The sequence below is a fragment of the Microbacterium sp. nov. GSS16 genome, from assembly GCF_028198145.1.
Taxonomy (GTDB): Bacteria; Actinomycetota; Actinomycetes; order Actinomycetales; family Microbacteriaceae; genus Microbacterium.
Genome location: NZ_CP116338.1, coordinates 114,242 through 575,614, shown reverse-complemented (window position 1 = coordinate 575,614; position 461,373 = coordinate 114,242). Strand labels below are relative to the sequence as shown.

Here is a 461,373-nt window from a genome sequence, read left to right as displayed (position 1 = left end):
CGGCGTGATCCACGGCGGCGACGCGCGAAGGCTCACGCCACCAGCCGAGCACCGGCGTGACCAGAAAGCCACTCACCGCGAGCTGGATCTCGGGCAGTGCCGCGAGCACCTCGACGCCCTGGGGGTCGAGCCCGGTCTCCTCTTGGGCCTCGCGCAGCGCCGTGGCGACGGGATCGGCATCCTGCTCTTCGTAACCGCCGCCGGGGAACGACACCTGGCCCGGGTGCGACGACAGCGTCGCCGCCCGGCGCTGCAGCAGCACGTCGAGGTCGCCCGACACTGTCTCGTCGTCGGCGCGGGCGGGGATGCTGTCGAGCCGGCCGAACAGGATCAGCACGGATGCGGGCCATGCATCGTCGACCGACATCGGGAAGCGGGGTGTCCACTCGTCGGCGCGGGCGGCTGCGGCGAGCAGCTCGGCGCGTGCGCCGCGCATGTCGTCAGCAGAACCAGTCATCGATCTCGAGCCTATGCCCGCCGCAGGGCGCGATCACTGAGCGCGGCTTAGCCTTGTGACATGCCCGCACGCAGGATCGACACCGCAGCCGGACGCGACGCCCTCTCCGCCGTCTCCGCCGGAGGCGCTGCCCGGACGGTCACGGCGACGGCCGTGCGCTACCTGCTGCAGCTGCTCGATGAGAAGGCGCCGGGCAACAGCGTCGAGGTGCGCGTGCCGCCGTTCGGCGCGGTGCAGGTCGTGCAGGGGCCGCGGCACACCCGCGGCACCCCGCCGAACGTCGTCGAGATGGATGCCTCGACGTGGATCGCGCTGGCCACCGGCGCCGAGCAGTGGACGGATGCCGTGGCCGCGGGCCGCGTGACGGCATCCGGAACGCGAGCGGATCTCTCCGACCTGCTGCCGCTGCGCCCCTGAACCGAGCCGGATGCGGGCCCGTCCACAGCATGCGCGTGGGAGAATAGGGGCATGTCCGCAACAGCCAGGCACTCGACCGTCGAAGCGACGATCCGCCCCGTCCCCCGCTACGGCGTTTTCATGGTGACGGGTGCCGTTCTGGGGATCATCGTCGCGGGCATCCTGACGCTGCTCGGGTCGTATGAGCCGTCCGACGTGCTGGGCGTGGTCTACCCGCCCGGGCAGGTGTTCGGGTTCGCGCTGCTGTGGACCGTGCCGATCGGCGTCGCGCTCGGCGGCATCATCGCGGTCGGTCTTGACCGCGCCGCACGCAAGCACGCCCGTGTCGTCACGGTCGAGCACGAGCGAGTCGTCGAGGACGACGATCGGGCCTAGGCGAGTTCGGCGATCACCGGTCGCATCGCCGCATCGAACGCCACGATGTCGCGACGCAGCCCGTCGGTGACGGCGACCGTCAACGCGCCGATCCACCAGATGCCGCGCTGCGTGAACGGCAGCACCTGCACGTTCAACTCGAACGAGTGCGCTCGGCGGCCGATCTCGCGCTCGAACTCGGCGATCGCGCTGGCGTAGGCGCGGTAGGAGCCGCCGGACGAGCTCACCGACTCGACATATCGGTTGTGCGCACGCTGCGCGTAGTGCAGCACGGTCTGCGCGTGGGGCACGATCGCCGCACGCAGGTCCTCCGCGCCGGTGGTGGGCAGGGCGATGAGCGTGTCGAAGCCCTCGACCAGATCGAGCGGCACCTCCGATCGGTGCGCGCGCGGCTCGACGGTCATGTCCCAGTACTCGCGCCACTGCTTCTCGAGTGCGTCGTCGACCTCGGTCGCGTCGGGACGGCGCACCTCGAGTCCGCGCAGTGCCGGCAGATCCTCGGGGGCGCGGATGCCGAGCAGCTGACGCAGCGCGAGCGCGACCAGCACCGAGGTGCCGGCGTCTTCGCGGATCAGCCACTGCGGCTTGTCGACCATGGCCCCATCGTAGGGTCCTTCATGATCTTGCGCGCGGGCCTTGCGGCCCGCCACGCTGCTGCCCTCACGAGCCGCACGCCGGACGCGGGATACGGCTGGTCGGATGCGCGTCAGCGGCGGCGCGAGAGGATGCGGCGTCGCAGGCGCTCGCGGCTGCGAGAGGGCGGACGGGTGGCATCCACCAGCGCCTGTCTGGCCGCCGCGAGGCTCGGGTAGCTGCCGATGCGGCGGCTGTGCCGATCGTGCACCACGTGGGCGGCGTCGTCGACGGTCACGAAGCCGGCGAACTCGCCGCGGCTCGTGGCGACATAGACGTCGTGGTCGGCCTGACTCCAGGCGAGCTCGGCGGGTGCAGTCGTGTTCTGTGCGGGGGTGGGCGTGTTGTGGTCGGGAGTGGGCGCGCCGGAGCGCGCGGAAGTGTCGGTACTGCTCATGATCTCTGGTCTGTCTGCGGGCGACATGCTGCCGCCTGTGGGTGGCTCGGGGCGCCAGGATCCGCATCGGTGCGGATCGGCCACTCATGCCCGGCCTTGATGTGTGCGCTGCGCCGGTGAGATACGGCGGAACTTCGCGCAACCATTCATGCTAGCAGATCGGCTGACCGGGCGTCTCGATCGCCCTGTCACGAGGGGGCGGGCGTCGCCGCGGGCCGGTACGCTGTAAAGGTGGCAGACTCCCCCACCAATCCCTATGCTCAGGCCGGTGTCGACACCGCCGCCGGTGATCTCGCCGTCGAACTCATGAAGGCCTCCGTGCGCGCGACGCACGGGCCCGAGGTGCTCGGGGGTGTAGGCGGCTTCGCCGGCATGTTCGACGCCAGCGCGCTGCTCGGCTACCGGCGCCCGCTGCTGGCCAGCAGCACCGACGGCGTGGGCACGAAGGTCGCCATCGCGCAGGCCATCGACAAGCACGACACGATCGGGCAGGACCTGGTCGGCATGGTCGTCGACGACATCGTCGTGGTCGGCGCCAAGCCGCTGTTCATGACCGACTACATCGCGTGCGGCAAGGTCGTTCCCGAGCGCATCGCCGATATCGTGCGCGGCATCGCCGAGGCGTGCTCGGTCACCGGAACCGCGCTCGTCGGCGGCGAGACCGCCGAGCATCCGGGTCTGCTCGGACCGCGCGACTACGACGTCGCGGGTGCGGCGACCGGAGTGGTCGAGGCGGATGCCCTGCTCGGCGCGCACCTCGTGCAGGACGGCGATGCGGTGATCGCACTCGGATCGAGCGGCCTGCACTCGAACGGCTATTCGCTCGTGCGGCACATCGTCGCAAACGCGGGCATCGGCTACGGCGACAACGCCGCCGACCTCGGGGGCACCTGGGGCGAGGCGCTGCTCGAGCCGACGCGCCTGTACACGACGCCGCTGCTGAAGCTGATCGAGACGCTGCCGGGGGCGGTGCACTCGCTGAGCCATGTGACCGGCGGCGGAATCGCCGCGAACCTCGCCCGCGTTCTGCCGCAGGGCAGCTGGGCCGAGGTCGACCGATCGACCTGGACGCCCAGCCCGGTGTTCCAGGTGCTGGCCGACATCGCCGGCACCCCGATCGTCGACACCGAGGGCACCTGGAACCTCGGCATCGGCTTCCTCGCTGTCGTCGCAGCGGAGCAGAAGGATGCCGCGATCGCCGCCATCGGCTCGCAGGGCATCGCCGCCTGGCAGGTCGCGACCGTGCACACCGGTGCACGCCCCGAGGGGCATTTCGAAGAAGGCGCCAAGGGCGTCGACGGCGGAGCGGTGCGCCTGGTGGGCGCATACGCGGATGGAGCGAAGTAACACCCATGTGCGGCATCGTCGGAATGGTCGGCAACGGACCGGTCAACCAGGACATCTACGACGCGCTGCTGCTGCTGCAGCACCGCGGGCAGGATGCCACGGGTATCGCCACCGCGGAGCCGAACGGCGTCATGCACATGGCGAAGGCCGAGGGCATGGTGCGCGAGGCGTTCCGCACCCGAGACATGCGCTCGCTGCTGGGCAGCATCGGCCTCGGCCACGTGCGCTACGCGACCAAGGGGACGGCCTCCAGCGAAGAGGAGATGCAGCCCTTCTACGTGAACGCGCCGTACGGCATCGTGCTCATCCACAACGGCAACCTGACCAATACGCGTGAGCTGACCGCCGACATGGCCGAGCGCTATCGCCGGCACCTGAACTCGTCGAGCGACACCGAGCTGCTGCTGAACGTGCTCGCGGGCGAGCTCCAGACCACCACCTCGACGGTCGATCTGGACGCCGATCGCATCTTCGACGCAGTCGAGCGCACCCATGCGCGCATCGAGGGCGCGTACGCGGTGATCGCGATCATCGCCGGGTACGGTCTTCTCGCGTTCCGTGACCCGTTCGGCATCCGTCCGCTCATCCTCGGCCGCCGCGCGGCGACATCCGCCGACGGTCACGACGAGTGGGTCGTCACCAGCGAGTCGCTCGTGCTCGAGAACGCCGACTACGACATCGTGCGCGAGGTCGCACCGGGCGAAGCGGTCTTCATCTCCAACGACGGCGAGCTGTTCACGCGCCAGTGCGCCGAGAAGGCCCAGCTCGTGCCGTGCGCGTTCGAGTACGTCTATCTCGCCCGCCCCGACTCCGTGATGAACGGCGTGTCGGTGTACGAGTCCCGTCTGCGCATGGGCGACAGGCTCGCCGACACGATCGCCGAGCACGTGCCGCTCGATGAGATCGACGTGGTCATGCCGATCCCCGACTCTTCGCGCCCGTCGGCGATGGAGGTGGCCCGCAAACTCGGTAAGGAGTACCGCGAGGGCTTCTACAAGAACCGGTACGTCGGACGCACGTTCATCATGCCCGGGCAGGCGGTGCGCAAGAAGAGCGTGCGCCAGAAGCTCAACGCCATGTCTGCGGAGTTCCGCGGCAAGAACGTGCTGCTCATCGACGACTCGATCGTGCGCGGCACCACCAGCAAGCAGATCATCCAGATGGCTCGGGATGCCGGTGCGAAGTCGGTCATCTTCGCATCCGCCGCGCCCCCGGTGCGGCACCCTCACGTGTACGGCATCAACATGCCGTCGCGTCACGAGCTCGTCGCGCACGGGCGCACGATCCCCGAGATCGCGGAAGAGCTCGGCTGCGATCGCATCGTCTATCAGAAGGTCGACGACCTCAAGGCCGCGATCATCGAGGGTTCCGACCTGACCGACCTCGACATGAGCTGCTTCGACGGACGATACGTCACCGGCACGGTCACGCCCGAGTACCTGGCCTGGGTCGAGCAGTCGCAGACCTCGTGACGGCGGCGCAGGCGCTCTGGCGCGGCCGGGTGCTCGCGCTTCTCGGCATCCTGCTCTGCGCCTTCTCGCTGCGTTCGGCCGTCGCCTCGCTCTCACCCGTCGTCGACCTGATCGGCGAGGACTTCGCGGTCTCATCGGCGGTTCTCGGCGTGATCGGCACGCTGCCGCCGGCGTGCTTCGCGGTCTTCGGCATCCTCACGCCGGTGCTCGAGCATCGGCTCGGCATCGAGCGGCTGACGGTCATCGCCCTGACCGCCATCACGGCGGGACTCGTCGGGCGCAGCCTCGCGGCCGATTCGATCGGCCTGCTGGTCGGCACTGCGGTGGTCTTCGCGGGGGTCGGCATGGCGAACATCCTGCTGCCGCCCCTGGTGAAGAAGTACTTCCCCGACCGCATCGGCGTGATGATGACCGTCTACACCGCGACCATGGCGTTCTCGACCTTCGTCCCCCCGCTGGTGGCCGTGCCGCTGGCGGATGCCGCGGGCTGGCGTTTCTCGATGGCGGTCTGGGCGGCATTCGCCTTCGCCGGGCTCATTCCGTGGAGCGTGATGGTGCTGCGCCCCGCCACCCCGACCGTCGCGGACCGTCCCGCACCCGGGCATACGGTCGCTGCGGAGAGGGCGGAATCCGACGATTCCCAGGCCGTCTTCGCCGCCACCGGCCCGATCGCCACCGCTCCGACGAACCTCCGTCTGTTCGCGCGCCTCGCGCGCATCCCGCTGGTGTGGGCGCTGGCGCTGACGTTCGCGACGTCGTCGACGATGGCGTACGTCTCGTTCGCCTGGCTGCCGTCGATCCTCATCGACACCGCCGGGGTGGATGCCGCGACCGCCGGCTTCCTGCTGTCGCTGTGGGCGTTCATCGGCCTGCCCGCATCCCTGATCGCCCCGGTGCTCGTGGTCCGATTCCAGGCGACACGTCTTCTGTTCGTCGTCGGCTCGCTGACGGCTCTGACCGGTCTCGTCGGCCTGATGCTCGCGCCCCTGCCCGAGCTCCTGTGGCTCTGGATGACCCTGTTCGGCATGGTGGGGCTGCTCTTCCCCCTCGCGCTGGTGCTGATCAGCATCCGCTCGCGCACCCCCGAGAGCGCTGTGCTGCTGTCGAGTTTCGTGCAGAGCTCCGGCTACGTTCTGGCAGCGATCTTCCCGCTGCTCGTCGGCATCCTGCACGACGCGACGGGAGGCTGGACGGTGCCGCTCATCGCGGTCGTGTCGGTGCTGGTGATCACCTTCCCGGCGGGTCTCGTCGCCGGCCGCCGGGTCACCGTCGAAGACGAGTGGGAGCGCCGGCACGGGCGCTGGTGAGCGGGCTCAGGGGCTGGTGCGCGGGCACGCAAACGCCCCCCGAGCACGACGAAACCCTGGTCGACGCGGCGTCTGCCGGTCGCCAGGGTTCGCCCTTCGGCAAGCTCAGGGACCCAGATGAGCAGCCCCGATGGAGCGGTCAGGCTCGCTCGAGCTCGTCTTCGTCTTCGTCCGCGTACATGTCGGCCCACTTGTCGACGTACTGGTCGTCTGACGTCGGGTGCCCGAGCTCACTCTCCAGCGCAGAGAAGTTCACGTCGGGACTGTACGACTTGAGTTCGCGGGCGATCTTGGTGTGCTTCGCCTTCTGACGGCCACGGCCCATGCGCGAGACCCCCTTTTACGAGTTCAGCAGCGGGCTCGTGACGGGCCCGATGATATTCACGGCACCGGCGTGAAGCCGGTAAGAGTAGCATTCAGGATAGCACGCACGCCAGAGCATCCGGCCGTCCTGCGGCCGCCCCGCGGAAGGATCGAAATGACGGACTCCACGCCCCGAGCAGCTGAGGAAGCGGCACAGAACGCGGCCCTGCAGAAAGCGGTGATCGTCGGCATTCAGCCCGGCCAGCCACCGCATGTCCTCGACGAGGCCCTGCGCTACGCGCGGCTGCTCAGCGCGCCGCTCGTCGTCGTGCACGTCGATGTGACCCGCTTCGTCACCTACGAGGATCCCGACGGCTACGTGCACTCGGCGCCGATCGACCTCAACCTCGACGCGGGCGCCGCCGAGTTCGAGGACGTGCAGCGGGCAGCCGAGGAGGCGCTCGCCGACGCCGACGTGCCCTGGACGGCCCGCCAGCTGGTCGGCGACCCGGCTCTGGCGATCAAGCAGCTGGCCGAGAAGCTCGATGCGCAGCTGATCGTGGTCGGCACGCGCAAACGCGGACTCGGCGAGTCGATCCGCGAGTTCTTCACCGGCTCGGTCGCTGCCCGCCTCGCACACCGGCAGCACCGCTCGGTGCTCGTCGTCCCGCAGGGCGAGACGGTTCCCGACGACCAGAAGGACATCTGGACGGAGTGAGCCCGGGCTGGTGCTGGCATCCGCTCCGAAGACGAGCGCTCGCGCGCACTGACGCGACGATGCCCCCTCCGCCAGAGGCGGGAGGGGGCATCGATCGTCGGGCTACTTCTCGGTCGGCAGTGCGCTCAGCGCGCGGGTCACCGCACGAGCCGCTTCGTCCATCGCGTGCTCGAGCTCGGTGACGACGGATGCCGGAAGCGATCCTCCGCGAGCGACATGCGTGCGCAGGTCGGTGCGCAGCTGGGCACGGAACGCGTTGATCGAGGCATCCGCCCGCTGCAGATGCTCACGACTGGTGGCCCGCTCGTCGCTCATCCCATCGAATCGCGGACGCGACTTCGCCACACGCTTCTCGTCGTGCGCCGCGGTGGCGAGGTCGGCGCGAAGGCTGCGCATCGCATCCTGCACGCTCTGGCGCACCTCGTTCGCGATGAGCCGCACCGAATCGGCGAGACCCTGCTCGATGCCGGCGAGGTCGCCCTCCCGAGCGGTGAGCTCTGCGCGGCCGGCGTCGGTGATGGCGTAGATCGTGGTGCGCCCGTCGGCGGTCTTGGTGACCAGGCCCTCCTCCTCGAGCTTCGCCAGCCGCGGATAGATCGTTCCGGCGCTCGGAGTGTACGTGCCGCCGGTGCGGTCGGTGAGCGCCTGGATGATGCCGTAGCCGTGCTGCGGTGCCTCGGCGAGCAGCGACAGCAGGTACAGGCGCAGATCACCGTGCGAGAAGACCGCCGCGCTCATGATTCCCACTCCGCGTCATCCGCGACCGACACCTGCGGGCGGCGCAGCACCGTGACCCCGCCGGAGACGGAGTTCGCGCGCACGTCGACGAAGCTGCCGGCGAGCTCGCCCGCCTGGCCGGTGTAGCTGCTGGGCCCGCCGCTCGAGCGTTCGACGCCGTCGACCGTGATGCGCCCGGTCATGCTGCGCAGCACGTAGTTCGCGGGCAGCGTCTCATCGAGCCGCACCGTCGTGCCGCCCGAGACGGTGTTGAGGTTGATGGTGTTCATGTCGCCGACGGCGTCGACCAGGATCGAACCGGACACGGTGTCTACGGTCGCCTTGCGCAGGCTGCCGGTCACCGCGACGTCGCCGGAGACGCTGTTGGCGTTGATGGATCCGGTCAGCCCTCGCACCTGCACGTCGCCCGACACGGAGTTGGCGGTGAGGTCGCCGGTGATGCCGTCGGCGATCAGGTCGCCGGAGACGGTGTTGAGCTTGGCATCGTTGCGGATGCCCGAGACGAGCGCACCTGCACTGACGACCCCGAGCGTGAGTGCGATGGCGCGCGGGACGGCGATGCTGACCTCGGCCTTCGGCCCGCCGGCTCCGAAGTTGCGGAACACGTCGAGGAAGTTGTCCCAGCCGATCTGGGGGTGGTCGATCTCGACCTGGGTGCCGTCGGATTCGACGCGCAGATCCTTCACGGTGACGCCGCTCACCTCGATGCGGATGCCCGGTTCATCGTGCGCGATCACATCGACCTGACCGCCGACGAGCCCGACTTTGAGGCGGGACGCGGAGACGATGTCGATGACGCGTTCTTCGCCGGGGGCGATGAGCCACTTCTCGGTCATGTCAGTTCTCCTTGGTGAACGGATATCGAGATATATCGCGTTGGAGCGAGAGTAACACGATATATCTCGATCGCTGCCTGGAAATGTGCTGAATTCGGATTGACCTTGACGCGACGTCAACTTCTACCGTGAAGTCATCGACAGAGAGGAGCGCCATGGACTGGTCGATCCAGGAGATCGCCCGCCTGGCCGGCACGACGAGCCGCGCCCTGCGCCACTACGACGACATCGGCCTGCTGCCGCCGTCCCGCATCGCCCGCAACGGATACCGCCACTACGACCAGGCGGCCCTCGTGCGCCTGCAGCGCATCCTGCTGCTGCGCGAGCTCGGGCTCGGACTGCCGCAGATCGCCGAGGTGCTCGGCTCGTCGGCAGGATCGGGGGCCGACGCGAGAGCGGCGGAGGCATCCGCGCTCGAGACGCACCTCGCCTGGCTGCGGCAGGAGCAGCAGCGCATGCAGCGGCAGATCGCGTCTGTCGAGAACACCATCCACGCATTGAGAGAAGGACAGCAGATCATGGCGAAGAACATGTTGGACGGGTTCGACCACACCCAGTACAAGGAAGAGGTCGAGCAGCGATGGGGAGAGAAGGCATACGCCGACGGCGACAGGTGGTGGCGCGGCATGAGCTCCGGCGAGCGCAGCGCCTGGCAGCAGCGCGCCGCCGAGCTCGGCGCCGACTGGGTCGCCGCCGCGGAGAGCGGGATCGATCCGGGGTCGGACGAGGCGCAGCAGATCGCGCGCCGTCACGTCGAGTGGCTCAGGGGCATCCCCGGCACGCCGGCATCCGCCCCTGGCGGAGATGCACGGGGCTACGTGATCGGACTCGGCGAGATGTACGTCGCCGACCCGCGCTTCGGAGCGAACTACGCCACGAGCGCAGGCGGCACCACGGGCGCGGAGTTCGTGCGCGACGCGCTGCGCGTCTACGCCGAGGCGAACCTGTAGCCCTCCCGGAACGCAGGAGTTCACGCGAAACGCGGGAGCGGATGCCGCAGGGCATCCTGCGTTCCGTGTGAACCCCTGTATTCCGCGCGGACGGTGGGGACGAGATCGCCGAACGCCGAGGGTAGTCTGGCAAGCACGATGAGCATCACGCGCCGCACTCTGCTCGTCGGCGCCGGGGCGGGCGCCGTCGGGCTGCTGCTCGCCGCCTGCACGCCCGAGCCGCAGCCTGCGCCGACGCGCACGAAGACGCCCGTGCCGCGGCCGACCGCACCCGAGGCGGTGCCGGCGCCGGCCGGCTGGCTGCGAAGCGCCTGGGCCAGCGACCCGTACTCGTTCGGATCGACCAGCTACCTGCCCGCCGGTGCGGATCCCACTGAGCGCGAGCGCCTCGCCGAGTCCGTGCTCGACCGGGTGTTCTTCGCCGGTGAGGCCACCGACACCACGCGCCCCGGCACCGTCGTCGGAGCCGTCGACGATGCCCGCCGTGCCTCCCTCGAGATCGTCAGCGTCGCCGAAGACACCGAGCGCCTCGCCGTCGTCGGCGCGGGTGCGGCCGGAGTGATCGCCGCCCGGATGCTCGCGGACGCCGGCCACGAGGTCACCCTGTTCGAAGCGCGCGAGCGCATCGGGGGTCGCATCCGCAGCGTCGCCGACGACGAGCAGTGGCCGATCCCGCCGCAGCTCGGCGCCTGGCTGCTGAGCGAAGACGATCTCGCGTCGCTGGATGATCGCCTGGTCGACATGGGTGACCACACGGTCACCCTCGACGTCCCGACGGCATGGAACGCTGATGGTGAGGCGCCGGGCCTCGACCGTGCACCGATCGCGCAGGCCGTCGAGAAGGCCCAGGCGCAGGCATCCGACGCACCGATAGCCGAGGCGCTCAGCGCGAACGGCGCAGACCTCGATGATCCCGCGCTCGCAGCCTCGCTCGCCTGGATGGCCGCGATCACCGGCGCCGACCCCTCTCGGGCCTCGAGCTGGTACCCGCCCCGGTTTCCAGAAGGGGCGGTGCACGGTGTCATCGGCGACCTCGACGGGTTCCTCGAGAAGCAGCTCGAGGATGTCAGGGTGGCGACGGCGTCGCCCGTCTCCCGCATCGCGTACGACGAACGCGGCGTGAGCCTGCGACTCGGCACGGGCGAAGCCCTCTCGTTCGATCGCGTCATCGTCACCGCGCCGGTCGGTGTGCTGCAGAAGCAGGGCATCGAGTTCGCGCCCGCCCTGCCCTTCTCCCACCGCGGTGCGATCGCAGCCCTGACATCCGGCTTCATCGAGACGGTCTGGATGCGCTTCGACAAGGCGTTCTGGGCGACCGAGGCGACCATCTGGCATGTCGTCGGCGGCGACGCGATGATCCGCACCTGGCTGAACCTTCAGCCGTTCACCGGTGAGCCGGTGCTCGTCGGCCTCGTCGGCGCAGCGGACGCCCAGCAGTTCGCGGAGCTCAGCGAGCGCGACGCGGCGCTCGCCGCTCGCGCCTCACTCGCGTTCTTCGCAGAGCCGGAAGCGGACGAGGGCTGATCTCGCCCCACGGCGGCACCGTCGGGCGCACCCTGCTCAGCAGCACGAGCGCGACCGCGACGGCGGCGAAGATCGCCAGCGCGAGCGCGCAGCTGAGCGCCATCTCGGTGAGGCCCGACACCTGCCGCAGGTCGAGGAAGTAGTACGGGTACCAGCCGATCGCGCTGCCGCGCCAGATCGTGAAGACGCCCCACAGCACCGGATACAGCAGCACGAAGGGCACCACGCGCCACGACGCGGCACGACGGCCGGGGCCGAACACCCAGGCGACGACCGACCACGCCGGCAGCACGAAGTGCAACACGACATCCGACCAGGGCACCGTGATCGGGATGCCGTGCTCGCCGGCCTGCCACACGATGAGAGCGAACGCGAGACCGGCTGTGATCGTCCAGCTGAGCACGAGAGCGCGAGCGGTGGTCAGCCACGCCGGATCCTCCGCGCGCCGCAGGGCGATCACCCCGGCGACGACCGCCAGAACGGCGAACGCCGTGTTCGACTGGATCGTCAGGTAAGCGAAGAAGTTCGACCCGGCCAGGGTCTGAGAACCCATGCCCCACAGCATCCGATGCACGAGCGCCGCGATGCACACGGCGGCGGTCGCCAGACGCGACCAGCCGAAGATCCTTCGCGTGAGCACTCGAGCGTCGTCCTCCCGGCGGTCCGGCGGCATCGGGAGCGGAGCCGCACCGCCGCCTCGAGTCTATGCAACTCCGGGCCGACCACCGCTGCGAGAGCGCGCCGCTAGAGTGGCGCAGTGACCACCCCGACCCCCGTGCGCACCGTGACCCGGCGGGCAGCGCTCGCCGCGGCGGGCGGCGCGGTCGGCACCGCGGCACGGCTCGGGATCAGCATGCTGATCCTCGACGCCCCGGGCGCTGTACTGGCGGCGAATCTCGTCGGGGCGCTGATGCTCGGCGTCCTCACCGCCCGCATCCCCGCATCGGACGCGCGCGTGTTCCTCGGCACCGGGATGCTCGGCGGCTTCACCACGTACAGCGCGTTCGCGCTCGACAGCGTCGAGCTGTGGGCGACCTCATCCGCGCTCGCCGGGGGATACATCGCCGCGAGCATCGTGGGCGGCCTGCTCGCCGCGTTGCTCGGGCTGCGGATCGGCGGGGCGTTCGGCCGTCGGAGCGCGTCGTGAGTCCGCTCGTGTTCGCGCTCGCCGCCGCCTGCGGCGGGCTGGGCGCGGCCGTGCGGTATCTGATCGACATCGGCATCGCCCACGTGACCCGCTCGCGCTTCCCGTGGGGTGTGCTGGTGATCAACATCACGGGCTCGCTGCTGCTGGGACTGGTGGTCGGGATGCTTCCGGGCGCCGCGTTCGTGATCGGCGCGGGCTTCCTCGGCGGGTACACCACCTTCAGCACGGCGATGATCGACGCGATCTCGCTGTGGCGCGCCGGGGAGCGGCTCGCGGCCGTCGTCGACGTCATCGGCATGCTCGTGCTCTCGCTCGCGGCGGCGCTCTTCGGACTCGGCGCGGGGAGTGCGCTGGCCTGAGGCTGCCAGTCGAGCCACAGGTTGCCGCGCGCATAATGTACAGACGTACATCTGCGATGCCCGGGAGGGGTCATGAGCGAGCCGTCACGACGACGCCGTGACCCTGAGGCGCGCCGGATCGCGATCCTCGACGCCACCGCCGAGCTGATCCTCGAGATCGGGGTGAGCGCGGTGACGCACCGTCTCATCGCCGCCCGCGCGGGCGTGCCGCTCGGCGCCACCACACAGTACTTCACGACGCTCGACGAGCTGCGCTCGCAGGCGCTGCACCATCTGGTCACCGAGGTCGACGCTCGCGTCGACGGCATCCGCTCGACGCTCGCGTCGACGGCATCCGCTCGGCGCTCGAGCAGCGCGGCGCGACGCCGCGGGTGCTCGCAGAGCTCATCGTGCAGGGACTCGCCGACGCGCGCGCACTCGAAGCCGATCGAGCCGTCGTCACCGCCGCCGTCGACGACCCTCAGCTGCGCGCCATCGCGCGGCGCTGGTCGGAGCGGATGACTGCCTTCCTCGTTCCCGCGTACGGTGACGAGCGGGCGACCGCGGCGGCCGTCTTCATCGACGGCGTGCTCTGGCACGCCCGCATCCACGACGAGACGCTGAACGCCTCCCTGATCGAGAAGGCCCTCGCGGGCATCCTCGGCACCGACCCCACGACCACGAGCGACTGAAAGAGCACCGCGTGTCGAACCTCGCCATCCTCAGCCTGCGCAACCGAGCGCTCATCGCGCTGATCACCATCGTGTCCGCCGTCTTCGGCGGACTGGCGCTCACCAATCTGAAGCAGGAGCTCATCCCCTCGCTCGAGCTGCCCGCGCTGGTGGTCATGAGCACCTACCCCGGCGCGTCGCCCGAGGTCGTCGAGAACGACGTCTCCACGCCCGTCGAGAACGCCATCCAGGGCGTGCCGGGCCTGGAGTCGAGCAGCGCCACGAGCACGACCAACGCCTCGATCGTCCAGGCGATGTTCGCGTACGGCACGAACCTCGCGACCGCCGAGCAGAAGATGCAGCAGGCGATCAACCGCATCTCGCAGCAGCTGCCCGACGATGTGAGCCCGCAGGTGCTCAGCGTGTCGATCGACGACTTCCCCGTCATCCAGATCGCGGTCACCGGGTTCGACGACTCCGAGACCGCGCAGCAGGATCTCGAGAGCACCGTCATCCCCGACCTCGAAGACGTCGACGGCGTCAACGCCGCCGAGATCGTCGGCGGCGTCGGCCAGCGCGTCACGATCACCCCGGATCGGGCGAAGCTGTTCGCCGCGGGCCAGACGACCCAGTCGATCAGTCAGGCGCTCGAGCAGAACGGAGTGCTGCTGCCCGGCGGCGACATCACCGAGGGCGACGAGACGCTCACGGTGCAGTCGGGTGCGAAGCTCACGTCGGCCGCGGATGTCGCGGCGCTGCCGCTGAGCGGCACGGAGCTCACGATCGGCGAGGTCGCCGAGGTCGCGCAGGTCTCCGACCCGGTCACGTCGATCTCGCGCGTAGACGGTGAGGACGCGCTCTCGATCGCCGTCACCAAGCTGCCCGCCGCGAACACCGTGGAGGTCTCGCAGGGCGTGCTGGCGGCGCTCGACGAGCTCGGCGACACGTTCCCGGATGCCGAGTTCACCGTGATCTTCGACCAGGCGCCCTACATCCAGCAGTCGATCGAGACACTCGCCACCGAGGGGCTTCTGGGCCTCGCCTTCGCCGTGATCGTGATCCTCGTCTTCCTGCTGTCGATCCGCTCGACGCTGGTGACCGCGATCTCGATCCCCACCAGCGTGCTGATCACCTTCATCGGGCTGCAGGCGTTCGGCTACTCGCTCAACGTGCTCACCCTCGGAGCGCTGACCATCGCGATCGGCCGCGTCGTCGACGACTCGATCGTGGTGATCGAGAACATCAAGCGCCACTACGTCGAGGGCGCCGACAAGGGCGCCGCGATCCGTCTCGCCGTGCGCGAGGTGGCATCCGCCATCACCGCCTCGACGATCACCACCGTCGCGGTGTTCCTGCCGATCGTGTTCGTCGGCGACATGGTCGGCGAGCTGTTCCGCCCCTTCGCGATGACCGTGACGATCGCGATGGTCGCCTCGCTGCTCGTCGCGCTGACGATCGTGCCTGTTCTGGCGTACTGGTTCCTGCGTCCGGGCAAGCCGCTCGTCGGTGCGGACGGCTCGCGGATCGATCCGGAGCATCCGGATGCCCCGCCCACGCCGCTGCAGCGGATGTACCGGCCGATCCTCGGCTGGACGCTGAAGCACTCCGTCGTCACCGTCGTGCTCGCCGTGCTCGTGCTCGCGGGCACGCTCGCCGCGGCGCCGCTGATGAAGATCAACTTCCTCAGCGACTCCGGCCAGAACACCATGACCGTCACGCAGGACATCGGCCAGACCGCGAGCCTCGAGGCGAAGTCCGAGGCGGCGAAGAAGGTCGAGCAGGCGCTGGACGGCATCGACGGGATCACGCACGTGCAGGCGTCGATCGGATCGAGCGGCTCGCCCCTGCGCGACGCGTTCTCGGGCGGGGCGGGCATCACGTACTCGATCCAGACGAGCGACGACGCCGACCAGGAGCAGCTGCGGGCCGAGGTGCAGAAGAAGGTCGACGACCTCGACGGCGCCGGTGAGATCACCGTCGCGGCGACCGGCGGCGGGTTCGGCTCGAGCGACATCGAGGTCACCGTGACGGCGCCGAACGCCGACGACCTGCAGACCGGCACCGACGCGCTCATGAAGGAGCTCGACGGACGAGACGGCATCGGGCAGGTGACGAACAACCTGTCGGCCTCGCTGCCGTACATCGCCGTGATCGTCGATCGTAAGGCGGCCGCCGCGCGCGGCCTCTCGGAGGTCGCGGTCGGCTCGATCGTGTCGGGCACGATGCGTCCGCAGCAGATCGGCTCGGTCGAGGTCGACGACAGTGCGCTCACGGTGTACCTCGTCGACCCCGAGCCGCCGACGTCCGTCGACGCGCTGAAGCAGCTCTCGATCCCCACCGCGACGGGACCGGTGCCGCTCGAGCAGCTCGCCACCGTCGAGCAGCGCGAGGGCCCCACCTCGATCTCCACCGAGCAGGGACGCCGCACCGCCACGATCACCGTGCCGCCGGCATCCGACGACCTCGCCGTCGCCACTGCATCGGTGACCGCGGCACTCGACGCGGTCGACCTGCCCGACGGCGCCCGCGCCGAGGTCGGCGGCGTCGCCGAGCAGCAGGCCGAGTCGTTCTCGCAGCTCGGGCTCGCGATGCTCGCGGCGATCCTCATCGTGTACGTCGTGATGGTGGCGACGTTCAAGTCGCTGCGACAGCCGCTGCTGCTGCTCGTGTCGGTGCCGTTCGCGGCGACCGGGGCGATCCTGCTGCAGATCGTCACGGGCGTTCCGCTCGGCGTCGCGTCGCTGATCGGCGTGCTGATGCTGATCGGAATCGTGGTGACGAACGCGATCGTGCTCGTCGACCTCGTCAACCAGTACCGGGCGAAGGGGCTCACGACACCCGAGGCGGTGATGGCGGGAGGCGAGAAGCGTCTGCGACCGATCCTCATGACGGCCCTCGCGACGATCTTCGCGCTCACCCCGATGGCGCTGGGCATCACCGGGCACGGCGGGTTCATCTCGCAGCCGCTCGCGATCGTGGTGATCGGCGGTCTCGTGTCGTCGACCGTGCTCACGCTCATCGTGCTGCCGACGCTCTACAACCTCGTGGAGGGGGCCAAGGAGCGCCGGCACGCGAAGCGGGCGGCGCGACGCGACGGCGACGATCCGGGATTCGGCCCGGGCAGCGACGACCCGCGAGGACCGGTGCCGGGAGACAGCGGCGCGGCGGCGGGTCCGGCGCCCGCGGCTGCCGCGACGTCGTCGGCCGATCCGGCGATCGCGGCGCCTGCCGGCGCTCCGGCAACGGCAACGGCGACGGAGGCACGATCCGAGCATCCGGCCGCTCCCGCCACCGTCATGGTGCCCGACGAGAACCGGCCATCCGACTCGATGATGGCCGCGGCAGCTGCTGCGTCCGCGGCGGCGGCTGCAGCCTCTGCCGCTGCGGCCGCGGCATCCGTCTTCGCCACGTCGGTCGCGGCGGAGCATCACCCGACCCGTCGCGAGCTGCGCTCACGCGGCCTGCCGCCCGCGAACGACGTCTGAGCCGCCTCCGACGTCTCGCGAAACGCAGGACCTCACACGAAACGCAGGGCGATCCGTCCGATCGGCTCCTGCGTTTCGTGTGAAGTCCGGATATTCAGGCGAAGCGGATGCCCCACTGCAGCGTCCACGACTCGCCTTCCGCGAGCCGGCGCAGCCCGCGACCCGAGTTGAAGGCGTCGGCGGGGGCCGTCATCGGCTCGATCGCCACGGCGAGCGGCTGTCCGGGATACTTGTCGGTCGTGAAGGCCTGAACATAGTCGAAGCCGGCACCCTGCTGCAGGGTCACAGTGCGGCCATCCGGTGCGGTGAGCGTGGTGCGCACCAACCCGTCGGCATCTCGGTGCAGGTTCGCGTACCCGGTGTCGAGCTGCACCTCTCCGAGTCGGCGACCGTAGCGAAGGTCGGTTGCCGACGAGACCGGGCTCTCGCCGACGGGCAGCATCCGGTCGTCGGTCTCGAAGTACGTCTCCGCCGGCAGTGCCAACACCAGATCGCGGGCGTCGACGCCGTCGATGGCGAAGAACGGGTGCGTGCCGAGCGCGACCGGTGCGGGGTCGGGTGAATGGTTGGTGAGGGTGTGCGTGACGTCGATCCCGGCATCCGTCAGCGCGTACGTCACCGACGTCGCGACGAGGTACGGGTACCCGGTCTGCGGCACGACCTTCGCGACGAGCGTGACCGACTCGTCAGTGTGATCGGCGATCTCGTACGCGGTGTAGCGCAGCAGTCCGTGGCTCGCGTTGCGGAACTTCGGCTCGCTGACCGCGAGGGTGCGCTCGGTGTCGCCGTCCTGCCACACGCCGTCGCGGATGCGGTTCGGCCAGGGGGCCAGCACGACCCCGGAGCACGACGGTGTCGGCTGGTCGGCCGGGTAGGGCGGCACGATCTCGACGCCGCCCACCGTCAGGTGACGAAGGGAGGCGCCGACCTGGGCGATCTGCGCCGTCACCTCTCCGCGTCGCAGGTGGATCTGGATGCCGGTGGGGGACCCGATCACATCGTCAAGAAGCATGAGGTCATCGTACGGCGGGCAGTCTCTCAGCAAACCCCGGTATCGTGGATGCAGTCGGCTTCGAGCACCCGCGTCACGCGGTTCTTCCGAGCACCACTCATGCTCATTGTGAGCTCAGGGGCCGATGGTTCATAACCATCACATGAATGGCCCCGGCCGACGAATGCCCGGGTATGTCCCACGCGCGCTGATCTCTGTGCCCGCGGAGCGGACGCTGTTCTCGTGTCAGAGACAGTCAGGAAACACCATGCCCAAGAATGGCAAGCCCAAGGGCGGACGCCCGTCGCGCAACTTCGAGCCGCGGTACGCGAAGAGCGGCCCGTCGTTCCACGAGCGCCACTCCGGCGGACGCCCGTCGCGAGACGGCGACCGTCGGACGGATGGCGCGGAGCGCCGCTCGTTCTCGTCAGACGCCCGTGGCGACCGCCGCCCCGGCAGCGTCAGCCCGAAGCACCGGGGCTATCGCCCCGCCGACGCCGAGGGATCGGCGCCGAAGGGACGCTGGTCGGACACGCAGCGCGCCGGTCGGGACGAGGCCCGCTCGATCCGCAACCGCGCCGAGTCGGGACGCCGCGAGGCGCCGCATCACCGGGGCGACCGCGACGACCGCCAGGGTGGTCGCGGCTTCGACCGCAACGAACGGTTCGGCCGGGATGCCCGCCCCGCCCGCGATGACCGTGGCGGTTACGAGCGGCGCGACCGCTTCGACCGCGATGCGCGCCCGTCGCGCGACGACCGGTACGGCAGGGATGCCCGCCCCGCCCGCGATGACCGCGGCGGTCACGCCCGTTTCGACCGCGACGACCGCAACGATCGCGGCGGTTTCGACCGTCGTGGCGGGTTCGAGCGTGACGCGCGTCCGGCGCGTGACGACCGCGGCGGATACGGTCGGAACGATCGCTTCGACCGCGACGCCCGGCCTGGCCGCTTCGACCGCGACGCGCGTCCGGCGCGTGACGACCGCGGCGGATACGGACGCGCCGACCGCGATGCCCGTCCCGCGCGCGATGACCGTCGTGGTGGTTTCGAGCGCAGCGAGCGCCCTCGTTTCGACCGCGATGCGCGCCCCGAGCGCGGCGGCCGTTTCGACCGTGAAGCTCGTCCGACACGCACCGATCGCTTCGACCGTGACGCGCGCCCGGCTCGTGACGACCGCCGTGGTGGTTCCGACCGCACCGAGCGCCCCCGTTTCGACCGTGACGCCCGTCCGGCGCGGCAGAACCGGGACGACCGCCCGAACCGCAGCGACTGGAACGCTACGTCTACAGCCAAGGCGCACGAGGAGCAGATCGACGTCGTGCACGAGCGGCTCGAGGCCGAGGCCGTGCAGGCCACCGAGGTCGCAGATGTGACCTTCGGCGACCTCGGCATCGGCTCGAACATCGTCGAGATCCTGAAGAACATGGGTGCTGCAACGCCCTTCCCGATCCAGGCCGCGACGATCCCCAGCATCCTGCAGGGTCGCGACGTGCTCGGCCGGGGCCGCACCGGTTCGGGCAAGACGATCGCGTTCGGCGCGCCGCTCGTCGAGAGCATCCTGCTGTCGCAGAAGGGCAAGCGCCGTGAGTTCGGCCGCAAGCCGCGCGCGATCATCCTCGCGCCGACGCGCGAGCTGGCGCTGCAGATCGACCGCACCGTGCAGCCGATCGCCCGAAGCGTGGGCCTGTTCACCACGCAGATCTACGGCGGTGTGCCGCAGGCGCGCCAGGTGGGTGCGCTGAACAAGGGTGTCGACATCATCATCGGCACGCCCGGGCGCATCGAAGACCTCATCGAGCAGCGCAAGCTCGACCTCTCCGAGGTGCGCATCGCCGTGCTCGACGAGGCCGACCACATGGCCGAGCTCGGTTTCGCCGAGCCGGTGCAGCGCATCCTGCGCAAGACCGGCACGGCGCTCGACGACGGAGCCACGAGCCAGAAGCTGCTGTTCTCGGCCACGCTCGACCGCGAGGTCGCCGCGATCGTCGACGAGTTCCTCGTCGATCCGGCCGTGTACGAGGTCGCCGGAGAAGACCAGGACTCGAGCACGATCGACCACCGCGTGCTCGTCATCGAGCACCGCGACAAGGCCGACGTGCTCACCTCGCTCGTCGACCGCGACGGGCAGACCCTGGTCTTCGCCCGCACCCGCGCGTACGCCGAGATGCTCGCCGAGCAGTTCGAAGATGCCGGCATCGCCGCTGTCTCGCTGCACGGCGACCTCAACCAGGCCAAGCGCACGCGCAACCTGCAGAAGCTGACGGCGGGCAAGGTGCAGGTGCTCGTCGCCACGGATGTCGCCGCTCGCGGCATCCACGTCGACGACATCGATCTGGTCGTGCAGGCCGACGCTCCCGACGAGTACAAGACGTACCTGCACCGCGCCGGGCGCACTGGTCGCGCCGGTCGCTCGGGTCGCGTGGTCACGCTGATCACCCGCCAGCGCCGCCGCCGCATGGAGGATCTGCTGGGGCGCGCCGAGATCGACGCGCCGTTCGAGCAGGCAGCCCCCGGCGACGACCTGATCGAGGAGATCTCCGGCCGCATGCCCAGCGAGGCCGAGCTCACCGCCTGAGCCGGTTCACAACTCAGGAGAGACCGTCGGGATCCGCGCCCTCAGGGTCGGATCCCGGCGGTCTCTGCGTATTCGTCCTGAGTGGTGAACGCCACATAGTGTGGACCCGTGGGTTGGAACGAGTGGGCGACAGCCGGGGGCACGGTATGGTTCAGCATCGCTCTGGTGATCAGTGCGCTCGCCGGCATGCAGGGGCGCACGAAGCTCGGGTGGTTCGTGCTCGGGATGATCTTCGGCCCTCTTGCGCTGCTCTTGCTGGTGTTCCTCATTCAGCCGCCGGCTGCGCGTGAGGAGCTGCCCGCCGGCAGCGCCGTACGAGCTCAGAAGAGCATGTCGGACTGAGTCGTCGTGCGGACGGATGCCGGCGCGGGACGCTGCCGCATCCGCCGGCCGCGCATGCTGTCGTTCTCCTCTTCGGAGCGAGCGTCGAGCCCGTGCACTCGCATGAGCGGGCGGATGCGCTTCGCCAGCCACTGACGGTACGCCTTCGGCGCTTCGACCGAGACGCCGGGGTAGAGCCCGCGGTACGACGACAGCAGCTCCGGATGCTCGCGCTCGAGCCACTGGAAGAACCACGGCTTTACCCCGGGGCGCAGGTGCAGCGCGCCGTACACGACATGGTCGGCGCCGGACTGTTTGATGCGCCGCAGCGCCCCGTCGATCGCCGCTAGCGAATCGGTGAGGTGCGGCAGCACCGGCATGAGGAAGACGCCGACGCGGAAACCGGCGTCGCTCAGCGCGCGCACCGTGTCGAGGCGCGCGTGCGTGGTGGGGGTGCCGGGTTCGATCGCGTGCTGCAGGTCGTCGTCGTACATCGCGATCGACATCTGGATGTCGATCGGCACCCGCTTCGCCGCCTCGACGAGCAGGGGGATGTCGCGGCGGATCAGCGTGCCCTTGGTGAGGATCGACATCGGCGTGCCCGAGTCGGCAAGAGCCTGCACGATCCCGGGCATGAGCTTGTACCGGCCCTCGGCGCGCTGGTACGGGTCGGTGTTCGTGCCGAGCGCGACGGTCTCGTGCTTCCACGATCCGCGGCGCAGCTCGCGCTGCAGCACTTCGACGACGTTCGTCTTGACGACGATCTGCGAATCGAAGTCGGCGCCTCCGTCGAGGTCGAGGTACTCGTGCGTCCCCCGAGCGAAGCAGTTGTGACTGATCACTCCATTGGCGATGAAGTCGCCCGTACCCGTCGTGATATCGACGAGGTCACGGAGGCCGGGGAGCGGATCGATGCTCACGATTCGAAGGTCGGAGCGGGTCTTCACCGCGACGCCGTCGATGGCCATCTTCCGAGTGATGGCAGGCTGCGTAAGCGCAAAGAATCGCATGCGAGCAGGCAATCCACCCGTGACGCGCACGGCTCGGACGCCGTTGGATCGAAGTGGCTCGAGAACGTGCGGAACACCGAGGGCGTCCATCGCCGCTGTGGTGGTCTCAAGCAGGAGCGGATCCGTGTTGCTTATCCGCAGCACGCCACGCGAACAGCCTCCCTCGGCGTCGAATATCCCCGCCAAGAACCCCTGCTGCCACTCGAGGGTGGGTGTCTGGGGGATGGCGATCAGATCGTTCTCAATCCGCTCTACGCCGGCCTTCGCAGCGGTGTGAATAGCTGCCATCGCTGCGCGAGTCTCGCTGGCCGGAGCAAACGCTCGCGTGTTTGTCGGCACTCCTGCCCACGCGAGGTATTCCCGGCTCCGATCCAGGGCTTCTGCATCCTTCAGCGCCAGCCGAAAACGATGGATGCTGCGCACTCGGTCCGCGGACGGATAGAGCCCATTGAAGATCATGCCATCGCCACGGATCATGCCGGCGAGGTAGCCGTGGCGGTAGTCGGAACCATCTATGTCGACCACGGAGCGGGGGTGCCCGATTCCAAAACCCATCAACCTGTTGTTGACGGTCAGATGGGGGCGTTGCCCTGCGTGCGCGTCTGCCACATGCTTCCAGCCCCTGTCGGTGAGGAATCGGTGGTCCCCACTCGCGATCAGTTCCGTTCCGTGGGCAAGCACGACGCGGTACGCGGGCTTCTGTGTGGACCACTTCGCTTCGATCCGCGTCTTCACATAGCGGCGGTACCTGCCTCGACGCTCGGTGCCCATGATCTCGTCACCAACAGCCAGCTCGATGAGCGGGCGTTGCCGGCCATCGGCGCACAACACAAGTGTGCTGGGGTCCAGGCAATAGACACATGCATGGCTGCATCCGCGGTACGGGTTTACGGTCCAGGCGAACGGCATGCGAGACGCGCCCGGCACCGCGTTGAGGGCGGACCTGGCAAGCACCTCGTGAAAGGTCATCCCAGCGAACTCAGGGGTGGTCACCGAACGGACTATTCCCGCGCGGCTCTCCATGCCCGGGAGCGCGTCGGCGTCGACATCCGCGACCGCCTGCCCCTGCCATCTCATTCATTCATTCGAACAAAAAGACGCATCGGTGTCAAGCCTTCATCGCATCTCTGTTCGATGCACGCTGTCCCTTCAGGTGGGGGACAATGGATCGGTGAACGCCGCGCAGTCCCGACATGTCGCGCGTGAACCGCTCGCCGTGAGGGTCGCACTGCCGCTCGGTGTGCTGTTCACGGCGATGGCCTCGCTGGCGACCCTGTGCGGCGTGATCGCCGAGAGCCCTGCGACGCGCGTCGAACTGCCCGCGCCGGCGGCGGCGATGTCGATCCCCGCCGTCGAGGTCGATGCCCGGCTCGCGGCGAATCCCTGTGCCGACGACGCCGTCCGCGCAGCGCTCGACGCGGGTGATGACGCGGCCGCCATCGCCGCGTTCGGCGGGGGCGTCGCATTCCGCGAGGCGATCGTGAAGGGCAACGCGCCGTGCATCTCGCTCTCCGATCCGAACCGGTCGTGGGTGGTCGTCAACAAGCAGCGCCCCCTCGAACCGGTGAGCTTCGCCCCGGCATCCCTCGCCGACATCGGGCTCAGCGCCACCACCCGCTCGAACGAGCTGCGGCCCGAGCCGAAGGACGCGCTCGAGGCGATGGCTGCGGAGGCGAGCGACGCCGGCGCAGGCACGCTCGGGATCAACAACGGCTATCGCTCGTTCGGGCTGCAGGAGGCCACGTACGGCGGCCACGTGCGAGACCGGGGTCAGAGTGGGGCGGATGCCGTGTCGGCCCGCCCGGGCTTCAGCGAGCACCAGAGCGGACTCGCCTTCGACCTCGTCGCCTGCGACCCGCGCTGCGGCACCATCGAGGCTTTCGGGGCGACGACGCAGGGGCGATGGGTGGCGGAGAACGGCTGGCGCCACGGTTTCATCGTGCGCTATGAACCCGGGCAGACCGGCACGACCGGGTACGCGCCCGAACCGTGGCACATCCGCTACATCGGGCCCGAGCTCGCCCGGGCCTACCACGACGGCGGATTCCACACCCTCGAGGAGTTCTTCGGACTGCCTCCGGCGCCCGATTACAGCCACTGAGACGCTGATCCGCGTCTTCCCACAAACGCGGAACGCAGTGTCATCGTGTGTGAGACTTGTTCCCACAAGCGACTGTCCGGCGACGTCATTGCGACCTAGACTCGCCGTGCGAGGACGCACACGATTTCGAGGAGGACGCCATGGAGCGCGACATCTACGAAGAGGACCACGAGGCCTTCCGCGACCTGGTCAAGGATTTCGTCAAGCGGCACGTCACGAACGAGTCGATCGAGCGGTGGGATGCCGCGGGCGAGGTCGACCGTGAGACTATGCGCGCGGCCGGTGAGGCCGGCATCATCGGACTCTCGGTGCCGGAGGAGTTCGGCGGCGCCGGCATGCTGCAGGACTACCGCTTCCGCGCCATAGTGAACGAAGAGGTCATCGGCGCCGGCGCCGGCTCGCTGGCGGGCGCCCTCGGCATCCAGGACGACCTCGCCGTGCCGTACCTCGTGCACATGGGCACGCAGGAGCAGAAGGAGAAGTGGCTGCCGCGCATGGCCACCGGCGAGATCCTCGGCGCGCTCGCCATGACCGATCCGGGCGCGGGCAGCGACCTGCGCGGCATCAAGACGAACGCGAAGAAGGTCGACGGCGGGTACATCCTCAACGGCGCCAAGACGTTCATCTCGTCGGGCACCACCGCCGACATCGTGGTCACCTTCGTCAAGACCGGCGAGGGCAACCGGCCCGACGCGTTCAGCCTGCTGATCGTCGAGAAGGGCATGGAGGGCTTCGACCAGGGCAAGAAGCTCAGCAAGATGGGCTTCCACGGCTGGGACACCGCCGAGCTCAGCTTCACCGACGTCTTCGTGCCCGACGAGAACCTCATCAGCGGCAAGGAGGGGCAGGGCTTCATCCAGCTGATGATGAACCTGCCGCTCGAGCGTCTCTCGATCGCCGTGTCTGCCGCCGCGGTCATCCAGGCCGCCGTGAAGTGGACCGTCGACTACACGAAGAGCCGCGACGCGTTCGGCGAGCGGGTCATCGACTTCCAGAACACCCGCTTCCGCATCGCCGACATGGCGACCACCGCCGACGCGGTCTGGGCCTACGTCGACCGCGGTCTCAAGGCCTACGCGGCCTCGCAGCTCACCGCCGAAGAGGCCGCGCAGCTGAAGTTCTGGGTCACCGAGCGCGAGTGGGAGGTGCTCGACACGGGAGTGCAGCTGCACGGCGGCTACGGCTACATCATGGAGTACCCGATCGCCCGGGCCTTCACCGACGCCCGCGTGCACCGCATCTACGGCGGCACCAACGAGATCATGCGCGAGATCGTCGGCCGTCAGATCGCCGGCAAGCGCTGAGCGCGGACTGAGCGCGCCGACGCCGCGGCTCAGAGATGGAAAGTGCGGGTTCCCGTCGTCGGGAACCCGCACTTTCCATCTCTGAGCGGGGTTGTCTGAGCGGGGAGGCCCTCGGCGGTCAGGTCGGCTGCCAGGGGAAGGTCAGGGCGAACACGACGGCGGATGCCAGCAGCACCGCCACCATGAACACCGTGTCGCGGGTGCGCCACGGCACGACGTGCCGTTCGGTGCGGGTCGCATAAGCGCCGAAGGCGCGGGCATCCATCGACAGCGCCACCCGCTCGGCATGACGGATCCCCGACGCCAGCAGCGGCACGATGTACCCCCACCCTCGCGCGATGCGCGCCACGGGGCCGCGACCGCCGCCCTGACCGCGCACGCGATGCGCGGCGCGGATGATCGACAGCTCGTACGCGAATCGCGGCACGAACCGGTAGGCGGCGAGGGCGGTGTAGCCGATCCGATACGGCACCCGCAGCTGCTGCACGCTCGCCCGCACGAGGTCGGGCCCGCGAGTGGTGAGCCCGCCGATGAGGGCGAGGGTGAGGATTCCCGCCAGGCGCAGCGCGGTGGCCAGGCCGCTGAGCAGAGCGCCCGCGTGCAGCGTCCAGTCGCCGATCCGCATGACGGCGCCGGTGCCGGCGACCTGCTCCGCGTCGACCCACACGCCGAAGCCGACGCTCAGCACGGCGATGGCGAGCGGCACGCCGAGCAGCAGCACCGCGGCGGTGCGCCGCGTGAGGCGTGCGCCGGTGAGGATCACCGCGTACGCGGCAGCGAGCAGGATCGCCGGGGTGAGCAGGTCGCGGGTGAACGCCAGCAGCGCCATCGCGGGGATGACGGCGCCGAACTTGGCGAGCGGGTTGATGCCGTGCAGCCAGAACCGCGCAGGGGCGGGAGCGTCGGCGTAGGGGTCGATCGGTGTGGGCTCGGTCACCGGGGCCGCCGGGCCGACTGCGGGGCCGGATGCCAGGGCATCCGGTTCCGTCTGCGCGAGCAGTTCTGCCGCCGGGCCCACGGCGATCACCTCGCCGTCTCCGATCAGCACGGCGTCGGTCGCGTATTCGGCGATCAGCCGTCGATCGTGCGAGACGATGACGACGGTCGTGCCCGACCGCTGCAGCTCCTGCAGCAGGCCGAGCAGCTCGGCCGCGCGCGCGCGGTCCTGCCCGAAGGTCGGCTCGTCGAGCGCGATCACCGACGGACGGGCGATCAGGGCGGTGCCGACCGACAGCCGCCGCTTCTCGCCGCCGGAGAGCAGGAACGGATGCATGTGGGCCTTGGCCGTGAGGCCGAAGCGGGCCAGCATATCGTCGACGCGCTCGTCGATCTCTGCGGCGCCGATCCGCTGCAGCCGCAGACCGTGCGCCAGCTCGTCGCGCACGGTCGCCGCGATGAACTGGTGCTCGGGGTTCTGGAAGACGAAGCCGACGTGCGCGGCCAGCGCGCGGGGGGAGGCGCGACCGGCATCGAGGCCGTCGACGATCACCGTGCCGTGCGTCGGCGGCACCACGCCGCCGAGTGTCTGCAGCAGCGTCGTCTTGCCTGCGCCGTTGGCTCCCATGATCACGGTGAACGAGCCGCGCGCGATGTCGAGGTGCGGCACGTCGAGCAGGCGTGCGCCGCGCTTGTCGACGACGAGGCCGCGGGCGGTGATCGCCGGGTCGGAGATCGCCGGGTAGGGGGCGGCGTCGGTGTCGAGCGGCGAGAGGATCATCTGACGTGCACGGCCCTCAGCGCCGGTGCCGGGCATCCGGTCGACGGTGGCGGGTAGCCGGTCGCCGGAAGCGAGCACGCCCAGCTCGCGCAGAGCATGGGCGTGCTGCCGCAGCGTCTGTCTCGCGGGGCCGTCGAGCTGCACCCGTCCGTCGTGGTCCAGCACGATCACGCGGGTCGCGAGGTCGACGGCCGCATCGACGTCGTGCTCGACGAGCACGATCGCGCGCTCCTCGGCATCCTGAATCAGCTCGCCCAGGGCGGAGTAGACGTCGTGCACACCCTGCGGGTCGAGGTTGGCGGTCGGCTCGTCGAGCACGATGACGCGCGAACGCAGGGCCAGGGCGCACGCGATCGCGAGGCGCTGGCGGCCCCCGCCGGAGAGCAGGTCGGGGTTCCAGCGGCGACGCCCCCAGAGTCCCATGCGACGCAGCGCCTGCTCGGCGCGCGCGAGTACCTCCGATGGCGGCATCCGCAGGTTCTCGAGCGCGAACGCGACCTCGTCGAGCACCGTTCCGGTCACCAGCTGCGAGTCCGGGTCCTGGAAGACCATCGAGACCTCGGTGCTCAGCTGCGCCACGGCCGTGGTGCGGGTGTCGAGACCCGAGACCTGCACGGATCCGGTCATGGCCGCGTTCTCGACCGACTGCGGGATCAGGCCGTTCAGCGTGAGGGTGAGAGTCGACTTCCCCGATCCGCTCGGGCCGAGCAGCAGCACCACCTCGCCCGGATGCACGTCGAACGAGACGTCCCGCAGCGCGGGGTGCGCGGCGCCCTCGTGCGTGACGCTCAGGTCGCGCACGCGGAGCAGGGGCGCGGAAGGGCGCACGGTCGGGTCCTCTGTAAGCGGGCGGTTCACCCTAATTTAGCCCGACCCGACCGTCATGGCGCGGTGCGCGGCGTCGTTCAGCGCGGGGCGATGCCGGCTCGGCGCAGCGCATTGCCGATGGCGATGCCGATCGCCGTCCACACCACCGGTCCGAGCACCGAGACGATCAGATAGCTCAGCTGCACCCACGGTGCGAACTGCGCGAGATCGACGATGAATCCGACTACGATCGCCACCAGCACGCCGATGATCGCCGCCGACACGAAGAAGCGCCAGCGACCCCAGGCGCGGTAGCGGGTGAGGGCGGCCACGCCCTCCTGGATCGCGCCGAAGAGCAGCGCCGTGCCGATGTAGCGCATCGCCCACATCGGGGTGAAGGCGCTCGAGATGAGTGCCGCGATCACGTGCGTGATCAGCGCGACCATGGGCTTGCGCAGCACCTCCTGCGCGATGATGCCCGGCAGCACATGCACACCGAGCACGAGTCCGTACACGTAGGGCGCGAGAGCGATGACGCCGAGGGTGACGAGTCCGGCCACACCACCGAGGATGCCCGTGGCCACGCCGATCGCAGCGCAGACGAGGAGAGTGCGCGTGCTCAGCGCCGGTCGGAATGCCACCCTCCCAGGCTATCGGGCGCCGCCCACGGCGGCCGGGCTACGGGCCGGACAAACAGGCGGGCTCCAAGGTCGACGTGCGGGGCCGGGTCTGGGCTCGACATGCAGCACGGCACTGGGGTCGACATGCAGCCCGGCATCCTGCTCGTGGCCGGTCCGTGGCGCAATCCGGCACCCGGCCCGTGGCCCGGCCTGGTACCCGGCCCGTGGCCCGGTCCGGCACCCGGCCCGTGGCCCGGTCCGGCACCCGGCCCGTGGCGCGGTGCAGCGCCCCGCCCGTGCTCGGGCGCAGTCCGCCTCGTGCCGGACGGTACAGTCCGGGGGCCGACACGCCAGATGTCGGACGTTTCCCGCCAAAACGTCCGACATCTGGCGTGTCGGCCCCCGAAGCGTAACGGCCAGAGGTCCACGCCCAGGGGCAGGCCCACCCCATGCCCCGTGCATGCCCGGAGGCACAGGCCCGGCGGTCCAGGCCGCAGGTGCAGGCCCGGGGGTCCAGGCCGCAGGTGCAGCCGTAACTCCCGGGGCGGGCGGCTGTGGACAGCCGGCGACGATGTCGGCACCGGTGGTTACGCTGGAGGGATGCGTCCACCGAACCGGGTTCCCGAGCCTGTCGAGGGGCCGTACGAGGACGTGCCGTACCCCGACGATCCCTACGACGGCCTCCCGCCCGAAGACCTCGACTGGGTGCCGCCGGAAGACGGCTGGGAGCCGCCGCTCGACTGGGGCTCCGGGCCGATGACGCCGGCTGCGACGGTCGGCCGCGCCCAGGCATCCGGCATCACGCCGTCGAGGTTCCCGACGCCGATCGAGGCGCTGCGCGCGGTCTTCGGGTACGACGCATTCCGCGGCGATCAGGCGGCGATCGTCGAACACGTCATCGGCGGGGGAGACGCCGTCGTGCTCATGCCCACCGGCGGCGGCAAGTCGATCACCTATCAGGTGCCCGCACTCGTGCGCGAGGGTACTGGACTCGTGATCAGCCCGCTCATCGCCCTCATGCACGATCAGGTCGACGCGCTGCGCGCCAATGGTGTGCGTGCCGCCTATCTGAATTCGACGCAGGCGCCCGATGAGCGTCGCGAGGTCGAGCGCGCGTATGTCGCCGGCGAGCTCGATCTGATCTACGTCGCCCCTGAACGGCTGTCGTCGCCGCAGACCACGCAGCTGCTGCAGCGCGGCACGCTCAGCGTGATCGCCATCGACGAGGCGCACTGCGTGTCGCAGTGGGGTCACGACTTCCGACCCGACTACCTCGCCCTCGGCGACCTCGCCGAGCGGTTCCCGGGAGTGCCGCGCATGGCGCTCACCGCAACGGCGACGCGCGCAACGCACCAGGAGCTCACCGAGCGCCTGGGCCTGGGACGCGCCGAGCACTTCGTGGCGAGCTTCGACCGCCCGAACATCCAGTACCGCATCGTGCCCAAGGTCGAGGTGCGCCGGCAGCTCGTCGAGTTCATCAGGTCTCAGCCCGAGGGAGCCGCAGGAATCGTCTACGCCCTCAGTCGCAAGTCGGTCGAGCAGACCGCCGAGCATCTGGCAGCCAAGGGCTTCGAGGCGCTGCCGTATCACGCCGGCCTTCCCGCCGAGGTGCGTGCGGCGAACCAGGCCCGCTTCCTGCGCGAGGACGGCGTGGTGATGGTCGCGACGATCGCCTTCGGCATGGGTATCGACAAGCCCGACGTGCGCTTCGTCGCGCACATCGACCTGCCGAAGTCGGTCGAGGGCTACTACCAGGAGACCGGTCGTGCCGGACGTGACGGCGAGCCGTCGGTCGCCTGGATGGCGTACGGACTGGGAGACGTCGTGCAGCAGCGCCGGCTGATCGACCAGAGCCCCGGCGATCGCACGTTCAAGATGCGGATGGGGCAGCACCTCGACGCGATGCTCGCTCTGTGCGAGACCGTCGCCTGCCGGAGGCAGAACCTGCTGCGCTACTTCGGGCAGGACAGCGCCGCGTGCGGCAACTGCGACACCTGCCTCGATCAGCCCGACACCTTCGACGGGCTGATCCCCGCCCAGAAGCTGCTCTCGACGATCGTGCGCCTGAAGCGCGAGCGCAACCAGGCATTCGGTGCCGGGCACCTGATCGACATCCTGCGGGGAGCCTCGAACGAGCGCATCCGCAAGATGCGCCACGAGCAGATCGCCACGTACGGCATCGGTGCAGACCTGTCCGACCAGGATTGGCGCAGCGTTGTGCGGCAGCTGCTGGCGAGGGGCATCCTCGTCGCGCAGGGCGAGTACGGCACGCTCGCGCCGGGAGAGGCGGCGGCCGGGGTGCTGCGCGGCGAGACGGCCGTGCCGCTGCGCAGAGACATCATGGGGCGCGAGGGTGGTTCGTCGCGAGCGCGCAAGGCGCCGGCATCCGCCGCCCTGGATGCCGGAGACCTCGGCCTCTTCGAGGCGCTGCGCGCATGGCGCGCCGCCACCGCTCGCGAGCAGGGCGTGCCGGCGTACATCGTGTTCGGCGACGCGACGCTGCGCGCACTCGCCGAGCATCGCCCGACGACGGTGGCTGGCCTGGGTGGCATCAGCGGCATCGGCGAGAAGAAGCGGGATGCCTACGGCTCCGCCGTGCTCGAGGTGATCGCGGCGCACTGACGTTGACGCCCCCGCGCTCCGGCGCCCCGCCCCCTGGCGCTGTCGGCGCTCCGCTCGTTCGCGCTGCCGGCGCTCCGGCGCTCCGCCCCTTGGCGCTGCTGGCGCTCCGGCGCCACCGGCGTTCCGGCGCGCCGCGCTGCCCGACGCAGAAAGTAGGACCTCTCGCGAATGCAATTCGCGGGGTCCTGCATCCACCCGGAAGGCAACGCGCCATCCCGCTACGACCCCGCGCCGCACTCGCCGCCGCCTGGGCGGGCATCGACCCGCCGCCGCCACCTTCTCGACCCGCTGTCGCGTGATGTGACCCGCATCGCGGACGGTGCTCCTCAACCTGCGCGACTTGTCGGAGCGCGCGGCCGCGCAAGCGGAAGTCGACCCACCCCGCAGAATCAGTTCCGATCCCTCGCAGTGTGAGACCGCGCGCTCAGCCGGCGTACTCCTCCGCGTGCACCTGCACCGTCGTCGCGCCCTGCAGCAGCTTCGACACCGGGCAGCGCGCATGCGCGCTGGCCAGCAGATCGGCCGTCTCCTCCAGGGTCAGCCCCTCCGCAGACAGGTACGTGTCGACGTGGAACTCGTACCCCGGACCCTCGGAGGCATCGTGCAGCTCGACCTCGATGCGCACCGCCGTGCGACGCTCGCGCTTCACCAGCGCCTGAGCCGTCGCGTTCAGGCACGTCGACCACGCCAGCGCCAGAAGCTGCTCGGGGTTCGAGGCATCCGGGTCGCGATTCTGACTCAGGGGTGAGGCCACCGACACCTCCATGCCATCCGTCACGCGAGCCGTGCCCGTGCCGCCGTCGCCGTTGATCGCTTCCGTCCGGTACCTGAGGGTCATACCGCAACTATAATTTGGATCACGTACAGAAAAGGCCGCTCGGCCGCTTGCCGCGGCAAGGCTCACCCACACCACACGAAAGACACGATGGCCACCGACCTGCCTGCGATCGTGGAGTTCCGCCGCGTGACCAAACGGTTCCGCCCCGGCGCCGACGAGCGTCCGGCGCTCGACGACGTGACCCTCAGCATCCGCCGCGGTGAGATCTTCGGCATCATCGGCGAGAGCGGGGCCGGCAAGTCGACCCTGCTCGAGCTGATCAACGGCCTCACGCGTCCGACCGAGGGTGACGTGCTCGTCGGCGGAGACCGCGTCGCCGAACTCGACCCCGCCGCCCTGCGCGCTCTGCGACGCGACATCGGCGTGGTCTTCCAGGGCGTCCACCTGCTCAGCAACAGCACGGTGCGCGACAACGTGCGGCTTCCGCTCCGTCTCCCGGGCCGCGGCGCGAAGCGCCTGTCGGCGGCTCGACAGCGGGCCGCTGTCGACGAGATCCTCTCTTTCGTCGGCCTTTCGCACCGCGACGAACACTTCCCCGCCCAGCTCTCCGGTGGCGAGCGGCAGCGAGTCGGCCTCGCCCGGGCCCTGGTCTCCAGGCCGCCACTGCTGCTCTGCGACGAGCCCACCTCATCCCTCGACGCGTCGACCACCGCCGACGTGCTGCGCGTGCTCGCCGACGCCCGCGACGAGCTCGGCACCACCGTCATCGTCATCACCCACGACCTCGACGTGGTGAAGGCGATCTGCGACCGCGCCGCGCTGCTCGAGAAGGGGCGCCTGCGCGAGGTCTTCGAGATCGCCGCCGCTGGTCCCCGCTCGCTGCCGAGCTACTACGAGCAGGTCAAGCGGGAGCTGACGGCATGACCTGGCTGATCGACCTGCTCTCCGAATACGGCGCCGACCTCGCCGAGTCGATGGCCGAGACCGGGTACATGATGCTCGTCTCGCTGCTCGCCGCCGTGCTGATCGGCCTGCCGCTCGGCACCGTCGTGTACCTGACCGAGCGCGGCGGCATCGCCGAGCACCGTGCCGTCAACACCATCTCGAACCTGTACATCAACATCGTCCGCTCGTTCCCCTTCCTGCTGCTCGTCGTCTTCCTCATCCCGTTCACGCGCGCGGTCATCGGCACGAGCTTCGGCACCCAGGCTGCGACCCTGCCGCTCTGCTTCGTCGCCGTGGCGATCTACGCCCGCCTCACCGAGCAGATCCTGCGCGAGATCCCCGCCGGCATCTCGAAGGTCGCCGTCGCGTCGGGCGCGACGGTGCCGCAGGCGGTGTTCCGGATGCTGCTGCCCGAGGCCCGCTCGGGCCTCGTCTACGCCCTGACCTCGGCCGCGATCAGCCTGCTCTCGTACTCGACCGTGCTCGGCGTGGTGGGCGGCGGCGGCATCGGCGACTTCGCGATGCGCTACGGCTACCAGGTCTACAACGACAACCTCATGTACCTCACGATCGTCATCATCATCGTCTGCGTGCTCGCCATTCAGGCCGTCGGGCACCGCACCTCGGTGCGCCTCGACCACCGCTGACCCCTCGCACCCGGAAGCCTCACCGCACCCGGAAACCCCATCGAAACGGAAGACACCCATGAAGAAGTCACGCCTCGCCCTCGCCGCAGCCGGTCTCGGCCTCGCGCTTGCCGTCACCGCCTGCGCGCCCGCAGAGCAAGAGAAGCCGGATGCCGGTGCCGGCGAGCCCACCGTGCTGAAGGTGGCCGCTGTGCAGGCGCCCATGACCGACGTCGTGAAGGCCGCCGGCGAGGCGATCGGCGACGGCTATGAGGTGCAGCTCGTCGAGGTCGCCGACTACATCACGGCCAACACCATCCTCGACAGCGGCGACGTGTACGCGAACTTCTCGCAGCACGTCCCCTACATGGAGACGTTCAACGAGGGCAACGACGCAGAGCTCGTCGGCGTGCAGCCGGTGTACAACTTCGTCATCGCGTTCTACTCCAAGACGCTCGACGACATCGCCGACCTCCCCGACGGCGGCAAGGTCGCCATTCCCGATGACCCGTCCAACACCGGGCGCGCGCTCAAGCTGCTCGCCGCGAACGACGTCATCACGCTCGACCCCGAGGTCGACCCGTACGAGGCCACCGTGAAGGACATCGTCGAGAACCCGAAGAACCTCGAGTTCGTGCAGGTGCCCATCTCGTCGCTGAACGCCGCGTACGAAGAGGCCGACCTCGTCTTCCAGTGGCCGTCGCACATCAAGGCTCTCGGCCTCACGCCCGACGAAGACGGCTTGATCACCGAGCTCGACGACCGGTTCGCACTGAACCTCGTCGTGCAGAAGAACGACGTGGACTCTGAGGCGACCAAGGCCCTCGCGAAGGCGTTCACGAGCGACGAGGTGCGCGAGGTCATCGAGGGCAACGGCACCATCAAGACCGCCTGGTGACCTGGCGCGACGGTCGCTGACTGTCGCGAGGTGACAACGGGAGGCGCGGCCGACGCCGGATGCTCTTGTGCATTGGGCACAGTCGGCTTCGCCTCCCGTTGTCGGACTCCTACGGTTGAGGGATACCTGCTCCTTTCTGAGAGGAACCGCCATGGTCGACGCCGCCATCCGTCCCACCACCGCTGCCGCCACATCCTCCGCGGCGCAGCGCACCCACTCGATCGATGTCGAACGAGTGAACGAGCTTCTCCTCGGCACCTGGGCCGACACCCGTCGCGAGGCCCGCGAGATGATCAAGGACCCGGCCTTCTGGCGCGACGACAGCCTCGCGAAAGACGAGCACCGCGAGCGCGTGCTCTCGCAGCTGCACCTGCTCGTCGAGAACCGTGCCGTGCACCGCGCCTTCCCGAAGCGCTTCGGCGGCGAGGAGAACAACGGCGCCAACATCGCCGGATTCGAAGAGCTCGTCGCGGCCGATCCGAGCCTGCAGATCAAGTCGGGTGTGCAGTGGGGCCTGTTCGGATCGGCCATCCTGCAGCTGGGCACCGAGCAGCACCACGAGAAGTGGCTGCCCGGCGTGATGGACCTGTCGATCCCCGGCGCTTTCGCGATGACCGAGATCGGCCACGGGTCCGACGTCGCCGCCGTCGGCACCACCGCGACGTACGACCCCGAGACCGAGGAGTTCGTGATCAACACGCCGTTCCGCGCGGCGACGAAGGAGTACCTCGGCAACGCCGCCCTGCACGGCATCGCTGCGACGGTGTTCGCGCAGCTGATCACCAACGGCGTCAACCACGGCGTGCACTGCTTCTACGTCCCACTCCGCGGCGAAGACGGCAACGACCTGCCCGGCATCGGCCGCGAGGACGACGGACTCAAGGGCGGGCTGAACGGCATCGACAACGGCCGCCTCAGCTTCGACCACGTGCGCATCCCGCGCACCAACCTGCTCAACCGCTACGGTGACGTCGCCGCCGACGGCACCTACTCGAGCGAGATCGAGAGCCCCGGCCGCCGCTTCTTCACCATGCTCGGCACCCTCGTGCAGGGCCGCGTCTCGCTCGACGGCGCGGCATCGTGGGCATCCGCCCTCGGCCTGCACATCGCGATCACCTACGCCACGCAGCGCCGCCAGTTCGACGGTGCGAACGGCGAGGAGACCGTGCTGCTCGACTACGGCAAGCACCAGCGCCGGCTGCTGCCGCGCCTCGCGTCGACGTACGCGCACATCTTCGCGCACGACGAGTTCCTGCAGAAGTTCGACGGCGTCTTCTCGGGCCGCACCGACACCCCCGAAGACCGCGAAGACCTCGAGACCCTGGCCGCCGCACTCAAGCCGCTGTCGACCTGGCACGCGCTCGACACCCTGCAGGAGGCACGCGAGGCCTGTGGCGGCGCCGGCTTCATGTTCGAGAATCGTCTTGTCGGCCTGCGCGCCGACCTCGACATCTACGTCACTTTCGAGGGCGACAACAACATCCTGCTGCAGCTGGTCGGCAAGCGCCTGCTGCAGGACTTCGCCCGCCAGTTCAAGGGTGCGGATGCCAGGACGCTCGCGAAGTACGCCGTCGGGCAGACGGCCGGCAAGGTGTTCCACGGCGCCGGTCTCCGCGCCCTCGGCCAGTCCGTCGCCGACCTCGGCCAGGTCGCCCGCTCGGTCGAGCTCGGCCTGCGTGAAGAGCAGCAGCACGAGCTGCTCACCGAGCGCGTGCAGCAGATGGTCGCCGACATCGCCGGCCGCCTCCGCGCCGCGGGCAAGGACAAGGTACTCGGCGAGAAGCTGTTCAACGAGAACCAGGCCGAGCTGATCGAAGCGGCCCGCGCGCACGGCGAACTGCTGCAGTGGGAGGCCTTCACCGACGCCATCCGAAAGATCGACGACGCCGACACGCGGCAGGTGCTCACCTGGCTGCGCGACCTGTTCGGACTGTCCCTGATCGAGAAGCACCTGGCCTGGCACCTGATCAACGGGCGCCTGTCGATGCAGCGCGCCGGCGCCGTCTCGAGCTACATCGACCGCCTCTGCGCGCGGCTTCGTCCGCACGCGCTCGAGCTGGTGCAGGCCTTCGGCTACGAGCCCGAGCACGTGCGCGCGCCCATCGCGAGCGGCGTCGAGCAGCAGCGTCAGGACGAGGCGCGCGCGTATTACGCGGCTCTCGAGGCATCCGGCGAGGCGCCGGTGTCGGAGAAGGCCCTCAAGCAGAAGAAGCGCTGACTTCGGCGCCCCTTCTGCTGTCGAGGCCCCCGCGCAGTCGCACGACTGCGTGGGGGCTTCGGTGCTGTGCGGGGTGCCGGTGCTGGGCGTCCGACCCCGCCGGTAACGTGGCGGCATGGCATCCCTCCTCACTGCGTCCGACGGACGCGCCCGCTGCGCCTGGGTGGGCGACGACGCCGAGTACCGGCGCTATCACGACGAGGAGTGGGGTCGCCCGCTGCACGGCGATCGGGCGCTGTTCGAGAAGATGGCGCTCGAGGGGTTCCAGGCCGGGCTCAGCTGGATCACCATCCTGCGAAAGCGCCCGCGCTTCCGCGAGGTGTTCGCCGGCTTCGACCCCGCTGCGGTCGCCGCGTTCGGCGCCGACGACGTCGAACGGCTGATGACGGATGCCGGGATCATCCGCAACCGGGCGAAGATCGACGCCACCATCTCGAACGCCGCGCTGGTGCGCGACATGGCAGACGGTGAACTGGATGCGCTGATGTGGTCGTTCGCGCCGCAGGCATCCCGCCCCCGCCCTCGCGAGTTCGCAGACGTGCCCGCGGTCACGGCCGAATCGATGGCGCTCAGCAAGGCGCTGCGCGCCCGGGGCTTCCGCTTCGTCGGGCCGACGACCATGTACGCGCTGATGCAGTCATCCGGCATGGTCGACGACCACGTCGAAGGATGCTGGCGAGCGGCGTGACCGGGCTGGGCTCAGAACCCGTGCCCGCTGAGCGCGGAGCCAGTGCCAGTCCCAGTGCGGGTGCGCGTGCGGGTGCCCGGTGCCGGTGTGGGGGCCAGTGCCGTCGACGGGGCATGGCCGCGCCCGAGCCAGCCGATATACTCCTGACAAGGGGGAGCATCCCGCGCGCGCAGACGACGCGACCCGAGTGATCAGTCGCCCCGGGACATCGTGAGGAGGACTCGTGGCGAAGCGCATCACGTCGCCGCCTCCCACGCTGGCCGGCTACAGCTACGTGCGGCCGCTCGGCTCGGGCGGGTTCGCCGACGTCTTCCTGTACGAGCAGGACATGCCTCGCCGCGTCGCCGCGGTGAAGGTGCTGCTCGCCGACGCGGTGAACCCCGAGGTGCTCCGCGCGTTCAACGCCGAAGCCGACATCTCGGCGCGGCTCAGCGCGCATCCCTCGATCGTCACGATCTATCAGGCATCGATCTCGGCCGACGGTCGCCCGTACTTCGCGATGGAGTACTGCCCCGACACGATGAGCGCCCGCTATCGGAAGGGGCCGCTGCCCCTCGCCGAGGTGCTCGACACGGGGGTGCGCATCGCCGGCGCGCTCGAGACCGTGCACCGCGCGGGACTGCTGCACCGCGACATCAAGCCGTCGAACGTGCTGATCAACTCGCTCGGCTCCCCCGTGCTCGCCGACTTCGGCATCGCCGCCGCTGTGGTGGATGCCGGTGAGAGCGACGTCTTCGCGATGTCGGTGCCGTGGAGCTCACCCGAGGTGCTGCAGGAGCGGGTGACCGGGTCGGTGCCCAGCGAGGTGTGGAGCCTTGCGGCGACTCTGTACACCCTGCTCGCCGGACGCAGCCCGTTCGAACTGCCCGACCGGGAGTCCAACGCCCGCGATCAGCTGCGACAGCGCATCATCCGTGCGCGCTACACGCCGATCCCGGTCGCAGGCATGCCCCCGATCATCGATCAGCTGCTCGCGACGGCCATGCATCGTGACCCGGCGCAGCGGTTCGGGTCGATGTCAGCCTTCGCCGATCGTCTGCGCTGGGCGCAGTACGAGCTCGGCATCGCACCGACCGCGTTCGAAGCGGCATCCGCCGAGTGGGCGGCGGCCGCTCCGGTCAGCTTCGCGGATGCCGGTCATCGCGGCCCCGTGATCACCACCGTCGCCCCCGATTCCCGTCGTGCCGCTCGCGCTGAGAAGCAGCGTGCGAGCCTGCGCGAGCGAGACGATCTCCCGTCCGGCCCGCGAGCGCGCTCGCCATGGGTGGCCGGTGTCATCGGAGCGCTCGTCGGGGCGGCGGCGATCGCGGCGGTGGGGGTCGTCATGCTCACCCTGACCGGGATCCTCTGATGGCGCGGGGGCAGGCGCAGCCGACCGCGCCCGCACGCTCTCGTGGGCGCCTGATCGCGGGCATCGCCGGCGCCGTCTCCGTGCTCGTCGTCATCGTGCTCGCCGTCACCGCGCAGGGATACCAGGCGCAGGAAGTCCCCCGGCTCGAGTCGTCGGTGTGGGTGCTGCGCGAGGCAGGGCAGTACGCCCGGGTCAACACCGAGCTCGCCGAGATCGACACGGTCCGCTCGGCGGAATCCCCCGAGGCGGTGTGGCAGAGCGGGCAGTCGGCGGTGCTGTTCAGCCAGGGCAGCAGGCAGCGGTGGGACATCGACCCTGCGAGCCCCGGCGATCTGCTCTCGGATGCCGGAGAGGACGGCGCTCCGTCGGCATCCGTCCCCACCCCGACCGGCACTCGACAGATCGTCTCTGCCGGATCCTTCGTCGCCTACCGCGCCGACACCGGCCAGGTGTCGGTGTCGTCACTCGACCGCGGAGCGGCCACGGCCCTCGTCGACCCGTTCGCCGAGGTCGAGGTGGAGGACGGGGAGGAGCGTCCGACCTACGTCGCTGACGCGATCGGCCTGTCACCTCGCGGCCTGCTTGCGATGTACTCGGCCGATGAGCGCGCCGTGCGCCTCTTCGACATCGACCGGCACCGCTTCATCGGCGATGCGTCCGCGCTCACGCGGGCGCCGGAGGGCGACGCCGACCTGGCTCTCACCGTCGTCGGCGAGCGCTGGGCGCTGCTGCAGCCCGGCGAGAGCCGCCTGTGGATCGCCGGCCGCGGCGACCCCGTCGAACTCGACATCGCCGACGACGCGGTGATGCAGGGCGGTGCCGCGCGCGGCGACGACGTGCTGATCGCCGACTCGATGGGGCTCGTGTCGGTCGCCTTGCGCGACGGCGACGTCGATCGCCTCGCTCAGGCGGAGGGCGTGCCCGCCCCTCCCGTCGTGGTCGGCTCGGCGCGACACGCGGCATGGGTCGGCGCGGAGTCGGGAACGCTGTGGTCCGACGGTGACGTCACCGCGCTGACCGTGCCGGACGGGGTTCTGGAGTCCGCCGACATCCAGCCTGTATTCCGGGCGAACGGCGACCGCGCGGTGCTCACCGAGGTCGCCACCGGGCTCATCTGGACGGCCCCGGACGGTCGACCTGTGCCGCTCGAACAGTGGGATGTCGACGACGAGACGCAGGAGCAGGAAGGGCGCGTCGTCGTCGAAGACGTCACCGAGCAGCTGCCCCCGGTGGCCGTGGACGACGCGTTCGGGGTGCGGCCGGGGGAGCAGGTCGTGCTCCCCGTCCTGCTGAACGATCACGACCCGAACCGCAAGGACGTGCTGACGATCGACGCGTCGTCCGTCGAGGGCGGGCTGGCCGACCCGGCCTTCGGCGAGCTGTCGCTGGTGGGCGACGGACAGTCGCTGGTGGTCGACGTGCGGGCGACGTCCGGACAGACGACCTTCAGCTATGCGGTGACCGACGGGGCGGCCGTGTCGCAGCCCGCCACCGTCACGCTCACTGTGGCAGCAGACGATGCGAACACGGCGCCGGTCTGGTGCGGCGTCGACGCCTGCCGGCAGGAGTGGCCGTCGCCCGAGCTGCTGCCCGGCGGCAGCACCATCGTGCCGGTGCTGTCGGGATGGGTCGATCCCGAGGGCGACCCCTTCGTTCTGAGCGACGCGTTCGAGGTCGATCCGGCCGCGCCCGTCATGGTCGTGCCCACAGCCGACGGGCGTGTGGCGATCCGCCACACCGACCCGAACGCGACGGATGCCGTGATCGCCGTGACCGTCGTCGTCGCCGATGCCCGCGGCGCCGCAGCCGACAAGACGCTCGAGGTGCGGGTGAGCGGCAGCCCTGCCATGCGGGCGATGCCGGTGGCGATCACCGCGCGCATCGGCGAGCCGCAGACCGTGCGCATCGGCGATCATGTCACCGGAGGATCCGGCTCGTACCGGCTCGTCGACGCCGTGCAGACCGCCGCAACCGCCGAGGGCATGACGGTGGTGCCGAACACGGCATCCGGCGAGGTCGAGGTGATCGTTCCGGAAGCCGGTCAGTACGTCGTCACCTACACCGCGCAGGACACGACGACCCAGGCCGAGCAGTCGGCGGTGATCCGGATCACCGCCGTCGACGGATCCGCCTCGCTGACGATGGCACCGCTCACCGTCTTCGTCCGTGAGGGTGAGGACACGACCGTCGACGTGCTGGGCGCCGTGCAGAACACGAGCGGGCGCGTGCTGATCCTCGCGGAAGCGGTCAGCTCGACCCCGCAGCTCACGGCGAACGTGGTCGGCAACGAGCGTCTCCGCGTCAGCGGCACGACCGCCGACGGTGAACCCGGCGTCATCGGAAAGGCCACGGTGACGGTGGCCGACGGATCGGGCGCGGCCGTCGAGGGAGCGGTCACGGTGTTCCTCGCTCCGCCGTCGACCGTCACCCGGCCGATCGCGTTCCCCGATGCGGTCACCGTGCGCGCCGGCGCCCTGACCCGTATCGACGTCACCGCGAACGACGTCGCGCCACGCGGCGAACCGCTGCTCGTGCGCCCCGACGTCAGCGGATCCGGTCAGGAGGGCGAGCTCGTCTTCGCCGACGGCGGCGCGCTGCGCTACCTCGCACCCGCCACACCGGGGACGTACCGGCTGACCTACGCGGTCTCGCTCGAACGCAGCCCCGACCTCTTCGACAGCGGCGCGGTGATGGTGACCGTCGTCCCCTCCGGCACCAACCGTGCACCGAATCCGCCGGCACTCACCGGACGCGTGCTCAGCGGACAGACCGTCTCACTCACCGTGCCGACGAACGGCGTCGATCCCGACGGCGACCGGGTCATCCTCGCGGCGGTGGAGCAGCCGGAGCGCGGTCGCGGGACGGCCACGATCTCGGCGGCGGGTGACGCGATCGTCTATCGGGCTCCTGCCGGCGGAGTCGAGGGCGGCCAGGTGACGTTCCGGTACTCGGTCCGCGACTCCCAGGGCGACGAGGGCTCGGGGCGGATCCGGATCGGCGTCCTCGACGCGCGGGTGACGGATGCCGCGCCGGTCGCCTACAGCGACTATGTCCGCGTCGAGGCCGACTCGGCGACGCCGGTGGTGATCCATCCGGCGGCGAACGACTCCGATCCCGCGCAGGGAGAGCTCGAGATCGTCGATCTCGTGCCCAACGCCCCCTCCGTGGCCGGCAACCCGCTGTACGCGCGACTCGACGCGCTCATCGATCGTGACACGTCGCTCGGCGACGGCCGGATCGTGCTGCGTGCGGGCGAGGTGGCGGGCACGAATTCGTACTTCTACACGGTGCGCTCGACCCGCACGGGCAGCACCGCGCAGGGACTCATCGTCGTGTCGGTCACCGACGGCGCCGTCGTCGACCAGCCGATCGTCTCCGACACGGTGCTCACCGCGCGCGACAGAGCGGAGCTCGCGTCGGGCGGAATCGACGTGCTCCGTGACCGTGTGCAGTGGGCGTCGGGAGAGGTGCGGTCGCTGAAGCTGAGCCTGTGGGGCGACGCCGACGGCTTCACCGTGAAGGGCAGTCGCATCGTCGGGACGGCGCCGGAGCGCGGCGCGCTCGTGCCGTTCCAGGTCTCCGGCACATCCCCCGCCGGTCGCGACGTCGCCGGATACGGATTTCTGCACATCCCCGCCTTCGACGACATGCGCGTGCAGCTGAAGCAGGGCATAGCACCCGTGATGGTCGACGAGGACGCGTCGAAGACCTTCGATGTGCGCGAGATGCTCGATCTGCCGGCATCCGACGAGGTCAGGATCGACGACGGACCGTTCCTCGCCCAGCGCAGGGCGGCCACCTGCACCGCCGGCTCGGGCACCTCAGCGACCTACACGGCCGGTCGCGAGGCCCCCTGGGCGGACACCTGCCTTGTGGCGGTGCGTCTCGACGGGCAGCGCACCTGGTCGTACGTCGACGTGCCGGTGGGCATCCGCCCGTCGGCACCGCAGCTGGTGCTGTCGTCGATCTCGCACACGGTCGCGCCCGGCGCCACGACCGACATCGACCTGTACGCCGGGATGGCCTCGTGGGAGGGCGGGCGCGAGGGCGATCGCTCATCGCTGGAGTACCGGATCGCCTACTCGGGGTCATCGTTCATCGTCAGCCAGAAGGGGGCCGTGCTGAGTGTCGAGGCGCGAGCGGACGCCCGCTCCGGCTCCGTCGAGCCGGTGACAGTGACCGTCGCCTCGGACGGCGAGCCGACGGCAGTGCTGCGCCTCGTCGTCGGGGCAGCACCCCCCGACGCCCCGCGCGGGGCGACCATCACCCGTCAGTGCGTGGTGACCAGCGGCGGATGCTCGATCGACGTCGTCGACGTGGCCGGCGAGTACGACCCGTTCGCAGGCAAGCCCGGCGCAGGGCTGAAGCTGGTCTCGCTGAGCGCGGGCGCCCGCTGCGACATCGCCGCGCTCTCGGCGGCAGGCGACCGCGCTGTCGCCGTCAGCTGGCCCGCCGGCGGGCAGGCGCCCGGCGGTCAGTGCACGGTGCCGTTCACGGTCGCGGATGCTCAGGGTCGCACCGGCGGCGGCACGCTCACACTCGACCTGCAGGGCTACCCCCAGGCACCGGCGAGCCTCACGACCATCGGGTTCGGTCGGTCGAGCGTCGAGCTGGAAGTCGCGCTCGGCGAAGCCGCGCGCGCGCATCCCGCTCTGACCGGGGTGACGATCCTTCGCGACGGCGCGCCGGCCGGCGCCGCCTGCCGCGCGGCGGGCAGTGCGTTCCGATGCACGGTGAACGGCCTGGTGAACGGGGTGCCGCACTCCTTCACCGCAGCGGCCGTCAACGCCGTCGGCACATCCGCCGTCACCTCGGCGCACACCAGCTGGGCGTACGAGGCGCCCGAGATCTCGAACGCCACCGCGACCCCCGTGTACCGGCACGGCGGCAATGACCGCGGCAGAGGGATCGTCTCCCTGGCCATCACCGCCGCGAACGACGCCAGGGCTTTCCGCGTCGCAGAGACCGGTGACGTGATCGCGCGCACCGGAGCCACGACCACTGCGGAGCTGAAGCTGGCGCCAGGAGCGCAGACCATCACGCTCGTGCCGGTCAGCCAGTTCCAGCCGCCCACCGGCGGTGGCAACGAAGGGGCCTCGTACCCGGTGTCGGTGACCGTGGCCGGCGCGCCGTACTTCGACCCCGCCCAGACCCAGGCGACCGCCGTGTCGAACACCGCGGTGAACGTGTCGGGCATCTCGCCGCAGGCCAACGGCAGCACCGAGCCGCTCGAGGTCACGTACCTGGCGTGGCGATCGGGCCGGGCGACCTGCAGCGCCGACGACTCCGGCGACCTGACGGTCTTCGGGGCCGAGGTCGCGTCGCCCTCCCCGTCGCTGCAGGGGCTCGAGGCATACCAGGCCTACAACGTGAAGGCCTGCGTGTCGAACGGGTACGGCGTCGCCGAGTCGAGCACCGCGCGGGTGTTCACCTTCACCTTCGTCGACGGCCCCGGCGGCGACACCACCTACCGGATCAGCGAGCAGCCCACCCGTCAGGGCGACCGTTACACCTACCCGCTCGCCTCGGCGCCCTCGATCGACGTCGAGCCCGGCTTCGTGGCGCAGTACCAGATGTACGGATCGTGGCGCGGCGACTTCACGCTCAGCGCCGCCGCCTCCCCGGGCCAGGTTCGCGCGCGCGCATGCCACGCGACCGAGACCGACCGGTGCTCGAACACCGTGAACATCACCGCCACGACCGCGCCGACCATCGTCGAGGTCGACTTCGCGCCGTGCCTGTCGCCCACCGACCCGTCCGAGGCCGTGAGTGTCTCTGCTGCCGCGCGGGGCTCGTACCGTGTCACGGCGGCCGAGGCGGCCGACGCACCGGGCTCGTTCGACGTGACCCTCTCGTGGAACGGCGCCTACGCGACGCTGTCGCCGATCACCCGGAGGATGCCCGGATGCCCGTGACCTTCGGCGGCGCACCCGCCGCCAGCCCACTCCGAGAGGATGCTGCATGACCATCGCCCCCGAACAGGCCTCCTGGTTCTCCGAGACGTTCTCGCTCCTCTCCGAGAACGTCGAGCAGGCGATCCTCGGCAAGCGGCACGTGATCGAGCTCGTCCTCGCGACGGCGGTGACCGGCGGCCACGTGCTGCTCGAGGACTTCCCCGGCACGGGGAAGACGGCACTCGCGCGATCGATCGCGCAGACGGTCACCGGCACGAGCGCCCGGATCCAGTTCACGCCCGACCTGCTGCCGGGCGATGTGACCGGCATCACGGTGTACGACCAGAAGGAGGGCGAGTTCGAGTTCCACGCCGGGCCGGTGTTCGCCAACATCGTGCTCGCCGACGAGATCAACCGCGCGAGCCCGAAGACGCAGTCCGCGCTGCTCGAGGTGATGGAGGAGGGAACGGTCACGGTCGACGGTGTCAGCCGCGCCGTCGGCTCGCCGTTCCTCGTGCTCGCGACGCAGAACCCGATCGAGCAGGGCGGCACGTACCGTTTGCCTGAGGCGCAGCTCGACCGCTTCATGATCAAGACATCGATCGGGTACCCGGACGACGCGGCCACGATGCGGATCCTGCAGGCGGCACCCGAGCCGCAGAAGAAGCTCGCCCCGCTCGTCGGCACCGACACCCTGCTGACCATGGGTGAGATCGCCAGGAGCGTCTACGTCAACCCGCTGATCTCGGACTACATCATGCGCATCGTCGACGCGACCCGACGGGCATCCGAGGTGCGTCTCGGCGTCAGCGTGCGCGGCGCGCTCGCCCTCTCCCGGCTCGTGATGACCTGGGCGGCGAAGAACGGGCGCACCTTCGTCACCCCCGACGACGTGCGGGAGCTCGCCGTCGTCGCGCTCGCCCACCGCCTCGTGCTCGAACCCGAAGCGGAGTTCGACGGGGTCACGGCGATCGCGGTCATCGGGCAGATCCTGCTCGACGTCGACCCGCCGAGCGAGAACGGAACTGCGTGAGCTTCAGCACCGAATCGCGGATCACGAGGGCGGCGGCTCGCACGAGCACGTCCACTCGCACCTCCACGGTCACGCGGTACGCCACCACGACGCAGCGCGGCACCGTCCGAGGTGCGGTGTCCGGCGCGCGCCGCGCGCTGCGGGCCCTCGGCCGCGCGGGGCGTCTGGCGGGCGCATGGGCGCAGGAGACGGTCACGGCGGCCGGCGCGCTCGTCGTCGCCGCAGTCGTGCTCGGGGCAGTCGCGGGCCTCGCGGTCGGCTGGGTGGAGGCGTGGGCGGTCGCCGCCATCGCCCTCACTCTGCTCGTGCTGTGCGTGCCGTTCGTGCTCGGCGCGCACGACTACCGCATCGGGCTCGTGCTCGACCGGGATCGCGTGGTGGCCGGATCCGAGATCGCAGCGACCCTCGATGTGCAGAACCACGGCTCGCGCCTGTCGTTGCCCGGCGTCGTCGACGTGCCGGTCGGCGACGGGCTGATCGAGGCGCACGTGCCGCTGCTGCGGCCCGGCGCACAGCACGGCGAGGAGCTGACGATCGCCGCGCACCATCGCGGGGTGATCGACGTCGGTCCGATGACCATCACCCGCGGAGACCCGATCGGGCTGCTGCGCCGGGAGCTCAGCTGGCCGGAGGTGCAGCGCATTCACGTGCATCCGGTCACCGTCGCCATCCCGAGCACCGCCGCGGGTCTCATCCGCGATCTCGAGGGCACTCCCAGCAGCACCCTCACCGATGCGGATCTGTCGTTCCACGCCGTGCGCGAGTACGTGGTCGGCGATTCGCAGCGCCACGTGCACTGGAAGTCGACCGCGAAGACCGGTCGGCTCATGGTGCGCCAGTACGAGGAGTCGCGCCACGCGCGCATCGCCGTTCTGCTCGATCTCGCTGCCGACTCGTACGACGGCGACGACGAGTTCGAGAACACGGTCAGCGCGGCGGCGTCGCTCGCCCTGCAGGGCGTCTTCGAGGGCCGTGACGTGCTGTTCGCCGTCAGCGGGGTCATCTCAGATCACGGCGCGACGACGACCCAGTCGATCAGGACCCTCTCGACGCTCACGCCGCGGACGCTGCTCGACGGCACCTCGACGCTCGATCTCGCTGACGACGTGATGCGCCTCGAGGCCGTCGCCGCCCTGACCGCGCAGGCCTACCCCGACCTCTCGATCGCCTTCCTGCTCACCGGATCGCAGGTGCCCACCGGCCGGCTCCGGCACGCCGCCGTGCGGCTGCCCGCCGCAGCCTCGGCCGTCGCGGTGCGCAGCGAACTCGGCGCGGAGCCGACGCTGCGCAATGCCCGCGAGCTCTCCGTGCTGACCCTCGGCGCGCTGGGCGACCTGCCGAGGATGCTGGCCAGGGGAGCGCTGCGATGAGCGGGAAGGATGCCGCCGCACGAGCTCATCGCCGCCCGCTGCGTTCACGGGCCCTGACGCTGTGGAGTCTCGGCTATCTGCTCATCGGCGTGGCTCTGACGGCCGCGGCCGCGTGGCCGGTGTACGAGACTCCGCGGGCGATCATCGTAGCCGCGGTGGGCGGGCTCACCGGCATCGCGCTGGGAGCGCTCGTGCGTGCGCGTCGCCTGGGTGCGGTGCTCGGCACCGTGGCGGCGTTCGCCGCGTACCTCGTGCTCGCCGTGCCCCTCGCGGTGCCGTCCGGCCTGGCCTCCGCCTCGGCGTTCACCGCGGCGCTGCGCGACGCGGTGCTGGGCGTCGTCGTCGGCTGGAAGCAGATCCTCACGCTCGCCCCACCGCTCGGCGAGTACCAGGCCGTGCTCGTTCCCCTGTTGATCGTCAGTCTGTTCGGCGCATTCCTCGCCACTCTCTTCGCGCTGCACCCCGGGCGCGGCGCTGCAGCCGCGGTCGTCGTGGTCGCGGCGATGTGCGTCTTCGGCGTCGCCTTCGGCCTCTCGGCACCGAGCCGCACCCTGACCCTGGGCCCCGTGTCGATCGCGGCACCCCGTGAGCTGGCCATCGGGGTGGCGCTCTTCATGGCATCCCTCGCCTGGCTGATCGGACGAACCAGGCTGCAGCGGGCGGCCGCTCTGCGCGCGGTGGCCGCTCACGGCATCGCCCGTCGCGGCACTCCGGTCTGGGCCGCCGTGCGCCGTCGTCTGCTCGCCGGCTCTCTCGTGGTCGCCGCGCTCGTCGCCGGCGCACTCGTGGCACCTGCGGCGGCGGGCTGGTCGGACCGCTCGGTGCTGCGCGATGCGGTGGAGCCGATGGTCGTGGTGCGTGAGCAGCCGAGTCCGCTCGCGTCGTACCGGTCGTGGTTCGCGCAGGATCGTCTCGACGAGACCGTGCTGAGCATCGACGGCGACACGGGCGCGATCGACCGCATCCGGCTGGTCACGCTCGACCGGTACGACGGTCAGGACTTCCACGTCTCGCCCGACACCCGCTTCAGCCGCCTGCCGCGCACGAGCGCGGCGGGGTCGGAACGCGCCGAGCTGGAGATCACGATCGGCGACGGCTATCGCGGCATCTGGATGCCGGTGCCCGGCGCCCTCGTCGCCGCGCCGCAGTTCGCGGGGGAGCGAGCCGACGCGCTGGCCGACGGATTCCACGTCGACGACGCAGGAGACACGGCGATCACGATCGCGGAGGCGCCCGGCGGCGGCAGGGGCCTGGTGGCCGGTGATCGCTATGCGGTGGTCGCTGCGCCCTCCGCGGATGGCCGGGACGACCTCTCGGCGACAGAGGGCGGGCAGTCGCTGCTGGATGCCGAGGCACACCCCGAGCTCGTCGACTGGGCGCAGCTGCAAGGGCAGTCACGCACCGGAGCGGGATATCTCCAGCTGGTCGACCGGCTGCGCTCGAGAGGCTACCTGAGCCACGCGCTGCTCGACGACGCGGCCGCGTCCGGATGGATCTCGGCGCTGGAGTCGGAGGGGTACTCCTTCGCCGCGAGCTACGCGGGGCACTCCTCGGCTCGAGTCGAGGAGGTGTTCGCCTCACTGCGCCGGCAGGAGGTGAAGGTCGGATCCGATGCGCCCCCCGAGATGCTCGTCTCGGCGGTCGGCGACGACGAGCAGTTCGCTGCGGCGGCGGCTCTGCTGGCCAGGTACTGGGGCTTCGAATCACGGGTCGTCATCGGCGCGCGCCTCGCCGCCGCGGAGGATGTTCCCGGCGTCGCCGCGTGCACCGACGTCTGCACCGGCGGAAGCATGAGCGCCTGGGTCGAGGTGCGCGCTCCTGACGCCGAGTGGGTCGCCGTCGACGTGACGCCGCAGTTCGCTATGCTGCCCAGCACGATCACCGAGGGCGAGCAGCTTCCCGAGCATCCGACGATCCCCGAGCAGCCGCGCAGCGAGGCGCTCGATCCGCCCCAGGCGCAGAACGACTCGCAGGCCGACGCTGCACCGCTCGATGAGAGCGAGCAGCCCCTGCTCGCGGAGTTCCTGCCCGTGATCCGCACGGTCGCGATCAGCCTGCTCGTCGCGCTGCTGCTGATCCTGCCCCTGCTGACGCTGCTCATCGCCAAGATGCTCCGTCGGCGTCGCCGCGCGTCCGGCGACGCCGAACTCCGTCTCGTCGGCGCCTGGGAGGAACTGGTCGACCTCTACCTCGACCACGGTGTGACGATGCCCGGCGACGGCACGCGCGTTCAGCGGGCCGAGGCGGCGACCCGTCTGGCGGCCGGACAGCTGGCCCGACTCGTCGACACGGCAGTCTTCTCCCCGCAACCCCCGGCCGATGCCGATGCCGCGGTGGCGTGGGAGATCGTCGATCGCGAGCGGTCGGAGCTCGACCGCGGCAGCCGACGGTGGCGACGGCTGCGCAGCCGGCTGCGGATGCGATCGTTCCTCGAACGGATCCGCTCGCCTCGAAAGCCTGCGCTTTCCGCGCGCAAGCCGGTGCTCGATACGCTCACAGTGGCCGGCGCGCGCCGGCAGGAGGAGGACGCATGAATGCGCTCGCAGATCCGCGCCCGTTCGAGACGGCGGCCGGGGGCGGGATGCCGTCGGCGATGCTCGTCGCGATAGCGGCGTATCTCATCGTGGGTCTGGGCTTGTACATCTGGTACGCCATCGCCCTGTCGAAGCTGTTCACGCGCCTGGGCGAGGAGGGCTGGAAGGGCTGGATTCCCGTCCTCAACGAGGCGACGATCCTCACCCTCGGCGGCATGCCCGCATGGAACGCCGTCCTGCTGTTCATCCCCGTCGTGCAGCTGTACGGACTGTACGTGAAGATCGTCGCGGTGCACCGCATCGATCAGCGGTTCAACCGGGGAGCCGGCATGACCGTGCTGGCCGTGCTGCTCCCGCCCGTCTGGGCGACGGTGCTGGTCGTCGGACCGCCGCCCTACCCCGAGGGCGATCGGCTCGCGGGCATCCGCCCCGGACCGCTTCGCAAGCCTGCGGACGCTCCGGCGACCGACGCACATGGCTACCTGGCCCCGCCGATCCTGCCCCCCGGATCGGTCGCGCCGTCGGCACCGACGTCAGCGGCGGGCAGCGGCACGGCGACTCGCACCGCCGATGCGCACCCGGCGTCGGTCGTGCCGCCGCTGGCTCCCCCGCTCGAGACCGCGGCTCCGGCCGCTCCGGCGCATGCTCCGCAGCGCGGCGACTCGGCACCGTTGATCGAGGCGGTTCCATGGACGTCGGGGCAGGCGACGGCGTCCGCGCCGCCCCCGCCCCCTCCGGCGCCCGCTCCGCCTGCCGCGCCTGCTCCTGCGGATGCGCCGCAGACTCGCGCATCGGCGCGTCTCCTGCATCAGCCTCCCGTGCCATCCACTCAACCGGAAGTGACCCCCGAGGCTCCGCCGGCTGCCGCCCCGGCGACTCCGCCGGCCGCCGCGCCGGCGATTCCGCCGATCGTCCCGCCGGCTGCCGCCCCGGCGATTCCGCCGATCGTCCCGCCGGCTGCCGCCCCGGCGACTCCGCCGGCGAGTTCACCGGCCGCTCCGCCGGCCGCGCCGCTCACGCGTCCCGCCCCCGCGACTCCGGCCGATCCGGCGACGGATCACTCGCCCTCCTCCGACTTCGCGACGGCCGACACGGTGGACGCGCCGCCGGCGGCGCTGCGCGCCAGCGGTGCCGGCTCGCCGTTCGCACCGCCCTCGGACGCTCCGGCGGCTCCCCCCGTGACCCGAGCCGACCTGGTCGCGCAGGTCCGTCCGGTGCCGTCGCTGAACACGCCCGCGTCGACCGTCCCGTCCGGAGCGGTCGCGGGCCCCGCCACCGGCACCCAGGACGAAGACGAGGAATTCGACGCGACAGTGGTCGTATCCCGCCGACGCGGGGCGCGACGCGTTCTCGTGCTCGACGACGGACGCCGCTTCGCGCTCTCGGCGACGAGCATCGTCATCGGCCGCAACCCCGAGGGACAGCCGGGCGAGCAGCGCCTGCCCATCCCCGATCGCACGCGCACGCTGTCGAAGACCCACGCCCGGCTCGTCGTCCAGGGCGACGAGTGGCGTCTCACCGATCTGCGTTCGACGAACGGCGTCGTCGTCGTGGCGGACGACGGCGCCGAGACCCTGCTCGATCCGGGCGAGAGCGTGATCGGTGCCGGACGCTTCATTCTCGGCGAGGTCGGGATGCACGTGGCCGTGGAGTCCGGTTCGTGACGACAGACGTCGTGCTCAACGTCGCGGCTCTCACCGACGTCGGCCTGAGACGCGAGATCAACGAAGACGCGATGCTGGCGCAGTCACCGGTGTTCCTCGTGGCCGACGGTATGGGAGGGCACGACGCCGGAGACAAGGCGAGCGCCGCCGTGGTCGAGGCGTTCGCGCCACTGGCGGGACACCCCGTCTCTATGGAGGAGATCGGCGCCGCGCTGGCGCGCGCGAATGAGAGGGTGTCGGCGATCTCGGCGCAGCACGCCCGCGGCGCGGGGAGTACGGTCGCGGCCGTCGCGCTGGTGGAGCACGAGAGCGCCCCGCACTGGCTGGTCTTCAACGTCGGCGACTCGCGCGTGTACCGGCATCGCGGCTCGAGCCTCGAGCAGCTGACCGTCGACCATTCGCTCGGACAGGAGCTGGTGGATGCCGGCGAGCTGCGCCCCGAGAATCTGGCCGACTTCTCGCAGCGCAACGTGATCACCCGAGCGGTGGGCGCCGCGGACAGCATCGCGGACAGCTGGCTTGTGCCGGTCGTCGACGGCGAGCGCCTCCTGATCTGCTCGGACGGGCTCAGTGGAGAGATCAGCGACGAGAGCATCCGTGCCACGCTGACCATGTGCGGTCGGCCGGAGACGGCGACCGAGGCCCTCGTGCGCCGTGCCAAAGAGGCGGGCGGGCGCGACAACATCTCGGTGATCGTGATCGACGTGGTCGCCGGTGGAGCGATGCGGGCTTCGGACGACGCGACCGACAATCGCATGCCCTCGGAGTCGCGAACCGACTCCATGCTCGAGAGCACCACGGTGCCTGTGCGCAGGCGAGGCTGACATGGGCGGACACCGACCCGACTCCGAGGCGGGGGAGCCGACGCGACGCTCGCGTCGCCGACGCGACGTCGGCTCCGACGCCTCCGACGCCTCCGACGCCTCCGACGGATCGGTCGGATCGGTCCGGCACTCCGACGCTGACGAACTCGATGAGCGCACGGTCGTGATCGACCGCGGGGGTGCGGATGAGCGCACGGTCGTGATCGATCGCAGCGGTGCCGACGCGTCGACTGCCGACGCGTCGATCGCCGACACGATCGTCGTCCGATCCCGGGAAGCCGCCGCCGACGCCGAGTCGTCGATCGCCGACACCGTCGTCGCGCCGCCCCGGCGAAGCGGGTCCGAGCCGACACCCGCGATCTACAAGCCGCGTCCGGCGCCGATCGTGCCGTCGCGACCTCCGACGGTCACCGCCGGCGCAGCCCCGACCCGCGACACTGCGGTCGTCAAGACCTCGATCGTGCGCAGAGACAGGCGAGCGGGCGTCGTCGTCGTCGCCTCCGTCGCGGTCGCCTGCCTGATCTCGGTCGTGGGCCTCGTGACTCTGGGCGTCGCACTGCTGGGCTGACGCCGAGACGCCCCGATGGGTAACTCTCCCCATCGGGAGCGGAACACGCCCGAGTTAGGATGAACCGGTATGCCCGCCACGCGGTGACGCGGAGCGGACCAGCTGTGATTCCGGGGGAAATGCATGAGGGCACTGTCGTGGGTGCGGTCTCGACCGAAGACCGCAGCATCGATCGCCGGTGTGGCGATCGGTGCGGTGGCACTGACGACCATGGCGGTGGCGTATGACGGCCTGCCCACGACGAAGGTCGACCTCAACGATGCCGGCGTCTGGCTGACGAAGTCGTCGAGCTTCCTCGTGGGGCATTTCAACCACGAGTCCACCGTGCTCGACGGCGGCATGCGCGCGGCAAGCGAGGACTACGACATCCTGCAGGACGGCGCCACCGTGCTGGTCGACGACAGCGGAGCGGGCACCCTCACGGCGGTCGATCCGGCGCGGATGGCATTGACCGACAGCGCGTCGGTGCCCGGGAGCGCCAAGGTGGCGCTCGGAGCGAAGACGGTGGCGATCCTCGACCAGAAGTCGGGAGATCTGTGGGTGACCGCGGCGAAGGCGCTGGCGGGCTTCGACATCAAGGCGTCCGATCCGACCGCCGAGCTCGGCAAGGGCGCCGACGTGACGGTCGGTCGCGACGGCACGGTGTTCGCCCTCTCGGGTGAGCGCGGCGAGATCGTCGAGGTCCCGGTCGACCCGGACGGGCTTCCCCAGGAGCCGAAGTCCGAATCGGTCGGCGAGATCGACATCAGCGAGACGCCGAGCATCACCGCTGTCGGCTCGACGCCTGTCGTGCTCGACGCCGCGGCGGGTGTCCTGACGACACCGGGCGGATTCCGCACCGAGATCGATCAGGCCGCTGACGCCGTGCTGCAGCGGGCGTCGGAGCAGTCCGACGCGGTCGCTCTCGCCACGCCCACCGCGCTCGTGCGCGTGCCGCTCGACGGCGGCGAACCGGTCCAGACCCAGGCCGACGGCACGGGCAACCCCGCCGTCCCCGTGCAGCTGCGCGGCTGCACCTACGGCGCATGGGCCGTCTCGGCGACCTTCATCCGGGACTGCTCCGGCGACTCCCTCGACGTGAAGGAGACCATTCCGGGTGCAGAGGATGCCGCGTCGCTCACCTTCCGCGTGAACCGCGACGTGATCGTGCTCAACGACATCGTCGGCGGCGCCGCGTGGCTGGCGAACAAGAGCCTGCAGCGCGTCGACGACTGGAGCGTGCTGGTTCCGCCGGAGGGCGACAGCGAAGACGACGAGAACACCACCCAGGAGACGGTCGAGACCTCTCTGCCCGACCGCAAGGAGGAGAACACCCCTCCGACGGCTGAGGACGACCCCGATCTCGGCGTGCGTCCCGGCGGCACGACTCTGCTGCCCGTGCTCGACAACGACAACGACCCCGACGGCGACGTGCTCGTCGCATCGCTGGTGGGCAAGCAGCCGTCGGTGGGCGAGGTGCGTCCGATCCTCAACGGAGCGGCCCTGCAGATCTCCGTCCCCGAGGATGCGACGGGATCGGCGTCGTTCGAGTACCAGATCGACGATGGTCGCGGCGGCAAGGACACCGCGATCGTCACGCTCTCCGTGCACGACGAGAAGACCAACGGCGCGCCTCAGCCGAAGCGGGCCAGCAAGCTCGCCGTCGAAGCCGGCGGCACCGTCTCGTACAACGTGCTGCCCGACTGGAGCGATCCCGACGGCGACGACCTCTACCTGAGCGGCGTCGTCGCGGCCGAGGGCGACGAGGTCGAGTTCACCACCGACGGCAAGATCACCTACCGCGCCGTGGCCAGCCTGCAGGGGCGCAAGGAGATCACCGTTCTGGTGTCGGATGCCATGGGCAAGGGCACCGAGGGCAAGATCCTGCTCGACGTCAAGCCCGAGGGCTCGACGAACCCGGTCACCAACGCCGATCACGTGGTCACCCGCGTGGGCGAGTCGGTGACCGTGTCGCCCCTGGCGAACGACACGAGCGCGGGCCGGGAGCAGCTGCGTCTGGCCCGCGTCGAAGACACCCCGGGGGCCGAGATCGATCGCGACTACGCCAACCGCAAGTTCTCGTTCAAGGCGCAGGCCGCCGGCACCTATTACGTGCAGTATCTGGCGACGGCGGGCCCGAAGCCGGCGAAGGGGATCGTGCGCGTCGACGTGCTCGACAAGCAGCAGAGCGAGCTGCCGCCCGTGGCGGTGCGCGACGTCGCCATGCTGCCCAGCGGCAGCGAGGCGCTGGTCGGCGTGCTGGGCAACGACAGCGATCCGGCCGGCGGCGTGCTGGTCGTGCAGTCCGTCACCGTCCCGCCCAGCAGCGGCCTCAACGTCTCCGTCCTGAACCACGAGACCTTGCGCATCAGTGATCAGGGCGGGCTCGAAGAGCCGGTGCGCATCACCTACCGGATCTCGAACGGCACCGCCTCGGCGGAGGCCGATGTGGTCGTCATCCCGATTCCCGCGCCGACCAAGCTGCTCGCCCCGGTCGCCAAAGACGACGAGGCCGTGGTGCGTGCCGGCGACGTCGTGACGATCCCCGTTCTCGACAACGACGTGCATCCGAGCGGCGACAAGCTGCACGTCGCTCCCGACCTGGTCGAGCCGCTGATCGACCCGGAAGACGGTGAGGCCTTCGTCTCGCAGGATGCTGTGCGCTTCCGCGCGAGCGAGAAGCCGGGCACCGTGTACCTCACCTACGAGGCCGTGGACTCCCGGGGCCAGAAGGCCGGAGCGCACATCGCCGTGCAGGTGCTGCCGGTCGACGAGGACGGCACCAACGCCGCGCCGCGGCCGCGCGATCTGACGGCCCGCACCCTCGCCGGCTCGAAGATCAACATCCCCGTGCCGCTCGACGGTCTCGACACCGACGGCGACTCGGTCGAGCTGATCGGCGTCGACAGCGCGCCCGCCAAGGGTCGCATCGTCGAGCAGGGCGCGAACTATCTGACCTATGAGGCGTACGACGACGCCAAGGGCGTCGACACCCTCAGCTACCGGGTGCGCGATCGCCTCGGGGCGGAGGGACGTGCGACCATCCGCGTGGGCATCGCACCGCCCGAGGCGACGAACCAGGCGCCGTACGCGGTGAACGACTCGGTCGTGGTGCGACCCGGTCGTTCGGTCGCCGTGCCCGTGCTCGCGAACGACTCCGACCCCGAGGGCGATCAGATCGGTCTGGTCAAGTCGGGTTTGACGCTGCCGCCTGACGTCGAGGGGATGTCGGCCAAGATCTCGGGCGACAGGGTCATCATCTCGGTGCCGGACAGGGCTCTGGAGACGTCGCTGCAGTACACGATCAGCGACGCGAAGGGTGCGCGGGCGACCGCTGCGATCTTCGTGAAGGTCGACGAGGACGTCCCGCTGATGAACCCGATCGCACGCGACGACCGCGTGCAGGTCGAGGACGTCGAGGAGGACCTCACGGTCGACCTCGACATCCTCCGCAACGACGAGGACCCGGACGGCACGATCGAGGGCGTCGACGTGACGCTCGAGGACGGCGCGCGGATGCTCGGCGACGGCAAGGTCCGGGTGACCGTGGGGGAGCAGCGGCAGCTGATCCGCTACGTGATCACCGACCAGGACGAGCTCAGCGCGTCGGCATTCATCTTCGTTCCCGCGCTGAGCGAGCTGCGCCCGCGGCTGAAGTCGACGAAGCCGCTCGAGGTGAAGAGCGGCGAGACGAAGGAGATCCCGCTCGACAAGTACGTCGTCGTCGCGGGCGGTGGCGATGTGCGTCTGACGGAGGCATCGAAGGTGAGCGCCTCGTTCACGAACGGCGACTCTCTCATCAAGGACACCACGACCCTGGTGTACACATCGAAGGACCGCTTCTTCGGTGAGGACGCGCTGACGTTCGAGGTGACCGACGGAGAGGGGCCGGACGATCCGAACGGGCGCAAGTCGACCCTGACCATCCCCATCACCGTGCTGCCGCCCGACAATCAGCCGCCGACCATGAACAGCGCCGAGATGCAGATCGCGCCTGGCGAGGAGGCGACGGCGCTCGACCTGGCCGGCCTGGCGACCGATCCTGATCCGAAGGATGCGGGCAAGCTGCGCTTCTCGGTGACGTCGAAGCCGGGCAAGGGAATCGATGCGCGCATCGACGGCACCACGCTGTACGCAGAGACCGGCTCCGACACGCCCAAGGGCACGACGGCCACGATCGGCATCAGCGTGACCGACGGCACCACCGAGCCGGTGCAGGGCACCGTGCAGGTGGCCGTGACCGCGTCAACGCGCTCGCTCGCCGTGGCGAGCCCCGACTCGGTCGACGAGGCCGACCAGGGCGAGACGATCACCGTTCCTGCGCTGGCCAATGACATCAACCCGTTCCAGGCTGAGGGCAAGGCGCTGAAGATCCTCTCGGCGACCGTCGAGAGCGGCGAGGGCCAGGCCAAGGTCGCCGGGGAGGGGGTCGAGGTCACGTCGAGCAAGTCGTTCGTCGGCGTGATGGTGGTGCGCTACCGCGTGCAGGACGCCACGAAAGACCCCGACCGCGAGGTCGACGGCCGCATCACGGTGACCGTGCAGGGCATTCCGGATGCCCCGGGTCGGCCCACTGTGACGACCGTGGAAGACCGCACGGTGGTGCTCAACTGGTCGGCGCCGTCGAACAACGGCGCCGAGATCAGCGGCTACACCGTGAAGTCGGTCTCGGGCAATCCGTACACGAAGACCTGCACGTCGACGACGTGCACCCTCGACGGACTCACCAACAACGTCGAGTACACCTTCGCGGTGACGGCGACGAACCGCGTCGGTGACGGACCGGCATCGCCGGCATCCGAAGTCGCCCGACCTGACACCCGACCCGACACTCCGCTGCCGCCGAAGCTGAAGTTCGGCGACCGGGCGCTCGACGTGACCTGGACGACCCCGACGTCGAGCGGCTCGCCGGTGGAGTCGTACACGCTCGAGATCTCGCCCACTCCGCCGTCGGGGATGGGGCAGAAGACCGGCGTGACCGGCAACTCGCTGCGCTGGGAGGGGCTCGAGAACGGCACGAGCTACAGCGTGCGCATCCAGGCGCACAACCGTGCTCCGGACCCCTCGGGGTGGAGCATCTACTCGGCAGCCGAGATCCCCGCCGGCCCGCCGGCCGCCGTCGCGGCGCCCAGGGTCAGCAGCGCTCCCTCGGTCGGCAGCGAGGCGCAGATGACAGTCAGCTGGGATCAGCCCGACACGAACGGCGCGCCCATCGAGCAGTACGAGCTCGTGACGTATCGCGGCGGCGCCGAGGTGTCTCGCACGTCGACCGGCACGGCGACCTCGCAGACGGTGCGGGTGCCCACGAGCACCGCCGACTACACCTACGCCGTGCGCGCGAAGAACAAGGCCCCGCAGTGGGGTCAGCTGGGGCCGCGCTCGGCTCCCCAGCGCGCGTTCGGCCAGCCTGGCGCACCCTCGAGCGTCACGGCGACCCCCAAGGATCGTGCGATCGCCGTCAGCTTCACGATGACGGACGCCGCCCGCAACGGCGCCTCCCCCGGCGAGATGCGCTACCAGTACCAGCTGAACTCGCAGGCGTGGCAGGCGTGGGACGGGAGCTCCAACATCCCGGCGAGCAACGGCACACCCTACACGGTGCGCGTGCGCGCGTACTCCGTGGTCGGCGGGCAGCAGTCCAACACCGGCCCGTCGACCGCGTCGAACTCCGTGACCCCGTTCGGTGCGCCGTTCGCGCCGACCGGGAACGCAACCCCGTCGGGCGACAGGTCGGTCCAGGTCACCTGGAATGCCAAGGGGTCGTACAACGGCCGTCCCATCACCACGTACATCAGCGTGGACGGCGGCGGCTGGGAGAAGGTCGGCGAGAGCGGCAGCAGGATCGTCGGCGACACGTACAGCACGAAGCACACCATCAGAGTGCGCGCGACCGCCTCGGAGGGCGGCTCCGCGGAGTCCGGCACCTACGGCGCGACCTCGGGCCCGAAGCCGGACACCACGCCGAAGGCGTGGCTCTCGGCCGGTTCCGTCGTGCCGGGATGCAGCGCCGTCGGCGGTGGGTCGTGCCACTACTACAAGGTGACGACCAACCAGTACTTCAAGGCCGGCAGCTACAACATCGAGTGCCGGGTGGGCGGCAAGATGCTCGGCAACAACGCCGGATTCCCCCTCGACATCCCTTCTGGCGGCAGCAAGCAGCTGCAGTGCTACTCGGGATACTCGAACGACAAGCAGCTCGTGATCAAGGGCGGCGACCCGGGTAACGCCTACGGCACGTTCTACTGACCGGCGACGACCTCGCCCGGCCAGACCTCGACACGACGCACGAACAGAAGGACATTCACGCAATGAGCATGACCCCCGAACAGGCCGCCTGGTTCCACGGCACCTTCCACCGCCTCGTCGAGAACGTCGACAAGGCTCTGCAGGGCAAGAGCGAGGTCGTCAGCCTCGTCGTCGCAGCCATGCTCGCCGAGGGGCACGTGCTGCTCGAAGACGCGCCCGGCACGGGCAAGACCAGCCTCGCCAAGGCACTCGCCGCCACCGTGCAGGGCACCAGCTCGCGCATCCAGTTCACCCCCGACCTGCTGCCGTCTGACGTCACCGGTGTGACGATCTACGATCAGCGCGAGCACCGCTTCGAGTTCCACAAGGGGCCGATCTTCGCGTCGATCGTGCTCGCCGACGAGATCAACCGAGCATCCCCCAAGACCCAGTCGGCGCTGCTCGAGGTCATGGAGGAGTCGCGGGTCACCGTCGACGGGGTGACCCACGAGGCCGGGCGCCCGTTCCTCGTCATCGCCACCCAGAACCCCGTCGAGCAGGCCGGGACGTACAAGCTCCCCGAGGCGCAGCTCGACCGGTTCCTGATTAAGACGTCGATCGGGTACCCCGACCTCGATGTCGCCGAGCGGATCCTCGCCGGCGCGTCGCAGCGCAACCCCTCGGCCGGACTGGCGGCGGTGATCACGACCAGCGCGGTCGCCGACATGGCCGACCTCGGCGCCAGCGTGCACGTCGAGCCGGCGGTGCTGCGGTACACGGCCGAGCTCGCCGAGGCGACACGCGCCGATTCCGCCATCCGTCTGGGCGTGTCCGTGCGTGGTGCGATCGCGATGATCCGCATCGCGAAGGTGTGGGCCGCCGCTCACGGCAGGCACTACGTCCTTCCCGACGACATCAAGGCGCTCGCCCGCCCCGTCTGGCAGCACCGTCTGCTGCTCGACGCCGAGGCGGAGTTCGCCGGCACGACGGCCGACAGCGTCATCGGTCGCGTTCTCGAGAACGTCGCAGCTCCCCAGGCCCGCGCCGCGGTCTGATGGCGCAGGCGACGGTGGCGGAGGCAGGGGCCTCCGCAGGGCAGCAGGCGGGCTGGCGCGACGTCGTCGCCGTGCTCGGCGGACGCGCGCTGCGGCGCCTCCAGTCGGCCGCACGAGTCGTGCGTCCTCTCGGATGGATGCTGGTGGCGCTGACCGTGCTGTTCTGGATCGTCGGCGCGGTGCAGGGATGGCGTGAGCTGGTCGTCGCCGCGTGGGTGCTGGCGTTCGTGCTGGTCATCTGCGCGCTCTTCCTCATCGGCCGCACGCAGTACGACGTGTCGCTCGATCTGGCGCGCACCCGGGTCGTCGTGGGTGAACGCGCGATCGGGGCGCTCAAGCTCGAGAACCGCGGCACCAGGGCAATCCTCCCGTCGCGGGTCGTGCTGCCCGTCGGCGCCGGCCGCGGCGAGTTCTCGATCCAGCGCCTGGCCGCCGGGCAGAGCGCGGAGGAGCTGTTCGCCATCCCCACCCAGCGCCGCGGCGTGGTCGAGGTGGGCCCGGTGAGCGTCGTGCGCGGCGACCCCCTCGGCGTCTTCGAGCGCGCCCACCGTCGCGACGATCCCGTCGATCTGTTCGTGCATCCCCGCACGGTGCTGTTCGGCGGTCAGTCGCTCGGCTTCCTGCGCGATCTCGAGGGGCTGCCCGCCGCCGATCTCTCGCGCGACGACGTCTCGTTCCACGCCCTGCTCGAGTACCAGCCGGGTGACGACCTGCGTCACGTCCACTGGCGCTCCACGGCGCGCACCGGCACCATGATGGTGCGCCAGTTCGAGGAGACGCGTCGGTCGCATTTCGTGATCGGGCTCTCGCGCTCGCGCGGCGACTACCGCGACGAGGAGGAGTTCGAGCTGGGCGTCTCGATCGCCGGCTCCATCGGCCTGCGCGCGCTGCAGGACTCGCAGCGCGTGGACGTGCGCGTGCAGGGCCGGGAGCTGGCATCCGGAACCGGCAAGCAGCTGCTCGACTCGCTGTCGACCGTCGAGCAGTCCAAAGCGCGCGAGGGCGGCATCGCCGAGCTCGCGGGCGTGGTGTCGGCTGCGATGCCGCTCGCCAGCGTGGTCGTGCTGGTGTGCGGCGCCACCGTCGACGTCGAGGACCTGCGTCGCGCCTGCGCCCGGCTCCCGTTCGGGGCACGCGCGCTCGCCGTCGTCGCGCGCTCGGGCCTTGACACCCCCGAGCTGCGCCGCATCGGCGAAGCGGATGTCGTGACCGTCGGCGCCCTCGACCAGCTCCCCGTCGCTCTGCAGAGGGTTCTCGCATGACCGCTCCGATCACCGCCTCCTCCCGGCTGCGCCGCGGCTGGATCCTCGATCTGGCCGCCGTCGGGCTGCTTCTGCTCGCCGCGCTCGCCGGCTTCTGGACGACGTTCGCCGGCCCCGGCTTCGTGCCGGCCGCCGTCGGCGGGGTCGCCCTGGGACTCGCCGTCGCAGGCGTCTGCGCGTGGCGCGGCTGGGGCATCCTCATCATCACCGCTGCGACGGTCGCGGTGTACTTCCTCTTCGGCGGCGCCCTCGCGCTGCCGCACACGACGCTGCTCGGCGTCATCCCCACCGTCGACACCCTGGCGGGCCTGGCGACGGGCGTGGTCACGTCGTGGAAGCAGCTGCTGACCACGGTCGCCCCGGTCTCGCCCGCCGACGGTCACCTGCTCGTGCCCTTCCTGATCGGCCTGGTGGCGAGCGTGCTCGCGGCGTCGCTCGCGCTGCGTCTGCGTCACCTGGCGTGGTCGCTGCTGCCCATCGTCGGCGCGCTGTTCCTGGTGATCGCGCTCGGCGTGCCCACCGCCGCCTTCCCGCTCGTGCAGGGCATCGTGATCGCCGGTGCGGCCGCGGGCTGGCTGTCGCTGCGCTCGTGGTGGGCACCGCAGTCGTCGGCGGTGAACGTCAGCGAAGCCGATCCCGCCAGGGCGAGGTACATGCGCACCCGCCGACTCGTGGGCGCTCTGGCGGTCGTCGCCGTGGCGGCCGGCGCCGGCGCCGGAGTGAACGCGGTGACGGCGGATGCCGGCCCCCGCCACGTCTTCCGCGACGCCATCATCCCGCCGTTCAACATCCGCGACTACGCGAGCCCGATGCAGAGCTTCCGCAAGACGGTGCGCGACCAGAAGACCAAGACGCTGTTCACAGTGACCGGATTGCCCGAAGACGGCCGGGTGCGCCTGGCGGCGATGGACGGCTGGGACGGCGTGGTCTACAACGTCACCGACGGCGGGCCGGGTTCGTCCAGCGCGTTCCTGCCCCTGCGCAGCGACATGGCCACCGGAGTCGACGGGGTCCCCGCACAGCTTCACTTCGAGATCGCCGACTACTCGGGGGTGTGGCTGCCGGGCACCACGGTCGTCGACGACGTCGAGTTCGAGGGAGCGCGGGCCGACGAGCTGCGCCGCAGCGCCTACAGCAACCCGGCGACCGACACGACCGTCGTCACCGCGAAGCTCAAGAAGGGCGACGCGTACACGGTCGACGCCGTCATCGCGCCGAAGGCCGGCGACGAGCAGCTCAAAGACGCGAAGTTCGCCAGCATCAAGCAGAAGGTGTCGTCGTACTCGCCGGAGGACCTCTCGGCGAAGGCGGCCGACATCGTGACCGACGCCGAGACTCCCATCGAGCAGGCCAGGGCGCTCGAGACGTACTTCGCCGAAGGCGGGTTCTTCAGCCACGGGCTCGAGGGAGAGGTGCTCTCGCGGGCGGGGCACACCGCCGAGCGGATCAGCACGCTTCTCGGTGGCGACCAGATGATCGGCGACGACGAGCAGTACGCCGTCGCGATGGCTCTGGCCGCGCAGGAGGTCGGCATTCCCGTGCGGGTCGTCATGGGCTACTACCCGGATGCCGATCGCAAGAAGGAGCCGGTGTTCGCCGCCACCGGCGACGACGTGCACGCCTGGGTCGAGATCGCCTTCGAGGGATTCGGCTGGATCCCGTTTGACCCAACCCCACCCGAGGACAAGGTCCCTCAGGATCAGAACACGAAGCCGCGCGTCGACCCCAAGCCGCAGGTGCTGCAGCCGCCGCCTCCGCCCCAGGAGCCGGTCGATCTGCCGCCGACGGTGCCCGATGACCGCAAGCCCGAGGACGACAGCCTCAACGTCCTCGGCATCATCGGCATCATCCTCGCGATCGCGGGAGTCTCGCTCGGCGTGCTTCTGCTGCTCGCGTCGCCGTTCATCGTGATCGGAGCATGGAAGGCCGCCAGGCGCCGAGCGCGTCGCAACGCCGAGCGCCACTCCGATCGGATCAGCGGCGGGTGGGATGAGCTGACCGACCGCGCGATCGATCACGGCGCTCGCATCCCCCCTGGCGGCACCCGGGTCGAAGAGGCCGGTGTCGTGGCATCCGCCCTCACGCTCCCGGCGGCCACCGCGCTGGCGGAGCGGGCGGACGGCCAGGTCTTCGGACCCGGCGAGCCGACCACCGAGGAGGTCGAGGCCTTCTGGCGCGAGGTCGACGAGGCCGTGATCGGGATGCGCGGTGCAACAACGTTCTGGGGCCGGGTCAAAGCCAGACTCAGCGTGCGCTCGCTGACCGGGAACGGCCGGATGAGCGAACGCCTCCAAGAGCTGAGGGACGCGGCCGCCGCGCGCGTGCGCCGTGAACCTGGCAACATCGACAGGAACAGCCCGACGTCCGAGAGCGAGACCCCATGACGACGATTCCCCTCGGCGACGTCGCGCCGATCTCGCGACGGGTGATCGCCTACATCATCGATGCGCTGATCGCCGCCGTGCTGCCGATGCTCGCCCTGGTCGTCACCGTGACCATGACGGTCGGCGCGCTGCAGAACCCCGAGTCGGCCGCCGGCGCGATGATCTCCGTGGCGGTCGCCTCGGGTGTGTTCGGGCTTCTGATGCTCGCGTGGTTCGTCATCTATACGCTCATGCAGACCGGACGCGGGTCGATCGGCATGCGTGCGCAGCGCATCAGGCTGGTCGGCGCTGCCGACCTCGCTCCGATCTCCTTCTGGCGGGCCCTGCTACGCAACATCGTCTTCGCCGTGACCGGCGCGTTCGTCGTGGGAATGTTCTCCCCGCTGTTCGACGGCTCCGGCCGCTACCAGGGCTGGCATGACAAAGTCGGCGGCGCGGTGCTGATGGATGCCGCAGCCGTGCCCGCACGGGATGCCGCAGCGCCCGTGGTGCCGACGACCACCGCCGTCGCCGCGCCGCCCGCCCCGCCGGCGACCGCTGGACGACTCGGTTCCGCGACGCCTCCTGCCGCGCCTGCGCCGTACGCGTCAGCGCAGCCGGATGCCGTCGGCGAGACGGTCGTCGCGCCCCGGCCCGCCCCGGCCGGACCGGGGTCGGGCTCGGGTGCCGCAGCGCCCGACCAGACCGTCTCGGCTCCGCGTGCCGGGCGCGAAGCGGCCGGAGACCCCCTGATCTCGTTCGTCCCCGGTGTCACGCAGCCCGGCCGGCCCGCGGCTCCGCCGGCTGCGGCTGCTCCGGCTGCTCCTGCTGCTCCTGCTCCGCCGGCTCCCGCTGCCCGGGCTGCTACTCCGGCTGCCCCCGCTGTTCCGGCTGCTGCGCCGGCCGGCCCCGCTGTTCCGGCTGCTGCGCCGGCCGGCCCCGCTGCTCCCGCCGATCCCGCCGCCGTCGCACCGGCCCCCGCTCCCGACGAACCTGCGCCACTCGCACCGTCGGCTGTCGTCGCGCCCACCACGATGCCCGCCGACGACGACCTCGAGTCGACGCGGATCAGCATCCCCGGCCACCGCCTCGTGTTCACGTGGGACGACGGACAACGCGTGACTGTGTCTGGTCGCACGGTGTTCGGGCGCAACCCCGAGCAGGAGCCCGGTGCTGTGGTGATCTCCGTGCGCGATGAGACCCTGTCGCTGTCGAAGACGCACTTCGAGGCGGCATCAGAGCCGTCGGGTGGCTGGATCATGGACCGGCAGTCGACCAACGGCACCGTGGTCGTGCGCGATGGCGTGCGCATCGCGTGCCCGCCAGGGCAGCGCGTGCCGCTGCGATTGGGAGACGCTGTCGAGATCGGCGACCGCATCCTCACGATCGGCGGCTTCGCATGACCGCGCCCGTGCTCGTCAACTCCGGCGCGGCGACGCACACCGGCCGGCGTCGCGTGCTCAACGAGGACGCGCAACTGGCATCCGCACCCGTCTTCATCGTCGCCGACGGAATGGGCGGTCACGAGGCGGGGGAGCGTGCGAGCGCGGCCGTCGTCGACGAGTTCGCGACCCTCGTCGGCCGGGAGGCTCTGAGCCTCGACGATGTCCGTCAGACCCTGGCCAGGGCGCGCGAGGTGGTCGAGCATCTCGCGACATCCGGCGACTCGCGTGCCGGCACCACGCTCAGCGGTGTCGTCATCTCCTCGGTGGACGGGCTCGGGTACTGGCTCGCCGTCAACATCGGCGACTCGCGCACATACCGCTTCGCCGACGGCGAGATGGAGCGCATCACCGTCGACCACTCGGTCATCCAGGAGCTGCTCGACTCGGGCGAGTTGAGCCCGCAAGACGCACCGAACGACGCCAGGCGCAACATCATCACCCGGGCGATCGGGGCCGGCAGCACCGGCGACGCCGACTTCTGGCTGTTCCCCGCCGAGCGCGGCGATCGGATGCTCGTCTGCTCGGACGGCCTGACATCCGAGATCGGCGAAGCGCGCATCCGGGAGGTGCTGCAGAGCGAGCCCGATCCGCAGCGTGCAGCCGCGCAGCTCACCGCCGAGGCGGTGCAGGCGGGCGGTCGCGACAACGTCACCGTCGTGGTCGTCGACGCCGTCTCGGTCGCCTCCCGACCCGGGACGATCGTGCTCTCGGACGTCGACGACGACACCCGGCCGCGGGAATCAGGGAATGGAGGGGCTCGATGAACCAGTTCGCGTACCGACCCGGCAGCTGGCAGGTGGTCGCCGAAGAGCACGGGATGATCGCCGTTCCGGGCGACACTCCGACGGAGCGACTCGCAGCCCTCACCGAGATGATGCGCTCGGGTGCTCCGCAGCTCACCGAGGTCATCGATGTGCTCGGTGGGGGGACGATGGCGACGCTCGGCTCGTTCGCCGTCGCGCTGCTGGGTGAGGACTCCGCCCGTCTCGCCGTGCGCGGCGACATTCGCGTCACCGTGACCGGGGTGGACGGCGATGAGGTCGTGTCGGGCGCTGAGATCAGCACCTGGACCGAGCGCTACTTCACTCACCCGCGCTCCTTCACCGTGTCTCTGGAGGAGGCGCACTCGGACACGTCGCTGGTCGTGCGGTCGGGTACGGTGCTGGCGTCGTCGGTCGCGTTCCCCCACGGCGACCAGCCCGCCGCATCCGCCACCGCGGCGCCGGGAGTGGCCGAACCGGTCGAGGCAGGAGCGGGTGACGTCGCACCCCCGGAGGACGCGGCGCCCGCAGAGAAGACGGATCAGCAGCCGGCGGATGCCGGTAACGCGGCGTTCCCCGCCCAGGCCGGCGTGCTCGCGACGGCGGCTCAGGCCGAAGGAACGCCGGTCGACGAAGTGCCGGCCGACGAAGTGCCGGCCGACGAAGTACCGGCCGCTGAAGCGCCGGCCGCTGAAGCGCCGGCCGCCACCGAGTCTGCGGACGAAGCGCCGGCCGCCACCGAGTCTGCGGACGAAGCGCCGGCCGCCACCGAGTCTGCGGACGAGGCGCCGGCTGATGCCCCGGGTGCCGAACAGGGCGACGCGGCAGAGGAGGCGAGCGGCAGCGGCGCGGAGCACCCCGAGCTCGTGCAGACCGAGGCGATGCCCGTGACAACCGCATCCGATCCCTCCGGCGTCGACGCCGGCTTCCCGACCCTGATCCCGACGGAGTACACCTTCGCGCCCGCCCCGCCGTCGATCGCGGAGGACGACGTGCTCGACGCCACCGTCCATTCCGCGCCCCGGGGGCCCGCAGCCCCGCCCGCTGAGCTCGCGGGCGACCACGACGGCTCGACGATCTCGCTCGCCGAGCTGCGGCGCATGCGCGAAGCGGCAGGCGACGCGCCTCAGCAGACGACGGGAACCTCGGGGCCCGACACCCCGACCGAGGTGCTGCCGGCCGTCGGAGCACCCGCTGCCGGCCACGGCTCCGCGCGCCTGTCGAGCGGCCAGGTCGTCACGCTCGACCGCACCGTGATCATCGGTCGCCGTCCGCGCGCCACGCGTGCGAGCGGCGACAGCCTGCCGCACCTCGTCGCCGTCGAGAGCCCCCAGCAGGACATCTCGCGCAGTCATCTCGAGATCCGTCCCGAGGGCGACTCGGTGGTGGTCATCGACCTGCACACCACGAACGGCTCGACCCTGATGCGCCCCGGCGCCGACCCCGTGCGGCTGCACCCCGGCGAGCACACGCTCGTGCTCAGCGGCGACGTCGTCGATCTCGGCGACGGGGTCACCGTCTCATTCGAGGGACTCACATGAATCGCACGCCGTCGCCTCCGCCGCAGCTGCCCGGCTTCACGTATCTGCAGCCGCTGGGAGCGGGCGGGTTCGCCGACGTCTTCCTGTACGAGCAGGAGATGCCCCGCCGAAAGGTCGCGGTCAAGGTGCTTCTCGCCGACCGCATCACCACGGGAGCCGCGCAGGAGTTCACCGACGAGGCCAACGTGATGGCCATGCTGTCGACCCACCCCGCGATCGTCACCATCTACCAGGCAGGGGTGGCCGGTGACGGCCGGCCGTACCTCGTGATGGAGTACTGTCCTCGACCGAACCTGCAGGCCCGGGCGCGACGCGAACCGTTCTCGGTCGCCGAAGCGCTGCGTGTCGGCATCCAGGTGGCCGGAGCCGTCGAGACCGCGCATCGCGCAGGAGTGCTGCACCGCGACATCAAGCCGGCGAACATCCTCGTCACCGAGTACAACCGGCCCGCGCTCACCGACTTCGGAATCGCATCGACCACCGGTGCCGTCACCGAGGCCGCGGGCATGTCGATCCCGTGGTCGCCGCCGGAGTCTTTCGCCGAGCCGCCGCGCAGCGGGCCTCGCACCGACGTGTACGCCCTCGGCGCCACGGTGTACACGCTGCTCGCCGGTCGTTCGCCGTTCGAACGCCCCGCCGAGCGCAACACGAGCGCCGATCTCATTGAGCGCATCGAGCGCATGGCCCTGCCCGTGCTGGCGCGCGCCGACTCCCCGGCCAGTCTCCAGGCGACGCTCGAGCGATCGATGGCGAAGAACCCCGACGACCGCTACCCGAGCGCGGTGGCTTTCGCGCGGGCTCTGCAGAAGGTGCAGATCGAGCTCGCGCACTCCGTCACCCCGATCGACATCGTCGACGAGCATCCGTCCTCCGACGAGCTGCGCGACGACGACGACGGACTCACCCGCGTGCGGGAGGTGCAGTCCATCAGTCCAGACACACCCGCGGCGACCCGGCCGTCGGCGGCGACCGAGCCCCGTCTCGCCGGGGGCGGGATGCTCGGGGTGCCGCGATTCGAAGCCCCAGCGCCGCAGGCCGCCGAAGAGCACACCGTGCGGCGTGGTGCCGCGCCCGAGGCCCCGGCTGACGACGACGATCGCACTCTGCTGCGCCCTCCGACGATCCTCACTCCCAGCGCGCCGAGCGCACCCGGAGCGCCCGGCACGTCTTCGCCGGCGCCGCCCGAGCACACCACCCCTGCGCTCGCGGACGAGACCCCCTCGTCGAACCGGCGCGGGGTGGGGCCGTGGCTGTGGGCGGCCGCAGCCGCGGTGGTCATCGTGGTCGGCGGAGGAATCTGGCTGGGCGGCAGTCTCAGCACGGCTCGGCCGACGGCCGCGCCGGTCGATGACGAGCCGGCGCCGCAGGACGTCATCTCGGGCATCGTCCCTCCCGTCGACGACCTGACCGGCACGCGCAGTGGCGACACGGTGACCTTCACATGGAGCAACCCCAGCCCCGAAGAGGGTGATTCGTACATCTGGGCCGAGGTGACGCTCGACGGCACGATGCAGGCGCAGACCACCGAGAAGACGACCGTGACCCTCGAGGGGTCGCATCCCGGCCGCACGTGCATCGAGGTCAGCCTGGTGCGTGCAGATCGCCGCTCCGCGCAGGAAGTGAGGGAGTGCGTCGAATGACCACCGTGACCGTGGAGTTCGCAGGAGAGTATTTCCCCGTCGACACGTCGACGTCGTTCACCGTCGGCAGGGAGGGGGATCTCGAACTCGACGACAACCTCTTCCTGCACCGTCACTTCCTCGAGATCGCACATGACGACGGTCTGTGGTGGCTCACGAACATCGGCAGCCGCCTCTCGGCCACCGTGACCGATTCGGCCGGCGGCGTGCAGGCGTGGCTTGCCCCCGGCGCACGGCTGCCTCTGGTGTTCGAGCGGACGACGATCGTCTTCACCGCGGGACCGACCACCTACGAGATGACCGTGCACTCCGACGAGCCGGCGTTCCGCGCCATCCGCCGCGAGACCGAGGGCGACGGCGCGTCGACCATCGGCGCCGTTCCGCTGACCGAGAGTCAGAAGCTGCTCATCCTCGCACTGGCCGAGCCGCAGCTGCGTCGCGACGGAACGGGGATGAGCGAGATCCCCAGCTCGGCGAAGGCGGCCGAGCGCCTGGGCTGGACGGTGACGCGCTTCAACCGCAAGCTCGACAACGTGTGCGACAAGCTCGACCGGATCGGCGTGCCCGGCATGCGCGGCGGGCAGCGCAGCTTCGCCACCAACCGGCGCGCCCGCCTCGTGGAGCACGCGGTGGCCTCACGGCTGGTGACGCGAGACGACCTCGCCATGCTGGACGCGCCCCAGAGCGAACCCGAAGGAGAGCTGGATTGATCTGGGAGATCGACGACGGCGAGAAGCAGATCGAAGGGCTCGACGCCTCCGGGCATCCCGACCCCGCGTACGCCGCCTCGCTCGGCCTGCTGCCCGCGCCTTTCGGGCGCCGGACGCTTGCCACCCTGATCGAGCTGCTCATCCTCGTGCTGTTCGCCCTGCCGGCGCTGCTGGTGGCGACGCCCGCACTCGGCGAGATCGTCGCCGGCGACGCTGATGCGGCGACCATGCTGGCCGACGGGGCACTGGTCTGGCCGATCGTCGCACTCGCGATCGGCAACGTGCTCGCCACCGTGTTCATCGTCGTGCAGCTCGTGCTGCTCGGTCGCAAGGGTGTGACCACGGGCAAGGCCATCTTCGGTCTGCGGACGGTCAACGTGCGCACCCTCGAGCGCCCCGGCTTCTGGCGCGGAGCGGTCGTGCGCTACCTCGTGCTGTCACTGACCTTCCTGCTGCCGCTGCTCGGCCCGCTTCTGGTGATCGCGCTCTCGCCGTTCTTCGACTCCGAACGCCGCGGCCGCAGCTGGGTCGACCAGGCCGGTGCGACGTGGATGGTCGACGTGCGCCGCGGACTCAACCCGTACGACGTGAAGCGCATGCGCATCGCCCGCAAGTCGGTGCGGATCACCGAGCACGCGCGCGGCCCCGCGCTTCCCTCCCTGGCCACGCCTGTCGAGCGCGACGCCCCCGCCGAGTACACGCCGTCGGGGCGGCTGTCGGGTGGGGTGATCGGCGCGCACCGCAGGACGTCGGCGCCCCAGCCCGCGGCCGGTGCGTCGCCGGCCGCGCCCGCCGTCCCGGCCACGCCATCGCGTGAGACGCCGTTCGCTCCCGTCGTCGCGCCTGGCGCGATGGTGGATGCTGTGCCGCCCCCTCTCGTGGCCGGTCAGCTGCTCGATTCCTTCGCCCCGAGAGGCGCATCCCCCGCGACGCCGGGCGCGGCCCGCTCCGCGGAACCGGCGCCGAGCCCCGCCGCGCCCGCATCCCCCGCGCCCGTCGCATCCTCCGCGCCCGCCGCGCCCGCTGCGCCGACCGCGTCCGCGCCGGCTGCACCTGCACCGGCTGCACCTGCACCGGCTGCGTCGGCACCCGCAGCGGCGCCTGCTCAACCCGCGGCGCCTGAGCCCGCCGCGTCCGCAGCCGCGACCCCGGCGGTGCGCGCGGTGCTGCGACTCGACGACGGCAGCCGGGTCGAGGTGCGCGGCGCCACACTCATCGGCCGGGCGCCGGCGCCGGTCGCCGGTGAGGGCGCCGTGCAGCTCGTCGCCGTGGCCGACGACACCCGATCCGTCTCGAAGACCCACCTGGCGATCCTCCCGGCACGCCGAGGGGTGCTCGTCATCGATCGCGGATCCACGAACGGCAGTGCCATCGCCCGCGACGGCTCCGAACTGCCCTTGACACCCGGCGACCCGGCACCCGTGCAGGTCGGCGACGTGGTGCGCTTCGGCGACCGCACGCTGACCGTCGAGCGGGTGTGACAGTCGACAATCAGGAGAACCGATGAGAATCAAGCTGACGCTGCGGCGCCCGGGTGCCCCCCTGACCGACATCGTGGTCATGGCGGACTCCACGGCGACGGTCGCCGATGTGGCTGGGCAGATCGCCGGCACCGACCCGCTGCGCTCCGTGGCGGCATCCGGCGGCGACGTGCTGAGCCTCTCCGTCGCCCCGCCGACCAGCGATGAGCTCGTCACGCTCAACCCCGACCTGCTGATCGGCGACGCGCCGGTCGGCTCGGGGTTCCTCGCCGAGGTCGTGAACCTCGGCCCCAACCGCGCCGCCACGACCATGCTGTCGAGCCGCGCGGCTGCCCTGCTGACCGTCGTCTCGGGGCCGGCCGCCGGGCAGGAGTTCCCTCTGCCGGTGGGGCACTTCTTCATCGGCCGCGACACCGCGAACGACGTGGTGCTCTCCGACCCGCTGGTCTCGAAGCGGCATGCGCGCATCGAGGTGGCAGCCACGTTCGTCGAGATCGTCGACCTGAACTCCGCGAACGGCATCCTCGTCGACGGCGGTCTCGTGCAGCGACTGCGCGTCATCCCCGGTCAGAAGTTCACGCTCGGCGACTGCGAGCTGGTCGTGCACCTGGTCAGCGACTACGACGGCTCGGCTGCCGCCGATCCCGTGCTCGAGCGCGGCGGGGCGCTGCTGTTCAACCGCAGCCCGCGCGTCGAGGAGCGCTACACCGGTGCCGACCTCGACGAGCCGCGCTATCCGAAGGATCAGGTGCAGCGGCTCTTCCCCTGGCCGATGCTGATCGCGCCGATTCTGCTCGGCGCGGCGATGTTCTTCATCTTCGACAACCCGCGTTCGCTGCTGATCATGGTCATGTCGCCGATGATGATGTTCGGCAACTTCATCTCGCAGAAGACCAACCTCGGTCAGCGCCTGCGCAAAGAGGTGGAGTCGTTCGAAGAGCAGTTCGAGCGCCTCGAAGAGAAGCTCTACCACGCCCAGCCGCGCGAACGCGAGGTGCGTCAGGCGGAGGTGCCGGCCGTGGCGATCGTCTTCGACGAGTCGATGCGCCTGGGGCCCATGCTGTGGACCCGGCGACCCGAGCACTGGAACTTCCTCGCCGTCCGCCTTGGCACCTGCGAAGACGAATCGCGCACCAAGGTCAAACGCGCGGAGGTGCCCGAGGCGCTGGTCGAGTACGTCGAGCGCGTCGACCGGCTCGAAGACCGGTACCGGATGATCAGCGACGTGCCGATCCTCGAGTCGCTGCAGAGCGTCGGCTCGATCGGTGTGGCAGGTCCCACCTCGTCGGCGAGCGACGCCCTGCGCGGTCTCGCCGTGCAGCTGTTCGGCATGCACTCGCCCAACGAGCTCGTCACGGTGGCGATCACCGAGCCGGGCTGGGCGAACGAGCTGGACTGGCTGAAGTGGCTGCCGCACACCTCCAGTGAGCGCAACCCGTTCAAGGACGTGCCGCTGGCCGACTCGGCGTCGACGGGCGCCGCGCTGCTGAACGGGCTGGAAGAGCTCGTCATGCGACGGGCGAAGGCGGCATCCGCTCCTCGCCCTCCCTACGGCGACGACTGGGATCCGACCCTGTTCGGCACGGACGTGAAGAGAGCAGCCGAAGAGGCGAGCTTCCCCGGTCAGACCGCGGTGCTCGTCATCATCACCGACGACGCGCCCGTCGACCGGGCCCGGCTCACCCAGATCCTCGAAGGGGGCGCCGACGTCGGTGTCTACGGGCTCTTCGTCGCACCGGTGGTCGAAGCGCTGCCGGCTGCGTGCCGCAGCTTCGTCGACGTCACCGGCGGACTCGAGAACGCGCGCGTCGGCACCGTCCGCAACGGCGTCTCGTACACCGGCGTGCAGGTCGAGGGCGTCTCGCACGCGTACATGACCATGTTCGCGAAGCGCCTCGCGCCTGTCGTCGACTCGAGCACGGTCGTCGAGGATTCCTCCGACATCCCGAACTCGGTGATGTTCCTCTCCCTGGTCGGCGGCGAGGTGGCATCCGACCCGACCGCGGTCATCGACCGCTGGCGGCAGAACAACACGATCATCGACCGCTCGGGCGCCCCGCAGTCGCGGCTGAAGAAGGCGGGCAACCTTCGCGCGATCATCGGCCAGGCGCAGACGGATGCCATGACGCTCGACCTGCGCACGCAGGGCCCGCACGCCCTCGTCGGCGGCACCACGGGCGCGGGGAAGAGCGAGTTCCTGCAGGCGTGGGTGCTCGGCATGGCCGCCGCGCACAGCCCCGATCGCGTCACCTTCCTGTTCGTGGACTACAAGGGCGGTTCGGCGTTCGCCGACTGCGTCGACCTGCCGCACACGGTCGGCCTGGTCACCGACCTCAGCCCGCACCTCGTGCGGCGGGCGCTCACCAGCCTGCGCGCCGAGCTGCACCACCGCGAGCACCTCTTCAACCGCAAGAAGGCGAAGGACCTGCTCGAGCTCGAGAAGCGCCGCGACCCCGACACCCCGCCCGCACTCGTGCTCGTGATCGACGAGTTCGCTGCGCTCGCCGGAGAGGTGCCCGAGTTCGTGGACGGCGTGGTCGACATCGCCCAGCGCGGGCGCTCGCTCGGCATCCACCTGATCATGGCCACCCAGCGGCCCGCCGGCGTCATCAAAGACAACCTGCGCGCCAACACGAACCTGCGCGTCGCGCTGCGCATGGCTGACGAGTCCGACTCCAAGGACGTCGTCGACGACCCGATCGCGGCATCCTTCCCGCCGTCGATCCCCGGTCGCGGCATCGCCAAGACCGGGCCGGGGCGTCTCGTGCCCTTCCAGTCGGCGTACGCTGGCGGCTGGACGACCGATGAGGTGCAGGTCGCCGAGGTGAAGGTCGCCGAGCTGCGCTTCGGATCGACCCAGCTCTGGGAGGCCGAGCAGGCCCCCGAGTCCGACTCCCACGACGAGGACCTCGGACCCACCGATCAGAAGCGCATCGTCGCGACCCTGGTGAAGGCGTCCGCGCAGGCGGGCATCCCGGCGCCGCGCCGACCCTGGCTCGACGACCTCGAGCAGGCCGTCGACCTGCGCGACCTGCCGCTGCGCGGCGACGGCGAGATCCTGCTCGGCAAGATGGACGTGCCCGCGCGCCAGCTGCAGGAGCCGACCTACTTCGTGCCCGATAAGGACGGCTCGCTGCTGGTCTACGGTACGAGCGGCTCGGGCAAGTCGACCGTGCTGCGCACTCTGGCCATCGCCGCCGGGCACGATCCGAAGAGCAGCGTCGAGGTGTACGGCCTCGACTTCGGCTCGGGGTCGTTGCGCAGCCTCGAGGTGCTGCCGCATGTCGGGTCGATCATCGCGGGCGATGATGCCGAGCGCGTGCAGCGCATCCTGCGCTCGCTGGCGCGGGTGCTCGATGACCGGGGCAAGCGCTTCAGCGCCGCGAACGCGGCGAGCCTCACCGAGTACCGGGAGATCACCGGACGCGACGAGTCGCGCATCCTCTTCCTCATCGACGGGTTCCCGCAGTTCCGCTCGGAGTGGGAGTCGACGACCGCGCGGATGCCGTTCTACCAGACGTTCATGCGGATCCTCGGCGAGGGTCGCCCGCTGGGCGTGCATGTGGTCGCAACCGCCGACCGGTCAGGATCGGTCCCGACGGCAGTGAGCGCGAACGTGTCGCGACGCGTGGTGCTTCGTCTTGCCGACGAGTCGGCGTATGCGATGCTCAACGCGCCGAAGGACGTGCTCGACGAGCGCTCCGCTCCGGGACGCGCCATCGTGGACGGGCTGGAGACGCAGATCGCGACACTGGGCGGAACCCCCAACGTCGCCGAGCAGACCAAGCTGCTCGAGAAGCTGGCGGCGGACCTGCGCGCGGCGGGGGCTCGCGAGGTCGCCGAGATCGGCGCCCTGCCGACCCGGCTGTCGGTTCGCGACCTCCCCGAGCGCGTGGGCGAGTTCCCCGTGCTCGGCGTCGCCGAGGATACCCTGTCGGCGCGCGATTTCGACCCGGTCGGCACCTTCGTGGTGGCGGGGCCGCCGCTGGCGGGGAAGACGAACGCGCTCAAGGCGATGGTCACCTCGATGCGGCGTTTCGACCCGGCCGTGAAGCTGTTCCACTTCGGAGGACGCCGCTCGCAGCTCAAGGAGTACGCCGACTGGACGCGCAGCGCCGTGACACCCGACGATGCCAAGGAGCTCGCCAAGGAGATCACCGAGCTGGTCGCCGATGACACCCTTCCCGTGCGCGTGATGATCGTCGTGGAGGACGTGCCGCAGTTCGCCGACAGCCCCGCCGAGCGCGAGATGAAGGCGCTGTTCCAGGCCATCAACCGCAGCGATCACTTCCTCGTCGGCGATGCCGACGTGACGCAGGTCACCAGCGGCTTCGGGTTCATCGGCGACTTCAAGGCGGGCCGCAAGGGCATCATCCTCAAGCCCGACTCGTTCGACGGCGACGCCGTGTTCAAGGTGCCCTTCCCCAAGGTCAAGCGCACCGACTTCTCCGAGGGCCGAGGCATCTTCGTGCAGGCGGGGCGCCAGGTGACGGTGCAGCTGCCACTGGTCGAAGGGGAGGTGCTGGGGTGAGAGAAGCCGAACTTCGGCGTGCGGCGGGTCGGTCTTGCACGTGCGGATATTTGGAGAGCGGCATCGCGCCTGCGAGCCTCTGCTTCGACTGCGGCGAGCTTTTCCCTGGCCGACTGGCTCACAGAAGAGAAGTCGTTGCTGGCACGCGCTGAGGTGCCGCGACCGGCTGCATGCTCGACCCCGGCGGACGGATCATCCGCTGGCACGAGCGGAGGCCCGGCCTCGACGACGAGACGCACCGCGCGCAGAGCATCTACGTCACACCCGTGCCTGGAACGAACCGACGACGCGCGCTCATGCTCACGGGCAGCACCGTCATCGGCGCGGACTCTCCCGACGACGACGAGTACGCCGTGGCCGTGCGGATGATCTTCGACGCGATGGCTTCCACCGTCACCTGGATCATCGATGATGCGGAGGCCCAGTCATGAAGCCGGTCGTGCGTCTGCAGGGGGAGGACACGGACGTCAGAGAGATCGGGCAGGCAGCGGTCAACGCCATGGAGGTGCGTCCGCAGGCGGCGTCCGCGCTGTTCGCGAGGCTGTGGTCGATCCATCAGCGCCGCAGATCCGCCGTCTCGGCGATGAGCGCTCAGCAGCCGGCATCCGCAACTCCCCCGGTGCTGCGGGAAACCGGATCCGCGCTCCGGGCTGTCTGGGGAACGCTGCTCGGAATCGGCCTGACCGCCGCGCTCGTCTCGGCGGTCATGTTCGGGCCGTCAGACCGGAAGAACGCCTTCCTGAACCCCGAGCTGGGCGGAACGGTGGCGCTGGCCGCCGGAGCGATCGCCGTTCCCGCCCTGATGATCGTGCTGCTCCTGCGGGTGCCCGATCATCAGAGCGCACGTGTCGGAGAAACCCTGTCTGTGCTGGTCGGGCTCGTCTGCGTCGGCATGCTGGTGTTCCGCCTCGCGGCGGGATCGGCCGATGAGCGCGGATTCTCGTCTGAGGCGATCGCGTGGTGGGTGCCGATGACCGCCGTCATCGAGCTGCTGATCATCGGGCTCGCCGTGCGCAGCGACGGCGTGCGCCGCGGCCCCGCCGATCCGGCAGACCGTGCGGCGAAGCGCTCGGGTGCAGACGATCGGCATCAGATGCGCCGCGACGCGGAATGGGCATCGTCCGTGAAGTCGGAACCCGCCGTGGCGACCGCGTGGACCGCGGGGCTGGACGACCTCCGAGAGCGAGTCGATCCGGACGCCCTCGCTCAGGCGCGCGCCATGACGCCTGCCGCGTGGCTCGCATGGATGAGCTACGACGGCGAGATCGACATCTCGGGCGTCGTGCCCCGCCGCTGATCCCCCGCCCCCTTCTCTGTCGAAACCTGCACCTGTTGCCGGTTTCGGCGTCCGGGCGGGGATGGGGAGTTGTCCCCATCGACGGGCGTTTGTGGGGGCTTGTAGGTTTGTGGTGTCGGGCCGGGGTGGTCCGGTTCGATCGATTTAGCGGAGGTGTGGACGATGGCCGATTTCGGTGCGTCTTATGCGGAGATGGAGCAGGTGGCGTCGTCGCTGTCGCAGGCTCGTGATGACATTCAGGGTCAGCTGGACACTCTGAAGGGGCAGGTGGACACGCTGCTGGGTGAGGACTTCAAGACGCAGCACGCGTCGGGCAAGTTCGGTGAGGGCTACGGTGAGCTGACCACGGGTCTGAAGACCGCGGTGGACGGCATCAACGACATGTCCGAGTCGCTGCTGGGCATGATGCGCGCGATCCAGGACCTCGACCAGCAGCTCGCCGGCGGCTGAACCCGCACGAACCACGCGGAGGGGCCGGGCGACGTCCGGTCCCTCGTTCGAATGACACGGAGGGACTGCAGAAGTGGTCGACATCATGCTGGACCTGGAGAGGCTCCGGAAGACCAAGAGTGGTTTGAAGGAGTCCGTCGACGCGTTCGAGGCCGCAGCCGCCACCAACGACCAGCTCGAACAGGCCATCGGCAAGCCCGACGGCCGCTCCGAGCTGAGAAGCCGCGTCTCGGATTTCGAGTCCGACTGGAAGTCGAACCGCGGCAAGCTGCAGAAGAACCTCGATGAGATCCTCAAGCAGCTCACCGGCATCATCGACGGCTGGGACGAATGGGATACGAACACCGCTGCTGACTTGGAGACGCCGACAAGCACGACCGGGGTCTCTGTCGGAAAGGCGACGGCGCAATGAGGTCACCTTTCACTTCGAATGAGCTGCGTCCGCTGGAGGGCGAACCCGGCACGATCTGGGCCGACGGTCAGGCATTCGTCGAGCTCGCCACCACGATGGACGAGACCGCGGAGATGCTCGTCGAGGTGGGTGATTCCAGCATCCACAAGAGCAAGGGCACCGACAAGCTCGCGGAAATGGCCAAGGACTCCTCCGCAGACCTCTCCGACGCCGCTGTCCGCTACGAAGGAACCGGAAAGGCGCTGCGCACCTACGCCGACGCCCTGAGGAAGGCCCAGAACTGGCTCTCGCTGCACCAGGATGAGGTCGAGAGGGCCGAGAACGAATATCAGACCGCTCTGGAGGCCAAGGAATCTGCTGACCGCCAGCTGGCGTCGGTGGAGCACCAGTGGCCCTGGGAGGACGAGCCGAGCCAGGAGGACAAGGATGCGGCTTCCGGCGCCGCGTCGTCCGCGCAGACCTCGCTGAACAGCGCCGAAAACGAGCGGAACAGTCAGTGGCGCAGCTTCGACCACGTGTTCGAGGAGTGGTCGGACGCCTACGACGACGCCGTCGCGGGCGTGCAGAAGGCGATGGATGCCGCCGACAACGGCGACGGATTCTGGGGCGTCGTCGACGACCTGCTCACGGTCATCTCCGTGGTTCTCGTCGTGCTCACCGTCGTGGCACTGATCATCGGCGCGCCGTTCACCGGTCTGCTGGCGGCGGTGGTCCTCGGGCTCACGCTTCTCAGCCTCGGGCTCACCGCCCTCAAGTGGGCCGACGGCCGTGCCACCCTCGGCGATGTGGGGCTCGCGGCTCTCGGGCTGCTGCCGTTCGGCATCGGCAGAGCGCTCTCGAAGGGCGTTCCCGCGCTGAGCGCAGTCGTCAAAGGCGGGCGGGGCGTAGTGACCTCGGTGATCCGCTCGGGACTGCCGCGTGTTCGACTGCTGCATCCGTCGACCTGGGGAACACCGTTCCAGTGGCTCGCCGCGCCCATCCGCTCGATGAGCGGACTGCCCAAGCCGGGCATGTTCGTCAACCCGCTGCGCACCATCGCCAACGGCGGCCCCGAAGTCCAGCAGATCCAGCGGTTCCTGACGACCATGAAGGGCTCGGGGTGGGGCTCCAATCCTGCCGTGCAGCAGTTCGTGACGCAGACCGCCACTCAGCTGCCGGGAAAGTTCACTCAGTTCCTCAACGCGGTGTCCTGGACCGGGGCTGCCGGATTGACCGGATACGGCGCTGCCACGGCACCGTGGTGAGAGGCCGTAGGTTAGGGGATATGTCTTCAGCCCGCGCCCGTCTGCAGAAGAGAATCACTACGCTCTACCTGCTGCTGAGGATGCTGCAGGCCGCTGTGCTCATCGTGTATCTGCTCGGCTCCCTTCTGCTCGCCGGGGGTCAGGTCAGTGTTCACGGTTCGCCCATCTGGGACGCCGCCGTGGACTTCCCGCTGTTCTCCCTTCCGGGGTGGCTGATGCTGACGCTCTCGGTCATCGGCGTCCTGCTCGCGGTGGTCGTCCTCATGCTGTCGCGTGTGGACGACGCCGGTCGCGTCGTCGGCGCCTTCTCGGCGACCGCCGCGGCCACCATCGCCTCGTTCTTCTTCGCGTGGGCGCTGCCCGAGGGGTCGGGAGCGGACCTTTCGCTGCGGTGGGCAGCGGCGTTCACCGACGCTGCGGTTCTGCTCGCCCTGCTCGTCACAGCCGGCACCCTCGCCCTGATGTCGGATCGCCGACGTGCACGGCAGGGTCTGCCGCTGTGGTCGGGGATGGACGACGAAGCATGACCGACGAGCAGCCCGGGGGGTTCAGCATCCTCTTCCCGCCGGGCTGGACCCGGTACTTCGTCGATGACGAAGGTCGCAAGGCGCTCACATCGCGCCTGTCCGCACAGATCCGCGCCCTCGGACGACCAGACCTCGACGTCGAGGCGCGGATGCTCATCAACCAGCAGTGGAAGCAGCTGCAGGGCCGCCGGGTCGGAGCCATCTACCTTCCCGACACGACTCACGACGATTCCGCCCCGCTGCCGATGTCGTTCGCGCTGATCCAGCATGTGGCGCAGGCGGGAAGCGATTTCGAGTCGTCGTTCCGCGGGATGGCCCACGGCCGCGTCGAGGCCTTCGACACGGTCATCGGGCGAATCCTGCGCGCAGACAGCGAGCGGCGCGGCAAGGAGGAGCTCGCCGAGGTCATCGGGCGCCAGATCGACTACGGCATCCCGCTGCCCGGGCAGGGCGAGGGGCGCGGGATGATCATCTCGGTCTCGATCACCACGCTCGACGAGACCGATCCCGCTCTCGTCGCGGGTCTGGCGGAACTCAGCGACACGATCGTGGAGACGTTCCGATGGCGGCAGTGAGCGGCTTCAGAGTGCAGCCGGACCAGGAAGCCTGGCTGACTCTGCCGGTGGCCTTCCCCTTCAACGATCTCGCTGACGATCTGGCCTGGGCAGCCGAGGTCGCGCAGGACCGGGCCGCCGAGGGCGCGCCCGCCGCAGTGCGCACCGCCATCGCCGAGAGCGCGCTCGCCCTGGTGCGCGCGGACCCCCCGCTTCCGGGCGTGCAGGAGCGGTTCTGGTGGATGCCGTCGATCGGGCGTACCGCCGTGGTCGCGCACCTGACTGCCGTCGAGCTCGACGACTCCCTCAGTGCAGAGCCGCTCGAATCCTTCGCGCAGCTGGGGGTGGGTGGGTTGGTGCAGGGGATCGCGCCGATCGCGGGCTCCCCGTTCGAGGAGGCGCTCGACTGCGTGCTCATCCTCCCCCTGGGGGAGGAGAGCATCGCGCTGCGACGGCAGATCGGACGGCGGGCCGGGACGCTCGTGCTCATGGACGTGTTCGTCGAGGACGGCGTTGCGCTGTACCAGGCGGAGCAGGATATCTCCGCGCTCTTCGCCTCTGTTCAGCTGCGTTGAGACGGCAGCTCGACGGGCGGTGCGGTGATGGGGAGTTGTCCCCATCGACTGCGGCTTGTGGGGGCTTGTAGTTTGGTGGTGTCGGGCCGGGGTGGTCCGGTTCGATCGATTTAGCGGAGGTGTGGACGATGGCCGATTTCGGTGCGTCTTATGCGGAGATGGAGCAGGTGGCGTCGTCGCTGTCGCAGGCTCGTGATGACATTCAGGGTCAGCTGGACACCCTGAAGGGGCAGGTGGACACGCTGCTGGGTGAGGACTTCAAGACGCAGCACGCGTCGGGCAAGTTCGGTGAGGGCTACGGTGAGCTGACCACGGGTCTGAAGACCGCGGTGGACGGCATCAATGACATGTCGGAGTCACTGCTGGGCATGATGCGCGCGATCCAGGACCTGGATCAGCAGCTCGCCGGCGGCTGAGTTCTGCTTTCCGGGGAGGGGTCGACGGTTCGCCGTCGGCCCCTCCTTCGGGTCTGCGGCCCCTACTCTGTGTGCATGGGACACGCCGACACGTGGGTCGGTAGCCTGACCGCATCATGACGCTCACTCATGCGGATGCACGATCCTGGGCACGCGCGCGCTCGGCCGCCGAGGAGCCGAGGCTCGGGATGCTCGAGGCGGTGGCCTTCCCGGAGCATCCCGACCTCGCGGCGACGTTCGGCAGCGACGGCGCGGCGGTCGCCGAGATCCTCACCCGGCGCAGGTCGAGCCCAGCACGGCAGGGCTCCACCGCGGTGCTGGCGGTGCTGGCGATCCTCGGCGTGAGCGCTCCGGTGGAGCAGGCGCTTACAGCACCGTTGGGCACCCTGTTCACGCTCGACCCGATCCGGAGAGCACGCCGTGACCGACGCCCCTCAGGGCTCCGCGATGCGTGTGGGCCTGCGCGAGCTGCTCGAGCGGTGAACCCGACCTGCCGGAGTGGGGAGTAATGCCCATCGACTGCCGGATGCTCGCTCCAGTAGCGTCGAGGCGCGAAGTGAGGACCGATGCCGGAGGGGGCGAGATGTCTGAAGACGACCTGCGGACGGCGCTGGCCGGACTGCGCGTGCGCATTCCGCGAACAGCGCAGGATGCCGTTGCTCTGCGCGCCGAGGTGCGCGCGGCCGATGCCGCACTCGGGCGTCACCTGCGTGCCGCGGCGGCGCAAAGCCAGGCCGGCCGGGACGAGCGCCGGGGCGGTGACGCGCGATGACCGACGTCAGGATGGACCTCGCGCGGCTGGAATCGACCGCGCACACGGCGAAGACGCTTGCGACCACGTTCGACGAGGCCGAGCGCTTCGCCGGTGACATCGGCGGCCTCACCGGTCACGGCGGCCTCGCCAGCACCATCGACGACTTCGGAGGCAAGTGGGACATCGCCCGTGAGGATCTGCGCGACAACCTGCGCTCGCAGGCCGAGTTCATGCAGGCCATCGTCGACACCTTCCGGGATCTCGACGCGAAGATGGCTCAGGAAGGGGAGGGGTAGGTCATGAGTGTTCTTCCCGGGCATCCGGCCGAGCTCACCTCACGCGCGGCCGACCTCGTCTCCTCCGCCGAGGTGATCCTCGACGTCATCCAGGAGCTGCGCGGCATCGTCGCGGACGATGAAGGGGAGGCCGTTCGCGCTCTGCACGAGCAGAACGAGGAGATCTCGTCGCAGCTCGAGCGGATCCATCCGCGGTACAAGGGCACGGCAGACGCCATCACCGAATACGCCGTCGCACTCACCGCCGCGCACGACGATGCAGAGCGAGCCCAGAACGACCTCGACGATGCCCTGCTCGCTCAGGGACGCGCCGACCGCGCGCTGGCGGATCTCTCCGACCAGGTGAGCGCGGCCGATGACCCCGCGCCGTCCCTCACCGACCGGGTGCCGGGCGCGCAGCGCGCGGCCGACGACGCAGCCGCCGCGGTCGGCGCGGCGCGGGCTCGGATCGACGCCGCCCGCGAGGCGATGAACGAGGCCGCGGAGAGAGCGATCAGTCGGATCGATGCGGCGATCGCCGCCACGAACGAGGGATTCTGGGACGGCGTCGGCGACTTCTTCTCCGACATCGGCGACTTCCTCGCCGGGATCGGGGAGTGGATCGGCGACTTCCTGCAGGACGTCGTCGACCTGCTCAAGAGCATCGCCGACACGGTCGTCGCCATCCTCGGCGCGCTCGTCGTGCTGCTGCTCGTCGTGGCCATCGGAGCGCTGTTCGGCACCATCGGTCTCATCATCGGCGCCGTCATCGCCGGCGTGCTCGCAGCCTTCCTGATCTGGAGCGTCCTGTCGGATGTGGTCAAGGGCACGCCGGACGTGAGCCGCACCGACCCGTACCGGCATGCGAAGAAGAAGGTGATCCCTGATCACCCGACCCTCGCGAACGTCCTCGACGGAACCGGCGAGGTCGACCGGCTGGGCGGCGAGACCGATTCGGTGATCAAGATCACGAAGGTTCTCGGTCCCGACGGCTGGTACTACACGGTGACACTGCCCAGCACGCAGGAGTGGCTCTCACGATTCGGCGACCAGGGCGCGGTGAACGATCTCGACAGCAACCTGGCGCTGATGCTCACCCCGGCGCTGCAGACCCAGTACGAGCGGGCCGTGCTCGAGGCGATGGACCAGGCCGGAGTCGGTCCGGATGACCCTGTCATGCTCGTCGGGTTCAGCCAGGGCGGAATCATGGCCGGTCATCTGGCGGCGTACAACTCGGACTACAACTGGCGGGCCGTCGTGGCATCCGGCGCACCGATCGACCACATGCCCATACCGAGCGACATCGACGTCGTCTCCGTCCAGCACAACGGCGACCCCGTGCCGCGCCTGGATGCCATCGCCGGAGACTTCGACAGCGTCGAGCACGGGTCGAACTGGACGTCGATCCGTGTGGACCCACCCGTGCCCAACCCGGTTCTCGGAGTCGACACCGAAGCACACAGCGCGGCGAAGTACTCCGCCACCTACCAGCAGCATCTCGCGCAGGTTCAGGCGGATCATCCCGGCCTCGGAGACTTCTTCAACCAGGATGGCTACACAGACATCTCCTACTACCACTGGAGTGAATGATGCGTTCGAGCGTTGGCGCACGACGCCTGCTGGCGGTCGTGCTGGCAGGTGCGGTGCTCGGCGGTGGGATGACCGGGTGCAGAGCAGAGCTTCCGGGAACAGGACAGACAGAGGAGGCGACCGTGAATTACGGTGACGTGGCGGATGCGCTGACCTCGGCGGTGCCGAGAATCACCGAGGTCGATTCCCTCGAGCGGTCCCGCGACGGGTTCGGGTACCGGCTCAGCGTGGGATTGGTGACCGATTCCGTGCAGCCCTTCTCGAGCGACGAGCTGGACAGGGTGATCGAGACCATCTGGCAGACGCTCCCGTGGGAGCCGGCGACGATCGAACTCGTCGCCGGTGCTCCGACGGCGGAGGACGAGGAACCCGTCGATCTGCGAGCCGCCGCCGCGGGCCTCGAACCGCTCACCGTCACCGACGCCGGACAAGGCGGAGTGAGCCTCACCGACATGCGCGCTCGCTACGGGGAGTGGACGGAACCGGAGTGAGCGTGCCGGAACTGCGATTCCGGCTGCCAGGGCGGTGGTACTCGGTCGATCTGTCGAGCGCTGCGGCAGCCACGGCATCCATCCGCCGCATAGCGAAGGAGTCCGTCGGCCCGGCCGACGACCGCGCGCCCGAGCGGGCGCGGGTGCGACAGCAGCTGCAGGATGCCGTGGCCGCGGGCTCCCGTGGTGACATCCGGGCGATCATGTTCTCGACCGAGATCGCGCTCGGTGCGCCGCTGCCGGTCACACTGCTCGTCTTCGAGCCCACCGACCTGCGGATGAGCCCGGCGATCGGCACCGCACCGGAAGCCGTTCTCGCGGTCATGGCCGAGGGCCTGAAAGAGCTCGATCCCGCGGCGCACGCGTCGATGGCCGAGGTGCGCGGTCCCGGTGTTCCGGCACTGCGCACGCACCGCACCGAGTCCGTCGCCGACGGCAGCGAGGCCGACGGCACGCTCCGACTGATCGCGGACTACTGGATCCCCGTTCCCGGGACGAAGCAGATGCTGCTCGCGCGTTTCTCGACCCCGCTCGGCGAGCTGGAGAACATGATGTGCGCCCTGTTCGACGAGTTCGTGGCGGCCGCGTGCTTCGCGAGCGAGCGTGCGCCGTCGCTGCGCGAGCAGCTGCTGGCCGCGAAGGGCTGACAGCGACCCGTTCAGTGGGGCGCGTCGGCCAGGTGCCGGGCGTGATGCCCGAGCACCTTGACCATGATCCCGCGCCGACGCAGCTCGGAGATCGTGCGCGACTCTTCGTCGCGATCGCGGCCCAGCGCGTGCACGTTCGCGACCACGAGCACGTCCCCCGGTCGCAGCGTGTCGATCAGGCGTGCCAGGCGGTCGCCCCAGGTCTCCAGGATCTCGGGAGCGGGGTGGCGGAACCCCTCGATCGGCACACCGAAGCGCGTGAGGTCGTCGCGCTGCTGGGTCACCGACGGCATGCCGTCGCGCGCGACGACGAGCCCGACCAGACGCGTCCCCTCCGGCCGCGCCGACCACCAGCCGTGATCGTCGTTCGCCAGGCACTTCGGGCAGTTCGCGGCCGCATGCGGCAGATGCAGCGGACTGGTCAGCGCAATCTCGGCCTCGCCGCCGTTCGGGTTCATCGCATCGGTCATCGCCGCACCTCCGGCATCCATTCTGCCCGAGCACCGCGTCTGGGGCCGCCTGACTCCGGGGTGCGGAGCCGGCGCTCAGATCAGCCCGAGCGAACGCACCGTCTCGCGCTCGTCGACCAGCTCGGCCACCGAGGCGTCGATGCGTGCCCGAGCCCAGGCATCCAGCTCGAGCCCTTCGACGATGCGCCACTCGCCGGCGATCGACTGCACCGGGAACGACGAGACCAGCCCCTCCGGCACGCCGTACTCGCCGTGCGAGACGACGCCGGCACTGGTCCACTCCTCGGTGCCGTGCACCCAGTCGCGCACGTGATCGATCGTCGCGCTCGCCGCGGACGCCACCGACGACGAACCGCGCACCTCGATGATCTCTGCGCCGCGCTTGGCCACCCGGGGGATGAAGGTCTGCTCCTGCCAGGCGCGCACATCACCCACCGCGGCGGTCAGGCGCTCGGCGACCGGCTCGCCGTCGATCGTCGCGTGCGAGATGTCGGGGAACTGCGTGGCCGAGTGGTTGCCCCAGATCGGCACCCGGCGCACGCGGGCGACGGGAGCGTCGAGCGTCTGCGCGAGCTGCGCCCGGGCGCGGTTCTCATCGAGCCGGGTGAGGGCGGTGAACCGCTCGGCGGGAACGCCGTCGGCCGACGAGGCCGCGATCAGCGCGTTCGTGTTGGCGGGGTTGCCGACGACCGTGACGCGGATGTCGGATGCCGCGGCCGCGGCGATCGCGCGCCCCTGCGGGCCGAAGATGCCGCCGTTCGCAGCGAGCAGGTCGCCGCGCTCCATGCCGGGCCCGCGCGGACGGGCGCCGACGAGAAGCGCGAGGTTCGCCCCGTCGAATGCGATCTCGGCGTCATCGGTGACCTCGACGTCGTCGAGCAGCCCGAACGCGCCGTCCTGCAGCTCGAGCGCCGCCCCCTCGGCGGCACGCAGCCCCTGCGGGATCTCGAGCAGACGCAGCCTGACGTGCTCGTCCGGCCCGAGCATGTCTCCCGCCGCGATGCGGAACAGCAGCGCGTAGCCGATCTGTCCGCCGGCACCTGTGATCGTGATCGTCGTCGCCATGCCCTGAGCTTATGCCCCGCCTCCAGGCCGGATGAGGGGTGCGCGCCGATTCGTCAAGCCCTCGTCGTCGGATCCCGCGGAGCGCTACCTTTTCAGCATGACTTTCAATCCGGATGCCGACATCTCGGGCAACACCACGCGCCGCCGCGGGCGGGGCGCCGCGATCGCTGGTGGTGGCGTGGGCGTGCTCGGCCTGGTCGCGCTGGTCGTCGCCATGCTCGGCGGTCCCGATCTCACCGGGCTGGTCGGCGGAGCGCCCGGTGGCGGGAACGAGCCCGCCTCCAGCGGCGAGGCGCTCTCAGAGTGCGACACCGGTCAGGACGCGAACACCAGCGACGACTGCCGCATGGCAGGTGCCCAGGTGCTGCTCGACGACTACTGGACGCAGAAATTCGACGGCTACCAGGCGCCAACGATGACCGTGGTCGACGGTGCGACCTCCACCCAGTGCGGCACGGCCTCGAACGCCGTCGGACCGTTCTACTGCCCGCCCGAGCAGGGCGTCTACATCGACCCGACGTTCTTCCAGCTGATGCGGGATCAGTTCGGCGCCTCTGCCGGTGAGCTCGCCCAGCTGTACATCGTGGGTCACGAATGGGGTCACCACATCCAGAACATCACCGGCACGATGGACAAGTACCCGAACAACGGCACCGGCCCCGACAGCAACGGCGTGCGCACCGAGCTGCAGGCCGACTGCTACGCCGGCGCCTGGCTCGGAGACGTGACGAAGCTGAAGGACGACAACGGCGTCACCTACCTGAAGAAGCCGACCGAGGCGCAGATCACGGATGCCCTGAACGCGGCGTTCACCGTCGGCGACGACCACATCCAAGAGCAGCAGGCCGGCCGGGTCAACCCGGAGAGCTTCACCCACGGCACCAGCGAGCAGCGCCAGGCCTGGTTCGCGAACGGCTACAAGAACGGCCTCGGCGTCTGCGACACCTTCGCCGTCCCCGGCGACCAGCTCTGACCGCCGCAGCACCCCTGCCTATCGCCGAGACCCCCACCTATCGCCGAGACCCCCACCTATCGCCGAGACCCCCAGCTGCGCGCGTCTGCAGATGGGGGTCTCGGCGGCAACTGGGGGTGTCGGGGAACGAGGGGAGGCCGCGTCAGGCGCGCAGCGCCAGGAGCAGGGTGCGGATGAGCCCAGGGATGCCGCCGTGCGCGCGGAACCGGGTGAGCCCTTCGCTCACCGCGGAGCCGGTGCGGGAGGAGACGAACCACGGCGGCTTCGGCAGGATCGTCAGACGGCCCCCGCCGTTCAGCAGGGGCAGCGACCGGGGGAAGGGGCGGAACGGCCCGCGCACCACCGAGCGCTCCACGCCGTCGAGCAGCAGGGCGTTGTGCACCACGCCGATGCCGCTGCCGACGTCGTCGAGGGTGCTGCCCGGGAACGCGCCCCAGGTCAGCGTCGGGGTGATGAAGCCGAAGGCCGTCCACGAGTTGATCGCGATCGATCCATAGCGCAGCTCGGTGATCGCACGCTCGAATCCGTTGCCGAGGGACTTCTCGGTGGCCGGATCGATGATGAGGTTGGCGCCCAGAGTGCCCTGCAGCTCTTCGTTCGCGTGCGCGATCGCGGCATCGAGGAACTGCTGACCGGCGCCTGGCAGCTCCACGACGCCGAGCACCGGGGCGAAGTACTCGGTGGACTGCAGTGCCGCAGCATCCTGGCCATCGTCGATCTCGACCAGCAGGCGGTCGGCCAGCACCAGGGCATCCGGATAGTCCTCCGCGGCCTGCCGCATGCGCGACGCCGAGCCGGGATACCAGATCGGCCGCTCGGGGGCGGCCGCATACGCGCGCCGCAGCGCGGCGCGGAACTGCTCGGCCTGCGCCCACTCCGACGAGATGATCACGACCTGCCCGGCGATGCAGTTGTGACCGCAGTTCTGCAGGCGCATGGTGACGACGTGCTCGGCCTGGAAGGCGATGTCGGCGGCGCTCCACTCGCCGGGCACGATGATTATCGGCGAGACTCCGCCGAGCTCAGCAGTGATCGGCTTCTTCAGCAGCGGACGGTTCTCGCGCCGACGTCGTGCGGTCGCCTCCCGCTGGGCTGCTGAGCCCGTCGAAGGGCCCCACACGATGGCGTCGAAGGTCGCCGCCGAGCCGGTGATGTGCACGTGCATCAGGTCACGATGAGCCGTGAGGTACGCGCCGACGGCAGGGCCGCCGCGCACGATCCGCAGGAAGCCGGGGGCGATCAGCGGCGCCAGCGCGCGCTCGTACACGGGCACGAGGGCGTCTTGGGTGGGGTTCACCTTGAGCAGCACCACGCGGTTGTGCGCGAGAAGCTCGTACAGCACGTCGAGGACGGGGATCGAGGTGACGTTGCCCGCGCCCAGCACCAGGCCGACGCCGCCGGGCGCATTCGACGAGCGCTGCGCCAGCCCTGCGCTCGCCCGGGCCGTGTGGGGGGTGATGCCTGGCCGCAGCCACACCTCACCGCTGAAGCCGGAGAGCAGGAGCCGGTCGAGTCCCGTCAGCGGGAACGCGCTCACCCTCGTGCGGCCGCCGGGCGCGCGGCCGACAGCCACCCCGTCGAGCGGCGAGCGCCCGTGGTCCAGTTTCGCAAGCGTGTCGATGTAGGCGTCGAGAGCGCCGAGCACCGAGTACGGCCCGCTCAGCCACTCCTCGCCGCGCAGCGGATGCCTGCGCTCGAGGCCCTTGGAGTCGGCGGCGGTGTTCGCCCACTCGTCCGCTGCGGCGGCGACGCTCGTGCGCAGCGCGCGCAGCAGGGTCGCGCGCTGGCCCACGGTGAGATGCGCCCACGTGCGCGACCCCTGCTGCAGAGCGTCGACGTCGGCATCCAGCGCGCTGCGCTGCGCCTCGTCCAGCTCGCCGTCGAGAGCCGTCTCCTGAGTCATCGTCGTCTCCTGGGGCGGTGGGGAAAGCGGAATGGCGTCAGATCAGCGAGAGCTCGCGCAGCTTCGCCTCGACGTCGGCGTTGCTCGGCTCGACGTGGTGGCTTGCGTCGGGGTAGACGACGACGGGAATGTTCATGCGGCCCGAGATCTCCTTGGCGACGTCCGCTGCCGCGGGATCCGCGACGAGGTCGACGTAGGTGTACTCGACGCCCAGCTGGTCGAGCTGCCTCTTGGTGCGGACGCAGTCTCGGCACCAATCGGCGCCGAACATGGTGATCGTGTCGAATGCGGGAGTGCTCATGCTCCCAGCCTACGGGGACGCACCCGAGCGGGCGCCGTGTGCGCCTCACCGGGAGCGAGCCGTGAAACGATGGATGCTGCATCGCTGCGGCACCCCGCCGACGCACTTCAGAGGACACCGTGGAGGAGAACCCGTGAGCGCCCCCTCCCTTCCTCCCGTGACCGTCATCGTGCCCACGTTCAACGAGCGCGACAACGTCGCCGAACTCGTCGCCCGCGTCTCCGCCGCGCTCGCCGGGATCGCCGCCGAGATCCTGTTCATCGACGACAGCTCCGATGGCACGATCGACGAGATCGCCCGCGTCGGGGCATCCGCCGCCCTCGCCGTGCGCGGCATCCACCGCGACCGCAACACCGGCGGGCTCGGCGGCGCCGTCGCGCTGGGGCTGGCCGAGGCCGCGCACGACGTGTGCGTCGTCATGGACGGTGATCTGCAGCACCCGCCCGAACTGCTGGGGGCCATGCTCACGCGCTACGCCGAGGGCGGCGTAGACGTCGTCGCGGCCTCCCGCTACATCGGCGGGGGTGATTCCGCAGGCCTCGGCACCGCCGTGCGCTACGCGGTGTCGAAGGCGGCGACCGCCGTCACGAAGGCGATGTTCCTGCGGCGGCTCTGGCACAGCACCGATCCGATGACCGGATTCTTCCTCATCGACCGCTCGCACATCGACCTCGACGAGCTGCGACCGCAGGGCTTCAAGATCCTGCTCGAGATCCTCGTGCGCGGCGGCGAGCGGCGCGAGCTGCGCATCGCCGAGGTGCCGCTGGAGTTCGGCGCACGCCGGCACGGCGACTCGAAGGCGAGCCTGCGACAGGGCGCGACCTTCCTCGCGCACCTCGCTCGCCTGCGGTTCGGCAAGATGGGGCGCTTCGCCGTGATCGGCGGCCTCGGGGCACTTGTGAACATCGGCATCATGTGGGCCCTCACCCACCTGGGCGTCGACTACGTGCTCGCCGCGATCGTCGGAGCGGCGGTCACCATCATCGGCAACTTCGTGCTGCAGGAGCTGTTCGTGTTCCGCGACGAGCGAGAGGATGCCCGAAAGCTGTGGGTGCGTTTCGCCGCGTCGGTGTCGTTCAACGCCGTCGAGGCGGCCCTGCGCATCCCGGTCATGGCGCTGATGGTCGAGACCTGGCACATCTCCAGCGTGATCGCCACGGCGATATCCCTGGTGGTCGCCTTCTTCGCGCGGTTCCTGTTCCACGCCCTGGTCGTCTACGCGCCGCGGCGGCGGGCGGATGCCACCGACGAGCCGGCGGCAGACACCGCGACGCTGCGGGTCATGCGTGCCATCGACGCCGAGGCGATGCGACCGGGAGAGCTCTGAGGATCAGGCGTTCTCGGCGGTCGCCGCGTCGTCGGCGGGCGCGGCATCCTGCTGCTCTTCGTGACCGATGCTGCGGGCCTCGAGGTACGAGCACAGCTCCGCCGCGACCGCGAGCTCGCTGGCGAGCGCATGCAGCTGATGGCTGGTGAGGACGGTGTCCTCACTGCTCGGCTCGAGGGTGACGTTCCACCGAGCCTCGCCCATGTGGATCGGCTGCATGAAGATGCTGACCGCCGAGTGCTTCACCGGCACGATCACCAGTCCCGTGTCGGAGCCGTCGGAGCCGTCCTGGATGATCACCCGGATGAGATCACCCGCCTCGCGCTCGGAGCGGAACTCCGCGAGCCACGTCTCCAACGTCTCCTTGCTTCGAAAACTCACAGATGTCCTCCGTCACTGCTTCGTGCGGTCGGCTCGACCGCCTGGGTCCCCTTGCCCTCTTCTATCATTGCTCATGCGGGCTGTGCAGGCGCTCGCTGAAGGAGTGAGCGTGACGGATACACAGACGGACGGCTACTGGTACGAAGAGCGTAGCGAGCGAGATCGCGCCCGAGAAGTGCTCGAGGCTCTCCGCACGTACCGCGCGGCCGAGCGGGCCATGCGGCGCCGGACCCGCGATGAGATGTCGATGGGTGAGAACGAGCTGCTGGCGTTGCGCTACCTGTTCCGCCAGCCGGGTCACGCCGCTGCGCCGGCGGCCCTCGTCGCGTACCTCGGCATCTCGCCGGCGGCGACGTCGGTGCTGATCGACCGCCTGGAGCGCTCCGGGCACGTCCAGCGCGACCTCGACGCCTCCGGGCATCCGACCGCCGTCCGCGCCACCGAGCATGCCGACGTGGAGGTACGGCACACTCTGAGCCGCATGCACGAGCTGATGTACTCCGTGGCCTCGGGGATGGATGCCCAGGCGCAGGCGAACGTCGCGGACTTCCTCCGCGCGATGGCCGACGCGGTCGACGGCCTCGAGCCCTCGGACGCGGCCGACCAGCAGCAGAGCTGAGCCCGATCCCGAATCGCGTCGGTGTTGTCAACCCCATTCTTCGGGGGGCTCCCGCTTGGGATTCTGGGCATCAGGCAGGCCGGATGGCCCGCCCTATCGAAGGGAGCAAGAGATGACCATCGGCACCGGAGTCGTTCTGTTCGTCATCGGAGCGATCCTCGCTTTCGCACTCAACATCGACGTCGGCTGGGCCGACCTCACGATGATCGGCTACATCCTGATGGGTGCAGGCGTCGTCGCGTTCATCGTCGGTCTGCTGCTCATGGCGCGCCGTCGTCGCACCGACGTGGTCACCCGCACCGAGGCCGCTCCCGGCGCGTACGAGACGCGTCGCTCCACGCGCGCGGCGGGAGACGAAGAGGTCTTCTGACCGGAGGAACGTTCGCGCCCGGGTCCCGAGTGAGGCCCGGGCGCGAACTCTGTCTGCGGGCGGCCGGCCGGGGCGCGGACCGCGCGGTCAGGGGACGATGACGAGCTTGCCGCGGGTGTGGCCGCTCTGGCTGGCCGCGAACGCGTCGGCCACTCCGTCGAGCGGGAACGTCTCGGCGATCTCCACTCTCAAGAGCCCCTCGTCTGCGAGAGCCCCGAGACGAGTGGTCTGCGTGCCGTCGGGGCGCACCCAGATGTACCTGCCGCCGTGCTGGATGACCGAGGGATCAGCCGTCGAGACGTGCACACCGTCATCGCTGAGCACGTCGAGGGTCACCTCGAGCTGGCCGCCGACGAAGTCCGCGACCGCATCGACGAGCCCGCCGCTGAGCTCGCGCACGCGCCCGGCCAGTCCCTCGCCGTAGCTGGTCGGCTCGCCTCCCAGCGATCGAATGTAGTCGTGATTGCGCTCGGACCCCGTCGCGATGACCTTCGCGCCGCGGGCCGCGGCGATCTGCACCGCGAAGCCGCCCACACCGCCCGCGGCCCCGTGGATCAGCACGGTGCGGCCGGCCAGATCGCCGAGCGCGTCGATCGACCGCAGCGCTGTGCCGCCGGCCAGAGGCAGAGCGCCGGCCTCCTCCCAGGAGAGGGATGCCGGCTTGCGAGCCACCGCGGAGATCGGAACGGCGACCCGCTTGGCGAACGTGCCGGCGCTCACCGTGTCCTTTCGGGCGTAGGCCATGACCTCGTCGCCGACTGCGAACTCCGGCGTGTCCAGGCCGACCGCCACGACGACGCCGGCGACGTCCCATCCCGGGATCACCGGGAACTGCGTGGGCATGAGAGCGTCGAGCCCGCCCGTCATGACCTTCCAGTCGACGGGGTTCACGCCCGCGGCGCGCACCTCGACCAGCACCGACGCCGGCGGGAGTTTCGGCTCCGGCACCTCTCGCACCTCGAGGGCATCGAGGTCCTGGGAATACCGGTCGTACACGACAGCGCGCATGGTGCCTCCTCGGAGCGGGTGCGAATAGCATCCACTCTTCCACGTGCCGCGGCGCCCGGGGTCGGATCCGGCTCACCCGGCCTGCACATCTTCTCTCGGCGCTTACAGTCCCTGCCCGGCGTCCCACAGTCGTTCGGTGCGGCCGGCGAGCAGGGCATCGAGCGAGATCGCCTGGGCATCGGTGAGCGAGGCGACGTAGTCGATGATGCCGCGACCCCGGCCCAGCGTCTCGACATCGGCGTGGTCGGCAGGGTCACCCAGGCGACGGTGGTCGTCGGTGGCGAGGTCGACGAGGTCGATCAGGCGGCGCGGCGCACGGCGCGCATCGCGCGGATCATCGAGCCAGGCGGTGAATCCGTCGACCAGACGCTCGAGCACGCTCGCCTGCCCACGCTGGTAGACGGCGAGATCGGGCCGCTCGAGGATGAACCGCTCGTGCAGGAACTTGAGCACGGCGACCTCGTGCCACGCCTGCCGGTTGAGGCTGACGTGCCCGGAGCGGATGTCGGGATCCCGATGCACCTCGATCGAGGACTGCAGCCGGCCGATCCACGCGGTGGTGAACCGGGCGAGTGCGCGCTCGCTGGCGAGGGACCCGTCGAAGGGCTCGGCGACCAGGCCGTCGATCACCTCGGACGACACCTTCGCGACGGCTTCGCTGAACGCGTCGGGGTCGGCGATCCAGCTGTCTTTCGACTGCATCCGACGCCACAGCAGCTCCAGCGAATGACCCGGCGTGCGAGTGTCGGCGGCGAGCGTGGCGTGATCGGCGGCACGCAGCTGCGCGAGGTCTCGGCGCCATGAGCGGAACTCGGCCGACAGGGTCGCCGGGTTCAGCAGCCCGGCGCGGTAGAAGTCGTCGAGGTCGTGCAGCGAGTAAGCGATGTCGTCGGAGATGTCCATGATCGAGCACTCGACGGTCTGCTGGCCCGCGGCGATGGAGGGGTACGCGGAGAGCGCCTGACGGGCATCCGGTTCGTCGATCGCGTAGAAGCTGAACTTGCTGCCGCCGCCGCGTCGTGCGCCGCCCGCGCTGCGGCGCCACGGGTACTTCAGCACCGCCGCGCGCACGGCCGCGGTGAGGTTCAGCCCGACGCCGGGGCGGTCGTGCTCGTCGAGGCGGGTGAGGATGCGGTACGTCTGCGCGTTCCCCTCGAATCCCTCGGCCAGCCCGAACCGGGTTCGGGCGAGGCGGTCGAGCGTCTGCTCACCGAGGTGGCCGAAGGGCGGATGCCCGAGATCGTGCGCCGCGGCGGCCGCCTGGACGACGACCGGGTGCGCCCCTCCGAGCTCGGTGACGATGCGGTTCGCCTCGTCTGTGCGGGTGGAGAGGTGGGTCGCGATCGCCCGCGCGACGGCTGCGACCTTGATCGAGTGCGTGAGCCTGTTGTGCACCGCGAGGCCGGCGCCGGCCTGCGAAATGACCTGCGTCACCGCCGACAGACGCGAGTAGTACGGCGAGAAGCGGATGCGCTCGACGTCGACCCGGAACTGCGGATGCCCTTCCGCCCGCTGGAATTCGTCGAGCGTCTCGGGCAGTCGTCGCGTCTGGCGGGGATCATCCGGCTGCTGAGGCATGACTGTCAGTGTGCCATGGGCGATCGCCCGCTCCGGCTCACAGACGCGCGGCGATGCGGTGCAGCGCCTCGTGCGGCACGAGTCCCGCGGTCACCGTAGCGATCTGCAGCAGCGACATGCCCATCGCCTCCTCGGGCAGCGGCCCGTCGACGATGGAGCCGAGCTCGTCGCGCAGCACGCTGCGGGCGTGCTCGTCGGCGAGCAGCTCGCGCACCGAGCGCATCGCCACCGCCGAGTCGCCGAGCGCCGACAGATCGGCACCGCCGGCCGTTCGGGCCGCACGGTCGGCGTGTACGCCGGGTGAGACCGGGGTCAGTCCAGCCGCGCGGAGATTTCGTCGATCATCTGCGTGACCCGGTGGCGGGCCTCGAGCAGCCGACGGACGTCGGTCTCGAGGCTCGCCAGCCGTGCTCGCGCCGCGTCGTGCCTGCCGGCGATCTGTAGGTTCGCGCGGATGCTCATCGCCGCCCCCGACAGCCCGGCGCTCAGCGCTTCCATCGCGACGGCGAGATCGACCGCGATGTGCGGATTGCCGGCTTCGGCGAGCACCTGCGCATCGGAGGTGAGCAGGATGCCGATCGCGCCGAGCCGCGCCACTGATTCGGCTGCGTTGACGGCGGCCGCGCTGACCTGCTCATCGCGCCGCGGGTCGTCGGATGGCAGCGCCAGTGCGGCGCCGAACCGCACCGACAGCACGCCGTCCGCCTCGACGGCCTGCAGCACGTCCGCGCGGTTGCGCTCGAGTCGCGCCGCGCAGGCCGATGCGGCGGCGCTGTCGGGCGTGTACGCCGCGACCATGCCCATCAGGGCGGCGGCGACGCCGAGCAGCACGCCCGTCGCCGCCCCGCCGCCAGGGGAGCCGCCCGGCTGACTGAGGGCGTCGAGCCAGGCATCCATCGGACGGGATGTCGGAACGTGTGCGGAATCGGGATCGGCCATGCGCGCCAGGGTATCGGGCAGTTCGAGCGTCGATCTCGATGCGCGAGAGGAATATCCGCCCGCGTGACGGGTTGTGTCCGATATGACGACTCTCGGAATCATCGGTGCAGGACACATCGGCAGCCAGATCGCTCGGGCTGCCATCGGTGCAGGCTACGACGTCGTGATCGCGAACTCGCGCGGGCCGGAGACCCTCGCTGATCTCGTCGCCGAGCTCGGCGACCGCGCTCGCGCAGCGACCGCCGAGGAGGCCGGTGCAGCCGGCGACGTCGTGGTCGTGACCGTGCCGCTGCATGCGCTGCAGCAGATCCCCGTCGAGCCGCTCGCCGGGAAGATCGTGCTCGACACCAACAACTACTACTTCGAACGAGACGGCCACATCGACGCCCTCGACAGGGGACTGACCACGACCTCCGAGATGCTGCAGGAGCACCTGCCGACGTCTCGCGTCGCCAAGGCGTTCAACCACATCCAGGCCGAGCAGATCACCGCGGGCGGCATGCCCGCCGGCACCCCGAATCGTCGAGCGCTGGCGACGGCGAGTGACCATGCGGATGCCGCGGAGTTCGTCACCCACCTGTACGACCAGCTGGGATTCGACACGGTCAACATCGGCCCGCTGAGCGAGTCGTGGCGCGTCGAGCGAGACCGCCCGGCATACGTCGTGCGGCAGAACGCCGAGGAGCTGACTCAGAACCTGGCGATCGCCAATCGGCTGCCCCGATGACCGCGAAGACGATCGTGCTGACAGGCGCCAGCGATGGCATCGGGGCGGCAGCGTCACGCAAGCTGGTCGCCGACGGGCATATGGTCGTCCTCGTCGGCCGCTCGCCGCAGAAGACCGCAGCGCTTGCGGGGGAGCTCGGCGCGGAGCACTTCTCCGCAGACTTCGCGGATCTGTCTCAGGTGCGTGCATTGGCGGAGGAACTGAAGCGAGCCCACCCGCGCATCGACGTCCTCGTCAACAACGCCGGTGGCATCTTCGGCGACAGGACCAGAACCGTCGACGGCTTCGAGAAGACGCTGCAGGTGAACCATCTCGCGCCGTTCCTGCTCACCAATCTCCTTCTCGACACCCTGATCGCGAGCAGCGCGTCGGTCGTCAATACGTCCAGCGCGGCCGCGCGCCTGTTCGGATCCATCGACATCGACGACCTGAACAACGAGCGGGGCTACTCGCCGAACAAGGCGTACGGCGACGCGAAGCTCAGCAACATCCTCTTCACCAAGGAGCTTCAGCGTCGTTTCGGCCGACGCGGGCTGTCGGCTGTCGCCTTCCACCCCGGCGTCGTGCGCACGAGCTTCGCCTCGGACACCACCAGCGTCATGCGGTTCCTGTATCAGACGCCTCTGGCGCGCCTGCTAGGTCTTCTCAGCCCGGAACAGGGCGCCCGACCGCTGGTATGGCTGGCAGGAGGTGAGCCGGGCACGGACTGGATGCCGGGGGAGTACTACGAGAAGCAGAAGGTCGCGGCGACCAGCCCGCAGGCACTCGACGAGCAGCTCGCCGCCGAACTGTGGCGTCGCAGCGCGGAGTACGTCGGATTGCCGGACGACGGGGCGTGACGCTGAGCCGCATCGCCGAGAAGATGGGGCTCAGCAAGGCCACCGACGCCGGCACGACCTCGCAGAGGCTCGACCGAGAGCGCGGCATCATCGATCGCGGACGCCTGTACTCATTCCGCCACCGCGCGCTGGAGGCCTTCTTGACCACCAGCTGGCCGGAGGTCTGAGCGTGTCAGCGGCGGTTCGGCGCGGAGAGGCAGACGTGCCCGCAGGGTCTCGTGGCCGGCACAAAAAGAACCCCCGCAAGTAGAAGCCTTGCGAGGGTTCGGCAGCGGTGTAATCTCCGCTACGTGGCTCCGACCGGCATCGATCCGGTGACCTTTCGATTTTCAGTCGAACGCTCTACCAACTGAGCTACAGAGCCGTGCGGCACATCATGATCTGCCGCACCCTAGACGAAGAGCCTCCTCGAAAGAAGGCTCAACGCTCGGAGCGACCCTGACGGGACTTGAACCCGCGACCTCCGCCGTGACAGGGCGGCACGCTAACCAACTGCGCTACAGGGCCATAACTTTTCAATTGTATCGGAAGAGTGACCCCAACGGGATTCGAACCCGTGCTACCGCCGTGAAAGGGCGGCGTCCTAGGCCGCTAAACGATGGGGCCGAAGAGATTCCCTGGGGTTTCCCTTGCCGACGCTCAAGCATAAGGGCTGGCGGCGGCAAAAACGAAATCGAGGGCGAGTCGGCTTACATCCCGGGCGTTTCGGGAGGACGATGGGATGACGAGAAGTACACCTCGCGTCTCCCCGCACGCCCGCGGAGAGGCCGGCCTCTGGTGTGACTGTGACGAATGTTGTTACTGTTGCAGCTGTGAATCCGGCGAAAGGAGCCGAGTGAACGAGGACATTACTGCGGATGCCCGATCCGCAGGGGCCGACTGCGGCTGCGCCCCGACGGCCGCGGAACGCGAGGCCCTCTGGTCGCGCTCGAAGCTCACCCGCCGTGGTGCGCTCACCGCCGGAGCCCTGAGTGTCATCGCTCTCTCGGCCTTCGGTGTGTCGGCTGCCACGCAGACGGCCCAGGCCGCCGGCTACCCGAGCTGGGACGACGTGCAGCGCGCCAAGGCGAACGAGGCGGCGAAGGCGTCGGAGATCACGCGCATCGAGGCGCTGATCAAGCAGCTCACCGATGAGGCCGCAGCGGCCGAGGCCGCCGCCCGCAAGGCCGGCGAGGAGTTCTACGCCGCGCAGCAGGCCTACTTCGACCAGGCCGCCAAGGCCGACGACCTGCAGGCGCAGGCCGACGAGCAGGCGAAGATCGCCGCCGACAGTGCCCGCAAGGCCGGCCAGGTCGCCAATCAGCTCTATCGCAGTGGCGGCGATGAGGCGGCGCTCGAGCTCTTCCTCTCCGAGTCCTCAAACGGCGCCGACGACCTTCTCGCTCGCCTCGGCAGCATGGACAAGCTCGTCGAGTACAACCGCACGGTCGCCGACCGTGCGGCATCCGCTCGCGACACCGCGCAGTCGCTCAGCAATCAGGCGTCCACCGCCCGCGACGAGCGCGACCGGCTGCAGAAGATCGCCGAAGAGAAGATGCAGGCCGCGCAGCGCGCCGCCGACGCGGCTCAGGCTGCGCTCGAGGAGCGCCAGGCCAACCTCGTGACGCTGCAGGCGCAGCTCGCCGCTCTCAAGGACAACACCACCGCGACGGTCGCCGGCTACCAGGAGGGCGAGCGCATCCGGAAGGAAGAGGAGGCGCGTCGCCGCGCCGAGGAGGCCGAGCGTGCGCGTCGGGCCGCGGAGGAAGCCGCCAAGAACAACCAGAGCGGCGGCGGTGGAAGCGGTGGCGGCGGTGGTGGCGGTGGCGGCGGCGGCGGCGGCGGGTCCGGATCCGGTGCATGGCGACGTCCGCACGGCGGGTACATCTCGTCCCACTTCGGCCCGCGCCCGCCGGTGTGCACCGGCGGCGTCTGCCGCTCGACCAACCACGGCGGCACCGATTTCGCTAACGGATGCGGCGCGCCGATCTACGCGGCGTCGTCAGGGCGGGTGGATGCCGCGTTCTACAACGGTGGCTTCGGCAACTGGGTGCGCATCCAGCACGGCAACGGCATCTCGACCAGCTACGCCCACATGTCGGGCTACGCCGTCTCGCACGGCCAGCAGGTCAGCGCCGGGCAGGTCGTCGGATATGCCGGCAACACCGGCGCCTCCCAGGGGTGCCACCTGCACTTCGAGGTGTACATCAACGGCGGCCGAACCAACCCCTACAACTTCCTGGCGGCCCGCGGCGCGATCTGAGCCGCAGCGCAGCTGAGAACGACAGAACCCCCGGCCGCGCGGCCGGGGGTTCTCGCTTCGACAGGCTCACCGACCCATGGGAAGGTCACCGACCCATGGGAAGGTCACCGATCCGGGTGAGGGTCAGTGACCGTGGTGAGGGTCAGTGACCGTCGTTCGCGAAGCGCTCGATGGCCTCGTCGAGGATGCGCTGCGCCTCCGCGGCGTCGCCCCACGCGTCGACCTTGACCCACTTGTTGGGCTCGAGGTCCTTGTAGTGCTCGAAGAAGTGCGCGATCTCCTTTTTCGTGTACTCGGGCAGGTCGTCGATGTCCTGAACGTGCGCCCAGCGCGGGTCCTTCGACAGCACGGCCACGAGCTTGTCGTCGCCGCCCGCCTCGTCGCTCATCTTCAGCACGGCGACGGGGCGCACGTTCACGACGACGCCGGGGAAGATCGCGTGGTCGAGCAGCACCAGCACGTCGAGCGGGTCGCCGTCCTCGCCGAGCGTGTTGTCGAAGTAGCCGTAGTCGGCCGGATAGCCGAACGTGGTGTACAGGACGCGGTCGAGGTGGACACGACCGGTCTCGTGGTCGACCTCGTACTTCACGCGGCTGCCGCGCGGGATCTCGATGACGGCGTCGTGTGCGCCCATGTTCTGTTCTCCTTGGAATGACGGTCGGATGCCGGGCACCAGCCTACTGGGCGACGTTCCGGGGAGAGCTGACGGCTACCGTGGAGTCGTGCCCTCGCTCGATCCCGCCATCGCCGAAGTCCGACGCGCCGTGCGCGCCGCCCTCGGAGCGCTGCCCGACGGTGCCACGGTCATCGTCGCCCTCTCCGGCGGTGCGGATTCGCTTGCGCTGACCGCCGCCACCGTCTTCGAGGCGCGCGCCCGTCACATCACCGTGCTGAGCCTGACCGTCGACCACCAGTTGCAGGAGGGATCGGATATGGCTGCCGCATCCGCAGCCGTCGCCGCCGAGAGCATCGGCGTGCACGATGCGCTGCAGACGAAGGTCTCGGTCATCAGCGGCGGCGCGGGCATCGAGGCCGCCGCGCGTGAAGCCCGCTATGCGGCGATCGGCAGCATCGCCCGCGCGGAGGGCGCCGCCGCCGTGCTGCTCGGCCACACCCTCGACGACCAGGCCGAGACCGTGCTGCTCGGCCTCGCACGCGGCTCGGGGGCGGCGAGCCTGCAGGGCATGGCGCCGGTGCGCACGAGCGACGACGGGATGCTGTGGATGCGCCCGCTGCTCGGCGTGCGCCGCGAGATCACGCGCCGGGCGTGCACGGCATCCGGGATCGAGGTCTGGGACGACCCGCACAATCTCGACAGCCGCTACGCCCGCGTCCGCACCCGCCAGCGCGTGCTGCCGGTGCTGGAGGCCGAGCTCGGCCCCGGCATCGCCGAGGCGCTCGCGCGTACGGCCGAGCAGCTGCGCGAGGATGCCGAGGCGTTCGAGGAGATGATCCACGAGACCATCGAAGACATCGTCGAGCACGCCGAGGCGGGCATCGCCGTGAGCGTCGCGGCGCTTGCCGCGAATCCCGCGGCGCTGCGCAACCGAATCATCCGCCTCGTCGTCGACAGCGAGTTCGGCGTCAGCCTGACCCGCACGCAGACGCTCGAGGTGGCGCGTCTGGTCACCGACTGGTCGGGTCAGGGGCCGATCGATCTGCCCGCGTGCACCGCGCGACGGGCAGGCGGGCAGATCGTCTTCAGCGCGCGGTAGCCGCTACTTCCGGCCGCCGAGCAGTCCGCCGAGGATGTCGCCCAGGCCACCGAGCCCGCCGCCGGATGATCCGCCGCTCGCGCCACCCGAGCTGCGGCCACCGCCGAGCAGACCGCCGAGGATGTCGCCCAGGCCACCCCCGCCCGAGCCACCCTTGGTCTTGTTAGCGATGATGCCCATGATGATCGGCGCGAGGATCGGCAGCAGCTTGCCGAAGTCGATGCCGCCCGCCGTCTTCTCGCTCTTGTTGAGCTTCTCGGCGACCTCGCCCTTGCGTTCGCCGAAGACGTGCTTCACGATCTTCTCGCCGTCGGCCTGATCGACGTCGTCGACCGTGGACGCGCCGGAGAACCCGCCGTGCCGATTAAGCGCCTTCTCGATCGCAGCCGAGCCCTCTCCGCTCTCGGCGTTCTTCGCCAGACCGCCGAGCAGAGTCGCGCCGCCCTCCTTCACCGCCTGCCTCGCGACCTCGGGGCTGACGCCGAAGCGCTTCGCGATGTCATCCACCGGCACCTGGTTGAGAATCTCGTCGACGTTCATGTCTTCCCTCCCTGCAGGACGGATGCCCCGCTTCACCGCTCACAGTAGTGGGGACGCATAAGCGGATCGACCTAAGATCGATCCATGCGCGCTGCCGACATCCAGGACGACCTCAGCCAGATCCTCGTCACCGAGGAGGAGATCCTCGCGAAGCTCGATGAGCTCGCAGCCCGGGTCGCCGAGGATTACGCGGGCAAGGACCTCATCCTCGTCGGCGTGCTCAAGGGCGCCGTGATGGTGATGGCCGACTTCTCGCGCGCGCTGCCGATGGACGCCCCGATGGACTGGATGGCGGTGTCGAGCTACGGCGCGAGCACGAAGTCGAGCGGCGTGGTGCAGATTCGCAAGGACCTCGACACCGACCTGCACGGCAAGCACGTGCTCATCGTCGAGGACATCATCGACTCGGGCCTGACGCTCAGCTGGCTGCTCGAGAACTTCGAGTCGCGGGGTGCGGAGTCGATCGAGGTGCTCGCTCTGCTGCGCAAGCCCGAGGCGGCGAAGGTGCAGATCGACTGCCGCTACGTCGGGTTCGACATCCCGAACGAGTTCGTCGTCGGCTACGGGCTGGACTACGCCGAGAGCTACCGCAACCTGCGCGACGTCGCCGTGCTGGCGCCGCACGTGTACAGCTGATCCTGCGGGTGGGCTGGCCGTTCGACAGGCTCAGGGCCCCAGAGGCTCGGGGTGGGTACGCCCGTGGTGAACGTTCAGCGGACCCCTGAGCGCCGAGCGGTACGCTGAACGCATCATGGACGTCAAGAAGGTCTCCCGCAATCCGCTGATCTATGTCGCGTTGATCGGCGCGCTGCTCTTCGCCGGTTTCCTGCTGATCTCGAACCTCGCGGCCCCCACGCAGGTGACCGTGCAGCAGGGGCTCCAGCTGCTCAAGGGCGACACGGTGACGAAGGTGGTCAACACCGACGGCGACCAGCGGGTCGACCTGACGCTCTCGAAGGAGTTCGAGGGCGCCAAGAACGTGCAGTTTTACTACGTCGAGGCGCGCGCCGATCAGGTCGTCGAGGCCATCGACGCCGCTGAGATCAAGGCTAAGGACGTCACCGACGTCGTGCCCCGTGCGACCTGGTTCGACGGTTTCATCTCCCTCCTGCTGCCGCTCGTGCTGCTGGGGCTGCTGTTCTGGTGGCTGCTCTCGTCGATGCAGGGCGGCGGCAGCAAGGTCATGCAGTTCGGCAAGTCCAAGGCCAAGCTCGTCAACAAGGAGACCCCGACCGTCACCTTCGCCGACGTCGCCGGAGCGGAGGAGGCCATCGAGGAGCTGCACGAGATCAAGGAGTTCCTGCAGGATCCGGCCAAGTTCCAGGCCATCGGCGCGCGCATCCCGAAGGGCGTGCTGCTGTACGGCCCTCCCGGAACCGGCAAGACGCTGCTCGCTCGCGCCGTGGCGGGCGAGGCCGGCGCGCCGTTCTACTCGATCTCCGGTTCGGACTTCGTCGAGATGTTCGTCGGCGTCGGCGCATCCCGCGTGCGCGATCTGTTCACCCAGGCCAAGGAGAACGCTCCGGCCATCATCTTCATCGACGAGATCGACGCCGTCGGCCGTCACCGCGGTGCCGGCATGGGCGGCGGCAACGACGAGCGCGAGCAGACCCTGAACCAGATGCTCGTCGAGATGGACGGCTTCGACCCGAACGCGAACGTCATCGTCATCGCGGCGACGAACCGCCCCGACATCCTCGACCCCGCGCTGCTGCGCCCCGGCCGCTTCGACCGGCAGATCGGCGTCGACGCGCCTGACATGAAGGGCCGCCAGCAGATCCTCGAGGTGCACTCCAAGGGCAAGCCCCTCGCGCAGTCGGTCGACCTCGAGGTCGTCGCGCGCAAGACCCCTGGCTTCACGGGTGCCGACCTCGCCAACGTCCTCAACGAGGCTGCTCTGCTGACCGCGCGCTCGAACGCGCAGCTGATCGACAACCGCGCGCTCGATGAGGCCATCGACCGCGTCATCGCCGGCCCGCAGCGCCGCACCCGTGTCATGAAGGACAAGGAGAAGCTGATCACCGCCTATCACGAGGGCGGGCACGCCCTCGCCGCGGCGGCGATGAACTACACCGACCCCGTCACGAAGATCACGATCCTGCCGCGCGGCAAGGCGCTCGGATACACGATGGTCATGCCGCTCGACGACAAGTACTCCGTCACCCGCAATGAGCTGCAGGATCAGCTGACCTACGCCATGGGCGGTCGCGTCGCCGAAGAGCTGGTCTTCCACGACCCCACCACCGGCGCCTCGAACGACATCGAGAAGGCCACCAGCATCGCGCGCAAGATGGTCATCGAGTACGGCATGACCACGCAGCTCGGCCCGGTCAAGCTCGGCTCCGAAGGCGGCGAGCCGTTCGCCGGTCGCGACATGGGGCGCGGACGCGAGTACTCCGAGACGATCGCCGAGCGCGTCGACGCCGAGGTGCGCGCGCTGATCGAGCAGGCCCACAACGAGGCCTACAAGGTGATCAGCGAGAACCGCGACATCCTCGACCGTCTCGCCCTGGCGCTGCTCGAGGAGGAGACCCTCGACCACAACCAGATCGCCGAGATCTTCACCGAGGTGCGAAAGCTCCCCGAGCGCCCGCAGTGGCTCTCGAGCGAGGAGCGCCCGGTGTCGACGCTGCCTCCCATCGCGGTGCCCCGTCGCGTGGAGGAGGGCGTCGCCGCGCAGACTGCGCAGCAGACCGGCCAGGCACGCCCGTCGACCTCACCCGCGACCGGTGGGCAGGCCCGACCGGCGACGGCGTGACGTGAGCGTCGACAGGGCGCGCGTCGAGCGGCTGACCCGCGAACTGCTCGACGCGATCGGGGAGGACCCGGATCGGCCAGGGCTCACGCACACGCCGAGTCGCATGGCAGAGCTGTACGCCGAGTTCTTCGCCGGTGTCGGAGAGGATCCGGCGTCGCACCTCGCACGCACCATCAGCGTCGCGCGCGGGCCGGCGCCGGACACCCTGCCCTCCGGGGCGGTGCTGCTGCGCGACATCCGCTTCCGCTCGGTGTGCGAGCACCACCTGCTGCCCTTCGCCGGCGTCGCGCACATCGCGTACCTGCCGGGCGAGCAGGTGGTGGGCCTGGGCGCACTGGTGAAGGTCGTCGAGACACTCGCCACCCGCCCGCAGGTGCAGGAGCGGCTCGGCGAGCAGGTGGCGGATGCCATCGCCGAGAACCTCGACACCCGTGGCGTGCTCGTGGTGCTCGACGCCTCGCACGGCTGCGTCACCATGCGCGGCGGCCGGCAGCCGATCGCCACCACCGTGACCATCGCCGCCCGCGGCGCCTACACCGATCCTGCTGCCCGCGCCGAGCTGATCGCCCTGATCGGCGGCCCTTCGGCAGGCTCAGTGGCCCAGGGCGTGGGGGAGCAGTTCTCATGACGGGCATCTGGGGCATCCTGAACATCACTCCCGATTCGTTCAGCGACGGCGGCAGCTACGTCGAGCTCGACATCGCCGTCGCCCGCGCGCGCACGATGCGCGCCCAGGGGGCGAGCATCGTCGACGTCGGCGGCGAGTCCACCCGGCCGGGCGCCGAGCGCATCAGCAGCGCCGAGGAGCAGCGCCGAGTGCTTCCGGTGATCGAGGCGCTCGCCGCCGAGGGCATCCCGACGTCGATCGACACCCTCAACGCCGACACCGCGGCGGCCGCCGTTCGCGCGGGAGCGCGCATCGTGAACGACGTGTCTGGCGGACTCGCGGATGACCGGATGCTCGCGACGGTCGCCGAACTCGATGCCGACATCGCCATCGGCCACTGGCGCGGACCGTCGAGCGACATGTACGCCCGAGCGCAGTACGTGCGGATCGCCCGGGAGGTGGCGTCCGAGCTGCGCGAGCGCGTCACCGCCGCCGCGGTGGCCGGCATCGCACCGTCGCGCGTCATCCTCGACCCGGGCATCGGCTTCGCGAAGTCGGGGCCGCAGAACTGGGAGGTGCTGCGCGGGCTCGACGAGATCGTCGCGTTGGGGCATCGCGTCCTCGTCGGCACGTCGCGCAAGCGCTTCCTCGCCGAGACGCTCGAGGGAGATCCCGACCGGTCGCGTCGCGATCTCGCCACGGCCGTGACGAGCGCGCTCGCCGCCCGAGCGGGCGCGTGGGCGGTGCGGGTGCACGACGTGGCCGCCACCCGCGATGCCCTTGCCGTCGCGAGCGCATGGGATGGTGTCTGACATGAGCGCAGTCGACGAGATCACCCTCACCGGGCTGACGGTTTTCGGGTACCACGGCATCTTCGACTTCGAGCGTCGTCAGGGCCAGGAGTTCACGATCGACCTGACGCTGCAGCTGTCGCTCGCGGCGGCCGCCCGGTCGGATGACGTCACCGACACCGTGCACTACGGCGAACTGGCCGACACGGTCGCCGCGATCGTCGCCGGCGAGCCGGTGAATCTCATCGAGACCCTGGCGGAGCGGATCGCGGATGCCGCTCTCGACGACGTGCGCGTGCAGAACGTGACGGTCACCGTGCACAAGCCGCACGCGCCGATCGAGCAGACCTTCGCCGACGTCTCGGTCACCGTCCGGCGGGGGAGGCAGTGATGGACCGTCGCCTCACCCACCTGCCGGATCTGCCCGACCCGCGGCCCGGCCGCGAGCCTCAAGTGGCCGTGATCGCACTCGGATCGAACGAGGGTGACCGCGGCGAGATGCTGCGCGCCGCGGCCGAGCGGCTGCGCCGCCTACCCCTGGTCGACGATCTCGTGATGTCCGAGCCCATCGAGACGGTGGCGCTGAAGCCCGACGGCCCGGACCCCGACGCGCCGCCCTACCTCAACGCGGTCGCGCTGATGACGACCCGCCTCGCACCGCAGGTTCTGCTGGGCATGCTGCACGCGGTTGAGGAGGAGCAGGGCCGGGTGCGTGTGGAGCGCTGGGGCGACCGCACGCTCGACCTCGACCTCATCGCCTACGGCGACGTGGCAAGCGACGCGCCGCACCTGCAGGTGCCGCACCCCCGTGCGGCCGAGCGACTCTTCGTGCTCGAGCCCTGGCTCAGCATCGACCCCGACGCGGTGCTCCCCGGAGCGGGCCGCGTCGACGAGCTGGTGCGCCGACTGCGCGACGCGGGCGAGCGATGAGACGCACCTCCCCAGCAGTGCTGTTCGTGCTCGCGCTGCTCGCGACAGGCGCGGGCTTCGCCTTCGATCACCTGCTGACCGTCACCGGACGGGCGACGTTCACGCCGTCCGGCCTCCTGCCCGTGCTGCTCGTGCTCATCGCCGTGGCCGTGCTGCTGCTGGCCCTGCCGGTGCGGCGCAGCACGCGCGGCGGGCGGCGGATTGACCCGTTCCGTGCGCTGCGCGCCGCCACGCTCGCGCGCGCATCCAGCCTGCTCGGCGCGATCATGGCGGGTTTCGGCGCGGGTCTGCTGCTCTTCCTCTCCACCCGGCCGGTGCCTGCGCCGGTAGGGTCGGTGGTGGCGATGATCGCCCTCGTCATCTGCGCAGCGCTGCTGGTCGGGGTGGCTCTCATCGCGGAACAGTTCTGCACACTGCCGAAGGATCCTGATGAGCGACAGCCAGACGAACCCGCCTCGTGAACCGAGCCTGATACCCGCTGCTCCGGCCGCGGCCGATGTGCTCGATGAGGGGACGTACACGGGCATCCGCATCCCGCGCGGCACGGGCGCCCTCGCTCTCGACGGGCAGTGGCACCAGATCTCGCCGCGCTACGTGACGTCGCAGTTCGTGCAGAACGCGATCATCATCGTGCTCGTCGCGATCGCCGCAGCCGTCGCCGCCATCGTGCTCGAGATGACCTGGGTCTGGATCCCCGCCGGCGCTCTCATCGCCATCGACGTGATCACGCTGGCCATCCTGCCCCGCCAGGCCAGGGCGCTGGGATACATGCTGCGCGCCGACGACATCGTCTTCCGTCGCGGCATCCTGTGGCAGCGGATGGTGGCGGTGCCGTATGGGCGCATGCAGCTCGTCGACATCACCCAGGGTCCGCTCGACCGCGTCTTCGGGCTCTCCCAGCTGAAGATGGTGACGGCCGCCGCCGCCACCGGCGTGCAGATCCCCGGGCTCACGCAGGCCGCCGCCGAGGCGCTGCGCGACACTCTCATCGAGGTGGCCGAGACCCGACGGACCGGTCTGTGAGCACCCCCGAGCACTCCACCCCGGCCCCCGCCACTCTGCCGCAGGGCGGCTCATCGTCGCTGGCCGACGGCGAGTGGCACCGGATGCACCCGCTCACCCCTCTGTTCAAGGGGGGCTTCGCGCTGATCGTCGTCGCGGGCATCATCATCACCAACATGCGCGACAAGCTGATCGACTGGGTCGTGCGGCTCTTCGCTCCCGACTCGCGCTTCCGCACCAGCGGGGGTGACCCCGTCGACTGGGTGCTCGAGAACAACCTGGTGCTGCTGGCACTGCTCGCCGTGCTCGGGCTGGTGGTGCTGCTCATCGCCGTCTTCTGGTTCCTCTGGCGCTTCCAGCAGTTCCGCATCACGGGCGAGCACGTCGAGATGCGCAAAGGGCTGCTGTTCCGGTCGCACCGGCGCGCCCCGCTCGACCGTGTGCAGGGCGTCAACCTCACCCGTCCGTTCCCCGCGCGACTGATCGGGCTGGCGAAGCTCGAGGTCGTCGGCGCGGGCAACGACGCCAACGTGCCGCTCGAGTACCTGTCGACCGGGATCGCCGAGGCCGTGCGCGCCGACATCCTGCGGCTGGCGGCCGGTGCCCGCAGCGCGCGCCTGCAGGCATCGGGAGCGACGCCGGCCCCCACCGCTCGCGAAGCGCTGATCGGGTCGATGAACGCGGGAGTCTCGGGACTGATCGAGGGCGTCGACCTCGCCGACGTCGCACCCGAGAGCGTCGTGAAGATCCCCGCGGGGCGGCTGATCGGATCGCAGCTCGTCTCGGCGGTGCTGTGGGTGCTCTTCTTCGGCGCCATCTACGTCGTCTCGATCATCGCGATGTACCTGGGCATGACGGCCGACGGCGAGAATCCCGCCGACATCGCGCTCGCGATCGTCGCGCTCAGCCTCGGCATGGGCATCCCGCTGATCATCGCCGTGGTCGGCATCACCTGGGCCCAGATCTCGAAATCCCTGCGCTACTCGATCGCGTCGACGCCCGACGGCGTGCGCATCACCTTCGGTCTGCTGACGACCATCACCGAGACCCTGCCGCCCGGACGGATCTTCGCCGTCGAGGTGTCGCAGTCGCTGCTGTGGCGACCGTTCGGCTGGTGGACGGTGAAGATCAACCGCATGACCGGCAAGAGCGCCGCGCAGCAGACCTCGGGAAACACGCAGCAGTTCAACACCGTGCTGCCCGTGGGGCGCCGGGCCGACGTGGAGCGGGTGCTCGCTCTGGTGCTGCCCGGCATCACTCCCGCCGAGATCGGCGCCATGTGGGAGAACGGCGTTGTCGGCCCCGCCGCAGACGACCCGTACCGGACGATACCGGCGCGGGCAGCCTGGCGCCGACCTCTGTCGTGGAAGCGGCACGGCTATCGCCTCACCGAGCACGCGGTGCTGGTGCGCCGCGGCTTCCTCTGGCGGCGCCTCGCTGTGTTCCCCCTCGCCCGGCTGCAGAGCGTGTCGATCTCGCAGGGCCCGATCGACCGGCTGCAGCGGGTCTCGCACGGGCAGATCCACTCGGTCGCGGGTCCGGTCACCGGCACCATGTCCGGCCTCGAACGCGATGACGCGATCGCGCTGCTCGACGGCGTCAGCAGGGCGGCCGCACTCGCCGCTTCGAGCGACCGCACTCACCGCTGGGCCGAGCACGCGTCGGACCCCGTGCAACCCGACACGGTGCACCCCGACCCCGTGCGCTCCGACACCGTGCACCCAGACCCCGTGCGTTCCGACCCCGTGCATCCGCCCCGATGGACGCAGCGATGACGCGTGAGGGACGCCTCGGGATCGGCATCATCGGCGCGGGCCGGGTCGGGCCGATCGTCGGCGCCGCGCTGGCCGGCGCAGGGCACGCGATCACCGGCATCACCTCGGGCTCCGACGACGACCGCGCAGCCGCCGTCCTGCCGGGCGTTCCCGTGCTGGACGCGCAGGAGGTGACCCGGCGCAGCGAGCTCGTCATCGTCGCCGTGCCGCACGACGAGCTGCCGCGGCTCATCAGCGGCCTGGCAGAGCTCGGCGCCTGGCAGATGGGCCAGCTCGTGCTGCACACCGACCCCGCCTACGGCATCGAGGTGCTGCGCCCGGCGGCCGAGCGGGGGGCGATACCGCTCGCCGTGCATCCGGCCATCTCCTTCACCGGAACCACCATCGACCTGCGCCAGCTGCAGGCGGCGTTCGCTGCGGTCACCGCGCCGGCGGCCGTGCTGCCGATCGCACAGGCGCTCGCGGTCGAGATGGGCTGCGAACCGGTCGTCATCGCCGAGCAGGATCGCCCGGCGTACGCCGAGGCGATCGCCACCGCATCCGAGTTCTCCCGCTCGATCGTGCAGCAGGCCACCGGCCTGCTGCGAGGCGTCGGAATCGATAATCCCGGCGGCTACCTCTCCGCCCTGGTCGGGTCGACCGTCGAGCAGGCGCTGCGCGCCGCATCCGACCCGCTCACCCCGCCCGCCGAGCAGTGACCCGCGGGGCGGAGCACGTCAGCGTCCGCCCGAGAACCCGCCGCCTCCGCCACCACCCGAGAACCCGCCGCCGGTCGACCCGCCAGACGAGCTCGAGGCCGGTGTGTACGTTGCGGCGGTGTTCATAGAGGTCGAGTAGCTCGAAAGGCGCGAGGCGAGGGAGACTCCGACGTATGTGCTGACCCAGTCGGGACCGCGGCCGGTGTCGGCGTACGAGGTCTCGAGAACCTTCGACCAGCTGCCCTCCTGCCGGAACAGCATCGCGTAGGGCAGCAGCTTCTCGTACAGGTGCACCACATCGATGGAGCCGTCGGCACGACGCTCGGCGCCCTCGACAGACTGCAGCATGCGCAGTCGATCGGCCTCGGCCACCCGGATGAACTCTCGCACGCCGAGCAGATACTCGGCCCGCTCGGCGCCCTGCGGGGTGAGCACGGTGTGCCTGCTGAAGGCCACGATCGCCGTGACGCCGACGCCGACGGCGGTGAGAACGAAGGCGATGATCGACAGCGGCAGCAGGTCGCGGTCTTTCGTGGCCGTCCAGATCAGCAGAGCGAGGGTGGCCGCCAGCATTCCGAGCGACACCCAGCCGAGCGTCATCGCCGCGCGGCTGCGCTCGGATGTGGTCCAGCCGCGGCTCTTCGCCTCGTCGGCGCCCCTCTTGACGAGCTTCTGCATGCGCTTGGCGAACTTCGTGCTCGTGCGCGGGATGCGGCGCACCGCAGCGCCTGCGGGGAACAAGGCGTCCAGCATCGCCGCATCGAGCGGGTGCCCGGATCGCGTTCTGTCGAGCAGGCGCATGACCGGCCGCGCGTCGCCATCATCCTCCAGGCGCAGCGCACCCTGCACGGCCAGGTGCACCATCTGCGCGGGAGCGGGGTTCGGCGCATTCTCGATGAGCGCAGCGGCGATGAGAGGAGGCAGATCCGCAGGCACATCGAACTGCGCGACGACGATGCCGGTCGCGGTGCGGCGTCGACGACGCATGCCCGCGACCGCGATCCACGCGCCCGCGGCGGTGGCGAGCGTCACCCCGCCGGCGACGACCGGCGCGAAGTCGGCCACCGGATCGGGCTCGCGGGCCGCCGGCTGGGTGACCGTGCCGCCGGCGAACCCGATGGCCACCGTGACGCCTTCGCCGGCCTCGCGCCCGCCGGAGGCGACCTGGAACGTCGAGCCGTCGTCCGACTTCTCGATGTCGCAGGGGCGACGCTCGCCCTGGTGACCTGCGTAACAGGCGGTGTCGCCGGTGGCCGCGGCCGCGAGCTCGGGGGCGAAGCGGATCCGGGCGTCGAAGCGCCCGATGGCCTGCGTGCTGTTCAGTGGCAGCAGGTTCCAGTAGAACTCGTCGTTGCCCGACTCGGTGCTGTGCATCATGAAGTCGCGCATGGTCGACCTGATCACGTAGGTGGTCGAACCGTGCACGTAGTCGTCGGTGCCGGTGAGCACGAGCACCATGTCGTCCTCCGTCTCGACCTCGAAGGGCACATCACGGCCCTCGGCATCCGTCACCGAGATGATGTCGATGTCGAGCCCCGCACCCAGATACCGCTGCGGGTAGCCGCGGATGATGCCCTTGTTCTGATCGTGCTGCGGGAATTCGGCGACCAGCGTCTCGGTTACCTCAGCGATCGCTCTGCCGTCGGCGTCGAGTGAGACGTCGTACTCGGCCGACCAGGACGAATACGAGAAGTCGTCCACATCGGCGGCGGCCGGGGTGACAGGCAGCAGCGCGGCGAGCAGTCCGATCGCGAGCGCGAGCGCGACGAGCGCGCTCCGGGCGTCGAGCGGGGCGGGGGTTCGCTGAGCACGCATGCCCAGAGGCTATCCGGTCGCCGGCGACGGCTCGGGGTCGAGGGGCGCGCGCCGGTAGACTCGAGGGGACTTTCCCAAGGAGCCCCACCCATGACTGACGCGTCCGCGCCGACCACCGCATCCGCCGAGCTCGAAGACGATGTCTTCGAGCAGAAGGCGGTTCGCCTCGCGAAGCGCGAGCGGCTGATCGAGAAGCGGATGGATGCCGGCGGCGGTGCGTTCCCCGTGTCGGTGCCCGTCACTCACACCATCCCGTCGCTGCGCGCCGAATACGGCGAGCTCGAACCCGACACGGCGACGGGAGTCACCGCCGGCGTCGCCGGACGCGTCGTGTTCAGCCGCAACACCGGAAAGCTCTGCTTCGCGACGCTGCAGGCCGGTGACGGCTCGCGCATCCAGGCCATGGTCTCGCTGGCGAACGTCGGCGAGGAGTCGCTGGCCGACTGGAAGGCGCTCGTCGACCTCGGCGATCACGTCTTCGTGCGCGGCGAGGTCATCTCCAGCCGCCGCGGAGAGCTGTCGATCATGGCGGATGCCTGGCAGATCGCGTCGAAGGCGATCCTGCCGCTGCCGAACGCGTACTCCGAACTCAGCGAGGAGGGCCGCGTGCGCAGCCGCTTCCTCGACCTCATCGTGCGCGACCAGGCCCGCATGACCGTGCGCGCCCGCGCTGCCGTGAACGCCAGCCTGCGCGCGACGTTCACCTCGCACGAGTTCCTCGAGGTCGAGACGCCCATGCTGCAGGTGCAGCACGGCGGCGCCTCGGCGCGCCCGTTCATCACCCACTCGAACGCGTTCGACACCGAGCTGTACCTGCGCATCGCCCCCGAGCTGTACCTGAAGCGCGCGGTCGTCGGCGGCATCGAGCGGGTCTACGAGATCAACCGCAACTTCCGCAACGAGGGCGCCGATTCGACGCACAGCCCCGAGTTCGCGATGCTCGAGGCGTACCAGGCGTACAGCGACTACAACGGCATCGCCGACCTGACCCAGGAGCTCATCCAGAACGCGGCGGTCGCCGTCGCCGGCTCCACCACCGTCACCTGGGCCGACGGCACAGAGTACGACCTCGGCGGCGAATGGGACCGCATCTCGATGTACGGCTCGCTGTCGGCGGCCGTCGGCCGCGAGTTCACCCCGCAGGACGACGTGGCAGATCTCATCGCCTTCGCCGAGGCGAACGGCGTCGACATCCCGCCGCACCCCACCCACGGCAAGCTGATCGAAGAGCTCTGGGAGCATTTCGTGAAGGTCGATCTCGTGCGCCCGACCTTCGTGATGGACTTCCCCGTCGACACTTCGCCCCTCGTGCGCGAGCACCGCTCGATCGCCGGCGTGGTCGAGAAGTGGGACCTGTACGTGCGCGGCTTCGAGCTCGCCACGGGATACTCCGAGCTGGTCGACCCTGTCATCCAGCGCGAGCGCTTCGTCGAGCAGGCCAAGCTCGCCGCGGGCGGCGATGACGAGGCCATGCGCGTGGACGAGGAGTTCCTGCGTGCGCTCGAGCACGGCATGCCGCCGTCGGGAGGCATGGGCATGGGCATCGACCGTCTGCTGATGGCCATCACCGGCCTCGGCATCCGCGAGACCATCCTGTTCCCGCTCGTGAAGTGACCCGGGCATGACCCCGAACGTCGTCGACCTGCTGATCGCCGTACTGCTGATCGCGTCGGTCGCGACCGGCCTCGGGGCGGGCCTGTTCGCCGTGCTCGGCTCGGTGTGCGGCCTGGTGCTCGGCGCACTCGCCGCGCCGTGGGTGCTGCCGCTCGTGGCGCGTGCGGTGCCCGAAAGCGGGCCGAAGGGGCTGCTGCTCGTGCTCGCCGCGGTCGTGCTGCTCGCCGTCGGCGCGAGCATCGGCGGGGCGATCGGTCGAGTCGTGCGCCGCGGCGCCGATCGGCTGCGCCTGCGGCTGGTGGAGCGGATGCTGGGTGGGCTCGCCGCGCTGGTCGCGGGCGCCCTGGCGATCACCATGGTCGGCTCGGCGATAGCCGCCGCGGGTGTTCCCGTGCTCTCGGCCACCGTCGCGTCGTCGAGCGTGCTGCGCACCGTCGAGCGGTACATCCCGCCACCCCTGGCTGAGGCCGCAGCGCGCCTGAACGCCTTCGCGTTCGGCGAGACGGTGCTCCCCACCCTCGAAGGGCTGCTGCAGCCGGGCCAGCTGGAGGCGGCCCCCGAGGCGACGCCGATCGAGCTCGCCACGCCCGAGCTCGAGCGGGCGGCAGCGTCGGTCGTCAAGGTCTCCGGCGCGGCGGACGGGTGCGGGGTCATCTCGACCGGGACCGGGTTCGTGATCGCCGAGGACCGCATCATGACGAACGCACACGTGCTGGCCGGCGTGTCCGCCCCGATCGTCGAGGTGCCCGGCGAGCCGGCGCGCGACGCCACGGTGGTGTACTTCGACCCGATCGACGACATCGCCGTGATCGCCGCCGACGTGCAGGCCGCCCCGCTCGGCCTGGCCGACGCGCTCGCGCCCGGCGAGAGCGGCGCGGTCATGGGATACCCGTTCGGCGGGCCGTTCCGGGTGACGGCCGCCGGGGTGGTCTCGTCGTCGAGCGCCCCCGTGCGCGACATCTACGGCGACAGCGCGGCTCCGCGCGGTGTCTACGCACTGCGGGCGCAGGTCGAACCAGGGAACTCCGGCGGCCCGCTGCTCACCGCCAGCGGGCAGGTGGCCGGGATGGTGTTCGCGAAGGACGCCACCACGCCGAACGTCGGGTACGCCATGACGAATGACGAGCTGCTCCCCGTCATCGCGCAGCTCGGCGCTGCCGGCGCCCCCGTGCCCGTGGGGGCCTGCATCCGCTGACCCGCCGGCGGTCACGGCCGCCGCAGCGCCCACTCCGGCAGCATCGCCGCCGCGAGGATGCTGGAGATGAGCGAGGCCATGCTGTGGCCGGGCTCGAGACGCAGCGCCTCGTCGACGTACGCTCCCGCGTGAGATGAGCGACCCATCGCCCATGCCAGCCATGCAGCGGCGGTGAGCGCCCCGACCTTCGCGTGGCGCGGTGCGCGGGCGGCGGCCGCGCGCACCACCTGCAGCGCACAGCCGAGCCTGTCGAGATCTGGGCGGGGGCCGCGGCCCATGAACACCTCGCCGATGGCATCCGGCACCGAGGTGCGATCACTCGAGAAGGCGAGCTGCGCATCGAACGCGCGGTACCCGAAGTCGAGATCGGTTGCCCACTGCACGAGGATCGCATCACGCAGCGGCGGGCGGCTCAGACACCACAGCAGGGCGGCGCAGGCGAACGGGTCGTCATCGAGCGGCGAGTCGAGCAGATGCTCGATGAAATGGGGCAGATCGTCGAGCATCACCTCGGCGGCCATGATCGCGATGGGGTTCTCGGAGCGGGCTCCTGTGCCGTGCATGCTGTGCTCGATCGCGTCACCGAGGTCGCGCAGCGCACGGCCGACGATCTCGCGCTCGGCGAGATCGCTGCGCGGCAGCTGGGCGCCCGCCAGCTGATCTCCGCTGACGTCGCCGATGCCCGGCACGGCAGGAGCCGCGGGGATGTCGCCGAGCGGATGCACGAGGGGGACGTCGTCGAGGTAGTCGCCCCAGCCGTCAGGCGTGACGCACAGCGCCTCGACCACTCTCAGCCCGGCGTGGCTGCACACGTCCACGATCGCCTCGGCGAGCGAGAGATGAGGAAGCAGCACGCCGTCGGGCACCTGCGCCGCCTGGTGGTCGGTGTAGGCGACGACGGCGACCGCGTCGGTGTCAGGCACCTGCAGCAGCGCGCGCAGCGCGACGTCGGCGAACTCGTCGGGATCGACGTCGGCCGCCGGCAGATCGATGCGCATCGCGCCCTGCGTGCGGGTGCCGTGGAACGGCAGCAGGACGATGCTCTGCCGCGGTGTGAAGCCGGCGAGTGCCGGCACGAGGCCGAGGAATTCGGCGGGGTCTGTGGCGTGGATGATCGTGGTCATGAAGGGGAGTGTGCGGGACGCCGCCGACCGCGCGAGCGGCGTCCGGCGCGCTCTCCACGGCGACGGTGCACGGAAGTCCGCAGATCCCGTGCTGTGCAGGATCAGTGCTCGCACCTGCCGCCTCGACGGCTGCCTCACAGATGCGCGCGGTACCATGGATGGGTGGAGAGCTTCTGGGTTGCTGCGGCGTGGTCACTTCTGCCGACCATCGCGGTGAGCGTGGTCTTCGTGATCGTGCTGCGCGGCATCCTCCGCTTCGATCGCACCGAGCGCAAGGTGCACGCGCAGATCGAGGCCGAAGAGCGCGCTGCTCGCGGCCTGCCGCCGCGCGTCTGACGCACCGGATACGCTGAGCCGAGACCATCGGCAGGGGAGGCTCTGTGCTCGACGTGAACACCTGGCCCTGGTGGGCGGTGCTCGGCTATGTCGTCATCGACCTCAGCGTGCGTGTCTTCGCGATCATCGTCGTCCCCCGCAATCGCCGCCCCACCGCGGCGATGGCGTGGCTGCTGGCGATCTTCTTCATCCCCGTGCTCGGCATCCTCCTCTTCCTCCTGATCGGGAACCCGAGACTGCCCCGTCTGCGCCGACGCAAGCAGGAGCGGATCAACCACTACATCGCCGAGACCGCCAGCAACCTCCGGCTCGGCTCGCTGCGCCCAGACCCTCCGGAGTGGTTCCCGCCGCTGGTCACGATGAGCCAGGCGATGGGGGCACTGCCGCTGTCGGGCGACAACGGCGCGCACCTCATCAGCGACTACCAGGCCTCGCTCGATGCCATGGCCGAGGCCATCCGAGGTGCGCAGGACTACGTCCACGTGGAGTTCTACATCCTTCAGGCCGACTCCTCGACCGACAACTTCTTCCGGGCGATGGAAGAGACGGCGGCCCGCGGGATCCCGGTGCGGGTGCTGCTGGACTACTGGGCCAACCGCTGGAAGCCGAAATACCGCGAGACCGTGCGGCGTCTGGAGAGGATGGGCGCCGACTGGCATCTCATGCTGCCTGTGCAGCCCCTGCGCGGACGCATCCAGCGACCCGACCTGCGCAACCACCGCAAGCTGCTCGTGATCGACGGCACGGTCGGCTTCCTGGGGTCGCAGAACATCACCGACTCCTCGTACAACCTGCCCAAGAACATCCGCCTGGGGCTGCACTGGGTCGACCTCATGGTGCGCGTCGACGGGCCGGTCGTCGCCAGCCTCAACGCCGTGTTCCTCAGCGACTACTACGCCGAGACCGACAGCGTGCCGGAGGGCATCGACATCACCCGCATCGAGACCGGGCACGGCGATCTGGACTGTCAGATCGTGCCGTCCGGCCCTGGATTCGAGGTCGAGAACAACCTCCGCCTGTTCCTCGGGCTGCTCTACGCCGCCCGGGAGCGGATCATGATCGTCAGCCCGTACTTCGTTCCCGATGAGGCACTGCTCGCGGCGGTCACCTCGGCCGTCGATCGCGGAGTGCAGGTCGAGCTGTTCGTCTCCGAGCAGGGCGACCAGGCGATGGTCTACCACGCGCAGCGCAGCTACTACGAGGCGCTGCTGCGCGCCGGCATCCGGATCTGGATGTACCCGAAGCCGTACATCCTGCACACCAAGAGCCTCACCATCGACGATCAGGTCGCCGTGATCGGCTCGAGCAACATGGACATGCGCTCGTTCGGTCTGAACATGGAGGTCTCGATGCTCGTGCGCGGTGAGGAGTTCGTCGACGAGATGCGGGTGGTCGAAGACGACTATCGCTCGCTCAGCCGCGAGCTGACACTGGAAGAGTGGATGCAGCAGCCGCTGCGCTCGACCGTGCTCGACAACCTCGCACGGCTCACCTCCGCGCTGCAGTGAGCCCCAGGGCACGCCCGCTTTGGGACGATCGTCGCGGGCGTGACACCATCAAGGCATGAGACCCCTCCGCGCATCCTCCGCCGTCGCGGCGCTCGCCGCCGTCGCCCTGCTCGCGGCGGCGTGCGCCGGCACCCCCGGTTCGGACGTGCCGACGAGCTCCCGCACGCCGAACGAGGTCTCGACCCCGCCGATCGCCGACGGAGTGAGCGAGGTCGAGGTGGCGTGGCTCGACGGGGGTCGCGCCATCGCCGTGCTGACCTGGGGATCGTCGTCCTGCGCCCCGACGCTGGGCGACGTCGCGAAGATCGACCAGGGCATCCGCGTGACCCTCGCCGCGAGCGGCGAAAAGGCGTGCACCGACGACCTGGCCCCGCGAGCGCTGACGGTGCCGGTTCCCGAGGGTGTGGATGTCACCGCAGACGTCGAGGTCGAGATCGTGCACGGACGGCGCACTGACACGGCCGGCCTCGGGGCGCTCGCCGCGGCGCCGCAGGGGCAGACCGACTATCAGCCGTCGGCGAGCTGGTTCGATGACGACGGCATCGTGCTGCTGACCTGGGGGTCGGGCTCGTGCCCGCCGATCGTGGACGATGTTCAGGCGACGGATGCCGGCGCGACCGTCACGTTCCAGGACATCGATCGCCCCTGCACGATGGACATGGCTCCGCGCCTGACGCCCCTCGCGGTTCCCGAAGGCCGCGCCGACGGACCCTTCGAGCTGACTCTGGTCGGCGGCGGTCTCGACGGCAAGGTCACCGTGGAAGGCTGACGGCCCGGGCTCAGAACCCGGAGGTGTCGTGGCCCTCGGGCAGCACGATCGTCAGACCGCCGCGCTGCACCCGGCACACCATCCGCACGGCGACGCCGAGCTCGTCGCCGTCGAGCTCGATCGAGGTCGGACCGATCATGGCCGCATCGGCCTCGGCGCCGCGCAGGTACCGGATCGATGCGTCTCTGCCGCGCCGTTCGAGCACGCGTCGCCCGGCGCGGGTGCGCCTGAGCACCGAGTTGTCCCACCACACCTTGCGCCAGATGCCCAGCCAACCCAGCGGTCCCGCGGCCTGGATGAGGGCGATGTCCATCGCGCCGTCGTCGAGTGAGGCATCCGGAAGCAGCGCGATACCCGCAGGTAGAGCACCGCAGTTGGCGAACAGCATGCTGTGCACCTTGGTCGAGTGCAGTCGGCCGTCGTCGACCTGATAGACGACGCGGAACGGCTTCGCGCCAGGGAGAGAGCGGGCGGCGCCGTCGAGATAGGCGACCCAGCCCACCGAGCGCTTGAGGTCGGGGCGCGTGTTGGCGATCATGTCGGCGTCGAGGCCCATGCCGGCGAGCACGACGAAGCCGTGCTCGCTGATCGTGCCGTCGGGCCGGTTCAGGCGTGCCCATCCCATGTCGACCGGGTAGGTGAAGCCCGTGAAGACGGCCTGCATCACCTTCTCGACGTCGAGCAGCGGCAGGCCCAGGTTGCGGGCGAAGAGGTTGCCCGTGCCGCCGGGAAGGACGGCGAACGGGATGCCCGTTCCCGCCATGCTCTCGGCCACCGCACGGATCGTGCCGTCGCCTCCCGCAGCGAGGACGGCGGCGGCACCCTCATCGATTGCGGCGCGCGTGATCCCCTGGCCGGGATCTTCGATGCTCGTCTCGTAGAAGCGCGGGGGAGCCCACCCGTGCGCCCGGGAGAGCGAGAGCAGACCGGAGCGCAGCCGCTCGGCGTCGACCTTCACCGGGTTGAGGATGAGAGCCGCGTGCGCGCGCTCGCTCCTCGATTCCGACATGCCGCCACTCTACGACCTGCGTGCAGGTGGGTGATCGCCGCCCGAGCGCGCCCGGGGCCGTCGATAGACTTGCCCCATGATCGATCTCGCCCTCCTCCGCGACGAGCCCGAGCTCGTCCGACGCTCACAGATCGCGCGCGGCAACGCGCCCGAAACCGTCGATGCGGCGATCGAGGCGGATCGATCGCGTCGTGACGCGCTGAGCGCCTTCGAGTCGCTGCGCGCCGAGCAGAACGCCTTCGGCAAGACGGTCGCGAAGGCGCCGAAGGACGAGAAGGCGGCACTGGTCGCGCAGGTCAGAGAGCTGGCCGATCGCGTCAAGGCCGCGCAGCAGGCCGCGAACGAGGCGGCGGATGCTGCGGCGTCAGCCCTAGAGCGCATCGAGAACGTCATCATCGACGGAGTCCCCGCCGGAGGCGAGGAGGACTTCGTCGAGCTGCGCCGCGTGGGCGATGTACCCACCTACGACTTCGAGCCGCGCGACCACCTCGAGCTCGGCGAGATGCTCGGCGCCATCGATATGGAGCGCGGCGTCAAGGTCTCGGGCTCGCGCTTCTACTTCCTGAAGGGCATCGGTGCGCGACTCGAGATCGCCCTGATGAACCTCGCGCTGGACAAGGCGCTCGCGAACGGCTTCACGCCGATGATCGTGCCGACGCTCGTGCGCCCCGAGATCATGCAGGGCACCGGATTCCTCGGCGAGCACGCCGACGAGGTCTACCACCTCGACAAGGAGGACCTCTTCCTCGTCGGCACCAGCGAGGTGCCCCTCGCCGGCTACCACAAAGACGAGATCCTCGACCTCGCCCAGGGCCCGCACCGGTACGCCGGCTGGTCGACGTGCTACCGCAGCGAGGCCGGCTCATACGGCAAGGACACCCGCGGCATCATCCGGGTGCACCAGTTCAACAAGCTCGAGATGTTCGTCTACACGACTCCCGAAGACGCCGAGGCCGAGCACGAACGCCTCGTCGCGCTGCAGGAGGAGATGCTCACCGCTCTCGGCCTCGCCTACCGGGTGATCGACGTGGCCGCAGGCGACCTCGGGTCGAGCGCGGCCCGCAAGTTCGACATCGAGGCGTGGGTGCCCACGCAGGGTGCGTTCCGCGAGCTCACCTCGACCTCGAACTGCACGACCTACCAGGCGCGGCGCCTGGACATCCGGTACCGCCCCGAGTCGGACGACGCGGCGCCGGCGAAGACGCGCACCGTCGCGACGCTGAACGGCACGCTCGCCACCACTCGCTGGATCGTCGCGATCCTCGAGACCCACCAGCAGGCCGACGGCTCGGTGACCGTCCCGGAGGTGCTGCGCCCGTATCTCGGCGGCATCGACGTGCTGCGGCCGACCGGCTGGTCGGAGCAGCCCGGCGTCACGCAGGGCGCCGAGTGAGGTCGCGCGGCCTGGTCGGGCTCGACGTCGACGGCACCATCCTGCTGCAGGACGAGACGCTCAGCCCCGGCGTCGCCGCTGCGGTCGCCGAGGTGCGCGATGCCGGCTACGAGGTCATGATCGCGACCGGGCGCAGCTGGGGCGGCACGAAGCGCTTCGTCGACGAGCTCGGGATGACGGCCGAATACGTCGTGTGCTCGAACGGCGCGGTCGTGATGCGCCGGACCGTCGACGGGTGGGAGCGCTGGCGCGTCGAGGTCTTCGACCCCGCCCCCGTGCTCACGCTGCTGCGCGAGACCCTGCCCGAAGCCCGGTACATGGTCGAGCTCGCCTCCGGCGAGCGGCTCTACACCGAAGTGCTCGACGATTGGACGCTCGACGCCGGCCGTCGGGTCGAGTTCGACGAGCTCATGCAGCAGCCGGTGTCGCGCATCGTGGTGGTCTCGCCCGAGCACGACGAGGCCGACTTCCAGCGGATCGTCGCCGAGGTCGGGCTGAACGAGGTGTCATACGCCGTCGGCTGGACGGCGTGGCTCGACATCGCGCCGAAGGGCGTCGACAAGGGGAGCGCGCTCGAGCGCGTGCGCGCGAAGCTCGGCGTGCCGCGCGAGAGGGTTCTCGTGGCCGGTGACGGTCGCAACGATCTGGGCATGTTCGCCTGGGCACTCGCCGGCGGCGGGCGCGCGGTGGCCATGGGGCAGGCGGTCGGGGAGGTGCAGGATGCCGCCGGCGAGCTCACTCACGCCGTGGAGGACGGCGGTCTGGCATCCGCCCTGCGCACCCTCCTCTGAGCCCGCCCGCGCGAGTGCCCCGCCCAGAAGATCCCCAGGCGGCCGCGAAAGAATGAGTCGTCCTGATCGGCTTCCGCGAAACCGATAGACTCGACGACTGACCGTCCGGTGCGAACCGGCGTCGGGAGGGTTGTCCGAGCGGCCGATGGACCTGGTCTTGAAAACCAGTGGGCAGCAATGTCCCGTGGGTTCGAATCCCACACCCTCCGCTTCATGTCGAAAGGCCCCCGAGTGAGCACGTCCGTCAAACGGCGCCAGCCCGTGGCGCGCCATGGTCAGCTGCGGTCTCCGAGTGCGGTGGGGCAGCTGCTCAAGATCGTCGGCGTCGTGCTCGCCGTCGTGCTCGTGAGCGGCGTGGGCGTCGCGGGGTACGTGCTCAGCAGCTTCACGAACACCGTGACGGCCAACGCGGTCGAGCTGGACGACACGAAGGAGCTCCCGCCCGACATCGGGGCGTATCCGGGCGGATTCGACATCCTCCTCGCCGGCGTCGACACCTGCGAGGAGAAGTACGCCTATCTCTTCGGAGAGCGCTGCACGGGCAAGGACGCCGCTGGGACGCTCAACGACGTGAACCTGCTGGTGCACGTCTCGGCCGAGCCGCGTCGGGTGACCGCCGTCAGCTTCCCGCGCGACCTGATGCTGCCCATCCCCGAGTGCACCGATGCAGACGGCAACACGAAGTCGGCCATGAGCAAGCAGCCGCTCAACGTCGCCTACGAGCACGGCGGCGAAGGCGGCGGACTGAACTGCGTCGCCCAGACGATCTCGAAGCTCACCGGAGAAGACATCGAGTTCGCCGCGAAGGTCACCTTCGGCGGCGTGATCGAGATCACCGACGCCATCGGCGGCGTCGAGGTCTGCCTGGCGAACCCCATCAAAGACAAGTACACCGGCCTCGACATGCCCGCGGGTACGCACACCATTCAGGGCATGCAGGCGCTGCAGTTCCTGCGCACGCGCCACGGCGTCGGCGACGGGTCGGACCTGGGCCGCATCGGCAATCAGCAGCAGTACATGTCGAGCCTGGCCCGCAAGATGATCAGCGGAGAGGTGCTCGGCAACGTGCCCACGATGCTGCGTCTCGCCGACACAGGACTGAACAACCTCGAGGCCTCGACCTCGCTCGCCGACCCGATGAAGATCGTGCAGATCGCCCTCGCCGTCAAGAGCGTGCCGTTCGAGGACATCGTCTTCGTGCAGTATCCGACCGCCACCGATCCCAGCGACCCCAACAAGGTCGTGCCGGACAAGCAGGCGGCCACGGCCCTGTGGGATGCCATCGCCGCGAACAAGCAGCTGCAGATCACGCACCAGAACACCAAGGACGACGGTGTGGTCGTGCAGGAGCCGCAGACTCCGGCGACCCCCGAGGCGCCCGCGACCGAGGCTCCCGATCCAGGTGCGACGGAGTCGACTGCTCCGGTGCCCGACGATGTCGCACAGCTGCCCAGCTCGATCAGGGGCAACTCGGCCGCAGTGCAGACCTGCTCCAACGGCAACGTCCGTCGCTGATCGCGCGGAGGTGCCTCGGGACTCGGCCCGGCAGCATCAGTCGGTAGCATCGTCTGGTGACCACCCTCCAGATCGCGCGCCGCGGCGAGGGCGGGTACGCGCAGTACCGCATTCCCGCGCTCGCCGTGACCGCCCGCGGAACTCTGCTCGCCGCCTACGACGGCCGTCCGAACCTCGACGACCTGCCCAGCCCGATCGACCTGCTGGTGCGGCGCAGCGCTGACAATGGCGTGACGTGGGGGTCGCAGCAAGTCGTGCGCACCGGCACCGGGCTGCAGGGCTTCGGCGACCCGTCGCTGCTGGTCGACAGCGAGACCGAGCGCATCTTCATGTTCCACGCCGCCGGCACGCGGGCCGGCTTCTTCGAAGCCGTCGAGGGCACCGAGCCCGTCGACGAGGTGCAGCACGTCGACGTGTCGGTGTCGGACGACGACGGCCTCACCTGGACGCACCGGCGCCTCACCGCGCAGCTCAAGCGGCCGGGCATCACGGGCATCTTCGCCGCATCCGGCACGGGCGTGCGCGTCGACGAGGGCCGGTACGCTGGGCGTCTCGTGCAGCCCATGGTGCTGCTGGATGGCGGGGAGATCACCGCGGCCGCGGCGTACAGCGATGATCACGGCGACACCTGGACGCTGGGAGCCGCCGTGGGCGGAGGCACGAACGAGTCGTCGATCGCCGTCATGCCCGATGGGTCTCTGCTGCTGCACTCGCGCGGCACGCCGCGCCGGCTGGCCTCGCGCTCGACCGACGGCGGCGTGACGTGGAGCGCCGTCGAGCAGGTCGCCGGACTTCCCGATCCCAGCGACAACGGGTCGCTGCTCGCCCTCGCGGGTGCGCAGACGCCACCCGGAACACTGCTCGTCACCTCGAACCTCGACCCCGAGATGCGCCGCAACACGGCGGTGAGCCTGTCGTTCGACGGTGGGGCGACCTGGCCGCATCAGCACGTGATCTGCGAAGGCAGCTCGGGTTACTCGTGCGCGGCCGCCCTGCCCGACGGCCGCATCGGCGTGCTGTACGAGCGGGAGGGATACTCCGAGATCGTCTTCACCACCGTGAGCCTGCCGCAGATCCAGGATGCCGGCCCGATCGACCCCGAGGCCGCCCGGGTCGGCGCACCGCCCGTGCCCACCCTCGAGGTCATCCTGCGTTCGATCACGCCCGGACTGCCCGACGAGTGGGTGCACGTCGGCGAACACCACGTCTACCCCGTCGACGCGGGAGGCGTCGCCGCGAGTGCGTGGAAGGAAGTCGGCCAGGCCTACGGGGCGGCAGGGGGCATGATCCTCGGCACCCGCGAGGCGCAGCTGCGCAACTACGGGCCTCCGCAGCCGGGGCTGCGCGCAGGAGACATCCTCGCCTTCCACGTGCGCGTGCGCGTGCCCGCGGCTGCGGGCGCGTGGGGAGTCGTGCTCGAGCATCCGGGCGGTAGCGCCCCGCCGCAGGACATCCCCGCCGGAGGGCGGCTGCTGTTCTCTCAGCCCTACCCCGCACTCACCGTCGACGATGCCGATATCGCCGCGGGCGTCGTCACGGCGCGATTCGCCGTGCCCGAGCTCGGGCTCGAGCGTGAGCTGCGCTTCGACTGCGCGACGGGCCGCCCGATCGGCTGAACACGCGCTCGATTCGTAGGAGCCCCGCAGAACCGTTATGATTGCAAGGCGCATCCAGTGGAAACCGGGTGCCTGGAGACGTCGCATAGTCAGGCCTAGTGCACCACCCTGCTAAGGTGGAGTCCTCGCAAGGGGACCGAGGGTTCAAATCCCTCCGTCTCCGCTCTCAGATCCTGGCTCGAAACCCGCGGAATTCCGCGGGTTTTCTGCTTCCTGCGGGGTGTGAGGGGCGTTTCTGCCACGTCTCTGCCACGAATCGCGCAACTCAGACGAAGTGTGATGTCCCAGAACTGTCACCCATGTCCTGAGACGTCATCACATCCCCTCCCCGCTTCGCGTGGCATCGATGTGGTGTCCAGTCCTCCGCCACTTCGTAGTCCCACAGGGGCGGTTCCGTGGACTCCACGCTTGGCTATTCGCAGACGGCCAAGCGATGAATCTCGCACAGCACATCCCGAAGCCTGTCCCGAGAGACTGGAATCGTCAGCGTCCCGTCGTCCGTGGGCGGTATGTCAGTCGTCTCTAGACGGACGGTCGCAACGCCTGCACCGGCGCTCGCCTCGAGGTATGCCACCCGCTCGACAGGCAGTTTTCCGCGTACGAGTGTGCGCAACGTGTTCGCCTCGATGATCTTGAAGTCCCCGCTGTAGCCGACGCCAAACAAGAGTCCCTCATCGAGGAAAGCGACGCCCTGGAGCATGAAGATCTGCCAGTTCAACTGCGTCGGTTCCCTCCAACCGTTGTCCTCGGCGTGCAAGACGACTTCGCCTTCGCTGTAGGCAAGCCAGTCTCCGCTACGGCTCCAGACTGGCTGACCGGCCTGGGAGACTGAACCGGGTTCTGGTATCGGGGAATCTTCGCTCGGAGAGTACACACTCACCGCTGGTGCTTGATCGTTGGTCCATCCGATGTGGACGTACCCGCGATTGGGATCGCGCAGCGTGATTACTCCGCCCTGCTCGTCGATCGAGTAGGTGCTCACCCATCGGGGGTCTACACCCTCCCAACGCAGGCCCGTGAGACACTCGACAACCTTTGTTGAGTTGAGTTCGCCGTCAGCCTCAAGCACCCCAACCGCCGCGTAGTCCTCTGCATCGGACCGGGTCGATTCGAAGTCGCCGGAGGGTACGTACGTGACGGACATGGCGTCGTTGCAGGCGGGGACCTCGCGGACCCCATCTGGCGTGACAAGTTGGGCGGGCAATTCGGACCAATTCGCGGAGTAGAGGACTGCCGATTGAGCATCAGGCGCAGTGGCGAGCCGCGCCTCCTCAACCATCGCCTCGACAAACGCAATCTGCTTCCCGGCGTCGAGGAACCTAACGCCGTCATTGGTCACGGCGACACCGTCACCGTAGCCGCCGCGGTAGCTGACTCGGTCTGAGTCGGGCGCCCACTTCCACGCATGAGATCCGCTCGCGCGGGAGTAGATGAGTAGCTGCCCGTTTGCGGACGCGCGCACGAGGTACTCCTGACTGGCAATTGTCGTGCCAGCTACTTCACCCTCGGTGGATGTGATGTCGTCGGAGACGTCGTGGCCGACCCACATCGCCTCTGGGCCCGCTTGAGAGATAGCGCAGTCAGTCGAGAATCCGACGGTCCAAGACTCGATCAAACGATAGTCTCCTTCGGCTGAAACAATTAGGTTGCCGAAGGCGCCAGATGACGCCTCCCCACGCAGAATGACTCTGTCGTCGCATACATCCAGCACCGGGTCTCGGAGTTCTGACGTAGCCTGGGCCACCGGTGCGCCAACAACGAGATACGCCCAACCGTTCGGCGCAGTGGTCCAGCCACTCGCGGACACATCGTCCGGCGCCAGATCTATGACAGCTGCTGTGCTGGCGAACACTGCGACATAGATTGACGGACCAACTCGCACTAGTCGAGGTCGATTCGCCGTCGCGGGGTCGTAACCGGCGGGAACGGCGAAGCTGATACTTGACGACGCAGTCGTCGCTCGAATCTCGCCCAGCTCAGATATTGTCACGACGTCACCGGTGAATCGCGACGCGCTGCCCGACTCGGGTGGGGCAACGATTGCGGCTACGTCGCGGACGGCGCTGTCGATCTCGATGGGCTCCAGCGAGTAGCCCTCTCCATCGTCTCGCATGAATGCCCAACCACGGTGAGCATCCACAGGACCAGTGACCGCGAGGAAAGTCCCATCAGAATCCACGTCGCGCACCGCGTCAATCGACAGCGCGTCGCCGAAGTCGAACCACTCTCGCGTGTCGAGGTCGAAGATCCCCGTCCGAAGCCCGACGCTTAGCGCCAGCACATCCGGTGTCTGAGACGTGAGCAAGGCGAGCTCATCCATAATCTGCAAGGTCTGGTCTTCGGCCACCCACTCCGTGCCAGCGACCCATCCATCCTGGGACGCTGAGCTGTAGCTGACCACTAGCCCGTCGGTGGCGGGATCCACCGTGCATGTTGAGAAGGGACCTTCGCCTCCCGTGTCGGGAGGCGTTGACTGGCGCGTCTGCAGGGCTTCAAGTGCGATTGATCCCTCCTTGACACGCACGGAGAACGGTAGGTAGTCCTGGCACGCCACGCCGAACGTGGGGGAAAGCAACTGGAAAGAAGTCAGTTGGCCGGCGGCTGGTCCTGATGCAATCAGCCTTCCCGTTTCGGCGTCATACACGCGCAGTTCGTTCCCATCAGGGGTGGTCCCAGTGACCGCGATTAGCCCGTCGAGCAGGGAGAGGCCATCGCTCTTGAAGTTGCCTGTTTCCACGCTGTGGAGAAGCGCGCCCGCGCGATCCGCGGCGTAGAGCATCGCTGCCCGAACGCTAGGTGTATCCGCGCTCGCTGCCGCCGTGAGTGCGAGCTCCGCGGACCGGACGGCCGAAGACTCGCCAGCAAGTATGGCTTGAGCCGCGTCCGCTTCCGCCCGCGCGTTCGCCGCTGACTCCTCCGCGGCGCGTTGGCTAACCGCCGCCCAGATTGCGGCCGCCGTTGTCGCCAGAAGGAGAAGACTCAGCAGCGCCACGACGACAGTAACCAACCGACGTCGCCTGCGCGCCTGCGCAAAGACGTCCCACGCCACATCCTCTGGGTCGGTACTCGGGCCCTTGATCGCGGCATAGAGAGTGATCAGGAGCGAAGGCCCCACCCGCCCCCGCGCTCGGGACAGATTCGTGTAGGTCTGCTGTCCGGAAAATGCCGACCGAAGTGCAGGCGGGAGCGCGGAAGGCGTCGTGAACCCGTGTCCCGTCCAACTCAGGTCTACGTCGTCAAGCCGAACGAGGAAGAGGCGTTCCGCGGATCCGCCGTTCCTCAGCCAGTGGTCGATCTCGTCATTCACCCAGGACGATTCGACCGTATCTGCCGCGAGGAGGACGACTAGAGACCAGCTCCGCTCGAGGGCGGAATGGATCTCACGCGTCAGTTCTCCTTTTCGAAGGGATGTCGAGTCCTGGAAGACGCGGAAACCTCGCTCGGGGTCATCGATTCGGCCGATCGTCTCAAGAGATGCCTTGATGGCGCGCGCTTGCCGCTTGGCAGTTGAGCGGTAGGAAATGAACGCGTCGTAGTCATAGTCGTGGGTTCGAGGATTGATGTTCGCGTCGCGCTCGTCGTGTCGAGGGGAATCGCCCGAGGCTTTGCTCATGTGCCTGGTCCCAACGGCTCCTGCGGTAGACGCACTCCACGAGAAGCGCGCCAAGTCGTGTGTTCACGTGAGATCGCTTCCTCAGCCTCACCTACAAACATTGCCCACTCGGCTTCGCTCTCGATGGCATCTAGGTGGTCCCTGACCGCGGCGAGTTCTTGAGCCGTCAAGCCATATGCCGTTGCCAGCGTTCTGAATTGTTTCGCCTGAACCCAGGCTGTGCCGGCAGCAACTGCCGCAGCGAGAAGTCCGAGGACGTCGACCTCCACAACGCCAGCGACCACCAACGTGCCACCAAGAACTCCCAGGACTTCGAACGCAAGCAACGCGACTGTCCATCGCCGCGCGGCAATGCGATTTGCGTTTGCTCGGTCGGAGTACCACCTCCGCTGTGCCTCTACCCGACCTTCCCGGTAGATCTGCTTTCGCTCGTTGAATGACGCCCCCCGGATTGCCCGCATCGCAGGCGTAATCTGATTGGTTGTGGACGTGGAGGGAAGGAGCAAGTCACCGAGTTCGAGCAGCAGTTCCCTGACACGCTCCACGAACTCTTGATCCGCCGCAGGCGAGGATGCAAATGACTCGCCTCGCACTGCGTATCGCCATGCCAATGTCTTGGCGGACTCGGCGGCAGCGCGACCTTGGTACCATGTGCGATCCGCCTTCTCGATCGCGTTCCATACCTCGGACCCGACCGCGACCAAGAACCCTCCCAGCACGATCCATCCACCCACGGTTGGCGATCCGAGGGACATTACGAGCCCGCCACCGAATGCAGCGACTAGCAGACCGACAAGTCGAGTTCGAAGTGCGAGCAAGTAGTGTCTCTGGGCGTCGCGCGATGCCGCCGCCGCGGACTGCTGAAGCGCCGGGTAGTTTCCGATCAGAGGATCCATCCGCCTGCCCTCCGCGCCAGGGAATCGAAGCAGGGCTGAGGCCGACATCGCTTCGCGCGCTGCGCCAGCCCTTGCTGGTCGCTCGACGATCGAGACCGCGATACCGCTTCGGACATTGCATCCCCCAGAGTGCGCCTGTGGGCACATTATGCCGGACGTTCGACTGAGCCGGGATTCATCGCTGCATTACCCACCCGAACGAGCGATCCTATGCGCCGTCAATCTGGCCGAGTAGTCGATCCAGCCCGTCGTCGAACAGATCCGCATACCGATCGAGCGTCATCGCGGCCGACGCATGGCCGAGCATCCGCTGCACCGACTTCACGTTGCCGCCGGCGTTCACCGCGATCGACGCGGCGGTGTGCCGCAGGTCGTGAAGAACCATCGTCTCGACGCCAGTCGTCGCCAGCGCAGTCTTCCACCACGACTTCGAGCCCGCCGACGCGCGCACGCGCCGCATGTAGTCGCCGGTCGGGCCGGGGAAGACCAGATCGCTCTTGCGTCGCCCCGACAGCTCCGGCCGCAGCGCGTCGACCACGATCGCAGGGAGTGGCACGAGCCGGGTGCCGGCATCCGTCTTGGGCGTGCTGATGTGGAGCTGACCGTGCACCTCGACGGCGGACCGGTGCACGGTGATGCGTCGGCGCTCGAGGTCGACGTCAGCCACCTTCAGCGCGACGGCCTCACCCCAACGTAGGCCGCAATAGCCGAGCGTAAGCACAAGTGATCGGTGCGACCCGCTCGCGTCCGCGACTCGTCGCAGCTCGTCCTGCGTGAGGTACCGCCGCATCCGTCGCGTGCGCCGGCGCGGCAACGAATCGACTCCGGTAGCTGGATTGCGCGACAGTCGCCCGTCCTCCACCGCCTGCCTCAGGATGCCGTTGAGTACGCCGTACGCGCGGTGCACGATCGACGGTGAACGATCGACCTCGCTCAGCCACGCGGCGACGTCGCCGTTGACCACGCGCCGCAGCGGAACGTTCGCCCATCGCGGAGCGACGTGCAGCCGCCAACTCGTCTCGAGCGGCCGGTAGGCGGACGCCTTGAGCGTGCGCCGCTTGATCTCGAGCCACGCCGGAGCAAGCGAGCCGACTGTCACGCTCGCCTTGCGGGGGTCGGTCCAGTCGCCGGTGATCAGCTTGGACTTCTCCGTCGTCAGCCAGGCCTCCGCCTCGGCCTTGGTCAGGAAACCACGCTTCTCGACCACCCGGTTGCTCGCCGACCCGCCGGCGGTGCGGGGGAATCCAGAAAGGGTGTCTGGGTCAGATACAGCGTGAACAACGAAGCCGTCACCGACCTCTACCTGCGCCTCGGAATAGCGATCGGCGAGTTCTGACCCATCCCGTGTCCGCGGCCGGGGGTATGCCTGGGGTGTAGCCCGAGGAGGTGCTCGCGGTGGATGTGTGGATCTGGGTCGTTCTCGCGGTGGTCGCCGCGGTGCTCGTCGCGGCCGTTTGGTGGAGGCGGCGCGCTCGCCGCGTGTACGTGATCAACCACGTACGGGTTGAGATGCATCCGCCGTGTATCGTCGAGGACCGCGTGATCGAGCACGTCTGGCGCGCGGCGATGTCGATGACGAACACGTCTCGCCGACCGCGGGTTCTGCCGGCGTTCGCCGAGCGCGCGACGGTGGGGGCGGGAAGGAGCGATTACCTTGCCACTGTCTATCTCGACTCCGAGCAAACCGAGGTAAGTCCGGGAGAGGTCGCTCTGATGTGGGTGGAGTTCCTGCTCCCCGCTGCTGCCGGCCATGGCTCCGTCTCCCTGGTGCTACTGCGAGGTCGTCGAGGACCATGGCCCTTGCGATTCGGACCTACCCGAGCGCGCGAGGCGAGACGGCCCTATCGGGTGCTGATCGTCAAGCCCGGCTTGTCGGCGAGGCGGGAGGTGTCCCAAGGTGCTTCGTAGCTCTTAGAGACGACCGTGAGGCTTGTCAGTCTCGGCAGTCGCTCCAGCGGGCTCAGATCGCGGACGAGGTTCGAGTTTTCGCGGAGGACAAGGGTCTGCAAACCGGATAGTCCAGCGAGGGGACTCAGGTCTTCGTAGTCAGCTTCAAGATGAAGGTTCTTCAGTTCAAGATGCCTGAGCGACTTGAGCTGTCCGACGTCTTCGAGTAGGCCCCAGCCTCCGCACGTGTCGAGGATGAGCGTACGGAGCATAGGAAGGCTGGCGAGTGACCTGAGATCCCGGAGGCTCGATGGCCCGAACTCGATCCACTCGCCTTCGATCTCCAGCCGCTGAAGCTGCGTAAGCGCGGATAGCGCATCCAGACCGGGCAGGATCGCCGCTGCGATGCTGAGCTCCTCCAAACGGCCGAGGTGTGAGATTGCCTCCATCGGAGCGGTTCGGTCCAGATCGCCCTCAATGGCAAGACTCTTCAAGCTTCGAAGGCTTGAGACCGCCTCCCAGTTCGTGAAGGTCGTGTAGCCATCCCCTTGGATCAGTCGCAGCTTCCTGAGATTCGCCAGCCTTGACAGCGGGCCGAGGTCGAGGCTCCCGCCCTCGTACCGATACTCATCGAGGCGAACCTGAACTAGTTCGAGTTCCTCAAGTTTCCCTAGGGCTGACAAGCCGTCCAGATTGCCGACCCCTGAGACATTTCGCAATGAGAGCGAGGTGAGCGTGGTCAGTCGAGCGACCTGCTTTGCGCCGCTGAGGTGGATGTCATCCAGGGTCAGGCGCTCGAGCCTGTCGAGCTTCGCGAGCGACGACACGTGGTTGAGATCGCCGGTGGAGTAGAGAACCAGCTCCGTGACATGCCGAAGGTGCGAGACTCCACTCAATTCCCCGAAGTGGCTCATGCCGCCCAACACGAGCTTGGTGAGGCTAGGGAGACCGGATATCGAGTCGAACTCCAATGAGTCCGGCAGTGCTGTGAGTTCGAGTTGAGACAGTCGCTCCAAACCTGCCAGCGGCCGGAAGTCTCCAACGTTCGCAAGGTGAGCAAGCGCGAGCCGCTGCAGGCCGTCGAGGGTTGCGATCGCGTCGATGTTTGCGATGCCCCGCCCTCCACGAATCTCGAGACGGCGTAGATTGACGAGTCCGGCGATCGGATCCAAGTCGACTTCGTCGTCAATCGGGTGGATGGAGAGACCCTCCAGACGCGTTGCGTACTGCATACCCTCGAGGTCCAGCACGCGTCGTGGGTTTCGGTAAGTACTGATGTGGAGGTCGCCGGTCAGGGACTCCATCTGTTCAGCCGAGATTGTGGAGCGCTCACTGACGCGAGTCTCAAGCTTGTCCCACACAATGTTGGCGAGGAGTTCGTCGTCCACGACGCCAAACGCAAAGCGACCGAGTCTGTGCGCTGAGTCCCGCCGCTGTTGCTCGCGGCGCAACAGGAGCGATCGCAGGTGGTTCACGCGCTCACGTGCGTCCTGCAGAGCGCCCAACCGCCGTGCATCCTCGAGCTTCCGTGACTCTTCAGTGCGTCGCTGCTTAGCCTCTCTCTCATCGCGTTCCTGTTGCCGTGCCAGTTCAGCTTCATGGCGCTCCATCTCCGCGCGCCTGTTGCTGCTGATCTTGCTGGCGATCACCGAGACCACGATCGTCACGACAATCGTGAAGATGAATCGTCCGCCGGCGTAGCCCAGTCCGCCGGTGCCGGGGTCCGGGAAGATCTGGTAGCTAAGGAACAGCGCGATTATGAAAGCGGCGATGCCGGCAACTGCTGCCATCGGGACAACTCCAATTGCTCGTTCGAGGTGGTCGGGTCGGGGTTGACTTGCTCAGACGTTGGTTCGCGTTCTAGTCCGAGCGAACTTGGGTCAGATCGAGCCGCGGGCAACGTTCGCGGAGGGCCCCGAAGTCTGCGAGGATCGTGCTTCCGAACGGGCTGCTAATCGCGAACGGTGCGTGCATCGTCGTCTTCGTGCTCATCCTCATTAGGTATGTCGAGTACTCGAGGCTGACATCATTGATCACCGCCATGTACAACGGCTGCTCCGACTCGGGGAGCCGGCGAACTTCTATGTTCCCCTGGAGCCCCTTGGGAACTCGCGCGTAGTCCTCGGCGATCGCGAGTAACGTCTCACGGATGCGCGCCGAATAGTCGATGCCTCGCGTGTCGGCGATCCGATCCTGAGCGCTTCCTGAAGGGTCAAGCGTGATCACGCAGACAGATCCGCCGCTTCTCGCAACTCGGTCGATCGCCTCAATGAAGCTCTCTCGGAACTCCGGTTGAACCCAGGTGTCGAGGGCGTGCCCGATCAGGTATAGCCGCTTGCTCGCCTGCGTGGTAACCCGCCTCCAATACTCCGGCTTCCGTCCATACTTCTCGTCGACCAGTGTCGCGCCGTAGCGAGATCGAGCATCCGCGGCCGATTCGAGCTGGAGTAGCTTCTCGGCGGCTTGGTCAACCACCTGTCGGGTCGCGAAGAAGCCCAGAATCAGAGAGGCCGAAAGGGAGCTGCGGATCCCGGCGCCGAGCGAGAACGCAACAGTGTTCGTGGGCTGGGTAATTCCGGCGCCCACGAAGACCGTGCCCACGCCGACGAGCACTGAGACTGTCAGGGTTCCCGGCCAACGGCTATGTCGCGAGGGCATGCACGAATACTTCCACAGCATCGACCATCGCCCGGACATCGGCGGGGCCCAACAGCGTGCCAGGCCTCACCCTTCGTGCGGTGAGGCCGCTGCAAAGGCGTCGTGCCCGAAGCGGACACGATTCGCGTGGTGAGGGCGATGTCGCACCGCTCTGGAAGTATGAAACGCATGCCAGGTTTCACAGATTCTGAGCCCAGTCCAAGCGACCCGGCCACCGTCGCTGATCTTGAGTCGTCTGAGACCGATCCGACCGTCGACGAGATCGCTCACGTTGAGGACGAACGGAATATCCTCCGCGAATTCGTTGAAGGACTCGGGTTCACGGAAATCAAGAATGGCCAATGGTTCCCGAAACTGCTCGCGATCTCCGTGTCGAGCTATGCGAAGAAGGTCGACGCGAAGTACTTCCAGGACAAGTACGCCGGTGTGCCCGCGGACGCGATCGTCGATCAGCGGATCAAGATGGCCGCACGGTACGCGGCGATCGAAGGAGGTCTATCCGCGACCGCATACACGGGTGCCATTGCGGCGACGATCGGGTCGCTGGGTGGGGCCTCGCCGGCGACCGTGCCAGCCGCGGTCGCTACGGTGATGGTCGACATCGCCTACATCTCACAACTGCAGCTTCGCCTTGCCTACGACATCGCAGTGCTCTATCGCGTGCCGCTCGATGTGGATGACCCGGACGACCTGTGGAAGCTGATACGCGTCGCGTTCACGATCAAGAGCGGCGAGGCGGTTCGCGAGGGCGCGATCAAGGCCGTCCCTGTGCTGATGCGACCCCTTATCAAGCGGTTCTACGCGGGACCTGTGCTGGCCGCCGCCAAGAGCCTCCCAGTCGTCGGGAAGTTCTTGCTCCAGCGCAACCTAATAAAGATCGGTATCCCGCTCGTCGGCATCCCGCTCGCCGTGGTGCTGAACCGCTGGACGACCGCGGTCGCCGGTAGGCATGCTCGAGCGATCTTCCGCAACGAGGCCCGTGTGCTCGAGACTGCGGAGCGACTCGTCGAGCGAAGTCGGCACCCGCAGATGCTGCTTTGGGTGGCCTGGTTCGTGGTCAAGGCGGACGACAAGGTCTCCGACGACGAGGCGTTGTTGCTGCGCCATTTGACGCGTATAGCGCACGAGCGCCATGAGATCGTCGACGATCGGCTCGCTGGGGTCGTTGATATCGATCCGGAGGACGTCTGGTCGCTGGTTGCCGCAGCGAAAGATGACCTCGACGACATCGTCGGCGCCTCCGTTGTCATCGCAGAGATCGACGGGGAGGTCAATCCGCGCGAGCGTCTGGTCCTAGAGGAAATCCGTGCACGTTCGGTGGAGGATCAGGCCGCGTGAGGCGCCGTTAGTCATTCGACCCGCGCTCACGCGATAGATCTATGGCGGAAACCTAAACCTATTCGCGAGTGCTTGGCCACGCAGGCTCGTCAAGTCTGCCCCTTCGCCACCGATGTCTCGATGTGATGTCTCGAGACATGACCCTGAGAGATGGCAATCGCCTGGGGCGTTGGCGACGGCTACCGTGTCAGCCTGGAGTCGGTGGCGTGGTGGATGATTGGCGGGTGAAGGATCATGCCGAGCCGGCGCATCAGGAGGACCTGGCGCCGCCCCGGAGGACCACTCGCAAGCGGCGGCTGGCTTGGTTTCTGACGCTGCTCGCTGGCGTCGTGGTCGCTGTAGTTGTGGTCGCGGGGCTGGTGGCGATCCCGCGCGACAGCGATGGCGATGGGCTTGACGATGCAGTCGAGGAATCGGGATGGCGCACTAGCGATGGCACCGTATATGTCACCGATTCGCACAACGCGGACACGGACGGCGACGGCCTTACCGACTCCGAAGAGGCCGGCGAGGCTGTCTCCGAGTCGCCGGGCAGGACGATCTACGCAGGTATCTCCGACCCCACGAAGTCAGACTCCGACGACGACGGGCTTGAGGACAGGACCGAAGTAGAGGGGTGGCGGACGACGGAGGGCGTCCTCTATCGGACCGAGCCGATGAACCCGGATACCGATGGTGACGGGGTCACCGATGCCGAGGAGGCCGGTGGGGTGCTCCTGGAGGCGGGGAGCGCCGCCTATGACGCGATCTCAAGCCCATTGGTTGCGGACTCCGACGGCGACGGCCTGACGGATCTCGATGAGTACGACCTGGGTACCGACTCGTGGGCCCGCGATACGGACGGCGACGGGCGCTCGGACTTCAGCGAAGTGTCTACGTATGACACTGATCCCCGAGCACGAGATTCGGATGGCGATGGCTATGACGACGACTACGAGATCTCGCACGCGGCCGATGGGTTCGATCCCCTCGAGCCGGCCATCCCTCCTGACCCCGCGCGATGGGCTGAGGACTTCTACGCCGGCGCGGTCTTCGGTGCCTGGGACGAGCGGGATTCCGTCGCCTGGCTTGCTGGGAACGTCACCCAAGGTGGCACGATCTTCGTTCCCGGCGTCGGCGAGGCGATAGGGGCCGTCGGAGATTTCAGGGACTCGCTCGCGCAGGCCCTACGTGGCGATTATGCCGATGCGACGCTATCGGCGCTGGGCCTGGTGCCCGTGATCGGGCTGACTGCCATCACACCCAAGGTCGTCAAGTTCGTCAAGCGATTGCCGAATCTCCGCGTCCAGGTCGACAAGTGGGTCGTCAACCTCGACGTCCCCGACAGTTGGCAGCTCACGTTGCGCAAAGCGGTGTGGGGCTCCAATTGGGACAACCTCACGTCGCGCGGCTTCACCGATGCGGATCTCACCCACATGGGCCCGACGCAACGGGCGAACCTGATGGAGGAAGTCCAGCAGCGGCCGTCGTCCATAGGGTCGCGACAGGCGGCGATCACCGGGGACACTCGTAACGAAATCGGCCGAAACGCTGAGTTGGCCCATGCTGCGAAGCCGGACGCTGAAGGTGCCGAGAACGTCAAGGTTCAGGTGGCGGTCGACGTGCCGGACTCGTGCACCGCAGCCTGCGGCCTACGGCCCACGCGGAAGTTCGATGTCTGCTCCGGCGCTGCTACGGAGTTGTCGTGCGCGGAGGTCAAGGCCGGGTACACGCCGTTGAGCACGCACGACCGGGAAGAGATCGCCCGCGACGCCGAGCTTCTCAAGTCCGGAAAGATCAAGAGCGTGTACTACGCCTTCTATGTGAGCAAGAAGTCGGGAACCGTCGGCGCGGACCCCAGGGTGCTCGAACTGCTCAGGGAGAGCGGCATCCCGTACGAGATCCACCCTTCGAACTGACCGGCGCATGCCGAGATCCGCACGCGAGAGCGTTCCCCCGAGCCGAGCTGGGTTCTCGCCGCCGCCCATTTCAGGGTGTACCGGTCGGAACGGCGGGCATTGTGTGCCTCCCGGGGAGTCCGCGATCATTCGAGTTGGATCCTGGAGTGGTTCGCGAGGACAGCGGACCTCGACGCGGTCGATCCTCACATCCTGAGAGGCGAATGGCACGAGGCTGAGGTGTTGGCGTCGGATCTCATTCAGAGCGAGGGGGCGGTAGGACGACACCGATTGGCCGACGGTCTCGTCCGCCTCGCGAGCACTTGGACGCGGCACCGCGCACCCCGGTGCCCCGAACGGGAGCTCGAGAGAAATGGAGCCGGCCGGCGACGCTTCGGCCTAGCCATCGACTGCGCTCTCCGCCTACCTCTACGTGCGGAAAAGGATAAGGGGCCTCGGCTTGCGCCGGGCCCCTTATGAGTAAGCACCGATCCGCGAAGCGTCCGGTGTTTGTGCGTCTAGTCTAGCCTGAGTGTCACTGATTGAGCCTGTGAGTCCTCGATTTGTCGGCGACGCTCGGCTGCGGCGGCTCGTCGCGGACACCGGGGGCGACATCGCTCTCGCGCACGAGTTGTTCGCGTGGAACGTTCGCGCTTCGGGCGCCGCCATGGAGGCGATCCATGTCTTCGAACTCGTCCTGCGCAACGCCATCGATCGCGAGCTAAGCGTCTGGAACGACGGGATCGCAGGGGGGGCGGACTGGCTCTTGCGCCCGCACCCCTACCTGTTGCGCGCGATGAACCAGAGCGAACTGTCGAAAGCGGTAACGCGAGCGAGACGCATCGCCGCAGACCACGACCGGCCGGTGAGTCACGATGATGTGCTGGCGCAGATGTCGTTGGGAGTTTGGCGCTACATACTTCCTTCGAAGGCGAACAAGTCGAAGCAGAAACTGTGGACAGTCGCCATCAGCAACGCGTTCGCGGCCTGGCCCGGCGAATGGTCGGCAGACAGCATCGTCACACGCGTCGCCAACGTCCACGGCCTCCGTAACCGGGTCGCCCATCTCGAACCGCTCCATCGCTACGACCTCCGCAAGGTCCGGCGAGACATGCGAAGCGTCTGTCACGCAATCGGCCCCGATGTGGCTCGATTCTTCGTGCAGACGGAGCGGCTCCTGCCCGTGATCGAGGCGAACCTCGCCATCTGACGACGTTGGCGACGGCGAAATCCCTGCCACGTTATTGCCACGAATTGAACCAAGTCGGCCTGATTGAAACGGTACTCCGCGACGTCAGATCCCGCGGATTGGTGCGGATTCGGTTGACCTCGATTGCCATCGGCGCGATTTCAAATCCCTCCGTCTCCGCCACTGTGATGTCTCAGGACATCGCGAACGACTGAACCCCGGTTTCCGGGGGTTCAGTCGTTTTTGCGTTGGTAGGTGCTGGTGGGGTCGAGGGTGAATTCGGCGATGAGTTCGCCGGTGTTCAGGGTGATGATGGTGGCGTTGCTGTTGTGGTCGAGGCAGATGACCTCGGTGCGGGGGTGGGCCCGGCCGATACCGAGGTGGAGGAGTCGTCCTGAGCGGCGCAGGGTGATCTCTCCGTGGAGCGCAGGGAAGTGCAGCCGACCGCGGCCCTCCTCGCGAAGCTGTCGGACGCGCTGGGTTTGACGCTGTCGGAACTCATTGCTCGTGCCGAAGGTGAGAGCGTGCGGCTGATGCGGCGGGAGGAGCAGCCCTGATGGACTGATCCGCAGACCGGGTACGTCCGACGTGCGATCTCTCCGCCGGCCAGCGCATCGCTGAAGCTCATCGAGGTCGAGCTTCCGGCAGGAGCAGAGGTGACGTACCCCGCGGAGGCCTACCGGTTCATCGATCAGCAGATCTGGGTGCTGGATGGACACCCGCGGTTCATCGAAGGCGCGGACGTGCAGGAACTCGGTCCCGGCGACTGTCTGCAACTCGGTGCTCCGCAAGACGGCTTGTTCGTCAACGAGTCCGACCAGGCCTGCCGGTACCTGGTCGTGCTCGACAAGCTCACTACGCCACGCGGTCCTTCGTAGGCGCGCTTTCCGCCGTGGGCCGGCTTCCTCGCGCCCTCCCTCGCATCCTGACGTCTCATCGAGAACAGCCCGCGACTCATCGATGAGACAGCCGCGCGCGGCATCCTCGACGCCGCGTACTCCCCGGCCACCACCCGTTAGGACTTACTCATGACTGACACGATGACAACAATGGCGACATTCCTCACCCGCTTGCAGATCAACGGCGAGTACCGCGACGGCAGCGCAGGTGCGGAGTTCGCCGTTCACTGCCCTTCCGACGGGCGCGAACTCGCGCAGGTCGCCGACGCCACAGTCGATGACGCTCTGATGGCGGTGGAGGCAGCAGCAGCCGCCGCGGACGGGTGGAAGAACACCTCTCCCCGTGACCGCGCGGAGATGCTCCGGCGCGCGTACGAGATCATGACGGCACGCTCCGAAGAGGTGGCTCTGACGATCTCGTTGGAGAACGGCAAGTCCCTTACGGACGCCCGCAACGAAACTGCCTACGCGGCGGAGTTCTTCCGCTGGTACGCGGAGGAGGCCGTGCGGTTGGAGGGGCACATCCTTCGGGCTCCATCAGGCGCGAACGACATTGTCGCCACGTACGAGCCGGTCGGGGTGGCGATGTTGGTGACGCCTTGGAACTTCCCGGCAGCGATGGCCACCCGCAAGCTCGCTCCCGCCCTCGCAGCCGGTGCACCGCCATCTTGAAGCCTGCGAAGGAAACGCCGCTCACGGCACTGCTCATCGGGCAGATCCTGGCAGAGGCAGGCGCGCCCGCCGGCACCGTGAACATCATCCCGACCACCTCCGCCGGTCGAACAGTCTCACGAATCCTGGCGGACGACCGGGTACGGGTTCTCTCTTTCACCGGCTCCACGGAAGTCGGGCGAGTTCTGCTCGCAGAAGCGGCGAAGACGGTCGTTCGCCCGGCGATGGAGCTCGGAGGCAACGCGCCGTTCGTGGTCCTCGACGATGCGAACCTCGCCGACGCGCTCGACGGGGCCATGGTCGCGAAGTTGCCCAACGGCGGACAAGCCTGCACCGCGGCGAACCGGTTCCTCGTCCACGACAGCATCGCCGAGGCGTTCGCACTCGAACTGGCTGCACGGTTCGATGCGCTCACGGTGGGACCGGGCCATGAGGAAGCCACCGACATCGGGCCCCTGGTCAACCAGGAATCTGTCGACAAGGTGCGAGAGCTGGTCGACGATGCCATCGCCCGCGGCGCACGGCGAATCACGCAACGCACGGAGGTGCCCACCGTCGTGCACTTCTATCCGCCGACGGTGCTGGTGGAAGTCCCCGCAGACGCCAAGATCATCCAGAAAGAGATCTTCGGACCCGTCGCGGCAATCGCCACGTTCGCTGACGAGGCCGAAGCCATCGCGCGAGCGAACGACACAATCTTCGGACTCATCTCGTACGTCTACAGTGCAGATCTCGGCAGAGCCATGAGGGTCGCGCGAGCCTTCGACAGCGGAATGGTCGCCGTGAACCGTGGCATCGCATCCGACGCCGCAGCACCGTTCGGCGGTTCGAAGCAGAGCGGTCTCGGACGAGAAGGAGCGCACGAGGGAGTACTCGAGTACCTCGAGCAGAAGTACATCGCCGTCGACTGGTAGGGGCTAACCGTGGCCAACGTGCGCCGACGACGGTCGTCGGCGCTCATTCGTCGTGCCAAATGGAGGGCACCGGAGATAAGGAACCAAACAATGACGTCTGTTACTCACGACCGCAAGATCCCGTGGAAGGTGTCCATCGCGAGCTTCGTGGGCACCACCATCGAGTGGTGCGACTACTACATCTTCGGCCTCCTCGCCGCGACAGGAGTGTTCGGCCGGTTGTTCTTCCCTGAGCAGGAGCCGGGCATCGCGCTTCTCCTGGCGTTCCTCACGTACGCGGTCGGTTTCGTTGCCCGGCCGTTCGGAGGGCTGTTCGCCGGATACTACGGCGACAAGATCGGACGTAAGCCGATGCTCGTGCTTTCGCTCGTCATCATGGGCGTCGCCACACTCGCGATGGGCTTCCTTCCCACGTTCAACCAGATCGGGATCGCAGCGCCGATCCTTCTCACCGTGCTCCGGCTGTTGTAAGGCTTCGGGGCCGGAGCGGAATGGGCGGGCGCGGCGGTCATCTCCACCGAGCACGCACCAGAAGGACGGCAAGGCTTCTTCGGGAGCTTCACCCAGATGGGCGTTCACCGGTCTCGTCATCCGTGCGAAGCTCGAAGACTCGGAGGAGTTCAAGGAGCTCGCGGAGGCGGGGGAGACGGCATCCAACCCTCTCGCCACAGCGTTGAAGAACGAACAGCGAGGCATCTGGCTAGTTGTCGGCATGCGCCTCGCGGAGAACGCCGCGTTCTACCTCTACACGACGTTCTCCATCGTCTACATCATCCGCGTGTGGGGCGATGAAGGCCGTAGCCAGGGAACGCTCTCGGTTCTCATCGCATCGGCCGTGGGGCTGTTGGCTGTCCCGCTGTGGGCAGCGCTGTCGGACCGTATCGGCCGCCGACCGGTCTACCTATTCGGTGCCATCGGCAGTCTAGTGTTCTTCCCGCTGTACTTCGTGCTCACCGACCTAAAGGTGGCGGGGCTTGCCACTGCGGCAGTCCTCATCGGTGGCCGTCTTCCACAACTCCATGTACGGACCTCAGGCTGCGTTCTTCAGCGAACTGTTCTCCGTCAAGTCTCGATTCAGCGGTGCCTCCATGGGGTATCAGTTCGGATCGATCCTTGCCGGTGGCATTGCGCCGCTGGTCGCGACAGCGCTCCTCGACGCCGGCGGCGGCAGCCCGATCTGGGTCATCGTGTACTTCTCTGGATTGTGCGTGGTGACCATCACCTGCGCGGCCCTCGCTCCGGAGACGGTGAAGCGTGCCATGCGGGAAAGCAGGCGAGAGAAGGCCTCCGTGCGGTGACACGGACGTCACGTCCCCGCTAAGTGAAGCGACCCGGTCTGTTCTCAGGCCGGGTCGCTTTGTGTGGGATGCAACGTACGAGGGCAGACGGACGAATCGACACGTGCCACAGCCATTCGGGCAATAGGCGCTGACATCGCCCGGCGGGAGAGTGGAGAGATCATTCCCATTAACAAAGGAGTACGCAGGACTGCACAGGGCGTGAGGAACGAACTGGTGACAACTGATCGTTAGTGCCGGGAGGCGCTGGCGGGGAGGATGTCATCATGCCCGGTCCCTATCCCAGAGAGTTCCGCGAAGACGTTGTCGCGGTCGCTCGCAGCCGCGAGAGCGGCGTCGCCATCAAACAGATCGCCACCGACTTCGGGATCAGTGAAGCAACCCTGCAGAACTGGCTCCGCCAGGCCGATTTCGAAGACGGCAATCGTCCCGGCCAGACTGCTGGGGACGCGGCCGAGGCTCGGAGCCGAAGAAGCGGATCCGGTTGCTGGAGCAGGAGAACGAGGTCCTCCCCCGTGCGGCGGCGTATCTGTCGCAGGCGAACCTGCACCTTGGTGGCCCCCAAAATGACGAACCCGCTCGTTGCTGAGCTCGCCGAAGCGGGGATTCCCGTGACGGTGTCGTGCCGGGTCCTCAAGCTCGCAAGACAGCCCTACTGCCGGTGGCGCAACGCCGCTGTCCGGGACGCGGACGTGCTCCGCGCGTATCGGATCAACGCGCTGCATGACGCGCATCATGACGACCCGACGTTCGGGTATCGATACCTTGCCGACGAAGCCCGTCGGGCGGGGTAGCGGATGAGGACGAGCCGCACCCGGCGCAGCCCGAGGCGGGGCTGCGCCCATAGCGATGGCGCCGATCGTGGCGCCGCGCCGACGGATCCTGGCCCCTACCACTCCGCCAGTCGACCCGCCAGGGCCTCCTTGCCGCAGCGGCCGAGGGGCATCATCCTGAGCATGTCCGACAGCGCTCACGATCCCGACATGACCCACGAGCAGAAGCTGCGCGACCAGTTCCTGCGCGCGGAGCACTCCACCGAGGCCGATGCGGCACCGCGCATCGAGGTGACCGAGCACGACGGCAATGTGCGCATTGACGTCGCCGACACCGCAGCCGTGCGCCCTGGCCCCGGGCCGGGCGTGGACGGTGCCGACGACCCCGCAGACGCACCTCGCTCCGACTGAGCTCGGCGGCGAGGCCGGCTGTCGTCGTCTCGCCTCTCCGGTAGCCTCGGAGCATGGCGAATGCACCGGCGCAGACCAAGAGACGCGAGGCCTTCGGATCGCGCAACGTCTTCATATTGTCGGCGATCGGATCCGCGGTCGGGCTCGGCAACATCTGGCGGTTCCCGTACGTCGCCTATGAAGGCGGCGGCGGCGCGTTCCTCATCCCTTACCTGTGCGCACTGCTGACCGCGGGCATCCCGCTGCTGTTCTTCGACTACGCGATCGGGCACCGCTTCCGCGGCTCCGCGCCGCTGGCGTTCCGGCGCATGAGCCGCGCGGCTGAGCCGCTGGGCTGGTGGCAGGTGCTGATCTGCGTCGTGATCGCCACCTATTACGCCGTGATCATCGCGTGGGCCGCGATGTACACCTGGTTCTCGGCCCAGATCACCTGGGGCGAGGGCAACGAGCAGGACTACTTCTTCTCCGACTTCCTGCAGATGGGCGACATCGAGAAGGGCGTCTCGCTCGAGTTCGTGCCGCAGGTGGGCATCCCACTCATCGGCGTGTGGCTCGTCGTGATCATCATCATGGCGCTGGGCGTCAAGCGCGGCATCGGCGCCGCGAACATGATCTTGATGCCGCTGCTGACGCTCATGTTCGCCACGCTCGTCGTGCAGGCCCTGTTCCTGCCGGGAGCGATGGACGGGCTCAACGCGTTCTTCACCCCGAACTGGGAGGCGCTCGCCGACCCCGGCGTGTGGGCGTCGGCGTACGGCCACATCTTCTTCTCGCTGTCGGTCGCCTTCGGCATCATGGTCACCTACTCGTCATATCTGAAGCGCAAGACCGACCTCACCGGCTCCGGTCTCGTCGTGGGCTTCGCGAACTCCGGCTTCGAGATCCTCGCCGGCATCGGCGTGTTCGCCGCCCTGGGGTTCATGGCCCAGGCGCAGGGCACCGACGTCTCGGGCGTCGCATCATCGGGCATCGGGCTGGCGTTCATCGCCTTCCCGACCATCGTCTCGCAGGCCACCGGCGGCTCGATCCTCGGGGTGCTCTTCTTCGGCGCCCTCGTTTTCGCGGGAATCACCTCCCTCATCTCCGTGCTCGAGGTGGTGGTCGCCGCCCTGCAGGACAAGCTCGGCTGGGGCCGGGTGCGCACCACGCTCACAGTGGCCATCCCGGTCGCCCTGATCTCGATCGCGTTCTTCTCGACCACCACCGCGCTGCAGGTGCTCGATGCGACCGACGCGTTCATCAACGCCTTCGGCATCATGGTCGTGGCGCTGGTCGCCGTCATCCTCGTCGCCTGGATCCTGCGCAAGCTGCCGGTGCTGCGCGAGCACCTCAACAAGCGCTCCAGCTTCCGGCTCGGGTGGGTCTGGATGCTGCTGGTGGGGGCGCTCGCCCCGGTCGTGCTCGGTTACCTGTTCATCAGCGAGATCATCACCAAGGTCACGACACCGTACGAGGGCTATCCGCTCTGGTTCCTGGCGATCTTCGGGTGGGGGATGGTGGTCGCGATCATCGTGTTCGCGATCATGCTGTCGCTGCTGCCGTGGAGCAGCCGCTCGCACGCGAAGGATGATCCTGAGTACGACGAGTTCCTCGTCGTCGAGGATTACGAACCGGATGCCGAGACCGGGAGCATCGCCGTGGCGGATGCCCGCCAGAAGGGAGCGCGGTCATGACCCCCACCGCCGTCGTCATGATGATCGTCGCGATGGTCACCGTATGGGGCGGGCTCGCCCTCGCCGTCGCGAACCTCGTGCGTCATCCCGAGGCCGTCGAAGACGAACCGGCGCCTCCCGTCGAGCTCTGAGGAGAGCCTGCCGGAATGCCGGAACACTGGCCGAATCGGCCGGGTGGTGGTTGAATCCGATCATGCCGTTGGGTGGAATGTCGGGCCTCGAATCAGAGCGTGTGGCCGATGCGCTCCGGGACGACATCATGTCGGGCCGACGCCCGCCGGGGTCGCGACTGGTCGAGCGCGACATCGCGGCCGAGCTGCAGGTGTCACGGCTGCCGGTGCGTGAGGCCATCAAGGCGCTGGTCGCCGACGGGATCGTCGTGGCACGTCCGCGCAGCGGAGCGACGGTCCGCGAGTTCTCACCGCACGACCTGCAGGGCTTCTTCGAAGTCCGAGAAGCGCTCGAGACGCTGTCGTTCGTGCTCGCCGCCCAGCGCGTCGATGAGGCGGGCATCGCACTGCTCGAGTCGCTCGTCGCGCAGGAGGCCGCAGCAGCCGCGCTCGACGACATCGAATCCGCACGCCAGGCGTCTACGGCGTTCCACATGGCGGTCGTCCGTCTGTCGCAGAACGCGATGCTCGTCGAGCTTGCGGCCTCCCTCGTCACCCGGCTGCGCTGGCTGTTCGGGCAGCATGACGACCTCGCCGACATGGCGTCGACCCACCGCGAGATCCTCGACGCGATCCGCGCGCGTGATGTCGAGGCCCTGCGCCGTCTGGTTCCCGAGCATCTCGCCGAGGGACGGGCGGCCGCTCACGAGCGCATGTTCGGGGCATCCGCTCCGCGCGAATGAAGCCACCCCACCGCTGTGGGTGGGGTGCCGGTACGCTCGATGCGGGAGGTACTCGTGGGACGAACAGCTGATGCCGTCGCCGAGGGCGTCGCGATCGCCACGGCGGCCGTTCGGCTGACCGTGAAGAACCAGATTCTGGTCGGGACGATCGCGCAGGGAGGCACCTTCGAGATCGACCACTACATGGACGAGGCACGGGTCGCGCTGCGCGCGATGGCCGACGAGTCCGAGCAGGCCGCAGAGCACCTCACGGCGCTGCGCAAGCGCGCGCGTGGCCGGCACTCCGACCCGCACGGCACTCACGACTACCGCGACCGGGACGTGCGAAACCTGCGGCGCCGCGCCAAGCAGTCGCTCGGCGTCGCCACACATCTGCGCGAGATGACCGACGATCCCGAGGCGCTGCGAGCGCTCGTGGAGGAGGCGAGGGCCGCGGCGTGGACCGATGTGCGCAGCAATCTCGATCGTCGGCTGCGCGTCGAGGGGATGCGCGCCGATCAGGATCCCGAGTACGAGCAGATGCGCGAGGCTCGGATGCAGGCGCTCAAACTCGTCGATCTGCAGGCGCTGTCGTCGGAGCAGCGCGCCCGCCGCAAACGGGAGAAGGCGGCTGAGAAGGCAGCGGAGAAGGACACATCTCGGGCCGAGCGAGACGGCAAGCGCGCACTCTGGACACGCCGGGCGTGAGCCTGCTCCGACCCGATTTCACTTCTCGCCGAAACGTGTTGTAGGCTGTTCTTCGGCCCGCTGAGCGGGCCGTGCGCCCCTAGCTCAATGGATAGAGCATCTGACTACGGATCAGAAGGTTGGGGGTTCGAGTCCCTCGGGGCGCGCACTGTGTTGAGACAGTATTGAAACCCCCGTCGCGGAAGCGGCGGGGGTTTCGCCTTTCCAATGCAGCTGGGACATGCCGCCGGAAGCTCTGGGGCCGAGCCGGTTGCGCTATGTCTGCGGCCCCGAGAAGACCGGGCGGACGTAGGCTGGAGAGGTGACTGCGTACGTCTCGGCTTTCGACCTGTTCTCCATCGGTGTGGGGCCCTCGAGCTCGCACACCGTCGGTCCGATGCGCGCCGGCGTCGACTTCGCGGATCGGCTGAAGGTCGAAGGCCTGCTCGGCGACGTGTTGCGGGTGCGATGCGAGCTGTTCGGCTCGCTGGGTGCGACCGGGCTCGGACACGGCACGCCGGATGCCGTCGTCGCCGGCCTCCAGGGGCTGCACCCCGAGACCTGCGACCCCGACGACGTGCGCGAGCTGTGGAGCCGCTGGCCGGAGGGGCGCGACCTGCTGCTGGCGGGCGAGCACCGCATCTCGTTCGCGAAGGACGACATCGCGTTCGTGCCTCGCACGCGCCTGCCCGGTCACCCCAACGCGATGACCCTGCACGCCCTCGACGCCGACGGCGCAGTCGTGCTCGAGCAGACCTATTACTCCGTCGGCGGCGGTTTCATCCGTCGCGACGGCGAAGAGGTGCGTGTGACCGCAGCCCCCCAGCCCTATCCGTACGACACCGCCGAGGAGCTGCTCACGCTCTGTGACGAGACGGGGATGTCGATCGCCGAGATCGCCCGCGCGAACGAGATGGCGGTGCGCTCCGAAGAGCAGGTCGCGGCCGGCCTCGACGCAATCTGGGATGCCATGGCCGCCTGCGTCGACGCAGGGCTGCACTCGGAGGGCACGCTGCCGGGCATCCTGAAGGTGAAGCGTCGCGCAGGTGACATCCGCCAGCAGCTCGAGGCGGTCGAAGCCGACGGGCATCCGGCGCTTCCCGGCGAATGGCTCGGTGCCTTCGCCCTCGCGGTGAACGAGGAGAACGCGGCCGGCGGGCGCGTCGTCACCGCCCCGACCAACGGCGCGGCGGGCATCCTGCCAGCCGTCGCGATGTACTGGTGGCGTTTTCTCGCCGACTCCGGTCTGGGAGTCGGCAACGCGGTCACCCCACACGGCGAACTGGTCGGCAGTGCCCTGCTCGGCTTCCGACCGTCGGACGGCTCGACGGCCTCCCCGGCCGGCTCGACGGCCTCCTCTGGGGCCCTGGACACCCCCTCTGGGGCCCTGAGCCTGCCGACGGGCCCGGCCTCCTCTGGGTCCCTGAGTCTGTCGAAGGGCCCGACCTCCCCGGACGGTGAGGTCGACGCGCTGGCCGAGGCGAATCGCCGCCGAGGCATCCGCCGGTTCCTGCTCACCGCCACCGCGCTCGGGTCGCTGTTCAAGGCGAACGCATCGATCTCGGGCGCCGAAGGCGGCTGCCAGGCCGAGGTCGGCTCGGCTTGCGCCATGGCGGCGGGTGGCCTCACTGCGGTGATGGGCGGAACCGTCCGGCAGATCGAGAACGCCGCCGAGATCGCCATGGAGCACCACCTCGGTCTCACCTGCGACCCGATCGGCGGGCTCGTGCAGATTCCGTGCATCGAGCGCAACGCGATCGCCGCGTCCACCGCCGTCACAGCCGCCCGTCTCGCACTGCGCGGCGACGGCCATCACTACGTCTCGCTGGATGCGGTGGTCGAGACGATGCGTCAGACCGGGCTCGACATGTCGACGAAGTACAAGGAGACCAGCGAGGGGGGCCTCGCGGTGAACGTCATCGAGTGCTGATCCGGCGGGTCAGTCCCGCGCAATTCGTCGAGTGGTGTGGCGGGTGGCGGTCGCTGCCCACGGGTCCTCGGGCCAGGGATGCTTGGGATAGCGACCGCGCATCTCCGCTCGCACCGGTGCGTACGGCCCTGACCAGAACGAGGCGAGATCGGCCGTCACCGCGAGCGGTCGCCCGGCGGGCGACAGCAGGTGGAAGAGCACGGGCACACGCCCGGCCACGAGCCGGGGTGTCTCGGCCCAGCCGAAGCACTCCTGCAGCTTCACCGCGACGACGGGTGGGGCGCTGACGTCGTCGAACGAGGGATAGGCGATGCGGATGCGTGAGCCGCTGGGCACCTCGAGCCGTTCCGGCGCCAGGGCGTCGAACTCGGCGGCGGCCGGCCACGGCAGCAGCCGCCGCAGCGGCGAGGCGAGGTCGATCCGCTCGGCTGGAGTCCCGCCTGCGAGGGCGGTGAGCTCGGGATCGAGCCACTCCTCGAGACGGGCCAGCAGCGCATCGTCGCCGACGTCGGGCCACGGGTCGCCGAGCACGCGGTGCAGAAAGGCCAGCCGTCTGCGCAGCTCATCGGCGGCGTCCGTCCAGGTGAAGACGCCGAGACCGTCTGCCTGCACCGCGCGCTGCACGGCGTCCCGGCCCTCCGCCGCAGACGCGCGCACCGGCACGGATGAGCGCACGATCGCCCCGACCCGCCGCTCGCGGCGTGCGCTCACGCGACCGCCGACCAGCTGCGCCTCGACACGATCGGTGATCAGATGGCCTGCGGCGCGCTCGACCTGCTGCTCGGTGATCGCCGCGGCGGCGCGGATGACCGCGCCCGAGCCGGCGGCGACGCGGCCGGACGCGCGAGCCACGTCTGCGACCGCCAGCCACTCGGCGTCTGCGAGGGGTCCGGCGATGCCCGCTCGCGTTCCGGATGCCAACAGGAACGTCGCCCCATCCGACGAGCGTTCGACCCGCTTGGCGATCCGGCGGGGGAAAGCGAGCGCGACGACGAGCCCGATGTCGTCCGCGCGCCCTCGTGCAGAGCGTCCGCGCGGCACGAGCCGCATCAGTCGATCGACCTCGCGCGCCCAGCGCTGCGCGTCGGGACTGCGGCCGTGCCGCAGCGCAGAGAGCGCGGATGCGATGTCGGCGTCGCGCACGCGGACATCACCGCCCACGAGCGCGACGACCTCGGCGGCGGTGCGTGCACCCACGAGGTCGGCGCCGTCGCGCAGAGCCCTGGCGAGGCGCGGATCGGCCGGGATGCGCGCGAGCGCGCGCCCTTCGCCAGTGGCTCGACCGTCGTCGTGGACCGCGCCGAGGGCGAGCAGCGCATCGATCGCCTCGCTCAGACTGTCGGGCGGCAGCGGGTCGATCAATCGCAGGCCCGCGCCGCCGGGCGCACCCCAGCACGCCAGCAGCAGAGCCGCATCGATGAGGTCAGCGGTCGCGATCTCGGGGGCGGGGCGCGCCGGGGCGGCGGCGTACGTGCGCTCGTCGACGCACCGTACGACCGCGCCGGGACCCTGCCGCGTCGCGCGCCCAGCGCGCTGCACGCACGACGAACGCGATGCAGCCCCTGTCACCAGCCCGGTCATGCCCCGGGCGGCATCGCGCTGAGGCTGGCGGGCCAGGCAGCTGTCGACGACGAGACGAACGCCGGGCACGGTCAGCGACGACTCGGCGAGGGAAGTCGTCACGATGAGGCGCGGCCGGTCTCGGACCGCGCGGCCGCGGATCACCGCATCCTGGGCGGCCGAGGGCAGCTGCCCATGCAGCTCGCGGACGTCGAACTCGGGAGCGAGATCCGAGACGCGGCGCGCGATCTCGACGACCTCGCGTGCCCCCGGGGCGAAGACGAGAGTGTCGGCGTCGGGCGCGCCGCTGATCAGGTCGCGGGCGGCGGATGCCGCCGTGCGGGCCACGTGATCGAGGAATGAGCGGGTGACGCCGCGCTCGTCGAGCCGCGACCCCGGGGCGGGGGCCCATCGCTCGGTGAGCGGATGCGCGGCGACGCGATGCTCGACGACCGGTGCGGGCGCGGCCGAGGTGCCGATCACCGACGAGATCCGCTCGGCGTCGACCGTGGCGGACATCGCGATCAGCGTGAGGTCGTCCCGCAGCTCGCGCACCTCGCCGAGCAGCCCGATCAGCAGATCGGTCTCGAGCGCGCGGTCGTGCACCTCGTCGATGACGACGGCGTCGATGCCGTCGAGGCCCGGATCATCGAGCATCCGGCGCAGCAGAACCCCCGCCGTCACGAACTCGACACGCATCTGCGGGCTCGTTCTGCGCTCGCCGCGGACGGTGAAGCCGACGCGGGCGCCGAGCGGTGACCCGTCGAGCTCGGCCAGGCGCCGGGCGCCGGCGCGCGCTGCCACGCGCCGCGGCTGTGTGACGATCACGCGTCCGCTGGTGCGCGCTGCCAGCAGCGGAGGCACGAGCGTGGTCTTGCCCGTGCCCGGCGGCGCACTGATGACCAGCGCGGTGCCCGCGTCGAGTGCGCGCTCGACGTCGCCGAGGGCCGCCGCGAACGACAGGCCCGCGCCGATGCGGGCGAGGTCGAACGCGCGGGAGGTCACCGTTCCAGTCTGCCCGCCCGACAGACCGGGGCCGACACGCCAGGCGCGGGCGAGCGCATCCCGTCGGTGGATCCTCGGACGCTTGCGGGGTGCGGTACGAACCGGGGGCCGACACGCCAGATGTCGGACCGATCCCGCGAATCCGTCCGACATCTGGCGTGTCGGCCCCCGATCTGTGCGCGGGGGAGACGAGAAGAGCCGCCTCGCGGGGGAGGCGGCTCTTCGGCAACGGCGGGTTACGAGAGGCGGGCTACGCGTCGGTGGTGGGCTCCGCTGGGTCGTCGAGGGTGCGCTCGACGATCGCGGTGGCCGAGCCTGCGGCCGAAGGCGATGCGGGCGAGGCATCCGTCGCCTGAGCGACACCCGCACCGAAGCTGCGGCCGACGGCCTGACCCTGGATGATCGCGGCGAGGTCGAGACCGGTTGCGGCGCTCACGCTGTCGAACACCGAGCGCATCGCCTTGGCGTTGTCGCCGCCGACCACGCTGGACGCGCCGTCCTCGCCGGTCCCTCCGATGATCGAGACGTTGCCGATCGCCGAGTAGCCCTTCGCGAACTCCGCCATGATCTGCGGCAGCACCTCGAGCACGCGCTGCGACAGGAACGCCTCCTGGTTGGAAGCGATGGCCTTCGCCTCCGCCTCGACGGCGGCGGCGCGCGCCTCACCCTCGGCGCGGATCGCCTCGGCCTCGGCGTTGGCGCGAAGCCGGCGGGCCTCGGCCTCGGCGTCGGCCTGGGCGCGGAGTGCGTTGGCGTCACCGGTCGCCTTCGCCTCGGCGGCAGCGGCCTCACCGGCAGCACGTGCCTTGTCGGCCTGCGCCTGCTGCTCGGCGATGCGCGTGCGGGCCTCGGCCTGCTTGACCTGCTCGATCGCGGCGGCCTCGGCGGCCTTCTCCCGGGTGAACAGGTCGGCCTGGGCGCGGGTCTCGGCCTCGTACCGCTGCGCGTCGGCGACGCGCTTGACGTCGGCGTCGAGCTGCGCCTGCTTATTCTCAGCCTGCTGCTGCAGCACGGCCTGCTCGGCCTGAGCGCGGGCCAGCTGCTCGGCCTGCTCGGCCTCGGCACGTGCGCGTCCGATGCCGGCGTTGGCATTGGCGGTGTTGGTGTCGAGCGCGGTCTGCTCGATCAGGTTCGCCTCTTGGTTGGCGATGTTCTTCTGGTTGATCGCTCGGTCGGCGTTCGTCTGCGAGATCTCGGCGGCCTGACGCTTCGCCTGGATCTCGGGCGCACCCAGCGACTGGATGTAGCCGACCTTGTCGGTGATGCCCTTGATCTGGAACGAGTCGAGGATGAGACCCTGTTCGGCGAGCTCCTGCGAGACGTCGGCGGCGATCTGGTCGGAGAACTTCTTGCGCTCGCGCATCAGCTCGACGACAGACAGCGTCGCGACGATGCCGCGCAGCGCGCCCTCGAGCTGCTCGGTGGTGAACTGCTCGATCGCCTTGTCCTGCGAGGCGAAGCGCTCGGCTGCTCGGCGAACGTACAGGGGGTCGGAGCCGATCTTGACGATCGCGACGCCGTCGACGTTGAGCGTGACGCTGTCGAGCGACTGCGCCTCGGCGTTCAGCGACACCTGACGCGAGCGCAGCGAGATGATCTCGTGACGCTGCGTGATCGGGTTGACGAGCGACTTGCCGTTGACGATCACCGTGACCGGCGACTCCGCCATCTCGGAGCTCGTGCTGCCGTCGGCATTGATGACGGCGCGCTGCACCTTCTGCTTGCGACCCGAGATGACGAGCGCCTCATCGGCTCGAGCGACCTTGATCCAGCTGCGGGCGAACAGCAGCAGGATCAGCGCGATGACGATCGCGGCGACGACCGCGATTCCGATGACGACCAGGATGCCGATTGCTCCGGCGATCTCCATGGTGACCTTCCTTCCCCCTTGTAGGTTTCAGGTACACCCTGCCAGAGTCTCGGCGGTCACACCCCGCGCAGCTTCTTCGTCAGCTGCAGTAGCGTCGCGAGTTCGGCGTCGTCGAGGGGCGACATCTTCTCGGCGATGGTGCGCCCGTGCACCGTCGCCAGTTGACGGAACGCCTTGGCCCCGGCGTCCGTCGCGGTGATCAGTGCACCGCGCCCGTCGTCGGGATCGATCGCCTTCGTGATGAGCCCGCGCGCCACCATGCGGTCGATGAGCCGCGAGACGCTCGGCTGGCTGATGAGCGACTTGGCGGTGATGTCGCGCAGTCGCGAGGTCATTCCGGGAGCACGAACGACGGTGAGCAGCACGTCGTACTCGCCCTGGGCCAGGTCCGATCCCTCGAAGTCGACGGCCATCTCCGCCAGCAGCTGGTGCTGCGCGCGGAACAGACTCTCCCACGCCTGCAGGGCGAGCTCGCGGTCGGTCATGATCTCAGCGTACTGTCGCGCGCCGACCTCGGGTGGCAGCAGTAAGGGCCGGTCGGAGAGGCTTCCGACCGGCCCTTGTCCCTTGCACCAAAGAGAGTCCTGCAATCACATGCGGTGGATGTCACAGCAAACATTCACCGTGCGATGAGTGTATAACGGCGAGGTAACGAATGCAACGGTTTGGTTACGAAGGTTCCGTGGTGGACGGCCCGACTGTCCGATTGCCCGGTGCCAGTGATTCTGCGCTCCGTGCCATTGATATTGATTCCGCGTCGTTGATCCCGTGTTCCGTGCCAGTGATTCTGCAACACGCGGATGCGGCCTTCCCGGCTGCCAGTGCTCCCGGTCTTACTCTGGCCGCGTCAGGTTCACGTTCTCGTTCCAACTGAACACACGTGGTGAGATCGGAGCGATCATGAAGCTGACCCAACAGCTTGTCGGCGGTTCGGGCGCGGTCGTACACGCGCAGATCGAGTTCGTCCGCGACGGCGATCCGAGTCGTCGCGATGCATCCGATGTCGTGGATGTCGCGTTCGAGTCCGTGGCTCGTGTGCGCACGCCGGCATCGTGGAAGCACAAGCGGAACTACGAGGGCCTCTACTGGGCGGCCACGATCGAGAGCCATGTCTGGTTCGAGTCGTTGTACGAGCGTGCGGCGGTGATGAGACTCGATCGGGGTCGAGATGTCGTCGGCATCGCGGCACAGCCGATGTGGATCCACTGGGCGTCGGGAGGCAAGCACGCGCCGGACTACTTCGTGCGCTACCGCGACGGGCGTGGCGTGCTCATCGATGTGAAGCCCGACAGCAATATCCGCGATGACGATGTGACGACGTTCGCGCTCACGGCGGACCTGTGCGACCGACTGGGCTGGGGATACACGGTGGTCAGTGACATTTCCGTGGAGGAGCACCGGAACCTTCGCTTCCTGTCGGGTTACCGATACCGACGGTGGGCATCCGAGCCGGTGAGGAGTCGACTCGGTGAGCACGCGGGAGAGAGGAACTCGCTGGCGGAGTGGGCGGAGCTGCTCGAGGATGCCTGCGATCAGCCGCTCGGTGCGGTGTACTCCGCGATGTGGTGGGGAGATCTGGACTTCGACGTTCGGACTCCGCTGTCGTTGAGCACCAGGGCGAGGGCGGTGTAGTCATGCGTGCCGGGATCGGGACGCGGTTGACCTGGGGAGACCAGGACTTCGTGGTGATCGCGGTCGACTATCGAGTCGCCGTGCTGCGTTCACTGGCTGAGGACTGCCTCCGCGAGGTGGTGATCGAGGAGTTGCTGCGGATGCCGGATGTGGTCTGGCATGAGCTGCGCCCGCCGGCGACGGCGCCGGCCGACGTTCAGCTCCTGGAGGGCCTCCCAGAGGAAGAGCGGCAGATCATCGAGGCCTGGGCCGAGCAGTTCGAGATCGTGAAGGCGCGTGTCGAGACGGGAGAGGATGCTGGGTCGCTGCTGGAAGATGTTCGTGTCGAGATGTCTCGGTTCGTCGGGGAGGTCTCGATTGCGACCGTGCGTCGCAAGTTCCAGCAGTACCGGCGGGAGGGTCTGCTCGGTCTGATCGACAAGCGTCGATACAACGGTCGTAAGCCGGTGCCTGACCCGCGGATCGCGGCTGCGTTGAGCGAGCTCGGCGCGGCGGGCAAGCTGCGATCGTCGGGCACCCGTCGCCGCACGGTCGATCAGGTGAAGTGGATGCTGGAGGAGGACTACGGCGAGCGGTTGGATCTGCCGAGCGATCGGACACTATACCGGCGGATCGCGGAGCATCCGACCGCGGGCAGGCTGAGCGGTTCGGCGCGGGCGAGGGAGGTCGCGGCGAACAAGCCTGATCGGGCGTTCGGTCTTCATGGGTCGATGCGGCCTGGGGAGCATGTTCAGATCGATTCCACGGCGATCGATGTGCCGTCGCGGCTGCTGGACGGCCGGCTGAACCGGGCGGAGCTGACGATCATCCACGATGTCGCAACCCGCTCGATCCTCGCCGCTGTCGTGCGTGCGGTCGCGACGAACAGCGCGGATCTCGCCGGTGTTCTGGCGCGGGTGCTGGTCCCGTACGAGCACCGTCCGCCTGGTGCGCGAGAGCAGCGGCGCAGGATGTCGGCGACCTGGGCGGGGCAGTTCATGATCGATCAGGAGCGTCTGGACCGGCATCGGCTGGCGCAGCCGCACATCTTCCCGGAGAACATCACCACGGACAACGGCAAGATCTTCCGATCTCGGGCATTCAGCCGCGGGTGCGCCCGTCTGGGGATCTCCCTCACATTCGCGGCGCGACAGACGCCGACGGATAAACCGCACGTCGAGCGCACGTTCGAGACGATCGTGACCCGCTTCGTGCAGTACCTCGAGGGGTTCACGGGCGGGAGCGTCGAGCGGCGCGGGCGGGAGGAGCCCACCGACGACACGCTGGCACTGGCCCAGCTGCAGGAGCTGCTGGAGGACTGGGTCGCTATCGAGTGGCAGAACCGTCCGCATGCCGGACTCATCGACCCGCTGCTCCCCGGCCGGACATTGACGCCGAACGAGATGTTCCGCGCATACCGCCGCGTCGCCCCGGAGATCCACGTCCCCTTCGAGCTGGACGACTTCATCGGCCTGCTGCCGGCGAAGACGTGCACGCTGCAGGATTACGGCATCAACCACGACCGCCGGGTCTACAAGTCGAACCGCCTCACCGAGCTACGCGCCGCCGGCGCCGGGGGAGAAGGCGCGACCCGCCCGTGTGTGATCCGTCACGACCCGCACAATCCGCTGTTCGTCTGGGTCGAGCACGACGGGGAGTTCGTCCCGTTCCGCGCCGCCCCAGACAGGCTCGACGACCCGATGGGCGGCGACGTGTGGCGCGAGGCATGGGCAGGCGACGCGGATGGAGATCGGGAAGCACGCGAGGACGCCGAGTACCTGTCCGATCGGATGAAACGTGCCCAGTGGGTACGCCCCGGCGCGAAGCGCAACCGCGCCGTGCGCGCCGCCGAGGTCGACCTCGACCCGCTGCATCTGACGAGCGTCACGAAGTCGGTGGCTCGCGAGGAGCCGGTGGAGGAACCGGACGATGATGAGGTGATCTGGGAGCGCGGCGGCGGCTTCTCGCTCCTCTCTGACGACGACGGCGTCTGGGACCGGCTGACATGACTCTGGCGATGAACACCAAGCAGGGATGGACCGGATTCGTCGACGAGATCCTCGACCAGCCGGTGCCGATGCGCCGGGAGGAGCTGGAGGCGCTGTCACCGGGAGATAGGGCGCTGAACCGGGAGGCGCGTAAGCAGTTCATGATTCGCGGGAGCGTGGTGCACACGGCGCAGTTCAAGGCGATCGAGACGGAGATCCTGCGTCGGCTGATGTTGAATCGGTACAAGTCGCACGGCAAGCTCGGCGTGATCGTGTCGGGAGAGCCGAACATCGGCAAGACGACCACGATCACGCAGATCGCCCGCCGGTTCGAACGCCGCCGCCGGGACATCGGCGCGGTCGGAAGCAACGCCATCCCGGTGATCTACGTGTCCGTGCCGCCGTCGTGCACGCCGAAGCTGATGCTCGGGGAGTTCGCCCACTTCCTGGGACTGCCCGAGCGTGCCCGGTACAACACGGGCGAACTGATGAACACGATCGCCACGCTGATCGGGACGTGCGGTACGGAGCTGATCGTCGTGGACGAGATCCACAACCTGAATCAGAGGTACCGGCAGATGGCGGAAGCATCCGACACGCTCAAGCAGCTGTCCGAGAAGTGCCCCGGGACCTTCGTCTACGCCGGCGTCGACGTGGAGGCCAGCGGCCTGCTGGATGGAACCCGCGGCCGGCAGATCAGCAGCCGCTTCCAGATCATGAACCTGCAGAAGTTCCCTCGCACCGGGAAGGCGAAACAGGCCTGGGCGAACCTGCTGGTCGCCGTCGAGGGATCCCTCGGACTGCTCGAGCAGCAGCCCGGCGCGATCCTCCGGCACGAGCGTGAGCTGCACGACGCGACCGGCGGGATCATCGGGGATCTGACGAGCACGCTGCACATGCTCGCCATCGACGCGATCGACTCCGGCGCCGAGCGCCTCGACCTGGACGCGGTGTTCGGCACCAAGCAGGCCCCTGCAGCTGCGGCATCGGCATGAGCAGGACGCCGATCCCGCCGGATCAGGTCCGGCCGCTCCCGGTCTCGGTGCGGCCGCTGGCGGGGGAGACGGTCACCGGATACCTCGCGCGCCTGGCGGTCGCGAACGCCCTCACGCCGACGCTGGTGCGGATCCACGTCACCCGGATCTCCGGGATCCCTCCGTACCGGCCCGACCTGGAGCGCGCGGCGGCGTGGGCGGAGCGCCTCGGCGGGCTGCCGGCCGGGCACTTCGACAGGGACGCTCGACGCAACGCGATGTATGTCCGCTGCCACCACCACGAGTGGGCGCCGCACCCATGCCGGCGCTGCGGATACACGCAGCAGCCGCGGGCCGCGTGTCGGCGCTGCGTGCACGGGGAGGAGACGACCGTGCGCAGCCGCGGCGGGGCCGTCTGCAACCGGCACCGCCGCTGGCATCTCGACGGCGCCGACGTCGACCTGACCGGGTTCCCCGAGTACATGCGTGCCGAGCGGTGCCTGTCCGGATCGCTGTGGAAACGCGGCGTCGGCCTGACCACCGGGGAACTGCAGCTGGCCGCGACCCTGATCCGGCACTGGGCCGCCGACGCGGACCTCCCACCCCGGTTCCGCGAGCGCATGGCGGCGTTCGGCCTTGATGCGGTGGACCAGGACAGCGTGTTCCTGATCGCGTACCCGGAGATCGTCCGTCTAGCGACGGTGCTCACCGACCTGTCCTTCGCCAGCTACCTCCTCACCCCGCGGTTCCGGCTGGCACAGCAGGTCTGGGCGCTCGAGGCCGCCGTCATCACGATCATGCACAGCTCCACGACCGACCAACTCCACCAGGTCGCCGAACGCATCGTCACCCAGGGGAAAACAGCTGTAGAGACGGCGAACGGGATGCGGCGGAGCCACACGAGCATGCGGCCGGCGACGCTGGAGAAGGCTCTCGTCGCCTCATCACAACGCCACCGCAGCTGCCTGCTGCGCCACCTCAGCACCGTCCGCATCCAGGTGCAACCCTACGAGCCCGGCGTCGCCGCACCCGCCAACCGGGTGCTCGACCGCCGCCGGCCCATGCCCGACGCCCTCCTCCACTGACGACCCGTCCGGATCAGGCCGGTTCTGCGCCGCCCGTTGAGGTGTCGAGGGCGTCGAGGAGTTCGCCGAGAACGATGCGGAACTCGTTGTATCCCTGCTCGTAGAAGATCGCGCCCATGCCCGGACGCTCCTCGTTGTCGTAGCCGGCGATCACCTGGCGGGCTTCACTGATCGCGGTCTCGAGGCGGGTCTGGATGCCGGGGATGGTGCGGATCCACTCGTCGATGACGGTGAACGGGATCGGGGCGTAGTCGTGCGCGTCGACGCCGACGTGGAACTGGTGCCCGTTCGGGCCGTGGTCGCGGGCGTGGGTGTGCCCGTGCAGCAGCGGCATCCCGTCGTCCCAACGGGGCCGGTGTGCCGTGTGCCGGTCTGCGTCTTGCGAGTCCCCGGCGTAGGGGTAGTGGGACGCCAGCAGCCTGTACCCGCGGCGGGTGCCCTCGATCACCTCGGGAAGGATCGTCCACCCCGTCGCCTCGTACAGCGGCCGGAACCGTTCGATCGCCCGCTTCGACTGCGTCGCAGGCGAGACCCGGTCGTGGTTGCCCGGCACCAGGAACCGGCGCCCGTTCAGCCGTGCCGTCAGAGCGAGGGACTGCTCGATCGGGCCGAGCGCGAGATCCCCGAGATGCAGCACCACATCATCGGGGCCGATCGTGGCGTTCCACCGGGCGATCAGCTCCGCATCCATCTCCTCGACCGTGCCGAACGGGCGGCCGGCGAGCTCGCTGATCCGGGCATGACTGAAGTGCGTGTCGGAGGTGACGTAGTCGACCTGATCGAAGTCGAACCAGGGATACTCACTCATCACGGCCCATCCGCTCCTCAAGGTCGATCCCGAACCGGCGAGCGACATCCGCCAGCGGAACGCTCTCCCCGGACGCCGTGCGCTCCCGCACGATCTGCGCGATCTCCGCCTCCTCGGCCGCATTCGCCTCATCGACGTTCGCGGCGAGCTCGGCCAGCAACACCGCCGGGTCGACACCGTGCTCCTCCGCGCGGCGGCGGATCTCCATAGCTGCAGCATTGAGAGTGTGCATGCGCTCTCACGGATGTTCGCCATGCCGCGTGGCCGCGACCGACTCGCGGGTGTACTCGGCGGGGTCGCCAGGCACCAGCCAGTGCTCGGAGCCGTCCGGGCCGATGTAGAAGTCGACGTAGCACTCCCCGCACGGCAGCCGGTAGATGCCCGGCTCGGTCGGTACGCCGGCAACCCTGCGGTCGATCATCCCGTCGATCACCTGATTCCAGCCCCCAGAATCGTTCTCAGCGCCCATCGAACCTCCTCATGCAGGACAGAGCAGTCTGACACTTCGTCTTGGGCGCTGTCTAGGACATGCGTCGTTCGGCAGGAGGACTGAACCGCGCTGAGTTTGATGCCGCGTTTTTCCGGTTGGAAGGAGGGCGTCATGCCTTAGAAGGCCGATCGCGTGGTCAGAGAGAGCGAGCCGTCAGACTCTCCCTCGACCGCCATGTGATCACCCATCGAAGGCGCATCCCGGTGCGCTGTGCGGCCTCAGTAGGTCGGTTGTTCAGCCCGCCTCCGGAGCCGAACTGATCTCACTCCACGTTCTCCCTGAGCCATGGCATGGGATCGATGGGTCGGCCGTTGATGTGGACCTCGAAGTGCAGGCAGGATCCGAAGACATAGCCGGTGGAGCCGACGTCGCCGAGATACTGGCCGGGAGTGACGCAGTCCCCGACTTCCACCGCGCGGGTCCCACTGTTCAGATGCGAGTAGAGGGTGCTGACCGTCTCTCCGTCGAGCAGGCTCTCGACCTGAATGCTCACGCCGTAGCCGCTGTTGCTCTCGGTTGAGAGCGAAACACAGCCTTCGACAGCCGCATAGATGGGCGTCCCGACCGACGCCGCGAGGTCTTGACCCATGTGCGAGCGACCCGGACGCGAGGCGCCGAACCCGTCGCTGAGGGAGTAGGTGCCGGATGCCAACGGCATGAGAACCTGTTGAGCTGTTGGCAGGTTCACAGCTGTCGAGAGGGGCCGGCCGGATGCGACGGCGGCCGTGATCGCCTGGGCGCGAGACGCGGCGATCTCCTCCTCCGTCGTTGCGGAGAAGTCTCCGCGAGGGAGGACCTCGACGCGGATGTCCTCTCCTGCGGTGTATGACTGTGCGTCAACGGTGACCGCGGCCTCGACCTGCTCCGATTCCGCGTCGGATGTTCCCGGAAGGGCGGCGCCGGTGATCATCACGCTGACGGCGAGGGCGGCTCCGAGCGCCTTCGCTCGTGCCCACGGGCTCCGGGCGCGTGGACGGCGGGGAGGTGTCGCAGACACTGCCGGTACGCGGTTTTCAGGTCCGTGCCGCGGAATGACGGGGGCTTGGCGGGTCGTGGTGGCTTTCTGCGACACCGGGCCGCCTTGGTGACGGAGATCGCGACGAAGGAGGGGGCGATCGGGGGAGCCGGGGTCTGCCGACGACGTCGACGCCTTCTCGGATGCGCGCTCGGGTAGCCCTGAAATGATGGTGGTCCTTCCGGTGGAGCAGAATGCTCATCTCGATCGCAGACCCGATCGTTACCGATTTGTAACGGTAGATAGTCCGATTCGCTCAGGTCAAATCGAGATGCGTCTTCACAGCATCTGCCCAGAGAGCAGGATCCACCTCCGTGGAGGAGGCTCAAAAGGTCGGCGCGGTACCCTTGCAGAGATGATTTCCTCGGCTCGGATGCAGCGCTCAGAAGTGCTTAGCGAGCAATTGTTGATAACGAGGATCATTACTGCGGTTGTGCTGGCTCTGCTTCTGATACTTGGTGCGGCCGGTGCATCGCACTCTGAGAGCGAAGGCCCTTCGACCTCACCGCTCCTGGTGAACACACTCGTCGATCCCCACGTCACCGTGGGGGAGAGCGGCAGCGCCGTCGACGAGCACCTGGCGGGCTCCGCTAGCGACGAGACAACGGGGGTTCTTGTCGGGGCGGCACTGTGCGCTCTTGGCGTGCTGTGCGGGCTCGTCCTCGTGATCTTCGCCCGCATGCTCTCGCGCCGGCGGGGAGTCGTGTATCTCGCTCCTCGGTGGGCGGCCCTCTCGCTCGTCCCGGTACGCATCATCGTTGCCCGGACCGGGGCACTGTCGTTGACACAGCTGGGTCTTTCCCGAACCTGACATTTCGGCATGCCGTCCTGTGCGGACGGCACCTCGCACCCGGGTACCCGCCCGGGGCCTGTTCCATGCCGTTTGATCCTGTTTGGAGTACTTGATGAACCCTTCTGGAAAGCCGCGCGCCACTGGTCGCAGCGCGCGTCCGATCCTGATCACTGCAGCACTCGTTGTCGTCCTCGTGCTGGGAGCGATCATCTACGTGATGATCAACAACCAAGGCTCGACGACTCCGTCACCCGAGGCGCCGGAGGGCCAGACGGCCGAGCCCCCGGCCGTCGTCGACGCCAGCTCGCACATCCTCGACGACGGTGGGGAAGGTGCGGTCGAGGTCGTGGAGTTCCTCGATTTCGAGTGCGAGGCCTGCGGGATGTTCTACCCGATCGTGGAGGATCTTCGCGAGAAGTACGCCGGGGAGATCACCTACGTGGTGCGCTACTTCCCGCTTCCGGGCCACTTCAACTCGACGAACGCGGCTCTCGCCGCAGAGGCCGCCGCCCAGCAGGATCGGCTTGAGGAGATGTACAACCGGCTGTTCGAGACGCAGGCGGAGTGGGGCGAGGCTCGGGAGTCCCGCGCTGATCTCTTCCGTGGTTTCGCCGAGGAGATCGGCCTGGACATGGCTGCCTACGACGCCGCCATCGCGGATCCCGCCACGCTCGAACGAGTCGAGTTCGACTTCAACGCGGGGCAGGAGCTCGGCGTCAACAGCACGCCGACGTTCTTCCTCGAGGGCGAGCAGCTCCAGCTGCAGCAGCTGGACGACCTCGAGAACGCCATCGAAGCAGCGGTGAACGGTGACGAGTGATGCGGGCAGGCCTGTCGCATAGACGAGTGATCGTCGTCGGCAGTGGTCAGGCCGGCCTCGCAGTGGCGGCCGCCCTGGTCGCGAGAGGACTGCATCCCCAGCAGGACTTCGTCGTGATCGACGGGGCCGCGCCAGGCCTGCGCAGCTGGGCTTCCCGGTGGCATTCGATGGTGCTTCTCAGCGACGTCCGTCACAGCGCTCTGCCGAGCCTGCCCTTCCTGGGCGATCAACGACGTCGGCCGCGTGTCGACGAGATGATCGAGTACCTCAGCTACGTCGAAGGCGATCTCGGCGTGAAGACCATCTGGGGTGTGCGCGCGACAGGCGTGGAGCGGCGCGGGTCCGGCTCGGTCCTGCACCTGTCGACCACGGAAGGCGAGGTGCAGACTCGCAACGTCGTGTGTGCGACCGGCGCCGCCGCGCATCCGCGCATCCCGACATGGGCAGCGGAACTTCAGGTGCCCGGAGTCGTGCTGCACAGCAGCGAGTACCTGTATCCGCGGCAGATCTCCACGAACGATGTGCTCATCGTCGGCGGCGGAAACAGCGGTGTACAGCTGGCCCGCGAACTCGCCCCCTCACATGCGGTGACCCTGGCTGTCCGCACGGCTCGTCGGCACCAGCCGGCAACGCGCTATCCGCGCCGGCAGCTCCTTGGTCGAGGATCGCGATCGGAGCCGGTGTTCGGGGATAGCTACGAGCAACTGCGTGACGCTGGGGTGAGGATCTGCCCCGCAGTGGCAAAGGCCGGGAAGAGCACCGTCACCTTCGTCGACGGAACGGTGGCCACGCCGAGCTCTGTGATCCTCGCCACCGGATTCGTTCCCGGAGACGACTGGCTACCGGACAGCGCCCGGATCGATCCTCCCCAGCGGGCCATGACCGGGATACCGGGCTTGTTCGTCGCCGGGATCCCCCAGTACGGCGGCAGAGGCTCCGACACCATCGCGGGGGTCTGGCGGGATGCCACGGCCATCGCCCGCCGCATCATCGAACGCCCGTGAAGAAAGCAGAACTCATGACATCCATCCGCCGCCGAAGGCTCTCGGCCTCTCGAACGTCGAGCAACCGGCGCCGTGGTTTCGCCGCGTCCGCCAGCCTGTCTGCTCTGCTGGTCATCGGCGGAGCCGTTCTCGGCACGGCGAGTCCCGCCGCTGCTCACGACGAGCTGCTCTCCACCTACCCCGAGGCATCCGCGACCGTATCTGGCGCCCCGGCGGAGATCTCCCTCACCTTCACGGGCGAGCTGCAGACGCTCGAGGGTGCCACGGCGATCGAGGTCATCGCAGAAGACGGCAGCAGTCTCGTCGACGGCGCTCCCGAGGTCCTCGAGGCGACGGTCACGCAGAACCTGTCCGACCAGCTGGTCGTCGGAGAGGTCACGGTGAGGTGGCGGGTGGTGTCCAGTGACGGACACCCGATCAGCGACGAGTACACGTTCATGGTGGAGACGACGGGGACGCCGACGAGCAGCCCCACGCCGACGAGCAGCCCCTCCCCATCGGAGGAGAACACGGAGACCGCGGCGCCGGCCGCGACGCCGACCGCCGAGTCCGGCTACGGCGACATCCACAGCCAGCCGAGCACGGATCTCGATGCGCTTCCCGTCCTGGTCGTCGCCGGGGGAGCGGCCCTCCTGGGCAGCGCAGCACTCCTGATGTTCATGGCCGGTCGTGATCGGCGCCGGCGTGATCGGGCGGCACAGCAGAAGAAGGAGAAGGAGAATGCCGATGAGTCCTAATCGGCCAAGACACCTCGCGGTCGCTGCCATTGTGGCGGCGGGGATCGTGGTGATCGATCAGGCCACGAAGGCGGCCGCACTCGCGACGCTGAGCGAGGAGGCGCGGATCCCGCTCCTGGGCGACCTGTTCGGTCTCCAGCTCGCGTTCAACCCGGGTGCGATCCTCTCCCTCGGGTCCGGATTCACCGGTCTGCTCACCCTGGTCGGAGCGGGCGCAGTGGTCTGGCTGATCATCGCCGCGCTCCGCGCACGCACGGCAGGGCTCGCGGTGGCTTTCGGGTTCATCCTGGGCGGCGCGCTCGGGAACCTGATCGACCGGCTGTTCTCACCGCCCGGCTTCGGGGTCGGGCACGTCACCGACTTCCTCGCCTACGGGACCCTGTTCATCGGGAACCTCGCCGACGTCGCGCTCGGCATCGGCGTCGTCCTTCTTCTCGGCATCACTTGGACCCGGCGGCGCAACGTCGAGCTGGCTCCTTCGGCACGAGCGGAAGCAGGTGCCGCATGAGCGCGAAACAACGCACGCCGTCCACGTTCCAGCGCAACGCGCTCGCACCGGGGCTGCTCGCGGGAGCGGTGCTCTTCACCACTCCGCTGTGGACTAACGGCGGCCTGTTCCAGGTGGTGCTGTTCGTCACAGCGATCCTCGCGGCGATCGTGGCCTGGTTCGCGGGACAGGCGCGCCAATGGTGGTGGATCCCGGTATTCGTCGCGGTCCTCGTCCTGTGGAACCCGGTCGTGCCCTTCCCGTTCACGGGGCCGATCTGGGCGGCGGCGCAGCCGGCCGCAGCCATCGTCTTCCTGATCGCGGGAGCACTGATCAAGGTGCGTCGCACATGATCCGCCGGATGATCGCCGCAGTCACAGCGCTGCTCCTGGGCGGCATCGCCCTGACGGGGTGCTCCGCGAACGACTCCCTGGCGCAGCAGTACCAGGAGGGGAACGAGAAGGGGTACATCGCCGGAGACTTCCGCGTCGTGGAGATCTCGGCGGGGGAGCGGGGCGACCCGGTCGTCTTCGAGGGCGTCACCGAGACTGGGGAGACGGTCTCCAGCGACGACTACCGCGGCGAGGTGCTGGTGGTGAACTTCTGGTACGCCGCCTGCGGGCCGTGCATCGTCGAAGCGCCGCTGCTCGAGGAGATGTGGCAGGAGTACCAGGACCAGGGCGTGTCGTTCCTCGGAGTGAACACCTACGATCAGCCCGCCACGGCGCTCTCCTTCGCTCGGGACAACAACGTCACCTACCCCAGCGTGATCGACGTCAACGACGGCAAGGTCAAGCTGGCATTCGCGCAGGTCACCCCGATCCAGGCGACTCCGACGACGCTCGTGGTCGACCGTGAGGGGCGGGTCGCCGCGCGCATCATCGGGCAGCTGCAGAGCGCATCCATCCTGTCGACCCTCGTCCGCGACGCCCTCGGGGAATCGCCGTGAAACCCGGCGATCTCGTCGCTGACGGGGCGCTGTGGGTCGCGATCCCGATCGCGGCCCTTGCGGGTCTGATCTCCTTCTTCTCCCCGTGCGTGCTGCCGCTGGTGCCCGGCTACCTCGGATATCTGGGCGGCGCCTCGACCGCCACCGCTGTCGGGGGCGCATCGACCCGCACGGCGACGGCGGAGCGCACGCGGCTGCTGCTGGGGGTGACGCTGTTCATAGCCGGGTTCACCGTCGTGTTCGTCACCGTGACGATCCTGGGCGGCACGTTCGGGTTGCTGCTGCTGCAGTACGCGAACGCCCTGACCCGTGTGTTCGGCGTCGTGGTGATCATCCTCGGCCTGGTCTTCATCGGGTTCTTCGGCGTCGCGCAGCGCACCCTCCGCCCGCGCATGCAGTCCCGTGCCGGGCTGCTCGGCGCGCCGCTGCTCGGGTTCGCGCTCGGCGTCGGGTGGACACCGTGCATCGGCCCGACGCTCGCGGCGATCCTGTCGGTCTCCTGGAACCTCGGCGACCCGGCCCGTGCGGGCCTGCTGGGCCTGGCCTATTCGCTCGGCCTCGGCCTGCCCTTCCTCGTGCTTGCCCTCGGCTGGGGGTGGGCGTCTCGGTCGGTCGCGTTCCTGCGCCGACACATCCGCACCCTGAACATCGTCGGCGGGGGAGTGCTCGTCCTCCTCGGCATCCTGATGGTGACCGGGCTGTGGACCGCGCTGATGTCCGCCCTCCAGCAGGTGGTGATCAATGTCCCCCTCCCGCTCTGAGACCGACACCGACGCGCCCGTCGACCCCCTGCGGCCCGACGACCACGCCGACGGCGACGGTTCCGCCATCGCCCAGCCGGCGCTGGGGGTCATGGGGTGGGCGAGATGGGCGTGGCGTCAGCTGACCAGCATGCGCACCGCTCTGCTGCTGCTGCTCCTGCTGGCAGTCGCCGCGGTGCCCGGATCGCTGTTCCCGCAGCGCAGCGCCGACCCCAACGGGGTGATCCAGTGGCAGCGTGACAACCCCGAGGCCTATCCGATCGTGGATGCCATCGGGCTGTTCGACGTGTATCAGTCGCCGTGGTTCTCGGCGATCTACCTGCTGCTGTTCGCCTCGCTGATCGGATGCGTCACCCCGCGCACGAAGCACCACTACAAGGCCCTGCGATCCCAGCCGCCCCGCACGCCGGTGCGGCTGTCCCGGCTCGATGACTACGAGGAGCGCACCGTCCCGGCCGCCGATCCCGCGAGCCAGGCGCGAGAGGCCGTCGACGTCGCCGATCGGCAGCTGCGTCGCGCCGGCTACCGGGTGCGCCGCTACGACGGCCGCGGATGGCTCTCCGTGTCCGCCGAACGCGGATACCTGCGCGAGACCGGCAATCTCGTCTTCCACACGGCGCTGATCGGCGTGCTCGTCTCGGTCGGCCTGGGAGGCGGCTTTTCCTACACGGGCCAGCGCGTCGTCGTCGAGGGCACCACCTTCGTCAACGCCCTCAGCGACTACTCCTCGTTCGACGCCGGCCGGTTCATCGACGGGACCGGTCTCGCCCCGTACTCGCTCACCCTCGACGAGTTTCAGGTCACGTATCAGCGGCCCGGCACGCCGGGGGCCGGGCAGGCAGGGGACTTCTCCGCCGATGTCACCGTCCGCATCCCCGGTGAGGAGGATCGGACCGAGAGCGTGATCGTGAACTACCCCATCTCCGTCGCCGGCGACCGCATCCATCTGCTCGGCAACGGCTACGCTCCCACGATCACCGTGCGCGACGCGGCCGGTGAGCTTGTGTACACCGAGTCGCAGCCGTTCCTCCCGCAGGACTCGAACATGACCTCCCTCGGCATCATCAAGATCCCCGACGGGCTGCCCGAGCAGGTCGGCCTGGTCGGGTTCTTCTACCCCACCGCGGGCGTGCTGGACTCCGGCGCCTACACCTCCATCTACGGCGACGTCGTCAACCCGCTGCTCACCTTCAACGTGTACAGCGGCGACCTCGGCATCGACGACGGCACCCCGCGATCGGTGTACACCCTCGAGACCGACGGCCTCACCCAGCACACCGGCGGTCAGACCGGAGTCGACTCCATCGAGCTGACGCCGGGGGAGACCGCGGAGCTGCCGAACGGGTGGGGCACCGTCACCTGGGAGATCGCGTCGCCCGAGGATCCGGTCAAGCGATTCGCGTCGCTGCAGATCCAGCGCGACCCGACCGCCGGATGGGTGCTGGCCTTCTCGATCCTCGCGATGCTCGGCCTCTTCGCCGGGCTCTTCGTGCCCCGTCGCCGCGTCTGGGTCAAAGCCCACCCGACCGACGACGGCGTCCGCCTCGAGTACGCGGGACTTGCCCGCGGCGAAGACCCCACCCTCCGCAAAGCCGTCGTCGACATCGCCGACGCCCACACGGAGGCGCTCACCGGCGTCTCCGACCCATCCCCACAGAAGGAGAGAACCGATGAACTGCCCCGTTGACGGCACGACGCTCCTGGTCACCGACCGTTCCGGCGTCGAGATCGACTACTGCCCGCAATGCCGCGGCGTGTGGCTGGACCGCGGTGAGCTCGACAAGATCATCGACCGCTCATCCGGCTACCAGGCCCCGGACTACCCCGAAGACGAGCACCGCCGCTCCCGGCATGACCGCGGCGGCAAGAGACGACGCGAGGGCTTCCTCGGCGATCTCTTCGACTTCTGAGCCCGCCGACCGATGACACGCCATGAACGACTGGATTCCCGACACACCGCCGACGCTGGAGGCGTTCCTCACGCCGATCCTGCCGCCGGTTCCGGTGCTGCCGGTGCTCGGTCTGCTCATGGCCGTGCTGTACCTGGCCGGCGCCATCCGGCTCTGGCGTCAGGGACGGCGATGGTCGGTCGCCCGCACGGTGTGCTTCCTCCTCGGATGCATCGTCCTGGTTGCCGTGACCGGCCTGGCGGTCGAGGGATACGGGCACCTGCTGTTCTCGGTCTTCATGTTCCAGCAGCTCACCCTGATGATGGCCATCCCGCCGCTGCTCGTGCTCGGCTCCCCAGGCACACTGCTGCTGCGCGCCACCCCGCATCGCGGCCTCGGGCGAGTGATCCTCCGCCTCGCCCTGGCCGGGCTGCGCAGCCGCATCGCACGATGGGCGCTGAGCCCCTGGATCGCGATGCCGCTGTTCCTGATGTCCTTCTACGGCCTCTACCTCGGAGGTCTCGCCGACCCGATCCTGCAGACCCCTGGCGGGCATCCGCTGCTCGAGATCGCCTTCCTGGCAGCCGGCGTGCTATTCACAATCCCGATCCTGTCCAACGACCCGCTCCCGGTGCGGATGACGTACCCCGGCCGGGCGATGGACCTGTTCGCCGAAGCAGCTCTGCACGCGTTCTTCGGCGTGTTCCTGATGATGAGCCCGACGCTGTTCGTCGAGACCTTCGCCGGCCCCACGACGGCGCTGGGCATCGATCCGCTGGAAGATCAGTGGCTCGCCGGCGCCCTGGCCTGGTCCTATGGAGAAGGCCCCACCGTGGTCATGCTCCTCTACGTCATGCACCGGTGGTTCCGTGATGACACCGTCCGTGCCGCCAAAGCCGACAAGTACGCCGACGCCCACGGCGATCCCGAGCTCGACGCCTACAACGCCTATCTCGATGCCCTCCGCAAGAAGGACACCTGACCGATGCACCCGACCTTGACACCAGCCGCGGCCGTCGCCACGCCCGCCGGCGGGGCGTCGTCCTCCCCGCCGAGCGGGCTTCCGCTCTGGGCAGCGGTCCCCGCCGCGATCATCGGAGGACTCGCCCTGAGCCTCGCCTCGCCGCCGGTCGGATGGTGGCCGCTGGCGCTGCTCAGCGTGACTCTGGCGCTGATCACCCTCGTCGGCCGGAGCATCGGCGGGGCACTGCTGGTCGGCGTCGCCTTCGGGGGAGTGTTCTTCTTCACCCACCTGATTTGGGTGGGGGAGTTCCTCGGCCCCCTCCCGTGGATCGCCCTCGCCGGCCTCGAGACGATCCTGTTCGGCACCGGCGCCGTCCTGATCACGCTCGCCTACCGGTGGACGGCGCGGTTCCCGCACCGGGGCGCGGCGCAGCTGGTCGCGGTTCCCCTCCTGGTGGCCGGCCTCTGGGCGGGCAGGGAGGTCGTTCTCGGCTCGTGGCCGTACTCCGGGTTCCCCTGGGCGCGCATCGGGATGACGCTCGTCGACGGCCCGCTGTCCGAGGTCGCATCCTGGACGGGCGTGACGGGACTCTCCTTCCTCTTCGTGACGATGTGCGCCGGCGTCGTGCAATGGGCACGCGCCGGCGGGCCGCGGTTCCTGCGTGGCTGCTTCCCCGCCCTGGCCGTGCTGGTCCTCCTGCTCCTCGTCCCGCAGTTCCCCACATCGCCCGCCGGCACGCTCGAGGTCGGGTGGGTGCAGGGCAACGGACCGGCGGCCTACTTCGACACCCGAGAACGCGGCGACGTGCTCGCCGCACAGGCGGAGGCGACCGCTCCGCTGCTCGGACAGCCGATGGATCTGCTGGCCTGGCCGGAAGGGGGAGTGGACTCCGATCCGCTCGCCGACCCCGCCACCGCCGCCACGCTCGACCGCATCGTCCGCCAAGCCGACGCTCCGCTGCTGATGAACGCCGCGACAGCGAGGGGAGCGGACGTCTTCAACTCGTCCCTGCTCTGGACCCCGGAACCCGACGAACGCCAGCGGCACGACAAGATCAATCCCGTCCCGTTCGGGGAGTACGTGCCGGATCGCTGGCTGTACGAGATGATCGTCCCCGACCTGGTCGGGCTGATCCAGCGCGAGTACACGCCCGGCACCGTCCCGCCCCTGGTCACCGTCGACGACGTCGGGGTCGGCCTGGCTATCTGCTTCGACGTGATCTACGACCAGGTCATCTGGGACGGCGCCCGCGCGGGCGCACAGCTGTACGTCTTCCAGACCAACAACGCCGACTTCCGCGGCACCGCTGAGAACCTGCAGCAGCTCGCCTTCGCCCGCATGCGCGCGATCGAGACCGGCCGCGCCGTCGTCAACGTCTCCACGACCGGCACCAGCCAGGTGATCGCCCCCGACGGCGCGACCATCGCCAGCATCCCCGTCGACACCGCCGCCGCGGCGATCACCACCGTCCCGCTGCGCACCGGCCTCACACCCGCCACGATCCTCGGCCCCTGGATCAGCGCGCTGATCCCGCTCGGGGCACTCGGAGCCCTGACCGCACTCGGGATCCTCCACCGCATCCGCAACCGCTCGTCCGTATGAAGGAGCTCACCATGCCCGGAACAGAAACGCTCTCCCTCGATGGCCTCTCACTGCTGCTGGTGTGGACGGCCATCGCGACCTACGCGCTGGCGTTCGTCGCCTACACCATCGATCTCGCACAGCGTTCCGCCCGCCCCGCCCCGGCTCGGGAGCAGCAGCGCGCACTGGTCCTCGTCGGCGCCGTCAACCAGGCGGCTCCAAGCGCTCCGGCCCCGCCCGACCATGCGCAGCCGGACGACATCCATGCTCCGCCCTCGCAGCGTCCCCGGCTGCTGTGGGCGAGGATCGGCACCGCGCTCACGGTGCTCGCCTTCCTCTTCCAGCTCGGCGGAACCGTCGCCCGCGGCATCGCCGCAGAACGGGTGCCATGGGCCAACATGTACGAGTTCGCTCTCACCGGGACGGTCCTGATCGTCGCCGTCTACCTCCTCGCCCTCCGCTGGTACGACCTGCGCTTCCTCGGCGCGTTCCTGGTGGGCATGATCGTCCTGCTGCTGGGCGGCGCCACGCTCAGCTTCTACGTCGAAGTCGTCCCGCTGATGGACCCGCTCAAGAGCGTCTGGCTCGTCATCCATGTCTTCGTCGCCTCCCTCGCCACCGCCCTGTTCGCCCTCGCCTGTGGTCTCTCCGTCACCCAGCTGCTGCAATCCCGTCGTGAACGTCGCACCAGCGTCTCACCCGATTCCGCAGGGCGCCGCGGCGGGTTCCTGCGCACGCTGCCCGCCGGAGAAGTCCTCGAAACTCTCGCCTACCGGTTCGTGATCGTCGGCTTCATGTTCTGGACGTTCACCCTGATCGCCGGAGCGATCTGGGCCAACGACTCCTGGGGACGCTACTGGGGCTTCGACACCAAAGAGGTCTGGACCTTCGTGATCTGGGTGCTGTACGCGGGCTACATCCACGCCCGCGCCACCCGCGGCTGGCGCGGCAACCGCTCCGCCTGGCTGTGCATCATCGGATTCGCCGCCGTGCTGTTCAACTTCACGGTCGTCAACGTGTACTTTCCCGGCCTGCACTCCTACTCCGGCCTCACCTGACCCCGCGCTCCGGCCGCGCCACGTCCGCGGCCGGAGCCGCCAACGCATGATCGCCTCGATGAAGGGAAATCCGCCATGCCGCCGATCGACCAGTGGGTCGCGTTCGAGCCCCTCGCGGGCTCGCCGGTCGCCATCGCCGCCCTGCTGCTTGCGGCGCTGTACCTGCGAGGAGCGATCTGGATGTGGCGGAACGGCCGGCGCTGGGCAATCGCCCGCACGGCATCGTTCCTGATCGGGTGTGCCCTGATCTTCGCCGTCACGACGTTCGGCGTAAACCGCCTCGCAACAGAGTCCGTCACAGCCCTGGTGTTCCAGCAGATCACCCTGCTCACTGTCGTCCCGCCGCTCCTGATCGCCGGGTCACCGGGACGGCTGCTCCTGCGCAGCACACCGCACACCGGCCTCGGACGTCTCGTGCTCCGCGCAGCACACGCCGGGCTCCGCTCACCGTTCTGGAGCGCCGCGCTGCACCCCGTGGTCGCCATCGTCACCGCGATGCTGCTGTACCCGGTCCTCTACCTGACCGACGCCATCAGCGTCGTCATGCGCGCTCCGTTCGGCCACGACGCCCTGCTCTTCGTCGTCCTCGTCCTCGGCGTCGTCGCGGCGACACCCCTGTGGTCGTCCGACCCGCTGCCGCGCGTCCCCTCCTTCGCCGCGCGATTCGTCGACATCGCCGTCGAGATCCAGATCCACGCCGTGTTCGGCCTGATCCTGCTCCGCACCAGCACGCCCCTGTTCAGCGCGTACGCCAACCCCGCCGGCGGTCATGATCCCATCCTGGACCAGGCGATAGCCGGCGCCCTGGTATGGACCTACGCGGAACTGCCGCTGTTCGTGGTGCTCATCGTCTGCCTCTCCCGCTGGCGTGCCCGCGAGGTGCGCACCTCGCGACAGCGGCAGAAGGTCGAGGACGCCGAGCTCGACTCCTACAACGAGTACCTCGCGAGCCTCTCCCGAGGACGGGATGAGAGCTAGGTACATCTCCTATCAGGCGTACCGGGTCAGGATTTGGCCAGCACATCGGGCCATGTCGAAGCTGATGAGGGTTCCGGATAGGACGTCACCGGTGCGATAGAACCAGGCGGTGCAAGCGCGTGGCGAATTCGGTGCCGGAAGGCATATCGACGATCATCCCGAGCATCATGATCGCGTGGGCTACCTGGTGCACGGCACTGTGCCAGCCGACGGATCCCCGGGTGGGATACGGCGCTGTGCCTGGAACACGGTCGCCGGCATGAACTACATCGTGCTGGCGAAGACGGGCAGCTGCCGGATGACGGGGATCACGGGACACAGTGTCAACGCAAAGCAATCATCACGAGGTGCTAAGAGTCTCCGACGACAAGGAACGGCTTGTCGTCTCGGACGAGCCGGAGCGACGGTCATCGCGTCTTCTTTCAGATCGGCTATCGGGTGCTGCGGACGCGCTGGATTCGGAGACTGTTGTAGACGACGAGGACGGACGAGAGGGACATCGCCGCGGCAGCGATGAGGGGGTTGAGCAGTCCTGCGGCGGCGATGGGGATGGCGGCGATGTTGTATCCGAATGCCCAGCCGAGGTTGGTGCGGATCGTGCGCAGGGTCTTGCGGGAGATGGCGATGGCGTCGGGGATGACGTGGAGGTCGTCGCGGACGAGGATGATGTCGGCGGCTTTGAGGGCGATGTCGGTGCCGGAGACGAGCGCGAGGCCGAGGTCGGCGGTGGCGAGGGCGACGGCGTCGTTGACGCCGTCGCCGACCATCGCGACCTTCTCTCCCGCGACCTGGAGTTCGCGGACCACGTCCGCCTTCTGGGCGGGCGCGACACCGGCATGGACACGTTCGATGCCGAGCTCGGCGGCGATGCGGGCGCCGGCGGCGGGGCTGTCTCCGGTGAGGAGCACGGTGGTGAGGTTCTGGGCGTGGAGAGCGCTGATGGCGTCGGCGGCGCCGGGTTTGATGGTGTCGGCGAGGGCGAGCAGGCCGATCAGGTTCCCATCGCGGGCGACGAGGGCGACGGTGTGCCCCTTCTCGTGGGCGCCTGCGAGCGCGGCGGCTGCGGGGGTGAGGTCGATGTCGTGCTCGCGGAGCAGGTCGGCGTTGCCGATGAGGAGGGTGCTGCCGGCGATGCGGGCGGTGGCGCCGAGACCGGGGAGCGCGGTGAAATCTTCCAGGGAGTGTAGGTCGGTGATGTGGGCGCGGGCGGCTTCCTGGATGGCACGGGCGATGGCGTGTTCTGATCCTTGTTCGACGGATGCGGCCAATCGCCACAGCTCATGTTCTTCGACGCCGTAGGGTGTCGCAGTTTCGACGGTCATGCGGCCGGTGGTGAGGGTTCCGGTCTTGTCGAGGATGACGGTGGTGATGGTGCCGGAGGCTTCGAGGGCGTCGTGGCCTTTGATGAGGATGCCGAGGGTCGCGGCCCTGCCGATGCCGACCATGAGCGCGGTGGGGGTCGCGAGCCCAAGGGCGCAGGGGCAGGCGATGATGAGGACGCTGATTCCGATGCCGAATGCCTGCGCGAACGGGGTTCCGGTGAGCGTCCAGGCGACGGTGACGATGATCGCGAGGGTGATGACGGCGGGGACGAACCAGGTGACGATGCGGTCGACGAGGTTCTGCACGCGGGCTTTGCGGGCTTGGGCCTGCTCGGTGAGGGCCGCCATCTGGGCGAGCTGGGTGTTCGCGCCGACCGACGTGGTGGTCACTTCCAGGCGCCCGTCGGTGCTGATCGTGCCTCCGGTCACGGATGCTCCCGGACCGACGGGAACGGGGACTGGTTCTCCGGTCATCATGCTCGCGTCGACCGCGGCCGTGCCCGCTCGGACGGTGCCGTCGGCGGGGATGGTCTCTCCGGGGAGGACGACGAAAGTGTCGCCGATCCGCAGCGCCGTGGCGGGCTCGATCGCCTCGATGCCGTCGCGGACGACCCGGACGTGAGTGGCGGCGAGGGCGTTGAGGGCTCCGAGCACGTCTCCGGCTTTGCGGCGGGAACGTGTTTCGAAGTAGCGGCCGGCGAGCTGGAATGTCGTCATGCCGGCGGCGACGTCGAGGTAGATGGAGTCGGCGCCTGCGGGGGTGACGCCGAATCCGAGCCAGTAGCCGGCGGCTTCCGTGGTGCCGAAGCCGAGCAGCAGGGTCAGGATCGCCCACCCGAAGGAGGCGGCGATGCCGAGGGAGACGAGGGTGTCCATGCTGACCGCGCCGTGGCGGAGGTTGCGGAGCGTTGCCCGGTGGAACGGCCAGGCCGCCCAGGTCACGATCGGCAGCGCCATCAGCACGCAGACCCACTCCCAGCCGGGGAACCGCCACCCGGGGACGAGGGCGAGGACGATGGTAATGTCCATCAGCGGCACGGTGAGCAGCGCGGAGACGGCGAGGCGGCGGCGCAGGGAGGAGATCCGTACCTCGGTGGCGCGCGCGGACCAGGCGTCGTCGCTGGCGTCGCGCAGGTGGGCGCCGTAGCCGGCGTTCTCGACCTGCCGGATAGCCGTCGCCACCTCGTTGTCCGGGAGACCCGTGACGATGGCGCGTTCGGTGGCGTAGTTGACGCTCGCTGTCACCCCGTCGAGCTTGTTCAGTGCGCGTTCAACGCGTCCTGCACAGGCGGCGCATGTCATCCCAGAGATGTCGAGCTCCACCGGGGTGAGAGTTGCCGGTGTGGTGGTGTCCGTGGTCGTCATGAGTGGGTGTCCTCTCGGACGGTCGGTCGGGGACCGGGGCGACTCGCGTCGCGGTCAGCGAGGCGTTGGAGCATCTGGTTGTAGGCGTCGTATTCGTCGTCGCGCCCGGTGTCGATGTGCCGGTCCTTACGGCGCGCATCCCGCGCGTCCTGTCTGCTCCATTGGATGCCGAGCGCGACGATGACGATCATCAGCGGGATCTCCCCGCCCGCCCAGGCGACTCCGCCGCCGAGGTACTGCTGGGCCTGCAGGTCAGCCCAGGGTAGGCCAAGGCGCAAGTAGAAGTCCTCGGCGATGATGTCGGGGCTGGTCATCAGGATCACGCCGAAGAACGCGTGGAACGGCATTGCCGCCAGCACGTAGCCGAGCTTGCCGATGTGCGGCAGCGGCCGTGGGGGCCGGTCGACGCCGATGATGAGGCTGTAGTACAGGTAGCCGACGATGAGGAAGTGCAGGTTCATGAGCTGGTGCGCCCAGTGGAACCGCATGTAGTCGCCGAAGATGCCGGTGAGGTACAGGCCGTAGTAGGAGCCGATGAAGACGACGAACACGATCAGGGGGTTGTAGAGGAACTGCAGGACCCGCCAGTGCAGCACCCACGTGATCCAGTCGTGCAGGCCTGCGGGCTTGTTCCGGTCCGAGCGGGTCGCGCGCAGCAGCAGAGTGATCACGCCGCCGAGGACGAGGAGCCCGGGGGCGAGCATGTTCAGCGACATGTGCACGATCATGTGCACCCCGAAGTCCGGGGCTGAGTACTTCCCGAACCCGGAACTGGTGGCGACGACCACGACGGTCCACCCGCCGATCCACGCGGCCGTCCGACCGAGAGGCCACCGGTCGCCCCGACGGCGGAGCGTGCGCACCGCGATCAGGTAGACGGTGACCGCAGCTACGGCGATGCCGAGGAACAGCAGGTTCGGACGCCACTGGCCGAACAACACATCGAGTGTCGGAGTGTCAGGGACCTCGAAGCCCATGAACACCTGCTCGATGCTCGTCGGTACGAAGTACTGCGGCGGAGGCTGTCGCGTCATCGCCACGCCGACCCCTGTCCACCCCGCCACCGTCACAGCGCCCAGGGAAAGCAATACGGTCAGGTTCCCCGCGCGTAGCCGTCCTCGCTGGGCGAGAACCACGGCGGCAACGAATGTCACCGCGAAGACGATCAGGCAGGCAAAGCCGGCGAGGATCAGCCACCCGGTCAGCGAGGCGGTGATGGGGCCGCCGGCGAGCTTGAACACCCCGATGATGATGTCTGTGCCCACAATAATCGGGAGTGCGACGGTACCGATCTGGAACAGTCGCCGCAGGGTCGCGGGGGGGACAAGCCGTCCGGAAAGGACACGCAAGACGGCGACCAGGATCGCTCCGAAGAAAGCGTTCACGCCGAGGGTTTGGAAGATGGCGGCATCGCTGCCGAAGTCATGATCGGGCCCGACGAGCACTTGCCCGGTGACGACGGGAGCGAGCACAGCGATCGCAGTCGCCCACAACGGGATGAGGAGCCCGGTCCACCGTTCTGCGAAGAAGGAGGCGAAAAAGACGATCAAAGCCGCCAGGAAACTGACCGTCCAGGCCTTCGGCGCGTCGCTCGCTTCCCACAAGAACGGCAAAGCCCGAGCGACGGTCAGCCGCACGAGCGGGGTGCCGTTGGCATCGAGAGCCTCGAAGACAATCAGCGCGCCGGCGCACACAGACCATGCACCAGAGGAGACACGCAGCACCGAGATCTCGAATCCCTCTGAGAGATATCGCGCCCCGCGGCCCGGGACATCGCGCAAGAACAGCAGATGCACGAGCGCGCCGCTGGTGATCAGCGTGGCGAGCTGCGCGACGGAGAGCAGGATCGTGGTAACCACAGCCACATCGACCCCGGGATACCCGACGAAGATCCGCTCATACGGTTCCTCCCCGAGAGCAACCGCCACGAGAACCGGGAAGAAGATCAGTACAACGACGGCCGCGCCGATCAGGAGCGCGGCCGACGCGATCAAGGGTCTGCGGGCGCGGGGGTCCGCAGCGGTCGCGGATGCTGCTACGGGAGTGGCGGTGTCGGTGTCAGGCATTCGTGGCTTGGGGCCAGGACCGCACCGTGTAGCCGGCGTCCTCGACGGCCGACTCCACCGCGTTCAGATCAACGGCCACTGCATGGCCCAGCTGGACACGGCCTGAGGCGGCGTCGACCCGAACATCGACGATACCGGGAAGGGCGGAGAGTTCAGCGGTGACTGCGCGCTCGCAGTGCTCGCAGGTCATTCCATTCACCCAGAACTCGAACTCGGCCATGACCACTCCTCTTAACGCCGGACCACTCCCTTAACTCTACATCGTGTCGTAGATGAGAGTGGCTGAGAGGACAGGTCAGGCGTGTGCGAGTGCCGTGTCGTGTCGGCGGCGTGGCGTCTTCCAGCGTCGGAGGGTGAGCCGGTCCGCGCGAAGCTCGAGCCCGGGATCGCCTGTGGTGCGCCCCATCGTCGCCAGGGCGTTCGCGAGATGGACGGCACCGGCGCGACGGGCGGCGGCATCGTCTGCGATGAGCTCGATCAGCAACAACGTGGCCCGCTTCAAGGCGCGACCGGCCGGGAACCGGCGAGGGAGGCAAAGGGAATTGATCTCAGCGATCCGCACAGCCCACCCATGATGCTGACGCAGATGGGCGCGCTCGTGTTCGATCACCGCCCGCAACTGCGGGTCGCTGAGCAGTTCCTTGAGGGCCGTGGAGAGGTAGATCTCCGGTTCGCCGGACGGGACGGCACATGCAGCGGGCTCTTCGGATTCGAACCACACGAGGGTGACCCCATTCGAGTCCTCGCGGGATACGGCGACCGGCGCGAAGCGCCCGACGGCTTCCCGCCATGAGTCGGCGAGCGGCTCCGCGGTCGCGGAGACGAAGGCGATCACGGCGGCGAGCACTCCCAGGCTCAACCAGCCCGCGATGGTCAAGAGCAGGCCCTCCGCAGGCGCGTGTGTCTCTCCGACCTCGACGCAGCACATCAGCGCTGTCGTGGCGGAGGCGACCGCGCACCCGATCCCGGCGAAGAGGGCACTGAACCACAGGGACAGTGCGGTGCGCGGGTGGCGCACCTGCCAGCGTCCGGCGGTCAGCACGAGGGGCGCGAGCAGGAGGATCAGCGCTGCTGCGGCGAGGAAGGAGCCGGTGGCGATCAATGGATCACCTACGCTTGCGGGAGGGCTTGCCGGTGATCGCGCTGCGAAGCAGATCGAGGTCTTCCTCGGCGAGGTTGCCGGCGAACTGCAACAGCGCAGCCTGCCGGTCGCCGGCGCCGTCCAGGGCGGTCATCATGGACCGGCCGACATGCTCGTCGCCGCTTCGTGCCGCATGGAAGCGGACTTTGCGCGGGGAGTCTCCAGACCGGACGACATCGCCCTTCTTCTGCAGCCGTTCGAGAGCGGTCATCAATGTCGTGTATGCCGGGACGTGACCGGTGAACACTGCCTGGATGTCGCGGGCGCTCAACGGTTCGGATGCCTCCCAGAGGATGCGCATGACCTCGCCCTCAAGCTCCCCGCGCTCCCGCGTCCGCTCACCTGCCATCTGGCACCTCCGACGCTCAGTCTACCCACGAGTAAATCTACATGATGTCGTAGACTCGCGGTGTTCTGTTTCGCATCGACAGCGAGGATCTTGCGCGTGGCCCTATCCCTCTTCCGATCTCGTCGCTCCGTGGCAAAGAAGCCCGCCACGTCCCCGCTGCCGGCTTCCGTGTCCTCGCCGCGGCGACGTGTCCGAGTGGTCAGGAAGGAACCTGTGTCCGACCGTGCTGTGCTGCTGGAGTTGCGGGACGCCGAGGGTGCGGCCCTGGACTCGTTCGAGGCGGGTGCCCATATCGATCTGCACATCGCTCCCGGGCTCATCCGGCAGTATTCGCTCGTCGATGTCGGTCGAAACGATGGTGCCTATACGATCTGCGTGCAGCGTGAGGAGGATGGGCGTGGGGGTTCCATCGCGGTCCATGATCGCGTCCGCGAGGGCGACACTCTAACGATCTCCTCCCCGCGCAACACGTTTCCGCTCAGGCAGCCGGATGGGGGCGTCCTTCTTTTGTCGGCGGGTGTGGGCGTGACTCCGCTGGTGTCGATGGCCGCCCATCTTCACCGGACTGGCGCCGATTTCGAGTTCCACGCTTACACGCGCTCCCCGAATGCCCTTCCTCTGCGCGAGCACCTCGAATCCGCGGCCTACCGGGACCGCGTGCTTGTGCACGACAGCAGCCGGGGCGACTCGTTCCGCACCTCTGCTCCCAGGCTCCTTCACCAGCCCGTCGAAGGCGGGGCGGTGTACGTCTGCGGGCCGGAGGCTTTCGTGGCGCTCGCGCGCGAGCGTGCGAGCGATGCGGGTTGGGGGCCGGAGCAGGTTCGCAGCGAGCGCTTCGTACCCACGGCGCCACCCGAGCCGGACGGTTCCGCGCCATTCGCGGTCGTCGCTGCATCCACCGGCGAGGAGATGACCGTCGCGCCTGATGAGTCGATCGCGGACGTGCTGGAGCGTCACGGGTATGAGACCTATCGCTCGTGCGGACAGGGCTATTGCGGCTCCTGCGTGACCCGTGTCATCTCCGGCATCCCGGACCATCGCGACGAGACGCAGAGCCCCGAGGAGCACGCTCGTAACTCCCATATCAACGTGTGCTGCTCCCGGTCCCTCAGCGCCGTGCTCGAACTGGACGTGTGACGGAGAGGATCGTGCGGCGAGAGGTCAGAGGTTCATCAGCCAGAGCATCGCCCCCATGCCCGCGGCCATCAGCGCGTGACACAGGGCGTGCATCCGATGACCCCGTGCCACGGCCGCACGGTACAGCCACCACGCGGCCCCCAGGGTACAGGCGACGATGAATGCCGTGTTGACGACGTCGGCCCAGACGGGAGTTGCCATCAGCCCCATCTCGTCACCGCCGCCGTGGTGTCCGGCGTGCGCGGACCCTCCGTCGCCGCCCATGTCCATCCCGGCCATCAGGAGCGGCATCGCGGCGAGCATCCAGATCATCGCCGCGTTCAGCACGACATGCCCGACCAGCTCCACGCGATGCGGGAACCCGTGGGCGCGGGCCAGCGCGGGCAGTAGGGCGAGGGCGAAGATCGCGAACAGGGCGATCTGCGCCCAGGTCACCGCGTCCAGCACTGTCACCCAGGTCATGAGGATCATCGCGGCGCTCATCACCGCGTGGTTGATGTCGATCAGCTCCTCGTCCGCCAGATCCTCCGTGCGCGCGGGGCGGCGGATGCGCCGTGCGATGAGGTCGCCGAGGCAGATGAGGCCGGTGGCGAAGAAGACGACGGTGAGGATGAGGTCCCAGGGCGATGCGATCACACCACCATCTTACTACTACAATATGTAGAGATAATTCGTTTGCTGTTCCGAGAGGCTTCCCGATGACCGCTGTCCAGACCGACACCGCCGGCACGTCGCCCCATGCTGCGCCGGCACCGCGACGACGCAAGACGAACTGGTACGGCGCGTTCTGGCGCTGGCACTTCTACGGCTCCCTGATCGTCATCCCGGTTCTGTTCGTCCTCGCAGTGACCGGCATGACCTACATGTTCCGCGCCGAAGTCGACGCCCTCACCCACCCGGGAGTCCTCACAGTGACGGCGCCGGAGGGAGCAGAGAGGCAGGCGCTGTCCACGCAGGAAGACGCCGTCCGTGACGCGTTCCCCGACAGGCCCATCCTCTCCGTCATCGACCACACCGGCGACCGGGCGACGGTGTTCGTCACCGAACGCGCGGACGGGGTCAACGCGAACGTCTACGTCGACCCGTACACGACAACGGTGACCGGGGAACTCACCGCGGACCAGTTGATCTCCGACTGGGCGGAACGCATCCACGGCGACCTGCTGATCGGCGAGGAAGGCATCGGGGATCGTATCGTCGAGCTCGGCGGCAGCTGGGCGATCGTGCTCACCATCACGGGCTTCATCATCTTCTTCCTCGGCCGCCGGCCCCGCAAAGCCGCACAGGCGAAAGGCGCCAAGGGTGCGCGGCTGCGCGGATGGCATGCGATCGTCGGCCTGCCCGTGGGCCTGGGCATCCTGATGCTCGTCGTCTCCGGCCTGCCCTGGACCGGAGTATGGGGCTCAGTCGCACAGCAGGTCGCATCCGGCAACGGCGTCTCGCTCTGGGGAGAAGACCCCGGCGCCGAATCCACGATCGATCAGCTCATCGAGGACACCAGCGGCACCAACGCCGAAGCGGGCTGGGCCATCGGCAACGGGCCCACCGGCACCAGCACGAGCGCCGGCACGACACCGATCTCCATCGACGACGCCGTCGCCGCGGCACAGGCCGAGGGAGCCCCCGAGCCGTACTCGATCATCTACCCCGACGGCGACACCGGTGTGTTCAGCGTCATGTCCAGCCAGTGGAACGACAACGGCAACCCCGCCGAATCCGAGGTGAGCCTCGAACGCACCATCCACATCGATCAGTACAGCGGAGAGATCGTCGGCACCTACGGGTACGACGACTACAGCATCACCGCGCAGGTCGTCTCACAGGGCATCGCCGTCCACGAGGGACGCCGCCTCGGCCTGGTCAACACGATCCTGTCCACCCTGTTCTGCCTCGCCGTGATGTTCATGTGCGTCTCCGCACCCATCATGTGGTGGAACCGGCGCGGCACCGCATCCGGCATGGCCGCACCCCGCGCGAAACTGCCCGTCTGGGGAAACTGGCTCCTCGTGATCATCATGCTCGGCCTCGGCATCTTCCTGCCCTTGTTCGGCCTGTCCCTCATCGTCATCCTCGCACTCGATCAAGTGCTGATCCGACGCGTGCCACGGATGAAGAAGTTCTTCGGCAGCGTCTGAGCCGCGGAGACCCTACCGCGGATACTCGCGAGACGTCCCCACAGCGCTGATACAGATGCGTCGCGCCAGAGTGAGGGCCTCACCGGTGCCCACGATGAGCAGCCCGGGACAGTTCTCTGCTGCCGCGCAGCGGCGGGGGAGCGAGATTGCGTGATGTCAATACGGACAGGACAGTGCGTCTTCTGTTGAGTAGACCTGCTGCGGCGGTGAGAGGGCGAGCACGTAGCTCTTGACGGTTTGCGAGTAACGCAAGTGGTCTACTTAGAGTTTCCTCGCCAGCGGCTACGCACCCACGCGCCGATCTTTCGAAATCGGTATCCCACGTCGTGCCACTCCTCGGCGAGAGAAGGTGATTCTTCCTCCTCCGGCCGTTGGGGAGCTCCTATTGCGATGAGAAAGATGATCACCAGGAGAGCAGTGGGCAACGCCAGTGCGCCCATCCACCATCCGATCTCCATGAGCATTCTGTCAGCTACTCGACCCGGCATCGATCACGTCTTGACTCGTTCCATGAGGATCAACGCGAGGGGCGGTCTTCGTGGTCGATGCCAGCGTGCTCCTTGCCACGCTCGAAGCCCAGGAGGCGAAGAGCGTTGGCCACGACGATGAGTGTCGAGCCCTCGTGGATGAGCACCACGGCACCGATGTTCAGCCCGATGAAGGTGGCGATCACCAGGAGGACGACGATCGCGAGACTCGCGATGAGGTTCTGACGGATGATCCGGCTGGTCGCGCGGCTCAGACGCACGGCGAACGGGACGCGTCCCAGGTCGTCGCTCATGAGAGCGATGTCACAGGTCTCCAGTGCGACGGTGGAACCGGCAGCCCCCATCGCGATGCCGATGTCCGCGCGAGCCATCGCGGGCGCGTCGTTCACGCCGTCCCCGACCATCGCGATGGGGCGATGCGTCTCGGCAAGACGAGTGATGTGCGCAACCTTGTCCTCCGGCAGCAGCTCACCGATTGCGGTGTCGACGCCGACCTCGCGGCCGACGGCATCCGCGACGCGCTGGTTGTCGCCGGAGATCATCACGAGCTGGCCGACGTTCGCGCTTCGCAACACGCGGAGTACCTGCGCGGACTCGGCGCGAGAGGTGTCCATCACGCCGACGACCCCCAGGAACCGATCACCGTGTCGGACGATCATCAGCGTCTGGCCGGAGTCGCGCGCCTCCGTGTAAGCGTTCTCGACTGACGAGGGAAGGGCGAGGCCCTGCTCGTCGAACATCCGCAGGTTACCGACCTCGACGATCTCTCCGTCGACCGTGGCGCGTACACCGCGGCCGACGACGGCGTTGAGGTCCGACGCCTCGACGCGCTCCGCCTCGGACACCTGACCTGCGAGGTCACGGACGATCGCTGCTGCGAGCGGGTGATCGCTGAGAGACTCCACGCCGACCAGGATGGGGACGAGGAGGCTGCCGTCCACGCCGTCCACGGGAGTGACCGACGTCACCTGCGGGTTGCCCCAGGTGAGGGTGCCGGTCTTGTCGAAGGCCATCGCCCTGACGCGCCCCAGGGTCTCCAGCGGAGCACCGCCCTTGACCAGCACGCCGGCGCGGGCCGCTCGGGCGACTCCAGCGAGAACGGCCGCCGGCGTCGCGATGGCCAGTGCGCACGGGCTCGCGGCCACGAGGACAGTCATTGCGAGATAGAAGGCATCCGTGAACGGCTGCGAGAACACGGACATCGCGACCATCAGGGTGGCGGCCACGCCGAGGATCACCGCGGGCACGTACCACCGCTGGAAACGGTTGATGAACTGCTGCGTCGGTGACGCAGCCTGGTCGGCCGTGCGGACCAGCTCGACGACCTTGCTCAGCGTCGAGTCCGCGGCCGTCGCCGACACCACGACCTCGAGCACTCCGGAGCCGTTCACCGTGCCGGCGAACACGCGATTCGCGGCCGGAAGGGTATCCACGGTGCGCATCGCCCGCTCGCGATCCGCGACCGGCTCCTTCTCGATGGGCATCGACTCACCGGTGACCGCCGACTGATCGACCGCCGAGATCCCGGCGATCACGAACCCGTCCGACGGGATCCTCGAGTTCGGGCGCACCACCACGACATCACCCACCGCGATCTGCTCCACGGGAACCTCGACGGGATCGTCGTCTCCGCGGCGCACCAGGGCACTCCGTGGCGCGAGTTCGGCCAGCGCTTCGATCGACTTGCTGGCGCGGCTCATCGCGTATTCCTCGAGGGAATGGCCGAGGCTGAAGAGGAACAGCAGCACCGCGCCCTCCGCCCACTTCCCGATCAGCGCGGCGCCGATCGCGGCGACGATCATGAGGAAGTCGACCTCGAACTTGCCCCGCAGCGTCGACGAGACCGCCGTGCGCACGGTGAAGAAGCCTCCGAAGAAGTAGGTGGCGATGAACAGGACCAAGGGCAGACCCATGAGCGGCAAGCCGACCGCATACTCTGCGATCATGCCCGCGGCGTAGGTGATTCCCGCGGCGATGGCGAACCACAACTCCCACCGGGCGGAGCCGTGTGCATGTTCCTCTGTGGTGTCGTGCGAGTTCGTGGCAGTCGAGCTGGTCATGCTTCGACAATACATCACAAGAACATGATATGTTGATATATGTGAATGATAATCGTGCTCATAGGGGAGGATGTCAACTATGACCGACTCGGCAGAATCGGCATCTGCTCCGCTGTCAGCGGGGGATGCCGAGCGGCTGGCTGAGATCATGCGGGCACTGGCGTCACCGGTCCGACTCCGCATCCTGAGCGCGCTGCGCATCCGGCCCAGCACGGTGACCGACCTCGGCGCGCAGCTCGGCATCGGACAGACGACGCTCTCCAACCACCTACGGCTTCTCCGGAATCTCAGCGTGGTCCGCGGCGATCGTGAGGGACGGCACATCCACTACGTGCTGTTCGACGACCACGTCGCAGATCTCTTCGACGAGGCCATGGGGCACCTTCGCCACCTTCCCAACGATCGGTGACCGCTCGGTCTCCACCGAGGGGCCGAGCGGTCCTGTGTCCTTCCGCCTTCGCTTCGTCGTGGGTCTTGAAGTCCGCCGCAGCCTCGTTGTCACGAACAGTTCCTCATGAGCCATGTCGCTGTTGCCAACGCCACGTTCGTCGCCGCAGCCTTCGGCTATGCCGATGTGCTGATAGCCGTTCGCCACGGTGTCGCGAGCCGCTCGGGTGATGACGTCGTCCTCGATCATCTGCTGCCACGTCGGTGCGATCTGGGAGTGTCCGGGGCGGCCCGCCCCGGCATCAGGAGCCGCCCCTTGCGACTGCGAACTACAGGATCAATGGCACTGGGCCAGCCTCAGCGCGTGTCGGTATGACGCCGATTGACCGACAATCCGCCGATCTTGGTCACAAGATCACTGGCACGCACTACAGAATCACTGTCGTCGGACACCGATTTCACGAAAGTGGCGGAATCTCAAAAAAGTGGCGGAGCGTCTCAAGAAGTTGGCGGAGTCTCACGAACCTGGCGGACGGACGGCGTGTCGAAGCGGCGCCCCGGCCGGCGGTCTCGACTTTGTCCGCTGTCGGCGCCGGTTGCGGACGCGGCATCAACGGTCGGTAGGCTCACGAGAGGAGGGTTGGGATTGGATCAGAGCTTCTCGCCGAAGAACTTGCGCAGGATCTGGGACTTGGAAGCGCGGCGTGGACGCGATCTCCTCAGTCTCTACCCTGACGTTCGCCGCGCCTATGATGTGGCGCGCGACTCGCGCCATCGCGCTCGGGCAGCGCGCAAGCGGACGGTGCCTTACATCGGTCCATCTGAGCTGGCGCCGGAATCCGTTGCGCATGCGGACCGCCAGGCTGCCGAGGAATTGCTGGAAACATCGATTGCTGCAACTAGCGAGGCACTCATCAGAAGCGTCGAGTCCGACGAGTTCGTGTGGGGTTTGGCCCGCGGCCAAGTAGTTGGTGGGAAGCGTCAGACCTACTCGATCGCGGCTACCCCGGAGGCGTTCTTCGCGGACAAGCACCTTCAACGCGTCGTCGGATCGACGTTGCTGAGCCGTCCGCGAGGACGCCAATCGATCGTCGCGGGGCTGATCCGCACGCTTGATAACAACTTGCCGAAGATTATCGTCCGGGCTGATGTGAAGGACTTCTACGACAGCATCGACCACCGACGACTTCGTTCTCATCTAGACACGACAGCGCTAAGCCCATCGTGCCTGCGACTGATCGACAGGTTGCTCACCGAGATGGAGGCCCTCACCGGGAAGGCGCGCGGCCTCCCCGCAGGTGTGGGTCTGAGCGCGAAGCTAGCCGAGTCGTACATCGCTCAAGCTGATCGCGCTCTGCGGGATACTCGCGGCACACTTTATTTCGCGCGCTACGTCGACGACATCGTCTTGGTGCGCGCGGAGGAACGGAAGGGCGCGATAGCACCGAGCGCCGTGGTCGCGGAGATTGAAACCGAGCTCCAACGGCTCGATCTGGCCCTGAACACAGCGAAGACTCTGCATCGAGAACTCGTCAACAACTCGCTCGGGAAAATTGAGTTCCTTGGCTACGAGATCGAGTATCGGAGCAAGAAGGGCACTGTGGTAAGGCTCACGCGTGACCGTTACAAGACCATCAGAGCTCGCATCGATAGGGCTTTCTCCGCGTGGGACCGCGCGGATCCTGCCAACCACGGACGACGAAGCCTGCTCCTCGATAGGCTTCGCTTCCTGACGGCGAACACTCGCTTATCCCACAATAAGCGGAACGCGTTAGTTGGGATTTACTTCTCAAATCCGCACCTAACCGATCTGCAGTCGCTCGCGGCGTTGGACCGCCATCTTCACGATCGAGCCTCGCGGTCTTCGTTGCCACCTGGCCTCGATCAGAAGATCGCGGCCTTGTCATTCACTGATGGGTTCAGTCGACGAACGATCCATCGCTGGTCAATGCAACGCATGACACGATTGAAGGGGGCATGGCGTGCCTAAGCGTCGGCAGTCTCTTCGGAAGCACCCCGCGCGGGTTGTACTGAGCGACGTCCTGCCCTATGAACTCCCGCCATCGTTCAGCAACCGTGGCCTCTACGATTTTCTTCGCGATGCCGATGTGTGTCTCGGTGCGAAGACTGTGCATGCGAAGCAGCTTGACGACACAACAGAAGTGATACTCGGGGTCATACTCGGCCGGCGTGTCTCGTTCCCCGCAGGTAGCACTCCCGGAAGGCGCGCTGCTCTCAACCTTCCCGCAGATCGGGGAGCCGTGCCCACGATCCCCTTTCAATACACGGTGCGCCACCGGAAGAACGACTACCGCACGCTGACTGTGCCGCACCCTATGGCGCAGTTGGACGTTGCGGACTTCTACGAAAGGTTCGAGGATCTCATCCTCTACCACACATCCAAAAGCCGCTTCTCGTTGAGGCGGCCGGCGCGAGTCGCGCCATACGTTGTCGTGAGGGATTCGCTCTTCGCCTTTCAACGGCGAGCATACGACAGTATCGAACACGATGACCACGAGTACGAATGGTTGCGCTCATACTTTACATACCAGCGATACTCGAACGTCTACAAATTCTACGACTCCGCTGAGTATCGATCCTGTGAGCGCAGGTTCGGGTATCTCGTCAAGGTCGATGTAGCGAAGTGTTTCGACAGTATCTACACCCATTCGATTGCGTGGGCGGCTCACGGCCACGATGTTGTGAAGGCCAATCTGCGATCGGATCTCGATCGCACGTTCGGCGGCGCGTTCGACAAGCTTATGCAACGGCTCAACCACAGCGAGACGAGCGGCATCACGATCGGCTCGGAAGTATCCCGACTGTTCGCGGAGATCATTCTCCAGGCGGTAGATCTCGAGCTTGCAGATCAGCTTGACCAACTGGGAATGAAGTTCGGCGAAGACTACGAGGTCCTGCGCTACGTCGATGACTACTTCATCTTCCTCGCGGACGAAAGCAGGCGTCCTTTTGTAGTCGACGCGTTGTCTAGGGGCCTGCGCAAGTACAAGCTGCACCTGAATGCGTCGAAGGAGGAAGGGGAGTTCACGCCGTGGCTGTCACCGCTGACGGTCGCCAAGAAGCGAGTTCGCCAGCTCATACGGCAGGCGACGAAGCTACGTGATCGAGAGGACGCCGGTATCGCCGTGAGCCGTCCCTATGTCGATGCAGGCGATTTGATCGTGGAGTACAAGGCGATCCTGTTGGACACCGGCGTCAGCCACTTTGAGCTAGCAAACTACGCGTTAGCACGCGTTGAGCGCTCGTTCGAGAAGCTCCTGCGTAGGTCAAGAGAAGTCCTCGACAGTGTTGAACTCAATGGCCAACAACTATCGAGGCACCATCGCGCGCTTACCTCGGCTCTTCTCGCGCTCACGGACTTTGTCTTCTTCGTCTACTCGGGCGCTCCGCGCATGAGCCCCGCGGTCAAGGTGGCCCGAGTTTGCAGTACGTTGCTCCGCTACGCGCGTTCGGAAGGCGTGCCTGCGCACGATCGTGAGCGAGTCGAGATGCGCGTTCGGGACGAGCTGATGCAGCAACTTAGGCGGTCCAAGGGGCCGATGAACCCAGATGCGGTGACAGCGACATTCATCGACTGCGTCTCAGACTTGGGCTCGAACTACTCGATCCGCGAAGACGAACTCGCAGACCTCTGCGGATTCACAAGATCAGGGAGCGACTTCCGTGAGCCCTCGACGATGACCGTACTGCTGCTGTTCAGCCTGCTCCTACACATGAAGCGATCGAAGGCTTACCCGAAGCTACGCCGGGCGTGCGAAGCATGGATCCTCCGGATGCAGGAGCGCTCGCTTATCGATGGAGAGCTTTCGCTTCTCAACCTGAATGTGCTCACCTGCCCGTTTGTCGCGCGATCCGTTCGGGAGGCGATATGCGCCCGATACGTGGGGGCGGTGACTGTACCGGCAACCGTAGACCGTCTGATCGCGAAAACCCGACGATGGAACGTGGACTGGGAGACGTTCGACCTCTATGCCGCGCTCGAGCGGAAGAGGATGCTCGAGGTATATTGACTGGGCGCCCAGGCTCGCCCGACTTGTTTCGAGCTCACACACCAGCGCAGAGCGTGACGCCTGGAGAATCGCCGGAGGTGGTGGGCTGTCTTCGGGCGGCCCACCACCTCGAACCCAGCTCAGAATGCCCGGTGGCTCGTCCCCGTCCGAGCCAGTGATACAGCTGGACGGCTGAGTCGGACTCGGCGATCGAAGCTTGATTTGCCGAGAATGTGCGAGAACCAAGTCCGCACGCTACCGCGGGCGAAACCCGATGCTCAAGCAGCGCCGAAGCTACGGCTGAGCGGGTCCTCGTCAAGCCGCCGTCTCAGAAGGTCCTTCGCGCACCCGAGACGCCCCGCGACCCAGTAGCGGAGGACTAGAGCATTTTCGCGATAGGCGTTGGCTAGGGTCACAATGTCGGGCGTCGGATTGTCTGCATGTTTCACTCCCATGTATGACAGCCGAGATCGATCCTTCCAGGCCTCGACGTCTGGAACAGGCACCACAGGCATGTCTGCGAGGATCGCCTCCATCGCATCGTTGTATGTGATCTGCCCGCGTGTATTCAGTGTGGCACCGTTTGCTCCGTCGCTTGCAAGCTGGAAGCCAAGCGCTTCGATAGCGATACCAGTCTGCGCGACGCGCGTTTCGACGAACAGCCCGCGTTCATCAACGATCCCGATGAGGGGCAGAAGTGCGCGTTCGTACTTAGACCTCAGTCGAACCCAGCGCTGCACGCCAGGTGCACCGATGTCCGCGAACGTAAACAGAAAATGCACGCCCGTGGGAGCAGTATCGGCGAGGCGGAGGCGGCGGGTTACGACTTCTGACCACACCATCATCTTGCTCTCGCCGTCCGCGGGTGTCTCATGCCGATTCGACTGCTCAACAACTCCAACTTCGATGCGAGAGAAGCCGAACGGCTTCCAGGCCGATATTGAGAGGAGGTCCTGAACAGCGCGGTGCGGGGCGAGGAGGCCATCCCAAGCCTCATGCTTCTTGGAAGTCGTAGAGATTTGGATGACATCGTGGGTTGCGATCGTTCCCGGCGCCGGGATGCTAGAACGCCAGGACGGCTGAAGGGTCAGATTCTTGTTCCGCGCCAGAGGCTGCGCCGCGGGGGAGCGCATGGTGATCGTGTATTCGAGCGTGCGATTTGCCTTGTCGTTCTTCACTTCGGTCGTGCGGCTGCTTATCCCCGTCCACTCGGCGAGCCCGGGAATCTCCGTTCGGACGCCGTTGACCTTTTCGAAGTTCGCCCAACTACGGCCTCCGAGGACCGCATACTCGGCGACCACTCGTCCGAAGCCAGCTCCGTTGGAACCAAATGAGGCTGCAGTCTGCCGGCAGCCGATGAGGCTGACGTGGCCGCGGTGGTCGTTGAACAGTAGATTCGACGGTGGGGTGTAGCGGAAACGGGTTCGATCAGGATCGTCTCCAAATTGGATGCCAGAGGAGAACCAGCGGCTGTAGGGGTCGTCATGCCCGAACATGCCTTTCGTAGGGACCGTGAGCTGAATCGCATCCTCGGTGCGTTCCAGCATGACCGCGATCTCTGGGGTAGTTGGATCGCCGTCAACCATCCATCCGATCCTGGGATCACCTTCCACGAGAACATTGCTTGTCACGAGTTCTGTCCTCCGAGTTGTCGATGTCGCGAACACGATCCCGAACGCGACGATGCACGGGTCAGACTGTACTAGCAGCCCAGACGGTGCCGACTTCCGACAGGTCTCTTGAGACAGATCGAGCTTGGGCCCGTTCAAGGTTCCCGCGAGATTGCGCGGTAGTCGTGTCTCACGGCCCGACACCTTTCGTGAGATCGGACACCGACGATCTGAACGACGGGGATCCCAAGAGGGAAGGCCCTAAGGACCGGCCGTGTGCGGCGGGATCTCAGCGGCGTGCGAGTCCGTCGCTACACTCGGGAACCGTGAGCGCAGCACCATCGAACGGTCGAGGATCTCGAACGTCGTCGAAAGCCGTCCGTCGTCTGCTGATCGGCCTCGTCGCGATTCTCGCGATCGCGCTCGTCGCCATCATCGCGGTCCCGTTCGTGCGCGCGCTTGCCGGCGAGGCGCAGGAGCCGCCCGCAGAAATCGATCCAACCATCAGCGTCGCTCCGACCCCGAGTCCCAGCCCGCTGACGCCGGCCCAGCAGCTGCTGGAAGACGCCGCTGACCCGGCAACCGCCTGCGCTGTGACGTTTTTCGGCGAGGGTGTCGAGCTGGCGCCGATGCTGCAGACGGAGGGGATGTTGTACTCCGGGCTGCCGATCCCTGAGCGTGCCGGGGCGGTGTTCGCCGGCTGGTATCCGACGCTCGAGACGGCGCAGGCTCAGGCGCAGACCGACCGGGTCAACGGATCGCGGCCTGCCGTCTGCGTCAACCACGAGAGCGCTCTGTACGCAGCGTGGACCACGCCTGAGCAGAATCTTGCGACCGCCGCAAAGATCCCGATCCTGATGTACCACCAGTTCACCACCAAGCCACAAGGCGAGTCCGGATGGCTGCGCGGCAACTTCGTGTATGTCGAAGACTTCAAGGCGCAGATGGACTACGTGGCAGCGCAGGAGTTCTACCTGCCCACGTGGGACGAGCTGGATGCGTTCATCGACGGCAGGCTGTTCCTGCCGCGGCATTCGCTCATCATCACGGACGATGACGCCGATCCGACGTGGCTCGAACTCGCCGTGCCCGTCGTGACCGAGCGGCAGCTCCTCACGACGTCGTTCGTCATCACATCTGCCCGCCAAGACCCCGCGCCGTCACCGTTCGTCCTGCAGCGGTCGCACACGAACGACATGCATCGAGCGGGAGATGATGGCCGAGGGCGGATGGTGAACCTGTCAGCCGATGAGGTCGCGGCCGACCTGGAGGAATCAGCTCGCATCCTCGGCAGCAGAGAGGTCGTCGCCTACCCTTATGGTCACCACAGCCCGACAGCCGAGCAGGGCGCCACGCAAGCCGGATACCTACTCGCGCGCACGATCGAGCACGGGTACGTGCAGGTGGGGACGAACAAGCTCCAGCTTCCCGTCATCCGCATGAACTACGGGGACACGGTCTCGAAGCTGAAGAAGGACATCGGCTGACGCTGCGGTGGGTGTCTTGGGAAAGTGACCGCCGTGCGGTCGGTGCGCACCTCAGTGCCCGACCACACCCAGCTCGTACGCTCGGATCACCGCATCCACCCGGTTGCGCAGCTCGAGCTTCGCCAGCACCCGTCCGACATGCGCCTTCACGGTCGAGTCGCTCAGGTGAAGCGTCGCGCCGATCTCCCCGTTCGTGAGACCCTGGCCGATCAGCACGAAGATCTCCCGCTCCCTGGCGGTGAGATCTGCCAGCGCCTGTTCGGCGTCGCTGCTCTGCCGGCCACCCAGGTGCGGCGCCGCGGTGGCGATCAGGTGCGCGGTGATCCGCGGCGAGACCACGGCGTCGCCGGCGTGCACGGCCTCGATCGCGGCCACGAGCTGCTCGGGGCGGGTGTCCTTCAGCAGGAAGCCGGCGGCGCCAGCGCGCAGCGCGCCGAAGGCGTAGTCGTCGAGATCGTAGGTCGTGAGCACGAGAACGCGCGTGGCCGGACGTCGGGCGAGAACACGCCTGGTCGCCTCGATGCCGTTCATCCCCGGCATCCGCACGTCCATCAGGATCACGTCCGGCTGCAGCCGCTCGGTCGCCCCGACCGCACGTTCCCCGTCGTCGGCTTCACCGACGACGACGATGCCCGGCGTCGCGTCGAGCATGAGCCGGAAGCCGTATCGCACGAGCTCCTGGTCGTCGACGAGCAGCACGCGGATGTCGTCGCTCAACTCTGGTTCCCTTCGCTCGCGTCCCAATGCAGTCGGGCGGCGACCCGCCACCCGAGGCGCTGCGGACCCGCCTCGAGCGTGCCGTTGTACAGCGCCACTCTCTCCTGCATGCCGAGCAGCCCTCGGCCGACGGAGTCGCCATTCGCCGGCAGGGCGGGCCGGGATGCCGAGGTGTCCTGCACGACGATTGCGACGTCACCATCGAGCCATTCGACGTGCACTTCGACCGACTGGAGGTCGGTCGCGTGGCGGAGGGAGTTGGTGAGCGACTCCTGCACGATCCGGTACACCGTCAGGCCCAGCGCGGCATCGGCGGGTGGCCGCCCCGTGATGGTCAACCGCACCGGCAGGCCCGCGTCGGCGAACTCCTGCACGAGAGCCGGCAGCCTGCCCGCGTCGGGCTGCGGTGCGTGCTGCAGCTGCGTATCCGCTTCGCCCACGGCCACGTCGTCTCCGGCGCGCACCGTGCCGAGCAGCCGCCGCACCTCGCCGAGGGTTCGGCGCCCGGTCTCCGCGACGCGGGCGATGGCGTCCTTCGCCTGTTGCGGGTTCTCGTCGGCCGCCAGCCGCGCGCCGTCGGACACGGCGATCATCACGGTCAGGCTGTGGGCGATAACGTCGTGCATCTCCCTGGCGATGCGCTCCCGCTCGCGGGCACGCGCCGTCTCGGCCTGCTGATCGCGCTCTCGGGCGAGCTGCTCGGCACGATGCTGCAGTTCGCGCAACTGACGTCGACGGTGTCCGGCGTTGATGCCGAGCAGGGTCGCGATCAGCAGAAGCGCGGCGATCAGGCTGAAGAAGTTCAGCCAGTCCAGCAGCGAGTCGCGCGCCTCGACCGGCGGCTGCAGCCCGAGGATGTGCGGCAGTCGGGTGCCGCGCTGAGTGAGCGCGAGTGCAGCTGCGGCCGCGCACGCGAGCGCGGCCGCCAGCGCCGACCAGGCGACGCTCGCTCGGGCGCGCAGCCCCACCAGGTACATCGCGCCGATGGGAAGCATCCCCTCGGCCCCTGAGCCGATCGCGGCCGATACCAGCGCCAGCGCGAGCGCACCGGCGAACGCCGCACGAGGATGCCGGTGGCGCACGACCACCACCACTATCCCGCCGAGGGTGAGTGCGATGAGCGCCCCCAGCGGCGTGACGTACGGCGGCTCCAGCGAGAGCACCGCCATCGCGGCGGCCACCATGACGTACACGCCCAGCAGCACGGCATCCGCCATCCACAGACGGCGCAACCCGCGCGGCGCCTCGGAGGAGGCGCCGCGCGGGGCGGCCGGTGCGCTGTTCAGACGTCCCCCCGCCGTAGGCGCAGAAGACCGAGGAGCAGGAACGTGAGCGCCCACGCGGCGGCGATCGTCCAGCCGGCGCCCCAGCTGATGTATCCGTCGACGAGGTTCACGAACCCTCCCAGGCTCTCCGGGGCATTGCTCATGGCATCGCCCGCCTTCGACATCGTCAGCAGCTGCACGTTGCGCACCGTCTGCGACGCCGGCAGCGCCGACAGCACGATCGGCACGAGCAGAGTCAGGCTGATCGCGCCGGCGATGCTCGGCGCCACCGCACGCAGCAGAGCGCCGATACCCACCCCGAGGATAGCCGACAGGCCGAGGTAGACCGAGGCGCCGATGAGCGCCGGTAGCACGCCGGGGGCGGTGAGCGGCACGGCGAGCCCGAGTGCGTCGAAGAGCGGATAGCTCGACGCCCACGACCCGACTGTGGTGAGCATGCCCGCCCCTGTCGCCGCCGTGAACACCACGCACGCCTTCGCCAGCAGAACCGGGGTGCGAGTGGGGACGGCGGTCATGGTCGACTGGATCGACCCGCTCGCGTACTCGCCGCTGATCGTCAGCACCCCGAGCACCACGGCGATGACATGACCGAACAGCACGGTGCCGACCGTGACCTGGTCGAGCATGAAGCCCGTCGAGGGCTGATCGGGAACGCCCGCATCTGCCATCGTCACAGCGAGCGCCAGGCTGACTCCCACGCCGAGCACGGCGATCGACGCGAGCATCGCTCGGTTCGAGCGCAGGCTCACGAGCTTGATGCACTCCGAGCGGAGCACACCCGAGAAGCTCAGTCCGGCGCGGGAGAGAATGAAGGTCGTGCGCTTGTGATCGATGGCGGTCATCGGACGACTCCTTCGGTCGAGGTCGAGGTCGAGGTCGAGGTCGATGGCGGGGCGGAGCGGTACTCCACGTCGCCGGCGGTGAGGGCGAGATAGGCGTCTTCCAGCGAGCCGGCCGAGCCGATGACGTCGTCGAGGGTGCCGTCCGCGAGGATGCGACCGCGGCCGATCACGATCAGCCGATCAGCCGTCTGCGACATCTCGCTCATCAGGTGCGACGACAGCAGCACCGTGCGGCCCTCTGCCGCGAGCGTGCGCATCAGGGTGCGCACCCACCGCACGCCTTCAGGGTCGAGACCGTTGACCGGCTCGTCGAGGATGACGGTGCCGGGGTCGCCGAGCAGCGCCGCAGCGATGCCGAGCCGCTGGCCCATGCCGAGCGAGAACCCGCCCACCCGCTTGCCGGCGACGGACTCCAGGCCGGCGAGCTCGAGCATCTCGCGCACCCGTGAGGCGCCGATGCCGTGCGTCGCCGCGATGCCGCGCAGGTGCTGGTAGGCCGTTCGGCCACGGTTCGCCGCCTTCGCGTCGAGCAGCACGCCCACCTCGTGCAGCGGTGCCGGGTGACGGGCGTAGGAGCGACCGTTCACGCGCACCGACCCCGAGGTCGCACGATCGAGGCCGACGATCATTCGCATCGTGGTCGACTTGCCGGCCCCGTTCGGGCCGAGGAATCCGGTCACCTGACCGGGTTCGACGGTGAAGTCGATGCTATCGACGGCGGTTCTGGAGCCGTAGCGCTTGACGAGCGCTTCGGCGGAGATCACTGGTTTGCCTTTCGCATGTCATCGACAGTACGAATGGCGCTCCCTCCCTCACATCGGACGTGAGTGCACCCTTTCTGCTCGACCGGTACCTGGGTACCGGTCGCCCAGCGAAGGTGCGCTCAACGCTGGATGATCGCCGCCGACTCCGCGAGCAGAGTCGTGCGCTCTGCGGTCGATGCGGTCTCTCGCGTCGCGAGCAGGACCTCGCCCGCGACGTCGAACGCGACATCGTCGGAGGTCAGATTGATCAGGATGCTCAGCCCGCCGCGGTCGATGCGGAAAGCACGCCGCTGCGGCTCGTCGCTCGGCACGACGAGATGCACCGACGGCTCCCGGATGCCGGGCTCGGTCAGCTCCGGGAGCTCCCGTCGCAGCGCCGCGAGCCGACGGTAGAGATCGAGCAGACGCCCATGGTGGGCGATCGCGAGCTCATCCCAGTCGAGGTGGGATCGCTCGAAGGTCTCCGGATCCTGCGGATCGGGGACCACCGCGGCATCCCACCCCATCCGGGCGAACTCGGCGATGCGCCCCTCGGCCGTCGCGCGGCCGAGCTCGGGCTCGGGATGCGAGGTGAAGAACTGCCACGGCGTGGATGCCCCCCATTCCTCACCCATGAACAGCATCGGCGTGCCGGGCGCGGTGAGCGTCAGCACGGCGGCCACGGCGAGGCGGTCGTCGGACAGGGTCTGGCTGAGCCGGTCGCCGGTGGCGCGGTTGCCGATCTGGTCGTGATCCTGCGCGAAGGTGACCAGCCGCCAGGCGGCCATCTCGTGGGGGATGGGTGAACCGTGCACCCGGTCGCGGAACGACGAGAACGTGCCGTCGTGGAAGAAGCCGCCGTCGGTGACCTTCTCGATGGCATCCGGCGCGGCGAAGTCGGCGTAGTAGCCCGACGTCTCGCCGGTGAGCGCGACGTGCACCGCGTGGTGCCAGTCATCCGACCACTGCGCGGTGAGCCCGTACCCGCCGGCCTCGCGCGGCAGGATCAGCGTCGGATCGTTCAGGTCCGACTCGGCGATGAGGGTGAGCGGCCTGCCCTCATGAGCCGACAGCGCGTCGACGCGCTCGGCCAGCTCCTTCAGGATGTGCACCCGGCTGTCATCGTGCAGCGCGTGAACGGCATCCAGCCGCAGGCCGTCGACGTGCCGGTCGCGCAGCCACATCAGCGCGTTCTCGATGATGTACTCGCGCACGGCGGTCTGGTCGAGGTCGATCGAATCGCCCCAGGTGTTGCGGCTGCCCTCGCGCAGGTAGGGCCCGAACTCGGGCAGATAGTTGCCGCTCGGTCCGAGGTGGTTGTAGACGACGTCCTGGATCACGGCGAGACCGCGCGCATGCGCCGCGTCGACGAAGCGCTGATACCCGCGCGGGCCACCGTACCCCTCGTGCACCGCGTACCAGAGCACGCCGTCGTATCCCCAGTTCCACTGTCCGTTGAACGCGTTCACCGGCAGCAGCTCGACGTGCGTGACGCCGAGGTCGACGAGGTGGTCGAGCCGTTCGATCGCCGCGTCGAACGTGCCTGCCGGGGTGAAGGTGCCCACGTGCAGCTCGTAGATGAGACCGCCGGCGAGCTGGCGACCCGTCCACGCCCGGTCGGTCCAGGTGAAGGCCGTCTCATCGAACACCGCCGACGCGGCGTGCACGCCGTCGGGCTGACGTCGCGAGCGCGGATCCGGCCGCAGCTGATCGCCGTCGTCGATCACGAAGCCGTAGCGCTCGCCGTCGGCGAGCTCGCCGTCGATGCCCCACCAGCCGCCGACTCCCGCCGTCATCTCCCGCTCGTCGAGCGTCGAGCCGTCGTCGCCGACCCGCCGCAGCCGCACGCGCCTCGCGCGCGGTGCCCACACCTGGATCTGCGCACCGGATGTCATCACCGCACCTCCCGCAGCAGCGCGACCGGATAGTGCTCGAGCAGCTCGGCCAGGCGCACGGGACCGCCGCCGAAGCGCCGCCCCGTCAGCACGTCGACCGACGGCATCTCCGACCGCATCAGCGTCGTCTCGCCCCACCCGCCGCGACGCTCCAGCCCGACGGGCAGACGCGTCGCGACCACGGTCAGTCCGCCCCGGTCGACCGCGACGGCGTGCGCGGCGGCAGCGCCGGCTACCGTCTCGGGGCGGTACGCGGTGAACAGCTCGGGGTGATCGCGCCGCAGCCGCAGCGCGCGCGAGGTCAGCAGCAGCTTCGCCGCCCCCGAGTCGTCGATCGCCGGAAGGTCGCCCCCGGCGACGGCGGCGTCGAGCTCCGCCAGCAAGCGCTCGCGCTCGGCGAAGTCCACCGGACGACGGTTGTCGGGGTCGACGAGCGACAGATCCCACAGCTCGGTGCCCTGGTACACGTCCGGCACACCGGGACCGGTGAGCTGCAGCGCCTTCGCCGACAGCGAGTTCGACCGCCCGTAGTCGATGATCTCGGCCACGAACTTCTCGAGCGTGGGCTTCGCGGCGCCGCCTGCGGCATCGGCGATCGCCTCGAGGCCCTTCTCGAAGTCGGCATCCGGATGCTGCCACGTCGTCGACTCCGACGCCTCTCGCGCTGCCTTCTGGGCGTACGCGAGCAGCCGCTCCGACGAGATCGGCCAGGCGCCCACGGCCGCCTGCCACAGCATGCTGTCGAGCGGGCCGTGCCCCGTCGACGCGATGCCGCGCAGCTCGTCGAGCACCTCGCCCCAGCGCTCGGGCATCTCGGCTAGCACGGCGAGGCGGGCGCGCACGTCTTCCGATCGCTTCGTGTCGTGCGTCGACAGGGTCGTCATCGAGCACGGCCAGGCGGCGAGGCGACGCTGCTGGGCGGTGTGGAACTGCGGGATGCTGAGCGATGCGACCGACGGGTCGCCGCCGACCTCGGTCAGCGTGCCTAGTCGGGTGTACCGGTAGAACGCGGTGTCCTCCACGCCCTTCGCCATGATCGCGCCCGACGTCTGCTGGAAGCGCCGGGCGACGGGCAGACCCGGGTCGGCGAGAAGCGGCTCGAGCTCGGCTATCGCGGATGCCAGGTCGGGGCGGCGACGGGTGGCCTCCTCCACCGCATGCCGGAGGTGCTCGCATCCGGCCGGCAGGTAGGAGCGGTAGACGGGGAAGCAGGCGAGCAGCTCGGCGAGGGCATCCCCCGCCCGCACGATGCCGAAGGGCAGGTCGTGCACCAGCCGGCGCACCTCGGACTGCAGCAGCCCGTCGGCCATCGCCCGCTTGGTGTCGTGGATGAGATCGTGCCAGTCCTGCGCGTCGGGAAGACCGCTCTCTGCCCGCAGCCTGGCATCGAGAGCGGTGAGCTCGTCGACTCCGGCCGGGTCGATCAGCACCCGGTCGATCTCGCCGAGGGCGTCGTACCCGGTGGTGCCGTCGGTGCGCCACCACGGCGGCAGCTCCTCGCCGTGCTCGAGGATCTTCTCGATCAGCGTGTACGCGCCGCCGGTGGCATCCGCGAGCCGCTCGAGGTACCCCTCCGGGTCGTCGAGACCGTCGGGATGATCGACCCGGATGCCGTCGGCGAGACCCTCGCGGATCCAGCGCACGATCTCCTCGTGCGACCGGGCGAAGACGTCGGGGAGTTCGACGCGCAGAGCCGCGAGCTCCGAGACGGCGAAGAACCGCCGGTAGTTCAGCTCATCGTTCTGGTCCTGCCAGTGCCGCAGCTCGTAGTGCTGCGCGTCGAGCAGCGCCCTGAGGTCGTCGCGCAGCCCTGCCGTGCCCGGCGCCAGCGGGAGGACGTGCTCGAAGTAGGTGAGCGTGCCGTCGGGGGCATCCGCGACCGCAGTCGTGTCGACCACGATCTCGCCCCGCTCCAGAACCTCGGCCGGTGTCCCGCCGAGGATCGGCAGACGCACCTTCTCGCGCCCGCGCTCCCAGTCGATGTCGAACGCGATCGCGTGCGCCGAGCCGCGTCCGAGGCGCAGCACGTCCCACCACCACGGGTTCTGCCGCGGTGCGGCCACCCCGACGTGGTTCGGCACGATGTCGACCAGGATGCCGAGCCCGTCCGCCCTCGCCGCCGCCGAGAAGGCGGCGAGCCCTGCCGCACCGCCTCGCGATTCGTCGATGCGCGAGTGGTCCACCACGTCGTAGCCGTGGTCGGACCCGTCGGTCGCCGCCAGCAGCGGAGACAGGTATGCCCAGTCCGCACCCAGCCGGTGCAGGTAGCCGGTCAGCTTCGCAGCCTCCTCGAGCGGGAAGCGCGAGGTGATCTGCAGCCGGTAGGTGGAATCGGGGCGACTGGTCATCTCACACCTCGGGCTTCGGGGCCGGGGAACGGGTAGCGGCGTTCTCGATGTGCATCCGCAGCGACGCCTCGACGGAGTCGTCGGTCGGCTCGTCGTCGCCGTCGACCTCTCGCAGCACGAGCATCGATCCGGCCTCGAGCTGCACGTTCGCCGCGGCGCCCAGCGGATCGGCGTGGATGAGCCTGCCCGACGTGTCGACCGCGGCTTCCCAGATGGCGCCGTGCCTGGCATCCGGAAGCACGACGTCGACCGGCTCGTCGCCGCTGTTGAAGTACACCAGGAAGTTCACGTCGTCCACGGGCCGGCCCTGTCGGTCCTTCTCGCGGATGCCGCGGCCGTTGAGGAACATGCCGATCGACAGCCCGAAGCCCGACTCCCAGTCCTCCGGCTGCATCGTGCGCCCGTCCGGGCGCAGCCACTCAATGTCGGGCACCGGCGAGCCCTCTTCGGTGCGCACCGGCTTGCCGTCGAAGAACCGGCTGCGCCGGAACGTCGGGTGCAGAGCGCGCAGCCGGGTGAGCGCCGCGGTGAACTCGATGAGCGGCAGATCGGCTGCCTCCCAATCGATCCACGTGATCTCGTTGTCCTGCGCGTAGCCGTTGTTGTTGCCGTCCTGAGTGCGACCCAGTTCGTCGCCGTGGGAAATCATCGGCACGCCCTGAGACAGCAGCAGCGTCGCCAGCATGTTGCGCTGACGCATCGCGCGGCGGCGGTTCACGTCGGGATCGTCGGTGTGCCCCTCCACGCCCAGGTTGTCGGAGCGGTTGTGCGATTCGCCGTCGTTGTTGTCTTCGCCGTTGGCCTCGTTGTGCTTCTCGGCGTAGCTGACCAGATCGCGCAGCGTGAAGCCGTCGTGGGCGGTGATGAAGTTGACGGATGCCACGGGTCGGCGCCCCGAGTGCTCGTAGAGGTCGGCGGATCCGGTCAGGCGCGAGGCGAACTCGCCCAGCGCCTGCGGCTCGCCGCGCCAGAAGTCGCGGACCGTGTCACGGTACTTGCCGTTCCACTCCGACCACTGCGGCGGGAAGTTGCCCACCTGGTAGCCCCCGGGGCCGATGTCCCACGGCTCGGCGATCAGCTTGACCTGCGACACCACCGGGTCCTGCTGCACCAGCTCGAAGAAGGTCGCCAGACGGTCGACGTCGTAGAACTCCCTCGCGAGGGTCGAGGCGAGATCGAACCGGAACCCGTCGACGTGCATCTCGGTGACCCAGTACCGCAGCGAGTCCATGATCAGCTGCAGCGCGTGCGGGTTGCCGACGTTGAGGCTGTTGCCCGTGCCCGTGTAATCGGTGTAGTACCGGCGATCCTCTTCCAGACGGTAGTAGGCCTCGTTGTCGATGCCGCGCATCGACAGGGTGGGCCCGAGGTGATTGCCCTCGGCGGTGTGGTTGTAGACCACATCGAGGATGACCTCGATGCCCGCGGCGTGCAGCGCGCGCACCATCGCCTTGAACTCCTGCACCTGCTGGCCGTGCTCGCCGCTCGACGAGTAGGTGTTCTGCGGTGCGAAGAACGACAGGGTGTTGTAGCCCCAGTAGTTCGACAGCCCCTTGTCCTGCAGGGTGCTGTCGTTCACGAACTGATGCACCGGCATGAGCTCGATCGCGGTCACGCCGAGGCGCGTGAGGTGGTCGATGATGGCCGGGTGGGCGACGCCGGCGTAGGTGCCGCGCAGCTCTTCCGGCACGTCGGGGTGGCGGATGCTGAGCCCCTTGACATGCGCCTCGTAGATGACCGTCTGCGCGTAAGGGGTCTTCGGCAGGCGGTCGCCGCCCCATTCGAAGAACGGATTGATCACGACGCTCTTCGGCGTGCTGGCCGCCGAGTCGTCTTCGTTGTGCGAGTCCGGGTCGCCGAAGTCGTAGGAGAACGGCGCCTGACCCCACTCGACCTGACCGGCGACGGCCTTCGCGTACGGGTCGAGCAGCAGTTTGCTGGGGTTGAACCGCTTGCCGTTCGCCGGGTCGTACGGCCCGTGCACGCGGTAGCCGTACAGCTGACCGGGCTGCACCGAGGGCAGGTACCCGTGCCACACGTACGCGTCCACCTCGACGAGGTCGACACGCGTCTCTTCGCCGTCATCGTCGAACAGGCACAGCTCGACCCGCTCGGCGCGCTCGCTGAACAGCGCGAAGTTCGTGCCCTGACCGTCGAAGGTCGCGCCGAGAGGATGGGCGGACCCCGGCCACACGTCGACGGTCATGCCGCCGAGCGCCCGTGGTCGTGCGAGCCGCGGGAGTGCAGTGCGGCTTCGCGCACGCGGCGCACAGCCTGCTCGAAGTCGAAGACCTGCGCCACTTCGATCGCCTTCGGGTAGGGGTGACCCGAATAGCAGATGAACAGGGGCGGAATCACCTCGACGTAGCCGACGGGGCCATCGTCGAAAACCTCGTAGCGATCGATGTCGACGAGCTCGTACGCGGGCTCGGACGGAGCCGGCGTCTCGGCGGCCACCGCCGGCTCGGTCGCTGCCGCCGGCTCGGCGGCTTGCGACGGCGTGGTGGGCTCGGCGGGCTGAGGGATCGCCCGTCCGGTGGATCTGGTTGCGGCAGACATGAGGACTCCTGTCTCGACTGCCTTCCGGCGAAGCGCCTCGAGGTCATTGCTGTCGAGGCGAACCTACGGCGGTGACGGCTGCGACGCTACGGGGTTGTCACATGGCGGAGTTCGGGGTAACAGAGCGGCTCCCGCCACTAGGAGGTCTGGCTGTCGTCGTTCTCGCGGTCGGGCTCCGGCTCCGATTCCGGCTCCGGCTCCGGCTCCGGCTCGAGCATGCCGAGGATGCGCTGCAGATGCATCGCGCTGAGCACGCCGGGGCCCGCAACGGCATCCGTTTCGACCGACCGCGTGTGCACGGCGCGCAGCAGGGCATCGACCTCTTCCGATGCCCTGGCGTGCAGCTGCGCGACGTCCTCCTGCGCACCGCCGAGAAGTTCGGCGACCGCCTGACAGGCGGCGGCGAGGGGATCGACCAGTTCGGGATCGAGGGGGAACGCCGAAGGGCGGTCGCGGATCGTGTCGCTGAGACAGCCCGAGACATCGCGGATCTGATGCGCCACCTCGACGAGCACCTCCAGTCGGGCGTGCTCGTCGCTCGTGTCCGCCCGACCGTGCCACGCGCGCGGGTTGCCGCGCCGGCTCTCGTCGGCCTCGGCCAGCGCATCGCGCAACGAGCGGCTGGTCTCCGCCAGCGCTCCGGCATCCTCCATCCATCCCGCGCGCTCCGGAGGCCACGTCTCGGTCAGCGCGGCGGCGATATCGTCGAGATGGGCCGCCAGCCGCTGCTGGAAGGCATCGATGCGGGCGGCTGCGTCCGAGACCAGTGGCGCCGGCGGGATGATCGCGTTCACCAGAAGCCCGACGACCACGCCCACGGCGGTCTGGGTGACGTAGCCGAAGGAGTAGTCCTCGGCATCCGCTCCGCCGATGATCAGCACGAACAGCGCCGCCATCGGGATGTACTCCCGTCCGGCGCCGAACCAGCCCGTGCCCGACACGATCACGCCTACGCCCACCACCGCGGCGATCGACCACACGCTCGGCCCGACGGTCATCAGCACCAGCGTGGCCAGTGCGATGCCCGCCCCCAGGCCGAGGAGCGTCTGCAGGCCGGTCTTCGCCGACGACATCAGCGTCGGGTACATGCTGATCAGCGCGCCGAACGGTGCGTAGTAGGGGTACTCGTCCGCGACGCCGGGCATGTGCGGCGCGATGGTCCATGCGATGCCGACCGCGAGGGCGGTCTTCGCCGCGAAGAGCAGGCGGGCGCGGCTGACCGCGCCGCGCGCCGCCGTTCCGATGCCTGCGCCTCGCAGGCGGATCGGTCTTCTCATTCGCACTCTTCTCGATCACTCCATATGGGTCGCGTCCTGGGCCGCCCCGGCGACCTTCTCGACGATGTTCGGTATGTCGGTCGTGCCGTACAGCCTGGCATCAGGACGCGTGTGCGGGGGCATCGGCGCGCTGGTCGTCGGCCCTTCGTGGTAGCTGAACTCGCCCTTGCCGTCGGGAGCGGGGCCCGATGCCCAGCTGCCTTCGGACGCTGCCGAGCCGTCGCTGAAGTTCAGGTACTGATACGACACCTCGGTGTGCTCCTTCGACTGCGGGAAGTTGCTCGGCACCGGCAGCTCCTCGGCGCCCTCGGCCTTGAGCTCTGCGACCGCGGCCTCCCACTGGTTCTGGTGCATCGTGTCGCGGGCGAGCAGGAAGGCGAGCATGTCGCGCACTCCGTGGTCATCGGTCGTGTGGTACAGCCGCGCGACCTGCAGACGGCCCTGCATCTCGGCATTGGCATTCGAGGTGAAATCGGCCAGCAGATTGCCGCTCGCGGTGACGTACGCGCCCGACCAGGGATTGCCGTTGCTGTCGACCGGCCGGGCTCCGGCACCCGCCACGATCGCGTGCTGCACATCAGTGCCGCCGACGATCGCGGCGACCGTCGGATCGTCCTGCACCGCGTCCTCCGTGATGCCGAGCGGCGACTTCTCGAGCAGCTGCGCGATCATCACCGCGAGCATCTCGACGTGGCCCATCTCCTCGGCGCCGATGCCGAACACCAGGTCACGGTATTTGCCCGGGATGTGCATGTTCCAGGCCTGGAATTGATATTGCATCGCCACAGTTATCTCGCCGTACTGACCGCCGAGGACCTCCTGCAGCTTTCTGGCGTACACCGCATCGGGGGCGTCGGGGGTCGCGGAGAACTGCAGCTCCTGCTTGTGGAAGAACATCGTGTCGTCCTCTGTCTCGTGGGGAATGAACGGTCCACCTAACGCCTCGAGCCGGGTTCCGGGGAGGGGGTTTCGCGGGAGAGGTGCGCCTGCGACAATCGCGATCGGACCAGGCCGGAGACCTACGGCGGAACCAGCTCAGAGGTCAAGCCCCCTGTCTCGCCTTCGACGCGCTCGAGCGGGCTCTCGAGTGCGTTACGACATGCCCCTGCGCGGAGGGATGGGCAACGCGGGCGGCGGGCCTGCCGACCTGCTCACGCGCACCTTCGACGCACCCCTCCTCTCCTCGGCACAGGACTTCCCGAAGACCACTGGCATTCCAGCGACGAGAGCGTCGATCTGCGGATGCTGCAGCGCGGCGCCGCGTCGATCGGTCACCTGTGGCGGGAGCTGGCCGAGGTTCTGTCGGCACGCCGCTGAGCTCTGTCGGTGGGACTCAGATCGACTGCAGCGGGAAGACTCGAGTGAGCTTGTGCGGGTTGGACACCTGCCGGATGCCCCGGATCCGGCCCTCCTTGTCGAACTCGAGGGTCAGCACGTCGGTGCGACCACTGTGGGTGAGCGCGAGGGCGGACTCGCCGTTGACCTCGATGGGGCTGATCGAGAACGGCAGTTCCGGCGCGAACTTCGCCGTCTTCTCCCGAACACCGACGTAGAAGCGATGCACCTTCTCGGCGCCGAAGATGGGATTGCGGGTCGCGGCGACGACACCTCCGCCGTCCGTCCACAGGATCGCCTCGTCGGTCAGCAGATCGAGCAGGGTGTCGAGGTCGCCGTGCTGCACGGCTGACAGCAGCGCGCTGAGCGCCGCAGGGTCGGCTGCCCGTGGTGCAGGGGAGTGCTCGTCGATCTGCAGCCGCCGCTCCGCCCGCGAGATCAGCTGCCGCACCGCCGCCGACGACTTCTCGAGGATCTCGCCGATCTCGCCCGCGGTCATGCCGTACGCGCGATGAAGGACGACGGCGGCGCGCGCCTCGGGCGAGAGCTGCTCGGCGAGGTGCAGCAGAGTCAGCGACAGCAGCTCGCGATCGGCCACCGCATCCTCCGGCAGCCGATCGGTCGACACGGGCTCCGGCAGCCAGTGACCGGCGTACTCCTCGCGCACGGCGACCAGCGATCGCACCCTGTCGATCGACCGGCGCACGCACGTCGTCGTCAGCCACGCAGGCCACGACCGCACCGCGCCGGCATCCGTCCGCTCCGCCTTCAGCGCCTCGATCGCGACCTCCGAGACGACGTCCTCCGCGTGGCCGAAATCGCCGAGCATCCGGTACGCGATGCCGAGAAGCCGGCCGCGCTCTGCGTCCCAGGCCAGCGCGGCGGGGGTGGCGACGGTCACGTCGCTCACGCTACCGTCCCTCGCGCCGGGTCGCTGCCGTGCTCGCCGACTGCTGCCGTGCTCACACGATCGGGTGCTTGTCGTCGACCGGCGGCGCCATCTCGGTCGCGATCGCGATGCGGTTCCACACGTTGATGGTGCAGATCGCCATCACGATCGCGCCGAGCTGCGCATCGTCGAAGTGCGCGGCCGCGGCATCCCAGATCTCGTCGGTCACCGTGTCGGGGCCGAGCTCGGTGATCGCGTCGGTCAGCGCGAGAGCGGCGAGCTCCTTCGGCTCGAAGAGGTTGCGGGCGTGCTGCCAGGCGCCGACCGCGTGCATGGTCCGCTGCGGGATGCCGTGCTTCGCGCCGGCCGTCGCATGCATGTCGACGCAGAACCCGCAGCCGTTCAGGATCGAGGCGCGCAGCTTGATCAGTTCGTACAGACGCTTCTCGACCGCCCTGCTCGAGTACGCCTCCATCCCGATCACGGCGGCGTAGCCGAGCTTGTTCGTGCGAGCCATGTCGATCCTGGTCATGATGATCCTCTCTGCGGGGCATCCGATCGATGCCTTCACCTCTGTGTCGGGAGCGGCGGCCGATGTGTGACAGGCGTCATCCGGCCTCGCCGTCGTGGCGATCCTGCGAGAATGGAGACCCCGACGACCCGAGGAGCCCTCGTGCTGTACATCTCCACCCGCGGCGGCATGCAGCCGCAGCCGTTCAGTGAGACGCTGCTCGAGGGGCTCGCGCCCGACGGCGGGCTGGCGGTGCCCGAGCAGCTGCCGCAGGTCGACGCCGAGACGCTCGAGCGCTGGCGCGCCCTCACCTACCCGCAGCTCGCGACCGAGGTGCTTTCGCTGTTCGCGACCGACATCCCCCGCGAAGACCTCGCGCGCATGACGGCGGCGGCCTACGCCGGCTTCCCGGATGCGGTCGTGCCGCTGCGCTCGATCGGCGGCGGTCTCACGATCGTCGGCCTCTCCGAGGGACCGACGCTGGCGTTCAAGGACATGGCGATGCAGTTCCTCGGCCAGGTGCTCGAGTACGTGCTCGAGAAGAAGGACCGTGTGCTGAACATCGTCGGTGCGACCTCGGGCGACACCGGTTCGGCGGCAGAGCACGCCCTGCGCGGCAAGGAGCGCGTGTCGGTGTTCATGCTCTCGCCCCAGGGGCGGATGAGCTCGTTCCAGCGAGCTCAGATGTATTCGCTGCAGGACGAGAATGTGCACAACATCGCGGTCGACGGGGTCTTCGACGACTGCCAGAACCTCGTGAAGAAGCTCGCAGGCGACCTCGAGTTCAAGCGGGCGCAGAACCTCGGCGCCGTCAACTCGATCAACCTCGGTCGCATCGCGGCCCAGGTCGTCTACTACTTCTGGGCGTGGCTTCGGGTGACGGATGCCGTCGAACCCGAGTTCCGTTCCGGCTTCGAGGTGTCGTTCACGGTGCCGTCGGGCAACTTCGGCAACATCCTCTCCGGCTTCTTCGCCAAGGGCATGGGCGTGCCGATCCGCCGCCTGGTGCTCGCGGCGAACGAGAACAACGTGCTCGACGAGTTCTTCCGCACCGGCGTCTACCGTCCGCGCTCGGCTGCCGACACGCACGCCACGTCGAGCCCGTCGATGGACATCTCGAAGGCGTCGAACCTGGAACGGTTCATCTTCGACCTCGTCGGCCGCGACGCGGCTCGGGTCGTCGCGGCGTGGGATGCCCTCGACGCCGTCGGCGCGATCGACTTCTCGGCCGAGCGGGAGCGCTTCGAGGGCGAGTTCGGCATCGTCAGCGGCACGTCGACGCACGCCGATCGGCTCGCCACGATCCGCTCGGTGTACGACGAGACCGGCGACATCATCGACCCGCACACCGCCGACGGCGTGAAGGTCGCTCGTGAATACGTCGAAGCCGAGGTGCCCATGCTCGTGCTCGAGACGGCGAAACCCGAGAAGTTCGCCGAGACGATCACTGAGGCGATCGGCGTCGAGCTGGACTTCTCGCCCGAGCTGCGCGAGATGATGGCCGCTCCGCAGCGGGTGACCGAGATGGCCGACGACGAGCAGTCGCTGCGGGCGTACGTCGCGGAGCACGCGCTGCGCTGATCAGTCGCGCGGCTGTTCGCGAGGGTGCAGCAGCCCCGAGACCGCGCCGAGGGCAGCGCCGGCCAGCGTGTCGACCACGCGCTCCATCGCGATCGACATGTCGCCCGTGCTTCCCGTCGCGGCGCCGAGAAGAAGAAGCACCAGCGGGGTGATGAGCGTCAGCGCGAGCGCGTAGTGGCGCACGACGACCAGCTCGATCGAGAACTGCAGCACACCCAGCAGCGCCGCCAGCCACAGTCCGCTCGGGTGCAACAGTGCGAGCAGCGCATAGACGCCGGCTCCGGCGACGGTTCCCAGCATCCGGTGCAGCGCGCGCTGCATCGCCGCGCGCCTGCTCGACGCTATGCCGATCACAGCGACAGCCGCGCCGACGATCCAGTATGCACGCGCAGGGTCGAGGAAGAGACTCACGATCACGCCGAGCACGCTCACGAGCACGACGCGCAGCACCAGCATCCGGGCATCCGCATCCCACGACGGGCCGGGGAAGAGGTCGCGCAGCGGACGGGGCTGACGGGCGCGGACCCGCGCCAGCAGCAGCGGCGACACGGCGACCAGGTACGAGAACGCGCATCCCGCGCTGATCGCGGCGATGTATCCGAGGGGCGTGATCGGAGCCGAGCGCACCACCGTGGCCGACAGGCCGAAGACGAGCACAAAGAACAGCGGGCCCGGCGGGCCCAGCCGGTATCCGAAGGCGAGAGCTGCGCTCGCGATCGCCACGAGCACCAGACCGATGCCGATCATCAGGGGAGCATGTGCGGCAGCGACGCCGAGCGCCGCGCAGACGATGAGCCCGGCCGCCACGAAGGGCAGCATGACGGCTCGCTCCACGACCGGCAGCGCTCCCACGAACAGCACCGTGAATGCTCCGGACGCGGCGATGTATCCGAACATCGGTTGCCCCAGCAGCGTCATCACGGCGATAGGCACCACGAGACCGAGGGCCGCCTGCAGTCCGAGCTGCCAGCGTGGGCCACGCGACGGACCGAAGGCGAACAGACTCACCGGTCCATTCTTCCAGGGCGAGCCTGGGCGCAACTGCCGTTCAGGCCGGTGGGTTGTGCATGATCTCGATCCGGATGCCATTGGCCTCTTCCACGAAACCGGCAGGAGCGATTCCAGGCATCCCTCCTGCGTTTCGTGAGATCTCCTGCGTTTCGCGCAGCGCTCAGACCGAGCGCGGGTCGAGAACCCGGAGGATCTCCGGCCATGCCCGCTCGCCGAGCTCGGCATCGGCGTGCGGCGTCCCACCGCGGGCCATCCGCGTTCCGCCGGTCGCGGGCTCCTCGCCGGGCAGCAGCAGCCGGTGTCCGGCATCCGGATGCGAGACGAGCGAGGTGACGAGCCCCGCGACCCTCCTCGCAGCGACTATCTGCTGCGCGAAGCGGCCGGATGGCCAGACCAAGTCATCTTTTCCGACGATCAGCAGCACCTCACCGCCGATCCTCTCGACGGGGATGCGGGCTGCCGCCGCTTTCTCGGGGGAGCGCTGCATGCTCGATTCGTACAGCTCTCGGAACACGGGCGGGTCGCCGTCCGGAATCCAGTCGTGATCGAAGGGCACGTACGGCAGCGGGTCACCGGCGAGTGTCCAGTGCGACGACCAGGCGCCGTCGTGTGCACCCGCCCACACGACCGAGGTCGGAGCTGCGGCGATCACGGCGTCGACCGAGCAGAGTGTCGCCGTCACCAGCGCCGCCTCTGCGCCGAAGGACGTTCCGAACACGATCACGCGGTCGCAGTCCCGGCGCAGAATGCCTATCTGCTCGATGAACAGCTCGATCGGCACCTCATGTGGAGTTGGCCGCTGATCCTCCCCGCCGAACCAACGCATCGCGCGCACTCGCGCGCCGTGCGTCGCCAGCAACTCGGCCCGACCAGTCTCGACGCGACCACTGGAGCCGGCGAGCAGCAGCACACCCGTGCCGCTCGGCTCAGCCGGGTGCGCGTCGAAGCGATCGGCTACGGCGAGCACGGGCTGCACCAGAGAAGTCCGCGCAGGCATGCGTTCAGTCTGTCGCATGCGTTGCGACCTCAGCGGATGCCCGAGACTTGCGCTCCAGCACGAGACTCACGTGCAGAGCATCGGTCTCCTGCTGGAAACCAAGTCTCGCGCAAGATGGAGCGTCAGTGCGGGGCGTGGTGCTCCGCCTCGTCGCGCTTCCAGTAGCCCTTCACGACGGCCTTCGACACGTCGACGCCCCAGCGGGCGAGCAGCGCGCGGCCGGGCTTGACGATCTGCTGCTCGGCGGCGATGAAGACGAAGGGGTCGGCGCCCACGGCATCCGCCTCGCCGAGAGAGTCGAGGAAGGCGATCAGCGATGAGCTCGCCGGCGCGTTGCCGCGATGCAGCCACTCGACGGCGACCGGCGCGTCGATCTCGACCTGGTCGGCATCCGAGACGACCTCGACGACGATGCGTGCCGGCGCGTCCGCAGAGATCATGGCGGCGAATCGCCGGATCGCCGGAATGGCCGTCTCGTCGCCGACGAGAAGCCACGATCCGGGCGTACCGGTCAGCACCGCTGATCCGCGCGGGCCGCCGACGCCGATGAACGAGCCGACGGGAGCGGATGCCGCCCACCGGGTCCCTACGCCCTCGCCCCCGTGCACGGCGAATTCGACGTCGAGCCAGTCCTCACCCCACGCGAGCGGGGTGTACTCGCGGCTCGGCGAGGCGCGCAGCTCGTCAACCGATTCGGTCGGTTCGGATGCGAAGAACAGGCGCATGTGGTCGTCGGCGCCGAGCGACGTGAAGCCGGCGAGCTCGGCTCCGGTCAGGCGGACACGCACGTAGCTCGGCGCGAGCCACTCGCGTGCGGCGAGAGTCGCCGCGCGGAAGCGCAGATCGAGGCCCTGCCGTTCGATCGAGAAACCGGATTTCACATCGCTCATAAAGTAAGGCTAACCTAAGTCGCGAGGAGGACGGACTCGCTTCCGCGCATCTCGCGCACTTTCCCCGCAGAACAGGAGACTCTCCATGTCCATGCCCCGAATCCTCGGCGTGACCGCCCTCGGTCTCATCGGCGTCCTCGCCCTCACCGGCTGCGCCACCCAGCCTGCCGCCGAAGCCGAGAAGGCCACCCCGAAGGCCACGACCGTCACCGTCGAGGACAACAACGGCACGCACAAGATCTCCACCCCGCCGAAGTCGGTCGTCGCCACCGACAACCGCACGTTCCAGACCCTCAGCGACTGGGGCATCGAGCTCAGCGCCGGAGCTGTCGCCCTCATGCCCACGACCGTCGACTACAAGACCGATAAGGACATCATCGATCTCGGCAACCACAACGAGCCCGACCTCGAGTCGGTCGTCGCCGTCGAGCCCGACCTGATCATCAACGGCCAGCGCTTCACCCAGCACCACGACAAGCTTGCGAGCCTCGTGCCGGACGCGACGATCCTCGAGCTCGACCCGCGCGAGGGTGAGCCCTTCGAAGACGAGCTCAAGCGCCAGGTCACCGTGCTCGGCGAGGTGTTCGGCAAGCAGAAGGAGGCCAAGAAGCTCGTTGACGACTTCGACGCCGCGGTCGCCCGTGCCAAGGACGCCTACGACGACGCGGACAAGGTCATGGCCGTCACCACCTCCGGTGGCGAGATCGGCTACATCGCCCCTCAGGTCGGGCGCACGCTCGGACCGATCTTCGACATCCTCGGCCTCACCCCCGCGCTCGAGGTCGAGGGCGCCACTGACGATCACCAGGGCGACGACATCTCGGTCGAGGCCATCGCCGAGTCGAACCCCGACTGGATCCTCGTCATGGACCGCGACGCCGTGTTCGCCGACCAGGAGCCCAACTACAAGCAGGCCGCCGAGATCCTCGAGAGCTCCGAGGCGCTGGCATCCGTCACCGCCGTCAAGGGCGACCAGATCGTCTACATGCCCACCGACACCTACCTCAACGAGAGCATCCAGACCTACACCGAGTTCCTCAACGACTTCGCCGACGCGCTCGAGAAGTCCGAGAAGTGACACCGGCGCGGTGGCATCCGGCAGGTTCCGGATGCCACCGCGCACCGCATCATGACACGCAACGTCCCTACCACTGAGCCCCGCCCCGCCCCTGCCGCGAGGGCGGGCGCGGCGACCCGCGGACGCCTCTTCGACGGCAAGCTGCTGATCGGCATTCTCGTCGTCGCCGCCCTTCTCGTCGCCTCGCTGTTCACCGGCGTCTACGACATCGCGGGCGCCGCCGACGGCGCCGAGATGTTCCAGATCACCCGCATCCCTCGCACCGTCGCGCTCGTGCTCGCCGGCGCCTCGATGGCCATGGCGGGACTGGTCATGCAGCTGCTGACGCAGAACCGCTTCGTCGAGCCGACCACCACGGGCACCACCGAATGGGCCGGGCTCGGCCTGCTGACGGTCATGGTGGTGGTGCCGCAGCCTTCCCTGCCGCTGCGCATGGCCGGCGCTGTCGTGGCCGCGTTCATCGGCACGATGATCTTCTTCCTCTTCCTCAAGCGGGTGTCGCTGCGCTCGTCGCTGATCGTGCCGATCGTGGGCATCATGCTCGGCGCGGTCGTCGGGGCCGTGTCGACCTACCTCGCCCTCGCCACGAACACGCTGCAGAGCCTCGGCGTCTGGTTCGCGGGCAGCTTCACCTCGGTGCTGCGAGGTCAGTACGAGATGCTCTGGATCGTGGCCGTCGTCGGCGTGATCGTGTTCGTCGTCGCGGACAGGCTCACCGTCGCGGGACTGGGGGAGGAGATCGCCACCAACGTCGGACTCGACTATGACCGCATCATGCTGCTCGGCACGGCCCTCATCGCCGTGGTCACCGGCGTGGTCACCGTCGTCGTGGGAAATCTGCCGTTCCTCGGCCTGATCGTGCCCAACATCGTCTCGATGATGCGCGGCGACGACCTGCGCAGCAATCTGCCGTGGGTGTGCCTGCTCGGCATCGGCATCGTCACGCTCTGCGATCTGATCGGCCGCACGATCGTGATGCCGTTCGAGGTGCCGGTCTCGCTCATCCTCGGCATCGTCGGCGCGGTCGTGTTCGTGCTCCTCCTGCTCAGGCAGCGTCGTCGTGCTTAGGCGGGTGGCTGAGACGGTCCCGCCCGTCGCGTCGCGCCGGACGTCGGGTCTGTTCCCGGATGCCGCGAGCCGGCGTCGCTATGCGATCGCGCTCACGATCCTGATCGTGCTCTCTCTCGCGTTCGGTCTGGGCCTGCTCGCCTGGGAGAACCCGATGCCCTTCGGCACCCCAGGCTTCTGGCGCATCGCCGAGCTGCGGTTCACGAACGTGCTCGTCATGATCATCGTCGCGGTGTGCCAGGCGGTCGCGACCGTCAGCTTCCAGACCGTGGCGACGAACCGCATCGTCACGCCCTCGATCCTCGGGTTCGAGTCGCTGTACCGCGCGGTGCAGACATCATCGGTGTACCTGTTCGGCATCGCCGGGCTCGTCGCCATGCAGGGGCTGCTGCAGTTCGGCATCCAGATCGCCGTCATGGTCGCCCTGGCGATGCTGCTCTACGGCTGGCTGCTCACCGGGCGCTACGCCAACCTGCAGATCATGCTGCTCATCGGCATCGTGATCGGCGGGGGTCTCGGTGCGATCGCGACCTTCATGCAGCGGCTGCTGACCCCGAGCGAGTTCGACGTGCTCGCCGCGCGCCTGTTCGGCAACATCTCGAACGCCGATCCGTCGTACCTGCCCGTCGCCGTGCCGCTGTGCGTCACGGCATCCGCTCTGCTGTGGATGCGCGCCCGGCGCCTCAACGTGATGGCGCTGGGCGCCGACACCGCCAACGCCCTCGGCGTGAACCACCGGCGCGAGCTGATGGTTACGCTCTTCCTCGTCGCCGTGCTGATGGCGACCTCGACGGCGCTGGTCGGGCCGATGACCTTCCTCGGCTTCCTCGTCGCGACACTCGCCTACCAGTTCGCCGGCTCCGACGATCACCGCCTCGTGTTCCCGGTCGCCGTGCTGACGGCCTTCACGATCCTGTCGGGCGCGTACTTCGTGATGCGCAACGTCTTCTATGCGCAGGGCGTCGTCTCGATCATCATCGAGCTCGTCGGCGGCGTCGTGTTCCTCATCGTCATCCTCCGGAAGGGCCGCCTGTGATCACCATCTCGGATGTGCGTCGTCACTACTCGAGCGAGGTCGCGATCGGCCCCGTCGACCTCGTCATCCCCGAGGGCGGCATCACCGCCCTCATCGGACCGAACGGCGCCGGCAAGTCGACGCTGCTCACCATGGTCGGACGGCTGATGGGGATGGATGCCGGATCCATCGAGATCGCCGGCTTCGACGTGGCATTGACGAAGTCGGCCGACCTCGCAAAGGTCGTGTCCATCCTGCGGCAGGAGAACCACTTCGTCACCCGGCTGACGGTGCGTCAGCTGGTGGGCTTCGGTCGCTTCCCGCACTCGAAGGGGCGACTGACCCGCGCCGATGAAGAGATCATCAGCCGCTCGATCGACTTCCTCGACCTCGGCCTGCTCGAGCACCGCTACCTCGACGAGCTGTCCGGCGGGCAGCGCCAGCGTGCGTATGTGGCGATGGTGCTCGCTCAGGACACCGACGTCGTGCTGCTCGACGAGCCGCTGAACAACCTCGACATGAAGCATACGGTCACCATGATGGCGCAGCTGCGCCGCGCGGCCGACGAGCTGCGGCGCACGATCGTGATCGTGCTGCACGACATCAACTTCGCCGGTCACTACGCCGACCGCATCTGCGCGATGAAGGACGGCCAGGTCGTCGAGTTCGGCACCCCGGCGGAGATCATGACCGGCGAGGTGCTCACCCGCGTGTTCGAGACTCCGGTGCAGGTGATCGACGGCCCGCACGGGCCACTGGCCGTGTACTACTGAGCGGGCTGTTCCTGCCCCTGGGCACCGCGAGACTTCCGTTCCAGCACGAGACTGGCCCTCCGAAGCGCTGTCTCGTGCTGGAGCACAAGTCTCGCCGGAAGCGGGACGATAGGGTGCTGCGGTCTCTGTCGGCGAGGCGCCGAGCGGCCGCTTCGCGGCGTATCACCGCTGAGGCTCAGTGGCCGCGGTGGTCTTCGGGGGCGAGGCGGGCGCCGCGGCGCGGCTCGCGGGATCCGGATGCCCAGATCAGCCGGATGATGCGCTGCCGGTGCCCGGTCCACGGGGCGAGCAGCTCGAGCATCCCGTCGTCGTCGGTGCGGTGACCGGTGAGCGCGAAGCCGACCTCGTGCGCGAGGTGATAGTCGCCGACGCTGACGGCATCGGGGTCGCCCAGCGCACGGATGCGCGTCTCGGCGGAGGTCCACGCACCGACGCCGTGCAGGCTCGTCAGCACGCGGTCGCGGTCGGCCCCGTCGACTGCGGCGAGAGTCGCGCGCTCGACGCTGGCGCCGCGCCGCGCGGCGGCGACGATCGTGCGCGACTGCGGCGGCTCGACCGCCGCCCGGTGCCATTGCCACGACGGAATCCCCCGCCACACCTCGTGTGAGGGGGAGGCGAACATGGGCCGCGGGGTCGGGCCGGGCGCGCGCTCGCCGAATCGGCTCACGAGGTACCGCCACGCCCCGAACGCCTGCATGCCAGTGACCTTCTGCTCGATGATCGCGCAGACGAGGGCGTCGAAGACACGATCGGTTCGCGCCATCCGGATGCCCGGGTGCCGCCGCGCGACGTCCTCGAGCCTGGCGTGGCCGACGACGAACCCCGAATCGTCGTCGTCCGAGCCGCAGAGCCGCGGAACGGTGTCGAGCGCCTCTGCGGCTCCCGGGCCCCAGGCGGCTGCGTGCACCTCGCCGGAGGCCTGCCGGAGACAGAGGGTGGCGACCCCGGCATCCGTCCGGAAAGCCATCCAGATGCGTCCGCCGTCGATGATCATCGCGGGATCGGACCCGCCGCGGCGGAGCATCCCGACCGTGCGATGCAGGTCGAGCGGATGCCCCGGCCGGTAGACGCTCTCGCGCGCAGGCGCGGGAGCATCCGTCATCAGGGTCATGCCAGAACCCTACGCGGCGCCCCTGACATCGTCTCTCGGCATCGGCCGAAGCGCCGAGACCCCTAACTGTCGCCGACACCCCCTGCTGCGAACGCCCGTACCTGGGGGTATCAGCAGCAAGCGGGGGTCTCGGCGGAAGTGAAGGCGCCGAGGAGAAGCGTCAGAAGCGGTCGGGCGAGGGGGCGCCGTGACCGTAGCGGATCGACACGTCGGCGTGACGGTCGAAGCGGTACCCGACGCCGCGCACGGTGCGCACGATGTCTTCGTGGCGGCCGAGCTTGGCGCGCAGGCGACGCACGTGCACGTCGATGGTGCGCTCGCCGGGCGCCTCTTCGTCGGACGACGCCTGCCACAGGGCCGAGACGAGCTCGCTGCGCTCGATGGTGCGGCCTTCGCGAAGCACGAGGTACTGCAGCAGCTCGAACTCCTTGTAGGTGAACGAGGCGGACTCGCCGTCGAGCAGCACGCGCTTGCGGGAGATGTCGACGACCACGCCGGACTCCTCGTCCTTCTCCTCCTCTACAGCGGCGTTGGCACGGGCGATCGCGCCGGGCTCGTGCAGGGCGAGGCGCACGACGTCGAGGTCGCGGCCGCCGGCCGACTGCGGCGCGAGGGCGACGGTGGCGTGCGTCTCGGCGCCAGGAGCGAGCTCGGCGAGCGTGCGGCGCAGCGCGTCGACGAGCACGGGGAGGCTCACGCCGGCCGATGCGGCCTTGATCTCGTCGATGCCGACGTAGAGCGCGAATCCGCGCGGCGAGCGGACGGAGGGGAGATCGGCGGCGGCGTCTGCGGGGGAGACGACGCGGACGGGGGCGGTGACGGGACGCTCGAGGAGGGCGGTGTTCGACATGATGATGGATCCTTCACGGATATGAGCCGAGGGGCTCGGGATGCGTTGCACGAATGACCGGGCGGAGCCGGTGGGGTGATGAGCGCGAAGGGTGGGCGCTCAGAGACTCGTCCTCAGATCGAGGAGAATTCAGCGAGTCAGGCTGGGTGGTTGCGCCTTAGCAACACATTCGGCAACACATGCCAACGCGACCGGGCATCATCATCCCGGCAGTCCCGTTCGCCTCCTGGGCGGACAGAGGGCTTGCGTTGGTGGTCATGGGGGCGATTATTTCCCACTGAGACCTTCCATGTCAAAACGTGACAATCCTGCCTGTGAAACACGACGTAACGTTGTGGGGTGAGTTCAACCCCGGATGCCGCCGATTTCGTGTTCCTCGACGAGAAGGATGCCTCGCGCTGCACTCTCACGCGCGACGGCGAACTGGTAAGCGTGCTCGACTATCGCGACGACGGCACGACCGTCGCGATGACCCGGGCGTACACGATCCCGACGCACCGCGGGCACGGATATGCCGCCAGGGTGGTGGCGGGCGCCGTCGCCGAGATCGAGGCTCGCGGCGACCGCCGGATCGACCCCGTGTGCTGGTACGTCGCCGACTGGTTCGACGCGCATCCCGACAAGCGGCATCTGCTGCGGCGCCGCTGAGTCGCGGCGGGTGGCAGCTCGCCCGAGCGCCCGGGGTGAGCGGAGCGCGGCACGCCTCGGACGCGATGTCGGAGGCGGTACGTACCGTGTGGGTATGCGCATCCTGCACACCTCCGACTGGCACATCGGCCGCACGTTCCACGGGCATTCGACGCTCGAGGCGCTGGCCGAGGTGCTCGACGCGCTGGTCGCGCAGGTGCGTGAGCACGCGGTCGACGTGGTGATCGTCGCGGGCGATGTGTTCGATTCGGCCACGCCGGCAGCATCCGCGTACACGCTTCTCGACGACGCGCTGCTGGCACTGCATGAGACGGGCGCCACCGTCGTCATGACGAGCGGCAACCACGACTCCGCCGCCCGGCTGGGGTTCCACTCCCGTCTGCTGCGCGACGGCATCCACGTGCTCACCGATCCGCGCGCGATCTCGACCCCCGTCACCGTGCACGACGAGCACGGCCCGGTGCACTTCTTCGGCATCCCGTATCTCGAGCCGGCGATCGTGCGGCAGCACTGGAACGACGACGAGCGCGCGCTGCGCACCCAGGCGCAGGTGATGCAGCACGCCATGGATCTGGTGCGCGAGGGCATGGCGACCAACGCCGGTCGATCGGTCGCGGTCGCCCACTGCTTTGCCGCGGGCGTCGAGGTGACCGCAGGGCTCGAGCGCGAGGTGCGCCAGGGCGGTCTCGACATGGTGCCCCTGGCCGGCTTCGACGGCCCCGATTACGTGGCCCTCGGGCACATCCACGGCCGCCAGCAGCTGAGTGACCGGGTGCGTTACTCGGGCGCGCCGCTGCACTACAGCTTCGGCGAGCAGCACAAGCAGCGCGGCTCGTGGCTGGTCGACCTCGATGCCGATGGCCTCGCGACGGTGGAGTGGCTCGATCTGCCCGTACCGCGCGCCCTCGTGACTCTCACCGGGCCGCTCGACGAGATCCTCAGCGACGACAACGCCGCCCGTCACTTCGATGACTGGGTGTGCGCGATCTACACCGACGCCGTGCCGCAGCACGAGCCGATGCGGCGGCTGCGCAAGCGGTTCCCGTTCTGTGCGCTGGTGCAGCACCAGCCCGAGGGGGCGGATGTCGCCCACGAGCGCTCCTACACGCAGCGACTGCGCGCCGCGGTCAGCGACGCCGACCGCATCGAGGCGTTCCTCGAGCACGTGCGCGCTGGACAGGGAGCGACCGACCGCGAAGCCGAGCTGATCCGCGAGGTGCTCGATGACCGGGTGCGTGCCGAGGCGCTCGTCTGATGCAGCTGCATCGCCTCGAGATCGAGGGGTTCGGGCCATTCCGCGAGCGCCAGAGCATCGACTTCGACGCTTTCGCCGACGACGGCATCTTCCTGATCGCGGGGCGGACGGGCGCCGGCAAGTCGAGCATCCTCGACGCGGTCTGCTTCGGACTGTACGGCGGAGTGCCCCGCTACGAGAAGGGCGGCGAGAGGCGGCTGCGCAGCGACCACTGCGAACCCGACGACATCACCGAGGTCGTCGTCGAGTTCAGCACGGTCGCCGGCCGGTATCGCGTCGCGCGCTCGCCCGAGTACCAGCGACCGGCCAAGCGCGGCGGAGGGCTCACCAAGCAGGCCGCCGCAGTCTCGCTGGAAGAGCTCACGGACGCTGGCTGGGTGGGGATCGCATCTCGCGCCGTCGACGTCGCGAACGAGCTGAATGAGATCCTCCAGCTCACCCAAGAGCAGTTCCTGCAGGTCATCCTGCTCGCGCAGAACAGGTTCGCCGACTTCCTGCTCGCCGACAGTCGCGAACGCCAGGCGCTGCTGCGCCGCCTGTTCGGCACCGAGCGGTTCGCCGACTACCAGGCGCGTTTCGACGAGCATCGGCGCGAGGCCGAGAGCGCGCTCGGCGGCAGCAGAGCGTCGGTCGACGCGCGCCTCGACGAGGCCGAGCGCATCGTCGCCGACGCCGAGCTGTGGGGCGACGATGCGGCTGCCTCGCCTGAGACGACGGATGCCAGGATCGAGCATCTTCGCCTCGCCATCGCCCGCGCCGACTACCGTGTCGAGCGGCTCGGTGCCGAGCGGGATGCTGCCGAGAAGGCGCTGGCGTCGGCCGACGCGGCGCTGACGACACTGAAAGAGCAGCGTCAGGCGCAATCCGAGCGCGAACGTGCGCGCTCGGCGCTGGCGGCGCTGGACGCGCAGGCAGACGAGATCGCGGATGCCACGACTCGGCGTGATCGCGCCCGCGCGGCCGCAGCTCTGCGCCCTCTCATCGTCGCGGCGACCCGGGCATCCGTCGCTCGAGCCGCCGCAGCGCAGACCGAGCAGCGAGCCGTCGCCGCCGCGGATCCCCTTCGCACAGACCAGGAAGCGGTTGCGCAGAAGGCGACCCGACCGGACGCTGCCGCGCACCGCGCGAAACCCGACCGCATACGCGCCGTCGAGTACCGCGAGCTGGCATCCGAGCGCACTCGAGAGTGCGGTGCCTGGCAGCAGGCAGCCGAGCTCGAGGCCGGTGCAGCCCGGCGCGCCGCAGACCTGATGGCGGCGCAGACCGCGGCGACCGCGGCGACCGATGCGCTCGCCGCCCTCGAGGCCGAGCGCGACGCGCTTCCGGCCGAGATCGACGCGCTGACCACCGAGCGCGACGCGGCCCGACGCGACGGCGACCAGCTCGGCAGCGCCACTCAGGCCGTGGCGCTGGCCGAGAAGCAGCACGCGGGCGCCGTCGATGCCGAGCGGCTGCGTGCGGCGGTGGCCGCAGCGGCGTCGACCGAGTCCGACGCGTCCGATGCGCACACCCGCGCTCAAGGCGAGCTCGCGCAGCTGCGCCGGCGCCGTCTCGACGGCTACGCCGGCGAACTCGCCACGGCCCTCGTCGACGGCGAGCCCTGCGCCGTGTGCGGCTCGACCGCGCACCCGGCTCCGGCCGCGCACGCCGACCCGGTGTCGGCCGACGACATCGCCGCCGCCGAGGTCGCGCGAGACGCGGCCACGACCGCCGAGCGCGCCGCATCGCGCGCCCTCGCCGAGCGCACCGCCGAACTCGCCGCCGCCGTCGAGCGCTCCGGCGGACTCGGCGTCGACGACGCGAGCGCACAGCTCGCCCAGGCCCTCGCCGCCCGCGATGCCGCGGCAGCCGCCGCCGCACGCGCCGGGCAGCTCAGCGACAGGCTCGACGGGCTGCAGCGCAGTCTCGCAGACCTTGAACGGCGCCGGACAGCGGCATCCGAGGCGCTCGCCGCATGCCGCACCGAGCTGTCGCTCGCCGAGCAGCGCAGCGCCGACGCCGACGCCGCGATCGAGCGCGCTCGGGGAGATCACGACACGGTCGCCGACCGGCTGGCCGAGGCACGAGAGCAGATCGCGCTCGCCACCGCGGCCGCCGACGCGATCCAGGCGCACGCGGACGCCGCCGAGCACGAGCGCGCCGCAGTCGCCGAGCTCGCCGAAGCGCTCGAAGCCTCCGTCTTCGACGACGCGACCGAGGCTGAGCAGGCCATGCTCGGCGCCTCGGAGCTCTCGGCCCTCGACGAGCGCATCACTGCCTACGCGGTGGACGTGACGAAAGAACGTGCGCTCCTGCTCGACCTCGAGATGCGCATGCTTCCCGACGAGCCGATCGACCTCGCGGCCGCCGAACAGGAGGCGCTGCGTGCCCGCGCCGCCTGGCAGGATGCCGTCGACGCCGACAGTCAGGCGCGCAGCGTGCAGAGGGGCCTCACCGCGACCGTCGACTCCGCCGCTCACGCCCACGAGGCATCGGCCGAGCAGGCCGCCGAGTTCGAGGTGATCCGAGGTCTGGCCGACGCGCTCGCCGGCCGGTCAGGCAACACGCACAAGATGAACCTCGAGACGTTCGTGCTCGCGGCCGAGCTCGAAGAGATCGTCGCCGCCGCCAACCTGCGCCTGCAAGACATGTCCGACGGCCGCTACCAGCTGCGTCACTCCGACGCGCTCGCAGCGCGCGGCGCGGCATCCGGGCTCGGCATCGTCGTGTTCGACGCGTTCACCGGGCAGACGAGGCCCGCGAAGTCCCTCTCCGGGGGTGAGACGTTCCTGTCGTCGCTCGCGCTGGCGCTCGGGCTGGCCGAAGTCGTCACAGCCCGCGCGGGCGGCATCCGGCTCGACACGCTCTTCATCGACGAGGGATTCGGCTCGCTCGACGCCGACACGCTCGAGACGGCGATGCGCACGCTCGACGAGCTGCGCCAGGGCGGGCGCACCGTCGGGGTGATCAGCCACGTCGAGGCGATGCAGGAGCAGATTCCCGCTCAGCTCAGCGTGCGCACGCTGCCCGACGGGCACAGCGTCATCGATGCGCCGCGGCGATCGAGCTGATCAGAGCGGGTACTCGCTGCGCATGTGCTCCCAAAGCTTCGCGCTGCACGCCGCGACGACGTCATCCCACACCTGCGTCGCGCCGTCTTGAGCGCGGTCCGAGACGACGCGCATCACCCGGATCGGCACGTCGAACTTCTGCGCCACCCAGATGAACGAGAACGTCTCCATGTCGACGAGCACGCCGCCGAGTCCACGGATGCGCGCCACGGCGTCGGCGTCGTCCACGAAGATGTCGCCCGTCGCGATGGTCACGCCGTCACGGCCGGTCTCGACCCGCGAGGGCAGCGACACGTGCTGTCCGACCACGCCGTCGAGATCCTGCACGTCGTGCTGGATCGCCGCGCTCACGTCGTAGATCCCCGACTCGACCGAGTCGTCCACCGCGCCGGCGGTGCCGACCACGACGATCTCGTCATAGCGCTTCGCGTCGAGTGCGCGGGTCAGCCCGTAGGCGGCCATGAGCTTGCCGGGGCCGGTCACCAGCCGGTCGAAGCCGGGGAGCTCGGCGGGGAAGGCCTGAAGTTCGGATGCCAGGGCGGCGACGAGAAGTCTCACGCTGCCATCCTCTCAGCTGGGGGAGACTGGTACCGACGAAGGAGGCGCCATGACCATGCAGCAGCAGATCATCGAAGACCTGGGCGTGAAGCCCGAGATCGACCCCGCGGCCGAGAACGAGAAGAGGATCAGATTCCTCGTCGACTACCTGCGCGCGACCGGCGCGAAGGGGTTCGTGCTCGGCATCTCCGGCGGCCAGGACTCGACCCTCGCCGGTCGGCTGGCGCAGCTCGCCGTCGAGCGGGTGCGAGCAGAGGGAGGCGAGGCGACGTTCCTCGCGGTGCGTCTGCCGTTCCGCGTGCAGGCGGATGCCGCGGACGCGGAATCGGCGATCGACTTCGTCGCGGCCGATCGCTCGGTCACGGTCAACATCCAGAACGGCGTCGACGGGCTCGAGCGCGACCTCGAGGAGGGGCTGGGGGCGAGCATCAGCGACTTCAACCGCGGAAACATCAAAGCCCGCATGCGGATGGTGGTGCAGTACGCGCTCGGAGGTCACGACGGGCTGCTCGTGATCGGCACCGACCATGCCGCCGAGGCGGTGACCGGCTTCTACACGAAGTTCGGCGACGGAGCGGCCGACCTCGTCCCGCTCGCCGGGCTCGACAAACGCCAGGGCCGTGCGATGCTCAAACAGCTCGGTGCCCCCGAGCACCTCTACACGAAGGTGCCCACCGCCGATCTGCTCGACGGCATGCCCGGGCGCTCCGACGAGGACGAGCTCGGCCTCACGTACGAGCAGATCGACGACTACCTCGAGGGCCGGGAGATCGAGCCGGCGGCCGCCGCGATCATCGAGCAGAAGTACCTCGCGTCCCGACACAAGCGGCATCTCCCCGTCGCTCCGGCCGACGGGTGGTGGCGCTGAGCACCCGCGCTGAGCACCGGGCGCCCGGTGATGTCCGAGCCTGCGGATAGTGTCGAAGGCAGGCAAGGGAGAGGGGCATCGTGCGGGTCATCGCAGCGGAGAATCGGGTCGTGTGGAGCGCCAGCGACCTGAAGCTGGCGGCGGAGTGCGAGTTCGCGTGGGCGCGCGCGCTCGATGCGAAGCTCGGTCGTGTTCCCGCTGTGGCAGAGCCTGAGGATGCCACGCTCGAACGGGCCGCGCGTCTCGGCGACCGCCATGAGGAGCAGGTTCTCGAGCGGTACATCATCGAACTGGGGGAGTCGGTCGACGGCGGTCCCGGCGTGGTCGTTCTGCCGAAGGTCTCCTCGGCGGATGCCGGTGAGCTGGCCGCCACGGTCGAGGCCACAGCGCGCGCGCTGCGGTCGGATGCCTCGCTGGTGTTCCAGGCAGCCTTCTCGACTCCCGAGTTCGTCGGGTTCGCGGACTTCATCGCGCGCGACGAGCCGCTGCCCGGAGAGAGTGTCGGGCGCTGGCGAGTGCAGGACTCGAAGCTCGCCCGCACGGCGCGCGCGACCGCTCTCATGCAGCTCGGCGCATATGTCGATCAGCTCGATCGGCTGGGCATCCCCCGCTCCGACGAGGTCGATCTGATCCTCGGTGACGGAACGATGAGCACGCACCGAGTCGACGACCTGCTTCCCCTGTTCCATGTGCGCCGGGCACGCCTGCGCAGCCTGATCTCCGACCGGCGCGTCGCCGACGGCGTCGCGGGCGAGCCGCTGGCCTGGGGCGACGACCGCGGCGATCTGCACATCACCGCCTGCGGGCGCTGCGCGACGTGCGACGAGCAGGTGACGGCGCACCGTGACCTGCTGATGGTCGCTCGCATGCGTCCGGTGCAGCGACAGCGACTGCGCACAGCGGGCATCCGTTCGATCGATGATCTCGCCGCCGCGGCAGACGCGCCAGAAGGGATGAACGCCGATACCTTCACCGCGCTGCGCGCACAGGCGCGACTACAGGCGGGGGTGTCAGGCGAGTCCGACGCCATCCCGCCGTTCGAACTCGTCTCTGCCAACGCCATCGGGCTGATGCCGCGCCCCAGTCGGGGCGATCTGTTCTTCGACTTCGAGGGCGACCCGCTCTACACCGAGCCCGCTGCGCCTGGTGAGATCCCGCGGTGGGGCATCGACTACCTGTTCGGGTGGACCGACAACGCCGAGCAGTACTCGGCTCTCTGGGCGCATACGTTCGCCGACGAGAGGGCTGCGCTGCTCGACTTCCTCGAGTTCGTGAAGCTGCGACGGCAGACGCATCCCGACATGCACATCTACCACTACGCGCCGTACGAGACCTCGCACCTCTCGGCGATGGCGGCGCGGCACGGCGTCGGAGAGGCAGACGTCGACCGGCTGCTGCGCGAAGGCGTCTTCGTCGACCTGTACCCGATCGTGCTGCGCTCGGTGCGCATCGGATCGCGCTCGTACTCGATCAAGAAGCTCGAGCCGCTCTACATGGGTAACGAGGTGCGCACGAGCGACGTGCAGAAGGGCGACGACTCGATCGTCCAGTACGTGCAGGCGCGCGAACTGCGCGCATCCGGTCGGGAGGTCGAGGCGCAGGCCATTCTCGATGACCTCGCCGACTACAACCGCTACGACTGCGTGTCGACCAGACGACTGCGCGACTGGCTGATCGGCCTCGCCAGAGAGGCCGGCGTCGTCCCCGCTCCGCCGGATGACCCCGAGACGCGGGCCTACGAGCCGTCGCCGCTGTCGCTCGCGCTGCAGACCGAGGCGGGCCGCGCGGGCGACGAGGCGAGTGCGGCGTCGTACCGGGTCGCGGCTGCGGCGATCGACTACCACCCGCGTGAGGCGAAGAGCTTCTGGCAGGGGCACTTCCAGCGACTGCGTGAACCGGTGTCGATGTGGGAGTCCACGCGCGACGTGCTGCGCATCGATGCGACGGTCAGCCGCGTCGACGCCGACTGGGCGGTCGACGAGGGTCGTCGTGCCCAGACCAGGCTGGTTCGGCTGCGCGGCGAGGTCGCACCCGGCAGCACGCTCGGCGTCGGAGGGCGGCCGTTCGCGCTATACGGGGTGCCGACACCGTTCGACGCGCCCGCACCCGCGCGCGTCATCCACGTGCCGCACGAGGTCGAGATCGTCGAGGTGCTCGACGACGGCTACATCGTGCGCGAGCGCACCGTGCAGGGCCAGGTGTGGGAAGAGCTGCCGCTCGCCCTGGCGCCCGCCGCGCCGCCGAACGTGCTCTCGCAGCAGGGGGCCATCGAGGAGTGGGCGGCCGCTCTGCATCACGCGGCGCCCGTCTTCCCGAACGACGCCGCCACCGACATCCTGCGCCGCGTCGCGCCGCGCACCGTCTCCGGCGGGGTGGTGCCCCCGGTGGAGGAGGACGGCGATGTCGTCGACGCGATCGTGCGCGCCGTGCTCGATCTCGACGACAGCTACCTCGCCGTGCAGGGGCCTCCCGGCACCGGCAAGACGTACACCGGATCGCACGTGATCGCGCGGCTCGTGCGTGAGCATGGCTACCGCATCGGGGTCGTCGCGCAGTCGCATGCCATCGTCGAGAACCTGCTCGAACGCGTCGTCGCAGCCGGGGTCCCGGCAGAGCAGGTCGCGAAGGCGCCTAAGAACCCGGATGCCGCTGCGCCCGCGTTCACGGTCATGCGCAAAGACGGCATGGCGGCCTTCCTCGCTGAGCACGCGCAGCAAGGCGCGGTCGTCGGCGGGACAGCCTGGGACTTCAGCAACACCCGGCGGGTCGACCGGAAGGGTCTCGATCTGCTGGTGATCGACGAGGCCGGCCAGTTCTCCCTCGCCTCCACCATCGCCGTCGCCGCCGGTGCGAAGAGGCTGCTGCTGCTCGGCGACCCGCAGCAGCTTCCGCAGGTCAGTCAGGGCACGCACCCCGAGCCGGTCGACACATCCGCGCTCGGCTGGGTGATGGACGGCTCGTCGGTGATCGACCCGCACTACGGCTACTTCCTTCCTCAGTCGTGGCGCATGCATCCGGCGGTGGCCGCGCCCGTCTCCCGACTGTCGTACGCGAGCCGGCTGGCATCGGCGGCGGGTGCCGAGCAGCGCCTCGTCGACGGCGTCGAACCGGGCCTGCACGTCGTGCCCGTGCGGCACCGCGGCAACGCGACCCAGTCGGCCGAGGAGGCCTCCGAGGTGGTGCGCATCGTGCGCGATCTCATCGGGCGCAGGTACGTCGACGGCATGTGCGACGACCCGCCGCGCCCGCTCGAGCAGCCCGACATCATCGTCGTCGCTCCCTACAACGCGCAGAAGCAGCTCATCCACGACGAGCTGTCCGCGGCTGGGTACGGCGATGTCGCGGTCGGCACGGTCGACAACTTCCAGGGCAAGGAGGCGGTCGTCTCGATCACCTCGCTGGCGGCGTCCAGCGGGCGCGACGCGCCGCGCGGACCGGAGTTCCTGCTGTTGCAGAACCGGCTCAACGTCGCCATCTCGAGGGCGAAGAGCGTCGCCTATCTCGTGCATTCGCCGGCGCTGCTCGACGACCTGCCCTGGACACCCGAGGGCGTCGCGCGACTGAGCGCCTTCGCGCATCTCGTGGGCGCCGATCGCGAATGACCTCGGCGTCGCCCCGTTCGGGTCGCGCTCGGTCAACGATCGCGTGGTCGCCCGCGGATGGATGCGGGAGGCGTGGTCACATCGAGACGTCGTTCTCGATGTCTTCGGCCAGGTCGTCGATCGCCTCGGGCCGCAGCCGCACGCCGGCCTCGTCGAAACGCTCTTCCAGAACGTTGCTGACGTCGTCGTCGACCTGGCCGTGCCTGATGTCGTCGCGAACCTCTTCGACGACCTGCTCCACCGCCTCGGTGTCGTCGTCCGTGCCCGCCGTCTGGTTCTGTTCGACATCCCGTGTCATGACGTGATGATCGTCGGCCGTCGTGGCCGACTCCACCCCCTTGACGCCCAGGATCAGCGCCGACAAAGGCGGACGAGCGCGTCGAGCCGGGCGGGCTTGCCGAGGCGGGATCAGACGGTGCCGTACAGGCGGTCGCCCGCGTCGCCGAGTCCGGGCACGATGTAGCCCTTCTCGTCGAGGCGCTCGTCCAGAGCGCCGAGCACGAGCGTCACCTCGGCGTCGCCGACCATCTTCTCGATCGCCGCGACGCCCTCGGGGGTGCCGAGCAGGCAGATCGCCGTCACGTTCTTCGCACCGCGATCGAAGAGGAACTGGATCGCCGCCGCCAGCGAACCGCCCGTGGCGAGCATAGGGTCGATGGCGAAGCACTGCCGGTCGCTGAGGTCGTCGGGCAGGCGCTCGGCGTAGGTCGTGGGCTCGAAGGTCTCTTCATCGCGCACCATGCCGAGGAATCCGACCTCGGCGGTGGGGATCAGCTTGACGAGGCCCTCGAGCATCCCGAGACCGGCGCGCAGGATCGGCACGACGATCGGACGCGGCTCGGCGATCTTCACCCCCGTCGTCGTCGTGACCGGGGTCTTCACCTCGATCGGTTCGACCTTGACGTCACGCGTCGCCTCGTAGGCGAGCAGCGTCACCAGCTCCTCGGTCAGCTGACGGAAGACCGGAGATGAGGTCCTCTCATCCCGCAGCACGGTGAGCTTGTGAGTGATGAGCGGGTGATCGGCCACATGAACGCGCATGGGTACAGATTACTTGCCGACCGTATGGGCACCAGCACGGGCGGCGCGGCGCTTCTTCTCGGCGGCGTTGATGCGCTTGGCATTCGCCGCCACGACCACCGATCCGATCAGAGCCGGAAGCGTCATCAGCATGATCACGAGCGCGGGGCTGTTGTCCATGTCTTCACGCTACGGGCGCGCGGGCGGTTCATCATCCCTCTCACGGGGGAGATTCCCGGCTCCGCCGGGCGGCGGATGGATGCGGCGGGTGCCGCTCAGCGCCGTGTCTCGAAGAACGCCTGCAGCTGCGCCGTCGCCTCGTCGGCCCGGATGCCCCCGACGACCTCAGCGCGATAGGGCAGGCGCCGGTCGCGCAGCACGTCGTACATCGAACCCGCCGCACCCGCCTTGTCGTCCCAGGCGCCGAACACGACGCGGCCGATGCGGGCCTGCAGGATCGCGCCCGCGCACATGATGCACGGTTCGAGGGTCACCACGAGGGTGTGCTGCTCGAGGTTCCACCCGCCGTGCTTCTCGGCGGCAGCGCGCAGCGCGATGATCTCGGCGTGTGCGGTCGGATCGTGCGTCTGCTCGCGGAGGTTGCGCCCTTCGCCGATGACGGCGCCGCGCGCATCCAGTACCACTGCCCCCACCGGCACGTCGCCGGCTGCACCCGCCTCGGCGGCGAGCACGAGGGCACGACGCATCGCATCGAGGTCCGCGGCGGTCATGGATGCGAGCCTAGCCTCCGGGCGTCGGCAGGTCCCATCTGGTCGCATCGAGCGGGGTGAGGCGGCCATATGGGCCGACTGGCCGAAGCGGCCGACAGGATCAGTCCGACGACGGGAAGACGAACGCGTCGGTCGAGGGCTCGGGATCGAGTGCCGGACGATACACGTCGGGCTCGAGGTAGATCACGCGGGCGGCGGGAACGGCATCCCGGATCCGCACCTCGATCTCGTCGATGTCGGCGGCCGCCTCGCGCACGGTCTTGTCGGCCGTGAACGCCAGCTTCGCCGCGACCATGAGCTCGTCGGGGCCGAGGTACAGGGTCTTGATGTGAATGAGCTTCTCGACGTCGGGTCCGCCGACGATGGCGTCGACGATGCTGTCGTGGTCGGCTCGGTTCGCGCCTTCGCCGATGAGAAGGCTCTTCGTCTCGATCGCCAGGACGATCGCGATCAGGATCAGCAGCAGGCCGATCATCAGCGTGCCCAGCGCGTCGTACAGCGGGTTGCCGGTGACGAGGGTGAGCCCCACGCCGAAGAGGGCGAAGGTCAGGCCGATGAGGGCGCCGGTGTCTTCGAGCAGCACGACGGGCAGCTCGGGAGCCTTCGACCGGCGGATGAACGAGATCCACGACTGGCCGGGCTCACGCACCGCGTTGCTCTCGCGCACCGCGGTGCGAAGCGACGTCGCCTCGAGCACGATCGCGATCAGCAGCACGGCGAGCGGAAGCCACCACCACGTCTGGTCGATCTCGTGCGGGTCGACGATCTTCTCCACGCCCTCGTACACGGCGAACAGTCCGCCGAGCGAGAACAGGATGATCGACACGACGAAGGCCGACACGTACCGTTCACGGCCGTATCCGAACGGGTGCGCTCGGTCGGCATCGCGGTTCGCCTTGCGGTTGCCGAGCATGAGCAGCAGCTGGTTGCCCGAGTCGGCGACCGAGTGGATCGCCTCGGCGAGCATCGACGCCGAGCCCGACAGAGCCCACGCGATGAACTTCGCCAGGGCGATGCCCATGTTCGCCAGGAAAGCCGCGATGATCGCCTTGGTGCCGCCGGATGCGCTCATGGTCCGAGTCTACGACGACGGCGTCTGTCGATCGTGAGGGCACGACGCCCCGCAGGCAGCGCTCGTAGGATGGCGGGTATGGCCGATTCCCTCCCCGCAGTCGCGTTCCTCGGAGCAGGTTCGATGGGAGGTGCGATCCTGCAGGGCGTCGTCGCGTCAGGCGTTCAGGTCGACGGCGGGATCGTCGCGACCAATCGCACCCGCGAGAAGGCGGATGCCCTGGCTTCGCTTCCCGGGGTGACGAGCATCGCCCTCGACGAGAACCCCGCCGGCAACACCGATGCGGCGGCAGCGGCGCGGATCATCCTGGTCGGCGTGAAGCCGGCCATGGTGCCCGACCTGCTGCGCGAGATCGCCCCATCGCTGCGCGACGACGCGATCGTCGTGAGTCTCGCCGCCGGCGTCACCCTGGCGACCTTCACCGAGGCGCTCGGCGAGGGCGTGCGCACCGTGCGATCGATGCCGAACACCCCGGCCACGGTGGGTCGGGCCGTGACGGGCATCGCCGCAGGACCCGCGGCGACGGACGACGACATGGCGCTGGTGCGCGCGCTGTTCGAGAAGGTCGGAGCGGTCATCGAGGTGCCCGAGTCGCAGATCGACGCGCTGTCGACCGTCTCGGGATCGGGTCCCGCCTACGTCTTCCTGCTGATCGAGAAGCTCGCGGAAGCTGCGCGGGGGATGGGCTTCTCGGATGCCGATGCCCGCCTCATGTCGGAGCAGACCTTCATCGGCGCGGCCGCCCTGCTCGCGGCATCGGGCGAGGACCCGGCGGAACTGCGCCGCCGCGTCACCAGCCCCAAGGGCACCACCGAGCGGGCCGTGGCCGTGCTGCAGGACGCCCGTCTCGACGACGTCTTCGCGGAGGCGACGGCCGCTGCACTGGCGCGCGCGAAGGAGCTCGCCGCGGGTTCGTGAGCTGCGGGTCTTCGCATCCGTTCTCGGGGATCCACCGAGGCAGGTGATCAACCGGACGCAGGAGGATCTGCACAGAATCGGCCTGCGCTCGCGTGTTCTCCTACCTCGAAGATCGAGGGGACACGCAGATCCGGCGGCTACCGGTCGAGGCCGGCGAACCGCTCGATGTCGACGTTGGTGCCCGAGACGATGATGAGGTCGTGGTTGGTGACCACGGTGTTCGCCTCCGCATAGCGGAACGGCTTACCGGGGCTCTTCACACCCACGACGGTCACGCTGTACTTGCTGCGCACGCCGGATTCGTTCAGCCGCACGCCGCGGATGAACTTCGGCGGGTACATCTTGGCGAGCACGAAGTCGTCGTCGAAGCGGATGAAGTCGAGCATCCGCCCGCTGACCAGGTGGGCGACGCGCTCGCCGGCCTCCCGCTCGGGGTAGATGACGTGATTCGCGCCGACGCGCGCGAGTATCTTGCCGTGCGACTGCGAGACGGCCTTCGCCCAGATCTGCGGCACCTTCAGGTCGACCAGATTCGCGGTGATCAGCACGGATGCCTCGATGAGCGACCCCACGGCGACGACGGCCACCTGGAAGTCCTGGGCGCCGATCTGCCGCAGCGCGTCGATGTTGCGGGCATCCGCCTGCACGGTGTGGGTGACTCGCTCCGACCACTTCTGCACGAGTCCCAGGTCGCCGTCGATCGCGAGCACTTCGCGATCGAGACGGTCGAGCTCTCCGGCGCAGGCGGCGCCGAAGCGGCCGAGTCCGATCACGAGCACCGGGGCGTCGCCCCGCACCATCTCAACCAACGATCGGCCTTTCGACGGGCAGCGAGTAGAGCTGCGAGCGGGATGTCGCGGCGACCGCCGCGGCGAGTGTCACTGTACCAACGCGCCCCATGAAGATGGTCGCGGCGAGGACGTAGCTGGCGGAGTCCGGAAGCTCGGCGGTGAGACCCGAGCTGAGTCCCACGGTGCCGAAGGCCGAGATCACGTCGAAGAGCACGTCGATGATGTCTGCCTTGGTGATCTGGGCGATGATGACCGTCGAGAGGGCGACGATGGTCGCGCCCCACGCCACGACCGACAGTGCGACGCGCTGCACGTCCGACGGGATGCGACGGCCGAACACCTCGACCGACTGGCGTCCCTTCGCCTCCGACCAGACCGCGATGGCGAGGACGGCGAGCGTGGTCACTTTGATGCCGCCGGCGGTGGATGCCGAGCCGCCGCCGACGAACATGAGCATGCACGCGACGAGCATCGAAGAGCCGTTCAGGTCGGACATCTCGATGACGTTGAACCCGCCCGAGCGGGTCATCGCCGACAGGAAGAGCGCGTTCATGGTCGTCTCGCCGGCGTCCATTGAGCCGAACGTGGCGGGGTTGTCGAACTCCAGCAGGAGGAAGACGGCTGCGCCGAGCAGGAAGAGCAGCCCGGTGGTGATGAGCGTGAGCTTGGAGTGCAGCGACCAGCGCTTCACGTGCCACACGTGCTTGGCGAGGGTGTAGATCACCGGGAAGCCGATGCTGCCCAGGAACATGCTGATCATCAGGATGGTCAGCACGAGATAGTCGTCGGCGAAGACGGTGACCCCGCCCGCGTTGGGGGTGAAGCCGGTGTTCGTGAACGACATGGCCGCGTAGTACGGCGCCTCCCACAGGGCGGCGAACGGGTCGATTCCCGCCCATACGAGCGCGGGGTAGAGCAGCACTGCGACGCTGAGCTCGATCACGAGGGTCGACAGGGCGACCGTGGTGAGCAGCTGGCCGACCTCACCCAGCCGCACGGTCTGGCTCTCGTTGACCGGACCGCCGTGCGCGCGCATCGGGTTGGTGTCGCCGGCCGCGAGCAGCTTGGCGCGCAGGCCGAGCCGCTTCGAGATCACCATGCCCATCACCGACGCCAGCGTCAGCACGCCCATGCCGCCGATGTTCACGCCGATGAACAGCAGCACGTTGCCGAACGGCGACCAGTGGCTGGCCATGTCGACCGTCGCGAGCCCGGTGACGCAGATCGTCGACATCGCGGTGAACAGCGCGTCACTCAGCGGCGTGACCGTGCCGTCGGCCGACGCGATCGGCAGCGAGAGCAGGCCGGTGAAGATGAGGATGAGCGAGGCGAAGATGATGATCGCGAAGCGCGACGGTGATGACGTGACCAGGTGCTTCGTGCGACGGCCGAAACCGCGCATGGTGGTCTGAGGGGAGGATGCCGACCCCATGCCCGACATCGTTCCCCTTCCTTCGTCTGCCGGCGCCGCTCGCCGAGCCCTCGTCATGGTACTCCGCCGCGGCGCCTACTACCCTGAGGGGATGACCGACATCTTCGACGTGATCGCGGACGGCACGAGGCGAGACATCCTCCGGCTGCTGCTGAGCGAGTCGGCCGAGGGCGACGGCGGCACCAGCGTGACGCAGATCGTGAGCCGGCTGGGCATCAGCCAGCCGACCGTGTCGAAGCATCTGAAAGTGCTGCGCGAAGCGAGCCTGGTGACGGTGCGGGAAGAGGGCCAGCGCCGTTTCTACAGTCTCTCCGTCGGTCCTCTCGAAGAGGTCGACGACTGGCTGGTGCCGTTTCTGGTCGATGCCTACGGCGACCAGGCGCCACTGATCGACATCCCGTTCGCGCCGCTGCCGGCCAAGACCGCGCACGCGGCCGAGGTCGTCGGGCGAGCCGCAGCCTCGGCGAAGCACGTCGTGACGTCGGCCCTGAAGAAGCTCGGCACGTAGCCGCGAGTCACATCCGTCTCACGTGTTTACAGCTGTCGCAGCAACCCCATATGCTGTGCTTCAGCAGAAAGGGGTGCTGGGGATGCCCGACGTTCACGACGTTCGATTCCTGACGGTGGCCGAGGTCGCCGAGATCATGCGCGTGTCCAAGATGACCGTGTACCGCCTCGTGCACGCCGGTGAGCTGCCGGCCGTGCGCTTCGGGCGCAGCTACCGCGTGCCGGAGTCCGCCGTGGCCGACGCCATGCGCACGCCGGATGCCGATGTCGGCTGACGGCCGATTCGGGCGGCGTGCGACCGTTTGCTAGAATCGTCCGAGGCATTTTTTCCGTGCCCGTACCCGGGTGCCGTTTCCGTGGCATCCAACCCCTGACTTAGTGAGGTTTCCGTGGGTTCAGTCATCAAGAAGCGCCGCAAGCGCATGGCGAAGAAGAAGCACCGCAAGCTGCTTCGCAAGACTCGCCACCAGCGCCGCAACAAGAAGTAAGCGGCACGACACCGAGCGCCCCTCATGGCTCCTGAGCCGGTCGAAGGGGCGCTTCGTGTCTGCGGCGACAGAAGGAGAACCATGAAGTCGATCACCGTCGACCAGCTCGCGCAGCGTGAGGGCGTGCCGCTCATCGATGTGCGCGAGCGGCACGAGTTCGACGCCGGGCACGTGCCGGGCGCGATCAACCTGCCGATGTCCGAGCTGGGTGGTCGCCTGGACGAGCTGCCCGGTGAGGCGTTCGACGTGATCTGCGAGCTGGGCGGGCGATCGGCGCGGGTGGTCGAGGCGCTCTCGGACCGCGGCCACGACGCCACGAACGTCGAAGGCGGCACCGCGGCCTGGGTCGCCCAGGGGCGTCCGGTCGCGCAGTGACGACGCTCACCATCATCGGCAAGCCCGACTGCCACCTGTGCGAGGTCGCCGGCGAGGTGGTCGACGCCGTCGTCGCCGAGATGCCGGATGCCGCTGCCGAGCGCCTCGAGATCGTCGAGCAGTCCATCGCGGACGATCCTGCGCTGTACGAGCGCTGGTGGGAGAAGATCCCGGTCGTGCTGATCGACGGTGAACTGCACGCGCACTGGCGCGTCTCGCCGGATCGGCTTCGCCACGCACTCGAGGAGGCCATGAAGTGATCCGTCACGTCGTCAGCTGGAAGCTGGCCGCGGAGGATGCCGCCGTGCGCGCCGAACAGGCCGCTGAGGTCGCTCGCCGTCTCAACGCGCTCATGGGCGTCGTCCCCGAGCTGCGCGCGGTGTCTGCCGGCGCGAACGTCGCTCACCCCAACGTCAACTGGGACGTGACGCTGGTCGCCGACGTGGACTCGCTCGACGCGCTCGATGCGTACCAGGTGCACCCGGCGCACAAAGAGGTCGGTGCGTACATCAAATCGGTGGTCGCGTCGCGGGTCGCCGTCGACTTCGAGATCTGACCCCGCCGACAGTGCAACGCAAATGTGATGGCATCGCCGCCCCCGGGCTGCCACGATGCTCGGCACCGCGTGACAAGATGTGTTCAACCCGCCCGTGGGCGCAAGCCCCCGTCACGAAGGAGTGGCCATGAAGCGCCGTCCCCTCATCCTCGGCACCGCCATCGCTGCCGCTGCCGTCCTCGCTCTCTCCGGCTGCGCGAGCAGCTCAGACTCGAACGGTGACGGCGACACGTCGGCATCCGGATCCGAGTACGGCCTGGTGACGCCGGGCACGCTGTCGGTCTGCTCCGACATCCCCTACGCTCCGTTCGAGTTCGAAGGGGGCGACAACGGCACCGGATACACCGGCTTCGACATCGAGCTGCTGGCCGCGGTCGCTAAGAAGCTCGACCTGAAGCTCAACGTGCAGGACGTGGGCTTCGATGCTCTGCAGTCCGGCACGACGCTGGCGGCGGGCACCTGCGACGTCGGCGCGTCCGCGATGACGATCACTGATGAGCGCAAGGCCAACATCGACTTCTCCGAGCCCTACTACGAGTCGCTCCAGTCACTGCTCGTCCGCACCGACTCGGGCATCAAGGGGATCGACGACCTGAAGGGCAAGACGGTCGGCGTCCAGCAGGGCACGACGGGTGAGAGCTACGCCAAGGAGCACGCCGAGGGCGCTGAGCTGCTGCAGATGGGCTCCGACGGCGACCTCTGGCCCGCGATGCAGGCCGGCCAGCTCGACGCGATCCTGCAGGACCAGCCGGTCAACCTCGAGCACGAGAAGGCCGACGAGAGCTACAAGATCGTTGAGGAGTACAAGACCGACGAGCAGTACGGATTCGCCTTCGAGAAGGGCAAGAAGGACGCCCTGCGCAAGGCAGTCGACGACGCGCTCCAGGAGCTGAAGGACGACGGCGACTACCAGAAGATCTACGACCAGTTCTTCACGGCGAAGTGACCCTCGCAGCACCCCGCCGGGGAGGAACGCGACCATGGCGCTGAAGCGCACGCAGAAGCAGAAGCTGTACCGGTACGCCGTCTATGCGGTGCTCATCGCGATCGCGGTGTGGGTCGCGCTGACGGCGAACTGGGCGCGCCTCGGTCCGCTGTTCTTCAATCCCGAGGTCGCGGTCAGAATGCTTCCGGGCATCATCACGACCGGACTTGTCAACACGCTGTGGTTCACCGCAGTCGCGTTCCTCGGCGGTCTGCTGCTCGGCATCGTGTTCGCGCTGATGAAGATGTCGGTCATCGGTCCGTTCCGCTGGATTGCGACGATCTACATCGAGCTGTTCCGCGGGCTGCCGGCGATTCTCACGATCTTCGCCATCGCTTTCATCCTGCCGATCGCGGTCGGCGTGCCCGGAAAAGATCTCGGCGGGCCGGTGGTGCTCGGCCTGATCGGTCTGGTCCTCGTGGCGTCCGCCTACATGGCCGAGACCATCCGGGCGGGCCTGCAGGCGGTTCCCAAGGGGCAGACCGAGGCCGCGCGCTCGCTGGGGATGTCGCCCATGGCGACGACGTTCTGGATCGTGATTCCGCAGGGTTTCCGCATCATCATCCCGCCGCTGACGAATGAGTTCGTGCTGCTGCTGAAGGACACCTCGCTGCTGTTCGTGGCGGGAACCTTCATCTGGTCGAAGGAGCTCACGACCTTCGCCCGCGACGCCTCGACGCAGAACGCGAACGGCACGCCGCTGATCATGGCGGCGCTGCTGTACCTGATCGTGACGATTCCGCTCACGCGCTTCACGGCGTGGTTGGAGCGGCGGATGGCGAGGGAAAGATGAGCACGGACCTGATCGATGTCCACGCACCTGCGATCGATATCCAGGGGCTGGTCAAGTCCTATGGCGACAACGAGGTGCTCAAGGGCATCGACCTGACGGTGCTGGGCGGCGAAGTCGTGTGCATCATCGGGCCGTCGGGATCGGGGAAGTCCACGCTGCTGCGGTCGGTGAACCTGCTCGAGCAGCCGACCGACGGTCACATCCTCATCGAGGGCATCGACGTCACCGATGAGGACACCGACATCGACCGGGTGCGTCAGCGCATCGGCATGGTGTTCCAGAGCTTCAACCTGTTCCCGCACATGTCGGTGCTGGGCAACCTGACGATCGCGCAGCGGCGGGTGAAGAAGCGCAGCAAGGCCGAGGCCGAGCAGGTCGCCCGCGAGATGCTCGGGCGCGTGGGACTGGCCGCGAAGGCGGATGCCTTCCCCAGCCACCTCTCCGGCGGTCAGCAGCAGCGCGTCGCGATCGCGCGGGCGCTGTGCATGAACCCCGACATGATGCTCTTCGACGAGCCGACGTCGGCTCTGGACCCCGAGCTGGTCGGCGAGGTGCTGCAGGTCATGCGCACCCTCGCCGACGAGGGGATGACGATGCTCGTCGTCACGCACGAGATGGGGTTCGCTCGGGAGGTCGGCTCGCGTCTGATCTTCATGGACGGCGGGCACATCCTCGAGCAGGGCGACCCGCGCGAGGTGCTCGCCAACCCGCAGCACCCGCGCACCCAGGACTTCCTCTCTCGCGTGCTCTGAACCGCGGGGGCGCGCCCGTCGTGTCCGGCGAGGGCGCGCCGATCTGGCATCCTGAACTGTGATGGAGATCGGCGCGTTCCTCGGCCTCGAGCAGCTCACCTGGGGCGTGCTCGTCCTCGTGGTCATCGCCGCATTCGGCGCCGGGTGGATAGACGCCGTCGTCGGCGGGGGTGGGCTGCTGCAGCTGCCCGCCGTGCTGCTGATCCCGGGCATCACCCCGGTGCAGGCACTGGCGACGAACAAGCTCGGCTCGATCTTCGGCACGGCGACGAGCAGCGTCACGTACTATCGCCGCGCCAGGCCCGACATCCGCACCGCGCTGCCCATGGCGGCGATCGCGCTGGCGGGATCTTTCGGCGGAGCCGCCGTGGCGACCGTGCTTCCGGCATCCGCCTTCAAACCGATCATCGTGGTCGCGCTGCTGGCGGTCGCTCTGTTCACCGCGTTCAAGCCGCAGCTGGGCGCGGCGACCGCGCTGCGCTTCTCGGGCCATCGCCATCACATCACAGCCGGCATGGCAGGACTGGTGATCGGCTTCTACGACGGTCTCATCGGGCCGGGTACGGGAACGTTCCTCGTGATCACGCTCGTGGCGCTGCTCGGCTACGACTTCCTGCAGTCCAGCGCGAAGGCGAAGATCGTGAACTTCGCCACCAACGCCGGCGCCCTCATCCTGTTCATCCCGCATGGCGAGGTGCTGTGGCTGCTGGGCCTCATCCTCGGCGTCGCCAACACCGCGGGCAGCTACCTCGGCTCCCGGATGGCGATCTCGCGCGGATCGGGTTTCATCCGCGTGGTCTTCCTCGCCGTCGTGATCGTGCTGATCGCGAAGCTCGGGGTCGACGTGTGGAACGAGAACGTCGCGCCCCTGCTCGCGGAGCGATGATGCCGGCAACAGAACCCGGCATCCGGCCAAGCGTCCGGACACGACCCTTGCCACGACCGGTGTCTTCCCGCGTAGACTCCGAATTGCGCTCGCTCGGGCGCGCCAGTGCTCCCACGGAGGAGGGACGATGAGGTCACCAAGCTCGATGCGGATCATGGTCGGATTCGCCGGTCTCACTGCGGCGGCGGTCGCGCTCAGCGGATGCTCGGGATCGGGGGACCCCGGTGACGGCGACAAGATCACGCTCGAAGTGCAGTCGGCGATGGGGGAGGGGACGCCCCGCTACGAGGCGCTCAGCGCGCTCGCCAAGGCGTACGAGAAGGACAACCCCGACGTCAAGATCGACGTCGTCGCGCTGGGCAGCGACTACGAGGGCGACATGAAGGTGCGGATGGGCTCGGGCGACCTGCCCGACATCTGGGCCACGCACGGATGGTCGCTGCTTCGCTACAGCGAGTTCCTCGAGCCGCTCGACGATCAGCCGTGGGCGGATCAGCTCAACCCCGTGCTCGACTCGACGATGAAGAACGAGGACGGCGAGTTCTTCGCGCTTCCGCTGACGACCGACGTCGCCGGCATCCTGTACAACAAGAGCGTGCTCGAGAAGGCGGGAATCGACCCCACGTCACTCGGGACCATCGAGGCGTTCGACGAGGCGCTCGGCACGCTCAAGGGCGCAGGCGTCGTGCCCATCTCGAGTTCTGGCAAGGACGACTGGTTCGCCGGCAACGTCGCCGACTGGCTCGGGTCGGGCTCGTACGACGAGGCGCAGTCCGAGAAGCTGGCCGACGGCGAGTTCGTCGACAGCGGATTCGAGGAGATGTTCACCAAGCTCGACGAGTGGGCCAAGGCAGGCTACTTCAACCCCGACTTCTCATCAGCGACCAGCGATGACATCGCCGCAGCACTGGGACAGGGCACGACCGCGTTCGTGATGATCCAGAACACCCTCGCCCTCAGCGCGAAGGAGTTCGTGCCGGACGCCCAGATCGGGTTCATCCCCGTGCCCGCCATCAACGGCGACGAGGAGTACCTCATCGGCGGCGAGGGCGTCGCGCTCGGCGCGTGGCGCGACGGTGAGAACAAGGAGGAGGCGCTCGACTTCCTCGAGTTCCTCGCTGAACCGGAGAACATCGGTCAGTTCGCCAGCGATGACGGCAACCCCGCTGGTCTCACCGACATCGACGTCGACCTCGGCGACCTCTCCGACAGCTACGAGCAGTTCTTCACCCCGGGAGAGGTGCGCATGGTGCCGTACTTCGACCGCGCGTATCTGCCCAACGGCATGTGGAACACGCTGATCTCGACGACGTCGGGCATCATCACCGGGCAGACCGCGGTCGGCTCGGCCGTGAAGCAGGTCGAGGCCGAGTTCGGCACGCTGTACGGGCAGCAGTAGGTCACGCGAGAGGTGAGTTCACGTTCGACGGGGATCTTCCCGCGCCGACTCAACTGGTTCTACGTGCCGGCGCTCGTGCTGTTCGCCGTGTTCTCGATCTACCCGCTGATCAGCGGCATCAGCCTGTCGCTGACGAACTGGAACGGATACAGCCGCAGCAAGGCGTTCGTGGGCTTCGACAACTACCTGCGCCTGCTCGACGACGAGGTGTTCCGCACAGCGCTGGTCAACACCCTGATCTACGGAGTGGGCAGCACCGTGATCCAGCAGGTGCTGGGTCTGGGCCTCGCCGTCGTGCTCGATCGCGTCGTGCGCGGCGCAGCGTTGCTGCGCGCGGTCATCTACCTGCCGGTGCTGGTCTCGCCCGTGGTGCTCGGCACGATGTACTACCTGATCTTCCGATACAACAACGGCGCCCTGAATGATGTGCGGGCGCTGTTCGGCGCGGAGCAGGTCGCGTGGCTGTCGGATGCCTCATTCGCGATCGCCGCGATCGTCATCGTCAACTCGCTGCAGTTCGTCGGCATCTCGATGGTCATCTACCTGGCCGGTCTGCAGGGCGTGCCGACGGAGTACTACGAGGCGGCGCAGCTCGACGGCGCGACCTGGTGGCAGAGCTTCCGCAGCATCGCCGTGCCGCTGCTGCAGCCGGCCTTCGCGACGAGCATCGTGCTGAACCTGATCGGCGGCCTGAAGCTGTTCGACATCGTGCAGGTGCTCACCGGCGGGGGCCCCGGTCAGTCCACCCACTCGGTGTCGACGCTGATCGGCGAGACGTACTTCTCGAATCAGGCGGCCGGATACTCGGCAGCGATCGGCGTGGTGCTGTTTGTGCTGATCGTAGCGGTCACCTTCGTTCTGAACTCCCTGCTGAATCGGAAGCGGGTCGAGCTGTGAAAGACGCTGCGGCTCCGTCGAAGGCGCTCATCTACATCGGCCTGGCGTTCATCGCCGTGCTGCAGCTGCTGCCGTTCTACTTCGGGCTCACCACGGCGTCCAAACCCAAGACCGATCTGTCGTCGCCGTGGATCTTCCCCGGCGAGATCCACTGGGCCAACTTCGCCACGGCGATGCAGCAGGGCAACATCCTGCAGGCGATCGGCAACAGCGCTCTCGTGACGGCCGTGTCGACACTGCTCGTCTGCGTGCTGGGGGCTCTGACCGCCTACCCCCTCGCGCGGCGGGTCACTCGCGGCAACCGGTTGATCTACGCCTGCATCATCAGCCTGATCATGATCCCGCCGCTGTCGGTGCTCGTGCCGCTCTACACGCTCATGAAAGACCTCGGCGGGCTGAACACCCACTGGGGCATCATCGTGCTGATGGTCACCGGCAACCTGCCCCTCGCGGTGTTCCTGTACACCGCGTTCATGCGCAGCCTGCCCGTGTCGATCGAGGAGGCGGCGACGGTCGACGGGGCTGGTCCGCTGCAGGTGCTGTTCCGGGTCGTGTTCCCCATGCTGCGGCCGGTCACCGCCACCGTCGCGATCCTCGCGGGGGTCGGCATCTGGAACGAGTTCGCGCTGAGCACGTACTTCCTGCGCTCCGACGAGACCCGCACGATCGCCCCGGCCGTCGCCGGGTTCTTCGCGGCGCAGGGCAGCAACCCGGGCGCGGCGGCGGCGGCATCCGTGCTCTCGGTCGTGCCGGTGCTGGTCGCCTACCTGTTCCTGCAGCGCAGCTTCATCAAGGGGATGGTCGCCGGCTCGCTGAAGTGAGCCGGCTCGGAGGCGACGACGTCAGCGCGCCAGGTGGTACTTGAAGCCGACGTGCGAGCCGATGTAGCCGAGGCGTTCGTAGAACCGGTGTGCGTCGGTGCGGGCGGCATCCGAGGTCAGCTGCACCATCGCCGCGCCGAGCGCCGGGGCCGCGTCCTCCGACACCCAGCGCATGAGGGCCGAGCCGATGCCGCCGGAGCGCAGGTCGCTGCGCACCCGCACCGCCTCGACGAGCAGGCGGCGCGCGCCCTGCCTCGCCATGCCGGGGATGGAGGTGAGCTGCAGTGTGCCGACGATCGCTCCGTCGAGGTCGACGATGAGCAGGTCGTTCGAGGGCTCTGCGAGGATCTCGTCGAGAGCGGTCAGATAGGCCGCGCGGTCGTCATCCGATGCCTCGTCCCCGCGGGACGCACTGATGGGGTCGTCGGCGAGCAGCGCGATGATCCCGTCGGCATCATCCCGAGTCGCACGCCGCAGCATCGCGTGCCCGACGCGCGAGTCGACCGGATGGGGAAGGGGAAGGGATGGCAGCATCCGGCCAGTCTTCCAGCATCCGCGCCTCGCCCTGCACGGCGGGCAGCCCGGTCAGGCTTCGGCGCGCACCGCGACGGGTATCGGATCGACAGCGAGGAACACCCGCTCGCCGAACGAGGGGTGCGCGTGCGCATCATGCTGCACGCGCACCAGTTCGCCGCGGTCGGTCCGCACGAGAGTGCGACGGATGCTGCCCAGGAACGTGGTCTCCTCGACGGTGCCGGCGGTCGCGGCATCCGCCTCGCCGGTGAAGCGGAGGTTCTCGGGACGCAGGAGCACATCGACGTCGCCGACAGCAGGCGCGCTCGTCGGAAGCGACCGCCCCCACACCGTGACGGCGTCGCCTGAGGCCACACCCGGGACGACGCTCGAGAGTCCGATGAACGACGCGACATGCGCGGTCGCGGGGCGGCGGTACAGCTCCTCCGGAGTGCCGATCTGGTGGATGCGTCCGGCATCCATCACCACGATCCGGTCGGAGACGGCCAGGGCCTCCTCCTGATCGTGCGTCACGAAGACGGTCGTGATCCCCACGCGCAGCTGGATGCGGCGGATCTCGTCTCGCAGCTGCGCCCGCACCTTGGCGTCCAGCGCCGAGAGCGGCTCGTCGAGCAGCAGCACACGCGGCTCGGTGACGAGAGCCCGGGCGAGCGCGACTCGCTGCTGCTGCCCGCCGGAGAGCTGGTGCGGGAAGCGGTCTGCGAACTCCCCCAGGCCGACCAGGGCGAGGGCGTCGAGCGCCCTGCGCGCGGCGGCAGCCTTGCCCACGCCGCGCCGACGCAGCCCGAATGCGGTGTTGCCGGCGACGTCGAGGTGCGGGAACAGCGAGTATGCCTGGAACACCATGCCGATGTCGCGCTTGTTGGTGGGGACACGCGACACGTCCTGACCGCCCAGCAGCACAGCGCCGGCATCCGCATGCTCCAGACCGGCCAGCACACGCAGGGCGGTGGTCTTGCCGCAGCCCGAGGGCCCGAGCAGCGACACGAATTCGCCGGGCGCGATGTCGAGGTCGACGCCGTGCAGCACCCGATTCGCGCCGTAGCTCTTCTCGATGCCCTGGAACTGCACGCGCGTGCCCTCGCCCGCCTCAGCGAGCAGCAGGTTGTCCGCGGTTGCCGGGAGATGGCTCGGCATGGTCATTGGTCGGCCTTTCGATTGCCGCGCGCAGCGCGGCCGATGATGAGCAGCAGCAGGAAGCAGAACAGCAGTGCGAGCAGCGTGAAGATCGCCGGCGTGTAGGCATCCTGCTTCTGGACGACGATCATCGCGGTCTGGAACACCTGCCGGTTCAGCAGCGACGCGATCGTGAACTCGCCCAGCACGACGGCGATCGAGATGAGGGATGCCGACAGCAGACCTTGACGCAGGTTCGGTGCGAGCACGTTCACGACGACCGTGGGCCAGCTCGCGCCGAGCGAGCGGGCGGCCTCGGAGAGCGTGCGCACGTCGGCCGCGTCGATGGACGCCTGGATCGCGCGGTACGCGAACGGCAGCACGGTGATGCCGTAGGCGAAAGCGAGCGTCCATGTGCCGGTGCCGAGTGTGCGACCGATCTGGAGGTAGATCGGGGAGAGGCCGACGACGAGCACGATCGCGGGGATCGAGATCGGCAGGAGCGACGTGAACTCGAACACCGGCTTCAGTTTCGGCAAGCGAAGATTCACGAGGATCATCGTCGGCGCGACCAGCATGAGCACGATCACCACGGTGACGATCGCGAGGACGAGCGAGTTGCCCAGGCCTGTCCAGATCGGTCTGATCGCAGCCGACGCTGCGGGATCCAGCAGTGCCGCCCATCGCGTGAACGACAGGCCGCCCTCTCGGTCGCGCAGCGTGTACAGGAACGTCGCGATCAGCGGGACCGCGAAGAAGGCGCCGGTCAGGATGCCGATGACCCACCGCGTCGCGCGAGAGGGCGCGATGCGGCTCACGACCGCCACCTCGCCGCGCGTCGCTGGACGAGCGAGTGCAGCCCCATCACGACGCCGACGACGACGATCATGCCGAGCGCGAGCGCTCCGGCGAGGTTATCGCGGCCGAGCAGGGTCTCGCTGGTGAGCGCCGCACGGATCTGCAGCGGGACGACCTGCGAACCCTGGCTGGCGAGCGCCGCGGCGGTCGCGTACGACGAGAAGGCGTTGGCGAACAACAGCAGCAGGCTGGCCAGGAAGGAGGGGGCGAGGACGGGGATGCCGACGCGCAGCCAGAATCCGAGGCGGGTGCCCCCCAGAGTGAGGTTGGCTTCGGCCCACTGCGGCTTCAGTGCTGCGAGGGCCGGCATGAACGTGATCACCATGAGGGGCACCTGGAAGTAGATATAGGGGAGGATGAGGCCGGGGACGTCGTAGAGCCACACGCCGTCCGCGAAGATGTCGACGCCGAAGGCGTCCCTGAGCAGCACCGTGACGACGCCCTGCAGGCCGATCGTCGCGATGAACGCGAAAGCGAGCATGACGCCGCCGAACTGTGCGAGAACGCCGGCCACGGCATCCACCGTCTGGCGCAGAGGGCCGTGGGGGTTCGTCCCCAGCAGGGCATAACAGATCAGAGCGCCCCCCACGGCGCCGATGACGGCGGTCAGCAGCGACAGCGACGCGGAGTTCGCGAACGTGTTCAGGACGACCGGATCGACGAGTGCGGTGACGTTCGTCCAGGTGAAGGCGCCGTCGCCGTCGAAGAAGCCCGATCCGATCGCGAGGATCGTCGGCGCGACCAGGAACAGCACCATGTAGGCGCCGAAGGGGACGAGCCCCAGCCACGCCCAGGACCAGCCCGACCGCCGGGCCGTCTGAGACGACCCGGCGGTGGTGGGGACGGATGCCGTGGCATCCGTCCTCGTGATCAGCAGCGTCACTGAACCGCCACGGCCCACTTCTCGCCGAGCAGCGTGCCGGCATCCGTCGACTGCTTCTCGGTCGGGACGACCGTCTCGGCAGGGGCGTCGGGCAGGGCGGCCGCGAGCTTCGCATCGATCGTGCCCGCTGCGGTCATGGCCTCCATGCGCGCGGGACGGGCACCGCCCTTGAGCCACAGGTTCTGCACCTCGTCGCTGTAGAGGAACTCCTGCCACAGGCGTGCCGCTGCCGGGTGCGGGGCATCCTTGTTGACGGCCTGGTTGTAGTACGAGGCGTAGCCGACGCCGTCGAGCACGACGACCTTCCAGTCGGGGTTGTCCTTGCCGGCAGAAGCGTTGAGGTAGTCCCAGTCGAAGACGACCGGGGTCTCGCCGCTCGTGATGGTGGCGGGAGTCACATCCACCTTGAGGAAGTTGCCCGCCTTCTGCAGCTCGCCGAAGAACTCGATGCCGGGGGTGTAGTCGTCGAGCGTGCCGTCGGACTGCACAGTGGCGAGGCCGACGGCGCCGAAGGCGGAGCCGGCCTGGGTCGGGTCGCCGTTGATCGCGACGGCGCCCGTGAAATCGGCGCCCGTGAGGTCGTCGAGGGAGGTGGGCTCGGGGTACTTCGACGAGTCGTAGCCGATCGACATATATCCGCCGTAGTCGCCGACGAACAGGCCGGTGGGCTCCTTCAGTGCGTCGGGGATCTCGTCGAAGTTCTCGACCTTGTACGGTGCGAAGCTGTCGGTGCTCTGCAGAGCGACGGCGAGTCCGAGGTCGAACACGTCAGGGGCGGTGTCCAGGCCCTTGTTGGTCTCGGCTGCTGTGATCTCCTCGGCGCTGGAAGCATCGGGCGAGGCCTCGTTGATGGTGATCTCGGGGTAGCGCTCGGCGAACAGATCGAGGATCTCCCCGTAGTTGGCCCAGTCGCGGGGTAGGGCGATCACGTTCAGGGCGCCCTCGGCCTTGGCTGCCGCCTCGAGCTCTTCGAGGGTGCCGAAGTCGGCGAGCGACGTCGCGGTCGCGGCGTCGACGGATGAGGCGGCGTCGCTGTCGCTTGCGCTGCTGCTGGCGGCGCAGGAGGTCAGTGCCAGGGCGGCCGTGGCCGCGAGGGCGATGCCGGCGACGAGACGCGCGGGGCGAGTGAGGGTGGTCATCAGGGCTTCCTCTCGGATTTCCTGCGCTGGCGCGCGGGAGTCGGGTTACGAGAGGAAGCTACGGAGCGCGAGTTACCGGGTGGCGCGAGTCGGGTGAACGCGAGGTGTCGTGAGGGCGAATCGGTGAGGGGTCGGCTGTCCGTGCGGTTACGTCGAGACCCCCGGCTGCAGACATCAGCAGCCGAGGGTCTCGACGGTAGGTGGGGCCTCGGTGTCAGGCGTCTTCGGGTTCGAAGTCGACGCCGGCCTCGGCACGCTGCTCGGCCGTGATCGGCGCCGGCGCCTCGGTCAGCGGGTCGAAGCCGCCACCCGACTTCGGGAAGGCGATGACCTCGCGGATCGACTCCGTCTTCGTCAGGTGCTGCATGACGCGGTCCATGCCGAGTGCGATGCCGCCGTGCGGGGGAGCGCCGAACTTGAACGCCTCGAGCAGGAAGCCGAACTTCTCGTCGGCCTGCTCTTCGGTGATGCCCATCACGTTGAACACGCGCTTCTGCACGTCTTCACGGTGGATGCGGATCGATCCGCCGCCGAGCTCGGAGCCGTTGCAGACGATGTCGTACGCATACGCGAGAGCGGAGGCCGGGTCGGTGTCGAATGTGTCGGCGAACTCCGGCTTCGGGCCGGTGAACGCGTGGTGCACGGCAGTCCACGCTCCCGAGCCGACCGCGACATCACCGGATGCCACCGCGTCACCGGCGGGCTCGAACATCGGCGCGTCGACGACCCAGGTGAAGGCGAACACGTTCGGGTCGAGCAGCTCGAGGCGGCGGCCGATCTCGACGCGTGCGGCGCCGAGCAGCGCGCGGCTGGCCTTCGTCTCGCCCGCGGCGAAGAAAGCGCAGTCGCCCGGCTTCGCGCCCACGAGCTCGGCGAGGCCCGCCTGTTCGGTCTCGGAGAGGTTCTTGGCGACGGGGCCGCCGAGCGTGCCGTCCTCGTTGAAGAGCACGTACGCCAGGCCGCGGGCACCGCGCTGCTTGGCCCAGTCCTGCCAGGCATCCAGCGTCTTGCGCGGTTGCGACGCGCCGCCGGGCATCAGCACGGCTCCGACGTACTCCGACTGGAAGACCCGGAACGGCGTGTTCACGAAGTACTCGGTCGCCTCGACGAGCTCGAGACCGAAGCGCAGGTCGGGCTTGTCGGAGCCGTACTTGGCCATCGCGTCGGCGTAGGTCATGCGCGGCAGCGGAGTCTGCACGTCGACGTCGATGGTCTTCCACATCGCGACGATCAGCGACTCCATCATCTCGATGACGTCTTCCTGCTCGACGAACGACATCTCGATGTCGAGCTGGGTGAACTCGGGCTGACGGTCTGCGCGGAAGTCCTCATCGCGGTAGCAGCGCGCGATCTGGAAGTACTTCTCCACACCGCCGACCATCAGCAGCTGCTTGAACAGCTGCGGCGACTGCGGCAGTGCGTACCAGCTGCCCGGGTGCAGGCGGGCCGGCACGAGGAAGTCGCGGGCGCCCTCGGGGGTCGAGCGCGTCAGCGTCGGCGTCTCGACCTCGACGAAGTCGCGACCGTGCAGCTCGTCGCGGATCGCCTTGTAGACGTCGGAGCGCAGGCGCATGGCGGCGGCCGGGTTCGGGCGGCGCAGGTCGAGGTAGCGATGCTTCAGACGCACCTCCTCGCCGATCGGGTCGGACTCGGCCAGGCCGCTCGAGACCTGAAAGGGGAGGGGAGCGGACTCGTTGAGCACGACCACCTCGGCCGCGATCACCTCGATCTCACCGGTCGGCAGATTCGGGTTCTCGTTGCCCTCGGGGCGACGCGACACCTCGCCGGTCACCTGCAGCACGAACTCCGAGCGCAGCGGGTGGGCCACCTCTTCGTCGCGGATGACGACCTGCGCGATGCCCGACGCATCGCGAAGATCGATGAACGCGACGCCTCCGTGATCGCGGCGACGATCGACCCAACCCGAGAGGGTGACGGTCTGACCGATGTGCGAGGCATCGAGTGAGCCTGCCGTGTGTGTGCGAAGCACGGAGATTCCTTCTGATCGGGGAAATACGAACCCGCCCAGTCTACGTGGCGGGTCGCGACGGCCGATTCGTACCGGGCTGGCGCCAGATACCGCGAGACTTCCGTTCCAGCACGAGACCGGATGCATAGAGCGAAGTGTCGTGCTGGAACAGAAGTCTCGCGAAGTGCGATGTCGTGGAACTGCCGCGATACGGTGGGCGGGTGACGGCACGACGACTCCACCTGGTGCGCCATGGCGAAGTGCACAACCCCAAGCGGGTGCTGTACGGCCGCCTCCCCGACTACCACCTGAGCAGGGCAGGGCGCCGGATGGCGCGTGATGCGGCCGAGCACCTGGCATCCACGGGCCGACCGGTGAGCGAACTGCGCTGCTCGCCGCTCGAGCGAACCCAGGAATCGGCCGAGCCGTTCACCGAGCTGTTCGGTCTCGAGGCGACGCACGACGCCCGCATCATCGAACCGGCGAACGTGTTCGAGGGGCAGCGGATGTCGCGCGCCCTGCGCAACCCGTTCAACTGGCGCCACCTGCGCCGGCCTTCGGTGCCCAGCTGGGGTGAGCCGTACACGTCGATCGCGACGCGCATGCGCGCGGCGATGGATGAGTCATGGGATGCCGCCGAGCGGGCAGCCGCGGGGCACGACGGCGACATCGTGTTCGTCTCGCATCAGGCGCCGATCTGGATCACGCACCTGTCGGTGGCCGGCCTCACGCTGCAGCACGACCCGCGCACCCGCCGCTGCGCCCTGTCGAGCATCACCTCGTTCGAGCGGGTCGGCGACGTCTGGCGCGAGGTCGACTACGCCGAGCCGGCGGCCAAGGGCGTCGATCTCGGCGCCGTCTGATTTCCATCTGCGTTCGAATCGCTCGACTGGCAGCTCTCTCGGCTGAGAAGCGGTCCTTCGAGCGATTCGAAAGCCGCCGGGGCAGCTCGGCTCAGAGCGCGCATAGGAACCGCGCGTACGATTCCCAGCGTGTCCGTGCCTGCTCGTTCCCTTCGCGGCGCCTGGCGCATCGGCGCCGCAGCGCTCGCCGCGGCGCTCGCCATCGGTCTGAGCGCGTGCGCGCCCGACCCCATGGTCGAGGCGTACAAGAACGGCGATCAGAAGGCGTACACGACCGCCGACTTCCGGGTCGAGTCGATCCCTGCCGACGAACGCAAGGCGCCCGTCGACTTCGGCGGCGTCACCGAAGACGGCGAGAAGTTCTCGAGTGACGACATCCGCGGCGAGGTCGCCGTCGTCAACTTCTGGTACGCCGGATGCGGACCGTGCCGCATCGAAGCAGAAGACCTCGAGGCCACCTGGCAGAAGCACAAAGACGACGGCGTGCAGTTCATCGGCGTGAACATCTACGACCAGGCCGACACCGCGAAGGCGTTCGCGAAGACCTACGGCGTGACCTACCCGAGCCTGATGGACGCCACCACGGGCGATGCCAAGCTCGCCTTCGCCCGCGTGACGCCTATTCAGGCGCCGCCGACCACCCTCGTGCTCGACCGGCAGGGGCAGGTCGCCGCCCGCATCATCGGACCGATCGATGGCACCTCGATCCTGTCGACGCTCATCAAGGACGCCCTCGAGGAGAAGGTGTGACCCCGGATGCCGTGATCGGAGCCGGCGCGCTCTGGATCGCCATTCCGCTCGCCCTGCTCGCCGGGCTCGTGTCGTTCCTGTCGCCGTGCATCCTGCCGCTCGTACCGGGCTACCTCGGGTTCCTCGGGGGAGCGGCGGGCGCTACGGCGCCCTCGGCACAGGTCGCCGCTCCCGCCTCCCAGCGCCGGCGGATGCTGCTCGGCGTCCTCCTGTTCATCGCCGGGTTCACGGTGGTGTTCGTCGCCTACACGGTGATCGGCGGCGCGGCATCCGTCTTCTTCCTCGAATGGGGCGACCTCATCACCCGCATCCTGGGCGGCGTGGTCGTGCTGATGGGCCTGGTCTTCCTCGGGCTGTTCGGCTTCGCGCAGCGGCAGTACAAGATGCAGGTCGACTCGACGGCCGGCCTCATCGGCGCGCCGCTGCTCGGCTTCACCCTCGCGATCGGCTGGGCGCCGTGCACGGGACCGACGCTCGGCGCCATCATCAGCGTCGGCTGGACGCTGGGCGACCCGTGGCGCGCCGGACTGCTCGGCGTCGCGTACTCGCTCGGCCTCGGCATCCCGTTCCTGCTCGTCGCGCTCGGCTTCGGCTGGGCGACCAGCGCGACCGCCTTCATGCGTCGCCACATCCGCACCGTCAATATCGTCGGCGGCGCGCTGCTGATCGTGCTCGGTGTGCTGATGGTCACCGGCGTATGGACCCAGATCATGTCTCGACTCACGGCGGTGATGAGCAGTGTCATCCTCCCCCTCTGATAACTCAGGGCTCGATGAGGGCGCGGCAGCGGCATCCGATCCGCTCCGCCCCTCCGATCACATCGACTCCGCTCCCGTCGACGACAACGAGATCAACCAGCCCAAGCTGGGCGTCGTCGGCTGGCTGCGTTGGGGCTGGCGTCAGCTGACGTCGATGCGCGTCGCGCTGGTGCTGCTGCTCATCCTCGCCATCGCCGCGATCCCCGGATCGGTGTTCCCGCAGCGCACAGCCGACCCCAACGGTGTCGTGCAGTACAAGCAGAACAACCCCGACATCTTCCCGGTGCTCGACGCGATGCGGATGTTCGACGTGTACTCGTCGCCGTGGTTCTCGGCCATCTACCTGCTGCTGTTCATCTCGCTGATCGGCTGCATCATCCCGCGCATCAAGCACCACGCCAAGGCGCTGCGCGCGCTGCCGCCGCGCACCCCGGCGCGGCTAGGGCGGCTCGAGCACCACCGCTCGGTGACGCGCGAGAACGGCGACCCGGCCGCCGCGATCGACGTCGCCGAGAAGCAGCTGAAATCGCTCGGCTATCGCGTCGCCCGCTACGACCGGGGTCGCACCTGGTCTGTGTCGGCCGAGCGCGGCTACTGGCGCGAGACGGGCAACCTGCTCTTCCACATCGCCCTCGTCGGAGTGCTCGTCACGGTGGGCATCGGCGGCGGCTTCGCGTACACCGGCCAGCGCGTGGTCATCGAGGGCGCCAGCTACGTCAACACCCTGATCGACTACAACTCGATCAACCGAGGGCGTTTCGTCGCCGACGACTCCTTCCAGCCCTACGCGCTGACCCTCGACTCGTTCGACGTCACCTACGAGGACTTCGGCACCCCCGGCGCCGGCCAGGCGGGCAACTTCGCCGCCAACCTCTCGGTGCGTAACGTAGACGGCTCGACGAGCAAGGGAACCGTGCGGGTCAACCACCCGCTGCACGTCGGCGGCGACAGCATCTACCTGCTCGGCAACGGCTACGCGCCGACCATCACGGTGCGCAACGCCGAAGGCGAGAAGGTGTTCAGCGGGCCGGTGGAGTTCCTGCCGCAGGACAGCGCCATGACCTCGCTCGGCGTGGTCAAGATCACCGACGGCATGCCCGAGCAGCTCGGCATGATCGGCTTCCTCTATCCGACACCCTTGAAGATGAAGAGCGGCGCGTACACGTCGGTGCACGGTGCGCTGAATCTCCCGCTGCTGACGCTCGACGTGTACCAGGGCGACCTGGGCGTCGACGGCGGCAAGCCGGTGTCGGTGTTCGAACTCGACACCGACGGTCTCGAGAAGCTCAACGGGCGCACCACCGATACGAAGTCGATCGAGCTGCAGCCCGGCGAGACGGCCGACCTGCCCGACGGGCTCGGCACGGTCACGTTCGAGAACGTGTCGCCGGAGGGCGCGAACGACACCCTGCAGTCGGTCAAGCGCTACGTCTCGCTGCAGATCCACCACGACGCCTCCGCTCCGTGGGTGCTGGCGTTCGCGCTGCTCGCCCTCGGCGGTCTGGGGCTCGCCCTCTTCGTGCCGCGCCGGCGCATGTGGGTGAAGGCCACCGCCGCTGATGACGGCATCCACCTCGAGTACGCCGCCCTCGCCCGCGGCGACGATCCGACCCTCGCCGCCGCCGTGGACGACCTCGTCCGCGGACACGAGCGGCTTCTCGAAGCGGCCGCGCCAGAGAGCTCGACCCCCGCGAAGGGAGCATGACCCATGCCCGACCTCGATTCGATTTCGATCCTCACGCTGTGGACGGCCATCGCCGTCTACGCCGGCTCGTTCGTCGCCTACGCGTTCGACCTCGCCCGACGCTCGTCGGCGACGACCGCCGAGGTCGAGGCGCCGGTGCTGGTCGCGGCGGGGGGAGCGGATGCCCGTGGCGCCGGCTCACCGGCATCCGGAGCCGCCGCAGGCAAGCGGGGGAAGGGCGGGAGCGGCAAGCCGCGCTACATCTTCGCCCGCATCGGCACGGCGCTGGCCATCCTGGGGTGGCTGTTCCATCTCACCTCGACGCTGACCCGCGGCTTCGCCGCCGGCCGCGTGCCGTGGGCGAACCTGTACGAGTTCGCGATGGTCGGCACGCTGCTGATCATGGCCGTGTACCTGGTGGTGCTCACCCGCATCGATCTGCGCTACCTGGGCACGTTCATCTCGGGCCTCGTGGTCGTGCTGCTCGGCGCCGCCGCGGCGAACTTCTACGTCTCGGTCACGCCGCTGGTCGACCCGCTGAAGTCGGTGTGGCTCGTGATCCACGTCTTCGTGGCGTCGCTGTCGACCGCGCTGTTCGCCCTGGCGTTCGCGCTTTCGGTCATGCAGCTGATGCAGTCGCGGCGCGAGCGTCGCATCGCCGAGGGGGTCGAAAACGCCGGCCCGGGCTTCCTGCGCACGCTGCCGAACACGGTGCGCCTCGAGAACATGGCCTACCACTTCACCGTCGTCGGCTTCATCTTCTGGACCTTCACCCTGATCGCCGGCTCGATCTGGGCGCAGGACGCCTGGGGCCGCTACTGGGGCTTCGACGTGAAGGAGACCTGGACCTTCATCATCTGGGTGCTCTACGCCGGGTACATCCACGCCCGCGCGACGCGCGGCTGGCGCGGCAACCCCTCGGCATGGCTGTCGATCACCGGCTTCACCGCCGTCATCTTCAACTTCGCCATCGTGAACGTCTTCTTCAAGGGACTGCACGCGTACTCCGGCCTGAGCTGAGCCTCGCTGCATTTCAGCCTCTAGCTCTCAGCGCCCGCGCGGAGGAAGGCCAACACGCGGAGGTCGGAGTTCACTCCGCTGATTCGTCCTACCTGGGCTTGTTCGTCCTACCTCGGCTTGTTCGCCTACCTCGGCTGAGTGGCCCGGACGTGGTGATGGATGCCTGGGGCCCGCGCCTGATTCGCGACACGGCTCGTGTCCGGCGCCCGCGCCCGCGCGGAGGTAGGCCAACTCGCGGAGGTCGGAGTTCACTCCGCTGATTCGTCCTACCTCGGCTTGTTCGCCTACCTCGGCGCGCTCGACTGTCTCGTGTTGCGCCTACCTCGGCTCGTTCGCCTACTTTCGGGCGGCGCTGTTCGCAGCGCGAGCGCTCTTCCGCCGAGCCCGCTCTCCGACAGCGCCACGCACACGTCGGAGAACAGACGAGGGTAGGACGCGGATCGCCTGATCCGTCCTACCCTTGTCTGTTCGCCTGCGTCCGATGAGCCGGCCGCAGCACCCGATGCTATGCCGCGGCCAGCACCGCCTTGGCAGAGGCCGTGCGCCGGGTGGCCACGGCCACGGTCGCGGCCACCAGAGACAGCACGGCCCACACGACCAGCCCGGCGAAGGCCGCTCCACTCGGCTCGATCAGCCCGCTCAGCGCCGGCGCCGTCGGCATCGCGGCTCCGAGACCGGCGAGCCAGTCGGGCACCGTCGAGATCAGGCTGGTCGCGAACGCCAGCACACCGACCAGGGCGCTGATCCATCGGCCGATGCCGCCGAGCACGGCGACGAGCGCCTGGTTGATCGCCGCGAACGCGATGCCGGCGCTGATCGCGAAACCGGCGAAGCCCCACCATGTCGCCGCGTCGTATTCGACGACGAGCTGCACGACCAGTGCGAGCACCAGGCCCTGGGCCGCGCCGATCGCCGCGGCGGGCCAGAAGCCGCGCAGCACCATGCCCGCCGACGAGCGTCGTGAAGTGAGGGCGCTGCCGGGAACCGCCCGCAGCGCGATGAACGTCGCCAGTGCCCCGAACCACAGCACGACGGCCGACAGCAGCGGGATCGTCGCGGGCCCGAAGAAGTCGTTCGAGTTGGAGTTAGAGGTGACCGGGTCGGCGATCACCGACGCGAGCGAGGTCGACTGCTCGTCGTCGAACGACGGCAGCGAGGTCGAGGCGGTGCGCAGACCCTCGGCGAGATCGCCGGTGCCGGATGCCAGTTCGTCGAGCCCGTTCGAGAGCTCACCCGCACCGTCACCGAGCGCGGAGATGCCGTCTCCCAGCTGCGAGGCGCCGGAGGCGAGGCCCGATGCTCCGGTGCTGATGCCGTCAGCACCGGCCGAGAGGCTACGAGCTCCGTCTGCAGACTGCGCGACGCCGGCTGCCAACTGTCCCAGTCCTGCGCCTAGCTGCGAGGCCACGTCCCCCGCAGCGCGAAGCTGACCGGGCACCGCTGCTACGCCGCGAGCGACTCCACCCGTGTATGCCTGGCTCTCCAAGGCAGGTTGCACAGCTGCGCCAAGGTTGGATGCGGCTCCGCCGAGCTCATCACAGAACTGTCGCGAGGCGCCGGCGGCGATGCATTGCGCTGACAAAGCGCCAATCTCTCCGGCGCTGCTACGCACGATACCCGCGGTCTGCTGGGCCCTATCGGATGCCGCGGCCGCGCTCGACACGAGGCTTGGCGTCTCCCCCTGCGGGTCAGTCAGTGCCGTGGCGCCAGCAGTCAGACCTTGCCCGAGCGTCGTGGCGCCGTTTGCTGCTTCGCGAGCCTTCCCCGCGATGGTGTCCAGCCCAGTTCCAAGCTGCGTTGCCCCGCTGGAGAGCTGACCCGCGCCTCCAGCCAGCTCACCCGCGCCGTCCGCGAGCTTGTTCGCCCCGTCGGCCAGCTGCGTCGCACCGCCTGGGATCTCCGCCGCACCGTCGGCCGCCGAACGTGCACCGTCGGCGAGCTGATCGGCGCCGTCGGCGGCGTCGCCGATCTGGTCGCCGATGGTCTTGAAGCCGATCAGCACGTTGCCGACCGTCGCCTCGCTCAGCATCGTTCCGAGGGTAGATGCGGCCACCGAGGCGATCTGCTGGCTGATCAGCCCGTCGGCCACCCGCCCGTCGGGCGGGGTGGTGACGCTGATCTCCGCCTGTTCGGCAGATCCCTCGCCCTCCTGCAAAGCGACGCCCGCCGAGGTCGCGTCCTTCGAGAACGACTTCGGGATCGTCACGACCGCCTGGTACCGGCCGTCGGCCATGCCCTCGGCGGCGTCGTCCTCGTTCGAGATGACCCAGGTGAGGTTCGAATCGAGTTCGTCCGAGCCCTCCACGAGGCCAGCTGCGAGCTGGCGGCCGAGCGGGGTGTACTGCCCGTCGATAGTGACCGGCTTGTCGAGGTTGACGACCGCGGCCGTCATCTCCTCGAGGCGGTCGGTCGGGTTGTGCAGTGCCGCGACGAGGATCCCGCCGATCATCGCGGGCAGCAGCAGTACACCGATCAGGGTCAGCCAGGTGATCGGCCGCCGCGAGCGTGCGCGTTCGATGGGGAGGGTCATGCGTTCACCTCGGTCGAGTCGGAGGTCGGGAGGGCAGCGCTCTCGCGCAGGTCGGTGACGGATGCCTGGGCCCGGCCGGCATCCACGAGCAGGCGCTGCGCGGCATCCGGGTCGGTCGTGGTGAAGACGACCGCGAGGTCGCCTGCGTCGCGAAGCCGCGCGACGAGCTGGTCGCGATCGGATGCTGGGATGCGCTCGACTCCGTCGAGGATCACCAGTCCGGTCCGCCCGCGCAACGCTTCGCCGAGCTGGGCGCCGATGTCCGGCTCATCGAGCAGGGCCACGCCGACGTGCGCGCGCACCCACGCCGAGCGGCCAGGCAGCAGGTGATCCGTGACGCGCAGCTTCCCGGCATCCGGTTTCACCCGCCCCGCCAGCACGAGAGCCAGCGTCCGCAGTGCGCGAGGGGACGCGCCGGTGACGACCAGCGATGCGCCGGGCGCGAGCCGCAGGTGCGCGCCGTGGATCCCGGCACCGTCGACGACGAGATCGTCGGCGGCCAGGATGCTGTCGTCGCCCGGCCATGCGTCCAGCGCGCGCTCGCGCTCGACCGCCTCGCCCTCGATGTCGACGTGCGGGAGGATGCGCTGCATCCACCGCGGGATGCTCCACGCGCGGTCGCCGAGGATCGCCATCACGGCAGGGATCAGCGTCATGCGCACGAGGAAGGCATCGATCGCGATGCCCGCGGCGAGCCCCAGGGCGATCGGCTTGAGCGACGAGTCGCCTTCGGGCACGAACGCGACGAAGACGGCGAACATGATGAGCGCTGCGGCGGTGACGACGCGGGCGGTGCCGGCGAATCCGGAGCGGACGGCCTCGATCGCGGCGGCTCTGGGACCCTGAGCCTGTCGAAGGGCGCCGGAGTGCACGAAGTCCTCGCGCATCCGCGAGACGAGGAACACCTGGTAGTCCATCGCCAGACCGAACAGCACGCCCATCAGCACGATCGGCATGAAGCTGATGATCGGGCCGGTTCGCGCCACGTGCAGGGCGTCGGCGAACCAGCCCCACTCGAACACGGCGGCGACGACCCCGAAGGCGGCGACGATCGAGAGCAGGTAGCCGATCGCGGCGGTGACCGGCACCCAGATCGAGCGGAACACGACGGCGAGCAGGATCAGCGAGAGGCCGATCACGAACACGCCGAACGGCAGCAGCGCCGCGCCGAGCTGGTCGGAGATGTCGATCGCGACGGCGGTGAAACCGGTGACCTTCAGATCGATCCCGTACTCGTCGAGCCATTCGTCGTGGTGCGAGCGCAGCTCGCGCACCAGGTCGCTGGTCGCCGGGTCGTCTGGTGCCGTCTTCGGGATGATCTGCACGATGCCGGTGTCGGCCATCTCGTTCGGCGTCGCGAGCGCGACCTCGCGCACACCCGGGAGCTTCTCGACCTCGTCGCCGAGATCCTGCATGAGGGTCAGCGGGTCGGTGGAGGTGACGATCGTGCCGGTGAGGATCAGCGGGCCGTTGAAGCCGGGGCCGAACTCCTCGGCGGTGAGGTCGTAGCTGACCCGTGCCTCGGAACCCTTGGGCAGCACGCCCGCGTTGGGAAGGGCGAGATTGAGGCTGAGGGCCGGGATCGCCACGATGCCGAGGCCGACGATGACCGCGGTGGCGACGACGATGGGGCGCTTCGTGATGGCGTCGACCCAACGGCGAGAGAAGGCGGGCCGGGGCGGGGCATCCTTCTTCTGGCGCGCCTGGCGCGCGCGACGCGGGCGTCCCGCGACGCGACCCTTCAGGAAGCCGAGCATCGCAGGGGTGAGGGTGACCGAGATCGCGACGGCGATCGCGACGGCGACCGAGGCGGCGATGCCCATCGTCGTCAGGAACGGGATGCCCGCGAAGCCGAGCCCGATCAGGGCGATCAGCACCGTGACGCCGGCGAACACGACGGCGGAGCCGGCCGTGCCGACCGCGCGCGCCGCCGACTCCTCGGGTGCCATGCCGTCGCGCACCTGGTCCTGATGGCGCGCGACGATGAACAGCGCGTAGTCGATGCCGACCGCGAGACCGAGCATGAGGGCGAGCAAGGGGGTGGTCGACGAGACGGTCGCGAACGCAGTCGCCGCGAAGATGCCGGCCATCGAGATGCCGACGCCGAGCACGGCCGTCAGCAGCGGGAGCCCTGCGACGACGAACGAGCGGAAGGTGACGATCAGCACGAGCAGCGCGATGAGCAGACCGATCGCCTCGGTGATCGTCACGGTGGGGATCGACGACGCGAACAGGTCGCCGCCGAGAGCCGTCTGCGACCCGTCGGGCAGCGCCGCGGCCAGGTCGTCGACCTGCTGCTGCAGGTCGTCTTTCACACTGTCGGGCACGTCGGTGGACTGCCCGTCGAACTGCAGGCGCACGATGGCCGCGGTCTTCTCGGTGTTGACCATGCCCGAGATGTTCTCGTCGTAGGGCGAGGTCACGGCGAGCACGCCGTCGATGCGCTCGAGATCGCGGACGGTGCTCTCGATGCCGTCGCGGTACGCCGAATCGGTCACGTCATCGCCGTCGGCGGCGACGACGATGAACTGCGCGTTCGTGCCGCTCACCTGGGGGAAGGTGCGCTGCAGCTGCTCGAGTCCGGCCTGAGATTCGGTGCCGGGGATGGAGAATGTGTTGTCGGTTCCCGCGCCGAGCCCCAGGGCGCCGCCGCCGGCGACTCCGAGCACGATCAGCCAGGCGACGAGCACGCGCCAGGGGTGGCGGAACGACCAGCGGCCGAGCGAGGAGAGAAGGGTGGACACGCGGCCTCCGCGGAATCTCGATACACAGATGTATTGAATACGTAGATGTATCGTAAGGGCATCGGGGTGCCGGATGCTGTGCACCCGATGTGAAGGAGGAGCCGATGTCGACGACGCGCAGCCGTGAGAACACTCGCGCGCGCCTGCTCGAGGCGGCTGCGCAGGTGTTCGCCGAAGTGGGTCTGGAGGGCGCCACCGTCGAGGCCGTCTGCGAGCGGGCCGGATTCACCCGCGGCGCGTTCTACTCGAACTTCGAGTCGAAGGACGCCCTGTTCCTCGAGCTCGCCGCATCGGTCGGCGAAGCGCGCCTGCAGGCCGTCCGCGAGCGTGTCTCGGCTCTCGTCGGCCAGAACGCCATCGACGACTGCGACCCGGCCGACCTCGTGCAGCAGATCATGGACTCCGGCGCCGACGACCGGGTCGGCGTGATGATGATGAGCGAGATCCGCATCCGCGCACTGCGAGACCCGTCGTTCGGCGCGGCCTACCTCGCGCAGGAGAACGAGATGATGCAGAGCATCGTCGCGATCATCCAGGAGATCGTCGACTCGGGGCAGATCGCCCTGCGCATCGACGCAGAGGAGGCTGCCCGGCTGCTGATGATCGTGTGGGAGGGCATGAGCGTGCGCGCCGCCATGAACGGCGACGACTCCGACCGACTGCGCCGCACGGGCAGCGAGGCTCTCGGCCGAATGGTCGAGCTGATCCGGCTTTAGACGCCGGCCCCGCGCGCCGGCCCTATTCGCCTGCTCCGGTCGCTTGCTCTGCCGCCGGTCCTGGTCGATGGCCTCAGCGTCGGGCGTCCAGCAGCGCGTGGCAGCGCTCGAGACGCGCCAGCCACCAGTCGCGCCGCTCGGCCGGCGCCTCCAGGCGCGACAGCGCACCGGCATCCGGAATCACCCGCGCCGCCGACACCGACCCGCCCACCGGGCGGGCATCGGCGACGTCGTCGGTGAAGAGCGAGGCGGTGCCTAGCCCGCAGTCGAACTCGAGAGAGGGGAGGGACGCCGCGAGCGCCGCCCCCTGCGACAGCCCCACCGCGGTGTCGAGCGCGCTCGAGACGACCGCCGGCAGCCCTGCCTGCGCGACGATGTCGAGCGCTCGCCGGATGCCGCCGAGCGGCTGCGCTTTGATGACGACGAGGTCCGCGGCGCCGGCGCGGGCGACCGCCAGCGGATCATCGGCCTTGCGGATGCTCTCGTCGGCGGCGATCGGGATGCTCATGTGCTTCACCCGACGGCGCAGCTCCGCGAGCTCGTCGACCGATGCGCAGGGCTGCTCGGCGTATTCCAGATCGAACTCGGCGAGAGCGTGGATGGCGTGCTCGGCCTCGTCGACGTTCCAGCCCGCGTTCGCGTCGACGCGGATCCGCCCTTCCGGCCCCATCTGCGCGCGAACGGCGCGCACACGGGCGATGTCGTCGGCCAGCACCTCGCCGCGCTCGGCCACCTTGACCTTGGCGGTGCGGCATCCGTCGAATCGCGCGAGAACCTCCGGCACTCGCGCCGCGTCGACGGCCGGAACGGTGGCGTTGACGGGGATGCGCTCGCGCAGCGCGGCGGGTTGCTCGTGCCAGGCGAAGTCGATCGCCGCAGCGAGCCAGGTGGCGGCCTCGGCGTCGGCGTACTCGACGAACGGCGAGAACTCCGCCCAGCCCTGCGGCCCCTCGAACAGCAGCGCCTCGCGCACGTCGACGCCGCGGAAGCGCGTGTTCATCGGCAGGGCGACCACGCGGGCGGTCGCGAGCAGGTCGGCGAGGGGCGGCGTCATGCGTCCATCATGCCCGCGCACCCGGCCTCGGCGCGCGAGGTCGATCGGCCTTCTTCTGCAGCTCGCCGAGGCGCCCGGTGGGCCGGAAGCCGAGGCGGGTGTTGACCGCGAGCATGTGCGCATTCGACGCGGCGTTGTAGGTGTAGATGCGCGGCGTCTCGGGGGAGTGACGCTGCAGCATTCGCAGGTTCTCGAGCTTCACGCGCAGGCCGAGGCGGTGGCCGCGGTCCTCGCGGCGCACGAGAGTTCCCCACTGGTACGCGTTGCCGTCGTCACCGGAGACGACGAGCTGCGTGTACGCGGCGACCCGGCCGTCGGACGTCAGAGCCACCGTTCCGAACGATGTGCGGCCCTGCAGGGCCTGCATCTGCTCGTCGGCGCGGTAGTCGGCGACGTCGGCTGACGCGGCCTCGATGTCGAGCTCGCCGGTCGGCGCCTCGGTGTCGAGAACGGCGTCGAGAGCCGCCCACTCGGCGACGATCTCGTCGGGCACTGGACCTACCCAGCTGCGGATCGCGTACCCCTCGGCGGGTGCCTCGGCGAGCAGCTCGTCGATGATCGCGTCATCGACCGGCAGCTCGAGGCGGTTCTGCAGGTCGCTGAGGGCGAGCGTGTATCCGTGCCGTCGCGCGAATTCGATCCCCGGCTGCCCGGCGCCGTCGTCGGGCGCGGATGCCGGCCACGCCGTCTCGGCGCGCAGGATCGTGCGATCGGCGGTAGCCGCCTCGGCCTCGATGTGCGCGAGCAGGGCGGAGCCGACACCCCGTCGGCGATGGGCGAGCGGCACGGTCACGCCGACGGCGGCGGAGCGCAGGTTGTCTTTCAAACTGAGGGCGAGCGATCCGCCGCCCACGACCGCGCCGTCGAGCACGGCGACGTAGGTGCGACGCTCGGTGTTCTCGGAGCGCTGCTGCATCTCGGCGCGACTCTCTTCGAGCGTCCAGATCAGCGCGTTCTCGCCCATGTCGGCGCGCTTGGCCTCGGCATAAGCCTGCCACCACTGGTTGTGCTCGACGGTGTCGAACGGATCGACGCGGCGGATCTGCACCGGTGGGCTCATCGCCCCAGACTACGGCGGCGTCGAGACCATCAATGTGTCGTTGACAATGGTGTGCGTCACACAATATAGTGACTCACATGAGCGACAGCGAGTTCGACGTCCACCTGCAGGAGCTGCGGCGAGGCACCATCGTGCTCGCCAGCCTGCAGCTGCTGCGCACCCCGGGTTACGGGTACGGCCTGCTGGAGCAGCTGGCGTCCGCCGGCTTCCCCACCGATGCCAACACGCTCTACCCGCTGCTGCGCCGACTCGAGAAGCAGGGCTATCTCGACAGCGAGTGGAACACAGACGAGGCGAGGCCCCGCAAGTTCTACCGCACCTCCGAGGCGGGCGTCCGCCTCGCGACCGCACTGACTCAGGAGGTCGCGGCAATCGCCGCCGCGACCGCCGCGCTCCGCGACGAGGAGAACTGACATGACCGCCACACTGACCGACCGGTACATCGCCGCCACCGTGCGAAGCCTCCCAGCCGGACTGCAGAAGGAGGTCGGCGACGAGCTGCGCGCCTCGATCGCGGATGCCGTCGACGCCCGCACCGAGAACGGCGAGACCTTCGAGCATGCCGAGCACGCCGTGCTCACCGAACTGGGCGATCCCGCGGCGCTGGCCGCGGGATACGCCGATCGGCCGCTGCATCTGATCGGGCCGAAGTACTACCTGACCTGGTGGCGGCTGCTGAAGATCCTGCTCGCCATCGTGCCGGCCTGCGCATTCGGCGGGGTCGCGATCGCGCAGGCCCTCGCCGGCGCCGGCATCGGCGAGATCATCGGCGAGGCCATCGTCGTCGCTCTGTCGGTGATCGTGCACGTCTCGTTCTGGACGACGCTGGTCTTCTTCATCCTCGAGCGGACGGGGGCCGACACCGGCGTCAGGTGGAGCGTCGATCAGCTGCCCGAAGATGCGCAGAGCGGCGCCGGGCACGCCGATCTGATCGCCTCGCTGATCATGCTCGCGCTGTTCGCCGGGGTGCTCGTATGGGATCAGCTGCGCGGCTGGACGGCCTCCGTTGATGAGCCGCTGTCGATCCTGAACCCGGGGTTGTGGCCGTGGGGCATCGGCGCGCTGCTGGCGCTGCTCGTCGCCGAGGCCGTGCTCTCGGTCGCGGTCTTCGCTCGCGGGCACTGGACGATGACGTTCGCGTGGATCAATGCCGCCCTGGCGGCAGTCGTCATGGTGCTCGCCCTGACCGCGCTGATGAACGGGATGCTGTACAACCCGCGCTTCGTCGACGATGTGTTCCTGAGCAACGGGGCGGGGGATGACGCCGTGACCGTCCTGGCCGTGCTCACCGGCATCGGCATCGTGGGCATCGCCGTCGGCGACATGATCGACGGCTGGCGCAAGGCCGCCCGCGCCCGTCTGGCCCGCTGATCCGCGGCTGCCCTCCCGGCGGCGAGCGCTGACCGGCGAGCTCCCGCCGGCGGGCACCGACGGCCGGCACCGACGGCCGGCACCCACCGCCGAGCGCTGAGACCCCCAGACAACGCCGAGACCCCCACCTGCGGACGTTCCGAGGTGGGGGTCTCGATGCGAAGAGACGTCTCGGCGCAGAAGACGGCGCCGGGGTGCGCGGCGTCAGCCCTTGGTGACGCTCTCGATCATGACCGGGGTCTTCGGAGCCCCGTCGGGGCCGCCGTTCTCGGTGCCGGCGGATGCGACATCCGCGACGATCGCGGTGGACGTCTCGTCGAGGTGGCCGAAAACCGTGTAGCTCGGCGGCAGCTGGCTGTCGGCGTAGACGATGAAGAACTGCGACCCGTTGGTGTCGGGGCCGGCGTTGGCCATCGCGAGCGTGCCGGCCTCGTAGGTCTCGGAGCCGTCGAGTTCGTCGGCGAACGAGTAGCCGGGACCGCCCGTTCCCTTCGCGCTCGGGTCGCCGCACTGCAGCACGAAGATGCCGTCGGTGGTGAGTCGATGGCAGGTGGTGCCGTCGAAGTAGCCCTGCTCGGCGAGCGAGAGGAAGCTGTTCACTGTGCACGGCGTTTTCGAGGCGTCGAGCGTGGTCTTCAGCTCGCCCACGCCCGTCGTGATCGTGACGGGCACCTCGCCTGTCTCGGTGGGCTCGCCAGCGGGTGCGTCGACAGCCTTCGACGCGGGGCGGCCGTCCTGCGGGTAGGAGCAGGTTCCGGGAGCCTGCGTCGCGGACGACGACGGCGCGGGATCCGATGAGCCCGGATCCGCGGCATCCGGATTCGACGCGCAGCCCGCCAGGGCGAGCGCCGCAGCGGCGGTGAGAGCGAGCACGGAACGGCGGAGGTGAGTTGTCAGGCGCACGCCACGATCGTACGCGAGCTGGCCATGCGACCCGGTCGCACCTGTCCGGCGGTTGATTAGGCTGAGTGCCGTGACCGCCGACTTCGTCTCCGACATCTTCGATCCGTCCGAGTGGCAGCTCGCCCCCGGAGCCGAGGACTACACCGACATCACCGCGCACGTGTCGCGCGACGGGGGCGTCGCCCGCATCGCGTTCGACCGGCCCGAGGTGCGCAACGCGTTCCGCCCGCATACGGTCGACGAGCTCTACCGTGCCCTCGACATCGCTCGGCAGGACCCCCGCATCGGCGCCGTGCTGCTCACCGGCAACGGCCCGAGTCCGAAGGACGGCGGCTGGGCGTTCTGCTCGGGCGGCGACCAGCGCATCCGCGGTCGCGACGGCTACAAGTACTCCGACGACGAGGCGACGGTGCACGACACCGCGCGCGCCGGCCGGCTGCACATCCTCGAGGTGCAGCGGCTGATCCGGTTCCTGCCCAAGGTCGTGATCGCCGTCGTCCCGGGCTGGGCGGCCGGCGGCGGGCACTCGCTGCACGTGGTGTGCGACCTGACGATCGCGAGTGCCGAGCACGGTCGGTTCAAGCAGACGGATGCCGACGTGGGCAGCTTCGACGCCGGCTACGGCTCGGCGTACATGGCGCGCCAGACCGGGCAGAAGATCGCCCGCGAGGTGTTCTTCCTCGCCGAGGAGTACTCGGCCCAGCGCGCCTACGAGATGGGTGCGGTCAACCGCGTCGTGCCGCACGCCGAGCTCGAGCGCGAGGCGCTGAAGATGGCGCGCACGGTGCTGACGAAGTCGCCCACCGCGATCCGGATGCTGAAGTTCGCCTTCAATGCTGTGGACGACGGACTGGTCGGCCAGCAGGTGTTCGCCGGCGAGGCGACCCGCCTGGCCTACGGCACCGACGAGGCCGTCGAGGGCCGCGATTCGTTCCTCGAGAAGCGCGACCCGGACTGGTCGCCTTTCCCTTACCACTTCTGAGCTCGTGGCCGTGACGAGTCTGCGGGAGATCGACGGCGCGGATGCGGCCGCGGTGCGGGATGCTCTTCCCGCAGCGCTTGACGGATCGAGCCCTCTGGCCCTCGGCTTCGAGCCGTCGGCGGAGGATGTCGTGCCCGCAGGCACGGCGGTGGTCATCGCGACGTCCGGGTCCAGCGGCATCCCCAAACGCGTCGTGCTCAGCGCCGCTGCCCTGCGCGCGAGTGCTGAGGCGACCGTCCCACGCCTCGGGTCCGGCCAGTGGATGCTCGCCCTGCCCGCCGCATACATCGCCGGTGTGCAGGTGCTGGCGCGCTCGCTGCTCGCCGGCTACGAGCCGGTGCTGCTCGCCGGGCGGTTCACCGTCAACTCGTTCGTCGACGCGACGGAGCGGATGCGCGACGACGTGCACCGCTTCACCTCGTTCGTACCCGCACAGCTGGCCACGCTGCTCGACGCGGCCGAATCACGACCGGAGGTGCGCGACGCGCTCGCGTCGTACCGGGCGATCCTCGTCGGCGGTCAGGCGCTGCCCGAGCAGCAGCGCATGCGCGCCGCGGCCGCGGGCGCGCGGATCGTGCGCACCTACGGCTCCAGCGAGACCGCGGGCGGATGCGTGTACGACGGCATCCCGCTCGACGGAGTCCGCCTCGTCGAGGTCGATGGCGAGATCCGCATCGGCGGGCTGATGCTCGCCGACGGATATCTCGGCGACGCCGAGCGCTCGGAGCAGGTGTTCGTCACCGCACCCGACGGCGCCCGCTGGTACCGCACCGGAGACGCCGGCACGATCGGCGACGACGGACGTCTTTCCATCACCGGCCGCATCGACAACGTGATCGTGTCGGGCGGGATCAACGTGTCGCTCGACCGCGTCGAGCGGATCGTGCGCGGCGTCCCGGGCTTGGAGCAGGCGGTCGTCGTCGGCATGCCCGATGAGCGCTGGGGAGAGGCATCCGTCATCTTCCTCGCCGCCGGCGTCGGCGATGTCGAGGAGATGTTCGAGCAGGCCCGCGCTCTCGTCTCGGCCGAGATCGGCCCGCACGCGCGTCCCGCCCAGCTCGAGGTCTCTCCCGAGCTGCCCACTCTGGCATCCGGCAAACCCGATCGCGAGGCGCTGCGCAGGATGGCTCGCGACTGAGCCCGACGCACGGCGCGAGCGGTGAATCCCGCTGCGACATACTGGCGAGCATGGCCGTCTACACTCACGGGCACCACGACTCGGTGCTGCGCTCGCACAACACTCGCACGGTCGCGAATTCCGCCGCGTACCTCGAAGCGCACCTCGCCCCTGATGCGCACCTGCTCGATGTCGGCGCAGGACCGGGGACGATCACCGTCGACTTCGCCGGTCGGGTCGCCCGGGTCACAGCCACCGAGATCTCCGACGACGCTCTTGCCCTCTCGCAAAGGCTCGCCGCCGAACGAGGCGTGACGAACATCGACTTCTCGGTGGAGGACGTGCACGCGCTGAGCTTCGCCGACGACACCTTCGACATCGTGCACGCCCACCAGGTGCTGCAGCACGTCGGCGACCCGGTGCAGGCGCTGCGTGAGATGCGCCGCGTCGTGAAGCCGGGCGGAACCGTCGCTGCGCGCGATGCAGACTACGCGGGGTTCATCTGGTTCCCCCTGCTGCCCGAGCTCGATGAGTGGCTGCGGCTGTATCGGGCGGCGGCGCGGCTCAACGGCGGCGAGCCGGATGCGGGGCGCCGCCTGCTGTCATGGGCGCGAGCTGCGGGGTTCAGCGACATCACCGCCACCGCGTCGACCTGGTGCTACGCGACGCCCGAGGAACGCAGCTGGTGGGGTGGGATGTGGGCCGACCGCATCCTGCAGTCCGCGCTCGCGATCCAGCTCGAGCGCGAGGGGCTCGCCACCCGTGCGCAGCTGCAGCAGATCAGCGATGCCTGGCACCGGTGGGCATCCGATGACGACGGCTGGTACCTCGTGCCGCACGGCGAGATCGTCTGCCGCGCCTGATCTCTCGACGCCGCGGCGCCACGCACCGGCCGCCGGCGCGCCCGCCGGGACCGAATGGCTGCTTCGGATGCCGGGGAGGGGGCCGTTCGGGCCCACTCGGCATGCCTCGGATGATCGAAGGTGAGGCAGCCGATCGGGCCCCGGCAGGCGACGACCCGGGATACATCTGCAGGCGGACGCGCCTCGCCACGCGCTCTCGTAGCGTGAAAGGGTGATCCGCCGCATCCCGATGACCTGGCTCGCTCTCGACATCCTCGGGGCGCTCGTCGGCCTGCTGATCACGCTGCCGCTCTCGCTGGCTTTCAGCGCCGGGCAGATGAGCTTCTGGCTGCCCGACAGCAGGGCTACGGTGGCGCTCGTCGTCACGTCGCTGCTGGTCTGGGGCGCCGTGGCGATCAGTCGCCTCTCCCCGGCGATTGCGCTGATCGTGGCCTGGGCGGGCGCGCTCCTGCAGATGTCCGCCGGGCTGCCCCCGGCACCGATCGACGTCGCGATCTTCGGGGTGCTGTTCGCGACGTCGGCGTGGGGCTCGAAGCGCGTGCTCTGGCTCGGCGGCGCCTCGGCCGTCGGCGGCGGGGTGGTAGGCGGGCTCTACATCGGCCTTCTGCAGTACGACTTCGGAACGCTCACGGCCACCTCGCCGATCGAGCTGCGACTCGTTCTGCTGAGCGTGACCATGGGCCTGACCATCGTGCTCTCGCTGGCTCTGGCCTGGGGTGCGGGACTGCTGTGGCGGCTGGTGCGGCAGAGCAGGGCGAACCGCGAGGCGCAGCAGCGCGCCGAGGCGGCGGCCGCCGAAGAGCAGGAGCGGGTGCGCATCGCCCGCGACATGCACGACATCGTCGCGCACTCCCTCGCCGTCGTGATCGCGCAGTCCGATGGCGCGCGCTACGCCGCGGCCCAGAAGCCCGAGCTCGCCCAGGAGGCGCTCGCCACGATCGCGCAGACCGCACGATCAGCGCTGTCGGACGTGCGGATGCTGCTGACTCAGCTGCGCCACCGTCAGGGCGACGGACCGCAGCCCGCCCTCGCCGACCTCGAGGCCCTGTTCGCCCAGGTGCGTCAAGCCGGCATCCAGCCGCGGGTCACCGTCGACCCGATGCCGCCCGCCGAGCCGCCGGGGGCGATCCAGCTCGCCGTCTACCGCATCCTGCAGGAGGCCCTCACCAACGCGATCCGTCACGGCGGGGACGATGTCGATGTGCGGCTTTCGTGGTGGGCGGATCGAGTCGACATCGCCGTGCGCAACGGCATCCCCCCGGCGAAACAGCAAAGGCCCGGAGTGCCGCCCGCGCACAGCGGCGGCCACGGGCTCATCGGCATGCGTGAGCGTGCCCAGCTGGTCGGCGGTGCGCTCACCGTGCAACATGAACCGGCCCGGTTCACCGTGCGCGCTACGCTTCCGATCGGCCCCTCGGCGAACTGAGCGGCCGAAGACGACCAGGAGGTCAGGATGATCAGGGTCGTGCTCGTCGACGATCAGGTGCTGTTCCGGGCGGGCGTGCGGATGCTCGTCTCGTCGCAGCCCGACATGGACGTGGTCGGCGAAGCCGGCGACGGCCGGGAGGCGCTCGAGGTCATCGAGCGCACGCGTCCCGACGTCGTGCTGATGGACATCCGGATGCCCGTGATGGACGGCCTGACGGCGACAGCGGAACTGCTCGCCCAGCCCGACCCGCCGCGGGTCGTCATGCTCACCACGTTCGATCTCGACGAGGCCGCGGCGCGGGCGATCCAGAGAGGGGCGAGTGGCTTCCTGCTCAAGGACGCCGATCCCGAGTTCCTGCTCGCCGCCATCCGCACGGTGGAGTCCGGATCGAGTGTGATCGCGGCATCCGCCACCCGCGAGCTGTTCGCGCACTTCACCGCCGAGACCAAGCCGGTGCCGCCGGAGTACGCCGACCTCACCGACCGGGAACGCGAGATCTTCGCGCTCGCCGCGCGAGGGCTGTCGAACTCCGAGATCGCGGCGCGGGAGTTCCTCAGCGAGGCCACCGTGAAGACGCACATCAGCCGCATCCTCACCAAGCTGCGCCTGCGTGATCGCGTGCAGCTGGTCGTCTTCGCCTTCGAGCACGGCCTCGCCTGACGCGACGTACACCGACCGCGGCTGCGGATCATCCTCGCGATGTATCCGGATGCCATCCCGAGGCCGATGCGGCAGGCCGGGCCCGGAAAATAGCGTCGAAGCATGGAGATCACGACCTCGGACCTCGGCCTCGCCGCACGCGTCCAGCACCTCACCAAGACCTACGGGGCCGGAGCCGCCGGCGTCCGCGCCCTCGATGACGTCAGCGTCGGCATCCGTCGCGGTCAGTTCACTGCGATCATGGGCCCGTCCGGATCGGGCAAGTCCACGCTCATGCACATCATGGCCGGCCTCGACGCCCCCACCGAGGGGCGCGCGTGGATCGGAGACACCGAGATCACCGGTCTCGGCGACCTCGAGATGACCGTGCTGCGCCGCCGCCGCGTCGGCTTCATCTTCCAGGCGTTCAATCTGGTGCCCACCCTCGACGCGCTCGGCAACATCCTGCTGCCGTTCGAGCTCGACGGGCGCCGGCCGACGGCCATCGAGCGGGCGCGCATCGACGCTCTCGTCGAGCGCCTCGGCCTGGCATCCCGGCTCACCCACCGGCCGCACGAGCTGTCGGGCGGACAGCAGCAGCGCGTCGCGATCGCCCGCGCGCTCGCTACCGCACCCGACCTCGTGTTCGCCGACGAGCCGACCGGCAACCTCGACTCGCGCAGCGGCCGCGAGGTGCTCGAGCTGCTCGCGAGCGCGAGCCGTGAGCACGGCCAGTCGATCGCCATGGTCACGCACGATGCGATCGCCGCGAGTCACGCCGACCGCGTGCTGTTCCTCGGCGACGGGCGAATCACCGCCGACCATCCGAAGCAGAGCGCCGAGCAGATCGCGGCGCACATGCTCGCCGCGGAGGTGGCGGCGTGAGCGCGCCGGTGACGTCGGCCGTGCCCGGTGCGTCGGCCCCGATGATGTCGCGCCTCGAGCTGAGCCGCCCGCGGGCGAGCCGATTCGGCTGGCTGCGTGAGCGGGGGATGGGCGCCAGCATCCTGGTCTCGGCGCTCGCGGCCGCGTTCGGCGTGATCCTCGTCGAGGTGACCGCCTACATCGGCGCCGTGCTGCAGTCCGACCCGTTCATCGGCGACAGCGAGGTTCTGGCTATCGTCGTGACGATCCTGTCGGTGCTGCTCGTTGCGGTCGCGATGTACGTGGCGGCGATCGTCACCGCGAACACGTTCTCGACGATCATCGCCGGCCGCACCCGGCGCATCGCCCTGCTGCGTCTGATCGGCGCGTCGGCGCGGTCGCAGCGCTCGGAGGTGACAGGCCAGGGGTTCGTCGTCGGCCTGATCGGGGCGGGCATCGGGCTGGTCATCGGAGTCGCCCTCTCCGCACTCGGGGTGCTGCTCGGCGACGCCCTGCTCGACGGCGCATCCGACGGCTTCACCCTCGTGCAGGCGGGTGTGCTCTTCCCTGTCGTCGGCGTCGCCCTGACGACGTGGCTCGCCGCCTGGATCGGATCGCGGCGCGTGCTCACGGTCACTCCGCTGCAGGCGCTCGGCGGCTCCGTCGAGCGCACGCACGACGACGAGGCCGGCCACCGCGGCAAGCACGTGGGCGCTCTGGTGCTCATCGTCGCGGGGGTGGCGCTGCTGGTGGCTGGCGTGCTGCTCGGCCTGATCACCCCGCTCGGCGTGGTGGTGGCGTTCTTCGGGGGACTGTTCTCGTTCACCGGGCTCGCCACCGCGTCGCCGCTGTTCATGCCGCCCGTGCTGCGCCTGGTCGGCCGTCTCTTCGGCACCGGGCCGACCGCCCGGCTTGCCGCCGAGAACGCGCTGCGGCACCCCGAGCGCTCGAGCCGTATGGCGATCGGCGTGGTGATGGGTGTGGCGCTCGTGACGATGTTCGCGGTGGCCCTGGAGTCGGTCAAGGCGCTGCTGATGCGCCAGAGCGAGGGCGAGTTCGTCGACGGCTTCTTCGCCCCGATGGACGCCTTCGCGAGCATCATGATGGTGCTGGTGGCTGTGTCGGCGGTGATCGCCGCGGTCGGCCTGGTCAACCTGCTCACGATCGGGGTGGTGCAGCGTCGCCGTGAGCTGGGGCTGCTGCGCGCGATCGGGCTGACCTCGGCTCAGGTGCGCCGGATGGTGCTGCTCGAGGCCGTGCACATCACGGTGGCTGCGACCCTCACCGGGCTCGTGCTCGGCATCGCGTACGGCTGGATCGCTGCGCAGTCGCTGCTCGGCTCGGTGCCCGTGCTGCCCGACTTCGAGCCGGCCGGGATGGTCTATCCGGCGGTGCCGTGGATCCCGGTGGCGATCATCATCGTCGCCACCGCGGTGCTCACGGTCGTCGCCGCGGTCACCCCGACCCGTTTGGCCACCCGGGTCGCCCCTGTCGAGGCCCTCGCCGCCGACTGACGTCGGCGCCCTGCCCGCCCTGCCGACACCCCGTCGTATCGCCGGGACCCCGTGCTGTTCGCGTTCGCAGCACGGGGTCTCGGCGACAGCACGGGGTCTCGGCGATGAGGGTGGTGGGGATTAGGCTTGACGGATGCCCTCGCAGTTCGACCAGTCCTCGTATCAGGTGCGTCTCGAGTGGGGCGCGCAGGGGCTCGCACGACTGGCTCCCGCCGACGTCGTGATCGTCGTCGACGTGCTGCGTTTCTCCTCCACACTCGCCGACGCGGTCGCCTCCGGCCAGGGGAGAACGCTGGCGGACGCCATGCGGTGGTCGACGAACGGCGCGACGGTCGCCGCTGCCGCGTCGACTCCGACTGTTCCGGATGCCCGTCCCGCGACGGTGCTGATCGGCGCCATCCGCAACGCGGCGGCGACCGCTCGCGCGGTGATGGCCGTGCAGGAGCGCCAGGGCGCCCGCGCCTCGGTCTCGATCGTCGCCGCGGGTGAACTCGCGCCCGGCGGCGAGCTGCGCTTCGCGGTCGAGGATCAGCTCGGTGCCGGAGCGATCGTCGCCGCGCTGTGCGACCTCGGCATCGACCATTCGTCGCCCGAGGCGGCCGCGGCGGCGGAGGCGTTCCGCGCCCTGCGGCCGGGGCTGCGGCACATGCTCGTCGGCAGCGGCTCCGGTCGCGAACTGGCCGATGGTGTGGCATCCACCGCTCGTATGGAGGCCGCGGGGGTGCGCCCGGCGACCACCGCGGAGGCGGCGGAGCTGGACGCCGTCGACGCCGTCCCCGTGCTGAACGAGGGTGTGTTCGAGCGTTTCCGCTGACCTCGCTGTCGGAGGTCTCAGGACATTCCGCCGTGGTCGGTGTGTCGCGGGGACGGCGCGGCGTTGGCATCCGGTTCGGTCTGGTGTGTCCGACGTCGGGGAGCGCTGTCGGCGGCCCGGGATTCCGGCGCTGCCCCGCACCGCGCGGCATCGTCGGCGCCATGATCCGGCGGCATAAGGTCGAAGCATGAGGTTTCTGCCCGCGATCATCGTCGACGCCGTGTTCGTGCTCGTCTTCGCGGCGATCGGCCGCGCATCGCATGATGAGAATCCGCTCGGCTTCCTGCTCACGGCCTGGCCGTTCCTCGTCGCGCTGGTCGTCGGCCACGCTCTCGCGGCACTCGTGCCCGCCAGGCCGCGACGGCCGTGGTCGCTCGGCTGGGGCCTGATCGTCTGGGTCGTGACCGTGGCCGGTGGGATGCTGCTGCGCCTCGCCACCGGCGACAGCGCCGAGACCCCGTTCATCGTCGTCGCCGCGCTCGTGCTCGCCGCGATGCTGCTCGGCTGGCGGCTGATCGCGCTCCTTGCGCGGCGTTATCGGGCCCCGCGCTCCGCGGAGTGAACGGCGCCGCCGCCCGAATCACAGGAGGTCTCTCGAAACGCACGAGGGATGCCTGGCGAAGCTCCTGCATTTCGTGCGAAGTCCTGCGTTTCGCGTGCGGTCCGGTAGAGCAGCGCAGCCCGGACTGAGCTCGGTCAGACGCAGGCGCCCGGCGTATCGCGACCGAGACGTGGAAGGATGCTCAGCGGGGCGACTGCGCGGCGAGCCGGTCGGCGGCGGTGATCTCGCGGCGGTGCCATTCGAACAGGAAGCGCCGGTCGAAGCGCCGAGAGCATTTGGCGCACGACGTCTCGCGTGCGGGTCGACGATGACGGTACGCGATATGACCGGCGGGGCATCGCCCGATCCACGGGGCGAGCTCGGTCGCCGTCTCACCCTGATGGGTGGTTCCGCCGACGTACCCGAGTGCTCGTGCGGTGCGCTTCCACGCCGGCCCGTGGCCCGCGGCGTGCCCGGCCAGGGCATGCGCGACCTCGTGCAGCAGAGTCTGATGGATCTCGTCGTCGTCGAATCGAGCGGCCAGATAACGCGACACCGAGATGCGACGACGCTGATAGTCGCACAGCCCGGCACGGCGCTTGGCGTTGTCGAAGTCGAACGACCACGACTCGTCGAGGTGCATCCGGATCAGCACGTCACCCCAGACGCGGACGCGATTCAGATCGGCCATGTGATCAGAGTAGGACCAGCCGCCGACATCGGCTCCAGACGAGCACGTCGGCGGCGCCGGGCGAGAGGTCGGCGGCTCCAGACGAGCACGTCAGCGGCTCTGGACGCAGGCGGTTCTAGACGAGTACGTCGGCCTGCATGGCGCTGCGCCGCTCGGCGGCCTCGATGGCGCGCAGCGCCTTCTCGAGATCGGAGTCGTCGGCGCCCGCCGCACGGCGCAGGAACAGCGAGCGCTTGAAGCTCTCTCGCGCCTGCTCGAAGTCGCGCATCTCGTACGCGTTCTTGCCGTGGTGCTGATGAGCGAAGGCCGCGATCCCGGCCCATCCCTGGCCCTCAGCCTCGTTCGCGCACGTGGCGAGCTCCTGGGCCGCCGCGGCGTGAGCGCCGCGGTTCTGCAGCACCGTGCCGTGCAGCACGCGAGCGCGCAGCAGATCCTTGCGGGTGCCGGCCATACGGGCCTGGCGCACTGCCTCATCGGCGAGATCGAGCGCCTCGTCGAGCCGGTCGAGCACCTTCAGCAGCCACACCCGCTCGAGCAGCACCGGCAGGCTGCGCTGGTTCTCGATCTCGGTCAACCGGGCCAGGCACTCGCGCGGATCCACCAGTTCTCGGAGGGTTTCTGGGTCGTAACCCTGGATCAAATTCACGACTGCTGGCTCCCTTCTGCGACCGTGGTCCCAGTCTGCCTCGCCTGTCTGAGAACCGGTCGAGGCTCGCCCTGCGATGCCGGGATCGGAGGTGGTGTCGGCGTCTCAGCGCAGGAAGATGCTCGCGTCGGGGCGGGGGGATGCCACGGCATCCGCGTCCGTGACGATCGCCGCCCCTTTCGCGAACGCCGCGACCTCGGCATCCTGAGCGATCTTCGCCGGATGCGGCCCCGCGGCCAGCAGCCGCGGCAGCCACTCGGTCGGCAGCGGAGTGCGCGACGCGGCCAGCACGAGGTTGCCGAATCGGCGGCCCTTCAGCACCTGGGTGTCGGCGAGCAGCGCGACCTCGTCGAACACGCTCATGGCGGTCGCCACCTGGCGGCGGGCGAACGCCAGCCCGGGCCCGTCAGCGACGTTCACCAGCAGCACCCCCGAGGGGGCGAGCAGGTCGGCGATCTCGCGGTAGAACTCGAGACTGGTCAGATGCGCGGGCGTCTGCGCACCCGAGAACACGTCCGAGACGACGAGGTCGCAGCGGCCGGCGAGGGCGGGCGGCAGCCGCCGCAGACCATCGCGCGCATCGCCGATGCGGATGCGGATCGCGGCCGAGCGCGGCAGGGGGAGGTGCTCGCGCACGAGCGCGACCAGCGGTCCCTCCAGCTCGATCACCTGCTGGCGCGATCCCGGCCTGGTCGCCTCGATGTAGCGGGGAACGGTCAGGGCGCCGGCGCCGAGATGCACGACGCTGAGCGGGGAGGATGCCGACGAGCCGAGCTGATCGATCACCGCACCCATCCGCACGATGTACTCGAAGTGCAGATGCGTGGGGTCATCGAGATCGACGTGCGACTGCGGCGTGCCGTCGACGATCAGCTCGAAGCCGCTGCCGAACTCGCTCGGCGCGACCTCTGCGATGCCGCCGTGATCGAGTCGCACCCGCGGGTTCGCGGCATCCCGCGCGCGTGCTCGTCCCATGCCTGTCTCCCGTGTCGAGCGGCCTGTGGAGTGCAAGTCGCGTGCTCGTCCCTGCCCCGAGGGTATCGGTCAGCGCCGCCTGCCGCCCGAGCAGGTCTGCTGGTTCAGGTCGATTCCGCTGATCTGCTCCGACAGCACGACGCCCTGGGTCGCGGAGGGTGCGGGGCTCGGCGCCTGGGATGCCGGGGCGGTGGCTTCGGGCGCGTCGGGCGTCGCCGGTGCGTCTTCCGCGACCACGCCGCCGTGGTTGCTGGCCTCTCCGGTGATCTGCATCGACTCGCCGGTGCGGATCGCCTCCCACATCGGGCCCGCGGCGCTCTCATCGGTCACGACGCGGTTCGGGTCGGACGGCGCCTCGACGGTGGGCAGCTGCAGGAACTTGAACTCCTCGAAGGGCACGTCCTTCAGCGCGAGTGCGAGCTGCGCGAGCCGCACCGGGTTGGCCAGCTCCCTGCTCGGGTCGACGTTGTCGGCGACCACGTTCGCCAGCCGCAGCACCTTCGGCACGTCGGTGAGGGTCTCGCTGCTGAGGATCGTCTTCGCCAGGCGCGACATGTACTGCTGCTGATTCGAGATGCGCGCGAGGTCGCTGCCGTCGCCGATGCCCTTGCGCACCCGGATGAACTGCAGCGCGTCGTAACCGGACACGGTGCGCAGCCCCGGCGGCCAGTCGATTCCGGTGTCGCGGTCGCGGATGCCGGTGCCGCCGATGCAGATCTCCACCCCGCCGATCGCGTCGGTGATCTTCATGACGCCGTCGAAGCTGAGCTTCGCGGCGAAGCCGATGTCGATTCCGCTCAGCGCGGCGACCGACTTCACCACGCACGACAGGCCGGCGCGCTCGAAGACGGTGTTGATCACCGCGGCTGACGATCCGGATGCCACCGAGCCGTCTTCACGTGTGCACTCGGGCACTTCGAGCATCAGGTCGCGCGGCAGCGACACGACGCTCACCTTGCGCGGCTCGGCCGAGACGTGCACGAGCAGGTTCACATCGTTGCGGATGCCGTCTTCACCGACGCACCGCGCGCCGAGCTTCTGCGTCGACACCTCGCCGCATTCGTCGGTTCCGACGAGGAGCACGGCGAACTCGCCGGGGTACGCCGCGAGCGACGGGGGAGCGACCTCGGGCGCATCCTCCAGGTCGACGGCATCCTGACCCACCCTCAGGGTGAGGTCGGCGGCGATGAACCCGCCGACACCGAGGGCCGAGACCGCCACGACGGCGAGGCCGATGCCCAGCATCCGCAGCGCGGACCCCCAGGCGGAGGGGGTGCGGTGCGGGGCGTGCTGAGCGACGGGGGTGCGCGTCATGGCATCCGACCCTACAGCGCCCGCTCCGGGCGCACCCGATATCGGATCGAAACACGCGAAAGGTTGGCGATCGGCGACGTCGCTGAGTAGCGTCAAGACATCATGTGCGGATGCGATGGGGCATCCGATTCATGCGAAGAAGCATTCCACAGAGAGGCACACCATGCTCCACAGCACCCGCAGGCGAGGGTTCGCCCTCGCCGCCGGCGCCGCCGTCGCAGCCATGCTGCTGACGGGCTGCGTCGCCAGCCAGCGTGACGACGACAACGGCTCGGACGCATCCGGCGACGTCGACAGCACCTTCGTGTTCGCCGCATCGTCCGACCCGCAGGGCCTCGACCCGGCGCTCGCACAGGACGGCGAGACCTTCCGCGTCTCGCGCCAGATCTTCGAGGGCCTCGTCGGCACCAAGCCCGGCACCGCCGACCCCGCTCCGCTGCTCGCCGAGTCGTGGGAGTCGTCCGAAGACGGCATGACCCACACCTTCGACCTGAAGACCGGGGTGACGTTCCACGACGGCACGCCGTTCAACGCCGAGGCCGTCTGCTTCAACTTCGACCGCTGGTACAACTGGACCGACCTGCTCGCGTCCGAGGCGCTCGGCTACTACTACAACAAGCTCTTCCGCGGCTATGCGTCCAACCCCGCAGACGCCGTCTACAAGTCGTGCACGCCCGACGGCGACGACAAGGTCACCATCGAGCTGAACAAGCCGTTCGCCGGCTTCGTCGCCTCGCTGTCTCTGCCCGCGTTCAGCATGCAGAGCCCGTCGGCGCTCGAGGAGTTCAAGGCCGACGAGGTCGGCGGAACGGCCGCCGCTCCGACGCTGTCGGAGTACGCCAAGGCGCACCCCGTCGGCACCGGCCCGTTCCAGTTCGATTCGTGGGCGCCCGGCGAGAACGTCACGCTCAAGGCCTACGACGACTACTGGGGCGAGCAGGGGCAGATCCAGGAGGTCATCTTCCGCGTGATCGACGACCCGACGGCGCGCCGTCAGGCACTCGAGGCCGGCGACATCGACGGTTACGACCTGGTCGGCCCGGCCGACACCAAGGCCCTGGAGGAGAAGGGCTTCAACATGGTGTCGCGCAAGCCGTTCACGGTTCTCTACCTCGGCTTCAACCAGGCGGTTCCCGAGCTGCAGGACATCAAGGTGCGCGAGGCGCTCTCGCACGCGATCGACAAGGACGCGCTGATCAAGCAGGTCCTGCCCGAGGGCACCGAGAAGGCCACGCAGTTCGTGCCGCCGGTGGTCAACGGCTACAACAAGGACGTCAAGACCTACGAGTACGACCCCGCCAAGGCGAAGTCGCTGCTCGAAGAGGCCGGCTACACGGCTGACAACCCGCTCACGCTGACGTTCAACTACCCGGTCAACGTGTCGCGTCCGTACATGCCCAACCCCGAGCAGATCTTCACCGTGCTGGCCAAGCAGCTCGAAGAGGCCGGTGTGAAGGTCAACCCGCAGACCGACGCGTGGAGCCCGGACTACCTCGAGAAGATCTCGAGCACGCCCGACCACGGCATCCACCTGCTCGGCTGGACCGGCGACTACAACGACACCGACAACTTCGTAGGCGTCTTCTTCGGGCAGCAGAGCGCGGAGTGGGGCTTCGACAACCCCGAGCTGTTCTCGGAGCTGGCGGATGCCCGTGGCATCTCGAACATCGACGACCAGACGAAGGCGTACGAGAAGATCAACGAGGATGTCGCGGAGTTCATCCCCGGCGTCCCGCTGGCGCACCCGGCACCGACGCTCGCCTTCGCCGAGCGGGTGAAGAGCTACCCAGCCAGCCCGGTGAACGACGAGGTCTTCTCGGAGATCGTCCTCACCAAGTAATGCCCGCCACGTCGTCCGCCTCGGACCAGTGAGGTCCGGGGCGGACGACGTGCCCCGACGGAGAACTTCGTGCTGCGTACTATCGGCAAGCGGCTGCTGCTGCTCATCCCCACACTTTTCGGCCTCAGCATCCTGCTGTTCGCCTGGGTCCGCGCCCTGCCGGGCGGACCGGCCGTCGCCCTGCTCGGTGAGAAGGCGACGCCGGCGGCCATCGAGCAGGTCAACCAGCTCTACGGCTTCGATCGACCCCTGCTCGAGCAGTACGTCACCTGGATCGGCAGGCTGCTGCAGGGCGACTTCGGCTCATCGATCGTCACCTCGCGGCCGGTCGTGGAGGAGTTCTTCCGCCGCTTCCCGGCCACGATCGAGCTCAGCGTCGCGGCGCTGATCTTCGCGGTCGGCGTCGGCATCCCGCTCGGCTACTGGGCGGCGCGCCGGCACGGCAGGTGGACCGACCACGGCGCGGTGATCTTCAGCCTGATCGGCATCACCATCCCGGTGTTCTTCCTGGCGTTCATCCTGAAGTACATCTTCGCCGTGCAGCTGGGCTGGCTGCCGTCAGACGGACGTCAGAGCCCGCGCATCAATGCGACGCACGTCACCGGGTTCTACGTGTGGGACGGCATCATCACCGGCGAGTTCGACGCCGCGTGGGACGCCGTCCTGCATCTGCTGCTTCCGGCTCTCGCCCTCGGCACGATCCCGCTGGCGATCATCGTGCGCATCACGAGGGCGAGTGTGCTCGAGGTGCAGAACGCCGACTACGTCCGCACCGGCAAGGCCAAGGGCGTCGCCTCGTCGACGCTGCGCAACCGGTTCATCCTGCGCAACGCCATGCTGCCGGTGATCACCACGATCGGTCTGCAGACCGGCCTGCTCATCTCGGGCGCGGTGCTCACCGAGACGGTGTTCGCGTATCCCGGCGTCGGGTCGTTCCTCGCGCAGTCGATCTTCGCGCGCGACTTCCCCGTGCTGCAGGGCTTCATCATCTTCATCGCGATCGCGTACGCGTTGATCAACCTGGCCGTCGACGTGTCGTACAGCCTGATCGATCCGAGAGTGAGGGTTCAGTGATGAGCGCAGTGCTCCCACCCGCACAGGGCGGCGGGGTGCTCGACACCGTCGCCGTCGCACAGGCCGATCTGAAGTCCGGCGGCGGCTTCTGGCGGGATGTGCTCCGCCGCCTGCGACGCAACCCGGCCGCCTGGTTCGGCGCCGTGATCGTGCTGCTGTTCCTGCTGGTCGCGGCGCTGGCGCCGCTGCTCGCCCCCTATCCCGAGCGTGCGCTCCCCGGCACCGAGTACATCACCCCCACCAGCATCCCCGGCATCGGCGAGATCGACGGGTTCCCACTCGGCCTCGACCGCTTCGGCGGCGACGTGCTGTCGAAGCTGATCTGGGGAGCGCAGGCCTCGCTGCTCGTCGGCGTGGTCTCGACCGCCCTCGGACTCGTCGGAGGCATGCTGCTGGGGCTGCTCGCCGGCACCTTCGGCGGCTGGGTCGACACGCTGATCATGCGCATCGTTGACATCATCCTCTCGGTGCCCAACCTGCTGCTGGCCGTGTCGATCGCCGCGATCCTCGGGCAGACGCCCTCTGCCGTGATGATCGCCATCGGAGCGTCTCAGGTGCCGATCTTCGCCCGCCTGCTGCGCGCGTCGATGCTGCAGCAGCGCTCGGCGGAGTACGTGCTCTCGGCGCAGACCCTCGGTCTCGGCCGCGGTCGCATCACCATGTCGCACGTGCTGCCGAACGCCATCGGCCCGGTCATCGTGCAGGGCACCTTGACGCTCGCCACCGCCGTGATCGACGCGGCGGCGCTGTCGTTTCTCGGCCTCGGCGGCGGCCGGCCCGAGACGGCCGAATGGGGGCGGATGCTGACCTACGCGCAGAACGAGCTCGCGATCGCCCCGCAGCTGGCCTTCCTGCCCGGCATCTGCATCGCCGTGACCGCGCTGGGCTTCACGCTGTTCGGCGAGGCGCTGCGCGAGGCCATGGACCCGAGGACGCGTGCGCGATGAGGAACGAGAGCATGAACACGAATCCGGATGCCGTGCGCCAGCCGCTGCTGCAGGTGTCGAACCTCGCCGTCGACTTCGGCACGATGGACGGCGTCGTGCACGCGGTCGAGGGCGTCGACCTCGAGATCGCCGCCGGCGAGACCGTCGCGATCGTCGGCGAGTCCGGCTCGGGCAAGTCGACCACCGCCATGGCCGTGATCGGTCTTCTCGCCTCGGGCGGGCGGGTGGCCGGAGGCAGCGTGACCCTCGACGGGCGCGAGCTGGTCGGCATCTCCGAGAACGAGATGCGCAAGATCCGCGGCCGCGACATCGGCATGGTGCCGCAGGACCCGATGTCGAACCTCAACCCGGTCGCCAAGATCGGCACCCAGGTCGCCGAGACGCTGCTCGCGCACGGCCTCGCCAACCGCGGCAACGTGCAGCAGAAGGTCGTCGAGGCGCTCTCGGCAGCCGGCCTGCCCGACCCCGAGCGTCGCGCAAAGCAGTATCCGCACGAGCTGTCGGGCGGTCTGCGTCAGCGTGCCCTCATCGCCATCGGCCTGGCCTGCCGCCCACGCCTGCTCATCGCCGACGAGCCCACCAGCGCCCTCGACGTGACGGTGCAGCAGACGATCCTCGACCAGCTCGACGAGATGACACGCGAGCTGGGCACCGCGGTGCTGCTGATCACCCATGACCTCGGACTCGCCGCCGAACGGGCACAGCGCGTGGTCGTCATGCATCGCGGGCGCGTCGTCGAGCAGGGCCCGGCGCGGCAGATCCTCGAAGACCCGCAGCATCCCTACACGCAGAGCCTCGTCAAGGCGGCGCCCTCGATCGCCGCGGCCCGGCTGCAGCCGGAGGTGTTCGAGGCGAGCCGCGAGACGGATGCCGGTGCGGAGCCCGTCAGCGACACCATCGTCGAGATCGAGGGGCTGCGCAAGGTCTACCCGATCCGCGGTCAGGCTGAGGACTTCGTCGCGGTCGACGACGTCTCGCTCGCGATCCCGCGCGGCAAGACCGTCGCGATCGTGGGGGAGTCGGGTTCGGGCAAGACGACCACGGCCCGCATGCTGCTCAAGCTCATCGAGCCGACCGCCGGCACGATCCGCTTCGAGGGCAACGACATCGCGAAGCTCGACCGCGCGCAGTCGCGCGAGTTCCGTCAGCGCGTGCAGCCGGTCTTCCAGGATCCGTACTCGAGCCTGAACCCGATGTTCACGATCGAGCGTCTGATCGCCGAGCCGCTGGAGTTCTACAAGCGCGGCAACCGCGCCGAGCGTCGCGCGCGCGTGCGAAAGCTGCTCGACGACGTCGCGCTGCCGCAGTCGATGCTGCAGCGTTATCCGTCGGAGCTGTCGGGCGGTCAGCGTCAGCGCGTCGCCATCGCACGCGCCCTCGCGCTCTCGCCCGACCTCATCGTCTGCGATGAGCCGGTCTCCGCGCTCGACGTGCTCGTGCAGGCGCAGATCCTCACGCTGCTCGGCGATCTGCAGAAGGAGTACGGGCTCAGCTATCTGTTCATCTCGCACGACCTCGCGGTGGTGCGCCTGATCAGTGACTACGTGTGCGTCATGAAAGACGGCGCGCTTGTCGAGGCGGCGAGCTCGGAGGAGATCTTCACGAACCCGCGCGATCCGTACACGCGCCGGCTGCTGGCATCCATTCCCGGCAACGAACTCGGCATCGCGTCCTGACGCGAGGCGTCAGTCCCGCAGTCCCGGGTCGCGCGCCCAGCGCCGTGCCAGCGCGCGCACCCGCAGGGCGCGCGCCTGCCACGAGGCCGAGAGCACGGGCCAGAGCAGCAGGGCGCCGGGCCCGTCGAAGGTGAGCCGGTCGCGCCAGAGAGTCCGTCCCGCCCGGCCGGGTGCGGGCGAGACCGCCATCTGGTGATCCCACACGTCGAGGCCGCCCAGCGGCCCGGTGAGCGGGATGCCGCTGTCGCGGAGGATGCGCACGGGGCCTCCTGGCCCGTCGAGCGTGCGGTCGCTGATGTGGATCAGCTGGGTCCCGACCGGGATGCGTCCGAACGCGGCGAGGCGCACGGGCACCTCGTCGCCCGGCATCCACCGCTCGGGCAGACCCTCCGGCAGCAGCGGCTGCATCTGCAGCAGCGGCGCGTACAGCTCGCCGACGATACGGGGCGAATGCAGGGCGCGCCACGCGGTGTCGGCGTCGCAGTCGATGGTGAACTTCAGCACGATGCGCATACTGCAGTGTCGCTCATACCCCAGCATCCGGCATTGGTCAAGGATTCCGCTTGCCATGTCGCGAAATCGTGCGTATAGTTGGTAGTTGCGCTCGCTTCTCCATGCCCTCATATGGTGGTCGGCATCCGTTGAGCTCTCGAGCGCGTACTCCACCGACGTCTAGGAATCGACCAGCCCCTGCACGGGCTCACGGAGGTTACTCCCTTGGCTGCTGCTCGCAACGCATCCACATCCACCACCAACAAGAACGGCCGCGGAGTCTCCCGCCTCTCGTTCGCCAAGATCTCCGACACGCTCGACGTTCCGGATCTGCTTGCTCTGCAGACCGAGTCGTTCGGCTGGCTCGTCGGCAACGACGACTGGAAGGCGCGCGTCGCCGAGGCCAAGAAGTCCGGCCGCAGCGACGTCTCCGAGGTCTCGGGCCTGGGTGAGATCTTCGAGGAGATCTCCCCGATCGAGGACCTCGGCGAGACCATGCAGCTCTCGTTCACGAACCCGTACCTCGAGCCCGAGAAGTACTCGATCGACGAGTGCAAGGAGCGCGGCAAGACCTACGCCGCTCCGCTGTACGTCGAGGCCGAGTTCATGAACCACCTCACCGGTGAGATCAAGACCCAGACGGTCTTCATGGGCGACTTCCCGCTGCAGACCGACAAGGGCACGTTCATCATCAACGGCTCCGAGCGCGTGGTCGTCTCGCAGCTCGTCCGCTCGCCCGGTGTCTACTTCGACAAGACCCCCGACAAGACCAGTGACAAGGACATCGTCACCGCTCGCGTCATCCCCAGCCGCGGTGCGTGGCTCGAGTTCGAGATCGACAAGCGCGACCAGGTCGGCGTGCGCATCGACCGCAAGCGCAAGCAGTCCGTCACCGTCTTCCTGAAGGCGCTGGGCATGTCGAGCGAGCAGATCCTCGCCGAGTTCGCCGGCTACCCCTCGATCGAGGAGACCCTGGCGAAGGACACCATCCTCACCCAGGAAGACGCGCTGCGCGACATCTACCGCAAGCTGCGTCCGGGCGAGCAGGTGGCAGCCGAGGCCGCGCGCTCGCTGCTCGACAACTTCTACTTCAACCCGAAGCGCTACGACCTGGCCAAGGTGGGTCGCTACAAGATCAACCAGAAGCTCGGTCTCGCAGCTCCGCTCACCGACTCGGTGCTGACCGTCGACGACATCGTCGCGACCATCAAGTACCTCGTGCGCGTGCACCGTGGCGACGAGACGTTCGAAGGCATCCGCGGCGGCAAGAAGACCGAGATCCGCATCGCCACCGACGACATCGACAACTTCGGCAACCGTCGCATCCGCGCCGTCGGCGAACTGATCCAGAACCAGGTCCGCACCGGTCTGTCGCGCATGGAGCGCGTCGTCCGCGAGCGCATGACCACGCAGGACATCGAGGCGATCACCCCGCAGACCCTGATCAACGTGCGCCCCGTCGTGGCCGCGATCAAGGAGTTCTTCGGCACCTCGCAGCTGTCGCAGTTCATGGACCAGAACAACCCGCTCGCGGGTCTGACCAACAAGCGCCGCCTGTCGGCCCTCGGCCCCGGTGGTCTCTCGCGTGACCGCGCCGGCGTCGAGGTGCGAGACGTGCACCCCTCGCACTACGGCCGCATGTGCCCGATCGAGACTCCTGAAGGTCCGAACATCGGTCTGATCGGTGCGCTCGCGACCTTCGCGCGCATCAACTCGTTCGGCTTCATCGAGACCCCGTACCGTCGCGTCGTCGACGGTGCCGTCACCGACCAGATCGACTACCTCACGGCAGCCGAGGAGGTCGACTTCAACATCGCCCAGGCGAACGCGCCGCTCGACAAGAACGGCCGCTTCACCGAGAGCCACGTCCTGGCCCGCCCCCGCGGCGGATCGGGTGAGGTCGACCTGTTCCTGCCCGAGGAGATCGGCTACATCGACGTCTCGCCGCGCCAGATGGTGTCGGTCGCGACCTCGCTCGTGCCGTTCCTCGAGCACGACGACGCGCAGCGCGCGCTCATGGGCGCCAACATGCAGCGTCAGGCCGTGCCGCTGCTGCGCTCGGACTCGCCGCTGGTCGGAACCGGTATGGAGGGCTACACCGCCATCGACGCCGGCGACGTGATCACCGCGCAGAAGGCCGGTGTCGTCAGCGAGGTCTCCGCAGACCGCGTCGTCGTCATGCTCGACGAGGGCGGCACGCAGGAGTACCACCTGCGCAAGTTCGACCGCTCGAACCAGGGCACCTCTTACAACCAGCGCGTGATCGTCAGCGCCGGTGAGCGCGTCGAGGTGGGCGAGGTCATCGCCGACGGTCCCGCCACTGAGAACGGCGAGCTCGCGCTCGGCAAGAACCTGCTCGTCGCGTTCATGCCGTGGGAGGGTCACAACTTCGAGGACGCCATCATCCTCAGCCAGGAGCTGGTGAAGGACGACACCCTCTCGTCGATCCACATCGAGGAGTACGAGGTCGACGCCCGCGACACCAAGCTGGGCAAGGAGGAGATCACTCGTGACCTCCCCAACGTCAGCCCCGAGCTGCTGAAGGACCTCGACGAGCGCGGCATCATCCGCATCGGCGCCGAGGTTCGCCCCGGCGACATCCTCGTCGGCAAGGTCACGCCCAAGGGCGAGACCGAGCTGTCGGCCGAGGAGCGCCTGCTGCGCGCCATCTTCAACGAGAAGAGCCGCGAGGTCCGCGACACCTCGCTGAAGGTGCCGCACGGTGAGCAGGGCACGATCATCGCCGTCAAGGAGTTCGACGCCGAGGAGGGCGACGACGAGCTGGGCTCGGGCGTCAACCGCCGCGTCGTGGTCTACATCGCCCAGAAGCGCAAGATCACCGAGGGTGACAAGCTCGCCGGCCGTCACGGCAACAAGGGCGTCATCGCGAAGATCCTGCCCGTCGAGGACATGCCGTTCATGTCGGACGGCACGCCGGTCGACGTCGTGCTGAACCCGCTCGGCATCCCGGGTCGAATGAACTTCGGCCAGGTTCTCGAGACCCACCTCGGCTGGATCGCCAAGACCGGATGGAAGGTGGAGGGTGACCCCGAGTGGGCCGCCAAGCTGCCGGAGAACGGTCGCGACGTCGCTCCGAACACCAAGGTCGCGACCCCGGTGTTCGACGGTGCCAGCGAGTCCGAGATCTCGGGCCTGCTCGACTCGACCCTGCCGACCCGTGACGGCGTGCGCCTGATCGACGCGTCGGGCAAGACGCAGCTGTTCGACGGCCGCTCGGGTGAGCCGTTCCCGGCTCCCGTCTCGGTCGGCTACATGTACATCCTGAAGCTGCACCACCTCGTGGATGACAAGATCCACGCTCGCTCGACGGGCCCCTACTCGATGATCACCCAGCAGCCGCTCGGCGGTAAGGCGCAGTTCGGTGGACAGCGCTTCGGTGAGATGGAGGTGTGGGCTCTCGAGGCCTACGGTGCCGCCTACGCGCTGCAGGAGCTGCTCACGATCAAGTCCGACGACATCCTCGGCCGCGTCAAGGTGTACGAGGCGATCGTCAAGGGCGAGAACATCCAGGAGCCCGGCATCCCCGAGTCCTTCAAGGTGCTCATGAAGGAGATGCAGTCGCTCTGCCTGAACGTCGAGGTGCTCTCGGCCGACGGCACAGCCGTCAACCTGCGGGACACCGACGACGAGGCCTTCCGCGCAGCGGAGGAGCTCGGCATCAACATCTCCAGCCGTTTCGAAGCGGCGTCGATCGACGAGATCTGATCTCGGCCCTCGACAAGCGACAGATTTTTTCTACACAGGAGAACTAGTGCTCGAATCAACCACTTTCGATGAGCTTCGAATCGGCCTGGCCACCGCTGACGACATCCGCGGATGGTCCTTCGGTGAGGTCAAGAAGCCCGAGACGATCAACTACCGCACGCTGAAGCCCGAGAAGGACGGCCTCTTCGGCGAGCAGATCTTCGGCCCCTCCCGCGACTGGGAATGCGCCTGCGGCAAGTACAAGCGTGTCCGCTTCAAGGGCATCGTCTGCGAGCGCTGCGGCGTGGAGGTCACCAAGAGCTCCGTCCGTCGTGAGCGCATGGGTCACATCGAGCTCGCCGCTCCCGTGACGCACATCTGGTACTTCAAGGGTGTTCCCTCGCGCCTCGGCTACCTGCTCGACATGGCGCCGAAGGACCTCGAGAAGGTCATCTACTTCGCCGCCTACATGGTGATCTCGGTCGACGAGGATGCTCGTCACCGCGACCTCGCCACGCAGGAGAACAACATCCGTCTCGAGCTGAAGACGCTCGGCGACCGCCGCGACGCGAAGATCGCGGAGCGGATGGCGAAGCTGGAGGAGGAGCTCGCCGCCCTCGAGGCGGAGGGTGCCAAGGCCGACGCCAAGAAGAAGGTCAAGGACGCCGCCGAGAAGGAGATGACCCTCACCCGCAAGGGTGCCGACGAGGCCATCGCCAAGCTCGAGCGCGTGTGGGAGGACTTCCGCACCCTCGAGGTGGGCGCGCTGCGCCCCGAGGACGACGTGTTCCACGAGCTGCAGGACCGGTTCGGTCAGTACTTCGAGGCGCACATGGGCGCCGAGGCGATCAAGCGCCGCCTCGAGACCTTCGACCTGCAGGCCGAGTCCGAGAGCCTGCACCTGCAGATCTCGGAGGGCAAGGGCCAGCGCAAGATCCGTGCGATCAAGCGCCTGACCGTCGTCAACTCGTTCCTCGAGACCGGCATGAGCCCGGCCGCCATGGTGCTAGACGTCGTGCCGGTGATCCCGCCGGAGCTGCGTCCGATGGTGCAGCTCGACGGTGGCCGCTTCGCGACCAGCGACCTGAACGACCTGTACCGCCGCGTCATCAACCGCAACAACCGTCTTCGTCGTCTGATCGACCTCGGTGCGCCCGAGATCATCGTCAACAACGAGAAGCGGATGCTGCAGGAGGCCGTCGACGCGCTGTTCGACAACGGCCGTCGCGGTCGTCCCGTCACCGGCACCGGCAACCGCGCCCTGAAGTCCCTCAGCGACATGCTGAAGGGAAAGCAGGGTCGCTTCCGCCAGAACCTGCTCGGAAAGCGCGTCGACTACTCGGGCCGTTCGGTCATCGTCGTCGGCCCGCAGCTGAAGCTGCACCAGTGCGGTCTGCCCAAGCAGATGGCTCTGGAGCTGTTCAAGCCGTTCGTGATCAAGCGCCTGATCGACCTCGGTCACTCGCAGAACATCAAGGCCGCCAAGCGTGCCGTCGAGCGCACCCGTCCCGAGGTCTGGGACGTGCTCGAAGAGATCATCCGCGAGCGTCCGGTGCTGCTGAACCGCGCACCCACACTGCACCGTCTCGGCATCCAGGCATTCGAGCCGCAGCTCGTCGAGGGTAAGGCCATCCAGCTGCACCCGCTCGTCTGCGCCGCGTTCAACGCCGACTTCGACGGCGACCAGATGGCTGTGCACCTGCCGCTGTCGGTCGAGGCCCAGGCCGAGGCCCGCGTGCTGATGCTCGCCTCGAACAACATCCTCAAGCCGTCGGACGGCCGTCCGGTCACCCTGCCCTCGCAGGACATGATCATCGGTCTGCACCACCTGACCACGGTCAAGGAGGGCGCTGCCGGTGAGGGTCGTGCGTTCGGCTCGGTCTCCGAGGCGATCCTCGCGAAGGACGAGGGCACCCTCGACCTGCAGGCGAAGGTCCGCATCCGCATCCCGGGTCTGACCTTCCTCGAGGGCGAGGCTCCCGAGGGCTACGAGCGTCACGGTCTCGTCGACGCCTCGCTCGGCCAGGCGATCTTCAACGGCGCGCTGCCGAAGGGCTACCCCTTCGTGCGCGGCCAGGCCGACAAGGGCAAGCTGTCGCAGATCGTGAACAAGCTGGCCGAGGAGTACCCCAAGGTCGAGACGGCCGCCACGCTGGACCGCATCAAGGATGCCGGTTTCCACTGGGCGACCCGCTCGGGCGTCACCGTCGCGCTCAGCGACATCCTCACCCCGCCGAACAAGGCCGAGATCGTCGCCGGCTACGAGAAGCAGGCCGCGAAGGTCCAGTCGCAGTACGACAAGGGCCTGACGACCGACATCGAGCGTCGTCAGGAGCTCATCAAGATCTGGACCGAGGCGACCGACGAGGTGCAGGCCGCGATGCGCGAGCACTTCCCCGAGGACAACACCATCAACCGCATGGTGACCTCCGGTGCGCGTGGTAACTGGCTGCAGATCCGCAACATCGCGGGTATGCGCGGTCTGGTGAACAACCCCAAGGGTGAGATCATCCCGCGTCCGATCATCTCCTCGTACCGCGAGGGTCTGTCGGTGGCGGAGTACTTCATCGCGACGCACGGTACCCGTAAGGGTCTCGCCGACACCGCTCTGCGCACCGCCGACTCGGGTTACCTGACCCGTCGTCTGGTGGACGTCTCGCAGGACGTCATCATCCGCGAGCAGGACTGCGGCACGTCGAAGGGCCTCGAGCTCCCGATCGCCGCTCCGAACTCGCAGGGTGTGCTGACGCGCGACGCGAACGTCGAGAACTCGGTGTTCGCCCGCACGCTGGCATCCGATGTCGTCACCGAGGGCGGCGAGGTCGTCGCCACCGCCGGCGAGGACGTGGGTGACGTGCTGATCGACAAGCTGGTCGAGGCCGGCATCGAGACCATCAAGGTCCGCTCGGTGCTGACCTGCGACTCGGCCGTCGGCGTCTGCGCGCAGTGCTACGGCCGCTCGCTCGCGACGGGCAAGACCGTCGACATCGGCGAGGCCGTCGGCATCATCGCCGCTCAGTCGATCGGTGAGCCCGGCACCCAGCTGACGATGCGTACCTTCCACACGGGTGGTTCGGCCTCGGCCGATGACATCACCCAGGGTCTGCCGCGTGTGCAGGAGCTCTTCGAGGCCCGCACCCCGAAGGGTGCCTCCCCGATCGCCGAGGCCGACGGCCGCATCACGATCGAGGAGACCGAGAAGGCCAAGAAGGTCATCCTCACGCCCGACAACGGCGACGAAGAGGTGGTCTACCCGGTGCTGAAGCGTGCGACGCTTCTCGTCGAGGACGGCCAGCACGTCACCGTCGGTCAGCCGCTGCAGGTCGGCACGCTTGACCCCAAGGAGGTCATGCGAGTCATGGGTGCCCGCGAGGTGCAGAAGTACCTCGTCGGCGGCGTGCAGGGCGTGTACCGCTCGCAGGGTGTGCCGATCCACGACAAGCACATCGAGGTCATCGTCCGTCAGATGCTGCGCAAGGTCACCGTGGTCGACCACGCTGACACCACGCTGCTGCCGGGTGAGATGGTCGACCTGAAGCGCTACCAGCAGATCAACCGCGAGGCCGTGGCAGAGGGCAAGCGCCCCGCGTCGGGTCGCCCGGAGCTGATGGGTATCACGAAGGCGTCGCTCGCGACCGAGTCGTGGCTGTCGGCTGCGTCCTTCCAGGAGACGACCCGCGTGCTCACGCAGGCCGCCATGGAGGGCAAGCGCGACCCGCTGGTCGGTCTCAAGGAGAACGTCATCATCGGAAAGCTCATCCCGGCCGGAACCGGTCTGTCGAAGTACCGCAACATCACGGTCGAGGCGACGGAAGAGGCCAAGAGCGAGCGCTACCCGAACCGGATCTTCGCATCCGACGGTGCGTACGCCGACGGCGACTTCGGCTACGTCGACTTCGACGCGTTCTCGACGGACGACATCACCCCCGGCACCTACAACTGATAGGTCCTGAGTGATTCGAAGGCCCCGGCCCCTCTTCGGAGGGTCGGGGCCTTTCCCATCCCCGCCGCGGGCCGGCCGGCGGGCCGGCGGGTCGGCGGGTCGGCGGGTCGGCGGATCTGCGGGCCGGCGGGTCGGCGGGTCGATCGCGAGACTTACGTTCCAGCACGAGACTTGCGCTCGGGACACCGGTTTCGTGCTGAAAGGTAAGTTTCGCGGGCGGCGGCGGCGCGGGCGGCGGCGCGGGCGGCGGCGCGGGCGGCGAGTGGGCGGCGAGTGGGCGGGCCGGCGGGTGGCGGTCAACCCCAGAGGGCCGCGATGATGCTCGAGGTGTACCCGTCGGGCGCGAGGTTCGAGTAGCGGGTGTCGATCAGCAGGCCGTCGCGCCAGAAGAGCGTGCGTCCGTCGGTGACGGGGTACTGCTCGTTCTGCCAGCTCTTCTCGCAGCGCGTGCCGCCGTCGGGGGTGTAGCAGGTGAACCCCTGGTCGGCGGCCAGGGTGTTGAGCAGGTCGAGCGCGGGGCCGCGGTCCATCCGCGAGATGGTGGTGCTCAGGCCCGTGGTGTCGGCGCGGGGGTCGCCCCAGTTGCAGACGAGCGAGCCGCTGACCAGCCCGCTGTCGCCAAAGGCGGGATCGTTCAGCGGCACGCCCTCGAGCTGCGTCAGCACGTCGTCCGAGAGGATCTCACGGCAGTCACCCGGCAGCGGCACGAGCGTCGGAGTCGGAGTCGGAGTCGGGGTCGGGGTCGCCGACGCCGAGGGGGATCCGGATGCCGATGGCGCGGCGCTCATCGACGGCGTCGCCGCCTGCTCCGGTCCGGCGGAGGCGCACCCCGCCAGAGCAGTGACGGATGCCAGGAGGAGCGCGACCGCCGCGCCGGCGCGGAGCTTCATGACCACACAGTACGACCGCGCGGCGCGCCCCGCGTGCGCCGCGCCGTCACCCGGAACAGGGCGGCCAGCCAGGGCGGGTGCGATCAGGTCATCCGTCCTGTCCTGGGCCGACGAGCCCGTTCTCGCAACGCCCCGGAACTGCCGTCGGCCGACCCGCCCGCGGTACCCTCGCAGAATGAGTGCAGTGGTGATCGGGGATGCCCTGATCGATGAGATCCGTGATGCCTCCGGCGTGCGTGAGCTGGTCGGCGGGGCCGCGCTGAACGTCGCTGTGGGCCTGCGTCGGCTGGGCGTCGAGACGACGCTGATCGCGATGGTCGGCGATGACGAGGCGGGTGCGCACATCCGCGAGTACCTGCGCGATCACGGCGTGCGCCTGATCGAGAGTCCGTCGCCGCGGGGGTCGTCGCGCGCGGTCGTCACGTGGTCGCCGGCGGGCGAGCCGCAGTACGCCTTCAACGAGGCCGCCCGTGGCCGCAGCATCCGGTACGACGAGGCGGAGCGTGCGGCGATCTCTGACGCCGACGTCGTCGCGATCAGCTGCTTCCCGTTCGATCGATCCGACGAGGTGGATGCGCTGGTCGACGCGCTGGGGGATGCCCGAGTCGCCGTCGATCCGAACCCCCGCAGCGGGATGATGGGCGACGTCGTCGAGTTCGTGCGCGGGTTCGAGCGCCTCGCCGCCAGGGCGGAGCTGGTGAAGGTGGGCGCCGACGACGCGACCCTGCTCTACGACGGCGACCTCGACGCGTTGCGCGAGCGGCTGCGCGGGCTCGGCGCGATGGCCGTGCTCGCCACCGCCGGTGCCGAGGGTGCGGTGCTCGAATCGGACGCACGCGTGTTCCGTGCGCCGATCGCCACGCTTCCCGGCCCCGTCGTCGACACCGTCGGCGCGGGAGACGCGACGCTCGCGGCCGTCGTCGCCGGGCTGTCGCGCGGGGAGCCGAAGACGGATGCCGAGTGGCAGCGGCTGATGGACGACGCCATGCTCATCGCCGCGGCAACGTGCCGGGCAGAGGGCGGACTACTGCGCACGCCGGAGTCGCTGCACGAGGCGGAGCGGGGCGTGTTCGGCAGCTGACCGCTCGATTTCTCACCGCCGCCGGCGACCGGTATGCTTGATCTTCGCGCCCCCGGTTGGCTGAGAAAGCCGGACGGGTGTGCACTGGCAAGTTGCCCGAGCGGCCAAAGGGAGCTGACTGTAAATCAGCCGCGTAAGCTTCGGGGGTTCGAATCCCTCACTTGCCACATCCAGACCGAAGGCCCTCGCATTGCGAGGGCCTTCGTCGTTCGCTCCTCTATGAGTCGTCCGCAGGTCCCGAATCGTCGCCTCCATATCGTCCGCAGGTCCCGAATCGTCGCCTCGCGTCGCGGGAGCCGGTCATACGGGGCCACTCGAACGCCCCCACGGCGCGATGCGACGGCAGCGCGTCGCCCTACCGCCCTCAGCCGGCGTTGCGCACCAGGATGCGCCAGCGCTCGGGGCCCTCATCGAGATAGCGGGTGTGGAAGGTGTCGCCGTGCTTGCCGCGCAGCTGGGTCAGCAGCGGCACCGGGTCGTGCGTAGCCGAGATGACCAGGGCGCCGCCCGGCTGCAGCGACTCGATCGCCCCGAAGATCGCCGCGTGGCGCACCGCGTGCGGGATGGCCTGCGCGTCGAGCTCGGGCAGCTGCTCGTCGTGGCCGCCGCAGGCGCAGCCCGTGCCGCCCGGCATCTGGGGAGGTGGCTTCCGAATGTGACCTGTGGATCTCGATGTATCCCATGATTTTCTCCGTCTCCGCGAGGTGGGCGCGTGCGGTCGATTTTATTACACTGGATACCGTGGAAAATGCAGAATCGACCGGAGAAAAGCCGGTCCGCCGCGGTGCAGACGGGGGTCGATACTCTTCGACGCGCGAGCGGATCCTCCGTGAGGTCGAATCGCGTGCCTCGGCATCCACGTCCGACATCGTGGCCGCCACCGGCCTGCACGAGAACACCGTCCGCGAGCATCTCGAGCGGCTGCGCCTCGACGGCCGGCTGCGCCGGGTCCGTGCCGAGGTGCAGGGCCGCGGGCGCCCCGGCTGGCGGTGGCAGGCGCCGCCCGCCGACACCGTGAACCCGTACGCCGGACTCGCGCTTGCGCTCGCCGACACCCTCACGCAGGTTGCGGCCGATCCGGTCGGGCAGGCGCGCGCGTCGGGTGAGCAGTGGGGTGCGCAGATCGCCGCTCAGCATCCGGATGCCGCGGCCACGCCCCGCGCGATGGTCGTCGAGGTCATGCGCGAGCAGGGCTTCGCGCCGATCGACGACGGCGGCGGCATCCGGCTGCACCGCTGCCCGCTGCTGTCGGCCGCGGCTCGCCGTGCCGATGTGGTCTGCGCGGTGCACGAGGGGATGATCGCCGGCATCCTGCGCTCTCGCGATGCGACGGCGGATGCCACGCTGCTGCCCTTCCAGGCCGACGGCGCGTGCGCGCTGCACCTGCGGACCGCATCATGACCGGCGCGCCGCGCCCCGGCGCCGCCGCCGGCCTGCCGCACCCCCGCACCGCCGAGCTGCCGCGCCCCGGCGCCACCGCCGGGAAACCACGTTCTGCGCGGGGAACCACTTCCCGCGTGATTTCTCGCGACGGACGTGGTTTCTCAGCCGGCTCGTCGCGCCGCCGCCCGGGTGTGGCCCTGGTATGGATGCTGCCCGCCGGCCTCGCCCTGCTCGCCGGGCTCGACGCCGGCCTGCTGCTGCTGGGTCTGCCCGCGCCGGTCACCGCCGAGCGTCTTCCCGACGTGCACGGGATGCTGCTCGTGCTGGGCTTCGTGGGCACGCTGATCAGCCTGGAACGAGCCACCGCTCTCGCCCGGCCGCTGGGCTATGTCGCGCCCGCGCTGCTCGGCATCGGCGGCATCCTGCTCATCACTCCGCTCGTGCCGCTGGTCGCGGCGAAGATCGTGCTCGCCGCGGGTGCGGCATCCTTCCTCACCGTCTACATCCCGCTGTGGCGACGACAGTACGACCACGCGCTGCTCACCCAGCTGCTCGCAGCGGGCCTCGCGCTCGCCGGAGCGCTCATCTGGATCGGGCAGGACACGATGACCCGCGTGATCCCGTGGCTCATCGGCTTCGTGGTGCTGACGATCGCGGCCGAGCGGGTCGAGCTCGCGCGCATCACGATGGGGCCGGCAGCGGGCATCCGGCTTCTCGTGCACGGCTGGGCGGCGACGGCGGCGCTGGTTGTCGGACTCGTCTTCCCCGACGCCGGAGCCATCGCGCTCGGTCTCGTGCTGCTGTCGCTGACGGGATGGCTGGTCGTGCACGATGTAGCGCGTCGCACGATCCACGCGACGGGTGCGACGCGGTACATGGCGGCGTGCATCCTCGCCGGATACGTCTGGCTCGCGCTCGCGGGGCTCGTGCTGCTGCTCGGATCGCCCGAGGCGCAACCCGCCTACGACGCGGTGATCCACGCGGTGTTCCTCGGCTACACCTTCTCGATGATCATGGCGCACGCGACGACGATCCTTCCCGCCGTGCTGCGGGTCGCCCTGCCCTACCGCCCCGCCTTCTGGGCGCCGGTCGCGCTGCTGCAGCTGGCGCTGGTCGTGCGCGTGTGGATGGGCGACGGTCTCGGGATGCCGGCGGCCTGGCGCATCGGGGGAGTGCTCGGCGTCATCGCGCTGCTGCTGTTCGTGCTGACCGCCGTCTACAGCGCGGTGCGCGGACCGGCGCGCGCCCCCGCGGCCGCACCCACTCCGGAGGAGAACTCCGCCGAGGGAGGACGGATGCTGCGCGTGGACCGTCCGCGCCGCGCGTTCTCCCGGACCGATGGCGCGCCCTCCCGATCCGATGGCGCGCCGACCGTGGAGGAGGGCTCCGCATGACGAAGAACCGCGGATTCTGGCCGATGCGCGACATCCCGACCGTGCTGTGGCTGCTGCTCACGGTCGCGGCCGCCCTCGCGCACCGTGCGCTGCCGATGCCGGGCTGGCTGATGATCCATCTGCTGCTGCTCGGCGCGGTCACGCACGCGATCCTCGTGTGGAGTCAGTACTTCTCGTTCGCCCTGCTTCGCAGCGCCGCCACAGACGTCGATCGCCGGCGCCAGAGCATCCGGTTGATCCTGTCGAACTCCGCCGCCGCGCTCGTGATCGCGGGTGTGCTCAGCGGCATCTGGGCGATCACCGTCACCGGAGCCGCCGCGCTGATCGTCGCGGTCGGCTGGCACGGGGCGACCCTGCTCGCCCGGATGCGCGGCAGCATGCCGGGCCGCTTCGGCCGCACCATCCGGTACTACGTCGCCTCGGCCGCGCTGCTGACGATCGGCGCAGCCCTCGGTGCCTGGCTCGCGCGCGGCGACTCGGCGCCGAACCTCGTCATCGCGCACGCGCTGATCAACGTGCTGGGCTGGATCGGGCTCACCGTCGGGGGCACGGTCGTCACGCTGTGGCCCACGATCCTGCGCACCCGCGCCGACGAGGGCGCCGCGACCGGGGCATCCCGTGCCCTGCCCGTCCTCGCCGGCGGTGTCGTGGTCGCCGCCACCGGGGCCGCGCTCGCACAGCTGCTCGTCGTCGCCGCCGGGCTCGGTGTGTACCTCGCCGGACTCGGGATCATCTTCGGCTCGCTGATCCGGGCCGCGCGACAGAAGGCTCCGCGCAGCTTCGCCGCGCTGTCTGTGGGTGCGGCGCTGCTGTGGTGGGCGGGCGCCGTCGCCGTGGTCGTGGTGGGTGCGGTTCTGGCCGCGCTCGATGGCAGCGGCTTCCCGGCACTCGACGCCCTCTTCGCACAGGTCGTGCCGTACCTGGCCGCCGGCTTCGCCGCGCAGGTGCTCGTCGGCGCGCTGAGCTACCTCGTCCCCGTGGTGTTGGGCGGCGGCCCCACGCCCGTGCGCGTCGGCACGGCCGGGTTCGATGCGGCCGGTATCCTGCGCGTCACGGTGGCCAACGCCGCGCTCGCCGTCTGCGCCCTGCCGGTGTCGAGCCTCATGCGCGTGGTCGCGTCGATCATGTACCTCGTCGCGATGGCGTCGTTCCTCGTCGTGATGTGGCGCGCGATGCGCGCCCAGCGCCGGGCGAAGGCCGCGAATGACCCGCTGGACGCCAGGTCGAGCGGTCGCCGGGGGCCGATCGTTCCCGAGGGTGAGCACGCGCCGGGACGCCGCTCCGGGCAAGCTGTCGCTGGCGTGCTGGCGGTGGTGCTCGTTGCGGCGGGTCTCGCCGCGGTCGATCCGGCCGGTCTCGGCTGGAGTGCCGCGCCGGTGGGAGCGGCGGATGCCCCGGTGCAGACCGTGCAGGTCGAGGCGGCCAACATGCGCTTCACCCCGAACCGCATCGAGGCGCCGGTGGGCACCCGGCTGGTCGTCGAGGTCACCAACACCGACGACGAGCAGGTGCACGATCTCGTCTTCGCCAACGGGATCGCGGGCGGGCGCCTCGCGCCGGGCGAGAAGGAGACGATCGACGTCGGCGTGATCACCGGCGACCTCGACGGCTGGTGTTCGATCCTCGGGCATCGGCAGATGGGAATGACGCTGCAGATCATCGCCACCGGCGCCGAGGCCGGCAGCGAGACCGGCGGCGACTCGAAACCGGATGCCGCTGGGCACGACATGGGCCATATGGGCGGCGACACCGCGAGCGCCACCGCGACCGCCCCCGACGTGATGGCCGACCCCGGCCCCGGCTTCGAGCCCTACGATGCCGAGCTGCCCGCGCTTCCGGCATCCGCTGCCCCGGTGACCCGCGAGCTCACTCTCACCGTCCGAGACGAGAAGCGCGAGGTCGCGCCGGGCGTGACGCAGACGCTGTGGACGTACAACGGCACCGCCCCCGGGCCGCTGCTGCACGGCCGGGTCGGCGACCGCTTCGTCATCACGCTCGAGAACAAGGGCACGATGGGGCATTCCATCGACTTCCACGCCGGGTCTCTGGCGCCCGATCGCCCGATGCGCACCATCCCGCCCGGCGAGAGCCTCACCTACACGTTCACCGCGACACGGGCCGGGATCTGGATGTACCACTGCTCGACCATGCCGATGACCGCGCACATCGCCAACGGTATGTACGGCGCCGTGATCATCGAGCCCGACGACCTTCCCGCCGTGGACCGCAGCTACGTGCTGGTGCAGGGCGAGTACTACCTCGGCGATCACGACGGCGGCACGGTCGACCCCGACCGCATCGCCACGCGCGACCCCGACCTCGTCACCTTCAACGGCTACGCGAATCAGTACGATCACGCGCCGCTTCAGGCAGCGGTCGGCGAGCGGGTGCGGGTGTGGGTGCTGGATGCCGGGATCGAGCGCCCCAGCAGCTTCCACATCATCGGAGGGCAGTTCGACACGGTCTGGGCCGAGGGCGCATATCTGCTCGACCACTCGGCCGAAACCGGATCGCAGGCTCTGGCGCTGCAGCCCGCGCAGGGCGGGTTCGTCGAGCTGACCTTCCCGGAGAAGGGCACGTATCCGTTCGTGTCGCACCTCATGATCGACGCCGAGCGGGGAGCGCACGGGCTGTTCGCGGTGGGGAAGTAGGGCCGTGCTGCCCCGTACGGCCTCCGAAGCATGACGGCGCGGCCTGCCCGGTCGCCCTTCCGTGACGAATCGGGGGCCGACACGCCAGATGAAGGACGTTTCGTGGTGATCGGTCCGACATCTGGAGTGTCGGCCCCCGGAATGTAACGGTGCGCGGCCCGGTCGGTCCCCCGGCGCATGGAGGTGTGCGGCCTGCCCCGTCGGTGACGAATCGGGGGCCGACACGCCAGATGAAGGACGTTTCGTGGTGATCGGTCCGACATCTGGAGTGTCGGCCCCCGGAATGTAACGGTGCGCGGCCCAGTCGGCCCCCGGAATGCAACAGCCACGGCTCCCGCGGACACAGGGTTCTGGCCTGCGCTTCCCCTGACTCGAGGAGGCAGCATGATCCGGACGGTGCTGGTCGCGCTCGCCGCGGTGTTCACCTGGGGCGCCCTGGTCGGGTGCTCTCCGGCATCCGGCGACCCGCGGCCTGACGCGGCGGAACGGGCGACAGCCGACCTGTGGGCGGCGATCGACGCGGAGGACGCCGACGCGACCATTCGCGCGATCGAAGACGCTACTCGAGGCGGGCGCCGACCCGAACATCACCGACAGTGAGGGGCGCACGTCGCGCGAGCTGGCGGTCGAGCATGGTCACGACGAGATCGCCGCGGTGATCGACGCGGCCGGATGAGAGGGTGGACGCCATGGATGCCACGGACCTGACCCATCTGCGCCGCTGTGTCGAGCTCGCACGGGAGGCGCTCGACGACGGCGACGAGCCGTTCGGCTCTCTGATCGTCTCGGCCGACGGAGACGTGCTCTTCGAGGACCGCAACAGGGTCGCCGGCGGCGATCACACCAGGCATCCGGAGTTCGAGATCGCGCGCTGGGCGGCAGCTCACCTGTCTGCGCAGGAGCGGGCGGATGCCACGGTCTACACCTCGGGTGAGCACTGCCCCATGTGCTCGGCGGCACACGCCTGGGTGGGCCTGGGTCGCATCGTGTACGCGACCTCGTCGGCGCAGCTGTCGCAGTGGCACGAGGAGTGGGGGCTCGGGCCCGGACCTGTGGCCGCGCTGCCGATCCAGACGGTGGCTCCGGGCATCCCGGTCGACGGCCCTGCCGACGAGCTGGTCGACGAGGTGAAAGAGCTGCAGCGCCGCCTCGCCGAGCGTCAGTCTTCCTAGACTGGATCGATGCGACCACTCACCGAGACCCAGGTGCGCGAGGCGATCAAGAACGCCGACGCCGAGGAGATCGACCAGATCGGCATGCCCCACGACTTCATCCTGACCGACTGGGACTACATCGACTTTCTCGCCTGGCGCGATCCCGAGTCGAGCCGGCGGGCCGTCGTGATCGTCGAGCGCGACGGCCAGCCGATGGGCATCGTGCTGCGCTCGACCGACCCGGCGCGGGTGCGCTCGGGCATGTGCAACATCTGCCGCACGATGCAGCCTGGCAACCAGGTCGCGCTGCTGACCGCGCGGCGCGGGGGAGCGAAGGGCCGCCGCGGCGACAGTGCGGGCACGTACATCTGCGCCGACCTGTCGTGCCATGACAACGTGCGACTCGCGCATCCGCTCGCACCGAGCGAGGTGCGCGCCCCCGGTCAGATCGACCAGCGGCTCGACGGCACGAAGCACCGCATGGAGGACTTCGTGGTGCGCGTGCTGTCGGAGGACTGACCGCCGCCGACCCGGGGTTGCGTCTGCGCCTGCGAGCGAGGTCAGGTTCGTACGGTTTCCGGCCCGTGAGCGTACCGAAGTGACCTGGCATGCGGGGCCGACGAGCCGCAGGCGTGACGCTGAGTACCGGGTAGGCTGAAACCCCGTCCTGCGCATCGAAGGAGAGCCATGACCGAGCCGCTGCTGCTCACGATCGACGAGGGCCTCGCTCGGCTCACGCTCAACCGCCCCGCGAGCCTGAACGCCTTCGACGCCGACCTGGCGCACGCCTGGCGGGACGCCACGGCCGAGGCCGTTGCTCGCGACGATGTCGGCGCCATCCTCATCGAGGGTCGCGGCCGCTCGTTCTGCGCAGGCGGCGACGTGCGCGCCATGTCGGCGAGCATGTCGGGCGGGCACGAGATCACCGCACTCGCGCAGGTCATCAACGCGGGCATCCTGTCGCTGACGACCTCGGCCGTCCCGGTCGTCGCGGCCGCGCACGGCACCACGGCGGGGGGCGGCCTCGGCATCCTGATGTGCAGCGACTACGCGGTCATCGGCGCGAGCTCGAAGATCGGCAGCCGCTACGCGAACATCGGACTGACGCCCGACCTGTCGGTCTCTGCGCAGCTGGCACGGGCGGTCGGCGAGCGCCGTGCTCTGCAGCTGCTGCTGCAGGACCGGATGCTGTCGGCTGACGAAGCCGTCGAATGGGGCCTCGTCGCCGAGGCGATCGCCGGCCCGTCGGGCGAGGCGGGATCCGATCCGGATGCCGAGGCGGATGCCGTGCGCGAGCGCGCTGAGGAGGTCGCGCGGTTCTGGCTGGCCGGCGCATCCGGTGCGTACGGGCACGCCAAGCGCCTCGTGCGCTCGCAGCCGTCGCGGTCGTTCGAAGAGCAGCTGAGCGCCGAGGCCGACTCGATCGGCGCGGCGTTCGACACGGACGATGCACAGGCGCGCATCGCCGGATTCGCGGCCGCATCGCGCAAGCGCTGACGTCTCTGCACAGCATCCGATCGTCTTGACCGGTGCATGCGAGGATGAGAGCACCGACCGGGAGGATCTCATCATGTCCGACGTCACACCGTCAGCCGAGCATCCGGTGAACGCCGATGCGCACAAGCCGATGTCGTCGAAGCTGCTGCGCGGCGCGATCTGGATCGCGATCGGCGCGCTGATCGCGGCCGCCCTCGTGTGCGTCGTCTGGGTGCTCGTCGGCGACCAGGACGGCCTCATCGGGCGTGCGTTCCTCACGATCCTGCTGCTTGCCCTGTTCGCCGGCGTCGCGATCGCCGAGGCGCATCTCGCCGAGCGTCGGCCCGACTGGCTCGCCCTGTCGAGCATGATCAGCTGGATCATCGTGCTGCTCGTCGGCGCGGTGAAGATCTGGCTGCCGCGTGACATGTCCGAGACCTTCGGCTGGGCGGGAGCGAGGTTCTTCCAGTTCCTGCTCGTGATCGCGATCCTGCAGCTCGCGCTCGTGCACGTGCGCCTGTTCACGAAGGCATCCCGCCGCTACGTCACCACCTTCACGCGTGTGATCGTCATCGTCACGTTCGCGATGCTCGCGGGCCTCGTCGCGCTGCTGGTGTTCCACCTGACGTTCCCCGAGCAGTTCCGGTACGACGACCTGTACTGGCGCATCGTGGTCGCGCTGGCGATCCTCACCGCCGTCGGCACCACCCTGATCCCGCTGCTGAACGCGCTGTTCGCTCCGCGTGCACCCCGGCCCACGCGGCCGGTCGCCGTCGCGCCGCAGCAGATGTGGCCGACCTACGCCGACGGTCGCACGCCGCTTCCGGCTCTGCCCGACGGCAGCCCCGACCTGAACGCGTATTACACCGGCCGTCCGACCTACGCGCCGCAGCGGGCGTCGAGCTTCCCGACGCTCGAAGCCCCGCAGCATTCGTACGGGCACGCCGCGCCGGCCGGGCCCCAAGCAGGCTCTCCCACGGTCGCGCCGCGAGTCGAGCCGAAGTGGGATGACAGCGCGCCGTTCGCGCACGTGCCTCCGCGCGCGAGCGACGGTTCGGCTGCGGGCGTACCGACTGCTCCCCCTGTGCCGCCGGCGCCGCCCGCCCCGCCGGCACCCCACGCGCCTTCGCGGTCGCACGGTTCGGTCTCGCACGGTTCGGTCTCGCACGGTTCGGTCTCGCACGGTTCGTCGGTGCCGAACGCCCCTTACGGTGGCGCGGCCGCACCCGGCGGCCAGCCGGCACCGCCTGCGCCGCACAATTCCGGCGCCTCGACTCTCCCTCCGGTGCCTCCGGTGCCTCCGGTGCCTCCGGTGCCGCACGATTCCGGCATCCCGACGCCTCCTCCGGTTCCTCCGGCCCTGCACTCCGGCGGCGAGCAGGCACCCGCCCCGCAGCCCGGCACCGCGCAGGCACCGGCCTCGCACCTCGGCGGCGACCAGGCCCCCGCCCCGCACCTCGCCGGCGATCAGGCGCAGGCCCTGCACCGCGACGGAGATCAGCGCTCCCCTTCGGCTGACCAGCGCTCCACGTCGACCGAGCCGTCCCCGCCGCAGCGGACGGATGACCAGTCGTGAGCGCAGCCGACCTCGGCGCGCTGGCCGCTGAGATCGCTCGCGAAGCCGGCGAGCTGGCTCGACGGCGCCGCTCCGAAGGCGTGGCGCTCGCGGCGACCAAGTCCACGATCGCCGACATCGTGACCGAGGCCGACCGCGAGGTCGAGCAGCTCATCCGCGAGCGGCTGCGCGCCGAGCGCCCTGACGACGGCTTCCTCGGGGAGGAGACCGGCGCCGAGCGCGGTTCGAGCGGGCGCACCTGGGTGGTCGACCCGATCGACGGCACGGTGAACTACGCGTACGGCATCCCGGGATATTCGGTGAGCATCGCCGTCGTCGACGGCGAGCCCGATCCCGAGCGCTGGCAGGGCGTCGCGGCGGCCGTGTGCGCTCCGGCACTGGGCGAGCTGTTCACCGCCGTGCGCGGTGAGGGCGCCTGGCTCGACGGCACCCGCCTCGCCGTCACCACCGAGACCCCGGCCGGAGCGCTGCTCGGCACCGGATTCGGCTACGACCCGACGACGCACGACGGCGACCTGGCCACGGTCGGGCGCGCGATGACCATGGCTCGTGACCTTCGCCGCATGGGATCCGCGGCGATCGATCTCGCCTATGTCGCCGCCGGGCGCCTCGACGGGTTCTTCGAGCGCGGTCTGAATCCCTGGGACTTCGCTGCCGGAGCGCTCCTGGTCGAGGAGGCAGGGGGTGTGGTGACGCGCCTCGATCCTTCCGCCGCACGGCCCATGCTGGTCGCCGGCGGACCCGATGTGCATCGTCGGCTGTGCGAGGCGATCGCCGTCCCACATGAGTGAGCGATATGTCGGACTCATGGCTTTTTCAGCCTGAGCACGATAGCGTTTATCCGATCGTTACTTTCGTTGCCCGAACGGCGAGAGTGACCAAGCCCTTCCCCAGCTTGACCCGAAACCCGAGAGATCCGTTTTGCCCCCTGAGCACACTGAGAACGCCGCTGCCCCGACGCGTCGTTCGAATCGACTTCGCGCCGCCACGGTGGTCCCCGCGGATTCGACGACTCCGAACGCAGACCAGGTCGTCCCGACTTCGGCATCCGCTGTCGCCGCCGCTGCGGCCGTGACCGCCGCCGCCGTCTCGGCCGCCGCGACCAGCCGCCGCGCCCGCCGGATGGCCGCCAGCGCGGGCCCCGAGGCGCCGACCGTCGCCGAGCCCGAGGCCGTGATCGCGCCCGCCGCGGTCATCGCCGAGATCGTGGCATCAGTGGCATCCGCCGCGCAGCCTGCGCCCGCACCCGCGGTGCGCGACGAGCCCTCCGCCGTCGAGATCGAGCAGATCGCCGAGCAGGTCGCAGCCGCGGCCGAGCCGGAGGCAGCGCCGGTCGACGCGGATGCCTTCGCCGCGGCGTCGATGGCCTTCGGCTTCCGCCCCGTCGACGACCAGCCCCGGGTCGACGGCTCCGTCGACGACGTGCCCGTCGCCGACGAGCCGGTGTCGGCGGGCGTCGTCGCCTCGCACCTAGCTCCGCGGCGCCCGCGCGTCTCGCGGTTCGTCGCCGCCGGCGCAAGCCTCGGCATCATGGGCGTCGCCGGTCTCATCGCGGTGTCGATGACCCTGCCCGTCTCGGCCGTCGCCGCCGCGCAGGGCGGTGCCTCCGCATCCCTCGTCGCGGGAGCGACTGCCGCCGCGTCATCAGACAAGGTCGACGAGGGCGAGATCCAGGCGTTCGTCGCCCCCGCCGATGTGCAGGGCGAATCGCTCGCACGCTCTGACTCGTACTCGACCATCTCGCTCGCGCAGGTCGCGGCCGAAGAGGGCATCAAGTTCTCCGAGAGCCTGTACACGAACGACCCCGAGGCGGCCATCCAGTGGCCGTTCAAGGTCGGCGTGGCGATGAGCTCGCCCTACGGCCAGCGTTGGGGCCGACTGCACGCCGGCATCGACCTCGTGCCCGGGGAGGGTGCGCCGATCCAGGCGATCGCCGACGGCACGGTGCGCATCGCGACCGAGTCGGGCGGCGCATACGGCGTGACGATCTACATCGACCACGTCATCGACGGCCAGGTGGTGACGAGCCACTACGCGCACATGCAGCATGGCTCGATGCAGGTCAAGGCCGGCGACAAGGTCAAGGTGGGCGACGTCATCGGACACGTCGGCAACACCGGCCGTTCGTACGGCGCGCACCTGCACTTCGAGATCATCATCAACGGCTCGACCGTCGATCCGCTGCCGTGGATGCAGCGGAACGCCGGGCGTTACGAGTACTGATCCTCGATTTCGCGCGAGACACGGTGAGGTGATAATCTCATCTGGTTGCCCGGAAACGGGCAGCACGCCCCGATAGCTCAGTGGCAGAGCACTTCCATGGTAAGGAAGGGGTCGTCAGTTCAATCCTGACTCGGGGCTCGCAGCATTCGCATTTCGATCGGATGCCCTGCGGCAGGGTAGCTCAGTTGGTGAGAGCGCACGACTCATAATCGTGAGGTCGCGGGTTCAAGCCCCGCTCCTGCTACAGAATGAAACCCCCGGTGAAGCCGGGGGTTTTGTCGTATCCGGGATGCGTTGCTGCGGCCGGTTCGGGATTTGCCCACGGTTCCCGAGACTTCCGTTCCAGCACGAGACATGACGCTTGACGGTCGGTCTCATGCTGCAACGCAAGTCTCGCGGAGGCGCCGTGTCGCCGCCATACAGCCCCAGCCGTGCCGCGGCCGTGCCGCCATCGTCGCCGCAGCTGCGGCGACTCGCCGACCGGGCACGAAGGCCGGCCGGGCGCGCCGCCGGGCATGAAGCGCAGGCACCCGACCGATAAACTGGAGCGTGTGACTGGCGCGCGTGCCGAGGCGGCATACTCTCGCTCCCTCGCGGCGTTCCGAACGCCGACGCTGGGGCTGCTTCACGGTCGCCAGGCGCCCTTCGTCATCGCGGCGCTGTCGATGCTGTTCTCGGCCGAGCGCCCGTCCGTGCCCGTGGCCGACGCGCACGCCGAGGTCGCCGAGGCGCTCGACCAGCTGCGCTCTGCAGGACACGACGATGACGACCGGCGCATCCCCGCTGGCAGTGGCCGGGAGGTGTGCCGCACCTGGGCGAAGCAGGGCTGGCTCGTGCAGCAGATCGACGACGACGTCGAGGTCTACCGGCTCTCTGCGCACGCGGTCGAGGCGCTCGAGATCACCGGCCGCACCGGCGGCGGCCGCACCCGGGTGTCGAACTCGCGTGTGCGCACCCTGCTCGACGCGGTGGAACGGCTGGCCGACGAGGCCGAGGCCGACCCCGTCAAGCGCATCGCCCGTCTGACCGCCGAGAGAGATGCCCTCGACGCCGAGATCCTGCGGGTGCAGGCGAACGGCACTGTTCCCGTCGACGACGAGGAGCTGTTTGAAGAGGCCGAGAACATCCTGCACCTGGCGCGCGAGCTGCCCGCCGACTTCACCCGCGTCGCCGAATCGCTCAAGGCGATGCAGCGCGACGTCGTCGCGCACCTGCGCCGTGACGAGCGCCCGACCGGCGAGGTGCTGCGCGAGTACCTGCAGCGCGCGAAAGACGTCATGCAGGCGACTCCCGAAGGCCGCGCGTTCGCCGGAGCGCTGCGGCTGATCGGAGACCCCGAGCGCATCGACGCTCTCGCCGAGCAGCTGCACGACCTGCTCGCGCATCCGTTCGCCCGTCACCTCGATCAGACCCAGCGCGCGGAGTTCGACGCGATTGGCCGCCGGGTCGAGCTGGGCGTCGAGGAGGTGCTCGCTGCGCAGCGCCGTGCTTCGCACGTCATCACCGGGCAGGTGAAGACCCACGACCCGCTGCGCGACCGGCAGATCGACGACCTGCTGCGCGACGTCATCTCGGGCCTGCATCAGTGGGCGCAGTCGGCGCCGTCGAACGCGGTGGTCGATCCGGTGCGCAGCCTGCCGCTCATCGACCTCGGCCGGCTCCGTCAGACCGTCGGCGATGTTCGCCCGCCCGGGGCTCCCGCCCCGCTGACGGATGCCGACGACGTCGAGTACCTCGAAGCCGATTCGCGCTCGTGGGGCGGCCCCCGCTACGCCGAGCTCGAGACGTACGTGGCGGGCCTCGGCGCGGAGTTCGACCTGGCGGATGCCTTCGCCCACGCACCCGAAGACACGCGGCGCCCGGTGGACCTGGTCGGTCTGCTCGAGATCGCGCACCGCAATGGCATGACCGAGACCGAAGGCCTGTCGACCGTCGAGACGATGCGCCCCGACGGCACCACGAGGCGCTTCGCGTTCGTCTCGGTGACCGCCCGCGCAGCCGAGGAGGATCACGATGACTGACGAGACTGCTGCCTCGGGCCCGGCCGCTGCCCCGGCATCCGGGTCGGGGATGGGAAATGCCGGTGCGGATGCCGCGGAACCGGCGTTCGGCATCCCGGAGTCGTCGGCCGCGGGCCGGGCAGCCGGGTCGGGGATGGGAAATGCCGGTGTCGATGCCGCGGAACCGGCGTTCGGCATCCCGGAGTCGCCGGCCGCGGGCCGGGCAGCCGGGTCGGGGATGGGAAATGCCGGTGCGGATGCCGCGGAACCGGCGTTCGGCATCCCTGAGTCGTCGGCCGCGAGCCCGGCATCCGGGTCGGGGATGAAAAGCGCCGGTGCGGATGCCGCGGAACCGGCGTTCGGCATCCCCGAACAGGCCGACGACCGCACGGACGCGCAGCCCGACGCGCCGTTCATCGCCCCCGTCGCGATGGAGGATGACCCCGACGAGCTCTTCCCCGGCGATCGCGGCACCCTCGATCCGGAGGTGCGACGCGTGCTCGTGCACGTGCTGCAGCGCCGGTTCCTCAGCGCCGACAGTCGTTCCGAGTGGGCGCTGCTGCTCGAGCACCAGCAGCTCATCGAGTCGCGCATGCACGACCTGTACCTGCGTCTGGTCGTCGACCTCGGGCGCGGTGTGGCCTACAAGCAGCAGGTGCGCTCCGACGAGTTCGAAGTGCCGATCCTGCTGAAGGATGCCCCATACAACCGCACCGAGACGCTCGTGCTCGTGCACCTGCGCACGGTCTTCCAGCGCGAGTCGGCCGCGGGCGAGCCGGCCCCTCGTATCGACGTCGAAGACATCGAGCAGACGGTGCTCAGCTATCTGACGGATGCCGACGGCAGCACCGCCCGCCAGCAGAAGGCGATCCGCGCCGCGCTCGACCGGCTCGACCGCGAGGGCGTGATCGACGAGGAGACTCTCGGCCGCTATCGGATCAGCCCGCTGGTCGAGGTGGTGCTCAGCGCCGAGAAGCTCGCCGAGCTGCGCGCGTGGCTGCGCGAGCAGGCGGCGCAGCAGGCATCCCGTGCCGAGAGAGCCCAGAAGGAGGCAGCGCTGTGACGATGCTCGAGACGCTCTTCGGGCTGATCCCCGCCGACTCCCGTGGTCAGCAGTGGGTCGCCGAAGACCTGCAGCTGGTCAACTGGGGCGGCTACGACGGCGGCCCGCACCGAGTGCGCTTCTCGCCGACCGCGACCATGCTCTGCGGCGGGTCGGGGTCGGGCAAGTCGACGCTGATGGATGCCTACATCGCCCTGATGATGCCGCACACGACGCCGTTCAACGGCGCCTCCAACGGCGGGATCACCGGTCGCCCAAGGGGCGATGAGCAGCGCAACATCCTCTCGTACGGCCGCGGCAAGATCGACGAGTCGCGCACCGACGAGGGCACCAAGCTGCGCGTGCTGCGCGGCGACGGCGAAGACACCTGGACGGCCATCGCGATGACGTGGCTCGACCACGACGGCTCGCGCTTCACGGCGCTGCGCGCCTGGTACATCCCGGCCGGCGCGCGCATCCTCGAAGACACCGTGCGGGTGCGGGCGACGACCGACGGCTTCTTCGACCTCGCACGCCTCGAAGAGGCAGCTTCTCAGCGCCTCGCCGACTCGGCGCTGCGCGCGCTCGGCCTCGAGACCCTCGGCACCGACCGCGAGTTCTCGGCCCGCCTGCATGCCGTGCTGGGCATCGGTGCGGCGGGGTCGGGTGCGAAGGCGATGAGTCTGCTCGCGCGCATCCAGGCCGGTCAGCAGATCACGACGGTCGACGACCTGTACAAGCGGCTGGTCCTCGAAGAGCCCGAGACGATGGCGACGGCGGATGCCGTGGTCGCGCACTTCGACGAGCTCGAGAGCACCCGGGCGAGCATGATCACCGCGCGTCAGCAGGTGAACGCGCTGGAGCCGATCGCGGGCATCCGGGAGCGGATCACGGCAGCGGCTGAGCAGGTGCGATTGATCGACGAGGTGGGCGACTTCGCATCCCCCGACTCGCGCGCCACCCTGTGGCGGGCCGAACGCCGCCTCGATCTGCTGCGCGAGGTCGAAGACGAGCTGCGCGAGCGCACGCACGCCCTCGACCTGACCCTGCGCGAGAAGAAGGCCCTGGTCGACGCCGCCGAAGCGGAGCGCGACGGTCTGCTCGACCTGCTGCGCCAGTCGGGTGGCGACCGGCTCGAGACCGCACAGCGCGAGCTGCGCGCGGTCGAACGGCGCCTCGCCGAGGTGCGGCGCGAGCGCGACCGGTTCGACACCGTGCTGGCCGAACTCGGGCTGTCGGCCAGCACGGCCGAGGAATTCGCCGAGGTGCAGGCGGCCGCCCGTGCCGCACAGTCCGAGGCATCCGCTCGACGGCAGGCCCGGGCGACGTTCGCCGAGGCCGAATCCGCCAGGCAGGCGCTCGCGAAACGCCGGCGAGCGCTCGCCGAAGAGCGCGCGGAGGCGGATCGGCTGCGCGGCAGCATCCCTCCCGCCCTCGACCGGGCGCGCATGCTGCTGGCCGAGGCCGCCGGTCTCGACACCGACGACCTGCCCTTCGTGGGTGAGCTGATCGAGGTGCGCACCGAGTTCGAGCCGTGGCGCGAGGCATTCAACCTCGCTCTCGGCGGGTTCGCCACGACGCTGCTGCTCGACGACGCGCACATCGACCGGTTCCGCGCCGCGATCGACGAGGTGCGCCTGCCGATCCGGCTGCGCTACGAGGGAGTGCAGACCGGGCTGGCGTCGGCCGATCTCGCCGACGCCCGTACGCTCCCCGGCCGGCTCGACCACCGCCCGACGCCGTTCACGGGCTGGCTGCAGCAGCGCCTCGACGAGCGCTTCGGGTTCGTGTGCGTCGACTCGTCGGCGCAGCTGAGCGCGCACGCGATGGCGCTCACGATCGCGGGGCAGATGTCTCAGGGCAACCGCGGGGCGCACGGCGGGCATGGCCGCGAGAACGTGCTCGGCTTCTCGAACGAGCGGCGTCTGCGTGCGCTCGACGAGCAGGCCGCGGCTCTCGAGGCGGAGGTCGCGGTAGCGACCGCCGCGGTGACCGACGCCGAGGCGGCGATGGATGCCATCGAGCAGCGCTCGACGGCGTTCGCGATGATCCACGACCTGACCTGGGAGCAGGTCGACGTCGCCTCGCTCGCCGCGGAGGTCGAGCGGTGGCAGGCCGTCGAGGCCGAGGTGACGACCGCGAATCCCGAGATCGCTGACCTGCGCGAGCGGGTCGAGAGCCTCAAGGTGCGCGCGGCCGTGCTGCGCGACGAGATCGGGGCGCTCGGCGCGCAGCGCGCGGACACGCAGGAGCGCTGGGGCGCGGTGACCGACGACGTCGACGAGTGCCAGCGCGTGGTCGACGAGGCGGCGGAGATGTCGGTCGGTGACGCGCAGGCGGCGTTCCTCGATGAGCGCTTCATGCTCTCGGCGTCTGACGACGGCGAGGGGTTGTCGGCGAGCGACCGGCTGGCCCGGCTGAACCTGGCGCTGAAGTCGGCGGCGGCGCGTCTGGCATCCGACCGCCGCGCGGCCGAGGAGGCGCACGACGAGCAGCGCGAGCGGATGCGGCAGCTCATGTCGTCGTTCCTCGAGCGGTGGCCGAACCTCAACCTGCTGCCGGATCCGGATGCCTCGGTGCCCGAGTTCCTCGGGATCCTCGAGGCGCTGCGCACGAACGGGCTGCACGAGCTCGAGAGCGAATGGCGCGACAGCCTGCTGGGCCTGTCGGGCAACGACCTGACCAGCCTCGATTCGACCCTCAGCCGATCGGTGCGCGAGATCAGGGAGCGGATCGAGCCGATCAACAGCATCATGCGTGAGCTGCCGTTCTACGACGACCGGCATCGCCTGCAGATCTCGCCGCGCGAGAACCAGTCCGAGGCGCGCAAGCGCTTCCGCCGCGAGCTGCGCGAGGTGCGCGGGCTGATCGAGGCGGCGTCGACCGACGACGAGCGCGAGCACGCGTACAAGCGGATGAGCCGGCTGATCGGGCGCATGCGCCGCACCGCTCCCGACTTCGCCGAGCTGATCGACGTGCGCAACCACGTGCGGGTGTCTGCCGAGCGGGTGCTCGCCGAGACGGGGGAGCACGTCGCGCTGTACGACCACATCGGCGAGAAGTCTGGTGGCGAGTCGCAGGAGCTGGTCGCGTTCATCGTCGGCGCGGCTCTGCGGTACCAGCTGGGGGATGCCGGCGCCTCGCGCCCGCGCTACGCGCCGGTGTTCATGGACGAGGCCCTCATCAAGGCCGACGCCCACTTCACGAAGCGCGCGATCGGCGCGTGGCGGGGGCTGGGGTTCCAGCTCGTGATCGGCGCGCCGAACGACAAGTACAGCGCCATCGAGCCGCACGTCGACGTGGAGTACACGATTCTCAAGGACACCCGTGGGCGATCGTGGGCGAAGCCGAAGGTCGCGGTCTGAGCGAGTGGTCTGAGCGAGCGATGGCGGGGCAATCCGGGTGAGGCGGCACTGCGCGGTCGAGTCGCACGGCAGGTCCGGGCCGCACGGCAGATCCGGGCCGCACGGCAGGTCCGGCTCGCACGGCAGGTCCGGGTCGCACGGCAGGTCCGGGTCGCACGGCAGGTCCGAGTCGCACGGCAGGTCTGGGTCGCACGGCAGGGGCAGAGCTGATGTGCTCAGGCGGCGATGTCGTAGCGGGCTCTGCCGCCGGGGCGTGGTGTCCGGATGGGGTCGATGTGGGGTGGTGGAATGAACCACACTCGTCCCCTGGTGCCGGATCGGGTATCGGTGTTCTCGATCCGGATGTCCCACCCGTTGTCGTGGATGCGGTGGTGGCAGGTGGAGCACAGCAGGATGCCGTTGCTGAGGTCGGTGGGTCCGGTGTCTCGGTTCCACCATCTGATGTGGTGCACTTCGGTCATGTTGGGCGGGAGTCCGCACATCGCGCATCCGCCGTCTCTGTCGACGAGGGCGAGTTTCTGAGTCCGGGTGAAGAGTCGTTTCTCTCGGCCCCAGTCGAGGATCTCGCCGGCGCTGTCGAGCACGCAGGGGATGACGCTGCCGCTGGCGGCCATCCGCCGGATCGCGGTGACGGAGATGGGCTGGTCGATCCCGTCGATGGTTCCGGAGCCGGTTCCCGCTTCGAGATCCGATGCGTTGATGCGGACGATGACGGTGGCGCCGGCGACGGGCATCCGGCTGTCGCAGTCGAGCACGTGGGCGCAGAACAGGGTGAGGGCGTCGGCGCGCATCATGGTGACGGTGCGCTGATCGGCATCCGCCCCACCGGCATCCGCGCCATCGGCATCCGCGATGCCCGCGCCGGCCAGATCTTTGCGGGCCTGGAACTGTGCCGACACGTACCCGTCGATCGCCGCTTTGATCGGTGCGCCTTCTTCGACCGGGGTGACGAGATTGAGGTGCAGCATGCCGTCGCGTTCGAACATGCTCAGCGACCGCGCCGCGCGTCGCTCTTCTTCTCGCGCTTCGAGCTTGTCGGCTTCGAGCACCGTTTCGGCGCGCTTGACGAGGCGGCGCACGTCATCCAGCGACAGTCCCACGGCCCGCTCGACGAGCTGCTGCTCGACATCCGCCACAAGATCTTTGTCGGCCCCGACCCGCGCCCGGTCGAGGAACTCCACGATCACCGCCGCCCCGGCGCCACCCAACCGGCCCGAGGTGACGGCACCCTGCACGGCCGGGTACTTCGCCGGCGCGGGCTCGCCGAGCAGGTTCTGCCGGGGCGCGATCGCCTCGCCGACTTTCACCAGCCGCGCCGCGTCTCCCGCGCTGGTGCCGGTGGTGGTCGCGATGAGCTGGGCGGTGTTGCGGAATCCTTGCTGCTTCGCCAGCGACTCGGCACCGAGTTCCGGTCGGGATTCGTGCGCGATGGCCGCGGCGACGTCGGCCTGCAGGGCATCCAGCGCCCGCCGCGCGGAACCGATGGCGCGGGTCAGCGACACGAGGTCCGACCGGTCGAGGTCGGCCGCGGTCGAGGCATCCGCCCACACCCCGGCGAGAGCCGTGACGGCTTCTCGCAACGGATCCAGAGCGGGTGCTGACATGTGAAAAGCCTAAACGCCGGCCAACCACAAGTCAAGCAAAACTACGAAGAAAACTGTAGAAGTTCTTCACAAGTATCGAAACTATATGCGACTCGATGGAACGAGTCGGTCAGGCATCCTGGGCATCAACCGCCGACATCCGCGGCCGGCGCTCGCGTCTAGGCTGAATACGTGCGCATCCGCCTCGACATCGCCTACGACGGCACCCATTTCCGCGGCTGGGCCAAGCAGCCGGGCCTGCGCACGGTGCAGGGCACGATCGAGGCGGCGCTCGCGCGCATCCTCGGCTCCGAGGCGCAGCTGGTCGTCGCCGGTCGAACCGATGCCGGGGTGCACGCCTCGGATCAGGTCGCGCACGTCGACCTCGGTGACGCCCAGTGGGCTCGGCTGCAAACGCGCCACGGCCATGCGGCGACTGATCCTGCGGGGTCGCTCGCCCGTCGCATCCGGGGCGTGCTCGGCAACTACCCCGACGTGACCGTCACCCGCACGAGCCTTGCCCCCGAGGGATTCGACGCGCGCTTCTCGGCCGTGTGGCGCCGGTACGCCTACCGGCTCGCCGACGCGACGGTCGGCTACGACCCGATGCGCCGCAACGACACGACGACGATCCGCGCCGCACTCGATGTCGAGCGGATGGATGCCGCAGCCCGCACCCTCATCGGCCTGCATGACTTCGCCGCCTACTGCAAGCCGCGTGAGGAGGCCACCACGATCCGCACCCTGCTCGATTACCGGTGGACCCGTGATCGCGACGGCGTGCTGATCGCCGAGGTGACGGCCGACGCGTTCTGCCACAGCATGGTGCGCGCTCTGGTCGGCGCGTGCGCTGCCGTGGGGGAGGGGAAGCTCGAGGTCGCGGACGTCGCTCGGCTGCGCGACGAGCTCACCCGCACCAGCGCCTTCAAGGTGCTGCCGGCCAGGGGGCTCACGCTCGTCGAGGTCGGGTATCCGGCCGACGAGCTGCTGGCATCCCGTGCCGAGCAGACGCGCGCCCGACGTGACCGGGACGAGGAATAGTCTCGCGCGAGTCTCTCGCGCAACCCCGGTCGCGCGCTCGGATGGCGGCGGTAACGTGGCGGGCATGAGAGTGATCTCGTACAACCTTCGCAAGCATCGCGCCGCAACGGAGCTGGCCGCGCTCGTCGCCGAGCACGATCCCGACATCCTCTGTCTGCAGGAGTGCGACACCACGGCCCTTCCGGATGCCATCGGCGGACTCTCCCTTGTGCACACAACCAGCGGCAATCGGCTGGGGCTCGCGATGTACCTGCGCCGCAACACGTTCCAGGTCGAGCAGGTGCGCACGATCGGGCTGAAGAAGTCGCTGCACGATCGGGTGCTGAAGCCCGCGCACGAGCGTGTTCTCGGTGCGCAGCTGCGCGACATCGACACCGGGCGGGGGCTGATCGTCGCGTCGTTCCACGCCGCGCCCCTCACCGCGCTCAACTCGCTGCGCCGCAATCAGATCAGAGCGGGTCTCGACGCTCTGCAGGACCTCGGCCCCGGGATGCCCGTGCTCATGGTCGGCGACTACAACTACCCCGTGTTCAAAGAGAGCCTCGGCCAGACCGTGCGCGACCACGGGTACACGCTCACCCTCAGCGACGACCGCACGTACACCCGCTACCGGGTGTTCAAGGGGCATTACGACTTCGCGACCTCGGTCGGCTTCGACATCTCGAAGATCACGACCCTGCCGCAGGCCACGAGCGACCACCGCCCGATCCTGGTCACCGCTGAGGCCGAGTAGTTCGGCCTCAGCCCCCGGATGCTGTAAGCTTGACCCTTGGTGTGTGATCAACTGCGGTCGCACCCGCGAACGTGAGCCCTCCACTGGCGCGTGTTCCATCTCGGATCCTCGAGAGGGAACCCACCCCGGAGTGGGATTCACGAACCTCTCCGTTCGAATCAAGAAAGCAGCACTATCGTGACGCGCACTTACACCCCGAAGGCCGGGCAGGTCCAGCGTGACTGGATCGTCATCGACGCCACCGACGTCGTTCTCGGTCGCCTCGCCTCGCACGCCGCAGCAATCCTGCGCGGCAAGCACAAGGCCACCTTCGCTCCTCACGTCGACACCGGCGACTTCGTCATCATCGTCAACGCCGACAAGGTCGCCCTCACGGGTCAGAAGCTCCAGAAGAAGATGGCGTACCGCCACTCGGGTTACCCGGGCGGCCTGACCGCCACGAGCTACGCCGAGCTCCTCGAGAAGCACCCGGTTCGCGCCGTGGAGAAGGCCGTCCGCGGCATGCTCCCGAAGAACACCCTGGGTCGTCAGCAGCTGTCGAAGCTCAAGGTCTACGCAGGTGCCGAGCACCCGCACGCCGCTCAGCAGCCCACGCCGTACACCCTCGACCAGGTCGCCCAGTAAGCGCCATAAAGACTTAAGGACATACTCGTGGCTGAAATCCAGGACACCACCGAATTCCCGCAGAACTTCTCGACCTCGAGCCCTGAGGCCGAGGTTCAGGAGTCGGCTCCTCGCCCCGTGCTCTCCGTTCCCGGCGCCGCTGTCGGCCGTCGCAAGCAGGCCATCGCCCGCGTGCGTCTGGTTCCCGGCTCGGGCACCATCACGATCAACGGTCGCACGCTCGAGGACTACTTCCCGAACAAGCTGCACCAGCAGCTGATCAACGACCCCTTCACGGTGCTGAACCTGCAGGGTGCGTACGACGTCATCGCCCGCATCTCGGGTGGCGGCGACTCGGGTCAGGCCGGCGCGCTGCGCCTCGGCATCGCCCGTGCGCTGAACAACATCGACGCCGAGAACAACCGCCCGACCCTCAAGAAGGCCGGCTTCCTCTCGCGCGACGCTCGCGTCATCGAGCGCAAGAAGGCCGGTCTCAAGAAGGCCCGCAAGGCTCCTCAGTACTCGAAGCGCTGATCCGCACAGTTCCTCTTATGGCACTGTTCGGAACGGACGGCGTGCGGGGGCTGGCCAACGGTCAGCTCCTCACCGCCGAGCTTGCGCTCCACCTGGCCCAGGCGACTGCTGTCGTCCTGGGCCAGGGCCGTATTGCCGACGCGCGTCGCACCGTCGGCAAGCGGCTCACCGCCGTCGTCGCGCGTGATCCGCGCATCTCGGGGCACTTCCTCAGCGCCGCTGTCGAGGCGGGTCTCGCCTCGTCTGGCGTGGATGTGCTGGATGCCGGAACCCTGCCCACGCCGGCCGCGGCCTTCCTCATCTCGGATGTCGACGCCGACTTCGGCGTGATGATCTCGGCCTCGCACAACGCGGCTCCCGACAACGGCATCAAGATCTTCGCCCGCGGCGGAGTGAAGCTGCCCGATGTCGTCGAGCAGCGCATCGAGGAGACCATCCACTCCCGCGAGAAGCTGCAGCCCACCGGCGGCGACGTCGGTCGCGTGATCCGATTCGCGGATGCCGAGGACCGCTACGTCATGCACCTGCTGGCGTCCCTCCCGCACCGCCTCGACGGCATCCACGTCGTGCTCGACTGCGCCAACGGCGCGGCATCCGGAGCCTCGCCCGAGGTCTTCGCGGCGGCGGGCGCGAAGGTGACCGTCATCGGCGCCGACCCCGACGGTCTGAACATCAACGACGGCGTCGGATCGACCCACCTCGACAAGCTCGCTGCGGAGGTCATCCGCGTCGGGGCAGACGTCGGCATCGCCCACGACGGCGACGCCGACCGCTGCCTCGCCATCGACGCCGAGGGCAACATCATCGACGGCGACCAGATCATGGCGATCCTCGCGGTGGCGATGAAGAGCCGCGGCAAGCTGGTCGACGATACCCTGGTCGCCACGGTGATGAGCAACCTCGGTCTGCACGTCGCCATGCGCGAGCAGGGCATCACGGTGCGCCAGACCGCGGTCGGCGACCGCTACGTGCTCGAGGACATGACCGCGGGCGGCTATTCGCTCGGCGGCGAGCAGTCGGGTCACGTGATCATGAGCGAGTTCGCCACCACCGGCGACGGCCTGCTCACCGGTCTGCATCTGGTCGCCGAGATGGCGCGTCAGAAGAAGTCGATCGCCGAGCTCGCCTCGATCATGACGGTCTACCCGCAGGTGATGATCAACGTGAAGGACGTCGATAAGGACGCCGTCTCGGATCACGCCGGCGTGCAGGACGCGATCAAAGACGTCGAGTCGAAGCTGGGCACGACCGGCCGGGTGCTGCTGCGCAAGTCGGGCACCGAGCCGCTCGTGCGTGTGATGGTCGAGGCGGCGGATGCCGAGACCGCGCACTCCCACGCCGAGTCGCTCGCGAGCACCGTGCGACAGCACCTCGCGCTCTGAGACAGAACTAGTCGAAGAAGGCGGTCACCTGCGGGTGGCCGCCTTTCTCGTATTCTCGGGCATATGGCGCATTCGCCGGGAAGACGGGCGCGGCCCCGGCGAGTGGGGACTCAGCGGGGGCCGCTGATGCGGGCCGCTGGGGACAGCTCCGCATCTGACGCGTGGCACTGGGGATGCCGTATCGCGCCAGCGACGCGTGTGACAGCGTCGCGCTTCGACTCTAGCGCGCATGCCAGTCGAACCAGCGCTGTCCGCTCAGCAGAACGCGGCCTTCCGTCCACCAGTCGACTCTGCGTATGATCTGATCGTGCACGGCTCTGTGGGGGAGTCGGACTCTTGGGGGAGTCATGAACACAGCGCGATACCTGCTCGAGGCGGCGCCCGACGATGCGACCGCGTTCGTCGACGGTGACACGTCGTACAGCTATGGACGGTTGCGGGCGGCAGTCGCCGGGTTCGTCGGCAGATTCGACGAGCTGCGCTTGCCGCGCGGTGCTCCGGTCGCGCTGGCGGGCGCGAACAGCTTCTATTGGGTGGCCGGCTATCTGGCGACGATGGCAGCCGGGCTGGTATGCGTGCCGATGCCGGCCACACTCACCGCGGACGAGCTCCGGTCCCGCGCGCGCTGGGTCGGCTGCCAGGCCGCTGTGCTGAGCGCAGCTGAGGCACGCCGACACGAGCTGCCGCCGGGTGTCAGCGTTCTGACGGGGAAGGACGCAGAGCAGGATCTGCGTGATCCGTCGCCCGCAGCGCTCACCTTCTGCGACGTCGACGATGACAGTGACGCCGCCTACCTCTTCACCTCGGGCACGACCGCCGCACCGCGAGTCGTGCGCATCACCCACCGCAACATCCGCGCGAACACCGAGTCGATCCTCGACTACGCCGGCATCGGCCCCGACGACCGGATGCTGGTGGTGCTGCCGTTCTCGTATGTGTTCGGCGCCTCGCTGCTGCACACCCACCTTCGCGCGGGCGCCTGCCTGGTCAATCAGCCGACCTTCGTGTACCTCGAAGCGGTGGTGAAGAAGCTCGAATCGGAACGCTGCACCGGCCTGGCCGGGGTGCCCTCGACGTTCTACGCGCTCATGCGCAACAGCTCGTTCGGGTCGCGGTCGCTGCCCGATCTGCGGCAGATCCAGCAGGCGGGCGGGAAGATGTCGCCGGCGATCATCGACGAGATACGGGTCGCGCACCCGAGGGCGCGCCTTCTGATCATGTACGGACAGACTGAGGCGACGGCCCGGCTGTCGTACCTGCCGCCCGAGCAGCTCGATGGGCACACGGGGTCGATCGGGCGCGGTCTGCGCGGTGTGAGTCTGCGTGTGGTCGGCGCTGACGGCGCCGACGTGACGCCAGGGCAGGTGGGAGAGATCTGGGCGGCCGGCGACAGCATCTCGCCGGGCTATCTGAACGACGAGGTGCGCACGGCCGAGAAGATGCCGAACGGGGTGCTGCATACCGGCGACCTGGCCACGGTCGATGACGACGGATACATCTACGTGGTCGATCGGGCTGAGGACTTCATCAAGTCATGGGGGCACCGCATCGCCAGTCAGGATGTCGAGGCGACCGTGATGGAGCTGCCCGAAGTGGTCTCGGTCGCCGCGGTCGGCGTACCGCACCCGGCGGCAGGCGAGGTCGTCGCGGTCGCTGTGGTGTGTCCGGCGGGCGCCACGCTGGATGCCGATGACCTCATTGCCCACTGCCGAGCGCGGCTGCCCAAGCACATGGTTCCTGATCTCGTGCACTTCGTCGACTGGCTTCCGCTGAACAGCAGCGGGAAGGTCGTCAAACGTGAGGTGCGCGAGCAGCTGCGCGCGCTCTCGTCCGCGCGGAGCGTGCCCGCATGAACTGGCCCGCCAAGCGCATATGGCGCTGGATCGTGACATCGGCGGCGCTCGCGGCGCTCGTCGGGATCGGAGTGTGGTTCGTGGCACCCAAACCGACCGATCAGGTCGCCCTCCCCGAGGTGCGAGAGGCGCAGCTCGACACGCTCGCCGGCACCGCGGTGCTGTTCGGGCATCAGTCGGTGGGCATGAACGTGCTCGACGGGATCGCCGCGCTGTATCGCGATGCGGGTCGTGAGCCGCCGGCGATTATCGACGTCGGGGCGGATCCGGATGCCGTGCCCGCGACGCCGGCGATCGAGCACGCCTTCGTCGGTGTGAACGGCGACCCTTCGAGCAAGTTCGCGGCCTTCCGCGAGCTGGTCGAGTCGGCCGCAGGGGCGGGCGCGGATGTGGCGTTCGTCAAGCTCTGCTATCTGGATGTCACCGCCGGTACCGACACGGAGGCGGTGTTCGCCGAATACCATGCCCTCATGACCGAGCTCGAGGCGGAGCATCCCGACATCACCTTCCTGTACACCACTGTGCCGTTGACCACCGACCGCAGCTGGCGTGCGAACCTCAAGGCGCTGGTCGGTATCGATGATCAGATGGGGCCGGCTGACAACCGTGCCCGCGAGCGTTACAACGCCCTGGTCAGAGCGGAGTATGGCGGGAGTCGGCTGTTCGATGTCGCGGCCGTCCAGGCGACGCTGGCGACCGCACCGGAGGTGCGCGATCAGCGCGGTGAGAAGTACCACGTGATGAATGCGGCGCTCAGCGCCGATGCCGGGCATCTCAACGAGGCCGGCGGCCGGATCGCCGCCGTCGAACTCGTTCGGATCATCGCCGGCCTCGATGGTTGAGGCACGGCTGCACGGAGTGGGCGTCGACATCGTCGACGTACCGCGCTTCGCGCACCTCATGCACACCCGTGGCAACTCCTTCACCACGCGCTGGTTCTCATCCGATGAACGGGCGGCTTCCGCTCAGGCACCCCACCCGGCCGGTGCCCTGGCAGAGCGCTTCGCGGTGAAGGAGGCAGCGTGGAAAGCGCTGGGCGTTGCACGGGTCGGCGACGCCGTTCCCTGGGCGGAGATCACCGTGCGTGCGCTCGGGCCGACGCAGGCGTGGGACGTGCAGCTGTCGGGCTGGGTCGGGGCTCGAGTGAGTCCCGACCTCGTCGTGCACGCCCTCTCACGCCGTCTGGGTGAGGTCGCCTTGGCGATCGCGCACGCCGGCGCGCTGCCCGGTGCCGCGCAGATCGCACCGACGGCATCCGGCGGCAGGTCAGACGAGTTCCAGCCGGGACCGCTCCTCGACCGGCTCGATGAGCACCGGTGCCTCATGCAGGTAGGCGGTGCTGCGTCGCTTCTGCTCGATGTCGCGGAAGACGCGCTCGACCTGATCGGGGCGAAGATCCGCGGCTGTCGCCACCGTCTCTGCATCGACGCCGTGGTTCAGTCCGAACAGGCATAGATCCATTAGCGAGTAGGGGAGCGAGAAGTAGAATTCCTCCTGCGACTGCGGCATCGAGTAGGTGTCGGTGGTGGGCTGGCGCGAGCGGATCGACTCTGGCACGCCCAGGTACGCTGCGAGCGCATAGACCTGAGTCTTGTACAGGTGGGCGATGGGCTTTATGTCGGCGGCGCCGTCGCCGAGCTTGACGAAGAATCCCTGGTCGTATTCGAGTCGGTTGGGGGTTCCCGCCACCGCGTAGTTCAGACGATCGGCGTGATAGTACTCGAGCATCTTGCGAGTGCGCTGCTTGAAGTTCGAGGCGGCGACGATCTCGAGGTAAGCGGCAGACGTCAGTCGCGCGGTCACCTGCTCGCCCTGAGGCGATTCGGCGACCACCGAGAACAGCCGCAGAGCATCCGAGTCCACCACGCTCGGCAGCACGATCTTCGACTTCCACCCTTCGCCGAACTGCGGGATCACCGAGCGGATCGCGTCGTCGCGTCGGCGATAGCAGCCGGCGGCCGTGAGGATCGGCGTGATGTTCTCGACGACCGAGTCCACGCCGAGCCAGTCGGTGAGTTCGGTGCTGTACGACAGTGTCTCGCTCGACGACTCCTGCTCGGGCAGGTGCAGGGCGAAGACTCGCTCGGGTCCCAGCGCGCGCGCACTGAGTGCGGCTACGACGCTGGAGTCGATGCCGCCCGACACCGCAACCACCAGCCCACGGCGACGCGCCGCCGACACGTAGCGCCGTAGGCGCTCGCAGATGCGCTCGACCTCCGCGGCCTCGTCGATCGCGAGGCTCTGTGCTCCGAAATCCGTCATGTCATCTCCCCTGGTCAGCCGGCCCCATACCGGACATCCTGTGATCAACCGGCTCTCGGGTGCCGATCGTGGTGCGGTGGAACGCCGCGACCGGTGTGGGCGGCGTCGGCTCGGGCGCACGCCAGTCCTGCACGAGCATCTGGTGCAGCAGCTGCGAGGTCAGCACGGCCATCACCCGCATGTTGTCGGTGTTGCCCATGCCGCGTCCGCCGCTGCGTAGTGCCTTGTCCCAGAGCAGCTGCACGGCACGCGGGTCCCAGATGCCCGCGGCGGTGACCGCGTCGGGCGACGTCGCCTCGGTCAGCCGGCCGGGCGCGTCAGCGACGAAGATACTCGCCGCGTCGGGCGCGCGGTAGGGCTGCTTGGGCCGGTCGATGATCTCCGCCGGCACCAGGTCGGCGAACGCCCGCTTGAGCAGGTGCTTCTCGTCGAGCCCGCGCAGCTTCTGCTCGGCCGGGATGCGCGCGGCGACCTCGAAGACCCGATGATCGAGAAACGGGAAGCGTCCCTCGACCGAGGCGGCCATCAGCATCCGATCGCCCTGCGATGACAGCAGGTAGCCGGGCAGCAGGGTGCGCATCTCGAGCCACTGCGCTCGAGACAGCGGATCCCACCGGTCGGCGCCGGCGGGGATCGCTGCGATCACGCGATCGGCTGCGGCGCTTCCGGATACGCGCAGGTCGGGCGCGAGCATCGACTGGATCGAGGACGTGGTCTGCCAGCGCGGGCGGTGCGAGAGGACGAGATCGTCGGGGTCGAAGGGACGGTTGAAGAACGACTGGGCGAACGCCGGCACCTGAGCGGGCGAGCGCCGCATCCAGGGGTAGAGCTGCTCGACCAGGCGCAGCCTGGCATCCGGATCCGTCTCCTCGGCCATCAGCGCACGCACCTTCGCCTCACGGAAGATGTCGTAGCCCGCGAGCACTTCGTCGGCGCCCTCGCCGGTGACCACCACCTTGTAGCCCTCGGCGTGCACGAGCCGGGAGAGCAGCATCATGGGGGCGGGTGCAGCGCGCAGCAGCGCACTCTCGGCGTGCCACACCACCTCGGGCAGCGCCTCTGCGATGTCGCGGCCGCTGACCACGAGCTCGCGATGGGCCGTGCCCAGTCGCTCGTGCATGAGCTGCTGGTGATGGCCCTCGTCGAACTCGGCGTCGGTGAACCGCAGAGAGAAGGTGTGCACCTCGGTGTCGGCGAATCCGGCGATGACGGCTGCGGTGACCGCTGAATCGATCCCGCCGGACAGATACGCGCCGACCGGCACGTCGCTGCGTTGGAACCGCAGTCTGGTCGCGTCGACGACGGCCTCCCGCAGGCGCTCTGTGTTCTCGTCGATGTCGCGGTCGGGCTCCGAGCCCTGCGGCGGGAACGCGGGCGCCCAGTACTCGCCGGTCGTCATCCCGCGCGCGTCGATCGTCAGCCAGGTGCCTGGCAGCACCTGCCGGATGCCCTCGAACAGCGTTCGCGGAGCGCCGGCCGACCAGGTCGTCAGCAGGTCATCGAGGCCGTCGGGGTCGAGCTCGCGGCGGACGCCCGGATCGCAGAACAGCGCCTTGATCTCGGAGGCGAAGGCGACGCGCCGCCCGGTGGCAGCGTAGAACAGCGGGTGGATGCCGTAACGGTCGCGCGAGAGCACCAGCTGCCGCGCGACCCGGTCCCACAGAGCGAGCGCCCACTGGCCGTTGAAACGGCGGAAGCAGTCGGGCCCCCACTCCTCCCAGGCGTGCACGATCACCTCGGTGTCGCTGGCGGTCCGGAACCGATGCCCGCGGGCGGTCAGCTCGCGTGCCAGCTCGACGTGGTTGAAGATCTCGCCGTTGAAGACCACCCACACCCGCTCCTCCTCGCCAGCCATGGGCTGGGTGCCCCCCGCGAGGTCGACGATCGACAGCCGGGTGTGCCCGAGCGCCATGACGTCGTCGCGGTACCATCCACTGCCGTCGGGCCCCCGGTGGCGGAGCGCGGTCATCATGCGCAGGATCAGCTCGAGCGGGGCAGCCCCATCCGGGTCGTAGACGCCGCACACGCCGCACATGTCAGCACCCGCCCGCGGCGGAGGTCGAAAGAGCAGACATGCAGGGGATCATGGAGTATCCTTCTGGCTGAGCGACGCACGGCATGCAGCCGTGCTAAGCACAATAGAGCACGCGGGTCTGGGGACAAGAGGGTCGTTCTAGGGGGAACGGCAATCGCCGCGTAGGGGACAAAAGGGGAACGACCATGCTCACTGTCGACGCGCGCATCGAGGATTTCATCCTCAGCAGCTTCCTGTTCGGCGATGCCGACCGGATGCCTTTGCGAACGGACTCTCTGCTCGAGACGGGAGTGATCGACTCGACGGGTGTGCTCGAGCTGATCGAGTTCCTCGAAGCGGAATTCAGGCTGCACGTCGACGATGACGAGTCGGTTCCCGAGAATCTCGACTCGATCGAGAACCTTGCGCGCTTCATCGCGGCCAAGACACGCTCCTGACGGCGACACGGCGATGTTCAAGAGCATCGAGGGGCGCCGACGCAACCCGCTCGCCGCTGACCTCGCGCGCATGACCGCATCCTTTCTCGACGGCGAACGCACGTCGCTGCCGCGCCGCATCGGCTTCGTGCTCTCGAACTCCGAGCTGCACTGCGTGGCATGCCACAGGTTCGGGCGGTTCGCTGAGCGGATGCGAGCGCGCGCGCCGCTCGCAGCGCTGCCACTGGTCATCCTCCACAGGGTCTGGAACCGTTGGACGACGCACGTGGATCACTGCGACATTTCTCCGAAGGCAGACATCGGGCCGGGCTTGCTCCTGATGCACCGCCACGGGGTGATCATCGGCGGTGCGAAGATCGGCAGAAACGTGGTGATTCACCAGAACGTGACGATCGGACAGCGCGCGTCGCGCGGCGACCAGGGTCTGCCCGAGATCGGCGACAGTGTATGGATCGGTCCCGGCGCGACGATCGTCGGAGCGATCCGCGTCGGCAACGGCGCGACGATCTCGGCGGGCACGGTGCTGTCGCGCGACGTGCCGCCGCGCGCGCTGGTGGCGGGTGTACCCGGCCGTGTGGTGACGCAGGACTACGACAACCGCGAGATGCTCGGTCATGTCGTTGCGTGAGCGCGCAGGCCGAAGCACCGCGGGCGACGATCGTTCGCTGCGCACACGGGCGGTGCGGGGAGCGGCGTGGAGCGGCGTGAGCTCGATCGTGCTTCGCGCCGGGAGCCTGGTCGTGGGGATCATCCTGGCGCGCATCCTCACCCCCGAGCAGTTCGGCGTGTTCGCGATCGCGCTGGCGGTGCAGTCGATCGTCATGACAGTGGCCGATCTGGGCTTGTCGTCGGATCTGGTGCGCAGCGAGGAGCCCGAGCGGATCGCGCCGACGATCGCGACACTCGGGCTGATCACCGGAGTGGTCACCACCACGCTCACCATGGTGACGAGCACCGGTCTCGCAGAGCTGCTGGGCAGCGTCGAAGCCGCCCCCGCTCTGGCGATCCTCTCGCTGACGCTTTTCCTCGCCGGCGTGAGCATCGTGCCGTACGCCATGATGCTGCGCCGCTTCCAGCAGCGCGAGTTGTTCTGGATCGGCGTCGTCGACTTCGTCGTCTACACTGCCGTGACCCTCACCCTCGTCGGTCTCGGCTTCGGCGTGATCGGCCTGGCGATCGGGCGGGTGACGGCACAGCTGACCGCGTCGACCCTGCAGTTCGTTCTTGCGGGAGTGCGGCCCCGTTTCGGTCTCGACCGCGAACGGCTCCGCCCGATCCTGGCGTTCGGTCTGCCGATCGCCATTGCGAACCTCATCGCCTGGGCGCTGCTGAACGTCGACAACATCGTGCTCGCACGTATGGCCGGCGTCACGGCGCTCGGTTTCTACACCCTGGCGTTCAACATCTCCAGCTGGCCGATGAGCGCGCTCTCGCAGGTCGTGCGCTCGATCTCACTGCCGTATTTCTCTCGTACCGACGATGCCGGCCACGCTGTCTCGAAGCTCATGGCAATCGGCTGGGCGCTCGCGCTGCCGACGTGTGGGCTTCTCGCAACGCTCAGCGCACCGGTGATCAGCGTTCTCTATGGCGAACGGTGGCTGCCCGCGGCGCCGGTGCTCGCAGCGCTGGGCATCTACGGCGCGCTTCGCGTGGTGTTCGATATCGCCACGGGGTTCCTTTACGCGCAGGGCCGGTCGCGGCCGGTGCTTTACATTCAGATCGTCTGGATCGTGCTGCTCACTGCGGGCATGATCATGACCATCCCCGGCTATGGCATCGAAGGCGCTGCCTGGGTGCATGTCGCGGTCTCGGTGATCGTCATCCTGCCGATGCACCTGATCGTGCTGCGCGCATCGGGCGTACGTATCCGACAGGTCCTGCGTGACGCGCTCGCCCCCACGCTGGGCGCGATTCCGGCCATCGCGGTCGCCACCGGGGCGCGGATGCTCATCGATGAGCCGATCGCCGCGCTGCTGGTCGGCGGCGCAGCCGCTGTCGCGGTCTACGGCGCCTCGATGTGGTCATGGGGACGACGGGAGCTTCGTCTTGTGCGCAGTGGAGCGTGATCGTCGCCGAACTCGGCTGCGCGACGGCGCCCCCTGGATCGTGCTGCAGGCGCTGACCATCATCACCGACGTCATCCCGCCGCGTTATCGTTTCGGGCACTGGCGACGCGCGATGAACGCGCTCCGTCTCCCCGGCGGGCTGCCGTGCGTGCCGCGGGATGGCGCCGCGGCCGAAACCGCGGCCTGCGCCGAGGCGGCGCGCTGCGACGCCTCCGCAGCACCGCGCGACGCTGACCTGCGGCGCCTTGCAGTGAGCGGCACGACCTGCATGATCGTCGCGGGGGCGCTCGACTCGGGCGGAGTGGAGACGGTCGTCGCCGCCCTCGCCCTCGGCCTTCCCGCTCATGGCATCGAGGTGGAGGTCGTCTGCACCGCGGGCGGGCGCTGCGCCGACGAGATCCGCGCTCAGGGCGCGCGTGTTTCGCTGGTGCCGAACGAGATGCTGGCCGAGCACGTCCGTCGCAGCAATCCCGATGTGATCCAGGTGCACCGCCTCGAACCGGACTTGCTCGCTGCGCTGGCCCCGTATGCCCGCCGAAGCGTCATGGTGTTCCACGCGATGGAGGCGTACCTGAGCCGGCGCGTCTGGCTGGCGCTCACGGAATTCACCGCGGACGCGGGGCCCAGCATCGCGGTGAGTGCCGCAGTGCGAAACTTCTTCATCGCTCGGCTCGGATCGCGCGATGTGCATGTCGTGGTCAACGGCGTCCCCGGTACGACGTCTCGCCTGCGACCATCCCGCGTCGCGGCGCGCGCGAAGGTGTCGGCCGCCGTCGGCGCCCCGATCGCCGACGACGATGTGCTTGTCCTAGGGCTGCAGCGGTACAGCGATCAGAAGAATGCTGCGGGGCTGGTCGACGCCTTCCTGCTCGCCGCCCAGGCCGATCCGCGACTGCGTCTGATCATCGCCGGAGCGCCCGAAAGCTGGCTCGAGGTGCGCAGAGCGGATGCCGTGCGACGGCGGCATCCGCTCGGGCATCGAGTGCATCTGCTCGCCGATTCCGATCCCGATGCGCTGCTGGCGGGTGCCGACCTCTTCGCGTTGGACTCGTTCGCCGAGGGCGGGCCGATGGTGGCGCTGGAGGCGGTGGCGATGGGCGTGCCCGTCGTGCTCTCGGACGTCGGCTTCGCTGCACAGCTGATCGCGGCCGACGCGCAAATGGGCGAAGTGGTGCCTCGTGCGAGTCGCGACGTCTCGCATTGGGCCGTCGCACGCGAGCGACGCCGCTGGCGCCAGAGCAATCGCACGATATTCGCCGAAGCGCTGAACCGTCAGGCAGAACGCTCGTCACGGCCGCGAGCGGCGCTGCCGGAGGCATTCGCGCTCGAAACGATGCTGTCTGCCCACGCGCGGGTGCTGCGTGAGGTGGCAAGCCACGGTGCGCCCGATGTGCAAGCCAGCGAGCCAGAAACGCCCGCGGCCAGAGGGCGGGCCGTTCGTCGGCTCAGCGGCTGATCGCCGCGAGTTGCCGGAGGAACTCCTCCGCTGCCACCTCAGCTCCGCGCTCGTTCAGATGGCCGCCGTCCCTCGTGTATTCCGGGCAGATCCGGTGGTAGGCCTGGCCTCTCTCGGTGACGTGGAGATTCGCTTCGCCATCGGAACACGTCGAGATCGCGGCGGCGAGGTCGAACAGCAGACCGCCCGCCCCATACTCCGCGCGCATCAGCTGGTTGTACCTCTCGATCGCGGCGTTGTTCTCGGGAACCCAGTCGGTCACGGATACGGTCACGTGCAGAAACGTGAGTTGGGGGTACGCGCTCTCAAGCTCCTCCATCATCGAGCGGTAGGCGTCGAATAGCGCCAGCACGTCGGTGTCGGCGGTCACATCGACGTACCCCAGTTTCATCACGGCGATATCGGCGTGCGCAGGCACGCCTTCATCGCGGATCCACGTCTTGAAGTCGTCGAGTTTGGTGCCGGGATCGTCGGTCTGATCCAGCCAGTGGTTGCCCAGTGACCCCGCGCCGTCGGGCAGCCCGTCGACCACGCGCAGCGGCGGGACATCGTATCGGCGGAAGACCTGCGGCAGACCCATCGTCACTATGTCCTCTCCGACCGAGCGGTGGGCGAAGAAGATGCGCTGCTCGTCAACTCGTTCGAGTGCCTCCGCGCTCAGCGGCGCGTTGACGATGGAGGCCGCAGCCGGCGATGTTCTATCGGTTGGCGTGATGGAAGGCGGCGCGGTGGACGGCGTCGGCGCGCCCGCCGAGGCAGTACAGCCGATCAGCATGACGCCGAACGCGGCGATGAGCGCGCACAGAACGTAGGGCTTGGCCACGATGATCACCCCCAGTAATAGGGAAAGGCTAGGTGAACGGCGCGATCGTCGCCAGCATGGTTCGCATTGTGCGCGAGACGCGCGAGCACTAGAGTCAGTGCAAGCAGTCATCTGGGGTGACTGTCTATGGGATCATCCGCTGCGAGGCGGATGTCGACACGCACTGGGGATCTGCCGTGTTCAGAACAAGGGGACGACTGGCGAGGGCGCTTTCCGCGGCCACCGTGACAGTCATGGCCGCGACGCTCACAGGTCTGGCGGCTCTGCCGGCGCAGGCAGCGGACGCGTGCACGAGCAGATCTCTGACGATCGTCGCCCATCAGGACGACGACCTGCTGTTCATGAACCCGGACATACAGCACGACCTCGACGCCGGTGCCTGCGTCACGACCGTCTTCCTCACTGCCGGTGACGTGGGGATGCCCACGAGCTACTGGCAGGAGCGGGAGGCGGGGCCACGCGCCGCCTACGCGCACATGCTGGGGCTGGCGCCTGAGACGGCGTGGCAGCTGCAGAACCGCACCTACGCAGGCAGATCCGTGGCCACGGCGGCTCTCGCCGGCGGCCGATCCGCCTTCATCTATCTGCGCCTCCCCGACGGGGGGATCCAGGGCAACGGCACGGCCGGCACGGGCAATCAGTCGTTGATGAGACTCTGGACAGGCGCGATCCCTTCGATCTCCGCGGTGGACGCGTCGCAGACGTACACACTGCCGCAGCTCATCGAGACGCTCGCGGCCGTCGTGTCCCAGGTGCAGCCGCAGGTGATCCGCACTCAGGATGCCCGGCCGGAGCAGAACAACCACTCCGATCACACCGCCGGGAGCACGATCGCCCTGCAGGCGCTCTTCGGCTTCACCGGAGAGGTGCGCTCGTACCAGGACTACGGGGTGGTGTCGCAGGCTCCGAACGTGGCCGACGCGGACCTCGTGCGGAAGATCGAGACCCTGCGGAGCTACGCCGCGCACGATCCGGAACTGTGCAACTCCGGCGACGGATGCCCGAGCGGCGTCGTCGCCGACTGGGCCGAGCGACAGTACCGGGCCCCACTCGTCGCCGACGTGCTGCCCGTCGTTGGTCCGGCGCCATATAACGGCCCCGATCTGGCGCGCAACGCCAAAGTGCAGGCGTCGACGCACGCCACTGGTCAGGAGGCCGTCCGCGCGATCGACGGAGTCGTCGGCGGCTACCCGGGCAGTGGCGGGGCGGAGTGGGTGTCGCTGGGACAGCGCGCCGGTGCGTGGATCGCTCTCAACTGGTCGGCAGGCCAGCTGATCGACCGGGTGCACCTGCATGACCGTCCCAATTCCGCCGACCAGGTGACGGGGGGAACGCTGCGGTTCTCCGACGGTTCGACCGTCGAGGTACCTGCATTGAACAACGACGGCACTTCGACCGTCGTCACCTTCACGCCGCGAACCGTCACCTCCGTGAGGTTCACAGCGACGGCGGTATCGTCGACCACGCAGAACGTCGGCCTCGCCGAGTTCGAGGTGTACCACGGCGACCCGTCGCCGGTCGAAGACTCCGGCCCCACGCCCGTAGCTGGTCCGGCCCCGTACGCGGGACCGAACGTTGCACGCAACGCCACCATCGCTGCGTCGTCTGAGGCGGCCGGTCAGGGCGCGACGCGTGCAATCGACTCGATCATCAGCGGCTGGCCCGCGAACGGCCTCGCCGAGTGGTCGTCCGACGGCCAGCGCGCCGGCGCGTGGATCGAGCTGCACTGGCCGGCCGGGCAGCCGATCGATCGCGTGCACCTGTACGATCGCCCCAATCCGGCCGACCACGTGCAGGGCGGAACCCTGCGGTTCTCCGACGGTTCGATCGTGACGGTGTCCGCGCTCAACAATGACGGTTCCACGACAGTTGTGATGTTCCCGGCGCGCACCGTCACCTCGGTGAGGTTCACCGTCACCTCGACGTCGTCGACCACCCAGAACGTCGGGCTCGCCGAGTTCGAAGCGTACAACGGCGATCCCGTCCCAGCGCCCGACCCTGATCCCGATCCCGAGCCGACGCCCGAGCCGACCCCGGTTCCCGGCCCTGCGCAGTACTCTGGCCCGAACACCGCGCGCAACGCCAGCGTGGCGGCGTCTTCCCAGGCGCCCGGTCAGGCGGCGACCGCGGCCATCGACGCCGTGATCGCGGGGTGGCCGGCGAACGGGGGTGCGGAATGGTCATCGAACGGTCAGCGCAGCGGAGCCTGGATCGCTCTATCCTGGGCGGTCCCGCAGCAGGTCGACCGGGTCCGGCTGTACGACCGACCGAACCCCGCAGACCATATTCAAGGCGGAACGCTGCGCTTCTCAGACGGGTCGACGGTCGCGGTGCCCGCGCTGAACAACGATGGCTCGGCGACGCTCATCACCTTCCCCGCGCGGAACACCACCTCCCTGCGTTTCACCGTCGACTCGACATCGTCGGCGACAGAGAACGCGGGCCTCGCCGAGCTCGAGGTCTACCACGGCGATCCCGCAGCAGTCCCGCAGCCGGGTACCGAGCCGGTAGCCGGGCCCGCCCCCTATAACGGGCCCAACCTCGCGCGCAACGCGCGCATCTCCGCGTCCACGCAGGCGGCAGGTCAGCCCATCACCGCGGCGATCGATGCCGTGATCGCCGGATGGCCTGCCAACGCCGGGGCGGAGTGGTCGTCGAACGGACAGCGTGCCGGCGCGTGGGCCGAACTGTCATGGTCGAGCGCTCGACAGGTCGACCGTGTGCGCCTCTTCGACCGCCCGAACCCGGTCGATCACATTCAAGGCGGCACACTGCTGTTCTCGGACGGTTCGAGCGTCGACGTCCCAGCGCTCAACAACGACGGTTCGGCGACGATTGTCACGTTCCCCGCGCGAGCCACCACGACCCTGCGCTTCACGGTCCGCACGACCTCGTCGGCCACCGAGAATGCAGGACTGGCGGAGTTCGAGGCCTACGATGGTGACCCGACGGCGCCTCCGCCGCCACCACCCCCGCCTGCTCCCGAGCCGACGCCGACGGCAGGACCCGACCCGTACTCCGGCCCTAATGTCGCCCGCAATGCGAACATCATGGCCTCGTCGCAGGCGACCGGCCAGGGAGCCACCCGAGCCATCGACGCGGTGATCTCCGGGTGGCCGGCCAATGGCACAGCGGAGTGGTCGTCGAACGGCGAGCGCGCCGGTGCTTGGCTCGATCTGTCGTGGTCGGCCGCGGTGCAGGTTGACCGCATCTACCTCTACGACCGTCCCAACCCGGCCGATCGGGTGACGGGCGGCAAGCTGCGCTTCTCGGACGGCTCGACGGTGGCGGTGCCTGCTCTGAACAATGACGGTTCGGCGACCATCGTCGCCTTCCCCGCGCGATCGATCACCTCGGTGCGGTTCACCGTCGATTCGACCTCGTCCGCGACCGAGAACGTCGGTCTGGCGGAGTTGGAGGCCTACCTCGGCCTGCCGGGCTAGCGTACGTCAGCGACAGCGACGGTCATCTGCGTGGTGAGTCCAGCACGGCGGTGAGAATGCCGGCGAATCGCGCCCCGGTCTCGTCCCACGCGGCCGTCTTCACACTCTGCGCGACCCGCTGGGCGTGATCGTCGCGGTCAAGCCGCGACACCGCCGCACCCAACGCGCCGGCAAGCCCCGCGGGGGTGGCCGGCGCCCAGAGCGCATGGGGGTTCGACAGGTCGGCCCGCGCTTGCGGTGAGTCGTTGACGACCGGCACCGCCCCCGCTGCGAGCATCTCTTCGGCGACGAGCGAGATGTTCGTGAACGACAGTGCGAGACCGGTCACAACGCTGTTGTAGAGCTCATTGAGCTCGGATGGGCGAAGGCTCCCGTGGTCGATGACCGGCACGTCGAGGTCGCCCGCCATGTCTCCGTAGACGTGGATCGGCTCGTCAGGGTGCCGGCGGTGAAATTCGCGCAGGGCGAGGATCGCGAGTCGGTAGCCGCGCCGGTCGTTCCCGCGCTTGGCATAGAACAGCACTCCCGACCTGCGGCGCGTGCCGGGCAGCGCGTGATACACCTCTCGATCCACTCCGAACGGGATCATCGTCGATTCCACGGCGGTGTGCTCGCGGATGCTGTCGCGCACCATGGCGCCGAGCGAGACGATGTGCAGACCCAGGCGGTAGCTGTCCTCAGCCATCGCGTATTCGCCGCCGCGTGGGTAGAAGAACGGCTCGAAGTCCTGCGCGAAGTAGAGCCCCTGGGTGCCCGGCGCCATACGCGTGACCGCGACATGTGCGGTCGACCAGGCCGAGGCGACCACCGCGTCGAACCCCTCGATCCGCTCGGGCACGAAGGCGATTTCGCACTGCAGCCACGGCCAGGCGCGGCGCACGGTCGCGGCGCTCTCGGCGAGGTCATTGCCGTAGCGGTTGTATAGCAGCAACGTGTTCTCGAACCCCGCCGCCCGGCACGCTTCCATCATCCGAAACATCGTGGTGTGCCCGCCCGAGCCCGACTGCGGAGGATAGGCCAGCCACGCGACGCGCCGCCCAGCGCCGCTTGGTACAGTCTGGGCCGAAGCGGGGCCGGGCAGCTCGCTACCGGCAGCCGTCCCACCTTGCGAATCGGCGAGATCACGGTCGAGCAGGGGGAAGGCGAGTTCGTCGAGGTCGAGGCGTTGGGCAACGCGCTGCACGGCACGCTGCACCACCTGTCGTGGGGACTTGCCGATGAGCTTTCGCCACATAGGTCGAAACCCTTTCTTGAAGGCGAGATCGCCGTCGCGATCTTCAATTTAGAGGATGGCCGGCCGACCCGAGCACGACGTCCGAGAACGGGTCAGAGTGGTATTCGGTATATGTGGAAGCTGGACTCTGCGCTGAAGTCGTCGGCGAGCACGCCATCGCGCACCTCGAGCCGACGATCCTCGCCGACGACGTCGGCTCGTGTGCCGCGGATGCCGTCGGGCAGCGTGAGACTGCGCCGGCCATTGCCGCCGTCGGTCATGGCAAACACGTAGGCGTGCCCGTCGTCTACCTTCAGCATCGTGTCGAGCCCCTCGCCGAAGTCCCAGACGTACGACTGGGTGTTGATCACGGGAGCGAGGTCTTGGATTAGCCGGTTGACCTCTCCCATCGCCTCCACCTGCTTCGCACCGCAGAAGGAATCGCCCTCGATCTGCGCCTGGCGGACGACGCCCGAGCTCTCGCAGTCTCCCGAGAAGGACTGGTTGAACCAGAGCAGGCCCCGTGCCTCGTTGATGATCGAGTTCATCGCGGCGCCCTTGAGTTCGTCAGGGGTGATGTAACGGACGTGCTCAGCGCCAGAGAAGCCGTTGAGATTCTCGACCACACCCCAGCGTGGACGCGGTTGGCCGTCAGCTTCGTCACGCACCGCCAGCCCACCGAGAACGCGGCCATAGCTGGAGGCGGTGCGGCAGCTCTCCTGCGGCACGGGGTCGATGTATGTCTCTCCCCGGTACGGCTGCCAGTCGCAGAACGGGATCGTGTACCAGTACATGTCCACCGAGATGACATCCGGGGTGCTCACGTATTGCTCCTGCACCGGCACGTCGAGGTCCTCGCCGATGACGAGTTGCGTGAAGTTCGCCCAGGTGAACTTGTCGGCTCCACCGTGCTCGCGCTGCAGTCCTCGCAGCAGCGCCAGACCCTCGGCGGGGGAGTAGCGCCCATCGACCTCATCGTCGAGGAACACGCCCGGCCAATGCGGTGAGTCCGCGTTGAAGGTGTCGTTCAGCCGCTCGCCGATCCAATAGACGTCGTTTCGTGGAAACAGTGCGAAGTCGGTGCCCTCCCACATTCCCGCGTAGGTGTTGATGCCGTGCGCTTTGTCCCACCGCACTTCGCTGTCGTCAGTGACGCCGTTGAACCAGATCACGATGGGAAAGAACGATGGGGCGGTCCAGTCGACAGCATCCGGGAACTGCGTCCAGTACGCCGATCCCCCCTCCCACGGCACACGCGGCAAGTCGAGCGCCCGCGTCGCACCCTGCGGCGCCGCGCTGTCGGTCGGCACCGACGGCTCACTCTCATGGCGCACCGGCACGCACGCCACCGCTACCGCCCCCACCGCGATCGCGACACTCATCACCATCACTCTTCCGACGTCTCGTCGTCCCATGGCCCGATGCTCCCCAGCTCGAACGGACTCTCCCCGCCCCAGTGAATCACGAGGAGGCATCGGCGTCGAGGGTCAGGGGTGTCGCGGTGACGCGGGCATTGGTACGATCCTCATACAGGGGAAGCTCGGCGACGAGCTGCTCTCAACTCAAAGCGCCAGTGGGGACTGACTGAGTTGGGGAAGGGGATCGCGTGATCATGCGCGATATGCAGGGGATGTTACGGCGACGATGGATCATCGTGGCGCTCATCGCGGTGGCGACGATCGCCGCCAGCTGGCAGCTGCTGTCGTCGTCGGGTGTATACACCACCCGGACGACGATCGCGTTCACCCTGCCCACTGGAGCCGCCCTCGATGAGGGAGGCTCTGCCGAACCCGGCATCATCACCTTTGCCGCGACGGTTGCCAGCGAGGCCGATCAGAACATCACCCGCGTGCGCTACTCGGATGCCGATGCGCGGCCGTACGGCATCGGGGTGCGCGAGGGGGTGTTCGTGGGCGTGCCGGATGTGGGCGGGCAATGGTCAGTGTCGTATCGCCTCGCCGAGGTCGCGATCGACATAGTCGGCACCACTCGCGAATGGGTTCGAGAGCAGCAGGAGCTTACAATCGACCGCGTATTCGCCGCCGCCGACGCTCAGCAGAAGGCGATCGGCATCGACGTCGATGCTCGGGTGCAGTATGAGGTCGAGCCGCTGTCCATGGATATCGAGCACGTCGCACCCAGCCCAGGTATGCAACTGCTCGCCTTGATCGCGCTCGGCGCTGCCGGGGCGATCCTGAGCGGTCTCGTCCTCACCTGGCGCTACGACCGAGGCTCCGATGTGCCTCACCGCGGACAGGGAAGAGCCGGCATCGATCAGTTGCGCGCGAGACGGTCAGTAGTGCGCACAGTGCGTGCAACCGAAGGGGCAGCGAACGTATGAACATCGCCGACATGATGGGTGCGCTGCGCAGGCGCTGGTACGTCCTCGTCGTAGGAGTGCTCGTCGCGGCGGCTGCCGCGTATGGTGTCTGGACAGTCGTCAAGGTCGACTTCACCCGCACGGCGACACAGCTCATGCTGCCCGGACCCGCCACAATCCCCGAAGACGCGAATCCGTTCCTGTACGTGGGGGGTCTCTCGCAAGCCGCCGACGTACTGACGCGCAAGATGGGGGCGCCGGACGTGCTCGCCGATGTGAACGACGCGCATCCGGATGTCGAGATCACCGTCACCCGTGACCCACTCAGCTCAGGCCCCGTGCTGCTGATCACCGCAGTTTCTCAAAGCGACGCAGCGGCTGGTCAGGCGGTGGAGGAGCTGGTGAGACTGACCGACACGACTCTCCGCGACATTCAGAGCACGGAGCGCATCCCGGACGCCGAACGCATCACCCTGGTCACCCTTACGCAGGACAGCGAGGGAGTGGTTGGTACCAAGAACCGGATGGTCGCGGCAGGCGGCGCCGGCCTGGGCGTCGGAGTGCTGACTCTGCTTCTGGTTGCCCTCATCGACGGTCTCGCGCGTTCGCGTTCGCGCCGTCGCGGGCGCAAGCGCCGGGTGCCGCCGGGGATCGTACTGCCCGATGACGGTGACGGACAAGCGCAGGAGGCGAATCGGGCGATTGACGACGAGGACATCATCGACGCCGCGGTCGGAACCGACGTCCAGGAGGATGCTTCGGGTCCGCGCGAGGACCCGAAGACCCGCCGTGTTCCCGAGCCTGCGGCGAGGATGCCGTGAGTCGAGCGGCACAGGCCGCGGTCCCGATCCCGATCTCGGCCAGCACCCACCGTGGCATGCGCAGTCGACGGGGTGTGTCGGCGGTAGCCATGTTGACGGTGTACCTCGTGCTGCTGGTTGCGCTGCCGTCGAACCTCGCTCTCAGCGCTCTCGGCGCATATGGGCGTCCGCAGTTCCTGTGGGGGATCGTCCTCTTCTTATGGTGGGGCTTCACCCGCGTGCAGTCCCCGAGCGTCGATCTCGACCCCGTGCGTCAGCCCGTGCGCGTCGCATTGGCGGTGTTCTTCGTCATCGTCTTGATCGGGTTCGCGGTCGCGCTGCTGCGCGGACAGCCGGCTGATCAGGTCAGTCCTGCGATCTCGTCTGTGCTGAGGTTGCTGTCGTGGAGTGGCGTGGTGCTGGTGGCCATCGACGGCATTCGCTCGATGAACGAGCTGCTGGCGATGGTGCAGCGCATCGTGATCACTTGCTCCTCGCTGGCCGCGCTCGGTATCGCGCAGTTCTTGACTGGTCAGAGCTTTCTCGAGCCCTTCGACGCGCTGCCCGGCTTCTCGGAGTCGGCGGGCGGGGTGGACACGCGAGGAATGTTCCTGAGGTCATCGGCCACCGCGACGCATCCGCTCGAATACGGCACCGCGCTCTCAATCGCGGTGCCGCTTGCCCTTGCGGTGGCGATGCTGCGCGTGAGTCATCGGCAGGAATCGCAGCGGCTACGCTGGTGGCTCTTCCTCGGGCTGCTCGCGGCGGCCTCGTTCCTGGCGGTGTCGCGGTCGACCCTGATCGGATTTGTCGTGGCGATCGTGCTGATGATCCCCGCCCTGCCCAAGCGCTTTCGGGTCGTGGTCGTCGCAGGCGGCGTGTTGCTGGGCGGCGCGGTGATGGTGGCCACACCGGGGCTGTACGGCACGATCGTGGGAATGTTCGCCGGGGTGGGCGCGGACACGAGCACCCTGTCCCGCCAGGTAGGCCTAGAGATGGCGCCTGTGTTCCTCAGTGCCTCCCCGCTGATCGGAGTGGGGGCGGGCACGCTGCTGCCGCGGTATCTCATCTTCGACAATCAGTGGCTGGGCATCCTCATTGAGACTGGCTTGCTCGGCACGCTTGCGTTCGCCGCTCTGTTGCTTGCCGCGATCTGGAGCGGTGCGAGCGCCGGACGCGGTGGCGCGCTCGAAGACACGCGGCTGATCGGTCGCGCTCTTGCAGTGTCGGTGGCGACCGCGGCGCTGCTGCTCGCGTTCTTCGACGGATTCTCCTTCCCCATCGCAACGGGGTTGCTCTTCGTCGCAATCGGCTTGTGCGGCGCGACGCGCAGCATTGCGAGTGCCGACGCGCAGCAGTTCCCGACATCAGCGCAGCCACGTCGGCGTTGGGATCGCTGGCCGCGGAGCGGTCTGGTAGGGAGCGAAGACGCGCCTCAGAGCGCCTCTGGGGCAGTGCGCTGATCAGTGGGCAGCGCGCTGATCAGCCGAGCGGACGGGCCGCGGCGTCCGCCCGCCAGCCCTCTCATCCGAACCGGCGCACCGCCTGCTTGACCCGGTCAAGCGAGTTCTTCCCGCCGATCCGCAGGATCACCCGCTTGCCGATCGCCCGGCTCGAGTCGCGCAGCTCCCGCAGCGGACGCAGCACCGAGCGATCCAGCCAGAGACGCCCGGGTCGGGTGTCGGTGACGCCGTCGAGCTGACCCGGGAACGCTGCGCGGTGCTGCGCGGCCTCGGTGCGCACGCCGCGCACGCGGTTGCTGACGTTCTGCCCATGGATCACCTGCAGCCAGGCCGGGGTTCCGGTCAAGCTGACCACCGGCAGATGCTCGTGCAGCAGGTTGTGCCAGTCCCGCCAGGCCGTGACCGGCGCATCCCAGCTCTCGCTGACGCTGCAGAACGCGTTCTCGGGGTCGTCGCGCAGGTACAGCGCGTCGCCCTGAAGGATCAGCCCGGTGCGCAGATAGATCGCGTGGTCGGGATGCCGGCGAGCGGCTTGCTGCAGGCGTGCGATGAAGTCGACGGCGACGGCATCGTCGTTGTCGAGGTTGGTCGTCAGCAGCAGCTCGCCGTGCGAGTCGCCGAACACCTCGCGAGCATCGGCGACGACGTCGGTCCACTCCACCCGCTCGCGGTACAGCGGCACGAACAGCCCCTCATCGGCGAAGGGCGCAAGCCGCTCGAGCAGCCACCCGGGCGAGTGAGGGTCGAGGTAGACCATCCACGTGTACGAGTTCTCCGTCTGCGCGCGCATGGTGGGCACGGTGTGCCGCTCGAACAGGGCCACGCGATTGCGCAGCCAGCCTTCCTGAGCGCGCACCAAGCTCTCGGGGCCAGGCGTGGGCAGGTTGAATCGGGTGAGCACCAGGTGATCGATGGCGGTCATGAAGTCCTCCTGCAGGGCCGTTGTGCTGTCTTCCTCGAGATGATGCTCACGTCTTCGCTTTCGACCGCGGCGAGATTGAGGCGACGGCACCCGCAGCGCGAGGGGGACTGCTGTCGGGTGCCGTGCCAGTCGGGGGAACCGGTCGTGGTCGCCGGTATGCGTTGTGTCATCGCCACTTCTTCACCGCCTGCCTGATTGGACGCAGCGGCCACAAGCCGGCTGCCCGGTTGGGGGAGTCGAGCAGGCGGCGGATGCTGTCTGCAGTGTCGGTGCGAAGGATGGAGTACCTGTTGCGCAGCCACGGACGCGCGCGCGACCAGCCCTCGTCGAGTGTGTAGACCCGCAAGAAGTCATGTACACGCAGCTCGTCGAGCACCGCCCTGTCGTACAGTCCATGCGGTAACGCGGCGTGCCGCGTCGGCCGCCCTACGATCTGCTGCAGAGTCTGACTGGATTCGATCAACTCACGCCGAAGCTCGCCGGTTCGGGCGAGCTCGGTCCAGGGCCGGTGACTGGCACCATGCGTGCCGATGCCCATTCCAGACTCGGCCAGGTCGAGCATCTGCGTCGAGCTCAGTGAGCCCGGCATGCCGATGCGATCCGTGATGACGAAGAAGCGGGCCCTGGCTTGCCTCGCGAGCAGGGCGGGCAGACCTATGCGGTGATCGGATTCGTTGCCATCGTCGAACGTGAACTCCACGTAGCGCTTATGGGCGATAGCCACGTCGAGGACGCGATGAAAGTTCTCGGGAGTGATCCAGAAGCGCTCCTCTCCCGGTTCGAGGGAGCGCGTCGGCTCGCCTACACCGTGGAAGTTGAGCGTGATCACATGCGGCGCTGAAACGGCTTTAGCGGTCACGGCCCATCCGATGTGAAGGTGGCGGAAGACTGTACAGCAGCGCCGCGACGGAGCTGTATTGAGTCCGGGATTAGGTCACCTGCTGGAAGCTCACTCCAGCGCGAACGATTCAGCACGATCGGAAGCGAGTATCGGTGGCGCGGGTCATGCATGCGCAGTGCGTGCTGCGCCGTCACGGCCAGATGGAACAGCCGGGTGCTGGCGCGGCCATGCAGGCGCTCGTAATAGCGCACCCGATTGACGGATACGAGTGCGACCAACGGCGCAGGTTGGCCTGAGCCGGACCCTTCGTGATGGGCACACGCGCCGGGCTGATACCGAACTCGAAATCCCGCTTCGCGTGCACGACGGGCGTAGTCGGTCTCTTCTGCGTACAAGAAATAGGTCTCGGCGTCCCACTCGCCGATTGCGGCATTGCAGGTGTTCGAGATGAGCAGCGCAGCGCCGCTGCCCCAGGCGATGTCGCGTGGCCGCTCGTACTCAGAATCCGCCCGCATCGTCTCCGCGAGCCAACGCGGACGACTTGTCCACCGGTCGCCGAAGAGGGACTCGCCGAGCGCGCGCGCCACGCTTGGCTCTCTGCGCAGTCCGTTGTATCGCTTGCCGTCGCCCAGACGGCGCAGCTGCGGCACCGCGATGCCGACTTCGGGATCCGCCTCGATGACCTCGAGAAGGCGCTCGAGCATGTCGGGTTCGACGGTGAGGTCAGGATTGAGGATCGCGACGTGCTCGCCGGCGCGCACGTACGATCGGCCGATGTTGATGCCGCCCGAGTAGCCGAGATTAGCTCCGGTGGCGATGGTCAGAGCGCGCGGCTCACCTGCGGCGACTTCGAGCGTGTCGTCGGCGGAGCCGTTGTCGACGACGATGGCGCGCACCCCCACGGTGCTCGCGTCGAGAGAGGCGAGCAGAGACCCGAGCGTTGCTGCGCTGTTGTAGGTGACGATGATGGCGGCGATGCGAGCCGTCTGGTCGTCAGCGTCGAGAAGTGTCATCACGCTCCCAGCGTCGGCTTCGGCGGGGGAGACGCGCGCTGAGCGCGACGGCGATGTACACGAGCGCATCCAGCGCAGTCAGCGGTGACCGCACGGTGCCGAACAGCTCTCGCAGCACTCCACCGGGATCGTGTTCCGTCGTCGCCGCGATGGCTGCGGGCGACGACGATGGGGGAGTATCCTCACGCGCGCCGCTGACGTTGCGACGGCTGATCGCCACCAGTGAGCCGAAGGTGCGCGGCACCTGCACGGCGACCGGCCCCGTGGCCACCACGGTCTTCTCATGAGCGGCGAACAGTCGGTCGACCCAGAGATCGTCGCCTGTGACCTCGGGGAAGCGTCCGAGTCGCCGGTGTCCCTCTTCGGACAGCCCGTACACCCCGGCGCCCCACATGGCCGTGTGCAGAGAGGGGATCCGCGAACGGGCTCGGTAGTACGAGCGCACGATCGGGCCGGTGTCGGTGGTGACGAACTGCGACTGAGGGCGGGCGGCCTGCCAGCGCTGCGCACGGAGAACGGCCGCTGTCTCGCGGATGCTCTGCTCGTCGGCGACGATGTCCGCGTCGAGGTAGATGCGCGGCCACACCGTCGCGCTCGCGTCGCCGAGGTTGAGGGCATGGGTCTTCGAGGCGACGTCTGTCTCGATGACCGATATTCCAGCGAAGCCGCGAGCGATGCCGGCGGTGCCGTCGGTGCACGCGTTGCACACCACGATGAGTTCCAGGTCGCCCCGCTCGGCGGCGCGGGCGAGGGGGGAGAGGGTGCGTCCGATCACCGCCGCCTCGTTGTGCGCAGGGATGATGACGGATGCCGCCGCCGTCGTGACCGGGTTCATGAGTGCGCCTCTCTCGCCTGGCGGTCCGTGTGCGAGACTCGTCGCATGCCGACGCCCGAGCCCCGCCCGCGGTGGGCAGCCTGGGCGCTGGCCGCATACCTGCTCGCCGCCGGTGCGCTGCTGCTCTCGCCGATCGGGCCCGGACGCATTCTCGGCGCGCTGGTGGCGTGGGTGCAGCATGATCTCGGCGTCGAGGACTTCCGCCAGGGGTGGATCGAGGTGCCGGCGAATGTGGTGCTGTTCATTCCGTTGGGCTTTCTGCTTGCGCTTCTGCTGCGTCGCGCCTGGGTTTCGGTGCTGCTCTCAGTGACCGTGTCGTTCGTCGCCGAGCTGCTGCAGCTGCAGCTGTCGGATCGGCTGTCGAGTGTTCGCGATATCGCGGCCAATTCGGCTGGTGCCGTGATCGGTGCGGCAGTGGCGTGGATGCTGATGAAGAGGAGTAGTCGCCTGCACGGTGATCGCTCCGCTGAGACCGCTCGCTCCGACTAGGCGGCGGATCGGCGCACGGCGAGGTAGGCCGGCGGCCCCTCGATGAGGTAGCGCCGGGCGAGTCGCTTCGGTTCGAGCATGAGCCGCCAGGCCCACTCCATGCCGGCATCCGAGATCCACGACGGGGCGCGCGAGACGCGCCCGGCGAGGAAGTCGACGACGGCTCCGAAGGCGAGCAGGGCGCCGGCCCCGGTGGCGGCCCCGTACCGGGCGATCCACTGCTCCTGTCGCGGCTTGCCCAGGCAGACGAGTACGACATCGACGCCGGCTCGACGCATCTCGGCGGCAATCCGCATCGACTCGACGGGTGAGGCGAGCTCTTCGCGACTGGGCGTCCAGTGCCCGGCGAAGCGCAGCTGCGGCCAGTCGACGTCGAGGCGACGCTGAAGCGCATCCGTCACCTCGGGCATCCCGCCGATCACCCCGACCGAGAGCCGCGCATCGGCGGCATCGTCGAGCACCGGACCGATGAGGTCACTGCCCGAGAGCTTCGGGCACGGCACTCCGCTGATGCGCCGGACATGTGCGGCGATCGGCGCACCGTCGATGAGGTTCAGCCACTCCAGCTCAGGTGAGACGGGTTCAGCATCCAGGTGGCGTGCGCGCAACTGCGACAGACCGAAATGATGCACATGGTCGAGGTTGATCGACACCACCGCGAGCGGGCGGGTGCTGAGGTGGCTCGCTGCATCGGCGATGATGCCACGGGCATCTTCGTCGTCGACGATGTGCACCGGTGTGCCGTCGATGTCGATGTAGGGGATGCCGGTGATCAGCGATCCGACGACGGATCCGCTGACGCGGTCGATGAGAGTCATCAGTACGCCCCCTTCGATCCGAACATCACGCGGGCCGTGCGCCACATGATCTGCAGATCGGTGATCACCGACCAGTTCTCGACGTAGCGAAGGTCGAGGCGGATGCTCTCGTCCCAGCTGAGGTCGCTGCGGCCCGAGACCTGCCACAGGCCGGTGATACCGGGCTTGATGTAGAGCCGGCGCGAGATCGTGCCGTCATAGTCGCCGACTTCGCTCGGCAGTGGCGGGCGGGGACCGACGACGCTCATGTCGCCGGCGAGCACGTTCCAGAACTGCGGAAGCTCGTCGAGCGAGAGCTTGCGCAGCACCCGGCCCACGCGGGTGACACGCGGGTCGTTCTTCATCTTGAAGAGCAGGCCGGAGCCCTCGTTCGCGGCCTTCAGCGCGGCGAGCTTCGCCTCGGCATCCGGATGCATCGAGCGGAACTTCACCATCTGGAACCGCCGGCCGTCGCGGCCGACGCGCTCCTGGAAGAAGAACACCGGACCGGGCGAGTCGATCTTGATCAGCAGAGCGAGCAGCGGCGTGATGACGACGATCGGCACGAGCGCGAAAGCGGCGACCACGATGTCGAGCACCCGCTTGAGCGCATGCCTGCCACCCTCGTAGGTCGGGATCTGCATCTTGATGAGAGGCAGCCCGTCGACCGGGGCGAACGACAGTCGCGGGCCGGCGACATCGGCGAGCCGGTTCGAGAGCACCAGCTCGGCCGCAGTTCCCTCGAGCTGCCAGCCCAGGCGCTTGACGAAGTCGGGGTCCCGTTCGGGGCGTCCGGCGACGATGATCGTGTCGGCGCTCAGGTCTGAGGCGACCTGCGCGACGGTGTTGAGGTTGCCCAGCACGGGAACGGGGGCGCCGCCGAAGCTCAGCTCGCGAGCGTTCTCGTCGAGCAGCGTGGCGCCCACCACCTGGTAGCCGGCGGCTGTGCCCAGCGGTGCGAGCACCGAGGCGACGTACTCCACCTCGTCGCGGTTGCCGACGACGAGGGTGCGCGAAGTGAGTCGGCCATGGCGGCGCTGGCTGCGAAGCCAGCGCCGCCACGCCCACCGACTCATCAGCAGGCCGGGCAGCCCGCAGGGGAGGGTGATGAGCACGGTGAGTCGCATCGAGTCCCAGTCGAAGAGCACGGCTGCGACGGCCACCAGGCCGATCGCGAGCCCCGAGGCATGCGCGATGCCGCGGTACTCCTCTGCGCTCGTGCGGAACAGCGCCGCGTGCGGGGTGCGCATCACCAGCAGCATGGCGAACCACGCCACTGCGATGAGCGCACCACGCAACACGACATGCGCGGGCGGTTCACCCAGTTGGAGCTGGGTGCCGGCCGTGATGCCTGCGGCGATCACGATCACGGCGGCATCGGTCGCTCCGAGGCGGACGCGGTACGCCCGTTCCCATTGCAGACGATGCTCCAGCGACGGCGAGACGCGCGGCATGGCCGCGGTGCTCGTCTCGACCCGAACGCGAGGAATCGGCGTCGAGACGACGACCGCTTCTTCTCGCGTGTAGCTCAGGGCGTTCTCCACGGACGTCATGTCCGTGCACCCCGAGCAATGCATGCACGCATACCCCAGTGCGACATTGCTTCCCCAGTTTCATTCCCCAGTAACCGTGTGCGAGCGCACACGGGCATCCGTCATCACAACCCCTTGTGACGTCGTAGAACACGTGATCCCACATCACGCTGTGTTCATCGCCCCAGACGATGTTCACTGTCCTGCAGTTCGGATGTCGCTCACAGTAGCGCACAGTGCAGATGCTGCATAGACGGCTGAGAGCACTTTTTTCGTGCGCGTCGCGCGGCGTCCGCGCAGCACGAAGCGATTGGCGCGCGCGGTGCCACGACGACGTCGGGCACCGCGCGCAGGCTCGTGACTCGGCGCAGGCTCGAGCGCCTGCTCCGCTGCGGGTCGGCGGCGTTCCCGGCTCGGCTGAGCCGGGAACGCGGCGCTGCGAGCCGCTGATGTTCGCATACCCCAGTGCGACATTCTCCCCAGATTTCCTCGGAGCTCACCGCCGCAGACAGCATGCTCGACACAGCGCCGACGGGCCGGCGCTGCTCCGCGACCTTGGTCGCGGTACGGGTGACGCTCCCCAGCGGCACCCGTGGACTGTGCGGGCTGTGTCAGCCGGTGTCAGGCGGGGCGCGGAGCGTGGGGTAGGGACGTGCGAAAGGCGCACGCATTCCCGGATGCTCGACTCGACGGTCGATATCTCGGGCGGCGCAGCCGACGTTCAGCGTCCCCATGATCTCCCCAGATCATCCCCAGTTGAAAGTGGATCCCCACCCACTTGCGGTTCCCATGCCGCGTCTGCAGTCTACCGGGTTACGCGCGTAACGCAATCACTATTTCGCCAGATTGTCTCGCGTCGAACGAACACACGCGCGATGAGGCATCCGATCGCGGTGCCGAGCGCATTCGCGATCACGTCGGAAAGAGTCGGGTACCGGCTGGGCAGCAGAGTCTGCACCAGCTCGATCGTCGCACTGGCCGAGTATCCGATCAGTAGCACGACCCAGGCGTTCGCGCGGGGATAGGCGGCGACGAGAAGCAGGCCGAGCGGCACGAACAGGGCGATGTTCGCGACAAACTCGAACACTGCGTAACTGGTCGTCAGTGAGATGTCGGTGTGTGCGCTCACAAACCGGGCGACTCGGAATACAACGCCGGTGACCTTCGACGCTGCGGTCGCCGGCAGCCAGACGATCAGAGCCAGCGCGATTGTGTAGGGAACAAGCAGCACGCGAGCGAGGATCGTCAGAGGCGACACTGGCGGGCTGGACATGCGCCCGAGTCTAAGAGGTCGTGCTCGAAGGTAGGTCGCGCTCGCGGGGCTCGTGCCGTGACGCCTGTTCAGCGCGCCCCTGCCCCGGCTTTCGCCCGCGCCCGCCGCTTCGGCTTCGCCTGCTTCTTGCTCAGCGTCGGCTTCGCCTGGTCGACGACATGCGTCGCACCATAGGTGTACGCGCCGTAGCCGTAGCTGTCGGGTCCCTTCGTCGGCAGCATGGTCACGACGGTGCCCAGCAGCTCCACGCCGGCGGTGGCGAGACTGCGCACCGCGCCCGTGAGCTCCTGCTTCTTCGTCTTGCCGGATGCCGCCACGAGGATCACTCCACGCGTCTTCTTGCCCAGCACGGCGGCGTCGGTCACGAGCAGCAACGGGGGAGCGTCGATGAGTACGTAGTCGAAGTACTCGCCGAGAGGATCGAGCACCTGGCTCATCGCGGCTGAGCCCAGCAGCTCGCTGGGGTTCGGGGGAACGCGTCCGCTCGTCAGCACGTACAGTTCATTCGTTCCCCACTTCTGCAGCGCATCGGCGACATCCATGCGGCCGATGAGCACGTCGGTGAGGCCGACGCCGCCCTCGAGGCCCATGTAGTCGGCCATGCGCGGCAGACGCAGGTCGCCGTCGATCAGAGCGACGCGCGCGCCGGTCTCGGCGAGCGCGATCGCGAGGTTGGCGGTGGTCGTCGACTTGCCCTCGCCCGGCCCGGCGCTCGAGACGACGAAGGTGCGTGCGCCGCCTTCGACGTCAAGGAACTGCAGGTTGGTGCGCAGCGTGCGGAACGATTCCGAGCGCGGGCTGCGCGGGTCGGCGTGCACGATGAGCGGGCGCTTCTGCGCATCCGGGTCGAACGCGATGCCGCCGAGCATCGGACGATCGGTGATGTCTTCCAGGTCATGCAGCGTGTGGATGCGGTTGTCGAGCACCGTACGCAACATGGCGAGTCCGACGCCGAGCGCCAAGCCGAGCAGACCGCCGAGCAGGATGAGCATGCGCACGTTCGGGCTGGTCGGCTCGACGGGCGCGACCGCAGGCTCGGTGATCGTTATGGTGACCGGGCTGCTCGCCTCCGCGCCGGTGGGCTGCTCGAGGGTGCCCTGCACAACGCTGCCGAAGCTCTCGGCGATTGCGTTGGCGATCACGGCCGCCTCGTCTCGATCGCCCTCGGTGACGGCGATGTCGATCAGCACGGTATTCAGAGGCGTGCTCGCCGAGACCCGTTCGGCCAGCTGCGCGACCGTGAGGTCGAGACCCAGGTCCTCGATCACGGGCTCGAGCACGAGTGCGGTGTCGACGACGTCGACGTAGCTGGTCACCATCTGCCGGGCGAAGGTGGTGCCCTGCACGAGGTCGCCGGTCGCGGCGCCTTCTGTGCGCACGGACACGTACAGCTGCGTTGAGGCCGTGTACTTGGGTGCCTGCATCAGTGCATATCCGGCACCGCCGGCAAGCCCCACGAGCAGCAGGACCACCAGGAGGATCCAGTTCTTGTGCAGGATGCGGACGTAATCGCGAAGCTCCACGCGAATGTTCTCCTTGGTTTTTTTCCCCAGCTCAGTCGATTGTCACACACCGGGGAGGGTGAAAAATCAGGCTTTGGCGTCGGCCCGGTCGCTGTGCGCGCCGTAGCCGTAGGTGCCGTAGGCGGTCTTGTCTGGCCCGCGCACCGGCAGCATGGTGATCACTGTTCCGACGACCTTTGCATCGGCGGCTTCGATGCGGTCGGCGGCCGCGACCAGCTGATCGGTGGTAGTCACCTCGGCGGCGGCGACCAGCAGCACACCGGTGGCGAGCTGGGCGACGACGGCAGCATCGGTGACAGGTAGCACAGGCGGCGCATCGATGAGGATGACATCGAAAGCCGCCTGCAGATCGTCGATGAGCACCTGCATGGCATGCGACCCCAGCATCTCGGCGGGGTTGGGCGGCGTAGTGCCTGCCGGCAACAGGAACAGCGTGTTCCGCCCCCATCGCTGCATGACTTCATGCGCGGAGACCCGACCGATGAGCACCTCGGTGAGGCCGACCGCTCCTTCGATGCCGAACAGCTTCGCAAGGCGCGGCTTGCGAAGGTCGGCGTCGAGAACGGCCACTCGGTAGCCGGCATCGCTGAGCGCGAGAGCGAGGTTGCCGGCGGTGGTCGACTTTCCTTCCGACGGACCGGCGCTGGTCACGACGAACACCGCGCTGGTGCCGTCGGTGGGGAAGAGGAAGCGAAGGTTGGTGCGCAGCGACCGGTAGGCCTCGGCGCGTGGATCGTTCGGCGCCGTGGCGACCAGCAGTGGGCGCTTACGAACCTCGGGGTCGTAGGTGATGCCGCCGATGACGGGTGCCCTGACGGCACGATCGACGTCGTCGAGTGTGCGAATGCGACGGTCGAGCACCGTGCGCAGCACCGCGAGACCCACGCCTGCCGCGATGCCGAGCGCGGCGCCCAGCGCGATCGAGAGCGCGAGGTTGGGGGCCGCGGCAGAGGTGGGAACGACAGCCGGCTGCACGGTGACCATACGGATACTGAACGCGGTCGCCTGCTCGCGACGCTCGAGCTCATCGGTGATCGCACTGCTGAAGCTCTCGGCGATGGCGTTGGCGATGCGCGCAGCCTGACCCGGGTTCGGGTCGCTGACCGTGGTGGTGATGAGCGCGCCCTGTGTGCCGATGCTCGTGCGCACATTAGTGGCCAGCTCGGCAGGACTGACGTCCAGACCGAGGTCGTCGACCACGGGCTGAAGCACGAGCGTGCTGGTGATGATGCTGCGGTAGCTCTCGCTGACCTGCACCGCATAGCTGCTCGCCTGTGCGAGTTCCCACGAGGTCGCCGCGGTTCCGGGGTCGACGGAGACCAGTTGTCGCACCGACGATTCGAAGCGCTGCGGGGTCAGCAGCGCTGTCACTGCCCCGGCGCACACACCGATGACGGTCGCGGCGATCACCACGATCAACTGGCGTCGCAGCGCGCGAACGATGTCATGAAATTCCATGAAGCTCCCGAATGGGCACGAAGAGGCTGTCTCCCCGGGTAACCTAGAGACTATCGGCTCGCCCGCGCCGCTCTGACGCGCGCTCGTCGACGTTTTCACCACCGACCCGAGGCATGCTTCATGGCGACACTGCGCGATCTCTTTCCCGACGGGAAGCGCACGAGCGACTCCGGCGAAAGCCAGCCAGGCGTGGACCATCAGCGTTCGGTAGCGCACAAGCTCGGGGCGCTGCTGGGTGATCGGCGCGGTGATCTCGAGGTGACGCACCGGGCGTCAGACCGCCACGCGCTCTCTGCCCTGGTCGCCGACGCCGTCCGACGCCCAGCAGAGGTCGCGGGCACTGCAGCAAAGTCGGCCGGCGGCTCGCGCGCCCGCCGACGCGTAGATCTGCTGAACGTCGCAGTTGCGGGACTGGCCGCCGTTGCCGTGGCGACGACGGCCGTCGTCGGAGCGGTGCAGGCGGCGACTGCGAGCCCCGCGGACGACGCGCTGCAGGCGCTCGCCGCCGACGAGAAGACGATCGCCAGCGCTGAGGCCACCCTTGCTGACGCTCGACAGCAGATCGCCGGCGACGTGGCCGAGGCGGATGCGCGCGCCGAGGCGCTGCGTGCGGCGCTGCCGCCTGTCGCCACAGCACCCAACCCTGCCGACATCCCGCCTGGCGAGACCGAGGTGCCCGACGCTGCCGGACGCATCGACATCATCGACCCCGCCGCGCTCGAGAAGGTGTCGGCGTCGATCGACACGTATCGGGGCGAGCTGGCTGGGATCGCACTACCTCCGCTCCCCGAGCCTTACGAACACAGCACCGTCGATGACGACTCACTGGTCGATGTCGGCGCCGCCATCGATCGCGCGCAGCAGCACCTGGCAGATGTCGACAGGCTGACCGCTGAGCTACGCGAGACCCGTGCGCAGCTGCGCGATCATGAGGCTGCCTTCGCGGCGCAACTGGGAGTGTTCGCGGGAAGCTTTCGCACCGCGGCGGAGAAGGTGATCGCCGAGCATCCCGACGCTACGTCCAAGTACAAGGATGCTGTCACCACCGCGGTCGGCGCTGTTGCTGCAGCTGATCTGCGAACCGACTCCGGCCGACAGACGCTGGCACAGTACCGTGACGCCGTCTTCGCGCTGGTTGGCTCTCAGGTCTATGCCAATCGCGTCCGCGAAGAGCAGCGTCAGAGGGAAGAACGCGAGCGGGCTGAGAGCGAGCAAGAGCAGCGACCGTCAGTGCCAGGGGGACGGCCCTCACCGACGCAGCCTCCGCCCGAGGAGCCTAAGCCGACCGAACCGGAACCGTCACAGTCGCCTACTGGGCCCGGGGACGGTGGGGGAACTGGCGCCGAGGGCGCCAGCCGTTGACGTCTTGCGTTCTCAATCTGAAGGACACTCGGGGAGTACAACGTGGGGAGAGTGTGATGAGCTCGGGGTCGAGCGCGTGATCGTAGAAGCTGACCGTCTGACCGCGGACGGTAGGTACCAATGAGCGTCGGCACGCCCGCCTGGGAGACCCGGTACGGGCGAAAGCTGCTGCTCACAGACGTGGTCGTTGTCATCGTCGCGGTGTTCGGCGCACAAGCACTGCGATTCGGGTCAACCCTGGCCGAGTTGCAGGTGCCGCTCCCCAGATACAACGAGTTCGCCGTGACATACGCGATAGTGTCTGCTGGCCTCGTCGTCGCATGGTTGTTCGCCCTTGCCGCCGGTGAGACCAGGCATCCGACGGTCTTCGGTATCGGTCCGACGGAATACAAGCGAGTCGTTAACTCGACGCTGTTCGTCTTCGGTGCGCTGGCCATTGTCGCCTACCTGGCGAAGGCAGACATCGGGCGCGGGTACCTGCTGATCGCACTGCCGCTCGGCATGGTGCTGCTGCTGTTCGCTCGCTGGTTCTGGCGGCGCCGTCTCCACACCCAGCGCCAGCGGGGTAGGAACATGTACCGCACGGTGGTCGTCGGCGAACGTAATAAGGTCGCGCACGTCACTTCCTCTCTGACGCGTGACGCCTTCGCAGGGTTCGATATCGCGGGCGTGATAACGGAGCATGGGACGCCGATGGCGCTCTCCAACGGCGCAGAGGTGCTCGGCTCCTACGACGACATCCTCGATGTGGTCCAGGCGGAGAGAGCAGACACCCTCATCATGGTGAATGCGGACCGCATCTCTCCGCGGCGCCTCCGAGAGATTGGGTGGGAACTCGATCAGCGGCGCGTTGATCTGATTGTCGCCGCCTCACTCACGGACGTGGCTGGCCCGCGAATTCACGCGCGTCCAGTGGCGGGCATGCCTCTGATACATGTCGAGCATCCGCGACTGACCGGGCGTCGACGGTTCGTCAAACGCTCAGCTGACGTCATGGTCAGTGCGCTCGGACTGGTGGTATTGAGTCCGCTGTTCTTGGTCCTCGCGATTCTCGTGCGGACTGACAGCCCGGGCGCGGCCTTCTTCCGCCAGCAGAGAATTGGTCTCAACGGTAAGAGCTTCGCCATGCTGAAGTTCCGGTCGATGGTCGCGGACGCAGAAGATCGGCTGCCCGGCCTTCTCGACCAGTCCGACGGAAACGGAGTGCTATTCAAGATGCGCAGCGATCCGCGAGTTACACGCATCGGTGCGTTCCTGCGTAAATACAGCCTGGACGAACTGCCTCAATTGGTGAATGTGTTGCGCGGCGAGATGTCGCTCGTTGGCCCCCGTCCGCCGCTGGCGCACGAAGTTGAGCAATACGACCAGTGGACACGGCGGCGACTGCTTGTCAAACCCGGCATCACCGGACTGTGGCAGGTGAGCGGTCGCAGCGATTTGACATGGGAGGACAGCGTGCGGCTCGATCTGTACTACGTCGAAAATTGGTCCCTCGTCGGCGACATCTTGATCGTGCTTCGCACCGTCGCGGTCGTGATCAGGTCCACCGGATCATATTAAGCGTGCGCCTATGAACTGCATGGTAGCGCGACAACCGTACGACGTGCGTCCAATCCTGCGAAGAAAGCTGCACATCAGGATGAGAATACAATGAAGCGAGTTCTTCACGATTCGACAATCAATGCATGCATCGCGTCGGGAATTCTTCCGAACCGATGGAGGGCACGCTTGTTGGCCCTCTTCGGGCTCAGCATTGGTTCGAGCGTGTCGATAGGGCCAGCCTGCTTCTTTGGCGGCACGAACATCCACATCGGCGACAGGTCTTTCGTTAATCGTGAGTCCTTCTTTGATAACGCCGGGGCAATAGTAATCGGTAAAGACTGCTCCATAGGTTTCCAGACAACGCTAATTACGTCGAGCCATGTGGTCGGCGAAACCGGGCAGAGAGCCGGGCTCGCAACAGGGACGCCGATCGAAATCGGCGACGGCAGCTGGGTGGGCGCGCGAGTGGTTGTGATGCCCGGGGTGACTATTGGGCCGGGCGCGATAGTGGGCGCGGGGTCGGTTGTCACGAAGGATGTGCCTGCTAACAGCGTGTACGCAGGAAACCCGGCGAAACTAATGCGCGAGTTGCCGCCCTTAGAAACGGATGATCGGTAGTTATGAAGGCGCAAAGGATCCTAATTACGGCTTATGCCGCCAATCCTTACCTGCCAGGAGAGTCTGCCGTAGGGGCTTCGATAGTTCGAGTGACAGCACGAATCGCGGCGGAAAGCGGAGTGCAGCTGCTCGTTATCACCAACCACGATTCGGCGGCCGATCTGTCCGAATGGCTAGCACGCGACTTCCTGCCGGACGAAATTGAGGTGCGAGCGGTAGGGTCGCGTCATCAGCGTCTTCCGCATCGATTGCGCTATCTATTCTGGCTCGCAGAGGCGCGGAAAGCTGTGCGGCTCGAACGCCACGACCCTATTTATCATCACCACGTAACCTTCGCTAGCGAACTAACCCCGCCCCCTTTCGTTGCGTCTTCCAGTGCGTTGAAAGTCTGGGGACCTGTGGGTTCCAAGCAGAATCCTCATGTGCACTTGGTCTCGCAACACACTCCCGATAGGTATGGATACTTCATTGCATACGCCCTTCTGGCAAAAGTAAAAAAGATCGCTTTGGCGCTCAATGTGGCCCGCAGTCGTCCGGATATCATTTTTACACAGGCATTGCTTGGCGATACTCGCATCGGCAGCACAGAAGTCGAATATTTCCCCAACACGGTAATACTCGATCGCGATGGTGACGTAGATCCCGTGGATTCTCAAGATCGCGATCCTTCCGCCCCGCGAATACTGGCCGTGGCACGAATAATACCGCTAAAACGGCTTGAAATAGCAGTCGAACTCATGGCCCGGCCAGAAATGTGCAACGCAACGTTAGCAATAATTGGCCAGCCTCCGGCGGGCAAAGAAAATTACCTATCGAGTATAGTGGAAGAGCTCGGAGTTGGGTCACAAGTGGAATTCCTAGGCTCTCTACCGCCGCAAGACGTGTTGAGACACATGACATCGTCTACGGTTCTGCTGCATCCGTCTAGTTCGGAAGGATCCTGTGGCGTCATTGGAGAGGCGGTGTCGGTCGGGCTACCGGTTATTTGCTTCGATGAAACCGGAGCGGCTGACAGCCTGCGTCTGTGCGGAGGGCACGGAGAAATTGTCGACCCGTCCGCGACGGATCCGCTCGGGGCGATAGCTGCCGCCGTGAAAGAAATAAGTGTATCGGTCCGACCAGAACCGAACGACTACTGGGGGCCAAGGCGTATGCATCTGCGACTTACCGAAATGCTTGAGGCCGCCCGTCGTGCAAGGTAGTCCTAAGAACCGCGCTAGATTCAAAAAAGTGACCATAGGCGCGGCGAAGAGTGGCGTGCTGATTCGCATCGTGGACCAAGGGTTTTGGTCCGCCGCGTTCTTCCTTTCAAACTTAGCGATTGCTGCCGACTTAGATGTCCAAGAGTTTGCGTTCTACAGTACAATTTTGGCAATTGTTCTGGTCGCAGTCGCCGTGAATCGATCTGCCGGAGTGGATAGTCAGATCATCGCGAATGCTCGAAACAAGATTTCCTCCGCGACGGGTATCGACCGAAGCTCGGTCTGGATGACTTCCGCCGGACTTTTCCTGTTTCTTTTCGCGGGTATTCTGTTGGTCTCGCTTATTAATCGGGTCCCGTCGTATCCGTTTCTACTTTCAGTATGCGTATGGGCGGGGGCCGTCCTTCTGGGGGACGTTCAGCACTACTACCTCGTGATCATGCGCGCGCGCTTCCATGCCGCATTAGTTAGCATCTTGTATTTTGTTTCAATCTCCACGGCGTTGGGCGTATGCCACTGGCTCGAACTCGACGCTATGCCTTCCGTGGCAGTAGGCGCGGCGGCACATGCGTGCGTTGCAGGCGTCGTTACAGCTAGCGCTCGTTTGCCATCGGCTAAGCGACGGATTCAGGGCCGTTTAGCTCTTGGCCTCGGGCTGGAATCTCTGTACGTCAGCGTGGGGTCTCAGCTGGGCCCACTTATCTTGTTTGCAGCTGGGCTAGCGGCACCGACCGCGGGACTGAGATTGGCATACTCAGCAGTCTACTCACCTGTTTTCGCGGTCATCCAAGCTCTATACCCATTGCTACTGCTTCGTGTGCTTGACGAAAGCGTTTCGGGTTCAAGTTCCAGGCGAACTATGTTGCGTTGGTCCGCTTTTGTGTTTATCTCCACGGGAGCGTTTGCAACGATTGGATGGGTTATCATCCCTCACATCGAACTGATTCCGCTCTTAATAAACTCGCTCGAGTTCCTTGTGCCGGTTGGACTGTCGTTCGTTGGCGCCCAAATGCTGGAAGTCGGCCTCTTGTCCAAAAGGTTGATTTGGAACCCAGTTCGCATGAACATGCTGAGGTTGGCCTCCGTCTCGCTGGAAATGGTACTTCAGGTCTTGGGGGTACTCTTCGCGGGCGTCGACGGCCTCATCGTTTGCATGACGAGCATTGGGGTTTTGAAGCTAGCACTCGCAGCGTGGCTACTCCGCCGTGGAGGCCGTTCCTAGCGGGCAGACTTAAGAGATGGAACTTATGTCGACAGTTGAGGGAAGAAATAAAAGAATGAAATCGGTCGCGATAATTGGCACGAGAGGATACCCCAGCTATTACGGGGGCTTCGAGACGGCCGTTCGAAAGCTTGCTCCGTATTTAGCCGATAAGGGTTGGGACGTCAGTGTGTACTCGCGGCCGGGCCAAACTCGAGCGGACGACATAAACCGGGACTCTCGTGTCCAGGTCGTCGAAACCGTTGGCCTCGACTCTAGCGCTTTGACAACGCTTACCTACGGTCTCACTTCGGTATTGCATGCAAAACGCCGCAGACCGGATGTGGCCTTAGTGATGAATGTTGCGAACGGGTTTTGGCTTAGTTCTCTCCGGCGCGCGGGCATCCCCACGGTCGTCAACGTTGACGGGATTGAGTGGGATCGCGATAAATGGGGTCGCGTCGCCAAAAGGGTGTTCCGCGAGGGCGCCAGGTTGACGGCAAAACACAGTACTGGGTTGATATTCGACTCGGTAGAGATTGCACGGTACTGGAAGTCTGAATTCAACCGGTTCGGCGACTACATCCCCTACGGTGGGGAGGCTGTAGAAGTAACGCTCCCAGTAGAAGAAGGATTGAATGCGGGGAGTTACGTCTTGATGGTTGCGCGTTTCGTGCCTGAAAATTCAGTCCCGCAATTCCTGGAGGCGGCAAGCTCCATTTCGCAACACTTGGATGTTGTCATCGTCGGTTCGAGCGGATTCGGCGGTGCGTTGGACGAGGCGGCTCAAATGCTTGCAGGAAAGAACCCTCGGATTCATTGGCTCAAACACATCAGCGATGATCGCCGGCTATTCAGCCTGTGGCAACATGCATCTGTGTACTTTCACGGGCACACCGTGGGCGGCACAAATCCCGCGCTAGTGCAGGCCATGGCTTTGGGGGTCCCCGTTGTGGCTCGCGACACGGTGTTCAACAGAGAAGTTTTGGGAGACGCCGGACACTTCTGTGACGGGGGTCCTGCTGATATTGCGGAGAAGGTCTTGCAGCTCGCTGCAGACTACGATGCAAGACAGGCTGCCGGTCGACGTGGACAAGAGCGTGCGACCGAATTCTACAACTGGCACCTCGTGTGCGCACGGTATGAACAAAGCCTCAACCGTGCAGTTTCTTTAGGAGTATGAGCATGCGAGTACTATTCGATGCGTATTGGTGGTCATCAGGGCCTCGTTCGAACGCTTCCGTTCAGCGGGGGATCATCCACACTTGGGCGGAAGCTTTTCCCGAGGATGAGCTGGCTATCGCCGTTCGTGGCAACGAGATCCAGGTAGAGGGCAACGCAGGGGGACTAGACTCACGATTCGACGTTCAGCGTACCTATTCTCCATTGCAGGCGTTGACCAACGGGATCGAAGTGCCACGCATCGCTCGGAGGTGGGGAGCTGACGCCGTCGTTGCTCACAACTTCGCCCCCCGATTAAGATCCGGTGTTTCAGCTGTTTTCGTGCATGACTTTCTTTTCTTGGACCATCCAGGGTGGTTCACTCCGATCGAGAACGTGTACTTTCGAAGGATGAGAACAATGGCTCGCCATGCGGACGTCATCGCTACTTCATCCGAGAGTGAGGCTCGCCGCATCAAGACCCACTTGGGTCGAACAGTTTCTGCTATCGGATTAGCAAATTCACCTACTCTGATGGCGGCCGTGCCAGTGTCCCCGTTCCGGTCGCCCCCGCAAACCTTTTTGCTCGCCGTAGCTAGGTTGAATCTGCGCAAGAATTTAAACAATATTGTGGAAGCGGCGATGCTCTCGGGTGTTGTTAGTCCGAAGTTTCCTCTAATCGTGGTCGGCGAGTCGTCGGGAAAAGTGGACCACATTGACGCCGTAAGCGCCGCCGCTGCGGGGAGTGTGGTTTTCCTGGGGAATGTTTCCGATGGAGAACTCCGTTGGCTATATGAGCGTGCGTCGCTGTTCTTGCACCTTTCGTTAGGCGAAGGCTTTGGACTCCCTGGAATCGAGGCACTTGCGTTCGGGACCCCAATTTTGGCGAGCGACATACCGGTGTTCAGAGAGACGCTGCGAGGCAGCGCGACGTTCGTCGACCCGCTGGACGTCCATAGCGTTGCCAAGCACATCGCCAGCGTCCGCTCCGGCGTCGGCATGTCACCCGGAGAGGGTGCATTTCGCAGGGGCCTAGACCTAGTACGGCGAAGCGGGTATTCGTGGTCGGCCATGGTCGATAAGCTTCGTTCGGACCTACTTGCGGCTGGTGCGTGAGCCATGCTGTCTACGGTTATCGTCACATATAATAGCGAGCGCGTCATAGCCAATTGTCTGGCAGCTCTTCCTGAACCATCTGAGGATTTCGAGCTCATTGTTATAGACAATGCCTCGACGGATGAGACGGTATCTGTTGTAAGGCGTTTGCGACCAGATGTGCGGCTGCGCGTCATGAATTCGAACGTCGGATTCGCGGTAGCGGTGAATTTAGGTCTCGAGACAGCAAGAGGCGATACGTTTCTGCTGTTGAATCCTGATGCGAGCATTGATGAAAGCGCGGTGGAGGGTACACTCGATGTCCTTCGGTCGAACACCGATATTGGAGTAGCGGCTCCTCTTGTTCTCGAACGCGGGGGCGAATTCCATACACTCGCGGCTGGCTACTCGCCAACGGTTTGGCACATGTTCACACATATGACCGGAATCTCGCGTTTCAACGTCCGATTTAGGTTGGTGCGGGGTCACTACCTGGTACGAAATAGCGTGGGCAAAAACCAGGTGCTTGACGTGGACTGGACTTCCGGCGGTTGCATGTTTGTGCGTGCATCTCTTTGGCGGGAGCTATCCGGGTTGTCGACCAGGTGGTTCATGTACGCTGAGGATATCGAGTTCTGCTTGCGAGTTCGAAAAGCCGGGCTTCGGGTCGTCATTGACACGCACTTTGGAGCACACCACGCTGTTGGTTCTAGTTCCGGTGACAACCATTCCCTTACTTCCGCCTTGTGGCTTGAGAATCTGTTTGATTTGTTCACGTCCGGTTTGTCTCGGAGCTGGCTCGAGTCGTTCGCGTGGAAATGGATAGTCGTGAGTGGATTTTTTGCCCGCGGTGCCGTCGCTTTTTTATTGGGTGTTGGTCGGCGAAAGAGTTCGAGCCGCGATATGGCTCCCAATGCGAGGCGCTTTATGGTGTACGCGCGGTCTCTGGCACGCCTCCGGGCTCGGCACGGTAGCGGTTATCTGCGTGGTAGGTCGAAGGATAGCGCCAGAAAGACGACCGAGAACTCCGTCGGGCGCGTTGACGCCCGATTTGATTGGAGTGACTAGCATTATGCCGGCGTCAGCTAGGAGTGTAAAGTCCCAGGTAGGAGAGAGGCTGGTGAGCGGCCTCTTTCTAGGCACGTTGTTGATGCACCTTCCAGGTCTCAGTCTTGTCCCTATCTCGATCTTTCCGGCGCTGTTTCTCGTCTTCCCGCTTGTTATAGGAACCGCGGGCCGGGTTCGCACTCTTCTATGTGCGAGTTTGATCGCTTGCGCTTCGGGGATTATCACTCTGATTTTTTCTGCGGCTTCAGGAGTTGTTACGCCCGCATTCGAAACCTGGGGCGCGATACTTCTGTGGCTCTTGGCTATTCCCTTGTTGCTAGGTGTAGCGGAGCGGGCGTTCCGTGCTGTTTCGCCTCGTGCTGGGGTACTGCTCATGTTAGGGGGCGCCACGGTTAGCTCTTTCTTCACCTACCACGGGTCGTGGAAAGGTTCTTTTGGTATTTTCGCCATGGCTTTTGTCTTGGTGCTCCTGGCGCGGCACATCATCCTGGCTCTTTTTGCTGCTGGGGGGGGTATCGCGCTAAGCCTCTGGGCAGACGCCCGCTCTATGGCTGCAGCTATAGGGGCGTCGGTCCTTATTTGGGGTGTAGGTAGGCTGCGCGCGCACCAACGCCTGCGTTTCAAAGACTTGCTCGTGATGTTTGCTGCTCTTGGTCTTTTCGCTGTTCTGAGCGTGTTCGTTTTGGCGTCGGGGTGGGCTGGTCCGAGCGCCCAAGCGCGTACATTGGATCAGCTGCGTCGCGCGAACTTACTGTTTGGATTTCGTGCGGAATGGGCCATAACGTTTGACCTATTCTCTGCTTATCCGGCTGGTCTAGGCATTGGTGCCGGGCTGCCCGATGGCGTCAAAGGCGACGCGATTTTGGCCGTCGAACGAGCTGGTGGCGACTGGTCTGCGGATTATTTCCAGTACACGGTGCTGGGTGACCGAGTCGACCTGCATTCGACGGTGGCTAACCTATGGTTTCATTTCGGGTTAGGGGGCATACTCCTGGCTGCAGTTCTACTACTTCTCCTTCTAGGTGCGCTTCGATCGACGCCGATGTATAGTCGGGACTTCGGGCTCGGTGGGACGCTCATGGTTCTACTCGCCATCTGGGATCTGTTCTTCTCCCCAATGGGGGATGTTGATCGCGTCATCGCCGGACTAGTTGTTGCGATGCTTATGTCGAATGCTGGCGATCGTGGAGCGCAAGTGTCGGCGCGTGATTGCACAGAGCTTTCGACAGCTTCTTGTCTGGAGACAATTTCCCTGTCGGCGCCGGCGAACAGTCCGTGAAGCGGCCCTGGCCTTTGAAAGAATCCTGTTTTCGAGAGCATGGCTATGATTGTGCTGGTAGGAGTACGTGTGAAGGTCGTCGGCACGATTCAGCCCTTGTGGATTCCATGGATCCGGGCTGCGGCGTCATGGCGACGCTCTGATCAAGGGAGAATCCATTGCCTGCGCCCACGTACCGGTACGACGGTGTCCAATCGCTGAGATTCGTTGCCGCTCTGCTTGTGGTCACCAGTCACGCGACGCTCTACACCGCCGAGAGGCTCGACGACTCGCTGGGGATCTGGCGGCCGGGCGGCGTCGGAGTCGACATCTTCTTCGTCATCAGTGGCTTCGTGATGAGCATCTCCACCACGAAGCTGGTAGGTGAGAGCACCGGGTGGCGGACCTTCGCTTTGCGGCGGATCGTTCGAATCGTTCCTCTCTACTGGATCGCGACCACAGCAAAGCTCGCCACAATGCTAGTCCTTCCAGCAGCGGTCCTCCATGCTCAGCTCGACCCGGTGAAAGCCGTTGCTTCGTACCTTTTCATTCCCACTCGCAACGCCGAAGGCGATCTGTCGCCGCTCCTCGCAGTCGGCTGGACGCTAAATTTTGAGATGGCGTTCTACGCGCTATTCACGGTCGCATTGCTGCTCAGGGTTCGCCCGCTGTGGTTCTGCGCCGCTGCGCTCTCGCTTCTCGCCACGGCCAGCCTCGTCCGCCCTGAACATGGGCCGCCCGGGATGTTCTACTTCGATCCTGTGGTTCTTTACTTTGTCGTCGGCATGGTCATCGGTCAGTGGACCGTCAACGGCTCGAAGCCGCAGCTAGCTGCCTGGCTCGGAGCCACGCTCGCGCTCTGGTTCCTGATCGAGGTCGTCGGCTCCGGTTTTGCTCCGCACGGGTTGGGGCTCTTCGCCCAACGCGTGGGTGTGTCAGCAGGCCTCCTGATCGTAGTCTTATGCGAGCCATTCCTGAGCGGGCGACTTCCTAAGCCTCTGCTGTTCCTCGGCGACGCATCGTACTCGCTGTACCTCTTCCACCCGCTCGTCGCACCGATCGTCCCGATCGCCCTCGGCATCGTCGGGATCACGAACCCTGTGGTGTCGATCGTGTTGTGTATCGTTGCTGCAGTGTGCGGCGCCGGCGTCATCTACCGCTTCGTCGAGAAGCCCGTCACCCGGTCACTGCAGGCATGGATGCCTGGTCTCCGACCGCGCCGGACGGGAACTGCCGAGGCGCCGGTTCCCCGGCGATGACTGCTGCGCCCGCAGCGCCAACGAACGTCAACGCACCGGCCGTCGACCGTGAGCGACATCCTCGTGATTGTTCTGATGGGGCGCCGCCGGGGCGGCATATGAGCAGTCGATGGAGACTAGGCGATCGTTTAGGTAGGGTTCGCTCGCTGGTTGACGGATCACCGTCGCGGGCATGGCCCGGTGCGCCTCTAGCAGAACACCCACCCGCTGCTCGAACGGCGTGAACGCCGTTGGCTCAGCCGCCCGTTGTACCTCGGCGGCCGATCCCACGTCACCGCTCAGTCCGTTGTTGACCGACCGATGCCCAGATCCGGAGCGACCTGACGCCGGGGCGCCCTGTTCGCGAAGGCAGCATAGTCAGCAACTCCGCCGCACGCTCAACCAACGCGGCGCGGACATCGTCGTGTTCTTCGACCGCCTCGCCCCAGCAGTGTGCCCACGGAAGCGATCAATGTTCGGCTGGTGGGCCTCTGCGGCTGAGCTCTCGGCCACGGTAACCTCACGCACTACATCGCCAGATCGCTGTTCGATGCCGGGGATTCAGGCCCCCTCCGCCCTCGGATGCGATGAGCCGAACAACGTGAAGTTACTCTACGTCTACGTTCGCGCATGGGCATCGACCACCCTCGAAATTGGCGCGGTAGGCTGATGATTGCTCCACCAGTGTTAGGAAGCCTTGGATGCACCGTTTTCAGCCTGGCGCGACGAACAGAATCGCCTGGATAAGCACGGCCAAAGGCTTTACGATCCTGCTAGTGGTTCTGGGACATGTCGAGATTCAAATCAGAGCAGAAGGAGCTGTGCATCCGCTCTGGGCTGTTGCCGGGCACGCGCTGGCTACTGTTCGCATGCCGACCTTCTTCCTGCTCTCCGGACTGTTCGCGAGCAGGACGTTCCACCGCAGTTGGCGAGAAGTCTTCGACGAGAAGGTCTATCCGTTCGTGTACCTCTACATAGTTTGGAGCCTTATCTACATACCCGTGCAGATTGACTTTTCGCCGTTCTCGGGATTGACGCCCGCAGAAGCCGCTCTTTCATGGATCCAAGAGACTATCAAGGGCAGCGGCTTCCTCTGGTATTTCGCCGCCCTGGCCGTGTTCTTTAGTTTGACGTGGGCACTGCGGCGGGTTCCGGTGGGGATACAAGTCTCACTAAGCGGGGCGCTATCGACAGTTTTCGCGATGCAACTGGTTGGCACCGGCTCGTGGGGGGCTCGATCACATGGCGCAGTACCTCGTCTACTTTCTCGTCGGGTGCCACGCCTCCTCGACGATTCGAAGTCGGGTCGAACAGACGAGCGCTCTCACATGTTTGGGGTGGTTCGTTGCATGGGCATCAGTCGGGACCGCGTCTCTAATGGGCGGGAGGTCGACCCTCAACATCGCCAATGCGGTCTTACCAGTCTTGGCGGTGCCACTTGCTCTCTCCGTTGCCGCGCTCATCACAAGGACGCGGGCATCGAAGCCGTTTGAAACGCTCGGCGAAGACACGATCGGTGTGTACGTGTTTCACCCGGGCATCATGCTTTTCGCCGTGGAAGCACTTACCTTTACCAGGGTCGTAGACCTGCCCGCAACGCAAGCCGTCGCGCCCCTTGCGGTCGCCGTCATCTCGGCAGCGGGTTCAATCATGCTGTACCGCCTCTCGCGCCGTTTCAGGTTCCTTTTCAGGCCGCCCGTTCGTGCAACTTAGCAGGCCCGTGGAGGCTATACGGCCGCCTGACCGCCCACGACGCCGACCGGATGACCGAGGCTACACTGACCATTCGTTCCCTCAGGCGACGACCCCCGGTGGTGCCGGGACCCCGCAACAGCATGCCGACCTCGTGAAGGCCACCGCGCACGCGTCTCGCCTCGCGTTCTTTGGGAGATGCTCGCGGCGTACCTGCCGACGGATCAACTTGCCCCACTGTGCGGAGATCGTCTCGTTTCACGTCATGGACGTCGGCTCGGCTAGCGTCGGGCGCCGCCGATGGCGCCGAACGAGCCGCGAGCTATCAGGCACCCGAGCGCGGTGGCCAAAGCGTTGGCGATCACGTCGGAGATCATCAGGAGCCGGCTCGGCAGCATTTGAACGAGCGCTATCGTGACGCTGATTGCCAAGCCCAGCAGGACCATGCTCCATGGCCGAACACACCGCCATCCGACGGAGGTGAGAAGACCCAGCGGTACGAACAGCACGATGTTGACCAGAAGCTCGAAGACGGTCGAGGTCGTCGGGGGAAAGGTGGCGGGTGAGATCGCTATCCACCGAGCGATAACGAAGACGATGCCCGTTGCTTTCGATGCGTCCGACACCGGTAGCCATACGATCAGCCGAGGGCGACGGCGTAGGCATGAGGAAGAGGCGGGCGCCGAGAGTGAGGTGAGGGTGGGCGGTTGCGGTCTCCGGGGGCTGTGGGCTCACGGCGGGACTCGTTTCGACAAGCTGCGTCCGCTCAACGACCGAGGGTGTTTAGCTGAGCGCCGCGCGGATCGCCCGCGCCGCCTCGCTCACCGCGGGCACGAGCTGCGACGCTGACAGGTCGTATGTCTTCCGCGAGCGGCGGTAGGGGTCGATCACGTCGTCGTTGTCGGGTTCGGCGGGCACCATGCCGCGCTGGCTGCCGATCAGGCGCGCCAGGGCCTGCAGCCGCGCTCCCGCAGCCGGGACGGCCGAAGCGACGCCCTCGCGCACCTCGTCGTCGGTGAGCGTCGCCGCCAGGCGCGCGAACTCGCGCAGAGTGAAGGTGCGGTGCAGCAGTGCGGGCATCATCTGCACTACGTGCGAGCGGTGCTCGCGCGCCATCGTCAGCACGATGTCGGTCTCGGTCAGCAGCGGTCCGGTCAGCAGCCGGGCACGGTGGTCGCCCGAGGCCGCGGGATCCGCCCCATGCCCGATCGCCAGCTGCAGCGCTTGCGCGGTCATGCCCTCGTCAACGAGCGCATGTGTGCCGGCACTGTGCACGCGCACGCCGAGGTCTGCGAGCGCGGAACGCAGCAGCACCTCGCCCATCGGAGAGCGGCAGATGTTGCCCGTGCACACGGTCATGACCGTCCCGCCGTCACCGCCGGGCGCGATCGGCGGGGTGGGACGGGCGGCGGCAGCCGGGGGAACGGCCGGCGCGGGTGACACTGCGCCGGGAACGCCGACCTGGCCTCTCGTCAGAGCCTCGCGCAGGCGTCGGAGATCCGCGCGCCGCAGGCCAGGACGCTTGCTGCTCTCAGAGTCGGACACGGCATTGCCTCTTCGTGAACAGGCTCACGCCTGCGACGCGAAGCCGTTCGGGTTCTTGACCTGCCACGCCCATGAGTCGCGGCACGCGTCGGCCAGCGAGCGGGTGGTGCGCCAGTCGAGCTCCGCGTTCGCCTTCGCCGGGTCGGCGATGGTGGTGGCAAGATCTCCGGCGCGGGCTTCGACGATCTCGTAGGGGATCTCGCGCCCACTCGCCTCGGCGTACGCGCGTACGACCTCGAGCACGCTCGAGCCCTCGCCCGAACCGAGGTTGTACGCCTCGACACCGGGGGAGAGATGAGCGAGAGCGGCGACGTGCCCCTCGGCGAGGTCCATGACGTGGATGTAATCGCGCACACCCGTGCCGTCGGCGGTGGGGTACTGGTCGCCGAACACCGAGAGCTTCTCCCGTCGGCCGACCGCCACCTGCGCCACGAAGGGCATCAGGTTGTTCGGGATGCCGGCGGGGTCCTCACCGATCTCGCCGGACGGGTGCGCACCCACCGGGTTGAAGTAGCGCAGCAGCACCGCCTCGAGCTCGGGCCACGCGACCTGAACGTCGGCGATGATCTGCTCGATGAACGCCTTCGTGCGGCCGTAGGGGTTGGTGATGCCGACGCCGACCGGCTGGTTCTCGTCGAGGCGCTCGACCCCGGCATCCGGGGTGCCGTAGACCGTCGCCGACGAGCTGAAGACGAGCTTGCGCACATTCTTCTCGCGCATGATGTCGAGCAGGTTGAGCGTCGAGTTGAGGTTGGTGCGGAAGTACCGCGACGGCTGCGCCACCGACTCGCCGACGGCCTTGAGCCCGGCGAAGTGGATGACGGCGTCGAAGTCGACGTCGGCGAGCGCGACATCCGCTGCCGCCCGATCGGCGAGATCCGCCTCGATCACCTGCACCGACTTCCCGGTCAGCTTCTCGACCCGCCGCAGCGACTCGGGACTGCTGTTCGAGAAGTCGTCGACGACGATGACGTCGTCGCCGCGCTCGAGCAGCACGAGAGCGACATGGGATCCGATGTAGCCGGCACCGCCGGTGAGGAGTACACGCACGACTCCGATGCTACCGGGCGACCGCGCCGGTCAGTCGGGCAGCCGCAGCTTCGCGATCACTTGGCGGGATGCTCGGCGACGTACTGCGGCACCGTGTCGTTCTTCAGCGCCTGCGACAGGGCGGCGAGGCCGACGAAGTCGGGGCGCACGATCGACTGGTCGCCGACCATGTCGGTGCCGAGGGTCGGCGAGGTGAGGAAGAGAATCTCGCTCTTGTCGACCTCGCGCAGGCTGAAACCGAGGGATGCCACCGAGCCCGCATCCAAGCCCTCGTCGACCGCCAGGTACGGCGCGAGCGCGTCGACCGACGCCGAGATGCGGCCCGGGTCGGTGAGCGTCTCTCGGCTGACCAGCTTGTCGAGCATGCCCTTGATGAACGCCTGCTGGTTGCGCACGCGCTGGTAGTCGCCGTCTGGGAACGGGTAGCGGGCGCGCACGTACTCGAGCGCCTGGTCGCCACGCAACTCGATGGGTCCCTGGGCGAAGGAGTACTTGCCTTCCTTGAAGGCGACGGCGTTGTTCACCGTGACCCCGCCGAGAGCCTCGCTCAGGCCCTTGAATCCCTCGAAGTCGGTGATCGCCACGTGGTCGATGCGCACGTCGGTGATCTCTTCCAGCGTCTGCACGAGCAGTGGCGTGCCGCCGAAGGCCAGCGCCGCGTTCAGCTTGCCGTTGCCGTAGCCCGGGATCGGCACCCAGTTGTCGCGCATGAACGAGATGACCTGAACGCCCGAACGGTCGGCGGGGATGTGCACGAGCAGCATGGTGTCGGCGCGCTGCCCGCGGATGTCGCTCTGCGAGCCGCCCAGACCTGAACGCGAGTCCGAACCGAGCAGCAGGATGTTCATCGCCTCGGGGTTGCTCTGCGTCGGCCTCGCCGCTTCGGTGGGGAATACCTCTGCTGATGGCAGCGTGTCCGCTTTGCCGTATGACGACGCCAGGCTGCCGAGATAGACGGCTCCCGTCACCGCGATCGCGATGAGCACCACGACGAGGCCGAAGACGATGCCCCAGACCCAGCGACGCTTGCGGCGGGAGGGGGTCTGAGTGACGGTGGCCCCATCGGGGTCAGAGATCTGCATGCAGTGATTATCCCGTCTCCGGCTGAAAGCGGCCTACGCGCGTCATCTTGCGGCTTCGAGGGCTCGGGAGTTGCGTACGGCCCTCCAGCCCCCAGCTGATCATCTGAGCCTTCGGGCGGCTCAGCCCCAGGATCATTGCCCCGCCAGAGGGCCGTATCGCACGAGTCACGTTATCCGCCGCTCGGCTTCCGTGGGAGCCGCGGAACGAATGCTTGAGCTTTCTCGCGTAAACGTTGCGCTGATCTTGAGGTTCGGCATCCGGGAAGGTTGCATCGAGCGCATCCTGGCGCGCGGAAATTCGCGCCCTCCGGCCGATTACGATGAATCCGTGACCGCCATCGATCCGACGCTGCCGTTGTCTCCGTACCGCGAGATCGACCGTGCCGATTGGGCGCGCCTCGCAGCGGGGATCGATCAGCCCCTCACCGAGACCGAGGTGGTCGGCATCCGAGGCATCGGCGACCGCCTCGACATCACCGAGGTGCGCGAGGTCTACCTGCCGCTGAGTCGCCTGCTCAGCCTCTACGCCAGCTCGACCCGTCAACTCGGGGCGGCCACCAGCGAGTTCCTGCAGGAGAGCGACACGACGACTCCGTTCGTGGTGGGGGTCGCCGGCTCGGTCGCCGTGGGAAAGTCGACCATCGCCCGCCTGTTGCGTGAGCTGATGAGCCGGTGGCCGGGCACACCCCGCGTCGAGCTGGTGACGACCGACGGCTTCCTCTACCCGAACGCCGAGCTCGAGCGGCGGGGGCTGATGGACCGCAAGGGCTTTCCCGAGTCGTACGACCGTCGAGCACTCATCTCTTTCCTCACCGAGGTGAAGAGCGGTGCCGCCGAGGTGCGTGCGCCGTTCTACTCGCACATGCGCTACGACATCGTGCCCGACGCGCACGTCGTCGTGCGCCGCCCCGACGTGGTGATCGTGGAGGGGCTCAACGTGCTGCAGCCCCCGCCCGCACCCAACGACGTCGCGGTCAGCGACCTGTTCGACTTCTCGATCTTCGTCGATGCCGATGTCGCGCACATCGAGCGCTGGTACATCGACCGCTTCCTCGCGCTGCGGCAGAGCGCATTCAGCAACCCGTCGTCGTACTTCAACGTGTTCGCGCACCTGAGCGACGATGAAGCGGTCACCACCGCGCTAGGGTTCTGGAACGAGATCAACATGCCCAACCTCGTCGAGAACGTGATGCCCACCAAGCACCGCGCCACGCTCGTGCTGCGCAAGGGCGCCGAGCACGCCGTCGAGAGCGTGCAGCTGCGCAAGGTGTGACGAGCGCGGCCCGGGCATATCAGTATGCTGGGGCATCACAAGCAGGGGAGAACATGCGCAAGAGCGGTGTGCGGGGCATCATCGCCTCACTGGCAGTCATCGGCGTTGTCGCACTGACCGGATGCGGTCCGGCCCCCTGGACCGTCGATGATCCCGAGGCGACGCCGTCGGCATCCGCCACCGTCGCACCGCCCGTGCCGAACGACCTCTCCAGCGGCAGCACGCAGCGCGAGCTCGTCGCCGGCGCTGTCACGGCGAAGGTCGACTACTGGTCGACCCTGTCGATGGACCGGTGGACGGCAGGGGCCGTGAAGCCGCTCAGCGTCTCGCTGGTGACCAACGTGACGCCCGACGACGGACAGAAGGTGTACCTGCAGAAGGCCACGGTCACGGCCGTCGCCGCCGCCGGCGACCGCGCGCTTGCTCCGCTGGAGCCACAGACCGATGCGGCGACCGTCGCGCCGGGGTACCTTGTGCTCGCGCCGTACAGCTACTCGCAGACCTTCAACGTCGGACCGGTGGATGAGAAGGCCACCTCGGTGTCGCTGCAGATCACGTTCGACTTCCTCGTGCAGACCACGCCCACGTCGGCCGAGTACGCCAAGCAGACCGCGACCGACAGGCTCACGGTCGCCATCGCGCAGCCCGAATCCGACGACTGAGCGCGCAAGCTCAAGATCAGCGCAAGATCGCCGCAACGGCATCCGAAGCCGCCGAAAACCCCGATACGACGCCGATAGCGTACCGACGGGCGTGCACTCCGGCAGCGGCCCAGGAGGGCGTTCCATGACTCATCGACGTACCCGCGGCGCGGTGCGCGCCGTGGCGGCGATCTCTTCCGTCGCGGCGATCGCGGGCCTCACCGGCTGCAGCCAGCTGATCGACACCATGAACGGTGCTGAGACGATCCAGGCGGTGCTGCCCACCCCGCAGGCGACCGCGGCCGACGCCACCGACGAGAGCGGCTTCGAATCCCAGTTCACGCGCGACGGGTCGGTCTCGCTCTCGAGCGACGTGGCCGACGGGCTCGAGGTGCGCCTCGACGTGTGGGCCTACGACCCCAAGCGCACCATGGAATGGCATCCAGACGGCGAGAAGAGCTTCGGCTTCGCCGTCAACGTCTACGACCACCGGGTCGACGAGAAGGCGGTGCTCGCGCAGAAGCGCCGGGTGTACCTCTCGCAGATCGCGATCACCTCGCAGACCGCGCAGACGTCTAATCAGACCTCAGCGCCGTTCCAGTTCACCGCCGATCCGCGCACGCTCGTGCCGACCGACACGCTGCGCTCCGACCGCGGTTTGCTGCTCAACAGCTTCCAGGGCGGCCTGCTCGTGCCCGAGACGGCGATCCACCAGCTGCCCGCCGACACGTACGGCATCACGCTGCAGTTCGCGCTCACCATCGCGGTCGAGGGTGCGGCCAACGACGACGCCAGCTTCCAGCAGCAGACGGTGTACCAGATGCTTCCCATCCGCATCCATCCGGTCGAGAACTGACCGCAGACATTCCTTGAGCCGATCTTGAGCAGAACCGGCACCTCTCTCGCGGGAATCCGGCGATCGGTCGGTCAGGATCATCCTGTCGGACAGCGCATCAGCGCACCGCAGACCAGGGAGGCCCGTCGTGACGACCGAATACGTGCATTCGCCGCAGGATTTCGACCGCAGCGCAGCCGGCCACAGCGCCGAGCTGACGCCGGTCGAGCACGCGCCGGGCTTCGCCGATGACTTCTCCGCCGTGCTGGAGAGCACCTCCGGGCATCGGTCGACGATCGGATGCGTCATCCCGGCCTACAACGAGGAAGAATCCATCGCCGGGGTGCTCACCTCGCTGCTCGCCCAGACGCGCGTGCCCGACGTCATCCACGTCGTGGTGAACAACAGCACCGACAAGACGGTCAAGATCGCCTCGGAGTTCGCCGGCCCCCATGAGATCACCACCGACCTCGGCGAGCAGTTCACCGAGGTGTTCGTGCACGACATCGGCAAGAACCCCGACAAGAAGGTCGGCGCCCTCAACTACGGCTACTCGCTGGTCGAGGGCTACGACTATCTGCTCGGGGTCGACGGTGACACCATCGGCGACGAGCGCGCGGTCGAGTACCTCGAGACCGAGGCCGTCTCCGACTCGCGCATCGGCGGCATCTCGGCCATCTACTCGATCGACACCGCGCCGATCAAGGGAGCCATCGCGAAGTTCCTGATCGCGGGGCAGCGCACGCAGTTCGCGGCCTTCAACCTGCAGAACCTGCTGCGCGGCCGCAACATGGCGGTTCTGGGCGGGCAGTTCTCGATCTTCTCCACTACGGCGCTGCGCGACGTGATGGTCGCCAACCGGCAGCGCACTCCCTGGGTGCGCGACAGCGAGGTCGAGGACTCGCTGCTGTCGCTGCAGATCAAGAGCGCCGGATACCTCACCAAGATCAGCCCCTACGCCCGCGCCGACGTGGGCGGCATGACCACCATCCGCGCCTATGACGCCCAGCAGGTGAAGTGGACTTTCGGGGCCATCGAGCTGATGTGGCCGGGCCAGCGCGGCGACACGAAGGGGCAGCCGTTCCACCCCAACCTGCGACTGCGCTGGTTCGAGAACTTCGGCATGCTCACCAATCTGCTCGTGCGCATCGGCTTCGTCACTCTGCTCGCCGGCTCGCTGTCGATCGGTGCGTTCGTGTTCTCGCCGTGGTGGCTGCTGCCTCCGCTCGCAGCGGTGCTGCTGAATGTGCGCATCGCGATGACCATGAAAGACCGCACGGCGAGCGACATCCTGTTCGCGGCGCTGGTCGTTCCGGCCGAGATCTTCATGTGGATCAGACTGAGCCACTTCCTGCGCTCGTGGTTCCGCTTCCTCTCGCGCAAGAAGGTCGACAACTGGGCGATGCAGGCTCAGGCCGAGCGCGGCAGCGGCAGCGCGCACTGGATGCCCCTGGTGATGCTGATCGTCGTGCTCGTCGGCCTCGCCGTGGCCTGGAACCTGCTGACCCCGGCCATTCAGTCGGCGATCCTGTGGGTCGGCTGGCCGGTGCTCGGCGTGGTCACCGTGACGCAGACCGTGCTGATGGTGTTCAAGCTGCTGCGTCGCTACCAGGGCTACAAGGTCTGAGCGGAACGGTCAGCTCGTCACATCAGTGGTCAGCCGGTAGCCCACGCCGCGCACGGTCTCGATATAGCGGGGCTGCACAGGGTTATCGCCGAGCTTGCGGCGCAGATTCGTCATGTGCGCCTCGATCGCGCGCTTGTCGGCGTCGCCGACGAAGTAGCTCGTCACATACGACTCGCCGCGCAGCACCAGCGTCAGGTCGGCCTTGCTGCGCACCCGTCGCTTCGACTCCATCAGCGCGCACAGCAGGTCGAACTCGGTGCGGGTCAATTCGACCGTGCTCTCCTGCACGAGCACCGTGCGGGTGTCGGCGTTCAGACGCAGGTCGCGATGCGACACCCAGGTGCCCTCGTCGAGCTCGCCGTGCACCACGTGCGGCACGACGGCGGTGCCCGCCTCGACCGGCTCGACCACGTGCAGGTACTGACCGTTCTGCTGCAGCACGAGGTTCTCGCGACGCCCGTCGCGGGACGGGCCCTGCTGGTTCGGGCTCTGTTCGCTCAGGCGCTGTTCGCCGGCGGGCTGTTCGCCCTGGCGCGCCGGCACAACGCGCGGATCGGACTCGCCCTGCCCGCCGGGGGCTGCTCCGGCCGGGGCGTATCCGGGGGCAGCGTCACGAGTCGCGGGGAACGAGCGCCCGAACTGCTCCTGCCGCGGGGGAGCGACTGCCCCCGCCCGCGGCCGGCGCAGCATGGCCTCGATGCGCGCTCGCAGCTCACGCGGCCGGAACGGCTTGTTCAGGTACTCGTCCGCTCCTGCGCTGAGCCCCAGCACGACATCCGCCTCTTCATCGAGAGCGGTGAGCATGATGATGTACGTGTCGCTCTGGGCCCGGATCCGCCTGGCGGCCTCGATGCCGTCGATGCCGGGCATGTTCACGTCGAGCGTCGTGATCAGCGGCTGGTAGGTGAGCACCGCGCGCACCCCGTCGATGCCATTGCCGACCGACACAGTCGAGAAGCCCGCTGACTCGAGCACCTCTGCCAGCAGGTGCCGCACGTCGGGATCGTCTTCGACGATGACCGCGGTCTTCGGGGGCAGATCGTCATCCAGCATGAAGCGCGCTCGCATTCGGGGGAAGGGGAACCGACTCGGTTCGACTTATGCTAGCGCGCGCGTCCGACATGGTTACCCGTGTCACCGGGCGTCAGTCGTCAGCGTCGCCGCAGCTGAGGGCCACCAGACCCCCGCAGCGGGTCCGCCCTGGCAGGCGCCGTCGCTCTCGCCGGGGGGTTTGATCCACAGGTTGGTGTCTACCACCTCGTCGCCGTAGGTGCCGCCGGCGTCGCCGACTCGTTGCCCGGGCGGATTGCACCACTGCGACCCCGCGCTCGCCGCGCCGTTTCGCGATGTGTCGACGATCGCGTGCATGCCGTCGAGCTCGGCGGCGACCGCGCGCGCGTACTCGAACTCGGCGTGCGTCGACTGGTAGTTCGAGACGTTCGTGGCGAATCCGCGCACCTTGCCGTTCACATCGACCAGCCGGATCAGCTCGGCCATCCGCGACGGAGGCAGCCAGGCGCTGTGCCCGCCGTCGAGGTAGATCCACGAGCGTGGCGCCTGCAGGCGCTCGACAGCGTCGTGCAGCTGCGCAGCTCGTTCGGCGACATTGCCGCATTGGGGCGCGAGGGCAAGGCTGTCGGGCTCGAGTACGACGATCTTCTGCACGTCGGGAGCCGCGCGCAGAGCGGTCGCGATCTCGTCGATCCAGCGCCGGTACTCCATCTCGCCGAGCCCGCCCGCCGAGTGGTTGCCGCAGTCGCGACCGGGCAGGCCGTAGACGACGATGGCGAGGGCGACGCCCTGATCCCGCGCCTGCGAGGTCAGATGCGACACCGTGCGCCCGGCCCGCCCGAGCGGATCCTGCTCGGGAGTCAGCCAGTACGCGGTGGGCTGCTGCGACAGATACTCCGTCGCGGCACGCTGGGCAGGATCCATTTCGCCGGCGTCGAGCGCCGCTCGCGCCTTCGACGTCGAGGGGGCGAGCACCACCGTGCCCACGGCCGGGGGAGTCGCCGTCGCCTCGAAGATCCATCGCTGGGCGGCGCCCACTGCGAGGGCGAGAACGGCGATGAGTGCGATCACGACCGCGATCACCACGACCGTCAGCAGATGCCTGCGTCGAGGCCGTGCGTGCCTCGCGCCGCCGGCGCCCCGCGCGGCGCGCCTCGGGGCGCGGCTGCGCCCGAAGCGTGTCGTCATGGTCTTCAGCTTATCGACGCGCCCGCGCGCGCCCGTGCACCCGCGAGCACGCGACCCGAGTTCGTACGGCGTCCTTTCAAAAGCCGCCGCTTATCCTGGCCTTTATGTGTGGAATCGTCGGATACGTGGGCCCGCGGCCCAGCCAGGACATCCTTCTCGCGGGCCTCGCCCGTCTCGAGTACCGCGGCTACGACTCTGCCGGCATCGCCGTCATCGACGAGCAGGGCGACCTGGGCATGCGCAAGAAGGCCGGCAAGCTCGCCGTGCTGCGCGACTCGCTCGCCGAGCATCCCCTCAACGACGGCACGACGGGCATCGGGCACACGCGCTGGGCGACCCACGGCGGCCCGACCGATGTAAACGCCCACCCGCACCTCGCCGACGACGACAAGCTCGCCGTCATCCACAACGGCATCATCGAGAACTTCAGCGCCCTTCGCGACGAACTCGCGGCCGAGGGCGTCACCTTCCGCAGCGAGACCGACACCGAGGTCGCCGCGGCTCTGCTGGGGCGCGAGTACCGGGCATCCGGCGATCTGGCATCCGCCTTCCGCGCCGTCGTCAACCGACTCGAGGGCGCGTTCACGCTGCTTGCCATGCACCAGGACCAGCCCGGCGTCGTCGTCGGCGCTCGCCGCAACTCTCCGCTGGTGATCGGCCTCGGCGAGGGCGAGAACTTCCTCGGCTCCGACGTCGCCGCGTTCGTCGAGCACACCCGCAAGGCGCTCGCGATCGGGCAGGACCAGATGGTCTCGATCACCCCCTCGTCGGTCGAGGTCACCGACTTCGAGGGCAATCCCGTCGAGGCGCAGCCGTTCGACGTCTCGTGGGACGCCGCTGCCGCCGAGAAGGGCGGCTGGCCGTCGTTCATGGCCAAGGAGGTCGCCGAGCAGCCCGACGCCGTCGCCAACACCATCCGCGGGCGCGTGCAGGGCGACCAGGTCGTCATCCCCGAGCTCGACGGCCTCGACGAGCTGTTCGTCGGCATCGATCGCGTGATCATCACCGCCTGCGGCACCGCCTCGTACGCGGCCCTGGTCGGCAAGTACGCGATCGAGCAGTGGGCGCGCGTGCCCGTCGACGTCGAGCTCGCGCACGAGTTCCGCTACCGCGACCCGGTGATCGGCGACAAGACGCTGGTCATCTCGATCAGTCAGTCGGGCGAGACGATGGACACCCTGATGGCGGTGAAGTACGCCCGCGAGCGCGGCGCGCGCACCCTGTCGGTCTGCAACACGCAGGGCGCGACGATTCCGCGCGAGTCGGATGCCGTCGTCTACACCCACGCCGGTCCCGAGGTCGCCGTCGCGTCGACCAAGGCGTTCTCGGCGCAGATCACCGCGCTGCTGCTGCTCGGCCTGCACATGGGCCGGGTGCGGGGCACCCTCTCGGCTTCTGCCGCTGAGGATGTGGCCGAGCTGCAGGCGCTGCCCGAGAAGATCGCCCAGGTGCTCGCCGAAGAGCAGGAGCACGTCGCGCAGCTGGCGCACTGGATGGCCGACACCCGCTCGGTGCTGTTCCTCGGCCGCCACGTCGGCTACCCGATCGCCCTCGAGGGCGCGCTCAAGCTCAAGGAGATCTCGTACATCCACGCCGAAGGCTTCGCCGCCGGCGAGCTCAAGCACGGCCCGATCGCGCTGATCGAGCCCGGTCAGCCCGTGTTCGTGATCGTGCCGTCGCCGCGGCACTCGGCGCTGGTGCACTCGAAGGTCGTCTCGAACATCCAGGAGATCCGCGCCCGCGGCGCTCGCGTGATCGTCATCGCGGAAGAAGGGGATGCCGCCGTGCTGCCCTTCGCCGACGAGGTCATCCGCATTCCGCTCGCCGGGGCGATGTTCGAGCCCGTGCTCGCGGTCGTGCCGCTGCAGATCTTCGCGATGGCGCTCGCCACGGCGAAGGGCCTCGACGTCGACCAGCCGCGCAACCTCGCGAAGTCCGTCACGGTGGAGTGAGCCCGGCGGCTCTCTCTGAGGCAGCCGACCCGCACCCTGCCACTCCGCCACCCGGCGCGGATGTCGGCAGGATTCACGGATGTCGGCAGAAATGGGCGGATGCTGCTGGCATCCGTCTTTTCTGCCGACATGTGTGCGCGGGGCGAGGCGCGGACACCCGACCTTCGGGCCGAGGTGGGCGTCAGTCGCCGATCCGGCCGATCGCGGCGATGATCGCCGGAACGACCTGGTCCCAGTTGTGCACGACGAGCGCGTAGTCGAAGCGCAGTGTCTCGTACCCGAGGGCGGATGAGGCCGCGTCGCGCACGAGGTCGGTGTGCCGTCGCTCGGCGTTCTGATGGTTCTCGCGGCCGTCCACCTCGAGAATGAGCCGGCCGCCCACGACGAAGTCCACCCGACCCACGTCCGGAATCTCCACTTGGCAGTCGAGCCGGATGCCGAGCAGGTGCAGCCGGAACCGAAGCAGCGACTCCAGCCCGCTCTGCGCGTCGGACCGCGCCATCTGCAGCATCCACTGTGCCGCCTGCGGCAGCTCGTCAGCGATTCGACGCCGATCGGATGCCGTGAGAAGCCGGCGGTTCCAGGCCGACTCGTAGGCGGCGAAGAACTCCTCTGCCGGGAGACAACGGTAGGCGTGAATCAGCGCCGTCGCGACCGAGGCGTATCCGACGCCGGAGGTGCCAGGGGAGTGGTGCACCACGCAGGCGCACCTGTCGTGCGGATGCCGTCGGCCGGCGCGGCCCAGCCACACGTGCACCACGTCGTCGGGGTCCGACAGCACCCATACGCGGTTCGCGCGGAGGGCATCCGCGCAGGTCAGCTCCCCGCCGTGGGCTGCCGCCGTGACGACCTTCCGGTCGGTGGTGGGCAGCGCGAAGACGCCGGGGCGGACGCGCCGGATGGTGCCGCGGGCGGCAGCATCTGCGAGCACGCGCCGGCTGCACCCGTACTGCTGCAGCAGAACGCCGCGCGCGACTCCGCCGAAGCGGGCGAGAAGTTCTGCGGGTGCCAACATCATTCGAGCATGTTCGGATGCCGGGTCGCGCGGGCCCCATTCCGGCTGATTGTGAATGGGCCGGCCGAATCAGGCACCTGTGGAGGAAGAATGCGCGTCGTGTCGACCGCACGGATGTCGGCGCGATGGACGGATGTCGGCGCGGATGAGGGTTTTCCGGCCGAAATCCGTGTTCTACGCCGACATGTGTGCGGGAAGGGTGGGGGATGGATGGCATGCCGGCGACAGGATGAGCGCGGATGCCGCCGAGTAGGCTGAGGGGGTGATCCTCGGAACCGGCATCGACCTCGTCGACATCGCACGGTTCGAGCGCTCGGTGGCGCGCACGCCGAAGCTGCTGCCCCGCCTGTTCACCGACTCCGAGCAGCGGCTCAGACTGCACTCGCTCGCCGCGCGGTTCGCCGCGAAAGAGGCGCTCATCAAGGCGCTCGGCGGCAGCGACGGGGTGCACTGGACCGAGATCGAGATCGGCGCCGAGCCCTCGGGCAAGCCGCTGTTCCTGCTGAGCGGGTCGACCGCGGCGGTCGTCGCCGAGCGCGGCATCACCGCGCTGCACCTGAGCATGACCCACGACGCCGGCCTCGCCATCGCCTATGTCATCGCCGAGGGGACGGACGCATGACCTCCCCTCACTTCTCTTCCGCCGACACCCCCACTTCCTCGCGACACCCCCAGGTGCGAACGTCCGCGAGCAGGGGTGTGGGCGCGAAGTGGGGGTCTCGGCGAGAGAGGGCAGGCGCGAGCAGCAGAGGAGTGCGCAGATGAGCGTTCCGTTCCGTGAGGCATCCGTCGACCTGAGCGCGATCGCGCACAACGTCGCGCGGCTGCGCTCGATCACCGGCGTCGCGGTGATCGGCGTCGTCAAGGCGAACGGGTACGGCCACGGCGCCGCCGAGGTGGCCACCGCGGCCCTCGCCGGTGGCGCGACCCGGCTCGGCACGGCCACGATCGAGGAGTCGCTCGCCCTGCGCCGGGCGGGCATCACCGCGCCGCTGATGGCCTGGCTGCACGCCCCCGACCGGCGCTTCGATGACGCCGTCGAGGCCGGGATCGAGATCGGCATCTCGTCGTACCGGCAGCTGCTCGCGGCATCCGAGGCGGCGAAGCCACCGGCATCCATCCACCTCAAGGTCGACACCGGGCTCTCGCGCAACGGGCTCGCACCGGCCGAGCTCGACCGCGTCTTCGCTGAGGCCGCACGCCTCGAGCGGCTCGGACGCGTCCGCGTGCTCAGCATCTTCAGCCACCTCTCGGGCGCGAGCGGCGACGACGATCGGGCGCAGCTGGCCAGGTACGAGCAGATCGTCGCGCAGGCCCAGGCCCACGGCATCCGCCCCGAGTTCCGCCACCTCGCCGCGACCGCCGGTGCGATCGACATCCCCGAGGCGCGGCTCGACGCGGTGCGCATCGGGATCGGGATGTACGGGCTCTCGCCGTTCGCCGACCGCACCTCCGCCGACCTGGGACTGCGCCCCGCGATGACCCTGCGCGCATCGGTCGCGGCGGTGCGCCGCGTGGCCGCTGGCACGGGGGTCTCGTACGACTACGCGTACCGGTGCGAGAACGACACGACCCTCGCCCTCGTGCCGCTCGGGTACGCCGATGGGGTGCCGCGCCAGGCATCCGGTGCCGGTCCCGTGCTGATCGACGGCCGCCGGTTCACCGTCGCCGGCCGCATCGCGATGGACCAGTTCGTCGTCGACGTCGGCGATGCGCCGGTTCGCGAGGGCGACGAAGTAGTGCTGTTCGGCGACCCGGCGCTGGGCGCGCCGGCCGCGACGGACTGGGCGGATGCCGCCGGCACGATCAACTACGAGATCGTCACCCGCATCGGCGATCGGGTGCCGCGGAGGTGGCACTCATGAGCCTCGATCCCACCCTGCTCGGTCGTCACGAGATCGGCACATCGGATGCCATGGAGAGCCTCGGCGTGCGGATCGGCGAGCAGCTGCAGCCGGGCGACCTGCTGATCCTCACCGGGCCGCTCGGCGCCGGCAAGACGACGTTCACCCGCGGACTCGCTGAAGGCCTCGGCGTGCGCGGACCGGTGCAGAGCCCCACATTCGTGATCGCCCGCACCCATCCGTCACTGGTCGGGGGAGCACCGCTCGTGCACGTCGACGCCTACCGGCTGGGGTCTGCCGCCGAGCTCGACGACCTCGACATCGACTTCGCGCGGTCGGTCGTGGTGATCGAGTGGGGCCGGCCGATGGCATCCGCCGTGGCCGACGCATGGTGGGACATCGAGATCGAGCGGCCCGTCGGGGGCGACGGCGAACTGAGCGACGAAGACCTCGACGCCGACGCGCCGCGTTTCGTGACGGTCACGCGCGTGGAGCGCTGAGCCCGGGCGGTTCGTCCTGTTCGCAGGGCCGATATGGTCGCGTCCTCGGGATCGAGCCGGTCATGCGGGACCTGCGGGGCGTCGTGGGGAGGGCGACGTGTGGGAGGGCGGGCCGGGTGGGGCCGCCCGGCGGGGTCAGGAGTCCGCGTCGCGGCGGCGGGTGAGCACCGCGAGGATGTCGTCTGCGGCGCTCGCTCCGGATGCCGCTGCCGAGACGTTCTCGGCCTCGACGGCCTGCACGATCTCCGAACGCTGGATGCGGGTGGTGCGCGGTGCCTTGATGCCGAGGCGCACGCTGTCGCCCTTGACGTCGAGCAGCGTCACCTCGATCTCGTCGCCGATCAGCACGCTCTCGCCGATACGCCTCGTCAACACCAGCATCCGATCAGCCTACCGGCGCAGGCGGAACCATGCCGCTGACGGCCGGCTGAGCCGCATCGCGCACCACCCCGACCGTCTCGATCGTGAATGAGCCGCTCGCCTCGGTGTACGACAGCACGGGAAGCCCGTCGGTCTGCGCCGACACCAGCCGGCGCACGGCGGAGCGCAGCGACGGCGCGCATACCAGCACGGGCTCGCCGCCGTCTCCGGCCGCGGCGGCGGTGACCGCCTGGCGCACCGAATCGACCACGGCCTCCATGCGCTGCGGGTCGAACACGATCTGCGGACCGTCGTCGCCCATGCGCAGGCTCTCGAGCATCGCCTGCTCGAGCAGCGGGGCGATCATGATCACCCGCAGCACGCCGTCTTCGGCGAACCGGGCGGCGATCGCCGGGCCCAGCGCGGCGCGGGCGGCCTCGATCAGACCCTCCGGGTCGGTCGACGTCTTCGCGCGCAGGGCCAGCGCCTCGTAGATGCGGCTGAGGTCGTTGATCGGCACGCGCTCCGCGAGCAGCCCCTGCAGCACGCGCTGCACTTCGGCGAGCGACAGCAGCGCGGGGGTGAGCTCTTCGACCGCGGCGGGGGAGACCTGCTTGAGCGCGTCGGTGAGCTGCCGCACATCCTCACGGCTGAGCAGTCGGGCGGCTCCGGCGTGGATCACGCTCGACAGGTGGGTGATGACCACGCTCGCCCGATCCACGACCGTCGCGCCGGCGAACTCGGCGCTGTGTCGCATCTCGACCGGGATCCACTTGCCCTCGAGTCCGAAGACCGGATCGTGCACCGCGGTGCCGGGCAGCGTGTCGAGTCCCGCGCCGAGCGCGAGCAGACGACCGGGCGGCACGATGCCGCGCCCCGCCTCGATGCCGGCGATGCGGATCACATATGTCGACGGAGCGAGCTCGATGCTGTCGCGGGTGCGCACGGGAGGCACGACGAGCCCGAGGTCGAGCGCGATGCGCCGGCGCAGCGCCTTCACCCGCGCGAGCAGATCATCCGGGCCGCCGGTGACGAGGTCGACGACATCCGAGGCGAGCTGGATCTCGAGGGCGTGCACGCGCATCCGCTCCATGAGCTCCTCGGTGCTGTCGGACGACACCGGCTGCGTGGCCTGCTCGGCGGCGTCGGCAGCCGCGGCATCCGCCTGCGTGGCCTTGATGCGCTGCGCGGCGAGGATCAGCAGTGCTCCCACGACGATGAACGGCAGCATCGGCATGCCGGGGATGAACGCCATCACGATCGCCGCGCATCCGGCGATGTTCAGCGCGTTGACCGACTGCCCGAGCTGTGCGAAGGCCTCGCTGCCCATCTCGGTCTCGGCGTTCGAGCGGGTGACGATCATGCCCGTCGACACCGCCATGAGCAGGGCGGGGATCTGCGTGACCAGGCCGTCGCCGATCGTCAGCAGGCTGTAGGTGTTCACCGACTCCTCGATCGCCATGCCGTGCGAGACCATGCCGATTGCGATGCCGCCGACGAGGTTGATGATGATGATCACCAGACCAGCGATCGCGTCGCCCTTGACGAACTTCGAGGCCCCGTCCATCGCGCCGTAGAAGTCGGCTTCGGCCGCGACCTCGGCGCGGCGCTCACGCGCCTGCGCGTCGGTGATGAGCCCGGCGTTCAGGTCGGCGTCGATGGCCATCTGCTTGCCGGGCATCGCGTCGAGGGTGAAGCGCGCGCCCACCTCGGCCACGCGCTCGGCGCCCTTGGTGACCACGACGAACTGGATCACGACGAGGATGAGGAAGACGACGGCGCCGATGATCAGCGACCCGCCCACGGCGATCGCACCGAACGCCTCGATCACCTGCCCGGCGTACGCCTCGCCGAGCACGAGACGGGTGGATGCCACATTCAGGCCCAACCGGAACAGCGTCGCCACGAGCAGCAGCGACGGGAACACCGAGAAGTCCAACGGTCGCCGGATGAACATCGTCGTCAGCAGGATCACCAGCGCGAACAGGATGTTCAGGATGATCAGCATGTCGAGCAGCAGCGGCGGCACCGGCACGACCAGCAGCATGATGATGCCCACCACGGCGATGGGCACCGCGATCCGGTTCAGCATTCCGCGCATGCGCGTCTTCTCCTCATCCGACTCATCGCTTGATCTCTCATCAGGCGGTCCTCTCCGGGATGGCGTGCACGCCGCGCGCCGACCCGCGCTTGCGCAGCATGTCGACGAACACGAGCACTCGCGCGACCGCCGTGTACAGCTCTGCGGGGATCTCCTGCCCCAGTTCGCACGCGGCGTGCAGGGCGCGGGTGAGCGCCACGTCGCGCACCATCGGCACACCAGCCTCGGTCGCCCGCTCGCGGATGCGCTCGGCGACGACACCCTTGCCCTTCGCGACGACCTTCGGCGCCGAACGGCCGACCTCGTAGCGTAGCGCGACGGCCACATGCGTGGGGTTCACCAGCACCACGTCTGACCCGGCGACGGCGGCGATCATGCGGTTGCGGCTCATCGCCAGCTGGCGTGAGCGGCGCTGCTGGCGGATCAGCGGGTCGCCCTCGGAGTTCTTGTGCTCATCGCGCACCTCGCGCTTGGTCATGCGAGTGTGCTTCATGTTGCGGCGCATCACCACGAACACGTCGATGGCCGCCAGCCCCAGGCCGACCGCGACGGCCACCTGCAGCAGCGTCGCGGTTCCGCCCGCTGCGGTGCTCAGTAGGCGGGTGATCGAGTGCGCCCCGCTGACCGAGAGCACGGGTATCAGCGATGCGATCACCGCCCACAGGGCGACGGCGATCGCGGCGGTCTTGAGCAGAGCCTTCGCGCCCTCCCACAGCGCCTGCATGCCGAAGAGGCGCTTGGCGCCCGAGACGAGATTGAACTGCTCGTAGCGGCCCGACAGCTTGCGCATCCGCACGCCGCCCTGCACGACCGCGCCGATCAGCGTGACCACCGCCACGCTGACGAGCAGCGTGCCGAGGGTGGGCAGCACCGATCCGAGGCCGCGCCCCAGCACGCTCAGCGCGGCCTGCGGCGACGGGTCGCGCATGATCGACGGCAGAGTGATGAGCTGCTCGGTGCCGGCCGCGGCGCCGGCGGCCATCGCGGCGGGCATCGTGATCCCGGCGGCGGCGATGCCCAGCCACGCGGTGAGATCCTGGCTGCGCGAGAGCTTGCCCTTCTGGCGGGCTTCACGCAGGTGCTTGTCGGTCGCCTTTTCGCTGCGCTCGCCGCTGTCGCTCATCGCCCCACCCCCTGCATCATCCGCAGCGCCTCGGTGGTGAGCGCGTCGATGATCCCGGGAAGGGCGACGAAGGTGAACCCGGCGAGCACCAGCGTGAGCAGGATCTTGATCGGGAAGCCCATCGCGAACGCGTTGAGCGCGGGCGCGACGCGCGTGATGAGGCCGAGACCGGCATCCGCGAGGAAGAGCACCAGCAGCAGAGGACCTGCGATCTGCACCGCCCCGAGGAACATCTGCACCACGCCGTCGACGAGCATCTCTGCGGGCGAGGCGAGGTCGAGCAGGCCGTCGACGGGCACCGCGTCGAAGCTGCGGGCGAGCCCGCCGAGCACGATCTGGTAGCCGCCCGAGGCGAACAGCAGCGCGAAGGCGGTCATGTGCAGCAGGCGGGTGAACTGGGCTCCGTTGACCAGCGACTGCGGGTCGAACGCCTGCGCGAGCTGGAAGCCGCCGAAGATGTCGATCAGACCGCCGGCGGCTTGCACGGCCGAGAAGCAGACGTAGACGAGAAATCCGAGCACGGCGCCGGTGAGCACCTGCACGACGAGCGCGGAGAGGAACGCCGCGGTGTCGAGGGTTTCGTATCCGGGGGAGACGACGCCCGACATGGCCAGGGCCAGCGCCATGGCGAGCATCGCCTTGACGCGCAGCGGGAACCCGCCGTACGAGAAGGGCGGGGCGATCACGACGAACGCCGTGATGCGCACGCCGGCGAGCAGCGTCGCCTCGAGCCACGCGAAGTCGAGCGGGATGTGCACGTCAGCCGCCGCTCAGCAGCTGCGGGATGCGGTCGAACATCATCTCGGTGAACTGCACGATCTCGGAGATCATCCAGTTCCCGGCGATGAGCAGGGCGAGACCCACGGCGACGATCTTCGGCACGAACGACAGGGTCACCTCCTGCACTTGGGTGATCGACTGCAGCAGCGAGATGGCGAACCCCACGACGAGCGCGGTGATCAGCAGGGGCGCGGCGAGCTTGGCGGCGACCAGCAGCCCCTGCGTGCCGATGTCGAGAACGGCCTCCGGACTCATCCGACACCCCCGTAGCTCTCGATCAGGGTGCGGATGATGAGCCCCCACCCGTCGACCAGGATGAACAGCAAGATCTTGAAGGGCAGCGAGATCATGACCGGCGGAAGCATCATCATGCCCATCGACATCAGCGCGGCGGCGACGACGAGGTCGATCACGAGGAACGGCACGAAGATGACGAACCCGATGATGAAGGCGGCACGCAGCTCAGAGATCATGAACGCGGGGATCAGCGTGTACAGCGGCACGCTCTGCGCATCCTCCGGGTTCGGCAGCGACGCGATCCGGGTGAGCAGCGCGAGATCCTCCTCGCGGGTGTATCGCAGCATCCAGTCCCGCAGCGGCGGCTGGCCGAGGTCGACCGCCTGCGCGAAGGTGACCGAGCCGTCGATGTACGGCTGCACGGCGACGGTGTTGATGTCGACCAGCACCGGCCACATGATGAACATCGACAGGAACAGCGCGAGCCCGGCGAGCACCTGGTTGGGCGGGATCGTCGGCAGCGACAGCGCGTTGCGGGTCATCGCGAGCACGACGAAGATCTTCGTGAACGACGACATCATCAGCAGCAGCGCCGGCGCGATCGACAGCAGGGTGATGCCCAGCAGCGTGAGGATCGACGTCGACGGCGACCCGTCGACGCCGTTGATGTCGATGGTGATGCCCTCCTCGTCCGACCCCGGCGGGGTGGGCGGAGTGGGCGCCTCCGGGTCGTCCGGCTCGTCGACCGTAGTCGGGGCGGTGAAGAAGGCGGGCGCGGCCGCCGAAGCGGATGCGGATGCGGCAGCCGAGACGGATGCCGCCGGATGCCCGGTGCCGGCGTGCGCGGCGATACCGGTGCCCAGCACGGAGGCTATGACCAGCGCGGCGCAGATCAGTGCGAGCGCGACGGCGCGCCCCGCGATCCTCAGGGCGGTGCTCATCGCGCGCGTCGCAGGAACTCTGCAGTCTGCCGCCAGGTCTGCGGGGAGAGGATCGATCCGCGGAGCGGATCCGGTGAGCTGGGGCGGCGGTGGCGACGCAGCGAGGGCTGCTCGGACTCCCGCTCCGCGGCCAGCAGCTCGTCGAACGTGCCGTCGGTCGCGTCGCCCGTCGCCCGTTCCTCGGCGCCGATGTGCACGACGGGGCGGGTGACGTGCGCGGGCGCGGCGCGCTCGATGAGGTTCACCCCGTGCTCGGTGACCCCGAGCACATAACGCGCGTCGTCGGTCTCGACCACGACGAGCTGCGCCTTCGAGCCGAGCGCACGACGGGCGACCACCGTGATCTCGGCGCCGTCTCGACGCTGCTGCACCCGCTTGCCGACACGGCGCTGCACGTACCAGAGCAGCCCGAGCACCGCCGCCAGCGAAAGGGCGACGCGCAGCAGCAGGAGCAGCTCGTCCAGATCAGGCCTCGGCGTTCTCGAGGATGCGGGTGATCCGCACCGCGTAGTCCTGGTCGACGACGACGATCTCGCCGTGCGCGATCACACGACCGTTGAGCAGCACGTCTGCGGGAGCGCCGGCCGAGCGGTCGAGTTCGACGATGCGGCCGGGCTCGAGATCGAGCACGTCGCGCACCGCCATCCGCGTGCGTCCCACCTCGACGGTGAGGTCCATCTCGACGCCCGCGATGCGCTGCAGACGGCGCGACGCCGCGGGCGCTGCCTGCGGAGCGTGCGTGATGCGCACGGCGAGGCGGCCGAGAACGTGTCCGGCATCGTCCTGCAGGTCGAACACCTGCGCCGACGGGTGAGCGAAGACCGCAGATGCGTCGCCGAGGACGGGCACATCGAGCCGGCCCGCGCCGAGCGCGCCGACGGCGAGCTCGAGAGGGCCCTGCAGTCGTTCGGTCAGGGGCGCATCCGCGAGACCGTCGATCAGGGCATCCGGTTCGAAGATCTGCACGGCGAGTTGCGCGCTGGCCTCGCCGACGTACCCGACGATCACCGCGTCGCCGGTGTCGCCCGATGCCTGCGACGCCACGGCCGTCGCGGGCGCTGCGGTGGGCAGGCGCGCGGCGAGGGCGGCGGCGACGGCGGATTCGTAGGCGATGCTGCTGGTCACGAAGGCTCCTGAGCGGTGACGGACGTCGTCGCGGTGACGACGCAGGCGAGACGGGCGCCACTGGCGCCCACGGCGGCCGTGGCCACGGGGTGGTCTCCGACCATGAGGTCGAGGGGACGGTCAGCGGCGTGCGGAAGGGTGAGCAGGTCGCCGACCGCGAGATCGAGCACCTCGCGCGGACGTACACGGCGGGGTGTGAGACGCAGCGCGACCTCGACCGGCGTCTGCTCGACCTGACGGTCGATGGCCCCAGGCGAGGCCAGCTCGGGGATGCCCGTGCCGACGGTCGAAAGCGCACGGAGGATGACGGATGCCGGCAGCATCACGCTCGCGCCGAGCGCGCGGCCGCCCGAGCGGATCGAGAGCTGGGCGACGATCACCGGCTCGTTGGCGGCGGCGACCTGCGTGAACTGCGAGCTGTGCTGGATGCCGGCGATCGTGATGCCGTCGGGCAGCAGACCGTCGAGCGAGCGCGTGAGATGCTCGATGGCATCCTTCATCACCGCGCCGACCAGCGCCTGCTCGATATGGGTCAGCGGCCGCGCCTCGGCGGTGTCGACAGGGCGGCCGCCGACCATCTGCACCACCCACGCGGTGGCCAGCGACGCGGGGAACTGGATGACCGCCCGGGCATCGGTGCCCGGCAGCGCGCAGACCACGAGGGTCGTCGCGGGCGGCAGCGAGCCGCCGTACTCGTCGTAGGTCTGCATCGCGACCGCCTCGACGACGACGTGCGAGCGTCCGTGGGTGCGCGCCGACAGCTGCGAACCCCACTGCCTGGCGAAGGTCTCGAACGACATCTCGAGGATGCGGGCGTGCTCGCGCGACAGGGTCGTCGAACGACCGAAGTCGTACAGCTCGACGCTGCTCTGCGCGCGCACGGCTGAACGCGCGCTGTCCTCGATCACCACGACCCCGACTATCGGGCGGTGATCGGCGCGCGTAAGCAGAGCGATCGATCAGCGGGAGGGCGCCTTCGCCTGCAGGCCCGGAAGCAGCTGTCGCACCTCCTCATCCGCATCCGAGAGGACGACGACGTCGACCCGTCTGTTCTGAGCGAGAGCCTCGGGATCCGCGCCCGGCACGACGGGACGCGCGTCGCCGAAGCCGACCGACTGGATGACGGCGGGGTTGATGCCGCACGCTTCGACCAGGTGGCGCAGCACCTGGGTCGAGCGGCCGGACGACAGCTCCCAATTGGTCTCGAACGGTGCGATCGACTGCCGGCTGTCGGCGTGGCCTTCGACCGAGATCTGGTTCGGGATGCTGGTCAGCACCGAGCCGAGCGCGTTGAGGATGTCGACGGCGACGGGGGTGAGCGCCGTGCTGTTCGTGGCGAAGAACGTCTCGGCGCTGACCAGGCTGACCGTCAGCCCTCGAGCGTCGATCGTGAAGGTGGCGGCGTCGGCCAGCCCCCGCTGCGCGAGGGCATCCCGAATGCGCTCGCGCAGCGCCGAGAGGTCGTCGAACTCCTTCTGCGCGGCCGACACCTCGCTGTCGGCGAACCCCTCGCCCTCCTCGTCGAGCAGGTTCGCGGGTACGACCACGCCCTGCGACACATCGATCTCGTCGGTCTTCTCCTGCCCGAATCCGGTCGCCAGCGATGCGCTCAAGGCCGCGAACTTCTCCTGATCGACCGTCGACATGGCGAAGAGCACGATGAACATGCACATCAGAACGGTGATCATGTCGAGGTACGACGCCATCCACCGCTCGTCGGGCCCGGAATGCCCCTCGGGCTCGACCCGCCGCCGGCGCCGGACGCTCACAGCCCGACCTCGGAGAGCGATGGCGTGGCGTCGCTCTCTTCTCGGCCCTTCTTCTCGGCCTTGCCCTTGCTCTTGCCGTCCTTGCCGGGCTTCGCGTCCGACACGAGCGCACCGAGACGCTCCGCGACGTGCGCCGGAGCGGCGCCGGCCTGCACGGCCAGCATTCCCTCCATGAGCACCGTCATGCGCTCCAGCTCCAGCTCGCCGAGCCGCTGCAGGCGGCCGCCGATGGGGAGCCAGATGAAGTTCGCCGAGAGCAGGCCCCACAGCGTGGCGACGAAGGCGGCGGCGATCATGGGGCCGAGCGTCTCGGGCTGGTCGAGCTTCTCGAGCGTGTGGGTGAGCGAGACGACCGTGCCGATGATGCCGACAGTCGGCGCGAAGCCGCCGAGGGTCATGAAGAATCGCGAGGCGGTGCGGTTGCGCGCGGCGGCGGACGCGATCTCGTCTTCGAGCAGGATGCGCAGATCCTCGGCGTCGATGCCGTCGGCGATGCTCTGCAGCGCCTGCCGCAGGAACGGATCCTTCTCGTCGGCGACGCCCTGCTCGAGCGAGAGGAGTCCCTCGGTGCGCGCCTTCTCGGCGTGGCCGACGACGGTGCTGATCACGCTCTGCGCGGTACGGCGCTCGCCGCGGAACGCCCGCGGCAGCGCCTTCACCGCGTGCAGGAAGTCGCGGAGGGTGCCGCTCGCGATGCCGACCGCGATGGTGCCGCCGAAGACGAGCATCATCGGCGCGGGCAGCAGCAGCGCCGAGACCGAAGCCCCCTCCATGCTGATCATCGCCAGCAGCGAGCCGAACGCGAGGGCGAGACCGAGGATGAGTCCGATGTCCATCAGAGGTCCTCGGCCCTGGTGGCGGCGGAGAGTCGGGATGCCTGCGCCAGAACTTTCGCACGGAACGCGGTGATCTGCCCGATGAGCTCTTCCATGGTCTCGCGGACGACGAAACGCGCGCCGTCGACCATGACGATCGTGGTGTCAGGAGATTCCTGCACCCTCTCGATCAGGTCGGGGTTGACCGCGAACCTGCTGCGGTTCAGACGCGTGACGACGATCATGAGCTCCATCCTGGAAGATCGGCCCCGGCGCGAGGCCGGTGCGAGGACGGCCCATCCTGGTCCGTCCTCGGGGACTGTCGGCATCCCCGCGCCTCGCGTTAGCAGCGCATGGTCTGCGCGTCGGCATCCTGCTCGCAATCACCCCGCCCGCTGAGCGCATATGGTCGCCTCGGATGCAGGGACCCCGACCATTCGGGACCGGGCGACGCATGTACGCGGCGCCTGCGGGGGCTACGAGCGCTCCGCCGCCCGCTTCAGGCGCAGCGCTCCCACGAAGCCGAGCACGAGGAACACCGTGGCCACGAGCAGTGCACCTCGCGTGGCGTCGGCGAACCCGCCGGTCAGCGCGTCGATCACGGTGGGCGTCTGCTCTCCGTACGCGGAGCCTGCGCCCTGCGCTCGCAGCTGGGCGATCGTCGTGCCCGCCGACAGGCGTGTGGATTCGGCGAGTAGATCAGCCGCCGAGCCGGTGATCCCCGCGTTCTCGAGCGCGGCGGGCAGCGAGACGGCGAGCAACACCGACAGCGCGGTGCCGGCCATCGCGGTCCCCAAAGCCGAGCCCACCTGGCGAACCGTGCTCTGGGTGGCCGAGCCCTGCCCCGAGACGGCCACCGGGATGTCTTGCAGCACCGTGCCGGTCAGCTGCGCCGACGCGAGCCCGAGGCCGAGTCCGTAGACGACGAGCGGCATCGCGACGAGCCAGCCGGCGCTGTCGGCGCGCAGCAGCAGCGCCAGTGCCAGCGTGCCGACGATCTCCAATCCGAGGCCGAGCAGCACCGTGCCCGGCGCGCCGAAGCGTGCGGCGAGGTGACGTGCCGAGGCGCCCGAGAAGAACGCGCCGATCGCCATGGCGGCGAGCACGAGGCCGGCGCCCATCACATCCAGGCCCAGCGCGTTGATGAGGAACAGCGGGAGCACGAAGATGATCGCGAATTCGCCGATGGCGACCATCGCGGCGGTCAGGTTGCCCCACGAGAACGTCGAGAACGTGAACAGCCCGAGATCCAGCAGCGCCTCGCGCTGCACCTTCTCGCGGTGTCGCTCCCACACGACGAACAGCACGAGAGCGATGATCGCGATCGCCAGTGCCACCGGGACGGCCGAGATCGGGGCATCCTGCGACCACGTCCAGCCGAACAGGGTCAGTTCGCTCTTCGGCGTCCACCATCCGAGGTCGGGCCCCTCGACGACCGCGAAGACGAGGGCGCCGAATCCGATCGCGCTGAGCAGCGCGCCGTCGACATCGACACCGGGGCGCGTCTTGCGCCCGCGCGTCTCGGGCACGACGATGGCTGCGGCGACGAGCAGCAGCAGCCCGACGGGCAGGTTGACGAGGAAGATCCAGTGCCACGACGCCCACTGCGTCAGCGCCCCGCCGGCGAGCGGGCCGACGGCGGCCGCGCCCGAGATGACGGCACCCCAGACTCCGAACGCGGCCGCCCGGTACCGTCCGCGGAACACGGCGTTCACCGTCGACAGCGTCGAGGGCATGATGAGCGCGGCGCCGACCGCCTGCACGGCGCGGGCGCCGATGAGGGCGCCCGCACTCGCGGAGACGGCAGCCAGCAGGCTTCCGCCCATGAAGACGACGAGTCCTGCCAGAAAGAGGCGCTTGCGACCCCAGCGGTCGGCCAGGCTGCCCGTCGACAGCAGCAGCGCGGCAAGCACCACCGCGTACAGGCTGTTGACCCACTGGGCGTCGGTGAGGTCGAGATCCAGGTCGCGGATGATGGCGGGCAGCGCCACGCCGACGATCGTGCCGTCGAGCACGATGAGCCCGAGCCCGACCGACAGCACCGCCAGGGCGATCCACTCCCGCCGAGTGGGCGCGGCAGGCGCAGCCGCGGCGAGCTCGGCCGCGGCTGCGTCTGTGTCGTGCGGTCTGCTCATGGCGGATTCCTCTTCACGGTTCGGGCGGGTCACAGCAGACCCACCTGCTGGGCGACGTGGATGGCGCGGGAGCGGCTGTCGACGTCGAGCTTGGTGAAGATGTGGGCGATGTGGCTCTTCACGGTCGCCTCGGTCACGAAGAGCGCCTTGGCGATCTCGCGGTTGCCGGCGCCGGTGGCCAGCAGTCGCAGCACCTCGACCTCGCGGTCGGTGAGCTTGGGCAGTGGGTTGCGCATGCCCTGCAGCACCCGGGCCGCGAGCTCGGGGGAGAGGATCGTCTCGCCCGCATGCGCACGACGGATGCCGTCGATGATCACCTCGGGCGCGACATCCTTGAGCAGATAGCCGGCGGCGCCCGCCTCGATCGCGCCGAGGATCTCGGCGTCGCGATCGAAGGTCGTGAGGATCAGCACGGCGGGTGCGGGGTCGAGGCGGCGCAGCGCCGTCGTGGTGCGGATGCCGTCGATGCCCGCTCCCAGGCGCAGATCGCACAGCACGACGTCGGGGCGCAGATGACCGGCCAGGGCGATGGCCTCTTCGCCCGTCGCCGCCTCGCCGACCACGCGGACGGTGTCGGTGTCGAGCACACTGCGCAGGCCGCTGCGCACGACAGGGTGGTCGTCGACGAGCAGGACGGTGGTGGTCACGGGATCTCCTTCGTCTCGGATGACGACTCGGCGGATGCGGGCGCTGTGGAGTGCGCGGGCGCCGGGCGCTCGGATGCGGGTGCTGCGGTCTGAGCGGGTGCCAGTGACGACTGCTCGGGGAGGATGGGCACCGACACTGAGATGGCCGTGCCCTCGCCGGGCGCGCTCTCGATGTCGAGGCCGCCGCCGAGCTCGCGCAGCCGGGCGCGGATGAAGCGCAGCCCGTAGCTCGACGAGCCCGACTCGACGTCGCGCTCCCAGCCGGGCAGATCGAACCCCACACCGTCGTCGATGATGTCGAGCCGCACCGATCCGTCGTCGTCGATCAGACTGACGACGACACGGGATGCTCTGGCGTGCAGGCGCACGTTGGCCAGTGCCGACTGCGCGGTGCGCAGCAGAGCGACCTCGACGGGCGTCGGCAGCGTGGGCAGTGACTCGTCGACGTGCAGCTCGGTGCGCAGCGGCGACTGCTGCCCCGCCTCCTGCTCGGTGCGCTCCAGCATCCGCTCCAGTGCTTCGGCGAGCCCGTTGCCCTCCAGCTCGGCGGGCGCGAGCGCGGCGACGATGCGACGCACATCGCCGAGACTGGCGCCCGCGAGGTCCTCCAACTGCGAGAGGGTGCGCGCCGCTTCTGCGTCGGTGCTGCGTGCTGCTCCGGCGTGTGCGAGCAGCCGGATCGATGAGAGCCCTTGCGCGACCGTGTCGTGGATGTCGCGCGAGATGCGCGTGCGCTCGGCGATCGCACCGGCCTCGCGCTGCGCGAGGGCGAGCTCGTCCTGCAGGTCGGCCATCTCGTGCTGCGTTCGGGTGAGCGAGTCGAGCAGACGCTCGCGCTCGGCCGCGTCGCGCAGCAGCTGCAGGTAGCCGCGCGAGATGCCGTAGGCGAAGATGCCGCCGATGAGCGGCCCGAAGATGTTGGCGTAGCTGGTGGTGCCGTGATGCAGGATCGGCCCGACGGCCACAACCCCGAACACCACGCCCGAGAACACCAGCCCCCATCGCAGCGGCAGCAGGTGACCGGCCAGCAGCCAGAGCAGGAAGGCCACCCAGACGAACTCGGACGACACGGCGACCGCGGCGATCCACACGGCGGCGAAGCCCACGAGCCACCACACGGCCGCGCTGTGCGCGCGTGCGCGCAGCGGCAGCAGGGCTCCGGCGGTGTGCCAGGCGAGGATCGCCACGCCCGCGATCACGGCCGCGGCGATGGGTGTGCCCGCAGCGATCGCCCGGATCACGCCGATCGCGGCGAGCCCGGCGGCGATGACGTGCTGGCCGATCTCCATCGCGCGCACCGTGGGGGCGGCGGACACCGGGCCCATCCGGCCCCCGTGCCCGCGCTCGCGGCGGCCGCGACCGGGCATCCGGCCATCGTCGCCGGGCTCGTCACCGGGTGACAGCGGCATGCTCACGAGGCTCATGGGTCGATTCTTCCTCCGAACCGCTCTCGGGCGAAGAGCTCGGGCGGCTCGGCCACCAGATGCGATCACCGACGAGGGCGAAGATCGCGGGAACGATCACGGTGCGAACGACCAGCGTGTCGACGATCACTCCGACTCCGACGATCAGCCCGAGCTGGCCGAGCGTGACCAGGGGCAGCACTCCCAGCGCGGCGAAGACGGCTGCCAGCACGATGCCCGCGCTGGTGATCACACCGCCGGTGTGGGTGACCGCCTCGACGATGCCGGTGCGCGTGCCGTGCTTCGCCGCCTCGCCCTGGGCGCGGTGCACGAGGAAGATCGTGTAGTCGATGCCCAGCGCGACGAGGAACAGGAAGGCCAGCAGCGGCACCTGCAGGTCGAGAGCATGCTGGCCGAGCAGCACCCGACTGAGCCACGAGCCTGCGCCGATCGCGGCGACCGCGCTGGCGAGGTTGACCAGAAGCAGCAGCACCGGCGCGACGACCGATCTCAGCAGCACAAGCAGCACGATGAAGCTGACGGCGAGCACAAGCGGGGCGATCAGCAGCAGGTCCTGCTGGTTGCCGGTACGGGCGTCGAGATCCGTCGCGACGGCGCCGCCGACCAGGGCATCCGCGCCGGGCACATCGTGCACGGCGTCGCGCAGCTCGGCGATCTGATCGAGGCTGTCGGTGGTGCTCGGGGCGTATTCGCTCGTGACCATGAGCTTTGTCAGCGAGCCGTCGGTCGTCTCGCCGGCCGGATGCGCCCGCACCACGCCCTCGACGTCGTCGATCGCGGTGAGCACGTCGTCGGCGTGGTCGCTGTCGGCGACGATGAGGATCGGTTGCGCCTCACCGGCGGGGAAGTGCTGCGAGAGCACCTCGAGGCCGGTGGCCGACTCGGACTGCACGCGGAACTTCTCGATCTGGTCGAGTCCGACAGAGGTGCCGATGAGGCCGGTGGCCATGACGGCCAGCAGTGCCACGCCGCCGATCAGGCTCAGGGCGGGCCGGTGCACGACCCGGCTGGCCAGTGCGCGCCAGGCGCGACCCTGGGTGCGGGCCTGGCCGGGGCGCGGCACGAACGGCCAGAAGACGCCGCGGCCGCACACCGCCAGCAGCGGCGGCAGCAGGAACAGCACGGCGGTCAGGGCGATCAGCAGGCCGATCGCGCTCGAGACGCCCAGGCCGTGCGTGCCGGGGATGACGGCGAGCACGAGGGTGAGCAGCGCGAGCACCACGGTGACGTTCGACGCGAGGATGGCGGGTGCCGTCCGGCGCCACGCGATGCTCAGCGCGCGCCGGTGGTTCTCGTTCTCGAGCAGCTCCTCGCGGTAGCGCGAGATGAGCAGCAGGGCGTAATTCGTGCCGGCTCCGAAGACCAGCACGCTGATGATCCCGGCATCGAACTGCAGGTTCCAGGCAGCTCCCGCGGCCGCGGTCATGCGCCCGGCGAGGCCGTCGGCGAGTGCGACCACGACGAGCGGGATCAGCCAGAGCACCGGGGAGCGGTAGGTGATGATCAGCAGCACGGCGACGATGAGGATCGTCACGAGCAGCAGTGTGAAGTCCGCGCCCTCGAAGGCGGATGCCACGTCGGCGCCGAACGCCGGTCCGCCGGTGACCCGCGAGCTGAGCCCGTCGATCGGGTTGTCCGCCAGATCCGCGCGGATGTCGCCGACCACCTCGGCGGTGGCGGTGTTCGTCTCGCCGACGGTGATCGGGGCGACGAGCAGAGCGGCCTTACCGTCTTCGCTCACCAGAGGGCCGGTGGCATCGGCATCCGTCCGCTCATCGAGCACGGGCAGCAGCTCCGTCAGACCGGCGAGGTCGGCGTCGGTGAGTGCCGCGCCGTCGTCGCGTGTGGTGACCACGAGCACCGACTGCCGATCGGCGTTCGGGAACTCGTCGAGCAGGGCGCTCGTGCGCGCCGACTCGGAGTCGGCAGGCGCTGAGGCATTGCCCTCGGGGGCCTTGGCCGAGCCGAACGCGCCGAACAGCAGCACCATCACGAGCAGGACGAGACCGAGCGAGACCCACGCGCCTCGGCGCGAGGTCAGCCGGTCGGAGAAGGAGGGGCGAACCGCAGAATCTGGCATGACATCCACTCCACCAGCGCGGCGCGCGGCGCACATCGCGAGCAATGGTGAAGTGCATGTCAGCCGAAAGGATGAGACGCCGGCTGAGTCGGCGGCGCGCGGTTGCGCGCGGCATGCCCGCAGGTGCCGAATGGCCGCCTCGCGCGGAGCGAGACGGCCATACGGGACCAGTGAGCTGGACCGGCGGATGCCCACGAGCTGGACGGCCGGATGCCGGATGCCGGCACCAGCGAGGGTCAGCGCTTCAGGTTGGTGAGCTCCTGCAGCACCTCGTCGCTGGTGGTGATGATGCGAGCGTTCGCCTGGAAGCCGCGCTGCGCCACGATGAGGTTGGTGAACTCCTGCGACAGGTCGACGTTCGACATCTCCAGCGCGCCGCTGATGATGCCGCCCATGCCGTCCTGACCGGCCTGCCCCACGGTCGCCTGACCCGAGTTCGCGGTCGGGCGGAACTGCGACGATCCGGTCTTCTCGAGGCCGCCCGGGTTGGTGAAGCCGGCAAGAGCGACGCGTGCGAGCACCCGTGATTCGCCATTGCTGAACGTGCCCATGAGGCTGCCGTCTTCGGTGAGCGCGTACGACGACAGCGTGCCTGCGGGCCGACCGTTCTGCTCGGTGACGGCGACGGTGCTGACGTTGCTGAAGCCCGTGAGCTTCGACAGGTCGACGGTCACGCCGCCGGAGGTGATCTCCTTCGGGCCGGTCAGCTGGCCGTCGGTGAGGGTCAGAGAGATGGTGTTCCCGCCCGACTCGACGTCCCAGCCGCCCGCGGTGCGAGTGAAGGTGAGACGCAGCGTGGTCGCGTTGCCGCCCTCGTCGTAGACCTGGATGTCGCGGACGAGCTGAGCGTCCTCGGCGGTCTCTGCGGGGAGGTTTCCTGTTGCGCCGGCGCGGGTCGTGCCGACGGCGGGCACCACCGCGCCCACCGGCAGGGTGATGCTGCCGAGCGCCTGGCCGCCGGTGATCACGCCGTCCTGCGCGGTCCAGCCCTGCACGAGGGCGCCGTCCGCGCTGGTGAGCCGGCCTGCGGCGTCGAACGAGAACCCTCCATTGCGGGTGTAGAGCGTCTCGCCGCCGGAGCGCACCATGAAGAATCCGTCACCGGCGATCATCAGATCGGTCGGCACGCCGGTCGGCTGCGGTGCGCCGGAGGAGAAGTTGGTGCGGATGCCGGCGAGCTGCACGCCGAGACCGACCTGGGCCGGGTTCGATCCGCCGGCGTCGGGCCGCGGACCCATCGAGTTCTGCACGAGCTGCGAGAGCGAGTCCTGGAACTGCACGGCGGACGACTTGAACCCGACCGTGTTGACGTTGGCGATGTTGTTGCCCGTGACGTCGAGCATGGTCTGGTGAGTGCGCAGACCGGAGATCCCGGAGAAGAGCGAACGGAGCATGGTGAGCCTTTCAGGAGGAGGTGAGAGTCAGGCCGGAGAGGGTGTCGAGCGGGACGTTCTCGTCGCCGATCGTGACGAGGGGGACGGGGCCGGCGAACGACACCGAGGTGACGACGCCGGTGTGCGAGACGCCGTCGGCGTCGACGTACTGCGCTTCGCGGCCGATGAGCGCTGCCGCCGTATGGCGCATGCTCAGCGCGAAGCTCTCGGACGTCATCGTCGTGAGCTGAGTGAGCTGCTCCATCGAGGCGAGCTGTGTGGTCTGCGCGATCATCTCGTTGGTGTTCATCGGCGAACTCGGGTCCTGGTTCGACAGCTGGGTGACCAGCAGCTTCAGGAACACCTCGGAATCGAGCGTCTTCTTCTGTGTGGCAGGGGGTGTGGTGCTGCCGGTGTGCACACCGCTGGCGGTCGCGACGGGTTCGACGGAGGGCATCGTGCTCCTTATCTGTCAGGCGTACACGTCGATGCGCGAATGCGCTGACGAGGGGTCGGTGGCGGCGAGCGGGCGCGTCTCGCCGACGGATGCCGCAGCCGGTGCGTTGCGCGTGTCGGCAGAACCGGCAGCCGGGCGCTGCTGATCGCCGCGCGCCTGGGCGTCGCCGCGCGACTCGGCCCCGGAGCGCCCGGAGTCGGGGCGCGCCTGGGCGTCGGGCGACGACCCAGAGGCGCTGTCGCGCGAGGACACGTCGACGGATGCCCCAGGGGCGGCGACCGAGAGGTCGCGGCGCAGGTCGGCGAGGATCACTCGCAGGGCATCGCGGCCGGCGTCCGAGGGGGAGTGCAGTTCGAGGCGGATGCTGCTGCCGACGATGTGCGCGCGGACAGTGACCGGTCCGAGATTCTCGGGAGAGACGGTCAGGGTGATGCTGTGCTGTCCCTGCGGCGACCGGGCGAGGGCGATCACCGGTCCGGTGAGCTGCGGCAGCAGCGCGGGGCGGGCGGAGCCGGCGGCCGAGGGCGCTTCGGCTGCCGACGTGGCGGCCAGAGGAGCGGATGCCACGGTCGCGGCGGACGAGATCGCTGCGCTTGCGGCGCTCTGGGCGCCGGTTGCGCCGTGCAGTCCGGCGCCGCTCTGACCGGCGCGCGCGGCGCGCTGAGGGTCCGCGAGCTGAGCCGAGGAGAGGGCGTGTGCGCCCGACGGCGAGGCCGCGGGGTCGCTCGCTGCCGACGTCGATGCCTGAGCCTGCGAAGCCATCAGGGCCTCGGCTCTCGCCTGCCCCGCGCGCTCCTCACCGGCCGAGCTCTGGCCAGCGGACGTATGTGCCGGGGTTCCCACGCCCGCGGCCGATGTCTGAGCCGCTATCGGCATCTGACCCTGCCCGCGCGGGGAGGCCGCGGCGTCCGCGTTCGCCTCGCCTTGTGCGTCGGGCGCAACCTGAGCTGCAGGGCCGGCCACAGGTGCAGGGCCGGTCGTTCCGGGTGCGCTGTCCGCCCGCGGCTGCCGGTCACTGCCCGCAGCCGCGGTGACGGCATCGACGGCCGCCTGAGTCGGGACCGCTGATGTCGCGCTCGCCGGGTTGCCCTCGAGAGCCTCTGCACCGTCGACAGTCGTTGCGCCGACGGTCGGCGGCTGATCCGGTGACGTCTCGGGCTCGATGTCCCCCGGCACACTTGCAGCGCCGGTACCGCTCGAACCGAGCAGTGCCGCGATCGCGAGCTGCGAAGCGCCGGCTTGGTCGTCTGCTGGAGTGGTGCTCGAATCACTGCGCTGTGTGACCGATCGCTGCGACGTCGACCCCCGCGTGCCGAGATCGCCCGGTGCCTCCGCCTCCCGGATGGCTGCGGCGAAGCCCTCTGCCGACCCGCCGGTGGCGCGCGGCAGGGAGGCGATGCCTCGGGCGGAGGAGGGCGGGACAGCGATCGGCAGGCTCATGCGTCCCCCTCGGCTCCGCGACGCAGGGCGATCTCGTCGAGTTCGTGCTGTTCGGCGCGCAGCGCGTCGGCCTGCATCCGGGCCAGGTGAGCGGCGGCCAGTCGATCGAGACCGCGCACCTCGCGGCGCACCTCGCTGTGGGACGACTGGGCATCCGACACGGCCTGCTGCTGCACCTGCGCGAGTGATTCGAGGTCGGCGAGCATGCTGCGACCGGCCACGCGAGCGGCAGCCATCGCGGCCAGAGAGCGCACGTCGACGGCATCCGAGTCGGTCGCTGCCAGCGCGGCGCGCAGGTGACGCTCGCGCGTACGGGTCTGGTTCTCTTCGATCACGGCGCGCGACAGCTCCTGCGCGGCCGCGCGCTCTTGAATCGAGCGCACGCGCAACAGCCCGGCGAGCGAGAACGAGCGGGTCATCAGACACCTCCGAGATCTGCGACGAGTCGCTCCAGTCGCTGCCAGGCCTCGCCCGGTGTCGTGATCTCGTCGAGCTGCTGCGTCAGGAAGTCTGAGATGGTGCGTTCGTGGGCGATCGCCGCGTCGACCTTCGGGTTGGCCCCCGGCTGGTAGGCGCCGATGTCGATCAGGTCGTTCGCCGACCGGCGTGCCGCGAGCACGGCCCGCAGCGTCGTCGTCGCGGCGCGCTGCTCGGCCGAGGTGATCTTGCCCGCGACTCGTGAGACCGATGCCAGGACGTCGATCGCGGGGTGGTGCCCCGACAGCGCGAGGGCACGATCGAGCACGACGTGCCCGTCGAGGATCGAGCGCACGGCGTCGGCGATCGGCTCGTTGTGGTCGTCGCCGTCGACGAGAACGGTGTAGATGCCGGTGACCGAGCCGCCCCGGTCTGTGCCCGCCCGTTCGAGCAGCCCGGCGAGGATCGAGAAGGTCGACGGCGGGTAACCGCGCGTCGCCGGCGGCTCGCCGGCAGACAGACCGATCTCGCGCTGAGCCATCGCGACACGCGTCAGTGAGTCCATCATGAGGATCGCGTGCGCGCCCTGGTCGCGGAACCCCTCGGCGATGCGCGTCGCCGTGTAGGCCGCACGGATGCGCGTCATCGCCGGCTGATCGGACGTCGACACGACGACGACCGAGCGTGCCAGTCCCTCAGGTCCGAGGTCGTCTTCGAGGAACTCTCTCACCTCGCGTCCGCGCTCGCCGACGAGCGCGATCACCGTGGCATCCGCTTCGGTGCCGCGAGCGACCATCGACAGCAGGGATGACTTGCCCACACCCGACCCGGCGAACAGGCCCACGCGCTGGCCGCGCCCCACGGCGATCAGCGTGTCGAGCACGCGCACCCCGAGCGGAAGCTGGGTCGTGATCCGGTCGCGCCCGAGAATCGACGGCGCGGCATGATCGAGGTCGACCATCGGCGCACCCAGTGGGCCCTTGCCGTCGATCGGGCGTCCCAGACCGTCGAGCACCCGGCCCAGCAGGCCCGATCCGATCGGCACGCGCAGGCGCCCGCCCTTGCTGCGCACGGGCATGCCGCGGGTCAGTCCCGATGTCGAGGCGAGCGGCATGCAGCTCAGCCCGTCCGGTCCGGTCGCGACGACCTCGGCATCCACACCGTCTCCGAGCTCGACCAGATCGCCTACAGCGCCGTCGATGCCGCGTACCTCCACTCCGAGGCCGCGCACCCGGGAGACCGTGCCGATCCTCTCGGGACGGGCGGCGTCGAGCACTGACGCCCAGGCGCTCACGGCGACACCTCGTCGAGGGTGCGCCGCGCGCGCGCCAGCGCCGCGTCGATCCGGGCGTCGACGATGCCGTCGTCGAGCACGACCAGCGCGTCGCCGGTGGTGAGCGCGCTGTCGACAGCGATCGAGAGTCCGGACGGAATCGCGTCGTGCCCGCGGAGCAGATGCTCGTCGGCGGCACTGAGCCGCACCTCGACCGGCCGCTCGCCCTCGCTCGCGGACAGGGCTCGGCGCAGTGCGCTCAACGCCGCGAAGTCACGATCGGCCAGCGCCTCGCCGACGATGGCCTCGGCGAGCTCTACAGCAAGCGCCGAGATCCTTCTCTCGTCCGCCTGAGCGAGGGCGTCGGCACGCGCCGACACCGCAGCGGCTGCGGATTCGAGTGCGTTCAGGGCGGATGCCAGGGCGCGAGCAGCCTCGGCATCCGCCTGCTCCCGCTCTGCACGGGCCACCGCAGCGGCCGTCGCCGCCTCGGCAGCGGCCACCCGGAATCCCTCGGCGTGCCCGTCGGCATAGCCGCGCTGCCGAGACCGACGCCGCTCGGCGTCGGCGTCGGCGTTGGCGTCACGCAGACGGGGGAAGACCACGGGGGCGAAGGCGTCAGTAGACATATTCGTCCTCGTCGGCGCGCTGCACCGAGATCTCACCGGCCGCCTCCATACCGCGCAGCATGTGCACGATCTCGGCACGCGCCTCTTCGACCTGAGAGATGCGCACCGGACCGAGGCTGCGGCTCTCGAAGTCGAGGTTCTCGCGGTTGCGCTCCGAGACGTTGCGGCGGATCACCTCCGCGATGCCCTCGTTGGCGCCCTTCAGGGCGAGCGCCAGCGTGCGGATGTCGACGCCGCGCAGCACGCGCTGAGCATCCCGGTCGTCGAGGCGCACGATGTCGGCGAAGGTGAACATGCGCGAGCGGATGTCGTCGGCCAGTGAGCGGTCGCGGTTCTCGATGCTTTCGAGCAGTGCCTTCTCGATCGCCGCATCCGACCGGTTGATGATCTCGACCAGCGGCTCGACGCCGCCCAGGCGCTCGGGAGCGTCCCGCGTCGCGAGCAGCCCGGTGCGTGCCTTGAGCGACTCGGCGACGATCGCGATGGCATCCTGGGTCGCCGTGCCCATGGTCGCGATCGCGTGCGCGACGTCGGTGCGAGCCGATTCGGGCAGAGCCGCGAGCACCGCCGCCGCCCGATCGGTCGGAAGATGCGCCAGCACCAGCGCGACCGTCTGCGGAAGCTCGCCGTCGAGCAGACCGGCGACCTGGGCGGGGTCGGCCGCGGTGAGGAAGTCGAATGCGGAGTTCGTCGAGCCGACCCGGCCCAGCAGCGCGGCCGCGCGCTCGGAGCCGAATGACGCCTCGAGCAGGCTCGCCGCGATGTCGCGGCCTCCGCGACCGGGAGGCAGGTGCCCGGCGGCGATCCGCTGGAAGTCGCCGAGCGCCTGCGCCGTGGTCGTCGCATCCAGGCTCTGCAGACCGATGATCTCTGCCGTGATGGCTTCGGCTTCGGCTTCGGACAGGTGCTTCATCACCTCGATCGCTGCGACACGGTCGATGTTCATCAGAACGACGGCGGCCTTCTGCCGTCCGCTGAGAGTCTTCATACGCCCGCCCGATCCGAGAGCAGGGTGCGCAGCAGCTCGGCAGTGCGCTCGGGGTCTCGACGGCTGAGCGTCTCGATCTCACCGCGACGGCGCTCGAGGCTGACCTGAGCGGGTTCCGCCTCGATCTCGAGCTCGGGCAGGACCTCGGTTGCCGGCAATGGCGCCGGATCGGGGGCGGTCAGCGGCAGCGGAACGGTCAGCGGCGACTCGAGGGGCGCGGCACCGGCGTAGGCGGCCACAGACGGAGCGCGTTCTCCGAACATCGCGTCGAACTCGTCGGGTTCGCGCGCCTTGCGGCGTGCGCGCACGATCAGGAAGATGACCACCGCCAGCAGCGGTGCCGCGATGGCGACGACCGTCAGCGCGGTGCCGAGCAGGGCCATGCGCTGCTCGTCTTCGGCCGCCTTCTTCGCGGCGTCGAGGGCCGCCTGGGCGGCCTTGGCATCCTGCTGGCTGAACGGCACCATCTCGACGGTCAGCTGATCGCCGCGGGTGCGGTCGATGCCGGCGGCGGCCGCGACGAGGTCGCTGAGCTGGCCCGAGCCGATCTCCTCCCCGACTCCCGCGTCGACGGCGACCGACACGGACTGCCGGGTGATGGAACCCGCCGGCGTGCTGGTCGTCTGCGTGGCCTTGTTGACGAAGTTGTTGCGAGTCTCCTCGGTGACCTCGTAGCTGCCGTCACCGTTCGAGGGCACCGCGATGTTGTCGGGTCCCAGCACTCCGGCGCCGCCCTGGCCGCCGCTGCCCGTCTCGGTGCGTGTGTGCTCCGACGACGATGCGCCGCCCTCGATGGGGGTGTAGGTCTCTTCGAGCCGCTCGTTGACCGACCGGTCGATCTCCGCGACGACGGTCACGGTCGCGTTGCCGGGCCCGACCACTCTGTCGAGCAGCTCCTGCACGCTCGCGGCGACGCGGGCTTCGTAGTCTCCCGCCTGACGGTCGACCCCGCCGGTGGCGCCCACGCCCACCGACGACAAAGTACGGCCGTTCTGGTCGACGACCGCGACGTTCTCGGGCTTGAGTCCGCTCACGGCAGCGGAGGTGAGGTGCACGATCGCCTCGATCTGGGTCGCGCTCAGCGCCGAGCGTCCGGTCTCGATGAACACCGACGCCGTCGGGTCGACGGTCTCGGAGACGAACACGCTCTCCTCGGGAATCGCGAGGCGCACCGACGCGGCCGAGATGCCCTTGAGCGACGAGATGGTCGCGGCGAGCTCGCCCTCGATGGCGCGCTTGTACGCCACCGACTGCTGGAACTCCGAGGTGGTCACGCCGAGGTCGTCGAGCAGTGAGTAGCCGTCCGAGCTGTCGCTCGGAAGTCCGGATGCCGCGGCGGCCAGTCGCTGGTCGTACACCGCGGCTTCGGGCACCAGCACCGTCGCGCCGCCGTCGGTCAGCTCGTACGAGACGGATGCCGAGCGCAGCTGCTCGACGACCGCGTTCGCATCCGAGGCGCTCAGTCCCGTGAACAGCGGCGTCATGGTCGGGCGCGACGCCCAGCTGAGCAGCGCCGCGATGCCCAGCGCGAGCACGGCGAGGCCGATGATCGCGATGGTGCGCTGCGCCATCGTGAAGCCGGCGATCGCCTTCCGCGCTCGCTGGAACATGCTGGTGACCGCGGTGGGCATCAGGCCTGCATCCGCATGATCTCGTTGAACGCGTCGACGCCCTTGTTGCGCACGGCGGCGACGAGCTCGAGCGTGACGGCTGCGCGGGTCGACGCGATCATTGCCGAGTGGATGTCGTCGAGGTCACCCGTCACGGCGGCGACTTTGAGAGCGTCTGATTCCGACTGCAGTCCACGCAGCTCGTCGATGGCGCCGGTGATGCTGGTGGCGAACGACGAGTCGCCCGTGCTGCGGGTCGGAGCGGTGGTCAGAGACGTTGGCAGCGCAGACGAGAGCGCGTCGATGCTTGAGATCGGATCCATCAGCTGCGCCCGATCTGCAGCGCTGCCTCGTACGCGTTGCGGACGCGGTCGATCGTGCCGGCGCTGGCCTGGTAGCCGCGCTGCGCCATGATCAGCTGACTCATCTGGTCGCCGAGGTCGATGTCGGGGTAGCGGACGTACCCGTCGGCATCGGCGAGCGGGTGATCGGGCTGGTGCACGAGGCGCCCCTCGGCGCTGCCGAGCTCGGTTCCTGCCACGTACACGCCGGGGGAGGATGCGCTGTTCTCGACCGCGATGTAGCGCTCCTGGAACGCGGGGGCGGCAGGGGTGACGGCTGTGTTGATGTTGGCGATGTTGTCGCTGAGCGCATCGAGCCACTTGCGGTGCGCGGTCAGTCCGGTGCCGGCGATGCCGATCGCGTCGAAGGTCATGACGTCCTCATCGCTGCGCGCAGGGACGAGAACGAGCCGTTGATCGCCTGCGTGGCGAACTGGTAGCGCAGCATCGTGTCGATGCTCGAGAGCGTCTCGGTGTCGAGGTTGACGTTGTTGCCGTTGAGGCGGGTCGGCTCGAGGGATTCGCCGACGGTGGCGGATGCCCGGCCGTGGCCCGCCCTGACGGCGTCAGCCAGAGCGTCCTCGAACTGCACGCGCTTGGCGTGATAGTCGGGGGTGTTGATGTTGGCGATGTTGTCGGCGATCGCGCGCTGGCGCAGCGAGAGGCCGTCGAGCGCGCTCGAGAGCGCGGACATGGTCACAGAATCGAACACGAACCGGCTTCCATCCGTCGGTGAGGTGAGGCCTATCCGTGGCCGATTCTTGCGAGCGCTCCCTGCTCGTCAGGCTCTATCGGCGGATCGTACGGATTCGTTAGGCGGCTCAGCCGACGACGTCGAGATATGCGGAGGCGTCGGCACGGGCATCCGGCACACGACGCAGCGTCACGAGCTGGTGGGCGACGGCGTCCTGCTGGCGGCGGATGTCGGCGATCCGATCCTGCTGCCGCAGCAGCAGGGCGCGAGCCCGATCGGCGAACTCCGCCGGCATCGGCGTTGTTGGCGGGTGCCAGGGCTCGGCCATCAGCTCGGCGTCATCGAGCTCGCGTTCGAGGCGGTCGAAGAACGCGGCCCATTCCGTGCCGCTCATGCCCGGGCGGCGACCGTCGACTCGGCCGGCGTCATCGACTCGGCGGCGGCGTGCCACGCCTCGCGCAACGGGGCCACCAGCTCGGCGCAGGTGCGGGCGCGCTCGGGATCGCGGCCGATGTTCGCGCCGATGAGGGTCTGCGTGAGGAAGGTGTAGATGCCGCGCAGTCCGGCGCTGCCCTCCCAGCTGTCGGTGAGCGATGCGGTCAGCTCGGTGACGATCGACTGCGCGTGCTGCAGCTGCGTGTTCGCCTCGGCCCAGTCGCCGGCGCGCTGCGCGGCTTCGCCGCGCTCGATGTCGAGCAGCAGCCGGTCGTACAGCATGGTGAGCAGACGCTCGGGGCCGGCCGAGAGGATGGCGAGCTCGCGGTAGCGCTGCTGCGCCTTGAGTGCTGCGTTCATGTTCACGATCCGTTCTGCTTCGGCGTCAGCGCCGAGAGCTGCGAGGTCAGATACGACGACTGGGACTGCATGCGCGACAGCTGCACCTCGAGCTGCGCGTAGGTGCGCTCGAGTGTGGTCTTGCGCTGCGCGAGGCGGACATCCCAGCGCTCGACCTGCTCGCCGAGGGCATCGACCTCGTTCTGCTGGCCGGTGATGCGCGCGGTGAGCAGGCCATCGTGCTTGTCGGAGTAGCTCTTCGCGACCTCCTCCACGCGGGTGGCGAGCCCGGAGAAGGTGGCGGCGACCTGCTCGGGATTCTCGACGAGAGCCTTGGTGAACCGCTCCTGATCGAACGACAGCACGCCGTATCGGTCGATCGAGATGCCCATCGTCGAGGGAGAGACGCCGTCGACCGGGTACTGCACCGCATCCGCCAGCCCGCGCCGCAGCGCGCGCACGGTGCTGTCGCCGGTGAACACACCGAGGGTCGTCGTCTCGCCCGCGCCAGCGGGAACGGTCGCGGTTGAGCCCTTGTCGATGCCGCTGAGCATCTTCGCGATCTGCGCGACGAACGCCTCGTGCGCCTTCGCCTGAGCGGCGCTGTCGGTCGCGACGGTGACCGTGATGGGATCGGTCGAGGTGGCAGTGACGGTCACGTCGACGCCGGGGAGGAGCCCGGTGAAGGTGCCGTTCGAGGAGGTGACGATCTGCTCGGCGGCGGTGCCTGCCCAGAGCCGCACCTGCGCGTCGGCCCCGGTCGAGACCGTCGCGGCGCGGGGATCGGCGAGGATGTCTGCGGCGTTCCCGGCCTCGACGGAGGCGACGTCGCCGCGCAACACAGTGAAGGTGCCGCCCGCTCCAAGTTCTGCGGCGTTCAGCTGCAAGCGGTACAGGGGAGTTCCGTCGGCGCTCGTCCCTGCACTCACCGCCGTGGCCCTCACGCCGAAGCCGGCCTGGTTGATCGCCTTCGCGACGTCCTGCATCGACGTCGACGCGGCAGTGACCTCGACGCGCTCGCCCTTCGAGTTCTGCAGAGTGATCACGGGCGGCTCATCCGGCCAGGCGGCGAGAGGCGCGGAGACGACCGAGTGCCGCTGGGCGGCGTGATCCACGACGATGTCTATGGCGCCCGGGGTGGCGTCGGCTCCCGCGGTGACTTTCACGGTGTTCGCCGAGGACGTGGCGGTGAAGGCGGTCATGGCGCCGGGAACGCTCGCGGTATTCGCCTTCGTGGCGAGATCCTGCAGAGAGGCGTTCAGGGACTGCAGATTCGAGATGACGACGCCCTTGTCGGCGATCTTCGACTTCAGCAGGTTCTTGGGGATGGAGTGCACGTCCATCATGGCCTTGATGAGGTCTGTCGTGTTCAGGCCTGAGACCAGACCGTCGAGCGAGAGTGCCATGCCAGCCTTTCGGAGCGGGTGACCCCGGGTGAGCGTTCGGGTCGCTCACCCGGGGACGGTCGATCAGGATCAGCGCAGCAGCTGCAGCACGCCCTGGGTCGACTGGTTGGCCTGGGCCAGCATGGCGGTTCCGGCCTGCGACAGGATGTTCTTCGCCGTGAACTTGACCATCTCCGACGCCATGTCCGTCTCGCGGATGCGGCTCTCAGCAGCCGAAAGGTTCTCTGCCGAGACCTTGAGGCTGTTAATCGTCGACTCGAAGCGGTTCTGGATCGCACCGAGGTCGGCACGAGCAGAAGAGACCGACTCGATCTGTGCGTCGAGCAGCGTGATCGCGTTGGCAGCGCCCCCAGAGGTGGTGAAGTTGAGTGCACCAGCCGAGCCCGGCGTACCAGCAGCGAGTCCGGTACCGGGCGCGGTTACCGCAACGGATCCTCCGTTCAGCGAGGTGACGACGAGCTGGTTGGTTGAGTCAACCGAGGCGCTCAGGACGGCGCTGAAACTGTCGCTGCTGTTCAGCGCGTCCGCGACGTCCTGAACCGTGTTGTAAGTGCCGGCTGTGCCGAGCGTGACGCCGACGGTGCTCGTGCTGCCGTCCGTGTTCGTGACGGCGAACGACTGTGCACCGGTGACGAGGGTCGGCGTCGCGACCGCGAAGCTCGTGCCCGATGCGCCGACGGTCAGCGAGTTGGCGATGCCAGTCACGTTCGCGCCGGTGAGGTTCACGCCGATGCGGCTCGCGGCCTCGCCGTTCGCGCCGACCTGGAAGCTCAGGTTGGCGCTGCCGTCGAGCAGCTTGATGCCGTTGAAGTTGGTCGAGTCGCCGATACGCTTCAGCTCGGCGGAGAGCTGCGTGGCCTCCTTCGTGATCGCGTCACGCGACTTGGGGTTGTTGGAGTCGTTTCCGGCCTGCACCGCGAGGTCGCGCATGCGCTGCAGGATGGAGTGGACCTCGGTCAGGGCGCCTTCCGCGGTCTGGATGACCGAGATGCCGTCCTGGGCGTTGCGTGCCGCGACGTTCAGACCGTTGACCTGCGAGCGCAGGCCCTCGGAGATCGCCAGACCCGCTGCGTCGTCGGCAGCGCGGTTGATGCGCAGACCGCTCGAGAGCTTCTCGAGCGACTTCGACAGGTCGTTCTGCGTCGACGACAGGTTGCGGTAGGCGTTGAGCGCCGACACGTTGGTGTTGATCTGCATACCCATGTTGTGTTCCTCCGTGATGGGATTCGTACGGAGCCCGTCCGTGGGCTCCACCCACACCTATCGGCGGATGAACGCGGGTCGTTAGCCGTCAGGTCGCGACCGGCTCCGGCGCCGCGAGGGCACGGGCGATGCGTGCCCCACCGGTCTCGGCGATGCGCGCGAAGAATCCCTCGCGAACCGATGCCGAGACGCGTGATGTCGTCGGCGCCTCCTGCCCATCGCGGTAGTACCGCTCCAGGGCATCCCGAAGCAGACGGATAGCCTCGGCGCGCTGCTGCGACACGGCGGAGTGCGAGACGCCCAGCTCTTCGGCGATCTCCTTCACCGGGCGCTCGTCGATGTACACGGCGTGCACGATCGACCGCATCCGCTCGGGCAGCGCCGCGATGGCGTGCTCGAGCACGGCGCGGCGCTCGGAGACGACGGCCGACTCCTCGGGCAGTGGGGTGATCGAGGCCAGGTCGGATTCGTAAACCTCGTCGAGCGTCGTCATCGTGCGCCCGGCATCGGCAAGCGCCCCGGTCACCTCGTCGTGCGAGACGCCCATCGTGGTCGCGATCTCGGCGACAGACGCCTGGCGGCCGAGCGCCGCCGACAGCGTCTCCTGCACAGCGGTGGTCTCTTTGATGCGACGACGGATGCCACGGGTCGCCCAGTCCATCGAGCGCATCTCGTCGGCGAACGCGCCGAGGATGCGCCGACGAGCGTAGGCTCCGAACGGCACACCCAGTGATGCGTCGAACGCGTCGGCGGCGGTTACGAGGGCGAGGGCGCCGGCCGACGCCAGCTCCTCGCGCGGCACGTGCGTCGCGCGCGCGTGCGTCTCAGAGGCCAGGTACCCCACCAGTGGCAGGTTCTCCTCGATGAGCCGATTGCGCTCGTCACGAGTCGTCATGGCAGTGGCCTCTCCGTACGAATACCGAGGCCCCTCAGCCCCGAATATGGTCGGTCCCCCCCTACCACGTTCTGAATACTAGCGGCATGGGGAGAAATACCCACAGCATCCGGATAACAATTATGTGGAGGCGGTCGATAGCTAGATGCTGACGGGTCGCACGACCCGTTGTCCGCTGGGGAAGCACACTGGGGAAGAGAGTCAATGGGAGCCAACGAGTTGTCGATGCAGCTGTGGCGCGAGCGCGAACTGCTCGAGCTTCTGCTGTTCAAGCTGGAGGAGCAGGAGCTGCTGCTCGCCGCCGGCCGTTCGCGCTGGATGCACTTCGCGACGCGCGAGATCGAGCAGGTTCTCGAGGGGCTTCGTTCCGCGAGCATCGCCCGCGTCGTCGAGGCCGAGAACCTCGCTGAGGAATGGGGAGCGCCGCAGGATGCGGGCATCCGCCAGCTGATCGACAGCGCGCCGAAGGGGGCATGGGGGGACGTGCTCACCGACCACCTGAGCGCCCTCACCAAGCTGACCGACGAGATCGGACGGTTGAGCGACGCCAACTCCGAGCAGCTGCGTGCCGTCATGCGCGCCACGCAGGAGACGATCGCCGGGCTCGGAGACGACACCGGCGAGTACACCACCCACGGCGAGCGCGCGAGAGAGAGCTCCGCGCGCATCATCGACACGGAGATGTGAGGAACATGTCGACTTTCAGCGGGCTCGGCACCGCAGCCAGCGCTCTCGCCGCCGCTCGTCGCGGCATGGACGTCGTGGGGCAGAACATCGCCAACCAGGCGACCGAGGGGTACACCCGGCAGCGGGTGAGCACGTCGGCGATCGCCGCAGTCGCCCAATCGGGCAGGTTCAGCATGGGCGCCCTGCCCGGCCATGGCGTCTCGGTCGACGGCATCGCTCGCCTCGGCGATGCGCTTCTCGACGCCCGCGTTCGCGACACCGCCTCCGCCGCCGGATTCTGGTCGGCCCGCGCGCTCGCAGCCACCACGGCCGAGACCGCGCTCGCCGAGCCGACCGAGCACGGCCTCGCGGCGCGTCTCACGCAGTTCTGGAACTCGTGGCAGGACCTCGGGAACACCCCCGATCAGGGTGCGGCCGCAGCGACCGTGCTGCAGTCGGCCGTCGAACTGACGGCCCAGATCGCGGGCGGCTATCGCGCCGTGGCCGCGCAGTGGACCGATGGCAGGCAGTCCGCAGAACGTGCGGTCGCCCAGATCAACACAGCGGCGACGCAGATCGCTCAGCTGAACACCGAGATCCGCGATGCGCTCGGCGCAGGTCGCTCGGTCAATGAGCTCATCGATCAGCGTGATGTGCTCGTGCAGACCGCCGCGCGGCTGGCCGGCGCCAAGGGCACGCTCGAGCCAGACGGCACGATGACGGTGCGCATCGACGGCAATGCCCTCGTCGCGGGAGGGGATGCCCGATCACTGGCGCTCACCGGCCCGACCACCATCGACCAGCCTGGAGCGCTGTCGGTGTCGTGGAGCGGAGCCGACGGGTTCGTCGCGTCGATCCAGGGCGGCGAGCTGGGCGGGATGCTGAGTGTGCTCGCGCCTGCGAAGGACGGCGGAACCCTCGCGGGCCTCGCGCAGTCGTACAACACGATGGCCACCGCCCTCGCCACGGACGTCAACGCCCAGCACCAGCTCGGAGCGACCGCGTCGGGACAGGCCGGCGGTGATTTCTTCGCCCTTTCGGCATCCGGTCCCGCCGCGCTCGGATTGACCGTCGCGGTGCAGACGGCATCCGGTCTCGCCGTTGCGAAGCCAGGAGGTGGCCCGCTCGACGCCGGGAACGCCGACGCGATCTCGCAGCTCGGCCGCAAACCCGGCGGGCCAGACTCGATCTGGGGCAAGGCCGTGGCCGGGTTCGCGGTCGCCACCGCAGGAGACATCCAGCGGGCGAAGCTCTCTGACGTCGCCTCGGTGGCCGCGATCGGCGCACAGCGCTCGGTCGCCGGCGTCGACGGTGACGAGGAGACCATCAGCCTGCTCACCTACCAGACCGCCTACCAGGCGGCTGCCCGCGTGCTGACGGCCGTCGACGAGTCGCTCGACGTGCTCATCAACCGCACCGGACTCGTGGGCCGCTAGGAGGAGGACGACCATGATCTCTCGCGTGACCGCGTCATCCATGACCCAGACGGCCATGCGCCAGCTGCAGGCGAACCTCTCGGAGCTGTCGCGACTGCAGGAGCAGGCGAACTCGCAGCGGGCCTTCCTCGCCCCCTCCGACGACCCGAACGCTGCGGCCACCACGCTGCGGCTGCACGCCGAGCAGCGTCGCACCGATCAGCACGCTCGCAACATCGACGACGGCATCGCGTGGCTCGCCACCGCCGATTCGGCGATCAGCGCGAGCACCGCGCTGCTCGCCCGCGCCCGCAACCTCACCGTGCAGGGGGCGAACGACGGCGCGATGGACGCCACGGCGAAAGAGGCCATCGCCGTCGAGCTCGAGGGCATCCGTGATGAGCTGCTCGCGCAGGCGAACACCACGCTGCTGGGGCGCTCGGTCTTCGCCGGCACCTCCGACCGGGCTGCCTTCGACTCGTACGGCGACTTCAGCGGACTCCCCGACGCGGAGGTCGTGCGCCGCGTGTCGGATGAGGCGTCCATTCGCGTCGACACAGACGGGGCCGCCGTCTTCGGCAGCGGGGACGACTCGGTGTTCAACCTGATCGGTCGGATCGTCACCGACCTGCGCAGCGGAGTGAACGTCGGCCCCCGACTGAACGAGATCGATCAGCGACGCGATGCCATGCTGAGTGTGCAGGGGTCGGTCGGAGCCCGGCAGGCGCAGATGGAGCGAGCCAAGGAGGCGACAGTGCAGAACGCGGTCTCACTCGAGGCACGACGAGCGGCGGTCGAAGACGTCGACTCGGTCGAGGTGCTCGTGCAGTTGCAGGCGCAGGAGCTCGTCTACCGTTCCGCGCTCGCGGTCACCGGCCGTGTGCTGCAGCCCTCACTTCTGGAATTCCTGCGATGACCGCGCTGCTCGATTTCGTCACCCCGCCGCTGGGCCTCGCCCCGCACACGAAGTTCCGACTCGAGCCGATCGGCGGTGCAGACGGACTCTTCTCGCTCGGCGCGATCGCCGACGATGGTCTGCGACTCTACGTCGTCGATCCGCAGACCGTCGTTGCGGACTACTCGCCGATCCTGACCGACGAGCACGTCGATTCCCTCGGTCTGACGGCGCCCGACGACGCGCTGCTGCTCGTCGTCGCGAGCCACACCGACGAGGGAGTGCATGTGAACCTGCTCGCGCCCATCGTCGCCAACAAGCAGACGGGCGCGACTGCCCAGGTCATCCTCGAGGGGCAGGACTACCCGCTGCGCGCCCGACTCAGCTGAGCGGGCCCGTCGCCACGTGCGACGGTGGCAGGAGTGACGACGGGGGCTGCGAGCCCCGTACCCGGCGCGAAAGTGGCCATCGCAGCAGTCGCCGGTGGTTTCCGTGCCTCCTGAGCCTGTAGTGTCATCACTGCCGACGCGAGCGGATCAGAACCCGAGTCCAGCTCGACGCCACGACCATTCGGTCGCCCCTGTGCGGGCGACGGATCGCGTCGGTGACGCCGGGGGGTTCGTGCAGCGGCGGGAGCCGCTCGACGCTGGGAGCTGGCTGCTGTGACTGATTCAGAGTCGAATACAACGATCGTCGGCGGCGCCCCAGAGCTCGCTCGACTTCTCGTTCAGGCCAGTCGGGATCTGGGATTCACGCCCGTCCAGCTGCCGCCGACCGAGGGGTCGGTCGCCCTCATCCGTCAGAGCACCCCCGATCTGATCGTGGTCGTCGGAGACGAACCGAGCGATGACGTACTCGAGATGACCCGTCGCATCCGAGCAGTGAGCACCGCGCCCCTCGTCATCCTCTCGATCCTGATCGATCCAGCCGACGTGCTGCGCGGCTTCGATGCCGGCGCGGACGACTACATCACGCTGCCGATCGGATCGGGTGAGCTGAACGCCCGCTTCGCTGCGCTGGTGCGCAGGTCGGCGCTGCGACCGTCTGGAACACGCGCCGCACCGGCTGGCGCGGCTGCGACAGCGGAGCTTCATCGCGACTCGCGTGAGCCGGTTCGCGACCCATCGGCGGTTCTCGGCGGAACGACCTCGACGAGCGGAGAACGGTGGCTGCGGCACGACGGACTCGCACTGAACCTCGACAGTCGCGAAGTGCTCGTCGAGCAGCGGGAGGTCGAGCTCACGGGGCCGGAATTCGCTCTGCTGGCCACTCTGCTGCAGTCGAGGCGGCGCGTGCGCAACAGGTCGGATCTCGCCCTCGTACTGCGGGGCGACCCCCGTGAACAGTGGTACGAAGTGAGCGACGCCGAAAAGGGTCACGTCGATCGGTGCATCGGTGAGTTGAGACGAAAACTCGGAGACGCACCAGACGGATCGCGGTACATCGAGGGCAGCGCCGAAACCGGATACCGGCTCGCGGGAGACGAGCGCCGGGCGGCGGCACCCGATGCGTCTTCCGGTCGTTGACACGGGTAACGTATCGACAGACTGATCAAGGGGAGACACCACACATGCGACGCAGTCTGTCGATCCTGCGCTGGCAGCTGGTCTGCACGAGCTGCATGGTGAGCGTCGCTCTTCTCGTCGCTCTGCTGAAGCCATCGGCTTTCGTCCATCCGCTGTTTCTCATCGGAGTGGGTCTGACGGTGCTCGCAGCCATCGGCGTTCTTCTCGTGCCGTGGTCTCGTATGCCGAAACGCGCGGCGATGGTCGTTCCCTTCGTCGACATCCTCGCCATCGGATTCGCCTCCTCCGTGCAGGACTTGCGCGTGGGCTTCCTCTGGGTGATCCCGATCGCATGGCTCGCCACCTACTATTCCGCAGGCGCCATCGCCGGTGCGGTGGCCTTCGTCTGCGTCAGCCTGATCATCGTCGCGGCCCAGCAGGGCACACCCTCGGACACGGCCGTGCGAGTCATGATCACGGTGCTCGCCCTGAGCTTTCTCGGGACGAGCATTCGCGTCGGAGCGAAGCGGAGCCGAGCCATCCGGCGTCTGCTGCGACGCCAGTCCGACCAGATCAATCGCGCCGCAGAGCGCGCCGCCGGTCATCAGCGTCGCGTGACAGACATCATCGATGCGCTCGACACCGCGCTCGTGGTCGTCTCGAGCGAGGGCGACATCCTGAAGATGAACGAGGCGTACAGGGCCCTCTACGGCAGGGACCGGTACGGCGCGCAGCTTCCCGCGCAGGCGGTCGAGTACGACGATCATCGAGGCGAACCACTGCGGCGCGGACGCACCGTGCTCGCCCGCGCCGCGCGAGGCGAGCAGCTGCACGGCGAGCGGGTATGGCTCTACGACACGTCCGGCCGGTGGCGCGCCCTGAACGCGACCACGCACCCCACCGCCCGTCTCGGAGACGGTGCCGAGAGCACGCTGCTCGTGCTCGACGACATCACGGATCAGCTCGAGGCGAGCGAAGAGAGGCGGAGGATGGTCGCGATCGTCTCGCACGAGCTCCGCAATCCCCTCACCGCACTCATCGGCCACGTCGACCTGCTCCTCGACCGGGACGATCTCCCAGCGCGCGTGCACGACCAGCTCGAGGTGATGGCCCACGCGGGTGAGCGTATGCAGCACTTGGCCAAGATGGCCCTCGACACCGGTCGATCCGCGTTCATCGAACCCGAACCGGTCGATCTGCGAGTGCTCGCCGATGCCGCCGTCGAGCTCTTCCTGCCTACGGCGGTGGGCAAGGGGCTGAACCTCTCGGTGGTCGGGCTCGAGACATTGATGACATCGGGTGACGCCTTCCGGCTTCGGCAGGCCATCGACAACGTGCTCAGCAACGCCGTGAAGTACACGCCGCGTGGCGGAAGCGTCTTCATCCGCCTCGGTGTCTCGCGCGACGAGCGTGCCCAGGTGACCGTCTCGGACACCGGTCCCGGCATCGCGCCGGAAGACCTGGAGCGCCTGTTCGAACCGTACTTCCGCGCAGCTGACGCCGTGCACAGCGGCATCCCCGGCACGGGGCTCGGCATGGGGATCGTGCGAGCGATCGTGGACGAGCATCACGGCGAGGTCACCATCACCAGCAGGCCAGGCGAGGGTACCCACGTCGAGATGCGGTTCCCCCGAGGCGCGCGACTCGGCGGCCCGCCCGCGCTCAGCGCACCCCGTACCGAGATCGCGATTTAGGAGAACCGATGAACGAGAACGTTCAGGCGATCGCCGGACTGCAGGCCGGTCTGCCGCAGGCGCTCGTGGCCGTGGTTACGATCTGCGCCGCGACTGTCATCGGTCTGGTCGTGCTTCACCGTCCCGACCGTGCCGCGATCGCATGGGCCGCCGCCTTCGGGCTCGGTCTGCTCGGGACCTACGCGTGGGTCGCAGCCGTCGAGCTGGAGCTGCCGGCGATGCGTGCGCTGGCCTCCGGTCTGATGCTGTGCGCTGAGCCGCTGATCTGGCTAGGTGTGCGCCTTTACGCCGGCCGCCGATCGACGTGGCAGGCTGCGGTCATGTTCGTCGCCCTCGTGCCGGTCACGCTCGCGCTGACCGCCGAGAGCGAGGTCTTCCCGGTGTTCTTCCGCATCTGCTTCGCCGGTGCCGGAGTCTTCGCCGCCCTGATCACCTTCGAACTGCTGCGTCTGAAGGGCGTGCCCCGCGATGTCCTGCTGCCGCTCATGCTCGCCTCCGGTGCCTTCGCTCTCACCGCTGCGCTGAACGTGATCTGGAGCTTCACCGCTCCGAAACTCGACGGTGACGCGCAGATCGCCGTTCTGCGTGACTTCAACGTGATCGGCACGCTGGTCACGAGCGTCGCCGCGATGGTCACCATCCTGCTGCTGGCGCGCATGCAGTCTCCGAACCGGGTGGGATCGTCCGCCTCACCCGCCGCGGTGATCCGCGGGCGGATAGAGCGAGTGCGCGAACATCAGGAGGCGGCATGGTCGCTGCTCGACGTGCGATTGGACGGCATCGTGGATGTGCGCGAATCGACCGCACCCTCCGACTTCGCCCGGATGCTCAAGCGGTTCACCGCCAGGGTCGTGGCTGCCCTTCCCCCGTCCGCTGATGTGGCTCCGATCGACGACGGGCGGCTGCTGGCGCTGGTGCCCGGCAGCGAAGAGGCCGTCACGCATCATCTGCGCAATCTGCTCGGGCGGGTGTCGGCGATGGACGAGCGCGATGACTCGAGCGCCATCAGGATCTCGGCCAGCGTGGGCTGGGCGACGATCCTGGAGGCGAGGTTCGACTACGACAAGCTGCTCGCACTCGCCGATGAACGAGCACAGCGCGCCGTCGGGCTCGGCGGCGACCGCTGGGAGCGCAGCGGGAGCATCGCAGCCGCGACGGACGACCCGACTACTCTGAGAGGGTGATCCTCGCCGTCGACACCTCGCTCGGAACGACCGTCGCCGTCATCGACGCCGACGGCCGCACCGTCGCTGAGGCGAGCACGCCCGATCCACTCGGTCACGCCGAGGTGATCGGCGATCTGCTCGCCCAGGTGGCGCGTCCCGGGATCACGCACGTCGTCGCGGGCATGGGGCCCGGCCCCTTCACCGGGCTGCGCATCGGCATCGCCGCCGCGCGCGCGTTCGCGCTCGGCCGGGGCATCCCGCTCATCCCGATCCCCAGTCACTTCGCCATCGCGCTCGAGGCGGATGCCGCAGGCCCGTTCGCCGTCGTCACCGACGCCCGTCGGCGCGAGATCGCGGTGAGCGTCTTCGACGGGCTGGATGCCGACGGCATCCCGAACATGATCCGGCCGACCCGTCTCGAGAAGCGTGGCGACGAGATCGACGAACCGGCCCTCGAAGCGACCGAGCTGTCGGCGGCGGCGCTCGCCAGGGTCGGCGCGCGCGCGCTCGCGACCGGCCGCACCCTGGCGGACGCCGAGCCGCTCTATCTGCGCTCGCCTGATGTCGTGCAGCCGGGTGCACTGAAGCGGGTCGGCTCATGACGCTGCGCACCGCGACCCTCGACGACCTCGCCGCCATCATGGACCTCGAGCGGCGAGGGTTCCCCGCCGACGCGTGGAGCGAGCAGACGATGGGCACCGAGATCGCCAGCCTGCACAACGTCTATCTCGTCGATGTCGAAGCCGGACGAGTGGTCGGCTACGGCGGGGTGCGCGCCCTGCAGGGGTCGGCGGACTCCGACATCCAGACCATCGCGCTCGACCCGTCGATGCGCGGTCGTGGCAGGGGTCGGGCGCTGCTGCGCGCGCTGATCGGGATCGCCGTCGAGCGCGGGGCGCGCGAGCTGTTCCTCGATGTTCGCGACGACAATGCGGTGGCGCGGGCGCTGTACTCGTCGGAGGGCTTCGTGGAGCTGGGGCGGCGGCCGGGGTATTACCAGCCCGGCAACGTGGATGCCGTCGTGATGCGCCTCGACCTGCGGTCGTGGGCGCCCGCCGGCGAACCGGATGCCGCCCGACCGGATGCCGCAGAGGAGGCGAGCGCATGACCGGCCCCCTGGTGCTCGGGATCGAGACGAGCTGCGACGAGACGGGCATCGGCATCGTGCGTGGTCGCCGGCTGCTGTCGAACACGATCGCGTCGAGCATGGACGAGCACGCCCGCTACGGCGGCGTCGTGCCCGAGGTCGCGGCTCGCGCGCACCTCGAGGCGCTGCAGCCGTCGATCGATCGCGCGCTCGCCGAGGCGCAGGTCACTCTCGACGAACTCGACGCCATCGCCGTGACCAGCGGTCCCGGCCTCGCCGGAGCCCTCATGGTCGGCGTCGGCGCCGCCAAGGGCCTCGCCGTCTCGCTGGGCAAGCCGCTGTACGCGGTGAACCATCTCGTGGGGCACATCGCCGCCGACATCCTCACCGCCGACGATCGCGCGACCGCGCCGCTGGAGTATCCCACGATCGCCCTGCTGGTCTCGGGCGGGCACACGTCGCTGCTGCACGTGCGTGACCTGACGACCGACGTCGAGCTGCTCGGCGAGACCGTCGACGACGCGGCCGGCGAGGCCTTCGACAAGGTCGCCAGGCTGCTCGGTCTGCCGTATCCGGGCGGACCGCAGATCGACAGGGCGGCGGCCGCCGGCGACCCGAGGGCGATCCGCTTTCCGCGCGGGCTGTCGAAGGCATCCGACATGGCGAAGCACCGGTACGACTTCTCGTTCTCCGGTCTGAAGACGGCCGTCGCGCGCTGGGTCGAGCGTGCCGAGGCGGCGGGTGAGCAGGTGCCGGTGGCCGATGTCGCGGCGAGCTTCCGCGAGGCCGTCGTCGACGTGCTCGTAACCAAGGCACTCGCGGCGTGCGAAGACCGCGGCGTGCCGCGTCTGCTGCTGGGCGGCGGCGTGATCGCCAACCGGCGGCTTCGCGAGGTCGCCCTCGAGCGTGCCGCGGCCGCAGGGGTGGCCGTGCGCATCCCGCCGCTGTCGCTGTGCACCGACAACGGGGCGATGATCGCGGGCCTCGCGGCCGAGCTCATCGCGAGCGGCCGTGGCCCGTCGACACTCGGCTTCGGCGCTGATTCGACGCTGCCGGTGACCGAGATTCAGGTGAGTCCGGCATGAGCGATCCGAGCATCGAGCAGCCCACCCCTGAGGTCGAGAGGCCCGACGGCGGTGCGGCGGTGCCCGGGGCGTCGAAGGGCTACGGCAGGCTGCCGACCGCCCCCGTGCCCGTCGAGCGCACCGAGGCCGCCCATCCGGATGCCGAGCAGACGTCGAGCGTGGAATGGGAGCCGACCACCGGAGCGGCACCCGTCGACGACGCGCGCCTCGCGCCGTGGGCGCTGGTGGCGGCGATCGTCGCCCTCGCCGCGTCGATGTTCGTGGGCTGGGGCATCCCCGTCGCGATCATCGCGGTGATCGCGGCGATGATGTCGCTGCGCCGCCCGATCGAGAACCGCGCGGTCGCCATCTGGGCACTGGTGCTGGGATCGTGTGCCACGCTGTTCAGCGCGGGGTGGCTGCTGTGGGCGGCGATGCAGCTCGAGAACCTGGGGTGAGGGATGCTGAACCAGGCGGAGAGCTCACGACGACGTGAGCTGCAGCGCCGGGCGTTCGCTGCGGGCGGGGGAGTGACTGACGCTGAGCTGGCAGAGCTGAGGGATCTGGATGCCCGAGCCGCCGCGCACCGGGTGGTCGAACCGCCCCTGGTTCCTGCGACCGGCGAGGTCGCTTCGACGCTGGCGGGTGCCGGGCAGCGCACGAACGAGCACGCGGCGTCAGCCTGGCCGGTGGCAGGCGCGGACGGGCACGCGGCATGGCATGACGGGGGCGACGCAGGGAGCCTGCGGGGGCCGGCGCAGAAGGGGCACGAGGAGCCCGCGTCATCCGCGCCGGTCCCTGCAGGAGAGACGCCGAGGGACCGGCGAACCGACGTTTCGCCGACCAGCCGGGCCGCCGGAGAGGCGCCGAGGAGCCGGCGCGCCGGGCGAACACCGACGAGTCGGCGGCCGAGCATCCCGGTGCTGGTCCTCTCGGCGCTGATCGCTCTGCTGCTCGGCTTCGGCGGGGCTTGGCTGGTGCTGAGCCGCGACAGCACGCCGGCCATGACGGCGGAGCAGGCGAAGGCGATGGCCGAGATCGAGAAGACAGCCCGCTTCGACCCCGGCTCGGTCGTCTACCTCGGCGAGAAGTACGACGCATCCGTGTGGCGCGCCACATCAGAGGACGGCGAGCGGATCTGCCTCGCGATCCAGGTCGGCGACCGCAACCAGTATCAGTGCACACCGCCGCCCGACGACGACACCGCGTTCGCCGAGCCGGTAGGGGTGTCGGTGAGCCACGCCGACGATGAGGGCGACTGGTCGTACTGGGCGACCCTGCTGAACGACATCTCCGGACGTGAGGTGGTGATCATCCAGCGCCACGACATGTCGGCGGCCTACGGCTGGGAGTCGCAGTACACCGACGAGGAGCTGCGGCAGATCCGGATGCTCGAAGCAGAGGGCGTCCTGCCGAGCTACCTGCAGATCATCGGCTACGACGGCGATGTGCCGGTCTTCATCTCGCAGGACGGGCGCACCTGCATCCATGTCGTCGATCCAGCGTCGAACGCCGTCGTGCAGTCGTGCGAACCGTCGGACGACGGCGTCTACACGCTGCAGGTGAACGGCGTGACGTACGAGGTGCGCGAGTCGAGCATGCGTGGTCCGGTGCTGACCGTGGTGCGAAACGGCGGGTGATCGCGTGCGCGAAGCCGCTGACGACGCCCGGCGACGCGAGTTGCAGCGACTCGCGTTCGCGCCCGGCGGTCGATTGACGGATGCCGAGGCAGCCGAGCTGCGCGACCTCACCGCGCCGGAGGCATCAGCATCCGCACCGCCGGTATCGCCCTCGGCACCGCCGGCATCCGCAGCCGCACCGCCGGTGTCACCCTCCGCACCGTCGGCCTCTGAGTCCCCGACGGGGCGAGAGCGCGCACGCCGGCTCCAGCGCATCCCGGTCGTCATCCTGGCCGCTGTCGTCTCGGTGCTGCTGGGGGTAGGGGCCGGGGGGCTGCTGTTCGGTCGCGCCGACGGCGCGCCGGCCCTGACCGATGCGCAGCGCAGCACGCTGGTGCAGCTCGATGCGTCCGAGGAGTTCGATCCGGGATCGATCTTGCTGGTCGGAGCGAGAGACGGCGCCGAGGCCTGGTACGCGACCAAGGAGGCCGACGACAGCGAATGCCTGGTGCTCATCGCAGGCGACGAGCGAACGACCGCGTGCCAGCGCACCGGCCGGGCGAACAGCTTCGGGCTGCAGGCGAACGTGAACGCGACGATCGACGACGAGCAGGTCATCGTCTGGGCCGTGCTGCTGGAAGGCGCCGATGGTGAGATGGTCGCGGTGATCCAACGCGAGCAGAACGTGGTCGAGTACGACTGGCGGTCGCAGTACAGCGGGCGCGATCTCGAGATCGCCGAGTTCATCGACGCGAGGGGATACTCCGGCGAGAGCCTGCAGGTGGTGGGTTACGACGACGCGCTGCCCGTGTGGATGACGTTCTCGGGTGCGGAGTTCTGCATGATCGTCGCCGAACCTACCGCCCTGCTCGCCGACGCGTGCTCGTCGTTCGACCCGGCCGGGGGAGGCCGGATGGACCTGCGCACCGATCGGGCGACGTACCAGCTGAACCTGTCGAGCAGTGCCGAGCCGACGCTGACGATCATCCGTACCCCCGACTCGATCGTCTGCGACGTCGACTCGGGCTACTGCGGTGTCGACGACAAGACGGGCGAGCCGTCGGGCTGATCAGACCCGGTCGGCGAGGATCGCCACGCGCCGGGCCGCCGTCCTGGTGAGGATCAGGGTCGCAGCGTTCGAGCCCTTCAGGCTCAGCTTCTTCCGGAACGCGGCGGGGTCGATGTCCATGCCGCGCTTCTTGATCTCGAGGCGCCCGATGTCGTGCGCGCGCAACACCTGGCTGATCGTCTTCACGTGCGCCGGCATGGTCTCGCGCACGCGGAACGACTGCACGAAAGGGGAGGTGAGCGCCGCGTCGCCGGTGAGGTACGCGATCTGCTCGTCGATCATTCCGGCATCGAGCATCCGGGCCGCTTCGCCGATCAGCCGCGCGCGGATCACCGCTCCGTCCGGCTCGTGCAGGTACGCGCCCAGGGCGCGCACCGGCTCGTCGGCGGCGTCGGCCGGCGCGGTGATCTCGTGCGCCTGCCCGGCCTGCATCACCAGGGCCGAGCGACGGATGCCCTCGCGGGCCAGCTCGCCGCTCCACAGCACGAGCTCGACGACGCTTCCGTCGGCGCTCACCCACTGCGCCTCTACGTCGTCGGGGATCAGGTCGCGGTCGAGGCCAGGGCCGAGCTTGATGCCGGTGGGATGCCGCCGCGCGACGTCGAAGCACCAGTCGAGCGACGGCGACCAGTCGGCGGGGGACGTGCGAGTCGTCTCGCTGTGCCCCGCGGTGCGCCGGGCGGGATCGAGCCAGACAGCACCCTGCTCGGGAACGCTGTCTTCGGCGACCCCCTGACGCACGCTGGCTCCGGGGAAGGGCGCCAGGTTGTAGGCGGCGATCGCCGAGGTCACCTCATCGGCATCCACCGCGTCGACGTCGAGGCCGGCCCCGGCGAACGCGAGGCTGTCGCCGCCGATGCCGCAGCCGAGGTCCGCGACGCGGGTGATCCCGGCGCGCCGCAGCCGCACGGCGTGCATGGTCGCGACGCTCAGGCGCGTCGCCTGCTCGAGCCCCGCCCGGGTGAACAGCATCCGGTCGGCGAACTCGCCGAACTTCGCCCTGGCCTTGACCCGCAGGTGCGCCTGGCCGACCACAGCCGAGACCAGGTCGGGGGAGTGGCCGGCGGCGCGCAGCCGCGACACCGACCGGGCGACGTCAGCCGACGACTCGACGGCACCGACCTCATCGAGCAGCGCGAGACCTTCACGCGTGAGCAGCGCAGTCAGCTCAGACATCTCCACCTGCCCAGCCTACGGCGCGTGCCCGTCGCGCCGGTGTCGTCGCCCGGACCCAGCGCGCAGCCGAGGGCGGATGCCGGGGGGCTGGCACTCGCATTGCATGAGTGCCAGCGCTCGGCATACACTGGAGTTAGCACCCTCACCTCGAGAGTGCTAATGATCTTCTGAACTCAGTCACGAAAGAAGAGGTACACCGTGTCGGTTTCCATCAAGCCGCTCGAGGACCGCATCGTCATCCAGCAGGTCGAGGCAGAGCAGACCACCGCAAGCGGTCTGGTCATCCCCGACACCGCCAAGGAGAAGCCCCAGGAGGGCCAGGTCGTGGCAGTGGGCCCCGGCCGCATCGACGACAACGGCAACCGCGTTCCGCTCGACGTCGCCGTGGGCGACCGCGTGCTCTACAGCAAGTACGGCGGCACCGAGGTCAAGTTCGGCGCCGACGAGTACCTCGTGCTCTCGGCTCGCGACGTGCTCGCAGTCGTCGTCCGCTGACGCGGTTCGACACCAGCTCCCAGAGGGCCCGGATGCATGGCATCCGGGCCCTCTGCCGTGCCCCGGCTTCTCAACCCCTATCGATCCCCGAGCCGAACCCGCGGATGCCCCCGATGAGCCCCTACAGGCCTCGGGGCGGCCCCCGATGCCGCCGACGGGGGCTGGCCGCACACTCGTAACACGCGCCACCTGGCGCATACACGATGAAGGGGTAATCGATCATGGCTCTCGACGGCAACGCCAACACATCCGGAGCCCAGTGGAACCTGGGTATCGCCAACTCCGGAAACACCGACGACAACTCGGACAACTCGGTCACGGACAACAGCGACAGCTCCGACAACTCGGTCACTGACGACAACTCGGACAACTCCGTCACGGACAACAGTGACAACTCGGTCACGGACAACTCCGACAACTCGGTCACGGACGACTCCGACAACTCCGACAACTCGGACAACTCCGACAACTCGGACAACAGCGACAACTCCGACAACTCGGTCACGGACAACTCCGACAACTCGGACAACAGCGACAACTCCGACAACTCGGTGACCGACAACTCCGACAACAGCGACAACTCGGACAACTCGACCAACGACTCGTACAACGACAACTCCGACAACTCCGACCACTCGTGGCGCGACAACTCGGACCACTCGGTGACCGACTCGTACAACACGCTCTACGACAACTCCGTCACCACCGGTGTGCGGCAGTTCAACACGGGCTTCGGCGACGTCAGCCTCGGCGCCGGGGGCGGTGGCATGGCAGCCATGGCGGGCACCGGGTCGCTCAGCATCGACGGAAGGACCACGCTCAACGACCAGTCGGTCAACCAGAACATCTCGGCGGGCGGCGACGTCAGCCAGCACTTCGGGCAGAGCAGCAACATCGCATCCGGAGACGGCTCGGCTGCAGCCGGCGGTGACGCGACGGTGATGAACGTCAACACCGACATCAGCATGGGCGATGTCTGGACGGGCAACACCTGGAACACCGATTCGTTCAACGAGGACTACTCGCAGGACTGGGCGTTCACCGACTCGTTCAACGACAACTCCGACAACTCCGACAACTCGGACAACAGCGACAACTCCGACAATTCGGACAACTCGGTGACCGACAACTCGATGACGGACAACTCGATGACCGACAACTCGCAGGACTGGTCGTTCACCGACTCGTTCAACGACGAGTCGATGGTCGACAACTCCGACACGTGGACGGCCGACGACTCGTTCAACGACAACTCGACGGTCACGAACGACATGGACATGACGCTGAACGACTCCAACGTCGACAGCCCCTTCGGGGACGCGTCCGACGTCGCCTTCTGACAGATCCAGCGGGCGCACGACCTGCCTGGCCGTCCCTCTGGTGGGCGGCCAGGCACACCACTAAGCTCCTGAGCACTCGAGGGGAGTGAGAGCAATGTCTGACGAACCGGATGTCACGCCGTCGGACGACGGCGCGCCCTGGGGAGACGCGGATCTTCTCGATCCGTTCGGCGCCGACGCCTTCACTCAGGAGATCGCGAACATCTCGGAATCCGACTGGGACCTGAACGCCGACGAGATATGGGGAGATCTCGACGGCGGTCAGGGTGACGGGACAGACCTGCCCGGGCCCGAGCTGTTCGCCTGATCCGCATCGGACACGACAGAAGGGGGCGCACGTGCCGGGAGAGCATGCAGCTGGGGAAGCGAAGATCGTCGACGTCATCCACGACGTCGGCGATCTCGCCGCGTCTTCGGGGAGGAACGACCTCGCCGCTCGACTGGCCAGCACCAAGCAGCGGCTGGACGACCCGGCGGTACGCGTCATCGTGGTCGGCGAGTTCAAGCAGGGCAAGAGCAAGCTGATCAACGCGCTCGTCAATGCTCCGGCCTGTCCGGTCGACGACGACGTCGCCACCAGCGTTCCGACCACGGTCGGCTACGCCGAGCAGCCGTCGGCGTGGGTGATCGAGCGACCCGCCGGCGGGGCGGGTGAGCCGCAGCGCCGCCGGATACCCCTCGAAGACCTGGCACAGTACGTCTCCGAGCGCGGCAATCCCGCGAACGAACGCGGCATCCTCTCCGCCGAGGTGCTGCTGCCCCGCGAGATCCTGCGCGGGGGCCTCACGCTCGTCGACTCGCCGGGTGTGGGCGGTCTCGAATCGTCGAACTCGCTGGCCACCCTCGCCGCGCTCTCGTCGGCGCACGCAGTGCTGCTCGTGTCGGACGCCTCTCAGGAGTACACCGAGCCCGAGGTGCAGTTCCTCCGGCACGCCATGCGCATCTCGCCGAACGTCGCCGCGGTCCTGGCCAAGACCGACCTGTACCCGGAATGGCGACGCATCGAGGAGATCGACCGCGCGCACCTCAGCGGCGATCAGGACATTCCGATCTTCTCGGTCTCGAGCGATCTGCGGCTGCTGGCCGCCGAACTGCAGGACCGCACCATGAACGACGAGTCGGGCTTTCCCGCTCTCGTCGCGCATCTGCGTCGGGAGGTGCTCGGCCGCGCCGAGACCATCCACACGCGCGGCGCCGTGCACGACCTCATCTCGGTCGTCGAGCAGCTGGAGATGTCGCTGCGCGCCGAGCTGAACGCCCTGCTGAACCCCGAGGACACGCCCCGCATGATCGCCGAGCTCGAGGCGGCGAAGGCGAAGGCGGACGACTTCCGCGGGCGCTCCGCGCGCTGGCAGGTGCTGCTGACCGACGGCATCGCCGACCTCGTGGCCGACATGGAGCACGACGTGCGGGATCGACTTCGCAAGGTGCAGCGAGAGGCGGAGCGCGCCATCGACGAGGGCGACCCCGGCCCGATCTGGGACCAGATCCGCGAGTGGCTGGATCAGCGCGTCACCGCCGCGGTGTCGGAGACCTTCGTGTGGACCGACGAGCGCTCCCGGTGGCTCTCGGAGGAGGTCGCCGAGCTGTTCAGCCAGGACCAGGCCGACATCCCGGTCAGCGATGTGTCCGACATCCGCGGCGTCCTCGACCCGGTCGAAGACATCGCCGGCCTCGAAGCTGGCCAGCTCAGCGCGGGGGAGAAGATCTACATCGGGGTGCGCGGCTCGTACGGCGGCGTCCTGATGGTCGGCCTGGTGACCGGGCTCGTCGGCATGGCCCTGATCAACCCCCTCTCGCTTCTCGCGGGCGTGCTCGTGGGCCGTCGGGCGTACCGGGAGGACATGGGCAACAGGCTGAGTCGTCGCCAGCAGGAGGCCAAGATCATCGTCAGGCGCTACGTCGACGAGGTCACGTTCCAGGTGGGCAAGCAGCTCAAAGACCGTCTGCGCCTCGTGCAGCGCACCGCGCGAGATCACTTCGGCGCGCTCGCGGAAGAGCTGCACAGCTCTTTGTCGGATGCCCTGCAGCGAGCCCGTCAGGCGGCATCCGGCTTCACGTCCAGTCGAGACCAGCGTGTCATGCTGCTCAAGAAGCGTCTGGCGGAGCTCGAGCGGGTACGCCGGAGCATCCCCGCCCTCCCGCCGGCTCCGGCGGCGATCGGTCAGCCGCAGCGCGCCGCCGTCGGCGAGAGGGCGCGAGACTGATGCCCGCCGACGTCATCGCCGACACCGAGCAGCTGCTGCGCACCGCGCGGTCGGTGTACGCCGGCGACCGCGACGCGACCGCACTGGTCGACGACCTCGAGGTGCGGCTGCACGAGCCGCTGCGCCTGGCCATCGCGGGGATGGTGAAAGCGGGCAAGTCCACGCTGCTCAATGCGCTGCTGGGCGAGCGCATCGCCGCGACGGACACGGCCGAATGCACCCGGGTCGTCACCTGGTACCGCCACTCGCCCACGCCCAGACTCACCATGCACCTGCGCGACGGGACGGTCGCCCGGATGCCCGTTCGCCGCGAGCGCGGCCTGCTCGCCTTCGATCTGGGCGGGCGCGCCGCCGAAGACATCGAGTGGATCGACGTGGGCTGGCCGCTCGAGGGACTCACCTCCCTCATCCTCATCGACACGCCGGGCATCGCCTCCCTCTCCACCGAGACATCGGCCCGCACCGCGCGCTTCCTGACCCCGGACGACGCGCCGTCGGCGGCCGACGCCGTCGTCTACCTGATGCGCCATCTGCACGGCTCGGATGTGCGCTTTCTCGAGGCCTTCCGCGACACCGCGGCAGGGGCGGGAGCGAGCGTCTGCGCCCTGGCCGTCCTGTCGCGCTCGGACGAGGTGGGCTCCGGCCGCATCGACTCGCTGCTCTCGGCTCGACGGGTCGCACGTCGGTATGAGCGCGACGGCGCCCTCGGTGCCCTCGCCCTCGGCGTCGTGCCGGTCGCCGGCCTGCTCGCCGAAGGCGCGCGCACCCTGCGCGAGAGCGAGTTCATCGCGCTGCGAGAGCTCGCCGGCCTGGAGAGAAGAGAGCGCGAGAGCCTGCTCGTCTCGGCAGACCGCTTCGTCCGGGAGAGCGCAGCCACCGGCCTCAGCGTCGCGGTGCGCGAGGAGCTTCTCGGCAGGTTCGGCATCTTCGGGGTGCGGCTCGCCACGGCCGTCATCCGCGGCGGCGTGACGACCTCCTCCGAGCTGTCGGACGCCCTGATCCAGCAGAGCGGGCTCATCGAGCTGCAGGAGGTCGTGCAACGGCACTTCCGTCCACGCGCCGATGTGCTGAAGGCGCGCAGCGTCGTGCTGCAGCTGCAGGCGCTGGTGCGGCGGACGCCGAAGCCCGGATGCGAGGCGGTTCTGGCGGGGATAGAGCGCTTCACTGCATCCGCCCACACACTGCGCGAACTCGCGCTGCTCGCCGAGGCAAGAGCCCACGGCCTGCCGCTGCCCGCGCCGCAGGCGCGGGAGGCCGAACTCATCCTCGGCGCCGCCGGTGTCACAGCATCCGCTCGCCTGGGTCTTCCCGATGACGCATCGCCCGATGAGATCTCCCGGCGCGCGCTCGAGCAGATCGACCACTGGCGCGGGCTGGGGGCCGATCCGAGCGCGGATCGGGTCAGACGCGACGTGATCAGCGCCGTGCTGCGCAGTCTCGCCGAGATCGCGTCAGAGTCCGGCGCCGTCCGAGCCCTCCGGCCCGCGTCGCACGTCGACCCGTCGGGCCGACCAGGCGATCCCCTTGGGCAGGATGCTGCTGAGCAGGGCGAGCAGCACGAGGGCCGCCTGCCCCGCAAGAAGAGGCTGCAGTGGCTCTCCCTGGGCGCCCAGCGCCACCCACTCCGGTGAGAGCACGACGAGAAGGCCGAGCACGGCGAAGGTGAGCAGCTGCCACCAGCGCATGTGAGGGCGCCGGCCCATGAACGACACCAGCAGCGTGATCTGCACGAGCAGCACGGCGATCAGCGCGCCGAACACCACCCAGAACACGATGTCCGCTGCGGTCTCGTACGTCTGCTCGCTGCGACCGGCTGTCACGGTCTTCGCCGACTCGGTGATCAGCGGCAGCAGATCCTTGCGGATCACGAAGAGGTACACGGCCGTGAAGCCTCCGAGGGCGAAGCTGGCGATCCACAGGAACTGACTGAACCGGATCGAGAACGGCGGAGTGGCCTTCACCATCACCGGCGCCGCGTTGGGATTCGTCAGCGGGGGACGCGCCGGCAGCTCGCGGGAGCGGTACGGTGCGAACGCCCCCGCTGCGGCATCCCGTGGACGGGGTGCCGCAGCGGGATCCGAGCGCCGCGCCGCCTCAGTCATCCTCGACCGGAATCTCGACAGGCTGGTCGTCGATCGCGGCGCTCGCCGCGTCGGACTCGTACGTGTCCGTTCCGCCCGCGGTCATGTCGCCCTCCAGCAGATCGGCCGGTTCGGGGACGTCGGCGGGAGCCGGCGCCGGCTGCGCGGCGACCGGTGCCGGCTGGCCACCGGTCTGCGCTGCCGTGTCGACGGCCGCGCCCGCAGCCGCGGTCGCAGCGTCAGCAACGTCGGCGGCGTCGTCGTCGGGCTGTGCAGCATCCGGGGCCTCGCCGGATGCACCGGCGTCGTCGCCCGCGGGCACGTCGTCGGGCGTCTCGCCTTGCGTGCCGGTCTGATTGAAGCTTCCGTCGTTCGTCTCGTTCCCGATCGACACATCGCCCATGGTCACGTCGACGTCCGAGTCGACCACGGTCGCGTCGCCGCCTGCGGCGACGGCGTTGTCGCCGGAGGCGATTACGGCATCCTGATCGAACACCTGGGTGACGTCACCGCCCTCCGTCCAGATGTTCTGATTGACCGACTGGTCGAGGATGGTCGAGCGCGCGTCGATGTTGGTCGTGTACTGCTGGATCATCCGCACGATCTCGCGCACGGCGACGTCGCCGGAGTGCTCGGCGGGCGACGGCGGGGGCGGCGGGCTCGTCTGATTGATGACGTGCGGGTGATCGATGATGACCGGCCTGACCGCGGCGACGTCCGCCATGCACACGTCTTCCAGCCCGTTCCGCGCCAGCGCGGCTTCGGGTGAGGCCACGAAGCCCTCGGCGGCGTCGGGATCGCGCAGCAGGCTCAGGATGAAGGCGACGAGCGCATCCGCGATGGTCTCCACTGGCGATGTCATCTGCAGCCCCCTTCGGCTTCAGTCGGATCAGCGTCACCGCGCCCGACTACCAGGACCCCGAGCAGTCGGGAACGAACGATGAATGGCATGCTATGCGGGGCTGAACCCGCACGGCATCGGGGGTTTGCCCGATACCCGGATAGGGGTTCACGGGGGTTCGGTCGTGTGCCCCGCCCGAGCGTCGTTCTCACCGAGCAGGACGCGCAGCCGCGCGAGCATCTCCGAGCGCGAGGTGGCGCCGAGCCGTCGGCGGATGTGGGCGATGTGGTGCTCGGCGGTGCGCGGCGAGATGAAGATCGACTCGCCGATCTCGGCGTAGGTCTTGCCCTGGAGCACGAGCCGCGCGACCTCGATCTCCCGGTCGCTGAGCACCTCCTCGGCCGCGGTGCGATCGATGGCCTCCGCGTCGCCGCCGGCGGTCGGCTCGGGGCGTCTCGTGCCGTCGGTGGGATGCAGTTCGCGCGCGCATGCCAGCAGCTGGGCGGCCATTCTGCGGTCGGGCGTGCGGGCGGCGCCATGACCCGCGAGGCGCGCCGCGTCCCACATCAGACCGACCGCGGCCAGCCCCTCGGCGGCGGCCACCACCGCATCCGCCGCCACCGAGCCTGCGAGAACATCCGTCCAGACGCGGCCAGCCTTGGCCATCCCCGCCGCTACGCGACTGTGCGGCGCGGCGGCGACGAGCGCCTTCGCATGCGGCGTCAGCCGATCGGGTCGGCTGAGCAGGATGCCCTGCTGGATGACCGCCCAGTGCAGGTGCGCGGTCCACAGCGGCGGACTGCCCAGCGCTTCGACCATCTGCAGCGCCGCGCGCACCTGCGGCTCGACGCGATCCGCGTCACCGGCTCTGGTGCCGGCGGTGATCAGCTCCGCGACCGGATGCAGCATGTACAGGTCGATGTCGGCGCGAAGCAGCACCGCTCTCGCCCGCTGCCAGGCGGCATCCAGCCCGGACGCGTCCTCGTACCTGCGGGCGATGGCGACGCGAACCGCTTGGAGCAGCAGCGCATCGCGGGTCGAGAGGCGGGCGATGCCGGTCGTCTCGACACGCCGCAGCAGCTCTCGCGCCTCGGCCGGATGCGCGCGCTGCACGGCGACCCAGGCGCTCCACAGCAGCAGGCGCGTCTGCGCCCACGGGCCCCCGTGGCCGCCCTCGAGGGCCTCATCGAGCACCGACTGCGCCGTGACCAGACGGCCGAGGTTCAGCGCGACGACAGCAGCGACCACCGCGGGCAGCTCGCACAGCGCATCGCTGCGCCCGGTTCTGGTGTACATCTCGGCTGAGCGCACCAGATCTGCAAGCGACGACTCCATGGCGTCCGGAGCTGTCGTGGCACGCAGGCCGCGGCGCAGCATCGTCGCCGAGACGGCGATGGCTGTCGGCAGCGGGGCCGGCGTCGAGGAGGAGGACGGATCCGCTTCGCCGACGCCCAGGGCGGCGACCGCCGCATTCGCCAGCGTCACCTGATCTGCGGGCGGGATCGCCTGATGCACCCGGTGAGCTTCGCGCATCATCGCCCGCGCCGACCACGTCGCCGCGGCGACCGCGCTGACCTCGGCCGGTACGTCGTCCGCAGCGCAGGCGATCGCGTCCTCCACGGCGGCCGACGCCTCGTCGAGGTCGCCGTTCGACCAGGCGGCCGCGGCGCGCCGCGCAGCCAGAGGGAGCTCCGGAGCACCGCACCGCAGCGCGGCGGTGTACAGCGCGGAGGCCCGGCGAGGATCCGTCCGCAGCATCCGGTCCGCGGTCGAGACGAGGGCGTCCGCCACTCGCGCGTCGCGCAGGGCGGGCAGCCCGTCGGGGTCTCGAAGGGATTCCGGGTGACGGATGCACAGGTCGATCAGTCGCCGCGTCGGCATTGCCCGGCGCACGGCGGTGCGCACGATGGGGGCGGCTTCGCCGCTGCGCACCAGCAGGCCGTGCGCGTATCCCCGCAGGGCCCAGTCGTCCGGCTCGCCGTCGGCGGAGTGCACGGTGCCGGGGGCGGCGATGCACACCTCCTCGATCCGCTCGCGCAGCCGCTCGTCGATCGTGTCGAGGCGATGGATGATCAGTTCCGCGACCGAGTCGTCGAGGCTCTCGTGGTTGCGATCGTGAGCGCAGTCGCGGGAGTCGTGGTGCTGCACAGCGGCGGCCGCGAGCCAGGCCACGCCGCGCGTCGTCTGCACGATGTGCTCGATGCAGGTCTCGGGCAGGCGCCGGCCCCGCGCGTCGAGATGATCGATGATGTCGGCTCGGGTGACATGCCCGAGCACGATCGCCGGCGCATGCTGCTCGAGTCGTGCGGTGATCGCGCGAAGTGCGGGTCGCGCGGGCCACGGACGCTGCGCGATGATGAGCGAGGCCTCCGGATCCCGCGCGCGTTCGCCGAGATGCTGCAGCTGCGCGTCGGAGAGCAGGTGGGCGTCGTCGACGAGAAGGATCTGCTGCGCCGGCGCATCGGCGACCGTCGTCGGGTCGTCGTGCAGCATCCGCGCGTCTCGGGACTGCGACCTGAACAGCTCGTACAGCCGCTGCAGGCCACTCGATTTGCCTGCACCCGCTGTGCCGACCAGCACGACGCGCGGGGCGGTCTGGCCGATCGCACCGCGGACCGCCCCCATCTGGCGCTCCCAGCTGATGGGCGAGACGACCGGATCCGCATCGTCGAGCATGGCGATGGGCCGGGACATGGCAGCGGGCGGGGTCATGATCGGATGCCGGTTTCGGTTCAGAGGACCGCGTTCTCGGCTGAGGGATCGGATGCTGTCTGCGCCGGCTGCACGGGTGACTCAGCGGGCGCGGGGCCGGCACTCGTGTCTGCGGCTGCTGTCGCGACGGGCGCGGCGGCGGGCTCGGGTGCGGCCGGCTCGGGTGCGGGTTCAGTCCCGCTTCCCGGGGCGGGTTCGAGGGCGGGGTCCGGCGCGGGTTCCGGTGCCGGCTCCGGTGTCGGGTCGGATGTCGGCTCGGGGTCCGGTGCTGGGTCCGGCTGCGGCGCCGGCTCGGGCGCCGGGTCCGGTGCGGGAGCCGGTTCGTCGGGCTGAGTGGCCGGCGTGCCGGACGACGGCGGAGGCACAGCCGTTCCGCCGCGCGGTGCCGACGGGGTGCTCGACGAGACCGGACGGGTCGAACCGCTGGCGTAGTCGGTCGTCGGCGGCTCGACGGTGCGTCCGCCGCTGCGTGGCGACGGCGCTGCCTCCTCGTCCCGGGATTCGCCGTGCGAGGAGTCGTCCGGCTCTGCCGGCGTGCCCGCGCCGTCTCGAACACCCGACTCGGCGGCGGCTCCCGCGGCGGCTGCGACGGAGTATCCGGACGCGGGTCGCTGCACCGACGGCGATCCGCTGCCCGCCGGCTCGTCGGAGGAGGCTCCCTGGGCTCGGTCCGAGCCGCTGCCGAGCGGGGTCGTCGCGGCGAAGACCATGCCGGCGGCGACGATCACGGCGCCGGCGGCCAGGGTCGCAGCCGCACCGTACGGGATGCGCACGCGCACCGGGCGGCGTCTGACCGTCTGCGGCACCGGCGCCGGCTCGGGCACGAGGGGTGCGGCGAGCTCCCGCTCGGTCTGCAGCGCGTGCCAGACGCGACTCGCGGCGGCCGACGCGGCGGCCAGCCCCGGATCGTCCGGCACGGTGAGTGGCACATCCAGCCGCGCTGACAGCATCTCCGCGACGAGCGGGATGCGGGCGCAGCCGCCGATCAGGATGACCTCGTCGAGATCCGCGACCGACAGGTGCTCGCCCTCCAGAGCCTGCTCCACCTCTTCCACGGTCCGCGCGATGGGTGCGGCTGCCAGGCTCTCGAGCTCAGACCGGGTGACGCGCACCGAGGTGCCCTGCCCGCCGAACGAGACCGGCACCGAGACGTCGGAGCTGTGCGACAGTCTCTCCTTCGCGGCGACCACGGCGTGACGGGCCGCGAGCATCTCGGGGCGCGTGCCGTCGACCACGGCGGATGCCGGAAGCATCGAGAGAATGTGCTGCAGCAGGGCGGAATCGATGTCGACCCCGCCGATGTCGCTCACCCGCGGCGCGCCGAGCATTCGACCGCCGCGCAGCAGCGAGGCCTCGAACGACGTGCCGCCGAGGTCGTACACGCAGACGGTGTGCGACCTGGAGTCGGCGCTCGCGTGCTGCTGCACCACCACGGGGGCTGCAGGCACGAGCGTCGCGTCTAGGTCGAGTTCGCGCAGGCACCCGCGCACGGCATCGGCTCGGTGGCCGCACCACGACGTCGGGTGCACCAGGACGATGCTCGCGGGACGCGCGCCCTGCTGTGCCGCCACGGTGCCGACGATCCACAGCACCATCCGGGCGAGAAGCTCTTCGGATCCGATGGCGAAGCCACCCACCACGATCGGCACCGCATCGCCGATGCCGCGGGTGAACCCGTGCACGGCGCGCTCAGACCGCTCGCGTTCACGCTTTTCGGCCTCTGCGCCGAAGACCGCATCACCGTCCGCGGTGATGAAGGCGAGCAGGGGTATGTCGACCCGCTCGCCTCCCACAGCGAAGGGTGCCACCTGCAATTCGTCGTGCGCAGCGCCGCCGGCGATGACCGTTCTCACTCCGGTCGTGCCCACGTCGAGCGCGAGTACGTACTCGCCCATCAGATCCGCCGATTTCCCCAGTATCCATCCTTGGATGCCGCTCACCATACGCCGATCCTCGACCGAGGGGAAGGGCGATCTACTCGGATGGGCGGATCCCGCCCGCGCGCAGCGGAGCGCCGGATCGCGTCGTCGGCGTCGACGCGGAATAGGGTTCTCAGGTGACCTCCGATTTCCCCGCCCGCACTGCCGCTCTCGCGAACGCGGCACGCGGCGGGATCGCCTACACGGTCGGCGCCTATCTGCTCTGGGGAGCCCTCCCGCTGTACTTCCTGGCGCTGGTGCCGACCGGTCCGTGGGAGGTCGTGGCTTGGCGGGTGCTGCTCTCGTTCGTGTTCTGCTGCATCCTGCTCACGGTCATGCGCGGATGGCCGGCCCTCATCGCCGTCGTGCGTCAGCCGCCACTGCTGTGGTGGACAGCACTGGCCGGGGTGCTCATCTACGTCAACTGGCAGACATTCCTCATCGGCACGCTCACGGGCCACGTCATCGAGACCAGTCTCGGCTACTTCATCAACCCGATCTTCACGGTGCTGCTGGGCGTCTTCGTGCTGCGCGAGCGGGTGCGTCCGCTGCAGTGGATCGCGATCGGCGTGGCCGCGCTCGCCGTGATCGTTATCGTCGTCGCGTACGGGTCGTTCCCGTGGATCGCGCTGACGCTCACCGCCTCATTCGGCATCTACGGGCTCGTGAAGAAGCAGATCGGCGCGGCGGTGAATGCCACGAGCGGGCTCACGCTCGAATCGTTCTGGCTCATCCCGATCGCCGTCGTGACGCTCGTCATCGTCGGCCAGACCGACGGCATCACCTTCGGTCAGGTCTCACCGCTGCACACCCTGCTCGTCGCCGGCGCCGGCATCGCCACCGCAGTGCCGCTGCTGCTGTTCGCCGCCGGCACGCGGCGGATCGACCTGAGCCTGGTCGGGATGCTGCAGTTCATCACCCCGATCATGCAGTTCGTCGTCGGCTGGGCGCTGCTGGGCGAGCCCATGCCGCTCGAGCGATGGATCGGCTTCATCATCGTGTGGATCGCGATCGCCGTGTTCGTCGCCGACCTGCTGCTGCACGGTCGTCGCACACGCGCGGTGGCAGTCGCTGACCCCGTCTGAGCGGGGTCCGCCACGCCCGGGACGATCGTTAGGCGACCGAGACAGAACGCGCGCATGCGAACCAATAGGGTGAGATCACCCGAAGTGGAAATCCACGTTCAGTTACGCAAGGGAGCAACATGAACGCAATGAAGGGCTCGCGTCCCGCGAGGATCTTCGCGGCGGCCGCGATGGTCAGCGCCTCCGCACTCATCATCGCCGGCTGCAGCAGCACGCCCTCGGACAACTCCTCCGACGACGGTGGCAAGAAGCCGTCCGCCGACCTCACCCTGAAGCTCGGATCCCTGCTGCCGCAGACCGGCTCGCTCGCCTTCCTCGGCCCGCCGATGTCGTCCGGCGTGGGCCTGGCGGTCAAGGAGATCAACGAGGCGAACGCCGGCATCAAGGTCGAGCTCACCGCCGAAGACGAGGGCGACACCGACACCAAGGCGTACGAGACCTCGATCACCAAGCTGCAGGGAGCGGGCGTCACCGCGATGGTCGGTGCCGCGGCATCCGGTGTCTCGCGACTGATCCTCGACGGCAACGTCAACGCGGGCATCCTGCAGATCTCGGCGTCGAACACCGGCCCCGACTTCACCGACTGGGACGACAACGGACTCTACTTCCGCACCGCGCCCAGCGACCTGCTGCAGGGCGAGGTGCTCGGCAACCTCATCGCCGAGGACAACCGCAAGACGCTCGGCATCATTTACCAGAACGACGCCTACGGCACCGGTCTCGACGCTGCCATCAAGGAGACGTTCGAGAACGCCGGCGGCAAGGTCGTCGCCGAGGCCTCGTACAACGTCGGCGACGCGCAGTTCGACGCTCAGGTCGAGACGATCAAGGCGCAGAACCCCGACGCCGTGGCGATCGTGTCGTTCGACCAGTTCAAGACGATCGGTCCGCTGCTGGTGAACGCCGGCATCACGGCCGACAAGTTCTACATGGTCGACGGAAACCTGTCGGACTACGGCGACGAGATGCCGGTGTCGCTCGAGGGCGCGCAGGGCACCAAGGCCGGCCCTGTACTCGAAGACGATTTCGTCGAGCGCCTGCAGACGTACTGGACGGGCGAGGGCAACCCCGAGGTGAAGGACTTCACCTACGCCGGCGAGGCCTACGACGCAGCCGTCCTGGTCGCGCTCGCGTCGCTCGCCGCGGGCTCGACCGAGGGCGCCGACATCGCCGCCAAGATGCAGGAGATCTCGGGCGGCTCGGGCGACGGTGAGAAGTGCACCTCGTTCGCGGAGTGCGCCAAGATCATCAACGACGGAGGCACCGCCGACTACGACGGCTACTCCGGTGAGGTGACCTTCGACGAGGCGGGCGACCCGCAGGGCGCCACGATCGGCATCTACAAGTACAAGGCCGACAACACCATCGAGCGCACCAACTGACATCGCTCACGAAGAAGGCCCCGGGTGCTCGCATCCGGGGCCTTCTTCACGCCCGAAGCGTCGGGCGGGCATGGATGAGGGGGTGGATGCCGGGCATCCACCCCCTCGTCGGTCGTGTCAAGCGGCGTCCTAGCCCAGGGTGCCGAGATACAGGCCGATCACCTTCGGGTCGTTCAACAGGTCGCGGCCGGTGCCCTCGTAGGCGTCGCGGCCCTGGTCGAGCACGTATCCGCGGTCGCAGATCTGCAGGCAGCGACGCGCGTTCTGCTCGACCATGATCGTCGTCACGCCGGCCTTGTTGATGTCGGAGACGCGGATGAACGCGTCGTCCTGGCGGACGGGGGAGAGGCCGGCCGAGGGCTCGTCGAGCAGCAGCACCGACGGGTCCATCATCAGCGCGCGCGACATCGCCACCATCTGGCGCTCGCCGCCCGACAGCGAGCCGGCTCGCTGGTTCAGGCGCTTGCCCAGGTCGGCGAAGATGCTGCTGACGAACTCGAGCCGCTCGGCGTAGATCTTCGGGTTCTGGTACAGGCCCATCTGCAGGTTCTCGGCGATCGTCAGCGAGGGGAAGACGTTGTTCGTCTGCGGCACGAAGGCCACTCCGCGCGCCACGAGCTTGTCGGCCTTGAAGCCGACGATGCTCTCCCCGTTGACGGTGATGTCGCCCTGACGCACGTTGACCATGCCGAAGATCGCCTTCAGCAGCGTCGATTTGCCCGCGCCGTTCGGACCGATGATGCCGATGAGCTCACCCTGGCGTGCGACGAGATTGGCGCCGTTGAGGATGTTCACCCCCGGCAGGTATCCGGCGTGCACGTCCTTCAGCTCGACGACGACGGAGGCGTCGGTTGAGGCATCCATCACTTGTCCTCCTCTTCGGCTTCCAGCTCGGCTTCGGCCTCGGTCTCGATCTTTTCCCGGATGCGGGTGGCGGCGGCGGTGTCGCCTGGCATCACCGGGATGCGGCCGGTGACCACACCCAGATCGACGTCCTGATGAGCGCCCAGGTAGGCGTCGACGACAGCGGGGTCGTCCATGACGGTCTCGGGCGGGCCCTCGGCGACGACGCGGCCCTCGGCCATGACGATCACCCAATCCGCGATGTGGCGCACCATGTGCATGTCGTGCTCGACGAAGAGCACGGTCATGCCCTGCTCCTTCAGATCGAGGATGTGATCGAGCAGCGACTGCGTCAGCGCGGGGTTGACGCCCGCCATCGGCTCGTCGAGCATGACCAGCTGCGGGTCGCTCATGAGGGCACGTGCCATCTCGAGCAGTTTGCGCTGTCCGCCCGAGAGCGAGGCCGCGAAGTCCTTCTCCTTGGCGTCGAGCTTGAAGCGGCGCAGCAGCTCGCGGGCGCGCTCCTCGATCTGAGCCTCCTGGCGGCGCCAGAGACCGGGAATCAGGCTCGCCCAGAAGCCCTCGCCCTTCTGCTTGGTGGCGCCGAGCTTCATGTTCTCGAGCACGGTCAGCAGCGACAGCGACTTCGTGAGCTGGAAGGTGCGCACCTGGCCCATCCTGGCCACCTTGAACGAGGGGATGCCAGACAGGTTCTTCCCGTCGAAGCTCCACGTGCCGCTGTTCGGCTTGTCGAAGCCGCACAGCAGGTTGAACAGGGTCGTCTTGCCCGCACCGTTCGGGCCGATCAGCGCCGTGATCGCGTTTCGGGGCACCTCCACGTGCTCGACGTTCACCGCGGTCAGCCCGCCGAAGTGCCGCTCGACGGCGTCGACGACGAGGATCGGGTCGACCTTCGCCACGCCGGGAGCCGCGGGGCCCTTCGCCAGTCCGGTCGTCTTCGGACGCCGGACGCTGCCGGTCACCGGCGCCGCATCGGCGCCGGGAACCCGCTCGGGGGTGTTCTCACTTGACAAAGGTCATCTCCCTCTTGTCTCCGAGGATGCCCTGCGGGCGGAAGATCACGAGCAGCATCAGCGCCACGCCCACGAAGATGAACACGAGGGTGGACGCCTGGCTCGACGACATCGGAAGGATGCCGGTGCGGGCCATGCTCGGCAGCAGGTTGGCGAGGAACGCGAAGACGACCCAGAAGAGGATCGCACCGAGCGTCGGGCCGAAGACGGTCGCGGCGCCGCCGAGCAGCAGGATCGTCCACAGGAAGAAGGTCAGCGACGTCGTGTAGCTGCCCGGCACGACGGCCGAGGGGAGCACGAAGACGATCCCGCCCGCGGCACCGATCACGCCGCCGACCACGAGCGCCTGCATCTTGTAGGCGAACACGTTCTTGCCGAGCGAGCGGACGGCGTCCTCGTCTTCGCGGATGCCCTTGAGCACGCGGCCCCAGGGGCTGCGCATGAGCGCCCAGACGAGCAGCACGGCAACGCCCAGCAGCACCACGCCGAACACGCGGTTCCACAGGTCGTTCGCCGTGTACGTCCACGGGCCGAACCCATACGTGCCGTCGGGGAAGGGGTTCGCGTCGCGGAACCCGCCGTTGTACTGCGCGAGCCCGTCGGCGGAGTTCGTCCACTCGTCGAACAGCTGCGTGGTGAACAGCAGCCGCACGATCTCGCCGGCGGCGATGGTGGCGATGGCGAGGTAGTCGGCGCGCAGGCGCAGAGTCGGGATGCCGAGCAGCACGGCGAACAGTGCGCCGCCCAGCAGCCCGATCAGCATGCCCACCCACCAGGGCAGGCCGAAGCTGAGCACCGAGATCGCGTACCCGTAGCCGCCGACCGCCATGAACGCCGCCATGCCGAAGTTCAGCAGACCCGCGTAGCCGAAGTGCACGGCCAGTCCGGTCGCGGCCAGCGCGTATGCGATGGTGACGGGGCTGAACAGGTAGACGGCCGTGTTGGAGAAGATGCTTCCGAAGTCCATGTCAGCCCAGCCTTTCCTTGCGTCCGAGCAGACCCTGCGGCCTGACCAGCAGGATCACGATCAGCACGACGAGAGCGCTCGCGTACTTCAGGTCCGACGGGATCCACAGCGTCGAGACCTCGACCGCGATGCCGACGATGAGTGAGCCGACCAGCGCCCCGAACGCGGTGCCGAGACCGCCGAGCGTGATCGCGGCGAAGATGAGCAGCAGCATCTGCATGCCCATGTCCCACTTCACACCCGGGCGGAAGTACGCCCACAGGATGCCCGAGATGGCCGCCAGCAGACCGGACAGGATCCACACGTAGCGGATCACCCGGTCGACGTCGATGCCCGAGGCGGCCGCGAGCTGCGGATTGTCGGAGATGGCCCTGGTCGCCTTGCCGATGCGCGTGCGGGTGAGGAACCACGCCACAGCCAGGATCACGACGATGCTCACGCTCATGGCGATGATGTCGATGTACGACAGCGAGATCGGGCCGAACTGGATCGGCGCGGGGCTCGCGCCGGGCAGCTGACGGGTGCCGCCGCCGATGAAGTACTGGAAGAGGTAGCGCAGCGCGAGCGAGAGGCCGATGCTCACGATCATGAGCTGCACCACGCCGAGGCCCCGGCGGCGCAGGGGACGCCACAGCGCGGCATCCATCCCCCAGCCCAGCAGACCGCCGGCGATCACCGCAGCGATGATGCCGACCCAGAAGGGCAGCTGCCACACGGTCGTCGTGACCAGCGCGACCAGGCCGCCCCAGGTGACCATCTCGGCGTGCGCGAAGTTCGACAGCCGGGTCGTGCCGTAGATGAGCGCCGCGCCCATCGAGGCGAGCGCGAGCAGCAGCCCGAAGTTCAGGCCGCCGACCAGTCGCGAGAGCAGCTGATCGAGAAGCGAGATCGTGATGCGCTCGCCCTCGCCGAGGAACAGGTTGACGATCTTCGTGCCCGTCAGGCCGAACTCCGCCTCGAACTCGCCGCTCGTCCCGGCGACGGGCTCCACGCCGTCGGGCAGGTTCTCCGCGTCGACGATCACACCCTCGGGAAGGGTGTCCTCGTCGACTGCGATCGTGTACTTGTCCTTCTCGGGCACGTACAGGCGCCACTTGCCCTCGGCGTCGGTCTTGGTCTTGCCCTCGAAGCCGCCGCCCTTCACCGACAGACCGACGCCCTCGATCGGCTCGTCGTCGTAGGTGATGTTCCCGGCGAAGTAGAAGTCGGTGACCTCCTGGCCGTCAGGCGTCGTCTCGGCGTGCGCGGCACCGGCCGGCGATCCGAAGACGAGGAAGGCGGCGAGCAGCGTCGCGAGCAGCGCGAGCACACCGTTCCGGGGGCGCTGAAGCGCCACAGTTCTGAGTCCCACGCATCCTCCACATCGAGTGCATCGAGCGACTTCGGGTCGTCGCTCCGCTTGGACGTCGCACTGAGCGTATCCCGTCGTCGGCGCGTATCGCACCAACCGTGTCCTGATCGGAATGTCGGGAGTGTCCGCCGCGGCGTTCTCGGCGTTCTCGGAATAACGCGGCCCCCGACGCGCTTAGAATCTATACACCGCGGGTCACGCCTCCTCCGGTCGCCGACGCCCCCGCGCATCCGCCATTCGATCGCGCCTCCGGCGCAGAGGAGCACGCTTCCATGCAGCAGCACGACCCGTTCGGTTTCGTCGGACTCACCTACGATGACGTGCTCCTGCTTCCCGGGCACACCGACGTCATCCCCAGTGAGGCCGACACCTCCTCGCGGATCACACGGCGCATCTCGGTGGCCACCCCGCTGCTCTCCAGCGCGATGGACACCGTCACCGAGGCCCGCATGGCGATCGCGATGGCCCGCGAAGGCGGCATCGGCATCCTGCACCGCAACCTCTCGATCGCCGACCAGGCATCGCAGGTCGACCGGGTCAAGCGCAGCGAGTCGGGGATGATCACTGACCCGATCACGACGACCGCCAATGCGACCGTCGAAGAGGTCGACAACCTGTGCGCCCGCTACCGCATCTCCGGCCTGCCCGTCGTCGACGACGAGGGCCATCTCGTGGGCATCGTCACCAACCGCGACATGCGGTTCGTGTCGGGCTTCGAGCGCCAGACCACTCTGGTCAAGGACGTCATGACGAGCGAGAACCTCGTCACCGCTCCGGTCGGCGTCGCCGCGGGGGAGGTCATCGCCCTGTTCGCGAAGCACCGCGTCGAGAAGCTGCCGCTCATCGACAGCGACGGCAAGCTCGCCGGGCTCATCACGATCAAGGACTTCGACAAGAGCGAGAAGTACCCGCTCGCCACCAAGGACGACCAGGGCCGGCTGCGTGTCGGCGCCGCCATCGGCTTCTTCGGCGACGCGTGGGAGCGTGCCGAGGCGCTGCGGGATGCCGGTGTCGACATCCTCGTCGTCGACACCGCGAACGGCCAGTCGCAGGGCGTCATCGAGCTCGTCAAGCGGCTCAAGGCCGACCCGACCTTCGAGCACATCGACATCGTCGGCGGCAACGTCGCGACCCGCGAGGGCGCTCAGGCTCTGGTGGATGCCGGCGTCGACGCCGTCAAGGTCGGCGTGGGCCCGGGCTCGATCTGCACCACGCGCGTGGTCGCCGGCGTCGGCGTGCCGCAGGTGACCGCGGTCTATGAGGCATCCCTCGCCGCCGGCCCCGCCGGTGTGCCGGTGATCGCCGACGGCGGTCTGCAGTACTCCGGCGACATCGCCAAGGCGCTGGTCGCCGGCGCTGACGCCGTCATGCTGGGCTCGCTGCTGGCCGGCACCGACGAGTCGCCGGGAGAGATCGTCTTCCAGTCGGGCAAGCAGTTCAAGCAGTACCGGGGCATGGGCTCGCTGGGCGCGATGCAGACCCGCGGCAAGCAGACCTCGTACTCCAAGGACCGGTACTTCCAGGCCGACGTCCCCAGCGACGACAAGCTCATCCCCGAGGGCATCGAGGGCCAGGTGCCTTACCGCGGCCCGCTTTCGGCCGTGGCGTACCAGCTGATGGGCGGTCTGCGTCAGTCGATGTTCTACGTCGGCGCGCGCACCATCGACGAGCTCAAGGCGCGCGGACGCTTCGTGCGCATCACGGCCGCGGGGCTCAAGGAGTCGCACCCGCACGACGTGCAGATCGTCGTCGAGGCGCCTAACTACAAGAAGTGAGCCGACCTCGGGTCGGCTCGGGTCGCGCGGACCGGCATCCGCTTTCCGGTCCTGCGCTCGCGTGTTCCCTGCACCGGATGACGGCGCTTCGGCGCCCGACGCGAGACGCGCAGCCCCGCCACTAGAGTGAGCCGCATGCGCTCAGCGTCGACAACGCTCACTCGCGGCCAGATCACCCGCTACGCCATCGGCTCGCTCGGCACCGGCGGCTTCGCCACGCTGCCCGGCCTCGTGCTCGTCTACTACCTGACCGACTCCCTGGGCGTGACGGCGCTCGCCGCCGGTGCGATCGTCACGGGAGCCAAGGTGTGGGACGTGCTGATCGACCCGGTGATCGGCGGGCTGAGCGACACCGCGCTCGCGCGATCGGGATCGCGGCGCGGGCTCATGCTGATCGGCTCGATCGGTCTGCCGATCGCGTTCGTGCTGACCTTCGCCGTTCCCGCGGGACTCGGCCCGGTGGCATCCGGCTTCTGGGTGCTCATCGCGTTCATGCTCGCAGCGACATGCTTCAGCCTCTTCCAGGTGCCGTACATCGCGCTGCCCGCCGAGCTGACCGACGACTACCGTGAGCGCACTCGCCTGCTCACCTGGCGCGTGGTCATGCTGACCGTGGCGATCCTGCTCTTCGGCGCGGGCGGACCCGAGATCCGCGGGATGTTCGGCGACCCGCTGCTCGGCTACCTCGTGATGGCGGCCGTGGCAGCCGTGCTGCTCGGCGCCGGGCTGTTCGTCGCCTCGACCGTCGCGCCGACCCGCCCGATGCTGCCCGTGCGACCCGGTGCGTCGATCGCGACGCACTACCGCGACGGACTCGACGCGCTGCGCGAGAGCCAGCCGTTCCGTGTGCTGCTGGGCGCGTTCATGCTGCAGGGGCTGGCGACCGGGCTCATGCTCGCCGCCGCGCAGTTCGTGGCGCGCTGGGTGCTGGGCGACGAGGGCGCGGTGACGCCGCTGTTCGTCGCGCTGATCGCTCCCGCCCTGCTGATGGCCCCGGTGTGGAAGCTCGTCGCCGACCGCATCGGCAAAGAGCGCGGCTTCCGCATCGCCAGCACGGTGTTCCTCGCCGCGACGGTGGTGCTCGGCCTGATGGTGTGGATGCCCGGATGGTGGATCCTCGCACCGGTCGCCCTCGCCGGCGCGGCGTACGCCGGCATGCAGACCCTGCCGATGGCGATGCTGCCCGACGTCATCGCGCACGACCGCACGGCGGCCGGCCATGACAATCGCTCCGGTGTGTTCAGCGGGGTGTGGACGGCCGGTGAGACGACGGGCATGGCGCTGGGTGCGACCGTGCTCTCGATCGTGCTCGCGGCGACCGGCTACATCGAGACGACGGCTGCGGTCGAGGTCGCCCAGCCGGATGCCGCGGTGACGGGGATCGCGGTGGCGTTCAGCCTGCTGCCGGCGGCGCTCATGCTGCTGAGCCTCGTCGCGCTGGCCCGGTACCGGCTGCGTGAGCGCGACATCATCGGGACATCGGCGTGAGCGACATCCTCGATCGCCTGCGTCGGATGCGCGCCGCCGACGCGCCGACGCACGGCGGACACGTGCTGTCGTACGTCTACGACTCGGGCCTCGGCGAACTGGACGAGCTGGCTGACGCCGCCGCCCGTCTCGCGCGGCCGCTGAACGGACTCGACCCGACGGTGTTCCCGTCGATCGCGGCGATGGAGCGGGATGTGATCGGCTTCACCCGCCGGATGCTGCACGGCAGGCGCTCCGTCGTCGGCACCGTCACCAGCGGAGGAACCGAGAGCTGCCTGCTTGCCGTGAAGACGGCGCGCGATCTGTGGCGGCTGTCGCACGGCGGGTCGTCCGGGCGTCCCCGGCTGGTGGCCCCGGCCACCGCGCACGCGGCGTTCATCAAGGCCGCGCAGCTGTTCGACCTCGAGTTCGACGCGGTGCCGTGCTCGCCGGACGGTGTGCTCGCGGCGTCCGATCTGATCGACCGGCTCGACGACGACGTCGCCCTCGTCGTCGTGTCGGCGCCGTCGTACCCCACCGGCACGCTCGATCCGATCGCGGAGGTCGCGGCCGCGGCATCGACTCGCGGGATCTCCTGCCATGTCGACTCCTGCTTCGGCGGGTTCGTGCTGCCGTGGTGGCCCGGCCTGCCGGCCTGGGACTTCCGCGTGCACGGGGTGACGAGCATCTCGGCCGACCTGCACAAGTACGGCTACGCGCCGAAGGGAGTGTCTGTGCTGCTGCAGCGCGGACGGCGTCGCCATCGCGCGCAGTTCTTCGCCACGACCGGGTGGGCGGGCTATCCCGTGGTGAACCCGACCCTGCTCGGCTCACGCTCGGCATCGCCGCTCGCCGCGGCGTGGGCGATCACCCAGCATCTCGGCGACGACGGGTATCGGCGGCTCACGGACTCGATCGGACGGGTAGCGCTGGCCGTCAGGGCGGCGGTCGACGGCATCCCGGGGCTGCGCGTGATCGGTGACCCGGTCGGGCCGGCGATCGCGCTCGGCTCGGACGACAGCGTGCCCGTGGCTGAGCGCGTCGACCCGCACCGCCTCGCCGACGCGATGGTGGGGCACGGATGGAAGATCCAGCCGCAGCCCGGGCTCGTGCAGCAGGATGGGGTGCGCATCGCGCACAGCGCGCACCTCACCCTGACCCCCGTGCTCGAATCGCAGGTCGAGGAGTTCGCGCGCGCGCTGGCGGAGGCGGCCGACGAGGTGCGCGGCCGGCCCGCCGCCGACCCGAAGATGATGCTGGCGGCGCTGCGAATGCTGGGTTACGGCGAGGGCGGGCGTGTTCCCGGTCCCGCCGCGGCGTGGCGGCTGCTGCGGCTCGCCGGCGCGGGATCGGTGTCGGCGGATCAGCCGATGGCCATGCTCATGGCGCTGATCGAGCGGCTGCCCCGGTCCGTGGCCGAGGCGGTGCTCACCGAGCTGCTCGCGCGCATGTCCGAGCCGTGACGCCCGCGCCCTCCTGGGCCTGGGTCGAGCTGCTGAGAACAGGCCCGTTGCCGAGAACATCCCGTATGCCCGAGCATCCGTCCTGATCTGGAGAACCAGCCTGTTCTCGAACCGAGCGCTCTGATCACCGTCGCCGCGCGAGGTGCAGCCCCTGAGCCACGGCGCTGACGATGGTCTGCTGCACATAGCCGGGGTCGAACATGACCTGCTGGTAGTCGAAGCGGAGCACCGTGTAGCCGAGCAGGGCGAGACGGGCATCCTGGCGGAGATCTCGCCGCCGATCCTTCGCACTGCTGTGGAATTCGAAGCCGTCGAGCTGCACCACCAGCCGGTCGCCGATGAGCGCATCGACCCGATGCCCGTCGATGATCACCTGCTGACGCACGTCGAGGCCGCAGGAGCGGCAGATGCGGATGAAGGCCGTCTCGACCCCGGAATCCGACAGCGCTCCGACCATCTCGAGCACGATGTCCACAGCCGTGCTGTGCCATGCTGTGCGGCGCAATTGCGGGAGGGTCACGAGCGTCCTGCGCAGAGCCGACTCCCAGACCGCCGACGCGTCCGGCGGTTCCAAGCAGCGCCCGACGTGGTAGAGCACGTTCAGGATGGGGTCTTCGACGGCGAAACGTGCGACCGGCGCGGGGCCTGCGGACCAGTGCAGCACTCGGCCGGGCGCGCTGATGCGGGAGGAGGACGACGGTACGGCGACGTGCATCCTTTCGTCGGCCACCGACCACAGCCCCAGGTGCTTGGCGGCGGTCACGCATGTCACTCGCCCGCTCACCTCGGCGGCAGCCCTTCGTTCGGCCGAGCACTGCGCCGACACCAGCCACGAGCGTCTGACCCGCTCGAGCAGTCCTGCATCCACGGCCTGTCGCATCTCGTGATTCGTGTACCCCGCTGCGCGCAGCTCACTGGTGTGCGCGATGCCGGCGCGCTGTCGCATCCACGTCATGATCGGAGCCCTCATCCTTCGACGATGGCCGGGGCAGGTGAAGATCAGGCTCTCGTTCCGCGCGAACCGTGGACAGGTAGCCCAGGAGCGAGGATGTGCAGGAGAACTGGCGGCAATCGAGTACAGGTTGGCTGCCGATGACAGGACAGATGGACGGAATTCGACCTGTTCTCGGTGTTGGGCCTGTTCTCGGTGTCTGAGCTGGTAGCGCTGGTGGGCAACGGCGGGCGCGGCAGGCGGGTTCCAGCCCGGCGGCGACGCCGACGCCGAGCGGGGCCATCGGGCCACCACGGGTAGGCTGGAGGGGTGAGCATGGACATCGAGATCGGCCGAGGCAAGCGCGCGCGCCGCGCGTACACGTTCGACGACATCGCGGTGGTCCCATCGCGACGCACCCGCAACCCCGCCGACGTCTCGACGGCGTGGACGATCGATGCGTTCTCGTTCGACATCCCCGTGCTCGGCGCCCCGATGGACTCCGTCGTCAGCCCCACCACCGCCATCGCGCTCGGCAGGCTGGGCGGGCTGGGTGTGCTCGACCTCGAGGGCCTGTGGACGCGCTACGACGACCCGCAGCCGCTGCTCGACGAGATCGCCGCGCTGCCCGCCGAGAACGCGACCGTGCGCATGCAGCAGCTGTACTCCGAGCCGATCAAGCCCGAGCTCGTGAAGCAGCGCCTCGCCGAGATCCGCGAGGCGGGCGTGACGGTGGCGGGCTCCCTCACACCGCAGCGCACCCAGGAGCTCTATGAGACGGTCGTCGCCGCCGGCGTCGACCTGTTCGTCATCCGCGGCACGACGGTGTCGGCCGAGCACGTCTCCAGCGCCCTCGAGCCGCTGAACCTGAAGAAGTTCATCTACGACCTCGACGTGCCCGTCATCGTCGGCGGCGCCTCCACCTACACCGCCGCCCTGCACCTCATGCGCACGGGAGCGGCGGGCGTGCTCGTCGGCTTCGGCGGGGGAGCGGCGTCGACCACGCGCGTGACCCTGGGCATCCACGCCCCGATGGCGACCGCCGTGTCGGACGTCGCCGCGGCCCGCCGCGACTACCTCGACGAGTCGGGCGGCCGCTACGTGCACGTCATCGCCGACGGCGGCGTCGGCACGTCCGGCGACATGGTCAAGGCGCTCGCGATGGGTGCGGATGCCGTGATGCTGGGTGTCGCGCTGTCGCGCGCGACGGATGCCCCCGGCCAGGGCTTCCACTGGGGCGCCGAGGCGCACCACCCCGAGCTTCCCCGCGGCCGCCGCGTCGAGGTCGACCGCGTCGCCGACCTCGAGCGGATCCTGTTCGGGCCCGCCCCCGTCGCCGACGGGACGGCCAACCTCATCGGCGCCCTGCGCAAGTCGATGGCGACCACGGGATACTCCGACCTGAAGGAGTTCCAGCGGGTCGAGGTCGTCCTCGCGCCGTACGAGCTGGGATGACCGAGCAGCAGCCCGCCGCCGCGCAGGAGTTCCCGCCGACGCTGCGCGAGGTGATGCTGCGGGGACGCTGGATCGGCGTGCTCCTGCTCTGCCTCGTGATCGCCGGCATCTTCGCGTGGCTCGGCCAGTGGCAGCTGGCACGCGCCATCGACACCGACCCGCCGCCGCCCGGCGCGACCGAGCAGGTGCGCCCGCTCACCGACGTGATCGAGCCGGGTCAGTACCTGCCTGAGCCGCTCGGCGGGCAGAAGGTCACGACGAGCGGCGAGTGGGTGGCCGAGGACTTCATCGTGATCTCGTCCCGGTTCAACGGCGGCGCCGACGAGGGGTACTGGGTCACCGGCCAGCTGCGAGTGGCCGATCGCACGTCGCTCGCCGTCGCGCTCGGCTGGGCGCCGACGCGCGAGCAGGCGGATGCCGCGGCCGCGGCCCTCGCCGAACAGGATGTATCCCGGGCCCAGCTCACCGGGCGGCTGATCGACGATGAAGGTGTCGAGCTGCCACCTGCCGACGACATCTACGCTCTGACGCGGATGTCGCCCGCGGCGCTCCTCGGCCAATGGCACGACGTCGATCAGCTCGACGTGTACCGCCCGTATCTGGCATCTCTCACCGCCCCGGCCGGACTCGTCGACATCGACTCCCCGGCGCCCGAGGAGAAATCGCCGGTCAACTGGCTGAACATCTTCTACGCGGCCGAGTGGGCGATCTTCGCCGGCTTCGCGTTCTACCTCTGGTACCGCCTGGCGAAGGATGCCTGGGAGCGCGAGGTCGAGGAGTTCGAGGACGCCCGCGGCTGAGACGACGTGCCGGTGACCATCCGGTGACCGGCGCGCGAATCCTCTTGCCCGATGTCGGACGTGCGGCCTATGGTCGCTTTCATGCGCGAGCGCGTGCTCGAGCGTCTGACGGTGGATCCACGAGATCCCCGGCCAACCCAGAATGAGGAGACGGCATTCATGATGCACACCCCTGCCGACTGGAACGCGGCTGTTCCGGTCGCCCATCAGAGGAGGCGGGGGCGCATCGCGGCGCTCGCGCTGACCACGGCGTTCACGATGAGCATGGGTTCGCTCATCGCCGCGCCGGCCTTCGCGAACGTCGACGCCACCGGTGTCGTGATCAACGAGGCCTACCTGTCGGGCGGCAGCGCCGGCGCCGCGTTCAAGAACAAGTTCATCGAGCTGTACAACCCGACCGACAAGGACGTCGTGCTCGACGGGATGTCGCTGCAGTACCGCGCGGCGGGAAGCTCCGGTGCATCGCACGGGGTCGTCGCGCTCACCGGCACCATCAAGGCCGGCGGCTACTTCCTCGTTCAGGCGAGCAGCAACGGCGCGGCGGGTGCCGCCCTGCCCGCACCTGACCAGACCAGCACCCTCGCCCCCAGCGGCACCACCGGCACGATCGCCCTCGTGCAGGGCGCCAAGGCGGTCACCCTGCCGGTCGGCAACGCCGCCGGAGCGGACGGCATCGTCGATCTGCTCGGCTACGGCGGCTCCAACACGTTCGAGGGCACGGTCGCCTCCGCCCCGGCCGGCAACACCGACGTGAAGTCGCTGAACCGCGCAGACGGCAAGGACACCGACGACAACGGGGCCGACTTCGCGCTCTCTGCGACGATCACCCCCACCGCCTCCGGCAGCACGGAGCCCGAGCCCGACCCGGACCCCGAGCCGGAGCCTGGTGAGAAGGTCAGCATCGCCGACGTGCAGGGCACCGGCGACGTCTCGCCGTACAAGGGCAAGACCGTCACCGTCGAGGGCGTCATCACCGCCGACCATCGCACGGGCGGCTACAAGGGAATCGTCATCCAGACCGCCGGATCCGGCGGAGCCGACGACATGACGCCGAACGCGTCCGACGGCATCTTCGTCTTCCTCGACGGGAAGACCGTTCCCGGCGCGATCGGAGACCTCGTCTCGGTCACGGGCGTCGTCGACGAGTACTTCGGCCAGACGCAGATCGCTCCGTCAGCGGCATCCGGCGTCTCGGTCGTCACCGCGGGAGTCGGCGTGCCCGCCCTCACCCCGCTGCCGACGAGCGTCGTCGGCACGGCGCGCGAGGCGTACGAGAACATGCTCGTGCTGCCCACCGGTGACTACCTCGTCGCCTCCAGCCACCAGCTGTTCAACTACGGCACGCTGTGGCTGAACCCCGGCGAGCTCAACGTCAAGGGCACCGAGCTGAAGCGGCCCGGCGCCGAGGCGGATGCCATCGCCGCGGCGAACCGCGCAGACCGCATCCTGCTCGACGACGGCTACAACATCCAGGTGAGCAACAAGGACCACCTGAACGACCAGCCCTACTTCACCAAGGACGCGGTCGTGCGAAACGGCGACGCAGTCGACTTCGGCGGAAAGGGACTCGTGCTGCAGTACGGCTTCGACGACTGGCGCCTGCAGCCGGTGAAGCCGCTCGACAGCGCGTCGCCGGACGCCGAGAAGTTCGGCTTCACGTCGAAGAACCCGCGCCCCGAGGTGCCCTCGGTGGGCGGCGACGTGAAGATCGCCTCGTTCAACGTCTACAACTACTTCACGACGCTGACCAGCCAGAACCCCGATGCCCGCGGGGCGAAGACCGCGGCGGAGTTCGCCATCCAGAAGTCGAAGATCGTCTCGGCGATCAACACACTGGATGCCGACGTCGTCTCGCTCATGGAGATCGAGAACTCGGTGAAGCTGGGCGAGCCCGCCGACACCGCGCTCGCCGACCTCGTCGACGGGCTGAACGCCGAAGCCGGCAACGGCGTGTGGGCGTACGTGCCCACGCCGAAGTCGCTGCAGAATGCGGCGACCACCGACTTCATCACGAACGCGATCATCTACAAGGCCAAGGAGGTGAAGCCCGTCGGCGACGCGCAGACCATCGACGACGAGACGGTGTGGGGCAACGCCCGCGAGCCGATCGCCCAGGCCTTCGACGCCGACGGCCGCACGGTCACGGTGATCGCCAACCACTTCAAGTCGAAGTCGGGCAGCGGCACGCAGCCGGCCGACGGGCAGGGCTTCTTCAACGCCGACCGGGTGAAGCAGGCGCAGTCGCTGCTGTCGTTCACCGACCGGCTGAAGAAGACCAACGGCGACGACATGCTGCTGATCGGCGACTTCAACGCCTACGGCCATGAGGACCCGATCGACGTGTTCACGTCGAAGGGCTGGGTCGACACGGTGCCCGCGCACTCGCCGGGCAGCTACACCTACACGTTCGACGGCGAGCTGGGCTCGCTCGACCACGTGATCGCCTCGCCGTCACTGGCCAGGTCGATCACCGGGGCCGACGCGTGGACCATCAACTCGCCCGAGTGGAGCGACCGCGGCTACGCCTACGGCGCCACCGAGACGGGCACCCCCTACCGCTCGAGCGACCACGACCCGATCCTCGTCGGCGTCTCGGCGACCGAGCCGCCGGTGAGCATCGACATCGCCACGATCAACGACTTCCACGGTCGCATCGAGGCCGATGGCAAGGCAGCCGGTGCAGCAGTGCTGGCCGGTGCGGTGAAGTCGGTGCGCGAAGCCAACCCGAACACGATCTTCGCCGCGGCCGGCGACCTGATCGGCGCGTCGACGTTCACCTCGTTCATCCAGGACGACAACCCGACGATCGACGCCCTCAACGCCGCCGGCCTCGAGGTCAGCGCCGCCGGCAACCACGAGTTCGATCAGGGCTGGGCCGACCTGCGCGACCGCGTGCAGGAGCGGGCCGACTGGGAGTACATCTCGTCGAACGTGTTCCTCGAGGGCACCGACCAGACCGCTCTCGCCCCGTCGTGGGTGAAGGAGGTCGACGGGGTGCGCGTCGGCTTCGTCGGCGCGGTGACCGAAGAGCTCGACTCGCTCGTGTCTCCGGCCGGCATCGCCGACCTCGAGGTGCGCGACATCGTCGACTCGGTGAACGCGGCGGCGGCGAACCTCCGCGACGGCGACGACGCCAACGGCGAAGCCGACGTGATCATCCTGCTGGTGCACGAGGGCGCGACCACGGTCTCGGTCGACAGCATCACCCCCGAGTCGGCGCTGGGTCAGATCGTCTACGGCGTCGACGACGACGTGAACGCGATCGTCTCGGCCCACACCCACCTCGCCTACAACCACGTCATCGACGGCCGCCCGGTCGTGTCGGCGGGTCAGTACGGCGAGAACATGGGCGTGATGAACCTGCAGGTCGACCCGAAGAAGAACGAGCTGATCTCGATCACCAACGAGATCCGTCCGCTGGCTGGCAACTACCAGCCGGTCGCCGAGGTGCAGGCCATCGTCGACGCCGCCAAGAAGAAGGCCGACGTGCTCGGCGCCGTCAAGGTCGGCGACATCACGGCCGACTTCAACCGTGCTCGACAGGCCGACGGCACCGAGAACCGCGGAGGCGAGTCGACCATCGGCAACTTCGTCGCCGACGTGCAGAAGTGGGCCACCGGCGCCGACGTGGCGCTGATGAACCCTGGCGGCATCCGTGCCAACCTCACCTACGCCTCGTCGAACGCGAACGACCCCGACGGCAATGTGACGTATCGCGAGGCGGCGACGGTGCAGCCGTTCGCCAACACGCTGGTCACCACGCAGCTCACCGGCGCACAGCTGAAGGCAGTGCTCGAAGAGCAGTGGCAGCCGGCGGGCGCGAGTCGTCCGTTCCTCAAGCTCGGGGTGTCGGAGGGGCTGTCGTACACCTACGATCCCACCGCAGCCCAGGGCGAGCGCATCACGTCCATCACGCTGAACGGAGCGGCGCTCGACCCGGCCGCCTCGTACACGATCGCCGCGAACTCGTTCCTGGCGGCGGGTGGAGACAACTTCTTCACCCTGGCGAAGGGCACGAGCGCGAAGGACACCGGCAAGATCGACCTGCAGTCGATGGTCGACTGGTTCGACGCCAACAAGACGGCGAGCCCCGACCTCGACCAGCGTGCCGTGGGCGCCTCGATCACGCCGGCGCCCGGCGCTGACGGCTACCAGGCGGGCGACGTGGTGACCGTGTCGCTGTCGTCTCTCGCGTTCAGCGCGGGCGAGCAGGTGCCGACCACGGTCGATCTGTCGCTCGGCGGCGTCTCGGTGGGCTCGGCCGCGGTCGATGCGTCCATCGTCAGCACCACCGACGAGATCGGTCGGGCGAGCATCCAGTTCACCGTGCCGGCCGGATCGGCAGGTGCCCCGCTCGTCGCGACGCCGAACGTGGGCGCCCCGGTGACGCTGCCGTTCACGGTGGCCGCCGACGAGCCAGAACCCGGACCGTTCGAGGGCACCATCCAGACGGGTTCGTCGAAGGTCAGCGCCGGCGGCACCCTCGCGGTGACGGGCGAGCGCTTCACCCCCGGTGAGACCGTGACCGTCGAGTTGCGACCCAAGAAGGGGCAGGCCGTGCAGGTCGGCACCGTGCAGGTCGCAGACGACGGAACGTTCTCGGCGACCTTGCGGGTGCCGAAGAGCACCCAGCCGGGCAAGTACACGCTGGCCGTGATGCAGGCAGACGGCGACGCGGCCACCGCCACGGTGCACGTCAACCGCGCCGGCGGTCTGGGCAGCATCATCCAGCAGATCTTCGACTGGATCTGGGACCTGCTCGCCCGCTGGTGATCACGACCCTGTCAGCGAGGGCCGCCGGGCATGCGTCCGGCGGCCTTCGCCGTATCACCGCGGCGGCTAGAATGGAGGGCATGCCCGAGCCCAGAGTCGCCAGCTTCCCGGCGATCCGCGGAGCGCTGAAGTTCTACCAGATCGCCTCGATCATCACCGGCGTCATGCTGCTGCTGCTCGTGACCGAGATGGTGCTGAAGTACACGCCGATCCACCTCGAACTCTTCCTCGGCGGCTCCGGCGGTCCGCTCTGGTTCGCCGAGGTCGTCGAGACCGCCGACGGCCTCGAATCGACCGGCGACGGATTCAACGTGTCGCAGGGCATACTGGTCGCACACGGCTGGTTCTATGTCGTCTACCTCTTCGCCTGCTTCCGGATGTGGAGCATGATGCGCTGGCCGTTCGTGCGCTTCATCCTGCTCGCCCTCGGCGGCGTCGTCCCGCTGCTGTCCTTCTTCATGGAGACGCGCGTTGCGCGGGACGTGAAGGCCTATCTCGCCCAGCGCGAGGCCGCGGCGTCAGCCGCGTCGCCTGCGCCCACCACCACGGAAGGTGCCCGTTGACCGAGCAGACCGAGACCCAGCAGCGCCCCGCGCTGGTCGTCGACTTCGGAGCGCAGTACGCGCAGCTGATCGCCCGTCGCGTCCGCGAAGCCGGCGTGTACAGCGAGATCGTGCCGCACACGGCCACCGCCGAGGAGATCGCGGCGAAGAACCCCGTCGCCCTGATCCTGTCGGGCGGGCCGTCCTCGGTGTACGAAGACGGCGCTCCGCAGCTCGACCCGGCCGTGTTCGACCTCGGCGTGCCGACGCTGGGCATCTGCTACGGGTTCCAGTACATGGCGCAGACCCTCGGCGGTGAGGTCGCGCACACCGGTCTGCGTGAGTACGGCGCGACCGACGCGCACATCCCCGCCACCGAGAGCACCCTGCTCGCCGGTCAGCCGGCCGAGCAGAACGTGTGGATGAGCCACGGCGACCAGGTGTCGCGCGCGCCCGAGGGCTTCGACGTGCTCGCCACCACCGAGGCGACGAAGGTCGCCGCCTTCGCGAACGAAGAGCGCAAGCTCTACGGCGTGCAGTGGCACCCCGAGGTCAAGCACTCCGACCACGGCCAGGCGATCATCGAGAACTTCCTGCACCGCGGTGCCGGTCTTCCCGCCGACTGGAACAGCGACAACGTGATCGCCGAGCAGATCGAGCGCATCCGCGAGCAGGTCGGTGACGCGCGCGTCATCTCGGCTCTCTCCGGCGGCGTAGACTCCGCCGTGTCGACGGCTCTGGTGCACAAGGCCATCGGCGACCAGCTGACCGCCGTCTTCGTCGACCACGGGCTGCTGCGCAAGGGTGAGCGCGAGCAGGTCGAGAAGGATTACGTCGAGTCGACGGGCGTGCGCCTGATCACCGTCGACGCCGTCGACACGTTCCTCGGTCACCTCGAGGGCGTCACCGACCCCGAGACCAAGCGCAAGATCATCGGCCGCGAGTTCATCCGGGCGTTCGAGCAGGTGCAGCGCGACCTCGTCGAAGAGGCCAAGGCGACCGGTGGCGCGCCCGTGAAGTTCCTCGTGCAGGGCACCCTGTACCCCGACGTCGTCGAGTCGGGTGGGGGAGCGGGCACCGCGAACATCAAGTCGCACCACAACGTCGGCGGCCTGCCCGAAGACCTCGATTTCGAGCTCGTCGAACCGCTGCGCGCACTGTTCAAGGACGAGGTCCGCGCAATCGGACGCGAACTCGGCATCCCCGAGGCCATCGTCGGCCGCCAGCCGTTCCCCGGCCCCGGTCTGGGCATCCGGATCATCGGCGAGGTGACCCGCGAGCGTCTCGAGATCCTGCGCGACGCCGACGCCATCGCCCGCGAGGAGCTCAGCAGGGCGGGTCTCGACCAGACGATCTGGCAGTGCCCCGTCGTGCTGCTCGCCGACGTGCGCTCGGTGGGCGTGCAGGGCGACGGCCGCACCTACGGCCACCCCATCGTGCTGCGCCCGGTCTCGAGCGAAGACGCCATGACCGCCGACTGGACGCGCCTGCCCTACGACGTGCTCGCCAAGATCTCGAACCGCATCACCAACGAGGTGCGTGAGGTCAATCGGGTCGTGCTCGACGTCACCTCGAAGCCACCGGCGACGATCGAGTGGGAGTGAGAGAAGGGGCCGCGAGAGCGGCCCCTTCTTCGTTTCGCCTTCGGCAGGATCCGGTGTCCTCTCTGCGAGGCCGGCTCGCATCCGTACGCGCGAATACGGCCGCTGCCCGAGGGCAGCGGCCGTATTCGCTGATACCGGCGTCAGGCGCGGCGACGGTCGCCGCGGCCGACGATGAGGCCGTAGATCAGCAGCACGATGATCGAGCCGCCGATCGCCAGCAGCCAGCTGCCGAGGTCGAAGAAGCCTTCGACGCCACGGCCGAACAGGACGCTGCCGAGCCAGCCGCCGAGCAGTGCGCCGACGACACCGAGCAGAAGGGTGACGATCCAGCCGCCGCCCTGCTTGCCAGGGAGGATCAGCTTCGCGATCGCACCGGCGATGAGTCCGAGGAGGAGAAAGGCGAGGAAGCCCATGATTGTCTCCGATCTGTGAGTGATACCGGGGGTTTCCGGATGCATCAACCCTGCCCGATCGCTACGAATGTATGGCATACCCTTGTGCACGTCCGTCAGATGCGGTAAAAGCGGTCGGACACGCGGAACGGGCCGCCCTCCGAAGAGGGCGGCCCGTTCGCGAAACAGCGGCTGATCAGTCGTTTCCGCGCAGGATGGCGAGGATGCGCAGGATCTCGACGTACAGCCAGACGACGGTCACCATGATGCCGAAGGCGCCGAGCCAGCCGTACTTGCGGGGAGCGCCGTTGCGCACGCCCTGCTGGATCTGGTCGAAGTCCATCACCAGCGAGTAGGCGGCCATGAACACGACGAGGACGCCGATGATGAGGCCGAGCGGGATGCCGAAGACCTCGGCGCTGTAGAGGCCGAAGGCCTGGCCTGCGGGCAGGACGCCCGTCCACATCAGGACGAGGTTGAGCACCGAGAACACCAGATAGCCCAGCATCGCGATCATGACGATCTTGGTCATCTTCGCGCTGGCGCGCACCTTGCCGCTGGCGAAGAGCGCGAGAGTGACGCCGACGACGGCGATGGTAGCGAGGGTCGCCTGCATCACGACGCCCGGCCAGATGATCTCGAAGTAGGCCGAGATGGCGCCGACGAACAGACCCTCGAACGCCGCGTACGCCCAGATGAGCGCGGGGCGCACCTTCTTGCGCGAGGTGAACGTGACGACCATGGCGAGCACGAAGCCGCCCAGGGCGCCGACGAGCCACGGGGTCATGTCGGCGTTGCCGCCGGAGTTGACGAAGCTCGTCGCGGTCCACACCCAGCCGGCGACGGCGGTGACGAGCAGGATGGCGAAAAGACCGGCGGTCTTCCAGACCGTGTCCTCGACCGTCATCCGGTCGGTCTCGAGTGCGCCTGCGGACGGCGAGGTGTACATGCCCTCCAGCTGCGCGTTGGCGGCGGCATCCATTCCCGCGTGCTGGAACGACGCGGTGCCGGCGGCTGCGCCCGGCGCGGGCGGCGGCGCGTAGGTGCCCTGAGACGAACCGGGATAGGACGCGACATTTCGCGGATCCTGCTGCTGGAACGCCGGGTTGTTGAATGCGAAATTGCTCATGGTGGCCTCTGCTCCCGAGGGATCGGTCATCTCTTTCCTCAAAGATACTCGCGGCAACCTATGGAATGGGTGCTTTACGCTGTGAGCGTGCCCAGGAGAAGACCACTGATCATCGGGCATCGGGGTGCCCCCGGCTACCGCCCCGAGCACAGCCGATCATCGTACGAACTCGCTCTGGCGATGGGGGTGGATGCCGTCGAACCCGACGTCGTCGCGACCAAGGACGGCGTTCTCGTGCTGCGGCACGAAAACGAGATCTCCGGAACCACCGACGTGGCGGATCATCCGGAGTTCGCCGGGCGCCGCACGACCAAGCGTATCGACGGGGTCTCGCTCACCGGCTGGTTCACCGAGGACTTCACCTGGGCCGAGCTGTCGACCCTGCGCACCCGCGAGCGGCTGCCGAAGATCCGACGCTCCAGCGCCACATTCGATGACGGGCAGCCCATTCTGCGCCTTCCCGACCTGCTCGACCTCGTGCGCGCCGGGTCGGAGGAGCACGGACGTGAGATCGGCATCGTGCTCGAGATCAAGCACGCGACCTACTTCGACAGCATCGGACTCGACCTCGCGCCCCTCATCGAGCGCGACCTGCGTGCCGGCGGCTGGGCCGACGGCGATCTTCCGCTGATCGTCGAGTCGTTCGAGTCGACGATCCTGCACCGGCTGCAGAAGACCGGCATCGCGGCATCCTTCATCTATCTCATCGAATCGACCGGCAGACCGTTCGACCTCGTCAGCTCCCAGGGCCGGAATGCGCCTGACTACGCTTCCGCGGTCACGCCCGCGGGGCTCGACGAGCTCGCCGGCACGGTCGACGGCATCAGCGTCAGCAAGAAGATGCTGCTGACGCCGGAGAACACGATCGTCGCCGACGCGCACGCGCGCGGTCTGCGGGTGTTCACCTGGACGTGCCGCCCCGAGAACACCTTCCTCGACCCGCGGTTCCGCGCCCAGGGCGGCAAGGCGGCGTTCGGCGACTACGAGGCGGAGTGGCGCGAGATCGCCGACACGGGTGTCGACGGCGTGTTCGTCGACCACCCCGATCTGGGAGTTGCGTTCTTCGCCGAATCCGCGGTCAGCTCCTGAACGCCCCGCCCCGGCTGGGAACGATCTCCTTGCCGAGCGGCATGAGTGAGACGGGCACGAGCTTGAAGTCGGCGATCCCCATCGGGATGCCGATGATCGTGATGCACAGCGCGATACCGGAGAGGATGTGGCCGAGGGCGAGCCACCAGCCCGCCAGGATCACCCACACGATGTTGCCGAGGATCGATCCGAGCCCCGCCTTGGAGTGATCGACCACCTGACGTCCGAACGGCCACAGCGAGTATCCGGCGATGCGGAACGACGCGATCGCCCACGGAATGGTGATGATCGGAATGCACAGCACGATGCCGGCCAGGATGTACCCCAGCCACAGCCAGAAACCGGCGAAGATGACCCAGATGATGTTGAGGATCGTGCGCATGGCCTGATTCTGTCACCTCTGCCCAAGGGACGGGCCATGGCGGGCAGATCCTGCCGGCTCTGCCTTAGGCTCGGGGCATGGACGGAGTGGTCGCGCAGGGGGTCAAGCGGTCGTTCGGGTCGGTGGATGCTGTGGTCGATGCCACCTTCCGCGCTCTGCCCGGCCGCGTCACGGGGCTGGTCGGTCCGAACGGAGCGGGCAAGACGACGCTGCTGCTCATGCTCGCGTCGCTGCTGGCGCCGGATGCCGGTCGCATCACCATCGACGGCGTCGACCCGGTCGACGACCCGGCCGCGGTGCGGCGGATGCTGGGTTGGATGCCCGACACGCTCGGCGCGTGGCCGTCGCTGACGGCACGGGAGAGCATCGTGACGACAGCGCGGCTGCACGACATGCCGGCGGCGGAGGCCCGATCGCGCGCCGACGAGCTGCTCTCCCTCGTGGGTCTCGCCGAGCACGCCGCCTCGCCCGCGCGGGTGCTGTCGCGCGGTCAGAAGCAGAAGCTCGGGCTCGCACGCGCTCTCGTGCATCGCCCGCGCGTGCTGCTGCTCGACGAGCCGGCGTCCGGCCTCGACCCCGAGGCGCGGGTGCAGCTGCGCGTGCTGCTGCGCGACCTCGCGGCACAGGGGACGACGATCCTCATCTCCAGCCACGTGCTGTCAGAGCTCGAAGAGGTCGTGGACGACACGGTGTTCCTCGTCGCGGGGTCGGTGGTGGCCGCCGCTCCCGCACCCGCCGCGCGCACTTATCGGGTGCGGCTCGCCGTCGGCGACGCCCCGACGGCTGTGGCGCACGCGCTCGGCGTGCGTCGCGATCAGGTGGGCGCCGACCGAGGTGACGCCCTGCTCCTCGTCTCTGACGACACCGCCGCGGTCGAGGCGCTGCGCACCCTCGTCTCCGCCGGTGTGCCGGTTCTGGAGTACGGTCCGGCGCAGAGTGCGCTGGAGGCGTCTTTCCTCGCCCTGCGGCATCCGGGATCAGCTGCACCGACCCCGCCGACTGCACCGCCACCGCCGGATGCACCGGCGTCGCCGGCTGCACCACCACCGTCGGCTGCACCGCGGTCGACGGCTGCACCGCAGCCGCCGGCCAGCCCGCAGGAAGGAGCCGCGTCGTGAGCGGATCCCGCATCCTCACCATCGCCCGGCTCGAGCTGACGCAGCGGCTGCGCAGCGTGGGCTGGTACGTGCTGCTGGGCATCTTCGTCGTGCTGCTGCTGGGCATCACGGCGCTGTCGTTCCTGATCTTCTCGAACAACGAGCTGCCGGGCGCCGGCGTCTTCTCGATCATCGTCAACTTCGTGCTGCTGCTCGTGGTGCTCGTGTCGCCGACGCTCAGCGGCAACGCGATCAACGGCGACCGAGACGCGGCGACGCTCGCCCCGATCCAGGTGACCGCCGCGACGACCGGCGACATCATGCTGGGCAAGCTGCTGGCCGCGGTTGCGACCGGGTGCGCATTCCTGCTCATCGCCGTGCCCTTCCTCGCGGCGGGCATGCTCGGCGGCGGCGTCACACCGGGAATGTTCTTCGTCTCGCTGCTCGTGCTGCTGGCCGAGACCATCGTGGTGGCCGCGATGGGCGTGGGACTGAGCGGGCTCATCGCGCGCCCGCTGTTCTCGATCGCCGCCACCTACCTCGTGGTCGCGGCACTGGTCATCGGCACGCTCATCGCCTTCGGTCTCGGGGGAGCGGCGCTGCGCACCGAGTTCACGCAGCAGGAGCGCATGTGGGACGAATCGGGCGAGCCGATCTGCGACGAGTGGCAGGAGTACACCTACGAGCAGCCGCGATTCGATCTGGTCTGGGGCTTCCTCGCGGCGAACCCGTTCGTCGTGCTGGCCGACGCCACGCCCACCCCGTTCGTCGACGGCTACCCGCAGGACCTGTTCGGGCAGGTGAAGTACGGCGTTCGCATCACGCAGGTGCGGCCCGAGCCGCAGCGCTGGGATCCGTGCGAGGCCGGCGGCCCTCAGACATCGCCCACGCCCGAAGAGCAGATGCGCGGCACCGCGCCGAGCTGGTTCGTCGGGCTCGGCATCCAGCTGGTGATCGCGGGCGGTCTCTTCGCCGGCGCCTGGTCGCGCACGCGCACGCCCGCGCGGCGACTTCCTCCCGGCACGCGCATCGCGTGAGGGTCATCGCGCCGCCCCGATCAGAGGAGCCGAGCGACCGGCTCAGCGAGCGCGACGCACCCGTCGGCCGGAGATCGAGCTCGGCGTGAACCGCAGCGGCAGCGACCTGTCGCCCTCTGCCCAGGGGCTGCGCCGCGAGGCGCCCGGCACGGCCGCCAGCTCTTCGTCGGTCATCTCCGAGATCGCGCCGCCGAGCAGAACGCTCCAGCCGGAGCCTGCGAGGTCATCATGATGATCCACCTCGAAGGCCACCTGGAGGGTGCTCTGCGTCAACGCGCTGAGCAGGCCGGACGGCGCGGTTCGGATGACCACGTCATCTCCGTCGACGAGATAGTTCACCGGAATGATCTGCACCCGGGCATCCGCCACGAATCCGACCCTCCCCACGGTCGTCGCCCTGAGCAGCTCCCGGCACTCCTGCTCGCTCAACTCGGTCATCATCTCGGCACCGTCCTCTCCGCTCGCTCCGAGCGTACCCCGGTGTCGGACGCCCCGAATAGACTCGAAGTGCCATGACCGACGCCCCTCTCATCGTCCCCGCATCCTCCGGCCCCCACCCCTCCGACGGCCGCGACGAGCTGCTCGCCGGGCTCAATCCGCAGCAGCTCGAGGCGGTGACCCACCGCGGCAGCGCGCTGCTGATCGTCGCCGGTGCCGGATCGGGGAAGACGAGCGTGCTCACCCGCCGGATCGCCCTGCTGCTGCGTCAGCGTGAGGCGTGGCCGAGCCAGATCCTGGCGATCACGTTCACCAACAAGGCGGCGGCCGAGATGCGTGAGCGCGTCTCGGGTCTCGTGGGCGACGTGGCTCGCGGCATGTGGATCTCGACGTTCCACTCCGCCTGCGTGCGGATCCTGAGGCGTGAGGCCGAGCAGTTCGGCTTCACCAAGTCGTTCACGATCTACGACTCGGGCGACTCGCGTGCGCTGCTGAAGAGGCTCGTCAAAGAACACGACGCCGATGCGTTCGGCCTCACGCCCGGCGCGGTGCAGTCGCGCATCTCGAAGCTGAAGAACGAGCTGACGGATGCTGAGGGCTTCGCCCGCCAGGCGAACCTGAGCGACCCGGCCGAGCGCAAGTTCGCCGACATCTTCGCCGACTACCAGCGCGCGCTGCAGAAGGCCAACGCATTCGACTTCGACGACCTCATCGGCCAGACCGTCTACCTGTTCCGCGCCTTCCCCCACGTCGCCGACGTGTACCGCCGTCGTTTCCGGCACATCCTCGTCGACGAGTACCAGGACACGAACCACGCGCAGTACGCGCTGATCCACGAGCTGACCCGCCCGGTCTCGGGAGCGAGCGCCGAGGCGGATGCCTTCGAGATGAACGGCATGATGATTTTCGAGCCGGACCCTTCGGCACGCTCAGGGGCCCAGAGTGCCGCTGATGCCGAGGGGGCGTCGCTCACGGTGGTCGGCGATTCCGATCAGTCCATCTACGCCTTCCGCGGCGCCGACATCCGCAACATCAGCGAATTCGAGCGCGACTTCCCCGGCGCCAAGGTCGTGCTGCTCGAGCAGAACTACCGGTCGACGCAGAACATCCTGTCGGCGGCGAACGCCGTGATCGGTAACAACTTCGATCGCAAGGCGAAGAACCTGTGGAGCGACCGCGGCCCCGGCGAGAAGATCGTGGGCTTCACCGGTTACTCGCAGCACGATGAGGCCCAGTTCGTCGCCGACGAGGTCGAGGCGCTGCGCCGCGCGGGCATCCCGTACTCCGAGATGGCCGTCTTCTACCGGACCAACTCGCAGTCGCGCGCGCTGGAGGAGATCTTCATCCGCTCGGCCGTGCCCTACAAGATCATGGGCGGCACCAAGTTCTACGAGCGCGCTGAGATCAAAGACGCCCTCGCGTACCTCGTCGCCGTGGCGAACCCGGCCGATGAGATGGCGGTGCGCCGCATCCTGAACAGACCACGGCGTGGGATCGGCGACGTCACCGAGACCGCGATCGCGCGCTTCGCTGACGAGAACGGGCTCAGCTTCCGCGATGCGCTGCGCAACGCCCCGCTGCTGGGCGTGGGACCGAAGATCCAGGCGGCGATCACGCAGCTCGACGCGGTGCTGAACGAGGCAGCCGAGATCCTCACCCCGTCGTCCGGCGAGGTGCCGCCCGCGACCTCGGTCGCCGAGGGGCTCACGGTGCTGCTCAACGGCAGCGGCTACTTCGAGATGCTGCGCGTCAGCCGCGACCCGCAAGACGAGGCGAGGCTCGAGAACCTCGACGAGTTCGTGGCCGTCGCGCGCGACTTCGCCCGCAACAACCCCGACGGCGCGATCGCCGACTTCCTCACCGAGGTGGCTCTCGTATCCGACGCCGACGATCTCGACGACGAGTCCGGCTCGGTGTCGATGATGACGATGCACACCGCCAAGGGGCTGGAGTATGACGCGGTCTTCGTGACCGGTGTCGAGGAGGACCTCATCCCGCATCGCATCTCTGCGGGTGAGCCCGGCGGGCCGCAGGAGGAGCGCCGCCTGTTCTACGTCGGCATCACCCGAGCCCGCAAGCGCCTGCACCTGTCTCTGGCGATGACGCGCGCGCAGTTCGGCGAGGTCTCGGTGGCGATGCCCAGCAGGTTCCTGCAGGAGATCCCGGGCGATCTCATCGACTGGCGCCAGTCGCCCGGAGATGTGAACTCCCGCGGCGGGATGCAGTCTCGTGCGTTGAACGCGCGGCGCCCAGGTGGCTTCGGCGGCGGAAGCGGGTCCTCGAGGCTGTCCGACGGCGGGCCGAGGCCGCTGCCCAAGGGCGGCGGCCTGAAGCCGCTGTCGACGGCGATGGACCGCTTCCCGAACAAGGTCACCGGCAAGGTGCGCGACAACGGCGATCTGGAGCTGGCGGCAGGCGACCGGATCCGCCACGACGACTTCGGCGAGGGGCGCATCGAGGCCGTGACCGGCGAGGGCGCCAAGCGCATCGCGCACGTGCGCTTCGACTCGGCGGGACAGAAGAAGCTGCTCATCAAGATCGCTCCCATCAGCAAGCTCTGACGCCCGCGATGCGGCGCGACGCCCGTCGACTCCCGCGGACGCCGTGCGGTTAGGCTGACTGATATGGCCCTCTTCTCCCGCCGCAAGAAGTCCGACGACCAGCCGACCGCCCCGGCTGCCCCCGCCGCCGAGGCCGAAAGCGTCGAAGAACCCGCGACCGACGTGCCCGCGGAGCCGGTGCCGGATGTCAGCATCTCGGTGCAGGCGTTCCGCGGTGTCGGCGCCGACGCCGGTCCCGAGGTGAGCCTGCCCACGGAGGACGCATCGCAGAGCGCACCGCCGCGCACCGCACCCGCGCGGTCCTCATCGCCGTCGGCGCAGGGTCTGCCCGGCGAGCAGCAGCCCGCTTCACCCTCCGAGCAGACGGTGCCGCGGCTTCCGCTCGCGCCTGCCCTGCCCCCCGAGCAGACCAATACGGTCGACGGGCTCAACGACAACGTCCTGCTGCGCGAGGCCCTCGCCGAGCTGCAGGAGGGTGCCACCAACGAGCAGCTGATCGGTGTGATGCGCCAGTCGCTGCAGGGGCACCTCTACCTGCGGGTGAACGGCGACGCCCGCGAGCAGATAAGCTCCGGCAAGCCCCTCTCGGTGGGTGTGATCCGCGACGGCGACCGATCGTTCATGCTCGCTTACAGCTCTGGCCGCGCCCTGCAGCAGTCGATCGAGGGGGCTGAAGACGCGGCGGCGACCTCAGCCATCGCCCAGCCGACGACAGCGGTCTACCAGCAGGTGATCGCAGGCGGCTTCACCGGCATCATCATCGACAACTCCTCGGCACCGCATCGGGCGGTGTTCCCCACCGAGCTGCTGCAGAAGGCGCTCGAGCAGGGTGATGAGAACATGGCGATCAAGACCGCGCTGGCCGCTCCGCGCGACGAGCAGAGCGCCGTGCGCGTGGCAGAGGCGCTGGCCGGCACCCGCTGCTGGGTGGCCGTGAACGACGGCTCGAACGGGCAGCCCGTCGGCATCGCCGAAGCGCACGCCACTGACGGACGCCGGTTCCTGCAGGTGTTCTCGCACCCTCTCGAGGTCGTGGCGCTGGGCCGGAAGGACCGGCCCCTGCCGTTCCAGCCCGAGCAGCTGGCGAAGATCCTCAGCGAGCACTCCGGCATCGCCGGCGTGCTCGTCGACATCGCCGGGCCGTCGATCGCCGTCGAGCGCGACGCGCTCAGCGCCGTGCTCGTGCTCGGGATCGACATCGACGACGAGTGACCGACCCGGGGCCAGCCGGTCGCGGTTCTCGGACAGAGTGTGGAACGGGCGTGTGCTCCGGCGACGCGCCGTCGGAGCACGTCGGGTCCGAGGGCACTGGCCGCGGCGGCCGCAAGCCCCTGTGACCGGCGCGTTGAGCGCCCTAGTCTCGGGGCATGGCCTCTGAACGAGTGAAGCTGACCGTGCAGGACCCCGACGGCGAGCGTGTGGTCGATCTGTCGAGTCCGAACAAGGTGATCTGGCCGACAGACGACGGCGGCGGCATCACCAAGGCCGAGTACGCCGACTACGTGCAGCAGGTGGCGGATGCCTTCCTGACCTCGACCGGCCACCGGCCGGTGTCGCTCGAACGGTTCCGTGACGGCATCCGCGGCGAGCAGTTCTTCTCCAAGAATCCACCCAAGGGCACGCCCGACTACGTCGAGTCGGTGGTGTGCACCTACAACAGCGGACGCCGGCATCCGCAGCTCGTGCTCACCAGACCGAGCGCGATCGTGTGGGCGGTGCAGATGAACACGGTCGTCTTCCACCCGTGGGCATCTCTGGCGTCGAACACCGACAACCCGGTCGAGCTGCGCATCGACCTCGACCCGCAGCCGGGCACCGGCATCGAGCAGGCGATCCCGGCCGCGATCGAACTGCGCGAGGTGCTGCGCGAAGCCGGGCTCGATCCGTTCATCAAGACCAGCGGCAACCGCGGACTGCACGTGTTCAGCCCGATCGTGCCCGAGTGGGAGTTCCTCACCGTGCGCCACGCGGTGATCGCGGCAGGGCGCGAGCTCGAGCGCCGGATGCCCGATCGGGTCACGACGAACTGGTGGAAGGAGGAGCGCGGAGAGC

General features: G+C 68.8%; 410 protein-coding genes, 9 tRNA genes and 4 pseudogenes (2 of these 423 only partly in view). 261 read left to right on the top strand and 162 right to left on the bottom strand.

Going from position 1 to position 461,373, the window contains the following annotated elements:
- Positions 1 to 457, bottom strand: the 5' portion of a protein-coding gene (locus PGB26_RS02640) for an NUDIX hydrolase (protein ID WP_271638753.1). The gene continues 224 nt to the left of window position 1, outside the view; 457 of the gene's 681 nt are visible here — the first part of the coding sequence; it begins with the start codon at positions 455 to 457; its stop codon lies beyond the left edge, outside the window.
- 60 nt (positions 458 to 517) lie between these two features.
- Between PGB26_RS02640 and PGB26_RS02635 the strand changes: the two genes are divergently transcribed.
- Both PGB26_RS02635 and PGB26_RS02630 read left to right on the top strand, forming a co-directional pair.
- Positions 518 to 874 (top strand): sterol carrier family protein, encoded by a 357-nt coding sequence (locus PGB26_RS02635; protein WP_271638752.1) that lies wholly within the window; start codon positions 518 to 520, stop codon positions 872 to 874.
- A 51-nt stretch (positions 875 to 925) separates the two neighbouring features.
- Complete coding sequence (locus tag PGB26_RS02630; RefSeq protein WP_271638751.1) at positions 926 to 1,249, top strand: potassium transporter Trk; 324 nt, start codon at positions 926 to 928, stop codon at positions 1,247 to 1,249.
- Here the strand turns inward: PGB26_RS02630 and PGB26_RS02625 are convergent.
- Together PGB26_RS02625 and PGB26_RS02620 are read right to left on the bottom strand one after the other, a co-directional pair.
- On the bottom strand, positions 1,246 to 1,845 hold the full coding sequence (locus PGB26_RS02625) for a zinc-binding alcohol dehydrogenase (protein ID WP_271638750.1): 600 nt from the start codon (positions 1,843 to 1,845) through the stop codon (positions 1,246 to 1,248). The two genes, PGB26_RS02630 and PGB26_RS02625, sit on opposite strands and share 4 nt — an antisense overlap.
- Before the next feature lie 110 nt (positions 1,846 to 1,955).
- Positions 1,956 to 2,279: a hypothetical protein gene (locus PGB26_RS02620; RefSeq protein WP_271638749.1), complete on the bottom strand. Its 324-nt coding sequence runs from the start codon at positions 2,277 to 2,279 to the stop codon at positions 1,956 to 1,958.
- 231 nt (positions 2,280 to 2,510) lie between these two features.
- Here PGB26_RS02620 and purM point away from each other — a divergent pair, with 231 nt between their 5' ends.
- Genes purM through PGB26_RS02605 form a run of 3 tightly spaced genes read left to right on the top strand, consistent with a single transcriptional unit; the run spans position 2,511 to position 6,405 of the window.
- Positions 2,511 to 3,626, top strand: coding sequence for a phosphoribosylformylglycinamidine cyclo-ligase (gene purM / locus PGB26_RS02615; RefSeq protein ID WP_271638748.1), 1,116 nt, complete (start codon positions 2,511 to 2,513; stop codon positions 3,624 to 3,626).
- 5 nt (positions 3,627 to 3,631) lie between these two features.
- The gene (gene purF, locus PGB26_RS02610) at positions 3,632 to 5,098 is read left to right on the top strand and encodes an amidophosphoribosyltransferase (RefSeq protein ID WP_271638747.1); all 1,467 of its coding nucleotides are present in this window, start codon (positions 3,632 to 3,634) and stop codon (positions 5,096 to 5,098) included.
- Positions 5,095 to 6,405 carry an MFS transporter gene (locus PGB26_RS02605; RefSeq protein ID WP_271638746.1) on the top strand — a complete coding sequence of 437 codons (1,311 nt, stop codon included), beginning with the start codon at positions 5,095 to 5,097 and terminating at the stop codon, positions 6,403 to 6,405. The genes purF and PGB26_RS02605 overlap by 4 nt, the downstream gene beginning before the upstream one ends.
- A 139-nt stretch (positions 6,406 to 6,544) precedes the next feature.
- On the opposite strand, the gene PGB26_RS02600 is transcribed toward PGB26_RS02605, so the two are convergent.
- Entirely contained in the window at positions 6,545 to 6,730 is a 186-nt protein-coding gene (locus PGB26_RS02600) for a DUF3073 domain-containing protein (protein ID WP_099194886.1), read from the bottom strand.
- Between the two features lie 153 nt (positions 6,731 to 6,883).
- Between PGB26_RS02600 and PGB26_RS02595 the strand changes: the two genes are divergently transcribed.
- Positions 6,884 to 7,426: a universal stress protein gene (locus PGB26_RS02595; RefSeq protein WP_271638745.1), complete on the top strand. Its 543-nt coding sequence runs from the start codon at positions 6,884 to 6,886 to the stop codon at positions 7,424 to 7,426.
- Between the two features lie 102 nt (positions 7,427 to 7,528).
- Here PGB26_RS02595 and PGB26_RS02590 read toward each other — a convergent pair whose 3' ends face one another.
- A complete protein-coding gene (locus PGB26_RS02590; protein ID WP_271638744.1) occupies positions 7,529 to 8,164 on the bottom strand; it encodes a PadR family transcriptional regulator in 636 nt (211 codons plus the stop codon).
- Entirely contained in the window at positions 8,161 to 9,000 is an 840-nt protein-coding gene (locus tag PGB26_RS02585; RefSeq protein WP_271638743.1) for a DUF4097 family beta strand repeat-containing protein, read from the bottom strand. The genes PGB26_RS02590 and PGB26_RS02585 overlap by 4 nt, the downstream gene beginning before the upstream one ends.
- Before the next feature lie 155 nt (positions 9,001 to 9,155).
- On the opposite strand from PGB26_RS02585, the gene PGB26_RS02580 reads away from it, so the two are divergent.
- Both PGB26_RS02580 and PGB26_RS02575 read left to right on the top strand, forming a co-directional pair.
- Positions 9,156 to 9,950 (top strand): MerR family transcriptional regulator, encoded by a 795-nt coding sequence (locus PGB26_RS02580; RefSeq protein WP_271638742.1) that lies wholly within the window; start codon positions 9,156 to 9,158, stop codon positions 9,948 to 9,950.
- Between the two features lie 138 nt (positions 9,951 to 10,088).
- Entirely contained in the window at positions 10,089 to 11,474 is a 1,386-nt protein-coding gene (locus PGB26_RS02575) for a flavin monoamine oxidase family protein (protein WP_271638741.1), read from the top strand.
- On the opposite strand, the gene PGB26_RS02570 is transcribed toward PGB26_RS02575, so the two are convergent.
- Positions 11,398 to 12,114: a Pr6Pr family membrane protein gene (locus PGB26_RS02570; protein ID WP_271638740.1), complete on the bottom strand. Its 717-nt coding sequence runs from the start codon at positions 12,112 to 12,114 to the stop codon at positions 11,398 to 11,400. The two genes, PGB26_RS02575 and PGB26_RS02570, sit on opposite strands and share 77 nt — an antisense overlap.
- Before the next feature lie 117 nt (positions 12,115 to 12,231).
- Here PGB26_RS02570 and PGB26_RS02565 point away from each other — a divergent pair, with 117 nt between their 5' ends.
- The 5 genes from PGB26_RS02565 (at position 12,232) to PGB26_RS02545 (ending at position 17,115) form a co-directional block, all read left to right on the top strand.
- Entirely contained in the window at positions 12,232 to 12,621 is a 390-nt protein-coding gene (locus PGB26_RS02565; RefSeq protein WP_271638739.1) for a fluoride efflux transporter FluC, read from the top strand.
- Positions 12,618 to 12,980 carry a fluoride efflux transporter FluC gene (locus tag PGB26_RS02560; protein WP_271638738.1) on the top strand — a complete coding sequence of 121 codons (363 nt, stop codon included), beginning with the start codon at positions 12,618 to 12,620 and terminating at the stop codon, positions 12,978 to 12,980. Before PGB26_RS02565 ends, PGB26_RS02560 begins: the two co-directional genes overlap by 4 nt.
- A gap of 72 nt (positions 12,981 to 13,052) precedes the next feature.
- Positions 13,053 to 13,481, top strand: coding sequence for a TetR/AcrR family transcriptional regulator (locus tag PGB26_RS02555; RefSeq protein ID WP_271638737.1), 429 nt, complete (start codon positions 13,053 to 13,055; stop codon positions 13,479 to 13,481).
- Entirely contained in the window at positions 13,478 to 13,651 is a 174-nt protein-coding gene (locus PGB26_RS02550; RefSeq protein ID WP_271638736.1) for a hypothetical protein, read from the top strand. The genes PGB26_RS02555 and PGB26_RS02550 overlap by 4 nt, the downstream gene beginning before the upstream one ends.
- A gap of 11 nt (positions 13,652 to 13,662) precedes the next feature.
- Positions 13,663 to 17,115, top strand: a complete 3,453-nt coding sequence (locus PGB26_RS02545; protein WP_271638735.1) for an efflux RND transporter permease subunit — start codon at positions 13,663 to 13,665, stop codon at positions 17,113 to 17,115.
- A 94-nt stretch (positions 17,116 to 17,209) separates the two neighbouring features.
- Here PGB26_RS02545 and PGB26_RS02540 read toward each other — a convergent pair whose 3' ends face one another.
- Positions 17,210 to 18,127 carry an aldose 1-epimerase family protein gene (locus tag PGB26_RS02540; RefSeq protein WP_271638734.1) on the bottom strand — a complete coding sequence of 306 codons (918 nt, stop codon included), beginning with the start codon at positions 18,125 to 18,127 and terminating at the stop codon, positions 17,210 to 17,212.
- 247 nt (positions 18,128 to 18,374) lie between these two features.
- On the opposite strand from PGB26_RS02540, the gene PGB26_RS02535 reads away from it, so the two are divergent.
- Positions 18,375 to 20,681 (top strand): DEAD/DEAH box helicase, encoded by a 2,307-nt coding sequence (locus PGB26_RS02535; RefSeq protein WP_271638733.1) that lies wholly within the window; start codon positions 18,375 to 18,377, stop codon positions 20,679 to 20,681.
- 108 nt (positions 20,682 to 20,789) lie between these two features.
- A complete protein-coding gene (locus PGB26_RS02530) occupies positions 20,790 to 21,023 on the top strand; it encodes a hypothetical protein (RefSeq protein ID WP_271638732.1) in 234 nt (77 codons plus the stop codon).
- Here PGB26_RS02530 and PGB26_RS02525 read toward each other — a convergent pair.
- On the bottom strand, positions 21,002 to 23,089 hold the full coding sequence (locus tag PGB26_RS02525; protein WP_271638731.1) for an intein-containing Rv2578c family radical SAM protein: 2,088 nt from the start codon (positions 23,087 to 23,089) through the stop codon (positions 21,002 to 21,004). The two genes, PGB26_RS02530 and PGB26_RS02525, sit on opposite strands and share 22 nt — an antisense overlap.
- 94 nt (positions 23,090 to 23,183) lie before the next feature.
- On the opposite strand from PGB26_RS02525, the gene PGB26_RS02520 reads away from it, so the two are divergent.
- Both PGB26_RS02520 and PGB26_RS02515 read left to right on the top strand, forming a co-directional pair.
- On the top strand, positions 23,184 to 24,113 hold the full coding sequence (locus PGB26_RS02520) for a M15 family metallopeptidase (RefSeq protein ID WP_271638729.1): 930 nt from the start codon (positions 23,184 to 23,186) through the stop codon (positions 24,111 to 24,113).
- 140 nt (positions 24,114 to 24,253) lie between these two features.
- Entirely contained in the window at positions 24,254 to 25,417 is a 1,164-nt protein-coding gene (locus PGB26_RS02515; RefSeq protein ID WP_271638728.1) for an acyl-CoA dehydrogenase family protein, read from the top strand.
- 118 nt (positions 25,418 to 25,535) lie between these two features.
- Here the strand turns inward: PGB26_RS02515 and PGB26_RS02510 are convergent, their stop codons facing one another.
- Together PGB26_RS02510 and PGB26_RS02505 are read right to left on the bottom strand one after the other, a co-directional pair.
- Positions 25,536 to 27,962: an ATP-binding cassette domain-containing protein gene (locus PGB26_RS02510; RefSeq protein WP_271638727.1), complete on the bottom strand. Its 2,427-nt coding sequence runs from the start codon at positions 27,960 to 27,962 to the stop codon at positions 25,536 to 25,538.
- Positions 27,963 to 28,039: 77 nt separating this feature from the next.
- Positions 28,040 to 28,582, bottom strand: coding sequence for an ECF transporter S component (locus tag PGB26_RS02505; RefSeq protein ID WP_271638725.1), 543 nt, complete (start codon positions 28,580 to 28,582; stop codon positions 28,040 to 28,042).
- 579 nt (positions 28,583 to 29,161) lie between these two features.
- Here PGB26_RS02505 and recQ point away from each other — a divergent pair.
- Positions 29,162 to 31,183: a DNA helicase RecQ gene (gene recQ, locus PGB26_RS02500; protein ID WP_271638724.1), complete on the top strand. Its 2,022-nt coding sequence runs from the start codon at positions 29,162 to 29,164 to the stop codon at positions 31,181 to 31,183.
- 424 nt (positions 31,184 to 31,607) lie between these two features.
- Here recQ and PGB26_RS02495 read toward each other — a convergent pair whose 3' ends face one another.
- Positions 31,608 to 32,021, bottom strand: a complete 414-nt coding sequence (locus PGB26_RS02495; protein ID WP_271638723.1) for an OsmC family protein — start codon at positions 32,019 to 32,021, stop codon at positions 31,608 to 31,610.
- Positions 32,022 to 32,108: 87 nt separating this feature from the next.
- Between PGB26_RS02495 and PGB26_RS02490 the strand changes: the two genes are divergently transcribed.
- From PGB26_RS02490 to PGB26_RS02300, 39 genes are all read left to right on the top strand, one after another.
- A complete protein-coding gene (locus tag PGB26_RS02490; RefSeq protein ID WP_271638722.1) occupies positions 32,109 to 32,885 on the top strand; it encodes a methionine ABC transporter ATP-binding protein in 777 nt (258 codons plus the stop codon).
- Positions 32,882 to 33,553, top strand: a complete 672-nt coding sequence (locus PGB26_RS02485; RefSeq protein ID WP_271638721.1) for a methionine ABC transporter permease — start codon at positions 32,882 to 32,884, stop codon at positions 33,551 to 33,553. Before PGB26_RS02490 ends, PGB26_RS02485 begins: the two co-directional genes overlap by 4 nt.
- A gap of 58 nt (positions 33,554 to 33,611) precedes the next feature.
- Positions 33,612 to 34,430, top strand: a complete 819-nt coding sequence (locus PGB26_RS02480; RefSeq protein WP_271638720.1) for a MetQ/NlpA family ABC transporter substrate-binding protein — start codon at positions 33,612 to 33,614, stop codon at positions 34,428 to 34,430.
- A 151-nt stretch (positions 34,431 to 34,581) separates the two neighbouring features.
- Positions 34,582 to 36,648: an acyl-CoA dehydrogenase family protein gene (locus PGB26_RS02475; protein ID WP_271638719.1), complete on the top strand. Its 2,067-nt coding sequence runs from the start codon at positions 34,582 to 34,584 to the stop codon at positions 36,646 to 36,648.
- A 115-nt stretch (positions 36,649 to 36,763) separates the two neighbouring features.
- Positions 36,764 to 37,336, top strand: a complete 573-nt coding sequence (locus tag PGB26_RS02470) for a DNA-3-methyladenine glycosylase I (RefSeq protein ID WP_271638718.1) — start codon at positions 36,764 to 36,766, stop codon at positions 37,334 to 37,336.
- 223 nt (positions 37,337 to 37,559) lie between these two features.
- Entirely contained in the window at positions 37,560 to 38,687 is a 1,128-nt protein-coding gene (locus PGB26_RS02465) for a serine/threonine-protein kinase (protein ID WP_271638717.1), read from the top strand.
- On the top strand, positions 38,687 to 44,602 hold the full coding sequence (locus PGB26_RS02460) for an Ig-like domain-containing protein (protein WP_271638716.1): 5,916 nt from the start codon (positions 38,687 to 38,689) through the stop codon (positions 44,600 to 44,602). The genes PGB26_RS02465 and PGB26_RS02460 overlap by 1 nt, the downstream gene beginning before the upstream one ends.
- A gap of 46 nt (positions 44,603 to 44,648) precedes the next feature.
- Positions 44,649 to 45,614 (top strand): AAA family ATPase, encoded by a 966-nt coding sequence (locus tag PGB26_RS02455; RefSeq protein ID WP_271638715.1) that lies wholly within the window; start codon positions 44,649 to 44,651, stop codon positions 45,612 to 45,614.
- On the top strand, positions 45,611 to 46,984 hold the full coding sequence (locus tag PGB26_RS02450) for a DUF58 domain-containing protein (protein ID WP_271638714.1): 1,374 nt from the start codon (positions 45,611 to 45,613) through the stop codon (positions 46,982 to 46,984). Before PGB26_RS02455 ends, PGB26_RS02450 begins: the two co-directional genes overlap by 4 nt.
- On the top strand, positions 46,981 to 49,518 hold the full coding sequence (locus tag PGB26_RS02445) for a transglutaminase domain-containing protein (protein ID WP_271638713.1): 2,538 nt from the start codon (positions 46,981 to 46,983) through the stop codon (positions 49,516 to 49,518). The genes PGB26_RS02450 and PGB26_RS02445 overlap by 4 nt, the downstream gene beginning before the upstream one ends.
- Entirely contained in the window at positions 49,515 to 51,182 is a 1,668-nt protein-coding gene (locus PGB26_RS02440; protein ID WP_271638712.1) for a DUF5684 domain-containing protein, read from the top strand. The genes PGB26_RS02445 and PGB26_RS02440 overlap by 4 nt, the downstream gene beginning before the upstream one ends.
- Entirely contained in the window at positions 51,179 to 52,006 is an 828-nt protein-coding gene (locus tag PGB26_RS02435) for a PP2C family protein-serine/threonine phosphatase (protein ID WP_271638711.1), read from the top strand. Before PGB26_RS02440 ends, PGB26_RS02435 begins: the two co-directional genes overlap by 4 nt.
- A gap of 1 nt (position 52,007) precedes the next feature.
- The gene (locus PGB26_RS02430; RefSeq protein ID WP_271638710.1) at positions 52,008 to 52,574 is read left to right on the top strand and encodes a hypothetical protein; all 567 of its coding nucleotides are present in this window, start codon (positions 52,008 to 52,010) and stop codon (positions 52,572 to 52,574) included.
- A gap of 123 nt (positions 52,575 to 52,697) precedes the next feature.
- Positions 52,698 to 58,799 carry an Ig-like domain-containing protein gene (locus PGB26_RS02425; RefSeq protein WP_271638709.1) on the top strand — a complete coding sequence of 2,034 codons (6,102 nt, stop codon included), beginning with the start codon at positions 52,698 to 52,700 and terminating at the stop codon, positions 58,797 to 58,799.
- 62 nt (positions 58,800 to 58,861) lie between these two features.
- Positions 58,862 to 59,833 (top strand): AAA family ATPase, encoded by a 972-nt coding sequence (locus PGB26_RS02420; RefSeq protein WP_271638708.1) that lies wholly within the window; start codon positions 58,862 to 58,864, stop codon positions 59,831 to 59,833.
- On the top strand, positions 59,833 to 61,095 hold the full coding sequence (locus tag PGB26_RS02415; protein ID WP_271638707.1) for a DUF58 domain-containing protein: 1,263 nt from the start codon (positions 59,833 to 59,835) through the stop codon (positions 61,093 to 61,095). The genes PGB26_RS02420 and PGB26_RS02415 overlap by 1 nt, the downstream gene beginning before the upstream one ends.
- Positions 61,092 to 63,479: a transglutaminase domain-containing protein gene (locus tag PGB26_RS02410; protein ID WP_271638706.1), complete on the top strand. Its 2,388-nt coding sequence runs from the start codon at positions 61,092 to 61,094 to the stop codon at positions 63,477 to 63,479. The genes PGB26_RS02415 and PGB26_RS02410 overlap by 4 nt, the downstream gene beginning before the upstream one ends.
- On the top strand, positions 63,476 to 64,861 hold the full coding sequence (locus PGB26_RS02405) for an RDD family protein (RefSeq protein WP_271638705.1): 1,386 nt from the start codon (positions 63,476 to 63,478) through the stop codon (positions 64,859 to 64,861). Before PGB26_RS02410 ends, PGB26_RS02405 begins: the two co-directional genes overlap by 4 nt.
- Positions 64,858 to 65,667, top strand: a complete 810-nt coding sequence (locus PGB26_RS02400) for a PP2C family protein-serine/threonine phosphatase (protein WP_271638704.1) — start codon at positions 64,858 to 64,860, stop codon at positions 65,665 to 65,667. The genes PGB26_RS02405 and PGB26_RS02400 overlap by 4 nt, the downstream gene beginning before the upstream one ends.
- Positions 65,664 to 67,205 carry an FHA domain-containing protein gene (locus PGB26_RS02395; RefSeq protein WP_271638703.1) on the top strand — a complete coding sequence of 514 codons (1,542 nt, stop codon included), beginning with the start codon at positions 65,664 to 65,666 and terminating at the stop codon, positions 67,203 to 67,205. Before PGB26_RS02400 ends, PGB26_RS02395 begins: the two co-directional genes overlap by 4 nt.
- Positions 67,202 to 68,845 carry a serine/threonine-protein kinase gene (locus tag PGB26_RS02390; RefSeq protein ID WP_271638702.1) on the top strand — a complete coding sequence of 548 codons (1,644 nt, stop codon included), beginning with the start codon at positions 67,202 to 67,204 and terminating at the stop codon, positions 68,843 to 68,845. The genes PGB26_RS02395 and PGB26_RS02390 overlap by 4 nt, the downstream gene beginning before the upstream one ends.
- Positions 68,842 to 69,555 carry a hypothetical protein gene (locus tag PGB26_RS02385; protein WP_271638701.1) on the top strand — a complete coding sequence of 238 codons (714 nt, stop codon included), beginning with the start codon at positions 68,842 to 68,844 and terminating at the stop codon, positions 69,553 to 69,555. Before PGB26_RS02390 ends, PGB26_RS02385 begins: the two co-directional genes overlap by 4 nt.
- A complete protein-coding gene (locus PGB26_RS02380; protein WP_271638700.1) occupies positions 69,552 to 71,036 on the top strand; it encodes an RDD family protein in 1,485 nt (494 codons plus the stop codon). Before PGB26_RS02385 ends, PGB26_RS02380 begins: the two co-directional genes overlap by 4 nt.
- 22 nt (positions 71,037 to 71,058) lie before the next feature.
- Positions 71,059 to 75,567, top strand: coding sequence for an FtsK/SpoIIIE domain-containing protein (locus PGB26_RS02375; protein WP_271638699.1), 4,509 nt, complete (start codon positions 71,059 to 71,061; stop codon positions 75,565 to 75,567).
- A 170-nt stretch (positions 75,568 to 75,737) separates the two neighbouring features.
- A complete protein-coding gene (locus PGB26_RS02370) occupies positions 75,738 to 75,998 on the top strand; it encodes a hypothetical protein (protein WP_271638698.1) in 261 nt (86 codons plus the stop codon).
- On the top strand, positions 75,995 to 76,864 hold the full coding sequence (locus tag PGB26_RS02365; RefSeq protein ID WP_271638697.1) for a hypothetical protein: 870 nt from the start codon (positions 75,995 to 75,997) through the stop codon (positions 76,862 to 76,864). The genes PGB26_RS02370 and PGB26_RS02365 overlap by 4 nt, the downstream gene beginning before the upstream one ends.
- Positions 76,865 to 77,026: 162 nt before the next feature.
- Positions 77,027 to 77,314: a WXG100 family type VII secretion target gene (locus PGB26_RS02360; RefSeq protein ID WP_083428829.1), complete on the top strand. Its 288-nt coding sequence runs from the start codon at positions 77,027 to 77,029 to the stop codon at positions 77,312 to 77,314.
- A 73-nt stretch (positions 77,315 to 77,387) separates the two neighbouring features.
- Positions 77,388 to 77,726, top strand: a complete 339-nt coding sequence (locus PGB26_RS02355) for a hypothetical protein (protein ID WP_271638696.1) — start codon at positions 77,388 to 77,390, stop codon at positions 77,724 to 77,726.
- Positions 77,723 to 78,970 (top strand): hypothetical protein, encoded by a 1,248-nt coding sequence (locus PGB26_RS02350; protein ID WP_271638695.1) that lies wholly within the window; start codon positions 77,723 to 77,725, stop codon positions 78,968 to 78,970. Before PGB26_RS02355 ends, PGB26_RS02350 begins: the two co-directional genes overlap by 4 nt.
- 20 nt (positions 78,971 to 78,990) lie before the next feature.
- Complete coding sequence (locus tag PGB26_RS02345) at positions 78,991 to 79,497, top strand: hypothetical protein (protein ID WP_271638694.1); 507 nt, start codon at positions 78,991 to 78,993, stop codon at positions 79,495 to 79,497.
- Complete coding sequence (locus PGB26_RS02340) at positions 79,494 to 80,072, top strand: hypothetical protein (protein WP_271638693.1); 579 nt, start codon at positions 79,494 to 79,496, stop codon at positions 80,070 to 80,072. The genes PGB26_RS02345 and PGB26_RS02340 overlap by 4 nt, the downstream gene beginning before the upstream one ends.
- On the top strand, positions 80,069 to 80,626 hold the full coding sequence (locus PGB26_RS02335) for a hypothetical protein (RefSeq protein ID WP_271638692.1): 558 nt from the start codon (positions 80,069 to 80,071) through the stop codon (positions 80,624 to 80,626). Before PGB26_RS02340 ends, PGB26_RS02335 begins: the two co-directional genes overlap by 4 nt.
- Before the next feature lie 128 nt (positions 80,627 to 80,754).
- Positions 80,755 to 81,042 carry a WXG100 family type VII secretion target gene (locus tag PGB26_RS02330; RefSeq protein WP_083428829.1) on the top strand — a complete coding sequence of 96 codons (288 nt, stop codon included), beginning with the start codon at positions 80,755 to 80,757 and terminating at the stop codon, positions 81,040 to 81,042.
- Positions 81,043 to 81,158: 116 nt separating this feature from the next.
- Positions 81,159 to 81,551: a hypothetical protein gene (locus PGB26_RS02325; RefSeq protein ID WP_271638691.1), complete on the top strand. Its 393-nt coding sequence runs from the start codon at positions 81,159 to 81,161 to the stop codon at positions 81,549 to 81,551.
- Between the two features lie 74 nt (positions 81,552 to 81,625).
- Entirely contained in the window at positions 81,626 to 81,814 is a 189-nt protein-coding gene (locus tag PGB26_RS02320; protein ID WP_271638690.1) for a hypothetical protein, read from the top strand.
- The gene (locus PGB26_RS02315) at positions 81,811 to 82,092 is read left to right on the top strand and encodes a hypothetical protein (protein WP_271638689.1); all 282 of its coding nucleotides are present in this window, start codon (positions 81,811 to 81,813) and stop codon (positions 82,090 to 82,092) included. The genes PGB26_RS02320 and PGB26_RS02315 overlap by 4 nt, the downstream gene beginning before the upstream one ends.
- Positions 82,093 to 82,095: 3 nt before the next feature.
- Entirely contained in the window at positions 82,096 to 83,661 is a 1,566-nt protein-coding gene (locus PGB26_RS02310) for a hypothetical protein (RefSeq protein ID WP_271638688.1), read from the top strand.
- A gap of 122 nt (positions 83,662 to 83,783) precedes the next feature.
- Positions 83,784 to 84,152: a hypothetical protein gene (locus tag PGB26_RS02305; protein ID WP_271638687.1), complete on the top strand. Its 369-nt coding sequence runs from the start codon at positions 83,784 to 83,786 to the stop codon at positions 84,150 to 84,152.
- A gap of 2 nt (positions 84,153 to 84,154) precedes the next feature.
- Complete coding sequence (locus tag PGB26_RS02300; RefSeq protein ID WP_271638686.1) at positions 84,155 to 84,799, top strand: hypothetical protein; 645 nt, start codon at positions 84,155 to 84,157, stop codon at positions 84,797 to 84,799.
- An 11-nt stretch (positions 84,800 to 84,810) separates the two neighbouring features.
- On the opposite strand, the gene PGB26_RS02295 is transcribed toward PGB26_RS02300, so the two are convergent.
- Entirely contained in the window at positions 84,811 to 85,269 is a 459-nt protein-coding gene (locus PGB26_RS02295; protein WP_271638685.1) for a recombinase family protein, read from the bottom strand.
- A 75-nt stretch (positions 85,270 to 85,344) separates the two neighbouring features.
- On the bottom strand, positions 85,345 to 86,334 hold the full coding sequence (locus PGB26_RS02290; protein WP_271638684.1) for a malate dehydrogenase: 990 nt from the start codon (positions 86,332 to 86,334) through the stop codon (positions 85,345 to 85,347).
- Positions 86,335 to 86,431: 97 nt separating this feature from the next.
- Between PGB26_RS02290 and ypfJ the strand changes: the two genes are divergently transcribed.
- Entirely contained in the window at positions 86,432 to 87,307 is an 876-nt protein-coding gene (ypfJ, locus tag PGB26_RS02285) for a KPN_02809 family neutral zinc metallopeptidase (RefSeq protein WP_271638683.1), read from the top strand.
- 142 nt (positions 87,308 to 87,449) lie between these two features.
- Here the strand turns inward: ypfJ and PGB26_RS02280 are convergent, their stop codons facing one another.
- Both PGB26_RS02280 and PGB26_RS02275 read right to left on the bottom strand, forming a co-directional pair.
- Positions 87,450 to 89,210, bottom strand: coding sequence for an aldehyde dehydrogenase family protein (locus tag PGB26_RS02280; protein WP_271638682.1), 1,761 nt, complete (start codon positions 89,208 to 89,210; stop codon positions 87,450 to 87,452).
- A gap of 37 nt (positions 89,211 to 89,247) precedes the next feature.
- Complete coding sequence (locus tag PGB26_RS02275) at positions 89,248 to 89,511, bottom strand: glutaredoxin domain-containing protein (RefSeq protein ID WP_271638681.1); 264 nt, start codon at positions 89,509 to 89,511, stop codon at positions 89,248 to 89,250.
- A gap of 133 nt (positions 89,512 to 89,644) precedes the next feature.
- On the opposite strand from PGB26_RS02275, the gene PGB26_RS02270 reads away from it, so the two are divergent.
- Positions 89,645 to 90,838 carry a glycosyltransferase gene (locus tag PGB26_RS02270; RefSeq protein ID WP_271638680.1) on the top strand — a complete coding sequence of 398 codons (1,194 nt, stop codon included), beginning with the start codon at positions 89,645 to 89,647 and terminating at the stop codon, positions 90,836 to 90,838.
- A 3-nt stretch (positions 90,839 to 90,841) separates the two neighbouring features.
- Here the strand turns inward: PGB26_RS02270 and PGB26_RS02265 are convergent, their stop codons facing one another.
- Positions 90,842 to 91,219: a hypothetical protein gene (locus tag PGB26_RS02265; RefSeq protein WP_271638679.1), complete on the bottom strand. Its 378-nt coding sequence runs from the start codon at positions 91,217 to 91,219 to the stop codon at positions 90,842 to 90,844.
- A 109-nt stretch (positions 91,220 to 91,328) separates the two neighbouring features.
- Between PGB26_RS02265 and PGB26_RS02260 the strand changes: the two genes are divergently transcribed.
- Together PGB26_RS02260 and PGB26_RS02255 are read left to right on the top strand one after the other, a co-directional pair.
- Positions 91,329 to 91,838, top strand: a complete 510-nt coding sequence (locus PGB26_RS02260) for a MarR family transcriptional regulator (RefSeq protein WP_271638678.1) — start codon at positions 91,329 to 91,331, stop codon at positions 91,836 to 91,838.
- Between the two features lie 112 nt (positions 91,839 to 91,950).
- Positions 91,951 to 92,208, top strand: coding sequence for a DUF6458 family protein (locus tag PGB26_RS02255; RefSeq protein ID WP_271638677.1), 258 nt, complete (start codon positions 91,951 to 91,953; stop codon positions 92,206 to 92,208).
- An 87-nt stretch (positions 92,209 to 92,295) separates the two neighbouring features.
- Here PGB26_RS02255 and PGB26_RS02250 read toward each other — a convergent pair whose 3' ends face one another.
- The 4 genes from PGB26_RS02250 to PGB26_RS02235 form a co-directional block, all read right to left on the bottom strand.
- Positions 92,296 to 93,216 carry an NADP-dependent oxidoreductase gene (locus PGB26_RS02250; RefSeq protein ID WP_271638676.1) on the bottom strand — a complete coding sequence of 307 codons (921 nt, stop codon included), beginning with the start codon at positions 93,214 to 93,216 and terminating at the stop codon, positions 92,296 to 92,298.
- A gap of 102 nt (positions 93,217 to 93,318) precedes the next feature.
- Positions 93,319 to 94,794, bottom strand: coding sequence for a deoxyguanosinetriphosphate triphosphohydrolase family protein (locus PGB26_RS02245; RefSeq protein WP_271638675.1), 1,476 nt, complete (start codon positions 94,792 to 94,794; stop codon positions 93,319 to 93,321).
- Positions 94,795 to 94,831: 37 nt separating this feature from the next.
- A complete protein-coding gene (locus tag PGB26_RS02240; protein ID WP_271638674.1) occupies positions 94,832 to 95,023 on the bottom strand; it encodes a hypothetical protein in 192 nt (63 codons plus the stop codon).
- 83 nt (positions 95,024 to 95,106) lie between these two features.
- Complete coding sequence (locus PGB26_RS02235) at positions 95,107 to 95,733, bottom strand: cyclodeaminase/cyclohydrolase family protein (RefSeq protein WP_271638673.1); 627 nt, start codon at positions 95,731 to 95,733, stop codon at positions 95,107 to 95,109.
- Positions 95,734 to 95,815: 82 nt separating this feature from the next.
- Here PGB26_RS02235 and PGB26_RS02230 point away from each other — a divergent pair, with 82 nt between their 5' ends.
- The 3 genes from PGB26_RS02230 to PGB26_RS02220 are packed head-to-tail and all read left to right on the top strand — an operon-like array spanning position 95,816 to position 97,466.
- On the top strand, positions 95,816 to 96,460 hold the full coding sequence (locus tag PGB26_RS02230) for an NADPH-dependent F420 reductase (protein ID WP_271638672.1): 645 nt from the start codon (positions 95,816 to 95,818) through the stop codon (positions 96,458 to 96,460).
- Entirely contained in the window at positions 96,457 to 97,299 is an 843-nt protein-coding gene (locus tag PGB26_RS02225) for an SDR family NAD(P)-dependent oxidoreductase (protein ID WP_271638671.1), read from the top strand. The genes PGB26_RS02230 and PGB26_RS02225 overlap by 4 nt, the downstream gene beginning before the upstream one ends.
- The gene (locus tag PGB26_RS02220) at positions 97,296 to 97,466 is read left to right on the top strand and encodes a hypothetical protein (RefSeq protein ID WP_271638670.1); all 171 of its coding nucleotides are present in this window, start codon (positions 97,296 to 97,298) and stop codon (positions 97,464 to 97,466) included. The genes PGB26_RS02225 and PGB26_RS02220 overlap by 4 nt, the downstream gene beginning before the upstream one ends.
- A gap of 124 nt (positions 97,467 to 97,590) precedes the next feature.
- Here the strand turns inward: PGB26_RS02220 and PGB26_RS02215 are convergent.
- The 3 genes from PGB26_RS02215 to PGB26_RS02205 form a co-directional block, all read right to left on the bottom strand.
- Positions 97,591 to 97,663: transfer RNA gene (locus PGB26_RS02215), tRNA-Phe, on the bottom strand.
- Between the two features lie 69 nt (positions 97,664 to 97,732).
- Positions 97,733 to 97,806: transfer RNA gene (locus PGB26_RS02210), tRNA-Asp, on the bottom strand.
- A gap of 26 nt (positions 97,807 to 97,832) precedes the next feature.
- Positions 97,833 to 97,905: transfer RNA gene (locus PGB26_RS02205), tRNA-Glu, on the bottom strand.
- Positions 97,906 to 98,134: 229 nt separating this feature from the next.
- On the opposite strand from PGB26_RS02205, the gene PGB26_RS02200 reads away from it, so the two are divergent.
- Positions 98,135 to 99,541 carry a peptidoglycan DD-metalloendopeptidase family protein gene (locus PGB26_RS02200; RefSeq protein ID WP_271638669.1) on the top strand — a complete coding sequence of 469 codons (1,407 nt, stop codon included), beginning with the start codon at positions 98,135 to 98,137 and terminating at the stop codon, positions 99,539 to 99,541.
- A 142-nt stretch (positions 99,542 to 99,683) separates the two neighbouring features.
- Here PGB26_RS02200 and ppa read toward each other — a convergent pair whose 3' ends face one another.
- A complete protein-coding gene (ppa, locus tag PGB26_RS02195; RefSeq protein WP_271638668.1) occupies positions 99,684 to 100,175 on the bottom strand; it encodes an inorganic diphosphatase in 492 nt (163 codons plus the stop codon).
- 88 nt (positions 100,176 to 100,263) lie between these two features.
- On the opposite strand from ppa, the gene tilS reads away from it, so the two are divergent.
- Positions 100,264 to 101,256 carry a tRNA lysidine(34) synthetase TilS gene (gene tilS / locus PGB26_RS02190; RefSeq protein WP_271638667.1) on the top strand — a complete coding sequence of 331 codons (993 nt, stop codon included), beginning with the start codon at positions 100,264 to 100,266 and terminating at the stop codon, positions 101,254 to 101,256.
- Positions 101,257 to 101,259: 3 nt separating this feature from the next.
- Here the strand turns inward: tilS and PGB26_RS02185 are convergent, their stop codons facing one another.
- A complete protein-coding gene (locus tag PGB26_RS02185; protein WP_271638666.1) occupies positions 101,260 to 101,796 on the bottom strand; it encodes a DUF937 domain-containing protein in 537 nt (178 codons plus the stop codon).
- Between the two features lie 84 nt (positions 101,797 to 101,880).
- Here PGB26_RS02185 and hpt point away from each other — a divergent pair, with 84 nt between their 5' ends.
- From hpt to PGB26_RS02135, 10 genes are all read left to right on the top strand, one after another.
- The gene (gene hpt, locus PGB26_RS02180) at positions 101,881 to 102,432 is read left to right on the top strand and encodes a hypoxanthine phosphoribosyltransferase (RefSeq protein WP_271638665.1); all 552 of its coding nucleotides are present in this window, start codon (positions 101,881 to 101,883) and stop codon (positions 102,430 to 102,432) included.
- A gap of 115 nt (positions 102,433 to 102,547) precedes the next feature.
- Positions 102,548 to 104,554, top strand: coding sequence for an ATP-dependent zinc metalloprotease FtsH (gene ftsH, locus PGB26_RS02175; protein ID WP_271638664.1), 2,007 nt, complete (start codon positions 102,548 to 102,550; stop codon positions 104,552 to 104,554).
- 1 nt (position 104,555) lies between these two features.
- Positions 104,556 to 105,182: a GTP cyclohydrolase I gene (gene folE, locus PGB26_RS02170; protein WP_271638663.1), complete on the top strand. Its 627-nt coding sequence runs from the start codon at positions 104,556 to 104,558 to the stop codon at positions 105,180 to 105,182.
- Positions 105,179 to 105,973, top strand: coding sequence for a dihydropteroate synthase (folP, locus tag PGB26_RS02165; RefSeq protein ID WP_271638662.1), 795 nt, complete (start codon positions 105,179 to 105,181; stop codon positions 105,971 to 105,973). The genes folE and folP overlap by 4 nt, the downstream gene beginning before the upstream one ends.
- Before the next feature lies 1 nt (position 105,974).
- On the top strand, positions 105,975 to 106,343 hold the full coding sequence (gene folB / locus PGB26_RS02160; RefSeq protein WP_271638661.1) for a dihydroneopterin aldolase: 369 nt from the start codon (positions 105,975 to 105,977) through the stop codon (positions 106,341 to 106,343).
- On the top strand, positions 106,343 to 106,882 hold the full coding sequence (gene folK / locus PGB26_RS02155; RefSeq protein ID WP_271638660.1) for a 2-amino-4-hydroxy-6-hydroxymethyldihydropteridine diphosphokinase: 540 nt from the start codon (positions 106,343 to 106,345) through the stop codon (positions 106,880 to 106,882). The genes folB and folK overlap by 1 nt, the downstream gene beginning before the upstream one ends.
- Positions 106,879 to 107,343, top strand: coding sequence for a DUF3180 domain-containing protein (locus PGB26_RS02150; protein WP_271638659.1), 465 nt, complete (start codon positions 106,879 to 106,881; stop codon positions 107,341 to 107,343). The genes folK and PGB26_RS02150 overlap by 4 nt, the downstream gene beginning before the upstream one ends.
- Positions 107,312 to 107,905, top strand: a complete 594-nt coding sequence (locus PGB26_RS02145; RefSeq protein ID WP_271638658.1) for a PH domain-containing protein — start codon at positions 107,312 to 107,314, stop codon at positions 107,903 to 107,905. Before PGB26_RS02150 ends, PGB26_RS02145 begins: the two co-directional genes overlap by 32 nt.
- Complete coding sequence (locus tag PGB26_RS02140; protein WP_271638657.1) at positions 107,902 to 109,659, top strand: PH domain-containing protein; 1,758 nt, start codon at positions 107,902 to 107,904, stop codon at positions 109,657 to 109,659. Before PGB26_RS02145 ends, PGB26_RS02140 begins: the two co-directional genes overlap by 4 nt.
- A complete protein-coding gene (locus tag PGB26_RS02135) occupies positions 109,656 to 110,357 on the top strand; it encodes a DUF2520 domain-containing protein (RefSeq protein ID WP_271638656.1) in 702 nt (233 codons plus the stop codon). The genes PGB26_RS02140 and PGB26_RS02135 overlap by 4 nt, the downstream gene beginning before the upstream one ends.
- Positions 110,358 to 110,375: 18 nt before the next feature.
- Here PGB26_RS02135 and PGB26_RS02130 read toward each other — a convergent pair whose 3' ends face one another.
- On the bottom strand, positions 110,376 to 112,172 hold the full coding sequence (locus PGB26_RS02130; RefSeq protein ID WP_271638655.1) for a DUF2207 domain-containing protein: 1,797 nt from the start codon (positions 112,170 to 112,172) through the stop codon (positions 110,376 to 110,378).
- A gap of 90 nt (positions 112,173 to 112,262) precedes the next feature.
- On the opposite strand from PGB26_RS02130, the gene lysS reads away from it, so the two are divergent.
- Complete coding sequence (gene lysS, locus PGB26_RS02125; RefSeq protein WP_271638654.1) at positions 112,263 to 113,786, top strand: lysine--tRNA ligase; 1,524 nt, start codon at positions 112,263 to 112,265, stop codon at positions 113,784 to 113,786.
- 7 nt (positions 113,787 to 113,793) lie between these two features.
- Positions 113,794 to 114,981, top strand: a complete 1,188-nt coding sequence (locus tag PGB26_RS02120) for a MarP family serine protease (RefSeq protein WP_271638653.1) — start codon at positions 113,794 to 113,796, stop codon at positions 114,979 to 114,981.
- Positions 114,982 to 114,992: 11 nt separating this feature from the next.
- Here PGB26_RS02120 and PGB26_RS02115 read toward each other — a convergent pair whose 3' ends face one another.
- A complete protein-coding gene (locus tag PGB26_RS02115) occupies positions 114,993 to 116,105 on the bottom strand; it encodes a DUF4192 family protein (protein WP_271638652.1) in 1,113 nt (370 codons plus the stop codon).
- 162 nt (positions 116,106 to 116,267) lie between these two features.
- Here PGB26_RS02115 and PGB26_RS02110 point away from each other — a divergent pair, with 162 nt between their 5' ends.
- From PGB26_RS02110 to PGB26_RS02100, 3 genes are read left to right on the top strand one after another with little or no spacing between them, the layout of a single operon-like run.
- The gene (locus PGB26_RS02110) at positions 116,268 to 116,441 is read left to right on the top strand and encodes a hypothetical protein (RefSeq protein ID WP_271638651.1); all 174 of its coding nucleotides are present in this window, start codon (positions 116,268 to 116,270) and stop codon (positions 116,439 to 116,441) included.
- Between the two features lie 44 nt (positions 116,442 to 116,485).
- Positions 116,486 to 117,949: a cardiolipin synthase gene (gene cls, locus PGB26_RS02105; RefSeq protein WP_271638650.1), complete on the top strand. Its 1,464-nt coding sequence runs from the start codon at positions 116,486 to 116,488 to the stop codon at positions 117,947 to 117,949.
- A gap of 55 nt (positions 117,950 to 118,004) precedes the next feature.
- On the top strand, positions 118,005 to 118,718 hold the full coding sequence (locus PGB26_RS02100) for a hypothetical protein (RefSeq protein ID WP_271638649.1): 714 nt from the start codon (positions 118,005 to 118,007) through the stop codon (positions 118,716 to 118,718).
- Positions 118,719 to 118,728: 10 nt separating this feature from the next.
- Here the strand turns inward: PGB26_RS02100 and PGB26_RS02095 are convergent, their stop codons facing one another.
- A complete protein-coding gene (locus tag PGB26_RS02095) occupies positions 118,729 to 119,727 on the bottom strand; it encodes a diacylglycerol/lipid kinase family protein (protein ID WP_271638648.1) in 999 nt (332 codons plus the stop codon).
- A 76-nt stretch (positions 119,728 to 119,803) separates the two neighbouring features.
- Here PGB26_RS02095 and serS point away from each other — a divergent pair, with 76 nt between their 5' ends.
- The 6 genes from serS to PGB26_RS02065 all read left to right on the top strand — a co-directional run bounded on the left by serS (position 119,804) and on the right by PGB26_RS02065 (position 125,205).
- The gene (gene serS / locus PGB26_RS02090) at positions 119,804 to 121,120 is read left to right on the top strand and encodes a serine--tRNA ligase (protein WP_271638647.1); all 1,317 of its coding nucleotides are present in this window, start codon (positions 119,804 to 119,806) and stop codon (positions 121,118 to 121,120) included.
- Positions 121,117 to 121,911 carry an HAD family hydrolase gene (locus PGB26_RS02085; protein ID WP_333909432.1) on the top strand — a complete coding sequence of 265 codons (795 nt, stop codon included), beginning with the start codon at positions 121,117 to 121,119 and terminating at the stop codon, positions 121,909 to 121,911. The genes serS and PGB26_RS02085 overlap by 4 nt, the downstream gene beginning before the upstream one ends.
- 124 nt (positions 121,912 to 122,035) lie before the next feature.
- A tRNA-Ser gene (locus PGB26_RS02080) sits at positions 122,036 to 122,120 on the top strand.
- Between the two features lie 22 nt (positions 122,121 to 122,142).
- Positions 122,143 to 123,426: an LCP family protein gene (locus tag PGB26_RS02075; RefSeq protein ID WP_333909431.1), complete on the top strand. Its 1,284-nt coding sequence runs from the start codon at positions 122,143 to 122,145 to the stop codon at positions 123,424 to 123,426.
- A 56-nt stretch (positions 123,427 to 123,482) separates the two neighbouring features.
- Positions 123,483 to 125,042: a sialidase family protein gene (locus PGB26_RS02070; RefSeq protein WP_271638645.1), complete on the top strand. Its 1,560-nt coding sequence runs from the start codon at positions 123,483 to 123,485 to the stop codon at positions 125,040 to 125,042.
- Between the two features lie 74 nt (positions 125,043 to 125,116).
- Positions 125,117 to 125,205: transfer RNA gene (locus tag PGB26_RS02065), tRNA-Ser, on the top strand.
- Positions 125,206 to 125,454: 249 nt separating this feature from the next.
- Here PGB26_RS02065 and PGB26_RS02060 read toward each other — a convergent pair.
- From PGB26_RS02060 to PGB26_RS02040, 5 genes are all read right to left on the bottom strand, one after another.
- Positions 125,455 to 128,655 (bottom strand): toll/interleukin-1 receptor domain-containing protein, encoded by a 3,201-nt coding sequence (locus PGB26_RS02060; protein WP_271638644.1) that lies wholly within the window; start codon positions 128,653 to 128,655, stop codon positions 125,455 to 125,457.
- The gene (locus tag PGB26_RS02055) at positions 128,652 to 129,551 is read right to left on the bottom strand and encodes a DUF4231 domain-containing protein (RefSeq protein ID WP_271638643.1); all 900 of its coding nucleotides are present in this window, start codon (positions 129,549 to 129,551) and stop codon (positions 128,652 to 128,654) included. Before PGB26_RS02055 ends, PGB26_RS02060 begins: the two co-directional genes overlap by 4 nt.
- Before the next feature lie 208 nt (positions 129,552 to 129,759).
- Positions 129,760 to 130,758: a tyrosine-type recombinase/integrase gene (locus tag PGB26_RS02050; protein ID WP_271638642.1), complete on the bottom strand. Its 999-nt coding sequence runs from the start codon at positions 130,756 to 130,758 to the stop codon at positions 129,760 to 129,762.
- Between the two features lie 634 nt (positions 130,759 to 131,392).
- A complete protein-coding gene (locus PGB26_RS02045) occupies positions 131,393 to 133,228 on the bottom strand; it encodes a hypothetical protein (RefSeq protein WP_271638641.1) in 1,836 nt (611 codons plus the stop codon).
- A gap of 70 nt (positions 133,229 to 133,298) precedes the next feature.
- On the bottom strand, positions 133,299 to 134,051 hold the full coding sequence (locus tag PGB26_RS02040) for a hypothetical protein (protein ID WP_271638640.1): 753 nt from the start codon (positions 134,049 to 134,051) through the stop codon (positions 133,299 to 133,301).
- A 213-nt stretch (positions 134,052 to 134,264) separates the two neighbouring features.
- Here PGB26_RS02040 and PGB26_RS02035 point away from each other — a divergent pair, with 213 nt between their 5' ends.
- From PGB26_RS02035 to PGB26_RS02025, 3 genes are all read left to right on the top strand, one after another.
- Positions 134,265 to 135,434 (top strand): hypothetical protein, encoded by a 1,170-nt coding sequence (locus PGB26_RS02035; protein WP_271638639.1) that lies wholly within the window; start codon positions 134,265 to 134,267, stop codon positions 135,432 to 135,434.
- A gap of 224 nt (positions 135,435 to 135,658) precedes the next feature.
- Complete coding sequence (locus tag PGB26_RS02030; RefSeq protein WP_271638638.1) at positions 135,659 to 137,332, top strand: hypothetical protein; 1,674 nt, start codon at positions 135,659 to 135,661, stop codon at positions 137,330 to 137,332.
- 511 nt (positions 137,333 to 137,843) lie between these two features.
- Positions 137,844 to 138,521, top strand: coding sequence for a hypothetical protein (locus PGB26_RS02025; protein ID WP_271638637.1), 678 nt, complete (start codon positions 137,844 to 137,846; stop codon positions 138,519 to 138,521).
- A 212-nt stretch (positions 138,522 to 138,733) separates the two neighbouring features.
- Here PGB26_RS02025 and PGB26_RS02020 read toward each other — a convergent pair whose 3' ends face one another.
- Positions 138,734 to 139,276, bottom strand: a complete 543-nt coding sequence (locus PGB26_RS02020) for a hypothetical protein (RefSeq protein ID WP_271638636.1) — start codon at positions 139,274 to 139,276, stop codon at positions 138,734 to 138,736.
- Between the two features lie 252 nt (positions 139,277 to 139,528).
- Between PGB26_RS02020 and PGB26_RS02015 the strand changes: the two are divergent.
- The 12 genes and pseudogenes from PGB26_RS02015 (at position 139,529) to PGB26_RS01965 (ending at position 148,589) form a co-directional block, all read left to right on the top strand.
- Positions 139,529 to 140,985: pseudogene (locus PGB26_RS02015) on the top strand (NAD-dependent succinate-semialdehyde dehydrogenase).
- A 90-nt stretch (positions 140,986 to 141,075) separates the two neighbouring features.
- Positions 141,076 to 141,456, top strand: coding sequence for an MFS transporter (locus tag PGB26_RS02010; RefSeq protein WP_271638635.1), 381 nt, complete (start codon positions 141,076 to 141,078; stop codon positions 141,454 to 141,456).
- Positions 141,457 to 141,697: 241 nt separating this feature from the next.
- Positions 141,698 to 141,922: pseudogene (locus PGB26_RS13870) on the top strand (MFS transporter); the annotation flags it as partial.
- Positions 141,923 to 141,983: 61 nt separating this feature from the next.
- A complete protein-coding gene (locus PGB26_RS02005; protein WP_271638634.1) occupies positions 141,984 to 142,283 on the top strand; it encodes a hypothetical protein in 300 nt (99 codons plus the stop codon).
- 266 nt (positions 142,284 to 142,549) lie between these two features.
- On the top strand, positions 142,550 to 143,077 hold the full coding sequence (locus PGB26_RS02000; RefSeq protein WP_271638633.1) for a transposase: 528 nt from the start codon (positions 142,550 to 142,552) through the stop codon (positions 143,075 to 143,077).
- 162 nt (positions 143,078 to 143,239) lie between these two features.
- Positions 143,240 to 143,467, top strand: coding sequence for a multidrug transporter (locus tag PGB26_RS01995; protein WP_271638632.1), 228 nt, complete (start codon positions 143,240 to 143,242; stop codon positions 143,465 to 143,467).
- Positions 143,468 to 143,520: 53 nt separating this feature from the next.
- Positions 143,521 to 145,140 carry a sodium-dependent transporter gene (locus tag PGB26_RS01990; RefSeq protein ID WP_271638631.1) on the top strand — a complete coding sequence of 540 codons (1,620 nt, stop codon included), beginning with the start codon at positions 143,521 to 143,523 and terminating at the stop codon, positions 145,138 to 145,140.
- The gene (locus PGB26_RS01985) at positions 145,137 to 145,271 is read left to right on the top strand and encodes a methionine/alanine import family NSS transporter small subunit (RefSeq protein ID WP_271638630.1); all 135 of its coding nucleotides are present in this window, start codon (positions 145,137 to 145,139) and stop codon (positions 145,269 to 145,271) included. The genes PGB26_RS01990 and PGB26_RS01985 overlap by 4 nt, the downstream gene beginning before the upstream one ends.
- Before the next feature lie 101 nt (positions 145,272 to 145,372).
- Positions 145,373 to 145,993, top strand: a complete 621-nt coding sequence (locus PGB26_RS01980) for a GntR family transcriptional regulator (RefSeq protein WP_271638629.1) — start codon at positions 145,373 to 145,375, stop codon at positions 145,991 to 145,993.
- A gap of 54 nt (positions 145,994 to 146,047) precedes the next feature.
- On the top strand, positions 146,048 to 146,680 hold the full coding sequence (locus PGB26_RS01975) for an asparagine synthase (RefSeq protein WP_271638628.1): 633 nt from the start codon (positions 146,048 to 146,050) through the stop codon (positions 146,678 to 146,680).
- 73 nt (positions 146,681 to 146,753) lie between these two features.
- Positions 146,754 to 146,826 (top strand) — tRNA-Arg (locus tag PGB26_RS01970).
- A 155-nt stretch (positions 146,827 to 146,981) separates the two neighbouring features.
- Positions 146,982 to 148,589, top strand: a complete 1,608-nt coding sequence (locus PGB26_RS01965; RefSeq protein WP_271638627.1) for an L-serine ammonia-lyase, iron-sulfur-dependent, subunit alpha — start codon at positions 146,982 to 146,984, stop codon at positions 148,587 to 148,589.
- A gap of 9 nt (positions 148,590 to 148,598) precedes the next feature.
- Here the strand turns inward: PGB26_RS01965 and hrpB are convergent, their stop codons facing one another.
- The 3 genes from hrpB to PGB26_RS01950 all read right to left on the bottom strand — a co-directional run bounded on the left by hrpB (position 148,599) and on the right by PGB26_RS01950 (position 153,509).
- A complete protein-coding gene (gene hrpB, locus PGB26_RS01960; protein WP_271638626.1) occupies positions 148,599 to 151,154 on the bottom strand; it encodes an ATP-dependent helicase HrpB in 2,556 nt (851 codons plus the stop codon).
- Between the two features lie 250 nt (positions 151,155 to 151,404).
- Positions 151,405 to 153,024: an SPFH domain-containing protein gene (locus PGB26_RS01955; protein WP_271638625.1), complete on the bottom strand. Its 1,620-nt coding sequence runs from the start codon at positions 153,022 to 153,024 to the stop codon at positions 151,405 to 151,407.
- Between the two features lie 56 nt (positions 153,025 to 153,080).
- Positions 153,081 to 153,509 (bottom strand): MarR family winged helix-turn-helix transcriptional regulator, encoded by a 429-nt coding sequence (locus PGB26_RS01950; protein WP_271638624.1) that lies wholly within the window; start codon positions 153,507 to 153,509, stop codon positions 153,081 to 153,083.
- Positions 153,510 to 153,924: 415 nt separating this feature from the next.
- Between PGB26_RS01950 and PGB26_RS01945 the strand changes: the two genes are divergently transcribed.
- From PGB26_RS01945 to PGB26_RS01930, 4 genes are read left to right on the top strand one after another with little or no spacing between them, the layout of a single operon-like run.
- Positions 153,925 to 154,656 carry a TnsA-like heteromeric transposase endonuclease subunit gene (locus tag PGB26_RS01945; RefSeq protein ID WP_271638623.1) on the top strand — a complete coding sequence of 244 codons (732 nt, stop codon included), beginning with the start codon at positions 153,925 to 153,927 and terminating at the stop codon, positions 154,654 to 154,656.
- 2 nt (positions 154,657 to 154,658) lie between these two features.
- On the top strand, positions 154,659 to 156,644 hold the full coding sequence (locus PGB26_RS01940; RefSeq protein WP_271638622.1) for a Mu transposase C-terminal domain-containing protein: 1,986 nt from the start codon (positions 154,659 to 154,661) through the stop codon (positions 156,642 to 156,644).
- Positions 156,645 to 156,652: 8 nt separating this feature from the next.
- Positions 156,653 to 157,618 (top strand): TniB family NTP-binding protein, encoded by a 966-nt coding sequence (locus PGB26_RS01935; RefSeq protein WP_271638621.1) that lies wholly within the window; start codon positions 156,653 to 156,655, stop codon positions 157,616 to 157,618.
- Between the two features lie 47 nt (positions 157,619 to 157,665).
- Positions 157,666 to 158,682, top strand: a complete 1,017-nt coding sequence (locus PGB26_RS01930; protein ID WP_271638620.1) for a hypothetical protein — start codon at positions 157,666 to 157,668, stop codon at positions 158,680 to 158,682.
- Positions 158,683 to 158,695: 13 nt separating this feature from the next.
- Here the strand turns inward: PGB26_RS01930 and PGB26_RS01925 are convergent, their stop codons facing one another.
- The 4 genes from PGB26_RS01925 to PGB26_RS01910 form a co-directional block, all read right to left on the bottom strand.
- Entirely contained in the window at positions 158,696 to 159,490 is a 795-nt protein-coding gene (locus PGB26_RS01925) for a metallophosphoesterase (protein WP_271638619.1), read from the bottom strand.
- Complete coding sequence (locus PGB26_RS01920) at positions 159,483 to 159,698, bottom strand: hypothetical protein (RefSeq protein WP_271638618.1); 216 nt, start codon at positions 159,696 to 159,698, stop codon at positions 159,483 to 159,485. Before PGB26_RS01920 ends, PGB26_RS01925 begins: the two co-directional genes overlap by 8 nt.
- Before the next feature lie 30 nt (positions 159,699 to 159,728).
- Positions 159,729 to 159,959, bottom strand: a complete 231-nt coding sequence (locus tag PGB26_RS01915; protein WP_271638617.1) for a hypothetical protein — start codon at positions 159,957 to 159,959, stop codon at positions 159,729 to 159,731.
- A 283-nt stretch (positions 159,960 to 160,242) separates the two neighbouring features.
- Entirely contained in the window at positions 160,243 to 160,977 is a 735-nt protein-coding gene (locus tag PGB26_RS01910; RefSeq protein WP_271638616.1) for a M23 family metallopeptidase, read from the bottom strand.
- A 373-nt stretch (positions 160,978 to 161,350) separates the two neighbouring features.
- Between PGB26_RS01910 and PGB26_RS01905 the strand changes: the two genes are divergently transcribed.
- The 14 genes from PGB26_RS01905 to PGB26_RS01840 all read left to right on the top strand — a co-directional run bounded on the left by PGB26_RS01905 (position 161,351) and on the right by PGB26_RS01840 (position 173,016).
- On the top strand, positions 161,351 to 161,806 hold the full coding sequence (locus PGB26_RS01905) for a hypothetical protein (protein ID WP_271638615.1): 456 nt from the start codon (positions 161,351 to 161,353) through the stop codon (positions 161,804 to 161,806).
- A gap of 94 nt (positions 161,807 to 161,900) precedes the next feature.
- On the top strand, positions 161,901 to 162,608 hold the full coding sequence (locus PGB26_RS01900; RefSeq protein ID WP_271638614.1) for a DsbA family protein: 708 nt from the start codon (positions 161,901 to 161,903) through the stop codon (positions 162,606 to 162,608).
- Between the two features lie 26 nt (positions 162,609 to 162,634).
- Entirely contained in the window at positions 162,635 to 163,612 is a 978-nt protein-coding gene (locus PGB26_RS01895) for an NAD(P)-binding domain-containing protein (RefSeq protein ID WP_271638613.1), read from the top strand.
- A gap of 14 nt (positions 163,613 to 163,626) precedes the next feature.
- Positions 163,627 to 164,349 (top strand): copper resistance CopC family protein, encoded by a 723-nt coding sequence (locus PGB26_RS01890; RefSeq protein WP_271638612.1) that lies wholly within the window; start codon positions 163,627 to 163,629, stop codon positions 164,347 to 164,349.
- Positions 164,350 to 164,395: 46 nt separating this feature from the next.
- Complete coding sequence (locus PGB26_RS01885; RefSeq protein ID WP_333909430.1) at positions 164,396 to 164,857, top strand: signal peptidase II; 462 nt, start codon at positions 164,396 to 164,398, stop codon at positions 164,855 to 164,857.
- Positions 164,854 to 165,189 (top strand): DUF6804 family protein, encoded by a 336-nt coding sequence (locus PGB26_RS01880; protein WP_271638610.1) that lies wholly within the window; start codon positions 164,854 to 164,856, stop codon positions 165,187 to 165,189. The genes PGB26_RS01885 and PGB26_RS01880 overlap by 4 nt, the downstream gene beginning before the upstream one ends.
- An 8-nt stretch (positions 165,190 to 165,197) precedes the next feature.
- Complete coding sequence (locus tag PGB26_RS01875) at positions 165,198 to 165,785, top strand: TlpA family protein disulfide reductase (protein WP_271638609.1); 588 nt, start codon at positions 165,198 to 165,200, stop codon at positions 165,783 to 165,785.
- Positions 165,782 to 166,546, top strand: a complete 765-nt coding sequence (locus tag PGB26_RS01870) for a cytochrome c biogenesis CcdA family protein (RefSeq protein ID WP_271638608.1) — start codon at positions 165,782 to 165,784, stop codon at positions 166,544 to 166,546. The genes PGB26_RS01875 and PGB26_RS01870 overlap by 4 nt, the downstream gene beginning before the upstream one ends.
- Positions 166,527 to 168,233, top strand: a complete 1,707-nt coding sequence (resB, locus tag PGB26_RS01865; RefSeq protein WP_271638607.1) for a cytochrome c biogenesis protein ResB — start codon at positions 166,527 to 166,529, stop codon at positions 168,231 to 168,233. The genes PGB26_RS01870 and resB (PGB26_RS01865) overlap by 20 nt, the downstream gene beginning before the upstream one ends.
- Positions 168,217 to 168,456: a TFIIB-type zinc ribbon-containing protein gene (locus tag PGB26_RS01860; RefSeq protein ID WP_071644158.1), complete on the top strand. Its 240-nt coding sequence runs from the start codon at positions 168,217 to 168,219 to the stop codon at positions 168,454 to 168,456. Before resB (PGB26_RS01865) ends, PGB26_RS01860 begins: the two co-directional genes overlap by 17 nt.
- 22 nt (positions 168,457 to 168,478) lie before the next feature.
- Positions 168,479 to 169,417 carry a cytochrome c oxidase assembly protein gene (locus PGB26_RS01855; protein ID WP_271638606.1) on the top strand — a complete coding sequence of 313 codons (939 nt, stop codon included), beginning with the start codon at positions 168,479 to 168,481 and terminating at the stop codon, positions 169,415 to 169,417.
- A 3-nt stretch (positions 169,418 to 169,420) separates the two neighbouring features.
- Entirely contained in the window at positions 169,421 to 171,001 is a 1,581-nt protein-coding gene (gene lnt / locus PGB26_RS01850) for an apolipoprotein N-acyltransferase (RefSeq protein WP_271638605.1), read from the top strand.
- 11 nt (positions 171,002 to 171,012) lie between these two features.
- Positions 171,013 to 172,038, top strand: coding sequence for a c-type cytochrome biogenesis protein CcsB (gene ccsB, locus PGB26_RS01845; RefSeq protein WP_271638604.1), 1,026 nt, complete (start codon positions 171,013 to 171,015; stop codon positions 172,036 to 172,038).
- 75 nt (positions 172,039 to 172,113) lie between these two features.
- Positions 172,114 to 173,016, top strand: a complete 903-nt coding sequence (locus PGB26_RS01840) for a cytochrome c oxidase assembly protein (RefSeq protein WP_271638603.1) — start codon at positions 172,114 to 172,116, stop codon at positions 173,014 to 173,016.
- A gap of 431 nt (positions 173,017 to 173,447) precedes the next feature.
- Here the strand turns inward: PGB26_RS01840 and PGB26_RS01835 are convergent, their stop codons facing one another.
- The 5 genes from PGB26_RS01835 to PGB26_RS01815 form a co-directional block, all read right to left on the bottom strand.
- Positions 173,448 to 175,703, bottom strand: coding sequence for a heavy metal translocating P-type ATPase (locus PGB26_RS01835; RefSeq protein WP_271638602.1), 2,256 nt, complete (start codon positions 175,701 to 175,703; stop codon positions 173,448 to 173,450).
- Positions 175,700 to 177,769 (bottom strand): cytochrome c oxidase assembly protein, encoded by a 2,070-nt coding sequence (locus PGB26_RS01830; protein ID WP_271638601.1) that lies wholly within the window; start codon positions 177,767 to 177,769, stop codon positions 175,700 to 175,702. The genes PGB26_RS01835 and PGB26_RS01830 overlap by 4 nt, the downstream gene beginning before the upstream one ends.
- Complete coding sequence (locus PGB26_RS01825; protein WP_271638600.1) at positions 177,762 to 177,989, bottom strand: heavy-metal-associated domain-containing protein; 228 nt, start codon at positions 177,987 to 177,989, stop codon at positions 177,762 to 177,764. The genes PGB26_RS01830 and PGB26_RS01825 overlap by 8 nt, the downstream gene beginning before the upstream one ends.
- A 75-nt stretch (positions 177,990 to 178,064) precedes the next feature.
- Positions 178,065 to 178,871 (bottom strand): M56 family metallopeptidase, encoded by an 807-nt coding sequence (locus PGB26_RS01820; RefSeq protein ID WP_271638599.1) that lies wholly within the window; start codon positions 178,869 to 178,871, stop codon positions 178,065 to 178,067.
- A gap of 4 nt (positions 178,872 to 178,875) precedes the next feature.
- On the bottom strand, positions 178,876 to 179,211 hold the full coding sequence (locus tag PGB26_RS01815) for a BlaI/MecI/CopY family transcriptional regulator (RefSeq protein WP_247962548.1): 336 nt from the start codon (positions 179,209 to 179,211) through the stop codon (positions 178,876 to 178,878).
- A 261-nt stretch (positions 179,212 to 179,472) separates the two neighbouring features.
- On the opposite strand from PGB26_RS01815, the gene PGB26_RS01810 reads away from it, so the two are divergent.
- Positions 179,473 to 180,396, top strand: a complete 924-nt coding sequence (locus PGB26_RS01810) for a PDR/VanB family oxidoreductase (protein ID WP_271638598.1) — start codon at positions 179,473 to 179,475, stop codon at positions 180,394 to 180,396.
- A gap of 24 nt (positions 180,397 to 180,420) precedes the next feature.
- Here PGB26_RS01810 and PGB26_RS01805 read toward each other — a convergent pair whose 3' ends face one another.
- The gene (locus PGB26_RS01805) at positions 180,421 to 181,032 is read right to left on the bottom strand and encodes a DUF5134 domain-containing protein (RefSeq protein ID WP_271638597.1); all 612 of its coding nucleotides are present in this window, start codon (positions 181,030 to 181,032) and stop codon (positions 180,421 to 180,423) included.
- Positions 181,033 to 181,094: 62 nt separating this feature from the next.
- On the opposite strand from PGB26_RS01805, the gene PGB26_RS01800 reads away from it, so the two are divergent.
- Complete coding sequence (locus tag PGB26_RS01800; protein WP_271638596.1) at positions 181,095 to 182,531, top strand: PepSY-associated TM helix domain-containing protein; 1,437 nt, start codon at positions 181,095 to 181,097, stop codon at positions 182,529 to 182,531.
- 517 nt (positions 182,532 to 183,048) lie between these two features.
- Here PGB26_RS01800 and PGB26_RS01795 read toward each other — a convergent pair.
- Positions 183,049 to 185,079: a heavy metal translocating P-type ATPase gene (locus tag PGB26_RS01795; protein ID WP_271638595.1), complete on the bottom strand. Its 2,031-nt coding sequence runs from the start codon at positions 185,077 to 185,079 to the stop codon at positions 183,049 to 183,051.
- 79 nt (positions 185,080 to 185,158) lie between these two features.
- Between PGB26_RS01795 and PGB26_RS01790 the strand changes: the two genes are divergently transcribed.
- From PGB26_RS01790 to drt3b, 3 genes are all read left to right on the top strand, one after another.
- A complete protein-coding gene (locus PGB26_RS01790; RefSeq protein ID WP_271638594.1) occupies positions 185,159 to 185,488 on the top strand; it encodes an ArsR/SmtB family transcription factor in 330 nt (109 codons plus the stop codon).
- A 624-nt stretch (positions 185,489 to 186,112) separates the two neighbouring features.
- Positions 186,113 to 187,456 (top strand): antiviral reverse transcriptase Drt3a, encoded by a 1,344-nt coding sequence (drt3a, locus tag PGB26_RS01785; RefSeq protein WP_271638593.1) that lies wholly within the window; start codon positions 186,113 to 186,115, stop codon positions 187,454 to 187,456.
- A complete protein-coding gene (gene drt3b / locus PGB26_RS01780) occupies positions 187,449 to 189,497 on the top strand; it encodes an antiviral reverse transcriptase Drt3b (protein ID WP_271638592.1) in 2,049 nt (682 codons plus the stop codon). The genes drt3a and drt3b overlap by 8 nt, the downstream gene beginning before the upstream one ends.
- 257 nt (positions 189,498 to 189,754) lie before the next feature.
- Here the strand turns inward: drt3b and PGB26_RS01775 are convergent, their stop codons facing one another.
- Positions 189,755 to 191,062, bottom strand: a complete 1,308-nt coding sequence (locus PGB26_RS01775; protein ID WP_271638591.1) for a hypothetical protein — start codon at positions 191,060 to 191,062, stop codon at positions 189,755 to 189,757.
- A gap of 350 nt (positions 191,063 to 191,412) precedes the next feature.
- Here PGB26_RS01775 and PGB26_RS01770 point away from each other — a divergent pair, with 350 nt between their 5' ends.
- Positions 191,413 to 192,573: a xylanase gene (locus PGB26_RS01770; protein WP_271638590.1), complete on the top strand. Its 1,161-nt coding sequence runs from the start codon at positions 191,413 to 191,415 to the stop codon at positions 192,571 to 192,573.
- Positions 192,574 to 192,624: 51 nt separating this feature from the next.
- Here the strand turns inward: PGB26_RS01770 and PGB26_RS01765 are convergent, their stop codons facing one another.
- The 12 genes from PGB26_RS01765 to PGB26_RS01710 all read right to left on the bottom strand — a co-directional run bounded on the left by PGB26_RS01765 (position 192,625) and on the right by PGB26_RS01710 (position 206,996).
- Entirely contained in the window at positions 192,625 to 193,290 is a 666-nt protein-coding gene (locus PGB26_RS01765) for a response regulator (protein WP_271638589.1), read from the bottom strand.
- Complete coding sequence (locus PGB26_RS01760; protein WP_271638588.1) at positions 193,287 to 194,522, bottom strand: sensor histidine kinase; 1,236 nt, start codon at positions 194,520 to 194,522, stop codon at positions 193,287 to 193,289. The genes PGB26_RS01765 and PGB26_RS01760 overlap by 4 nt, the downstream gene beginning before the upstream one ends.
- Positions 194,523 to 194,572: 50 nt before the next feature.
- Positions 194,573 to 195,418 carry an ABC transporter permease gene (locus tag PGB26_RS01755; RefSeq protein ID WP_271638587.1) on the bottom strand — a complete coding sequence of 282 codons (846 nt, stop codon included), beginning with the start codon at positions 195,416 to 195,418 and terminating at the stop codon, positions 194,573 to 194,575.
- Entirely contained in the window at positions 195,415 to 196,182 is a 768-nt protein-coding gene (locus PGB26_RS01750; protein ID WP_271638586.1) for an ABC transporter ATP-binding protein, read from the bottom strand. Before PGB26_RS01750 ends, PGB26_RS01755 begins: the two co-directional genes overlap by 4 nt.
- Positions 196,183 to 196,301: 119 nt before the next feature.
- On the bottom strand, positions 196,302 to 198,056 hold the full coding sequence (gene treZ / locus PGB26_RS01745; protein ID WP_271638585.1) for a malto-oligosyltrehalose trehalohydrolase: 1,755 nt from the start codon (positions 198,054 to 198,056) through the stop codon (positions 196,302 to 196,304).
- Positions 198,056 to 200,404 carry a malto-oligosyltrehalose synthase gene (treY, locus tag PGB26_RS01740; RefSeq protein ID WP_271638584.1) on the bottom strand — a complete coding sequence of 783 codons (2,349 nt, stop codon included), beginning with the start codon at positions 200,402 to 200,404 and terminating at the stop codon, positions 198,056 to 198,058. The genes treZ and treY overlap by 1 nt, the downstream gene beginning before the upstream one ends.
- A gap of 1 nt (position 200,405) precedes the next feature.
- Positions 200,406 to 202,610 carry a glycogen debranching protein GlgX gene (gene glgX / locus PGB26_RS01735; RefSeq protein WP_271638583.1) on the bottom strand — a complete coding sequence of 735 codons (2,205 nt, stop codon included), beginning with the start codon at positions 202,608 to 202,610 and terminating at the stop codon, positions 200,406 to 200,408.
- On the bottom strand, positions 202,607 to 202,963 hold the full coding sequence (locus tag PGB26_RS01730; protein ID WP_271638582.1) for a hypothetical protein: 357 nt from the start codon (positions 202,961 to 202,963) through the stop codon (positions 202,607 to 202,609). Before PGB26_RS01730 ends, glgX begins: the two co-directional genes overlap by 4 nt.
- A 137-nt stretch (positions 202,964 to 203,100) precedes the next feature.
- Positions 203,101 to 204,240 (bottom strand): FUSC family protein, encoded by a 1,140-nt coding sequence (locus PGB26_RS01725; RefSeq protein ID WP_271638581.1) that lies wholly within the window; start codon positions 204,238 to 204,240, stop codon positions 203,101 to 203,103.
- Positions 204,241 to 204,255: 15 nt separating this feature from the next.
- Positions 204,256 to 205,137 carry a manganese catalase family protein gene (locus PGB26_RS01720; protein WP_271638580.1) on the bottom strand — a complete coding sequence of 294 codons (882 nt, stop codon included), beginning with the start codon at positions 205,135 to 205,137 and terminating at the stop codon, positions 204,256 to 204,258.
- A 436-nt stretch (positions 205,138 to 205,573) separates the two neighbouring features.
- On the bottom strand, positions 205,574 to 206,476 hold the full coding sequence (locus PGB26_RS01715) for a sigma-70 family RNA polymerase sigma factor (RefSeq protein ID WP_271638579.1): 903 nt from the start codon (positions 206,474 to 206,476) through the stop codon (positions 205,574 to 205,576).
- A gap of 61 nt (positions 206,477 to 206,537) precedes the next feature.
- On the bottom strand, positions 206,538 to 206,996 hold the full coding sequence (locus PGB26_RS01710; RefSeq protein ID WP_271638578.1) for a carboxymuconolactone decarboxylase family protein: 459 nt from the start codon (positions 206,994 to 206,996) through the stop codon (positions 206,538 to 206,540).
- 141 nt (positions 206,997 to 207,137) lie between these two features.
- Here PGB26_RS01710 and thrC point away from each other — a divergent pair, with 141 nt between their 5' ends.
- A complete protein-coding gene (gene thrC, locus PGB26_RS01705; RefSeq protein WP_271639712.1) occupies positions 207,138 to 208,556 on the top strand; it encodes a threonine synthase in 1,419 nt (472 codons plus the stop codon).
- Here thrC and PGB26_RS01700 read toward each other — a convergent pair whose 3' ends face one another.
- The 3 genes from PGB26_RS01700 to PGB26_RS01690 all read right to left on the bottom strand — a co-directional run bounded on the left by PGB26_RS01700 (position 208,557) and on the right by PGB26_RS01690 (position 211,454).
- Positions 208,557 to 209,564 (bottom strand): FUSC family protein, encoded by a 1,008-nt coding sequence (locus tag PGB26_RS01700; protein WP_271638577.1) that lies wholly within the window; start codon positions 209,562 to 209,564, stop codon positions 208,557 to 208,559.
- 163 nt (positions 209,565 to 209,727) lie between these two features.
- Positions 209,728 to 210,564 (bottom strand): acyl-CoA thioester hydrolase/BAAT C-terminal domain-containing protein, encoded by an 837-nt coding sequence (locus PGB26_RS01695; RefSeq protein ID WP_271638576.1) that lies wholly within the window; start codon positions 210,562 to 210,564, stop codon positions 209,728 to 209,730.
- Between the two features lie 122 nt (positions 210,565 to 210,686).
- Positions 210,687 to 211,454, bottom strand: coding sequence for a siderophore-interacting protein (locus PGB26_RS01690; RefSeq protein ID WP_271638575.1), 768 nt, complete (start codon positions 211,452 to 211,454; stop codon positions 210,687 to 210,689).
- Positions 211,455 to 211,539: 85 nt separating this feature from the next.
- On the opposite strand from PGB26_RS01690, the gene PGB26_RS01685 reads away from it, so the two are divergent.
- From PGB26_RS01685 to PGB26_RS01670, 4 genes are read left to right on the top strand one after another with little or no spacing between them, the layout of a single operon-like run.
- Positions 211,540 to 212,532, top strand: coding sequence for a siderophore ABC transporter substrate-binding protein (locus PGB26_RS01685; RefSeq protein ID WP_271638574.1), 993 nt, complete (start codon positions 211,540 to 211,542; stop codon positions 212,530 to 212,532).
- Positions 212,533 to 212,583: 51 nt separating this feature from the next.
- Entirely contained in the window at positions 212,584 to 213,600 is a 1,017-nt protein-coding gene (locus PGB26_RS01680; RefSeq protein WP_271638573.1) for an ABC transporter permease, read from the top strand.
- Between the two features lie 4 nt (positions 213,601 to 213,604).
- Positions 213,605 to 214,636: an iron chelate uptake ABC transporter family permease subunit gene (locus tag PGB26_RS01675; protein WP_271638572.1), complete on the top strand. Its 1,032-nt coding sequence runs from the start codon at positions 213,605 to 213,607 to the stop codon at positions 214,634 to 214,636.
- Positions 214,633 to 215,388, top strand: a complete 756-nt coding sequence (locus PGB26_RS01670) for an iron ABC transporter ATP-binding protein (protein WP_271638571.1) — start codon at positions 214,633 to 214,635, stop codon at positions 215,386 to 215,388. Before PGB26_RS01675 ends, PGB26_RS01670 begins: the two co-directional genes overlap by 4 nt.
- 175 nt (positions 215,389 to 215,563) lie before the next feature.
- Here the strand turns inward: PGB26_RS01670 and PGB26_RS01665 are convergent, their stop codons facing one another.
- Both PGB26_RS01665 and PGB26_RS01660 read right to left on the bottom strand, forming a co-directional pair.
- A complete protein-coding gene (locus PGB26_RS01665) occupies positions 215,564 to 216,499 on the bottom strand; it encodes a DNA-3-methyladenine glycosylase family protein (RefSeq protein WP_271638570.1) in 936 nt (311 codons plus the stop codon).
- A 160-nt stretch (positions 216,500 to 216,659) separates the two neighbouring features.
- Positions 216,660 to 217,349 carry a winged helix-turn-helix domain-containing protein gene (locus PGB26_RS01660; protein WP_271638569.1) on the bottom strand — a complete coding sequence of 230 codons (690 nt, stop codon included), beginning with the start codon at positions 217,347 to 217,349 and terminating at the stop codon, positions 216,660 to 216,662.
- A gap of 339 nt (positions 217,350 to 217,688) precedes the next feature.
- Between PGB26_RS01660 and PGB26_RS01655 the strand changes: the two genes are divergently transcribed.
- From PGB26_RS01655 to PGB26_RS01645, 3 genes are all read left to right on the top strand, one after another.
- On the top strand, positions 217,689 to 217,997 hold the full coding sequence (locus tag PGB26_RS01655) for a GNAT family N-acetyltransferase (RefSeq protein WP_271638568.1): 309 nt from the start codon (positions 217,689 to 217,691) through the stop codon (positions 217,995 to 217,997).
- A gap of 94 nt (positions 217,998 to 218,091) precedes the next feature.
- Positions 218,092 to 219,252, top strand: coding sequence for an exonuclease SbcCD subunit D (locus PGB26_RS01650; protein ID WP_271638567.1), 1,161 nt, complete (start codon positions 218,092 to 218,094; stop codon positions 219,250 to 219,252).
- Complete coding sequence (locus PGB26_RS01645; protein ID WP_271638566.1) at positions 219,252 to 222,302, top strand: AAA family ATPase; 3,051 nt, start codon at positions 219,252 to 219,254, stop codon at positions 222,300 to 222,302. Before PGB26_RS01650 ends, PGB26_RS01645 begins: the two co-directional genes overlap by 1 nt.
- Here PGB26_RS01645 and PGB26_RS01640 read toward each other — a convergent pair whose 3' ends face one another.
- A complete protein-coding gene (locus tag PGB26_RS01640) occupies positions 222,303 to 222,860 on the bottom strand; it encodes a phosphorylase family protein (protein ID WP_271638565.1) in 558 nt (185 codons plus the stop codon).
- Positions 222,861 to 222,909: 49 nt separating this feature from the next.
- Between PGB26_RS01640 and nadE (PGB26_RS01635) the strand changes: the two genes are divergently transcribed.
- A complete protein-coding gene (nadE, locus tag PGB26_RS01635) occupies positions 222,910 to 223,728 on the top strand; it encodes an ammonia-dependent NAD(+) synthetase (protein ID WP_271638564.1) in 819 nt (272 codons plus the stop codon).
- Between the two features lie 80 nt (positions 223,729 to 223,808).
- Positions 223,809 to 227,330: a TM0106 family RecB-like putative nuclease gene (locus PGB26_RS01630; RefSeq protein WP_271638563.1), complete on the top strand. Its 3,522-nt coding sequence runs from the start codon at positions 223,809 to 223,811 to the stop codon at positions 227,328 to 227,330.
- 76 nt (positions 227,331 to 227,406) lie between these two features.
- Here PGB26_RS01630 and PGB26_RS01625 read toward each other — a convergent pair whose 3' ends face one another.
- The 5 genes from PGB26_RS01625 to PGB26_RS01605 form a co-directional block, all read right to left on the bottom strand.
- Positions 227,407 to 227,628: a hypothetical protein gene (locus tag PGB26_RS01625; RefSeq protein WP_271638562.1), complete on the bottom strand. Its 222-nt coding sequence runs from the start codon at positions 227,626 to 227,628 to the stop codon at positions 227,407 to 227,409.
- Between the two features lie 110 nt (positions 227,629 to 227,738).
- On the bottom strand, positions 227,739 to 228,371 hold the full coding sequence (upp, locus tag PGB26_RS01620) for a uracil phosphoribosyltransferase (RefSeq protein ID WP_271638561.1): 633 nt from the start codon (positions 228,369 to 228,371) through the stop codon (positions 227,739 to 227,741).
- Positions 228,372 to 228,380: 9 nt separating this feature from the next.
- Positions 228,381 to 228,530 (bottom strand): hypothetical protein, encoded by a 150-nt coding sequence (locus PGB26_RS01615; protein ID WP_177243889.1) that lies wholly within the window; start codon positions 228,528 to 228,530, stop codon positions 228,381 to 228,383.
- Positions 228,531 to 228,625: 95 nt separating this feature from the next.
- The gene (tadA, locus tag PGB26_RS01610; protein ID WP_271638560.1) at positions 228,626 to 229,081 is read right to left on the bottom strand and encodes a tRNA adenosine(34) deaminase TadA; all 456 of its coding nucleotides are present in this window, start codon (positions 229,079 to 229,081) and stop codon (positions 228,626 to 228,628) included.
- A 100-nt stretch (positions 229,082 to 229,181) separates the two neighbouring features.
- On the bottom strand, positions 229,182 to 230,153 hold the full coding sequence (locus PGB26_RS01605; RefSeq protein ID WP_271638559.1) for a cation diffusion facilitator family transporter: 972 nt from the start codon (positions 230,151 to 230,153) through the stop codon (positions 229,182 to 229,184).
- A 78-nt stretch (positions 230,154 to 230,231) separates the two neighbouring features.
- On the opposite strand from PGB26_RS01605, the gene proC reads away from it, so the two are divergent.
- Entirely contained in the window at positions 230,232 to 231,071 is an 840-nt protein-coding gene (gene proC / locus PGB26_RS01600; protein WP_271638558.1) for a pyrroline-5-carboxylate reductase, read from the top strand.
- A 137-nt stretch (positions 231,072 to 231,208) separates the two neighbouring features.
- On the opposite strand, the gene PGB26_RS01595 is transcribed toward proC, so the two are convergent.
- Together PGB26_RS01595 and PGB26_RS01590 are read right to left on the bottom strand one after the other, a co-directional pair.
- On the bottom strand, positions 231,209 to 231,871 hold the full coding sequence (locus tag PGB26_RS01595; RefSeq protein ID WP_442922998.1) for a potassium channel family protein: 663 nt from the start codon (positions 231,869 to 231,871) through the stop codon (positions 231,209 to 231,211).
- A gap of 1 nt (position 231,872) precedes the next feature.
- On the bottom strand, positions 231,873 to 233,294 hold the full coding sequence (locus PGB26_RS01590; protein WP_442922997.1) for a TrkH family potassium uptake protein: 1,422 nt from the start codon (positions 233,292 to 233,294) through the stop codon (positions 231,873 to 231,875).
- A 91-nt stretch (positions 233,295 to 233,385) separates the two neighbouring features.
- Here PGB26_RS01590 and PGB26_RS01585 point away from each other — a divergent pair, with 91 nt between their 5' ends.
- The 13 genes from PGB26_RS01585 to PGB26_RS01525 all read left to right on the top strand — a co-directional run bounded on the left by PGB26_RS01585 (position 233,386) and on the right by PGB26_RS01525 (position 241,753).
- On the top strand, positions 233,386 to 233,802 hold the full coding sequence (locus tag PGB26_RS01585) for an ArsR/SmtB family transcription factor (RefSeq protein ID WP_271638556.1): 417 nt from the start codon (positions 233,386 to 233,388) through the stop codon (positions 233,800 to 233,802).
- Positions 233,803 to 233,884: 82 nt separating this feature from the next.
- A complete protein-coding gene (locus tag PGB26_RS01580) occupies positions 233,885 to 234,076 on the top strand; it encodes a helix-turn-helix domain-containing protein (protein WP_271638555.1) in 192 nt (63 codons plus the stop codon).
- A gap of 114 nt (positions 234,077 to 234,190) precedes the next feature.
- Entirely contained in the window at positions 234,191 to 234,289 is a 99-nt protein-coding gene (locus PGB26_RS01575; RefSeq protein WP_003792170.1) for a 30S ribosomal protein bS22, read from the top strand.
- Between the two features lie 81 nt (positions 234,290 to 234,370).
- Positions 234,371 to 234,664, top strand: coding sequence for a rhodanese-like domain-containing protein (locus tag PGB26_RS01570; protein ID WP_271638554.1), 294 nt, complete (start codon positions 234,371 to 234,373; stop codon positions 234,662 to 234,664).
- On the top strand, positions 234,661 to 234,924 hold the full coding sequence (locus tag PGB26_RS01565) for a glutaredoxin family protein (RefSeq protein ID WP_271638553.1): 264 nt from the start codon (positions 234,661 to 234,663) through the stop codon (positions 234,922 to 234,924). Before PGB26_RS01570 ends, PGB26_RS01565 begins: the two co-directional genes overlap by 4 nt.
- Entirely contained in the window at positions 234,921 to 235,220 is a 300-nt protein-coding gene (locus tag PGB26_RS01560) for a Dabb family protein (protein ID WP_271638552.1), read from the top strand. The genes PGB26_RS01565 and PGB26_RS01560 overlap by 4 nt, the downstream gene beginning before the upstream one ends.
- A 127-nt stretch (positions 235,221 to 235,347) precedes the next feature.
- Positions 235,348 to 236,166 carry a transporter substrate-binding domain-containing protein gene (locus PGB26_RS01555; RefSeq protein WP_271638551.1) on the top strand — a complete coding sequence of 273 codons (819 nt, stop codon included), beginning with the start codon at positions 235,348 to 235,350 and terminating at the stop codon, positions 236,164 to 236,166.
- A gap of 34 nt (positions 236,167 to 236,200) precedes the next feature.
- Entirely contained in the window at positions 236,201 to 236,998 is a 798-nt protein-coding gene (locus PGB26_RS01550) for an amino acid ABC transporter permease (protein WP_271638550.1), read from the top strand.
- Positions 236,995 to 237,750, top strand: a complete 756-nt coding sequence (locus PGB26_RS01545; protein WP_271638549.1) for an amino acid ABC transporter ATP-binding protein — start codon at positions 236,995 to 236,997, stop codon at positions 237,748 to 237,750. Before PGB26_RS01550 ends, PGB26_RS01545 begins: the two co-directional genes overlap by 4 nt.
- A gap of 61 nt (positions 237,751 to 237,811) precedes the next feature.
- On the top strand, positions 237,812 to 238,636 hold the full coding sequence (locus PGB26_RS01540) for a sulfite exporter TauE/SafE family protein (RefSeq protein WP_271638548.1): 825 nt from the start codon (positions 237,812 to 237,814) through the stop codon (positions 238,634 to 238,636).
- A 127-nt stretch (positions 238,637 to 238,763) separates the two neighbouring features.
- Positions 238,764 to 240,035, top strand: coding sequence for an ABC transporter substrate-binding protein (locus tag PGB26_RS01535; RefSeq protein ID WP_271638547.1), 1,272 nt, complete (start codon positions 238,764 to 238,766; stop codon positions 240,033 to 240,035).
- A gap of 12 nt (positions 240,036 to 240,047) precedes the next feature.
- On the top strand, positions 240,048 to 240,932 hold the full coding sequence (locus tag PGB26_RS01530; RefSeq protein WP_271638546.1) for a carbohydrate ABC transporter permease: 885 nt from the start codon (positions 240,048 to 240,050) through the stop codon (positions 240,930 to 240,932).
- A complete protein-coding gene (locus tag PGB26_RS01525) occupies positions 240,929 to 241,753 on the top strand; it encodes a carbohydrate ABC transporter permease (protein ID WP_271638545.1) in 825 nt (274 codons plus the stop codon). The genes PGB26_RS01530 and PGB26_RS01525 overlap by 4 nt, the downstream gene beginning before the upstream one ends.
- Positions 241,754 to 241,774: 21 nt before the next feature.
- Here PGB26_RS01525 and PGB26_RS01520 read toward each other — a convergent pair whose 3' ends face one another.
- From PGB26_RS01520 to aspS, 6 genes are all read right to left on the bottom strand, one after another.
- Positions 241,775 to 242,287 carry a GNAT family N-acetyltransferase gene (locus PGB26_RS01520; RefSeq protein ID WP_271638544.1) on the bottom strand — a complete coding sequence of 171 codons (513 nt, stop codon included), beginning with the start codon at positions 242,285 to 242,287 and terminating at the stop codon, positions 241,775 to 241,777.
- Positions 242,288 to 242,338: 51 nt separating this feature from the next.
- Entirely contained in the window at positions 242,339 to 243,430 is a 1,092-nt protein-coding gene (locus PGB26_RS01515) for an ABC transporter ATP-binding protein (RefSeq protein ID WP_271638543.1), read from the bottom strand.
- Positions 243,427 to 244,221: an ABC transporter permease gene (locus PGB26_RS01510; protein ID WP_271638542.1), complete on the bottom strand. Its 795-nt coding sequence runs from the start codon at positions 244,219 to 244,221 to the stop codon at positions 243,427 to 243,429. Before PGB26_RS01510 ends, PGB26_RS01515 begins: the two co-directional genes overlap by 4 nt.
- Positions 244,218 to 245,162: an ABC transporter permease gene (locus PGB26_RS01505; protein ID WP_442922996.1), complete on the bottom strand. Its 945-nt coding sequence runs from the start codon at positions 245,160 to 245,162 to the stop codon at positions 244,218 to 244,220. Before PGB26_RS01505 ends, PGB26_RS01510 begins: the two co-directional genes overlap by 4 nt.
- Positions 245,141 to 246,283 (bottom strand): ABC transporter substrate-binding protein, encoded by a 1,143-nt coding sequence (locus tag PGB26_RS01500; RefSeq protein WP_271638541.1) that lies wholly within the window; start codon positions 246,281 to 246,283, stop codon positions 245,141 to 245,143. The genes PGB26_RS01505 and PGB26_RS01500 overlap by 22 nt, the downstream gene beginning before the upstream one ends.
- A gap of 214 nt (positions 246,284 to 246,497) precedes the next feature.
- On the bottom strand, positions 246,498 to 248,273 hold the full coding sequence (gene aspS / locus PGB26_RS01495) for an aspartate--tRNA ligase (RefSeq protein ID WP_271638540.1): 1,776 nt from the start codon (positions 248,271 to 248,273) through the stop codon (positions 246,498 to 246,500).
- Between the two features lie 200 nt (positions 248,274 to 248,473).
- Here aspS and PGB26_RS01490 point away from each other — a divergent pair, with 200 nt between their 5' ends.
- The 5 genes from PGB26_RS01490 (at position 248,474) to ccsB (PGB26_RS01470) (ending at position 253,327) form a co-directional block, all read left to right on the top strand.
- Positions 248,474 to 249,115, top strand: coding sequence for a histidine phosphatase family protein (locus PGB26_RS01490; protein WP_271638539.1), 642 nt, complete (start codon positions 248,474 to 248,476; stop codon positions 249,113 to 249,115).
- Positions 249,116 to 249,244: 129 nt separating this feature from the next.
- Positions 249,245 to 249,865 (top strand): TlpA family protein disulfide reductase, encoded by a 621-nt coding sequence (locus PGB26_RS01485; RefSeq protein WP_271638538.1) that lies wholly within the window; start codon positions 249,245 to 249,247, stop codon positions 249,863 to 249,865.
- On the top strand, positions 249,862 to 250,623 hold the full coding sequence (locus PGB26_RS01480; protein ID WP_271638537.1) for a cytochrome c biogenesis CcdA family protein: 762 nt from the start codon (positions 249,862 to 249,864) through the stop codon (positions 250,621 to 250,623). Before PGB26_RS01485 ends, PGB26_RS01480 begins: the two co-directional genes overlap by 4 nt.
- Positions 250,604 to 252,328 (top strand): cytochrome c biogenesis protein ResB, encoded by a 1,725-nt coding sequence (gene resB / locus PGB26_RS01475; protein WP_271638536.1) that lies wholly within the window; start codon positions 250,604 to 250,606, stop codon positions 252,326 to 252,328. The genes PGB26_RS01480 and resB (PGB26_RS01475) overlap by 20 nt, the downstream gene beginning before the upstream one ends.
- A gap of 3 nt (positions 252,329 to 252,331) precedes the next feature.
- Complete coding sequence (ccsB, locus tag PGB26_RS01470) at positions 252,332 to 253,327, top strand: c-type cytochrome biogenesis protein CcsB (protein WP_271638535.1); 996 nt, start codon at positions 252,332 to 252,334, stop codon at positions 253,325 to 253,327.
- A gap of 505 nt (positions 253,328 to 253,832) precedes the next feature.
- Here ccsB (PGB26_RS01470) and PGB26_RS01465 read toward each other — a convergent pair.
- Together PGB26_RS01465 and PGB26_RS01460 are read right to left on the bottom strand one after the other, a co-directional pair.
- Positions 253,833 to 255,857 carry a YhgE/Pip domain-containing protein gene (locus PGB26_RS01465; protein WP_271638534.1) on the bottom strand — a complete coding sequence of 675 codons (2,025 nt, stop codon included), beginning with the start codon at positions 255,855 to 255,857 and terminating at the stop codon, positions 253,833 to 253,835.
- Positions 255,854 to 258,601, bottom strand: a complete 2,748-nt coding sequence (locus PGB26_RS01460) for an MMPL family transporter (protein WP_271638533.1) — start codon at positions 258,599 to 258,601, stop codon at positions 255,854 to 255,856. The genes PGB26_RS01465 and PGB26_RS01460 overlap by 4 nt, the downstream gene beginning before the upstream one ends.
- Before the next feature lie 104 nt (positions 258,602 to 258,705).
- Here PGB26_RS01460 and PGB26_RS01455 point away from each other — a divergent pair, with 104 nt between their 5' ends.
- Entirely contained in the window at positions 258,706 to 259,317 is a 612-nt protein-coding gene (locus PGB26_RS01455; protein ID WP_271638532.1) for a TetR/AcrR family transcriptional regulator, read from the top strand.
- 73 nt (positions 259,318 to 259,390) lie between these two features.
- Here PGB26_RS01455 and PGB26_RS01450 read toward each other — a convergent pair whose 3' ends face one another.
- On the bottom strand, positions 259,391 to 260,371 hold the full coding sequence (locus PGB26_RS01450; protein ID WP_271638531.1) for an o-succinylbenzoate synthase: 981 nt from the start codon (positions 260,369 to 260,371) through the stop codon (positions 259,391 to 259,393).
- 7 nt (positions 260,372 to 260,378) lie between these two features.
- Positions 260,379 to 261,431, bottom strand: a complete 1,053-nt coding sequence (locus PGB26_RS01445) for a GNAT family N-acetyltransferase (protein WP_271638530.1) — start codon at positions 261,429 to 261,431, stop codon at positions 260,379 to 260,381.
- Between the two features lie 77 nt (positions 261,432 to 261,508).
- On the opposite strand from PGB26_RS01445, the gene PGB26_RS01440 reads away from it, so the two are divergent.
- Together PGB26_RS01440 and PGB26_RS01435 are read left to right on the top strand one after the other, a co-directional pair.
- The gene (locus PGB26_RS01440; RefSeq protein WP_271638529.1) at positions 261,509 to 261,844 is read left to right on the top strand and encodes a PadR family transcriptional regulator; all 336 of its coding nucleotides are present in this window, start codon (positions 261,509 to 261,511) and stop codon (positions 261,842 to 261,844) included.
- A 1-nt stretch (position 261,845) separates the two neighbouring features.
- Positions 261,846 to 262,802 carry a hypothetical protein gene (locus PGB26_RS01435; protein ID WP_271638528.1) on the top strand — a complete coding sequence of 319 codons (957 nt, stop codon included), beginning with the start codon at positions 261,846 to 261,848 and terminating at the stop codon, positions 262,800 to 262,802.
- A 204-nt stretch (positions 262,803 to 263,006) separates the two neighbouring features.
- On the opposite strand, the gene PGB26_RS01430 is transcribed toward PGB26_RS01435, so the two are convergent.
- Positions 263,007 to 263,705 carry a peptidylprolyl isomerase gene (locus PGB26_RS01430; protein WP_271638527.1) on the bottom strand — a complete coding sequence of 233 codons (699 nt, stop codon included), beginning with the start codon at positions 263,703 to 263,705 and terminating at the stop codon, positions 263,007 to 263,009.
- Positions 263,706 to 263,775: 70 nt separating this feature from the next.
- On the opposite strand from PGB26_RS01430, the gene PGB26_RS01425 reads away from it, so the two are divergent.
- The 9 genes from PGB26_RS01425 (at position 263,776) to PGB26_RS01385 (ending at position 272,489) form a co-directional block, all read left to right on the top strand.
- On the top strand, positions 263,776 to 264,687 hold the full coding sequence (locus PGB26_RS01425) for a 1,4-dihydroxy-2-naphthoyl-CoA synthase (RefSeq protein WP_271638526.1): 912 nt from the start codon (positions 263,776 to 263,778) through the stop codon (positions 264,685 to 264,687).
- Between the two features lie 10 nt (positions 264,688 to 264,697).
- Positions 264,698 to 265,825, top strand: coding sequence for an AMP-binding protein (locus tag PGB26_RS01420; protein ID WP_271638525.1), 1,128 nt, complete (start codon positions 264,698 to 264,700; stop codon positions 265,823 to 265,825).
- Between the two features lie 50 nt (positions 265,826 to 265,875).
- A complete protein-coding gene (locus PGB26_RS01415) occupies positions 265,876 to 266,667 on the top strand; it encodes a class I SAM-dependent methyltransferase (protein WP_271638524.1) in 792 nt (263 codons plus the stop codon).
- Positions 266,668 to 266,878: 211 nt separating this feature from the next.
- Entirely contained in the window at positions 266,879 to 268,093 is a 1,215-nt protein-coding gene (locus PGB26_RS01410; RefSeq protein WP_271638523.1) for a sensor histidine kinase, read from the top strand.
- A 27-nt stretch (positions 268,094 to 268,120) separates the two neighbouring features.
- Positions 268,121 to 268,756 (top strand): response regulator, encoded by a 636-nt coding sequence (locus PGB26_RS01405; RefSeq protein ID WP_271638522.1) that lies wholly within the window; start codon positions 268,121 to 268,123, stop codon positions 268,754 to 268,756.
- Between the two features lie 102 nt (positions 268,757 to 268,858).
- The gene (locus tag PGB26_RS01400) at positions 268,859 to 269,620 is read left to right on the top strand and encodes an ABC transporter ATP-binding protein (protein ID WP_271638521.1); all 762 of its coding nucleotides are present in this window, start codon (positions 268,859 to 268,861) and stop codon (positions 269,618 to 269,620) included.
- Positions 269,621 to 269,661: 41 nt separating this feature from the next.
- The gene (locus tag PGB26_RS01395; RefSeq protein WP_442923023.1) at positions 269,662 to 271,113 is read left to right on the top strand and encodes an FtsX-like permease family protein; all 1,452 of its coding nucleotides are present in this window, start codon (positions 269,662 to 269,664) and stop codon (positions 271,111 to 271,113) included.
- Between the two features lie 133 nt (positions 271,114 to 271,246).
- Entirely contained in the window at positions 271,247 to 271,927 is a 681-nt protein-coding gene (locus tag PGB26_RS01390; RefSeq protein ID WP_271638520.1) for a 2-phosphosulfolactate phosphatase, read from the top strand.
- 187 nt (positions 271,928 to 272,114) lie between these two features.
- Entirely contained in the window at positions 272,115 to 272,489 is a 375-nt protein-coding gene (locus PGB26_RS01385) for a DUF3054 domain-containing protein (protein ID WP_271638519.1), read from the top strand.
- Between the two features lie 181 nt (positions 272,490 to 272,670).
- Here PGB26_RS01385 and PGB26_RS01380 read toward each other — a convergent pair whose 3' ends face one another.
- The 4 genes from PGB26_RS01380 to PGB26_RS01365 all read right to left on the bottom strand — a co-directional run bounded on the left by PGB26_RS01380 (position 272,671) and on the right by PGB26_RS01365 (position 276,094).
- On the bottom strand, positions 272,671 to 273,159 hold the full coding sequence (locus PGB26_RS01380) for a SprT-like domain-containing protein (protein WP_271638518.1): 489 nt from the start codon (positions 273,157 to 273,159) through the stop codon (positions 272,671 to 272,673).
- A 115-nt stretch (positions 273,160 to 273,274) separates the two neighbouring features.
- Positions 273,275 to 273,805 carry a hypothetical protein gene (locus PGB26_RS01375; RefSeq protein ID WP_271638517.1) on the bottom strand — a complete coding sequence of 177 codons (531 nt, stop codon included), beginning with the start codon at positions 273,803 to 273,805 and terminating at the stop codon, positions 273,275 to 273,277.
- 105 nt (positions 273,806 to 273,910) lie between these two features.
- On the bottom strand, positions 273,911 to 274,780 hold the full coding sequence (locus PGB26_RS01370; protein WP_271638516.1) for a spermidine synthase: 870 nt from the start codon (positions 274,778 to 274,780) through the stop codon (positions 273,911 to 273,913).
- Positions 274,781 to 274,849: 69 nt separating this feature from the next.
- Positions 274,850 to 276,094 (bottom strand): LCP family protein, encoded by a 1,245-nt coding sequence (locus PGB26_RS01365; RefSeq protein ID WP_271638515.1) that lies wholly within the window; start codon positions 276,092 to 276,094, stop codon positions 274,850 to 274,852.
- Positions 276,095 to 276,257: 163 nt separating this feature from the next.
- Here PGB26_RS01365 and PGB26_RS01360 point away from each other — a divergent pair, with 163 nt between their 5' ends.
- From PGB26_RS01360 to PGB26_RS01345, 4 genes are all read left to right on the top strand, one after another.
- Positions 276,258 to 277,934 (top strand): ABC transporter substrate-binding protein, encoded by a 1,677-nt coding sequence (locus PGB26_RS01360; protein WP_271638514.1) that lies wholly within the window; start codon positions 276,258 to 276,260, stop codon positions 277,932 to 277,934.
- Positions 277,935 to 278,003: 69 nt separating this feature from the next.
- Positions 278,004 to 279,008: an ABC transporter permease gene (locus PGB26_RS01355; RefSeq protein ID WP_271638513.1), complete on the top strand. Its 1,005-nt coding sequence runs from the start codon at positions 278,004 to 278,006 to the stop codon at positions 279,006 to 279,008.
- A complete protein-coding gene (locus PGB26_RS01350; protein WP_271638512.1) occupies positions 279,008 to 279,955 on the top strand; it encodes an ABC transporter permease in 948 nt (315 codons plus the stop codon). The genes PGB26_RS01355 and PGB26_RS01350 overlap by 1 nt, the downstream gene beginning before the upstream one ends.
- Before the next feature lie 11 nt (positions 279,956 to 279,966).
- Positions 279,967 to 281,631: an ABC transporter ATP-binding protein gene (locus PGB26_RS01345; RefSeq protein WP_271638511.1), complete on the top strand. Its 1,665-nt coding sequence runs from the start codon at positions 279,967 to 279,969 to the stop codon at positions 281,629 to 281,631.
- 9 nt (positions 281,632 to 281,640) lie between these two features.
- Here the strand turns inward: PGB26_RS01345 and PGB26_RS01340 are convergent, their stop codons facing one another.
- Positions 281,641 to 282,144 (bottom strand): hypothetical protein, encoded by a 504-nt coding sequence (locus PGB26_RS01340; RefSeq protein WP_271638510.1) that lies wholly within the window; start codon positions 282,142 to 282,144, stop codon positions 281,641 to 281,643.
- Positions 282,145 to 282,348: 204 nt separating this feature from the next.
- Here PGB26_RS01340 and rpoB point away from each other — a divergent pair, with 204 nt between their 5' ends.
- Entirely contained in the window at positions 282,349 to 285,849 is a 3,501-nt protein-coding gene (rpoB, locus tag PGB26_RS01335; RefSeq protein ID WP_271638509.1) for a DNA-directed RNA polymerase subunit beta, read from the top strand.
- A gap of 46 nt (positions 285,850 to 285,895) precedes the next feature.
- Positions 285,896 to 289,771, top strand: coding sequence for a DNA-directed RNA polymerase subunit beta' (gene rpoC, locus PGB26_RS01330; protein ID WP_271638508.1), 3,876 nt, complete (start codon positions 285,896 to 285,898; stop codon positions 289,769 to 289,771).
- A gap of 296 nt (positions 289,772 to 290,067) precedes the next feature.
- On the opposite strand, the gene PGB26_RS01325 is transcribed toward rpoC, so the two are convergent.
- Positions 290,068 to 290,661, bottom strand: coding sequence for a hypothetical protein (locus PGB26_RS01325; protein ID WP_271638507.1), 594 nt, complete (start codon positions 290,659 to 290,661; stop codon positions 290,068 to 290,070).
- Positions 290,662 to 290,836: 175 nt separating this feature from the next.
- Here PGB26_RS01325 and PGB26_RS01320 point away from each other — a divergent pair, with 175 nt between their 5' ends.
- Together PGB26_RS01320 and PGB26_RS01315 are read left to right on the top strand one after the other, a co-directional pair.
- Entirely contained in the window at positions 290,837 to 291,742 is a 906-nt protein-coding gene (locus PGB26_RS01320) for a carbohydrate kinase family protein (protein WP_271638506.1), read from the top strand.
- 86 nt (positions 291,743 to 291,828) lie between these two features.
- A tRNA-Tyr gene (locus PGB26_RS01315) sits at positions 291,829 to 291,909 on the top strand.
- 197 nt (positions 291,910 to 292,106) lie between these two features.
- Here PGB26_RS01315 and PGB26_RS01310 read toward each other — a convergent pair.
- On the bottom strand, positions 292,107 to 292,376 hold the full coding sequence (locus PGB26_RS01310) for a DUF2249 domain-containing protein (RefSeq protein WP_271638505.1): 270 nt from the start codon (positions 292,374 to 292,376) through the stop codon (positions 292,107 to 292,109).
- Between the two features lie 107 nt (positions 292,377 to 292,483).
- On the opposite strand from PGB26_RS01310, the gene PGB26_RS01305 reads away from it, so the two are divergent.
- From PGB26_RS01305 to PGB26_RS01235, 15 genes are all read left to right on the top strand, one after another.
- Complete coding sequence (locus PGB26_RS01305; RefSeq protein WP_271638504.1) at positions 292,484 to 293,143, top strand: helix-turn-helix transcriptional regulator; 660 nt, start codon at positions 292,484 to 292,486, stop codon at positions 293,141 to 293,143.
- On the top strand, positions 293,140 to 294,519 hold the full coding sequence (locus PGB26_RS01300) for a hypothetical protein (protein WP_271638503.1): 1,380 nt from the start codon (positions 293,140 to 293,142) through the stop codon (positions 294,517 to 294,519). Before PGB26_RS01305 ends, PGB26_RS01300 begins: the two co-directional genes overlap by 4 nt.
- On the top strand, positions 294,516 to 297,170 hold the full coding sequence (locus PGB26_RS01295; RefSeq protein ID WP_271638502.1) for a multicopper oxidase domain-containing protein: 2,655 nt from the start codon (positions 294,516 to 294,518) through the stop codon (positions 297,168 to 297,170). Before PGB26_RS01300 ends, PGB26_RS01295 begins: the two co-directional genes overlap by 4 nt.
- Positions 297,171 to 297,554: 384 nt before the next feature.
- The gene (locus PGB26_RS01290; protein WP_271638501.1) at positions 297,555 to 297,770 is read left to right on the top strand and encodes a hypothetical protein; all 216 of its coding nucleotides are present in this window, start codon (positions 297,555 to 297,557) and stop codon (positions 297,768 to 297,770) included.
- An 89-nt stretch (positions 297,771 to 297,859) separates the two neighbouring features.
- Entirely contained in the window at positions 297,860 to 298,342 is a 483-nt protein-coding gene (locus PGB26_RS01285; protein ID WP_271638500.1) for a nucleoside deaminase, read from the top strand.
- Positions 298,343 to 298,351: 9 nt separating this feature from the next.
- Entirely contained in the window at positions 298,352 to 298,843 is a 492-nt protein-coding gene (locus PGB26_RS01280; protein WP_271638499.1) for an FBP domain-containing protein, read from the top strand.
- 168 nt (positions 298,844 to 299,011) lie between these two features.
- Complete coding sequence (locus PGB26_RS01275) at positions 299,012 to 299,821, top strand: enoyl-CoA hydratase/isomerase family protein (protein WP_271638498.1); 810 nt, start codon at positions 299,012 to 299,014, stop codon at positions 299,819 to 299,821.
- Between the two features lie 73 nt (positions 299,822 to 299,894).
- Positions 299,895 to 301,376 (top strand): DMT family transporter, encoded by a 1,482-nt coding sequence (locus PGB26_RS01270; RefSeq protein WP_271638497.1) that lies wholly within the window; start codon positions 299,895 to 299,897, stop codon positions 301,374 to 301,376.
- The gene (locus PGB26_RS01265) at positions 301,373 to 302,167 is read left to right on the top strand and encodes an inositol monophosphatase family protein (protein ID WP_271638496.1); all 795 of its coding nucleotides are present in this window, start codon (positions 301,373 to 301,375) and stop codon (positions 302,165 to 302,167) included. The genes PGB26_RS01270 and PGB26_RS01265 overlap by 4 nt, the downstream gene beginning before the upstream one ends.
- Before the next feature lie 199 nt (positions 302,168 to 302,366).
- Complete coding sequence (locus tag PGB26_RS01260) at positions 302,367 to 303,599, top strand: M23 family metallopeptidase (RefSeq protein WP_271638495.1); 1,233 nt, start codon at positions 302,367 to 302,369, stop codon at positions 303,597 to 303,599.
- Positions 303,600 to 303,665: 66 nt separating this feature from the next.
- Positions 303,666 to 303,737, top strand: a tRNA-Thr gene (locus tag PGB26_RS01255).
- 32 nt (positions 303,738 to 303,769) lie between these two features.
- A tRNA-Met gene (locus PGB26_RS01250) sits at positions 303,770 to 303,843 on the top strand.
- A gap of 307 nt (positions 303,844 to 304,150) precedes the next feature.
- Positions 304,151 to 305,620 (top strand): DUF3375 domain-containing protein, encoded by a 1,470-nt coding sequence (locus PGB26_RS01245; protein WP_271638494.1) that lies wholly within the window; start codon positions 304,151 to 304,153, stop codon positions 305,618 to 305,620.
- Positions 305,621 to 306,029: 409 nt separating this feature from the next.
- Positions 306,030 to 306,662: a DUF4194 domain-containing protein gene (locus PGB26_RS01240; protein WP_271639706.1), complete on the top strand. Its 633-nt coding sequence runs from the start codon at positions 306,030 to 306,032 to the stop codon at positions 306,660 to 306,662.
- Positions 306,659 to 310,006 carry an ATP-binding protein gene (locus PGB26_RS01235; protein ID WP_271638493.1) on the top strand — a complete coding sequence of 1,116 codons (3,348 nt, stop codon included), beginning with the start codon at positions 306,659 to 306,661 and terminating at the stop codon, positions 310,004 to 310,006. The genes PGB26_RS01240 and PGB26_RS01235 overlap by 4 nt, the downstream gene beginning before the upstream one ends.
- Positions 310,007 to 310,221: 215 nt before the next feature.
- Here PGB26_RS01235 and PGB26_RS01230 read toward each other — a convergent pair whose 3' ends face one another.
- A complete protein-coding gene (locus PGB26_RS01230) occupies positions 310,222 to 311,610 on the bottom strand; it encodes an HNH endonuclease signature motif containing protein (RefSeq protein WP_271638492.1) in 1,389 nt (462 codons plus the stop codon).
- 171 nt (positions 311,611 to 311,781) lie between these two features.
- Here PGB26_RS01230 and truA point away from each other — a divergent pair, with 171 nt between their 5' ends.
- The 8 genes and pseudogenes from truA to PGB26_RS13865 form a co-directional block, all read left to right on the top strand.
- Entirely contained in the window at positions 311,782 to 312,630 is an 849-nt protein-coding gene (truA, locus tag PGB26_RS01225) for a tRNA pseudouridine(38-40) synthase TruA (RefSeq protein WP_271638491.1), read from the top strand.
- Between the two features lie 64 nt (positions 312,631 to 312,694).
- A complete protein-coding gene (locus PGB26_RS01220) occupies positions 312,695 to 313,363 on the top strand; it encodes an endonuclease/exonuclease/phosphatase family protein (RefSeq protein WP_271638490.1) in 669 nt (222 codons plus the stop codon).
- Positions 313,364 to 313,540: 177 nt separating this feature from the next.
- Positions 313,541 to 313,987, top strand: coding sequence for a 50S ribosomal protein L13 (gene rplM / locus PGB26_RS01215; RefSeq protein ID WP_182252391.1), 447 nt, complete (start codon positions 313,541 to 313,543; stop codon positions 313,985 to 313,987).
- A 27-nt stretch (positions 313,988 to 314,014) separates the two neighbouring features.
- The gene (gene rpsI / locus PGB26_RS01210) at positions 314,015 to 314,500 is read left to right on the top strand and encodes a 30S ribosomal protein S9 (protein WP_099195945.1); all 486 of its coding nucleotides are present in this window, start codon (positions 314,015 to 314,017) and stop codon (positions 314,498 to 314,500) included.
- A gap of 17 nt (positions 314,501 to 314,517) precedes the next feature.
- A complete protein-coding gene (gene glmM / locus PGB26_RS01205; RefSeq protein WP_271638489.1) occupies positions 314,518 to 315,882 on the top strand; it encodes a phosphoglucosamine mutase in 1,365 nt (454 codons plus the stop codon).
- A gap of 347 nt (positions 315,883 to 316,229) precedes the next feature.
- Positions 316,230 to 317,735, top strand: a complete 1,506-nt coding sequence (locus tag PGB26_RS01200) for a class I adenylate-forming enzyme family protein (protein WP_271638488.1) — start codon at positions 316,230 to 316,232, stop codon at positions 317,733 to 317,735.
- The gene (locus PGB26_RS01195) at positions 317,732 to 318,577 is read left to right on the top strand and encodes an SGNH/GDSL hydrolase family protein (protein WP_271638487.1); all 846 of its coding nucleotides are present in this window, start codon (positions 317,732 to 317,734) and stop codon (positions 318,575 to 318,577) included. The genes PGB26_RS01200 and PGB26_RS01195 overlap by 4 nt, the downstream gene beginning before the upstream one ends.
- A pseudogene (locus PGB26_RS13865) lies at positions 318,480 to 318,761 on the top strand (4'-phosphopantetheinyl transferase superfamily protein); the annotation flags it as partial. The gene PGB26_RS01195 and the pseudogene PGB26_RS13865, both read left to right, overlap by 98 nt.
- Positions 318,762 to 319,001: 240 nt before the next feature.
- Here the strand turns inward: PGB26_RS13865 and nadE (PGB26_RS01190) are convergent.
- Entirely contained in the window at positions 319,002 to 319,997 is a 996-nt protein-coding gene (gene nadE / locus PGB26_RS01190) for an NAD(+) synthase (protein WP_271638486.1), read from the bottom strand.
- A gap of 1 nt (position 319,998) precedes the next feature.
- Positions 319,999 to 322,032 (bottom strand): asparagine synthase (glutamine-hydrolyzing), encoded by a 2,034-nt coding sequence (gene asnB / locus PGB26_RS01185; RefSeq protein WP_271638485.1) that lies wholly within the window; start codon positions 322,030 to 322,032, stop codon positions 319,999 to 320,001.
- Positions 322,033 to 322,217: 185 nt separating this feature from the next.
- Here asnB and PGB26_RS01180 point away from each other — a divergent pair, with 185 nt between their 5' ends.
- The 4 genes from PGB26_RS01180 to PGB26_RS01165 all read left to right on the top strand — a co-directional run bounded on the left by PGB26_RS01180 (position 322,218) and on the right by PGB26_RS01165 (position 325,991).
- Positions 322,218 to 322,469: an acyl carrier protein gene (locus PGB26_RS01180; protein ID WP_271638484.1), complete on the top strand. Its 252-nt coding sequence runs from the start codon at positions 322,218 to 322,220 to the stop codon at positions 322,467 to 322,469.
- Positions 322,470 to 322,659: 190 nt separating this feature from the next.
- Positions 322,660 to 323,097, top strand: a complete 438-nt coding sequence (locus PGB26_RS01175; protein WP_271638483.1) for a serine O-acetyltransferase — start codon at positions 322,660 to 322,662, stop codon at positions 323,095 to 323,097.
- The gene (locus tag PGB26_RS01170) at positions 323,084 to 324,535 is read left to right on the top strand and encodes a lipopolysaccharide biosynthesis protein (RefSeq protein ID WP_271638482.1); all 1,452 of its coding nucleotides are present in this window, start codon (positions 323,084 to 323,086) and stop codon (positions 324,533 to 324,535) included. The genes PGB26_RS01175 and PGB26_RS01170 overlap by 14 nt, the downstream gene beginning before the upstream one ends.
- Positions 324,423 to 325,991 carry a glycosyltransferase family 4 protein gene (locus PGB26_RS01165; protein WP_271638481.1) on the top strand — a complete coding sequence of 523 codons (1,569 nt, stop codon included), beginning with the start codon at positions 324,423 to 324,425 and terminating at the stop codon, positions 325,989 to 325,991. The genes PGB26_RS01170 and PGB26_RS01165 overlap by 113 nt, the downstream gene beginning before the upstream one ends.
- On the opposite strand, the gene PGB26_RS01160 is transcribed toward PGB26_RS01165, so the two are convergent.
- A complete protein-coding gene (locus PGB26_RS01160) occupies positions 325,981 to 326,823 on the bottom strand; it encodes a hypothetical protein (RefSeq protein WP_271638480.1) in 843 nt (280 codons plus the stop codon). The genes PGB26_RS01165 and PGB26_RS01160 overlap by 11 nt on opposite strands.
- A gap of 224 nt (positions 326,824 to 327,047) precedes the next feature.
- Here PGB26_RS01160 and PGB26_RS01155 point away from each other — a divergent pair, with 224 nt between their 5' ends.
- Positions 327,048 to 330,257, top strand: coding sequence for a PIG-L family deacetylase (locus tag PGB26_RS01155; RefSeq protein WP_271638479.1), 3,210 nt, complete (start codon positions 327,048 to 327,050; stop codon positions 330,255 to 330,257).
- Positions 330,258 to 330,279: 22 nt separating this feature from the next.
- Here the strand turns inward: PGB26_RS01155 and PGB26_RS01150 are convergent, their stop codons facing one another.
- Positions 330,280 to 331,455, bottom strand: a complete 1,176-nt coding sequence (locus tag PGB26_RS01150) for a rhamnosyltransferase WsaF family glycosyltransferase (RefSeq protein ID WP_271638478.1) — start codon at positions 331,453 to 331,455, stop codon at positions 330,280 to 330,282.
- Positions 331,456 to 331,583: 128 nt separating this feature from the next.
- Positions 331,584 to 332,852 (bottom strand): hypothetical protein, encoded by a 1,269-nt coding sequence (locus PGB26_RS01145; protein WP_271638477.1) that lies wholly within the window; start codon positions 332,850 to 332,852, stop codon positions 331,584 to 331,586.
- A gap of 224 nt (positions 332,853 to 333,076) precedes the next feature.
- Between PGB26_RS01145 and PGB26_RS01140 the strand changes: the two genes are divergently transcribed.
- The 3 genes from PGB26_RS01140 to PGB26_RS01130 all read left to right on the top strand — a co-directional run bounded on the left by PGB26_RS01140 (position 333,077) and on the right by PGB26_RS01130 (position 336,053).
- Positions 333,077 to 333,811, top strand: coding sequence for a hypothetical protein (locus PGB26_RS01140; protein WP_271638476.1), 735 nt, complete (start codon positions 333,077 to 333,079; stop codon positions 333,809 to 333,811).
- Entirely contained in the window at positions 333,808 to 334,611 is an 804-nt protein-coding gene (locus PGB26_RS01135) for a hypothetical protein (protein ID WP_271638475.1), read from the top strand. Before PGB26_RS01140 ends, PGB26_RS01135 begins: the two co-directional genes overlap by 4 nt.
- Before the next feature lie 89 nt (positions 334,612 to 334,700).
- Positions 334,701 to 336,053, top strand: coding sequence for an O-antigen ligase family protein (locus PGB26_RS01130; protein ID WP_271638474.1), 1,353 nt, complete (start codon positions 334,701 to 334,703; stop codon positions 336,051 to 336,053).
- Positions 336,054 to 336,114: 61 nt separating this feature from the next.
- On the opposite strand, the gene PGB26_RS01125 is transcribed toward PGB26_RS01130, so the two are convergent.
- The 4 genes from PGB26_RS01125 to PGB26_RS01110 form a co-directional block, all read right to left on the bottom strand.
- Positions 336,115 to 336,975 carry a glycosyltransferase gene (locus PGB26_RS01125; RefSeq protein WP_271638473.1) on the bottom strand — a complete coding sequence of 287 codons (861 nt, stop codon included), beginning with the start codon at positions 336,973 to 336,975 and terminating at the stop codon, positions 336,115 to 336,117.
- A 166-nt stretch (positions 336,976 to 337,141) separates the two neighbouring features.
- Complete coding sequence (locus tag PGB26_RS01120; protein ID WP_271638472.1) at positions 337,142 to 337,834, bottom strand: polysaccharide deacetylase family protein; 693 nt, start codon at positions 337,832 to 337,834, stop codon at positions 337,142 to 337,144.
- Entirely contained in the window at positions 337,831 to 338,829 is a 999-nt protein-coding gene (locus tag PGB26_RS01115; RefSeq protein WP_271638471.1) for a glycosyltransferase family 2 protein, read from the bottom strand. The genes PGB26_RS01120 and PGB26_RS01115 overlap by 4 nt, the downstream gene beginning before the upstream one ends.
- Complete coding sequence (locus PGB26_RS01110) at positions 338,810 to 339,664, bottom strand: glycosyltransferase (protein WP_271638470.1); 855 nt, start codon at positions 339,662 to 339,664, stop codon at positions 338,810 to 338,812. The genes PGB26_RS01115 and PGB26_RS01110 overlap by 20 nt, the downstream gene beginning before the upstream one ends.
- A gap of 45 nt (positions 339,665 to 339,709) precedes the next feature.
- Here PGB26_RS01110 and PGB26_RS01105 point away from each other — a divergent pair, with 45 nt between their 5' ends.
- Complete coding sequence (locus tag PGB26_RS01105) at positions 339,710 to 340,153, top strand: VanZ family protein (RefSeq protein WP_271638469.1); 444 nt, start codon at positions 339,710 to 339,712, stop codon at positions 340,151 to 340,153.
- Here PGB26_RS01105 and PGB26_RS01100 read toward each other — a convergent pair.
- The 5 genes from PGB26_RS01100 to PGB26_RS01080 all read right to left on the bottom strand — a co-directional run bounded on the left by PGB26_RS01100 (position 340,150) and on the right by PGB26_RS01080 (position 346,736).
- Positions 340,150 to 340,971, bottom strand: a complete 822-nt coding sequence (locus PGB26_RS01100; protein ID WP_271638468.1) for a WecB/TagA/CpsF family glycosyltransferase — start codon at positions 340,969 to 340,971, stop codon at positions 340,150 to 340,152. The genes PGB26_RS01105 and PGB26_RS01100 overlap by 4 nt on opposite strands.
- A complete protein-coding gene (locus tag PGB26_RS01095) occupies positions 340,971 to 342,503 on the bottom strand; it encodes a sugar transferase (protein WP_271638467.1) in 1,533 nt (510 codons plus the stop codon). The genes PGB26_RS01100 and PGB26_RS01095 overlap by 1 nt, the downstream gene beginning before the upstream one ends.
- A gap of 784 nt (positions 342,504 to 343,287) precedes the next feature.
- Complete coding sequence (locus tag PGB26_RS01090; RefSeq protein ID WP_271638466.1) at positions 343,288 to 343,755, bottom strand: VanZ family protein; 468 nt, start codon at positions 343,753 to 343,755, stop codon at positions 343,288 to 343,290.
- A 68-nt stretch (positions 343,756 to 343,823) separates the two neighbouring features.
- Positions 343,824 to 345,278 (bottom strand): polysaccharide biosynthesis tyrosine autokinase, encoded by a 1,455-nt coding sequence (locus tag PGB26_RS01085; protein ID WP_271638465.1) that lies wholly within the window; start codon positions 345,276 to 345,278, stop codon positions 343,824 to 343,826.
- Between the two features lie 66 nt (positions 345,279 to 345,344).
- Positions 345,345 to 346,736, bottom strand: a complete 1,392-nt coding sequence (locus PGB26_RS01080) for a polysaccharide biosynthesis tyrosine autokinase (RefSeq protein ID WP_271638464.1) — start codon at positions 346,734 to 346,736, stop codon at positions 345,345 to 345,347.
- A gap of 189 nt (positions 346,737 to 346,925) precedes the next feature.
- On the opposite strand from PGB26_RS01080, the gene PGB26_RS01075 reads away from it, so the two are divergent.
- Both PGB26_RS01075 and PGB26_RS01070 read left to right on the top strand, forming a co-directional pair.
- Positions 346,926 to 348,098 (top strand): hypothetical protein, encoded by a 1,173-nt coding sequence (locus PGB26_RS01075; RefSeq protein ID WP_271638463.1) that lies wholly within the window; start codon positions 346,926 to 346,928, stop codon positions 348,096 to 348,098.
- A gap of 120 nt (positions 348,099 to 348,218) precedes the next feature.
- Positions 348,219 to 349,658, top strand: coding sequence for a sugar transferase (locus PGB26_RS01070; protein WP_271638462.1), 1,440 nt, complete (start codon positions 348,219 to 348,221; stop codon positions 349,656 to 349,658).
- 104 nt (positions 349,659 to 349,762) lie between these two features.
- Here the strand turns inward: PGB26_RS01070 and PGB26_RS01065 are convergent, their stop codons facing one another.
- Complete coding sequence (locus PGB26_RS01065; protein WP_271639722.1) at positions 349,763 to 350,170, bottom strand: hypothetical protein; 408 nt, start codon at positions 350,168 to 350,170, stop codon at positions 349,763 to 349,765.
- On the opposite strand from PGB26_RS01065, the gene PGB26_RS01060 reads away from it, so the two are divergent.
- The 10 genes and pseudogenes from PGB26_RS01060 to PGB26_RS01025 all read left to right on the top strand — a co-directional run bounded on the left by PGB26_RS01060 (position 350,115) and on the right by PGB26_RS01025 (position 359,974).
- The gene (locus tag PGB26_RS01060) at positions 350,115 to 350,258 is read left to right on the top strand and encodes an acyltransferase (protein WP_271639705.1); all 144 of its coding nucleotides are present in this window, start codon (positions 350,115 to 350,117) and stop codon (positions 350,256 to 350,258) included. The two genes, PGB26_RS01065 and PGB26_RS01060, sit on opposite strands and share 56 nt — an antisense overlap.
- Positions 350,259 to 350,377: 119 nt before the next feature.
- Positions 350,378 to 351,460 carry a glycosyltransferase gene (locus PGB26_RS01055; RefSeq protein ID WP_271638461.1) on the top strand — a complete coding sequence of 361 codons (1,083 nt, stop codon included), beginning with the start codon at positions 350,378 to 350,380 and terminating at the stop codon, positions 351,458 to 351,460.
- A 28-nt stretch (positions 351,461 to 351,488) separates the two neighbouring features.
- A complete protein-coding gene (locus PGB26_RS01050; protein ID WP_271638460.1) occupies positions 351,489 to 352,682 on the top strand; it encodes a hypothetical protein in 1,194 nt (397 codons plus the stop codon).
- A 16-nt stretch (positions 352,683 to 352,698) separates the two neighbouring features.
- The gene (locus PGB26_RS01045; RefSeq protein ID WP_271638459.1) at positions 352,699 to 353,844 is read left to right on the top strand and encodes a glycosyltransferase; all 1,146 of its coding nucleotides are present in this window, start codon (positions 352,699 to 352,701) and stop codon (positions 353,842 to 353,844) included.
- Between the two features lie 2 nt (positions 353,845 to 353,846).
- Positions 353,847 to 354,938, top strand: a complete 1,092-nt coding sequence (locus PGB26_RS01040) for a glycosyltransferase family 4 protein (RefSeq protein WP_271638458.1) — start codon at positions 353,847 to 353,849, stop codon at positions 354,936 to 354,938.
- Between the two features lie 3 nt (positions 354,939 to 354,941).
- On the top strand, positions 354,942 to 355,985 hold the full coding sequence (locus PGB26_RS13860; RefSeq protein ID WP_442922995.1) for a glycosyltransferase family 2 protein: 1,044 nt from the start codon (positions 354,942 to 354,944) through the stop codon (positions 355,983 to 355,985).
- 52 nt (positions 355,986 to 356,037) lie between these two features.
- A complete protein-coding gene (locus tag PGB26_RS01035; protein WP_271638457.1) occupies positions 356,038 to 357,264 on the top strand; it encodes a hypothetical protein in 1,227 nt (408 codons plus the stop codon).
- Positions 357,265 to 357,485: 221 nt separating this feature from the next.
- Positions 357,486 to 358,502: an acyltransferase family protein gene (locus PGB26_RS01030; RefSeq protein WP_271638456.1), complete on the top strand. Its 1,017-nt coding sequence runs from the start codon at positions 357,486 to 357,488 to the stop codon at positions 358,500 to 358,502.
- 358 nt (positions 358,503 to 358,860) lie between these two features.
- Positions 358,861 to 359,072 (top strand): annotated as a pseudogene (locus tag PGB26_RS13855) (ISL3 family transposase); the annotation flags it as partial.
- A 110-nt stretch (positions 359,073 to 359,182) separates the two neighbouring features.
- On the top strand, positions 359,183 to 359,974 hold the full coding sequence (locus PGB26_RS01025; protein WP_271638455.1) for an acyltransferase family protein: 792 nt from the start codon (positions 359,183 to 359,185) through the stop codon (positions 359,972 to 359,974).
- 480 nt (positions 359,975 to 360,454) lie between these two features.
- Here PGB26_RS01025 and PGB26_RS01020 read toward each other — a convergent pair whose 3' ends face one another.
- The 4 genes from PGB26_RS01020 to PGB26_RS01005 form a co-directional block, all read right to left on the bottom strand.
- On the bottom strand, positions 360,455 to 360,799 hold the full coding sequence (locus PGB26_RS01020) for a VanZ family protein (RefSeq protein WP_271638454.1): 345 nt from the start codon (positions 360,797 to 360,799) through the stop codon (positions 360,455 to 360,457).
- Positions 360,800 to 360,956: 157 nt separating this feature from the next.
- Entirely contained in the window at positions 360,957 to 361,718 is a 762-nt protein-coding gene (locus PGB26_RS01015; RefSeq protein ID WP_271638453.1) for an arsenate reductase/protein-tyrosine-phosphatase family protein, read from the bottom strand.
- Positions 361,719 to 361,742: 24 nt separating this feature from the next.
- Positions 361,743 to 362,768, bottom strand: a complete 1,026-nt coding sequence (gene galE, locus PGB26_RS01010) for a UDP-glucose 4-epimerase GalE (protein WP_271638452.1) — start codon at positions 362,766 to 362,768, stop codon at positions 361,743 to 361,745.
- Positions 362,769 to 362,824: 56 nt separating this feature from the next.
- Positions 362,825 to 363,850, bottom strand: a complete 1,026-nt coding sequence (locus PGB26_RS01005; RefSeq protein ID WP_271638451.1) for an LCP family protein — start codon at positions 363,848 to 363,850, stop codon at positions 362,825 to 362,827.
- A 328-nt stretch (positions 363,851 to 364,178) separates the two neighbouring features.
- Here PGB26_RS01005 and coaA point away from each other — a divergent pair, with 328 nt between their 5' ends.
- From coaA to PGB26_RS00985, 4 genes are all read left to right on the top strand, one after another.
- Entirely contained in the window at positions 364,179 to 365,123 is a 945-nt protein-coding gene (gene coaA / locus PGB26_RS01000) for a type I pantothenate kinase (RefSeq protein ID WP_271638450.1), read from the top strand.
- Positions 365,124 to 365,176: 53 nt separating this feature from the next.
- Positions 365,177 to 365,785 carry a hypothetical protein gene (locus PGB26_RS00995; protein ID WP_271638449.1) on the top strand — a complete coding sequence of 203 codons (609 nt, stop codon included), beginning with the start codon at positions 365,177 to 365,179 and terminating at the stop codon, positions 365,783 to 365,785.
- A gap of 124 nt (positions 365,786 to 365,909) precedes the next feature.
- A complete protein-coding gene (locus tag PGB26_RS00990) occupies positions 365,910 to 366,620 on the top strand; it encodes a fructose 1,6-bisphosphatase (RefSeq protein WP_271638448.1) in 711 nt (236 codons plus the stop codon).
- Between the two features lie 193 nt (positions 366,621 to 366,813).
- Positions 366,814 to 368,226: a glycosyltransferase family 2 protein gene (locus tag PGB26_RS00985; RefSeq protein ID WP_271639704.1), complete on the top strand. Its 1,413-nt coding sequence runs from the start codon at positions 366,814 to 366,816 to the stop codon at positions 368,224 to 368,226.
- A gap of 9 nt (positions 368,227 to 368,235) precedes the next feature.
- Here PGB26_RS00985 and PGB26_RS00980 read toward each other — a convergent pair whose 3' ends face one another.
- Together PGB26_RS00980 and PGB26_RS00975 are read right to left on the bottom strand one after the other, a co-directional pair.
- Positions 368,236 to 369,279, bottom strand: a complete 1,044-nt coding sequence (locus tag PGB26_RS00980) for a response regulator transcription factor (protein ID WP_271638447.1) — start codon at positions 369,277 to 369,279, stop codon at positions 368,236 to 368,238.
- An 81-nt stretch (positions 369,280 to 369,360) separates the two neighbouring features.
- Positions 369,361 to 370,425 carry a glycoside hydrolase family 6 protein gene (locus tag PGB26_RS00975; RefSeq protein ID WP_271638446.1) on the bottom strand — a complete coding sequence of 355 codons (1,065 nt, stop codon included), beginning with the start codon at positions 370,423 to 370,425 and terminating at the stop codon, positions 369,361 to 369,363.
- Positions 370,426 to 370,529: 104 nt separating this feature from the next.
- Here PGB26_RS00975 and glmS point away from each other — a divergent pair, with 104 nt between their 5' ends.
- A complete protein-coding gene (glmS, locus tag PGB26_RS00970; RefSeq protein WP_271638445.1) occupies positions 370,530 to 372,377 on the top strand; it encodes a glutamine--fructose-6-phosphate transaminase (isomerizing) in 1,848 nt (615 codons plus the stop codon).
- Between the two features lie 181 nt (positions 372,378 to 372,558).
- Here the strand turns inward: glmS and PGB26_RS00965 are convergent, their stop codons facing one another.
- Complete coding sequence (locus PGB26_RS00965; protein ID WP_271638444.1) at positions 372,559 to 373,395, bottom strand: endonuclease domain-containing protein; 837 nt, start codon at positions 373,393 to 373,395, stop codon at positions 372,559 to 372,561.
- Positions 373,396 to 373,654: 259 nt separating this feature from the next.
- Here PGB26_RS00965 and PGB26_RS00960 point away from each other — a divergent pair, with 259 nt between their 5' ends.
- From PGB26_RS00960 to tsaE, 3 genes are all read left to right on the top strand, one after another.
- Positions 373,655 to 374,014: a holo-ACP synthase gene (locus PGB26_RS00960; RefSeq protein ID WP_271638443.1), complete on the top strand. Its 360-nt coding sequence runs from the start codon at positions 373,655 to 373,657 to the stop codon at positions 374,012 to 374,014.
- 139 nt (positions 374,015 to 374,153) lie between these two features.
- Positions 374,154 to 375,257, top strand: a complete 1,104-nt coding sequence (alr, locus tag PGB26_RS00955; protein ID WP_271638442.1) for an alanine racemase — start codon at positions 374,154 to 374,156, stop codon at positions 375,255 to 375,257.
- Positions 375,254 to 375,736 (top strand): tRNA (adenosine(37)-N6)-threonylcarbamoyltransferase complex ATPase subunit type 1 TsaE, encoded by a 483-nt coding sequence (gene tsaE, locus PGB26_RS00950; protein WP_271638441.1) that lies wholly within the window; start codon positions 375,254 to 375,256, stop codon positions 375,734 to 375,736. The genes alr and tsaE overlap by 4 nt, the downstream gene beginning before the upstream one ends.
- A gap of 135 nt (positions 375,737 to 375,871) precedes the next feature.
- Here the strand turns inward: tsaE and csrA are convergent, their stop codons facing one another.
- From csrA to PGB26_RS00790, 32 genes are all read right to left on the bottom strand, one after another.
- On the bottom strand, positions 375,872 to 376,117 hold the full coding sequence (gene csrA / locus PGB26_RS00945; protein ID WP_271638440.1) for a carbon storage regulator CsrA: 246 nt from the start codon (positions 376,115 to 376,117) through the stop codon (positions 375,872 to 375,874).
- Between the two features lie 4 nt (positions 376,118 to 376,121).
- Positions 376,122 to 378,197 carry a flagellar biosynthesis protein FlhA gene (locus PGB26_RS00940; protein ID WP_271638439.1) on the bottom strand — a complete coding sequence of 692 codons (2,076 nt, stop codon included), beginning with the start codon at positions 378,195 to 378,197 and terminating at the stop codon, positions 376,122 to 376,124.
- A gap of 40 nt (positions 378,198 to 378,237) precedes the next feature.
- Entirely contained in the window at positions 378,238 to 379,320 is a 1,083-nt protein-coding gene (locus tag PGB26_RS00935; protein WP_271638438.1) for an EscU/YscU/HrcU family type III secretion system export apparatus switch protein, read from the bottom strand.
- Positions 379,317 to 380,078, bottom strand: a complete 762-nt coding sequence (locus PGB26_RS00930) for a flagellar biosynthetic protein FliR (protein ID WP_271638437.1) — start codon at positions 380,076 to 380,078, stop codon at positions 379,317 to 379,319. The genes PGB26_RS00935 and PGB26_RS00930 overlap by 4 nt, the downstream gene beginning before the upstream one ends.
- A gap of 1 nt (position 380,079) precedes the next feature.
- Positions 380,080 to 380,355 carry a flagellar biosynthesis protein FliQ gene (gene fliQ, locus PGB26_RS00925; protein WP_071641332.1) on the bottom strand — a complete coding sequence of 92 codons (276 nt, stop codon included), beginning with the start codon at positions 380,353 to 380,355 and terminating at the stop codon, positions 380,080 to 380,082.
- Positions 380,352 to 381,278 (bottom strand): flagellar type III secretion system pore protein FliP, encoded by a 927-nt coding sequence (gene fliP, locus PGB26_RS00920; protein ID WP_271638436.1) that lies wholly within the window; start codon positions 381,276 to 381,278, stop codon positions 380,352 to 380,354. Before fliP ends, fliQ begins: the two co-directional genes overlap by 4 nt.
- On the bottom strand, positions 381,275 to 381,694 hold the full coding sequence (locus PGB26_RS00915; RefSeq protein WP_271638435.1) for a FliO/MopB family protein: 420 nt from the start codon (positions 381,692 to 381,694) through the stop codon (positions 381,275 to 381,277). Before PGB26_RS00915 ends, fliP begins: the two co-directional genes overlap by 4 nt.
- A gap of 49 nt (positions 381,695 to 381,743) precedes the next feature.
- Positions 381,744 to 382,403: a flagellar motor switch protein FliN gene (gene fliN, locus PGB26_RS00910; RefSeq protein WP_271638434.1), complete on the bottom strand. Its 660-nt coding sequence runs from the start codon at positions 382,401 to 382,403 to the stop codon at positions 381,744 to 381,746.
- Positions 382,400 to 383,314, bottom strand: a complete 915-nt coding sequence (locus PGB26_RS00905; protein WP_271638433.1) for a flagellar motor switch protein FliM — start codon at positions 383,312 to 383,314, stop codon at positions 382,400 to 382,402. Before PGB26_RS00905 ends, fliN begins: the two co-directional genes overlap by 4 nt.
- Positions 383,315 to 383,362: 48 nt before the next feature.
- Positions 383,363 to 384,109: an OmpA/MotB family protein gene (locus PGB26_RS00900; RefSeq protein WP_271638432.1), complete on the bottom strand. Its 747-nt coding sequence runs from the start codon at positions 384,107 to 384,109 to the stop codon at positions 383,363 to 383,365.
- Between the two features lie 59 nt (positions 384,110 to 384,168).
- Complete coding sequence (locus PGB26_RS00895; RefSeq protein ID WP_271638431.1) at positions 384,169 to 385,008, bottom strand: motility protein A; 840 nt, start codon at positions 385,006 to 385,008, stop codon at positions 384,169 to 384,171.
- Positions 385,008 to 385,232, bottom strand: a complete 225-nt coding sequence (locus PGB26_RS00890) for a flagellar FlbD family protein (RefSeq protein ID WP_271638430.1) — start codon at positions 385,230 to 385,232, stop codon at positions 385,008 to 385,010. Before PGB26_RS00890 ends, PGB26_RS00895 begins: the two co-directional genes overlap by 1 nt.
- 231 nt (positions 385,233 to 385,463) lie before the next feature.
- Positions 385,464 to 387,122, bottom strand: coding sequence for an MFS transporter (locus tag PGB26_RS00885; RefSeq protein ID WP_271638429.1), 1,659 nt, complete (start codon positions 387,120 to 387,122; stop codon positions 385,464 to 385,466).
- 29 nt (positions 387,123 to 387,151) lie between these two features.
- Positions 387,152 to 387,769: a response regulator gene (locus tag PGB26_RS00880; RefSeq protein ID WP_271638428.1), complete on the bottom strand. Its 618-nt coding sequence runs from the start codon at positions 387,767 to 387,769 to the stop codon at positions 387,152 to 387,154.
- The gene (locus PGB26_RS00875; protein ID WP_271638427.1) at positions 387,766 to 389,193 is read right to left on the bottom strand and encodes a sensor histidine kinase; all 1,428 of its coding nucleotides are present in this window, start codon (positions 389,191 to 389,193) and stop codon (positions 387,766 to 387,768) included. The genes PGB26_RS00880 and PGB26_RS00875 overlap by 4 nt, the downstream gene beginning before the upstream one ends.
- Positions 389,159 to 391,273 (bottom strand): MMPL family transporter, encoded by a 2,115-nt coding sequence (locus PGB26_RS00870; protein ID WP_271638426.1) that lies wholly within the window; start codon positions 391,271 to 391,273, stop codon positions 389,159 to 389,161. The genes PGB26_RS00875 and PGB26_RS00870 overlap by 35 nt, the downstream gene beginning before the upstream one ends.
- A 236-nt stretch (positions 391,274 to 391,509) precedes the next feature.
- Entirely contained in the window at positions 391,510 to 392,667 is a 1,158-nt protein-coding gene (locus tag PGB26_RS00865) for a flagellar hook protein FlgE (RefSeq protein ID WP_271638425.1), read from the bottom strand.
- 10 nt (positions 392,668 to 392,677) lie between these two features.
- Positions 392,678 to 393,103: a flagellar hook assembly protein FlgD gene (locus tag PGB26_RS00860; RefSeq protein WP_271638424.1), complete on the bottom strand. Its 426-nt coding sequence runs from the start codon at positions 393,101 to 393,103 to the stop codon at positions 392,678 to 392,680.
- A gap of 15 nt (positions 393,104 to 393,118) precedes the next feature.
- Entirely contained in the window at positions 393,119 to 394,543 is a 1,425-nt protein-coding gene (locus PGB26_RS00855; protein WP_271638423.1) for a flagellar hook-length control protein FliK, read from the bottom strand.
- Positions 394,540 to 394,962, bottom strand: a complete 423-nt coding sequence (locus tag PGB26_RS00850; RefSeq protein WP_071644514.1) for a hypothetical protein — start codon at positions 394,960 to 394,962, stop codon at positions 394,540 to 394,542. The genes PGB26_RS00855 and PGB26_RS00850 overlap by 4 nt, the downstream gene beginning before the upstream one ends.
- Positions 394,962 to 396,254: a FliI/YscN family ATPase gene (locus tag PGB26_RS00845; RefSeq protein WP_071644515.1), complete on the bottom strand. Its 1,293-nt coding sequence runs from the start codon at positions 396,252 to 396,254 to the stop codon at positions 394,962 to 394,964. Before PGB26_RS00845 ends, PGB26_RS00850 begins: the two co-directional genes overlap by 1 nt.
- On the bottom strand, positions 396,251 to 396,862 hold the full coding sequence (locus PGB26_RS00840) for a FliH/SctL family protein (RefSeq protein ID WP_271638422.1): 612 nt from the start codon (positions 396,860 to 396,862) through the stop codon (positions 396,251 to 396,253). The genes PGB26_RS00845 and PGB26_RS00840 overlap by 4 nt, the downstream gene beginning before the upstream one ends.
- Positions 396,852 to 397,850: a flagellar motor switch protein FliG gene (gene fliG, locus PGB26_RS00835; protein WP_271638421.1), complete on the bottom strand. Its 999-nt coding sequence runs from the start codon at positions 397,848 to 397,850 to the stop codon at positions 396,852 to 396,854. The genes PGB26_RS00840 and fliG overlap by 11 nt, the downstream gene beginning before the upstream one ends.
- Positions 397,847 to 399,481, bottom strand: coding sequence for a flagellar basal-body MS-ring/collar protein FliF (gene fliF, locus PGB26_RS00830; protein WP_271638420.1), 1,635 nt, complete (start codon positions 399,479 to 399,481; stop codon positions 397,847 to 397,849). The genes fliG and fliF overlap by 4 nt, the downstream gene beginning before the upstream one ends.
- The gene (fliE, locus tag PGB26_RS00825; RefSeq protein WP_271638419.1) at positions 399,481 to 399,783 is read right to left on the bottom strand and encodes a flagellar hook-basal body complex protein FliE; all 303 of its coding nucleotides are present in this window, start codon (positions 399,781 to 399,783) and stop codon (positions 399,481 to 399,483) included. Before fliE ends, fliF begins: the two co-directional genes overlap by 1 nt.
- A complete protein-coding gene (locus tag PGB26_RS00820) occupies positions 399,783 to 400,175 on the bottom strand; it encodes a flagellar basal body rod protein FlgC (protein WP_271638418.1) in 393 nt (130 codons plus the stop codon). The genes fliE and PGB26_RS00820 overlap by 1 nt, the downstream gene beginning before the upstream one ends.
- Positions 400,172 to 400,513: a flagellar basal body rod protein FlgB gene (locus PGB26_RS00815; RefSeq protein ID WP_071644521.1), complete on the bottom strand. Its 342-nt coding sequence runs from the start codon at positions 400,511 to 400,513 to the stop codon at positions 400,172 to 400,174. Before PGB26_RS00815 ends, PGB26_RS00820 begins: the two co-directional genes overlap by 4 nt.
- 109 nt (positions 400,514 to 400,622) lie before the next feature.
- Complete coding sequence (locus PGB26_RS00810; RefSeq protein ID WP_271638417.1) at positions 400,623 to 400,889, bottom strand: hypothetical protein; 267 nt, start codon at positions 400,887 to 400,889, stop codon at positions 400,623 to 400,625.
- The gene (gene fliS, locus PGB26_RS00805; RefSeq protein ID WP_271638416.1) at positions 400,886 to 401,290 is read right to left on the bottom strand and encodes a flagellar export chaperone FliS; all 405 of its coding nucleotides are present in this window, start codon (positions 401,288 to 401,290) and stop codon (positions 400,886 to 400,888) included. Before fliS ends, PGB26_RS00810 begins: the two co-directional genes overlap by 4 nt.
- Before the next feature lie 2 nt (positions 401,291 to 401,292).
- Positions 401,293 to 402,675, bottom strand: coding sequence for a flagellar filament capping protein FliD (gene fliD / locus PGB26_RS00800; protein ID WP_271638415.1), 1,383 nt, complete (start codon positions 402,673 to 402,675; stop codon positions 401,293 to 401,295).
- Positions 402,676 to 402,744: 69 nt separating this feature from the next.
- Complete coding sequence (locus PGB26_RS00795) at positions 402,745 to 403,878, bottom strand: flagellin N-terminal helical domain-containing protein (protein ID WP_271638414.1); 1,134 nt, start codon at positions 403,876 to 403,878, stop codon at positions 402,745 to 402,747.
- Positions 403,879 to 403,966: 88 nt separating this feature from the next.
- A complete protein-coding gene (locus PGB26_RS00790; protein ID WP_271638413.1) occupies positions 403,967 to 404,773 on the bottom strand; it encodes a sigma-70 family RNA polymerase sigma factor in 807 nt (268 codons plus the stop codon).
- 204 nt (positions 404,774 to 404,977) lie between these two features.
- Between PGB26_RS00790 and flgN the strand changes: the two genes are divergently transcribed.
- From flgN to PGB26_RS00735, 11 genes are all read left to right on the top strand, one after another.
- Positions 404,978 to 405,460, top strand: coding sequence for a flagellar export chaperone FlgN (flgN, locus tag PGB26_RS00785; RefSeq protein ID WP_271638412.1), 483 nt, complete (start codon positions 404,978 to 404,980; stop codon positions 405,458 to 405,460).
- Positions 405,461 to 405,465: 5 nt separating this feature from the next.
- Complete coding sequence (gene flgK / locus PGB26_RS00780; RefSeq protein WP_271638411.1) at positions 405,466 to 406,875, top strand: flagellar hook-associated protein FlgK; 1,410 nt, start codon at positions 405,466 to 405,468, stop codon at positions 406,873 to 406,875.
- Positions 406,876 to 406,888: 13 nt separating this feature from the next.
- Complete coding sequence (locus tag PGB26_RS00775) at positions 406,889 to 407,770, top strand: flagellin N-terminal helical domain-containing protein (RefSeq protein ID WP_271638410.1); 882 nt, start codon at positions 406,889 to 406,891, stop codon at positions 407,768 to 407,770.
- Positions 407,767 to 408,138, top strand: coding sequence for a flagellar assembly protein FliW (locus tag PGB26_RS00770; protein ID WP_271638409.1), 372 nt, complete (start codon positions 407,767 to 407,769; stop codon positions 408,136 to 408,138). Before PGB26_RS00775 ends, PGB26_RS00770 begins: the two co-directional genes overlap by 4 nt.
- 273 nt (positions 408,139 to 408,411) lie before the next feature.
- Entirely contained in the window at positions 408,412 to 409,275 is an 864-nt protein-coding gene (locus PGB26_RS00765) for a response regulator transcription factor (RefSeq protein WP_271638408.1), read from the top strand.
- Positions 409,276 to 409,319: 44 nt separating this feature from the next.
- Complete coding sequence (locus PGB26_RS00760) at positions 409,320 to 410,948, top strand: sensor histidine kinase (protein WP_271638407.1); 1,629 nt, start codon at positions 409,320 to 409,322, stop codon at positions 410,946 to 410,948.
- An 8-nt stretch (positions 410,949 to 410,956) separates the two neighbouring features.
- Positions 410,957 to 412,132: a hypothetical protein gene (locus PGB26_RS00755; protein ID WP_271638406.1), complete on the top strand. Its 1,176-nt coding sequence runs from the start codon at positions 410,957 to 410,959 to the stop codon at positions 412,130 to 412,132.
- Entirely contained in the window at positions 412,129 to 412,716 is a 588-nt protein-coding gene (gene tsaB / locus PGB26_RS00750) for a tRNA (adenosine(37)-N6)-threonylcarbamoyltransferase complex dimerization subunit type 1 TsaB (RefSeq protein WP_271638405.1), read from the top strand. Before PGB26_RS00755 ends, tsaB begins: the two co-directional genes overlap by 4 nt.
- Positions 412,713 to 413,222: a ribosomal protein S18-alanine N-acetyltransferase gene (gene rimI / locus PGB26_RS00745; RefSeq protein WP_271638404.1), complete on the top strand. Its 510-nt coding sequence runs from the start codon at positions 412,713 to 412,715 to the stop codon at positions 413,220 to 413,222. Before tsaB ends, rimI begins: the two co-directional genes overlap by 4 nt.
- On the top strand, positions 413,219 to 414,286 hold the full coding sequence (gene tsaD, locus PGB26_RS00740; protein ID WP_271638403.1) for a tRNA (adenosine(37)-N6)-threonylcarbamoyltransferase complex transferase subunit TsaD: 1,068 nt from the start codon (positions 413,219 to 413,221) through the stop codon (positions 414,284 to 414,286). The genes rimI and tsaD overlap by 4 nt, the downstream gene beginning before the upstream one ends.
- Complete coding sequence (locus PGB26_RS00735) at positions 414,283 to 414,723, top strand: hypothetical protein (protein WP_271638402.1); 441 nt, start codon at positions 414,283 to 414,285, stop codon at positions 414,721 to 414,723. The genes tsaD and PGB26_RS00735 overlap by 4 nt, the downstream gene beginning before the upstream one ends.
- 24 nt (positions 414,724 to 414,747) lie before the next feature.
- Here the strand turns inward: PGB26_RS00735 and PGB26_RS00730 are convergent, their stop codons facing one another.
- Complete coding sequence (locus PGB26_RS00730) at positions 414,748 to 414,936, bottom strand: hypothetical protein (protein WP_271638401.1); 189 nt, start codon at positions 414,934 to 414,936, stop codon at positions 414,748 to 414,750.
- Between the two features lie 249 nt (positions 414,937 to 415,185).
- Between PGB26_RS00730 and PGB26_RS00725 the strand changes: the two genes are divergently transcribed.
- Together PGB26_RS00725 and PGB26_RS00720 are read left to right on the top strand one after the other, a co-directional pair.
- Positions 415,186 to 415,905 carry a hypothetical protein gene (locus PGB26_RS00725; protein ID WP_271638400.1) on the top strand — a complete coding sequence of 240 codons (720 nt, stop codon included), beginning with the start codon at positions 415,186 to 415,188 and terminating at the stop codon, positions 415,903 to 415,905.
- A gap of 4 nt (positions 415,906 to 415,909) precedes the next feature.
- On the top strand, positions 415,910 to 416,953 hold the full coding sequence (locus PGB26_RS00720; RefSeq protein ID WP_271638399.1) for a hypothetical protein: 1,044 nt from the start codon (positions 415,910 to 415,912) through the stop codon (positions 416,951 to 416,953).
- On the opposite strand, the gene PGB26_RS00715 is transcribed toward PGB26_RS00720, so the two are convergent.
- A complete protein-coding gene (locus tag PGB26_RS00715; RefSeq protein ID WP_271638398.1) occupies positions 416,954 to 418,135 on the bottom strand; it encodes a class I SAM-dependent methyltransferase in 1,182 nt (393 codons plus the stop codon).
- Positions 418,136 to 418,327: 192 nt separating this feature from the next.
- Between PGB26_RS00715 and groES the strand changes: the two genes are divergently transcribed.
- The 5 genes from groES to PGB26_RS00690 all read left to right on the top strand — a co-directional run bounded on the left by groES (position 418,328) and on the right by PGB26_RS00690 (position 423,802).
- Positions 418,328 to 418,624 (top strand): co-chaperone GroES, encoded by a 297-nt coding sequence (gene groES / locus PGB26_RS00710; protein ID WP_099196502.1) that lies wholly within the window; start codon positions 418,328 to 418,330, stop codon positions 418,622 to 418,624.
- 221 nt (positions 418,625 to 418,845) lie between these two features.
- Positions 418,846 to 419,964 (top strand): hypothetical protein, encoded by a 1,119-nt coding sequence (locus PGB26_RS00705; RefSeq protein ID WP_271638397.1) that lies wholly within the window; start codon positions 418,846 to 418,848, stop codon positions 419,962 to 419,964.
- A gap of 94 nt (positions 419,965 to 420,058) precedes the next feature.
- Positions 420,059 to 420,271, top strand: coding sequence for a hypothetical protein (locus PGB26_RS00700; RefSeq protein WP_271638396.1), 213 nt, complete (start codon positions 420,059 to 420,061; stop codon positions 420,269 to 420,271).
- 31 nt (positions 420,272 to 420,302) lie between these two features.
- Positions 420,303 to 422,171, top strand: a complete 1,869-nt coding sequence (locus PGB26_RS00695; protein ID WP_271638395.1) for a dynamin family protein — start codon at positions 420,303 to 420,305, stop codon at positions 422,169 to 422,171.
- Positions 422,171 to 423,802: a dynamin family protein gene (locus PGB26_RS00690; protein WP_271638394.1), complete on the top strand. Its 1,632-nt coding sequence runs from the start codon at positions 422,171 to 422,173 to the stop codon at positions 423,800 to 423,802. Before PGB26_RS00695 ends, PGB26_RS00690 begins: the two co-directional genes overlap by 1 nt.
- A 463-nt stretch (positions 423,803 to 424,265) precedes the next feature.
- Here the strand turns inward: PGB26_RS00690 and PGB26_RS00685 are convergent, their stop codons facing one another.
- The 3 genes from PGB26_RS00685 to PGB26_RS00675 form a co-directional block, all read right to left on the bottom strand.
- Positions 424,266 to 425,114: an IniB N-terminal domain-containing protein gene (locus PGB26_RS00685; RefSeq protein WP_271638393.1), complete on the bottom strand. Its 849-nt coding sequence runs from the start codon at positions 425,112 to 425,114 to the stop codon at positions 424,266 to 424,268.
- 147 nt (positions 425,115 to 425,261) lie between these two features.
- Positions 425,262 to 427,805 (bottom strand): LuxR C-terminal-related transcriptional regulator, encoded by a 2,544-nt coding sequence (locus tag PGB26_RS00680; protein WP_271638392.1) that lies wholly within the window; start codon positions 427,803 to 427,805, stop codon positions 425,262 to 425,264.
- A 20-nt stretch (positions 427,806 to 427,825) separates the two neighbouring features.
- Positions 427,826 to 429,700: an Hsp70 family protein gene (locus PGB26_RS00675; RefSeq protein ID WP_271638391.1), complete on the bottom strand. Its 1,875-nt coding sequence runs from the start codon at positions 429,698 to 429,700 to the stop codon at positions 427,826 to 427,828.
- Positions 429,701 to 429,861: 161 nt separating this feature from the next.
- On the opposite strand from PGB26_RS00675, the gene rarD reads away from it, so the two are divergent.
- Both rarD and PGB26_RS00665 read left to right on the top strand, forming a co-directional pair.
- Positions 429,862 to 430,809 (top strand): EamA family transporter RarD, encoded by a 948-nt coding sequence (gene rarD / locus PGB26_RS00670; protein WP_271638390.1) that lies wholly within the window; start codon positions 429,862 to 429,864, stop codon positions 430,807 to 430,809.
- Between the two features lie 119 nt (positions 430,810 to 430,928).
- Positions 430,929 to 432,191, top strand: coding sequence for an ABC transporter substrate-binding protein (locus PGB26_RS00665; RefSeq protein WP_271638389.1), 1,263 nt, complete (start codon positions 430,929 to 430,931; stop codon positions 432,189 to 432,191).
- Positions 432,192 to 432,320: 129 nt separating this feature from the next.
- Here the strand turns inward: PGB26_RS00665 and PGB26_RS00660 are convergent, their stop codons facing one another.
- The 4 genes from PGB26_RS00660 to PGB26_RS00645 are packed head-to-tail and all read right to left on the bottom strand — an operon-like array spanning position 432,321 to position 436,386.
- Positions 432,321 to 433,055: an ABC transporter ATP-binding protein gene (locus PGB26_RS00660; RefSeq protein ID WP_271638388.1), complete on the bottom strand. Its 735-nt coding sequence runs from the start codon at positions 433,053 to 433,055 to the stop codon at positions 432,321 to 432,323.
- Positions 433,055 to 434,017: an ABC transporter ATP-binding protein gene (locus PGB26_RS00655; RefSeq protein WP_271639703.1), complete on the bottom strand. Its 963-nt coding sequence runs from the start codon at positions 434,015 to 434,017 to the stop codon at positions 433,055 to 433,057. The genes PGB26_RS00660 and PGB26_RS00655 overlap by 1 nt, the downstream gene beginning before the upstream one ends.
- Positions 434,018 to 434,057: 40 nt before the next feature.
- Complete coding sequence (locus PGB26_RS00650) at positions 434,058 to 435,035, bottom strand: branched-chain amino acid ABC transporter permease (RefSeq protein WP_271638387.1); 978 nt, start codon at positions 435,033 to 435,035, stop codon at positions 434,058 to 434,060.
- 1 nt (position 435,036) lies between these two features.
- Entirely contained in the window at positions 435,037 to 436,386 is a 1,350-nt protein-coding gene (locus tag PGB26_RS00645) for a branched-chain amino acid ABC transporter permease (RefSeq protein ID WP_271638386.1), read from the bottom strand.
- 272 nt (positions 436,387 to 436,658) lie between these two features.
- On the opposite strand from PGB26_RS00645, the gene guaB reads away from it, so the two are divergent.
- The 3 genes from guaB to PGB26_RS00630 all read left to right on the top strand — a co-directional run bounded on the left by guaB (position 436,659) and on the right by PGB26_RS00630 (position 441,091).
- Positions 436,659 to 438,161 carry an IMP dehydrogenase gene (gene guaB, locus PGB26_RS00640; RefSeq protein WP_271638385.1) on the top strand — a complete coding sequence of 501 codons (1,503 nt, stop codon included), beginning with the start codon at positions 436,659 to 436,661 and terminating at the stop codon, positions 438,159 to 438,161.
- Between the two features lie 135 nt (positions 438,162 to 438,296).
- A complete protein-coding gene (locus tag PGB26_RS00635) occupies positions 438,297 to 439,649 on the top strand; it encodes an MFS transporter (protein ID WP_271638384.1) in 1,353 nt (450 codons plus the stop codon).
- Positions 439,646 to 441,091 (top strand): pyridoxal phosphate-dependent decarboxylase family protein, encoded by a 1,446-nt coding sequence (locus PGB26_RS00630; RefSeq protein ID WP_333909429.1) that lies wholly within the window; start codon positions 439,646 to 439,648, stop codon positions 441,089 to 441,091. Before PGB26_RS00635 ends, PGB26_RS00630 begins: the two co-directional genes overlap by 4 nt.
- A 124-nt stretch (positions 441,092 to 441,215) precedes the next feature.
- Here PGB26_RS00630 and PGB26_RS00625 read toward each other — a convergent pair whose 3' ends face one another.
- Positions 441,216 to 442,061, bottom strand: coding sequence for a DUF559 domain-containing protein (locus PGB26_RS00625; protein ID WP_271638383.1), 846 nt, complete (start codon positions 442,059 to 442,061; stop codon positions 441,216 to 441,218).
- A gap of 297 nt (positions 442,062 to 442,358) precedes the next feature.
- On the opposite strand from PGB26_RS00625, the gene PGB26_RS00620 reads away from it, so the two are divergent.
- The 5 genes from PGB26_RS00620 (at position 442,359) to guaA (ending at position 451,196) form a co-directional block, all read left to right on the top strand.
- Positions 442,359 to 443,477 (top strand): GuaB3 family IMP dehydrogenase-related protein, encoded by a 1,119-nt coding sequence (locus PGB26_RS00620; protein WP_271639701.1) that lies wholly within the window; start codon positions 442,359 to 442,361, stop codon positions 443,475 to 443,477.
- Positions 443,474 to 444,277 (top strand): SURF1 family cytochrome oxidase biogenesis protein, encoded by an 804-nt coding sequence (locus tag PGB26_RS00615; protein WP_271638382.1) that lies wholly within the window; start codon positions 443,474 to 443,476, stop codon positions 444,275 to 444,277. The genes PGB26_RS00620 and PGB26_RS00615 overlap by 4 nt, the downstream gene beginning before the upstream one ends.
- A gap of 159 nt (positions 444,278 to 444,436) precedes the next feature.
- Positions 444,437 to 449,050, top strand: coding sequence for an ExeM/NucH family extracellular endonuclease (locus PGB26_RS00610; protein WP_271638381.1), 4,614 nt, complete (start codon positions 444,437 to 444,439; stop codon positions 449,048 to 449,050).
- Between the two features lie 80 nt (positions 449,051 to 449,130).
- Positions 449,131 to 449,613, top strand: coding sequence for a DUF3817 domain-containing protein (locus tag PGB26_RS00605; protein ID WP_271638380.1), 483 nt, complete (start codon positions 449,131 to 449,133; stop codon positions 449,611 to 449,613).
- Positions 449,610 to 451,196: a glutamine-hydrolyzing GMP synthase gene (guaA, locus tag PGB26_RS00600; protein ID WP_271638379.1), complete on the top strand. Its 1,587-nt coding sequence runs from the start codon at positions 449,610 to 449,612 to the stop codon at positions 451,194 to 451,196. Before PGB26_RS00605 ends, guaA begins: the two co-directional genes overlap by 4 nt.
- Positions 451,197 to 451,336: 140 nt before the next feature.
- Here guaA and PGB26_RS00595 read toward each other — a convergent pair whose 3' ends face one another.
- Together PGB26_RS00595 and PGB26_RS00590 are read right to left on the bottom strand one after the other, a co-directional pair.
- The gene (locus tag PGB26_RS00595; RefSeq protein ID WP_271638378.1) at positions 451,337 to 451,609 is read right to left on the bottom strand and encodes a GlsB/YeaQ/YmgE family stress response membrane protein; all 273 of its coding nucleotides are present in this window, start codon (positions 451,607 to 451,609) and stop codon (positions 451,337 to 451,339) included.
- 175 nt (positions 451,610 to 451,784) lie between these two features.
- The gene (locus PGB26_RS00590; RefSeq protein WP_271638377.1) at positions 451,785 to 452,717 is read right to left on the bottom strand and encodes a Bax inhibitor-1/YccA family protein; all 933 of its coding nucleotides are present in this window, start codon (positions 452,715 to 452,717) and stop codon (positions 451,785 to 451,787) included.
- Between the two features lie 87 nt (positions 452,718 to 452,804).
- Here PGB26_RS00590 and PGB26_RS00585 point away from each other — a divergent pair, with 87 nt between their 5' ends.
- Positions 452,805 to 453,806, top strand: a complete 1,002-nt coding sequence (locus PGB26_RS00585) for a glycerophosphodiester phosphodiesterase family protein (RefSeq protein ID WP_271638376.1) — start codon at positions 452,805 to 452,807, stop codon at positions 453,804 to 453,806.
- Here PGB26_RS00585 and PGB26_RS00580 read toward each other — a convergent pair.
- On the bottom strand, positions 453,796 to 454,188 hold the full coding sequence (locus PGB26_RS00580; protein WP_271638375.1) for a YccF domain-containing protein: 393 nt from the start codon (positions 454,186 to 454,188) through the stop codon (positions 453,796 to 453,798). The two genes, PGB26_RS00585 and PGB26_RS00580, sit on opposite strands and share 11 nt — an antisense overlap.
- A 77-nt stretch (positions 454,189 to 454,265) precedes the next feature.
- Here PGB26_RS00580 and PGB26_RS00575 point away from each other — a divergent pair, with 77 nt between their 5' ends.
- The gene (locus PGB26_RS00575; protein WP_271638374.1) at positions 454,266 to 455,306 is read left to right on the top strand and encodes an ABC transporter ATP-binding protein; all 1,041 of its coding nucleotides are present in this window, start codon (positions 454,266 to 454,268) and stop codon (positions 455,304 to 455,306) included.
- Entirely contained in the window at positions 455,303 to 456,322 is a 1,020-nt protein-coding gene (locus PGB26_RS00570; protein ID WP_271638373.1) for an ABC transporter permease, read from the top strand. The genes PGB26_RS00575 and PGB26_RS00570 overlap by 4 nt, the downstream gene beginning before the upstream one ends.
- Positions 456,323 to 456,364: 42 nt before the next feature.
- Here the strand turns inward: PGB26_RS00570 and PGB26_RS00565 are convergent, their stop codons facing one another.
- The gene (locus tag PGB26_RS00565; protein ID WP_271638372.1) at positions 456,365 to 456,763 is read right to left on the bottom strand and encodes a pyridoxamine 5'-phosphate oxidase family protein; all 399 of its coding nucleotides are present in this window, start codon (positions 456,761 to 456,763) and stop codon (positions 456,365 to 456,367) included.
- A 71-nt stretch (positions 456,764 to 456,834) separates the two neighbouring features.
- Between PGB26_RS00565 and PGB26_RS00560 the strand changes: the two genes are divergently transcribed.
- From PGB26_RS00560 to ligD, 3 genes are all read left to right on the top strand, one after another.
- Positions 456,835 to 459,321 (top strand): ATP-dependent helicase, encoded by a 2,487-nt coding sequence (locus PGB26_RS00560; RefSeq protein ID WP_271638371.1) that lies wholly within the window; start codon positions 456,835 to 456,837, stop codon positions 459,319 to 459,321.
- Between the two features lie 63 nt (positions 459,322 to 459,384).
- On the top strand, positions 459,385 to 460,533 hold the full coding sequence (locus tag PGB26_RS00555) for an SseB family protein (RefSeq protein ID WP_271638370.1): 1,149 nt from the start codon (positions 459,385 to 459,387) through the stop codon (positions 460,531 to 460,533).
- A 155-nt stretch (positions 460,534 to 460,688) separates the two neighbouring features.
- Positions 460,689 to 461,373: the 5' portion of a non-homologous end-joining DNA ligase gene (gene ligD, locus PGB26_RS00550; protein WP_271638369.1), read on the top strand. 377 nt of this gene lie beyond the right edge of the window; 685 of the gene's 1,062 nt are visible here — the first part of the coding sequence; the start codon lies at positions 460,689 to 460,691; its stop codon lies off the right edge, out of view.

Coding starts and splice junctions, on each gene's coding strand:
- PGB26_RS01405 (WP_271638522.1), top strand. CDS start 268,121: ATGATCAGGGTCGTGCTCGTCGACGATCAGGTGCTGTTCCGGGCGGGC.
- PGB26_RS01445 (WP_271638530.1), bottom strand. CDS start 261,431: ATGAGCCCACCGGTGCAGATCCGCCGCGTCGATCCGTTCGACACCGTC.
- PGB26_RS01200 (WP_271638488.1), top strand. CDS start 316,230: ATGAACACAGCGCGATACCTGCTCGAGGCGGCGCCCGACGATGCGACC.
- PGB26_RS00840 (WP_271638422.1), bottom strand. CDS start 396,862: ATGTCTACTGACGCCTTCGCCCCCGTGGTCTTCCCCCGTCTGCGTGAC.
- PGB26_RS02480 (WP_271638720.1), top strand. CDS start 33,612: ATGAAGAAGTCACGCCTCGCCCTCGCCGCAGCCGGTCTCGGCCTCGCG.
- PGB26_RS01040 (WP_271638458.1), top strand. CDS start 353,847: ATGCGAGTACTATTCGATGCGTATTGGTGGTCATCAGGGCCTCGTTCG.
- PGB26_RS01790 (WP_271638594.1), top strand. CDS start 185,159: ATGACCGACTCGGCAGAATCGGCATCTGCTCCGCTGTCAGCGGGGGAT.
- PGB26_RS02370 (WP_271638698.1), top strand. CDS start 75,738: ATGCTCGACCCCGGCGGACGGATCATCCGCTGGCACGAGCGGAGGCCC.
- PGB26_RS02120 (WP_271638653.1), top strand. CDS start 113,794: ATGACCCCGAACGTCGTCGACCTGCTGATCGCCGTACTGCTGATCGCG.
- PGB26_RS01540 (WP_271638548.1), top strand. CDS start 237,812: ATGGAGATCGGCGCGTTCCTCGGCCTCGAGCAGCTCACCTGGGGCGTG.
- folK (WP_271638660.1), top strand. CDS start 106,343: ATGGACCGTCGCCTCACCCACCTGCCGGATCTGCCCGACCCGCGGCCC.
- PGB26_RS00875 (WP_271638427.1), bottom strand. CDS start 389,193: ATGAGCCTCGTGAGCATGCCGCTGTCACCCGGTGACGAGCCCGGCGAC.
- PGB26_RS01350 (WP_271638512.1), top strand. CDS start 279,008: ATGAGCGCAGTGCTCCCACCCGCACAGGGCGGCGGGGTGCTCGACACC.
- PGB26_RS02290 (WP_271638684.1), bottom strand. CDS start 86,334: ATGGCGACGACGATCACGATCACAGGTGCCGGCGGACAGATCGGCTAC.
- fliP (WP_271638436.1), bottom strand. CDS start 381,278: ATGAGCACCGCCCTGAGGATCGCGGGGCGCGCCGTCGCGCTCGCACTG.
- PGB26_RS00810 (WP_271638417.1), bottom strand. CDS start 400,889: ATGAGCGGCACGGAATGGGCCGCGTTCTTCGACCGCCTCGAACGCGAG.
- PGB26_RS00975 (WP_271638446.1), bottom strand. CDS start 370,425: ATGACGACACGCTTCGGGCGCAGCCGCGCCCCGAGGCGCGCCGCGCGG.
- PGB26_RS02475 (WP_271638719.1), top strand. CDS start 34,582: ATGGTCGACGCCGCCATCCGTCCCACCACCGCTGCCGCCACATCCTCC.
- PGB26_RS02295 (WP_271638685.1), bottom strand. CDS start 85,269: ATGACCGATGCGATGAACCCGAACGGCGGCGAGGCCGAGATTGCGCTG.
- PGB26_RS02625 (WP_271638750.1), bottom strand. CDS start 1,845: ATGGTCGACAAGCCGCAGTGGCTGATCCGCGAAGACGCCGGCACCTCG.
- PGB26_RS02430 (WP_271638710.1), top strand. CDS start 52,008: ATGGGCGGACACCGACCCGACTCCGAGGCGGGGGAGCCGACGCGACGC.
- ccsB (WP_271638535.1), top strand. CDS start 252,332: ATGCCCGACCTCGATTCGATTTCGATCCTCACGCTGTGGACGGCCATC.
- PGB26_RS01515 (WP_271638543.1), bottom strand. CDS start 243,430: ATGACCATGCCGAGCCATCTCCCGGCAACCGCGGACAACCTGCTGCTC.
- PGB26_RS01380 (WP_271638518.1), bottom strand. CDS start 273,159: ATGGCCGATCTGAATCGCGTCCGCGTCTGGGGTGACGTGCTGATCCGG.
- PGB26_RS02315 (WP_271638689.1), top strand. CDS start 81,811: ATGACCGACGTCAGGATGGACCTCGCGCGGCTGGAATCGACCGCGCAC.
- PGB26_RS02230 (WP_271638672.1), top strand. CDS start 95,816: ATGACGACTCTCGGAATCATCGGTGCAGGACACATCGGCAGCCAGATC.
- PGB26_RS01175 (WP_271638483.1), top strand. CDS start 322,660: ATGCGAGCGCGCGCGCCGCTCGCAGCGCTGCCACTGGTCATCCTCCAC.
- flgK (WP_271638411.1), top strand. CDS start 405,466: ATGTCGACTTTCAGCGGGCTCGGCACCGCAGCCAGCGCTCTCGCCGCC.
- PGB26_RS01935 (WP_271638621.1), top strand. CDS start 156,653: ATGAACACCAAGCAGGGATGGACCGGATTCGTCGACGAGATCCTCGAC.
- PGB26_RS00735 (WP_271638402.1), top strand. CDS start 414,283: ATGAGCGATCCGAGCATCGAGCAGCCCACCCCTGAGGTCGAGAGGCCC.
- PGB26_RS01145 (WP_271638477.1), bottom strand. CDS start 332,852: ATGAGTGTCGCGATCGCGGTGGGGGCGGTAGCGGTGGCGTGCGTGCCG.
- tadA (WP_271638560.1), bottom strand. CDS start 229,081: ATGACCGCCGCGGACCTCGATGCGATGCGTCGTGCCCTCGTGCTCGCC.
- PGB26_RS01320 (WP_271638506.1), top strand. CDS start 290,837: ATGAGTGCAGTGGTGATCGGGGATGCCCTGATCGATGAGATCCGTGAT.
- PGB26_RS01645 (WP_271638566.1), top strand. CDS start 219,252: ATGCAGCTGCATCGCCTCGAGATCGAGGGGTTCGGGCCATTCCGCGAG.
- PGB26_RS00610 (WP_271638381.1), top strand. CDS start 444,437: ATGATGCACACCCCTGCCGACTGGAACGCGGCTGTTCCGGTCGCCCAT.
- tsaE (WP_271638441.1), top strand. CDS start 375,254: ATGAGCCTCGATCCCACCCTGCTCGGTCGTCACGAGATCGGCACATCG.
- PGB26_RS01045 (WP_271638459.1), top strand. CDS start 352,699: ATGGAACTTATGTCGACAGTTGAGGGAAGAAATAAAAGAATGAAATCG.
- PGB26_RS01880 (WP_271638610.1), top strand. CDS start 164,854: ATGAGCGCGAAACAACGCACGCCGTCCACGTTCCAGCGCAACGCGCTC.
- hpt (WP_271638665.1), top strand. CDS start 101,881: ATGCGCGCTGCCGACATCCAGGACGACCTCAGCCAGATCCTCGTCACC.
- PGB26_RS01995 (WP_271638632.1), top strand. CDS start 143,240: ATGTCCGACAGCGCTCACGATCCCGACATGACCCACGAGCAGAAGCTG.
- PGB26_RS01390 (WP_271638520.1), top strand. CDS start 271,247: ATGCCCTCGCAGTTCGACCAGTCCTCGTATCAGGTGCGTCTCGAGTGG.
- PGB26_RS00990 (WP_271638448.1), top strand. CDS start 365,910: ATGACTCATCGACGTACCCGCGGCGCGGTGCGCGCCGTGGCGGCGATC.
- PGB26_RS01710 (WP_271638578.1), bottom strand. CDS start 206,996: ATGACCAGGATCGACATGGCTCGCACGAACAAGCTCGGCTACGCCGCC.
- PGB26_RS01890 (WP_271638612.1), top strand. CDS start 163,627: ATGACATCCATCCGCCGCCGAAGGCTCTCGGCCTCTCGAACGTCGAGC.
- PGB26_RS00690 (WP_271638394.1), top strand. CDS start 422,171: ATGCCCGCCGACGTCATCGCCGACACCGAGCAGCTGCTGCGCACCGCG.
- PGB26_RS01800 (WP_271638596.1), top strand. CDS start 181,095: ATGACCGCTGTCCAGACCGACACCGCCGGCACGTCGCCCCATGCTGCG.
- PGB26_RS01940 (WP_271638622.1), top strand. CDS start 154,659: ATGCGTGCCGGGATCGGGACGCGGTTGACCTGGGGAGACCAGGACTTC.
- PGB26_RS01165 (WP_271638481.1), top strand. CDS start 324,423: ATGAGCCGATCGCCGCGCTGCTGGTCGGCGGCGCAGCCGCTGTCGCGG.
- PGB26_RS01615 (WP_177243889.1), bottom strand. CDS start 228,530: ATGGACAACAGCCCCGCGCTCGTGATCATGCTGATGACGCTTCCGGCT.
- guaB (WP_271638385.1), top strand. CDS start 436,659: ATGCAGCAGCACGACCCGTTCGGTTTCGTCGGACTCACCTACGATGAC.
- PGB26_RS01990 (WP_271638631.1), top strand. CDS start 143,521: ATGGCGAATGCACCGGCGCAGACCAAGAGACGCGAGGCCTTCGGATCG.
- PGB26_RS00860 (WP_271638424.1), bottom strand. CDS start 393,103: ATGCCCTCCGTCGAACCCGTCGCGACCGCCAGCGGTGTGCACACCGGC.
- PGB26_RS00890 (WP_271638430.1), bottom strand. CDS start 385,232: ATGATCGTCGTCACGCGTCTGAACCGCAGCAGGTTCGCGGTCAACCCC.
- PGB26_RS02185 (WP_271638666.1), bottom strand. CDS start 101,796: ATGAACGTCGACGAGATTCTCAACCAGGTGCCGGTGGATGACATCGCG.
- PGB26_RS01290 (WP_271638501.1), top strand. CDS start 297,555: ATGATCCGGACGGTGCTGGTCGCGCTCGCCGCGGTGTTCACCTGGGGC.
- PGB26_RS02250 (WP_271638676.1), bottom strand. CDS start 93,216: ATGCGCGCTGTCGTGTACGACCGGTATTCCCAGGACCTCGATGCCCTC.
- fliG (WP_271638421.1), bottom strand. CDS start 397,850: ATGAAGACTCTCAGCGGACGGCAGAAGGCCGCCGTCGTTCTGATGAAC.
- PGB26_RS01300 (WP_271638503.1), top strand. CDS start 293,140: ATGACCGGCGCGCCGCGCCCCGGCGCCGCCGCCGGCCTGCCGCACCCC.
- fliD (WP_271638415.1), bottom strand. CDS start 402,675: ATGGCACTCTCGCTCGACGGTCTGGTCTCAGGCCTGAACACGACAGAC.
- PGB26_RS01025 (WP_271638455.1), top strand. CDS start 359,183: ATGCACCGTTTTCAGCCTGGCGCGACGAACAGAATCGCCTGGATAAGC.
- PGB26_RS02135 (WP_271638656.1), top strand. CDS start 109,656: ATGACGCGTGAGGGACGCCTCGGGATCGGCATCATCGGCGCGGGCCGG.
- alr (WP_271638442.1), top strand. CDS start 374,154: ATGAGCGTTCCGTTCCGTGAGGCATCCGTCGACCTGAGCGCGATCGCG.
- PGB26_RS01135 (WP_271638475.1), top strand. CDS start 333,808: ATGAACATCGCCGACATGATGGGTGCGCTGCGCAGGCGCTGGTACGTC.
- PGB26_RS01535 (WP_271638547.1), top strand. CDS start 238,764: ATGAGGTCACCAAGCTCGATGCGGATCATGGTCGGATTCGCCGGTCTC.
- PGB26_RS02485 (WP_271638721.1), top strand. CDS start 32,882: ATGACCTGGCTGATCGACCTGCTCTCCGAATACGGCGCCGACCTCGCC.
- PGB26_RS01345 (WP_271638511.1), top strand. CDS start 279,967: ATGAACACGAATCCGGATGCCGTGCGCCAGCCGCTGCTGCAGGTGTCG.
- PGB26_RS00675 (WP_271638391.1), bottom strand. CDS start 429,700: ATGGGCGAGTACGTACTCGCGCTCGACGTGGGCACGACCGGAGTGAGA.
- PGB26_RS00850 (WP_071644514.1), bottom strand. CDS start 394,962: ATGACCCGCTCGTTCTCGCTCGCCGGGCTGTTGCGCGTGCGCTCGATT.
- treZ (WP_271638585.1), bottom strand. CDS start 198,056: ATGACATCCGGTGCGCAGATCCAGGTGTGGGCACCGCGCGCGAGGCGC.
- PGB26_RS00580 (WP_271638375.1), bottom strand. CDS start 454,188: ATGCGCACGATCCTCAACATCATCTGGGTCATCTTCGCCGGTTTCTGG.
- ccsB (WP_271638604.1), top strand. CDS start 171,013: ATGCCCGGAACAGAAACGCTCTCCCTCGATGGCCTCTCACTGCTGCTG.
- PGB26_RS01580 (WP_271638555.1), top strand. CDS start 233,885: ATGCCCGACGTTCACGACGTTCGATTCCTGACGGTGGCCGAGGTCGCC.
- PGB26_RS01925 (WP_271638619.1), bottom strand. CDS start 159,490: ATGAGTGAGTATCCCTGGTTCGACTTCGATCAGGTCGACTACGTCACC.
- PGB26_RS01125 (WP_271638473.1), bottom strand. CDS start 336,975: ATGACCGCCATCGATCACCTGGTGCTCACCCGATTCAACCTGCCCACG.
- PGB26_RS00895 (WP_271638431.1), bottom strand. CDS start 385,008: ATGGACATCGGACTCATCCTCGGTCTCGCCCTCGCGTTCGGCTCGCTG.
- glmM (WP_271638489.1), top strand. CDS start 314,518: ATGGCACTGTTCGGAACGGACGGCGTGCGGGGGCTGGCCAACGGTCAG.
- PGB26_RS01090 (WP_271638466.1), bottom strand. CDS start 343,755: ATGTCCAGCCCGCCAGTGTCGCCTCTGACGATCCTCGCTCGCGTGCTG.
- PGB26_RS02575 (WP_271638741.1), top strand. CDS start 10,089: ATGAGCATCACGCGCCGCACTCTGCTCGTCGGCGCCGGGGCGGGCGCC.
- PGB26_RS00935 (WP_271638438.1), bottom strand. CDS start 379,320: ATGAGCGACAGCGGCGAGCGCAGCGAAAAGGCGACCGACAAGCACCTG.
- PGB26_RS01360 (WP_271638514.1), top strand. CDS start 276,258: ATGCTCCACAGCACCCGCAGGCGAGGGTTCGCCCTCGCCGCCGGCGCC.
- PGB26_RS00555 (WP_271638370.1), top strand. CDS start 459,385: ATGGCCCTCTTCTCCCGCCGCAAGAAGTCCGACGACCAGCCGACCGCC.
- PGB26_RS00885 (WP_271638429.1), bottom strand. CDS start 387,122: ATGAGCAGACCGCACGACACAGACGCAGCCGCGGCCGAGCTCGCCGCG.
- PGB26_RS01240 (WP_271639706.1), top strand. CDS start 306,030: ATGGAGGATGACCCCGACGAGCTCTTCCCCGGCGATCGCGGCACCCTC.
- PGB26_RS01005 (WP_271638451.1), bottom strand. CDS start 363,850: ATGCAGATCTCTGACCCCGATGGGGCCACCGTCACTCAGACCCCCTCC.
- PGB26_RS02535 (WP_271638733.1), top strand. CDS start 18,375: ATGCCCAAGAATGGCAAGCCCAAGGGCGGACGCCCGTCGCGCAACTTC.
- PGB26_RS01340 (WP_271638510.1), bottom strand. CDS start 282,144: ATGCGCATCGTGCTGAAGTTCACCATCGACTGCGACGCCGACACCGCG.
- upp (WP_271638561.1), bottom strand. CDS start 228,371: ATGCGCGTTCATGTGGCCGATCACCCGCTCATCACTCACAAGCTCACC.
- PGB26_RS02340 (WP_271638693.1), top strand. CDS start 79,494: ATGACCGACGAGCAGCCCGGGGGGTTCAGCATCCTCTTCCCGCCGGGC.
- PGB26_RS00650 (WP_271638387.1), bottom strand. CDS start 435,035: ATGGACTTCGGAAGCATCTTCTCCAACACGGCCGTCTACCTGTTCAGC.
- PGB26_RS02410 (WP_271638706.1), top strand. CDS start 61,092: ATGACCGCTCCGATCACCGCCTCCTCCCGGCTGCGCCGCGGCTGGATC.
- treY (WP_271638584.1), bottom strand. CDS start 200,404: ATGACCAGTCGCCCCGATTCCACCTACCGGCTGCAGATCACCTCGCGC.
- PGB26_RS01220 (WP_271638490.1), top strand. CDS start 312,695: ATGAGAGTGATCTCGTACAACCTTCGCAAGCATCGCGCCGCAACGGAG.
- PGB26_RS00575 (WP_271638374.1), top strand. CDS start 454,266: ATGGACGGAGTGGTCGCGCAGGGGGTCAAGCGGTCGTTCGGGTCGGTG.
- PGB26_RS01325 (WP_271638507.1), bottom strand. CDS start 290,661: ATGAAGCTCCGCGCCGGCGCGGCGGTCGCGCTCCTCCTGGCATCCGTC.
- PGB26_RS00870 (WP_271638426.1), bottom strand. CDS start 391,273: ATGCCAGATTCTGCGGTTCGCCCCTCCTTCTCCGACCGGCTGACCTCG.
- PGB26_RS01365 (WP_271638515.1), bottom strand. CDS start 276,094: ATGACGCGCACCCCCGTCGCTCAGCACGCCCCGCACCGCACCCCCTCC.
- PGB26_RS01195 (WP_271638487.1), top strand. CDS start 317,732: ATGAACTGGCCCGCCAAGCGCATATGGCGCTGGATCGTGACATCGGCG.
- ftsH (WP_271638664.1), top strand. CDS start 102,548: ATGGACGTCAAGAAGGTCTCCCGCAATCCGCTGATCTATGTCGCGTTG.
- PGB26_RS02045 (WP_271638641.1), bottom strand. CDS start 133,228: ATGGCAGCAGTTGCCGGCATCGCCGCTTTCATAATCGCGCTGTTCCTT.
- fliS (WP_271638416.1), bottom strand. CDS start 401,290: ATGAACGCAGCACTCAAGGCGCAGCAGCGCTACCGCGAGCTCGCCATC.
- PGB26_RS01275 (WP_271638498.1), top strand. CDS start 299,012: ATGACCGAGCCGCTGCTGCTCACGATCGACGAGGGCCTCGCTCGGCTC.
- fliE (WP_271638419.1), bottom strand. CDS start 399,783: ATGGATCCGATCTCAAGCATCGACGCGCTCTCGTCTGCGCTGCCAACG.
- PGB26_RS01985 (WP_271638630.1), top strand. CDS start 145,137: ATGACCCCCACCGCCGTCGTCATGATGATCGTCGCGATGGTCACCGTA.
- PGB26_RS02590 (WP_271638744.1), bottom strand. CDS start 8,164: ATGAGCGCGGCGGTCTTCTCGCACGGTGATCTGCGCCTGTACCTGCTG.
- PGB26_RS01840 (WP_271638603.1), top strand. CDS start 172,114: ATGCCGCCGATCGACCAGTGGGTCGCGTTCGAGCCCCTCGCGGGCTCG.
- PGB26_RS02385 (WP_271638701.1), top strand. CDS start 68,842: ATGACCACCGTGACCGTGGAGTTCGCAGGAGAGTATTTCCCCGTCGAC.
- PGB26_RS01905 (WP_271638615.1), top strand. CDS start 161,351: ATGATTTCCTCGGCTCGGATGCAGCGCTCAGAAGTGCTTAGCGAGCAA.
- PGB26_RS02225 (WP_271638671.1), top strand. CDS start 96,457: ATGACCGCGAAGACGATCGTGCTGACAGGCGCCAGCGATGGCATCGGG.
- ypfJ (WP_271638683.1), top strand. CDS start 86,432: ATGACTTTCAATCCGGATGCCGACATCTCGGGCAACACCACGCGCCGC.
- PGB26_RS01100 (WP_271638468.1), bottom strand. CDS start 340,971: ATGACTCTCATCGACCGCGTCAGCGGATCCGTCGTCGGATCGCTGATC.
- PGB26_RS02395 (WP_271638703.1), top strand. CDS start 65,664: ATGAACCAGTTCGCGTACCGACCCGGCAGCTGGCAGGTGGTCGCCGAA.
- PGB26_RS02145 (WP_271638658.1), top strand. CDS start 107,312: ATGAGCGACAGCCAGACGAACCCGCCTCGTGAACCGAGCCTGATACCC.
- PGB26_RS01280 (WP_271638499.1), top strand. CDS start 298,352: ATGCGACCACTCACCGAGACCCAGGTGCGCGAGGCGATCAAGAACGCC.
- PGB26_RS01555 (WP_271638551.1), top strand. CDS start 235,348: ATGAAGCGCCGTCCCCTCATCCTCGGCACCGCCATCGCTGCCGCTGCC.
- PGB26_RS00760 (WP_271638407.1), top strand. CDS start 409,320: ATGCGACGCAGTCTGTCGATCCTGCGCTGGCAGCTGGTCTGCACGAGC.
- PGB26_RS01570 (WP_271638554.1), top strand. CDS start 234,371: ATGAAGTCGATCACCGTCGACCAGCTCGCGCAGCGTGAGGGCGTGCCG.
- PGB26_RS02255 (WP_271638677.1), top strand. CDS start 91,951: ATGACCATCGGCACCGGAGTCGTTCTGTTCGTCATCGGAGCGATCCTC.
- PGB26_RS01590 (WP_442922997.1), bottom strand. CDS start 233,294: ATGGGGTCGGCATCCTCCCCTCAGACCACCATGCGCGGTTTCGGCCGT.
- PGB26_RS01915 (WP_271638617.1), bottom strand. CDS start 159,959: ATGGGCGCTGAGAACGATTCTGGGGGCTGGAATCAGGTGATCGACGGG.
- PGB26_RS02595 (WP_271638745.1), top strand. CDS start 6,884: ATGACGGACTCCACGCCCCGAGCAGCTGAGGAAGCGGCACAGAACGCG.
- PGB26_RS01400 (WP_271638521.1), top strand. CDS start 268,859: ATGGAGATCACGACCTCGGACCTCGGCCTCGCCGCACGCGTCCAGCAC.
- csrA (WP_271638440.1), bottom strand. CDS start 376,117: ATGCTGGTGTTGACGAGGCGTATCGGCGAGAGCGTGCTGATCGGCGAC.
- PGB26_RS02095 (WP_271638648.1), bottom strand. CDS start 119,727: ATGTCGGAATCGAGGAGCGAGCGCGCGCACGCGGCTCTCATCCTCAAC.
- PGB26_RS02150 (WP_271638659.1), top strand. CDS start 106,879: ATGAGACGCACCTCCCCAGCAGTGCTGTTCGTGCTCGCGCTGCTCGCG.
- PGB26_RS00965 (WP_271638444.1), bottom strand. CDS start 373,395: ATGATGTTGGCACCCGCAGAACTTCTCGCCCGCTTCGGCGGAGTCGCG.
- PGB26_RS02100 (WP_271638649.1), top strand. CDS start 118,005: ATGAGACCCCTCCGCGCATCCTCCGCCGTCGCGGCGCTCGCCGCCGTC.
- PGB26_RS01550 (WP_271638550.1), top strand. CDS start 236,201: ATGGCGCTGAAGCGCACGCAGAAGCAGAAGCTGTACCGGTACGCCGTC.
- PGB26_RS01585 (WP_271638556.1), top strand. CDS start 233,386: ATGACCGACATCTTCGACGTGATCGCGGACGGCACGAGGCGAGACATC.
- PGB26_RS00705 (WP_271638397.1), top strand. CDS start 418,846: ATGGCTCTCGACGGCAACGCCAACACATCCGGAGCCCAGTGGAACCTG.
- PGB26_RS02400 (WP_271638704.1), top strand. CDS start 64,858: ATGACCGCGCCCGTGCTCGTCAACTCCGGCGCGGCGACGCACACCGGC.
- PGB26_RS01695 (WP_271638576.1), bottom strand. CDS start 210,564: ATGCCTGCGCGGACTTCTCTGGTGCAGCCCGTGCTCGCCGTAGCCGAT.
- PGB26_RS02360 (WP_083428829.1), top strand. CDS start 77,027: ATGGCCGATTTCGGTGCGTCTTATGCGGAGATGGAGCAGGTGGCGTCG.
- PGB26_RS02470 (WP_271638718.1), top strand. CDS start 36,764: ATGGCATCCCTCCTCACTGCGTCCGACGGACGCGCCCGCTGCGCCTGG.
- PGB26_RS02460 (WP_271638716.1), top strand. CDS start 38,687: ATGGCGCGGGGGCAGGCGCAGCCGACCGCGCCCGCACGCTCTCGTGGG.
- PGB26_RS02445 (WP_271638713.1), top strand. CDS start 46,981: ATGAGCGGGAAGGATGCCGCCGCACGAGCTCATCGCCGCCCGCTGCGT.
- PGB26_RS02115 (WP_271638652.1), bottom strand. CDS start 116,105: ATGACCACGATCATCCACGCCACAGACCCCGCCGAATTCCTCGGCCTC.
- PGB26_RS00680 (WP_271638392.1), bottom strand. CDS start 427,805: ATGACCCCGCCCGCTGCCATGTCCCGGCCCATCGCCATGCTCGACGAT.
- PGB26_RS00595 (WP_271638378.1), bottom strand. CDS start 451,609: ATGGGCTTCCTCGCCTTTCTCCTCCTCGGACTCATCGCCGGTGCGATC.
- PGB26_RS02555 (WP_271638737.1), top strand. CDS start 13,053: ATGAGCGAGCCGTCACGACGACGCCGTGACCCTGAGGCGCGCCGGATC.
- PGB26_RS02600 (WP_099194886.1), bottom strand. CDS start 6,730: ATGGGCCGTGGCCGTCAGAAGGCGAAGCACACCAAGATCGCCCGCGAA.
- PGB26_RS01855 (WP_271638606.1), top strand. CDS start 168,479: ATGAACGACTGGATTCCCGACACACCGCCGACGCTGGAGGCGTTCCTC.
- PGB26_RS02375 (WP_271638699.1), top strand. CDS start 71,059: ATGAGAATCAAGCTGACGCTGCGGCGCCCGGGTGCCCCCCTGACCGAC.
- flgN (WP_271638412.1), top strand. CDS start 404,978: ATGGGAGCCAACGAGTTGTCGATGCAGCTGTGGCGCGAGCGCGAACTG.
- proC (WP_271638558.1), top strand. CDS start 230,232: ATGGCCGATTCCCTCCCCGCAGTCGCGTTCCTCGGAGCAGGTTCGATG.
- PGB26_RS01440 (WP_271638529.1), top strand. CDS start 261,509: ATGAGCGACAGCGAGTTCGACGTCCACCTGCAGGAGCTGCGGCGAGGC.
- PGB26_RS01180 (WP_271638484.1), top strand. CDS start 322,218: ATGCTCACTGTCGACGCGCGCATCGAGGATTTCATCCTCAGCAGCTTC.
- PGB26_RS02490 (WP_271638722.1), top strand. CDS start 32,109: ATGGCCACCGACCTGCCTGCGATCGTGGAGTTCCGCCGCGTGACCAAA.
- PGB26_RS02280 (WP_271638682.1), bottom strand. CDS start 89,210: ATGACTCAGGAGACGGCTCTCGACGGCGAGCTGGACGAGGCGCAGCGC.
- PGB26_RS00940 (WP_271638439.1), bottom strand. CDS start 378,197: ATGCGCGGAATGCTGAACCGGATCGCGGTGCCCATCGCCGTGGTGGGC.
- fliF (WP_271638420.1), bottom strand. CDS start 399,481: ATGCCCACCGCGGTCACCAGCATGTTCCAGCGAGCGCGGAAGGCGATC.
- PGB26_RS01775 (WP_271638591.1), bottom strand. CDS start 191,062: ATGGTTGACGGCGATCCAACTACCCCAGAGATCGCGGTCATGCTGGAA.
- PGB26_RS01920 (WP_271638618.1), bottom strand. CDS start 159,698: ATGGAGATCCGCCGCCGCGCGGAGGAGCACGGTGTCGACCCGGCGGTG.
- purF (WP_271638747.1), top strand. CDS start 3,632: ATGTGCGGCATCGTCGGAATGGTCGGCAACGGACCGGTCAACCAGGAC.
- PGB26_RS01605 (WP_271638559.1), bottom strand. CDS start 230,153: ATGAGCGCATCCGGCGGCACCAAGGCGATCATCGCGGCTTTCCTGGCG.
- PGB26_RS01230 (WP_271638492.1), bottom strand. CDS start 311,610: ATGTCAGCACCCGCTCTGGATCCGTTGCGAGAAGCCGTCACGGCTCTC.
- PGB26_RS00660 (WP_271638388.1), bottom strand. CDS start 433,055: ATGGATGCCTCAACCGACGCCTCCGTCGTCGTCGAGCTGAAGGACGTG.
- PGB26_RS01295 (WP_271638502.1), top strand. CDS start 294,516: ATGACGAAGAACCGCGGATTCTGGCCGATGCGCGACATCCCGACCGTG.
- PGB26_RS02245 (WP_271638675.1), bottom strand. CDS start 94,794: ATGCCTCAGCAGCCGGATGATCCCCGCCAGACGCGACGACTGCCCGAG.
- PGB26_RS02275 (WP_271638681.1), bottom strand. CDS start 89,511: ATGAGCACTCCCGCATTCGACACGATCACCATGTTCGGCGCCGATTGG.
- PGB26_RS02455 (WP_271638715.1), top strand. CDS start 44,649: ATGACCATCGCCCCCGAACAGGCCTCCTGGTTCTCCGAGACGTTCTCG.
- PGB26_RS01170 (WP_271638482.1), top strand. CDS start 323,084: ATGTCGTTGCGTGAGCGCGCAGGCCGAAGCACCGCGGGCGACGATCGT.
- PGB26_RS01115 (WP_271638471.1), bottom strand. CDS start 338,829: ATGACACTTCTCGACGCTGACGACCAGACGGCTCGCATCGCCGCCATC.
- PGB26_RS02585 (WP_271638743.1), bottom strand. CDS start 9,000: ATGACCGAGAAGTGGCTCATCGCCCCCGGCGAAGAACGCGTCATCGAC.
- PGB26_RS02345 (WP_271638694.1), top strand. CDS start 78,991: ATGTCTTCAGCCCGCGCCCGTCTGCAGAAGAGAATCACTACGCTCTAC.
- PGB26_RS01465 (WP_271638534.1), bottom strand. CDS start 255,857: ATGACCCTCCCCATCGAACGCGCACGCTCGCGGCGGCCGATCACCTGG.
- PGB26_RS02635 (WP_271638752.1), top strand. CDS start 518: ATGCCCGCACGCAGGATCGACACCGCAGCCGGACGCGACGCCCTCTCC.
- PGB26_RS02630 (WP_271638751.1), top strand. CDS start 926: ATGTCCGCAACAGCCAGGCACTCGACCGTCGAAGCGACGATCCGCCCC.
- PGB26_RS01900 (WP_271638614.1), top strand. CDS start 161,901: ATGAACCCTTCTGGAAAGCCGCGCGCCACTGGTCGCAGCGCGCGTCCG.
- PGB26_RS02320 (WP_271638690.1), top strand. CDS start 81,626: ATGTCTGAAGACGACCTGCGGACGGCGCTGGCCGGACTGCGCGTGCGC.
- PGB26_RS01070 (WP_271638462.1), top strand. CDS start 348,219: ATGAGCGTCGGCACGCCCGCCTGGGAGACCCGGTACGGGCGAAAGCTG.
- PGB26_RS02235 (WP_271638673.1), bottom strand. CDS start 95,733: ATGGCCGATCCCGATTCCGCACACGTTCCGACATCCCGTCCGATGGAT.
- lnt (WP_271638605.1), top strand. CDS start 169,421: ATGCACCCGACCTTGACACCAGCCGCGGCCGTCGCCACGCCCGCCGGC.
- PGB26_RS02540 (WP_271638734.1), bottom strand. CDS start 18,127: ATGCTTCTTGACGATGTGATCGGGTCCCCCACCGGCATCCAGATCCAC.
- PGB26_RS01950 (WP_271638624.1), bottom strand. CDS start 153,509: ATGACCGACCGCGAGCTCGCCCTGCAGGCGTGGGAGAGTCTGTTCCGC.
- PGB26_RS00770 (WP_271638409.1), top strand. CDS start 407,767: ATGACCGCGCTGCTCGATTTCGTCACCCCGCCGCTGGGCCTCGCCCCG.
- PGB26_RS00790 (WP_271638413.1), bottom strand. CDS start 404,773: ATGACGACTCGTGACGAGCGCAATCGGCTCATCGAGGAGAACCTGCCA.
- nadE (WP_271638486.1), bottom strand. CDS start 319,997: ATGACGGATTTCGGAGCACAGAGCCTCGCGATCGACGAGGCCGCGGAG.
- serS (WP_271638647.1), top strand. CDS start 119,804: ATGATCGATCTCGCCCTCCTCCGCGACGAGCCCGAGCTCGTCCGACGC.
- PGB26_RS01755 (WP_271638587.1), bottom strand. CDS start 195,418: ATGACCGCCATCGATCACAAGCGCACGACCTTCATTCTCTCCCGCGCC.
- folP (WP_271638662.1), top strand. CDS start 105,179: ATGACGGGCATCTGGGGCATCCTGAACATCACTCCCGATTCGTTCAGC.
- PGB26_RS00755 (WP_271638406.1), top strand. CDS start 410,957: ATGAACGAGAACGTTCAGGCGATCGCCGGACTGCAGGCCGGTCTGCCG.
- recQ (WP_271638724.1), top strand. CDS start 29,162: ATGCGTCCACCGAACCGGGTTCCCGAGCCTGTCGAGGGGCCGTACGAG.
- PGB26_RS02580 (WP_271638742.1), top strand. CDS start 9,156: ATGGACTGGTCGATCCAGGAGATCGCCCGCCTGGCCGGCACGACGAGC.
- fliQ (WP_071641332.1), bottom strand. CDS start 380,355: ATGAGTCCGGAGGCCGTTCTCGACATCGGCACGCAGGGGCTGCTGGTC.
- PGB26_RS02405 (WP_271638705.1), top strand. CDS start 63,476: ATGACGACGATTCCCCTCGGCGACGTCGCGCCGATCTCGCGACGGGTG.
- PGB26_RS01835 (WP_271638602.1), bottom strand. CDS start 175,703: ATGACGACCACGGACACCACCACACCGGCAACTCTCACCCCGGTGGAG.
- PGB26_RS02060 (WP_271638644.1), bottom strand. CDS start 128,655: ATGAGCAAAGCCTCGGGCGATTCCCCTCGACACGACGAGCGCGACGCG.
- PGB26_RS01660 (WP_271638569.1), bottom strand. CDS start 217,349: ATGTCGAACACCGCCCTCCTCGAGCGTCCCGTCACCGCCCCCGTCCGC.
- nadE (WP_271638564.1), top strand. CDS start 222,910: ATGACCATGCAGCAGCAGATCATCGAAGACCTGGGCGTGAAGCCCGAG.
- asnB (WP_271638485.1), bottom strand. CDS start 322,032: ATGTGCGGCGTGTGCGGCGTCTACGACCCGGATGGGGCTGCCCCGCTC.
- PGB26_RS00635 (WP_271638384.1), top strand. CDS start 438,297: ATGCGCTCAGCGTCGACAACGCTCACTCGCGGCCAGATCACCCGCTAC.
- PGB26_RS00605 (WP_271638380.1), top strand. CDS start 449,131: ATGCCCGAGCCCAGAGTCGCCAGCTTCCCGGCGATCCGCGGAGCGCTG.
- PGB26_RS01825 (WP_271638600.1), bottom strand. CDS start 177,989: ATGGCCGAGTTCGAGTTCTGGGTGAATGGAATGACCTGCGAGCACTGC.
- PGB26_RS02310 (WP_271638688.1), top strand. CDS start 82,096: ATGAGTGTTCTTCCCGGGCATCCGGCCGAGCTCACCTCACGCGCGGCC.
- PGB26_RS02550 (WP_271638736.1), top strand. CDS start 13,478: ATGACTGCCTTCCTCGTTCCCGCGTACGGTGACGAGCGGGCGACCGCG.
- PGB26_RS02055 (WP_271638643.1), bottom strand. CDS start 129,551: ATGGATCCTCTGATCGGAAACTACCCGGCGCTTCAGCAGTCCGCGGCG.
- PGB26_RS01285 (WP_271638500.1), top strand. CDS start 297,860: ATGGATGCCACGGACCTGACCCATCTGCGCCGCTGTGTCGAGCTCGCA.
- PGB26_RS00865 (WP_271638425.1), bottom strand. CDS start 392,667: ATGCTCCGTTCGCTCTTCTCCGGGATCTCCGGTCTGCGCACTCACCAG.
- PGB26_RS01435 (WP_271638528.1), top strand. CDS start 261,846: ATGACCGCCACACTGACCGACCGGTACATCGCCGCCACCGTGCGAAGC.
- PGB26_RS01720 (WP_271638580.1), bottom strand. CDS start 205,137: ATGTTCTTCCACAAGCAGGAGCTGCAGTTCTCCGCGACCCCCGACGCC.
- PGB26_RS00700 (WP_271638396.1), top strand. CDS start 420,059: ATGTCTGACGAACCGGATGTCACGCCGTCGGACGACGGCGCGCCCTGG.
- PGB26_RS00590 (WP_271638377.1), bottom strand. CDS start 452,717: ATGAGCAATTTCGCATTCAACAACCCGGCGTTCCAGCAGCAGGATCCG.
- PGB26_RS02620 (WP_271638749.1), bottom strand. CDS start 2,279: ATGAGCAGTACCGACACTTCCGCGCGCTCCGGCGCGCCCACTCCCGAC.
- lysS (WP_271638654.1), top strand. CDS start 112,263: ATGACTGACGCGTCCGCGCCGACCACCGCATCCGCCGAGCTCGAAGAC.
- PGB26_RS02365 (WP_271638697.1), top strand. CDS start 75,995: ATGAAGCCGGTCGTGCGTCTGCAGGGGGAGGACACGGACGTCAGAGAG.
- PGB26_RS02010 (WP_271638635.1), top strand. CDS start 141,076: ATGACGTCTGTTACTCACGACCGCAAGATCCCGTGGAAGGTGTCCATC.
- PGB26_RS00615 (WP_271638382.1), top strand. CDS start 443,474: ATGACCGAGCAGCAGCCCGCCGCCGCGCAGGAGTTCCCGCCGACGCTG.
- PGB26_RS01385 (WP_271638519.1), top strand. CDS start 272,115: ATGAGGTTTCTGCCCGCGATCATCGTCGACGCCGTGTTCGTGCTCGTC.
- PGB26_RS02325 (WP_271638691.1), top strand. CDS start 81,159: ATGACGCTCACTCATGCGGATGCACGATCCTGGGCACGCGCGCGCTCG.
- PGB26_RS01955 (WP_271638625.1), bottom strand. CDS start 153,024: ATGGAGATCGCCGGAGCAATCGGCATCCTGGTCGTCATCGGAATCGCG.
- PGB26_RS01830 (WP_271638601.1), bottom strand. CDS start 177,769: ATGCCTGACACCGACACCGCCACTCCCGTAGCAGCATCCGCGACCGCT.
- PGB26_RS02330 (WP_083428829.1), top strand. CDS start 80,755: ATGGCCGATTTCGGTGCGTCTTATGCGGAGATGGAGCAGGTGGCGTCG.
- PGB26_RS00900 (WP_271638432.1), bottom strand. CDS start 384,109: ATGGCGTCGTACCTCGACATGATCACCGTTCTGATGTGCATGTTCATC.
- PGB26_RS01730 (WP_271638582.1), bottom strand. CDS start 202,963: ATGTCTGCCGCAACCAGATCCACCGGACGGGCGATCCCTCAGCCCGCC.
- PGB26_RS01625 (WP_271638562.1), bottom strand. CDS start 227,628: ATGACACGGGATGTCGAACAGAACCAGACGGCGGGCACGGACGACGAC.
- rimI (WP_271638404.1), top strand. CDS start 412,713: ATGACGCTGCGCACCGCGACCCTCGACGACCTCGCCGCCATCATGGAC.
- PGB26_RS01270 (WP_271638497.1), top strand. CDS start 299,895: ATGTCCGACGTCACACCGTCAGCCGAGCATCCGGTGAACGCCGATGCG.
- PGB26_RS01860 (WP_071644158.1), top strand. CDS start 168,217: ATGAACTGCCCCGTTGACGGCACGACGCTCCTGGTCACCGACCGTTCC.
- PGB26_RS13860 (WP_442922995.1), top strand. CDS start 354,942: ATGCTGTCTACGGTTATCGTCACATATAATAGCGAGCGCGTCATAGCC.
- PGB26_RS01545 (WP_271638549.1), top strand. CDS start 236,995: ATGAGCACGGACCTGATCGATGTCCACGCACCTGCGATCGATATCCAG.
- PGB26_RS01130 (WP_271638474.1), top strand. CDS start 334,701: ATGTTGACGGTGTACCTCGTGCTGCTGGTTGCGCTGCCGTCGAACCTC.
- PGB26_RS01520 (WP_271638544.1), bottom strand. CDS start 242,287: ATGCTGCCATCCCTTCCCCTTCCCCATCCGGTCGACTCGCGCGTCGGG.
- PGB26_RS01690 (WP_271638575.1), bottom strand. CDS start 211,454: ATGAGCGATGTGAAATCCGGTTTCTCGATCGAACGGCAGGGCCTCGAT.
- PGB26_RS02495 (WP_271638723.1), bottom strand. CDS start 32,021: ATGACCCTCAGGTACCGGACGGAAGCGATCAACGGCGACGGCGGCACG.
- PGB26_RS02000 (WP_271638633.1), top strand. CDS start 142,550: ATGCCCGGTCCCTATCCCAGAGAGTTCCGCGAAGACGTTGTCGCGGTC.
- PGB26_RS02420 (WP_271638708.1), top strand. CDS start 58,862: ATGAGCATGACCCCCGAACAGGCCGCCTGGTTCCACGGCACCTTCCAC.
- PGB26_RS00795 (WP_271638414.1), bottom strand. CDS start 403,878: ATGGGTATGCAGATCAACACCAACGTGTCGGCGCTCAACGCCTACCGC.
- PGB26_RS01665 (WP_271638570.1), bottom strand. CDS start 216,499: ATGACCCTGATGACGGATGCTCCCGCGCCTGCGCGCGAGAGCGTCTAC.
- glgX (WP_271638583.1), bottom strand. CDS start 202,610: ATGACCGTCGACGTGTGGCCGGGGTCCGCCCATCCTCTCGGCGCGACC.
- PGB26_RS01875 (WP_271638609.1), top strand. CDS start 165,198: ATGATCGCCGCAGTCACAGCGCTGCTCCTGGGCGGCATCGCCCTGACG.
- PGB26_RS01450 (WP_271638531.1), bottom strand. CDS start 260,371: ATGACGCCGCCCCTCGCCGACCTGCTCGCGACCGCCCGCGTGGTCGCC.
- PGB26_RS01795 (WP_271638595.1), bottom strand. CDS start 185,079: ATGACCAGCTCGACTGCCACGAACTCGCACGACACCACAGAGGAACAT.
- PGB26_RS00665 (WP_271638389.1), top strand. CDS start 430,929: ATGAACGCAATGAAGGGCTCGCGTCCCGCGAGGATCTTCGCGGCGGCC.
- PGB26_RS00685 (WP_271638393.1), bottom strand. CDS start 425,114: ATGACATCGCCAGTGGAGACCATCGCGGATGCGCTCGTCGCCTTCATC.
- PGB26_RS01650 (WP_271638567.1), top strand. CDS start 218,092: ATGCGCATCCTGCACACCTCCGACTGGCACATCGGCCGCACGTTCCAC.
- PGB26_RS00565 (WP_271638372.1), bottom strand. CDS start 456,763: ATGATGACCGAGTTGAGCGAGCAGGAGTGCCGGGAGCTGCTCAGGGCG.
- PGB26_RS00820 (WP_271638418.1), bottom strand. CDS start 400,175: ATGACCTTCGACGCGATCGGCATCGCCGGCACCGGACTGACCGCGCAC.
- PGB26_RS02415 (WP_271638707.1), top strand. CDS start 59,833: ATGGCGCAGGCGACGGTGGCGGAGGCAGGGGCCTCCGCAGGGCAGCAG.
- PGB26_RS02425 (WP_271638709.1), top strand. CDS start 52,698: ATGAGGGCACTGTCGTGGGTGCGGTCTCGACCGAAGACCGCAGCATCG.
- PGB26_RS01725 (WP_271638581.1), bottom strand. CDS start 204,240: ATGAGAAGACCGATCCGCCTGCGAGGCGCAGGCATCGGAACGGCGGCG.
- PGB26_RS02035 (WP_271638639.1), top strand. CDS start 134,265: ATGCCAGGTTTCACAGATTCTGAGCCCAGTCCAAGCGACCCGGCCACC.
- PGB26_RS02440 (WP_271638712.1), top strand. CDS start 49,515: ATGAATGCGCTCGCAGATCCGCGCCCGTTCGAGACGGCGGCCGGGGGC.
- PGB26_RS00560 (WP_271638371.1), top strand. CDS start 456,835: ATGACCGACGCCCCTCTCATCGTCCCCGCATCCTCCGGCCCCCACCCC.
- PGB26_RS01500 (WP_271638541.1), bottom strand. CDS start 246,283: ATGACCACCCTCACTCGCCCCGCGCGTCTCGTCGCCGGCATCGCCCTC.
- PGB26_RS00980 (WP_271638447.1), bottom strand. CDS start 369,279: ATGCTGGATGACGATCTGCCCCCGAAGACCGCGGTCATCGTCGAAGAC.
- PGB26_RS02350 (WP_271638695.1), top strand. CDS start 77,723: ATGAGGTCACCTTTCACTTCGAATGAGCTGCGTCCGCTGGAGGGCGAA.
- glmS (WP_271638445.1), top strand. CDS start 370,530: ATGTGTGGAATCGTCGGATACGTGGGCCCGCGGCCCAGCCAGGACATC.
- PGB26_RS01415 (WP_271638524.1), top strand. CDS start 265,876: ATGGCCGTCTACACTCACGGGCACCACGACTCGGTGCTGCGCTCGCAC.
- PGB26_RS00620 (WP_271639701.1), top strand. CDS start 442,359: ATGGACATCGAGATCGGCCGAGGCAAGCGCGCGCGCCGCGCGTACACG.
- PGB26_RS02515 (WP_271638728.1), top strand. CDS start 24,254: ATGGAGCGCGACATCTACGAAGAGGACCACGAGGCCTTCCGCGACCTG.
- resB (WP_271638607.1), top strand. CDS start 166,527: ATGTCCCCCTCCCGCTCTGAGACCGACACCGACGCGCCCGTCGACCCC.
- PGB26_RS00775 (WP_271638410.1), top strand. CDS start 406,889: ATGATCTCTCGCGTGACCGCGTCATCCATGACCCAGACGGCCATGCGC.
- PGB26_RS01060 (WP_271639705.1), top strand. CDS start 350,115: ATGCCCGGGGTGACTATTGGGCCGGGCGCGATAGTGGGCGCGGGGTCG.
- tsaD (WP_271638403.1), top strand. CDS start 413,219: ATGACCGGCCCCCTGGTGCTCGGGATCGAGACGAGCTGCGACGAGACG.
- PGB26_RS01110 (WP_271638470.1), bottom strand. CDS start 339,664: ATGAACCCGGTCACGACGGCGGCGGCATCCGTCATCATCCCTGCGCAC.
- PGB26_RS01370 (WP_271638516.1), bottom strand. CDS start 274,780: ATGGGACGAGCACGCGCGCGGGATGCCGCGAACCCGCGGGTGCGACTC.
- ppa (WP_271638668.1), bottom strand. CDS start 100,175: ATGGGCGCACACGACGCCGTCATCGAGATCCCGCGCGGCAGCCGCGTG.
- PGB26_RS01095 (WP_271638467.1), bottom strand. CDS start 342,503: ATGACGTCCGTGGAGAACGCCCTGAGCTACACGCGAGAAGAAGCGGTC.
- PGB26_RS01395 (WP_442923023.1), top strand. CDS start 269,662: ATGATGTCGCGCCTCGAGCTGAGCCGCCCGCGGGCGAGCCGATTCGGC.
- PGB26_RS01310 (WP_271638505.1), bottom strand. CDS start 292,376: ATGCCGGGCGGCACGGGCTGCGCCTGCGGCGGCCACGACGAGCAGCTG.
- PGB26_RS01685 (WP_271638574.1), top strand. CDS start 211,540: ATGTCCATGCCCCGAATCCTCGGCGTGACCGCCCTCGGTCTCATCGGC.
- PGB26_RS00625 (WP_271638383.1), bottom strand. CDS start 442,061: ATGAGGGCTCCGATCATGACGTGGATGCGACAGCGCGCCGGCATCGCG.
- PGB26_RS02390 (WP_271638702.1), top strand. CDS start 67,202: ATGAATCGCACGCCGTCGCCTCCGCCGCAGCTGCCCGGCTTCACGTAT.
- PGB26_RS01455 (WP_271638532.1), top strand. CDS start 258,706: ATGTCGACGACGCGCAGCCGTGAGAACACTCGCGCGCGCCTGCTCGAG.
- PGB26_RS02525 (WP_271638731.1), bottom strand. CDS start 23,089: ATGAGATGGCAGGGGCAGGCGGTCGCGGATGTCGACGCCGACGCGCTC.
- PGB26_RS01080 (WP_271638464.1), bottom strand. CDS start 346,736: ATGGAATTTCATGACATCGTTCGCGCGCTGCGACGCCAGTTGATCGTG.
- PGB26_RS00855 (WP_271638423.1), bottom strand. CDS start 394,543: ATGAGCCTGCCGATCGCTGTCCCGCCCTCCTCCGCCCGAGGCATCGCC.
- folB (WP_271638661.1), top strand. CDS start 105,975: ATGAGCGCAGTCGACGAGATCACCCTCACCGGGCTGACGGTTTTCGGG.
- PGB26_RS00995 (WP_271638449.1), top strand. CDS start 365,177: ATGCGCAAGAGCGGTGTGCGGGGCATCATCGCCTCACTGGCAGTCATC.
- PGB26_RS02130 (WP_271638655.1), bottom strand. CDS start 112,172: ATGCGTGCTCAGCGAACCCCCGCCCCGCTCGACGCCCGGAGCGCGCTC.
- PGB26_RS01155 (WP_271638479.1), top strand. CDS start 327,048: ATGGCCGCGACGCTCACAGGTCTGGCGGCTCTGCCGGCGCAGGCAGCG.
- PGB26_RS01815 (WP_247962548.1), bottom strand. CDS start 179,211: ATGCGCATCCTCTGGGAGGCATCCGAACCGTTGAGCGCCCGCGACATC.
- PGB26_RS01680 (WP_271638573.1), top strand. CDS start 212,584: ATGACACGCAACGTCCCTACCACTGAGCCCCGCCCCGCCCCTGCCGCG.
- PGB26_RS01105 (WP_271638469.1), top strand. CDS start 339,710: ATGCCGACGCCCGAGCCCCGCCCGCGGTGGGCAGCCTGGGCGCTGGCC.
- PGB26_RS01945 (WP_271638623.1), top strand. CDS start 153,925: ATGAAGCTGACCCAACAGCTTGTCGGCGGTTCGGGCGCGGTCGTACAC.
- PGB26_RS01595 (WP_442922998.1), bottom strand. CDS start 231,871: ATGGTGCGGGGCGACGCCCCGGTGCTCGTGATCGGACTCGGCCGCTTC.